The following is a 432,938-nucleotide window of genomic DNA, read 5'->3' as shown; positions in this document are numbered from 1 at the left end:
GCCTTGGCATACGTTGCTTCAGGCAACCTTGATGACCAGGACCTCGATCGTTTTGCCGGTTGGTGCTTATTCCTTGTTCATGTGTACGAAGCGGGGGCTGCCGGAAGTACTTCCGGCAGCCCCCGCTTTTTGGCGTAAAGAACTCAGATGACAGTGACCGTGAGATTGTCTGGCTCATGGATGGCGATGCGCCCGGCCCCAGCGTCCTGCCAGATCCAAAAGATGGACCCGTCCGGCATGACGCAATCGACGGTACCGACCAACGTTGTGTCTTCTCCTTGGACATGAACATGGTCCCCTTCCTTAAGCAGCCACGGCACGTCAGGCTTCTCTTCGACGCCCTGTTTGATCAGAAGCGGTGACGTGTTGTCCTCGCCGGCCAGCCAGGCCCTGATCGCTCTCTCCTGGGCTCGGGAGAAGACTTCGTTACTCATTTGGGTGACCTCGTTTCGGCCGGCGGTGCTTGGTGTGGATGGGCCTGGGGGGCTCCACAGATGGTGAACCCGATGACCGCACAGGCCGTACCCTGTGAGGGCTTAGCGCTGATGCGTGGTGGAAAGGATGCGTAAGAGGCGGGAAAGCCGACAAGTCGTTGGGCGTCATAGTCTTTGACGTCTCCATCCGGGTCGCGCGAAGCACTGCGGGTGGCAGTTCGGTGTTCCTGTCATTGTTGAGCTTTTCCCTTTCAGCGGGCCGCGGCTTCGTGGCCGGTACAAAAAGGCGGGTCCGGTGGCAGTGGTGCTGCCACCGGACCTGCGCCGGTGCCTTTCTTGAGCTCTTATCGAGTGGTGGTGGGCTCCGGTTCCTTCTCGCTTGGTGAGAGACCTCGTGAATTATTGGTGTTGGGTGTTTCTGTCCGTTCTCTTGTCCTGCGCCTGGATAGGGACGACCTTGCGGCGACCAGGACGCCTGCGATTCCCCGTGGCAGGAAAATGAGGACAACCAAAGTCCCGAATCCGATGAGGATGGCCCTCCACGAGCCGAGTTCTGTGAGTTGCCTGTCGAGCAGGGTGACGACGAGGGCGCCGAGCATGGGACCCCAGATGTGGCCGGTGCCGCCCAGGAAGATCATGCTCAACCCGAGAGTTACGAACCCAAAGCTGAACAGAGTCACGTCGGCCACCCTGAAATAGGACACATAGAGGGCGCCGGTAACCCCGGCAATCGACCCGCTCAGAATGAACGCGAGGATCTGCTGCCGGATCCGGTTCATGCCCCGGCTGACGGCCAGGTTTTCGTTGTCACGCAAAGCGATCAAGCTTTTACCGAAGCCGCTGTTCATCACTGCTTGGAGCAGGATGTACAGTGCCAGAAGACTGGCGCCGAGCAACCAAAGGTAGCCCTGTCCTGTGGTAGCTGCCAGCGAGAGTGTGCCGATCCGCAGTGCCGGGACGCCCGAGAGTCCGTTTGAGCCACCGGTTAGTCCTGGCGTGGCCAGGACAAGATAGTAGCAAAGCTGAACGAAGACGAAGGTGATCAGCGCGATGTAGATCCCTCTCATTCTCACCACAGGCAAGTACGCCAAGGCTCCGGCGATACCGCCTGTGAGGGCTGCGGCAATTAAGGACAGCCAAGGGTTCCACTGCCAGGAGACGCTGGTGACAGCCATCGTGTAGCCCCCAACGCCGAAGAATCCGACGTGGGCGAAGTTGAATATACCCCCGAACCCGAGAGTGAGGTTCCAGCTCGCTGCGAGCATGGCATAGATCAAGGCGCTGATGGCCACGATGCGCAGCGGGCCTTGGACCAGGAACGGCAAAGCGGCGACGACCAGTACCGCCAAAACCCAACAGCCGGGCCTTGAGAGGAGATTTCTCATCATGACCTGCCTCTAATGAGTCCCTGCGGCCTGACGAGCATGACCAGGACGAGCAGAACGAAGACGGCCACCGGGCTCCATTGCAGACCCAGCCAGTACGTTGTGGCCGAATCGAGAAGACCGATCGAGAACGCTCCGATGAGTGTTCCCCACAGTGATGCTGAACCGCCGAAAACCAGAACCACGAATGCTGTCAGCAGCGGCTCGAATCCCTTGGCCGGTGTGATGGTGGTCGTTGTCGCGTAGACCAGGGCCGCCGCGCACGCCAGGACGGACGCGATGGCAAACACCGAGGCGTAGATTCTGGCCGGACGGATACCGACCAACATCGCCATGTCCCTGTTCTGTTCCACGGCACGCACGGCCGCGCCCCACTGGGTCTTGCGGAGGATGACGATCAGCCCGATCACAAGAGTCAGGGTCAGGCCGAATGCGAACAGGGTGGTCACGGCAACCTGGATGTCGCCCACGGCGAGGGTGGCCGATGTCAGCGGTTGAATCTGCCGGTTCTGCGGTCCCCAAACAAGCTGGGCGATGCCTTCCACGGCACTGGCCACTGCCAGTGTTGAGACCATAACCAGGAGTGTTCCATTCGGTCGGTTGATGAAAGGCCTTACGGCGATCATTTCGAGCAGGGCTCCGAGTCCTGCCATCACGGGAACCGCTATGACGAAGGCAAGTGCCACGGGAAGGCCGGCGCGTTCTGAGAGTGACCAGATGGTGTAGGCACCAAGTAAGAGCAGGGCTCCGTGGGCGTAATTGAAGACTCCAAGCGTTGACCAGATCAATGACAGGCCGCTCGCCAGCAGGGAATACAGCGATCCGAGCACAATGGCGGAGATCAGGATGGATAGGAGAATCTCAACCATGTCGGAGACCTCCTTGCGGATTGGGCGCCGGAGTGGCGTGTCCACCAATAAACATGTTCATCATTTCTTCGTCTGAGGGGCGGTTGGCCGTTGAACCGGAGGCCACGACTTTGCCCATTTCGACAAGTTGCCAGCGGTCGGTGAGGTCAAAGAGGAAGTCGATGTCACCGTCCGCCACGATGAGCGAGAGCCCGGTTTCACGTACGGCGTGGAGGGTCTCGAGGATTTCGTATCGCACTTTCGGTGCCAGCCCCAGGGTGGGTTCGTCCAGGATCAGCAGTTTGGGCTTGGACATCAGGCCCATGCCAATTGCCACCATTTGGCGTTCACCGCCTGAGAGTGTACCGATGAGCTGGTCCCGACGCTGGGCCAGTTTGGGGAACAGTTGTTGGACCATCTCCAGAGTCTCGTGGCGGCTTTCCTTGGCGCCAGGCAAGCGGCCGGCAAGCAGCAGATTCTCCTCGACGCTCAAACGTGGAAAGAGCTGACTGGCCTGGGGGATATGCATCAAGCCTTTACGCACGATGTCATAAGCGGGTTTCCCTGTGAGGTCTTCTCCATCGAAGAGGACTGTGCCGCTGGTGATGCGTCCGAGCCCGGTCAGGGCGCGCAGCGCAGTGGTCTTTCCGTGCCCGTTGGGGCCAAGAAGCGCCAACGATTCGCCTGTGGCCAGGTGAAGGGACAGGTCTTCGACTACCTGCATCCGGCCGTACCCTGCCCGCAGGGATGATACGTCCAGAAGGCAGGAACCGGCGTTGCTGTGCTGGCTGGTCATGCTGCTGGTGCCTTTCCGAGATACGCCTCCAAAACCAGAGGGTTGGCTAGAACCTCATCCGGGGCACCTTCTGCAAGGAGCCGTCCGGAGGAGAGGATGATCATCCGGTGCGCGAGCTGGCGCAGTACGCTGAGCACGTGCTCGATGATGATCAAGGTAAGGCCCTGTCCTTGAAGTTCACGCAGTAGGCTGACGAGTTCGGCCTGGTCATCTGTGTTCAGACCTCCGGCTGGTTCGTCGAGCATCAGCAACCGGGGTTTGGCTACGAGCGCGCTGGCAATCATGAGCTTCTTCTTGGCCAACAGAGGGATGTCGCTGGCCAGCGCCTGTGAGTGACCGGTTAGGCCCACCCTCTCCAAGGCTTCGTCGGTATCTGCCCCGGACCTGGATCCGCTGCCAAGGTATTTGGCGGAGACGAGCACGTTATCCCTGACGGACAGGGTGGCAAAGAGTTGTTCGGCCTGGAAGGTTCTGCGCAGGCCCAGTCTGCCGATGGCGTGTGCGGGAAGCCTGTCGATCCGTTGGTTGTCAAAGTGGATGGAGCCGCCATCGGGACCGAACGGAACGCCGGAGACAAGATTGAACAGGGTACTTTTGCCAGCCCCGTTGGGGCCGGCGATGCCTAGGACTTCACCTTCGTCCACTCGTAGTGAGACGTTATCAACGGCGCGGAAACCGCCGAAGATTTTGCTGGCGTTGGAGATGCTTAGCAGCGCCGGAGTGGAGGCCGAGGAGACTAACGGATCCATGACGGCTTCTGCAGGCTGGTGTCGGCGTATTCGTTGGGGGCGATGGTGACACGCTGACCGGACTGGATCTGGTAGTAGGTCATCGGCACACCGTCGGTGCCGGCAACTGCCAGGTGGGAGTCAGGATCGAAGTGAACCCTGCCCAGCACGGTCTTCTCATCCAGGGTTCCGATAGCGGCACCTACCTCTTCGCGCTTGGAGGCGTCTCCGACTTTCTCTGCTGCCTTTGCCCAGAGCATGACCTGTTCGTACAAAGCGACGTTGTACAGGCTCAGGCCCGTGTCGTATTTGTCCTTGAACTTCTTCTCGAGCTCCTTGGTTTCAGGCAAAGTCTGCAGGGGTGCAAAGGGGAGGTTGTAAAGGACGCCGTTGGCGTTTTCTCCGGTCAGTTCGATGAATTCGGGAACGCTGGGCGCGTACTGGGACACCACCAGGGAGTTGCTCGGATTCTGACGGAATTGGGTCAGGAACTTCGCGGCGTTGGCGGTCAGGTAGTCAAGGTTGATGACCAACGACGGGTCGACCTGGCGGATTTTGGTCAGTTGCGTCGTCCAGTCGTTCACTTCACCGAAGGGAACAACATCGGGGCCGGAGACAGTCCAGCCTTTCTCGGTGAGGCTCTTTTGCAGGCCGCCGGCGATTCCGTTGGAGTAAGGGTTGTCGCTGGAGATGATGTAGGCCTTGCGGTTCCGCAGTGGGAAGGTCCCATCGGAGTTCCATTCATCCAACTGTTCGGGCAGGTCGGTTCCGTAGCCCGCGTAGCTGGGCGCGATGGACCAGATGCCCGAGTAGCGGTCGGGTGCTTTGCGGATGATTTCCTCGGTCTGGGTGCTGCCGCCGCCCAAAATGTACGGGATTCCGGCTTCGGCCAATTGGTCGATCTCAAAGTTCGTCGTGCTGGCGTAGCCAGTGAGGACGGCGGCGACGCTTGTATCGGACGTCAGCTTGGCAACTGCTGCAGAGACTGCATCTGATTTGAGGTCCCGGACATCGGAGGTTTGCAGCTTGATCTGACGTCCGTTGACGCCGCCATTGGCGTTGAGCGTTTCGATCGCCAGCTGGGCGCCTTGTTCCATGAGCTTGCCATCTGCGGCAGCGCTGCCGGTCAATGGGGCCAGCAGGCCCAGGGTGATGGGGTCGTTCTCTCCTGCGCTGGAGCTTCCTCCGCATGCGCTCAGGGAGGTAACGGCCAGAGCGGCTACTGCGAGGGCAGCGGCCAGCCGGCGGTGCCGGCGGTTCAGTGTTGGGGACATGATTTACTCCGGTAGTTGTGATCTGCAATACAGCAAGTAAAGTTCATTACATAGCCATGGGTCAATAGGCAGAATGTAACAAATCATTCATTGGGGTCGATGGTGCAAACTGGTGCGAAAGTTGACTGCAGGGGCGGCGCAGATTCATTGCCAAACCGAGGGCTGATGAGTCACGGCTGCCGCTGTAGTCAAGTGCTTTCAACCCTCAACCTCTTGCGGTGAAGTGGTTTCGCAAGTAGCTTTACTGATCAAATGTGTAATAAAAATTTCAATGTGAGGACTGTGTGGTGACGTACGAACTGGAATTGGCGACCAAAGTTTCCTTGGTTGACCACCACTGTCACAGCGTGATGGGCGGGGATCTTGACCACGACGAGCTGGAGTCGTTGCTGACCGAATCGGACTGGCCGCCGCCGGCTGGGACGAGCAATTTTGATTCCCCCGTGGGCATTGCTGTGCGGTCGTTCTGCTCTCCGCTGCTGGGGTTGGCACCGAACTCCTCGGCCGCCGAGTATGTCGCGGTCAGGGACCGGCTCGGGGCTCAGCAAGTTAATGAGCGGCTGCTGCAGGCAACCGGAATCGACAAGTTCCTCATTGAGACAGGGGCTTCGCATCCATCAATGCTCACTGTGGCGGAACTTGAACAGACCAGCGGCAAGCCGTGCCAGACGATAGCCCGGCTTGAAGTCATCGCCGAATCGATTATCAACACCGCCGAGTCAGCGGAGGATTTCAACCTCAAACTGGCCGGAGCGTTGGACGAGGCCGCCGCGACGGGGCGGGGTTTCAAGTCCATCATCGCCTACCGGTACGGTCTGGATTTTGACCCCGACAGGCCCGGGCAAGCCGAGGTTGCCGCCGCCGTCGAGGGCTTGCTTGCCCAGCGTGATGTCGGCACCTGGAAGGGCAGGCTGGCCGACCCGGTACTGATGCGTCACCTTATTTGGGAGGCAGTGGATCGTCGTCGCCCCCTGCAGTTCCACGTCGGCTACGGTGACTCGGACATTAACCTATACAGATGTGACCCGACCCGGATGACTGAATTCATCCGCCGGACAAGAACCAGCGGATCGGACATCATGCTGCTGCACTGCTACCCCTTCCAGCGGGAAGCCGCTTTCCTGGCTCAGGTGTACCCGCATGTCTATCTGGACACCGGTGCCGCCATGGCATTCACGGGATTTGCCTCCGATGCTCTGGTCAGGGAATCCCTGGAGCTGGCTCCCTTCGGCAAGATCCTGTTCTCCAGCGATGCATACGGGCTCTCGGAACTGTACCTCTGCAACGTCGGACTCTGGCGTCGGGCCATCGGACGAATCTTCGGCGAATGGGTCTCTGAAGGAGTTCTCAGCCACTCTGACGCCGAACGCTACATCAACGCGATTGCACACGGCAACGCAGAACGGGTGTATTCCCTGTGACATACGTACCAACAATCCACGAGCTTCGAAGCCAGCTGCAGCGCCACCTGCCGGCCGCCGTTGAGCTCCGGAAAGACCTGCACGCCAACCCGCAGCTGGGCGGAACCGAAGCCGGCACGGCAGAGCAGCTGGCTGCGCTTCTGGGGATGCCCTCTGCACCCTCCATCAAGGACGGCCGGATCCTTCGGTTCGGTCCGCAGGAAGGACCTGCGGTTGCCCTTCGCGCCGAACTCGATGCTCTGCCGATCACTGAGGAAACCGATGTCAGTTGGGCATCAACGAATGGGGCAATGCACGCCTGTGGGCACGACGTGCACATGGCAGCCCTCTACGCGGCAATCCTTACCCTCCGCGAGACCGCCCCTGACCTTCCCGTCGTGGCGCTCCTGCAGCCGCGGGAAGAGGTCTACCCCTGTGGGGCGGTTGATCTTCTGGCAGCACCGGAATGGGCTGAAGCCAACATCGGTGCGGTCATCGGTGCACACACCCAACCTCGGCTGGCATCGGGCGACATCTCAGCTGCAGAGGGCCCCGTCAACGCTTCGGCCGATGAATTCGAGATCCGTATCACCGGCCATGGTGGCCACGCCGCCTACCCTCATCTGGTCAACGACCCTGTCGTGGCGGCCGCGGCAGTGGTCAGCGCGCTTCAGCAGATCGTTTCGCGCACCGCGGACCCCATGACACCGGCGGTGGTCAGCATCGGGTCAATCCACGGAGGATCGTCGGCCAACGTCATCCCTGACGAGGTCAGCCTTCGCGGCACGGTGCGTTCCTTTTCCAGCAAACAACGGCGACAGATCCTGACTCAGCTGACAGACATTACCCAAGGCGTCAGCGCCGGCTACAGATGCTCTTCACAAGTGGCCATCTCCGACGGTGAACCCGTCCTCGAAAATGACCGGGACCTGATCCATGGCGCCCGGCACATGCTGACCGAACTCGGATACGACCTGGAAACCGAACTGCGTTCCTGCGGCGCAGATGATTTCGCTTACTACTGCGAAGTTGTCCCCTCGGCCATGATTTTCGTGGGTGTGGGAACGGGAGCTTCGGCGGAACCGGGCCTTCACCACGCCAAATTCCTCCCTACCGACAACGCCGTCGGCCACGTCGCCGAAGCACTTCTCGCAGGATTCCTTTCGGCCCAGCAACACCTCACCATTCCAACGGAAGTCGATGACTTCCTCAGCATGAACAGCGAGCCATCATGAACCACCACGACTCCAGCATCCCCTCCACGGATCTCCTCACCACCATCGTGGACAACGCGGGCGTATCGCGCGTCAAGCTGCTGCCGGCCAAGAGAATCGGCTCCGTGGCAAAGAAGGGCATAGGACTCTCGCCGGCCTTCGCCACGATCTGCGTGGACGATTCCATTGCCGTGATCAACGACTCCTCACCCGTTGGTGATATGCGCCTCGTCCCTGACCTGGAGGCAGCCGTCCCGCTGGGAGCAAACCTAAGCTGGGCTCCGGCGGACCAACTGGACCAGGACCTCTCACCGATGCCCACCTGCCAGCGTTCGGCCGCACGCCGACTGGACGAAGATGCCAGACGCAACGGCTTCGAATACCTGATGGCCTTTGAGTACGAATTCACCGTTTTCCGGAAAGATGCTGAAGGACTCCGGCTGGGCCACGGCGGCCCAGGATACGGATTGGCTGCCTTCCTGGAACTGGAAGCGTTCCTGTTGGACCTCCTGCACGACCTTCAGAACGCAGGCGTTGAAGTGGAGCAGGTCCACCCCGAATACGGCAAAGGCCAAGTCGAACTGTCCGTTGCACCTTCCTCGCCGGTTCGGGCAGCCGACACCTCCGTGCTGGTGAGACTGATCGCACGCCGCGTCGCTCAGCGCCATGACCTCCTCGTCTCCTTCTCGCCCATCACGGTCTCCAACGGCATCGGTAACGGCGCACACCTGCACTTCTCCGCGTCCACCAGCGAAGGCAACGTCTTCAGCAACGGTGAGCTGCCCTACAATATGGGCCTAGCCGGGGCGCAGATGATTGCCGGACTGCAGGAAAACCTTCCCAGCGTTACGGCGCTTCTGGCGCCGAGTGTGTTGAGCTTTGACCGACTGGCCCCGGGCATGTGGTCAGGTGCCTGGTCCTGTTGGGGTTTGGAAAACCGCGAGGCGGCCCTCCGGTTCATTAAGGGAACAGCGGGGTACGGGGACAGCTCAGCCAACTGCGAAGTCAAAATCGTTGACCCTACAGCCAACCCCTACCTCGTGGTCGCTACCGTGCTGGCCTTGACCCAGCATGGTGTGGCAACGCAGGCTGCGCTGAAACCCCCGGTCTCCATTGACCCCTCCCTGGTGCCGGTCCAGGACCGCTTGGAAAAGGGCATCGAGCAGCTGCCCTCCTCCCAGCAACTCGGCTTGGAGTTCCTCCGGGCCAACACGGTCATCAGGGGTGCCCTGGGCTCGGATCTGATCGATGCGTTCGTCGCCGTCCATGCCCAGGAACTTGGGAAGTTCGGTGATCTGGACAAGGACGACAAGATCGACCTGCACTTGTGGAAGTACTAATCGAGAGCGAAGAACAACGGACAGAGGAAAAATGAACACCCCAGCAGACCAGCGGGCCCAGGTGTTGCGTGCCCTGGATGATGCAGCGCCGTCCATGGCCGCTTCACTCACCGACGCCATCCGCATCAGGAGCATCAATCCCAAGTACCCCGGGCAGGACTACCAGAAGCTTGTCGGCGGCGAAGGGGACATGAGTGACTTCATGGCCGATCTTTACCGCAGCGCCGGCGCCAGCGTCGAGATGGTCGAAACGGAAAAGGGCAGGGCGAACGCCTGCGGCCGGATTCCTGGATCAGGAGGAGGCCGGTCGTTGGCCTTCAATGGACATGTCGATGTGGTGCCGGCTGAAGCCTCCGGCCGTTGGTCGGTGCAGCCTTTCGAGGGTCAACTCACCGACGAGGAGGTCATCGGCCGCGGGGCCACCGACATGAAAAGCGGCCTAATTGCCCATGCCTATGCGGTCAAGGCTTTAGCCGATGCCGGAATCCGGCTCCGCGGGGACCTGATCCTGCATTCGGTCGTCGGTGAAGAAGTCGGAGACCACCTTGCTGGAACCACCGCCGTCATGGAAGCCGGGTACAAGGCCGACGCGACCGTTGTGTGCGAACCGACGAACCTGCACGACGGGCCGCCCACCATTTCACCTACGGCACCAGGTCTGCTGTGGTTCTCAGTTTCCATTGAGGGCAAGACCGCCCACGCCGGACTCAGGGGTCATGCCCTCCATCCGGTCTTGGACGGACAAAGCCTGGGCGTGAACGCCGTCGACAAGCTGTGGGTCATCTACCAGGCTCTGCGGAACCTCGAGGACGAGTGGGCTTACCGTGACCGTCACCCCCTCTTCACTCCGGGGCATTTCAACTTGCTCCCGGGCGTCATGAAGGCCAATCCGCAAGGCATTGATGTGCCGTTCTTCCTGGCTGATACGGCCAGCATCCAGTATTGCGCACTGCACCATCCGGGGCGGAGCAATGAAGAAGTGATGGAGGAGATCACCAGAACCGTGAACCGGGCCTGTGCCGGGGATCCGTGGCTGCGTGAACATCCTGCGACCATCGAATGGAAGCTGGAGTGGCCGCCTTACACTCTTGACCCCGGTCATGCACTGCTTCCCACGTTCATGAACGCCCATCAGGAGGCCATGGGTGGAGGGACAGATGCGGCACCTGTTCAGAGTGGCTTCTTCGGTGTCTGCGACGTGACCTGGCTGCAACAGCAGGGTTCGCCGGGCATCATCTACGGACCAGGGGTGGCCAGCAAGGCGCACGCGGAAAACGAGTCCGTGCCGTTGCACCAGTTGGTCACCGCGGCGAAGACGTACGCACTTGCAGCAATGAATTTCTGCGGCGTCGATGCTGGAGAGGATAACTAGCGTGCAGGCCTTCTTCCTGCTGGCACGGTTAGGCACCGGTGCGCGGTTGTGCCGGTCCCACCCTGCGACCCTGGCTGCGCTTCTGGTTGCCGTGTTCCGACCGGACGGCGATTGCAATTGCCCAAGGAGCCGTAACAGGAAGCTTTGAACACGTTTCTGTAATAGATAGTTCAGAAATGTACTATGCGGCGATAGGATCATGGCATGCAGGTCGAAGAGCTTCACTCCGAACGAAACCTCAAGCGGACGATTGCCAACTCCATGGACTCACTGAGTAAGGGAGAGCGGAAGGTCGCTAGGGCGCTGCTGGCCTCCTATCCGGCTGCTGGGCTCTCTACGGTGGCCCAGCTGGCGGGCGATGCCGGAGTCAGTCCTCCAACTGTGCTGCGGTTCGCTACGCGGTTGGGCTATTCGGGATTCCCCGACCTGCAAAAGGCGTTGGTCCATGAGATCAACGAGGGGATGGGCTCGCCGTTGAAGCAGTATGACGTCAAGGAGCCTCCCACCGATGAGAGTGTTCTTGACCGCGCCAGGGACGTCTTCCATTCCAGTATCGAGTCGACTTTCAGTGAACTTTCGCGGTGGGAATTCGACCGCTTGGTTCGTTTCCTCTCTGACGAATCGAGGGAAGTTAGAATTGTCGGCGGTCGCTTCAGCCGCCTTCTGGCTGATTACCTGGCCAGCCACCTTCAGTTGATCCGTCCGCGGATTCAACTGATTCCAAGGGATGAGTTGCCTCGACTGGCCGCCGTGACTGATGCCGGGCCGTCAACTTTGTTGATTGCTTATGATTACCGGCGTTATGACGAGGTTACGGCGCAGTTCGTCGCGGCCATGCGGGCCAAAGGTGCGACCATTGCGCTGATGACCGACAACTGGCTCTCGCCTGTGGCAAAATCGGCCGACATTGTCGTCACGTGCCGGGTCGAAGCGCCCTCACCCTTCGACTCCCTCGTGCCCGCAACAGCCCTGACGGAAGCCATCATCGCCGCTGTCACTGACAGCCTGGGTGATCGGGGACGGAGCCGTCTTGAGGCGGTCGAAGCTTCGGCTGAGGCGCAGGAGGCAGTGCTGTAAAGGTTACGCGTGGTAAGCCCGGCCCCGCTTCGGGGTCGGGTTTCTGCGTTAAGACGGCGGCTCGGCTCTAATATCTAATACAATCTTGCTTCTCTTGCTATAAATGTAATTTCTATTACACTTATAGCAGTACACATTCACGGCAATGCCGCCGACCAGTCTGGATGGATGGAACATGAATCAAGGCCAAACACCCTACGCAGATGCGCTCAACGCCTTCAGTGGACGCGATCTGGTCCGGGTCATCGTCCCCGGCCATGGAGCCGAAGGAGGCGGCGTCCCCGAACGCTTGGAGCATTTCATCGCATCCAAGCCGTTCCACAAGGACTTCACACCGCTGCTAACCGGTTTGGACAAAGGGGACGGAAACCCCCTTGACCAGGCGAAGGAACTCGCAGCCCAGGCATGGAAGGCCCGGCGGGTGTGGTTCCTGACCAACGGGGCGTCCCAAGGCAACCGCATCACCGCCATCGCCTTGAGGGGCCTGGGGGAGCACCTACTGGCTCAGCGAAGCACCCACAGCTCGTTCGTGGACGGGCTCGTTCTCTCAGGGCTGACCCCGGAGTTCGTCCTTCCCAACCTGGACCTCAAACGAGGAATAGCCCACGGCGTATCAGCAGCTGCAGTGGAGGAGCGACTTGCTGAACTCACCGAGCCGCCGGTCGCTGTCTACATCATCAGCCCCAGCTACTTCGGTGCCGTGGCGGACGTAGAAGGAATCGCTACGGTCGTGCACAGCTACGGACTTCCGTTGATAGTCGACGCTGCCTGGGGCGCACACTTCGGATTCAGCAGCTCGGTCCCGGAAAATCCCATCAACCTCGGAGCTGATCTCGTCATCTCCAGTACCCACAAACTGGGCGGCAGCCTGACCCAATCGGCAATGCTGCACCTCGCCGAGGGCCCCTTCGCCGACGAACTCGAACCACTCATCGACCGCGCCTTCGGACTGACGCAATCCACGTCCGAGAACACCTGGCTGCTGGCTTCCCTGGACATCGCCAGGCACTTTCTAGTGACAGGGGAAGAACGCATTGCAGCCTCAGTTCAGAGTGCCGACTCACTGCGCCAGCTAGTCCGTGAGAACCCATATCTGGACCTGGTTGAGGACTCCTTCGCGGAATTCCTCGATATTCTCACCCACGATCCGCTCCACGTCGCCATCGACGTATCCGCCACCGGAGTATCCGGTCATGAGCTGAAGGAATATGTCGCCAACGAACACGGCGTCTACTTCGAAGCCTCAACCCACAACTCAGTGGTGGCCCTTCTCGGAGCCGGGGCCATGCCCGACGCCAGCCGGATCATGGAGAGCATTGATCAAGCCCGGAAGGTTCTGGGCCACAGCTCCCTGGCCACCACCGACCTCACAGAACTGGGGATACCAATCCCCGCCGCGGGACAGCGTCGCATGTCACCACGCGAGGCCTTCCTACGAGACCACGACCTGGTACCGGCCAGTGAGGCTGCCGGCCGGATTTCCGCCGATACCCTCGCCGCCTATCCACCCGGCATCCCGAACCTTCTTCCGGGCGAGGAAATCACCCAAGAAACAGTGGACTTCCTCTCGGCCGTTGCAGCCAGCCCAGGAGGGTTCATCCGCGGGGCCGTCGACCGAAGCAGCAGTCACTATCGCGTCGTGAAGGGCTAACAAGCCCAATACGGCGTCATCACCTCGACCACAATGATTGTAAGGAAACACCAATGAAGGAAATTTCGACAGACGTCGTCATCATCGGCGCGGGCATGGCGGGACTAACCGCTGCCACGCAGTTGATTGCCGCCGGACGCGACGTTGTTGTACTGGAAGCCCGGGACCGTGTAGGCGGCCGTGTGCACAGCGAGATCCATGACGACTGCCTCGTTGAAGTAGGCGGGCAGTGGATTGCCCCCGATCAGGAAAAGCTCCTCGCTCTTCTCGACGGGCTCGGCTTGGAGACCTACTCCCGTTACCGCGAAGGCAAAAACGTGTACGTCAACGGCAGCGGCGAGAACCGCCAATATGAAGGCGAGATTTTCCCGGCCAGCCCTGAGACCGAATCGGAGATCGTTCGCCTGATAGAGCTCCTGGACAAGCTGTCACACGAGATCGATCCGGCGCAACCCTGGGAACACCCGAACGCTTCAGAATTCGATTCAGTCTCCTTCGCGTCTTGGCTGCAGCAGCAAAGCCAGGACCAGGAAGCCAGGGACAACATTGCCCTCTTCGTTGCCGGGGCCATGCTGACAAAGCCGTCCTACGCGTTCTCGCTCCTGCAGGCCTTGATGATGGCAGCCAGTGCAGGCGGCTTCAATGAGCTCGTCGACCCGGACTTCATCCTGGACAAGCGCGTTAAGGGAGGAATGCATCAGGTTCCGCAGGGGCTGGCCGAACGCGTCGGCTTCGAAAACATCCACCTCAGCACCGATGTCAAGAGCATCGTTACTGCTGAGGGCAATGTGACCGTGACCGCGGAGAACCTTTCCGTTCAGGCGAAGCATGTCATCATTGCGCTTGGTCCGCACCTGCTCACGCGCATCGATTTCCAGCCCGCTCTGCCCTCTGTCAAGCAGCAGATGGCCCAGCACCTCTCCAGCGGCCAGGTAATCAAGGTCCAAGCGTTCTACCCCAGCGCGTTCTGGCGTGAAAAGGGCCTTTCCGGTACTGCGTTCAGTCCCTACCAAACTGTGCACGAAGCGTACGACAACACCCCTCACGACTATGTGGGTGGAACGCTCGTTGGCTTTGTATCGGACCATGTCGCGGACGATCTCTATGCGAAGGATCCTACTGAGCGAAAGAAAGCCATCCTCGATTCATTCGCAGCCTACTTCGGGGAGGGCGCATTGAAGCCCACCGTGTACTACGAGAGCGACTGGGTCAACGAGGTCTACACCCGGGGAGCCTACGGTACAAGTTTCGACATCGGAGGGCTCACCCGCTACCGCGACAGTATTCGATCCAGCGTCGGTCGCATCCATTTCGCTTGCTCAGACATTGCCGGCATTGGATACACCCACATCGATGGCGCCATTCGGATGGGAGAAGCCGCGGCAGAGGCCGTTCTGGCCTAAGCCTGCGAAGGTGCAGCGGACCGTCCTGGTTGTCTTTCCGGGACGCTCCACCAGTGGGGGTCTGGCACTGGTTTTGGCATGAAAGGAGACTGCATTGGAAATTGAACTGACCATCAGTCGCGGAAGGGAGCGTGACGACGCCATCAACGCAGCCATCAGACGCATCCTGCCCGCCGCGGCACACTAAGCCAGCGGGATTTTGGTAACCCGAGTTTCATCGTCATCGATACTGGTACGGGTGACCGGCGACGTCCGAGCCGGCCAAATTGCCGAACGATGTTTGTGGAAGCAAGAAGGCCGAGTGGAGCCTTAGTCCTCACAGTCGGGCCAGATGGCAGACCCGAAATCGGGAACTGCGCCGCACCAGGGCAGAGGTCGATCGCTCGGGTGCCGGGGAGAAGCTTTTGCCGAGGGCACTTCAGTGTGCTCCCGGGGCCTGAGCCCCACCGGGCGCTCTTCCCGTACATAAACGTACGAAGCCAACCGCTTCATTACCTTAGGACCCTTCAAGTTCGGAACCAACTATGTATATTCTATTACATCTTATATCTCAAGAGTAGATTCTGTAACAAAATTTCCGAAAAGGCGACGGTAAGGCCACCTGTGGAGGGCTTATTGAAGAATCGGTGGGACCCCGATTCGGCAACGAGCGTTGCCCCGTAGTCTCGCCCACGGGTGTGATCCTGCAAGCACCCGACGAAAACGTGGGCCAGCTGGACGTCGAATCCGTGGAGCCAGCACGCCAGGTCATCCCGGAGCTGGCGAACGATCGGTTGAGAGCTGCTGCCTGAGGTTCCCTCTGCTTCCCCAGCCTTACACCGGCGGATCAGTGACCCGGCTGGGGCTTTGGGGCCCGCTCAACTTGGGATCCACACGAAGTGGTCCGCAGCTGGGCCAGCGATGATTGTCTGGCGTGCGAATCCCTTCTGGTGCCGACATATGCGCCGTTATCGGCTTGGGAATAACCGTGGGTCAACTTCCGCTAACACTCCTCACGGAAACTGCCCAGTTTGCTCGGTCCCAGGGAGGTCCAGCCGTTTATACGAGCATCCCTGTATGGATGCCGGCGTATTGAAGGGCGTCATTAGGTTCCGGGAGCGTGAGCGGGGCGCTTTCATTCAATCTCGTATTCCTCGCCCTTTTTCTCCGTCAGACTGCCACCGACCCAGCGAATCCACGTTGTGCCTGCGCTGTCCTGGAACTCCACGTGCACACTGTGTTCTATATATTTTCCCGGTATAGGTATCGGCCATTCATCAACCAGCACAGGAATTGACTCTTCCATGCCGTCGTCAAGAGCATCGTGTGGGGCAGCCCTGAGCCGGACTTTATAGATCGGCAAGCCACTCATGTTAGTGACGACGGCCTTGGGTGAGAGGTACCCCGCACCCTTGCCTTTGCCTTTGTCCATCACAACTATCACACGTGAGGACTGCGCCCGGTGCTGGTCTCTAACCTGCCGAAAAAAGGTTAGGGCACCGAGCCACAGGGCGCCGGCCGTTCCTATTGCTCCAATGCCCCCAGCCACGGCACCCCAAAAGGTTGATTGGGCGCTCAGCCAAGCCGCCGGGCCTTCAACCGGCACCGCGACTGTCGGGGTCGGGCCGTGAGGCGTCTCATTTTGTACGGCTATGGAAACGCAAGCGATGGCACCGATCGATCCAAGTAATAGAATGGCCAGCAAAATAGCCTGGATACTCGGAATCCTAATGGTGATGTTGGTTGGTTCATTCCACTTAGCCTTCATGGCACTACATGTCGGTTTGTTCAATAGTCGATCCCTGACTTTTCTTTTCAAGGGGCGGCTCCCCTCACCGCCGCCTTAGGTTAAGCACGTGTCCGGCCAGGCTGCCGTGCTGTAACCCACCTAGTGGCCCGCCTCGTAGGAAATCAGCTAGAAAGGCGGCTCCACCGATTCCGCGGGTTGCGCCTCAGTCCGAGTCGCCGGACTAGCCCAGGCCTCCGTGATAGACATCGTGCGACTATTCGGGGTGAATTGTGGCTCAAGCTCGCCGACGGTGACCATGACTGGGATCTGAGCAGCGACACCAGACAGGATGCACGTACCGGTTGGCAGGATGGGCATCGACTCGAACGATGTCCGATCGAGATACGAAACTGCTTTTTCGATCGCTTTGATGTCCAGGTCATTCACCAGACGGTGCAAAAAGTAATTGTGCAGCTGCGAGATGATCGTCGGAGAGATGTCGTGAGGCCGTTGACTGGCAATCGTAAGGAAGACTCCGAACTTGCGCCCTTCCTTGATGATCTCCTCGAAAGTTTCAAGGCGATAGTCGCGCCAAGCCTCGCTCTCACGGGCGGATTCGAACGACAGGATGTTGTGGGCCTCGTCGATGATGAGGTTGAGATACTGCTGTCCAAGCGCGTCTGTAGCCTTTTTGGTCTCGTAGAGATGGCGACAGAGGATCATCGGCAGGACCTTGCGCATGTCCAGGTTTACGTCGCGCAGGGACACCACAGTAAGAGGCTTGGACGACGGAGTCCCGACCGAAACAGTGATCAGCCGTTTGATTCCGTCAATGCGACTCTCAAGGCGCTTCATGAGTGGGCCAATATGCTCTCGGTTGATAAATCCACCGATAATGTCGGAATAGAATTGAAGGACAAGTTTGAATCGGACCAGATCGACATCGTCGACCGAAGAGAAGCTTTGAGAAACTGCCGAGATCTTGTGAGAGATGAATTGGCTCCAGTCAGCATCCGACGCAAACTTCCAAGACGGCTTTACCCCCCAGTAAAAGGTATGAGTCGAACTGTGGTAACCGAGGTTTGCCCTAAAGTCTCGCACCATGGCTTCAAATTCATTAGACGTGTTCGATCCAAGGCAGTCTTTGATTTCTTCTAGGAAGTTCGTAGGCAACATGCGGTCCATGGATGGATCAGTGCTCTTAGTCGCTCGAGCAACGGCATCAGCAATGACCTCGAGTAGCGCCCCGGGCTCAGGGAGTAAGCGGTCCCAGTAATCGTTTCGCAGAACGCGAGCAACGAATGGAGCCTGTGTCTTCTCTGTCGCATCTAGGAGTATCGCCCAGAAGACTGGATCATGCACCGCTGACCGGGGCAAAGGAAGCCGGTGCCCGTCGTCTGTCCGGGTGGAGAGCCGATACTCCTGTTTGAACTGCTCGTCCACGATCACCGATGACGATCTATTGGGTGTCGATGCGGCTGTCTCCGGGGCCCGATTGACGTACTCCCCGTTGAAGTCGATGAGCACAAACTGTGACCGGTCCACGAAGCCGGGTTGGTCGCGGAACTTCTCGAACAGCTCGTGATAAAGCTTTGCTAAGGTGTAGGACTTGCCACTGCCTGTATTGCCAAAAATGCCTACATGGCTGGCGAAGACCGAGTCGACGCCAACCAGTACGGGTTGAGTCGGTTCCATCGCAAGGACACCCAGTGGAATGGCTCCCGCATCATCGGAAACGAAGGTGTGGATCGCCCTGAACTCGTCCTCGCTGAGCAGAAAGCACTCGTTGTCGAGTAAAGGCATCTCACGAACGCCTCGCCGGAATACTCCCTTCTCAAAATAGCCGACAAGGCTGACTTCGAGCTGACGGTTCTGTAAATCAACGTTGCGTCTGTAACTCTCAGAGGCTCCAGGATCTTCATTGACACGCTCGCCGTTGACCGACGCGACAAGTTCAACGAATCCCTTGGCGATCTTGACGAAGCCGCCGACTGCGACATTACGGACAATCTTGCCCTGGTAAAGGAGGTGAGAGCTGTTCTTTAGTTTGTTGACGGCGACACGGACCCGGCGTCCTTCAACGGAAGTGACCTTGCCAATATTAAAGACTGCGTCCTTATGGAGTGCCTCCTCGTCAAGCATGTTCGTCACTTCCAAGTCTGAATTCGATGATGTGATCCACAGGCCGCGATGTCTCGTCCAGGAGCAGTTCGAGGAAATCCTCTACGACGACGTCGAGCGACAACTTGCGTTCTTCTTCGTCAGCCTTTGGCTCGGCGGGCCGTACGAACAGGACGTTCCCGTTCTTGACCTTCTCGCTCGGGAACAATGACTTGATTGCGTGATAAGACGCACGGTCATAGCAGAAGATGATCACTTGGAGCGTCGGATTGGTTGATGCCGTCCGCAGGACAAGGTCAAGAAGATGCTCGTCACGGAATGAGAAGCCGTGCGTCAGTAGGACGCTGTTTTCTTTCTCCAGTTCATTAGCAAAGCGACGGATTAGCTCGTAATAGGTCTTGTTGAGAACCGTCGACGCGAACTTCGTCTTCTCGGGATTCACGATCTGAAGGTCTTTGTAAGCCTCCGCAAAGTCAAGACCAGCCTGATCTAGGGCCCTGCCCGTCGCTGAAAGTCCCAGCACTAAGGCATCGACATCGCTCGGTGCTTTGATTTCAAGAAGAGTGCCCTTGGCCGCCTCATACTTTGAGTGGACGGCTTTGATGACATCGAGGCTGTGGTCAAAGTAGATCTCGTCGCCTTGACGCCTCCAGCCCGCGGAGCCATGGATCTTGACAAGGTTGAATGTCGGGATCTCTGAACGGTACTCAAATCTAGCTCCCTGTCGGAAACGTAGGGTGCCGTATTCGCCAAGGTCGAGTCTGGGCTGGATCTTTCCGGCGAAGCCGTCGTTGGTGTCGATTTCGAGCAGCTCCAGTGCGTGTTCGAAGGCCATATCGACGTTCGTGGTAAAAATGTTTACCTGCTTGCCCAGAAGCGTGCTGCGCCGCTTCAGCAAGACGCGGTTGAGTGCACCGACGAAGCGCCCGTAGGACTTGATTAGCTTCTGGGCGTCTGCGTCGTTCCTTGCGTTGAGCAGGCGGAGATTTGGCAGCAGAACCCGGTCGAAGAAGTAGCCCTGCAGAGACGCGCGGGCCAACTGAGTCTCGTCATCAGGCTCGTTGAGCTCCGTCAGGGCGTTCTCCACATCACCGAGCGGGGCGATGAAGGGGACTGACGACCCGGCCCCAATGAGAAAGCTGACATGTGAGTCCTGGATGATGGTCCGGAGACGCTCAAGGGGTAGGCCTTCTGCTGGAAGTGAGGCTACCTCAAATGGTGCGGTAATCCGAAGCTCGCTAGTCACTGATCCACTTTCGTCCGAGGTCAGACGCGGCGACAGGTATGCCCATTTGTAGTGTTTCCCCTCCACGCTACGGAGCGTGCATACGTTATTGTTCAGCTGTGTCCTTTAGGCTATCGGGGGCCTCGCCATGGGCAACTCGCCACGCCCGAACACTGGGTGTTTTCGGGCAAGACTCCCATTGATGTCCGCAGAACGGACAAGGTCCCCGCAGCAACAATCAATGAATCCAAGATGGAGCATGCTTGGAACGGCGCAACCGAATCCAGGGGCAACTACACACCGCCGTAGCGCCCGATAAACACCCCGTCGGCGATCAATCTAATAATTGACGATATGGCCACATTGGCCGACGCCTAACGTAGCACCGTCTCGCGCGTGCTCTCGGATCAGATCCTGACAGTCGAAGAACTCAAAGTTCTCAAACGAACCTCTAGTATTCTTGCCGTGCAAGGTTACTTAGAGGACCTGATCCTCACTGCAGCGTCAGTCTGAGACGGAAAGTCTCCCTCCGTGGGTTGTTTGGGGAGGCCGATGCGGAGGGTTGCGCCGACTTTGTCTTTGCTGAGGGTGATGCAGACGGCTTTCTGTTGGCCAGAAGTCGGGGGTGTGGCCGATGAAGCTGACCAGGTCGGCGGGGTCCTTGATGGTGAGGGCATTCATAATCGTAGGTCCTTTTGATGCCTCCGTGCTGTTGGGCAAGGGAAGTGGGTGCTAGAGTGCGGTTTGTATCGTTTAGTTAGTACCTCGACCAGATTGATTTTCGCCATTTTAGAAAGTTTCTCGGATGCGGGAATCTCGTGCCGTGCACCGGAGCATTCCGTTGCTCTTGAGGTCGAGGAGTGATGACGTCGAAAAGAATGCTCCTCGCGAACGCCTCAAGCCGCTTCGAGGGCGACCAATGAGAGGGCGTTCTTTGGCTCGCCGGCTTGTGTCCTCTGGGTGTGAGCATCGTAAGTCAGCGTATCCGGGTGGAACGTCTTCAGTCGGGCCTTTCGCTGCCGAAGCAGTGAAATTACTGGACTAGAAAGCTGGGCTCACGACAGGAACTTTGTTTCTTGATGTTTAGTATTTTGGCAGCAACAAACTGTTCTTGACCAAGTGAAGTCGGTTTGATGGCTTGGTGAAGCTTTCGCCAGTGTGATTGGGGTTTCGTGAGTAGGAATTACGCACGGTTCGAGCTTTGTCGACGACGTCGCAGGCAGTATTGAGGGAAATCGCCATGGCCAGGTGATTGGATGTCAGTTGGCCACTGAGTGTCTTGGATACGCCATCATCATCGATGGCTTCAAATAGGGTGAGAAATTGCTTAGCCCAAGGCCTGCCATGTGCCGCTGCAGAACACATTTGCCAGGTTAGTTGCGAGGCAGGCAGTTCGAAGGATTCGGCTACATCCCTGATGATGGTGCTGACATGCGGTGGGTCCTTCACCATGCCCAGGGTCAGGTCCATGCTGCCCAGAACTTGCTTGAGGACGTCCATAAGTTCAGGATCAAAGTCGGCTTGGGCATCGACCAGCTTAGTAGCGCGGCGTTGGTCCTTGAGGTTCTGGTACTCCAAAGTGAGGGCCCTGCGGGCTACTCTACGAGCAACGTCGTCTTGAAGAACCCAAAGAACGGTGGAGGCTGCCTCGATTGAACCACGGATCAACGTGTAGGGGGCGAAGGTGTGCTGGGCATTGGCATCTGCCAACAGCGTTTTGAGGGCGTGGAGGTGATCCACCGCGGTATGAAGCAGATAGCCGATGAGATGTGAAACCTGAAGGGGCTCATTGAGTCCATCAACAGCGTCCAGAAGTGAACCTGACGACACATTCCAAGCGTCCTGACCAGCCTTGTGCCACTTCTCGATCCGCTGGAAGTCGAATTTCATGCCTGTCCAGGCAAGTTCCGTCTCGCGAGGAGTCAACTTCTGAAAGTAGGTTTCCCGTTCACTCATGCTTGAAATGCAGGATCGTCAGTGTGGATGACGATCGCTTTGAAGCCGTCAGGAATCCGGGCCTCGGCTGCTACATTGGCTTCTTCGTAAGTTGCAGCTTCGGCACTGACGAGGTCCGGTTCATTCTCGCCGGATTGTATGGTCAGGGTAACTATCACAGTGACATTTTAGTTCGAGCTGGCGCCGGACGCTGGTTCGGCTGTTCCTGGACACGCTTACGCTAGGCAACCGCGGCAGCTGTGCGGTGACAGCTATTCATCATGAGCGCAACACCTCAGTGCGTGGTCCGGCTGCGGATAGCCAGTCCTTGCCAACCTCGGACGCATAGCGCTGTTCCGGGTTTTGTTGTCTTTGTTCAGCGGTGCTTTGAACTGGTTTCGGAGGGTAGCTTCGACGTCTGTTAATTTTTCGCCTGCACGAATCTCGCTGAAGCTCATTGCAAGGTTGCCCGTCATCCATGTCGTGAGGAGGGCATGATGGCCTGCGTCGATTCCCGGATGGGCCGAGCTTCGTTCCCAGAGCGCTGGTAAGCCGATCAGTGAAGCGAGTGTCCGGCGCAGAGACGACTTGGATGTCTGGAGCTTGTGGTGCTTGGCCCGTGTGGGGAGACTGTTGGCTCTGCCTATGTAAATGAGGTCGTCTCGCACGATTGGGGTGAAATGGTCGGGCCAGTAGAAGGGGACGGGCAAGTCGCCTGTGAGGAACCATTTATAGACCCCGGCTTTCCTGGGAGTCAAAGCCCACGCTTCGTCGCAGGGCAGGGGCGTGGTCCATTGCCTAGGCGTCGATTGTTGGTGGCTTTCTTGTTCCAGAACAGGGAGGGGTTTGGTGTTGTTGTTTCGGATTTCCGGTGGGCACTTCTCCAACGCAAGATAGCGATGTCGTCGGCCACTGTGCGGGGATGTACGCCCACGGCGCCAGCGATACCCTTTTGAGTCATACCGGTGGCTGATAGGCGTTCGACTTCCCGTAGACGCTTCTCTCGGCTGCTAATCACCATCGGACCTCTGCCAGGTTGTTGGCGGTCATGTCCTCTCATGATGCAGTGGGTACCGTTGTACCTGGCCCGCCGAGTTTATAGAGCGCCACGTCGACGTCACGGGCAATCCACGTGTGGCCGTGGTGCTTAGCTGTCAAGCAGAGCTCTTCCACAAGTGCCATGTAGCGCCGGTAGCGCCCAGGTTTTGAAGAGAGAGTCAGTCCGAGTTCCTTCAGGCCTGTCTGCGCGCGACGGTCGTACACAGCCATTCGGTGTGGAGCTGATGCCAGTAGCAATGCTGAGGCAAACGCATCGCCGGTTTTCAAGCCAGGCAAGGTTGCCAGGGCCCTGCGGCCGTCGGAGGCTGCCTGTGGAGTGGTTACGGCCTCGCTGTTGACGGCAGCCACGGCTTTCTCCGTCACTGCGCGGACATTCATCTCAGGTATGGCCATTAGCTCCCCGACCCAGCGGGTGTCGGCCCTGACACGCTTCCACAAGACCATTGCCCCGATGTCAGCCTTGCCGACACTTCCTGACTTCTCTATGCGGCCGGCGACCTCGACCAGTACTTCGTCGTAGACCGGTGATGACTCAGCGATGAAGGCTGCGTGAGCCCCATGAAGGATTTTCCATCGTTGGGGGTTGATGAGAGGTTTGGGGGCCATTGGCTGCTGAGTCATGCCTGAAGCATGCCACATGGTCGACCGGAGGGGTGTAGCTGGCTTGATTGGTGGTTGGGCCAGGGCTCAGCCTGTTGAGTCGTTCAGTTTGAAGAGTGGCGGCAGGCCGGAACTTCGACGATTTGGTGCCCAACCCGCATTCACTCATGTTCCCAAATGGAGGTTTGGTGTTGGTCCCGCCCGCGGCCACCGGCTTTTTGCTGGTCAGCCTTCACAAGGAGACCCGCACTCTGAAGGACGGTAACGAACGCGCCTTTGTTGAAATACGGATCGATGGAGAACGAGTCGGGGAACTCAGCAACGTATCCTGCGCTCACCTGCTTGAATACACTGAGACGGTCGGCGAAACCGCAGTCGCGTACGCCAAAGTCACCGGGTCCGCACTTGCCGTCCAGCTCGTGCTCCACGCAACTAAGGCAACCGACATCAGCAACGACTGGCTGGCCAAAGGTCCGCATCCCGCACCTGGCCTGCTGCCCTGGGCAGCCAGTTACGATTTCACTTCCGCTTATAGGAAGTGATGTTGCACGCGTGTCTTTGACCCAAAACGGGCGCTGCTGTTGATCAGGTCGGAAGAGCATCAAACGACAGGCGAGGCCCGCGGCCCCTGTGCGCCGGATTCTCCAATGCTTCAGCAGGGACTTAAACGATCACGTTCAGCATGCCACTACCCCTCGGGTAGAAAATGGTCGCCCCTCTGCGAACCTGTAGTGGCAGTCCTTTAGCGAGGTTCTGCACTGTCATGTCGCCTTCTGATCGAACCGCCATGGATGTGTGAAAGGAGGAAATCTGATGACAGTGTCTTGTGCCGATCCATTCGACGTAGGCGACCTGCAACGGGCGTCCATTGGCCGCCTTGGCCGACCTCTGGGTTCCTCTGCCAACGGCCTCCGGGAAGCTACCTGTATGAGCAAAAAGGAAGTGTGGACAATGTCCACACTTTGCACCCCGGACTGCCTCGTACAACCGTCGGACTGGCCCTGTTTCCGCATGTTTCCGCCGCTTCCCAGTGTTTCCGTGGCTTGGAATCACGTTCGAGTCCCACCTCGGGCACGGCATACCCCCTCGTCAGAGGGGGTTTTTGCTTTAACGTGTGTACATTCTGGTTGGTCGGGTCCCTCTGACACTGGCCGCGGGGTGTGCCTGGCGCCGCGGGTCGCCTGTTTGGTTGTGGTGGAGCGGGTTCAGGGTCGTGGCTGGCGGGCCCTCCGCTGGCTCTGTACTGGGGCTATGTGTTTTCTTGGTTCGTCCGGTAGGTCGTGGTTGTCCTACACCTCTTCATGGGGAGGAGAGAGGGGGGCGGACCAAAGCGCCTGCGCTGCTGGTGACCGGCGCGGGTTGTCCGTTGCCTTCGGCTGCGTCTGCGATGACTTTTTCGGAGCCCTCGTGGGCTTCGGGGCTTCGCCTTTGTTGGTCCTGCATAAGGTAACGGTGATTCTGGACTGCTTCTCCGTGGACGAGCCGGACCCAACACTGCAGCAGATCATCCGGAAAGCCGGGCTGCCGTCCAGCACCTGCCAGCGGCTGGTCCGGAACATGTTCCGTGAGGGTTCCGGGACCGCGACGGCGACCGGTACCGGATAGGCATCGATTTGGTCCGCTGGGCTACCCCCGGGGACGTTCGGGCTGGATGTGGTCTGGCTGGTGAAGCCGGTTCTGCAGCAACTGCGCGACGAAACGGGAGAGGCCGCCTGCCTGTATGTCGGGGACGCTTTGGACGAGCACGCTCTTGAGGGCTTTAGGTCGGACACTCCGTGGTGACAGTCAGGATGCCGGCGGCTGTAGCGCGGGAACAGGGGTTTTATGCCGCTTTCGGTGAACGCAACCAGGACGTCGGGTCCATCAGTGCCCCCGTCTTCGACCACACCGGACGGCTCGCATGTGCCGTGGGCTTGGGGTTCCCCACCCAGCGGATTGGCCCTGGCGACGTTGCTCGGTTGGCGTCGGTGGTAGCCCGAGCGGGGCAGGAGGCAAGTTATGCGCTCGGGTATGAGAGGCAGGGGGACTGGCCGAAGATGCCCTAGCCTGCCAGGTTGGATTCAGGACTTATCGCCTGGCATCGGATGGGCTGTCAGTTGATTTGCTGCTTGTATTCGGCGGCGACGGATCACGGTGTCGGCAACTGCTACGCCAATGAGGGGAAGCAATGCGCCCATGGCGGCAACGAAGGCAGGCAGGAGAAGGCTCAAACCTGCCAGCACCGTCAAGGCGCCGATGCCGATGAGATCAGTTGGCTGGCGCAGGCCCAACACCTGGCGGATAAAAATGCCTCGGCCGGCAAGGAAGAGGGCGGGGCCGCCAAACAGGAGCAGCACGGTGGACAGTTCCGGACGGGCGGACGGATCGCTGATCACAAGCTGATCGCCCGCAGCCACAAGGACCAGGCCGGCCAGGAGCATCAACAAGGTGTTACCCGCCAATATGCCCGGCCGAAAATGATCATCGACCGTGGCAAGCTTGTCCAGGATGTCCCGTTCGAGGCTATGGAAGTAACACCACCAGATGGCGATGCTTCCAGCCAAACCTACAGTCCCCGTCACAAAGATCAGAGGGTCCTCCAGATTCCCCGCTATTGCCAGGCCGGTAGAGAGGATTGTCTCGCCGAGCGCGATCAGGTAGAACAAACCAAACCGCTCAAACATCCTCTCCCCCGGGAGCGGAACCCGGCTTCCTTCGGTTTTGCGGCCCGGCAATCGGTGAGCCAGCATATGGCCAAGAAGGTCAATCGCGGCAGCAACACCCCAGATCATCAGACGTGGCACCGCATCAAAGAAGACCCCGGCAATCCAAAAAGGCGCGCTCATACACCCCCAGGTGAGCGTGCGCACGAAATGGTTGTGCGTTGTCTTATCCAGTCCCGTCGTAAGCATCCACGCACCGCGGCCCAACTGGACCGCCAGATAGCAGGCAACGAACAGCCAGCCGAAGGCGCCAAATGACGAGTCGATGGAGGCGTTCATGAACAGGGTGACCAGCATGACGATCAGCAGCATCCACTGCACTTCCCGCAGCGAAGTATCCAGCAATGTTGCCGACCACGTGGTGTACACCCATACCTTGTAGACCGCCAGAAGCAGTACGAATGTCTCCCCGGCACCCAGCCAGGAGAGATGTTCCAGCAAATGATGGGACAGCTGTGACAGCGCGAAGACGAACACCAGGTCGAAGAACAGTTCCACGCGGGTAACCCGGTCTCCGGAGGTCGCGGAGCGCATCAGCGACCTGGCACGGACCATCAGTATCCTCCACTGGACCAGGAACGGACGGATGCCCCCTCCTGTTGTCGACAACAGTGGCTGTGGTCAGTAACAAAGTCAAGGGAGAGGAGCCAGCACAAACGTCAGGAGGTTGCAGGCGGGGGAGAGCGGCGTGTTTACACGGAAGATATCAGCGGACCAGGTTCACCGCCGCGTTGACGATTGATTCTTCGTCGATGCCATGGATGCGGTAGGCGTCTTGTAGATCAGACGACTGACCGAAGTCCTTTACTCCCAGGGAGATTGTGCGGTCGCCGCGGGCTCCTGCCAGGAAGGACAGGGCGTGGGGGTGCCCGTCCTGGACTGTGACGAGCGGCGCGGGGGCGTGCCGTGGAAAGAGCGCGTCGATGATGTCGAATCCGTCCGTCGTGGCTCCCCGGTTCATGGAGTTGCGGCTCTGGAGGGATTCAAAGACGAGGTCGGAGCTGGTGAGGCAGACGACGCCGGCCATGATGCCAAGCGCCTTCAGCCGTGCGGCCGATGCGATGACTTCGGGCATCATTGCCCCGACGCCGACCAGAGTGACGTTGTCTTGGAGCGGGTCATGGTCGCTCAGTCGGTAACCTCCGGCCACCGCGTGCCTACGGCGCCGCTCCAGGAGCACCGTGTCCGCAGGCATGGCAGCCAGGGCCTGATCAAGGGGGCGGGTGGTAAGCCGGAAGTAGGCGGAGCGTCCGCCCGGAATGCCGATCCGGCTCATGGCCTCGAGCATGCACCACTCCAGATCCTGAGCGAAGGCTGGCTCCCAAGCCGTACATTCCGGCTGTTCCAGGCCGATGGAGGGAGTGGTGAGGGACTGGTGGGCCCCGCCTTCCGGTGCCAGAGTCACCCCCGACGGCGTCCCAATCAGGATGGACTGGCCACCGGCATACATGCCGAAGGACCATGGTTCGAGGGCGCGGGCCACAAACGGGTCGTAGATGGTGGCGATGGGAATCAGCGGCTGGCCCCAGCGGCTCCAGGTCGCTCCGAGTTCGGAGACCAGGCCAACGAGGTTGGTTTCGGCAATGCCGAGTTCGATGTGTTGGCCGTGGGAGTTTTCAATCCAGCGGAGAACCCGTTCGAGGTCGTCCGCGAACCAGTCGTGGCGATCACCGACCGACCAGACTCCGGTTTTGTTAATCCAGCCGCCGAGATTCGTGGAGGAGGCGACGTCGGGACTACAGGTGACGACGCGGTGGGCCACTTCAGGCGCTGCCCGTTTCAGATCGGACAGGAACCGTCCCAGCGCGGCCTGGGTGGAGATTTTGTCGCCGTAGCCCCATGGCAGGGAAGACGGGATCTGAAGGGGCGGGGCCTGCCCGGGTTGCCTGCGTTTGAGCCGGAGGGAAGCCCGGGCGCAGGCCCGTTCCTCGACCGTTCCCGCGGGGAATTTCCGCCAAGGATCGCCAAGGTCCATCCCGGAGGCCGTGGCCAGTGCTTCCATCTGATCTTCGGACAGCAGGGCTGAGTGGTTGTTCGGATGTCCTTCCGTGGCGAGGCCGCGGCCCTTGATCGTGTACGCAAAGATGACGGTGGGCCGGGTAGGGTCCACTTGCTTGTATGTCTCGAGCAGCAGTCCAATGTCATGTCCGGCGAGGTCCCGTACCGCCACAGCCTGTTCCGTGGCGGTGAGTGATTTGAGGAGGCTTTCCATGGCGGGGGTCGAACCGCTGGAACTCAAGCGGTCGAAGATCTCCGAGTGGGGGGAACGGAGCATGCGCTGGTACTCCTCATTGGGCATGGTCTCCAGCCGACGGCGAAGGTCTGTCCCGCCAGGGCGGGCGAAGAGTTCCTGAATCCGCGATCCCCATTTACGGGTCAGGACTTGCCAGCCGGCGGCTTCAAACATGCCTTGCAGGCGCATGATCTGCGAGTCGGGTACTACCCGGTCCAAGGACTGACGATTCAAGTCAACGATCCAGAGCAGTTCGCCGAGTTGCGCCACGGAGGGGTCGGCGACAGCTTCCCAGATGGCGCCCTCGTCCAGTTCGGCATCGCCCAGAAGTCCGATAAAGCGACCGGATTTGCGGGAAGCGGCGTACCTGTCACTGACGAAGCGGTGTGACATGGCCGCCCAGATGGTGGCGGTGGCTCCGATACCCACACTCCCGGTGGAAAAGTCCACTGTGTCTGGATCCTTTGACCTGCTGGGGTAACTCTGCAGGCCGCCCTTCTGTCGAAGCGTGCCCAGTTTGTCTTCGTCCAAGTCGCCCAGGAGGTAATTGACAGCGTGCAGGACAGGGGAGGCATGGGGCTTGACTGACACACGGTCCGCCGCGGTCAGCTCGGAGAACCAGAGAGAGGTCATGATCTCAACCATGGAAGCGCTGGAGGCCTGGTGGCCGCCGACCTTGATGCCGCTGGTGTTGGGGCGTCCGCGGTTGGCAGCATCCACGATGGCGGCGGCGGTCCAGCGCACCCGGCGGGCGATACTCTCCAAAACTGCTATCCGGGACCCTGCCTCCCCAGGGCCAGTGGTGCCCGGGTGTAATGCTTTGGTCTGTAGTCCCTGCATCCTCATGATGGTCTCCTGTGCAAGTAAGCGTTCGGCGCTGAGTGCTGTTCTGCTTTGGGTACCCGAGGCAAACCCTGTAAGGGCTCCCCGGTTGCCCTCCATCACAGCGTTAGAAACGAAGAAATGCTCAAGGCTGTTCGGTTAGCTGACTGCGAGTTCGCCCAACTTCGACCAACCTTCTACCTTGACGTTGACTATGTCCGGCGTCGCAGAAAGATACCTTGGCAGCTTCTTGGCCGCTTCCCTGAAGTGGGTCGACTGCACATGGGTTGCGCCAGACTCATCGTCGCGGAATGCCTCAATCAAGACGTAAGTGGTTGGTTCTTCGATGGAGCGGGACCACTCGAAGAACAGGCAGCCCTCCTCCGCGTTGGTTGCGGTGGTGAAATCCTTGGAGATTTCGGGCCATGCATCGGCGTGAGCAGGCAGGACGGCGAATTTTGCGGTGATAAAGATCAATTTCTTTCCTTTGATAGGCCAGTTCGGAAGGACGGCGTCCGACCTGCGGGGTCGCGGTCAGGCCAACTTCTACGGTGATGCATCGAGCCCTTTGATTGATCGTCAGGGCACCAGGATGGCCCGGCCGCGAACTTTGCCCGCCTCGAGGTCGCTGATCGCGAGTTGGAAGTCGTCGAGGGCGTATTTCTGGGTATGAAGAGTGACAGCACCCCGCGCCGCGAGGGCCATCAGGTCCTGGAGGTCGTTGTAGGAGCCAACGAGGTTGCCAATGATGTTGATCTCGGCTGAAACGATATCGATGGTAGGGACGTCGATGTTCTCGCCGTAGCCCACCACGTAGTAATCCCCGGCCTGGCGCAACATGGCGATGCCTTGGGCGGTCGCGCCGCCTTCGCCAACGAAGTCGATGAGTGCTTCCGCGCCGTAACCGCCGGTGAGGGCAATGACTTGCTCCACCTGTGATCCGTCAGCCAGGACGCCCTCGTGTGCTCCGATCCTCTTGGCCAGGTCCAGGGCGGCAGGATTACGGTCCACGACGATAATGCGGGCCGGCGTCAGTGCAGTGAGTACCTGGATTCCAATGTGGCCGAGCCCTCCGGCACCAATGACCACGCAGGTGTCCCTCGCGGTCAACCGCTTCGCCGCCTTGGCGGCCGCGTGGTATGCGGTGAGGCCGGCGTCGGCCAGGGCAGCGACATCGGCAGGTTCCAAGGAGTCATCAATTCTGACGACGGACCGGGCGGTCGTCAGGAGGTATTCTGCGTATCCACCGGAGGTGTCGATGCCAGGGAACTTGCACTGCTCGCAGTGCACGTCGTCCCCGGAACGGCAGGCACGGCACAGACCGCACGTGATGAGGGGGTGCAGGATGACTTTGTCGCCTTCCTTCACGTTGGTGACGGCGCTACCAACGGCGTGTACCCATCCCGCATTCTCGTGGCCGATTGTGTACGGCAGGTGGACCTGGGACTTTTCCGCCCATTGACCCTCCAGAATGTGCAGGTCCGTGCGGCAAACCCCGGCTCCGCCGATCCTGACAACGACATCAAAGGGGCCAGTGACTTCGGGAGTGGGCACTTCTGCCATTTTGAGGCCCTCGTGGTAGCCGACGACTTGTACGGCTCGCATGGTGCTCATGGGTGGATCTCCTTGACTATAAGCGGAAGTAATTGGTGGTGGTCGGAGGGTTCAGCACCCTCGGACCGTGTGCTCTGGTCAGAGCCGGATCCTTCATAGCGTGTGCGCAGCAGGCCCCGGCAGAAATGTGCGTTCCCGTCGATTGAGATGCGCGTAGAGCGGGCGCGGCGCAGCGCCATCGGAACGGCATCAGGGGGATAAGGGTGCCCTTCGTGGTTCACGAGGACAATCGAAGCCCCAATCCCGGGCAAGCCAAGTGCTGATCGTCGGCGCAGCAGCGCTTCTTTGTTTCGTCCAGCCGGAAGGTCCCGGAGACGAATGCTCCCCATGTCAGTTGCCATGAGACTTGTATCGGAACGCAGGAGATCAGTGAGGCATCGCTCCATCGCAGCAGTGTGGGCTTTGCGACGGAAGGTCCACCGCAGCTGCTCCAGGCTGTCGTCAGCCTCGTGCAGGAACGTGCCGCGATACCCTGCGTCCGCGGCGAGTCCGGCATTGATGAGGTCGGAGTCGTGGTGGTCGTCCAGTTCGACGACCACTTGCGTCACAGCCGGTAGCGCCGAGATGACGTCTTTGCTGTCGGACGCCATCAGGTAGGCGAAATTGGGCGAGCAGAAGGAAGTGGGCAGGCGGAGGTGAACTTCCACCCGTGTACCATCGACACCGGTCTGGACGGTCAGGGAACGAACGAAGCCGAGATCAGTGATCGGTTCGTCCAGTTCCGGGTCGAACACCGAGTCCAACGCACGGCGGATCTCCTCCTCGGTCACATCCGCGCGGGCTTCAGCCGCGGGATCGACGCGCAGGGCCGTCACCGGATGCCTGCCAGGTCGGCGCGTTCGGGCTGCCGCGGTCCGGTCTTTGTCTCGCCCGCGCCGGGGAGCTGAAGCTCAGCGGGCACCGGGATGTCGTACATCTTGGCGGCGTTAAGCCCCAGGATCTTTTTCTTCTGGGCAGTGGTGAGCGGGGCATATTCGGTCATGTCTTCAGGGATCTGGAAGTCAACGAACCGCTCAATCAGCCAGCGGGGCGACCAAATGGCATAGTCACTGGAGAACTGGATCCGGTCCTCACCGATCCAATATATGAGCTCGCCGATGATCTGGGCGAAATACCTTGGTCGAGTGTGCATGAAGGGCATTGCCACGGCCAGGCCGCCATGAACATTGGGCTCCTGGGTGGCAATCCAACAAAAGTCTTCAAGTCGGGGCAGGCCTACGTGCTCGACCACGAAGTTCAGGTCGGTGAAGTCTGAAGCTGCTTGGTCTACGTCGGCGACGTCAAAAGCGTCCCGGTCAAGCGGACGGACAGTAGGACCTTTGTGGATGTGGATGTTCTTGATGCCGAGTTTGCGGCATTCCTCGAAATAGCGGTAGGACCAGGGGTCTGAGAGCTTGTACCCACGGGATTCGCCGTGCCACTCAGCGGTGTAGAGCTTCACGCCTTTGAAGCCCATCTTTTCGTGATCGGCGCGCAGCCGGTCGAGGCCCGCCTCGCCGTCGCGTGGGTCATAGCAGTGGTTGTATGTGAGCTTGTCAGGATTCGCCGCGGCAAGGCCGTAGGACTCCTCAACCTGTGCAAATCCGTTTTTGTAGAACGCTCCGAGGTAAGCGGGCTGAAAAATCGCGTGATCGACGTAGCCGTCCTCGAACAGATCCTTCATGAGGCGTTGGCCGCCCTGGTAAAGGAATTCCTCATAGCTCCACTGTTCCGCGTCGGGAGAGAGGTTGCGGTGGTAGTCGTAGAAGCAATCGATAAACTGCTTACCAGGGATGTTCCGCTGGTTTTCCGGGCGGGCATCCCACAATGCGATGTGGGCGTCGACAATAAAGTAGTTTTCGCCGTCTTTGCTGTACATGTCCGGTCTCCTTCTGGCGACTGCCGTAGTCGCGACATCATCGAGACTAGGCTGGCGGATCAGCTGTCAACATGTGGCGTGTGTCTCATTTTGAGACGATCCTCTTCCGACTGTGACTGCCAAGCAAAGTAACCTCGATGTATGGAGACGAGGAGGCGATGATGCCGAACAAGGACGAGGGGAATGTCAGCCGGGCGCACGATGACGGCGGCCAGCTCGCCACTCCGGACAAACGCCTCCTCGCGTCCTGGCAGCGGAGCGAGGAATACGGCGTTTCCGCCGAAGGCGTGGATCCCACGTGGTCTGGCTCCGCAGGGAACGACTCCCTGTTTTTCCAGTGCGGTCAGGAAGTGCTCACTGGCCTCTACAGCACTCTGGCGAACGAACCCGTGAGCCTTATGCTCACCGATGCCAACGGCTTGCTCCTCAACCGCTTCAGCGGAGACACCTCCCTCCTGCAGGCGCTCGACAAGGTCCATCTGGCGCCAGGGTTCGCGTTTTCCGAAAGGGATGCCGGGACCAACGGCATGGGACTAGCGCTGGCGGACCGCGTCCCCACTCTTGTCCGAGCTGAAGAACATTACAGTGCCAGCCTCCGGACTTACACATGCGCGGCAGTCCCTGTCTTCGATCCAGTCAGCGGATTGCTGGAAGGGAGCGTCAACATCACCACCTGGTCCCGCTCATTCCCGCAATTGCTCCTGGCATTGGCAGAATCAGCTGCGGGCAACACCTCGGCCCTGATGCTTTCAAGGTCGCAGGGCCGCAAAGGAAAACCGGGACCAAAGGGAGGCGTCTTCCGCATTCAGAGGGACAAGCTCGAGCCGGCCGCGGGAACAGTGCGGAAAATGTCGTCAGCCTGGACAAACGCCCTCGAGCAGGCGGCTCGGGACCTTGCAGCCGGACGCGTGGTTGCCGCCGTAGGCGAGCACGGTACGGGGCGCGCAACTCTACTGGCGCAGGCCTTGCGGCAAGCCCACCCAGGGAGCCGCATCATCTCAGCGGCAGCTCCGGCCCCCGGCGACGTCGACGCCTGGCTATCCTTATGGGCACCCGAGTTGGCCAAACCAGCAACGGCTGTCATTGTCGAAAACGTAGACCGATTGCCCGCATGGGCAGCGCAAGAACTCTACGCCCACGTCTACAGCGCAGTCCGGTCGCTTCCCCTCTCCCGGAGCGGAAGCCCCCAGGCGCTTGCGTGGGCTGTCACAGCTGCGAGGCACAGCGACATCCCGCAGCCCTTGGCAGGGATGGTGGACACGGTGATTTCTGTTCCCGCCCTGCGGGAACGCGGCGAAGATGTCCTGCACTTGGCCAGGTACGTCGCCCGCCAAACCCGCCTGCGGGAGATCAGCTTCACCGGCGCGGCTGAAAGGGCTTTGAGCGCCCATAGCTGGCCGGACAACATTGACGAGCTTTTCACGGTCATCCACGCCGCAGCTGTTCAGACGGAGACCATCGATGTCCGCCATCTGCCTGCCTACCTTCTGGGTGGGAGCAGCCGGCACCTGAGCCGGATCGAGGTGGTGGAACGTGACGAGATCATCCGCAGTCTCTCCAAGCAAGGGGCCACGGTAAGTGGTGCGGCAGCAGAACTCGGCATCAGCCGGGCGACGATATACCGCCGGATGGGCAGGTTGGGGATCACCATTCCTAAATAGACAGACACCACGCAGACGCTGGGGGAGCCCTCGGTACCTTTCCTGTCCTCCGGCAGCGGAGTAGATTGAAAAAACACGGCGCGTGTCGCCATGGTCCGGACGAGAATCATCGAACGCGGTGCGGCCGATAGCGTGAACGGGCTCTTTCTGACGGGAGTTACGTTGCGCGAGATATCTCTTCCTTCCGGTGAGACTGTCCCGGTGCTCGGGATCGGAACGTGGGGCATGGGCGAGCACCCCGGCAACGCCCCCCAAGAGACTGCGGCGATCCATACGGCCCTGGACTTAGGAATGTCCGTGGTTGATACCGCCGAGATGTATGGCAACGGCGCGGCCGAGGAACTCGTCGGAAGGGCGCTGGCATCCCGCCGGAACGAAGCGTTTCTGATCACCAAAGTCCTGCCGCATCACGCCACATTGCGCGGAACCATCGATGCTTGCGAAGGTAGCCTGCGGCGCCTTGGAACGGACAGCATCGACCTCTATTTGCTGCATTGGCGGGGCGTTGTTCCCTTGGCGGAAACGCTCGAAGCCTTCGAACAACTGCAGGCGGCCGGGAAAATACGGCACTGGGGCGTCAGCAACCTCGATGTAGCGGACATGGAGGAACTGATGCGCTTGCCCGGCGGCCGGAAAGTCGCAACCGACCAAGTGCTCTACAACCTGACCCGCCGGGGCATCGAGTTCGATCTGTTGCCCCGCTGCGTCGACAGGGGCATCCCGGTGACAGCGTACTCGCCACTGGAGCAGGGGCGGATGCTGAACGATCCTGTGCTGGTGCGCATCGCAACCGAACACGGGGTCAGTCCCGCGCAGATCGCCCTCGCGTGGGTGCTCAGGCAGCCGCTTGTCTTGGCCATTCCCAAAGCTTCAAGTCCGCAACACGTCCAGGAATGCCAGCGGGCCCTCGACGTTCGGCTTGCGCCCCAGGACCTGGCTGACCTGGATCGTGTCCATCCTCCTCCCACCCACAAACGCTTGCTTGAGGTGATCTAGGCGGCCTCCTCGCGGAGCGCATCCCTCAGCCGGGGCCAAGGCTGCGATGCCAGGCCACTGGCAGGTGGAACCGTCTCTTGTGGTGACCTGCGATCACTGGGAGACTGGCAGTGCGTCGCGCCGCTCCCTCGATAGGTTGAGGAGGTGCCACGAGGTCAGCTCGGTCCGCACCATTCCCACCGCAGTACCGTTCCAAGGAGGCTCGCCATGAAATTTGTCGTGCAGTACGGAATACGTCAGATCGGGCCGGGTGATGGAGCATGATTGAGGTTGCATTGTCGGTGATACTGAAAGCCAAGCCCGGCAAGGAGAAGGACGTCGCGGATTTCCTCCGCTCCGCGCGCTCGGTCGTTGAACAGGAACCGGGTACACGCGCTTGGTTCGCCCTCCAGTTCGACGAATCGACTTTCGGAGTATTCGACGTTTTCCCAGATGACGAGGCCCGCCAAACCCACCTCTCCGGGGGAGTCGGGCAGGCACTTGCCGCTCAGGGAGCAGAGCTGTTCAGCGCGGAACCGAACATACAGAACATCGACGTGCTCGCCTACAAGCTTCCCGGTGACGGCGGATAGAGGACGCAAGCCGGCCCCGTGCATGATGCCACCTCATGCACGGGCTTAGGAGCTGGGTGTGACTCTTTCGAACACCAGCCGTGCCGAGGCGTTCAGCGACGCCGTCATCGCGATAGTCATCACGCTCCTGGTTCTTGAGCTCACGCCGCCAGAGACCGAGCCTGGCGGGCTTTTGGCTGGATTGCTGGGTCAATGGCCCACTTATCTGGCGTATGCGGCCTCCTACATCTATCTGGCCGTGATCTGGCTCAACCACAAATCCGCCTTCTCCCGTATTCGGCAGATGGATATCGGCCTACAGTGGGCCAATCTGGGAATCCTCGCCACCCTCGCCCTTTTGCCTTGGCCGACAGCCGTGATCATCGATACGGCCAAGACAGGTAATCTGGCCGACGAGCGGGTCGCGGTCGCGCTGTACGCGATCGTCGGCGCACTGCTGTGCCTGTCATGGCTGGTGTTCTTTTCGCACTTGGCGCGGCATCCTGAGCTCACAGAGGAAGAAGTGGAGGATTCCTACTTCGCGCGCGAGCGACCACGTGCCCTTGCCGGGGTGGTGCTGTACCTCGCGGCGGGAACGGTAGGTGTCCTCGTCCATCCGTTGGTCGCATCGGTGATTTTCGTGATCCTGCCTGTTTTCTACGGTCTCACCAGCCACGGGTTCGATCACAGGCCGGCCTTCCTCCGAGGTCTTTAGGCCGCTGTCCGCCAGCTGTAATCGCGTTACCTTGCCGCACTGACTTTGCAAGCGGGATTCCCGGCCCCTATGGTACTAAGGAAGCTTACCTTTTTTGGTTGAGTGAAGTAGTCGCCGATCAACATCGAGGAGAACGCGCAGTGCCAGCTGAGGACAACATCAAGATTCCAGGGGCTCCGTCTATTGAGCAGCCCGCCTTAGAAGAGCCCACAGCGGCGCGTGAGCCGTTGCCGCCGAAGCCTGATCAGCAGGGGCCGGAGGCCGTGTCACCCACGGGGAGCCCCACCGGCGCACCCGCAAACTCACGTGCCCAGTCCGGCCAGTACCTGACAACGGCCCAAGGTCTGAGGCTCGGAGATACAGACCATTCCTTGAAGGCCGGGCCACGCGGCCCGATTTTGCTGCAGGACCATCACTTGCGTGAGAAGATCACTCACTTTGATCACGAGAGAATTCCCGAGCGCGTGGTTCACGCCAGAGGAGCCGGGGCGCATGGAACGTTCCGCTCTTACGGCACGGCTTCGAAAATCACCAGGGCAGGGTTCCTTGCGCCGGATGTGGAAACCCCGGTGTTCGTGAGGTTTTCCACTGTTCTGGGATCCAGAGGGTCAGCCGACACGGTCCGTGACACCCGTGGCTTTTCCACGAAGTTCTACACGGATGAGGGTACCTACGACCTGGTGGGGAATAACATTCCAGTTTTCTTCATTCAGGACGGCATCAAGTTCCCGGACCTCATCCACGCGGGGAAACCGCATCCTGACAGGGAAATCCCGCAGGCTCAGAGTGCGCACGACACATTTTGGGATTTTGTTTCGTTGCATACCGAAGCGCAAGCCCACACGATGTGGAATATGTCGGACCGCGGAATTCCCCGTTCCTACCGGACCATGGAAGGGTTCGGCGTCCACACATTCCGGTTGGTGGATGCTGCAGGTAAGACCACTCTGGTCAAATTCCACTGGAAGCCGAAGTTGGGTGTTCACTCATTGGTGTGGGAGGAGGCCCAGAATATTAACGGCATGGATCCCGATTTCCACCGTCGTGATCTGGCCGATGCGATCGAATCAGGTGCGTACCCGGAGTGGGAGCTTGGCATCCAGACGTTCCCGGACACTGAAGATCAAATCTTTGAAGGTATCGACCTTCTGGATCCCACCAAGTTCATCCCTGAGGAACTGGCTCCGGTTCAGCCGATCGGGCTGATGACGCTGAACGCCAACCCGACCAACTACTTTGCCGAGACCGAGCAGGTAGCCTTCCACCCGGGACACCTCGTCCCAGGCATCGATGTCACTAATGATCCGCTGCTGCAGGTCCGCCTGTTCTCATACCTGGACACGCAAATTTCACGACTTGGTGGACCGAACTTCGCCCAAATTCCCATCAATCGGCCCCACGCACCGGTTAATGACATGCTGCGGGACGGGATGCACCAGACTGCCGTGCATGGGGGAGTGGCCCCTTACCATCCGAATTCCCTTGATGGTGGTTGCCCGTTCATGGCCGGGCAGGATGTGGGAGCATTCGTGGACGTACCTGAGGAAATCGCGGCAGGAATTAAGGAACGGAGAAACCCGGCGTCGTTCGATGACCACTTCAGTCAAGCCCGGCTGTTCTTCCGCAGTTTGACGTCGGTAGAGCAGGACCACGTGATTCAGGCCTACACGTTTGAGCTTGGCAAGTGCTATGAAGCGGTGATCCGGGAACGGCAACTCATGGCGCTGGCTAACATTGACGCCGGGCTTTGCGCTGCCGTCGCCAAGGGCCTCGGGATGCCCGTACCGGCGGCCACCGTTGACACACCGGACGTGGAGCCCAGCCCTGCTGTGTCCCAGATTGGTGGGAAATGGCCTGTTGATGGTCGCATCGTGGGCATCGTCGCGGACAGTGAAAGCGACCTGTCGCTGGTGGCGGCAGCACGCGCGGAGCTTTACGCGGCAGGCATGGTCCCGCTGGTCATTGCACCGTCCGGGGGCGTTATTGAACCGGAGGATGGTCCCGCAGTACCTGTACAAAGGAGCTACCTCACAGCGCGCTCCATCGAATTCGATGCAATTATTGTGGCTGGCGGAGGCACTCCAGCTCCCGATTCCATGCCGGGCCGCGATGCCAAGGCCGGTGAACCGGGTGCAACCCTTGACCCGCGGGTGGTTCTCATGGTTTCTGAAGCTTTCCGTCATGGCAAAGCCATTGGTGCTTGGGGCCCAGGTGCCGCAGTTCTGGATGCGGCCGGCATCCCTCAGGATGCCCCCGGAATCGTCAGTGGAAAAGGTCCGGACACGGTGATTCCGGTGGTTGGGGAACTGCTTTCTGCACACCGGGCGTGGGAGCGGTTCCCGGCGGCAGGATCAGCTTCGTAGCACTTCCTGTAGAAGGCTGTTAAGTTCGACGGCGGTGGGTTGCCCATGCGGGCCAGCCCGCCGCCGTCGTAATTTCCTGGGTGACGGTTGCCCAGAAGTTGTACCCCGGAAACTTGAAGCGGGAAACTGGGCCGGTGGCGTGACTGTTCTTCTGTGTCGTCCGGGGCCTGGTGCTGTGCGGAGCAGATCAGTCGACGAGATGGTCATCCTCAGCGCGCCGGATGACCATGGTTCCAGCTGCGGTTTCTTCGCGGAGTGAACGAATGATCTGGGCCTGTGCCTCTTCCACTTGTGACGCCCGAACGGGGCCGGCGGAGGCCATTTCAAAGGCCAGGATTTCCCTATTTCGATCAGAGATATTGTTGCGGACCGTTTCGAGGACCACGCCTGAAGCGCCTTTGAGGGCGATTCCCAGGATCGCTGGACTGACGCCTCGCAGGAGCCGCTGAATGTCGCGCCGTTCGAGCCTGACAATGTCCTTGAATGTCAGCATTTGAGCGCGTACGTCGCCTGCAAGTTCAGCGTCAAGCACTTCCAAACCTTCCAAAACCGTGCGCTCTGTCTTTGTGTCCGCCCGGGTGATGATGTCTACAAGCGGCTGGATGCCGCCGACGTTTTCGGAGGGCTTCCCATGTGAAACCGCCGATCCTGCACGCTGTTTCAGCACGTCGGCCACGATCGTGACCGCTTCGGGTGCCACTGGCCCCATTGTCGCGATGCAGCGGGCCACCTCGCTGGCCTGCGCGTCGTCGAGTCCGGCCAGGACCGCTGATGCTTTGCTGGGCCGCAGGTGCGCCAGGATCATGGCCATCGTTTGAGGGAGCTCCCCGTCAATCAGTGCCAGTATTTGCTCTGAAGGCATCGGTTCCAGGAAATCGAAGGACTTTCCGGCCATCGAGGATGCCACCCTGTCCATCAACCCAGCTGCCTTGTCAGCCCCAAAGGATGCCTCCAGGAGACCTGCCGCGAAGTTGCGGCCGCCGCGGGCCGTGCGTCGACCGCTAGAGACGTAATCGTGGAACTCGGTAATCACCGAATCCGCCACCGAGGAAGAGACCCTGCGAAGCCGCACGATTTCGGAAGCGATTTCCTGGGCCTCTGACTCGGAAAACTGGGCCATGAGCGACGCTGCGCTGCTGGGCGGGATCTGCATAAGAACCACGGCAACCTTCTGACTGCCGGTTAGGCCCGGGCCATCCGAGGCGGGCGACTCAACGGACACGGAAGACTCCAATCACTATGACGATGGGGCAGACAGTGGGTCGCACTCCCCATCGGGCATCACGGGGAGACCTTGGGCTCATCACTGGGCTCCACGAATGACCTCGGCCCCGGCCGTAACCGGGGTTGCCAACTTCATTCCCACACCGCACGGACAACCATGGCCGCGTCGATTGCGATGTGCTGTCCAGTATGCCCGGCATCGAGTGCGCACATTTCCTCGAGTTCGTGCTGACCGGACCAGACAGGGCAGCCGACGGCGCTAAAACTCAACATCTCCAAGGGGAGGTTGTCGCCCACTCGAAGTTCGCTCATGATGTCCTTTGTTTGGTCCGGGAATTTTCAGTGGGATTCGTGCCCGGCTTGGGGAAGCGACGGGTTCTCTTCCCCGGAGGCGGCCGGACGTCATCAGCGTATAGCCCATTATTGCCCGCCAGGTTTCCTGGCGCCGGGTGGAAAATCTCCTGATTCGATGGGCCCGTGCGATGAAATCCGCGTTCTGGATGGCCCCTTGGGCGGAATGTTCCGGGGCAACAATCTGTCGTCAAGGGGCGGCGCGGACAGGATTCTGCACGAATTGATCGGTCACGAATCAAAGGATGCACACATTGGAGTGATTGTCGCCCAGGCCTGGCGGGCCTCAACCGTAGGATTTGAAACCGGCAGGCGCGTTCAGAGCCTACAAATCCGGGAGGCAGCGCCTGCCCGGCCGTGAAAGGGACGGAATGCAACCGCCACTGGAACAGGAGGGCCCTATGTTCACCGTTAACACCATGCCGACTTTTCCCAGCGTGGGACGGCGGCCACAGGTGATTGCCCTGCGTCCTCGTTTCCGTCGAGTGATTGGCTTGGAATCGGGCACGCAGAGAGTGGGGATTTCGTGTGAAGCGCCATCGATCGACCCTCATTCAGTGGACAAACGATGCGCTCCATCACCACACTGCCACGACTGATGCAGCGGCCAGGAGCTCACTTCGGAGCATTTCTCCGTCGACGCCTGTTGTCCATGTGTCCAGCTCTGACTGACGGCGTCCACCCTCATAAGAGCGTTGGTATCCGGTGGTTGCTGTGCCTGCTGTTCGGTGGGGTGCTATCGACGTTGTCGGTACTCCTGCCCCTCGCTTTGGGACTTGAGCCGTGGGCCGGCCTGGAGGCGCATGCCAGAGTATGCACCCTCATCACGATCCTGCTTTTCCCGGCCGCTGTTCATGGCACGTGGCGGCTCATTCGGCAACGAGACGGTGAGCTCATCGAAGCGTCACATACCTCCGGCCTTATGGAGCTCAAGACCGCGGATGTCCCGCGTGCGCAGAGCCGAAGGGACCAAGACATCGCGGCACGCGTCGATTCTCTGTTGACGACCCGGTCACTGATCACGGTTTTCCAGCCGATCTGCCATTTGGGAACGGGCGAGATTGTCGGCGCCGAAGCTCTCACGCGCTTCATAGGCCCTCCCTTCAAGTCTCCAGATCAATGGTTCGCAGACGCAAACTCAATCGGTCGCGGCCTCGAACTCGAGTTCTTTGCCTTGGAAACGGCGCTGGCTGCGGCAGCGGGTCTTCCTGCCCACGTCTACGTCGCCGTCAATCTCTCCCCAGATGCGTGCCTTGACAAGAGGCTAGGCGGAATCGTGAGGAAATCAGGTCTCAGGCCCGAGCGAATCGTCGTAGAGCTGACCGAACGCTCACCCGTAACTGACTACGCCCGTCTGACGGCGGCACTCGCCCCACTGAGAAGCGCTGGCGTACGAATGGCTATTGATGACGTCGGAGCCGGGTTCTCATCCATGCGTCACATCCTGAGGCTCAGTCCGGAGCTCATTAAACTCGACCGGTCAATCGTCGCAGGAATTGACGCCAACCCCGGCCAGAAAGCTCTGCTCGCGGCGATGCTCAGCTTCTCTTCACACATCGGGGCCGGGCTGGTCGCCGAGGGAATTGAAACCAGTTCGGAGTTGGCCACGCTAGCTGAGCTGGGAGTTAAAACCGGACAAGGTTTCCTCTTGGGACGACCTTCCGTGCTTCGGGCGTTCTGGTCCCACTCGGGGTGGCAGAATGGCTCGCCAACAAGTGTGATTGACGATCGTCACCATATCCAAAGCTGATTCTTGGGAAGGCGGCCGCGACCGTCGGTGAGGACCTCGATGACCTTGGTCGCTCGGTGCCCCTCCGAGCCCGAGCCGAGCCACCTGGCTTATCCCTCTGAAACAAACGCAGCCTGGCGGTTCCATGCCAGGCGAGCTGCTGTCCGAGGTTTCACAACTCGGTCTGTTTTCTTAGTTCAGAGGCTCTGATCTGCAGTAGTGCTGGTTTCTCCTGCGCGTCCCTCAGCGAGAGGCCAGTGAGTTCCTTGACGGCGCGCCGCATGGCTGGGAGGGTTGTGAACCCGCTGGCGCCCGCTATGTCCGTCAGGGAACGTCTCCAGGAGTTTGCCTCGGCGAGGAGATCAACTGCTTCCAGGGTTCGCAGGGCGCGGATGTATCCGCTGACCTGAAGTGTTTCGTCTTCGAAAAGGTAGTAGAGCGCCCGGCGGGAAAGAAATGAGTAAGCCACAACCTCGTCAACAGTGAGAGCATGATTTCTGAAGTTTTTGCGCACAAATTTCTTGATCGTTGCGATGCGGGCCAGCTTGAGATCGTCGGGATCTGCCGGGGTTTCAAGCAGCGAGCTGACTAAAGCCAGCATCATGGACCGCGCCACCGGTTGGAGATGCTGGATCTCCTGCGCAATGACCGTCCGCTGCCAGCCAGACAAGGCAGGAAGAATCAGCCCACGCAGGATGGGATTCTGTCTGATGTCAGCCAGCCCCTTTAGGCGTTTCATTGCTCTGTCGTCCAGGCCCAGCAGGTCCCGATCGAAATGGACCCGCACGGCGCTAAAACCGGCTGGGGCATGGAAGTTACCCGGTAGAGAAAGGTCAAAGAACCTGACAGTCCCGGGTGAGACAGACTCCCCCCGTCCCGAGAAGCTGAACTTGTTACAGGCCGTCCTGAAATAAACGAGCCAGTCGCTGGGCCTCGTTTCCCCGTTCCAGAAGCAATTGGCGGGTTCATTCGTGACATCAACAAGGCTGAAGCCAGGACCTTCGAGGCTCAGAGCGGTTGGATTGAAATTCGGTCGCACCAGCTTGTCGGTCTTTTCCAGCCGCACTGGAGCGTCAATTGCGCTGCCGTACCAGCTCCGCCAATGGTCGAACTTTTCTTCGGGACTGAGCCCGACTGGGACAGCGTAGCGTTTTACTTGGTCCTGCGGTGACAAATCCGCACCGCCGGCCGAATGCTCGCGAAGTGTGTTTTTCATGGGCTCGGGACTTTCTGGCTGGAACTAGATTAGACGTGCCGCGTCCCTGCGACGGTTCGTGATCATGTTGTTGGGGTGGTTGGCCGACAGTAAATTCTACCTGTGGCCGATAGGGGGTTCATCCGCTGACGGTCAGCCGGCTCGCGCCGCGGTTGAGTGACGTCGCAGGCATGGATTTCTCCTTCAGAGCAGATCGCAACAAGCCAGTGCCGCCGACCTGTGGCGTTGACGGGAATGCCTTAGGGCGAAGTAGGCGGTCTCCGCCAGGACAAGATCATTCGCCGTCGGCGACTGACTGGCGACGGTGACGTTCCCGCTGACCGTACGCAGCTCGAAGAATATCGTCCTTCGACTCGAACCCCGAGCCCAATGCTCCGCCGATAAGCGCCGCAGAGGTGGTCATCCACGCGACTTCGGCAAAGTCCCACACGGTTGCTGGATGTTGCAGGGTCAACGCCAACAGGGCATTGTCGATGGTGAACGCTGCGGCCAGCAGCACGGCAACGAACAAGAGGGTGTAGCTGATCACGACGCCGATTGCCAGTGACCACACGGTCGAGATGTTGTACAAGGAAGCCTTGTATCGTTCGAGGGAATCGTTGCGTTTGGTCCCTTCCCACAAATCGTGCTGGGCGATGATCCAGAACACCATCGAACTGATGGAAAGCGCCATCAGTAACGTCAGCCTTGGTGCCCCGAGGAGGTCAGCGAGCTGCCAGATGGTGTCCGTGACAAGCGCAAAGGCGCCAGTAGCGATCGCAGCGGCCATCGCGCTTCTCAGCCCGAAGACGAGTCGCCAAGGGCGGTTCGCCCGCAGCATGCCAGCCAGCAACCGTCCCCGGCCGAGACGGTTTGCGGAGACGTAGCGGAACCCAATCGGTCCTTGGTCGGGAACGGTGGTCTGAATGTGCTTTGATTCGTGGAAGGAAGGTGGGCCGAATTCCACGGCGTTATCCTCGGGATCGAAAGGGCGGTGCATAGCCCAGCTAAGATCGAAGACGGCAGTGCGGACCCGGCGGTCGATATTGACGGCGCCGAGGGCAGGCAAGGAAACCAAAGAAATCTGTTCTTCAAGCGCTACTTCCGCCACGACAGTCCGGCCATCCAGCCGAATCGGAAGATCGGTCAGGCAGACCATGACATCCCAGGCGCGGAGATCGCGGTGCTTGGCCAAGGAGTTCAGCATGGGCGCCAACCCATTGCCGGCAGTAAAGTCCTGGTACTCGACGACCACGGACCAGATGTGGCGTTCATCGGTAAGGTTGAGCAGATCGCGGACTTCGCGCCCGTTGCGCTCGGCGAATTCGGCGGTGACCTCGGGTTCGGCAAGGACGCCCAGCGTACGTGCGATTTTGGGATTGGCATCACCCGAATGGTCCGGCACGTCTTTGCCTCCCTTGGTCAGTGTCGGTACCAGCCAACAGAGCTTCACCGTCACCGTGGATACCGCTTATCCTTGCTTGACTTTGTGTGCGAGCTGACGGTAACTCTGCACGATCACAACGTGGTTAGGGGATGTGAAACGGGGCGCCGTGCGGACGAAGGCGCCATGCTCGCGTCGCGACGTGCAGGTTAAGGCGGGTGTCAGGATCGGCAAGGTCGAAGCCTGTGACCTGCCGGATGGAATTCAGGCGATACCGCAGAGTGCTTCGATGGATGGCCAGACTTTCGGCGGTACTGTCATAGTTGCCGCCGTGGTCAAGGTACTGGGCCAAGGTTTGAACCAGATCAGACCCCCGGCTGTCGTCTGAACGCTGGAGAGTGCCCAGCCACTCGTCGACGTAGCCCCCCACGTCCGGTTCGCTTCCGGCTGTGTCCAGGATCCGGTAGATCCCCAGTTGATCAAAGCGGGTGAGACCATAGCAATCGATTGAAGCGGTTCGAACGTGCTGCGCGTGCAAGGCTTCCGAAAAGGACTGTGGAATGTGGCCAACATCAGGGCTGGGACCTCCGATGCCCACGGAGCCGGTGGCACTCCGCAGGGTCTTGGCGAGGACGGAATAGACCTCCGAACCCAACGGGTCTCCATGGACCACGGCAACTGCCATGTCCTCCCGCCGCGATACAAGCGCGGATGAATGGAGTGCACGAAGCGTCCTGCGCAAGGCGACCACGACCGTATCATCGGTTCTTGGCGGTTCCCACATCGCCACGATGACGTGGTGGGGACCATTGATGTCATAGCCCAATGCCGCGGTACGAACGCCTGCGTTTGTGGGTTCCATCCCGGATACGAGTTCGTCCACGAGGTCCCGTCCCAGCCTTAGTTCCAGCAGGGCAAGGGCGCGGCGGTGCGACAACTCTGCTTCCAGAAGCCGCGCTGCATATTTCAAGGCGAAAATGTTGGCGGCTGTGATTGGCAGCTCGGTTTCCACCATGCATACAGCTCCAAGAACCTCACTGTGCGAAACAGCAAGGGCAACCAGTCTTCGCGGTTCACGGACTGGTGAGCCCGAGGACATCCAGAGCTGGGCCGTGCGCGATCTGGCGGCCGCGTCCAGTTTTGGGTAGGGGGGTGTCGACCCTGTCCCAGCTTCCGCACAGACGTTCCCGAATGCGTCCTCGAAATAGATGGGCCGGCCCGTCAGCCGTGAAAGGACCTCCGCCAGGAATCCCTCCCTGGTGTCTGTTTTCCCGAGGTCGCGGGTAGCACCCTGGTCCAAGGCATCCCGGATGCTGTCGTGTTCTTCCAGCTCCAGGACTCGCACAGAGAGGGACAGCAGATGTTGATCGAGGTCGGTGCTTCGGGTTGCCTGTTCCATTGCGCCATCCCGGGTTTCGTCGAGGGACGCGGTGGTTCGGGTCGCTGCGGCTATCCCCGCAACTGTTCGGAGCTGTGTCAGCTGAGGCCCGTCAGGAGGATCGGTGGCAGACATTACCAAGCATCCGTTCAGTTCGCCCTCGTTAGCAATGAACAGCGCGTATCGCCAGCCGGGCCTGGTGCCCGGGAGCACCGAGTCCTTGCCGTTGAGGCGTCGGACGTCTTGATCCTGCGGTGATGCCGCGCGAGCCATGACGGGTTTCAACTGGCCATTCACCGCAAGGTACCGGTCCTGGATCTCACAAAACGACAACTCGGATACCGCCCGCGTGGCAGTGTTGAGGAATTCCTCTGCCGCACGTTGGTCGATCATTTGAATCCTCGCTCCGTCCAGTGGGAAGTCTGCTGCAATACATGACCGGGCAGACGGTAACTGTAGCTCTGAGTTATCACGACCCGGCGAGGCCGTTTGTCTCCGTCACGGGGAACAAGAAATCGACGATCTCGGGGCCTCGGAACACCTCCTGAACACGAGTCATCGACGCGGGCTATCCAGCGCCGTATTTGGCCGGCATGCCGTTTTTCATCCTCATGCCGACGCAGCCGACTCCACGGCATTGCGGCACGGACTGAATCGACGTCCTAGGACCCAAACTACGCCTGTACGCGGCGGTTGTTAAGCTGTTCCCGTTGGCGTGCCAAGCGGTCCACCACGGAGGCTGCGCAGGTGCTCGTGGACCATTGCGACGGCTGTCGAACCTTCGCCGGCAGCAGCTGTTACGCGTTTCACCGATCCATGCCGAACGTCGCCCACCGCGAACATCCCGGGGACGCTGGTTTCCAGAGGCAGTCTTCTGCGTCCCAAATGGCTGAACTCCGGAGGGAACTCCTCAAGGTCAGCCCCGGTCAGAATGAAGCCCTGGTCATCCAGTGCGAGCGTACCTTGCAGCCATTCTGTGTGGGGCACAGCCCCGATGAAAATGAAGAGGTAACGGGAGGCGAAGATACGTTGTTCACCCGTAGCCCGCAGGTCGACGACGATCCGTTCAAGCGCGCCTGAACCACTGACGCCCACGATGGTGGCCCCCAGCAGTACCGTTATGGCGGGTTGCCCTTCGATGCGTTCCGCGAGGTACCGCGACATATCCGCGCGGAGGTCCGCCCCGCGCACTACCAGTCGTACTGCTGCTCCGGTGCCGGCCAGGAAAAGCGCGGCCTGCCCGGCGGAGTTTCCCCCGCCGACGACGGTCACTGGCTGCGATCCGCAGAGCCTGGCTTCGTGGACAGTGGCCGCGTAGAAGACGCTGTTTCCTTCCAGTTCCTCCAGCCCAGGGATTGGTAGCCTGCGGTACCGGACCCCGGTTGCCAGCAGCGTTGCCCGAGAGGAGGCAGGGCCGCTGCCGTTAAACTCCGCGCGGAACTCACCGTCCCTCAACTCAATGGTGCGTGCCCAGCAAGCGACGTTGATCTGGACCCCGAACTTGCGGGCCTGAAGGATCGCCCTTTCCGTGAGTTCTCCGCCGGAGATGCCGGCGGGGAAGCCGAGAAAGTTTTCGATCCGCGGCGATGTACCGGCCTGCCCGCCCAGCCCGACGGCTTCTTTAAGGACGACGGACAATCCGTCGGACGCTGCGTAGACGGCGGCTGCCAGGCCGGCCGGACCAGCCCCGAGCACCATGAGATCGTAGGTGGTCGAATGTTCTTTGACAGCTCGCAGGCCCGTGGCGAGTGCCAGGTCTGCATTTGAGGGGTTCCTGAGAATTTGCGAAGCATTCAGCACCACTGCGGGAAGGTCACCTGCGAGGATACCGGCCCTGTCCACGATGGCCTGTGCTTGGCGGTCGTTCTCCAGATCAACCAGCCGGTGAGGCAAGCGATTGGATGCTGAAAACTCCAGGAGGCGAAGTGTGTCCCGGCTGAAGCGGGAGCCAACAATCCGGATCCCCGCGCCAGCGCCGATCAGCAGGATTCGGCGCTGGAGGTACGCACGCAGGATGGTCTCGCCCACCGCTGCGTCAGTCAGAACCACACGGCGCAGATCATCCCCGCTGATCTGGAGCACCTCGGAAGCTTCGGCGGACACACTGCTGACAAAGGCCGGTTGCCCCTCCACCAAGCCCAATTCACCGAGGAACCGCCCCGGACCGTGGACTTCGAGGATTCGGGTGTCCGGGCCGAGCTCTGCGGGTTGTCCGCCGTGAACGTCAGGCAGCCCTTCCACAACCAGTACCGTGCCTTGCAGTATGACGAAGAAATATTCGCCCGCGTCGCCCTCGTGCGTGAGGACTTCCCCCGCGGTTGTTGCCCTTTTGGTCCCCACACGGTCCAGCAATTCGATCTGGGCTTTGCTCAGTCGCGGATAGGCGCCTGAGACATCCGGTGTTTCGGCCGGCGAAGAGTCTGCAGAAGGCTGCATCAGCTGAGCACACCCGTCGATTTCTTAGACAAATGCCTCATGGGGATAGCACCAACGCCAGTTTTCGCCGGGCTCCAAGGAACGAACGATCGGATGCAACTCAGTGGCGTGGGCCCGGGCGTGGCGCATGGGTGAGGAATCGCAACAACCCACATGGCCGCAGGATAGACATAGTCGTAAATGAACCCAAGGAGTACCCAGTAGCAGACATTCCTCGCAGCCTTGCGGTGTGCGCACCGTGACCGGATGAATCTGCAAGAGGTGCGGGTCGGGAATCAGTGTACTCATGCGGGCTCCTATGTTGGTTATTCCATGGAGCCGACCCTGCCGTGACCGCCAACATTGATGTTAAGTAGGCACTGACCGATGGTGTGGCTACCATCCGGCCCGGCGAGCGGGGTGCACCAGATATAGCCCAGTACTAGACCCGGCTCAACTGCCTGTCAAGTGGTTCACGCGCTTGCAGACCACACGCGGTCCGGCCATGAGGTGGACGCTCCTCAACTATCACAGTGCCTTCGAGTTCACGCCCGTGGAGCCTTCGCCTGTCAGGTCAATTCGCTGGAGCATTTCTGACCTCACAGGGCCATGCGGCACTCCCGTCCTAGGGGCCAGACTCAACCTCACAAGACTGCATGACAAAACCATGAGTCCCTTGAGCACTTTGGCTCAGCGGCAAAGGCGTACCTCATGTGGTGCAACCTCGGGCGGACGTCGTCGCAGGGCCGGTCGCGTCCTCCAGGACCGGAGTGAGTCATGGGCAAGGCAGTAGGAATTGATCTCGGAACAACCAACTCGGTGATCGCTGTCTGGGAAGGCGGGGAGGCGCGCGTCATTCCCAACGCGGAAGGAGCGCGGACAACCCCGTCAGTTGTGGCTTACACCGACAGCGGGGAACGGCTCGTGGGGCAACTGGCCCGCCGGCAGGCGATCCTCAACCCCAAGGGAACCATCACGTCGGCCAAGCGATTTATCGGCCGTCACAATGATGAGATCACTGATGAGGCCAAGGCAGTGAGTTTCGACGTCGTGGCGGACGACAACGGTGTGGCGCGTTTCCAGGTGCAGGGTAAGAAGGTGGCACCTGAGGAAGTGAGTGCGCTCGTTCTTCGTAAGCTGGTGGACGACGCCGCGAAGCAACTGGGCGAGAAGATAACGGAAGCAGTCATTACGGTTCCTGCGTACTTCAACGATGCACAGCGCACCGCCACCAAGGACGCTGGCAGAATCGCGGGGTTGGAAGTCCTGCGGATTATTAATGAACCTACTGCAGCCGCCCTGGCCTATGGCATCGACAAACGTCAGCATGAGACGGTTCTGGTTTTCGACCTGGGCGGAGGAACCTTTGACGTGAGCCTGCTGGACGTCGGCGACGGCGTTGTGGAGGTCCGTTCGACGGCGGGCGACACGCACCTTGGCGGGGACGATTTCGACCGCCGCCTTGTTGATTACTTGGCCGATGATTTCCAGAAGCAGGAGGGCATTGACCTGCGTGCGGATGCGCAGGCTTTGCAACGCCTGTTCGAAGCGGCCGAGAAAGCAAAGGTTGAGCTAAGCTCTGTGACGCAGACGCAGGTCAGCCTCCCCTTTGTCACTGCGGACGCGGCGGGGCCCAAGCATCTGACCACCACTGTTCGGCGCTCAGTGTTTGAAGACATTACTCATGACCTGGTGGAACGGACCATGGATCCGGTCAAACAGGCGATGACGGATGCCAAGGTCACCGCCAACGACATCGATGAAGTGATTTTGGTGGGCGGCTCCACCCGTATTCCGGCGGTACAAAATGTGGTCCGCCGCCTGACCGGCGGAAAAGATCCGAACATGAGCGTCAATCCGGACGAAGTCGTGGCCATCGGTGCGGCGATTCAGGCCGGAGTTCTCAAAGGCGAAGTCTCGGATGTCTTGCTGTTGGATGTTGTGCCGCTTTCCCTCGGGGTCGAGACCCGCGGCGGTGTCATGACAAAGATCATCGAGCGCAACACAACCATCCCCGCACGGCGAAGCGAAGTGTTCTCCACCGCCGATGATAACCAGCCCGCCGTGGACGTAGTGGTCCTGCAGGGGGAGCGGGAACTGGCTGCGGATAATCGGGTTTTGGGCCGGTTCCAGCTAACCGATATCCGGCCGGCGCCTCGCGGCGAACCGCAGGTTGAGGTCACGTTCGACGTCGACGCAAACGGCATTCTCAACGTCACAGCCCGCGATAAAGACACAGGCAAGGAACAGGGCATCACGATCAGTGAAGGATCCAACCTCGATGCCAAGGAAGTCGAGCGAATGATTGCCGAGGCCGAGTCCCACAGGAGCGAGGATGTGCAGAATCGGGAGCGCATTGACACCCTGAATGAACTCGACGCGGTGGCCTATCGAGTTGAGCGGGCCGTCAATGAACTTGGTGATGCTGTCCCGGTGCACGACAAGGCCCGGGCTGAACTACTGGTTGGTCAGGCGCGGGACGCCGTTAGCAACCAGGCGGACGTTGGCGCGGCGAGGGAACTGATTTCCGAGCTCCAGCAGCTGCAGTCGGCCTTGAGTGCCTCGGCAGCGTCAGGGGCCAGTGCAGGGGCGGGCGCGGGACCCGTGTCTCAGCCTGGGACTTCTGACAGTGTGGACGACGATGACATTGTCGATGCAGAATTCGATCGTGGCTAGGTACGGCCATGAGCGACCACGCAGGGCCGGCTGGGCACGCCGATCAGGGAAGTGATGGAACAGAGGCCGCTGCAGCCGGCGTAACGGAAACCAAGCCTGGGGCATCGGTGGAAGCGCTGGCCAAAATGGAGGATCTTTGGCGCCGCGCGCTGGCTGACGCAGACAATATCCGAAAACGCGCCGCCAGGGAGGCCTCACAGCTAAGGGCACAGGAACGCGCAGCGGTCTCGCTGCTGTGGCTGCCTGTCTTGGACAATCTGGAACTCGCCCTCACTCATGCCCCCTCTGCCGGGGACCCCCTCGTCGATGGCCTGGATGCGATCCGTTCCCAGGCCATCGATATCCTGGCCCGCCTCGGGTACCCCCGGATCGACGGTGAGAACGTCCCCTTCGACCCCCGGATTCACGAGGTGGTCAGCGTATCGGAGACGGACGACGTTCCTCCCGGGACAGTGATCACCGTCCTGCGCCCTGGCTACGGCGGGACGGATACCGTCCTCAGGCCCGCCGCCGTCGTCGTGAGCCGGGCGGTGAACGCTGATCGTGGCTAAGGATCACTACTCAGTGCTCGGCGTCCCTCGCACGGCGAAGCCGGACGCAATCCAGCGGGCTTACCGCAAACTGGCAAGAAAATACCATCCGGACGTCAACCGGGAGCCTGATGCTGCGGACAAATTCAAGGAGATCGGCGAGGCCTACGATACTTTGTCAGATCCGGAAACCAGGGCGCGCTATGACCGGTTCGGCGCGGACTACCGGCAATATGCCGGTCGCGGTGTTGATTCGGAGGGCAGCGGCACGGGGCGGGGTTCCGGTGGTCCGCGCCCAGGCCCGCGCCCGGGACGCGGCGCGTACGGCGGCGCCCATGTCGACATGGGAGGGGACGTCGATTGGGAGGACCTGCTGGGTGGCTGGTTCCGTCAGCAGGGGGCGGGTCCGGCGCCGGGCTCAGACCACAAGGCCGAGCTTCGGCTGACGCTCGAAGAAGCAATCCGCGGCGGACGGCGCACGGTTCGCCTGGCAGAGCCAGGTGGCGAGACGCGGAATTACGACGTCGACGTGCCGCCCGGTGTGGTGGACGGGCAGCGTATCCGACTCGCGGGGGAGGGCGCCGGTGGCCGAGATGGGGGCCGGCCGGGGGATCTCTTCCTGACCGTAAGCATTCAGCCGGACACGAGATACCGCCTCAAAGGCCGGGACATCCATTTCGACCTTCCCGTCACGCCGTCGGAGGCGGCGCTCGGGGCCAGGATCAAGGTCAACGCGCCCGCCGGGCCTGTGACCATGACCGTTCCCGAAGGGTCTTCCAGCGGACGCAGACTGAGGCTTCGCGGGCAGGGTCTGCCCGATCCGAAAGGCCAGCCGGGGAACCTTTACGCCGAAATCCGGGTCATGGTGCCCCCGCGGTTGAGTAGTGAGGTGCGCAAGCTCTACGAGCAGCTTGCAGCCGTGTCCGATTTTCACCCGAGGGAGGGGCTGCTATGAGCCGGGAATATCCACTCGCCTATCCGTGGCGTCTGAGCCTCGAAGGGGTGGCCCGCAGCAGCGGTGTCCACTCCGACGTCGTCATGAGGTTCGTGGAGCTGGATCTGGTTCGGCCGCTGGGAGACGGCGGTCCGGGCGGGCCCTGGTTCAGTCCGCGGACTCCGGAAATGATCGGGCGCGTCCTGCGGCTGCATTCAGAGCTGTCGCTCAACTATGCGGCAATCCCGCTGGTACTGGATTTGCTGGCGAGGGTGGACACGCTGGAACGACGTTTGGTTGAAATCGCGAATGTGGAAAGGACTGCTTCGCCATGAACATGGAGAGCTTTACCCAGAAGTCGCAGGAGGCCTTGGCAGGGGCACAGCGGATCGCCCAGCAACACGGTCATACCGAGACCGACGGGGAGCACCTGCTTGCGGCCCTGCTGGAACAGGAGGGGGGACTGGTCCCGCGACTGCTCGCAGGCATGCAGATTGACGTTGAGGAGCTGAACAGGGCGGTCGAGACCGAGCTGCAAAAGAAGCCTAAAGTCACGGGGCCTGGCGCAGCACCCGGACAGGTGTACGTCAGCCGCAGGCTTGGCACACTCCTTGATGCTGCTGAACGTGAAGCCAAACGGCTCAAAGACGAGTATGTCTCGGTGGAACACCTGCTGGTAGCGCTTGCGGAGGAAGGCCGGTCCACGGCGGCAGGCAGGGTGCTGGCGGAACACGGCATCACCCGCGAGGCATTCTTGTCGGTCCTGACCCAGGTCAGGGGAAACCAGCGCGTTACCTCGGCAACGCCGGAACAAACTTACGAAGCGCTGGAGAAGTACGGCCGCGATCTGGTGACGGATGCGCGTACTGGAAAGCTGGATCCCGTCATCGGCCGCGACGCGGAAATCAGGCGGGTCGTCCAGATTCTTTCACGCAAGACCAAGAATAACCCGGTGCTTATCGGCGAGCCTGGAGTCGGCAAAACCGCCATTGTGGAGGGACTGGCCCAGCGGATCGTCCGGCAGGATGTGCCCGAAGGCCTGAAGAACAAGACCATATTCTCGCTGGACCTGAGCGCCCTCGTGGCCGGTGCCAAGTACCGTGGCGAATTCGAGGAGCGGTTGAAAGCGGTGCTGGCCGAGGTGCTGGCGGCAGAAGGAAGGATCCTGCTTTTTGTGGACGAACTACACACCGTCGTCGGTGCAGGCGCGTCCGAAGGATCGATGGACGCCGGCAACATGCTCAAGCCCATGCTGGCACGCGGGGAGCTGCATATGATTGGCGCCACCACGCTCGACGAGTACCGCAAACATATCGAGTCTGACGCCGCATTGGAGCGCCGCTTCCAGCCGGTCACGGTTGAGGAGCCCGATGTCGAGGACGCCATTTCCATCCTTCGAGGTCTGCGGGAGCGGCTCGAGGTTTTCCACGGAGTGCGGATCCAGGATAGTGCCCTGGTGGCTGCGGCCACCCTTTCCCACCGTTACATCACCGACCGGTTTCTTCCAGACAAGGCCATTGACCTCGTGGATGAAGCGTGTGCCAGGCTCAGGACGGAAATTGACTCGATGCCGGCCGAGCTGGACGAGCTCACCAGGAAGGTCACGAGGCTCGAAATCGAAGAGGCGGCACTTGCCAAGGAAACCGATCCGGCCAGCAAGACGAGGCTCACGGAATTGAGGCGTGAATTGGCGGACCTGCGCGGCGAAGCAGACTCCAAGAGGGCCCAGTGGGAAGCCGAGCGCCAAGCGATCCACAAACTGCAGGAAATTCGTACTGACCTGGAGCGGGTCCGTCTGGAGGCTGAGGAAGCCGAGCGCAACTACGACCTCAACCTGGCGGCGGAGCTACGCTACGGCCGGCTTGCCGACCTCGAACGGCGGCTGGCTGCCGAAGAAGAACGACTGACTGCGAAACAGGGTGAAAAGCGCTTGCTCCGCGAGGTGGTGACCGAGGATGAGATCGCTGACATCGTGGCGGCCTGGACCGGGATTCCGGTCGCCCGGCTGAAGCAAGGCGAACGCGAAAAGGTCCTGCACCTGGATGAAATCCTGCGTGCCCGTGTCGTCGGACAAGAAGAAGCGATCAACGCGGTGTCGGATGCCATCATCCGGGCCCGCTCCGGTATCCGGGATCCCCGCCGGCCCATCGGCTCCTTCATCTTTCTCGGCCCCACGGGCGTCGGAAAGACCGAGCTTGCCAAGGCATTGGCTGCCTCGCTGTTCGACAGCGAGAGCGCAATGATCCGGCTGGACATGAGCGAGTATCAGGAGCGCCACACAGTGAGCCGCCTGCTGGGGGCGCCCCCCGGTTACATTGGCTACGACGAAGGAGGGCAGCTCACGGAAGCGGTGCGCCGGAAGCCATATTCGGTGGTGCTGTTCGACGAGGTGGAAAAGGCCCATCCGGACATCTTCAACACGCTGCTGCAGGTCCTCGACGACGGACGGATTACGGACTCGCAGGGCCGGACCGTCGATTTCCGCAACACTGTCATCATCATGACCTCCAATATCGGCTCCCAGTATCTTTTGGAAGGCTCGGCCGAAGGTGGGACTATCACCGAGGACGCGCGCGGCATGGTAATGGGTGAACTCAGGGCTCATTTCCGACCCGAGTTCCTTAACCGCGTCGACGACACAGTCTTGTTCGCACCCTTGGGACTGCCACAAATCGAACGAATCGTTGATTTGCTGTTCCAGCAGCTGCGGCAGCGCCTGGCCGAGCAGCAAATTGAGCTGCACCTGGCCGAAGAAGCACGCCTTCTGATTGCTGAGCGGGGCTTCGATCCGGTCTACGGAGCCCGGCCGCTGCGCCGCTTCATTTCCCATGTCGTCGAAACGCAGGTCGGTCGGGCCCTGCTGAGAGGCAGCATTGCCGAGGGCGGAGTGGTTAGTGTGACCGTGTCCGGAGGCGAACTCGTGGTTGAATACAGCACTACGGAGCTCACGGAGGCCTCAATCACATGAATAAAGCCATCATCAAATGTCCTCACTGCGGCAAGTCGAACCGTGTTCCGGCCGCCGCCGACGGCCGCCCGCGCTGCGGGAGCTGTCACAAGGAGCTGCCCTGGGTGGTTGAAGCCAGCGACGAAGACTTTAGTGCCATCGCGGAACAGCCCGGGGTTCCGGTATTGGTGGACTTTTGGGCTGTGTGGTGCGGACCCTGCCGGATGGTGAGCCCCGTGCTCGACCAACTGGCACACGAACGCGCCGGTCACATCAAACTCGTGAAGGTCGATGTGGATCACTCGCCGCAGCTCTCTGCCAGGTTCGCCATCCAGGCGGTGCCGACGTTGATGGTCATCGTTGACGGAAAAATCGTGGCGAGGCAGGCCGGCGCGGCTCCCGCGCCGGTGTTGAGGTCCTGGTTGGAGGAGGCACTCTCGAAGTAGCCCGGGAACAGCGGACGACGACGGCAGGGGCGGCGCCCCGCCGTCGTGCCTTCTGTACTGCGCGTCCAAGTTCAGATGTCTGAGAACAATTCCGGTGTCTGATTGAAGGAATGGGAAGACCGCGAATATTGCGGTCTTCTTTTTTTGCCACCCGGCGCTTAACGGCCCCTTGCACGAAGTGATGCCTTCGCGATAAAGCTCTGCACGAATCGGATTCTTCGCTGCTTTTTCGCGCCATCAGAATTCATAGAATAATGTCACGCTGATCGTCGGGTTCTCCGTCCCAGCGGAACGCGCGTTTTCACTTTTTGTCACCCCAAACACAGGAAACAATCATGCGTAGAATTACCAGGCTCTCTGCCATTTTCACCACTTCCGCTGTGGCTCTAACCCTCGGGCTGACCCCTGCCTCGGCCGACGTCGTCGACTCCACGATTTCCGGCGGAACCCTGACGGCCAACACCTACGGGGCCACCCTGACAGGGGTCACCCTGGACGGATCCAATACCCAGACCTCCACGGGCAATGCCTCCTCGGAATGGACTATCACCGATGCCCGCGGCACGGGCTCGGCGTGGGCTCTTTCGGTGAGCGCATCCACGCCCACCAGTGCCGCAGGAACAGACGAATCAACCCCACGCACTATTCCTGTCAGTGGCTTGACGATCACGCCCGGCACCATCACAGCAGGCGCGGGCTCGGACTCTGCAGCCACCATCACCGCCCCGGCGTTGGCTCTGTCAACGTCCTCTCAGGCTCTGGTCTCCACTGTGGGCCAGAACATGGGAACCTACACGCTGGCCCCGGCGTTCAGCCTCGCCATTCCGGCCAACGCCTACCGCTCCAATTACGCGGTTGGCGCCAGCGGAGCCCTGAACCCCTACACCTCCACCATCACTTACACCATGGGCTAAAACACGTGGGCCCGTCCGCCGTCCTCATTACGAGAAGGCGGGCGGGCTTTCGCTCTCCACACCACAGCACCACAATCGCTAATCCGGATGCTTCCAGGACTGAGAAAACGTGAAAACACCATCCCCACGCCGGACCGGGCCGGTGATCATCGCTATGGCATTGCTGATCTTGGATATTCTCCTCATGGCCGGCCCCGCCTCTGCGGTCGATGACGGGACTTTGGGCATCCGCCCGGAGACAGAATCGGACTTCTTCCACTTGTCCCTCTATCCCGGGGCCAAGACGGAGGCCACAGCCGTCGTTTCCAACCACACTTCCTCGCCAGTGACCCTGCTGACGTATCCCGTGGACGGGGAGAACACGGTGCAGGGAACCTTTGCGATGGCCGCACAATCCGCCCCCCGCGAAGGTGTGGGCGCGTGGGCCGAACTTGATATGGAACAGATCACCGTCCCCGCCAACACGGACCTGAAAGTGCCCTTCCGTCTCACCGTTCCCGAGGGCACACCTCCGGGAGACTATGCAGGAGGGCTCATCATCCAAAGCCCCACTGTCCGAGGCAAGACCACCGCGGTCAACGGCGATACCGCCATTCGACTGGACACGATTCAACGCCAAGGCGTCCGAATTTACCTCAACGTTGCCGGCACGGCAGCCAAATCACTGGACCACGGCAGCCTGAGCTGGAAGCAAAACGGGGACAACCTCGACTTCATTCTGCCCATACGAAATACCGGTAACACCATCCTGCGCCCGTCCGCTCACCTGGACCTCTCAGGCTGGCCGGCAACGGCGACGAGGTTGGAATTCGATACGCCCGATGGCCTCCTTCCAGGAGCGAGCATTGACCTGCATGCCACACTCGCGCGGGCACCCATGATTCAGAGCGGCGCGGCCGAGGCCACGCTGACTTCTGAGGCCGGCACCAGCCAGGCCGGCGTTCGCGTCCTTTACGCGCCGTGGCCACTCCTTGCCCTTGGTCTTGTCTTCTTTGCGGCCGTCCTCTATGGGGCATGGCGGGCTGTCCGGTTCGTTCGCCGCGCCCGCGTTGCCCTCTCCCAGCTGAAGTCCATGGAAGGCGGGGCGTCCAACTGACGCGCAGGGCCCCTCTCCCGGTCCCCAAAAGTGTGGCCCCGCAGATCCAGGATGCGGAACTGCGGCCGGGCCAGGTTCGAACAGCGCGAAACCACGCCTCTTCATCGATCCGGTCAAGCTCCAGGACTGAGCCGCTGCCGAAGTTGCTGTAGGGCCATATGAACGACGGGCTCGGATTTATGGATCTCCCTGACATTCATCCCGGTGAACTCTTTGATTGCCCGGCGCATGCTTTGAACGTTGGTGAATCCGCTCCGTGTCGCAATTTCTGAGTAGGTGATTCTTTGAGCATGGGCTTGAAGCAGGAGCTCCAACGCTTTCCGGGTTCTCAAGGCGCGGATTCGCTCACCCAAACGGAGTTCTTCGGTCTCAAAAAAGTAGAACAGGGAGCGACGGGAGAGGTTGAACGTTCCGGCGATCATTGCCACGTCCAGATTTGGGTTGTCGTAACTGCTCTCAAGGTATTTCTTTACCGCCCGGCTTAGTGCCGGTTTCTGTGTCTCATCGTCGGCCGGCGATTCGAGCAGGGAGCCCACCAGGGTTGCCATGACGGATCGTAGGATCTCGCTGGTTCCTGATGCCTCACTGTCGATGCCGGGCCGCTTCCAACTCATCAATGCGGGGATCACGAAGGTGCCCACAATGGGGTGGCTTGCAAGGTCAGGCAGGCGAAGAAGGGAGCGCAGTCCGCCTTCGCTGACATTGAGACTGACGCGGTCCATGTTGAGTTGCTGTGCGTGGAATCCTTCGGGTGCATCGAAACTGCCACCAAGCGAAGTGTCGATGAATCTCACCGAACCCGTTGGAACCGGCTCGGGGGTGCCATTGAGATCGAGGGTCAGACCCGACGCCTTGCGGAAGTAGGCCAGGCGCAAGTCAGTGGAGTCGGGATTCGGCGCCCAAAAGCCCAGCGCGGGGGTGTTGTGCATCTCTATGAGGCTGAAGCCCGGTCCGGCAAGATTAATAGCTGAGGGACTGACGGACGCAGGACTCTCTCCTTCTGACCGCTCCAGCCTCATTGGTGTTTCGACGGCGTTGCCGTACCAGACCCGCCAATGCTCGAACCTTTGTTCTGGAGTGAGCCCTTCCGGCACTGCGTATCGTCGCACACGGGCGCTTTTCCCGTCACCAGATTGAGGCATGCCGTCCTCCTTCACCAGCTGAGCATCATGGCAGTCTTGGGAGCTGGCGCGGCGGCATAAGGAAGCGCTTGCGGTGACTCGTCAGACCGACCGAAAATGAGGTCTGCTGGTAGGTCAATTTTACCTCTGGATGCACCTTTGGTCGGCGCGTTAATGTGTTTATGTTTTTCACAGAGGTGCGTCTTGCAATTATTTGGCCAGCGCCTCAAGGAGCGGCCGGTGTGTGGGGAAAGGGGGCTCCTTTTCCTGCCGGTTGATAATTTCGTTTCCGTCGAAAAGCGGTCTGGTTGCCAGTTGATTTACTCGGTGGGGGGAGAGGACGTACTCGACGGCCAGGATGCTGGCGCCAACCACTCCAGCTTCCGGCCCGGTTTCGGACTGGGTGATTGTCAGGTGCTGGGTCGCTAAAGGCGTTGATCGTGCGTAGACCGTTTCGCGTATCCCTGCCATGAGGTGTTCTCCGGATTGGGCAAGCGATCCGCCCACAACAATCAGGGAGGGGTTGATGAAGCTCACGCACATGTTGAGCATTTCTCCGATGTCGCGGCCCGCTTGGCGGACCGCTTGGATAGCAGCCAGATTCCCGGAACGAACCAGCGAAACGACGTCGCTTCCAGTGGTTGCCTCAAGCCCGCTCTCGCGGAGTTGAGCTGCGATTGCCGGCGCGCCTGCAATGGCTTCCAGGCATGCACTCTTGCCACAGCGGCAAAGAATTCCTGCCCCCCGGGAAACAGCAATATGGCCGACGTCTCCGGCGACACCTGCCGCGCCACGCTGCAGTTCTCCTCCGCTAACCACTCCAGATCCGATGCCAGTGGCGACTTTGAGGAAAATCATGTTCTCCTCGTTGGGCCAACGGGTCGCCCGCTCGCCGAGGGCCATGAGGTTGACATCGTTATCGACGAGTACGGGTACGCCCAAGGTTTGCTGAATGTAAGCGGGAACATCGAATCCGTCCCACCCTGGCATGATCGGCGGGCTCGTCGGCTTCCCGCTGGAGTGCTCTACCGGGCCAGGTAGTCCGATGCCGACGGCGATGACGTCCGCAGTCGGGCGCCCCAACACATTCAAGTGTCCCTTCACCATCGTCAAAAGCCAGTCCAGGACCGCTTCGGGACCGCATGAAATCTCCAGCCGCTCAGTGGTTTCCACGAGTACCGTTCCTGACAGGTCAGTGAGGGCCACGGTGGCGTGTGTCGCGCCCACGTCTGCGGCCGCCACCAACTTTGCGCCTGGGTTGAAGGCTAGCCGCGCCGATGGACGGCCTCCAGTTGAAGGTGCCCCTGATACGGGAACCACGAGTTCCAGTTTCAGGAGCGGCTCAAGGCGGGAACTGACGGCAGCTCGGCCCAAGCCTGTTGTCCCAGCCAAGTCGGCTCTGGTTCGTGGTTGTCCGTCCCGCAGGATTTGCAGTAGTTCGCCGGGTCCGCCGTTGTCCATGACACTCCAATTCGGGGCTCAAAAGAGGTTGTTCGTGAGCCTGAATTCTTGACGCCTCGGGCCCACCGGACCCTGAGGGTCCTCATCTCCACTCAGTGTCGAGCTGCTCACTCGTTCCCGTCCACCCGGCGAAGTGCTTAGCATCAAAAAGTGCAACTTGGGCGTGCATTCGACAACCATCAGCGTCAAAAGGTGCAGACTTCTGCTGGGCCCCTGACTAAAGCCAGGTGCTGCGTGTCACTGTTTCGACATGGAAAACGACAGAACCACGACAGCCCCCTCCCGGCTACGGGCCGGGTTCGTCGGCGCCGGGTTCATGGCCGAGGTGCACAGCCGGGCCGCCCGCGCTGCAGGGGCGGATATCGCCGCCATTGCGTCTTCGAGCCGTGCCAGCGCCGACCGCGCCAAAGACCGCCTGGGTGTGCAGCGGGCTTACGATTCCGCCCAGGACCTTTTCGAGGACGACGCTATCGACGTCATCCACATCTGTTCGCCGAACAGTACCCATTACGCACTGGCCGAGGCCGCGCTGAAAGCGGGCAAACACGTGGTCTGCGAGAAGCCACTCGCCACCAACGTCCAGGACGCAACCGAACTTGTGGAGCTCGCTGCCCGGGCCGGGACCGTTGCGACCGTTCCCTTCGTCTATCGCTTCCATCCGATGATCCGGGAAGCACGGGAACGCATTGCATCGGGCCAAACGGGACGGATCTCCACCATCCAGGGCTCCTACCTTCAGGATTGGCTGCTCTCCCGGGACGACGACAACTGGCGGGTGGACGCCGCTCTGGGTGGGCCCTCCCGGGCGTTCGCCGATATCGGCTCCCACTTGTGCGATCTAGTCGAATTCGTGAGCGGGGAACAGATAGCCAAAGTAAGCGCCCTGAGCCGGACTCTTTTCTCGGGCCGGTCAAACAATAAAGACATCCAGACCGAGGACCTCGTTGCCGCTGTTTTTGCCACCGAATCCGGCACCGTGGGAAATCTCCTGATCAGCCAAGTTGCCCCTGGACGAAAGAACCGCCTGATGATCGAGATTGCGGGTTCGGAGAGCACTCTGCAGTTCGACCAGGAAGCCCCGGAGGCGTTGTGGCTGGGTAAGCGGACAGGGTCGCAGTTGCTCGTCCGCGACCCGCAGGCGCTTAGTCCTGATGCGGCCCGGCTCAGTGTTCTTCCACCTGGTCATCCGCAGGGTTACCAGGACGCGTTCACTGCGTTCGTGGCTGATACCTATGCCGCCATCAACGGGGACATCCGCGAAGGCCTGCCCACGTTCCAGGACGGCCTCAGGTCGGCCTTCCTCACCGAAAGCATCATCAAATCCAGCAAGGGCGGCGAGTGGGTCGACGTCCCGAGCACAAAAGAACTAGAAGGAGCGAAGCAATGAAGATCATTCAAGTAGGCCTCGGTGCCTGGGGCGCCTCATGGCTGAACGTGATTCACCACAGCAAAAGCTGGGAGCTGGCCGGTGTTGTCGACGTCAACTCCGACGCCGCACGGGCCGCTGGTGAACAGTACGGAATCCCCGCGTACGCCACCATTGAGGACGCGCTGGAGCACAAAGATACGTTCGACGCCGCCTTGGTCATCGTTCCACCCGAGTACCACGCAGCCGTGGCCATCCCGGCACTGGAAGCAGGCGTCCACACACTCATCGAGAAGCCCCTCGCACACAGCCTTGAAGACGGCATCCGCATCATTACAGCGGCAGAGAAGTCCGGCAAACAGGCCATGGTGTCGCAGAATTACCGTTTCAAGCGAGCCGCCCGCACTGTTCAGCGCCTCATTCGCGACGGAGTCATCGGCGACCTTGAGCACGTCTTTATCGACTACAAGAAGAACCCGCCGTTCGAAGGGTTCCGGCTCGAAATGGATGAGCCACTGATCGTGGATGCCATGATCCATCACCTTGACCAGCTCCGCGGCATCGTTGGTGTCGAACCCACCGCCGTGCGTGCGCGCTCTTGGAACACTGGCACCTCCAGATTCAAGGGCAACGCCTCCGCCGTGGTGCAGTTCGACTGCGACAACGGCGCCCGCGTCGTCTACACCGGTTCATGGAGCTCCTACGGTCCGCAGACCAGCTGGGACGGCGACTGGGAAATCCAAGGCAGCAAGGGCGCCATCACCTGGAAGAACAACGAGGTCACCATCAACTTCGCCTCACTGTTCGACACCGTCTTCCTTGCCGGAGCGGTGGAACGCTCCGGCGTCATGCACGTCGATCTGGACCCGTTGCCTGTCGAGGAACGCTTGGGGACCCTCGAAGCGTTCCGCGACGCCATCGAAACCGGAAACAAGGCTGAGACGGATGTCACCGACAACATTCAGAGCTTGCAACTCGTCATGGCCACCGCCGACTCCGCCCGCCAAGATGGCGCGCCCATCACCTTGAAGACCAACGCCGAACTCTTCGGCAGCCACTAGCACTTCCGACCCGAGGAAGTGTCGAATTGACTGGAGATACAAACATGCAGCCACAAACAGCCACCGGCTCCGCCGGTTCGGTTTCCGGGAGGGCTGGCCCCGGAAAATCCCACGACGAGTCCCGTTCACGGCTCTCCGGCGTCGGCGACTTCATCGGTGCGCAGGGCCTGCTGGTCGTCGTCTTGCTCTTCGGTGTACTGCTGACGTTCCTGAGCCCGGTATTCCTGACCACAGTCAACCTGGTAAACCTGCTCTACCAGTGCACGATCCTCGGTGTGTTCGCCATCGGCATGACCTTCGTGATCCTTACCGGCGGCATCGACGTCTCGGTGGGGTCGACAGCTGCCCTGTCGTCCGTGCTGTCCATGGGCGTGATCGTCAACATGGATATGCCGCCGGCAATCGGGCTCCTGACCGGCCTCGTGGTTGGCGCCGGAGTCGGAGCCGTCAACGGACTGATGGTAACGAAGCTGGGTATATCCCCGCTGATCGCGACCCTGGCAACACTCTCCGCCGGGTCGGGAATCGCCTTCGCCTACTCCGACGGCGGTAACATCACGCCGGTGCCGAAGGTGCTCACCGATATGGTCAGCGCGAAGGTCGCCGGAATTCCTTTACTGATACCGGCCGTTCTGGTGCTGGCTTTCCTGGCCCACTTGGTCCTGACCCGTACTACCTACGGACGTTCCATTTACGCCGTCGGCGGCAACAAGGAAGCCGCCCTGCTTGCAGGCATCCGCGTCGATCGTGTCACGATGAACGCTTACATCATCGCCGGTCTCTCTGCGGGAATGGCGGGACTCCTGCTCACCGGCCGTCTGGCCTCCGGAAGCCCGCGTGCCGGCGACGGTATTGAACTGACCGTCATTGCCGCAGTGGTCATCGGCGGAACAAGCCTCTTCGGCGGCCAAGGAAACATCAAGGGCACACTGCTCGGCGTGCTGTTGATCGCGATGGTCTCCAATGCCGTAAACCTGCTCGGAATCCCTTCGTCCTACGACCGCATTGTCCAGGGCGTCGTCATCTTCGCTGCGGCCGCCCTGGACGTGTACCGCTACAAGTACGTCCAAAAGAACCTGTCAAGGAAACGCAGGATCGGACCGCCGCCGGCGATAGACCCGACGACGGCGGGCAGCCCGGTTACCGGGCCGGCCACAGCGCACACCACCGGAACTTCGGCTTAACAGCTCACCCGCATACAGGCCGGCCCAGCCGACATGTCTTAGCACCCAACAGAAAGATTAAGTCAATGAAGACCTCACCCAAACTGGCGGTCCTCGCGGCAGTCTCCGCCGCAGCCATAGCCCTCACCGGCTGCGGAGCACCCAGCGCCGCCCAGGAAGCAAACGACGGAACGAAGACTAAGAAGATCGCCGTCCTGCTCTACAGCCAGAGTTTTGAATTCATGGTTGCCCTCGGGCAGGGAGTCAAGGATAAGGCGAAGGAACTCGGCGTGGAAGTCACAGTCCTTGATGCCAAGGGAGATTCCAGCACGCAGATCAGCCAGATCCAGGACCAACTCGCCCAGGGTGTGGACGGCATTGTCCTCAGCCCGAATAACTCCGCTGAACTGGTTCCTGGAGTCCAGATGATCCACGACGCCGGAAAGACCGTCACCACCGTGGACTCTGTCATCCCGGGTGACATCGCCGACGCTGCCGTCGCTTTCGACAACGAAAAGGCCGGCAAGCTTGGCGCTGAAGCCTTGGCCAAACTGATGGGTGACAAGGGAACTGTCCTTGAATACCAAGGAGCCAAGGGTGCATACCACGCGATTCTGCGCGGCAAGGGGTTCAACGATGGCATCAAGCAGTTCCCCGGCATCAAGGTCATCGGCCGTGACGCACAGTGGACTGCGGACAACGCTCTGTCCCTGACCGTCGATAACTTCACCGCAGACTCCAGTATCAATGGGCTTTTCAGCCACAACGACGAAATGGTGCGGGGGATCGTCTCCGGCCTCTCACAGATCAACAAGGACGCTCCGGTCGGCGCCGCAAACCACATCCCGCTCGTCGGAGTAGACGGCACACCCCTTGCCCTTGACAGGATCCGCAATGGTGTCCAGGACGCCACGATGGACCAGAACCCGTTCGAGATGGGCGCACTGGCCCTTCAGGCCCAGGTTGACCTGCTTGACGGCAAGCAGGTGCCCAAGATGCAGCTGACTGACACCAAGCTCATCACCAAAGAGAACGTCGATGACCCCACTCTCTGGGGCAACATCTTCAAGGACTAGCGCAGCTAACACCTCGGCTGCCTGGCCGGGCCCCGCCGCTTGGCCAGGCAGCAACACCAATTCCCTCAAGGAGAAACATGTCCCGCTTCAAGTATTCCTACAACGCCATCGTCTACTACCAGGAAGACATTGCTAAAGGCATCGATCGCGTTGCCCGTTATGGCTACGACGCCATTGAACTGGTCGGAGAACCGGCAACGCACAACGTCGATGAGATCAACAAACTGACCAGCGACGCCGGCATCGACGTCAGTTCCATCTGCAGCATCTGGTTTGGAGAAGAACGCGACCTGATCAACCCCAGCGCCGCCAACCGGCAGAAGGCCTTGGACTACGGCAAGTCAGTAGCTGACTTCGCCGCCGCCGTCGGAGCTCCGACCATCATCGTGGGGCCATCCCCGGTGGGCAAGACCGAAGCCTTGGCCAGCGATGAACAGGAATGGGAATGGGCTGTCGAGAATGTCCGCACACTTGGCGAATACGCTGCCAGCGTCGGCATCAACATCACCCTCGAACCATGGAACCGCTACGAGACACATTTTCTGAACCGGCTCGACCGGGCCGTTGAACTTCTGGACGCTACTGGTCTGAAGAACGCCGGCGTGCACGGCGACCTCTTCCACATGAACATCGAAGAAGACAGCATCCACGGAGCGTTCGCCCGCGCCGGCAGCAAGGTTAACCACGTCCACCTCGCCGACTCGAACCGGGCAGCCCCCGGCGTAGGACACATCGACTTTCGTCCGACACTGCAGACGCTAAAGGACATCAACTTCGACGGCTACCTGACCTTCGAACTTCTACCGGCCGCGTCGAATCCCTTCGCCATAATGGCACGTGGCGGGCACCTGGAATTCCTGGACCCCTACACCGAAAAGGCCATCAACGAAATGAAGAAGCTGGAACAGGAGCTGTGGCCCAATGAGTAAATACGAATTCGGAGTCAGCACCTTCATCCTGGTCTCCCCATTCACCGACCACGACGTTGATCAGTTCGACGTCGCCAAGGAGATGGGCTACGACCTGATCGAGGTCTGCATTGAAGACCCAGCCGTAGTCAGTGCGGAAGCACTGAAGAAGGCCTCGGAACGGACCGGACTGCCCGTGTCCATCTGCGGTGCATTCGGACCCGATCGCGACGTCTCACACGAAGACCCGCAGAAGCGGCGGCAGGGCATTGACTACCTGAAACTCTGCGTTGACATCGCCCAAGCCGTCGGATCCCCCCACGTGGCCGGCCCGATGTACTCCGCCACCGGCAAAGCACGGCTCCTTCCCCCCGAGGAACGTCGGCAGCAGCGCCAGTGGGCGGCCGACAGTTTGCGTGAAGTGGCCGACTACGCCTCCGAACGAGGCGTCACCCTGGCCATTGAACCGCTCAACCGCTTCGAAACGGATCTGGTCAACACGGTCGAGCAGGGACTGGAACTGTGCGAATTGATCGGCCGGGACAACGTAGGCCTGATGCTGGACACGTTCCACATGAACATCGAAGAGAAGAACATCGGTGCGGCCATCGCCTCTGCCGGGGACAAGGTCTTCCATTTCCAAGTCTCAGAAAACGATCGCGGAACGCCCGGCAGCGGACACGTTCCTTGGTCCGAGACTTTTGACGCGTTGAAAACGATCGATTACCAAGGTTCCATTGTGGTCGAATCTTTCCTCCCCACGGTGGAGGAAATCGCCAAGGCTGTTTCGCTCTGGCGGCCGGTGGCACCGTCCATGGACGCACTGGCCAGAGATGGACTCACCTTCCTGAGGAGGGAACTGCCGTGACTAAGACGCCCGGACGTGCTCCAGCAATCGTTGAAGCACGTAATCTCGTAAAACTGTTTCCGGGCGTCGTTGCCCTCTCCGGCATGAACTTCGAACTTCATGCCGGAGAGGTGCACTGCGTCTGTGGTGAGAACGGAGCCGGTAAATCGACGCTGATTAAGACGCTCAGCGGGTTTTACACTCCCGACGAAGGGGGCGTGTACGTGGACGGCGAACTCATGCCCTCCAGTACAGCGGCCTCCAAAGCCGCCGGGATTGCAACCATCTACCAGGAGCACAACCTGGTCCCGGACCTGTCCGTAGCCGAAAATGTACTGTTGGGAAACTGGGGTGGACGCAACGGCATCCTCTCTCGCCGCGAGATCCGCAAGCGGGCAAGGAAGGCACTCGATCAGGTTGCACCGCACCTCAACCTCGACACTCCTGCGATGGCGCTCTCAACGGTGGACGGCCAGATGGTGGAAATCGCGCGCGCCATCGCCCAGGACGCAAGAGTGATCATCATGGATGAGCCAACCACCGCCCTGACCGAGCAGGACGTTGAGAAGCTGTACAAGCTCGTCAACGAGCTTCGGGGCAAGGGCCTGGCGATCATGTATGTTTCGCACAAACTGGAGGAAGTCTTCACCCTGGCGGACCGGATAACCGTCATCCGCGAAGGCAAGACTGTGGCCTCATCCGTCCCTGCGGGTGAGCTCGATGCCCGATCCGTGGTGCAGCTGATGGTGGGCCGGGACGTGGACCTTTACGAGCATATTCCCCGCGAACGCGGTGAACTGGTTCTTGAGGCACAGGGTCTAAGCCGTGCCGGAGCGTTTGAGGACGTGAATGTTCGACTGCACGCAGGGGAAATCGTTGGGCTGGCAGGACTCGTCGGTGCGGGCCGGACAGAGGTCGCCCGGTGCATCTACGGGGCAGACAAAGCAGACGCAGGAACCGTAGAGATCAACGGCCGGAAACTTCGCCTCCATGGTGCGTCTGACGGCATCGCCGCCGGTATTGCCCTCGTCCCGGAGGAGCGAAAGCTGCAGGCCATCATCCCCATGTTGTCCATCCGCGAAAACACCACCCTGACCCTCCTGAAACAGATCAGCAAGTGGGGCGTGCTGCAGAGGGGCCATGAAAAGAAGATGGTGGGCGAATATATCAAGGAACTTGATGTCAGGACTCCGTCCGCGGAGACGCCGATACAGTCCCTGTCCGGCGGCAACCAGCAAAAGGTCATCATTGCACGCTGTCTGGCGAGCAATCCCAAGGTTCTCATCCTGGACGAGCCAACAAAGGGCATCGACATCGGCGCGAAGGCCGAGATCCATCGTCTGATCGAGCAGCTGGCCCGCAGAGGCGTAGCCGTACTCGTCATTTCCAGCGAACTCCCCGAACTGCTGGAGCTTTCCGACAGAGTGATGGTCATGCGGTCCGGCCGGGTGGTGGCCGAACTGGATAAGGCACAAGCAACCAAAGAAAACGTCATCGCTTATGCCGCGGCGTAAGCGTTCCGACCAGAACGGATAGATTCATGCCCGATCAACAGACCCGCCCGTTCACCCTGTTCACCGGCCAGTGGGCCGACCTCCCCTTTGAGGAAGTCGCGCGCCTTGCCTCGGGCTGGGGCTATGACGGCCTGGAAATCGCCGTCTCCGGAGACCACCTGGACGCCTGGCGCTGGGACGAACCCGGTTACGTCGAGTCCAAACTCGCCGTGTTGGAGAAGTACAACCTGAAGGTCTGGGCCATCTCCAACCACCTCAAGGGCCAGGCAGTGTGCGATGACCCCATCGATTTCCGCCACGAAGCCATCGTCGGCTCCAAGGTGTGGGGCGACGGGGAACCCGAAGGTGTCCGCCAGCGCGCGGCCGAGGAAATGAAACACACCGCCCGCCTCGCCAAGGCACTGGGCGTGGACACCGTGGTCGGGTTCACCGGTTCCTCCATCTGGCAATACGTCGCGATGTTCCCTCCCGTCCCCGAGAAGGTCATCGAGGCCGGCTACCAGGACTTCGCCGACCGCTGGAACCCCATTCTGGACGTCTTCGACGAATGCGGGGTCCGTTTCGCCCACGAAGTCCACCCCTCCGAGATCGCCTACGACTACTGGACCACCGTCCGGACCCTCGAAGCGATCGGCCACCGCGAAGCGTTCGGCCTGAACTGGGACCCGTCCCATTTCATGTGGCAGGGCATCGACCCGGTGTCCTTCATCTGGGACTTCAAGGACCGGATCTACCACGTGGACTGCAAGGACACCAAGCTGCGCCCCACCGGCCGGAACACCGTTATGGGCTCGCACCTGCCCTGGGGCGACCCGCGCCGCGGCTGGGACTTCGTCTCCGCCGGACGCGGCGACGTTCCCTGGGAATCATCCTTCCGCGCCCTCACCGCCATCGGCTACAACGGACCCATCTCCGTGGAATGGGAAGACGCCGGCATGGACCGCCTCCACGGCGCCCCCGAAGCCCTCGCGGCCCTCAAGAAGTTCGACTTCCCCGCCTCGCAGACCTCCTTCGACGCCGCCTTCAGCAGCAAAGACTAGGAAAAGACCGACGTGATCCGCACCCTCCAACCCGCCCAAAGCTGCGAGGTGTGGATCGCGTCGGTTCGACTTACAGGTGGGCCAAATCGGTACTGGTCGGACAATGGCGATGTTCGACGATATCCAAATCGCCCGCGCCGCACCGGACACGGGCGCGGACAGGTTGCAAAGGACAAAAAGGAAGTGTGGACGATGTCCACACTTTCCACCTCGGACTGGCCTGTACAGCCGCCGGACTGGCCCGGATTCCGCATGTTTCCGCCACTTCCCAGTGTTTCCAAGGCTTGGAATCACGTTCGAGTCCCACCTCGGGCACGGCATACCCCCTCGTCAGAGGGGGTTTTTGCTTTAACGTGTGTACATTCTGGTTGGTCGGGTCCCTCTGACACTGGCCGCGGGGTGTGCCTGGCGCCGCGGGCCGCCTGTTTGATTGTGGGGGAGCGGGTTCAGGGTCGTGGCTGGCGGGCCCTCCGCTGGCTCTGAGCTGGGGCTATGTGTTCCTTTCCTGGTTCGTTCAGTAGGTCGTGGTTGTCCTACACCTCTTCATGGCTAGGAGGACTGCGTACAACATGACTTCGAGATCCTGTGTCCGAGGTCCTGGTTTTGGCTCGTTTCTTGGAGTGAAGAGGCTTGGCTGTGGGGAGCTTTGTCAGGCCAAAGGGGGTGTGGACATTGTTCACACTTAAATCGCCTTTATTGAGACTGATCACAGCCATTCCCTGCCCCTCCTCGCCCTACTTCTGTTCATCTCAGGCGAGTGGCCGCAGCGACATGAAGCCGGCTCATCATGGGGCATCGCAGCAGACGCGGTTGTCGGCTGAACATGTCGAAGCCGACCCGTTGGCTGGCAAGTACCCTTGAGGCTATCTGAGGCATCATTATTTGCGTCTGGTGCACCATCACCCCTCCTCTGACCGTTGCCGCCCGGTATCCCATGACTTGAAGCCGAAGCGTGCTGGGTTGCCTACAAGTGCGACATGTAATCGCACCCGGGATCCCGGACGCCTCGAACCTTAGCAAGTCCTCGCAGGTGTCCCCGAGAGCAAGAGCTCTGCAACCTTAGACCGTATCTCGATGGTGCTACGAGGACGGATACCTCGGTATCGGTTCGCAGGCCCCGATATGTCGTTGGCCTGCGCGGTCATGATGCACACAACATGCGGCACTGACAGCAGTTGCTGTCAGTGCCGCATGTTGTGATTGGTAAGAGCGCCCAAGGGTCCGGTCCTAGTGGGTATGGTGTCCACCGCTAAAACTGCCTTGGTGACGAAAGTGGGACTGAGGTCTGTCCGGAGGGATGCTTTCAAGCTCTAATTCTGCCCACGGCGCACAGGGGCAGGTTAGGACGCAAGGATTCCGTAGACTTATTGGCACTATGGATGACCCTCCTTCACATATGCCTTGGCCCCTCGACTTTCTGACCGGCTCGCCGGCCATCACGGGAGAGGGGCGCCCGAATGTATGAATGGATCATGCTCGGCATCGGCCTCATCCTGACGGTCGGTACCGGATTTTTCGTTGCCTCCGAATTCGCGCTGGTCAATCTTGACCGCAACGACCTTGAGGCTCGTCAGGCCCGCGGTGAGAAGCGCTTGGCGCCCACCATCAAGGCACTTAGGATCACCTCGACGCATTTGTCGGGTGCTCAGCTCGGTATCACGTTGACCACGCTCCTAACTGGTTACACGTTCGAGCCAGCCATCAGCAAGATGCTCAGCGGCCCACTGCTGGCGATGGGCCTCCCCGAGGCCGTGGTTCCCGGGATCGGTGCCGTTGCGGGCATCTTCCTGGCCACCATTTTCTCCATGGTGATCGGCGAGCTGGTGCCTAAGAACTTCGCCCTGGCCCTGCCGTTGGCGACCGCCAAGGTCGTTGTCCCCTTCCAAGCATTGTTCACAGCTGTGTTCAAACCGGTGATCCTGCTGTTCAACAACACCGCGAACAGCATCATCCGTTCGTTCGGCATCGAACCTAAGGAAGAACTTTCCGGCGCCCGTAGCGCCGAAGAACTCAGTTCCCTGGTTCGCCGTTCCGCGCTCGAAGGATCCCTCGATTTGGACCATGCTGTACTGCTGCACCGGACGTTGCGGTTCTCCGAACACTCCGCCGCGGATGTCATGACACCACGGGTGCGGATGACTGCCGTAAATATCACTGACACAGCCGAGGACATTGTTATCCTTGCCACCTCGACGGGCTACTCACGCTTTCCCGTTATTGGTCGCGACCGTGACGAGGTTTTGGGTGTCCTGCATGTGAAGCAGGCCTTCGCCGTCGCCCTGGATCAACGCGACCAGGTGACAGCTGAAAAGTTGATGATCGAGCCCTTGCGGGTTCCGGAATCCATGGGCGTTGATTCGCTGCTGGGCCTGCTCCGCAAGCAAGGCCTGCAGGTAGCGATTGTTTCTGATGAGCATGGTGGTACGGCCGGTATCGTCACCCTCGAGGACCTGGTGGAGGAGATCGTCGGTGAACTCGAAGACGAGCACGACCGCGCCCGGGTGGGTGTGGTCAGGACCGGCCGCGCCATCACCTTTGATGCCTCCCTCCGGCCTGATGAACTTCTGGACAGGACCGGCATTGCCGTTCCTGACGGCGAGGAATACGACACAGTAGCCGGGTTCGTCACGGACGAGTTGGACCGCATCCCCGAGCTCGGGGATGAAGTCGAAGTCACTGGTGGGACGTTGCGTGTTGAGCGTGTGGTTGGGACCCACGTGGAACGAATCCGCTTTACTCCGGACGAATCACAGGAACAGTCCAAAAGCCCTCATGACCGGATCGTCGACAACCTCACGCAGGAGCTGACCCATGAGTGAATACCTTCCCGGCATTATTTGGCTGGTGGTACTCCTGGTGGTGAACGCCTTCTTCGTGGGTGCCGAGTTCGCCGTCATTTCGGCCCGCCGGTCCCAGATCGAACCGAAGGCCGAAGCCGGCAGCAAAGCAGCCAAAACCACGCTGTGGGCGATGGAACATGCGACCCTGATGCTGGCGACCAGCCAGCTGGGTATCACCGTATGTTCCCTGGTGATCCTGAACGTCTCAGAGCCGGCCATTCATCACCTGTTGGAGATCCCGCTCGGCCTGACGTCGCTATCCGGTGAAGCCATTGGCATTATCGCGTTCATAACAGCGCTGTTGCTGGTGACGTTCCTGCACGTGGTGATCGGTGAAATGGTGCCCAAAAACATCTCCTTCTCCGTCCCGAGCCGCGCGGCACTGATCCTGGCCCCGCCTTTGGTGATGGTCTCCAAGATCGTCAAGCCCGTGATCTGGACCCTGAACGGGATCGCGAACTCCATCCTCCGCCTGTTCAAGGTCGAACCTAAGGACGAAGCCACCAGCGCCTACACCTTGGACGAAGTCGCGAACATCGTGGAGCAGTCCACCCGGGACGGGATGCTGAGCGACACCAGTGGCACCCTGACTGCGGCATTCGAGTTCACCTCCAAAACCGTCGCCAACGTCGAAGTTCCCATCGGCCAGATGGTGCTGTTGCCAGCAACTTCGACGCCGGCGGACATCCAGCGCGCGGTCGCCGTGCATGGTTACTCCCGGTACATCCTCACGGATGACAACGGTACGCCCACCGGGTACCTGCACCTCAAGGACGTCATGGACCTGACCACCCCGGAAAAGTTCGCCCAGCCGGTGCCGGCCAAGCGGATCCGCAAACTCGCCTCCGCCTACAGCGGCAGCGAACTCGAGGACGCACTGGCCACCATGCGCCGCAGCGGCGCCCATGTCGCGCGGGTCTTCGACGCGGAGGGCCAAACCACCGGCGTGCTGTTCCTTGAAGACATCATTGAAGAACTCGTCGGTGAAGTGCAGGACGCCACCAGCACGTAACTGCAACACAGTATGGGGGAGGGGCGGACCTGCGAAAGGGGCTGCCCCTCCCGTTTTGGTCAATGGGGGCCAACGAGGGTGTAGCATGCCAAATGGTGTGCCGGGAAGTCTGGTCGGCGGTGATGCCGCCCCGTCCCCGGGCGGCGAAAAGTCCGTCCAGAGGAGCATGCCATGCACGTTTTGATCATGTCGTTCGGAACCCGCGGGGACATTCAGCCCTACGCCGCCCTCTCCGGAGCACTTGCCCGTGCGGGGCACGACGTCACCCTCGCCGTGCCCGAAGGGTTCGCAGACCTGGTGCCACACGCCGGACCCGGGACCATCACGCACCGACCCGCCGGCTCGACGATGTTGCGCCTGCTTCAAGAGGTCATGCCCGAGCTCAGCCGACCTGGGGATGCGCTCCGAACGCTCGGCGCCATGACCTCGGCCATGCGCGAGCTGAACGATGAGTGTTGGACTGCAGCCCAAGCCGCGCGCCCCGACGTCGTGCTCTACCACCCCAAGTGCCTTGCCGGGCCGCACATCGCTGAGGCCTTGGGAGTGCCTGGTGTGCTTTCCCTCCCGATACCGTTCTTTACCCCAACTCGCGCGCACGCCATGCCCTTCCTTGGCGGAGCCTCATTCGGTGCACTGGGAAACCGGGCAACGTACGGATTTCGCCGAATGAGCGGGATCATGTACGGCGGCATGATCAGCGAATTCCGACGCGACGTAGGGTTGGGTCGCTTCCGTCGCCTTGCCGACCCACTCATAAACCCGGACGGCAGTCCGGTCCACGTCCTGTACCCGTACAGCAAACATGTTGTGCCCATTCCCGATGACTACCCGTCGTCGGCGCACGTCACCGGCTATTGGTTCCCTGAGAGCGGCGACGCTTGGGTTCCACCCGCAGGGCTGGTGAATTTCCTCGCGGCGGGGGAGCCTCCTGTCTATGTTGGATTCGGTTCCATGGGGTTCGGCAAGGGGGCGAAAGAACGCCGGGACGCGGTTCTGTCCGCGCTGCGGGTCCACGGCCTGCGCGGAATCGTCGCCACGGGCTGGGGCGGAATCGCGCCGGGGGAGGCTGGGACGGACGATGTTCTGGTCCTGGAGGGCGCTCCTCACGAATGGCTGTTCCCGCAGGTCGCTGCGGTGGTTCACCACGGCGGTGCAGGCTCGACGGCGGCAGGCATCCGTGCGGGTCGGCCCACCTTGATTGTGCCGTTCCTGGGAGACCAGCCCTTCTGGGGCGCACAGGTCCAGGCGCTTGGCATCGGACCTGCCCCGGTGCCCGCGAGGCATCTCCGTACGCGCTTGGCCGACAGCCTCGGAGACCTCGTCAACACCGCCTCCTACGCTTCCCGCGCCGAGGAGGTGGGAGCCGAAGTCCGGGCGGAGAACGGCCTCGCCGCCGGTGTGGCTGCCCTGGAACAGATCGCGGATCCATCGTCCCGGACCCGTAAATGGGCGTGATTTCGGCGGCCCAAGCTTGTGCTGTCATGACTCACGAGCTGACTACGGGAGCGGCTTATGCTGTGAGGTCCCGCTGTCTGAACAGATAAGCGGCTACACTTGCTCCGGCCAGGGCAATGCCGGTCATGATGAGGGCAGCTATGGGGTCGAACGCTTCGACGGGCATCGGCGTGGTGTGACGGAACGGGCTAAGATCCTGGAGCCAGACAGGCAGGCGCATCAGTTCGCCGAATTGTCCCAATACCAGCCCGACAGCCAAGAACCCCCAGCCCAAGGCAACGCTCACCCGGGGAACAACTGCGAAGGCCACGGCGGCGGCGAAAACGACAGCGGCTGGTACATGTGCCAGAGCGGCGCCAACGAGCAAGCCGGGCGGTCCGCTTGGCACTCCCGACAAAGCAAGCCCTGCCGTCGCTGCCGTTCCCGCCACCACAGCGACAATGACAACAGATGCTGTGGCGAGGGTCAAGTTCGCAGCGAGCCACCGTGCCGAGGAACGCGGCGCCGCCAGAAGCATTTCAGCGCGTCCCTCCGCTTCTTCCGCCCGGAGCCGCAGCACAACCTGGATACCTGCGGCAGCGGCGAGGACCCCTGCAATGCCCAGCAACGCGGTGGTGAAAACGTCAATGAGCTCTCCACGGCCGCCGGGAACCAGCTTGAGAACCAGCTCACGAAACGACACATTGCCAGCTGGCTGTATACAGCGATGCGTTGCTGCTCCTGTCAGTTGAACGCGGCCGCGTGGCGCTGGAGCGCCGCGGCGTGTCCTAGGGGTGAGCCGTCTTCGACCCACCGTGTCAGGGTCGCCGGGTGGAGCAAGCTTTCGGCTCCCAGGAGCGCCGCGCCGATGACCCCTTCAAGGTGGTCCAGGGACGCGGGGCGGATTTCCAGGCTGTCTGCTACCAGGTCCGTGCAGCGTTCCAGGACCTTGGCCTCCAGGACTTCAAGGAAACGAGTTCCGGTCCTCAGCACACCACCGCCTATAACGAGCCACTTCGGATTGCAAAAATTGACGAGGTTTGCGGCTACTTCGGCGATGGCCCGGGCGCGTTGGTCTATGAGTTGCAGTGCCAACGGATCACCGTTCCTCGCGGCGTTCCCGATGTCTCCGAGCGTCAGCCTGCCCTTACTGTCGATTGCTTTTTGCAGTGCAGGGCTTTCGTTGCTGCGGTCTGTGGCTTCCATGAGAAGGGACGAGCCTCCGGCCACCGCTTCCAGGCACCCGGTCTTGCCGCAGCGGCATGCTTTGGTGGGGTCGTCAGTGACATGGGTGTGCCCAATGTCGCCGGCGCCGCCCCGTTCACCCCGGACAAGGCGCCCGTGCACAATCAGTCCTGCGCCCACCCCAGTGCCCACCTTGATAAACAGCATGTCGCGGCGGTCGTTGTTTTGTCCTTGGGTCCATTCACCCAAGGCCATGAGATTCACGTCGTTGTCCACCCACACCGGGGCGTCGTAGTGGTCCCTGAGCCAGGCTCGAACGCTGAACCCGTCCCAGCCTGGCATGATGGGCGGAGCGGCCAACCTGCCCGACGCGAAGTCCACCGGTCCTGGTACGCCGATTCCGATTCCCCACGGACGATGCACGCCGGTGCGTCGGGCGAGGGTCGTGAAGTGTTCTCTGAGGCGCTCCATGGTGGCTGCAGGACCTGACTCGACGCTCCAGTCCTCATGGATGCTGTCGGTAAGTCTGCCGTCGAGGTCCGCCACAGCCACGGTCATCTCCGAGGCACCAACGAGTGCCGCGTAGACGTGTCCGGCCTGTGAGTTGAACTTCAAGCTTCTTGCCTGCCTGCCACCCTCAGAGCGGGCAAGTTCACCCTCCTGCAGAAGGCCAAGTTCCAGAGCCTGTTCGACACGCTGGGAGACGATTCTTCTTCCCAGCCCGCTGACTGTCACCAGCTGGGGCCTGGTGGTTGCCCGCCCACTGCGGACCAACTCAATTACGGCGGCGAGGGGCGCGCTTTCAAGGGCAGGCGCGACGGCGCCGGAGCTTCCGTCGATGCCACCTTGGAGGATGTCATCCACGGGAGTTGCTGTAGCAACGGTCGACTCCGCCGGGTCTGAGTGGGTTGGCATAAGTAGTCCGTTCGTTGAGGTGTCTCCCGTGGATGATGATCTCATGGTGCGCTGGGGTCCTCGGCCACCCTGCGGGAGCGGATCTCATTCTTTATCTGTGGAAGCCGCTTTTCGAGGCGGTAGGCGGAGATCGCGAAGATCTGCAGTGCGGCGATGACCGCCGGAAGAAGGATGAAGATCAGCATGACGCCGTTGCTGACCTCGGGCGTGATGGAGGCGGGGTTGTAGGCGATAGCCGCCAGGCTCCAGGCCAGCAGAGCTGATCCGATGGCGGCGCCGATCTTGGTGCTCATGCTGTACCCGGCGAAGAGCAACCCTTCGTCACGTCGTCCGCTGCGCCATTCCTGCCATTCGACTGTGTCTGCCGTCAGCGCGGGGGCAGCAACAAAACCGAAACCGCCCACAATGTTGGCAAGGAAGAACACCACGCTGAATGCGATGAGGTCATCCTTGACGAACAACAGGGCAACGGTGAGGATCACTGAGGCGATCAGGCCCAGGATGATTCCCCGGCGGTGGCCAAGCCGACGCAACACCCACGGCGTGATGAGCGATCCGAACACTGCCGAGAGGGAAAAGGCCAGCAGTATGACCGGGATCGCTACAGGGTTCCCCAGGACGTAGAGGGCGTAGTAAACGGCGCCGCCGGTGATGATGGCGAGTCGGGCGAAAGCGAGTACCGAAAAGGAGAAGACGGCGAGCCACGGTCCGTTGCGCAGGAGTGTTTTCAGTGATGCGCCCAGCGCTGCACGCCCATGAATCACTGGGGTGAGGGGGACGCGTTCCTTCACAGTTGCGCCTACTACCCAAAGCAGCAGCATTCCAGCCAGAGCGAAGATACCGATGGTTACCGCGAACCCCAATTGGGAGGTCGGGGAACCGCCGATGGCAATGATCAGAGGTTGGGTGAGGGTGGAAACGATGATGATTCCAAGGCCCACGCCAAAGGAACGGTAGCCGGCCAGCTTCATGCGGGTGCCGGAATCACGGGTGGCCATTGCCATGAGCGCGCCGTAGGGCACATTGACGATTGAATATGCCAATCCGACCAGCAGGAAGGTGGCGGTCGCGTACACGATTGTCCAGGTGCTGTCGCCCCCGCCGGGCGTTAGGAACGTCAGGAAAGTCAGGATTCCCAGCAATGGAGCACCGAAGAGGAGATAGGGACGCGCCCGCCCCCACCGCGTATGTGTCCTGTCAAGAATGACACCCACCATTGGGTCGAAGAACGCATCCAGAAGCCTTGCAGCCAGGATCACGGTGCCGGCGACTGAGGCGCTGATGAGGGCCACGTCGGTGTAGAAGAAGAGCAAGTAGCTGGAAATCGTGGTCCATGTCAGGTTGGAGGCGATATCTCCCAAGGCGAACGCGGCCTTTTCGCGGCGCCTGACTGCGCGGGGATCGTCGGCAACATCCAGTTGTGTGGCCACCGTGCCGAGCGCGGTCTCGCGGCTGGAGGACGTCGTCGCGCCATGTTTTGTTTCGCTCATCATCGAGCCTTTCTCACGTGGGGGAGCCTTATGGCTGGCCTCCATCTTTCGTGCGGTAAGTGCATAAGTCAAGACTTTTTTGCAAAACAACTCAACATGATGTCCTTGGGCGACGTGTAAAGACTTTTTACAGGGGCCTTGCACTTTTGTACGCCATGCACATAAGTTAGATACGTCAGTCGACGATGACTTCAGGAATCGTCGGTTCTCCCCCCTTCCCACGAACCGGAGGCTTCCTTGGCTGTTACCCAAATTGCGAACCACGAGCGCGAATATCCCTCCTACGCCGACGTCGTCATTGTTGGCAGCGGACCCGCCGGGGCTGCATATGCCCGAATCCTCAGTGAGCTCAGGCCCGAGGCCTCCGTCGTGCTTTTCGAAGCCGGCCCCACCATCAGTGACCCGCCCGGGGCCCACGTCAAGAACATCAGCGATGTTCAACGGCGCGCCGCCGCCCAGCGCAAATCAGAAGGACCTACCCCGTCGCTAAGTTCCTCGTCAACGGACACCATGGATGGCTACGCCGCCGACGAGGCTCGCCTGTTGCGTCCAGGCACTTTCCTGCTCCGAAATGGGTGGCAGCAACCCGGGGAGGATGGCCTGCCGGCAGCTGCGATGTCCAGCAACGTGGGTGGTATGGCCGCACATTGGACGGGGGCCTGCCCGCGCCCAGGGGCGAGCGAACGCATCGGCTTTCTCGGAAATCTGGACGAACTCCTCAGCGAAGGAGAACGGCTGCTGTCTGTAACCGCGGATGCTTTGGCCGAGGCCCCTCTGGCCGATGAGGTGCGCCGTCGTCTCAGTGACGCACTGGACACTCAGCGGGCGTCGAACCGAAAAGTCGCACCGATGCCGTTGGCCGTTCGACGGACCGAAGAGGGAACATTCATCTGGTCCGGGTCGGACGTGGTCTTCGGCGAGACGACCCGTTCCAACCCAAACTTCGCCCTCGTCGACGAATCCCTTGTCACGCAGATTCTGACAGATGGCGGGCAAGTCACGGGCGTAAAGGTCCGCGACCTACGCGCGGGCACTTCGCATGTTGTCACAGCCCGGTTCGTCATCGTGGCCGCGGATGCCCTGCGCACGCCCCAACTGCTGTTCGCCTCCGCGATCCGCCCGTCAGCCCTTGGCCGCTATCTGAACGACCAACCTCAAATCGTTTACGCCGTGCAGCTCCGGGACGTCCCGGCAGTCCCCGAGTCATCCAGTGTGGAGAGCGCCATCACAGCCCAAAGCGGTGTGAGTTGGGTGCCGTTCACCGACGAGGAGCCTTTCCACGGGCAGGTAATGCAACTCGACGCCTCACCTGTCCCAATCGAGGGCGAGCACGTGCCCGGCTCCATCGTCGGCCTGGGCTGGTTCTGCGCCAAAGACATTCAACCAACGGACCGTGTCGCCTTCTCAGACGAAGATGTAGACGACTACGGCATGCCCGCCATGCGTATCCACTACTCCCTGACAGAAAAAGACAAACGAAACCTCCAAGCGGCCCGGGCATCGATCGTTGCAGCAGGAGCCGCTCTCGGCGAGCCGCTGAACGAGGCACCCCTCACGTTCCCTCCCGGGGCGTCCCTGCACTACCAAGGCACCGTCCGCATGGGTGAGAGGAACGACGGAACCTCTGTCTGTGACCCGACAGGGCGTGTCTGGGACGTGCAAGGGCTATACGTCGCAGGCAATGGTGTCATCCCCACCGCCACAGCATGCAACCCCACACTCACAGGAGTCGCGCTCGCAGTAGCAGGGGCCCGGGCAGTGGCCTCTCTCTTGGTCCCGGCAACAAGCACGCAATCCCACCCTTAGAAAGGAACGACCATGCTAGACAGAGAATTGATCCAGAACCGGGGCTTCCGGAACGTGTTCACGAACGGAAAAGCCACAGGCTTCGAGTTTCAACTGCGGATGCCGAACTACCGGGGCGTTTGGGGAAGCCTCATTGACGGGGTAACAGTGACCGTCGGCGACCAAACCTGGGACAGCGAAGTGCCGCAGTGGACCCTGCAGGGACGTGAATTCTCCATCACCGAACTTCGCGCCTCAACAGACGTTAGATGGCAGCTGGATGAACCGGCCGTGATTACGGTCCCCCACGAGGGCGGGCTGCCGGCGGGAGTTCACCACGTAAGCGTCGATATCGCCCTGCAGGCGCCCTACATCCCCGTTGAATTCCAACCCTCCATTTTCCATTCCGAGCGCAAGGTCACGATCGTCTCATGAGCAACCTCAAGTACGGAGTCTCCCTTTACAGCTACACCGGGGACATGAATACCGTCCTCACCCTCGAAGATGCAATGGCTGAAATAGCGGACCTTGGCGCCACGGGTATCGAGATTCTCGGAGAAGGGAACATCCCGAACTACCCTGAACCCACCACGGCCTGGATTGACCACTGGCACGGGCTGCTCTCCAAATACGGTCTCGAAGCCACCAACTACGGGTCTTGGATCGACTCCCGCATGTGGCGCAACCGGGACCTGACCGTGGAGGAGGGTTCCGTCATGCTTGCCCGGGACTTGCGGTTGGCTTCCACTCTCGGGTTCACCTCAGTTCGTCCGAAAATCGGCGTCGTCAGCATGGACTTGCAGCCCCACCCGATCTGGGAGGCCGTCGTAGAGCGGAACCTGGACCTGGCAACCGATCTCGGCATCATAATCTGCCCGGAAATCCACGGCCCGACGCCCATCAAACATCCGGTCGTGGACGAATACATCGCCTTTATCGAGCGCACCGGGTCAGATAACTTTCGTTTGCTGATTGACACCGGCATCTTCCAACGTGCAGCCACCACAGCGCACCAGGACGGGCTCAGCGATGAAGCACAGGAAGAAGGATGGCGAAAGCCGCTCGGCGTGCCAATGTCGGACCTCGTGGATGTCCTTCCCTATACGGCGTTCATCCAGGCGAAGTTCTTCGATATCGACGATCAGCTCGTGGACCAACACATTCCCTGGGACGACATCATGAAGACGCTTGTCACCAGTGAGTGGTCTGGATACCTCTCCAGTGAGTACGAGGGAGACAGGCTTCCGTACAGGTCCTTGGAGCAGGTCCGCCGCCAGCATGCTCTGCTACGCAGATTGGAAGGGCAGCAACGTGGTTGGTGATGCCCGGAAGCTCCAAATAGGGATCATCGGCGGGGGCTTCATGGCAGCTGTGCACAGCCGCGCAGCAACCACGGCCGGTGCCGAGCTGGCCAAGATCGCCTCATCGACGCCGGTGAAGGGCGAAGCCGCAGCCAAGGAGCTGGGATTCAGGTCCGCTGCCTCCGATGGCCTGGCGCTCATCGCCGATCCGTCCATCGACGTCGTCCATATCTGTACCCCTAACGCCACACATCAGCCCCTGGCATGGGCAGCGATCCAAGCAGGAAAGCACGTTGTCTGCGAAAAGCCGCTAGCAACCGACAGTGCGTTGGCGGGGTCTCTAGCCCTTGAAGCTGCGGCGCGTGGCGTCGTCGCCGCAGTGCCCTTCGTGTACCGGTTTCACCCAATGGTCCGTGAGGCGCGGGCACGCATCTCTGCTGGCGGCGTAGGGGCTGTTAGTACCATCATCGGGCACTACCTCCAAGACTGGCTGCTGACACCTGGGGACAACAACTGGCGAGTCAATTCCTCCAGCGGTGGCCGCTCCCGGGCATTCGCTGACATCGGCTCTCATCTAGTGGACCTCATTGAGTTCGTCACAGGGGACTACATCCAGAGTCTTTGCGCCGTCACCAGCACCGTGCACCCCATGCGCTCCGGCCAGGCGGTCACAACCGAAGACCTCGCTGCTGTTCTGTTTCGGCTCGCCGGGGGAGCCACCGGAACACTGTTGGTCTCGCAAGTTGCCGCTGGACACAAGAATGACCTCCGCCTTGAGATCTTTGGGACCGAGGCAAGTATCCAGTTCTCCCAGGAACAACCCGAAATCCTTCAGATCGGCCGCCGGGACGGAACGGAAGTGCTGGTGCGCGACAGCGCCGTACTTGGACTCGATGCCGCCAGGCTCTCCATCGTTCCGCCGGGACATCCCATGGGCTATCAAGACGCCTTCAACGGGTTCGTCCGCGACACGTATCAGGCCATTCAAGGCCCTAAGCCGGATGGCCTTCCAACCTTCAATGATGGGGCCAGAGCGAACCAAATCACCGACGCGGTTCTCGATTCCGCGCACCACCAGAGGTGGGTTGACGTCGCCCCACCGGCACCCACGCGATCAGCGGTCCGCTTCCACCCGGAACTACTCAAAGAAGAGAAATACGCATGAACACAAACACAGGATCAACCGGGCCAATCGTGGTGCTGGGCGCCGGGCCAGCCGGAATGGCATCCGCCCTGGCAATCCACAAGGCCGGGCACCCGGTCGTCATTTTTGAGCGCTACCGCGAAGCTCGCCCGGCAGGAAACATCCTCAACCTCTGGCCGCCCCCCATCAAGGCACTGCGGGACATGGGCGTTGACGTCGAGGACCTCGGCGCGCCTTGTCACACGACGTTCCGTAGCACCAAGGGAAATATCCGCGCTGACATTCACATTCCTTCCACGGTTGTTGAGCAATACGGAGGTGGATTCATCGGTCTGCTTCGGCCAGATCTCTATAAGCGGATGCTCGCCGCCCTTCCCGACGGCATGCTGGCGGTCGATAGGGAGGTGGCTTCCTTCAGAGACCAGGGCACCCACGTCGAGTTGACGATGAAGGATGGCAGCATCGTCAATACCCCGCTTCTAGTCGGCGCCGACGGAATTGATTCGATGGTGCGCAAATCACTGTGGGGAGATTCACCCCGACGGGAACACCGGTTGCACATTTTGGGGGGCTACACGTTCGCGAAAATCCCCGGCGTCCAGCACGGAGAGGCCGTCTTGTCACACGACCGAAAGGTCCAAGGCAGCTACACGTCAATCCGACGGGACGGCAACGAGGGCTTCCAATGGTGGGTCCTGGAAGCATGGAACCCTGAAACGCCAGCGCCCGCAGATCTGCTCTCGCACGCCCAAGGGCTGGCCGACCGATTCGGCCATCCTCTGGCCGAGATTGTTCGCCAGACAAGCTCCGAACACATTCAGCGGTGGCCGATCCGCGACCGCAAGCCCCTCAAGAAGTGGTCCGAGGGCCGTGTCACCCTCGCTGGCGATGCAGCCCACGCTACCTCGCCCTATGCGGCCTACGGGGCGGGAATGTCGATCGGCGACGGCTATTTCCTGGGCAAAGCACTCTTCGGCACTGATGTGAATGACACAGGCGCCGTTAGGGCCGCCCTAGAGACGTACGAGCGTCCACGCATCCCGCACACCACATCCCAGGTTCAGCAGGCCTTCATTCTGGGACAGGTGTTCCACCATGCGCCACCTTTTGCACGGCCGCTCCGGGACTGGATCCTGGACCACACTCCACTACTGCAAAAGCAGGTAGGTGAAAGGAGCCCCGGTGAAATCGTCGCCCAGTTGGCGGAAATGGGTGATGGAATAACAGCCGGAAAGTAATGCCTGCGGGTGCCGGCTGGAAGTTCGTCGGCACCCGAACGGCGTTGCAAATTATTGGTGGGGTAAAGATTACGGAGCGCTGAGGCGGCGGCGATGCGCAGCACGCTGGGGGTTCCGATGGTGCTTGGACAGGCCTCCGCTGCTGTGCTGAATGTCTAATGGAGTCGTAAGTGTCTCAGCGCCCAGGCTGTCAAGCGCCTGGGCGCACGCAAGTCTTCAATCAGATACATGCTGACCCGCGAAGAGCGTTCGAATTGCCGAAGGACGGTAGTTTTCGCAGCTACTTTCCCTCTCCCGGGCTTCCAACGCTGATAACGGTCGTTCTCACAACCTGCTAGACCCACCCCGGCTGTAGGCGGGGAGAGCGAAGCTGGAGTCAAGACTCTGGCGTCTTCTTCTCTCGCTGAAACGTGGCTCGAATTGAGACCTCATCAGGAGGTGTCGTTAGGTGTTTGCGGGTCTACCCGATAACGCAAACGCTGATGTAAAGATCTCACGAAACCACTTGTGACCAGGATCAGCGTCGTGGCGGTGGGACCAGTACACGCTTGAGATGACACGTGAGATGGGGAGCGGGCACGGGCAAATAGTTAGATTGGCGCTGGCCTGAGTCAGGCCAAGTGCGGATCCGAGGTGCTCTGGGAGTGTAGCGATGAGGTCGCTGTGGGCGAGTAACTCTGGAAGTCCAAAGACGCTGGGAAGGCTCAAGACGACATCGCGTTGCCACGCCTCCAGTGCCAGGTGGGTCTCAAGCAGTTCGGACCATCCAGCGCGCGACATGTTTACATGCTTGGCGTTGCGGTAATCGGTGACAGCCAACTGAGGCAGGCTCACCATCGTTGTTGTGGAACCAAACTATGTCTGCCTGGAATGCGAATGGTGCCAAAGGGCCAATCAAAACTATGTGTGAATCGGATCGTCGTCGGGCGCGACCGGCCCGGCATATTCTCGGAACTTGTGGCGGTCCCTGCCTCTTTCGCATGGAAACTTCGACCTGGCACTCCTGTCGAAGTGCTCGCGTCCTTTGAAGCGGCGATGGTCGCACGGGCTGCAATCCAACGCATGGCCGTTACAGAGGACGAGTCCGTCCTCGTGAACGGCGCCGGCTCGCAAGGTCAGTGCGTAATCGCCTCTCTCATTGACCGCGGCATCAAGCCCGCCGTCGTCGAGCCGAACAGGGCGAAGTTTGAGCGCGCCCTCGAGCAGGGCGCCCGTGACACGACTCTCGTCCCGACCGAGCGGTTCCAGGTTGTATTCGAAACTTCCGGTGTCGGCCCCGGGCTGATCAGCGCCATTGATAACGCCGACGCGCTCGGGAGGATATGCCTCATCGGTCAATCCGCGATCGTGGTCCCGTTGCCCACTCGGCCTATCGTGCAAAAGGAACTGTGTATCCAAGGGTCCGTAATCTACAACCATCCGGCCGACTTCGCTTCGGCAGTGCACGAGCTGAACGAGGCTGTTGGCGTCTGGACGCGAACACGTTGGTCTTCCGAAGTTGGCCTTGTGACCTTCTTGCCTCTGAGCATGGGGGCTTCGTTCGTCAACTTCGACGCCGCTACCCACGAGCTTGATGACCTTAAGTTACTTCGTGCATATGTTGCGCGAGTCACATCTATTTGCTTCCACTGAGCTGGTGCCTTGATCCTTGCATGACCTAGTTTTTTAGCGCTTGTCAGAGCGTGCCCAATGGAGGACACAATTTATGACTAACGTTCTTTGGTTTTCTGAGCTTGGCTTGTCCGACCTCGACCAGGTTGGCGGCAAAAATGCATCGCTTGGCGAAATGGTCCGGAATCTCGCCTCTGCCGGGGTGAAAGTTCCGGGCGGATTCGCGACGACGGCGGACGCTTACCGGCGTTTTCTGGCGGAGTCCGGGTTGGATGCCCGGATCGAAGGCATCCTGGAAGGCCTGGACAGCAGCGACGTCACTGCTTTGGCCAAGGTCGGCCAGGAAATTCGCACTTTGATTCGTGAAACACCATTCCCAGCCGGATTCGAAGAAGACATCCGGACCGCATATGAGCGCCTCACGCGAGAGCATGGCGGGGATGTATCCTGGGCGGTGCGTTCCAGTGCCACGGCTGAGGACCTCCCTGATGCTTCGTTCGCCGGACAGCAGGAGACGTTCCTGAACATCCGTGGCATCGGGAACATCCTGCTCGCCATCAAGGATGTGTTCGCTTCCCTGTATAACGACCGCGCCATTGCCTACCGCGTGCATCACGGCTTCACGCACTCTGAAGTGGCGCTTTCGGCCGGTATTCAGCGGATGGTGCGTTCCGACGTCGGCGCTTCCGGGGTGATGTTCACCATGGACACCGAAACCGGCTTCACGGACGCTGTGTTTATCACGTCTTCCTATGGGCTGGGCGAAGCCGTGGTCCAGGGTGCTGTGAACCCGGACGAGTTCTATGTCTACAAGCCGGCTCTGGCAGCCGGGCGGCCTGCCGTGCTCAAGCGTGGCCTGGGGGACAAAGCCGTGCAGATGGTCTACGCGGATTCGGTCGAAGTTGGCCGGACCGTTGACTTCGTTCCGGTGGCGCAGGATTTGCGGAGCCGCTTCAGCCTGACCGATGCCGAAGTCCAGGAGCTCGCCCGTCACGCGGTAGCCATAGAGGCACACTATGGCCGTCCGATGGATATTGAGTGGGGTAAGGACGGCGTGGATGGTGAGCTGTACATTCTTCAAGCCCGTCCGGAAACCGTCGAGTCCCGTAGGGCCGCCGGTACCACGTCCCGGTACACGCTGACGGAGCGTTCTACGGTGTTGGTTGAAGGCCGGGCGATCGGTCAGCGGATCGGTGCCGGGCAGGTTCGGGTACTGTCTTCGATTGATCAGATGGCCTCCTTCCAGGAGGGCGATGTCCTGGTGGCGAACATGACGGATCCGGACTGGGAACCGATCATGAAGAAGGCCGCGGCCATTGTCACTGACCGTGGCGGACGGACCTGCCACGCAGCGATCATTGCCCGGGAACTGGGCATCCCTGCTGTGGTTGGCACAGGGTACGCATCGCAGATCCTCAAGGACGGGGCCCCTGTCACGGTGTCCTGCGCGGAGGGGGAGGCCGGGCTGGTCTATGAAGGTTTGCTCGAGTACTCGTTGCACGAGACCAGCGTGGAGACCATGCCGGAAGCTCCGGTGAAGATCATGATGAACGTGGGTACCCCGGAACAAGCGTTCAGTTTCTCCAAACTCCCCAACCATGGCGTGGGCCTGGCCCGCCTGGAGTTCATCATCAACCGGCAGATCGGCGTCCACCCCAACGCCTTGTTGGCGGTGGCAGGTGAAATCGAGCGCCCTGCTGCCTTGGATGATTACACCGTCCGGCAGATCCAGGAAAAGACCGCCGCTTACGACGGTCCCCGCGATTACTATGTCCGCCGGCTGGCTGAAGGCATCGCCACCATTGCGGCGGCGTTCGCACCGGAACCTGTCATCATCCGGCTCTCGGACTTCAAGTCCAACGAGTACGCCAACCTCATCGGTGGTCCGGCTTTCGAGCCGGAGGAGGAGAACCCGATGATCGGGTACCGTGGCGCATCCCGGTACCTTTCGGCGTCCTTTCGGCAGGCGTTCGAACTCGAATGCGAAGCTTTGAAGTACGTCCGCAACGAGATGGGCCTGACCAACATCAAGCTCATGGTCCCGTTCGTACGGACTCTGGACGAGGCCCGCGGTGTGATTGAACTCCTCGCCGCCAATGGGCTCCGCCGAGGAGAGGATGGGCTGGAGATCGTGATGATGTGCGAACTGCCGGCCAACGCGCTCCTGGCCGATGAGTTCCTGGAGTACTTCGATGGTTTCTCCATTGGCTCCAACGACCTCACCCAGCTCACCCTGGGACTGGATCGTGACTCCGCCTTGGTTGCTGAAGGCTTCGATGAGCGGAATCCGGCCGTGACGAAACTGCTGGAAATGGCGATCACGGCGTGCCGCGCCAAGGGCCGCTATGTGGGGATCTGCGGTCAAGGCCCCAGCGACCACCCGGACTTCGCGGAATGGCTCCTCGGACAGGGCATCAGTTCGATTTCGCTGAACCCTGATGCCGTGACCGAGACCTGGCTGCGCCTGGCCCGCACCACACGTACCACCAGCACCACGGTCTAAATGGCAGACCACACAACCGTGGGGGCAGGCTCCCCGCCTGCCCCCACGGTGTTCTTCCTTTCCGACAGCACCGGAATCACGGCTGAAACACTCGGCAACACGCTGCTGACGCAGTTCCCCGGCCAGCGGCTGGAACGGCGGACCATCCCGTTCATCACCACCGTCGTGCAAGCGCGTGAGGTGGTGGCACTGATCGATCGGGTCGCGGACAGCGGATCCCTGCCGATCATCTTTTCCACTGCTGTGGGGCAGGACATCCGTGCCATCCTTTCCCGGAGCCGCGGGCAGTTCTTCGACCTTTTCGGTACCCACATCGGTCAACTCGAACAGACCCTTGGTGCGCAGGCCAACGGCAAGCCCGGCCAGGCTCACGGGGTGGGCGACGCCGTCCGCTACCAATCCCGCATGGCCGCCGTCGAATACGCCATAGAGCACGACGACGGTCAGTCGCTTCGGGCGCTCGAACGCGCCGAATTGATACTCATCGCCCCCTCGCGGTGCGGGAAAACTCCCACCACCATGTACCTGGCGCTGCAGCACGGCATCCTCGCCGCCAACTTCCCCCTGGTAGAGGAAGACTTTGACACAATGACCCTACCGAAACCCTTGCTGCCATTCGCGAGCAAATGTTTCGGGCTGACCTCCCAGCCCGTCCGCCTCAGCCAGATCCGGCAGGAACGCCGCCCGGGCAGCAACTACGCCTCGCTGAATCAGTGCGCTTTTGAGCTGCGTAACGCCGAGGATATGTACCGGGCCAACAACATCCCTTACGTCAACTCCGCGTCCATGTCCGTGGAGGAAATATCCGCCACCGTCCTCCAACGCATGCAGCTGCACCACTGATCAAGCGTCGGCTCTTGGTCGCCGCTTACTTCTTCATGGTTGTTGCATATGCCGATGACATGACTTTCAGCGAAACCATCCTGAAGATTCTTCATAACCGGTTCGTGTTGCTCCTTGTGAACGAGGACGACGGCGGGAGTTATCCTCCCGCCGTCGTCCGCCGTTCGGCGTGCTGCCCAGCATGGTTGGCGCGGCGCTCAGCCCTCAAGCTTGGAATGCTCGCCCAGGCGGTGCCATGAGCGGTTGTGGTAGACCAGAGCGTCGCTGGGTTCGCCCGCTTGGACGTCACGTATCACGCGGGACTCCAGGGCGTGAACGGCGACGATGGTGGAGGTCCCCACCTCCATGCGATTGATGACGGCGCAGCGCACCCAGGCGCGGACATCGTCGTACACCGCTTCGCCGGTTTCAAGGGCCGACCAGCGGTGCGTCTGGTCAAAGCGGTCGGCGCCGGGGGTTGCTCCAAACTTCGCCAAGTGGACGTCGTGCGCGTCCAGCAGGTGCACGACGACGGTTTCGGCGCGTGAAAGCACATCGGAGGCAGAGGACAGTGCCGAGACCGAGAAAATCAGCAACGGAGGTTCCGCACTCACTGACACGACCGACGATACCGTCAACGCCACCGGTCCTTCGCCGGCATCCGCCGTGATGACGGCGACACCGCCGGGGTGGCCGCGGAACAGTGCTTTGAAGTCGTCGGCCGAGAGGGAGGACGGGAAGCCTGGCTTGGGAGCCTCGAGCCAGGTGTCTGGGGGGTAAGCGTGAAACATCGTTAGGACGCCTTGGGTGCGGAGCGCTCGAGTTCTTCGCGAATGATGTTCGTCCCTGCGCTGAGGGCACTCAGTTTGGCCAGTGCGACGTCGCGGGGGAACGGTGCCATGCCGCAGTTGGAGCTGGGGATGAGCTTGTCCGCATCGACGAACTGCAGGGCCTTGCGGAGGGTGTCGGCGACTTCCTCCGGCGTCTCGATGGTCTCGCTTGCGACGTCGATTGCACCGAGCATGACTTTCTTGCCGCGGAGGAGCTCGATCAGGTCCATGGGCACGTGGGAGTTCTGGGATTCCAGCGAGATGATGTCGATGCTGGAGTTCTGAAGCAGCGGGAAGGTTTCCTCGTACTGCCGCCACTGTGAGCCGAGCGTCGCCTTCCAGTCAGTATTCGCCTTGATCCCGTAGCCGTAGCAGATATGCACGGCGGTCTCCGCGCGCAGCCCTTCTGCCGCTCTCTCCAGCGCAGCCACGCCCCAGTCCTTGACCTCATTAAGGAAGACGTTGAACGCGGGCTCATCGAACTGGATGATGTCCACGCCGGCCGCCTCCAGTTCCTTCGCCTCCTGGTTGAGGATCGCAGCGAACTCCCAGGCCAGCTTCTCGCGGCTCTTGTAGTGGTCATCGAAGAGAGTGTCCACCATGGTCATTGGACCGGGAAGAGTCCACTTGATCGGTCGATCGGTAGTTGCGCGGAGGAACTTTGCGTCTTCGACGAACACCGGCCGCTCGCGGCGCACCGGCCCGACGACGGTCGGCACGCTCGCGTCGTAGCGATCGCGGATGCGCACGGTCTTGCGCTGTTCAAAGTCGACCCCGCTGAGATGCTCGATGAAGGTCGTGACGAAGTGCTGGCGGGTTTGCTCGCCGTCGCTGACGATGTCGATACCGCGTCGGCTCTGCTCGTGGATGGCAATGCGCAGCGCATCCTGCTTGCCTTCGAGCAGCTCATCTCCCTCCAGTTTCCACGGGGACCAGAGAGTCTCCGGCTGTGCGAGCCACGATGGCTTGGGCAGGCTTCCGACAACGGTGGTGGGCAAAAGTGTGTTCATGATTGACGGTTCTCCGTGGGTCAGTTGACGAGAGCGGGGTATTTGGCGGTCCACTGGTCCAATAGATCCTTGTGGGGCGTGATGAAGTGTTCCTCCGTGTACTTCGCCTGAGTGATCGCGAGCTGACTGCGCTCGACGCGGTCGTAAGCGATCTGGGTCCGCGAGTAATCCTGCTCTCCCAGGCTCGGCTGATAGACGACGGCGGCGGCGGAGTTCGCGTTGTAGACCTCCGGGCGGTAGATCTTCTGGAACGTCTCCATGGTGCTGATCGTGCCGATGAGTTGCAGGTTGGAGTAGTCGTTGAGCAGGTCGCCGCGGAAATAGAAGGCGAGCGGCGCTACGCTGCCGCGTGGCATGAAGTAGCGAACCTGCAGCCCCATCTTTGCGAAGTACGCGTCCGTCAGCGAGAACTCGTCCTGCTGGTACTCGACGCCCAGGACTGGGTGAAGGTTCTCAGTTCGCCGGTACGTCTTGCTCGTGGAGACGCTGATGCACACCACTGGCGGCTGCGGGAAGCGTTCCTGGCATGCCGGGGAATCGAGGAATTGCTGGAACAATTTGCCGTGAAGATCGCCAAAGTCCTCGGGAACCGTGGGCTTGCCTGACGCCGCTGAAGCCGCTGGCAGTACGACGCTGAAGTCGAAGTCACGGACGTAGGAGGAGAAATTGTTCCCCACGATCCCTTGGTGACGGACCCCGTTCAGCTGGTCGACGATCTGGATGTCGAGAACCTCGAACAGGGGGAACTGCTGATCCGTACCTTCCGCAGTGAACTCAATCTGCACGGAAACGATCTCAAGCTCGAGCGTGTAACGGTCCCGGTCCGGGTTGTCCCAGCTCGCGAGATCGTTGAAGCGGCGCCGAATCATGGTCAAGGCGTTGCGGAGGTTCTCCTGGCGGTGCTCGCCCCGTGCCAGGTTGGCGAAATTCGTTGTGATCCGCGATCCTTCCGACGGGGAGTAGTCCTCGTCGAAGGGGGTCGTTGTGATGCTGAAGGTGAAGTCGTCTGCCATGTGCTGCCAATCCGTTGATGGGCCGGAGACGGCCTTTCAGAAGGTGATGTATCCATGGTGCAGCCTTCCGAGGGGTATCAAGTAACTAGTGGTTACTATGCATTCATATAGAATTTCCCTATGGCCCAGATTCCGAGCGGATTGACCCTTCAGCAGCTCCGTTACTTCATAGAAGTTGCAGCTGAGGGGTCGATCTCCGCAGCCGCCGATCTTCTCTATGTAGCGCAGCCGACAATGTCCGCAGCGATGAAGGACCTTGAGGCCCGGGTTGGCCGTGCGCTCCTGCTTCGCTCCGCCCGCGGCGTCACCCTCACCGCCGACGGGGTGGAGTTCCTTGGCTACGCGAGGCAAGTCGTCGAGCAGTTCGCTCTCCTCGAGCAGCGCTACCTTGGCAGGCCACCGCGGCGACGTCTGCTCGGGGTGTCAACGCAGCACTACTCGTTCGCGGTGGACGCCTTCGTCCGGATGGTCAAGGCCACTGATGTGGCCGAATACGAGTTCTCGCTCCGTGAGTCCCGTACCTGGGACATCATCGAGGATGTCCGGACGCTCCGCAGCGAGATAGGCATCCTCTACCGGAACGATTTTAACAGGAAGATCATCGACAAGCTGCTCCGGGAATCCGGACTCGCGTTCACTCCGCTTTTCCTTGCCGATCCGCACATTTTCATTTCAAGGAAAAACCCCCTCGCCTCAAAGGAGCGTGCGACTCTCGCTGATCTCGCCGGCTTGCCGCGGCTAACTTTCGATCAAGGTGCGAACAACTCCTTTTACTTCGCCGAGGAGATTCTCTCCACCATGTCCAGTAAGCAGGAGATCCGGGTCTCTGACCGTGCCACGATCTTCAACCTCATGATCGGGCTCCACGGCTACACCATCTCGACGGGCATCATCAGCGGGGAGCTCGACCCGGAGATCGTCGCCATCCCGCTCGACGTTGACGAACGCATCGAGATCGGCTGGATCGGCCACGCTGCTATTCCCCTTACCGACCAGGCGCAGCGCTACCTCGGGGAATTGCGGGCCGTCGTCGCTGAGTTTGGCGTAGCGCTACTCGACTGACCGCAGTTGAGCGGGCGGGTCTTTACCCTTCGGTGATTGGATGTGTTTGTTGCAGCCGAGCGGGCTGCTGGTGGCGTATTTGCCCGCCGTCGTCGTCGTTGGCATGGCCGCGGCGGCGATATTCTGCTGTCATCACGGCCGAGGACTGCCGTTCGTGCGTTCCTTCGCAAAGGAACTGAGGTTGTCCTCCGGGTAATGAAGGCACTGGACCGGTAAGAGTCTGCTCAGCGGCCGCTAGGAGTGAAGGGCTGTGCGTAGGAGTAACGTACAGCCCTTGCTGGTCACCATGCCAACTCGCGAAGCGAAACCTTCAAGGGGCCGGCGGTAAAACTGTCGTTGAGCTACAGCGTCCATCCGCGCCCACGTGTCCTAGCGTCGTGGCGGGGCTGACGTCTTTCGCACGATGAGCCGCGGTGAGACCAAGACGTGCTCGGATTCGGTCCGGCCCTCGATCCTCGAGAGGAGCAGCTCCGCAGCTTGTCTGCCCATCTGGACGCCTGACTGGTCGACGGTGCTCAAGCCGATAGGGGGGAGGCCCGTGGCGGGGATGTTGTCATAGCCTACGATCGACATGTCGTCCGGTATGTGGATCCCGGCTTCGAACAACGCAGTGTAGGCGCCAAGCGCGGCAACATCGGCGCCGCCGTGCAGGGCGGATGGACGTTGGGCCAGAGGCCTGGCGGCGAGTGACCGGCCGGCTTCCAAGCCGCTCTCAGTTCCCCATCGCCCCGGGACGTGATCAATCCACTGTGAAAGCCCGTGCTTCTCCATGGCGAGATCGTAGCCGTGGCGCCGGACTGTTTGTGGCATGCCTGGTTCGCTGTCGGGCTGTGTGTTGGCGAGCATCGAGATCCGCTCATGCCCCAGTGAAACAAGGTGGTCTACGATGAGCGCGCTGCCTGCGATGTCGTCGCTGGCGACGGTGTCAAAGTACTTCGCTGGTCCGTGGCGGCCCAGGACAACCACGGGGATGGTTCGGCCAAGCTTTTCCAGTTCATCATTCGGTCCGAATGGTGCGATCAGGACCAGGCCGTCCATGCGTCTGTCGATCATTGCCTCGATGAGTTTCTGCTGTGCGTCGAGGCCTTGTCGTGCCTGTCCGATGAGCACCTGGTACCCAAGTTCTTCTGCGACATCGCGGATGCCCTCGGCAAGGACTGAGAAGAAGGTGTTGGAAAGGTCCACCAGGAACACGCCCAAGGTATAGCTGTTACCGCGCATTCCGCGGGCCAGGGCAAGGGGGCGGTAGTTAAGGAGGGTCATTGATTCCTCGACTTTGGTCCGCATGGCGGGACTGACCCCATAGGCATTGCGCAGGACCTTGGAGACCGCGGCGCGTGAAACGCCCGCGTGCTCAGCAACGTCGCTGATGGTGGCGCGCTTCAATTGCTCCGTCATGTGGATCCCCTCTTGAATGCCTTCTCCGCAATTGTAGATTGATCTACGAAAAAGTCTTGGCAGGAGCTGTGACATGACTTACAGTAGACAAACGTAGACCGATCTACACAAATCCACGCAGGGCCACAAGAACATTCATAGGGCCGGGTTTGAAACGTTCCACTGACTGTGAGGTCCGTGGCTTTACGAGGAGGTAAAGATGGCCGCATCGAGCAAGCAGCGCTGGGCCGCTCTGGCTGGGGGAGTGACAGTCCTGGCGCTGGCTCTGACCGGTTGCAGCGGCGGTGGTTCTACCGCCAATGGAGATGAAAAGACGATTACGTGGTTGGTGGACAATGCGGAAAACACCGTCGCCGCAGCGGAAAAGGTCGCTGAAGACTTCACCGCAGCGAATCCCGGTATCAAGGTTGAGGTGGAGACCCGACCGCAGGGTGGCGACGGCGACAACATCGTCAAGACGCGGCTCTCCACCGGTGACATGGCGGACGTCTTCAACTACAACACCGGCTCGCTTCTGCAGCAGATCAATCCCGAGCAGAACCTGCAGCCCATCACCAACGAGTCCTACCTGTCCAATGTCACGGACTCCTTCAAGCCTGTGGTGACGTCCGGCAGTGAAGTCTACGGTGTGCCGTTCAGTACCGGCATGGCTGGAGCGGTGCTCTATAACAAGAAGGTCTACGAAAAGCTCGGCTTGTCCGTCCCCAAGACCTGGGACGAATTCATGGACAACAGCCGGAAGATCAAGGACGCGGGTATCGCGCCGATCATCCAGTCCTACCAGACCACGTGGACCTCGCAGCTCTTTGTCCTGGGTGACTTCGCCAACGTGGTGACCGCGGACCCCGACTTCCCGGCAGACTACACCGCCAACAAGGCAAAATTCGCCACGAACGCTGCCGCAGTGAAGGGCTTTGAGCACCTTGAGGAGGCAGCTAAGGCCGGTCTGTTTAACGAGGACTTCGCCTCCACCACCTATCAGCAGGCACAAGACATGCTGATCAACGGGGAAGGCGCTCAGTACCCGATTTTGAGCTTCGCCTTGAACAACATCAAAGTGACCTACCCGGACAAGCTGAACGACCTTGGGCTGTTCCCGCTTCCTGGCGATGACGCATCCAAGAACAAGCTGACCGTCTGGATGCCCGGCGGCACCTACATTCCCAAATCCTCCAAGAACATGGAAGAAGCCAAGAAGCTCCAGGCCTTCATCGCCAGCAAGGCCGGATGCGACGCGCAAACGGCAGCAGTGGGCGCAGCTGGCCCGTACCTTGTGAAGGATTGCGAGCTGCCCTCGGATGTCCCGGACGCAGTGAAGGACATGCTCCCGTACTTCGAAGATGCGGCCAAAAACAGCCCCGCATTGGAATTCCTGTCCCCTGTCAAGGGCCCCGCCCTTGAACAGATCACCGTCGAGGTCGGCTCGGGTATCCGCTCCGCCAAGGACGGCGCTGCCCTCTACGACGAGGACGTCAAAAAGCAGGCCAAGCAGCTGAACCTGCCCGGCTGGAACTAACCTCCGAAAACTACAAGCCGTCCGGGCTTTCCTGGCCCGGACGGCCCTTGGAGAGATCTCATGACACTCAACACTGCACCGACGGCGACGGCGGTACGTCAAGTACCGCAGGCCGCCCAACCCAAGCGCCGCAAGGGTAAGTCAGCTTATCCGTACTGGTTTTACCTACCCGCTGCGGTCATTTACACCGCACTGTTCCTGGTCCCGACGGTTGTCTCGTTCTTCTTCAGCCTGACCCGCTGGAACCTCAACGAATTCACGTTCATTGGCTTGGACAACTTTGTTCAGTTCTTCCAGGAACCCGCCCTGATCAGGGGCCTGACCAACACCTTCATCTATGGGATAGTCACCTCCGTCCTGAAGGTCGTCCTGGGGATGCTTCTGGCAGTCCTGCTGACCTCCCAGATCATCGCCCGCGGTTACCTTCGCTCGGTAATGTTCTTTCCTGTGCTGCTGAGCAGCATCGGCGTCGGCATTGTTTTCACCGCCTTGATGGATCCCCGCAACGGCATGATCAACGAGGGCCTGGCGGCCATCGGTATCCAGGGGCCCGCCTGGCTCACCGACCCGGCGTGGGCGCTGCTTTCCGTAGCTTTGGTGGATGTCTGGAAGGGCGTTGGCCTTGCCACGGTCATTTACATCGCGGGCATCGTCTCCATCCCACAGGAGTACTTTGAAGCGGCCAAGATGGACGGGGCAAGCTCCTTCAAGAGCTTCTTCAACATCACGCTGCCGCTGGCCCGCCCGGCAACCGCAACGGTCATCATCCTCTCGCTCATTGGCGGACTCCGGTCCTTCGACCTGATCTGGGCCATGACCAAGGGCGGCCCCGGATTTACCTCGGACGTCATCGCGTCCGTCATCTATAAGCAGTACCAAGCCGGCTTCTACGGCCTGTCCACGGCCGGAAACGTGGTCCTGTTCCTCATTGTCACTGCCATCGTCCTGCCCCTGTCCATGTTCCTGAACCGCAAGGAGGTTGAACAGTGACCACCGCCCTCAAGCGCTATGGACTTGGTGTCCTGGCCATCGCCGTCAGCATTGTTGTTTTCATTATTCCGTTGCTCTTCATGGTCCTCACCGCCGTGAAGGACCGCAAGGAAGCGGCCAAACTGGACTTCGCCTGGCCCACCAACTTCCAGTTCGTGGAGAACTTCACAGCAGTCCTCTCGGCCAGGAAATTCATGCTGGTCACTGCATTCATCAACAGCACCATACTGACGGTGGTCAGTGTGACCATCCTGGTGATCCTCGCGGCCATGGTGGCCTGGGTCCTTCAGCGCCGTAAGTCCCGGTGGAACGGCGTTGCCAACTTCCTGATCCTGTCAGGCCTGATCATCCCGCCGGCGATCGTCCCCACTATTTGGGTGTTGCAGGGCATGGGACTCTTCAAGACACTCCCGGGCCTGATCCTCATTGAAGTGGCCTTCGGCCTATCTTTCTGCGTCATGTTGTTCCGGGCGTTCATTGCCTCGATTCCCAAGGAACTTGATGAGGCTGCGGTGATAGATGGTTGCGGGCCTGTGAGGTTGTTCTTCCGGGTGATCTTCCCGCTCCTGCGTTCGGTCATTGTGACCGTGATCGTGGTCCAGTCGGTTCACATCTTCAACGACTTCCAGAACCCGCTCTACTTTCTTCCCGGAGACGCCAACGCCACGGTGCAGCTCACATTGTTCAACTTCCAAAGCCAGTTCACCACCAACTACAACCTGCTGTTTATGAACATCCTGCTCATCACCGTGCCGCCGTTCATCATGTACCTGTTCTTTAACCGCCAGATTGTCGCGGGCATGACAGCCGGCGCCGTTAAGGGCTGACCTGGCCGCTATCCAGCGCCCCACCTCACCATCAAGGAGACTTCCCCTATGCCTGCCATAGTGCACCCGGCAACGTTCGAGCATCTGCCCCCAACTCCTGGAAGCGGCACCCTGGGGATCGGGCTTCCCACCCCCCGCATTTCCTGGAAAACCAGCGCCGAACCCGGATGGGTCCAAGAGGCATACCAAGTTTCAGTGACCACCGCTGACAAACAATGGACCAGCGATCGGACCGAATCGACGGAATCGGTACTCGTACCGTGGGAGGCAGCACCGCTGGGTTCCGCCCAGCGAGCCGAGGTCAGCGTCCGCGTCTGGGGGAACGGCGATGTGGAGCCCAGCGACTGGAGCCAGCCATCCGCCGTCGAAACCGGCCTGCTTGAGCCCGGTGACTGGACAGCCACTGCCATCACCCCAGCGTGGGCTGAGGATCCGGAAGCGGACCGGCGGCCGCCCCTACTGCGTCGCGGCTTCACCGTGGACCGGCCTGTAGCGTCTGCCCGCCTGTACGTCACGGGCCACGGGCTGTACGAAGTGGAGATCAATGGCGTCCGTGTGGACGACGACGCGTTGTCGCCGGGCTGGACCGTCTACGGCGAGCGCCTTCGCTATTACACTTACGACGTCACCCAGCACGTGGCCGACGGAGATAACGCCATCGGCGCTTTCCTCGCCGACGGCTGGTACCGCGGCAGGATTGGCTTCAAGGGAGGCCACACCAACCTCTATGGCGACAAAGTAGCCCTGTTGGCGCAGCTCCACATCACGCACGACGACGGTTCGGTCACCGTGGTGGGGACAGATGAAAGCTGGAGGGCCTCGTACGGGCCAATCCTGCTCTCCAGCCTGTACAAGGGCGAAGCGTACGATGCCCGCCAACTGCCAACAGGTTGGAGCCGCCCGGCGTTCGATGACTCCGGCTGGGAGCCGGTCACCGGCGTCGAACGCGATCCAAGGACGCTGGTGGCACCGGAAGGTCCGCCGGTCCGCTGCACTGACGAAGTCCGTCCGGTTCGGGTGTGGACGTCGCCAGCAGGAAAGACGTTGCTGGACTTCGGCCAGAACCTGGTAGGGCGCCTCCGGATCACCGTGGTTGGCGGTGCCGGATCCACGGTCACGCTCCGCCACGCGGAAGTACTGCAGGACGGCGAGCTGTACACCCGTCCGCTGCGGGGAGCCGACTCCACGGACCAGTACACCCTCGCCGGGTCCGGAGAAGAAACCTGGGAGCCACGGTTCACGATTCATGGCTTCCGCTATGCCGAGATCACAGGGTGGGTCGGCGGGGACATCGCCGAAAACGTCACAGCCCGGGTGTACCACACCGACATGGAGCGAACAGGCTGGTTTGAGTCTTCCAACCCGGACCTGAACCGCTTGCATGAGAACGTGCTGTGGAGCATGAAGGGGAACTTCGTGGACATCCCCACCGATTGCCCCCAACGCGACGAACGACTCGGGTGGACCGGCGACATCCAAGTATTCGCTCCCACGGCCAGCTTCCTGTACGACTGCTCCGGCATGCTGTCCTCGTGGCTCAAGGACGTGGCCGCCGAGCAGCTGCCGGACGGCACCGTGCCCTGGTACGTACCCGTCATTCCTGGTGGAAACTACTGGACACCCATTCGCCCGGGCGCTGTCTGGGGAGACGTAGCGGTGCTGACCCCGTGGGCCCTCCATGAGCGATTCAATGACCCGGGGATCCTGGCCGCACAGTACGAGAGTGCCAAGGGCTGGGTGGATTTGCAGGAACGTCTGGCCGGTGAGAGCCGTCTCTGGAACGGCAGCTTCCAGCTCGGCGACTGGCTTGACCCCACGGCCCCGCCTGAAGATCCCACCAAAGCCATGACCGACAAGCACCTGGTGGCAACGGCCTACTTCGCGTGGTCCGCCCGGCACCTCGCGATGTCGGCTGCAGTTTTGGGCAAGTCCGACGACGAGTTGCGATACCTGACGTTGTCCCGCGAAGTTGCTGCGGCTTTCGCCCTCGAGTACATCCAGCCGGACGGGGTCATGACCAGCGATGCGCAGACGGCCTACGCGCTGGCGCTGGTGTTCGACCTCTTCCCTGATGCTGCTTCCAAAGCACGTGCGGGCTCGCGCCTGGCCGAGCTGGTCCGGGCGAACGGAAACCGTATCGGCACAGGATTTGCAGGCACGCCCGTGGTCTCTGACGCGCTCACGCTGTCGGGTGAAATCGACGCCGCTTACGATCTGCTGCTGGAAAAAGAATGCCCCTCCTGGCTCTACGCCGTGGGCCAGGGCGGGACCACCATCTGGGAGCGCTGGGACTCGATGCTTCCGGACGGTTCCATCAACCCGGGGGAGATGACCTCCTTCAACCACTATGCCCTGGGAGCCGTGGCTGACTGGATGCACCGTGTGGTTGCCGGCATTGCACCCCTGGAGCCCGGATACCGCAAGATCCTCGTCAAGCCGCAGCCAGGAGGTGGCCTCAGCTGGGCCTCCGCCCGCCATGAGACGCCGTACGGTACCGCTTCGGTGCAATGGAGGATCGACGACGGCGACCTTACCGTCGTCGCTGAGATTCCCACCGGGACCACGGCACGCGTCGAATTGCCTGGGCAGGAGCCTGTAGAAGTGGGCCCGGGACCCCACGAATTCGCGGCACAGCTGGTTTCCCAGGGATTGATGTGAAGCGCCGGGCAGGGGATGCCCTTGCCCGGCACCAAGTCACAAGCGTTCCGGGCCGGCACGGCTGAGGAAGGTCCGACGACAGGACTCCGCTCGACACGAACCTGCAAATCACGGAGGGTAGGGCCATGCCCCGCACTCAAGGTGGAGAGTCTGTCCTCTCCCGCGCCGTCCGGATCATTGAAGCCTTCGGGCCCGGTGATACCGCGTTGACCGTCACAGAGATTTCCCGCCGTTCGGGGCTGCACATCGCCACTGCCTCGCGGCTTGTAGAAGAACTCAGCGGGTTTGGGTGGCTCCAGCGCGACGAGGACCGGAAAGTTCGGATCGGCGTTCGGATGTGGGAGCTGGCTTCCCGTGCTTCACCGACGCTGAGCCTCAGAGAAGCGGCGATGCCGGTTATGGAAGATTTGCACTCGATCGTCGGCCAGCACATCCAGCTGGGCGTCATGGAGGGCGATGAGGTGCTTTTCGTCGAACGGCTGACAGCTCCCGGGGCTGTCATCAATTACACCCGTGTTGCGGGTCGCTTGCCTTTGCACGCTTCGTCGTCGGGCCTTCTTCTGTTGGCTTATGCTCCGGCGGCCCAACAGGAGCGGATCATAGCCAGGCCTCTTGAGGTGTTCACCGACCAGACGATCAGCACTCCGCAGCAGCTCAGGTCTGCCCTTGCCGAGGTGCGCCGGCAGGGGTTCGCCTTTTTGGCGGGGCACCTCCACCCGGCCGCTGCCGGTGCGGCCGTTCCGGTCAGGGATCCCTTGGGCAAGGTGGTGGCTTCGTTGGCTGTGATTGTGCCGAATGATGCCATTGCGAGGTCCCGCATCGCCGTCCTGCAGGCCGCGTCGGCAGCTGTGACCCGCTCGATGGAGTATCCCGCACCGCCTCCGAGGTGACGCAGCTCTCAAAAGCGATCTCAATCATTGAGAATTCCATAGAGGCGACGGACGACTGAAAGCGAGTCTTTACGGAGAACAACGCGAGCAAAGGAGCCGAATGTTCACCGAAGAGAATTCCCAATCATATGCCTCTGAGACCAAGTTGGTAGTGACCGCGAAGAAGCATCTCGCGGATGGAGTTGTGTCCCTGAACCTGGCCCACCCGGCAGGGCGCAGATTGCCCGACTGGACGCCGGGATCGCACATTGACGTAGTACTGCCGTCCGGCATTAATCGTCAGTACTCCCTTTGCGGAGACCGATGGGATGCTCACAACTACCGCATTGCCGTCCTCCATGAGAGGGACGGTCGCGGCGGATCCGAGTTCATCCATCACGGGCTCACCGAGGGCACGACCCTCGCCGTTGGCGGGCCCCGTAACAATTTCCGCCTCGTACCATCCGAAAAGTACCTATTCATCGCAGGCGGCATCGGGATCACACCCATGCTGCCCATGATCCAGTCCGCCCACATGATGGGAGCGGACTGGAAGCTGCTGTACTTTGGACGGTCACGGCGCACCATGGCATTCCTGGACGAGCTCGCAGCCTATGGTGATCGCGTCATGATCGTGCCCAAAGACCAAGCAGGACCCCGCAGCGCATCGGACCTCATCGGACCAGCTTCAGTCGACACGAAGGTGTACGTCTGCGGTCCGCAGAGGCTCCTTGCCGCCGTCGAACGCCTCTGCGCTGACTGGCAGCCCGGCCTCCTGCGCCTTGAACACTTCGCCGCGAAGTCGCACGGCGCCCCCATCAGAGACACTTCTTTCGACGTCGAACTGGCCCGCGCAGGGCTCACCGTGACCGTTCAACCGGAGGTAAGCGTCCTCGAAGCGATCCAGAGAGCCGGCGTACGGATGTTGACCTCGTGCAGGGAAGGCACGTGCGGAACCTGTGAAGTCATAGTCCTTGGCGGCCAACCAGACCACCGCGACTCCATTCTTAGCGACGCGGATCGGGCAGCGGGAAACTGCATGTTTCCTTGCGTCTCACGCTCCTGCGGGGACCGCCTCGTTCTTGACGTTTAGCCCCGGCACATCTCACGAAGGACCCACCCATGACAGCCATTATCAGCGACCCCAAAACCCCTTGCACTGACGTCGATCCGTTCAGCCGGGATGTCCTGGAAGATCCACTCCCGTTCCAGTCCGAACTCCGGGCTGCAGGTCCCGTGGTTTACCTCAACAAGTACGACGTTTACGCCATGGGCCGGTACGGGGAAGTACAGGCCGCGCTGACCGACTGGCAAACATTCCAGTCCGCCGCAGGTGTTGGCCTCAGCAACTTCCGGAAGGAAATGCCATGGCGACCACCGAGCCTTCTCCTCGAAGCCGACCCTCCCCACCATGACGCGCCACGTGCTCTGCTGACCAAGATTCTCGGACCCCGGGAGATCCGCAAACTGGCGGAATCCTGGACAGCCGACGCGGAAGAACTGGTGGACCAGGTCCTGTCCCGTGGCTCGGAGTTCGACGCCGTCGCGGACCTGGCCGCGGCTTTCCCGCTTCGTGTCTTTCCAGATGCTGTGGGCATACCCCAAGCCGGCCGGGAGAACCTGCTCCCGTACGGGGACCACGCATTCAATGCCTTTGGCCCGCCCAACGAGCTCGTGGCAAAGGGTGCGCCGCGGGTGCCGGAACTGTCCGCCTCGATCGCCTCTCAATGTGCTCGGGAGGTGCTGACCACGGACGGATTCGGTGCCCAAATCTGGGCCGCCGCGGATCGGGGGGACATCACCGAGGCGCAGGCTCCGCTGATTGTCCGGTCACTGCTCACTGCCGGCGTGGACACCACGGTCAACGGCCTGGCCGCTGTACTTTACGCATTTGCCACCAACCCCGGCCAATGGGCCCGTCTTCGCGACAACCCCGCACTTTCACGTACCGCCTTTGACGAAGCCGTCCGCTTCGAGTCACCCGTCCAGACCTTCTTCCGGACTACCACACGGGACATCGAGGTGGGCGGGACGCTGATCCCCGAGGGCAGGAAGATTCTCATGTTCCTGGGATCAGCCAACCGGGATCCCCGGCGCTGGGACAATCCGGACACCTTCGACCTGAACCGGGATCCCTCCGGGCACGTGGGGTTCGGTTTTGGGATCCACCAGTGCGTCGGCCAACACATTGCCCGACTCGAAGCATCCACCCTTCTCGAAGTGCTCGCTCGAAGCATCGAAACCATCGAAATCTGTGGCCCCACACGCAGGCATCACAACAACACGCTGCGGGCGTGGCAATCCTTGCCCGTGCGCGTCAAGACAAGTTCCACCTTTACAAGGAAGTAAACATGGACATTCTCAAAGACCTTCGCTCATCCCCGATGAGCAGGCTCCAAGTCCGGGCCGTTGCGGTGGCCATCGCCCTGATGCTCATTGACGGTATGGACGTTGCGGTGGCCGCCTATGCCGCGCCCGCACTGTCCAAAGCGTGGAGCCTGGACCCCGTCACGCTGGGTTTCCTCCTCAGCTCCGGTCTCGTAGGGATGGCAGCGGGCTCGCTGATTCTCACGCCATTTTCAGACAAGATCGGCCGACGCCGAATGATGCTGGTGGCACTGATCCTCGTGAGCACGGGCATGGTCCTCTCAGTCTTTGCCGGCGACGTCATCCAGCTCATGGCCTACCGGGTGCTGGCCGGCCTGGGCATTGGCGGCATGATCGCCAACTTGAACGTGTTCGTCTCGGAGTACTCGTCGGATAAACGCCGCGGGAGCATTTTCGGGTTGTTCACCTCAGGGTTCGCCATCGGCGCGACTCTCGGCGGCTTCATTGCGGGGCCGTTGATTCCATACTTTGGCTGGCGCTCTGTGTTCGCCGTCGGGGCTGCGGCCAGCATCATCATGCTTGCGGTGACCTGGCGATTCCTCCCCGAATCGCTGGAGTACTTAGTCAGCAAGCGTCCGCCCAACGCACTGGCCCGGATAAATGCCCTTCTCCTGCAAATGCGGAGGCCGGCCCTGGCCGAACTCCCTGACCTCTCTCAGGGGCAGCAAGTGCAGCGCGGAATCAGGGACCTGTTCGCCGGACGAATGGCCGTCCAATCACTCCTGCTGTGGACTGGCTACGGCTTGATGATCGCCGCTTACTACTTCGCCAGTACGTGGACACCCAAGCTCATTGCCACATCATCGGGCGACGACAGCCTGGGCGTGACCATGGGGCTTGTGGTCAACTTCGGTGGCATCATCGGCTGCTTCATCTTCAGCATCCTGGCCGTTTTCCTGCGCAGCCGGCACTTGCTGCTGGGATCCCTACTGGTCTCTGCCCTGATCTACGCACTTTTTGGGACGACGTTCAACCAAACATCACTGGCGATCGTGATCGGCGCAGTTCTCGGTGTGGTCACTTCTGCCAACGTTGCGGGGTTCTACGCCACCACACCCACCCTGTTCCCGGCCGCCCTGCGCGGAACGGGCATCGGTTGGGTGGTGGGCATCGGACGACTCGTCTCGATCGTTTCGCCCATCCTTGTGGGCTATCTGCTGGCCGGCGGGTGGAAGGCAGAGAACGTCTTCATCCTCTTCAGCATTCCGTTGGTGGTATCGGCCTTGTCGATGGCGGCGATCTGGTCGCTGGCCTCCCGGAAGCCGGTAGGGGAGCGGGATAGCGAGACGGTAAGTGTGGGCTAAAAGCAGCCCGAAACGAGTTCGACGTCGGCACTCTCTTGAGTGCCGACGTCGAACGCTGCGGGAAGGGAGGCCACTCCTGAGGCTGTCGATTTCACAAAGAAGCGGGCTACTGCTAAATACCCTCTTGTGGGTAGGTTTTTAACTTGCTAGGCTTCTTTGAAAGCAGGATCGAAACGATTCAAAAAGGATCCTGCTCCCAGAAAATTTGTGATTCAAAGGAGAGTCCCATGAATGCTCTTGACCAACGGGCCGCGACCCGCCACGGGTGGCGGGTCGCTTTTGCCTCCGGCCTTGCCTCCTACGTTGACGCCGGAGCCATCGCAGGCACAGGCACCGCTCTGGTGATTCTTCAAGGTCCGCTTGGTTTGACGCCTGGCCAGATTGGCCAGATGTCAGCGCTCCTGACAGTCATGATCGCCGGCGGCGCGCTCATTGGCGGCCGGCTAGGTGACAGGTTGGGCCGTCGTCGCGTTTTCCTCGCCACCCTCAGCATTTTCATTGTGGCCGCATTGGCTCTCATGCTTTTCCCGAGCGTTGCAGTCCTCTACGTAGGCCTGGCCGTGCTCGGCTTTGCGGCCGGAGCCGACCTCCCCGTCTCCATGGCGATGATCGCCGAGTCGGCACCCGAGGATAAGCGCGGAAAGATGGTGACCTTCACACACGTGCTCTGGATGGCGGGCATCCTGGGCGTCATTGTCATCAGCATCTTCTTCGGCAACGCAGGAGTTCTCGGTGCTCAAATCATCTATGGCCATCTGGCGGTGGTTGCATTGCTCGCGGTCGCGCTGCGGTGGGGGATCAAGGAATCGCGCCTCTGGACCGAAGCGCACAATCGTCCTGTAGCCAATGACGCAGTCGATGAGGAACGCGTGGATCTGCGATCCTTGCGCGCGCTCTTCGCGCCCAAGCTCCTGGCACCCCTGGCAGCCACTGGCCTCTTCTACGCCCTGGTCAATATCGCGGCCAACACCAACGGCCAGTTCTCCACTTACCTCTTCGTAAATGTAGCTGGCACCGACGTCGCCACGGCCTCGATGCTGGGACTGGGCATTCTGCTCCTCAGCGTGGCAGGCCTGTTCATCATGATGAAAATCGTTGACACCTCCAAGCGACACCGCTCGTTTATCATCGCCGCCGTCGTCGCCGTCGCCGGTCTTGCAGTCCCGCTCGTCTTCGGCGTCACCGCCGTGACACTGGTGATTATGGGCGTGCTGGGTGCTCTTGGCGGTGCCATCGCCGGCGAACCGATGTACAAGATCTGGTCACAGGAGCTTTTCCCCACCAGCCACCGAAGCACGGCGCAAGGCATCACCATCGCCTTCGCCCGCCTCGTTGCGGCCGGGGCAGCCCTGGTGACTCCACTGATCATCTCGGCAGGTCCCACGCTGCTCTTTGTCTTCCTGATCATCACCTCCGGCGCGGCGTACCTGATCGGCATCTTCTGGATCTTCCGGATGCGCACCTTCCTCAAGGGCGACGACGGCGTGACGGTTACCCAGGACGCGCGGCAGAACGTGGCAGGCTAAGCGGCTAAGTTATGACGATGCAAACCGAGGTAACCACAGCAGACATTGAACGCCCCAAGCGCGTGCGCCGGACTGGTCCGTACAAGGCTGCCGATGCCAGGCGCCAAGCCATCCTGGAAACGGCAATCGAGCACTTTGCGCAATGGGGTTACTTCAACTCCTCAATGCCAAAGATCGCAGCCGACGTGGGGTTGACTAAAGCCGGCCTGATGCACCACTTCGCCAGCAAGGAAGAGCTCCTCGCAGCTGTTCTGCAACTGCGTGACCAGCGTGCAATCACCGCTTTCTTTGCCGAGGACTTCCAGAACGATCCCGTCAGGTACTTCGGGCAGGTGGCCGCCCAGGCAGCGTTCAACGAAACCCAGCCAGGACTGACCCAAATGTTCACCGTGCTGGCAGCAGAAGCGTCCAACGAGGAACATCCCGCCCACGAGTACTTCCAGCGGCGATACGAAGGCATCATCGAAGCAGCGTCCGGGATTCTTACGCCGATGATCGCTGCCGGAACCCTTCACGAAGGCACGGACGTGCGTCAGGTCGCCGCTGAAATCCTGGCAGTCGTGGATGGCTTCACCATCCAGTGGGCTTTCGATAAAGCGAATACATCGTTGCACAGCACGGTCTTCAACTACCTTGACCGGCTTTCGCGGTCAGTTACCCCTGACGGCCGCGGGCTCGGGGACTGACGTCGGCGCCCGCCGGTTTTGCCGGCCACCTACTCCTCACGCATTAGAGAAAGAAGCTCATGACAGCACTACGCCCTTGGTCCGCGACGATGATAGCGCCCAACGAGGACTTCAATGGAGCACCGCTGCTGCGGAAGGAATTCGCCTTGGCAGACGGCCACGGCTTACCGGTCAAGGCGATCCTTCGCGCCACGTCCTTCGGCGTTTTCGAGGCCTCCATCAACGGCCGTCCGGTGGGCGGAGATGTCTTGAGCCCGGGCTGGAGCTCCTACGAGTGGCGGCTTCGCTACCGCAGCTACGATGTCACCGATCTGTTGGAACCCGTCAATGTCATCGGCGCCGCCCTTGGCAACGGCTGGTACCGGGGCAATTTGTCCTGGAACGGCAACTCAGCGTTCTACGGATCGGAGCTGGGCTTCTTCGGCCAGCTGGACATCGCGTACGCCGATGGCTTCATCCAGACCATCAGCACTGACACGTCCTGGCAGTCCGGACCCTCGGCAACCCTCGCCAATGACCTCTACGACGGGCAAACCATCGACGCCAGGCTCACCGCGGACACTTGGACCAAGCCCGGTTTTGACGCGAAATCCTGGGCAGGGGTCCACGCCCTGGAGTTCGACACCGCTCGCCTGGCAGAGCCGATCAGCCCGCCTGTAGTCCGGAACGAAGTCCTCAAGCCAGTGGATATTTTCACTTCCCCCAGCGGCAAAACACTCGTGGACTTTGGACAGAACCTGGTTGGATGGCTCCGGTTTACGGTGCAGGGCAACCGCGGTGACGCCATTACAGTGCGTCACGCCGAAGTCCTCGAGGGCGGTGAACTCGGCGTCCGTCCACTGCGTACGGCGCAAGCCACGGACAGCCTCATTCTTTCCGGTGGGCAGGACTTCTTTGAGCCGACGTTCACCTTCCACGGCTTCCGCTATGCCGAGGTGAGTGGCTGGCCAGGTGAGTTGACAGTGGATGCTGTGGAGGCCGTCGTCGTACATACCGACCTGAAGCGGACGGGCACGTTCGAGTGCTCCAATCCACTGGTGAACCAGCTGCACCGGAACATTGTCTGGGGCTTGAAGGGCAACTTCCTGGACCTGCCCACGGACTGCCCGCAACGTAACGAACGGCTCGGCTGGACTGGAGACATCGCAGTGTTCGCGCCGACGGCCGCTTACCTGTACGACGTCAAGGACTTCCTGCAGGACTGGCTCCTGGACCTCGCGGCCGAGCAGGAAGCCGCCGACGGGATGGTCCCGTTTACCGTGCCGGACATCCTCAAATATGAGGAACATCCCAAAGAATTCCCGGCACCTGAATCCACGGCGCTGTGGAGTGAAGCCGCTGTTTGGGTTCCCTGGGCACTATGGGAAGCCTATGGTGACAAGGAAGTGCTTCGCCGGCAATACGACTCCATGGCCGCGCACACCCGACGGGTGGAGGGGTTGCTCTCCGAGACTGGCCTGTGGGACCAGGGCTTCCAGTTCGGCGACTGGCTGGACCCGGACGCGGCGCCGGATCAGCCGTGGAACTCCAAAGCGGACAAGGGCGTGGTCGCCACGGCCTGCCTCTACCGCACCGCCCGGATCACAGCGGACACCGCGTCAATTCTGGGCCACACTGCGGAAGCCAAGCACTTCAATGACCTCGCCGCCCGGGTTCGCGCCGCCTTCAATACTCATTACGTTGGCCCGGACGGTACCATCCTCAGCGGCTGCACCACCGTTTACGCCCTCGCGATTGCTTTTGACGTGCTCGACGGCGACGAGGAACGAACGTTCGCAGGGAACCGCCTCGCTGAACTTGTCTCCCGCAACGGGTATCGGGTGTCCACCGGTTTCGCCGGAACTCCCTTCATCACGTGGGCGCTTTCCGAATCGGGACACCTCGAGGATGCGTATCGCCTCCTGCTGGAGGAGCAATGCCCTTCCTGGCTCTACCCGGTGACCATGGGGGCAACCACTGTCTGGGAGCGTTGGGACTCGATGCTGCCCGACGGAACCATCAACCAAGGTGAGATGACCAGCTTCAACCACTATGCGCTGGGCGCCGTAGCGGATTGGCTGCACAAGGTGGTGGGCGGCATCAGGCCACTTGAGCCCGGCTATGCCAAGGTTCTCTATGCACCCAAGCCCGGCCACGGAATCGACTGGGCCAAGACCAGCATGGTGACGCCGCACGGAACCGTGGCCAGCGAGTGGCATCTCCAAGACGGGGGAGAGTACGAATTCACGCTTACGGTGCCCGATGGCGTAGCTGCCGAAATTGACGTGCCGGCGATGCCCCCGCAGGAAGTAGGCTCAGGCACGCATACGTTCCGTACCTCCGGGCTGGTAATGACAGGAGAAGGCAAGTGAGCGACACAGCCACGCAAGCCGCCTACTTGGACTCAGCCCTAGCGGTGAACCAGCGGGTAGAAGACCTGCTTGGGCGCATGACCCTGGAAGAAAAAGCCGGGCAGATGTTCCACGCCATCACTTTCGGTGGAGCGGACGTAGACTCCGGAACCCAAGGCTTGATTGCCGAGGGCTTCATGAGCCACTTCAACGTCCACCAACTGCCGGATGCGCGGACGGCGGCCCGCTGGCATAACGCCATTCAGGAGCTGGCATCCCGGACGAGACTGGGTATTCCCATCACAGTCTCCACGGATCCCCGGCATGCCTTCGCCGAGAACCAGGGCGCGTCCTTCGCCGCCGGCTTCTTCTCGGCGTGGCCCGAGCCCATTGGCATGGCCGCACTCCGGGATCCCGAAACGGTTCGGCGCTTCGCTGACACGGCACGCCAGGAGTACCTCGCCGTTGGACTGCGGGCAGCCCTGCACCCCACCGTGGACCTCGCCACTGAACCGCGGTGGGCCAGGCAGTACAGCGGCTTCGGACAGGATCCCGAGCTCACAGGGCAGCTGGCCGCGGCTTACCTCGAGGGATTCCAGGGCGGTTCTCTAGGCAATCATAGTGTTGCGTGCATGACAAAGCATTTCCCTGGAGGCGGACCGCAGAAGGACGGGGAAGACCCCCACTTCCCCTATGGGCGCGAGCAGGTCTATCCGGGTGGCAAGTTCGAGGACCACTTGCTGCCATTCCGTCATGCCATCAGCGCCGGAACCAGCGCCATCATGCCCTACTACGGAATGCCCGTGGAACTACACCGCAACGGTGAGGCCATCGAGGAAGTAGGGTTCGGGTTCAACCGACAAATCATCACCGGACTGCTGCGCGGGGAACTCGGCTACGACGGTGTGGTGTGCACAGACTGGGGACTCCTTCACGACTCGGACGTGTTCGGCATGAACTTGCCCGCCAGGGCCTGGGGCGTAGAGCACCTCTCCGTTGAAGACCGCATGGTCAAGGCCATTGAAGCCGGCTGCGACCAGTTCGGGGGAGAAGCCTGCCCCGAAATCCTCGTGGCCCTGGTGAAGTCGGGCCGCATCCCGGTCCAGCGCATCGACGAATCAGTGCGACGGTTGCTGAAGGTCAAATTCGAGCTCGGGCTCTTCGAGAACCGCTACGTGGACGAGGAAGCGGCGGTGGCCATTGTAGGCAACCCTGAATTCCGGGAGGAGGGCCTCAAAGCACAAAGCCGCTCCGTGGTGGCCCTTAAAGGTGCAACGGGACTCCTGCCGTTGAACTCCTCCATGCGGGTCTACGTGGAAGGTATATCCCCTGACGCCCTCGCTGATTGTGCTGTCATCGCAGCTACTTTGGACGATGCCGACGTCGCGATCGTCCGTCTCGACGCCCCGTACGAGCCACGCAATGAACTATTCCTTGAAGCGATGTTCCATGCCGGAAGCCTCGAGTTTGCTCCGGCCATAGTTGCTCACATCGCGGGGATCGCCGCGAAGGTACCTGTGGTTCTCGTGGTCAACCTCGACCGTCCGGCGATCCTCACTCCATTGGAACCGCAGTGTTCGGCAATCTTGGCCACGTTCGGAGTCTCCGATCAAGCCCTCGTGCGGGTGCTGACTGGAGAGGTGACCCCCGAAGGACGCCTGCCGTTTGAACTGCCCCGCTCAACTGCTGCGGTCCTTGAGGCCCACAGCGATGAACCTGGTGGTACCCGGGATCCTCTGTACACGTATGGGCACGGACTGCGTGGGCTAACTGCTCCCGCACGTGAGGCAGGCGCCTGATCTTCAGCAACCGCAATCGGGTTAGTGCGCCTGACCCGCGCGGAAACGTCGTTTCTCTCGGCGAACGGGAGCTTACCCAGCTACTTCCATTCCCGTAGTTTCAACGCCGATAAAGGACGTTCGGTCGTAGGGCTGGCGGGAAGGGCTTGGCCAGATTCTTCGGTGCCGTCTCGGCCATGTACTTGATGAAGGAGGTGCTCCCACCGTGTCGAGTTATTCATTGTTCTGGCGGGTAGAGAGCCGTCGGGTTTTGGTTTGTTCTACCGGCCGGCGCGAGTCGTGCCTTGGATGCCGGTGCCTCATCCTGACCTGAGAATTCACGCAGACCGAGAGGCGCAATCCTGCAGGCAATCTGCAGACGCGGCAGCGCCGATTTCCGGGGCAGAGTATGAGTGCGCAGGGACGCGTCGAGTCCGACCTTGTGCACGGCATGCCCTCTCGCCAGGGGGGGTTTTGCTTAACGTGTGTACATTCTGTTCGGTCAGGTCCCTCTGACACTGGCCGCGGGTGTGCCTGGCACCGCGGGTCGCCTGGTGGGTTGTGGGGGAGCGGGTTCAGGGTCGTGGCTGTGACCGTCCGCATGCTCTGAACTGGGCTTATGCGTTTCTCTCCTGGTACGTCCGGTATGTCGTGGTTGGCCTGCGCCGCTTCATGGGTAGGGCGGCAACTACAACATGACTTCGGGGCGTCGAAACCACCGGACGTCCGGGGTTCTTGGCGGGAGGAATCCGGAGTTAGCGGCTGCAAAGACAGACGAAAAGGGGGTGCACGTTGTCCACACCTCAGTTTGCTTTCTGGCGGGATCAGGGCGGGCGTCGGATGTCTTACTCACAGGAAGTCACTGGTGGGCGTGTCTACTACGACGTGATCGGTCTGGAGGTGATCGAGGTGTGCGGGCAGTGGTCCTCAGTGGTTCACGCCGGGCAAGCGCGGAACTGGTGTTTGCGTGGCCCGATTAGTTGAACGTGAGGCCAAGCAGGGCGTTTTCTGTGACTTCAGGGAGTGCCGGGTGGATCCAGTACTGCTTGGCGGCAAACTCGCGAACGTCGAGGTCGAAGGCCAGGACGGTGATCATTTGCTGGATCAGGGTTGATGCTTGGGGGCCCATGTAGTGGGCGCCGAGGAGTTTTCCGGTGTCTTGGTCGGCAATGAGTTTGCAGATGCCGGTGGTGTCCTCCAGCGCCCAGCCATAGGCGACGTCCCCGTAGTCCTGGACCTTGACTGTGACCTTGTGGCCGTGGTCGCGGGCCTGGGATTCGGTCATGCCGACGGTGGCGATCTGGGGGTTGGTGAACGTGGCGGCAGGGACGTGATCGTGCGGCATTTTCTGCAGGTTCTCCGGGTTCAGCAGGTTGTGGCGCACGGCGCGCATCTCGGCGTTGGCCACATGTTTGAGCATGTAGGGAGAGGAGACGTCGCCGAGGGCCCAGACACCTGCGGCGGAGGTTGACCGGCCGTACTCATCCACCTTGATGCGCCCGGCTCCTATTGTGTCGATCCCACCCGCGGGCAGGTCCAATAGGTCCCCGTTTGGGATGCGCCCGGTGGCCACCAACAGTACCTCCCCGGTGGCGGAGGAGCCGTCGTCGAGCCTGACAGTTATGCCTTCCCCGGTCTGATCGGCGCCGACGGTGGTCCTGCCGGACCGGATGTCGAAGCGCTCGGCGGCCAAGTCATTGAAGCGGACGTGCAGGTCGTCATCGAGGTTCCGTAGGAGCGTGGATCGGGCGATGATGGTAACGTCCGTGCCGAGGGCGTCGAAGACGTGGGCGAACTCCATGGCGATGGATCCACCCCCGATGATGACCAGCGATGTGGGGAGCTGCGGGAGCCGCATGATGTCCTCGTTGGTGTGGTACCTCACGCCCGAGGCGGCGATGGCCTTGGGGATCAATGGCCGGGAGCCTGCGGCGATGACGATTTTGTCACCGGAGATGATTTTCTGTTGAGCCCCTTGGCCCGTGCGCAAGGTACGTTCTCCGACAAAGACGGCGTGCTGGTCGTAGACGTCGACGTTCGGGCTCTCTGGGCCGCGGCGGTATTCCTCACCGGCGGCGGAAATGGCATCGACGCGCTTCCCAAAGATGCGGTCAACCATGCCAGGCCAGTCGATGGAGGTGACCTCCGCGTGGAGGCCCAGCCGTCCGGAATCACCGATGTCCAGCGCGGTGTCAGCGGTGTGCACGTACATCTTTGACGGGATGCAGCCGGCGTTCAAGCAGGTGCCGCCGAACGACGCCTTCTCGATGATCGCGATCGACCGGTCTTCGAATTCGGGTCCTGGAATGGAATTTCCGGACCCGGTGCCGATGACGACCAAGTCGTAGTGCCGATCCACGGTGGTCTTATTGGCGGTGGTGTGCATGAAAGTGGTCCTCACTTTGGGGTCCTCTCCACCCTACTGAACCCGCGGGGCGTGTTCTGAATCACACGCAGACCCATCCTTTCGGCGAGCAGTCTCGAATGTCCTGTGACCCCAACCCTTGGGGTGCCAACATCACACTCGTGTGTATGAGGAGATTTTTTCAATGAATAAGACACTCCGCTATATGGCAGTACCAACCCTTGCTGTGGGCGCGCTTGCCCTTTTCGGTTCTCCGGCGATGGCTGCTGACAATTCCTACCAGGCAACCCTCGGCCAGATTAATGGCAGCGCAGGCGCCGCCAACATCACAGTCGATGTCACTGGCAACCAAGCCCACGTTGTCCTGAACGTTTCAGGCATGCCGGCGACCTTCATGGACGCCCCGTACCCGCACGTTCAGCACATTCACGGTGGTGCCTTGGGCGTATGCCCGGATCCGTCGGCTGACAAAGACGGCGATCAGGTCATCTCCACTACCGAGGGCGCCCCCTCCTACGGTGGAATTGTCACTACCCTCTCCACCAGCGGTGACACAAGCCCGGCAGCGGGCTTGGATTTGAAGGTAGGCGGGCAGGGTGCGGCCTACACCGTTGACCGCACGTTCGAGCTGAACGCCGAGACGAAGGCAGCCCTGGAAGCCGGTACTGCCGTGGTGGTGGTTCACGGCCTTGACCCCGCTACGCTCAGCGCAGCCGGACAGGCAGCCAAGTCCGATCTTGCCCCCACGCTTCCGCTGGCAGCAACATCGCCGGCCCTGTGTGGAACGTTGAAGGCAGGGCAGATGAAGATGCCGGCGGGTGGCGCTGCTACCGGCATCACACAGGAAGCAAGTAACGACGCAGGAACCATCGCTCTGGGCGGGGGACTGGCATTGGTGGCACTTGCCGGTGGTGCCTATGTGGTGCGCCGCCGCCGGAACACTGGATCCGAAGCCAAAGCATAAACGGAGCGGATCAGCACAGTGACAACCACGAAATCCACCTACCGCGGACGGCTCCTTGCGGCCGTGGTGGGTGGACTTCTGTTCCTTACCGGCTGCGCCGCGGGAAACCCTGGTGAAGCCCCTCCCACGACGAGCAGTCCGCCAACCACGGCAGCAACGCCTGCACCTTCGACCGTGCCAATGCCACCACCTGCGGCCGCGGCGCCTACCCATCCGGAGGAGCCCCTCCCGGCCATGCTGCCGGCGTCCGCACCCGTCACCCTGACCATTCCCTCGATCGGTGTCAGAACCGAACTGTTGCACCTGGGTTTGGAGGAGAACGGATCGCTCAAGGTGCCCCAAGACACCGGCCAGGGAGCACCTGCAAGCTGGTACGACGGTTCCCCAGCACCAGGAGAAACGGGGCCGGCGGTAATGCTTGGACACGTCAACGCACTCGGCGGAAACAAGGGTGTCTTCGCAGACCTTCAAAAACTCCGGGACGGCGAGCAGATCAGCGTGATCAGGAGCGACTCCAGCACAGCCCTCTTCACCGTTTACCGCGCCGCCCGCTACAGCAAAAGCAATTTCCCAACGTTCGAGGTCTACGGCAACACTGCCGGATCCGAGCTGCGCCTGATCACGTGCGACGGTTACAACTCCGCCACCGGAGAATTCGACGACAACTACGTCGTTTACGCGAAACTCACCGTCTAACCACGGACAACGCCCTCAAGGGGACAGTTGAAGGATGGACACGACATGAACAAACGCCAACCCTTGGCAGGACTGGCCCTGACCTTCCTGCTGCTCTCCGGCTGTGCAGCAAATGCTGGACCCGAAAGCCAAGGTATTCCAAGCGCCGGCACTGTGCCGTCCCCCACGAGCGAAGCCGGCCACGCTAACGGACATGGTCAAAGCACCCCCGAAAAGGGAACCGCGGCTGCTGACAGCCCTAGCGAGGCATCCCTAATGGTCTGCGGAGACCAACCAATGGACCGGCTCGTTTCCATCCTGAAACTGGACTCCAAGCCCAACACCGCGACCAGCTGGGCCGACAACACCTTCACCTGCACGTACCTCTTAGATGGAGGCGCCCTGAAAATCTCGGTCAAGGAAGGAGAGGACCAGAAGGCCGCCCTGGAACACTTCACTGTGGAACAGGCCTTGGCAAAAGATGCCAAGCCCATTGAGGGCCTCGCAAATCTAGGCTTCCCCGCCTACGAGACCGTCGACGGTTCGGCCGTCTTCCAAAAGGACAGCTTCGTCCTGCACGTGGACGCCTCAGCCATGCCCGCCACCATCGGGCCGGAAAACATCACCCGGAACGCCTTGGCCTACCAACTCTCCACCACGATCCTGGCCTGCTGGATTGAACACCCTTAGTCCTCGGACAGGGGGTGGAATCTCTTCACGGAAGGGGCCTTGAAAGGCGCCTTAGGTCCGGTGGTGGAGGAAGAACCTCACTCACGCCCCGGACCCCGGGCAGGCCACATCCCCTGGCCGAAACAGCAGCCACGTATGTTGATGTGACGGGAACGGGGTATACATCGAGTCCGTGCACCAGCGGTTGAATCGGACAAACGGCGCGATGAGCGTCGGATCGGTCCTCGCCTGAAACCAGCGAGACGGCGGACGGCGGGACGCTGAGGCCCAGCCCAGCGGCTTTAAGGACTGCTTCTTTGGCAACCCACTGACGCATCCTTGACGGCACGTCAGCCTCGTCCATGACGGCCGTCGCCCGGGGCTCAAGAACATAGTTGTCAAAGCCGTCGAAGAGCCCTGACGGGACGCGTTCAACATCTGCGCCGACGCTGGCTGAGGCCGGTCCGACTGCCGCCATCACCATACCGTGGCTCCGGGACAGGCTCAGCGACATTTCGGGCAGGATCGTCCGCCCGTGGTCGGCGCTTCCACAGCCCGGGCACCGCCGTGTGATGTTCAACGCCGGGGCAGCCAGCGGGTCCAGCCCCAACTGGTGCGCGGCCAGAAGTCGGAGGAGGACATGTGAGGCCGCATAGTCCTGGCTATCCGCCACGTTTCGGTACCGTCGTCGGGTCGCCTTCTCGTCCTGGGACAGGAAGCGATCCAAGCCGCCGACGCCGGAACACGCCGCTTGGACGACGGCGGTTGGCAGGATCAAATATCCGACGCCAAGGGTCCTGGCCTGGGTGGTCACAGCTTGCTGATGCGGCGGTACTTTGCGATGGCCAGCGGCGCGAACACTGCGATGATCACAAGGCTGCACATGACGGCGTACAACAGGGCATTGTCGGCCGGCCATCCGCCGGGCGCAATAAAACCGGACGGCGCGTTGTTTCCGAAGAGCTCACGCACGGCGGTGGCGACCGAGGTCACGGGGTTCCACTCGGCGATGGTCCGCAGGGGACCCGGGAGGGAAGCCGTGGAGACGAAGGCACCTGACACGAAGGTGACCGGGAACAGCCACACCAGACCAAGGCTCTGCGCTACCTCCACGCTGCGGGCCGTCAGCGCGATCAGTGCCCCGATCCAGGACACTGCGAAGGCGAACAGCAGCAAAATGCCCAGTGCTGCCAGCAACTCAAGAGCTCCGGTGTTCATCCGCCAGCCAACTGCCAAGCCGCAGAGCAGGGTCACCGCTACGGAGATGACACTGGTGTAAAGATCCGAGGTGGTGCGCCCCAGAATGACAGCCACGCGTGACATGGGCAGGGACCGGAACCGATCGATCAGCCCCAATTGCAGGTCTTTGGCCAAATACACCGCCGTAAACGAGGCATTGAACGTGAGGGTCTGGGCCAGGATGCCTCCAATGAGGAAGCTGCGGTATTGGTCGCCACCCAACGACCCACCGAAGACGAAGCCCAGAAGAAGGACGAACATGACCGGCTGCACGATTCCTGTGACCAGTGCGCCAGGGGTGCGGAGAACGTTGAGCAGGTTGCGGTGGGCAATGACGGAGCTGTCCCTGACAGCAGCGGTGATGACGCTCATGCGGGTACCCCTTCTTTGCTGTCGATCTTTCGGTTTTCGGCCAGCGCGCTGCCTCCGGTGAGCTGGAGGAAGACGTCATCCAGGGTGGGGCGACGCAGGGATGCTTCGGTGACTGGCACGGATCGAGCATCCAGTTCAGCCAACACCCGGACCAGCACGCTGTGGCCTCCTGGAGCGGCTACCGAAACCCTGAGCGCGGCCGGGTCCACTTCTGGGGTTGCCAACCCTGGGGTGGCCACCGCCAACACCGAGGCGGCAGCTTGCAGATCGGATCCATCACGCACGGTGATGTCCACACGTTCGGAGCCGGCGCGGTCCTTGAGCTGGGTGGCGGTGCCTTCGGCGATCACACTGCCATGGTTGATGACGGCGATGTGATCTGCCAGCCTGTCGGCTTCTTCGAGGTACTGGGTGGTTAGTAGCACAGTGGTTCCTTCTGAGACGAGGCCAGCCACCACGTCCCAGGTGTCCAACCGGCCACGCGGGTCCAGGCCGGTGGTGGGTTCGTCCAGCACCACCACTTTTGGCCTGGCTACCACAGCCCCGGCAAGGTCAAGGCGCCGCCGCATGCCACCGGAGAACGTCCCGGCCCGCTTTCCGCTCACGTCTGTAAGGCGGAAATCGGCTAGCAATTCGTGGGCCCGGGCTGTGGCATTCCGGCGGTTCATGCCGTACAGCCGCCCCACCATGTGGAGGTTCTCAAAGGCCGTAAGCTTCTCATCCACGGCGGCGTATTGCCCGGACAGGCCCAGATTGCGTCGGACCAGTTCAGGCGCCCTGAGGACGGAGTGTCCGGCAACCCAGGCATCCCCTGAATCCGGTGCCAGCAGGGTGGTGAGGACCTTGACCGTGGTGGTCTTGCCGGAGCCGTTGGGCCCCAACAGCCCCAACACTGTCCCCTCGGCGGCATTGAGCGTCAGGCCGTCGAGGGCCCTGAAGGCCCCAAAGGATTTGCGGACATTGTCTACCCGGATCACTGGCTGGCGGCAAGTTCGGCAACCCTGCGGGGAGCCATGTCTGTCCACGTCTGCGACACATAATCCAAGCAGGCTTCGCGGCTGTCCGGGCCGAACATGGCAACCCACCCCTTGGGAGTTTGCGCGAATGAGGGCCACAGTGAATGTTGCTGGTATTCGTTCACCAGGACGGAGAAGGTTGCTGAAGTGTCATCGAACGGGTTCGTCACGAGGATTGACCTTTCGGGTTGTTCCGGCGTTAACAGTGCCCCGGGTTCCGAGGCGTTGTAGGTCATTCGGACTCACCCCCCAAGCTGGATGGCCAACGCCGGCATGATTGTGGCGAGAGCTGTGTCACTTAACATCCGGGAGTGCCTGTCCGGCACCTCGACGTCGACGATGCGCCCGGTGACGAAGGGCTCCCAGGCTTCGGCTCCCGGTGTTCCAGCAGGAACGTCGGCAGTCGCACGGAAAAGCAACAGTTCGCCGTCGAAAACCGCAGGCTTTTGTTCCCGGATCAGACGTGCCAGCACCGGGAAGTTTTCCACCATGGCTTCCACGGCATCCAGCGGAGCCGTGCCCAGTGGATTGTGGTTCCGGCGCAGGATCTCCTGGGCGCGGACTGCATCAAGTCCCACGGTGTCGGCGTCGTCGAGTGCATAGCCCTGCGCCTCCAAGTAGGCGGCCCATATACCGGAACCGTTGACATCGTCGTTGTTCTCCTCGGTTCCGGGAAACGCATCGAGGATGGTCAGGGACGCAACCTTTTCACCAAGTTCCTGGAGCCTTGTTGCCAACCGGTGGACCAAGTGGCCGCCAAAAGACCAGCCTAGAAGATGATAGGGGCCGGAGGGCTGAACGCTGCGGATACTGTCGATGTAGGCATCTGCCAGTTCCGTGAGGCTGACAGCAGTCACGGGATGGGTTGCACCCGGTTCCATCCCCGGCATCTGAAGTCCAATCAGGGGCCGCTCGGGATCCAAAGAACCGAGCATCGAGGCAAATCCCCACGCTATCCCCGACGCTGGATGGACCGCGAACAGGGGAGCCTTGGTTCCGGTGGTGCGCAAAGGCAGTATCTGCCGCAGGGTCTCCGCTGCGTTTTCCTCAACGCCGCGGGAAGCCTCCCAAAGCAGTCCCTCAACTGTCGGAGACCGGAACAGCGACTGGACCTGCAGGGACGTACCCAACGCTGCATTGATCCTGGCTATCAACGGTTGCGCCAGGAACGAATGCCCACCCAACTCGAAGAATGATTCGTCCACTCCCGCCCTGTCCAGTGACAACACATCGGCAAAGATCGCAGCCACGGTTTGCTCACGCGGCGTCCGGGGTACTTTGCCGGATGTGCGGGGGGCGCTTGCGGCGTCCGGCAACCCCGCAGTGTCTACTTTGCCGTGTTGCGTCAATGGAATCTCGGCGATGGTAACCACAGCCGAAGGCACCATATAGTCCGGCAGCAAACTGCGAAGGTGCGAACGAACTCCCTCGGCGAATTCAATTGCCTCGTCAGGAGCATCAACAACGGTCCCGTCTTCCGGGACCACCCAGGCCACCAGGCGCATACTGTCACCGGATGGTTCTGCCCTGACCACGGCCGCCTTGACATTCGAGGCGCCAGCCGCCGCCTGCTCGATCTCACCGGGTTCCACACGGAAACCACGAATCTTGACTTGCTGGTCGTTCCGTCCAGAGAAGACGATGCTCCCGTCAGCATGCCGCACCACGAGGTCGCCAGTGCGGTACATCCGCTCACCATCAGAGCTGAACGGATCCGCAACGAAGCGTTCGGCAGTCAGCCCTGGCTGGCCGCGGTAACCGTTGGCCACCTGGCGACCTGCGATGTACAGCTCGCCGAGAACCCCCGGAAGTGCCGGCCGCAAAAGGGCGTCGAGGATATACAGCCTGGTCCCTGAGGTTGGCACTCCCAGTACCGGGGCAGCGTGATCCCGAACGCGGGCCACCAAGGTATCCACCGCTGACTCAGTGGGGCCGTAGAGGTTCCACGCGGTCACGTTTTCTTTGCCGGACAGCTCATCCCAGAGAGTGGCGTCGAATGCTTCGCCACCCAAGGCGAGGTTGAATCCGGATTCCGGCGCTGGGCCAGCACCATCCAGCAGCCTGGTGAATGCGGGTTCCTTAAGAAGCTGCCGCGCGTAACCGGGTGTTGTTTCCCACGCACTGATCTGATGGTGTTCGAGGTATCCAGCCAGGGCTGCGGGATCTCGCCGGATGGCGTCGTCCACCAGGTGGAGCCGATGACCGGAAATCATCCAGAGAATGGGATCCCACGAAGCGTCGAAGCCGATTCCGGTGGTGTGGGCCACGTTCTGCTGGACTCCGGTGATGGCGGGATCGAGCCCAGCGAAGAGCGTCGCCCGATGGGACTCCAGCAAGGCACCCAAGGCGCCATGGCTGACTTCCACGCCCTTGGGCCTGCCTGTGGAACCCGAGGTGAACATCACGTAGGAAAGGTCGCGGCCTGCCGGTTGGCGTTCCTGCAGTTCCCGGGCTGAGTCGAGCCCTTGGCCGGAATTCAACCCGTCGCCGTGTGAGTGGCCAAGGAGTTCGGTCACCATCACCAGGCGCGGAACCTCACGTGCAGGGTTCCGGGCTGCCACCCTGGTCAGCAGCGCCGCCATGCGTACAGCGACCGGCTCGGAGGTGACAACCACAGAGGGCGCGGCGTCTTCCAGGATCGCCACCACCCTGTCGTCGGGATACTCGGTATCAATCGGGTTGTAGACCGCGCCTGTGGCAATCACGCCCAACAAGCTCTGGATGGTTCCCGCGGACCGTGGCAGGAACACTGAGACAACATCGCCCGCGGCGACTCCCTGCTGCTCCAGCCCGGTGGCCAGGACTGCCACCGAAGAGGCCAGCTTCGCAAACGTCTGCTCATCGCGCCCGGTTACCAGCGCCACAGAGTCCGGAACTGACATGACGGTAGCTGCGAAGGCGGCCAGGACGCCGTCGGCCGCGTCCGTTTGATGCCCGACGGCGGAACGTCGTCCCGCTGTGAGCGCCTCCAACGCGGCAGCCTCCTCAGGGTCAATCAACGTCAGCTCTGCTATGGGCGTATCCGGGTTGGAGGCGCCGCGCTCCACGAAACGCACCAAGGTGGTAACCAAACGTTCAATGGTCTCTTCCTGGAACATTGCTGCGTTGTACTCCAGCGTTGCCGAAAGCCCCGTGGTGCCCGGGCGGAAAGTGAAGGAGAGATCGAACTTGGCTTCCCCTGAGCCGTTGCCGGGTAGCGGCCGGACCACTGCGCCGGGGAGTTCCGGAACGGATGCGGGGGAGTTGTCCACGGCGAGCATGGTTTGGAACAACGGGTGCCGGCCCAGTTCACGTTCCGGGTTCAGTACTTCCACCAACCGCTCGAAAGGGACGTCGTCATGATCGAAGGCGGCGAGGACGCTGGTCCGGGCACGGTTCACCATGGCCTGCAGGGAGGGATTGCCGGCAGCACTGATCCGCAGCGGCAGGGTGTTGACGAAGAAGCCCACCAGCTCTTCCAGCGCCGGATCAGTCCGTCCGGCCGTTGGGGAGCCAATGACCACGTCATCGCCCGCACCAAGGCGGTGCAGGAAGCCGGCGAGTACGCCGTGGAGCGTCATGAACAAGCTCGCGTTCGAGCGGGCCGCAACGGAGTTCAGGGATTCGAGGGTTTCGGCACTGAGCTGGAAGGTGTGTTGCTTGGCAGGTTGCCGTGCTTCCCGGGGACGGCGTTGGTCGGCAGGGAGGCTGAGCTCCGTGGGTATGCCTGAGAGGGCCTCCCGCCAGTCATCAATTTTTTGCCCGGGGCTGCCATCTTTGCCGAGTTCTTCCTGCTGCCACGCACTGAAGTCCGCATATTGGACAGTCAGCGGGGCGCGGCTGCTCACGGTTCCTTCGAGGGCGGCTGCATAGGACTCCGAGAGGTCACGGGCCAGTGGCGCCAGCGACGCGCCGTCGCTGGCGATGTGATGGAGCACCAATTGCAGGACCCAGCCCGGATCATCGGCGTAGCACCGGCGGAGCAGGACGGCGCGCAGAGGAAGATCGAGGGTTACGTCGAAACCCCGCCCTTCCTCTTGGGCGAGAATCCTGGATTCCTCGTCTTCGGAATGCACCGGGATGACCCGCAGGAGGCCACGGGCCTGCGCCGCAGCGTGGATCTCCTGGTGCGGAGTGCCGGCAGGTGCAGGGTAGCTCGTCCTGAGGATTTCGTGCCGGACCACCAAAGCATCGATGGCGGTGGAAAGTGCATTCTCATCCACCTCGCCTTCCAGTTCTGCGGCCATGGAGATGTTGTAGTCTGCCGAGCCTGGATCCAGCTGGTTAAGGAACCACATACGCTGCTGGGCGAAGGAGAGAACGGGTTGCCCCGAACGGACTGTACCGCGTGCGGCAATCCACTCCGAAAGTGTGGTGACCCCAGCCTGCAGTGAGTTGTTCGCGTGGACTTCCGTGCCGTCGTCGTGCGTGGAAGCATTCGGCCGTTCGGACGCGACCGCCGCCAGCAAAGCGGCTGGAGTGGGCAGATCGAACAGCGCCCGCAACGGAAGCGATGCGCCGAACGCTTCCCGGATCTTGCCCATGACGGTGATTGCCAAGAGGGAGTGACCTCCCATGAGGAAGAAGTCGTCGTCCATGGCAACGCTGTCCAGCCCAAGAACCTCAGCGAAAATACCGGCAATGACATGTTCTTCGGGCGATGCGGGAGCTTTCCCGCTGCCCGCCCCGGCGGCCGCGGGTGCCGGCAGGGCTGCGCGGTCCAGCTTGCCGTGAGAGGTTAGGGGCAGCGCCGGGATGGACATGAAGACGGCGGGCACCATGTAGTCAGGGAGTAGTTCAGCAGCACGAGTTCTGAGTTCCGCTACGTCCACGTCGCCAACTACGTAGGCGATGATCCTCTGGGCAGGCTTGCCATCCGGAACCGCAGCGACCTGTCGTACCTGGGGGTGGCTGGCCAGTGCCGACTCCACTTCACCCAATTCGATCCGGAATCCGCGCACCTTCACTTGGTCATCACTCCGGGCGAGGAACTCCAGCACGCCGCTGGCGTCCCGCCTCACCACATCGCCCGTACGGTACATGCGGGATCCGTCCGATCTGAAGGGATTCGCCACGAAACGTGATGCGGTCTCGGCAAAGCGCTGGTCGTATCCTTGCGCCATTCCCGCGCCCGCCAAATACAGTTCCCCGGGGACTCCCGCCGGAACAGGCTGTAAGTAGGCATCCAACACCATGGCCGACGTGTTGCCGGCCGGCCGCCCAATTACTGGCCTGCGTCCCTCGATATCTGCCATGACCGAGTCAACGGTGAACTCCGTAGGGCCATAGAAATTCAGGGCCCGAACTCCGGGATCGGTGGCCAGGCGTTCCCACAGGGCGCCTGAGACTGCTTCACCGCCGAGAATCAGGATCAGCGGTTGTTCGCGCTGGTGCTCCAACAGGCCGTACTGCAGCAATTGGGTGGCAAACGACGGTGTGGTCTCCAGAACGTGGATGCCGTGGTCGAGGCAGTAACCGGTAAGGCTTTCGGCGTCGCCCCGTTTTTCATCAGGCACCATGTGCAACTCGGCACCGGCAACCATCCAGAGCATGGGATCCCAGGCAGCATCAAATCCGAGGCCCGCAATGTGCGCCACGGCCACGGACTGATCCGCGTCGGTCGCGAGGCGAGGGGCAAAGAGGCTGCGGTGGTGGTGCGCGTAAAGGTTAGCCAAAGCGCCATGCGATACCGCAACACCCTTGGGCCGTCCGGTGGAACCCGAGGTGTACAAAACATAGGCAAGGTCATCTGCTTTCGGCGCGCGTTCCGCCTGGTCGCCGTCTGCGGCCGCTGCGCCGCGTGCAAGGAGGCCAGCCAGGGTCACGGCTTTGTCTGGTTCGACGCCGGTAGTCGCGTTGGCGTCGACGATCACCACTGCGGGGGTGCTGTCCTCCAGAATCATCCGGATCCGTTGCTTCGGATAGGAGAGGTCAATGGGGATGTAGACGGCACCTGCCGCGAGCACGGCCAGGGCGGCAGCGACGACGTCGGCTGATCGCTGGATAGCGACCGCCACCCGGTCACCGGGGCGCACACCGTGAACCATGAGGCCGTTCGCGATGGTGTGTACCCGCTTCTCAAGCTGGGCGAAGGTCCAAGAAGACCCCGCAACACCGGTCCCGGCCGCCACCGCGATCTGTGATGCCCGCAGGGTGGCCGTCTCTGAGAAGGCGTCCAGGATGGTGGTCCACTGGACGTCCCGCTCGGTGGCGACGCTGCTGGCCAGCACAGCTGCGTGGTCGGCTGGGCTCTGTATCCGCAGCTGGTCCAGGCTCACGCCGGAGTCCGTGGCGAACTGCCCGGCAACCAGTGCGAAACCGGCCGCCAGCCGCTCCACCGTGTTGCGTGAGAACAGGGACGGATTGTAGGCGAGGGTTCCGGCGATGATGTCGCCGTCCCGTTCGGCGCCGTCTTGTTCGGCAAGGTCCAGGAGCAGGTCGAACTTCGCACCGCCCGGCTCCCTTCCCAAGTCCGCCGATGCCTCCACGCCGTCCATGGCCAGCACAGCGTCAGGGGTGTTTTGCAGCGTCAGCATCACTTGGAACAACGGGTGGCGGTGGCGTGATCGCGTTGGATTGAGTTGCTCCACCACGCGTTCGAACGGGGCGTCCTGATTTCCGTAGGCGTGCAGGTTGGTGTAGCGGACGCTCTCCACCAGCTCAGCGGCTGTGGGATTCCCGGACGTATTGGTCCGCAGCACCAAGGTGTTGACGAAGAAGCCCACCAGTTCGTTCAGTTGGGTATCCGTCCGCCCGGCAACCGGCGTGCCGAGCGGGATGTCCTCGCCCGCGCCCGACTTCGTCAGCAGTGCCGCCAGGGCGGCCTGCAGCACCATGAAAAGACTGGCGTTGTGCGTCTTCGCTAATGCCTTCAAACCCGAGGAAGTCACGGCGTCCAGTTCCAATGGAATCGACGACGCCGGGAGGTCGCCTTCACGGGTTCCGCGTGGGAAGTCGTAGGGCAGCTGCAGCTCCTCCGGAGACCCCTTGAGTTCGCGTGCCCAGAATTCCAACTGACGCGAAATTGGGCTCGATGGGTCATCTTCCTGCCCCAAGGACTCGCGTTGCCACAGGGTGTAGTCGGCGTACTGGATGGGCAGGTTGAAGGCAGTTGAAACTGCTCCGCGAAGCCGCGCAGTGTATGCCTGGGAGAGGTCCCGGGCGAGCGGTGCCAGGGACCAGCCGTCCGCGGCAACATGGTGCAGCGTGATGGCCAGGACATGGTGGTCAGGCGCCAGCTGGAACAGGACTGTCCGGACCGGAAGTTCGCTGGTGATATCAAAGCCACGCTGTGTCTCTGCCCGCAGTGCGCGCTCCAGATTGCCTGCGTCGCACTGGACCGCCAACAGTTTTGTGAGCGCTGCATCCGGGGACAGGATTTCCTGGCGGGGTTCGCCCTCGGACCAAGGGAAGATGGTGCGCAGGGTCTCGTGCCGGGAGACGACGTCGGTCAGTGCTCCTTCCAAGGCATCCACCTCCAGATGGCCTTTCAAGGTCAGGACGATCGGGATGTTGTAAGCGCCGGACTCGTGATCAAGCCGGTTCAGGAACCAGAGCCTGCGTTGCGCAAAGGACAAGGGAATAATTGCGGGCCGTTTCTTCGCCATCAATTCAGGAATGGACGGTCCGTCGTGTTCCAAAGCCGCGGCAAGGCCAGCCACTGTAGGTTCCTCGAAGATCGTTCGTAGTGCTGGAGCCGAACCCGTTGCGTCCCGCAGGAATGCCGCCAGCCGGGTAGCCAGGAGTGAATGGCCGCCGAGGTCGAAGAAGTCGTCCTCACGTCCCACGGCTTCCAAGCCCAGGATCTCGCGGAACGCCTCTGACACCACGCGCTCGGCGTGGGTGCGTGGCTCGGTGGTTGTTGCTTCCGGATCATGCGTTGGCAGTGCCCGGGTATCCAGTTTGCCGTTGGCGGTTAACGGAAGCGAATCGATGGTGAGTACTGCAGCGGGCACCATGTAGTCGGGCAGCGTCCTGCGTGCCTCCTTGCGGATGGCGGATGAGTCCAGAGGCTGCGGGGCAGTCATGCCCTCGAACGTGCGGCTGTCTTCGAGCCCGGGCTCAGTGCCAGCGGGGGTGACGTAGGCGAGCAGTTGGTCGTAGCCCGCTTTGTTCTTTGTCACTGTCACTGCCGCTTGAGCCACCCCGGGGATGCCGCGCAGGACTTCCTCGATTTCGGCCAGTTCAATCCGGAAGCCCCGGATCTTGACCTGCTGGTCCATGCGGCCAAGGAACTGCAGCGTGCCGTCGTCCAGTCGGCGCACTACATCTCCCGTGCGGTACATACGTGAGCCGTCCCCTACAAACGGATCAGCCACGAATTTCCCGGCGCTCAGTCCGGGTTGGTCCAGGTATCCGCGTGCCAGGTTTGGGCCTGCGACGTACAGTTCTCCAATGGCGTTGGCAGGGACGGGGTTGAGGCCCGAGTCAAGGATGTAGTGCCGGCTATTGGTTACGGATCCTCCCAAGGTGACATCCGTGCCGGGTTCCATCACCGCGGTGAGTGAATCAACCGTGGTTTCGGTGGGGCCATAGAAGTTGTAGGCCACTACGCCATCATGGGCCGCCAACTCGCGCCAGGTTGCCGGGTCCACGGCTTCGCCGCCCAGGGCCACAACAGAGGGATGGGCGTCCCGGTCGAAGAGTCCGCCGGCCAGCAGAGCCTTGGCGAACGAAGGCGTTGTTTCGATTGAGTCGATGAGTTCGTCCGCCAGGAACAGGCTCAATGCCTCGGGGTCGCGACGGGTCTGGTTGTCCACCATGTGCAGCTCGTGCCCTGCCAGCAGCCACAGAATGGGATCCCAGGAGGCGTCGAAGGACAGCCCGGCCGTGTGGGCTACGCGCAGAGGCCTGCCTAGACGTCTTTCCGCAGGATCAAAAATCCTGTCGCGGTGGGAGGTCAGCAGGTTCAGGAGTGCCAGATGTTCCACGCCGACGCCCTTGGGTCTGCCCGTGGATCCCGAGGTGAATATGACGTAGGCAAGATCGTGCTGTCCAGCGCTGGGAGGCAGGGGCGTGTGGTCCTGGCTTTCCAATGCTGCCGTTGTCCCTGCGGAATCCAGGGCAGTCACCGGGACCTTTGTCTGCGGCCTGCCTGGATCCCCGTCTTCGGCCAAGGCCGCTTGCGTGAGCAGGATGATTGGTTCAGCATCCTCCAGCATCCCCTGGACCCGGCCCGCAGGGTAGTCGGGGTCCAGTGGAACGTAGGCCGCTCCGGCCTTAAGGATGGCCAGGATGGCAACGGGAAGCAGGACGCTGCGGTCCAGTCGAACGGCCACGGTGCTTCCCGGCCCGGCCCCACGTGCGCGCAGGAAGCGGGCCAGCTGGTTGGAGCGGCGCTCCACCTCGGCGAAAGTCAGGCAACCGTCGGAAGCAACCACGGCGGTTCGCTCAGGAGCCGCTGTTGCCACTAATTGGAACTCCTCAACAACTGTGTGGCCCGGCAGGTCCACGGACTCGGCGTCTCCCGTGGCGAGCAGCGCCTGTTCTTCGGCCGTCGTAGTCACGGACAGGGCCGCCGTCGGATCTTCAGGACTGGCCAAAAGCGAGCCCAGCAGACGGACGAAACGCGTCAGGTGTTCGTCCAGGCCCGCCTGGCTGTAGAGATCGGCGTTCGCCGCAAACTGAACTGTCACCTCGGCCCTGGGACCTTGCCCCAGGCCATGGACGATGATCGACAAGTCATCGATGGGCCCTGTGGAGAGAATGTGCATGGCTCCGGTTGCCTCGCCAAAGGAAATATTTTCGAGTACCGGAAGGATGTTGACCGACGGACCCGCATAGCCGCCCTGGCCGCTCAAGGACTCGAAGCGTGTGCGCTGGTGGATCAGAGCCCCTCGCAGTTTTCCTCCCATCGTTGTCACCATCTCCTGGACGGTGGCTCCTGGCGTGATGTCCACTCTGATCGGGACGATGTTCGAGAGCATTGAGGGCGTGGACTTGGCCAGCCTTCCGCGTCGGGCCGTTACTGGCAATGCGAGGGATACATGTTGTTCCCCGGTCATCCTGTGCAGGTACAAGGACGCAGCAGTCAGCATCAACGCCGGGGCCGTGCCGGATGCTGACTCGAGTGCTTCTACAGCGGCCGGAGAGAGACTCCGGGCGGAGCGTAGCAGCGAGTCCGCCATGCCCATGGGGCGGCCCGCCAATCCGGCGGGGACCGGGTTACCTTCGAGTTCCCCTGCCCAGTAGGCCGCGTCTGTGGCCGCCGCGTCGGAGGACAGGTAGCTATGGTCATCCGCGATCAATTCCTGGAGCGGGGCAAAGTCGAGGCCCGCGGCGCAGCCCATATCTTCGGCAGCGCCCAGTACCTCGTAAACTGCGGCGACGCGGCGCAGGACCACCACAGCGGAGTATCCATCGAGCAGCAAGTGGTGGACGCGCTGGTAGAAGAAGTGCCTGGTCCCGGTGATCCGGATGACCTCGGTGTGGAGCAGCCCGCCGTCTTCCACGCTGCGCGCTTGTGCCATGTCCGCGTCCATCAGTTCGCGTGCGGTGCGTTCGCGGACAGACTCGTCCCCGCACTCGCTGAGGTCGGTGAACTGCACGGCGGCTACCGTCGTTTTTGCGTACTGGTAGGGACCGTCGTCGTCTTCGCCGAACGCAAGGTTCAGAGCAGGTGTCTCCGCAACCGCCCGGGCCACAGCGGCCTCCAGCCGGGCCACGTCCAACGGACCAGCGATCTCGATGAACTGCCCAATCTGATACATCGGGCTGCCGTGTGCCAACTTTTGCGCGTACCAGATGCCTCGCTGGGCGGCCGTCAAACCCATCCGGGCTGGTGCCTGGTCCTCCGGAATGCCGGGCTGGTCAGGGGAAGCGGGGATAGGGGAGTTCATAATCCTTCTCTGCGGTGGGGAAGTGTGGGAAAGCAGCAGCAGCCCTGGGAATCAGGACTGCCGCGTCATGGTTGCGCGTGCTCACGTCAGGGACGGAGTGGCGCTCGTGTGGTGCGAAGGTGCGGAACTGGCCGCCGGCAAGCGGCCGTTACTGGAACTGGCCGATCTGGAGTGGACCCAGTACATCACCGTCCAGGAGCGGACCGTTGATAAGCGGGCCGTTGATGATCCCACCGTTCAGGATGCCTCCAGCCAGTAAATTGTTGAGAACATTTACCTCGGAAGCGGCCGCTGTTGTGTTGGCGGCCGTCGGGGTGTCGGTTGTGGTCGCTGCTTGTGCAGGGAGAGAAGCAAAGGTGAAAGCGGAGGCGGCAAGGACGGTTCCGGCGGCGATGCGTGCGGCGTTCTTGGTTGGCTTGTTCACGGGATCTTCTCCATTACGTAGCTGATGTTGTCCGCGCGCCACAGTGTGCCGCGCCATCAGTGATTCGGAGCTGCCACCCGTGTGGATGGGATGCAGTTCGGTCCGAACGGTGAGGATGCGTACATTCCCGCACTTGCACACGCCCAGCATGGATCTGGCACAGCATGCACACAGGCGCCGCCGGAATCGTTGAATGGACCATCCCCGAGCTTGAAAGCAGCAGGTTCATGCAACGTTCCGCCACCACCATTGTTTCGTCGTCTTTCCTTGCCATCACTCTTGGTCTGACCGGATGCGCCGCGACTGCGACGGGCAACCAGGCGGCCACCAGCAGCAATTCAGCCCAAAGTTCGGACGCGGGCGCGGCGGACGGTCAAAGCACGACGGCGGCGAGCACCTTTTTTGCCGGTGACGCCACCCACGAGGTCAGCATCGTTTGGGACGAAACTGCCTACGCCGGCATGATCGCCGCCTACGAAAAGGATGGCTCCAAGGAGTGGATCAAGGCAGACATCACCATTGATGGCACGCAGGTGTCTGACATCGGTGTGCGGCTCAAGGGCAATTCGACGCTCCGAAGCCTGAGTGGTGGGGCCGCCGGAGGGCCGGCCGGCGGTGGTGGCACCTCGTCTATGATTTCCTCGGACGTTCCGGAATCGCTGCCCCTGCTCATCGATTTCGATAAGTACGTTGACGGTCAGACGTTTGAAGGTTTGACGCAACTGTCCCTGCGACCGGGTTCACCCGTTCTGAACGAGGCGTTAGCACTGGCACTGACAGAAGCCAGCGGCCAGGTCACCCAGCGCTATGCCTACACCACATACTCCGTGAACGGGAGCGCGACGCAGACCCGCTTGTTGGTCGAAAACCCCGACGAAACATATGCAGACTCCCTCTTTGACAGCGCCGGCGTTCTCTACAAATCCGATGCAGAATCCAGCTTCACCTATCGGGGCGAGGACCTGGCAAAGTATGAGGAGCAGTTCAAGCAGCTCAACAGGGAGGACACGGAAGATCTCCAGCCGATTGTCGATTTCCTTAAGTGGCTTTCCGAGGCGAGTGACGAGGAATTCGACGCCGAGTTGGCCAACTGGGTGGATGTGGACTCGTTCGCACGCTATGCAGCCACGATGAACCTGCTGGTCAACGGTGATGACATGGCGGGACCCGGCCAGAATTACTACCTCTGGTATGACCTTGAGACCAAAAAGATCTCCATCATTTCCTGGGACCTGAACCTGGCCATGACGGGCAATGCCACAGCATCCCCTGATGAGGAGGTGTCCATCGGCGGAGGGGGAGGTGGCGGTGGCGAAGGGCCCGGGGGGATGCAGGCCCCTGCTGCGAATGGCAATGCGGGGGCACCACCTGACATGGCTGGTCCTCGAAATGCCGACGCGGGAACTGATCCCGCGGCTGGGGCCGACACCAAGGGTATGGGTGGAGGCAAGGGGGGTAACGCTCTGAAAGAGAGATTCCTGGCCTCTGCGGCGTTCCAACCTATTTACCACAGCGCCTACGCTGCGCTCTACGAGCAGTTGTATGACAGCGGAACGGCAGCTGCGCTTTTGCAGGAGATCACCACCACGGTTCCTACCAGCGACAACCTGACGGCGGCCCAACTCGCCGATCAGGCTGCGACGCTCAAGACCTTCATTCAGGAGAGAACGGCAGCACTGAAAGACCAGATCTAAGGCACGGGTTGATTGACTCAGTTCCGGGTGGACCTGGGTTTTGATATTGGGGAGCGGCGTGTGGCGGCCGGCTGAGGTTAGCGCCGCTTCGGCCGGTAGATCCGCCCAAAACTGCGCTCTGCGCCGTCGTACATCTGGACGAGTTCCCAGTCGTAGCGGCGCCCTCCCGGGACATCGAAGATGCGGGTACCGTCGCCGAGGAACACTGGGGCTACAAAGACCTGCAGTTCGTCGATGAGATCGTGCTCCAGTGCCTGGCGAGCGATGTCGGCGCTGATGATCTGCACGTCCTTATCGCCGGCGATCTCTTGGGCGCGGCGGACCGCCTCCACGATGTCGCAGTTCAGCGCAATGATGGTGGGGTCGTCGGCGATCTCCTCGGGCCGGTGGGTGAGGATGAACTCGGTGCCGGACCAGGCGCCGCCATAGGCCTCAGCGGTCATCTGATCCCTCTCATCCCGTTGGGCTTTAGCGGCGTCGTAGCCGTCCCTGCCGGAAATGATCACCGCGACCTCGCCCGCCATCCGCTCCGTGGTGCCGTTGTCGAGTGGTTCGGCATCGGATAACCAGCTCATGTCGTGTCCAGGCCCAGCGATGAAACCGTCGATGGAGCATGTGAATCCCCAAGCTACTTTGCCCATGTCTGTTCCTCGCATGGAAGGTAATCTGCGCTGCTCGATGATTACCTGCGGTTGAGTGATGGCTCGACTGTACTCCAGGTTGAAATCGATAGACTAAGACAGACGAGCCCGTCGGCAGTTTCCCCAGCAGTATTTCGTGCCGTGCAGGAGAGCTGCCGGAGGCGTCCGCGAAATGCGAACGCCCCCAAACGAGTCACTGTTCCAGATTGTGCCCTACGAGATGGCTGCGGGTGGTCGTTCCCCGCTGAGCACTGCGAGGGCGTTGTCGGCTGCGAGCATGGCCATGGCGGTGCGGGTCTCCACGGTGGCCGAGCCGAGGTGGGGCAGCAGCGCAACATTGTCCAAGCCCAGTAGTCCAGGATGCACGCGGGGTTCGTGCTCGTAAACATCCAGTCCAGCTCCAGCGATTGAACCTTCCCGGAGAGCTGTGGCAAGTGCATCTTCATCCACGATGGGTCCGCGTGCGGTATTGACGAGGAATGCCGAGCTCTTCATCGTTGCGAGTTGTTCGGCCCCGATCAAGTGATGAGTGGCGGGACCGTAGGGGCAGTGCAGTGACACGACGTCGGAGACGGATAGCAGTTCTTCGAGGTCGACGCGCCGGGCGTCCAGTTCGGCGGCGATCGTGGGATCCAACTCGCTGCGGGACTGGTACACGATCTCCATACCGAACGCTTTGGCCCGTCGAGCCGTTGCCTGGCCGATGCCGCCCATTCCGACGACGCCCAGCGTCTTGCCTTGCAGGCTGGACCCGAGGAGGAAGAACATGCCCCACTTCCATGCTTGGCCAGATCGGATGAGTCGTTCGCCCTCGGCGAGCCGTCGGGTGGCCATGAGGATGAGTCCGAAGGCAATATCGGCTGTGGCGTCGGTGAGCACGCCAGGGGTGTTGGTGGCCACGACACCGCGTTCCACACAGGCGGGGACATCGATGTTGTCATATCCCACAGCGACGTTCGCCACGACTTTGAGCTGCGGGCCGGCGGCATCGAGCAGTTCAGCATCAACACGTTCGGTGAGCAGTGACACGATCGCGTCGGCCCCGGCGACCCGGCGTAGGAGCTCGTCTCGCCGAATGGACTCCGGGCCACTCCAGGCATCTACTTCGTGTTCGGCGCGGAGCTTTTCAATGGCAGTGTCGGGGATGCGTCCCGTGACGACGACGCGGCTCATGCGGTCACGATCCATTCCCGGAGGCGGCCGAGGCCCTCGCGGATGTCCGCGACGTCGATGCCTGAGTAGGCGAGCCGGATGTATTGCCGTTCCTCGCCGGGTTGACGTCTGCCGAAGTGCTCGCGCGTGCAGAAGGAGACGCCGGTCTTGTAGAGTGCGTCGCTCGCGAAGTCACCTACTGCCGTGTAACCCATTTTGTCCATGACGTCGGTGACGTCGGGGAACAGGTAGAAGGTGGATTGGGGCACAGCAACGTGCATTCCAGGGACGGAATTCCCTAATTCGCAGGCAGTATCCCGGCGTTCACGCAGAACGTCGAGCATCTGCTGCACGGGTTCTTGGGTTCCTCGGAGCGCTTCGATGCCTGCCCACTGCACGTAATGCGTGGTGCACGACTCGTCGTTCGTGTTGAGCGTGCAGAGCACCTTGGCGATCTCGAGAGGCGCAACCGCACAGCCGAGTCGTGAGCCGGTCATAGCGAACTTCTTGCTGAACGTGTAGAGGATGACGGTACGCTCTGCCATGCCTGGAATCGAGGCGATCGAGCTGGAGACCCCTTCGTAGCGGGTCTCGAAGTAGGCCTCGTCAGAGAGAACCCAGAGATTGTGCTCCTGGGCGAGCTGAGCCACAGCCTCGCGCTCGGCCTCGGTTGACTCCGCGGAGATGGGGTTCTGCAGGTCGTTGTAAATGATCGCGACGGTATTCGGGGTGATGGAAGCGCGCACCTGATCAAGGTCGATCGAGAAGCCCTGGCTTGTGGGGATGTAGCGGTAAGGTACGGCGGTGCCTCCAAGGTATTCGATCTGCGATTCGTAGATCGGGAATCCCGGATTCGGGTACAGCACCTCCTGCCCAGGATTCATGACTGCTTGGAGGAACTTCGTGATGACGGGCTTGCCGCCAGTCATCACCACCACGTTCTCCGGGGAGAGGCTGATGCCACGGCGTGAGCCGATGTCCTCTGCGAGTGCTTCGCGCAGCTGTGGGATGCCCGGTCCGGGGCAGTAGCCCGTGTAACCGTCGGCGATTGCCTTGGTCATGGCTTCGACGATATGTGGTGCCGTGGGGATGTTGATGTCACCCAGGTGGAAGGGATAAACCAAGTTCCCCTTGGCCTTCCAGGCCGCCGCAGCTTGGGCGACGCTAAAGGCAGTTTCGGTGCCGAGCCGTTCGAGTCGATGCGCGAGTTGCTGCATGCTTTGTACTCCTCGTTGAGTTAAGAGTCATCCATAGACATCTAATACATAACTAATATATCAAAGGCGTCTGAAACATGACGGCTTGCGACCCGGGGGAGTTGTTCAGGGCCGCTGTTCGATCAGGGTGAGCTGGGTACCGTCGGGGTCTATGAGGTATCCGGCACGAAGACCCCACGTTTGCCTACGGACCGGGTGGAGGCGTGGCATACCGGCGGTGGTCACCGGCACGCCGGTCCGGAGTATGGCGTCGTACAGCTCATCGACATCGGCCACACGCAGGCAGCACATGAAGTTGCTCGCGTACGGATCAAGGTCCGGAAATGGAAAGAACTCAAGTTGCAATCCGGCCCGGGTCAGGATCATCCAACCTTGGTCGCGGTACTGGCATACAAAACCGAAGGCACCGTAGAACAGTTCGGTCGCGTCGAAGTCCCGGGAGGGGAGATTTGGGACAGCGAGGTCGTGCTCACGGGCAGGGGACATGGACCAATGGTGGCATACGCCCTGCGCCGCCAACGGGCTGCGCCGAATTTTCGCCTCGACTACCTTTCCCCGGCGTCGTAGGCTTGCACCGGCGCTCGTCGCCGACGAGAGCGCCTGCATAGCATTATCCGGGAGAGCGCCCCCTCCTTGGAGCCGATCGTACGGTGGGGACTGCCCTTCTATGTAAAGGACGGCCAGGATGTTTGCTACATCAAGCCGGACAAGGAGTACTTAGTATTTGGCTTTGGTGAAGTTGTGAATCCCATACAGGAGGAGGGCGCACACATGCACCCGGTCGCATGGACCATAACCTCGCTGGATGAAGCGACAGAGGCCACGATTCGCGGACTCGTCGAGAAGGCGGTCTCCTAACGCGGCCCGGCGGCGGGATTGTAGTCAGTTCCCGACGGTCCGTGCCTGCTCCAGATCGGCTGCGTTCGCCAGTGCTTCGCTGAGGCTCTCCCGCTGCTCGCCGGTGAGCTTGATGGCTGCGACCTCCGCCAGCAGTTCGCCGGCCTGCGCCTGCTCGCCGAGCCGCATCGCGAGCTCGGCGGCATAGACCAGTGCTTCCACCAGCTCCGTGACCGGCGCAGAGCCGCGGAGTTTGTTCAGCGCGCTGCCCAGGATCCGTGCGGCCTGCCGGGTGTCGCCCTTGGAGTCGCCCAGCACCACCGCGTTCCGCGTTGCTTTCGCAAGCTGGCTTGAAGGTTCGTCGGTGCCAGTGTCCGCCGCGTCGGTGTTGTGGAAGATGCGGATCCAGTTGCCGCCGGGGTCCACGACTGAGAAGCCTGTGGCGTTGCCGCTGTTCTTACGCTTGCGTGGCCTGGTCATTCGTGGGATGCCGGCGACGAGCACCTTGCCGTGCACCGCTCGCATGGCAGCGGCGAAGGCTTCGTAAAGCGCCATGGTGTCTTCCACCAGGACCACACAGGAGCCGTACGACCTCTCCGGGTCGAAGCCGTCCAGCCCGAAGAATTGCAGCTGGAAGTCTTCGCGGCGGAGGCCGACGCAGGGGTAGGGCTTCGTCTGCCAGTAAGTCCGCTCAAAGCCGAGCATCTGGTAGAAGTCCGCGATCTCGTCGATGGACCGGCAAGGCAGCAGGGGAACGGTAATCTCGCCTGACATGGCGTCATCCTCACGCGTAGGAGAGCAGCAACTCTGCAAAGCGTACGGCAAACCTCCGGTGTGGCAACCTTCAACTCATCGCCAAGGACCCGTCGTGGCGGCTAGATCCATGGTGGGGCAGATGGCGTGATCCCGTTTGTGTGGGGCCCGGTTGCCGTGACGCCCGTGGTGCCGCGGCCGGTGGCCCATTCGACGACGGCGGGAAGGTGGCCGGTGATGATCGTCGGGTCCGCGGCGCTGGTGTCGCCAAACGTGAGTTCAGCGCCGTTTCCGGCAGTGTTGGTCGCCTTGATCAGGAGCCCGGTGTCGGTGCCACGGGTTTTCCAGGCGCCGGTGATGTCTTTGAGTAGTCGTTCGAGGACGGGGGCGGGGATGTCAGAGAAGTTAGCGCCGTTGTCCAGGTCCACGGCATGGATCCAGACTTCGCGGGTGCGCATCCACACTGTTTCGGAGGCGGGGACGGTTCTGCCTTGGGCGGTGCGGACTTCGTTGGCCCAGTTCGCGTCCGGGAGATCGCGCCATTCGACGGACAGGTGCACGGCGGAATGGTCGAACAGGTTCCGCAACGCGATGGGCGAGAGGGTCGCGCCGAAGTTGATCTCGTGGTTCCGGGCCTCGGGAGAGGGATACATGGGCGTTTCAACACCAGTGGCAGCCCATTCGACCAAGCGGGCGATCGCGCGGGCGTTGTATCCCACGTGCGCCACCACATGGCGGCGGGTCCAGTCCGGAAGGAGGGTGCCGCCGTCGAGCTCTGCATCGGTGAGTTCGTTGAGTTTGCGGGCGAAGAACGCGGTGCCCCGCCGGGCCTGCAGGAGGTCTTCCTGCAGGCCCGGATCGGTGGTGAGGTCGTGGCGGGCTGCCATCAGGCTTCCTTGACCACGCGGTTGGTCAGCTGGCCCAGACCCTCGATGCTGGTGACCAGGAGCTGGCCTTCCTGCAGGTACCTTTTGGGGTCCTGGGCGTGGCCGACGCCGCCGGGGGTGCCGGTCGCGATCACGTCGCCCGGGTTCAGGGTGATGATGGTGGAGATGTAGGAGACCAGGAATTCGGGGGTGAAGACGAGGTCGCCGGTGGGGGTGGACTGCTGGATTTCCCCGTCCACCTCGGAGGTCATGAGCGGCCCGGCGGTGAATTCGTCCTGGGTGACCAGGGCCGGGCCGAACGGGGTGGAGTTCTCCCAGGTTTTGCCCTGGAGCCACTGGATGGTGCGGAACTGGTAGTCGCGCATGCTGATGTCGTTCAGGACCGCGTACCCGGCGATGTGGTCTTTCGCGTCGGCCTCGGGGATCCGACGGCCCTTCTTGCCGATGATCACGGCGAGTTCGGCTTCCCAGTCCACGGTGTCCGATTCCTGCGGCAGGGCGAGGTCATCGTTCGGGCCGATCAACGACTCGGTGTACTTCGCGAACAGGGTGGGGTGCTCGGGGATTTCCCGGCCCATTTCCTTGATGTGGTTGGGTAGTTGTGGCCGACGCAGATGATCTTCCCCGGCGCGGGCACGACGGCGGCCAGGTCCGCGCCGTCGAGGGCGTGCGTTGCGCCGTTGGCCGCCTTCGCGGTGGTTTCCCAGGCGGGGTCCGCCAGCAGGGCGCCGACATCGGCGAAGCCGGGGATCTCTGTCAGGGTGCCGCCGTCCTGGCGGACGGCCTTGGTTCCTTCAGCGGTGCGGATGGTCAGGAGTCTCATTTACTTGGGTCCTTCGGTGTAGCTGCGGTTGAAGTTCAGTCGTTCAAAGATGGGGGCGTCGCTGAAACGGAACAGATCGAATTCCGTGTCCGCGTGCAGGGACCATTCCTGCCAGGACGGGACCACGAACAAGTCGCCCTTGGCCAGCTGTTTGGTGTCGCCGTTGATCACCACCGTGCCGGTGCCCTCGAAGACCTGCCAGACACTGGAACCAACCTCGCGGAGCGGTTCGGTGGTGGCGCCGGGCCGGAGTCGGTGGAACTCGGCCCGGATGGTGGGCATGACGTCCCCGCCGGTGGTCGGGTTCGAGTACCGGATGGCGGCGTGGCCCTGGGACACCGTGGCCGGGTGGCCTTCGTCCTCCAGCAACAACTGCTCACGCAGGGCTGCGTCGGTGTGTTCCCAGCGATAGGCAGCGATGGGGGAATTGGTGGTGTCATCCAGCCCGGACAGTGGGCGGAGGCCGGGGTGGGCCCAGAGCCGTTCGGAACGGGAGATGTCCGGGGTCGCTTCGTCAGTGACACGTTCGGTGCCGAACTCGAAGAACCCGGCATCGGCATAATGCACGAACGGGATGTCCAGCCCGTCGATCCAGGCCATGGGCTGGTCAGTGTCATTGTGGTGGCCGTGGAAGTTCCAGCCCGGGGTCAACAGGAAATCACCACGGCGCATCGCCACCGGATCCCCGTTCACCACCGTCCACACACCTTCACCTTCGACGACGAAACGGAACGCGTTCTGGGAATGCCGGTGCTCCGGAGCAACCTCGTGCGGGCCCAGGTACTGGATCGCAGCCCACAACGTCGGAGTGGCATACGGCGTACCAGCCAGGCCCGGGTTGGCCAGGGCAATGGCCCGCCGTTCCCCACCGCGCCCTACAGGAACAAGATCACCGGCGCGTGCGGCCAACGGGTACAAATCGTTCCAGCGCCACACATGCGGGACGGCCTTCGGCGTGGGAACCATCGGCATCAGATCACCGATCTCCGTCCACAACGGGATCAAGTTCTCCCGATCGAAATCCTTATAGAGCTGCTCCAACTGGGCAGCTTCCTCCGCAGTCGGCTCCGGCACAACATGCGCGGCGGCCACAGATTCATGAGTTGGGTTCTCGGCGCTGATGGACACGGGGACTCCTCGATAGGGTGCGAACAGTTTTTGGCGTAGTTCGACCCTATGGATGGCCCGCCGGGAGTCAGAGGAATTTCTGCTGTACAGAATTCTAGAGTGCGTTGCGGGGTCCGTTATGCGCGGAAAGGTGCGTGAATGGGGCGCAGAGCGGGCCTCGCAACGCGGAGGTGGTGCGTTGTGAGGCCACCTAGGCTCCTTCGGCCGGGTTGGCCGCGATGTCCACTTCCAGCTGGCGGCAGGTTGCACGCAAGGTAGCCACCAAACCGGCGTCGAACACCTTACGGAAGCGCGTGGCTGGAGTGGCGACACTGAGTGCGCCAACCACCTGCCCGTGCCGGTTGTGGAGCGCCATCCCGAGTGCGCTGACGCCCTCCTCCGTACCCTCAAAATTGGCAGCGAATCCGTTTCCCCGGATGCTGTCCAGCTCGCGCAGAAAGGCCGGGTAGTCAGAAGCCTGGATCGTGTCGCCGCCGATCTCCGCATTGTGGCCCCGGAACAGTTGCTCGATCATGCCGGGTTCGAGTTCGGCCAGCATCGCTTTGCCGCCGGACGTCTTATCGGCCCGCATGACAGTCCCTTGCCTATCACCGATCCGGAGTACATTGCTGCCTTCCACGGTGGCGAGGAAGCGGACTTTGGTGCCCACCCGGACCATGAGGTTGACAGTCTCATCCAGACGCGAGGATAAGAGTTCCATATGGGGTTGGGCGAGGTCGCGCAGTTGCCGGGTCCAGCTTAGTCCCGCCGGGCCAACTCCCATGGCAGGGCCAGGAACGTATCGGCGGTTCTCGTCCTGCACGGCAAAGCCCCGGTACACCAGCATCGCCAGCAGTCGGTGGGCAGTGGAGGGCGCGACACCAAGCTCTGCCGCCGCGTCCTTGAGGCGGAGTGCGCCGCCATCGCGGAGGAGTTGGAGGAGCTGCAGGGCGTTGTCCACGGCTTCGATGGAATACGTGGGCCGCTTCTGCGCTGGTTTCCGGGTGGGGTCTGGTTTCCGGCTTGGTTGTGACGCTGGGCTGTTCTGCACAACAGAATTATATGGCCCCCCGAGTACTCTTCATCTGACAGTGGTGGGATGAATCACACACTTCCCGCTGCAGCGTCGCAAGGGTCATCCTCCGGAACCGGCACCGTTGATGTTCCCGCAGGCAGCAGCTCTCCGCGGTTCTCCAAACGCTCGGCACTCGCCGTGCTGGTGTGCTGGCTGCTGGTGGTCTTCGACGGCTACGACCTCATTGTGTACGGCACCGTCCAGGCTTCCCTGATTGCTGAAACCGGCTGGGGCCTGACCAAGGCAACCGCAGGGACCATTGGCTCCATGGCGTTCCTCGGCATGATGATCGGAGCCATTTTTGCCGGTCGCATGGCCGATTCCTGGGGGCGGCGCAAAACCATCCTCGGTTGCGCGATCCTCTTTTCGGTCTTCACCATCCTCTGTGCGTTCGCTCCCAACGCGGCCGTGTTCGGTGCTCTGCGGCTGCTCGCCGGCATCGGACTCGGAGGTTTGGTGCCTTCGGCGAACGCATTGGTCGCGGAGCTGGTTCCCACCAAGTGGCGGTCCACCATTGCCACGCTCATGATGTCCGGTGTCCCCATCGGTGGATCCCTCGCCGCCCTGGTGGGCATCCCGCTCATTCCCGCCTTCGGATGGCAGGCCATGTTCCTGGTGGCCGTGCTGGCGTTGGTCATCGTGGTGCCGCTGGGTTTGAAGTACATTCCGGAGACGCTGACGCCAGGGTCCATGAAGAGTGGTCAGTCCAAGAACTCCGCAGGTTTCCGCAGCTTGCTCCGCGCACCCTACCTGGGCATCAGCATCCTCTTTGCCCTTGCCACCATAGCCACCCTGTTCGCTTGGTATGGCCTGGGCACATGGTTACCCAACCTGATGCAGCTGGCGGGCTACAACCTGGGCTCGGCGCTGACCTTCGCACTCGCACTGAACCTTGGTGCCGTTGCCGGATCGGTCATTACGGCCTGGGCGGGCACACGCTTCGGTCCAATTCCGACGGCGATAGCGGCAGCCGCCGTCGCCGCCGTCGGACTTGCCGTTCTCCTGGTCAGTCCGCCCGTCAGCGTCGTCTATCTCGCCCTGGTGCTTGCCGGCGTCGGAACCCACGGCACGCAGTGCCTCATCATCGCTGCCGTCGCCAGCCACTACCCCGACCATTTGCGGGGGACCGCCCTCGGATGGGCGCTGGGCACTGGCCGCATCGGAGCCGTCATAGCACCCCAGGTGGGTGGCTTGTTGCTGGCTGCCGGGATGGGCGTCAACTCCAACTTCCTCGCGTTCGCTGGAGCGGCCGCAATCGCAGCTTTGCTGCTGGCCGGCGTCGCAGTCAAAATCACCACCAAAGTCCCGCAAGGAGCAAACAATGTCTGAATACCCTGATTCCACCGACGTTCTGGTTGTGGGAGGGGGCATGGCCGGCCTCGCCGGAGCCTTGGCCCTCCGCGAAAACGGTGCCAACGTCACGCTCGTGGAGCGGGCGCCCGAGTTCGGTGAGGTGGGTGCCGGCCTGCAGATGGCACCGAATGCCTCGCGCATTTTGAAGAGATGGGGGCTGCTGGAGAAAGCACTCGACATCGGCGTCCAGCCCAAGCACCTGGTGTTCCGCGATGCCATCACCGGCGAAGAGCTTACGCGTCAGTCGCTCGGCGGGGAGTTTGCCGAACGCTACGGCGCCCCTTATGTGGTGATTCACCGCAGTGACTTGCACCGTGTGCTCCTTGAGGGATGTGAAGCTGCCGGGGTTAAGCTGATCAACGATGTCATGGTGAACGGCGTGGAAACCGTGAACGGCCGGGGAATAGTTCATACAGAAGCCGGCGTGGATTATGAAGCGGACGTCGTTATTGGCGCCGACGGCCTGAAGTCCACGCTTCGCCCGCTGGTGGCATCAGATGAACCCGTTTCCTCTGCGTATGTGGCGTACCGGGGAACCGTTCCCATCACATCAGAGACCCCTGCCACGGACCTCGAAGACGTTGTGGTCTACCTCGGCCCTGACTGCCACCTGGTGCAGTACCCGCTGCGCAAAGGTGAACTGCTGAATACTGTGGCTGTTTTCAAATCTCCGTCCTTTGAGCGCGGTGAAGAGCAATACGGGGGAGTTGACGAGCTGCAGGCCGCCTATAAGGATTGCGTCCCGGCGGTGCAGTCCGCGCTTGCGAACCTCGCCACCGGGATCCGCTGGCCCATGTATGATCGCGATCCGGTTGAGGACTGGGTTGCCGGGCGCATGGTCCTCATGGGCGATGCCGCCCATCCCATGCTCCAGTACCTCGCACAGGGCGCTTGCCAGGCCCTGGAGGACGCGGCCGTGCTGCAGGACGTCACCGCGGGCACCGTCTTCACAACCGACGGCATCAACCCCGCTGCTTGGGACGAGGCCTTGGCCGCTTTCAACTCCGCCCGCGCCGCACGTACCGCGAGGGTCCAGCGCACCGCCCGCGTCTGGGGTGAATCCTGGCATGTCTCCGGATTGGGCCGGACGCTGCGCAATCTGCTCTTCAAGAGCCGCAAGGATAACGACTTTCAGTACAACGATTGGCTCTACGGCCAGACAGGGGAGGGATTGCCGGCGCCGGAGGCGCCCCGGGTTGCCAGCCAGCTGCCAGCGTGACGCTGCGCGCTCAAGCCGCCTGCCGTCGTCGTGCGTTTCTTAAAGCACGACGGCGGTGGCCGCTGCTTTCCATTGGGGCCAGCTGTTCCCAAGTCGCTAGAAAAGTGGCCAGGGAACGGCCGACATCTCACCACGCGGAGTCGGAAAGCGCCCCGACGAGCGCAAACGGGCGCAGCGCGTTGCGAGAGCTTCCATTTCTTCGGTACTGAGCAAATGGGCCAAGTCCCGGCCCAGCCCACCGTCCAATCCTTCGATGACACGATCAATGCCTTCGCGTTCCCCGGTGGTGAGAGGGTCTCCCAGCCATCCCCAGAGCACCGTGCGCAGCTTGTGGTCATGGTGGAAGGTCAGCCCGTGGTCAACGCCGTGCCGGTGCCCGTCCGTCATGGCGAGAATATGGTTGCCTTTGCGGTCGGCATTGTTGACCACCGTGTCGAAGACGGCCATGCGCCTGAGCTCCGGCGAGTCTTCGTGAACCAGGGTGACCATCTGTCCGTTCTCATCCTGTCCTTCGAGAACGTGTTTCCAGCCTTCCTCCGGCACTTGGTCCGTTGCCACCAGGTCCACGGCGTGTTGGGCGGGGTCTTGCTCCTGCCAGAGCTGGACCATTCCTTCACCCAATGGACCATCGCGCAGCCAGGTGCGGGGCACGATGTCCCAACCGAAGGCCTGGGAGACCAGATAGGCAGCCACCTCACGGTGTGCCAACGTGCCATGGGGAAAGTCCCACAGCGGGCTTTCGCCTGCTATGGGCTTATAGACGACTTGCACGTCGCCGATGCTGCCCAGAAATGTAGCGTTGGAGGCCGTGGTGATCCGGCCCGTCAGCGTCAGCTCGGCGGTTAGCAGGTCCGGTGCCGGCATCAGGCGTCGGGAAGGGTGCAGGTGTGCCCGTCGGCGTCCATGGGGAAACCGCAGAGCGGGCATGTCGGACGACCGGCCCCAACGATCTCACGGGTGCGCTTGGCGAAGGCGCGGGCGGTGCCCACGGGCATTCGCACCAGCAGCATTTCGCGTTCATCAGCACCGTTTACGTCGAGTGGTTCGTCGTCGTCGTCATCAGTGGCGACATCGGTGATGGGGTAGGCCTCCAGAACAAACTGGGCCGTGGTGGGGTCCCAATCCAGGGTTATGGCGCCGGTGCGAAATTGTTCCCGAGGGGGCTCAAGCGGGTCGTTGTCGACGAGCTCAACAGGAGTGCCCGTGGGAACGCTGAAGGGGTTGCCCTCCACTGTGATGAGCTGGTCGAGGATTTCGTCGATCATGTCTGCGAGCAGAGCCGACTGCTGCTTCTCGAGGGCAATACTTACGATGTTGGCGCCGGCGCGTACCTGCAGGTAGAACGTGCGCGCTCCTGGAAGGCCAACGGTGCCAATGACAACCCGATCAGGCCAGGCAAATTCGTGAACGCGTGTAGGCATGTCAGTATCTTAGGCACATGAGGTTCATGGAGTCTTCTGCCCTGCGCCTCCACCCACTGGAGCATCGCCGGAGCGGATGCCATTCGACAGCCATGACAAATCACCCGCTTCGGTGTTGGTCGCGTAGACGCTCGGCGGATTGGCGCCATAGCGCACGATGGATACGGATGCCGGACTGACGTTAATTCGCTGGAATAGGTCAAGGTGCATGCCGAGCGCATCGGCAAGGATCGACTTGATGACGTCACCATGGCTCACGGCCACCCACACAGCCCCTGGCCCGTACTCCGCTTCGAAGGCTGCATCGTGGCGTCGGATCGCTGCCACCGCTCGAGCCTGCATTGCAGCCATTGATTCACCGCCCGGAAAGACGACGGCGGACGGTTGCGTCTGCACTACGGCCCACAGATCCTCGGTGGCGAGATCACTGAGCTTGCGTCCCTGCCACTGGCCGTAGTCGCATTCCGTGAGATCGGGCTCGACAGGTACGCGCGGCGTGCAGGCCTGACGATCGAGGATGAGCTGGGCGGTCTGCTGGCATCGCTCTAGAGGGCTGGATACCACTCCGGCTAAGGGCACGGCGGCAAGCCGGTCACCGGTCAGGGCCGCTTGTTCGCGCCCGATCTGGTCCAAGCCCACACCGACGGCCCGGCCCGCCAACAGACCAGTGGCATTTGCTGTGGTGCGGCCATGCCGTACGAGAAGAAGTGTCGCCATCCACCCAGCCTAGTCACCCCCGCATTGGTGCTGTGGACGGAAGGGGGCGACTTGGTGTGCGTGGCGACGAGAGGACCGGAAGGGCGGATCACGGTTTTAGCCGTTGACGTAGCCCATGTGCGCGGCGTTGTAGCGGTCGCCGTGGACTCCCAGGCTCCGGGCAAGGGCATCAAGGCCGGCAACCTCGTCAGCGCTGAGCGCCACGTGGGTGGCTTCGGCGTTCTCCTTGATGCGGGTAGTGCGCCGGGTGCCTGGAATGGGGACGATCCATGGGTGCTGGGCGAGTAGCCACGCCAGCGCGATTTGGGCTGGTGCCACACCTTTCACAGTAGCCAGTTCGATGACCTGCGTAACGAGGGCTTGGTTGGCTGCAAGATTTTCGTCGTTGAAGCGGGGAACATGGTTGCGGATGTCGCCCTCTGTGAAGCTGGTTGCAGGGGTCACCGTACCCGTGAGGAAGCCCTTGCCCAGGGGGCTGAAGGGGACCAGGCCGATGCCGAGTTCGGCAAGCGTTGGAAGTACCTCGGCCTCGGGGTCCCGCGTCCACAGCGAGTACTCACTTTGCAGGGCGGTGACAGGCTGCACAGCGTGGGCGCGCCGGATCGTTGCGGCGGAGGCCTCAGACAGTCCGAAGTGGCGGACTTTTCCCTCGGCGATCAGATCCCGGACGGTGCCAGCGACGTCCTCGATGGGGACGTCAGGGTCGACGCGGTGCTGGTAAAACAGATCGATAACGTCGGTTCGCAGGCGCTTGAGGGATCCTTCGGCGACGCGGCGGATTTGCTCGGGTCGGCTGTTCAGTCCGACACTTTGGCCGTTGTGGATGTCCCAGCCGAACTTGGTCGCGATCACCACCTGGTCGCGGATCGGTTCCAGTGCCTCGCCGACGAGTTCTTCATTCACATAGGGGCCGTACACCTCGGCTGTATCGAAGAAGGTGACGCCATGGTCGGTGGCGGATCGAAGCACGTCAATCATGTCCTGACGGCTGCCGGGGTTCGGCCCGTAGCTCTGGGACATGCCCATGGCACCTAGCCCGATAGCCGAGACCTCAAGGCCCTGTCCGAGAGTTCTTGTGTGCATGGTCATGCCTCCATGGTTCCGTTGTTGTATGCGTTCTTGTCATGGTCGTCGGTTACGTGTTCGAGCGAAGTAGCGGTGGACAGCGTGGCGGCCCAACTGGCAAGCAGCCGGAGGCGTTCCTGGCTGGCGGATCCAGGTGCTGCGGTGTAGATGAGCAACGACAGGCCCGGTTCTGCGGTCAGCTCCATGCCCTCGTACGTCAAGGTCAGCTCGCCTACTTCATGGTGCTGGAAGTTCTTGGTGCCCGAGCCGTGCCGCCGGACATTGTGAGCCCCCCACCGGGTTCGGAACGCGTCACTTTGGGTTGAAAGCTCGCCGATCAGATCGTGCAACCGTTTGTCGTGAGGGTCCCGGCCCGCCTCGGTGCGCAGAATCGACACAGTGATGTCGGAGGCCGCTTCCCAGCCCGGATAGAAATCCTTGGCCCGTTCGTCGAGGAAGCAGAACCGCGCCAGGTTGCCTTGCCCCGGGCCGTCAAAGACGTGGTCGTAGAACACTCGCCCCAGCGCGTTGGTGGCGAGAATGTCCATCCGGCCGTTACGAACGAACGCGGGGCCTTCAGTGATCACGTCGAGGGCACGCAGCAGGCTTTCCCTGGCCACCCAGTCCTTGGGTTTGCGCTTGCGCACTGGTTGGGAAGCGCCGTTGGCGACGCGTGACAGGTCGAAAAGGTGTTCGCGTTCAGCATCGTCCAGCTGAAGGGCTCCCGCCAGCGCATCAAGGACCGCATCGGATACTCCGGAAAGGTTGCCACGCTCGATCTTGGCGTAATACTCGACACTGACTGCGGCGAGGGTCGCAACCTCATTGCGCCTCAGGCCTGTCACCCGGCGGTGTCCCGCAACTGCCAGGCCAGCCTGCTCGGGCGTGACCTTCGCACGGCGTGACATGAGAAAGTCTCGAACTTCATTCCGGTTGTCCACAATCCCAAGGCTACGGCGTCCTGGCCAGGGGAGGGATGCCCTGCTGGTACGCCCCTCGTCAGTGACTCCCAACGGGGGATCTATCGGGGGTTCCATTGAAATATCACCGCTTTGAGGGGTGAGGAATGACGCAGGAAGAATCCACGAAAGGAACGATGATGGTTGAGAACACAACTACTGGCTGGACCGGGGGACAGAATGCGTTTGGGAACTTCGCGCCCGGAATGGTCCACTACACCGACAAAGTGCTGTTCGACGAAGTATGGGAACGCGAAGACTTGTCCAAAAGGGATCGCAGCCTGATCACCGTCGCCGCGCTAACGGCAATGGGGAAAGCCGATCAACTCACGTTCCACCTTGATTACGCACGTCAGAACGGCTTGACGGAGGAAGAACTGAAAGAAGCGATCCTCCACCTCGCTTTCTACACCGGCTGGCCCAACGGCATGAGTGCAATGACCGTCGCCAAAAAAGTCTTCAGCGAAGAGAACTAGAAGCAACGCCTGGAATCGAAATCGGCCTACGGGCTCATTCGCCATCGTCGACCGACTGGCGACGACGTCGTTCCCTTTGACCGTACGCGGCTCGAAGGATACATCTCCTGACTCGAACCGCGAGCCCAACGCACCACCGATGAGCGCCGCAGAGGGTGTCATCCACGCGACTTCGGCAAAGTCCCAAACAGTAACTGGATGGTGCGGGCTCGAGCGGTAAGTACAGCTTCACCTGACCGAGGAGGCACGCCTTCTGATCGCCGAACGCGGGCTCGATCCGATCCAGGGAGCCCGGCCGTTGTGCCGCTAAATCTCCCATGTGGTGGAGACGCAGATGGGTCGGGCACCGCTGCGCAGCAGCCTCGAGGAATGCGGAGCGATCGCGGTGACCCTATCCGGGAAACTAGCTCGTGGTTGAATACAGCACAAGGGAACTTACGGAGGCCGGAAGCACATGAACAAAGCCATCATCAAATGTCCTCATTGCGGCAAGTCGAACCGCGTTCCGGCTGCGGCCGACGGCCGGCCGCGGTGTGGGAACTGCCACCGCGATCTCCCTTGGGTGGTTGAAGCGGGCGACGACGACTTCAGCGCGATCGCCGAACGGGCCGGCGTTCCGGTGTTGGTGGACTTTTGGGCGGTGTGGTGTGGACCGTGCCGGATGGTGAGCCCCGTGCTGGACACGTTGGCACACGAACGAGCCGGGCAGATCAAGCTTGTGAAGGTTGATGTGGACCATTCGCCGCAGCTTTCCGCCAGGTTCGCGATACAGGCGGTGCCAACGTTGATGGTCATCGTTGACGGCAAGATCGTCGCGAGGCAGGCCGGCGCGGCTCCCGCGCCGGTGTTGAGAACCTGGCTGGAGGAAGCACTCGCGAAGTAGCCCGGGAGCAGCGGACGACGGCGGAAGGGGCGGCTCGCGGCATAAGGAACGGCCCGAGGCGGTCGGGTTTTGCCTGCTCCCGGGCGTCATCGGCGACGGGCTGGATTCGCCCCGGAGGGCCAAAGTCATTGACACGTGCGGCCTCCGCGACTACTTGCCTGGCACGGCTGGATGTTCGATCCAGCAGGCCAAAATGGTGGTGGACAGTTGGTAGGCCAGGGCGTTCCTGGTGATGTTCTCCGGCCCGAGAGTGGCGGCCAGGCCTGAGGCGTCCACCCGCAGGACAAAGCTGTCTTTCTGGAACACCGCGGACCCGTCGCCGGTTTCGTAGGCCGGAAAGCCGAGGCTGGCCAGGCCGGCGATGGTCTTGGCATCGTTGGCCAGGGCTTGTTCGACATCAAAGTATTCCAAGGCAGCTGTTTGGTCTGTTGCTTCCTTGACCGAGATCTTCAGGGTTCCTTCGTTCAAGTGGTAGATGCAGGTGAAGGTGGCGACGGTTACCGGGTGATGACCACGGGAACTCGAATCCTCGCCGTGGTCCGTGAAGATATCGGCGATACCTCATGGTGGGCCAGAATCCTGACGATTCTTGGATCACAGTCTGGAAGCACACAACAACGGTTCGTCGGACGAACCGGTGGTAAGACCAAGTACAAGAGTCCGACATTTTCCGTTCCCGGCTCGGTGGGACCGATCAGCCCGGAAGAGCGATGGGCACCGGGCGACGTGGTGGCCCAGCGGCCCGGTCCGAGGACCTTCGGCCCTGTTCGTGCGCCGGTAAAGACACCATCCTGAGTTCATGGAGGCCTCCCTCGTCCCACAATCAATGGCCCCCAAAAAGTGTCCAAGCCAAGAATGACTGGGCCGGGGACGCAATAACCGCGCTGGTAAGAGGAGCCTCCCATGGTCGTCTGGCAGGAAAACATTAACCCTGGCCGCTTTGAAGGCCAGACTGTGATCGTTACGGGGGCTGCCTCCGGCATAGGACTTGCCACTGCGCTGCGTGTCGCGCGAGAAGGTGGCCGCGTGATTGCGAGCGACGTCAGCCAGGATGGCCTGGACAAGCTGACGGCTGAGCATGCCGAGCTCGGCTTCGTGCCGGTTGCCGGGGATATCAGCCGTGAGGATGCGGTGCAGCGGGTGGTGGCTGCAGCGGGCGAACGAATTGATGCATTGGCCAACGTGGCGGGAATCATGGATAGTTTCCAGCCGGTCCATGAACTCGACGACGACACTTGGGAGCATGTTTTGGATGTTAACCTGACATCCATGATGCGCCTTATGAGGGCGGTGGTGCCCACCATGCTGGCGGCAGGACATGGTTCGATCGTCAATGTCTCGTCCGAGGCGGGCCTGAGGGGATCTGCAGCCGGTGCCGCATACACCGTTTCAAAGCATGCAGTCCTGGGCCTGACGCGAAGTTCAGCTGTCATGTACGGGCGCCGCGGAATACGTGTCAACGCGGTGGCTCCCGGCGGCACCAAAACGAACATTCATGCCGAATTCAAGTCCCAGCTCGCAGCAGAGGTGCTGGGACCGCTCATGCAAGCAAACGTGCCGCCAATCGCTGAGGCCAGCGAATTGGCTGCCGGGATCACGTTCCTCCTGAGCCGGGATGGCTCGAATATCAACGGTGTGGTGCTGGCCTCAGACAACGGTTGGAACGCAATTTGAGACCGCAGGGACCGTCACCACGAATGCCCCTCAAGGGGCGTGTGTTCGGGGGTCTTCTGCTGCTCCTTTTGACGTTGTTACCCGGAAACTCTGCCATGGCCCATGCGGCAACACCGATGTCGGTCGACGTTTTTGACACCGCGGGGGTGTTGGATCGGGTCGCGTTGGTGGACGCTCTTGAGGCGACGGAGTTCCACGAACCCACCAAGGTTGTGGTCTACACATACAACGGCAGGACCGAGGACAACCTCAACGAAGAGGTGTTGAGATTCGCCCGGGCTGAGCACAAGGAATGGATCAGCCCAGACGGTCAAAAGTGGGCTGACGGCCTCTTTATCTTCGCCCTTGACCCGGTGGGTCGGCACGTTGGCACTTACATGGGTGAGGATCGGAAGGTCTCCCTTGAGCAGCGGCATGATATTCAGGATGCGTCCAAAGAACTTCTTCGCGACGCCCAATGGACCGATGGAACCATCGCAGGGGTCCGGCGCGCGGCTGTGCTCATTAACCAGCCTTGGTACGAGTCATCCGGTTTCCTGATCACCCTCTGGGTGTCAGGCGGAACGGTGGCCTTGGGTGCTGGAGCCTGGATTGTTGTGCGTACCGTCACCCGGTCCGCCAGCCGTAAAGAAGTTGACCGCGGGGATCACAGTTACGCCAACGTCAGTATGGACCTTGAGGTGACGGAGTTGAACGCCGGCACCATTCCCGAATCGTCGACGTACGGGGGTGAAGTGTTGGAGAAGTACCGCAGCTTCTTGAACCGCTATTATTTGGCCACGGGGCTCTCGAACACCGTCCATTCCTTGTCCCGGCACCAGTTGGGCCAACGCAGGAACCTTCGACTCACGCGCCAGTATGCAGATGCCGCCGCCGAGCTTGACGCCTTGGATGACGTCATTGCTGACACGAACGCCCTGTTGAACCGCACCAGCACGTGGCCCACAGCGTGGGATCGGCAACTGGCACCCTTTCGCAACGACTTGGCTGGATTGGAACAGCTGCTGGCGAAACGCAATGGTCAGGGGGACACCGCAACCGCCGCAGCCTTGCGGACCTTTCGCGACCAGAGCTTGGGGGCGATTGAGGACTGGACTTCGGACATGGGCGCGGGCAGGATCACCCCGGAGAAGGCCTTGGACCGGCTGAATGATGCCCGAAGCCACCTGGCGATGCTCCTGGAGAACCACGCTGAAACGGTCATTGATGGCTATGCGAAGAATGAACGGGAAGCGGAGGTGATGCGCAAGGAGATGAGGTCAGTCAGGAGTAGCTCCAACCAGAAGCACCGCCGGACGTACGAGCCAAGCATCCTGGGCGCGGTATATCCCTCCAACCATTTCTTTTCCGTAGCCACCTTCAACTCCGGGCTTGATACGGGAGTCAGCAGTGTCAGCGCTGCCCGGGGCGGAGATGGCAGCACAACCGGATATGGAAGCAGCGGCGGCAGCTTCTCCGGCTCCGGTAGTTCCTCAGGGTTCTAAGGCGTCCGCGGCAGGGCTTTGGACCCTACATCGGGTTGCTGCAGGACCCTAGCCTTGAATAAGCGGAGCGGCCGCGCCGCCAGCACGAAGGGAGGCGAAAATGAAATCAACAACCATCAGCATCATTGCCGGAATCGCCCTTATGACGTTTGGCGGGCTGTTGCTTCTGGACCAGCTTGGCATCGTGGAAAGTGGAGTGTTTGCGCCCTTGCTCATCTTCGCGGCGCTGGGAAGCGTGTGTGTAGCCCTCTTCATCCTCCGACGCGGAAACTGGTGGGCGGCAATCCCCGGTTCCGTGTTCTTGGGCTTGGCCGCTGTCATAGCCGCCACCAGCTTCACGGAGGGGGCAGCAGTGGGGGCTTTTCTGTTCCTCTTCATGGCAGCAGGATTCGGAGCGGTCTATCTGCGCGAACGCACTTTTTGGTGGGCCCTGATTCCGTGCGGCGTCATGTCTGTTGTGGCGCTGGTGGCGATCCTTCCGGCCGAACTGCAGGGCGCGCCGGCTGCCACTGTCTTGTTCCTCGGCCTTGCCGCTACTTTTGGACTGCTATCAGTGGTGCCCGTCCGGCTTCCCGGCGGTGCGGACGGAAGCCGGACGGGGAGAATGAGGTGGCCACTAATACCAGCGGCGGTGCTCGGAATGCTGGGTGTGACATTCGCCTTTCAATCAGCTGTCCAGATCATCTCCGGGGATGTTGCGGTCCTGGCGGTGGTGATTTTGGCAGGCCTGGCATTGCTGGCCTACGGCTACCATGCCCGCAACATTGGACAGAAGAGCGTCCACGGACATTAGCTCCGAGGTCCATTGCATCTATGTCTGCCGCGTGGATCAGCGACTTCCGTCCTGTCCCTTGCGCAGGAGTTGCCGACGGGGGCGCCGCAGCTTCTCCAACGCATCCGTGTCCTGTGCTGTGGCGTTGCCGAAGGGCGGATTCTCCGGTTGGGGGAGTGCCCTGCGGTCCTGCCCCCGGGTGGCCCAGAGACTTGTCCCGATGGACACTCCCAGAATGGTTCCGATGACGGTGAGAGAGATTGTCGTGGGGATGTAGTAGATGTCGATCTTGAGGAACATTTTGATTCCAACCCAGACCAGGACCAATGCCAGCCCTATCTTGAGGTAAACGAATCGGTGAATCAGGTCCGCGAGAAGGAAGTACATCGCCCTTAGGCCGAGAATTGCGAAAGCGTTGGCGGTGAAGACGAGGAAGACTTCATCGGTGACGGCGAAGATCGCGGGGATGGAGTCCACTGCGAAGACGATGTCGGTGGCTTCCACGAGGACCAGGACGGCGAGCAGCGGGGTCGCCAGGACAACACCGTTCTTTCGGATCAGGAACCGTTGTCCATGAAACTTGTCGGTCATCGGCACGCGGCTTCGGAATAGGGCCAGAATCTTGGATTTTTCGGGATCAAGATGTGAATTGCGGTGAAGGATCATACGGATGCCGGTGATGAGGAGGAATGCCGCAAACAGGTAGAGCACCCAACCAGCGCTGGCGATGATCGCGGAGCCGGCCGCTATGAAGATCCCACGGAAAACGAGGGCTCCGAGTACGCCAAAGAACAAGACCCTGTGCTGGTACTCGCGTGGAACCACGAAGTACGTAAAGATAATGGCCCAGATAAAAACGTTGTCTACCGCAAGGGATTTTTCAATCAAGTATCCGGCGAAATACTGCTGGCCGAACTCCGCTCCATATATCCGCCACACCAGGAGGCCGAAGCCCACACCGAACGCTGTCCACAGAGCGGACCATGCAGCCGCTTCCTTTACTTTGATGACATGCGCTCGTCGATGCGCAAACAGGTCAACGGCCAGCATCACCAGGATAAAGCCGATGACGGCCAACCAAGACAACAACGAAATCTGCATCAGGAACCTGCTTCCAGTCAGTTAACCAACTGGAGGTCTTTCCCGGCCAGGTGCAGCATGGCCTGCTCCGCCGGGCCGGGTGGGCCGGCCGGATTGTCGACGGAGCATCGGGGGATACTCCCCTCCGCTCAACACAACTATCGTAATTCACGAGTCAAGACTCTGTCCTGAACGAGGAACAAGGCCAAGAATCTTTGATTCACCAGGGAGATTCACTAGGGAGAGCTGTTCAACTCCCCGGAAGAGGTGCCCCCTGTGGCCGGGTCTCCTCGTCCATGCTGTAGGGCACTCGCAGAGAGCCTCCCAGGTCCGCCACGAGCTCATTAACGGCGTGCGAAACTGCGTCCCGGTCCTGATGGGTGAGCGTGCCGTCAGAACGGCAGTAGGCATAGAACTCAGAGAATCCCGCGTTGCCACCCACGGCCAACTGCGCCACCCAAACTTCGTTCAGGTCGAGGTCGAGGAACTCGATGACGCCTTGCGTGAGCGCTTGCTGGTCGAAGATATTCATGTCCAACCCTAAATAAATTTCCACTGTAGAGAAGCTAGTTTATCTAGGTAGTTGCTCGATGAACAGGGCGTTGCCCCCTAAAGGTGATTGGCCGCACGACTTTTAGTGAAGTGCATCGGCATGTTCGTTTAGCTCGGTCCCACCAGCATGACGGTGTTCCGTGGACCAGGACATTCGTACGATGAAGTGTCCCTCCGGGCACGATTTCGCTATCAAGGCGCCGGCATCCCCGGCGAGCTTGATTCCGAACTCAATCTCCATGTGCTCCGGAGCGAGTTCCCGCATGGACTCCAGTGCAGCAACGGCAGCTGGGCGGACACTGGCCAAGGCGTCCTCCAGACGCCTGTCGACGTTCAAGATGCCTTGCTCATTCCGGGCCGGGTGATCCACTCCATAGCTGTCGTCGTCGACTTCAACCAGCACGGTCCCGGATCCAACCTCGTACCTCAGTACCTCAGTCACGATGAACCTCCCGTAGATAGCGTCTTGCCCGGCCTAGCGGTTATCCGCAGCAGGCTCTGGCGGAATGACGATGGTTGGGCACGTCAAATGCGTCAAGACACCGTGCGCGGTGGAGCCCAGCAGCAGCCGCGAGAATCCACCTCGCCCACGGCTGCCCAGAACAAGCAACCTTGCGTTGGCTGACGCCTCCACCAAGGCGCCGACGGGCTCTTTGTGCGGCTCCGACACCTTCTTCACAGGCAGATCGGGATAGGAAACGCTCAACCCTGCAACTGTCTCCGCGAGGATGAGGCGCTCTTGGTCGCTGATGAGCCGCCGAAGTTCAGCTGGTGCCAACCCGGCGTCGATCTGTGGGTCGGGCGCCCGGTAGGCATGGAGCACCGTGAGTTCCTGTCCATCGCGGTCTGCCTCCGCGGCGGCGAATGCAACGGCTTTGAGGGCGTGCTCGGAACCATCAACGCCAACAACGACGCCGTGCCTGTCCTGGTAATCGTCAGTTGCACCGACAACTGCCACAGGCCCTTCGGAGGCGCCGGCTATTTGAAGGGCACGATCCGTGAGTGTGCCGCCAAGGTGGGGGCTACCCGAACCGACGACCATTAAGGAGGTCTTCCGGGCGTACTGCCCCAAAGATGCGGCCACGCTCCCGCTCAAGAGTTCGGTGGTGACGGTGATGTGGAATCGCTCACCGATACGGGCCGATGCAGCCTCCAACAACTTCTCGCCTGAACGCTTGAGGGAATCCCGCCACGCTGAAGGTTCAATCAGCCACCTGTCATCGATGACGTGCACTATGGTCAGCGGCACTCTTCGTTGTTCGGCACGACGTGCCGCCCAGACCAGGGCTGCTTCGCTCTGGGTGGAGTCCTTGATGCCAACGGCTATGGCGTCTTCATTGCCCATAATGCTGCCTGCTTTCGATGCGTTTGGGTTAATGCACAGTCATGCCAATTGCCCTGAGGACTCCAGAATCCGGAGGTGGCACGGAAGGCGGGAGGGATCCACCGAGTCGGGGAGCAAGCCGCGGTCAGCAACGTCCATGAGTTGTTCCAAAGCCTCGGCAGCGATGCCGGCGTGGCCGAGGTCCACGGCAATATCGGCACCTGGAACGGCAGCATTGATCCTGCGCGCAGCGGCGTAAATGACCAGGATGCTCCGGGTTGAAATTTGTCCGCGGACAATGATGCACGCGGCCGGGAAAGCCGTCTCCACCTTGACCACCAACTGCAGTTTTCCAATGTCCTGGGAGCGTCCTCCATGAACGGTGGCTGCCCGGTGATTCACGTGGTGCCCCCGCCCGCCTTTTCGCAGGCTATTCGCTGGGATTCTCATGATCGGGAGTGTCCGGGCTGCTCAGATGACGGGCCAGACAACACGCGTCTGCCACTTGGCAGGGTCCGGTTCCTTTTCGGGGTCACTCAGATAGAACTCCCACATGGTGTCTGAGGGTGTTAAACCTTCCGCACTCATTCGCTCGAGGATGAGCGCGTACGTCTGCTCAAGAGTGTCGTAAGGTCCCTTATGCACAGCTTCGAGGGCGTCCGACTCCGGCAACTTTCCGCTGATAACCTCTCCGGCAGCGGAGAAATTCGGTGTCACCGGGAAGCCGGCCTCTACGTCGACGGAGTCGGTTGGCATCCCGTGGTACATGGCGAACGGGGGTCCCGTGGGGCTGGCGTTCTGGGCTTGGGCAGCCGCCATGGCAGCGCCAAATGCGCGGCCGAAGAATTCCGTCAATTTCGCCATGGGGACCCGCTCGCGGACCACTGCAGTGGGTTGCTCGGAGGTTCGAATCAGGGCGGGTTGCTGGTCGAGGATGCTCATACCTCAAGACTTCCCTGATCGGGCTGCCGTCAGTAGGGCCGAACGACTCTAAAAGCGGGCAGGCGCGTGCTACGCAAACGTTCGGCACGGCCGCTATGCCGCCTCAAAGGCTTCCCTGATCCACTGCGTAACTTCGGCATCAACCTGGGCGGGATCGTGAAGTTCCATGTGATGCATCCACACGGAAGGAGCAGGATGAGCTATTTCCTTGAACCTGGGGGAGTCGAGCTCATGGGGCAACGCCAACGACAGTACGGCAGGTACCCCGGAATGGATGTACTTGTCCGGTCGCCACAAGTAGGCAAACCCACGATGCCGCCGGAGGGCAATCTGGCTCTTGGAGACGCGGACCTGGATGGCACCCAGGCCACTGGCTACGGCAAAGACCGCGTCGCAGATCGCGAGGCCTTGAGGGGATCCATTGAAGAAGGCAACAGCTTCCGCGGGCAGGACCGTGGTCACAGCGCCCTTCGGAGGCTGCGCCGGAGGAACCATGCACCACAAAAGAGGAGAACCGCGGCCATCCCTGCCAGAACGCCCAGGCCAGGCAGGATGTCGGAGAAGGAGGCGTCCCGCCGCTGGATGGCGGCCAGGGCGTCATATGCCCACCGGTGCGGGGTGAGCCACGATAGTGATTGGAGTGGTTCGCCGAAGAACTCCGGAGGCACCATGCAGCCGCCCAGACCAGCCAGTACGAGACCTGCGCCTATGCCGATCCCTGTCGCGGCGCCGTCGTGATCCAAGAGCGAGCCGATAATCATGGCCGCTGCGGCCGCAACCGCGCTGAAGGCCAGCAGGACCAGGGCGGTGAGCCAGAGGTTGCCCCAATCGACGCCGAAGAGCAGAGCAGTGCCAACCAGGATGTATGCACCTTGAACCGAGGCGATCCCAAACCTTCCCACTGCCTGGCCGATGATTGTCTGACCGCTGGTCACGGGCGCCGCCATGGTGCGCGGGATGACACCGAACCGGCGTCCCTGGATCAGTGTGGCGGCACCGGTGAGGGAGCTGAGGAAGATGAACAGCAGCAGTTGCTGTACCGCCCCAAGATCGAAGACTCCGAGTCCGCGGAACTCCTGGGAGGTGTTGTCGGTGTCCACAATGTCTACCCGGGGTGCCTGAACAGCTTCTTTCGCCTGGGCCAAGGCGGATGCCGCGGCCTCTGCTGGCAGGCCTGCCTGTTCCAAGGCGGCGCGCTGGCTGTGCCGTACGCTGATGGCCATCAGGGAGCCCTTGACCTCCTGCAATGCCGCTTGGGCCGAAGCCTGCGATGCCGTCAGAATTTCCAGATCCGTTACCCGTCCGTCATTGAACGCGGCGGCCGCTTCGGGGCTGATGATGACCCCGACGTCGGCCCTTCCGCGCCCCAGTTGTTCGCGCACCACTTGCGCAGTACCGGATTCCACCTGCATGCCGTCGGCTTCCAACTGTTCCGATATCGCCGTTTCCAGAACCGTGCCGGAAACACCGCCCAATGCAACCCGGGTTTCGCTGTTGCTGGAGCCGAACTGGGTGCCCAACAACAGGATTAAAAGGAGCGGGAAGATGAAGACGAAGAAAATGTTGGATCGGTCCCGCAGGAAGCGCCGCACTTCCACGCCGGCGATGGCAAAGATCACTTTCACGCCTTGGCACCCCGGTCCGGCAGGAAGCGGGCCGTGAGGATGCATGCGGCCGCGAATCCCCACATCGTCATCAAGGGCACGGCGACTTCTGCGACGCCGCCGCCACCGGCCGAGATTCCCAAGCCCCGGATGAAGGCTCCTACCGGGTTCAGGTCCATGAGGACCGCCATGAATCCTGACGCCTGGATGGGAAAGAAGGCGCCCCCCGCGATACCCAACACCATGGCAATTATGGATTGCGCCACGTTGGCCTGCTCGGCTGACCGAACCACCTTGGCCACAATGAAGGTCAAGCTGGTGGCTGCGGCCGCTGCAGCGAGGACCAGCAAGACCACAACGGCAGGGGACCCGAAGTCAACGCCGAAAAGGAGCGTGCCGCTTGCAAGCAGCACGGCACTGGCGGCGACACCCAGAGAGAAACCAACAACAGCTTTGGCGGCAACGACGGTCCACTGCGGCACAGCTGTGGATCTGATCCGGCCGAGTGTTCCCTGCTCCTTTTCCGCCAACAGTCCAAGGACACCGAACCCGACCGTGAACAAGAGGAACAAACCCGTCTGACCGGCGACCAGGCCGGCCCGAAGTGACAACTGACCCGTTGCGGCAACTCCTTCCCTTACTTGGAGGATTGGTTCGCCGGACACCGCGATACGCCCAATGCCCGCTGCCATATCAGGGGAGATCCCACCTAGTCCCGCAGCCGTCTCCGTTACCGACGCGGCAGTGAACCGCTCCACGATTCCAGTCACGATTGAGATCAGGACACTCGTCTCGAGGACTGAGCCGCTGCCTTCGATCAGTTGGAGGGTGGATGGCCGCCCGGTAGCCAGGGCGGAACTGAAACCGGCCGGGATGACCAGTCCCAAGGCGGCGCCCGACGTGCGGGTTTCCGAGCTCACGGCATCTGGTGACACCTCACGGACAGTGACCTTCATGGCTTCTGTGGACCCCAGTGAATCCAGCAGCGCAGCTCCGAGCGGGCCGGAGTCTTCGACGCTCACTACGACCGTGGCTGGTTGCAGGTCGACGCTGCCGGTACCCAGTCGGCCAAAAGCCAGGCTCAGCACGCCCATCAGTGCCAACGGGACGATGAGTGAGAAGATGAGCACTGACTTATCCCTCAGGCGTTGACGAAAATCATTGCCGACCATGGTCCAGAGCGCCCGCATGGTCAGTCCCTGAGCGCTTTGCCGGTCAAATGCAGGAAAACCGATTCGAGGTCCGGTCGCGTCACGGCGACCGAAGCCATGGTCATTCCTGAGCGGGCGGCAGTGGTGACAATCCCTGCAAGCAGGGCGGCCCCGTCCGTAACGGTGAGCATCAACCCGGTTCCCCCTGAATCGGTGACGCGATGAACGCCGTCGAGTGACCGGAGTGCTTCAGCCGCCGCCGTGATCCGTCCGGTCCCCACAAGGGTGATCTGGTCCAGTCCACCGGTTAGTGTTATGAGTTCGTCCCTGGTTCCTTCGGCCTGGACCCGGCCCTGATCAAGAATGGCAATCCGATCACAAAGGCGCTCGGCCTCTTCCATGTAGTGGGTCGTGTAAAGGACAGCCGTACCCTCCGATGACAGGTTTCCCACCGCCTCAAGAATTGAGTTGCGGGACTGCGGGTCGACACCAACCGTCGGTTCGTCGAGGATCAGCAATCGGGGGCGGTGCAGCAGACCGATACCAATGTTCAAACGACGTTTCATTCCACCGGAGTACTTTTTGGTTTGCTCACCCGCACGTTCGGCCAGCCCGAGGAGATCCAGGACTGAGTCCACCCTGGAGGCCAGTTCTTTCCGCCCCAGTCCTTGGAGCCTGCCGAAGAAGTTCAGGTTTTCGCGGCCGACAGATCCGGATAAATGGCGAGCTCCTGCGGTACCAAACCCAGATGGCGCTTTGCCGCAGTTCCCGCAGGGTCCATCCGGGTGCCGGCCACGTCTACTGACCCGGAATCGGCGGGGATCAGGCCGGCGACCATGGAGATAATGGTGGTCTTTCCGGCACCGTTCGGGCCCAGGAGGCCGTAAGTCTCGCCGGGGCGGATGATGAAGGAGACGTCGTCGACGGCGGTCAGGTCACCGAATCTCTTGACCAGCCGGTCTGCTGACAAGACTGTTCCGGTGTTGGGAGGTGCCACCTGATTTTTCAAGGTCGTACTGGACTATTCCAGACCGGCCCGTGTTGCGTCGTTGAGTGGAGTCGTAAGCGACATAGGTGCTGAAAGGTCGAATCGTCTCCCGGTTACTGAATCCGGAACGATCCTGAAGAGGTGGTCCTGGCCCACTCCCTGCCACGGGAAGAGGGCACGCCTGATTTCGTCAAGACGGGGGCCCTCCGATCCCGCTTCTTCAACGCCGCCTTTCACCACAACGCTCCAGGCGATACCGAACTCGGCGCTCACGGAGTCCGTTTCGATTGCTACCACGGCGTCATCTTCCATGGCCCACTGTTTTGTTCCCGGTCCGGTTCGAAAGACTATCGTCTTGTTGTCCACCGCGAAATTTACGGGAAAGATATCGGGATGGCCGTTGACGATCACTGAAAGACGCCCGATGGTGGTCTCGCCGAGGAGCCTCCAGCAATCTTCCGTTTCAAGTACTTCTGCCTCTGGCACTATGTTCTTGTCGGTCATGTCGAGATCCTACGGCCGCTTTCCGGTTCCCAACAGGGCCCAAAGGCCCGGCTTGCACCCCAGTGTCTGTGGCCGGGTGTGGCGAGGCTACTCCAAGTAGAAGCAGGAGCAGTCCTACTTCTGCCAGTCCTGCCCCGAAGTAGACCGCCTGCAGTGCACTGAATGGAATCAGGGCCATTTGAACGAAGATCCACACGAGGATGGAATACCCTGCCGCAGCAGAGGCCAGTGAGGCCAAAGCAATTCTCCGAAGGAGCAGGACGAAGGCCAGCGAATGCAGGCCTCCTACGATAACCATCAGCAGGAGCCCTGGAACCAGGTAGGTGTTGAAAGGCGAACCGTTCAGGTATTCGACGGGGAGTTGAAGCCCGGGCGGCAAGCCGCTCTTGTCCACCCCCGGCCACGACCCCACGGCCATGACCAGACCGCCGGCAATCGATGTGATGGCGACCAACCCTTGGACCAGTAACAGCACCGCTCGTATCATCGTTCCTCCTAAATGATGGTGCGCCGAAAACGTTTGTCCGCGGCCACTGCCACAGAAGCGATCACGCCAACGCCCAGGATCCGCAACCAGGTGTCAGGGGTCAGGGGCGCGGTGTGGAAGAGATGGTTCATGACGGGGAGGTAGCTGATTGCTGCCTGCCCTGCGAGCTGGACCAGGACTCCGATGACCAGCCAGTGGTTGCTGAAAGGCCGGAGTTTTCCTACGGATCGGGTTAAGGACCGGCAGCTGAAGAGGTAGAAGAGTTGGACGACGACGAACAGGTTGACTGCAGCTGTCCGGGCCTCTTCAAGCGAAGCACCGCCGGCGAGTTCGAACTCGAAAATCCACCATGTGCCGCTGACCAGGAGGACGGACACCAGCAAAGTCCGGAACGCCAACGCCCATGTCAGCAGCGGGCGGTCCGGATCACGGGGAGCCCTGGTCATGAGTCCCGGCTCCTTGGGTTCGAAGGCCAGCATCAGCCCCAGGGCCACTGCCGTGGTCATGTTGATCCACAAAATCTGGGTAGGGAGGATGGGGAGGGTCCAACCCATGATGATGGCCACCAGAATAACCAGGCCTTCGCCCATGTTCGTGGGGAGCGTCCAGACGATGAATTTGACCAGGTTGTCGAAAACGTTGCGGCCCTCTTCGACAGCGGCTTCAATGGTGGCGAAGTTGTCGTCCACGAGGACGATGTCAGATGCCTCTTTAGCCACTTCGGTGCCGGCATGGCCCATCGCGATACCAACATTTGCCTGGCGAAGGGCGGGGGCGTCGTTAACGCCGTCGCCAGTCATGGCCACTATGTGGCCATTGGACTGCAGCGCATGGATCAGGAGCAGCTTTTGTGCCGGAGATACCCTCGCGAACACCGAAGCTTCTTCGACGACGCCGGCCAATTCCTCAACCCCTTTGCCCTCCAAACGGGCGCCCACCACGATGCTCCCACTGTCGCCGTCGAGCCCTACTGCGGCAGCGATGGCGTGGGCCGTTCCCGGATGGTCGCCGGTGATCATCTTGACCTTGATCCCTGCCGCCCTGCACGACCGCACTGCAGCAGCGGCAGCTTCCCGTGGCGGATCGAACATCGCCTGCAGGCCAGTGAACGTCAGGTCACCGGGCACGGCGCAAGGATCCATGGGGGATAGGCCTTTGGTTCGCATCATTGCTGTTGCGAGTACCCGCAGCCCTTGGCCTGCCAGACCTTCTGCCGCTTGTGTGCTGGCCTCGACATCGAGGGGCTCGGCCTCACCGCCACTGCCCATTTGCCCGGAGCAGAGTTCAAGAACGCGTTCAACGCTTCCTTTGACCAGCAACAGGCCGCCATCACGTGCGCTGCCGTCCCTATGGAGCGTTGCCATGAACTGGCGTTCGTGGGTGAAGGGGATGGTGCTGACCCGGGGGTTCCGGAAAAGGAACTCCTTAACGTCGGCGGGTCCTTTGCCGGATGCCACGATCAGCGCTGCCTCCGTGGGGTCGCCCCTTACCCGCCACGCGTCGTCCTGCTGGAAAACTGCGGAGTCGTTGCATGCCGCGCCCGCTATAAGGCACCAGCGCAAGCCGGCATCGTTGCCGACGGTTATCCCTTGGAGGTCGCCGCCGTGGGTTTCCCGCTTTTTGACGGATCCCTCCGGGCCATACCCAACGCCTGTGAGGTCGTACCTGGCAGTGGGTGTCCAGAGTGCAACCACAGTCATCTGGTTTTCCGTGAAAGTTCCCGTCTTGTCGGAACAAATGACGGTGGTGCTGCCCAACGTTTCGACGACGGGGAGGCGTCGCACAACGGCCCTGCGTTTCGCCATCCTTCCCACACCGATGGCCAGAGTGACCGACACGGCTGCGGGCAGTCCTTCGGGTATGGCGCCAACAGCCATTGCGACGACGGAAGTGAACATCAGAGCGGGTTCCTGCCCCCGTGCAAGCCCCACGACGAAAGCGCATGCGGACAGCCCGAGGATGGCGATGGTAAGCGTCATACTGAACTTGGCCAGTTTGCTGGTGAGTGGCGTGGGTGCTGGACGGACCGTACCGATCAGCCGGTGGATTTCGCCGAGTTCGGTTTCACCACCGGTGGCGACGACGACTCCGGCTCCGCTTCCTGAAGTTAGCAACGTCCCCCCGTAGACCATGTTGCGTCGATCAGCTACCGGAGTCGTGACGGGAAGGACAACTTCGTCCTTGATTACCGTTTCGGACTCTCCGGTCAACGCTGATTCGTCTGCTTTCAAACCCGAGAGCCGGACGAGGCGGATGTCCGCCGGCACCTTGTCTCCCGCTTCCAGAAGTACGAGGTCGCCGGGGACCAACTCCTCCGAGGGGATCTGCAATCGTTGACCGTTCCGGATGACCATGGCCCGGGTCTGCACGAGCCCACGCAATGTGTCCAGCGCTGCCTCAGCCCTGTTCTCCTGTATCAAGCCAATGATCGTATTGACCATTACGACGCCGAGAATCACCGAACTGTCGACGTACTCTCCCAGGAAGATGGTCACGGCGGCTGCAACCAACAGGACGTAAATCAAGGGATTATTGAATTGACGGGCAGCTGAACGCAGGAGGCTGACGCGCTGCGAACCTGGCAAGCGATTGGGTCCGTAGGTCTCCGTCCGGGCGGACACGACATCCGGACTCAGCCCACGGTCGGCATCGGCTTCGAGGAGCAGGACAACCTCATGGGCTGGCAAACCATGATGCGCCGCACCTTTGGTGCCGTGATTCAAGCTGGCGACCATATCTTAGCCAGCCAGCAGGTAGTCGAGGGATACGAAGCCATAGCCGGCACGTCTGACCGCCTCGATGATGCCGGGAAGGGCGTCAGCGTCCAGGGTGGTGCCGTCGTCCGGGTTGGAACCGATATGCATCAAAATGATGGCGCCCGGGCGAAGACCGTCAACAACGCGCCGCAGGACGGACTCCTGGGACGCTCCGCCGCTGGTTCCCTTCCAGCCCAGAGTGTCGACGCTCCAGCGCACAGCAACGTAGCCGAGCTTGTTGACGGTGGCGATGACCCGGGAATCCCGCTCGCCATACGGGAACCTGAAGAACGGACGGGGATCTCCACCTGCAGCGCGGACCGCATCTTCAGCTCCGAGCAGCTCCTCTGCGATCTGGGCGTCCGTCAACTGGGTAAAACCTGGGTGGCTCATGGAATGGTTACCCAGCCGATGCTCCGCCGCAACTATCCGGGCAACGCTCGCGCTATTTGCGGAGGCCCAATTGCCGGTCAGAAAGAATGTTGCCTTTACGTCGTGCAGTGACAGCGTTAGCAGGATGCTGTCAAGGGCGGCCGCGTTGGCTCCTGCGTCAAACGTCAGCGCGATGACCGGCGTTGTCGCCGGAATCGCTTCCAGGTCCCGCCCTAACAGTACTGCCGGGACTGCAGGCATCGGCGGACCAATCGGATCAGGTATGACAGGATCCGTTGCCTCTGACGACGACTCAACAGGAGCCGGTGCCACTGTCCCCGCCGCGCTTGTAGCAGTCGCGGTGGTGGCAGTCGTGGTTGTAGCAGCCGTGGTGGTGGCAGTCGAACTGGTAAGGGGCTCAGGGGCCACCATTGGCGCCGCAGTGACCAGCAGTGCGAGCACCACGGCAAGAACCGCCACGGCGGCCAAAACCACGACGACGACCACCCGCCGTCGTGGGTTCCACCGTGACGCCCCGGTTGTTGCCGGCTTGCCGTCATTCAAGGCTGGATGGTCCTGCCGTCAGGATCCGGTGTCTGCTGTGGGTTGGGATCGGCGGGACCTTGATCAAGGCGGAACGGTGGATACTCGTCGCGTAAGAGGGCCCCGTAGATGAGCACCCGGTACACCCACCGGTTGATGCCCATGATGAATCCGAAAAGGGGGCGCGGATAGCTGCCGGTGAACAACAGGGTGACCAACGCGATGAGCACCAGCAGGCCCAGCAACGACAGTCCACCGCCGCGATCGTTGATCACACCAGCGGGTCCGTCCTGGGTTCTCCAAGCCCATGTCGCCGTACCTGTGAATGCCCCCACGATCAACAGGTGCGGTATGAGCAGCAACCAGGACTTTACAAGAACCAGGCCCCGGGACAGTCGTGGCGGATATTCCACGTCCATGTCCGCCGGGTAGTCCGCGCGGGAGAGGCTGAACGGCGGATATCGATCAGTTCCGCCCACGGCATAGGCGTAGAAGGCCACGCGCCAGTTCCATCGGAGGACGCCAACATTGAAATGAAAGAGAGACTGTGGGTAGCGGCCCGTGAAAAGGATGGCGAACCAGGCAATGATGCTGGTGACGGCGAACGCAAACCAAAGAAAGAACAAAACAAAGAAATGCGGGATGGCGAGGAACCATTTCACCAGCCACATCCAAGGTGACAATGCGGGGTCCAAATGACCGGTGAAGTGAAGCGGTGAGCTCGTGGTGCTACCCGGGGTGGAGCCTTGCGCCGCCGCGGATGTCGAAGGGGGCCGCCCCGGTGGTCCTCCGCCACGGCCCAGACCTACGGCGCCCAACACCAACAGCGGAACGCCGATAAGGATGGCCAGGACCCCGGCGAACAGCAGGCCCATTGCGGCAGGCCTCATGAGGTCAGAACGGAAACCGGCCTGCAGATCTGCCGAGACCCCATCGCTCGCGTCAGCGTTCATCACCACCACCGTCCAATTACCGGGGGCGATGTTCCAGGTGAGTTCCTGCTCGCCCGTTCCGGAGGCCGAGGCTGCCCAGAACTGTTGCGCACCGGGAGTTGCAGGGGTGGATGATCCTGGAATGTCCGTGTAAACGGGCCGGAAGGGTTGGAACTTCACTTCACGCAACTCAGTGTGGTGCACCCCTGCAAGGTATGCGTCCACCTCGTTCTGGGGTGCGATGCCGATGAAAACTTCACGCCCGGCTTCTGTTGCAGATGCACGGAGCCTGAGGGTTCCGACGTCGAAGGGAAGCCTTTCGGGCGTGCCCTCGCCCACCGCATCGAGTTGGGGGGAGACCAATGCCCGGGACGAAACCGTGTAGCGCTCGGTTGGGGAGGTGAAGAACGATCCGTCGTTTTGGGAAGAGGCAAGCCATGTCGCTACCGCACCTGCCGCGGCCAACGTGAAGCCGACCAAAGACAGAACAATGCCGACAATGAGGAGGACAACATGACCTGGCTTTTTCACGGCTGGAGTTCTTTCCGGTTGAAGATCAACGAGGCAAGGCCGAGGGCAGCGGCAGCGGCAGCAAGGCTGCTCACGGCAGGCCAGGCCGGCGAGACATGTTCCTGGCCGGCGGCAATCGCGGCTGCGATGCCGGGTACGCCTGCCGGCCCAAAGGTCGCAAGCGGGTCCCACGCCGCTCCCACCGCCAACAGGGCGTAGACCCCTAGCCCTGTGCCGGCTGCCCCGGCCGGTGCCGGGATCAAAACCGAGAACAGCATGGTGTAGGACAGCGCCAGAATCCCGTAGAGCAGGAGCATGAACGCCGCACCCCACAACTGGCCGGAGGGCGCGCTCCCGAAGGTTAGCAGGGTGACGACCCATGTGGTGAGGGTTCCCAAGGCAAACACGACCGTGATGAACGTGGCGTGCACAGATGCTTTCGCCGCTATGAAAGTGGCCCTCGATACGGGCTTGGTGAGTATGAAGGCAGCGGTGCCCTCGCGGATCTCGCTGGACACCACTCCGCCGTACATGATGACGATGGTGAACAGAACGATTTGGGAGAGGTTCTTTATCCATTGCCCGTAAGCGTCACTGAAAGTGGCATCCGGCAATGCCAGCGAACCTGGCGCAGACGCTGTCAGGGAGCCCAGGAGGTCCGGAGTTATTTTTGCCAAGGGCGGACCAACCACTGCGAAGAACAGGACTATCGCGGGCAACACCCAAATCCGCCAGGTGTGGACGATTTCCTGGCCTTCCTTGGCGGCCAGGACTGAGAAAGTGCTCATTGGTTTCCCTTTCCGACAAGCTCCAGGAAGACCTCTTCAAGACCCGATTCAGCGTTTTCCATGCGAATGAGACCCAAACCTTGGTTGCCGATCAGGAGGGGGATTTCGCGCTGCGCAGTTTCTGTGTCCGATACGCGGACCTCGATCTCACCGCGCGGTCCTGGTTGAACTGAAACCGCCCAGTCCTGTTGTCCGAAGACTCCGGCGAGTGCTTCCGCACCCTCGCTGACATCGATCAGAATTCGTCGCTGTCCACGCCGGGAACGCAGTTCTTCCATGGTGGATTGAGCCAGCACCCGGCCCTTGTCAAGGATTGCCACGGAGTCGCAGATGCGCTCCACGTCGCTGAGAATATGGGTTGAGAAGAACACCGTGGTCTTCCCGCGCAGTGCTCCAATGAAGTCCAACAGCTCTCTGCGGCCTTCAGGGTCAAGGGCGCTGGTGGGTTCGTCAAGCAGAAGCAGCCTTGGGGAATTGATCAGCGCCTGAGCTACCCCCAGCCGTTGGCGCATTCCACGGGAGTACTTGCCGATCGGCTGATCGATTCCGCTGAGACGGACGAAATCCAGCAACTCCTCGGTCTTTGCATCCAACTCCGGCCCGTCAAGCCCAAACAACCTGCCCGCGAGATGAAGCGTTTGCCGCGCGTTCATCCATTCATAGAACGCGGGTACATCCGGTAGGTAACCAATGCTGTGACGGATCGACGTCCCGTTTAACGTCGCGTCTTCGCCGAGAAGACGCAGTGAACCCGAACTCGCCCGGGAGAGGCCGCTCATGACACGGAGGAATGTGGTCTTGCCGGCCCCATTCAACCCCAGGAAGCCAAAGATGGAACCCTCGGGCACCTCCAGGTTCATGGCGTTGAGCGCACGATTCTTACCAAATGTCTTGGTCAGCCCTACCGCTTCGATCACAGCAGGCGCGCCGATCGCCGGTCGCTCTGGAGCTGCCGGGACGGACATCTGCCCTGTGGTCATCTCAATGACTCTTCCCGGGGGAGTGGACCACCAAGACGGGGCAGTGCGCGTGCGCAACGCAGGCCGAACTGACAGAACCAAGGAGAAGTCCACCAAAACCACCGTGACCGCGCCGGCCTACCACCAGAAGCGACGCATGCTTGCTGCCTTCAACAAGCCCTGCACGGGGAGACCGTTGAACAAGGCGGGAACTGACGTTCCTGGGCTTCTCAGTGCCGAAGGCCTCCACCACTGCCTTATCGAGTCTTTCCTCGGCATCATGGGCAAAGCCATCTATGCCCATGGCCAGATACCCCTCGTATCCCAGCGGCATCTCCCAGCACCCCCAGGCTTCAAGCGGTGCATTGAGCGCCAGCGCAATGCGTTGTCCGTGGCGTAATGCCTCCACCGATGCTTCGGAGCCGTCGACGCCAACAATGATCTTGCTCGGGTCAAGCCAGCTTGCCATCACGCACTCCTCCGGGTTCCGTAGGCTTTGGCCTTTGCCAGGAGTTCTTCAGCCCACGCAGCTGCGCGGGCTGTCTGTCCGTCAAGCAAGGGACCCTCAGTTCCCTTGACGTAGAAGGCCATTGGCTCGGCCACGATGCTGGCTCCGGCCTCTTTGAGGGTCTTGGTGATCTTCTTCGCTGCATCACCATGGATGAACAGCTTGACCCTCGTATCAAAGCCGGCAGCAACCACTCCGGAAAGCCCACGACTGCCAAGACGGGCCAGAGCCTCCATGGTCTTCTGTGTGGGGCGCCAACCGTTGATCGGGCTGCCGACCACCAACAAGTCACCGGCCGAGATGTCGTCCGACCGCACCTGCGCGGCCGGCAGGACTGTCGCGTTCAGTGGGCTGAGGCCTGCGGCAATGGCCTCAGCGATCGACTTGGTGTTGCCAAAGCCGGAATCATAGACAACGAGTGCTTTCATGACTGTTCCTTGTTCTTCTCGTGGGCGTTTTCCCGGGTGCGCGGCCTCCACCGCATAGGGCGGTCACCCATGAAAAGGGTTGCCCAGTACGTCCCCCCACCCATCACGAGGAAACCCACCACACCGAGTGCCAAACTGCCTAGTGGGAAACTCACCAGCAGCAGTCCGAGCCCGCCGAGCGCAGCAAGGCAGCCTCGCTTTATGCCCTTCCAGCGGCGTCGATCGAGGTCTTCCAGGCTCATGAGTGCTGCCAGCCTGGGGTCCTCCTCCAGAAGACCCTGCGAAATGTTGTCCAGTTCGAGCCGTTCGAACTCCGAAAGTGCCATGGTGTGCCTCCTGCCTTCCCTCCCAGCATGTGTGGTGCGGCAATGCGGAAACAGGGCCGAAAGTCACACCAAGGTTCGGGACCAAAGACTCTGCCCGGGCTGGCCCGGGCCGCCCAGAATCAAGGCATGCAGCCAGCCATCGAAGAGTCATATGTCACATGGTTTGAGGACATCGGAATGGGGGATGTTCCCGAAGTGGGCGGTAAGAATGCGTCACTGGGTGAACTCACCACATCGTTGCGTTCAGCAGGGGTGAAGGTCCCCGACGGCTTCGCTACGACGTCCGGCGCGTACAGGAAGTTCTTGGCTGCCAACGGACTCGAATCGGTCATCAGTCATTCCATTAGTGAGCTTAGGTCAGGCAGGTTGTCTCTTCGCGAGACGGGGCATGCCATCCGCGACGCAATGTTGGCGGGCGAGTTTCCGTCCGGACTTATTGAGGGCATCAGGCATAACTATCGGCGCCTGGGCGAACGGGCCGGGCAGGAGCGATTGGCGGTAGCTGTCCGCAGCAGTGCAACGGCAGAGGACCTGCCGGATGCCAGTTTTGCCGGGCAACAGGAAACATTCCTGAATATCTCAGGTGAGAGCGCACTCCTGGATGCGTGCCGACGCTGTTTTGCCTCGCTTTTCACTGATCGCGCCATTAGCTACCGGGAGATCAAAGGGTTTGGGCACTTGGACGTGGCACTGTCCATAGGTGTCCAGCGCATGGTTAGATCCGACATCGGAGCTTCAGGGGTGATGTTCTCCATCGATACTGAGTCGGGCTTTCCACAGAGCGTCGTCATCAGCGCGGCATGGGGATTGGGCGAGACCGTTGTCCAGGGCACCATCAACCCGGACAAGTACCAAGTGTTCAAACCGCTACTTGATAACCCCGCTCTGGTGCCTGTGATCGAGAGATCCGTGGGATCCAAAGAGCGCAAGATGGTGTACCGCTTGGGAGGGACCGCCTCCACGGCGATGGTGGAAACCACCGACAAAGAACGACGTGCCACTGTTCTCCCGGACATCGACATCATCAAGCTCGCGCGGTGGGCCGTGTCCGTGGAAGACCACTACGGACGTCCCATGGACATGGAATGGGCCAAAGACGGCGTCACAGGCGAGCTGTTCATGGTCCAGGCGCGACCGGAAACAGTTCAGGCCCAAAAAAGCGGGACGCTCTTCCGCATGTATCACCTGGGACAGGATGGCCGTCTCCTTGCGTCCGGCGCAGCGGTCGGGAATTCCATAGCCGTAGGCCCCGTCTGCATCATCCGCGATGCCAAGGACATTGAGGCGTTTGTGGATGGGGCCATTTTGGTAACCCGGATGACGGACCCGGACTGGGTTCCCGTGATGAAGCGGGCAGCTGGGATCGTGACTGACCACGGGGGACCCACCAGTCACGCGGCGATTGTGAGCCGTGAGCTAGGCGTTCCCGCCGTGGTGGGTACTGGCGACGCAACTGACGCGCTGGCAGGTAGGGAAGTTGTCACGCTCTCGTGCGCCGAAGGAGAAGAGGGACACGTCTATGACGGGACGCTGGACTTCGAAGTAGAAGAGGTGGACACCGGGAGCCTTTCCGAAACGCGCACGGACATCATGGTCAACATCGCCAGCCCGGCCGCAGCTTTCACCTGGTGGCGTCTTCCTGCTGCAGGAGTCGGCCTGGCGAGGATGGAATTCATCATCAACAACTTGATCCGTGTTCATCCGATGGCCCTTATCCATCCCGAGTTGGTGATGGATGACGCCGAATCAGCTGTTATTGAACAACTGACCAGGGACTACACCAGCCCCGAGGAGTATTTCGTTAGTGTCCTTGCCACAGGCATAGCCAAGATTGCTGCTCCTTTCCATCCGAAACCAGTGGTTGTCCGGCTCAGCGATTTCAAGAGCAACGAGTATGGACATCTCATCGGCGGCAGCTTCTTCGAACACCCTGAAGAAAACCCCATGCTGGGATTCCGGGGGGCTTCCCGCTACTACAACAAGCACTACCGTGAAGCTTTCGCGTTGGAATGCCTGGCCGTGAAACGCGCACGTGAAGTCATCGGCTTCTCAAACGTCATAGTCATGGTTCCCTTTTGCCGCACAGTGGATGAAGCGGACAAGGTGCTCAATGCGATGTCGGAGAACGGACTTGTGCGTGGAGAGCACGGGCTGCGCGTCTACATGATGTGTGAGATCCCTTCCAACGTGGTGCTGGCGGAACAATTCGCCCGCCGTTTTGATGGGTTCTCCATCGGTTCCAATGATTTGACCCAATTGGTGCTCGGCGTAGACCGTGATTCTGAACAATTGGCAGGGCTCTTCGATGAACGCGATGAAGCCGTGACCACCATGATCTCGGAGGTCATCGGGAAGGCGCATGCAGCAGGAATCCGGATAGGGATTTGTGGTCAAGGTCCAAGCAACCATCCGGATTTTGCGGAGTTTCTTGTCCGTGAAGGCATTGACTCGATTTCACTGAACCCCGATACCTTCATCCGGACGGTCCCCTTGATAGCTGCTGCAGAAAAGCACCTCAAACGGCCGGACCCAGTGTAGAGCCATGAAGGGATCACCCACGGCGGCTGCGGCGAGACCCCCTTATGACGCGGTCATCTTCGATCTGGATGGCGTAGTCACCCGGACTGCCATGGTGCATCAGCTGGCTTGGCGCGACGCGTACGAGGCGATTATGGGCGATCCCAGGTTTCCGAAGGTCAAACCTGTGCAGCCGTTTACTTCAAACGACTATTTGTCCTTGGTGGACGGCAAGCCCCGCGAAGTCGGGCTCATGAACCTGCTGGCGTCCCGGGGCGTCGTCGTTGATCTCGGCGCACCAAGCGATGCAACCGGCGATTGGACCGCTTACGGGCTTGGGGCGCTGAAGAACAAGGCTTACCTCGCCCGCCTAAAGAAGGACGGCGTTCAGGCATACCCGGGAACACTGGAGCTGCTGGGCAGTCTGCACGCGGCAGGGGTTCCGGCGGGGGTGGTGACGTCGAGCCGTAACGCCACTCCCGTGTTGGCCGCGGCCGGCATGGCAGAGACTTTCGCGGTGGTGCTGGACGGTACCGTCGCCTCAAAATTGGGGCTCCCGGGCAAACCTGAACCGGATGTATTCCTGGAGGCGGCCAAGCGCCTGGGGGTCCCGCCGGGTCGCGCCGTGGTCATAGAAGACTCAGTGGCGGGGGTGACATCCGCGCGTCGCGGTGGATTCGGGCTTGTGGTGGGCATCGACCGGCAGGGGACCCGCCGACAACTCGAAGCAGCTGGTGCGCACGTGGTCCTCAACGATGTAGGCGAGCTGGACCTGGGCCTGGTCATGAGTGATCCTTGGCAGCTCACCTACGAAGGGACAGCGCCGGAACACGAGGGGCACCGGGAAGCCCTCACGACGTTGGGCAACGGATATATGGGTGTTCGCGGGGCTGTTTCCGAAGGCGGCCGGGAATCGCGCTATGCCGGCATGTATCTGGCCGGTGTCTACAACAGGGTGGTCGCCAGGATGGGCGAGGAGTCTGTAATCGACGAGCACATGGTCAACGCACCCGATTGCCTTCCCTTGGACCTCTGCCTTGAGAACGGCACGTGGTGGTCGGAGGGTGGCTTGCGTTTGGTGGAGGAGCGGCGGACTTTGGACATGGGTCGGGCTCTGTTGATTCGTCATATTCTTCTGGAGTCCCCGGACAGTCGGCGTCTGGACGTCGCTGAAAGGCGCTTGGTCTCCATGGCGGAGCCGCACGTGCTGGCTGTCGAGACTCTCTTGACGCCGCTGGGCTGGAACGGAACAGTCACGGTGCGGAGCGGGGTCGATGTTGGCACCAGGAATGCGAACCTGCCAGAGCCGGCCATGGGAACCCGCATCCACTTGAGCGACAAGACGGCAGGAAGCCGTGGTGGCCCAAGCTGCGATCTTCTGGTCGAAGCCGAAACCAGCCAGAGCCAAATACGCGTAGCCATTGCCTTCCATGCAGATGCTGCAGGTAATGCCGGGTCGCCTGGAAGCGTCAAGGCGTTCCACTTCCTCACTTTTAACGTTGCTTGCACTGATGGTGCGGCAACCGCCTTAACCAAGGTTGCCGCCGTCGTGACATCCCGGGATAAGCCCATTTCGTCCGCGGGTTCGGCCGCTTCGGCGGCTCTTGCGAGGGCGGGCACAAACTTTGAAGCTCTGCTGGGTTCCCACGTGGCCGCGTGGAGGCGGATCCTTCGGCCGTTCCTGGTGGAACTCGACTCTTCCACCCAGGTCCAATTGGTCTTGAACCTTCATCTTTTCCACCTCCTGCAAACCTTGACGCATCACACGGCGGAGCTCGACGCCGGTGTTCCGGCCAGGGGGCTGCACGGCGAGGGCTATCGGGGTCACGTCTTTTGGGACGAGCTCTTCGTCCTGCCCGTACTTACTGCCAGAACCCCCGAGGTGGCCCGGGCACTGATCGAATACCGATGGCGGCGGCTCCCCGAAGCAAGGCAGGCGGCGTCAAGGCTCGGTTTGCCCGGAGCAATGTTCCCGTGGCAAAGCGGCAGCGACGGCAGCGAAGAAACTCCGCATTGGCTCTACAACGCCAGGTCGGGGCGCTGGGTGCCGGACCATTCCAGGATGCAACGGCACGTGGGGCTCGCTGTTGCCTTCAACGTCTGGGAGTACTTTGAAGCCACCGGTGACAAGGCTTGGTTCCTGTACAAAGGAGCAGAACTCGTTGTGGAGGTGGCACGATTCTTTGCTGCCATGGCGGCGTATGACCACCACGATCACCGCTTCCACCTGAAAGGCGTCGTAGGCCCGGATGAATACCACACCCGCCGTCCAGGGGAGCCCGATCCGGGCCTGGATGACAACGCCTACACCAACGTCATGGCGGCATGGACCTGCGAGCGCGCCGCAGAAATTCACGGGATGCTGAAGGGCCATGAGCTGGCTGACCTCACGGAGCGATTGAGCATCACTGCTGACGAAGTGTCGTTGTGGAAGCGGGTGTCCCGGAAGATGTTTGTACCGTTCCACGCCGATGGTGTCATCAGCCAGTTTCATGGGTACGACGCGCTGGAAGAACTTGATTGGGACAAGTACCGCCAGGTGTACGAGAACATCGAGCGGCTGGATCTCATCCTTGAAGCGGAGGGCGACGACGTCAACCGATACAAACTCGCGAAACAGGCCGACGTGTTGATGTTGCCGTATCTGTTGGGCCATGAGGGGCTCCGCGAGTTCATGGCGAGACTTGGTTACGCGCTGTCCAACGAGCAACTGGACCGGACTATTGAGTACTACCTTGCCAGGACGGCTCACGGTTCCACTCTGAGCCGCGTTGCCCACGCCTCTGTCCTGGCTTCCGTGGACCCGGATAGGGCATGGGATAGCTTTCGGGAGGCGTTGGATGCAGATCTCGATGACACCCAGCATGGGACAACCAAAGCGGGTATTCACCTGGGTGCCATGGTCGGTTCCATAGACGTCATTCAGAGGAGCTTTGCCGGACTGAAGTTGGGGCGGGATGGTTTGTCTTTCACGCCGTGCATGCCCAGGGGACTGCGCGCAGTTGCCTTTCACGTGAAATACAGGGGGCATTTGCTGAAGGTCCAGCTCAAGGATGGGCGCATCCGGGTATCGTCCGCGCATGGCGATGCCGCTCCCGTTTCTCTTCGGATGGAAGGGCGGTCTGTCATGTTGGCACCCGGGGAGAGCAGGAGCTTCAGGCTGGATCCTGGCCAGGAGACGCGCCGGTCATGAGGCGCTTGGGGATTCTTACAAGTGGTGGTGACTGCCCGGGTTTGAATGCAGTTATCAGAGGAGCAGTTCTCAGGGGGACTATCAGCCACGACCTTGAGTTCGTGGGTTTCCGCGATGGGTGGAAAGGTGTCCTGGATGACGACGCCATACCACTGACCAGGCACGCGGTAAGGGGGATTTCCGGTCTCGGGGGCACGATGCTGGGGACATCCCGGACGAATCCCCTGCGGGACGGTGAATCTGGGGCCGTGAGCCAATCACTTCGCAGGCATGGCGTGGACGGGTTGATAGCCATTGGGGGTGAGGGAACCCTTGCGGCGGCCCGGATCTTGTCAGAGCAGGGAGTCAACGTTGTTGGTGTACCAAAGACCATCGACAACGACTTGGGTGCTACGGATTACACGTTTGGATTCGACACTGCCGTCCAAACGGCTACCGAGGCAATCGATCGCCTGCGAACCACCGGGGAGTCCCATCATCGGTGCATGATTGCTGAGGTCATGGGAAGGAATGCAGGGTGGATCGCCTTGCATGCAGGGATGGCCTCGGGCGCCCACGCGATCCTGATACCCGAGCACAGGGTTTCCTTGGAGCAAATAGCCCTTTGGGTCAGTTCGGCCCATGAACGCGGCAGGGCCCCTTTGGTGGTTGTTGCAGAGGCTTTCGCACCCACGGGACAGGAGGCACCGTATTCACCAAGGGGTCTTGATACCTTCGGCCGGCCGCGTCTCGGTGGCATCGGAATAATGTTGGAAGGGCTGGTGCAGGAGATGACCGGGATCGAGACCAGGGCCACCATCCTGGGATACATCCAGCGCGGTGGCGCACCCACGGCCTTCGACAGGGTCCTTGCCACCCGTCTGGGCATGGCTGCGGTTGATCTCGCCTGCGCAGGGAAATGGGGGACCATGGTTTCCCTGAACGGAACGGACATCACGGACGTGCCCCTCGCATCGGCTTTGGGCGATCTCAAGACCGTTCCAAAGGCACGCTTCAAGGAAGCGGAAGCATTGTTCGGTTAGCGGGGAACCCTTGCACGGCCCCTCTCGACCTTCCCGGGATGGCCTCGTACTTCCAGCGAGAATCCGCCGTCGGGGTGTGCCTTCCAGAGTCCCAAGTCGTGCAACGGGACCGGGGATCCAGAAGAAACGGGACTTCCGGCCCTTACGGCCCAACTCTGTCTGCGGGCATGCTGATGGAAGGCATAGGGGGACAGATGATGCCGTAATCAGCAAGTGCAGAAGGGGCGGCCCCATGAATGGGATCTTTGAGCTTTTTACGGACGGCCAAGCCAACGTCAGGTTCCGGTTGTTGGACTCCGAGGGCAGAGAACTCGCAGTCTCGTGCTCCTATGTAGACAAGGACTCCGCGGTGCGAGACATCTCGCACGTTCGTGAGTGCGCAGGGATGGGCTTGGTCCAGGACCATTGTTCGCCCATCACGCCAGTCGACACGAAACCCGCGGGCAGCCGGGTTCCTGCAAACGGGCAGATGCGCAGGGCTGCCGAATGAAGATCGAACGCAGTCCTGGGAAATCGGAACCCGGACCTCAACGCCCATCTGAGACGGCCGAGCCAGGGTCGGGCAATCAGGGCAGGCAGCCGCAACGCCGACGGGTTCCTTCAATCCCACAGAATCCATTAGTCCAGCAGTTATTTCGGTTGGGCAAGAGACGCGAGGACGCGGAAGCGAAACTTGAGAAACGGTTCGCCAAAAGAAAGAAAACCTGACGTCCGAGCACGGTCACGGTGAACCGTCATGGAATCCTCAACACGGCGGCTCCAGTGATTCTGTCATTCGCGAGGTCGTCCAAGGCTTGATCGGCAGCGGCGAAGGGGTATGCCGTGGTGGTGGGAATCAATGGCATGTCCGCTGCGAGGGCCAGCAATTCCGTTCCGTCAGCCCTCGTGTTGGCGGTGACGCTGCGGACTTGCTTCTCGTAGAAGAGCTCGTCCGCGTAGCTAATCGAGGGGATGTCGGAGAGGTGGATGCCGGCGACCGCCAGAGTTCCGCCCCTGTCCAACGCCCTCATCGCGACAGGTACCAGTTCACCGACCGGTGCGAAGAGAATGGCTGAGTCCAGCTTCACCGGGGGAGCGTCGAATGCACCGCCGACGTATTCTGCCCCCAGGCTTCGGGCCAAAACCTGCGCTTTCCCGGATCGTGTCATGACGAAGACCGACGCGCCTGAATGGATTGCGATTTGCGCGGTCAGGTGGGCTGAGCCTCCGAACCCGTAGATGCCCAAGCGGCCGCCGGGGGGAAGGGCAGCCCGTTTCAGGGCACGGTAGCCAATGATTCCGGAGCAAAGGAGCGGCGCTGCCTCCTCATCGCTGAAGTGGGGAGGAATGGCGTAGGCAAAGTCCTCCCTGACTGTCATCATTTCCGCGAAGCCGCCGTCACGGTCCCAGCCAGTGAAAATCGGTTTGCTGCACAGGTTCTCGGCGCCGCGCTGGCAATAGCTGCAAGCACCGCATGTGCCGCCGAGCCACGCGATGCCCACCCTGTCGCCGGCTTCAAACCTGCCGGTGCCTGATTCCACTACGATTCCCACAGCTTCATGACCCGGAACAATCCGGGAATGGCGCGGAGGAAGGTCACCTTCAGCCAGATGCAGGTCCGTGCGGCAGACCCCACACACGTTGACTTTAACGAGTAATTCGCCCTCGTCAGGTGTCGGTACGACCTTGCTCCCTTGCTCCAGCGGGTGAGTCGAAATGCTTCCTGGCCTTCCCACCCACCACGCCTTCATCGTCTTTGTCATGCAATGAGCGTGATGCAGATGTGATCCGGCAGCAAGAGTCAAAGGACCTACAGGATGTGGGGTGGGAAGCCTGCTCAACTCAAACGGGGTTCGGTCCGAAGACGACGTAGACGGGAGCCTGGGCACTGTGACCTTCGGCCCTGTTCGATGCTGGCCGTTCACGGCATTCTGACAGGAAGGAAAGTCACGAGCGCCAGGAGGACAAAGATGAGCAAGGACAGATCACCAGGGAAGATTGTTGTAGGGGTGGATGGTTCGGAGCCGTCCATCGTGGCGCTCCGCGAAGCCCAACGTTTGGCAGTCGCCTTGGGGGCAACAGTCGAGGCGATTGCGTTCTGGGATTTTCCGCCGGTCTATGAGGGCTATGTGGCCGTCGGGATTACGGGATTTGAGGAGGCAGCCGGGCAAGTCCTGAAGGCGTCAGTCGAAAAGGCTTTCGGCATTGACGTGCCGGACAACGTCAGTTCCCATCTGGAACAGGGCCATCCCCGGCAAGGACTGATCAAAGCAAGCCGCGGAGCAGAGATGGTGGTCGTGGGCAGGCGCGGCCATGGCGGATTCGGCGGCCTACTGATGGGATCGGTCAGTTCGGCCTGCGTCGCCCACGCACATTGCCCGGTACTTGTAGTGCACACCCCCGAAAAGGAAGCATGAAATGAGTGTGCCCAGCCCAGAACCTGTACGCATCGATGGTGCCCGTCACGTCAGCGAAGACCTTAGTGAGGTGCAGTGCTGGGAGAGGCTGCATTCGCACGATACAGGGCGGATAGGTTTCGTCCACCACGGCAGGGTGATGATCTTGCCTGTCAATTATCTGGTTCACGATCACGCCATTTACCTCCGTACCTCGCTGGAGGGATTGATTGGTGGGCCGGTGGCCCGAATGCAGACATCTTTCCAAATCGACGATGCCAGGGCTGATCGAAGCGAAGGATGGTCGGTGTTGGTCAGCGGGTCCTCATCCCATGTAGTTGACCGGGAGGTACTCACGCGCCTTTGGGGCCATATGACGGCAGAACCATGGGCCAGTGGGGACAGGGGCCTCTTCATCTGTATCCAGCCCACCATCATTACAGGGAAGCACGTTTATCTCGCCTAGCTGTGACGCGAAAGTGCGGGCTTGCCCGGGGGAACCGGCAAGCCCGCACTTTCAGTGCCCTAAGTTTGGGGTGTCATCGTCACTTTCAGTCGGAGTGCTTGACCGGGCTGATCCGCGCGATAATCGTGGGACACGGCAATTTGGTGAGAACCGCATGCGCTGTCGAGCCCAACAAGAGGCGTTTGAAACTGCCCCGGCCGCGGCTGCCTACCACCAGCAGTTGTGCTGTGGCCCCGGCCGCGAGCAGTGCTTCGGCGGGCCGTGTGTGGGTGTCGAGGACTTGGTGTACCACCAGATCCGGGTACTTGTCTGCCAAACCGGCGACAGTTTCAGCCAGGACGACGCGCTCTTCTTCCGTGATGACCTCGAAGTAGTTGGTGTGGGGTACATTGCGGGTTACCCATGGTTCCGGTGTGAGGAAGGCATGGAGAACCGTCAGCTCCTGTCCCTGGCGGTCGGCCTCTGCCGCGGCAAAAGCAACGGCCTGTGTGGCCTCTTCAGAACCATCCACGCCGACTACAATCCCTTTGCGGTTTGTCATGTCGTGCTCACCGATAACTGCTACGGGACAACGCGCGACGGCGGCAACCTGTAAAGCACGATCGGTCAGGGAACCTCCGGCCCAGCCATGGCCGGAACCAATGACCACCATGGCGGCCTTTTTGGACCTCTTGCCCAAAGCGTAGCCGGCCCCACCCGAGACGAGGTCGGTGGTGACATTGACGGTGGGTTCCATCTTTGCGGCACGGTCCTTGGCAGCAGCAAGAAAGTTGATGCCGGATTCCCGGATCCACTCGTTATAGCCCACAGAATCGTACGCCCAGCGGTCATCCACGGCATGGACAAGCTGTACCGGCAGCTTCAGGGCGGCCGCTCGACGCATGGCCCACCCCATGGCAGCCTCGCTGCTGGGTGAATCGTTGACACCGACGACAATTGCTTCATTCATGGCTTGGCCCGTTCTTCGTTGATGGGTTCCCGGATATCGGCCGGGGCCTTGTTGTCAGTTTGTACCGGGTTCATACCGCCCGGTTAGGGCCGGAAGTCCTTATTCCGGTGTGGCTACGGAGATGGTCTCCTGATACTCCGGAACCCGGGCATTCCACCCCAGTTCATGCTTGATACGAAGCCGGAGTGCCTCGGATGCCTCCGGTTCACCATGAGTGATATATGTCATCCGTGGTGAGGTGGGTGCTGACCGCATCCAACGAATGATGGCGTCCGAGTCCGCATGGGCGCTGAATCCTTCGAGTTGGACTACTTCTGCACGGATCCGGACGTCTTGCCCATAGACCCTCAGCTCGCGTGACCCGGCGGCCAACGCAGCGCCCCTTGTTCCGGCGGCCTGATACCCGCTCAAGATGACTGCGTTCCTGGGATCGCTGCCGTATGCCTCAAGGTGATGCAGTATCCGTCCACCGGTCAGCATGCCGCTGGCGGAGATGATGATCATGGGACCACCTCGGAGATTGAGGAGCTTTGAATCGTCCGCCGTTCGGGTCATGGTGGCCAAGTGGTACATGTCCTTGAATTCTTCCGGGCGCAGCCGATGTTCATCCGGGTGCTGCTGGTACATGTAGGAGGCATCAATTGCCATGGGGCTGTTGAGATAGACGGGAATATCGGGAATGAGGCCTTTTCGGCGCAGGCGCGCCAGCTGCAGCATGAGTGTTTCCGCGCGGCCGACGGCGAATGCTGCGATGAGGATGACGCCATTCCGCTTGGCCACCCTGGACACTACCTCGCCTAGTTCGGTTTCGGGACTTCCGGACGGATGGGTCCGGTTGCCATAGGTGGACTCCGTGATAAGCACGTCAACGGACTCCAGCGCCCGGGGCGGGTACATCAGCGGGTCGTCGTCGCGGCCAAGGTCTCCGGTGAAATGAACAGTGTTTCCGCCCACCCGGATGTGAAGCTGCGCGGCCCCCAGGATGTGACCTGCCGGAACGAACCTGGCCTGGACGCCGTCGCCAAGGTCCATGGGCTCGTCGAACTCAACAGGGCGGAAACTATTGAGCGACTTCACTGCGTCTGCCGCCGTATACAAAGGCAGGGCGGGGGTGTGGATTGACGATCCACGGCGATCGGCGTACTTGGCCTCCTCCTCCTGCAGGTGTCCGCTGTCAGGCAGCAGGAGTTTGCTCAGTTCAGTGGTCCCGTGTGTGGCATGGACGGGACCCCTGAAACCATCCCTCACGAGCCTGGGAACGTAGCCTGTATGGTCCAAATGGGCATGCGTCAGCAGGACTGCATCAATGGATGCGGGGGAGACTGGAAAAGGCTGCCTGTTCCGTAGGCGGAGCCGTTTGTAACCTTGGAACAGTCCGCAGTCCACCAGGATTCGCGTTCCTTGGAAGTCCACCAGGTAGCGGGAGCCAGTTACGGTGTCCGTGGCGCCAAGAAAGCGCAGAGTTGCGGGACTTTTGGTGGCCATGACGATGCTCCATCCTTTGGGCAGGGTACGGCTCCACGGGGTGAACAAAGGCCGGGCCGTTGAGGGCTGTTCACTGCGATGAAGCCATTGGCGCCGCGCGGTTGCGCGGCGCCAATCAGTGGTGTGGTGATTATGGCGTGGACGCCACGTGGTGGTGCCTGTATTCCTCAGTGCTTGGCCTGATCGCCAGAGCGGTCACCACCAAAGCCACCGCACCTGGGATCCAGGCACTCCAGGCTGCGCCGGTTGCGGAGGTGAAGCCACCCACCCAAGGAGCCAGGAGGAGGGCTACTGCCACTATTGCCTGGGCCCACTCAGCGACGGGCATGCCGGGCATCGCCAGGTTCACCACGCCTCCAATGACCAGCAAGAGGCCCAACGTGACCATGATCGCCGTCGACGACCCGGTTTGTGTGGTCCACAGAACAGACAGGGCTGCATATGCGCCGGCAGCGATCACGGTATAGTCCTGCCAACGCGTCCATTTCTTCATGGGGATCGATACTCCTTCATTTTGTTCGATGCCGGGGCCGCCCACCTTCTGCGAGCGGTTTCGGGTCTCCCGTTCTTCCAGCGTCGGTACAAAGGCACGTTCCCAACAGGGCCAAAAGTCACACGCGCCGGCAGGGTCCTTGGGCCCTTGTGGGCAGGGCAGGCAGTCGGCAAGAATTTGGCAGAGCCGCCAACAAAAAGCTCTCGATATTGCGGCCATCGGCCGCCGGACAGGAGAATCATGGATCGCCCAGAAAGAGCCGGCCAAACCACCGGCGTTTCCCCAGGAGAACCAACCCGCGTTTTCATCCTCGATGACCATGAGTTGGTTCGCAGAGGCCTCCAGGAACTTTTGGAAGGCGAAGGTTTCGTGGTTGTTGGCATGTCCGGTTCAGCGGAAGAAGCGACGCGCCGGATTCCCGCGTTGCGTCCCGATGTCGCTGTTCTGGACGCACGGTTGCCCGACGGCACCGGAATCGAGGTGTGCCGGGACGTTCGCTCCGTGGACCCTGGCCTGAATTGCCTGATCTTGACAAGCTACGACGACGAGCAGGCCCTCCGCGCCGCTGTTCTTGCCGGGGCTGCAGGTTACATCCTGAAGGAAATCGGGGGCACGGACCTGCTGGGCGCCTTAAGGAAAGCCGCCCACGGTGAGTCGTTGTTCGACGAAGCCGTCAAGACGAGAATCGTCCAAGGCCTCACTGCACCGAAGAAGCAGGATCCCAGGACAGCTTCCCTCACGCCGCAAGAGCGCCGTGTCCTTGACTATGTTGGTCAGGGCATGACCAATCGCCAGATCGGCGAGGAAATGCTTTTGGCAGAGAAAACGGTTAAGAACTACGTCTCATCCTTGCTGGCCAAACTCGGGTTTGAGCGCAGAACCCAGGCGGCGGTGTTCATGGCTCAAGCACCCGAAGAGGATGCCGGTTCCCTGCGCTGAAGGATCAGCTCAGCGGGACAGACCATGTCATTGTTGTCCCGTTTCCAGGCGCACTGGCGATGGTACTGGTCCCGTTCATCTCCTTTGCGCGCAGAGCAATGTTGGCCAGGCCGTTTCCCGGGGCAGGATCGACAAATCCGCATCCGTCGTCCACCACTTCCAAGGTCAGCCGACCTTCGGCCACTGAAACTGAAACACTGATGGATTGAGCCCCTGAGTGGCGCACGGCATTGCTGAGGCCTTCAGATACGACAGCCAGAAGGTGTTTGATGATGGCTTCATCGTCCACCAAGTCAACGGCGCCAGCCAGCGTCAGATGTGGCGCGTACGGCAGGGACTTGGCACCGGCCTGGATTGACTGGAGGATGCGGCCGCTCAACGGCTCCCGCTCACGGGTGCTGGCCTGCAGCGAATAGATGGTGTTGCGCAGATCGCGGATACTTGTGTCCAGCTCTTCGGTCACAGAGTCGATCCTGCTCAAGGCAGCCTCGCCGGTCGTGAAACGCCGGAGGCTTTGGAGGCTCAGCCCAGCTGCAAACAGCCGTTGTATGACCAGGTCATGGAGATCCCGTGCGATCCTGTCCCTGTCGGAGAACACCATCACTTGTTCCCGGAGCCGGTGAATCCGCTCCAGCGCCAGCGCGAGGGCCACGTGCGAACCGAAGACCGCCCCCATCTCCACATCGGTCTTTGAAAAATTGCCTGTACCGGGATCGCGGGCAAGGACCAAGAGACCGTGATGGGCTCCTTGGGCGCTGAGGTCGATGATCAGCAGCCGGGCCGACACCCCCTCGCTGGCAAGATCGAGGAGATCCTGGGAATCATCAAGGCAAGCGGGCTTTCCGGTGCTTGCGACGCCCTGCACTTCAGTGGCTTTCATCGCCAACGACGCGCCGGCGAATTCAGCGCCACGGGCTCCAGCGGTGCCCGCCACTACATAGGGCTCATGAGGAGACGGAACAAGGATCAACGCCAGATGGGAACCCGATTCCCGGAGGGCCCTCGCCGCGATCAGGTCCAATGCCGAGTTCTCGGCCTGCCCCAGTTGGTCTGCGCCGAGCATTGTTCCCGTAACGTCCATGCAGGCTTCAAGCCAAGAGGCGCGGCGGCGGGCATCTTCATACAGCCGGGCGTTCTCGATTGCCACGCCGGCCGCCGCGGCCAACGCCACGGCAAGGTCCTCATCCTCCGGCGTAAAGTCTCCGCCGCCTTCTTTTTCGGTCAGGTAGAGGTTCCCGAATACCACATCCCGTACCCGCACCGGGACTCCGAGGAACGACTTCATGGGAGGGTGGTGCTGCGGGAATCCGTAGGCTTTCGGATGGTGGCCGAGGTCATGGAGGCGCAGCGGCGTCGGCTCCGTGATGAGCAGTCCGAGGACACCGTGTCCAGTAGGGAGTGGGCCGATGCGTCGGGCGAGCTCGCCGTCTATACCTACCGTAATGAAATGACTGAGAGCGTTGTCCTCCCCGATGACACCCAAGGCGCCATAACGCGCCTGAAGCAGCCGACATGCCGAGGTCACTACGCGGTCCAGCACCGCTTCGAGGCTTAGATCTCCTGCCACGGCCACAACCGCCTCGAGCAAGCCCTGTGTTCTTTCCTGTGCCTGGAGAAGCTCTCCGGCGCGGCCAACAAAGTCCTTCAGGAGGTCCTCAATCCGAATCCGCGGCACAACGTTGGGCTGGGGCTCGGGTGCTTCTGAGTCGTTCACCGGTTCCTTTCAAAGAATGCTGGAAATCCTGTGAGGGGACCGAACGGCGCCCTGTTGCCAGACTACTCTGGCGCCCGCGCGGCAACCATGGACATTGTGCATGTGGGCCTTTGGGCCCTGTTGTCCCCGCGCAGCCGGACCTACGGTCTAACCATGACGAACAAACCCACGGTTCCGGAAGCAGAGATCCTGGACAACAAGCAGTGTTGGGAACTGCTGCGCGGTGTCTCGGTGGGCCGCCTCGCAGTCTGGGCGCAGGACCATCCAGACATCTTTCCCATCAATTACAAAGCAGACCACGGCACGCTGGTCTTCCGCACCGGTGAGGGGAGTAAGCTCCACGCAGCCCTCAGCGCCACACCGGTAGCGCTGGAAGCTGACGGAGTTGACCCACAGTCGGGAGTCGCGTGGAGCGTGGTGGTCAAGGGAAAAGCAGAGAGCATCAAGCTGACCCAGGAAGTACTGGACACTGTCGGTCTGCTGCTCTTCCCGTGGCAGGCCGGGCGGAAGGATCATTTTGTCCGGATCGTTCCCACCTCGTTGACCGGGCGCCGCTTCAACGTGACCCCACCGCTGACGTGGTGGAGTCCCCTCGACGACGCCACCCGGGCGGGTTTGGAATGAAAACAAAGCCAAGTGCCGGCGTCGAACGTCTGGAACCGGACGAATGTTGGGACTTGCTGGCGCAGACCAACGTTGGACGCTTGGCCGTCCTGGTGGACGGGCACCCCGATATCTTTCCCGTGAACTATGTGCTTGACGGTGACAGCATCGTGTTCCGAACCGGGGCGGGCACCAAGTTTTGGAGCACACTGACGACCCCTTGCGCTCTGGAAAGTGACGGCTACCGGACCTTCAGCGGAAAGGCATGGAGCGTCGTTGTCCGAGGGCAGACGCACCTGATACTCGACCGGCAGGAAAGGGCCGACGTCGACGCCCTGGGCCTGGATCCCTGGCAACCAGGCATCAAGGACTGCTACCTGAGGCTGACTCCGGAGGCGGTCACTGGGCGGCGGTTCAAGACCAAACGGCCAGATCTCTGGGGGACCCCCTTGAACGACGCCCGCCTGGACGACTTCCACTAGCGCACGCACCAGCGCACGCGCCCGGTGTTTCAGCCAGGCATAACAAGGACGGAGCAACACAATGAAGGCACTCGTCTACGGTGGCCCCGGCGAAAAGTCCTGGACAGACGTTCCCGATCCGGTCATCCTGCACCCCACCGACGCAATCGTTCGCATCGACACCACCACCATTTGCGGTACGGATCTGCACATCCTCAAAGGAGATGTCCCAGCGGTCCAGCCAGGGCGCATCCTCGGGCACGAAGGGGTAGGGACCGTCACCGATGTTGGGAGTTCAGTGAGTTCACTCCGCCGGGGGGACCGGGTGATCATCTCCTGTATCAAGTCATGTGGGCATTGCGGCAACTGCAGGAGGGGCCTGTTTTCCCATTGTCTGGGTGATGAAGGACAGGCTGGAACCGGCTGGATCTTCGGCCACCTCATCGATGGTACCCAGGCTGAATCCGTTCGGGTTCCCTATGCCGAGAACTCCCTGCACAAACTGCCCCACGGCGTGACCGACGACGAAGCCGTCATGCTCTCCGACATACTGCCCACTGCCTTCGAAATCGGAGTTCAGGCCGGACACGTGGCCCCAGGAGACGTCGTGGCCATCGTGGGGGCAGGACCCATTGGACTGGCGGCCATGGCAACAGCCGGACTCCACGGTGCGGCAACGGTGGTGGCCATAGATCCAGACGAGGGCCGGCTCACCAAGTCCCGCGACTTCGGAGCCACCCACACGGTCAATCCCGGCAACCCCGAATGGATTGCGGACGTTCTCGCCCTCACTGATGGCGCCGGGGTGGACGTGGCCATGGAAGCGGTCGGATTACCGGAGACTTTTGACATGGCCCTGCGCTTGGTCCGCCCCGGCGGGCACGTAGCCAACATCGGGGTCCACGGAAAACCCGTCCAACTGCCTCTCCAGGACCTGTGGATCCAGAACATCAACATCAGCATGGGACTGGTCAACACCGACACCACCCCGATGCTGCTTCGCCTGGTGGCCCAACACAAGCTCCCTGCGGATAAGTTCGCTACGCATCATTTCGGGCTGGAACAGATCATGGATGCCTATGACACGTTCTCGCGGGCGGCGGAAACAGGGGCCCTGAAGGTGGTTCTCAGCCGAAACCCTCATGACTGACCAGCGGACATGACACAACGTCTGCTGCACTCAGCCCTGCGATTTCCGTTAGTGACAGCGACAGTGGTGGTGCTCGCCGCCGTCGCGGTCCTGGCTGCCATCGGACTCATACCGGCAGCCCAAGGGCTGGCGAGCATATTTGCCCTTGGTGTTGCCCTCTACCGGGCCGGCACCATGATCAAAGGGCTCCTGCACGGACGCTGGGGCATCGACCTCCTGGCCGTGATGGCCATTTGTTCAACTGTTGCGGTGGGGGAATACCTGGCATCCCTGATCGTGGTGCTGATGCTGACAGGCGGGGAAGCGCTGGAACAATTTGCCCAGGGCCGCGCAACCAAGGAGCTCCGTGCACTCCTGGATCGGTCCCCACGGAACGCGCACCGGGAACGTCCCGGCCTGCCCGTGGAAGATATCCTGGTCGATGCCGTGATCCCGGGGGACGTGCTGCTGGTCAGACCGTCAGAGTTGGTTCCGGTGGACGGTAGCTTGCTGTCCGACGTCGGAATCTTTGACGAGTCAGCGTTGACGGGCGAAAGCCTGCCTGCTGAGCGAACCAAGGGCGAACTGCTGCTCAGCGGCTCGATCAACGGGGCCGATGCCGTGCGTATGAAGGCTACGGCCACCGCCGGGGATTCCCAGTACAGCCAAATAGTCGCCTTGGTTCAGGAAGCCGCTGCAAGCCGCGCGCCGACGGTACGGCTTGCGGACAAATATGCTGTGCCTTTCACTCTGGTCGCCTTGGTGCTGGCCGGCGCTGCCTGGTTTTTCAGCCAGGATCCGGGACGGTTCGCTGAGGTCTTGGTGGTAGCCACCCCGTGCCCATTGCTGATAGCTGCACCTGTCGCGTTCCTTGCGGGGACCAGCAGGGCCGCACATGCCGGCATCATCATCAAAAACGCCGGGACGCTGGAGCAACTCAGCAGAGTCAAGACCGCCGTCTTCGACAAGACCGGGACCCTCACCCAAGGCAATCCTTCCCTGGCCGGAATCCGGGTGGCTCCGACCTCGAATTTGTCCGAAGATGCCCTGCTGCAGCTGGCCGCCTCCGCTGAGCAGTATTCCACCCACGTCCTGGCAGCTTCAGTCATGGCAGCAGCCCGAGCTCGCGGCCTGGCGCTGATACCGGCAACGAGCGCGAGTGAACATGCAACCAACGGGGTCACGGCCGACTGCGGAGACCGCCACGTAGTGGTAGGAAAACCTGCTTACGTCGGTTCCCTGGTGAGCGGCTTCGACAAGACGACACTGCCAGGAGGCCATCTTGGGATTTACATCGGGGTGGATGGCCGGTTCGCCGGCACTCTGGTCATGAGCGATCCCTTGCGCCCAAATGCGGAGGACACCCTGACGGAACTTCGGAGGCTCGGGGTCGCGGAGACAATGCTCCTGACCGGAGACACTGCGACGACGGCCCACCACATCGCTGCGGAGGCGGGCATCAACAACGTCATGGCCGAATGCCTGCCTGCTGACAAAGTTATTGCCGTCGCGGCACTTCCGCTCAGGCCCGTGATGATGGTTGGCGATGGCGTCAACGACGCTCCGGTGCTGGCAGCGGCCGACGTCGGTATCGCCATGGGTGCCAAAGGTGCCACTGCGGCCAGCGAGTCGGCGGACGTGGTGATTATGGTCGATGACCTGTCCAAGGCCGCGGTCGCGGTTGGCATCGGGCAGCGTACCCTTCGAATCGCGCGGACCAGCATTTGGACCGGGATACTGCTCAGCCTGGGCCTGATGGTGATGGCGTCGCTTGGCATGATTCCGGCTGTCGCCGGGGCGCTGCTGCAGGAGCTGGTGGATCTTGCCACCATTCTCAATGCCCTCAGGGCCTTGGGTCCCGGACGGTCTGTTGCGTCAGTGCAGACTGCGGAGGCCCGTGGGGTCAATACCGCTCCGGCTCATCCCCGAGTTCAAAGTGGCGGCCATGGACCCGGGTGGGAGTGATCTCCACGTAGGTGTATTTACGCGTCGGAATCCACGGCTTCAGGGGCAGTTTGTCGGCCTCGTCGATCTCCGATTGCGACTCGATCACCCTGGCGGTCCCCTTAAGGACAACACTCCAGGCTTCGGCGCCGACGATCTCCTCTACCTCGAAGGCAACCTTCTCATTGACGGTGAGCTCTGCGAGCTTTGTTCCCGGGTTCGTCCTCAAGAGCAGCCGCTGGTTGTGCGCGATGAAATTCAGCGGGTAGATGTCCGGCTCGCCCAGGACACTGACGGCAAGGCGACCATGCTGGTTGCGTTCCAGGACTTTCCATGAGTCGGCTTCGGATAGGACGGTTCCGGGGCGTTCGTCGGTTTCCATGGGTCTTTGTCTCCTGGGTGGGGTGGTGCAGCTGGCGAATCGCCTCGTCACCGTTGGTTTCGATGCTCCTGAGCCTATGGCTGGCTCCCCGCCCCCAACAGAGTCCAAAGTCCCGAGGGCGACACAGCCATCGTGACCTTCGCCTCTGGTGTGGACTGCCTGCGGGGTGGAACCTGTGAAGCATCGGATGACCAGCCCGGAGGGACACACCATGATCCAAGGCGTCTATGTTCTGTCCGTTGCACCGGAAGCCGGTAAGTCACTCGTGGTCCTGGGCTTGGCTGACGCGCTGCACCGCAGAACAGGCCGTCTGGGTTTCTACCGGCCAATCGTGAACGGAACAGATCCGGCCAACGACCCGCTCCTCAGGATGCTTCGCAGGCGGTACAAACTGGAGTCAGTGCGCTGCAGGGGCGGAATGACGTTGGCGGATGCCCGGGAAGCACTGGCAGCGGGCCGCGAGGACGAGGTTTCGTCCAGGGCACTCGAGGAGTTTGGACGCATCGCCGAAGAATGTGACGTGGTTGTGGTGGACGGTTCGGACCTGAGGGGCGCGGACGCCGGGAGGGAGTTCGACCTGAACGCTGAACTGGCCAACAATCTCGGTTTGCCGGTTCTTGCCGTCATCGGTGCCCAGGGCTTGAGCCCGCGGGAGACCACACGGGCTGTGACGGAGGCGGCGCGGCAGCTCGAGGCAGCCAGATGCGCGGTGTTGTCCGTCGTGGTCAACCGCGCCCAGCCAGCATGCATCGACACAGCCCGGGGAGCCGTTAGGGCAGCTACGGGAAGCCTTCCAAGCTATGTGATTCCCGAGGTTCCTGAGATTTCGGCTCCCACCGTGGCCGATGTGGCGATGTCATTGTCGCTTGTACGGCTCTCGGGCAGCGCAGAGCTGGACCGGGACGTGGGCAGGGTGAAAGTAGCCGCGATGAACGTGGAGAACTTCCTGCGCGTCCTTGAGCAAGGGGATCTGGTCATCGTTCCCGGGGACCGCGCAGATGTCATCACAGCCTGCCTGGCCTCGGCTTTGTCCCCGGAGCTGCCCACACCTTCCGGGGTCATTCTTACTGATGGTCTGGTCCCTTCCGGCAACGTGCTGCCTTTGGCGGCCCACGCCCCTTTCCCTGTCTTCACGGAGGCTGCTGATACCTACACCACTGCGCAACGGGTCTCGAACGTCCGCAGCGAGATCCACACTGGAGAAAACCGCAGGGTGGCCGCGGCGTTGGGTGTGTGGGCCCGATCCATCGACGAAACAGAATTGTTGGAACGATTGGCGCTGCCGCGCCCCGCGACAATGACGCCGTTGCGTTTTCTCAATGACTTGGTTGAACGTGCGCGTCAGCAGAAGAAGCGAATAGTGCTGACTGAGGGCACAGACAACCGGGTATTGCGTGCGGCGGAGATTCTGCGTCGCCGGGATGTGTGCCACGTGACGATTCTTGGCAACCTGTCAGCGGTCCGTGAGCTTGCCGATGCCCAAGGGATCGACGTGCGCGGAATCACCGTCATCGACCCCGCTCTCTCGCCCTGGCGTGAGTCATTCGCCGTGGAATACCAGCGTCTGCGTGCCCACAAAGGAATGATCCTGGAACGGGCCAGGGAGATCATGCTGGACGGTTCCTACTTCGGCACCATGATGGTGCACATGGGGGAGGCCGATGGGATGGTCTCCGGAGCGGCACATACCACCGCAAACACGATTCGGCCCGCGTTGGAGTTCGTGAAGAGCCAGGATGGCGGGCTGGTGTCGTCCGTCTTCTTCATGCTGTTTCCGGACCGTGTGCTGGTCTACGGAGATTGTGCCGTTGTCCCGGAACCCACGGACCGGCAACTGGCGGACATCGCTCTCGCATCGGCTGCGACTGCAGCACAGTTTGGCGTCGAACCCAGGGTGGCAATGCTGTCATATTCCACCGGAGGATCCGGGGTCGGAACTGCCGTTGACAAAGTCAGGCGCGCCACGGAGTTGGTGAGGGCTGCCCGCCCGGACCTTGCCGTGGACGGGCCAATTCAGTACGACGCCGCTGTGGACGAGGCCATCGCCAATTCAAAGTTGCCGTCTTCTGTCGTCGCAGGAAGGGCGACAGTCTTCGTCTTCCCGGACCTGAACACAGGGAACAACACCTATAAGGCTGTCGAACAGTCTTCCGGCGCTGTCGCCGTCGGCCCTATCCTTCAGGGGCTCCGTAAACCCATCAACGATCTGTCCAGGGGATCTACGATCGAAGACATCATCAACACTGTCGCCATCACTGCTGTTCAGGCTCAATCTCCCCACTAGCTTTCGTTCTCCTGGTTAGCCGGCCTTATCCTGGGCCACCACAAGGACGGGGCATTGCGCGTGGGCGACGCATGCCCGGCTGACGGACCCGATGGGCTGATTGAGGAAACCGCCGGACCCCCGCCTGCCGACCACAAGCAACTGTGCACCGCGGCTTTCCTCGACGAGGACTTTGGCTGGTTCGCCGAATTTGACGGTGACCGTGAGATTCTCCGGACGGTCCTTGCCGAAGGCACGCTCCAAGGCCTCATCCACCAGCCGCTTGGCCGTGTCTTCAAGTTCCGAGGTGAACCGGGTCAGTTCGGGCTCGAAGCGCGAGGCCATGAAGTAGTCGGACATGCCCACACAGGTGATCACATCCAATGGACCTCCGAATACCGACGCCATTTGTCCCGCCAAGTGCAGGGTTTTTGAAGAGTATTCGGAGCCATCGACGCCGACAACGATCCGATCCGAGCGCGATTGTGAGTTCATGGTCACAGCCTGCCTGCTGCGGTCCTGGCTGAACAGGGTCGAAGGGCACGGATATGGCAGTCCACCTTACTGGGGACCAATCCTCCCGTGGCGCAGCCGTTTGTACAGCCAATCAGCGCCCAGCACGCCGGGAATGGCCATGACCGCAACGGCCAGGCCCGGGAGTGGAGGCGGTGACTGTCCCAGGATGCCCGCTACAGGGGGTAAGTAGAGGAACAGTGCCAAGGCTGCCAGTTCCACCGCTGCCGCCCACAGCAGCAGCTTGTTGGTAAACCATCCCTGCTTCCACGCAGGAGCTGTTGCACTGCGGCACGCGAAGGCAGTGGCCAACTGGCCGAGGACCACCGCTGTGAAGGCTGACCCGGACGCCCCCATCAGCACTGTTGGATCCAGCGGCTCGCCCCGGGCCCACCCACTGCCGAAGAGAACCACCGAGAAAGCACCCATGGCGAACAGGGCCTCGGTCGGGCCCATGACCGCAAAGACCCTCAGCATGAGTTGCCGGTCCAGGAGGTGCCGCTTCTCGGGAGGCCGGCTCAACACGCGTTTACCGGGCGGCTCTGCCCCGAGGGCCAACGCGGGCAGCAGATCGGTTCCGATGTCCAGGGCCAGTATTTGGAGCACGCCGAGGGCCAACGGGAATTGGCCGCCGGACAAGGCCCAGATCACGAAGGGCGTGAGTTCGGCGACATTGTCAGTCAGGTGGTAGGTGAGGAAGCGATGGATGTTCGAGTAAGTGGCCCGGCCCTGTTCTATGGCTGCGACGATGGTGGCGAAATGGTCATCCAGGAGCACCAGGTCTGCTGCCTCGCGGGCCACGTCGGTGCCGCTGAGCCCCATTGCTACGCCGATGTCGGCCTGGCGCAAGGCGGGACCGTCATTGACGCCGTCGCCGGTCATGGCGACAACGTGTCCACGCCCCTGCAAAGCCTTGGCTACCCTGAGTTTCTGTTCGGGGGAGACCCTGCTCACCACCACGCCATCACGGTCCAGAAGCGCCCCCAGCACTTGTTCGTCATGGGGGAGTTCGGAGCCTTGGAACACGAGGTCAGGGTGCCCCAACAGACCAATCTCGCGTGCGATGGCTGCTGCCGTGGAGGGGTGGTCACCGGTGATCATCGCGATACGGATTCCTGCGCCCCGGGCAGTCTTGATGACATTGGCGACGTCCGGCCGGGGTGGGTCATGGAGACCAATGAGGCCGATGCCCTCAAGGTCCCGCTCAGCCTCGGCCGCCGGCCGGTCGCGCCAACCAGAGGCTCCTCCGGGCAGCTCCCTGGTAGCGACCGCAATGACGCGAAGACCTTTGGCCGCCATAACTTCCACTTCCTGGGACAGGCGGGCGGCCCGCGGCCCGCACAAAGGCAGGACAGATTCCGGGGCGCCCTTCACATAAAGCCTGGTGCCAACGATGACCGATTCCCGTCGGCGGTCGGCGTCGAAGGCGAACCGGACCGATGGGTTTGGATCCACCAGCCCGGCACCAACAATTCGTCGGGCAAGCACATCGATCGCGGCTTCCATGGGATCCCCATGAGCCGCCCATTCACCGCCTTCGAAGGCGGCGCGCCCTTGCGAGGCGGCGCGGGCCGCAGTTGCGACGTCGGCGGCTGCCAGGCGCCCCGGTCCTTCCAACGTTGCTTCGGGCGCGTACCCCTCCCCGATGATTTTCAGGGGCCCGTCAAGCGTAAAAACCTCGACGGCGTTCATTCGGTTTTGTGTCAGCGTGCCGGTCTTATCGGTGCAGATGAAGGTGGTTGAGCCAAGGGTCTCCACCGCCTCAAGATTGCGGACGAGTGCGTTCCGCGAAGCCATACGCTGTGCGCCCATGGCGAGCGACAAGGTGACGGTCGGCAGGAGCCCTTCCGGGATGAGCGCCACCGCCACCCCTATGGCGAAAAGAAAGGAGTCACGCCACACAATTCCCACGAGGATGGAGACCACGAAGAACACTCCGGCGACGGCTAGTGCCACTGTGGCCACCAGTCGAACTATTCGGCGCAGCTCCATGGCCAAAGGAGTTGGAGGCGACGTGGTGCCGCTCGTGAGTTCGGCGATGGCGGCAAGTTTGGTATGTCCTCCCGTTGCGGTTACCACGCCTTCGGCCTCGCCGTTGACCAGGAATGTTCCGCCCCAGACTGCGTCATTGGTGGACTTGGGTACGGCCTCGCTCTCACCGGTGAGCATGGATTCATCGACGCTGCATGCTGATGCCGAGATGAACTGCACGTCTGCCGGCAACCGGTCGCCTGCGGTCAGGACCACCACGTCACCCGGTACCAAAGCACTCGCGTGGACGCTCTGAAGCCCTCCATCCCGCCGGACAGTGACCTCGGCGGGAAGCAGCCCTTGTAAACGTTCGGCGGCGTGTTGGGCGCGTTCCTGCTGAATATGGGCGAAGACGCCGTTCACGATCACCACGATGATGATCGCTGTGCCCAGCTGTGGCATGCCTGCTACGAAGGCGAGTCCCGCTGCGACCCACAGCATGAGGGCAAAGAAGTGCGTCAGTTCAGCGAGCAACTTCCGCCATGCGGGAACCTTACGGGCTGTCGGCAAGACATTTGGTCCGGTTTGCCGCAACAAATCGCGGGCGGCCTGCGAGCTCAGGCCCTCGGCGCCCGGTGTCTCGGACAGCGAGGCCGGGGAGGTGTTCCCAGGGGACATCTTCTCTCCAATGCGGGAATGTCTGTTCGCTGAAAGACTCCATCGGGGAACTGTCCGCGTCTAGGGTCGAAGGGCACGGTAGGGAGGGACCTTCTGCCCTATAGGGCCGTAGCCGGACGGGATAGGCTCGGCCCATGGAGAACACATCGACGGATCAGGACACCAAAGAACTCAGCGTCCACGACTGCTGGAAGTACCTTCAATCGGTGTCCATCGGCAGGATCGCCCTTATCAACGGCGAGGTACCGGAGATCTTTCCGGTGAACTTTGTCCCGAACTACGGGACTGTTCTTTTCAGGACCGGACCGGGGACCAAGCTCGACGTCCTTCGGGAAGGGACGGTGATTGCGCTGGAAGCCGATGGGTTCAATCGCTACGGGACCGTCGCCTGGAGTGTCATCCTCAAAGGCAGCCCGGAGTTCGTGACCCAGCCTGAAGACATCCAGGAGGCAGTGGAAGCCGGCCTTTCCCCATGGCAGCCCGGCGCCAAGGACGTACTGGTCAGGGTCACGCCCACGGAGGTCAGCGGACGGCGGTTCGTCATCAGCCCGCCGTCAAAGTGGTGGCCGCCGCTGGATCCGACCGCATCTGACGGGCATGTTTCGGGCGGGGACGCTTCCGGCGGGGTCGACGACGGAACTCAGTAAGCGCTGCGTCGCGCCTCTGGAGTGGCTCGGGTCAGGATGGTGGGGCATTGGACGTGCAGGAGCACATGCTGGGCTACGGACCCCAGCAGCACGCTCAGTCCTCCCCGGCCCTTGCAACCCATGACCAACAGCCGTGCACCCCTGGCGGCAGCCACGAGCGCTTCCCCGGGACTGCGGTCCGGATCCGGCCGTGCCGACACGATGACGGCCGGGAACTGCACTTTTATGCGCTGGACGGATGCCTCAAGGACATCCGTGTCCCCGGCAGGCTCTGGGCCAGGGCCAGAGGCATGGACAATGATCAATTCCTCATCCAAGCGCAGGGCTTCCCCGGCCGCGAAATCCAAGGCGTCGAGTGATTCAGCAGAGCCATCCACGCCAACAGCAACCCCGGAACGCAGTTGAGGGCTCACCGCCGGGATAACGGCCACATCGCTGTTGCTGGTGACAGCCACTTGGAAACTGACCGAACCGTACCCTTGCCCTTCCGTCCCTGGCCCGCGGTCCGTACCCACCACCACCAACTCGTAGTCGGACGACAGGGCCGCGATCGTTTCGGCCGGTTCGCCGGACAACCGCTTGGTGACGACATCCACAGCAGGAAAAATATCGGCCAGGCGCGCCGCTTCGCTGGTGAGCAAGTCATCGGCCCGGCCCACAGCCAGTTGACGGTCGGCCTCCCGCGGGTAAACCCACTCACCGGGAACCACATGGACCAGAGCCAAGCCAAGGCCAAGGGAATCCGCGCGGTCCGCGGCCCAGTCCGCCACAATCCCACCGGATCGGGAACCATCAAGGGCAACCAGGATCTGCATCTTCACGAACCGACGTCCCCTTCGGATTGCCAACGGTGGTGTTCTCCACTATCGGTGGGACGGGCCGCCGTCGCAAGGGCCGGAAGGCCCTCCCGCTGAACGGCTCCGTGCATTAGGGTCCACAGGAGAGCCATCGACCGTAGCCTGGCCCGCGGAAGTGAGAGGAGAACATGCGTGTTCTTGTGCTGAATCCCGGCTCTTCATCGCTGAAGTTCCACCTGCGTGACACAACAGCTCCCTCCCCGGCTGTGGGCATCCTGGCTTCCGGGCAAGTGGACTGGCCACCGGAGGACCGCTCCACTCCTGACCGCCTGAACGCTGCCTTCGAAGAGATGGACGGCACCATGAAGGGCCTCGGATCCGTGCATCCGGAGGCGATTGGACACCGCGTAGTCCACGGCGGCCCGCGGTTCACCACCCCGGTACGTGTCACTGCCGACGTGATAGCGGCCATTGAAGGACTCAGTGCCTTGGCGCCCCTCCACAACCCCGCCAGTGTTGCCTGCATTGACGCCGCTGCCAAACGGTGGCCCGGCCTCCCGCAAGTGGCCGTCTTTGACACGGCATTCCATCGCTCCATCCCTGAGTTCGCCGCCCGCTATGCCATCCCGGAGGACGCCTACCGCGCGCACCCGGTGCGTCGTTACGGATTCCACGGGATCTCGGTGGAGATGGCCTGTAGCGACGCGGCAGAGTTTCTCGACGTGGCGTTGTTGAGTGCGATAGTCGCGCATGTTGGCAACGGCGCGTCCGTCACTGCCGTCAGGAACGGGCTCAGCGTGGACACCTCCATGGGAATGACCCCGATGGAAGGGCTCGTGATGGGCACACGCTCCGGAGACCTGGACCCGGCCGTGGTCCTCCTTCTGCAGCAAGAAGGCGCAACTGCGAATGACGTTGACCACCTCCTGAACCACCAGTCGGGATTCCTGGCCATTGCAGGATCCGCAGACATGCGGAAGGTTGAAGAGGCAGCGGGCAACGGCGAACCCAGGGCACGCCTGGCCATCGACATGGCCGCCTACCGTCTCGCCAAGTACATAGCCTCCTATTCCATGGTGGTTGGCCGGCCTGACGCTCTGGTGTTCACCGGCGGCGTGGGTGAGAACTCTGCGCTCTTCAGGGCCCGGGTGGTCGCCTGGTTGGGACCACTGGGGCTTGGGCTTGATGAAGACCTGAATACGTCCGTCCAGAAGGGCACTCGCAAAATCAGCACCATAAATTCGGCATTCCCGGTGCTCGTAGTACCAAGTGACGAAGAACGCTCCATTGCAGAATCGACGGCGGCCTTGCTCGCCATGCCCCCTATGGAAGGTTGATCGCGACATGAGCCTGGATGAGAACAGCACCGCCACAAACACCGTGCCGGATGCCGGGAACTTTGACCTCCTGCACCGCTATTGGTCCGCAGCCAACTACCTGACCGTGGCGCAGATCTATCTGCAGGAGAACCCCCTGCTCCGGGAGCCGCTGCAAGTAGAGCACATCAAGCCCAGGCTCTTGGGCCACTGGGGTACCAGCCCGGGCTTATCGCTGATCTACGCACACCTTAACCGCCTCATTCGTCGCACCAGTGCGGAAGTCCTCATGGTGACGGGCCCAGGCCACGGAGGTCCCGCCGTCGTCGCCAATACCTACCTGGAAGGCAGCTACTCGGAGGTTTATCCGCCCGTTGGCCAAGACCTGAAAGGGCTTCGGAAACTGGTCCGGCAGTTTTCGACGCCGGGAGGCATCGCCAGCCACGTCGGCCCGGCCACGCCCGGCTCCATCCATGAGGGCGGCGAACTGGGCTATTCCCTCATGCATGCCACCGGCGCGGCCATGGACAATCCGGACCTGATCGTTGCCTGCGTCGTTGGTGATGGAGAGGCAGAAACCGGTCCGCTCGAGGGCTCCTGGAAGGCGCCCTCGTTCATCAACCCGCTCAGGGACGGGGCAGTACTTCCCATCCTGCACCTCAACGGGCATAAGATCTCCGGCCCCACCGTGCTGGGCAGGCGGTCGAACACGGACGTGGCGTCATTGCTCGAAGCGCACGGCTGGGATCCCGTCATCGTCTCCGGCGACGACCCAGCCCTCGTCCACCCCGCCCTCGCCTCAGCGTTGGACTCTGCCTACGCTTCGATCCGCGCAATCCAGTCCCACGCCCGCACGGAGGGAGTCACCGGACCCGCACGATGGCCCGCCATCATCCTGCGCACCCCCAAGGGATGGACAGGACCGGCGACAGTAGATGGAAAGCCCGTAGAGGGAACCCACCGCTCCCATCAAGTCCCGTTGGCCGGTGTCAAGGAGAATCCCGAGCACCTAAGGCAACTTGAAGCATGGATGCGTTCCTATCGTCCGGAAGATCTTTTCGACGCCGACGGGCGCCTTATCCCCGAGCTCGCACAACTCGCCCCAACAGGCGATCTCCGCATGGGCGCACTGCCCGCCAGCCGCGGGATGGGAAGCCGGAACCTCGTCATCCCCGATCTTGGCCGGTATGCCATCGAGGTGGTTCCCCGCGGGGCAGTGATGCACGGGAGCACCAGACCGTTGGGGGAGATGCTGCGGGATATCTACCTTGATACTGCCAGTGACCCCAGGTTCCGTCTGTTCTGCCCGGACGAAACCAACAGCAACAGGCTCGGCGCAGTCTTCGAAGCCACTGAGCGGTGCCTTCTCGAACCAGCCGCCTCCACCGAGGCCGCGCTCGCAGTCGATCATGTTTCCGCCAGCGGACGCGTGATGGAAGTCCTGTCCGAACACCTGTGCCAAGGGTGGCTGGAAGGATATGTGCTGACCGGCAGGCACGGCTTGTTCGCCAGTTATGAGGCGTTTGCGATGGTTAGTGCTTCCATGACCATTCAGCACGCCAAGTGGCTGCAGCACGCAAGGGACTTGGAATGGCGGGCGCCCGTGCCCAGCCTGAACATCCTGCTGACCTCTACTTGCTGGCGAAACGATCACAATGGTTTCAGCCATCAGGGCCCTGGCCTCATCGATACGGTTCTGTCACTGTCCAGCACCGTCATTCGTGTCTATTTCCCTCCCGATGCGAACACCCTCTTGGTCACCGCGGAACACATGCTCCACAGCAAGGACTACGTGAACCTTGTAGTGATCGATAAGCAGGAACATCCGCAATACCTGACGCTCGAAGAGGCACGGGAGCATGCAGCCGTGGGCGCATCCACCTGGGATTGGGCCGGCAATGAAACCGGGACCGCGGCCGGCAGGGGGCCGGATATTGTCCTGGCATGTGCCGGAGACGTTCCCACGCAGGAGACCCTGGCGGCCGCATGGCTCCTCAAGAAGCACATCCCGGACATGTCCGTCCGCGTAGTCAACGTCATGGATGCCATGGTGCTGCCGCCTCCAGACACGCATCCACACGGGTTGGCCGGAGAAAAGTTCGAAGAACTCTTCACCGCGGATGTGGATGTGGTGATGGCCTGGCACGGGTACGCGAGGGCTTTACACCAACTCCTGCATGGTCGCCCGCAGCCCGAGCGCTTCCATGTTCGGGGTTACAACGAGCAAGGAACCACAACAACGCCATTCGACATGGTGGTGTTGAACAAAGTCAGCAGGTACCACTTGGTGATGGAAGCGCTGCGCCGCACCCATGGGCACTTCACAGGGGCGGACCAACTGCTGGAGCATTGCAGGACGCAGCTGGACGCCCATTCCCGCTATATCCGGGAGCACTTTGAAGACCTTCCCGAGATCAGGGACTGGGTGTGGACGCAGCAGTAGCAGGCTTCCAACCCGGGTTCAGTGTTCATAGTCTGTGCTCATGAGTGAGCGGGAGAGTACTTGGCACGGTCAGCACCAAGCCGGCCTGAGCAGGGGTGAGCGGGCAGCCGACTACCTCCGCAACGGCATGGGCAGCTGGATCTTTGTTGGATCTTTCGTCCTGGTGATGCTGGTCTGGGCCGCCGTCAATTCATACCTGCTGGCCGAGGATGCCTGGGACCCTTACCCTTTCATCCTGCTGAATCTCTTCCTGTCCATGTTGGCAGGCCTCCAGGGCGCTATTCTGCTCATCGCCGCGAAAAGGCAGGACGCCATAGCGGCAGCCATGGCCCAGCACGACTACGACACTGACGTGCAGGCCAAGACGGAGATCGACCGGCTCATGGCCATCAACAGCCAACAGCTGGAACTGCTGGAGGAGCTGCGGGCTCTTCTACGCCAACAAAGGCCGATCGAGGAGGATGACGACGAAAAACCACGACGTGGCAATTCGCCGTAAGTCACAAGATCATCAGCGCTGCCTGGAAGCTTGTCTGTGCCAAACCTTTGCGGAGTCAGGAAGGCAGCGGGGTGTCCTTGGCGCCGCGGGTCGCGACGTTGTTTGCTGCAAGGTCGCGAACCATCTCGCCGCCGACTTCCCGGAGCTTCTTGGCGAGCAGCGCCGCGCTCGGGGTAACGGACGGTCAGGATGCAGCAGCAGTCCCACCTCTTGCGCGAGTCAGGGGCGCACCCTCAGCGTGCCCGGCTTCTCGCAGCGCTCGGCTCAGATCCGGTTGAGGCGGAGTACATCCTTGATATCGCAGACGAAGACCTCACGATCACCGAGCTCACCCGACTCGCCCTAGCCTGGGACGCGGACCCAGGCCCCCTCACATACCGAAAATCCGCGGCGGGGGAGAGCCTGGGTTTGAGGTGTCCGCGGATATCTGTGCAGCCTACAAATGCGGGTGGGGCATTCTGGCTGTTCCGTGGCGTGGTGGTTGGCAGTGCATGGGTCTGGTGCTAGAAGCGGATGAGGATTGTGAAGGTTTCTGCAGGGAGGTGGGTGTGGCGGGCTGCTGCTGTTCGGGCCGCATTGGGGATGTCGACGAAGTTGCGGGCGGTACTGGTGAGGCCCGGGTAGTCGTCGAACGCCAGGTCCAGCCGACCGTCGGATGCGTCACTGATGTAGACGGTCACGGCTATTCTGGGTGGTTGTAATGGTTTGTGTTCTTTTGTCGGAAGAGCGGTGAGGGAATAGTAAGGAGTCGACCCCCATCGTTGGCCCGCTGGGATGTCCACTTGGACGCTGCCTTCCTGTTCAAGTTCAGCCAGGCGGGTTCTGATGGTGTCGCGGCAGGCGGGTAGGGCATTCGTTATGTCGGTGATCGGGCTGGCGCCGTGTCGGTCGAGGTAGTTGATGATACGGGCTTTGATGCGTTCGACACTGGTCCGGGGTGCATACGTATTGGCGGTGGTAGTCATAGCCGGGCTTTCGCTGCAGTCAGAGGTTACTCATGGTGGTCAGTGCACTGGGATTTGTGCCGCAGGGCTTGGGGAGAGCCCGGAGTCTGGTACGGCAGGTGGGATCGTTTGACTCGTGGATGCGGTGTCGTGGTGGCGGCCGATGACGGCGGTGGCGATGGCGATGCCCAGAACGTTAGCCGACACCGCGGCTTCCCGGGGACCGTCGGGTAACAGCCAGTGCCCGCTAAGTCCACAGATTATGCCCAGCAGCAGTGCCGCCAGGATCCACAACGTTGGTTTCTTTTTGTTCTTCAAGACGGGAATTCCTCCGGTTATCGGATGCCTGGCACTGCGTTGTGCCAGGCAAACACATATTTCGGGCGTGAAAGATCACCGTTTGTACCGGCGCGAACGTGCAGTACAAACGTTGTCCAAAGACCACTGGTGCTGGGTGGATATGAAGCCGGTAGGGGGTCCTGGCTTAGCGGGCGGACGTCTGGCTACAGATGGGAAATATCCGTGACGGTGACCGACGCAAGGGCGACTTCCACGCCCTGCAAATGAAGCTCCATTGCACGGGTTGCATCATCGGCCGATCCGCGTTCAATCGCGGCGAAAATTGCTGCATGTTCGGCCCCGGATTCCTTACGGCGATCCACGACCTGGTTCAAGGTGTTCGACTGTTTCGCCATCGCATCATCGATGTCCTCCTGCATCGTCGCGAACACTCCGTTGCCGCTGGCGCGGGCAATACTGGCATGGAACTCCGAGTTCAGAACCACCCACTGGGACAGTTCTTCCTCATGTTCCATCGCTTCCAGAATCTCCCGCAGGCGATCGAGTTCTTCGATGGTGCGGCGCTGCGCCGCGAGTCCCGCGGCCGGGATCTCGATGTGGGGACGGGCCTCCAGCAGCTGCTGTGCCGAATACTTCCCCAACCGCAGGTCTTTTACGGCTCGGTCGGCAACTACGAACGTGCCCTTGCCTGTATGCGTCGCTGTCAAGCCCAATGATGACAACGATCTCAGCGCCTCGCGCACCATGGTCCGGGACACCCCGAACCGCTGGGCGAGGGCCGCTTCAGCCTCCAATTTTGTCCCGACAGGGATTTGCCCGGACTCTATGGCGGACCGCAAAGCGGCCAGAACACCCTCAGCGGCCCCCACTCTCACCACGGCCCCCTGACCAACTGTCCAGCTGTCCAACAGGTTGTTCATGCTCATACGATGACAGGCCCGCCATTGTGGGTCAAGAACTTCCGTGAATATGTCGCAAAGAGGTTGCTCCAGGACCGCGGCGCGATGGGAACAGCACCCTTACACAGAGGATCGGACCACAGATTCTGGATACCAGTGAAGCGCGGAGCCATCCCCCACTCCGCCACTGCGACGGTGCCGGACGCGCCGACTAGTCCACGACCGGCACAGGCGCGTAACGGCCACGCCCACTACGCGCATTAACAGGGTGCAGACTTAGGCATGAAGACTATTGCGGGCGTCAGTGTACGGAGATTGGTGCGGGAAGCGCGAACGCGAGAGCTGGCTTCGACGGATACGATGCCGGCAGAGAGCAGCCCCTACGACGATGCCGTCCGGGCAGTCCGGACGGGTGAGCTCACTGCGGACGAAGCGGCGAACCAGCTGATAACCATGATGACGGATAGGGAGATCCTCGGGCTGCTCGACGGCGACTCGCCCAGATTGGTGCTCCCGTTCATCCCGATACTGCTGGACAGGGTGCCGTTCGTGGCCGGGGCGGTTTCTCGGCTCGGTATACCGGGCATTCGGTTCAGCGACGGTGGCCGCGGCGTAGTGATCGGCGCCTCTACTGCATTCCCGGTGACCATTGCGCGGGCAGCGACCTGGGATCCATCGCTGGAAGAACGCGTCGGCGTCGCGATCGGTCTGGAAACCAGGGCGCGCGGAGCGAACTACTCGGCCTCGGTCTGCGTAAACCTGCTTCGCCACCCAGCGTGGGGCAGGGCGCAGGAGTGCTACGGGGAGGATCCGGTGCTCACTGCCCGTATGGGATCGGCACTCGCCCAAGGTGTGCGGGTGAATACGATGGCGTGCGTGAAGCACTTTGCGCTCAACTCGATGGAGAACGAGCGCTTTGAGGTGGACGTGGCGGTGGACGAACACTCCTTGCACGAGGTGTATCTGCCGCACTTCAAGGCGGTCGTTGACGCCGGTGCAGACTCCGTGATGAGTTCGTACAACCGTGTGCGAGGCGAGTACATGGATGTCAATCGGGCCCTGCTCACGGACGTCTTGAGGCACGAGTGGGGCTTCTCCGGGTTCGTGACAAGCGACTGGGTGTTCGGTACGCACGATGCGGTCGTCAGCCTCGAGGCGGGAATGGACGTGGAGATGCCGCTCCGGTTGCTGCGCGCCCGCGCGCTGCCGGCCGCACTGCGCCACGGTGACTTGGCCCGTTCCACCATGCTGCAGTCCGCGCGCCGCATTCTGCGCACGTGCGTGCAGCACGCCGCGACCCGGGACTCGGCGGTCCCTACCCGCGCCGTCATCGCCTCTCCGGCCCATCGGGCGCTTGCCCACGAGGTCGCGACGGAGTCTATCGTCCTGCTGAAGAACGAAGCCGTCGGCGCGGCACCGCTGCTGCCGTTGGCTCCCGCTACCCGGCATCTCGCCGTAATCGGACGACTCGCGGCACAAGCGAACCTCGGCGATCATGGCTCATCCCGTGTAAGGCCCCCCTCCACTGTCTCGCCCCTGCAGGGCCTGCGTGAGGCGCTGCCGGGGGTCAGGATCACCACGACGAACGGTCGGGACGAACGCCGCGCAGCCTCGTTGGCTGCCGCGGCGGAGACGACGATCGTCGTCGTAGGCCTGAACCAACACGACGAGGGCGAATCCGTCGTCACCGGAGGCGTCGACGTGGGCGTGCTCGGTCGGGAATTCCGCTCAGGGCCCCTCCGACGGTTGTTCATCGGACTCGCACACCTGGCTTCCCGGTTCGTCCGGGGCGGGGACCGCAGCTCGCTTAACCTGCGCCCCTCTGACGAGCGGCTTATCCAAGCGGTCGTCACCGCGAACCCCAGGACCGTCGTCGTGCTGGTCAGCGGCAGCGCCATCCTCACTGAAACATGGCGTGACCGCGTGCCAGCGCTCCTCTTTGCCTGGTACGGCGGTATGGAGGGCGGCCGCGCGCTCGCGAGCGTGCTGACAGGCAGCGAGGAGCCCGGCGGACGGCTGCCTTTCGTGCTGCCAACGGACACCGCACATCTGCCTTTCTTCGACTCCACGGCAAAGTCCGTTGTCTATGACAACCAATGGGGCCAGCGCAGGCTCGACGGCCAGGGCCACAGGCCCGCGTACCCGTTTGGATTCGGCCTGGGCTATACAACCATCGAGCACCGACTCCTTGACCACGCCTTGGACGACTCAGGCGGCAACGCGAACGTGCACGTAACGAACAGTGGCAACCGCAAGGGCTCTACCGTTGTTCAGGTCTACGCGGCAGATGTGTCCCTCCGTAGGCCTGTGGCCCAGCTCCTGGGCTTCCGGAAAGTGACCCTGGAGCCTGGCGCGGAGACCACTGTGCGGGTCGTTTTGGATGCGGGCCCCACCCTGCAGCGCGATTCGACCACACGGCGCTGGTCTGCCCGCTCGGGGGAGTGGGCCCTGCAAGCCAGCCAACACAGCCCGGACAGCTGGGAGAACGCCGTCAGCTTGCGACGTACGGAGGGTCTGATTGACCAGGAAGGTATTTCAGATGGAAAGCCGGCCTGATGTAGTCGGGGTGGTTCGGCCGATTATCCGGGAAGATCGCGGAACGTCGCCAAGGTCCCCTCGACACGGACAGGCAGCGTGTCCTCGCCCCGCAGCATAGCGCGTACCAGCCGACGTTCCTCCCAATGGAGAAGCCGGGACGCCCGGCCTGGGCGCAGCACCAAGTCTCCGTCCGGGGTCGTGTAGCGCTTCTGCAGATCCGCCAACTCCTCCTCTTGCAGCAGTGCAACCGTGCTGCCCGAGACTTGGTCGACCAATCGGACCAAGGACGACGGCCCCGTGAGATCGGTCGCGACGAAGCGCTGCTCGCTGGCGGCAAGAATCGTCCTTTGCGCCGCCCGTGTTACCACCAGCGGACGGGACGGCCCGCCCAGCAGCTCGCTAAGTACGTCGGCCGCGGCATCGGGGCGACTTGTTCTCTGCGCCGCCGCCTGCATCTTCTGTAAACGGCCGGGTTCACGCAGCACCCCATCGATCTTCCAGCCGATGGTTGCCGCTGCGTTGCATCGGACTGCCGCCCCCTGCTCCATGAGGTAATCGCCGTTGCGGACCTCCTGACCAGGGATCGGGTTCACAAGCACCATGGGGAGCCCTGCGGCCATGCACTCCGACGCCGAGAGCCCACCCGGCTTGCCCACGAACAGGTCCGCGCGCTGAAGCAGCCGCGGCATTTCCGAAGTGAATCCGAGCACGCTGTAGCGGTCGCCAGCCGACGCGACGAGCGTCTCGATGCGCTGCCGGAGCGCATCGTTGTGTCCGCACACGACTGTGGCTGTAAACGCGGAGCGCATATGCATCGTCTGCCGCACCACCGAGACAGCGTAGTCGCCACCGGTCGCGCCCGCCGAGATCAGTAGCATCGGCGGCTTGTTGGCATCGCGCACGGGCGCTGGAAGGAGCTGTTTGCCGATCGGAATTCCAGAAGCACAGACGCGGTCGGAGGGAAGGCCGAGCGCCATGAGCTCTACCTTTCCCTCTTCCCTCGCCACAAAGATCTTATGGAACGCGCCTGTGAGTGACAGGCCCTGGAAGTCATAGTCGGTGGTCACCACAGCTGTCCGTGCATCAACCACGCCGCGAAGGAGCAGTGAGGCCAACAGCTGAGCGGGGAGGAAATGCGTGCAGACAATCGCGGTGGGCCGGAACCGCTTGATGGCACTGACAACCGGGCCGGCGTTCACCCGAGTCCAGGGGTCGATCGGGCCACGACGCCGGAACGGCGGGTTGCTGATGTCATAGCCCCACTCGACCAGCCAGGGTAAATCCTCCACGAGGACGAAGTAGCCCTTGCCCAGCAGCGCGCGGTAGAGAACGCTGCTCACCTGCAGCACGTCAAGCACCTGCACCTCGGCGATGTCATCGCGTGCGGCACATGCTTGCTCCACCGCCGCCGCAGCGCTGTTATGCCCTGATCCCACGCCTGCGGACAGGATCAGTACGCGCTGTCCGCTGGCGGTGGCTTTGGCTCGTGCCGACGTTGTGCGCATGAGGAGAGGCTAGCAGGCTGCATTCCTGTGGAGGGTTGGCCCGCACCTCTTCATGGATCGGCATGCTGAGGACAACATGACGTGGAAATCCGCTTGGAATCTGGTCTGGACAGGCGTCCCGCGAGGCGTGCAGCCTTCGTCGATCCAGGGTGCACCGACTTTGGCGGCCGCAGTGGCGGTCGCCGCATTCAACGGCGGCACAGCCATCGGCACCCGGGCCGGTGCAACGGCGCTCGAGTCGGCACTGGGAGTCCTCGGCCCCCTCGTCGTGGCAACCATCATGGCGTCCCTCGGGCTGCTGACGCTGCTGCTCTTCGCCCGATGCAAGGCGATGACCCAGCTGAACCACAGAACCAGGCTCGCGCTTTCGTCGTCGTTGCGCGGTCGAAATGGCTGAGGTTCGCCGTTTGGTGCAGGCGCTATGCAAGCCATCCTCCCAGGAAGTGAACCGCCCGGGTAGTGTTTGCCCTAGCCGACAAAGGGGTCATCATGAGCTACAAATATCGAACAGTCCGGGTCCGCGGTACCGAGCTCGTTGGAACAATTGCCAGGAAGCACGGGGCTGCGGCTGAGATCTACGAAACATCCAAGGACCTGAGCACATCGGTTGTTCCGGTGTTCTTCGAGGCAACGGGTGAGATCCGCTTCTTCGATAGGTCAGCGCTGGAGGACGTGGTGGCGCCAGTCGGTTGACCGCCGATGCACGCGCCGCCAGGGCTCCGGATCTGGCCGTCTTTTCTCTGCAGAAAGGGCTTGGCCATGTCCTTCGGGCTCGATGGAACGGTGATGGGCGAGCTGATCATTTGTCATGAGGCTTCCTTCCCGGCGGTGACGCAGGAAAGGGCGGCAGAGACAGCCCGGTTGCGTGGCCGGTTCTGTGCAGGGACCCGGGTGGAAGCTTCACGGCGCTCACCCACGGTATTTTCTATGGTTCCAACGCCCTCCACTGTCATCCGCACGACGTCCCCGGTCTTCAGCGGCGGGGGAGTCTTGGCACCATTGCGTCCCCATAGTTCAGCGAGGCATCCGCTGCCGCAGGTACCGGATCCGAGGACGTCGCCGGGGCGCACTACCGAGTCCTGCGATGCGTACGCGACCAGTTCGGCGAATGGCCAGCCCATGTTGGACAACAGATCCTGGCCAATCTGTTCACCGTTGACTTCCACGGCCATGGAGATCGGCAGGAAGCCTTCGCCGTCGTGCAGGTGGTCGAACTCGTCGGCGGTCACAATCCAAGGACCGAGCGTGTTGGCGAAGTCCTTGCCTTTGCAGGGGCCCAGACTGACCTTCATCTCGCGACGTTGCAGGTCGCGAGCCGACCAGTCGTTGAGAATGGTGTAACCAAAGATGTGGCGGTGGGCATCTGCCGCTGACAGGTTACTGCCGTCGCTTCCCGGTACATGTCCGACGACGGCAGCTACTTCGGTCTCGAAGTCCAGTTCGCTGCATCCCGCCGGAATGCCGATCACCTCGCCGGTGCCCGTCACGGTGTGCGGATTCGTGAAGTAGAACGTAGGTGCCTCATACCATTCGGCCACCACGCCCGCTACGCCATCGATGCTTTTCCGAACCCCCTCCACGTGTTCCTCGAACGCCACGAAGTCCCGGATGGTGGCCGGTTCCAGCGGTGCCAGCAACTGGACGTCCACGAGGGCGACCGAAGGTGCGCCGCGAAGCGTTTCCGCGGCAATCTCCAGAGTGGCGGCAAGCCCGGCACCCAACAGGTCATTCACGGTTTGTCCCTCCGACAACTCGAAGCAACTGCCGTCATCCACGAACCCAGCGTGAGTGCCGCCGTCGTAAGTCCAACGGGCGATCTTGACCATGTGTTCTTCCTTAGGCTGTGGGGCGGGCGGCGAGAGCTGCGGAGGCGGTGATGCCGAGGGCCGCGGCATTGCCGGCAATAACTCTGGCGGCATCGGCCGTGGGGAGCCCGGCTGCGTGGACATCGTCAACAGGTTGCTCGGCGCCCATGTCGAATGGATAATCCGAGCCGAGCAGTACCTGCTCGGGGCCGGCCGCCTCCACGAGGGCGCGCAGCTCGCGGGGGCTATGCACCAGGGAGTCGAAGAAGATCTTTCGAAGATACGTCGACGGCGGTTCGGCGCACCGCTGCGCCTCGGGGCGGACCTTCCAAGCGTGGTCCGATCGGCCAATGGTGGTGGGCAGGTAACCACCCCCGTGCGCGGCGAGGATCTTGAGGTCCGGGTGCCGGTCAAGGACCCCGCTGAAGATCAGGTGGGACAGTGCCACTGCGTTCTCGGCAGGTTGCGAAACAGTGTTGGCGAGGTAGAAACGGTCCAGGCGCTCGTCCAGGGAACAACCAAACGGATGCAGGAGAACGATGGCGCCCAGTTCTTCTGCCTGGCTCCAGAACGGCTCAAGCCGCGGATCGGAGAGCTCCACGGTGCTCCGTTCAGGGTCTGCCGGCGTGGCAGCAAACGAGCCGATCTCCACACCAAGGAGTCCACACTCGAGTACGGCATGTTCCAGGGCTTCGACCATGTGCTGCGGGTGCTGGAGGGGGGCGAGGCCAAGGCCGTTGAGCCGCTCGGGTGCGCGGTCCACGAAACCACGAACTGCGTCATTTGCCTGCTTGGCGAGCTCCAAGGACAGCTTTTCGCCGGCAAAGTAATAGAAGTGCGACGGCGAGGGCGAAACGAGCTGGACATCCACTCCTTGGGCGTCCATGTCCGCCAGACGACGATCCAAATCCGTGAGCTGCGGCCACCGTTCCTTGATCATGCGCCCCGATGCGGCGAGCGACTCCGGGCCGTTCCGCCGCATTTCCAAGGCTTGGAGGGCAGCGAAACCGTCAGGGTCGGCCTCCGCCACACGTTGCTGGAGAGCGGGAATCAGGATGTGGGCATGCACGTCGACTGTAGGTGCCGGTGCTTCGGAGGGGCGGGTGCTCATGCGGGTTCCTTCAACATCGTGGAAAGCGAGTTCATGAGGCCGGGAACGTTGGCGTCGCGCACGCCATCCAGCATCCATTGACCAAGCTGGACCGAAGCTTTGACCACAGCCGTAGCCCTCTCCAACCGGCGGTCGGTGAACTCTTTCCAGAGGGTCTCCGTGACGTGGTCGGCTGACATGAGAAGTTCGGCGAGCACCGCAGCGTCCTCGAAGGCCATGGCGGCGCCTTGGGCGACCGTCGGCGGGCAACTGTGGGCGGCGTCCCCGATGATCACAGTGCGTCCGCGGTTCCAGGGTCCATCCACCAAGTGCGTGGTGAACCAGGTGTAGTTGATGCGCGCGCTGTGGTTCAGATTGGCGCGGATCTCGTTCCACGGGCCGCCGTAGGCTGCCGCGAGTTCCGTCATGATGCGAGGACCGTCCTCGTGCTTGCGTTCTTGCGCCCTTTCTACAAGGTAGGCGTAGATGGAGTCGGGGCCGGTGGGGCAGTACCCGGCAATGAAGCAGGGGCCGCCGTAGGTGAGATCGGTCCGCACCACGTCCTCGGGGCGTTCCACGAAGGCCCGCCAGATGCCCATGCCGGTTGGCTGGGGTTCGACGTCGATGCCGATGGCCTTGCGGACTGCGGAATGAAGCCCATCGGCACCGATGAGGAGGTCGTAGCGGGAGCTGCCGCCGTCGGAGGAACGGACGGTGACGCTGTGGCCGTCGTCCTCTATGCCGTTGACCGTTTTGCCGTATTTGATGCGGGTGCCCGCCTGCAAGGCGCGTTCACGCAGGATCGCGGTCAGGTCCGGGCGATACATTCCAAGCGTGGCTGGAAGATCGTCACCACCGGTCCGGATGTCTTCCAACACGGCCATGACACTTCCGGCCGGATCGGGGGCGCGCAGCCCCAGGGTACTGAACGGGTAGCCTTTCGCTTCCACCTGCTCCCAGACGCCGAGTTCGCGCAGGATCCTCAGGGCATTGCCCTGCAAGGTGATGCCCGAACCCAGCGTCTGCGGCTCGGCGGCTTTCTCCAGAATCTCGACGTCGACGCCCGCGTCGGCGAGGAGGATGGCGGCGGTCAGTCCCGCAGCTCCCGCTCCGACGATTCCAACCTTTTGTACTGCTGCCATCTTTGACTCCTTTGTGGTGACGGCGTTACTGCCTATTGTGCTGCTGTCTGTAGCTCCGGGACCTTCATTGGTCCTCAACCTGACAACTGGACCTGTTACCGGACGGCGATGGGATTGACCGGTGAACCGACAGCTCCGGTGATGGGCAGTGGGGCGGCAGTGAGCATGAAGTCGTACTTGCCGTCGGCAGCACATGCAGCGGCCAATGCATCCGGATCCCACATTTCACCCAGGAACAACCCCAGGTTGGGGATGGCGATCTGGTGAAGCGGCTGGAAAGCACCTTCAAACTCATTGGGCCGGACCTCAAATCCCCAGGTGTCCGTGGCGATCCCGGCGATTTCCGAGGCATGTAGCCACGCCGCCGTAGTGAAGGACAGCCCCGGAGCGGAACCGCCGGCATAGTCGCCCCAGCCGTCGCGGCGGACCCGGGTGTATTGCCCGGTCCGGATCACCACGATGTCGCCGCGGCGAACGGCGGAGCTGGGGCCCTGACGTTCCATGGTGCGCTCCAAGTGCTCCGGGGTGATGGCAAATCCATCCGGCAGCTCCCCGTCATCGCGGCCCAGGTCCGGGCCGAGTGCACGGCCGACGTCGAGCAGCACGCCGCGGGTGACGATCTTGGCCGCGGCGGTTTCGATTCCGGTGACGAGGTCGCCCTCCGAGGTCACGACGTCCCCAGCGGCCCGGCCGTTCCAGGCTTTGCCCCGGTCGAAGATGTGTCCCAGCCCGTCCCACTGCGTGGAGCACTGCAACGGCATGGCAATGACGTCATCAGCCCCGCCGAAACCGTGCGGGAATCCCTGGTTGCCTCGTTCCGCGTCCACGCCGGTGTCCGTCATCGTGTGCACCGGATTGGTCCGGCGACGCCACCCCTTCTGCGGGCCGTTCGTATCGAACGGCTGCGACAAGGAGAACGCCTCGCCCGTGGTCACCAAGGAAGCTGCTTCCACACGCTTGGCGTTGTCAATGTAGTTGAGCGTTCCTAGAACGTCGTCTTCGCCCCAGCGTCCCCAGTTGTTGTATGTTTCCGCGGCCACAGCAATGCTGGCCAGCGGATCGGAGCGCTGGATCAGGGAAGCGTTCGCTGCTTCAGTGGTCACTGTTCGTCCTTGCAGTGGATGAGTTGGGTTCCGAGTCCGGTGATGGTGCCTTCCATGACGTCGCCATCCTGGAGGAGCCTGCCCCAGTGCTGGCCGTTCCCAGCCGGGCTGCCGGTCAGGACCAGATCGCCTGGCCGGAGCGGCATGATCTGCGATGCTTCACTGACAAGCTTGGCCACACCGAAAATCATGTCCTGAGTCGATTCGTCCTGCATGGCCTTGCCATTGAGCTTCAGCGTGACCTGGACATCCTGCGGGTCTCCGAAGAACTTGGTTGGTACCAGGAGGGGGCCGGTGGGAAGGAATCCCGGGGCGTTCTTTGCCCGGTACCAGTCCGAACCAATGGCGGGCATGTCCTTGCGGAACACATATTCGCGCGTGGTGATGTCGTTGACCATGGTGTACCCAAAGACATACTCGAGAGCTTCTTCCGGGGTTACCCGGAACGCCTCCTTACCGATCACAGCAGCGAGTTCAAGTTCCCAGTCGTGGGATTTGCTGTAACCCGGCAGGGTGAGATCGTCCGTGGCGGACGCGATCGCCGTCGGGAGGCCGATGAAGAAGTACGGCGTTCCCTGGCCTGCGCGCTCATCCATCATGGCGGCCGTCTTTTCGCGTACCTCTTCAGCGTCCTGCCCGGCGTCGCGGTGCGCCACGGCCAAGTCGATCACGTGCTTGCGGTAGTTGGCGCCGGTCTGCAGTACCTGCGCTGGTTCAACGGGGGCAAGAACCTCGACGGTGGACAAGGCCAGGCCTGTCTCATCACCGGCCGAGGCGGCGAGCCGGTCAAGCTCACCTTCGGTGGTTGCCCAGTGCTGGATCAGCGAGTTGATGTCATTGTCCAGTGGCAGGACACGGTCACCGACCAGCAATCCGGTCTGTGCCTTTTCCGCGCCCGGTTCCTGGAAGCGGATCAGCGAATAGTGTGACTGCGTCATTAGCCGCGGCCCTGCTTTGCGTAAGGGTTGAGGAGGGCTTCCTTCATTTCCGCGGAAGCACCTTCTTCAGTTGCAGTGAAGCCCTCGGCCGGCGGGAAGGACTCGGTCATGGAGTGCGGCATGGCACCGTTCTTGTAGAAATTGTTGGAACCCTCGGAAGGTTTCCAGGTATTGGCATCCCAGTCCGGGACGTAGTTGCGGTAGCCACCGGAATTGAGCTCTACCCGGAGACCGGACGGGTCGCGGAAGTACAGGAAGTTCTGTTCACCCACACCGTGGATGGAGGGACCGTACTCCATGGGGGTGCCGTTTTCCATCATGACATCGGCCGTGCGGAGCAGGTCCTCGGTGGCGTCCACCCAGAAGGCGATGTGGTTGACCCGGCCGGCGCGGTTGGACGTGTCCAGGACGACGCCCAGGTCGTGGGACTTTTCGTTGGTGGTCAGGACCGAGAAAACCGTGATGGGTGCCTCGTCCAGATCTACGAAGGCCATGACGCGGAAGCCCAGTGCTTCGTTGTACCACTTGGCAAATCCGCGGACGTCGGAGGCGGCGACCGTGACGTGGTCCAGGAAACGGGGTGCGGCGGCGTGGCTGCTGCGGCGTTCAGGGCGGTCCGGGTAGGTGGATTCGAAGCCGGGCTCTGCGACGAACTTCTCTACGTCGTAGAACAGGCGCATGTGGTGTCCGTAAGGACCCGTGAACTCAAAGGCCTTGCCGAAGCCGTGGCCACCCGGAGTCCAGGTGCCCTGCACTCCGGTTGCTTCAACTCGGGCTGCGGCGGCTTCCAGCGCTTCCTGGGAGTTGGTGCGCCAGGCCATCCGGCCGAGCGATGCTTCCGGGCCTTCAGTGATAACCAGGCTGTAGCGGTAGTAGTCGCCCCAGCAGCGCAGGTAGACGTTGCCATCCACGCGGTCGATAATGCGCATGCCGAATTTTTCCTCATAAAACCGTGCCGAAGTTTCAACGTCCGGAGTGGTGATCTCGAGGTGGGCAAGATGGGAGAGGGGAGTTTCCACGATGAATTCCTTCTAAGTGCTGGTGGCGCGGACAGTTATCTGCAGGTCCTGTAACCACCATGAGCCACATCACGTATTCGGAGAAGGGCAATTATCTGATAGCAACTATCCGCCGCACGAATACCAACCGAGGCCTCCGGCCGTGCCGCCATTCAGCCGACCACTCCGGCATCATCAATCGAACAAATACCAGCTATACGGAATCCGTTCTTCTCCGCCTGCAGCCACCTTGCCACAGTGAATGCAGTCCCTCCCGGCGCTTATGCCACTCATCGGGGATCATCTTCAAAGGCGAAGGAACACCAATGAGCACCATGGATCCAACTGCGATCGAAACCCGACCACCAGCCTCCAGTCGATCGGCCGGAAGGGCCCAGGCCGCGCTGCTGGTCGCTGGCAGCTGCATGCCCGTACTGGGCGCGGTACTGCTGGCCCCCGTCCTGCCCACGCTGACCCAGGTATTTGCCGATACCGCTGGTGTCGCCATTCTGGTACCCCTGGTCCTCACCTTGCCGGCTTTGTTCGTAGCGCTGTTCTCGCCCCTGGCCGGCTACGTCGCCGATCGTGTCGGACGCAAGCAGCTCCTCATCTTTGCGATGCTGGCGTACGCCCTTTTCGGGACGGCTCCATTATGGCTGGATTCGCTCGGCGCCATCGCTTTGTCGAGAGTAGGCGTAGGCATCGCCGAGGCAGCAATCATGACGTGTTGCACCACCCTGATCACCGACTATTACTCGGGACCGCAGCGGAACAAATACCTTGGGCTGCAGACCATGGTCAGTGCGCTGGCGGCCACTGCCTTCTTTGCCCTTGGTGGGGTTCTGGGCAGCATCAGTTGGCGGACCCCGTTTTGGCTGTACGCCGTCAGTGCTGTGCTGGTGATCCCCATGATCTTCAAGCTCTGGGAACCTGACAAGGTCACGCACAAGACGACCGTGAAGGTGCCGGTGCCGTGGCGGCAGGTAGGGGCACCGGCGGCGGTGACGCTGTTCGGGGGGATCGTGTTCTACGCTCTGATAGTCCACTTGCCGTATGTCATCACCGGGTTGGGTGTTACGGACACCGGGCTCATAGGGGGTGCCGCCGCGATTGCTTCACTTGCCACCGCCGCCGGTGCTATCTCTTTCCGGTACCTTGCCAAACTGGGTACACGGAAACTGCTGGTGGGCGCTTTCGGACTTGCGGCCGTCGGGCTTTGCCTGGTCTCCTTGGCCGGTAACGTGCCGCTGGCGATCGTGGGGGCCGTAATCGCCAGTGCCGGTACCGGCGTGCTGTTGCCGACCCTTCTGACCTGGGCAGTCAACGGCCTGGACTATGCCCAGCGGGGACGCGGGACCGGCATCTGGACCGGCAGCCTGTTCATCGGCCAATTCCTCACGCCGATCGTCCTCGGAGCTGCGGCTGCCGCCTTGGGAAACCTCGGCCTGGCAATCGGGGCGTTGAGCATGGCTTGCGTCCTTGCTTTGGTAGTTACCCTGGTCCGCGGGCCACGGTTGGTCACGATCAGCCACTAAAATCCCGGTGGCTGGATAACCTATGGGAATGAAGAACCTGGACTTGAACCTGTTGCCGCAATTGCAGGTTCTGCTGGAGCTGCGGAATGTATCCCGTGCAGCGGAGCGGCTCCAACTCAGCCAACCGGCTACCAGTGCGGCGATGGCCAGGCTCAGGCGACATTTCGACGACGAACTGCTGGTCCGCAATGGCCGCACCTACGATCTCACTCCTTTTGCGCAGTCGCTGGTCCCGCTGGTTGATGAGGCCATGCTTCACGTCCAGCGGGCCACCCGCGTCCGATCGGGTTTTGATGCCGCAACGAGTGAGCGGGAATTCGTCATCGCTGCCTCTGACTATGCAGCGGCGCTGATTGTCGGGCCGCTGCGGGGGATCCTGCAACAGGAAGCGCCGCACGTGGTGGTGGACTTTGTGCCCACATCGGGCCTGCGGGGTGACCTGGCTGAGTACTCCCGGATGGACCTGCTGGTGGGCCCCACCGGGTACCGCATGAAGGGTGATTCCAAGCAGCTCTTCCGTGACAGCTTCGTGGCTGTGGCAGATGCGGGAAATCCGCTGCTCACCTTGCCTGCACTGTCCTTGGAGGACCTTGTTGGGGTTCCCCACGCCGTCGGGTATTTCGGTGAGGGCATCAGCACACCGGCGGACAAATTGTTTGAGTCCCGCGGCGTCCGGCGTCGGGTGGCGGCCGTAGTGGCAGGCTTCCTGTCACTTCCGCTGCTGGTGGAAGGCACGGACTTGGTGGCCCTGGTTCCGCGCATGCTTGCCTCGAGGGCGCAGCGTGGGGCCGCGATTGAGGTTCTTGAGTTCGCAGGGGATTTGGAAGCCGCTTTGGTGGAGGCGATGTACTGGCATCCGTCCCAGACGGAGGACCCCGCAAACGTCTGGCTCCGCTCTGTGGTGCAGCGCGCCTGTTCCCAACTTCATGACATTTTCCCGGTCAAGGCGCATCCGATCACGGTCACGTCAATTCCTGACGGCGGCCAGCGTGGGGACTATTCGCGTCTTGGATAGTTCATATTCGAAACCGGCCATTCTCTATTAGTTCACGCGGCCACAGGATGGTGGCATGAGACCCGACACCACCGCGCCAAGGCTCCGCCTCGCCGGAAAGACAGCCGTGATCACCGGCATCGCATCAGGCCAAGGCCGTGCGGCAGCCATGCTGTTCGCCGGCGAGGGCGCAACCGTGGTTGGGTGCGACCTCGATCTCGCCGGCGCAGAGGCCACGGTGGAAGCGATCCGTGGCCAGGGTGGCCGGGCAGATGCTGCTCGCCGTGTGGACCTGACTCATGAGTCTTCCGTGCTCGAATGGGCCAACTCGGTGCATGATCAGCATGAACGGGTCGATGTGCTCTACGCCAATGCAGCCGCCACCCGTTTCGCCGCGTTGGAGGACATCAGTTACCAGGACTGGACGTGGAATTTCCGGCACGAGGTGGACGTGGTCTTCCTTCCCGTGCGTCATTTCTGGCCGCTGCTCAGCAAAGCCGGACGATCCGCCGTCGTGCTTGTCGGCTCCACCGCAGGTGTGACGGGCTCGGTGACCAACGGGCGGCTGGCACACACGGCAACCAAAGGATCCGTGGTGGCCATGACCAGGCAACTCGCGGCGGAAGGAGCTCCCCGCGGGATTCGCGTCAATTGTGTCAGTCCAGGCATGATCCGTACGCCGGCCACCGAAGCCGATCTCTTGGCCGAAGACCATCCGATGCGGAGCATTGCCGCCCACATTCCGCTCGGCCGGGTGGGTGAAGCGGAGGAGGTAGCAAAGTGCGCGCTGTTCCTCGCTTCGGATGATGCTTCTTACGTCACCGGTGCGAACCTCATGGTCGACGGCGGCTGGTCGGCTGTTCTGCCCGGCTGACCGTTGAGACATCGAATTAGACGTCGAACGATTAAGACATCGAAGGACGAATCCTCAGTGATTGACATGAACGACCGGACCGTCGTGGTCACGGGTGCCAATGGCGGCCAAGGCCTGGCCGAAGCTCTGATGCTGGTCACGGCCGGGGCCACAGTCATCGCAACGGACCTGACCCTGGAACCGTCCACTGCTTTGGAGGAAGTGGTCACGAAGCACCCGGAGCGCATTGCCTATCGACAACTTGACGTCACGCTGCCCGACGCGTGGACGGCTCTGTCGTGTTTCGTCAGGGATGGACGCGGCGGCCTGGACGGCTTGGTCAACAACGCCGGTATCACCCGCCGCAGTCGCCTGCTCGAGGCAACCCCTGCCGACCTCGCTGCGGTCTCGGACGTGAACGTGTCAGGTGCCCTTTTGGGGATGCAGGCCTGCGTCCCGCTGATGGCGCGGGGGGCTTCCATCGTGAATGTCGGCTCGGTGGCAGCCCTCAGCGGGCACTACCCAGTGGCCTATACCGCCAGCAAGTGGGCGCTGCGAGGTCTCACCATAGCTGCCGCCACGGAGCTTGGAGCCCGGGGGATCAGGGTGAACTCCGTTCATCCGGGATTCATCGAGACACCCATGACCGCAGGTGCCAATCCTGCGTTCAGGGAAGCGACCATAGCCGAGACCCCACTCGGCCGCACAGGTACGCCCGAGGAAGTAGCCGCCGTCGTGCTTTTCCTCCTCAGTCCCATGGCCGCTTTCGTCACCGGCGTGGACCTTCCAGTGGACGGTGGACAGAGCAGCCACGGAGGTGCCAAATCCGTGTCAGACGCCTTGCGCTGACCGGCGCGGTGCGGGCTTCGCTGCCGCTTGCAGTCATCGGTACGGCCGACAACGCCGAGGTCGGAGATCTCCTTCTGCTTCGGCGTTGAGTCCAGTAACCGCATACATTCCCATGGGCCAGAATCGGGTGTTGACAGACGCGAAGTAACGCGGGTAACCTAAGTCACATGTCCCGCAGGTAACGCGCGTTACTAAATGCAACTTTCCTCGCCGGACAGACCAGACAATGAGGGTCTGGTGCACCTCCACATCAGCGAAGAACACCGGAGCATTCGATGGCGAAAAGCACCACCCCTGGCAACCCAGTAGCTGCACGACAGCGGGGGGTCACCATGAAGGACGTCGCCAAACACGCCGGCGTCTCCCGGACTGCAGTCTCGTTTGTGCTCAGCAACCGCGAAAATGCGAGCATTTCCGAGGAAACCCGCACCCGGATCAACGACGCCGTGCAGGAATTGGGCTACCGCCCCAATGCCGGCGCCCGTGCTCTGGCATCCCGACGCAGCGACTGGTACGGGATCGTGACGGAAATCGTCACGGCACCGTTCGCCGTCGACATCATCAAAGGAGCCCAGGACCAAGCCTGGCTTGACCGCCGGTTCCTGCTCATCGCGCCCTCCGACCAGGCCGATGCCGTAGGACCCAACCAGGGCCTGGAAGATGCTGCAACCGAAAAACTGCTGGAACAACGAGTGGAAGGACTTCTTTACGCAGCTACCTTTCACCGGGGGGTCCACGTTCCGGCGAGTGCCAACGAAGTACCTACCGTCTTGATCAACTGTTTCGACGCCGACGGAAAGTTGCCCTCGATCGTCCCTGACGAGCGTGCGGGTGGCCGGGTCGCCGTCGAACGTTTGCTCCAAGCCGGCCATACCCGGATCGGCGTCATCAACCTTGACCCGGTCATTCCGGCTGCAGTGGGGCGATTGGAAGGTGCACGCGAAGCACTCGCCGTCGCCGGACTGGAGCTTGACCAGGAACTGGTGGTGTCCGGATATGCAACGGCCGACGGCGGTTACGAGGCCGCGTGCCAAATCCTGGACCGCTACCCACAAAAGGACAGGCCAACCGCGCTGTTCTGCCTCAATGACCGGATGGCCATGGGCGCCTATGACGCCATCAAGGAACGGGGCCTGACCATCCCCGGAGACATCGCTGTGATCGGCTTCGACAACCAGGAACTTATTGCCGCCTACTTGCGGCCAAAATTGACCACGGTTGCGTTGCCCTTCGAAAGAATGGGCGCCCTGGGTGTCCAAACGCTCAACGCTCTTACAGCAGGACAGCCGATCACTGCCGACCAGCAATTGGTCGACTGTCCGCTGCTAGAACGCTCTTCGGTCTGACCGCGAAATCAACCTCGAAGAGCAACCCCTTACCCACCCCTTCACCTAGCGGATGAAGATAGGAAAGAGACAACCATCATGACACAACACCGCCTTTTCAGTGCTGCCCGGATGACGGCGGCGAGCCTTGCTGTAGGCGCGATGCTGCTGACCGGCTGCACCGCCAATGTCGCCAAGACAGGAACCTCCGACGCAGGAGCGAACGCCAGCGCGTTCCTCACTATCCCGCGTGAGGACATGGGCACCTTCGTGCAGAACTTCAACCCGTTCGCTCCCACGGTAAACCCCATGGTGCAGCAGTCCATCTACGAGTCCCTCCTGATCTTCAACCCGGCCAAGGGGGACACGGTGCCGTGGCTCGCCACCGAGTGGAAGGCAGCCGAGGATGGCAAGTCCGTCACGTTTACCCTCCGTGATGGCGTGAAATGGTCCGACGGGCAGCCCTTCGTGGCTGACGATGTCGCCTATACGTTCGAACTGCAGAAGAAGATCAAGGGCGGATTCGAGTACCTGGACACCGTCACGGCCGAGGGCAACAAGGTGACGTTCAACTTCAACAAGCCCTGGTCGCCCGCCCTGTACGACGTCGGCCAGCTCACCATCCTGCCCAAGCACATCTGGTCCGCTTTGCCCGACCCGGAAAAGGACGCGAACGCCAAGCCTGTTGGAACGGGACCGTACACCGAGGTGGACACTTTCCAGGCCCAGTCCTTCGTGCTGAAGAAGAACCCCAACTACTGGCAGCCGGAGAAGCAAAAGATCGCCGGCATCAAGATGCTCGCTTTCGCGGGGAACGACGGCGCCAACCTCGCCGCCGCGAACGGGGACGTGGACTGGGCCCCGCAATACATCCCCAACATTGAGAAAACGTTCGTTTCCAAAGACAAGGAACACCGTCAGTACTGGTTCCCCGCCACGGGTGCCATGATCAACTGGCAGCTCAACACCACCAAAGCGCCGTTCAACGACGTTGACGTCCGCAAGGCACTAAGCATGGCCGTGGACCGCGACCAGGTCACCAAGATCGGTATGAGCGGTTACGCCAAGCCGGCGGACTGCACGGGGCTCTCCGGCAACTACGAGACCTGGAAGAACAGCCAGGTCAAGGACAACTGCACGTGGACCAACCACGATGTTCAGAAGGCCAACGAGCTTCTGGACAAGGCGGGATACCCCAAGGGAGCTGACGGGAAGCGCACGTTCAAGGACGGCAAGCCTTTCGAGTTCAAGATTTCCGTGGGCGCCACTTCGTCTGACTGGCTGTCCGTGGCCAACGTCATTTCGCAGAATCTGGCCGAAGTTGGCGTCACCGCCAAGGTGGAGTCCCCTGACTGGGCCGCAGTGGTTGCCGGCTATGAGACCGGTGACTTCGACTCCGGCATTGTCTGGAGTGCCAACGATCCCAGCCCGTACAAGTACTTCAACACGTCCATGGGCACAGCAACCGTGAAGCCAGTAGGAACCAAGACCTTCGACAACTACCACCGCTTCGGTGACGCCACGGCGGATACACTGCTGGCCGAGTTTGCCGCCGAGGCCGACGAGTCCAAGCAGAAGGACATCGCCAACAAGCTGCAGGAAGAATACAACGACGTCGCTCCGCTGGTGCCGCTGTTCTCCGGGCCGGAATGGGGAGCCTTCAATGACACGCGATTCACCGGCTGGCCCACCGAGGACAACCCTTACGCCACCCTCTCGGTCCGCGCACCTACAACGGTGCTGGTGCTGACCACGCTGGAACCGCGCAAGTAGTCCCCACCGCCGCCCTAACCTCGCTGCGCTTCGGCCAGGGAACCCGGGCGGCGTGGGCCCAACCACCGCCATCTCATTAGGTCCCATCGGGCCTCACATTGCACGCCCGGCGGCTCTGCCGCTGACCCGGCCAACCGCCGCTGACCCGGCCAACCCCGCCGGGCGTGCTCTCCACACTTTCCGCAATTCCCGCAATTCCCGAATGGAGGGAAACCGTGCGCTTCATCCTGCGCCGCCTGGGTTTCTACCTGATCGCCTTCTGGGCGTCCATCACCCTGAACTTCCTGCTTCCGCGTTTCATGCCCGGCGACCCCGTCTCCCGCATGTTTGCCCGCTCCCAGGACCGAATGCAGCCCGAACAGATCGAGGCCCTGCGTAAGCTGCTGGGTGTTGACGACCGGCCCCTCTGGGAGCAGTACACCGACTACCTGCACAACATCTTCACCGGGCAGATGGGTGTATCCATCTCCCGATTCCCCACTCCGGTCACCGAGGTCATTTCGTCCCAGATCGGGTGGACCCTTCTTCTTGGCGGAACCGCACTGGTCGTTGCCGCCGTCGTAGGTAACCTGCTGGGCATCCTTGCCGCCTGGCGGCGAGGCGGCGCGATCGACTCCGCGCTTCCGCCGTTGCTGGTGTTCATTGGTTCGTTCCCGTACTTCTGGCTGGCCATGGGTGCGCTGTACCTGTTCGGCGTGGTGCTTGGCTGGTTCCCGATCCGCCACGCGTTCACGGATGGTTTGGAGCCCGCGTTCACGTGGGAGTTCATCGGCGACGTCGGTGCCCACCTGGTGCTGCCGGCGTTGACGATCGTACTGGTTTCCATCGGCGGTTGGATGCTGGGCATGCGGAACACCATGATCGCCACGAACTCCGAGGACTACATCACCATGGCTGAGGCAAAGGGCCTCCGCCCGGGCCGCATCATGCTCCGCTACGCAGCACGAAACGCCATGCTCCCATCGGTCACCAGCTTCGGCATGGGGCTGGGGTTTGTCGTGGGTGGCGCGCTGCTCACCGAGGTGGTGTTCGCCTACCCGGGCGTCGGCTACCAACTCCTCAACGCCGTCCAAGGCCTCGACTATCCGCTCATGCAGGGCTTGTTCCTGACCATCACCGCCGCCGTGCTGCTGGCCAACTTCCTGGTGGACATCCTCTACGTCCGCCTCGACCCGCGCGTGCGCAGCAACTAGAGGGACTGATCATGACAACCGCACTTCTGAAGCAGCCAACCCAGCCCACGGCTGTCCGCAAGCCGAACCGCAGTTTCGTCCACGGCCTCCTAAGCAACAAGAAGGCCCTGACGGGCATGGCCGTGATGCTCATTTTCATCGCACTGGCTCTTCTGGCGCCTGTCCTGTTTCCCGGCGATCCGTCGCGGATCACAGCCATGGCCTCACTGGAACCATCAACCGAGCACTGGCTCGGAACCACGGCCAAGGGACAGGACGTGCTTGCACTGACCGTCCATGGCTCCCGGAGCTCACTCTTCGTGGGACTGACAGTAGGCATAGCGTCCACGTTCATTGGCATCCTGGTTGGCCTGGCCTCCGCGTACTTCGGCAAGTTCATCGACGAAGCCTTGTCCCTGGTGACCAACGTCTTCCTGCTCCTTCCCGGCTTGCCGCTCCTGGTCATCCTGGCCGCATTCCTGCCGCCGGGCCTGGGAACCGTGATCCTGGTACTTGTGGTCACCGGGTGGGCAGGTTCAGCCCGTGTCCTGCGGTCACAAGCGCTATCCATCCGCTCCAAGGACTTTGTAGCCGCGGCCGTGGTGTCCGGTGAACGGGCGGGACGGATCATGTTCCGCGAGATCCTGCCCAACATGGCATCGATCGTCATGGGCACCCTGCTGGCCTGCGTGATCTACGGCATCGGCGCCCAAGCGGGCCTGGAATTCCTGGGCCTGGGCGACGTCAGCACGGTCTCCTGGGGAAACAACCTCTTCTGGGCCGGCAATGAAGGTGCCCTGCTCACCGGAAGCTGGTGGGTCTTTGTCCCCTCAGGCGTGTGCATCGCGCTGGTCGCTTTCGCCCTTGCCCTCATCAACTACGCCGTGGACGAGGTCACCAATCCGCGGCTTCGGAAGATCAAGGCGCCCGCAACACCAAAGAACATCGAAAGGAGCGCCGCCAAATGACCATCTCCCAAGTTTCCTTCGGCTCCCACGAGCCCGTCCTGGAAGTCAAGGACCTCACCGTCAAGTACATCGGCGATACCCGCTCGACCACCGCCGTCGACCGTGTTTCGTTCAGTATTGGCACAGGCGAGGTCTTCGGCCTCGCGGGGGAGTCCGGCTGTGGGAAGTCCACCATCGCCAATTCGATCATGAGGCTCCTAAAGGATCCCGCAAAGATCGCGGGTGGCAGCGTTTCCTTTGGCGGCAAGGACGTTCTGGCCATGAGCCCGGAGGAGTTGCGGCGCTTCCGCTGGCAGGACGTGGCAATGGTCTTCCAGTCGGCCATGAACTCGCTCAACCCGGTACTGACCATCGGCGAACAAATCGTGGACATCTTCACTACCCACGCCGGTTACTCCCGCAAGGAATCGCTGCGGCGTGCCGGTGAGCTGCTGGAGCTCGTGAGGATCGACCCCGCCCGGCTCAAGTCCTATCCGCACCAGCTCTCGGGCGGCATGCGTCAACGTGCGGTCATCGCCATGGCTGTGGCGCTCAAGCCGTCACTGCTGATCCTCGACGAACCCACCACCGCACTGGACGTGGTGGTGCAGCAAGAGATCATGGCGCAAATCAAGGAACTCCAGCGCGAGCTCGGCTTCTCGGTCCTTTTCATCACCCACGATATGTCCCTCATGGTGGAACTCTCGCACCGCATGGCCGTGATGTACGGCGGCCGGATCGTGGAAACCGCAAAAGCCCAGGACGTCTACGCCAATCCCCGCCACCCATACACCCAGGCGCTGATGGGAGCTTTCCCCCCGCTCACCGGTCCGCGCGTTCCTCTGACGGGCCTGCCCGAAGGCGTGAAATTCCGCAACATCCCGGACCTCACCGAAGCGGCACCCGGGCATTATGTGGCACCGATCGGTGCCGACCCTTCGGTTATTGATCCCGCACCTCTGGAAGGAGCCGCACGATGAGCCACGCCCTCATGACCCCGCAGCCCGGGACCCTGACCGGCAGCCCCGCCCTTGAAATCCAGGGCCTGGGTAAGTCGTTCCCCGTCGGTGGACTGTTCTCCCGCGAGTCTGTCCGCGCCCTGCACGGCGTTGACCTGACCATTGGCCGGGGCGAAATCGTAGCGCTGGTGGGTGAATCCGGATCCGGCAAAAGCACCTTGGCCCGCTGTGTCGCCCGGCTCGAAAAGCCCAGCTCCGGCGCCATCCTCATTGATGGCGTCGATGTCCTCAAACGGGATCGCTTCCAAGCATCGCGTGCGTTTCGATCCCAGCTGCAGATGGTGTTCCAGGACCCGTTCGGCTCGTTGAACCCGGCGCACAGGATCGAGCATTTCCTGCGGCGCTCCCTGGCGATCCACGGCAAGAGCGGCGGTTCCGAGGAGGAAACCCGGCAGCGGCTCGAAGATCTCATGACCACTGTTGGCCTGGAAGCTGACATGCTGAACTCATATCCGCACGAGCTCTCGGGCGGGCAGCGCCAACGCGTTGCGATTGCCCGGGCGCTGGCCGTCGAACCGCAGGTCATCCTGGCCGACGAGCCTACCTCCATGCTGGACGTCTCTGTCCGGATCGGCGTACTGAACCTGATGCGCAAGCTCCGCGATGAGCAGGGTATCTCCATGCTCTACATCACCCACGACCTCGCGTCCGCCCGCTACCTCGCGGACCGTACGGCGGTGATGTTCGCCGGTGAACTCGTTGAGGAAGGCGAGTCCCTGGACCTGTTGTCCAACCCTGCGCATCCCTACACTCAATTGCTTGTTTCGGCAGTGCCGGATCCTTCCCGCGCAGGTTCCTACGATCCTGTCCGCAGGGCCGAACTGCGGCAGGCTGTCATGGCCTCGACACACTGCGCGTTCGACGGCGACCCGAACCAGGCCTGTTCTGCCGAAGAACCAGTCCGCCACCAGGTGGGGGACCCCGAAAACCGCCACTGGGTGCGCTGCCATCTATACCGGCCGTGGGCTGCTGCCAGCGGCCATGCCCTGGCCAGCGAACCAACCCAACCCGGCCACCCGGCGTCGAACGCTCAAGAAGAGGCTTCAGCATGACTGAACTGACCCACCCGCTCGCCACCGTTCCGCAGGATGAGTTGGTGGCCCGCGCCGAAGCCGATCCGCTGCGGCCACGCTTCCACTTTGTCTCACCGGCCGGATGGCTCAACGACCCCAATGGCATCAGCCAGTGGAACGGCACCTACCACCTCTTCTACCAGTACAACCCTGAGGGTGCTTTCCACCACCGAATCCAGTGGGGCCATGCCACCAGCACCGACCTCGTCACCTGGACGGACCAGCCGGTCGCGTTGGAACCGTCCGCAGGACCGGACGCCGAAGGCTGCTGGTCCGGGGTGTTGGTGAACGACGGCGGCACGCCCACCTTGGTTTACTCGGGGCGGTTCGAGGGTAGGGAACTGCCCTGCGTCGCGGTAGGATCCCCGGATCTGCTGAGCTGGACCAAGGACACCGGGAACCCCGTGATTGCAGCCCCGCCAAGCGGAGTGGAGATCACCGCGTACCGCGATCACTGCGTATGGCGTGAAGGAACCAAATGGCGGCAACTGGTGGGCTCCGGCATTCGACACCGCGGTGGTACGGCGTTCTTGTATGAATCGGTTGACCTGCGGCAATGGGACTACATTGGGCCGTTGTTCATCGGCGACGCTTCGCAGGGAGATCCCTCGGACACTGATTGGACCGGGACCATGTGGGAATGCGTGGACCTGTTCCGGGCGGGACAGGGATCGTTGGGAGCTGAACCGTCTGATGGCTCGCCGGACGTGCTGGTCTTCTCGGCGTGGGACGACGGCGACACCCGCCATCCGCTGTACTGGACGGGACGCTATGCCGGGGATTCGTTCGAGCCCGCGGCCCTGCACCGGCTCGACTACGGTGGCCGTTTCTTCTATGCGCCGCAATCGTTCAAGGATGAGTCGGGCCGACGCGTTATGTTCGGCTGGATGCAGGAAGGCCGAAGCGATACAGCGATGGTGGAAGCCGGCTGGTCGGGCGTCATGAGCCTGCCACGCGTTACCACCTTGGCGGACGACGGAACGTTGGAGTTCGCGCCGGCTCCCGAAGTCTCGAAGCTGCGCAGGGACCACGTCAGTGTTCCGGGCCAGGTTCTCGTAGGGGCCGGGACGCCTGTGAATACGGGTGTTTCCGGCAACCAGTTGGACCTTGAACTGGATCTGCAGCTCGCACCCGGTGCGATGTTGAGGCTCAGTCTGCTCGGATCGGCGGATGGCGTTGAGGAGACAGTGATCGAGCTGAGTCGTGCTGCGGACGGACACCATCCGGGTAACCTCCGCCTTGACCGCACCCGCAGCAGCCTTGACCCTGCCGTCGATGTGGAGGAGAAGTCCGGCCCGCTTCCCATGACGGATGGTCGTGTTCGCCTTCGTGTGTTGGTGGACCGGTCCGCCGTCGAAATCTTCGCCAACGGTAAGCCGCTCACAGCCCGTGTCTACCCGACCCTGGGCGGCGAGCGCGTGACACTGGCCGCCACCCAAAGCACAGTGCGACTACTCTCCTTCGACGCGTGGACCATGGCCGGAGTCTTTGATGAGACCCGTAGCCTCTTGCCGGAACGGAAGTGAACCCCATGAAAAATTCATCATCAGTCTCCCGCCGAGGACTACTGACCGGCGCCGGCGCCGTTGCGTTGGGCGGGTCCCTGGCACTGTCTACCGCCGTTGGACCCGCCATGGCGGCGGGCGGCCCACCCGCGAAAGGAACATCCCGGATGCGCCCGCTCTATCACTTCAGTGTGCCCGACAACTGGAAGAACGATCCCCAACGCCCCATCTTCCTGGACGGGGAGTATCACTACTACTACTTGTACAACGCTGACTACATCAACGGTGGTGGAGGCACATCGTGGCGCCGTGCCACCACCACCGACCACGTCTCATTCCGGGACCGGGGTGTGGCGATACCGAAGTTCAGCAACGGCAACGGTGACTGTTGGTCAGGATGCCTTGTGGTTGATGAGCGAAACACGGCCGGATTCGGAGCGGGTGCCGTCATAGCAATTGTCACCCAGGCGCCGGATGGCCGGCAGGCGCAGTATCTCTGGTACTCCACGGACCGGGGACGGTCCTTCAAGCCTGGTGGCCAGGCACCTGTGCTGCCCAACCCGGGTGTTCACGATTTCCGCGATCCCAAGGTGATCTGGGATGGTGACCGAGGTCGGTGGTTCTTGGCCAATGCGGAGGGGCAGAAGCTTGGTTTCTACACCTCGCCGGACCTGCAGTCCTGGAAGCGCGTGGGCGAGTTTCTCCGCAGCGATCTGGGGCTGCTCGAGTGCCCGGATATCTTCCGGATGACTGCCGACGACGGATCCTCGCACTGGGTTCTCGGAACCAGCGCAAACGGCAAGGGCCGCGGACTGCCCGCGACGTATGCCTATTGGACCGGAGCTTTTGACGGCAGTTCCTTCACGCCCGACCATGCCGAGCCGGAGTGGCTGGACTATGGCTTCGACTTCTATGGTGCAGTTACCTATCCGCATCACGTTCCGTCAGGTGCCGAGGACCCCACTCTCCGCCGGGCGATCGGATGGGCAAATTTCTGGGACTATCCGCACAACACGCCCACCCTGGCTACCGAAGGCTACAACGGTGACGACATGATTGTCCGCGATGTCCGCCTCAAGCGTGGAAGCGGTGGCTACTACCTGGCCTCCGCCCCGACATCCGCGCTGGAGAACCACGTGAAGCGCGCACATCGTCTGGGCGATGTGGCGGTTACCGGTACGAAGGATCTGACCGTCCGCCCGCTCGCCTACGAGCTGTCCTGCGAGTTGGTGTGGGACCCGGCCGAACCACCGGCCAATCTCGGTCTTGAGGTGTGCCGCGCCGCGGGCGGAGGGAGGCATGTCGCCGCGGGTGTCTTCCTGCGTGGCCCGTTCACGTACGTCAACCGCCGCCCCACGATCAACCCCACTGCCGGCGAAACCCAAACCCCGGTGGACCTCTCCGCAGGGCGCCTCGCTATCCGCGTCCTCGTGGATCGTACGAGCGTCGAGATGTTCGTCGGTGACGGGCGGGTGGTGCACTCACACCGGGTTTTTCCCCTTGAAGGCGACAACGGCATCCGCCTCTACGCCCACGAGGGAGCGGCCACGTTCCGGGACCTGACCATCCGTGAAATAAAAGTCACGCCATAGCCGCCCCAACACGGGAAACGTTGATGGATTACCCCAAAACCGGGTCAGACTGTGATCGTCCAACACCTGATGTGTTGGTCGTCGGTGAAGGACTCAGGACGTTGTCGCCTCCGGCAACCTCCGCGTGGAACATCCTGGAGGTTCGCCGGCCAACGTCGCTGCTGCGGCCGCTGCAGCCATCACGGTGCAGCGGCCGGGAGCGAACCCGCCTACCCTGGACGAACTGAACGCCGTGGTGCAAGCCGGAGCTTAGGGCACCCAAAGCACCTACAGCACCTAACGCACCTAACGCACCTAAAGCACCTAAGGCAGGGCCGCCGTGGTGGCCCTGCCTTAGGTGCGTAGGGTCTTTGCGCTTTTGCGCCCGTCTCTCGGGTTACCTGTTGCGATGGTGTGCAAGAGCGCAAGGACCCTGGGCCGGCCGAACACTGGTATCGGCAGGCTTCCGGGACGTGGGGCCTACATTATTCCGGTGGGAACCAGGAGTGCCCATGCCAGCGCAGGTGCCACCAGCACGATTCCGCCGGCGTACATCATCAGCTGCTTGTATACGCGCTGGCGGTCGTCTTCGCGTGCGTTGGCCACCACCAGGGCACCGTCCGTGGAGAACGGAGACACGTCCACGACAGTTGCGGCGATGGCGAGGGCCGCCACCGTTCCCGATGCGCTGAGTGAGCTGGTCGCGAGCAGGGGGCCAGCAAGTGGGATGAAGGCAGTGAGCAGTGCGGTGGAGGAGGCGAAGGCTGAGCCTACGCCGATCACGTAGCAGAGCACCAAGGCGATGAGGAGCGGTGCTCCGAGAGCCAGGGCTTGCTCAGCAAGGGTGTCGATGACACCAACGTGCTGTAGCAGGGAAACGTAGGTGATCATGCCGGCCACGAGCAGGACGGTCGACCAGGAGACTCCGCCGATGAAGGTGCGATGTTCCTTGATGTTCACCAGTGCCAGCAGGAGCCCGGCCGAAAGGGCGACGAAGCCGATCGGCATGTGGAAGCCCAAGGCGCAGACGAGCATGGCGACAATGAGCGCCAACGTGAAGATCTGCTGGCCATGGGGTCGGGAGGTGCGCGTTGTGTCCAGGTCTGCGTGCTGGCCGGCCGCGCCGTCGCGGAGTTTCCCCAGCAGGGCAAAGAGCACCACAGTGAGGACTGACAGGATCAGGTTCAGTGCGAAGCTTGCCCCGAAGAGCGCGCCCTGTGAGATGGGGAACCCGTTTTTCACAGCGATGTCGTGTACCAGTACGCCTGCCACGGACAGCGGGGAGAAGCCGCCGGCGTGTGCTCCGTTGATAATGAACGCGCCCATGAGGACAGGGTGGATGCGTGACTCGTAGGCCAGTCCAATGGCGGCGGGGGCCAGCAGTGCGACTGCGGCGGGGGAGAAGGTGCCAAGCGCGGTCAGGGAAGCCGCCAAGAGGAAGAAGACCCACGGCAGCAGCAGGGTTTTGCCCCGTACAAGTCGGACGCAGCCCTGGACGATGATGTCGATGGTTCCGTTGTGCTGGGCCATGCTGAAGAAGTAGGTGACACCGATGATGGTGATCACGATATTGGCGGGGAAATCGGCCAGGATTTCTTTATCGGTCATGCCAAGCATGAAGTAGCCGACACCGAATGAAGCGACGAGGCCCATGACGCCGATGTTCAGTGGCCATTTAGTGGCGACGACGAACATCACCACGAGAATGACCAGCGGGATGATCTGGGTGGCGGTCATGGTCGGCTCCGATTCCGGGGTGGCCGCCGGGTTGAAGATGGCGCCTCCGAACAGGATGGCAACCAAACCCAGGATGACGGAAGCGGCAACCGTTACCAGCAGGATACGGCGGCGGTTGTTGGGACGCTGGGAACGTCCTTCCCGGATGTCGCTCTCTGCCTCGGGAGCTGGTTGGTAAATAGTCTTAGCCATGGTGGTGTCTCCTCATCGAGTGGCTGTTGCTAGTGAGGCTTCGACGGCGTTGCCGAGAGTCTCCGGGAGGTGAATGATGCTGGTGGCGATGGTGCGGGCTGTCCGGTCGACTCCGACCAGCAGGGACCCTTGGTGCTCCTCGCTCCAGGTTTCGATAACGCCGGCAGGTGTCCTGATTTTCAGGGCTGCTGTGGATGTGCCGGTGATGGCGTTGAGCACGGTGCCGGGTGTGCGGGCGGCGAGCGTCAGGGCGATGCTGCCGGTGATCGCGAGGGCTGGATGCGGTTTGCCCATCGAAAGCATCATGACGTTGACGTCGGAGTCTGTGTCTGTCCCGGTGGGTGGGCCGACTATAGCGAGCTTGGGAACAGCCCGCGCGGCTTGCCCAGGCGTTGCTGCCAGTCCCATCCGGACGGCTGCCTGGCGACGAATGAGGTCCAGGGTGTCCAACTGAAGTTCGACGCCGGCTTTCCACGTCTCGTAGCGCTCGATATCCAGCCCAAGTTCCTCTGCCCGGACAATGACCACTGGGGCGCCCGCGTCCACCATCGATACGGTCCAACGTGTTCCGCCGGCGACGATGGTGTCGGTCGTTTCATCGGTAGGCAGCAGTTTGCCTGTGGTCTTTCCCGCAGGATCCTGGAAACCGAGCCCTACTTTGTACCCGGGAAAAACGACGCCGGGCATCTGTGCGTTCGGGACAATCGGGAGGGCGCCTGCGGGAGTCGAAACCTGTTGGATGATGACTTGGCCCGTGTTGGTATTCCGGGTAACGATCCGGGTGGAATCGCCGTCCGGGATGACCCACCCTTTCTCGATGGCGTAGAGGCCGACAACCGCCGAGCAGTTCCCGCAGTTGCTGCCCCAGTCCACCGCTGCCTCTTCGATGCCCACCTGCGCAAAGGTGAACTCAACGTCGACATCACGGTCCGCAGGGCGGTGCAGGATCATTGCCTTGCTGGTAGTGGAGGTAGCCCCGCCCACCCCGTCGATCTGCCGTGAATCCGGGCTGCCGAAAAGCCGGGGCAGGAGATCGTCCAGGTTGGCGTGGGCCTTGGCAAGGTGGTCGGTTTCAAAGACCCAGCACTTGCTGGTGCCCCCGCGCATCCATTCAGCTTCAATCTTCATCGTGTTCCCTGCTTCCCGAGGTGCTTTGCTGCTTTTCTGCCTGATACGAGAATGATGCGGATCACAAATGAAGACAATGTTGAATTTCTGAAGGGGACTGTAGCATCACTTCATTCATGGTGCTGCGTATGCTCCAGAGTGAAGTGAATCAGCTGTCAGTTGTGTACTTCCGGAAAAAATCAACACTCCAACGCTCGTCACTGCATAGAATGAACCAAAGACGTGGAAGGGTGAAGCATTGCTTAACGACGAGAACCTGGATTTATTCGATATCCGGCGGCTGGCTCTCCTGGTGGAGGTGGTCGAACAGGGATCGATCACCGCGGCGGCTGACACGATGATGTATTCGCCCTCAGCCGTTTCGCAGCAGTTGCGCAAGCTCGAGCAAGAAGTGGGGCAACCCCTCCTCAACCGCCGGTCCCGTGGCGTGGTACCCACCGAGGCGGGACAGGTGTTGGCGGGCCACGCCCGTAAGATCGTCGGTCAGATGCGGGCCGCCCGGGCCGACTTGGGCCAGATCGCCGGCCTGGGTCGAGGCTCGTTGACTGTTGGGACGTTTCCCACGCTGGCCGGATCATTTCTGCCATTGGTGATCCGTGCCTTCAAAAAGCGATACCCGGCGATTGGCCTGTCCGTGCGCAGCGCCCGTTTCGACGAACTCATCTCGGACCTCGAGTCCGGAGTGACCGGGCTGTGCTTGCTCTGGGACTATCCCTGGAACCGGTTTAACGACGACTCCATTCGGATCACGGAAGTTTTCCAGGAGAGCACCGTGATTCTCGTGTCAAAGGGGCACCCCCTCGCTGATCGTGACGAGGTGACCATGAAAGAGCTCCGGAAAGAGTCATGGATAGTCCGGGCGGAGGCCCACCCAGTGGTGGAGGTACTTCAACGCTCTGCCCACGACGCCGGCTTTGAACCGCACCTCGGCTTCCTAGCCAATGATTACCAGGAAGCCCAGGCCATGGTCAGCGTGGGCATGGGCGTAGCGATGGTGCCAAGAACAGCCGTCGCCCTGCAGCATCCGGATGTCAGGATCCTCAGTCTTGGCTCGGATGCCCCCCTGAGGCGAGTACTTCTGGCCCAGCGCCAGGACAAGGTGTATGCGCCCGCAGAGGTCGCTTTCCACTCAACGCTTCTGGAAGTTGCCCGCGAACGGGGCGGCGACTATCTCTGACACGATCGGGGCTCATCCACCGGGGCTACTCATCTGACTGATTCTCGACTGTTCCTGGTAGCGAGGCCACGTTGTTTGCTGGAAGGTCGCGTCCCATCTCGTCTCCGACCTCCCGGAGCTTGTCTGCGAGCAGCGCCGCGCTGGGTGTCAAAGGACGGTCCGGATGGAGCAGCAGGCCGACCTGCTGGGCGAGCCCCTCCAGATGCAGGTCGAGGATCTTCACCTTCGGCTCAGCCACTGCCATGGATTCCAGCATGAGGGCGAGGAATCCACCTTCGACAACAAGAGTCCGTAAGGTCGCAGGTGCCCCGGACTCGACCTGCTGAACCGGAGGGGCAAGCCCGGCGTTGCGGAAGTTAAGTTCGAATTCGTCCCTCAGGGGAGTATTGGCCAGCGGGACTACCCATCGATGCGCCACTAAATCGTGCAAAGTCACGTGGGGCAGTGCATGGGCAGGGTGCGACGGGGCTGCTACGATCCGGAATTCCTCCTGGTACAGCGGGATAAGCCGCAACCGCGCTGTGCTGGGATGGTCCTCACGGCCTCTTCACCGGCAACCCTTTCAACCTTGGAATATCAGGCGGATTCTCGTCCCCCTTCACGGCTGAAACCATCGCGGAAGCTGACCTGATCGTGGGCTGGGGTTGCGCCCTCAACATGTGGACCATGCGCCACGGCACGCTCATCGGCGACTCAACGTCAGTGGTTCAGGTGGACCTTGAAGACTCAGCCCTCGGTGCCAACCGCCCCATCGATCTTGGAATATTGTGGGATTGCGCTGAGACAGCGGCCGCGGTGCTCGAGCAAATGCAGTCCGATGGACACCGGGCAACCGGCCTGCGCACGCGCGAAATGGCACATCGCATTGCTGGGCACGCCCGGTGGAACTCTGTGGAAACGGAGGACCTTTCAACGGACGGGACCATCGACCCGCGGGTTCTGAGCCGCGAGTTGGACCGAATCCCCCCAAGCAATCGCATCGTGTCCGTCGACTCGGGCAACTTCATGGGATACCCCAGCACCTACCTGTCTGTCCCGGACGAGTTTGGCTTCTGCTTTACCCAGGCTTTCCAATCGATCGGATTGGGGCTTTCCACAGCGATTGGAGCGGCAGTCGCCAGGCCTGATCGGCTCCCGATCCTGGGAACGGGGGATGGCGGTTTCCTCATGGCAATCTCAGAGTTGGAAACAGCGGTTCGCGAACAGATCCCGCTGGTGGCCATCGTCTACAACGATTCCGCGTATGGAGCTGAAGTCCATCACTTTGCCGCGGACGATGTGGACCTGGAAATTGTGAGGTTCCCAACCACCGACATCGCCTCCATCGCCGCCGGATACGGCGCGGCAGCCATTACGGTTCGGCGGCTGGAGGACCTGACGCTGGCGGAGGAGTGGGTTAGGGGTCCCCGCAAAACTCCGCTGGTGATTGACGCCAGAATCGCTTCCGACGGTGGAGCTTGGTGGCTGGCAGAAGCCTTCAAGGGGCATTGATCCGTCACGATGGATTGCTGAACCATGCGACGGTCCCGCCCTTCCAGTCCTTCCTGCCGCTGTCAGCGGACGGCGGTCAGGGCGTCGTCGTAAATCGCCAGCGCCTGGCGCACTTCTTCGGGGGTCACGACGGCGGGTGGCACCACGTGCACGCGGTTGTCGGCCATGAAGGGCAGCAGTCCGCGGCCAAGCAGTTCCGCTTTCAACTTGCCCATGAAGGCGGCGCTGACGGGCTTCCGGGTTTCGCGGTCCTCCACGAGTTCGAGGGCCCAGAAAACCCCGCGGCCGCGGACCTCACCGATGACGTCGTGCTTGGCAGCCAGGGCCTTCAGGCCGGGTTCAAGGTGGTCGGTGCCTATGAGTGCGGCGTTCTCCACGATGTTGTCTTCCTCGAAGGCTTCGATGGAGGCCACGATGGATGCGGCGGCGAGGGGGTGGCCGGAGTAGGTGAGCCCGCCGGGGAAGACGCGGTCATCGAAGGTCTCGGAGATTTCCTTGGAAATGATGACCCCGCCTACGGGGACATAACCGGAGTTGACGCCCTTGGCGAAGGTGATGAGGTCCGGCCCAACGTTGTAGGCATCCAGGGCGAACCAGTCGCCGGTGCGGCCGAAGCCGGCCATGACCTCGTCCAGGATCAGGACGATTCCGTGCTGATCGCAGAGTGCGCGGACGCCTTCCAGATAGCCGGGGGGCGGGAGCAGGATGCCGGCAGTGCCGGGCACGGTTTCGAGGAGCACGGCAGCGACGGATTGCGGTCCTTCAAGTTCGATGGTGCGGCGCAGGTGCTGCAGGGCGCGCTCGGCCTCCTGCTCCGGAGTTTGGGCCCAGAACTCGGAGCGGTAGAGGTAGGGCCCGAAGACGTGGACGTGGCCGCGGGAGTATTCGTTGGGGATGCGGCGCCAGTCGCCCGTGGCAACGATCGCGGCGCCGGTGTTGCCGTGGTAAGAGCGGTAGCGGGAGATGACCTTGTCCCGGCCAGTGTGCAGACGGGCCATGCGGATGGCGTTCTCGTTGGCGTCCGCGCCGCCGTTGGTGAAGAACACTTTGTCCATGTTTGACGGGGCGTGGGCAAGGATCTTTTCGGCTGCGACGGCGCGGGTGTGGTTGGCATGCGAGGGCGCAATGGTAGTGAGTGTGTCCAGTTGCTGCTTGATGGCCTCGATGAGGCGGGGGTGCTGGTGGCCGATGTTGGTGTTGACGAGTTGGCTGGAGAAATCCAAGTAAGTCCTGCCTTCGTGGTCCCATATGGTGCTGCCCGAACCACCGGCAATGGCCAGAGGATTCAGAGTGTTCTGCGCAGACCATGAATGGAAGACGTTGGCCGTATCCAGGGATGCGACCCCGGAGTTGGTGAGCGGGGCGGCCAGGGCGGTCCGGGTGGGAGACATTGGAAGGTCCTCTCGAAGGGGCTGGTGGGGCTTCCCCTTCATAATGAGCTTCAGGGCGAAAAGAACGCTCTCGACATTTGTATAGTTAGCATGGCGTGGAACTACGTTTTTCCAGAGAGGGTTTGAGCGTGCCGCCAACCATCAACACCATCCTTCACAACAGCTCGTTGAACTTGCGGCTGGTGTCGCCTGATGCCTCGGGACCAGGCCTGGACTCATCCATCTCCTGGGTGCATAGTTCCGACCTCGACGACCCCACGCCCTTCCTTGACGCCGGGCAATTGCTGCTGACGGACGGGACCCAGTTTCCGGTCGACGAGGCATCAGGGCCGCTGTACAACGAGTACGTGGAACGGCTGGTCAACCATGGGATCAGCGGGCTGGGCTTCGCCACCCAGGTAATCCATGGGGTCCTGCCCCAAGGTTTGGAGGACGCATGCCGCCGGCAGGGGCTGCCCCTGCTGGAAGTGCCGGACAGGACTCCATTCATCGCCATCATCCGGTTCGTCGCCGACTGGCTGGCCCGTGAACAGCACGCACGGGCCGAATGGTCCCTCCAGGCACAGCGCGCCATCGCGAGGGCTGCCCTAAGGCCGGATGGGCTCCGATCGATTCTGGCTGAACTTGAACGCCAACTTCATGGCTGGGTGGCATTGTTCGACGCTGCCGGGAACCACATCCTGATGCCCAATAACCGTCCTGTGCCCTCGGCGTTGATGCCGGGAGTGAAAGACGCTGTCACCAAGGCGTTGGATCAAGGATCGCGGTCGGTATCGCAGCTGACGGTCGACGGCGAACAAGTCACCTTGCAGACGTTGGGGCGCAGGCATTACCTGCGCGGCGTATTGGTACTCGGCGCGATTGAACCCCTGGATCCGGCCCGCACGGACATCATCAACAGCGTGATCGCGTTGGCCAGCCTGGCGCTGGAGCAAACGCGCACGCTGGATACGGCACGGCGCCACCTCCGGGCGGGGGTTTTCGAACAGTTGCTGGCAGGAAGCACGGATGTGGCCGAGCGGACCGCCCGTCAAGTCTGGGGGAGGCTTCCTGCAGAGCCCTTGGTGGTGACGGTGGCACTTCAGCCGGGGCAAGGGCAGAACCTGCTCGAAGCTCTCGAACTCCTGTCGGATGATCACCGGGGGGCCGTCTTCTATGCCCAGCGGAAAGAGAACGTTGTTGTCCTGGCGGGATCAAACCTCCAGGGCAAAGTCGCTGTCCTCCTGGAAAGGTACGGGGCTGCCGCCGGGGTGTCCGGAGAGGCGACCTTCGCCAACCTGGCCCAAGCCCTGAGGGAAGGAGAACGGTCCCTGCAGAGAGCCGTGGAGCTCTCCCGTCCACTCGTGGAGTTTGGCGAGATATCCCAAGGCGGCATGCTCGGTTTGCTGCAACGGGACGAGGCAGAGTCCGTGGCACTGCGGCTCATCGAACCCCTCTCCAAACACGACGAATCGGAGCAGACGCAGTTGCGTGCAACGGTGACGGCGTGGCTGGCAAATAACTGCGTGTGGGACCGCACGGCGAGGGAGTTGGGAATTCACCGGCACACGCTCCGGAACCGGATCGATGCTGCCGGGATCGTCCTGGGACTTAACCTCGACAGCCTGCGCGACAGGCTGGAACTGTTTGCCGCCGTCGGGTTCCTGGAAGAGCGTTAGCCCGAAACGGGCGAAAGGTGAGAGAGCATCTGGCAGGTCAGACGCTCTCTCACCTCCCGGCCACAAAATACGGACGCTCTCTCACCTTTCGTTAGTTTTGCGGGAAGCCCAGGTTGATGCCGCCGTGGCTGGGGTCGAGCCAGCGTGACGTGATGGCCTTCTCACGAGTGAAGAACTGGAAGCCCTGCAGACCGTAGGCCTTTGAACTGCCGAAGATGGAGTCCTTGAACCCGCCGAAGGAGTAGTAGGCCACCGGCACGGGGATCGGCACATTGATGCCCACCATCCCCACTTCAACCTCGGTCTGGAAGCGGCGGGCTGCACCGCCGTCGTTCGTGAAGATCGCGGTTCCGTTGCCGAAGGCGCCGGAGTTGATCAGGTGCAGGCCCTCTTCGTAACTCTTTACGCGGACCACTGCCAGCACAGGGCCGAAGATTTCCTCGGTGTACACACGTGAGGTGACCGGGACGTCGTCGATCAGCGTCGGGCCCAGCCAGAAGCCATTTTCGTCGCCGTCCACTTCGATGCCGCGGCCGTCGACAACGACATTCGCGCCGTCCTCGATGGCGACGTCGATGTACGAGGCCACTTTGTCGCGGTGCTGGCGGGTGACCAGTGGGCCCATGTCGCAGTCGCGGCGGCCGTCGCCGACCTTCAGGGTGGTCATTCGGGCGGTGATCTTCTCGATCAGTGCGTCGGCGACGGGCTCGACGGCGACGACGACGCTGATGGCCATGCAGCGTTCGCCGGCGGAACCGAAACCGGCGTTGATGGCGGCGTCGGCGGTTAGTTCGAGGTCGGCGTCCGGAAGGACCAGCATGTGGTTCTTTGCTCCGCCGAGGGCCTGGACGCGCTTGCCGTTACGGGCAGCGGTCTCGTAGATGTACTGGGCAATTGGCGTGGAACCGACGAAGGAAATCGCCTTTACATCCGGGTGCTGCAGAAGTCCGTCGACGGCTTCCTTGTCGCCGTGCAGTACGTTGAAAACACCATCAGGGAGTCCCGCCTCGGTGAACAGGGCAGCGAGCCAGTTGGCCGCCGTCGGGTCCTTTTCACTGGGCTTGAGGACTACCGTGTTGCCGGCGGCGATGGCGATTGGCAGGAACCACAGCGGCACCATGGCCGGGAAGTTAAAGGGGCTGATGATGCCGACGACGCCCAGCGGCGCTTTGGTGGAATAGACATCGACGCCGGTGGAGACATTCTCTGAATGCTCACCCTTGATGAGGTGCGGGAAGCCGGTGGCCAGTTCCACGACCTCCTGGCCACGGGTGATTTCACCGAGGGCATCGGAGACAACCTTCCCGTGCTCGGAAGTGATGATCTCCGCGAGTTCACCCTTGCGCTCGTTCAGCAGCTCGCGGAAGCGGAAGATGATCTGCTGGCGCTTGGTGATGGACATATCGCGCCAGGCCGGGAACGCCTTGTGGGCGGAGGAGATGGCCGATTCAATGTCCTCGGCGTTGCCCAGGTTGACCAGCCTGGCTTCTTTGCCGAGTGCGGGATCGAACACGGGGGCCGTGCGGTCGCCGGCCGACGGCGACTCGGCGCCTCCGATCCAGTGCGGGACTACCTGAAGCTCGTTGATTTCAGACACGTGGTTCTCTTTTCTGACGGCGGATCGATGTGTGAAGCATCTGGTTCACCGTAGGCAGGGATCCGCGGCAGCGTAGCAGTACAAGTAGCGATCCGTTCATAGTCGGATAGACATATGTATATCGCCTTGGATACGAAGGGAAAGCGCTCAGCCGACGTTTGCCGTAGAGCGGACCCCCAGCTTCCGGTGGTTCACCGCTCGATAAGAGTGAGCTGCGTTCCGTCCGGGTCTACGAGGTATCCGGCCCGGAGTCCCCACGTCTGCATCCGGACGGGGTGGAGGCGCGGCATGCCGGCCGTGCTGACCGGCACTCCGGACCGGAGGATGGCCTCGTAAAGTTCGTCGACGTCGGCGACACGCAGGCAGCACATGAAGCTGCTCGAAAACGGATCAAGGCCCGGGGCGGGAAAGAACTCCAGTTGCAGTCCGGCCCGGGTGAGGATCATCCACCCTTGATCCCGAAACATGCGCTCGAAACCGAAACCACCATAGAAGGCTTCGGTCACGTCGAAATCCTGGGAGGGGAGATTCGGGACGGCAAGGTCGTGCGCCGGGGTCGAAGCCATGGACCCATGGTGGCACACGGCTTTTCTCCGGGTGGGGTCAGGGGCGCGGGGCTTGGAGTTCCACCGGTTCCTTGTCTTGAGCTGTCGGCCGGTGATGTGACCGGGTTCCCGATAGTTTCCCAGTGCGGATCCAATGTGAAACGAAGAACAGCAGCAGGCCGATCGCAAGAAGGATTGCCGCACGCAGCCAGATGTCGGCACCCTGCTGGAACAACAACACAACACAGGAAAGCAAGGCCAGGCACGGGATGATGACGGGCACTCGGAAGTGCTTGTGCTTCACCTTGTCCTTGCGCAGTACCAAGACGGCGATATTGGTGCTGATGAAGACGAACAGCAGAAGCAGGACTACCGTTTCGGCGAGCGAACCAAGATCGCCAGTGGCGGTCAGCACCATGGCGGCCGCCGTGGTTACCACAATGGCGACCCATGGAGTGCGTCTTTGGGGGAGCACCCGGCCCAATGCAGGTGGCAGCAAGGATTGTTCGGCCATACCGAAGGCCAGCCGACTTGCCATAATCATTGTCAGCAGCGCACCGTTGGCTACGGCTATGAGTGCAATGAGGCCAAAGAGCCAATCCGGAACCCCGAAACCAGTGGCTTGGACCACCTGCAGCAAAGGCCCTGAAGAATCACTGAGGTCTCTCGGGGAAAGGGCGATCGATGAAGCCAGACCGATCAGAACGTAGATGGCACCAGCAGTCAGCAGGGCTCCAAAAAGCGCCTTGGGATAGACACGTTGGACGTCCCGGACCTCCTCGGCCACGTTGGCGGAGGTTTCGAACCCGACGAACGAGTAGTACGCCAGCAAGGAGGCGGCGAGAATGCCTGCGCCGGGGGAAACCGCCGGGTTGAACTCAAGGACCCGGGACGCATCGCCATCTCCGCGCGCGAACATCATGCCGACCAGAACAATGACCAAAACAAGACCTGATACTTCAACAGCAGTCATGACGACATTGGCCCTGACGGATTCCTTAACCCCCCGGGCGTTAAGGAGGGCGATCAACAGCAGGAAGACTAAAGCGGCAGGCGTGGCGGGTACATCCAGGAAAGGCTTGAGGTAGTCGCCGGCGAAGGCCAGGCTCAAGCCTGCGGCGCTGGTAACGCCGGCGGCCAACATGCAGAAACCAACGAGGAACGAAATCGACGGCATTTTGAAAGCCCGCTCAGCGAAGACGGCCGCCCCGCCAGCCTTCGGGTACTTTGTTACCAGCTCAGCGTAGGATCCAGCTGTCAGCATGGCGAGGGACAGCGCCAAGGCCAAGGGAATCCAGATGGCCCCTCCAACTTCTCCGGCAACTTTGCCCACCAGGGCGTAGATTCCGGCACCTAATACATCCCCGAGGATGAAGAGAAAGAGGAGTGGCCCGGTAATCGACTGCTTGAGTCGTGAATTCCGGGGTTCTACAGGGTTGCTCATGGAACCAAAGCGTACAGGAACTAAGTACCCTTACTAACCAACGGTGGTCGCCCTGATGATACGGGTCCCGAAATGAGAATGCCCCCTCTACGGCCGGTGTTGCCCTGCGAGAGGGCAGGTGAACGGGTCAGCCGCGGCGAGACCCACGGTATTGAGGTAGCGGATCACGATTGAGTACGAGCGCATCAGGCCCGTCTCGGTGTAGGGGATACCCGTGAGAATGCAGTGTGCTTTGACCAGCTGGCTGGCTTGGCGAAGATGTCGGCGGGGCATGTCTGGAAACAAATGGTGTTCGATCTGGTAATTGAGCCCACCCATGAAGAACGTCACCAATTTTCCGCCGGTGATATTGCGCGACGTGAGCACCTGACGGGTGAGGAAATCGGCACGACTGTTCTCGGGAAGTATAGGCATCCCTTTGTGGTTTGGCGCAAAGGTTCCGCCCATATACAACCCGAAAACGGCGACTTGAACCCCAATGAAGGCCGTGGCGACGCCGGGGGACAGCACGAAGAAGAGCAACCCGATGTAGGCCCCGAAGCGCGCGCCAAGCAGGCCGAGCTCAAGCCATCGGAACTTTACCGGCCCGCGTTGCAGCAAGTACTTCAGCGAGTCGATGTGCAACGTCCAACCGAGGAACAAAAGGAACGGGAAGAGGAGATAGCCCTGGCGTTTGCCATACGCCCGGGAGAGCCGCCCACGGTTGGACGGGACTACGTTGTGAAAGACGATGGCGCCGGGAGCGATATCCGGATCCCTGTTGACCACGTTCGGCCGGGCGTGATGCCTTGAGTGTTTGTCGGTCCAGTAGGCGTAACTCATGCCCACCATCAGGGTGGCGATCAGGCGTGCCGCCCACTCGTTGGCCGAACGGGACGTGAACACCTGAAGATGAGCAGCTTCGTGGCCGACCAAAGCGAATTGCGTGAAGACAACACCGAGCACTGCCGCGACCGCGAGCTGGAGCCAGGAGTCGCCAACAAGAAAGAATGCCACCCAGACGCCGGCGCCCGCGATAACCAGGAGCACCAGGAGCAGGACGTAATAGCGTCGGCATCGCTCGAGCAGTCCGGCTTCCTTGACCGACATCAAGAGACCCGCGTAGCTGCTGGTGACTTTGTTGATCCGAATTCCGGACGTTGCCCGTTGGGGACGTGGCGTAGAAGCGGGCACGACCGGTAGGGGCTGGTTGGCTAGCGACAAGATATTGCCTCCTCGTGTGCGCTGAAAAATGCGCTGCCGAGGTCTGGGGCAACAACACCAGCGTAGGCACGAAGGGCACTGCGAGTCCATAGGTAACCGACCTTGCCGGACAAGCCTCGGCGGGAGGTAACGAGAAAAGTGCTAGATCATCAAAGTGCGCTTGACGATGCTGTCGGCGACGTCGTGGAGATTCTGCCGGGAGGAACGGGCATGTGCGCGCAGCACGTTGAAAGCACTGTCCATATCGAGGTTCTTTGTCTGTGCGATGACGCCTTTGGCCTGCTCAATGAGCACCCGGGTGCTCAACGCACGTTGCAGTTGGTCGTTGAGGACGCCTGCTTCCCGGATGGTGCGTTCCTGCAGAAGGCTGATGGTTGCCACATCGGCCATGGCCTGGGCAATGGAGGCGTCTTCCGGCGTTAGGGCGCCGGTTTCGGCGCCGAACAGTCCCATTGCGCCGATGACCCTGGTATGGACGCGCATCGGCACGGCGTGCACTGACCTGAATCCCATGTCCAAGGCAACCTGCTGGAATGCCGGCCAGCGGCCACCAAGGGCGCTGATGTCATCTACGGTGATGACCGTTCCGGTGCGGTAGCACTCTACGCACGGACCCGCTCCGGCTTCCAGTTGCAGCAGCTCCACCAGTTGGCTTTGCTCGCTGGTGGAGGCGAGTAGTTGTAGATTCCCGTCGGCGTCGGAGAGCAACAGCCCGGCCTGGGCGGCGTCGAGCAAGTCAACTGCGTCCTCCACGAGGGTGTGCAGTAAGTCCAAAACGTCATAGTCGGCAACGAGGGTGTCGGCAAGCTTCACGAACGTATCGCTGAGTCGTTCGGCTCTGCTTTTGATTGCCATGTCAGCATTTTACTGTGGACCGGTATTGTGGATGCCCGCTGCCGGAGTGAAATCCAGCCGACGGCTGACAACGTCCACGGCCGTGTCCTGCAGAGACCGTCCGCTGGCGAAAGCATGGCCACGCAGCAACAGCAGAGCTTCCGCTGCTGTGCTCCCGGTCTGAGCCAGCACCATGCCGGTAGCTTGGTGGATTTCGCGCCGGGCCAGCGGTATCGGGGCCGATTCGGGCCCGCCGTCCGGCATCAATCCACGCAGCAAAGTCCACGCCGTCCGGCTGGCAATGTGGGTGGCCCGGCTGACTTCGGCTCGATTGAATTGGTGGGGCGAGGTGCAGTACAGCTCCGCCACTCCGATGACCAGCCCGCCGGCGAGCAGTGGGAAAACGAAAAAGGCTGCTGCTACGGTGCTGGTGGCTGCCTCGGCGAACGCCGGCCACGACCGGGCTCCTGCGGCGCTGAGGTCGGGGATCATAACCGGCAACTGGGTGCGGAAAACATCCCACCGGGGTCCGTCCCCGAGATCGTACTGGAGCTCGTCCAGCCGGGCGGCGGTGGGGTCGGAGACGCACATCAATGTTTCGGCTGCGGAACCGCCGAAGATGGAAACAGCTGCGCCATCGATCGGTAATTCCTGGAGGAACGCGGCACATAAACCGCTGTGGGACCCGTATCCCGCGGACGGCTGGTCAAGCATGCTTCATCAGAGCTCTCGGGTGATGGCTCGGCTGCACCAACAACCACCATTCCTGTTTTTCGTATGACAACCAGACACTGGCTGTTTCCTCAACCATAAACACGCACACCTGCGTCCACCGTTCCGCAGGTTGTCCGGCTTTTCCGGGATGTAGTGACCCTGCCGCGCTGCGGATGCGTCACCATGAAAGTCTGTTCAGCCCGCAGTGCGGGACTCCGTGGGGCGCGGATCAGGGGGCGACGATGTATTCGGCAATGGTGACGCCCGTGGTGGTCGGGATGCTGCGTTCCAACTTCAGGTTGACGCGGTCTCCATCAGTAAAGAGCCGGGTGCCCGACCCAAGCACGACGGGGTGAATGAGTAGCGTGTACCGGTCGATCAGGCCTGCGGTGTGTAGTCTGCGGACCAGTTGGCCGCTGCCCATGATCATGAGGTCGCGGGAATAGCGGTCCTTGAGCCCGGCCACGGTAGATACGGCATCGCCGGCGAGCAGTTCGCTGTTCGCATAGGCGAGAACCGTGTCCGAGGTGTGTGAGACCACAAACTTGTCGGAGCCCAGCAGCACGTCGACAAACGGGTTGGGGCCGATGGAGGTCCAGTGCCCGAGCACGTCGTCATAGGTGCGGTGGCCAAACAGCAGGCCCTGCTGGGCGCTCATGCCCTCGCCCGCGTACTTCATTGACACCTCGTCCTGGTACCCCTCCGCCCACCCGCCGTGGGTGAATCCGCCTCGGGTGTCTTCATCGCTGCGGCCGGGCCCCTGCATAACGCCATCGACCGTGACGCTCTCGAAAACAGTGATCTTGGACAATGCCTTCTCCTTCTTCTCGACACGCTACGCGGATTCAGTGAGGTATCAGGCGCGACCAGCTACGTTCCGTTGTGAAGGGAACCCAGGTGATCCCCGGCCAGTCGAGCCCCCCTCCTGATGGAGGAAGGCCCGGCTGCTTCGTTGGTTAATGTCCGCCGTCCGCCGCTGCCTTTTTCTTCGAGATTTTCTCGGCGTCCTTTTCTGCGCGCAGAGCATCCGCGTCGTGCTGCTCTTCGGCCTTCTCCTGGTGGATGACCTCCGCGAAGAGTTTCTCCATTTCCTTGGCGACTCCAGCTGCAGAGGCCGGGTTCTGGCCGGTTACGAGCCGTTCGTCGACTACCACCTTCTCCTCAAAGACACCTGCGGAGACGTGGTTCGCACCCTGTTCCACCAGCCGGTCCGCCAGGAAGAACGGGATGACCTTTTCCTTGCCCGCGGCCACTTCCTCGTCGTTGGTGAAGGCGGCTACGTCCCGACCTTGGACCAGTCGGAACCCGTTCGCCAATTCCACGTTCAGCAGGCCAGCCGGACCGTGGCATACCGCGCCCACCAGGCCGCCGGCGTCGTAAACGCTGGCTACGAGTTTCTGCAAGCCTTCGCTGTCCGGGAAGTCCCACATTGTGCCGTGGCCTCCAACAAGGTAGAGGGCGTCATACTGGCCGGGATCAACAACCTCCACGCGGGCCGTGTTGTAGAGACCGGCACGGGTGGTCTCGTCCTCCGTGAAGGCAACCTGGATGGGATCATCCGGGTCCACCTCGTCGCGCGGGGGTTGGCCGCCCTGGATGGACGCAAAATCGACGAAGTGACCGGAATCCTTAAAGACCTTCCAAGGGTGTGCAGCCTCGGCGACGTTGTAGCCGGTCTTCTCTCCCGTATCGCCGATCTCGGAAACGCTGGTCAATACCATGAGGATTTTCTTCATGAAGTGCTCCTTTCGTCCAACTTCCACACTACGCCCCGACGAATTCCGGTCCTTGGCCGGTGGGACCGCGGAACATTTGCCCTTTGTGCCACCAATCACTGGCAGGAAATATGCAGAATCGGGGTTGTCACCGGCATAGTTAAGATTCATGGCTTGCACTTATGGGTACAGTCACCGCATAAATGCAGGATGTAGACGAACAGGGGCTCCACTTGGCAGGGAATGCAACCTTCCGGCACAGCAACACCGCGTTGCTCTCCGTGAGCAGTGTCGAGGCTCCGAGAATCGTGAGTTCCACGGATTTCGACCGCAAGTTGGCTTCGACCCTGCAGCGGTTAAAGTTCCCGCCGCGACTGCTTGAGCGTGTTGCGGGCATCACGCACCGCCGCTGGTGGGCCGCCGGGACATCATTCGATGACGCTGCGGTAGAGGCCGGGGCCAAGGCCTTGGCTGAGGCCGGCGTCGAAGCGTCCGAGGTCGGCCTGCTGATTAATACTTCGGTTACGAGGCGCAACCTTGAACCATCCGTGGCGGTCAAGATCCACCATGAACTCGGGCTGCCGTCCTCTGCCATGAACTTCGATGTGGCCAACGCTTGTCTTGGGTTCGTGAACGGCTTGATCCTGGCAGCCAACATGATCGACTCCGGCCAGATCAAATACGCAGTCATCGTCAACGGCGAAGACGCCCAGGTCACCCAGGAGGCCACGCTCGCGCGCCTGCAGCGTCCTGAAACCACCCGTGAAGACTTCAACCGGGAGTTCGCCACTCTCACGCTTGGCTCCGGGGCAGCCGCAGCCGTCCTGGGACCCGCCGACGAGCACCCGGGGGCACATCTTCTTGTCGGCGGCGTGATGCGGGCCGGCACCGAACACCACGAACTGTGCGTGGGAGGTATCGACGGCATGACCACCGATACGAAAGGCTTGCTCGACGGCGGGCTGCAGCTCGTGGTCGATGCCTGGCACGAAGCCAAGCCGGAATGGGACTGGGCCGCGATGGACCGGTATGTCACGCACCAGGTCAGCAATGCCTATACGCAGGCGATCATTAATGCCATTGATCTGGACCCGGACAAGGTTCCCATCACCTTCCCGCACTGGGGCAACGTGGGACCGGCCTCGCTCCCCATGACGCTTGCAGCCCAGGCGCAATCGCTGACCTCCGGTGACAGGGTCTTGTGCATGGGCGTAGGTTCCGGGCTGAACGCAGGGATGGTTGAAATAGTTTGGTAGCCACCACGTGGCCGGGGATCGATCCTGAGTGGTCCCGGATAATCAGCGTAGCGTCCACCTCAGCTGTCGACGTGCCGGGAACGGTGCGCAGTTGGCACCTGTTGGACAACGGCGCCCAGCTCGCCCGCCTTGGCCTGACTCCAGCAGGTACCCTGCTGTGCGTGCACGGCAACCCCACCTGGTCCTATCTGTGGCGGACGCTGGTGGCTGCCGGATCCAATCCCGCACACCCATGGCGCGTTATTGCGGTGGACCAATTGGATATGGGCTACTCCGAGCGGAGCGGCACCTTCCGGCGGCTGGCAGATCGGATCAATGACCTCGGCGACCTCACCGACACGCTGGGCCTGGACGGTCCGGTGGTTACGGTGGGCCATGACTGGGGCGGGGTCATCAGTCTGGGGTGGGCCCTTGCGCACCCACAGCAGGTCACCGGGGTGGTGTTGACGAACACAGCGGTCCACCACGCTTCCGATTCGGCGCTCCCGCCAGCCCTTCGGCTTGCATTGCACCCCGCCGTGCATCGGTGGGGCACAACCACCTCGGATGCCTTTCTGCGCGTGACACACTCGTTGGCGCAGCCGCCGTTGCCCACAGACGTCCGAAAAACCTATATGGCCCCCTACCGTGGAGCCGCCCGCCGGTCCGGGGTGGGCAACTTTGTGGCGGATATTCCAGCAGACGCCTCCCATCCCAGCTACCCGGCGCTCAACAACGTCGCTGAAGGTTTGCGGTCGCTGAAAGTCCCGGCCCTGATGCTCTGGGGTCCCCGGGACCCCATCTTTTCCGACCGTTATCTGAAGGACCTGGTCAGCCGTCTTCCACACGCCGACGTGCATCGCTTCGAAGGTGCCGGACACCTCGTGGCGGAGGACCGAAACATCGACGCCCCTGTTTTCCAATGGCTGTCCGCGAACGGCGGTGTCTCCAACGGCGGGTCCACGGACAAAAGCGTTCCAGCGACCGTTGGCCAAGGACTGAACGTTGCGGCCGACGGCAAACCGGGGGAGTTCCGGCCCCTGTGGGCCCCGCTCAGTGAGCAGGCGACAGGGCCGGCGCAGGGTGATACCGCAGTCGCGGAAATGGCGCCGGACGGCAGCGTCAGCCGCTCGCTCAGTTGGCAGCAGCTGGACAACAGAATTCTGGACCTCACCGCGGGCTTGTGGGAGGCCGGGGTCAAAGCCGGGAGCCGTGTCAGTCTGATGGTTCCGCCGGGCGTGGACCTGACCGTGGCCCTCTACGCCTGCCTGAAGCTGGGCGCGGTGGTGGTTGTGGCGGACGCCGGGCTGGGAACCAAAGGCCTCAGCCGTGCGGTCAAGGGGGCTACCGCAGATTTCCTCATCGGAATCGACAAGGCCCTGGCGGCCGCTTCGGTGCTCGGATGGCCTGGACGGCGCATCAGCGTGCAGGACCTGCCGGCAGCCCGCCGTCGAATGTTGGGCGTGGAAACGTCCCTTGCCGCCTTGGCCAGGCAGGGTGCCAGCCGAGGGGCAGCGTTGCCGACGCACCCTGTGGATCCAACTGCACCGGCCGCGGTGCTGTTCACATCGGGGTCCACCGGTCCCGCCAAGGGTGTCCTCTATACGCACCGTCAGCTGGCCGCCATGCGGGACACAGTGGCCGAAACGTTCGGGATCCGTTCCGGTTCGCGGCTCGTGGCGGGCTTCGCCCCATTCGCCTTGCTGGGGCCGGCTCTTGGGGCCGTTTCGGTGACGCCGGCCATGGACGTTACTGCGCCCCGGACCCTGACTGCACGCGCGCTGGCGGACGCCGCAGCGGCCATCAACGCAACCGTGGTCTTCGCTTCACCAGCGGCACTGCACAACGTCGTCGCCACCAAGGACACCCTGAGTGTGGCGGGGCATAAAGCCTTGGACGGCGTAGGGCTGCTCCTGTCTGCGGGCGCACCGGTTCCTGGGCCTCTCCTTGCCGAGGTCCAAACCCTGTTGCCCCGCGCCTCCCTGCACACCCCCTACGGGATGACCGAGGCCCTGCCAGTCACCGATATCAGTTTGGGAGAGATCCGGGACGCAGAGGCCGAAGCCGTTGCCGGAACTGTCGCGGGTGCTGGCAACGGCGTCTGCGTGGGTAAGCCTGTCCACGGGGCCCGCCTGGCCGTGGTGCCCTTGGCCGCGGATGGCACCGCACCCGGGTCCGGTCTCGTGACCGAGGCGGCCGTGACCGGCGAGATTCTCGTCAGGGCGGCGCACGTCAAGGAAGCCTACGACAGGCTCTGGCTGACCCAGCAGGAGAGCGCCACTTTCCCGGGATGGCATCGCACGGGCGATGTGGGGCACTTCGACGCCGTTGGCCGGCTCTGGGTGGAAGGACGTCTCGCACATGTCGTGACAGCACCAGATGCCGTGGTGACTCCCGTGGGTGCTGAGCAGGCCATCGAGCGGCTTGACGACGTCCGGCTGGCTGCCATCGCCGGGGTGGGGCCGTCAGGCACGCAGGCCGTCGTCGCCGTCGTCGAGACGGTTCCTCCGTCGCGGAAACCCGGGCCTGCTTCGCCGCAGCTCGCCGGGCGTGTCCGCGAGGCGGCATCCGAGGCTGGGGTCAACGTTTCCGCAGTGCTCGTGGTCCCTGCACAGCCCACCGACATCCGGCATAACGCCAAGATCGACAGGTCCCGCCTGTCCCGCTGGGCTTCACGCGTGCTGGCCGGCGGTCGGCCGGGGGCGCCATGAGAGTCCTTGTCACGGGTGCCAGCGGCCTGCTGGGAAGCGAAGTGGCCCGCCTTCTGGTCTGCCAAGGTCATGCCGTTTCCACGTTTCAGCGCCGCCCTTCAGGAGTCGACGGCGCTGCGGACTTCAGCGGGTCTGTCACGGATGATGCCGTGCTGAGGCGAGCGGTCGAGGGGGCTGAAGGGGTCATCCACTTGGCCGCGAAGGTATCTTTTGCGGGCAGCGCCGCTGAGTTTCATGAGGTGAATGTTGAGGGGACGCGCCGCCTGATCCATTGCGCGCGTGCGGCTGGGGTGCGGGACATGGTGTTCGTCTCCTCGCCGTCGGTGGCGAACTCCGGCCTTGCAATCGCCGGGCTGGGGGCGGAGCCTGCCGATCCGCAGCATGCGCACAGCAACTACTCCCGCACCAAGGCCCAGGCGGAGTTGCTGGCGTTGGCAGCGGACGCTCCGGAATTCCGGGTTGCAGCGGTGCGCCCTCACATAGTGTGGGGTCCAGGCGACACCCAATTGGTGGAGCGTGTCCTGGCACGCGCACGCCGCGGCCGCCTGCCGCTGCTCGACACCGGAGCCGCCCTCATCGACACCACCTACGTCGACAACGCCGCTTCGGCCATTGTGGCTTCGCTGCACCGCATGGAACACGTCCGTGGCAAGGCCCTGGTGGTGAGCAACGGTGAGCCCCGGCCAATTGGCGAACTGCTTGCGGGGATATGCGATGCCGGGGGAGTCAGGGCGCCGTCGTGGGCTGTTCCGGGTGGGCTTGCCAGGACGGCGGGCTCCGTCGTGGAAAAGCTTTGGACCTGGACAGGCCGGACCGAGGAGCCCCCGATGACCAGGTTCCTCGCTGAGCAACTCTCTACTGCGCACTGGTTCGATCAGCGTGAGACGCGGAAGCTTCTCAACTGGACACCGGCAGTTTCCCTTGATGCAGGCCTGGCGAGACTGGCTGAGCACTACGGTTCCACATCGGCGCTGCCTGGTGATGAAACCCCGGGCTGGGAGAAGCCGTATTCAATGCTGGCGCAAAAGCGCAAATAAGAGGCCGGTCAGGCGCAAGGTCTGACCGGCCTCCCTTGCCGACGCAGCTAGATGGGCTGGATGTTCTCCGCCTGGGGACCTTTGGGACCCTGCGTGATATCGAACTGGACCTTTTGGTTCTCGTCCAGCGAGCGATAGCCACTCGATGTAATTGCTGAATAGTGGGCAAACACGTCTGGGCCTCCATCATCCGGTGCGATGAATCCAAAGCCCTTTTCGGCGTTAAACCACTTGACTGTCCCTGTTGCCATGCTTGTTTCCTTCACGGGTCGCTGGTCGGTCCCGCTCGTCGGATTGCCGTCCCCGCCACTCACGTTATTGAGCCTATTGGCCGGTTCTGCATGGGGCAACAGGTTTGCCCCAACAGAAAGGAAAATCCCCCTCATTCCTTGTCATACCTTGTCGGGGAATCCTAAGCATGCTTAGCTCAATGTCTGGACAAGAGGGGGAGTGCCATGCCCAAGACAGGCAAGAACAACCATGCCCGCAAAGGCGAATTGCCATCGACCCTGCAACGCTCGGATCAGAAGGCGCAGAATACTTTCGCCAAGACCTATGATTCGGCGATGGAGTCTTACGACAACGACGAGAGCCGGGCTGCCCGGACCGCGTTCGCCTCGCTGAAGCACAGCTACGAGAAGGTGGGCGACCATTGGGAAGCCAAGGAAGAGCCCGGACCTTCGGATGCGCACGCAAAAGAGGGCGTTGACTCCAGCAAGCCCACGGCCGGGGGCGTGGATGCCAACGCTTCCAAGGAGCATCTCTATCAGCGCGCGCGGGAGCTTGATATCAAGGGCCGTTCGACGATGGACAAAGGCGAACTTGTGAAAGCGCTGCAGAAGGCCAATGACGCAGCAACCCGGAAGGCGCTTGAAGGCTGATCCCGGCGCGAAATTCGCAGGCGACCACGACGTCGTGAAAGGGCCCCGCAGCTTCCTACTTACCGGTGAGTTCGGCCGGGCGGCGTCGAAGGGTCTTGGTGATGGACAGTTTGCTGGAGTACTGGATTGAGCCGTACCGGAACAAGTGGACTGCCAGCCGCAGGATCAGGATCCCCAGGGTAAAGAGCATGGCAATGATCAAGATCGCCTCACCTGTGCCCAGCGTCCCGAAGCCGTTGCGGAGCATGGCAGTGACCGGGGCCGACAGGGGGAAGTAGGTGAACACCTGCACGATGGGCGCAGTGGGGTCTGAAAGGATCAGGCTGATGGCGTAGAACGGGACAAAGATCAGCGCCATGAGCGGACCGAAGATGACACCGGCCTCCTTCGCGGTGGGCATGACCGCCCCGATGGCGACCAGCACGGCGGTGAACAGGGTAAACCCGCCCAGCAGCAACAGGGCGCCGATGATCAGCGGGCCGGGTTCGAACGTCAGGCTGGACAGGTCGAAGTCGGGCATTGCCAGCCGATCACGGAAGAACATGTAACCGATGATGACCGGAGCCAGGAACACCGAAATCTGCACAAGGCCAATCATGAAGAGGGAGATGATTTTTCCGACGATCAGCGTCGTGGGGTTCAGCGTTGTGAGGATCATTTCAGTGACCCTGTTCTCCTTCTCCTCCAGGGTGCTGTTCAGCATCTGGTTGGAAAGCAGGAGGATGACGACGTAGAACAGCAGCAGGAACATCAGCGGTGGAAGAGCTGAGCCGAACCCGCCGAATACTTTCCCGTCCCGGAATGTCTCGGTCTGGACCTTCACCTCACCTGCGGCGGCAGCAGTGAGTTCCGGGGAATTGATGGTGGTTTGCGCGGCAACGGACAGAAGTTGCTTTGCGACCGCTTCGTAAGTGTTGTTGGCAAACACGCCTTTGTCGGCCCCGTAGACCTGGATGGTGTCGGTGGCTGGATTGGCCGGGTAAGCGAAGTACGCGTCACTGCGTCCGGCCTTCACATCGGCCAAGGCGGTATCGGGATCTGATGCTTTTTTCCCTCCCATGGAGGCCGCCAACGTCTCCGGAATGATCCCGGATGCGTCCGTGAACGTGAAATCGAGGGTGGCGTTCTTTTGGGCCTGGGCGGAAGCGGATGTGGACGTGTTGCTGGCAAAGATCAGCACGAAGATGATGGCCATGACTACCGGGATGGCCAGGGTGGCGATCCAGAAGCGTGGCTTCTTGACGGTTCTGGTGAATTCAAAACCGACGACGGTACCAAGGTTGTGCCGGCTCAGTGGGGAGCGCTTGGCCGGCGCGGGAGCAGTTGAGTGTGAGGGTTTGGTGGTTGTGCTCATCTCAGGCCTCCGCCAAGCTGTTCTGTTCGCCGTAGACGCTGATGAATATTTCCTCCAGTGAGACCCGCTCAGTGCTGAAATTGCGGACACCGACGCCAGCGTTGATGAGCTCGCGGATCACCATGGTTTCGGTCGCACCCGGGCGCGGGGCGAGATCAGCTGTTCCGGGAGCTAGCGAGGCGATGTCATACAGCGGCGAGGCTGGAATGCGTCCTTCAAACGTCAGCCGATAGACGGTGCCGCCGAACTGATCCTGGACATCGGAGACAGTACCGTACGCACGGGAGGTCCCGTCTTTGAGGAGAATCACCCTGTCGCAGAGGCGTTCAACTTCTTCCATCTGGTGGGTGACCATAATGACGGTCGCGCCGGCGAGCTTCTGTTCTTCGATGATGTCCATCAGCAACCGGCGGTTAACGGGATCGAAGCCCTTGGTCGGTTCGTCCAGGATGAGCAACTCAGGGCTGTTCATGATGGTCACGCCCAGTTGGACCTTTTGTTGCTGGCCACCGGAGAGCTTGTCCACGTTCTGGTTCGCCTTGTCGGCCAGCATTACCCGCTCCAGGTACTCCAGGGACCAGGCCCGGGCTGCAGCTTTGGATAATCCTTTGAGTCGGCCGAAATAGACCATGACGTCCAGGACGTGTTCCTTTTTGTACAGGCCCCGTTCTTCCGGCAGGTACCCAAGCCGGGCGCCATCCCGGGGCTCGAATGGCTTTCCTTCGATGTGCAGGGTTCCGGCGGTTGGTTGGTAGATACCCAGCAACGCCCTCAAGGTTGTGGTTTTGCCCGAGCCGTTGCTGCCCAGGAAACCGAAGGTCTCCCCGGCCTGAACATCGAAGGAGAGGTCTTTGATGACCGTGGTCTCCCCGAAGTCCATCCTGAAATCCCGGATATGGACAAGCGGCTCGTTGGCCGCGTCCCCTGCAGTCATGTCTTTCACTCTACAAAGATTTTCGTAAAAATCGCGTCACGATTCGATTCCAGCCTGCACTGTAACCGTAAGGGGAGCTCCAACCTGATCAATGGCCGGTCGAGTGCATGGAGTTCCGGCTCAACGATAGGTGATTCACCGTCGCGGAATTTCAGGTCAGATGGTCGAAGTCACCTCGCGCCCACGCCGCGTGCCTCTCCGCAGAAGCGTTCAGAATGGCTTTGGCATCGGCGGCCACGACATTGTTGAAGTTGCCGTAAATGCGGTCGAAGGTGAGCGTGCCCAGCTGCGCCGCGATCCGCAGCGCCACCGGGCCGGACAGCGGCAGGCGATTCGGGTAGCTCCGCATGAAGGCGATGGAGCGGCGGTCCGGATTCGGAAACACGCTGTCGCCGGTCAGCAAAACACCCCTGCCCCCTGCACCGGCAGCCCAGTGCGCCACCGCGCTGCCTGGAAAGTGTCCGCCGGTTTGGTGCAGCGTCAGCCCTTCGGTGACGGTTTTGCTGTCGGACCAGTAGCTGATGACCGGATCCACACGTCCCAGCCATTGTCGGTCTGCGTCGGCCACAAGTACGGGGACGCCGCCGAGCCGGCGTGACCATTCGACCTGCACACCGAACATATGCGGATGGCTTGCTGCTATCGCGAGGACCGGACCGTACTCGAGCACGGTCTCCACAGCGTTGTCGTCCACGTATCCGACTGGATCCCACAACAAGGAACCATTGGGGGCCACCACAAGCTGGGCTGTCTGGCGGATTCCGACTTTCGGATCCGTACTGATCCCGATAAGTCCCGGCTCGTTCTCTTCAAACGATACTTTCCGGCCATCCTGCATCAGCTCGTCCAGAGTAAGCCACTGTTGTCCAACTTCGGGCACGTACTGCCGTTCATCGGTGCAGATTGGACACAGCCCGGGAACAGGTTCGTCACGTTCTACGGCACACGCCGCGCAGATCAGCATCGATGGTCCTCCCGGAGCGATCCTTGTCCTGCTGTTCGCCTTGCGCCGCAGGCTGGTTGGCCCAGAATATTGCACCAGGCGACCCGTCAGGAAGGGCACGGTTCCATCGCGACAGTGTTGCCAAAGCGAATCGACAGGATCAGAGTGGGATAAGCCTGATCCTGTGCACGATCCTGGTGACGTGCACCTGCCGTGGAGGTCGACCATGAGCACCACATCCGACAATGACTTCGAGGCCCCGGCCGCCAACGAAGAACCTCAACTCAAACGCGTCCTGGGACCCAAGCTCCTGCTCCTCTTCATCGTCGGCGACATCCTTGGAGCGGGCGTCTATGCAGTCACCGGGACAATGGCCGGAACAGTCGGCGGCATCGTCTGGCTGCCGTTCCTTCTCGCATTCATCGTTGCGACACTCACTGCGTTTTCCTACTTGGAACTGGTCACGCAGTACCCCCAGGCAGCAGGTGCCGCGCTCTACACGCACAAAGCCTTCGGAATCCACTTCGTCACGTTCCTCGTGGCGTTCGCCGTGGTCTGTTCCGGCATAACCAGCGCGTCGACCTCGGCCAATGTCCTCGCCCAGAACCTCTTCGGTGGCTTGGAGGTCAACGGCTGGATGGGCGCCCCCGACCGGGGCTGGATTACTGCGGTCGCAGTCGGATTCATGCTGCTTCTGGCCGTGATCAACCTGCGCGGTGTCGGCGAGAGTGTGAAGTTCAACGTCGTGCTGACGCTGGTTGAGGTTGTCGCCTTGTGCATCGTGATCGGCGTCGGCTTTTTCGTGATGGCCCAAGGGACGGGCAACATCCAGGAAATCACAGTGTTTACCGACTACCAGGACAAGGGACTGTTCCTGGCGGTTACTGCAGCGACCTCCATCGCCTTTTTCGCGATGGTCGGTTTCGAGGACTCGGTGAACATGGTCGAGGAGACAAAGAACCCCGAGCGGATCTTCCCGCGCACCATGCTGACGGGACTCGGCATCGCGGTTCTCCTTTACATGCTCGTAGCGGTGTCTGTTGTCAGCGTACTCACTCCTGCGGAGCTTGGTGGGATCAGGGAAGCCGAAGGAGCCGCACTCCTGGAAGTCGTGCACAAGGGATCGCCGGACTTCCCGATCGATAAGATCTTCCCGTTCCTTGCTGTCTTCGCTGTGGCTAACACAGCACTGATCAATATGCTGATGGCCAGCCGCTTGATCTACGGGATGGCCAGGCAAAACGTCCTGCCGCGAGGCCTGGGAAAGGTGTTGCCTGGGCGCCGTTCACCGTGGGCCGGCATCACGTTTTCCACCGTTCTCGCCCTCGGACTGATCTGGTACGTCAGCCTCGATCCGGAAAGCAACATCGTGGCCAATCTTTCGGGGACAACGGCATTCCTGCTGCTGTGCGTGTTCACGGTGGTCAACGTGGCGTGCGTCGTACTCCGCCGCAAGAGGGACCCTGACCGCAAGGTCTTTTTCACCTCGCCGGGGCAGTTGCCCTTGGTTGCGGCCGTTCTGTGTGCCTTCCTCGCGGGTCCCTGGGTGGGTAGAAACCCCATCCAGTATCAGGTGGCCGGCGGCCTGATGGCCATCGGAGTTGTGCTGTGGGTGATCACATGGCTTATCACCAGGAAGTCCAACGCCAGAGTTGGTCCAACGGACCAGTGAACAGTGACCAGTGACCAGTGACCAGTGACCAGCCCAGCCAAACCGACCAGCCCAGCACCGATCCTCCGGTGGCGGCGGACGAGGCCACAACGCTGCTGGGTTTCCTGGAGCGGCAGAGGGCGACGTTTGAATGGAAGGCCGGTTCGCTGGACTCGGCCAGCTTGCGGGCGAGGCTCGCCCCGTCATCGATGACATTGGGCGGACTGCTCAAGCACCTGGCCCGCTTCGAAGATGATATGTCCACAGAGTGGCTGCATGGCCGCAGCCAGCTTCCCCCTTGGAATGCCGTCGACTGGCAGGCCAATCCTGACTGGGACTGGGACTCGGCTGCCGAGGAGACGCCTGCGCAACTGTATGGACGGTGGCGTGCGGCTGTAGCCCGTTCTCGTGCCCTGTTCGCGGAGGCGATGGCGGATGCTGGTCCGGGCAGGCAGGGCACCATCGCTTCGCGTCCTGACATTGAGCTGCCCAGCCTGCGCTACATCCTCCTGAATATGATCGAGGAATACGCCAGGCATAATGGCCATGCCGACCTCATCCGCGAATCCGTGGACGGGCTCGCGGGACAGGACCCACCCCGCCAGGAACCTCCGTAGGAGGGTTCCGCGAAAAAGATCATCATGCTTACTATTGTGGAGCGCTTGAAGTCAGAGCTGGCAACCACACATTGGAGCGGACATGGCACTGAGCAAGGGAACCCGCGTCGAGTGGAATACCTCCCAAGGCAAGACGCACGGAAAGATTGTGGAAAAGAAGACCAGCGATTTCGTGCTGGACGGCAATACCCATCGGGCCACTGAAGACGAGCCCCAATACGTGGTGGAGTCGGACAAAACCGGCGCCAGGGCGGCGCACAAAAGCTCCGCGCTGACTGAAAAGAAGTAGCACGATGGCCCATCAGCATGACGTGGTGATCATAGGCGGCGGCAATGCGGGAGTGTCGCTGGCGGCCCGCTTGGCGAGATACGGGGTGCGGGATATTGGCATCATTGAACCCAAGGAGCACCACCTCTACCAGCCGTTGTTTTCCCATATTGCCGGCGGCAGGGCTGAGGTCAAGGAGGCTGTCCGCAGCCAAGCGTCGGTGATGCCCAAGGGTGTTGCCTGGATCAAGGACCATGCAGTTGACGTGGACGCCAAGGCCCGGGCCGTGACTCTGGCATCCGGCGATAACGTGGGTTATGGGCACTTGGTGGTCTGTCCCGGGCTGCAGTATGGATGGGATTCCGTTCCGGGATTGGCCGAGGCCGTCCATTCGCCGTATGGCGCGTCCCACTACGAATTCGAACTCGCTCCCAAGCTGTGGTCGCTTTTGAGCGGCCTGCGGTCCGGCACTGCGGTATTCACGATGCCTTCCGGGCCGATTAAATGCGGGGGCGCCAGCCAAAAACCGATGTACCTGGCCTGTGACTATTGGCGGGAACAAGGTGTCTTGGAAAAGATCCGGGTAGTCATGGTCCAGCCCTATCCCACAGTCTTCGGCGTCCCGGAGGTGGATAAGGAACTTGATCGGAAAATCGCCGAATACGGCATTGAGCTCCGGACAAACAGCGAACTGGTGGCGGTGAATCCTGCCAGCCGGCAGGCCACCATCCGCAACAACGTCACGAACACTACAGAGAACCTGACCTACGATGTCCTCAATGCCGTCCCGCCGCAGTCGGCGCCGGATTGGCTCAAGGAAACGGATCTGCCGGCGCCCGGCCTGCGGGACGGGTTCGTTGAGGTGGATACGGAAACGTTGCGCCACGTCCGCTACCCCAACGTTTGGTCCTTGGGCGATGCTGCAGCTACTGCCAACTCAAAGGCCGGTGGAGCGTTGCGGAAACAGACCAAGGTGCTGGCAACAAACCTCGTGGCTGCGCGGAAGGGCCACCCGCCCACTATGAAATACAACGGATACTCGGTGTGCCCCATCACCGTTTCGCGCAACACAGTGGTCTTCGCCGAATTCGATGACCACTATCGCCCGATGCCCACCCTCCCGAAGGTGCCCACGTGGAAGGAGAGCCGGTTGGCGTGGTGGGTGGACCGCATCATGTTCCCGCAGGTTTACTGGCACCTGATCCTGAAGGGTCGGGCATAAGGCCAGGCGCTCGTTTTCCGGGCCCACCGCCGAGCCAATTCACTACGGCCGGGATGAGATCCGCCGGTGCCCTGCTGTGGTTGATTTGCCCCGTATCCAGCGTCAAAACAATGAAGTCCAGCATGAGCTCCGACACTTCGTCCGGCAATTCCTGGGGGAATTCGACTGCTTGCTCCGCCGCCGATCAGCAGTGTTGGAGCGGTGATATCGGGCAAGTGTGCCCGTCACCGCCGTGTCGGGTCGTTGACTTGCCGTGCGATGGCCGGGACGGCTGCCCAGCCGAATGGCAGCTCGCCTTCCGGCTGTTCGGGCAGCGGGCGGTCCCGTGGATAGGGCGGAGGGGCGTCCTCGACAACCAGCCGGGCAATGACAATCAGCCGGGCAATCCTGCCTGGCTGGACCTGGGCGAGGAGATAAGAAACCGCCCCACCACGGGGTCCCGCTGACCTGAGGCTCAGCTATGGCGTAGGGCTGCCGCCATTGACGTTCAGGGTTTCACCCACCACGTAGCTGGACTCCGCCGAGGCCAGGAAGACATACGCCGGAGCCAGTTCGGCTGGCTGGCCGGCGCGGCCCAGGGGAGTGGACTGCCCGAATTCCGGGAGGGCCTCCTTGGGCTGGCCGCTACTCACCTGCAGCGGCGTCCAAATGGGGCCGGGCGCTACGGCGTTCACCCGAATGCCTTTGGGAGCGAGTTGCTGTGCCAGCCCTTTGGTGAAGTTGTTGATGCTGGCCTTGGTGGTGGCATAGTCCACCAGGGTGGGCGACGGGCTGTAGGCCTGGATGGATGTGGTGTTGATGATGGTGGAGCCAGCGGGCAGGTGTGGAAGGGCGGCCTTGGTCAGCCAGAACATGGCGTACACGTTGGTCTTCTGCGTATGGTCGAATTGTTCGTCGGTGATGTCGGCCAGGTTCTCCTGGGCCACCTGCTTGCCCGCGTTGTTGACCAGGATGTCCACTCCACCGAGGACAGCGACGGCGGTATCCACCACTTCCTGGCACGTGGCGGAATCCTTGAGGTCGCCGGGGACTTTTACGGCCTTACGGCCCGCGGCCTCGATGATGCCGGCAATTCGCGCTGCGTCTTCTTCCTCATCGGGAAGGTAGGAGAGAACGACGTCGGCCCCCTCGCGCGCGAAAGCGATGGCTGTAGCGGCTCCGATACCCGAGTCGGCCCCCGTGACGATTGCCTTGCGGCCTTCCAGCCGCCCGGTACCCCGATAACTCTCTTCGCCGAGATCCGCCTTGGGCGTCAGCTCCGCGTCGAGGCCGGGCTCGGCCTGGTGTTGTTTCGGTGGTGAGATCTGTTCGTAGGCGGTGACCGGGTTTCGGAACGTGTACTGATCAGTCATGTGGTCCTCCTGTTGTCATCGGGAAAACTGTCGACGGGCAAAACGCCACTAAAGCTAAGTAAGCTTATTGATTCCACCCTAAGGGTGCCCGCGTTCGTCTGCAAAGCTGCGTCCGAGGTCCCCGCTACGGCGCGGTGGGGGAAGCGCCCGACGGCGGAAGGTCGCCGTCGTGCTTCTGCGGGCTTTGTTCCGTACTGCTTTGGGGCGGAGATGCCTGGTGAGGGCCACGCCGTTCCCTCCGCTGCAACTGCCCAAGGGCCAGTAACGGAAACAGCAACACCGAGAGCATTCCTGCGCCAATGAGGGCGGACGAAATTCCGCTGGTGATGAAGCCGTGTTCCCGGCCAATGGTGGTCACAGCCACGATGATAGGCAGGCCCGTCGCCCCGAACAGCATAAGGGCCCGCTTCTCAGCGCGCGTGGATCCGGACGGAGCTGCAAGCAACGATGGCAGACCCCGGATCATCAGCAGGAGGACCAGGAACAGCGGGACCAGGGCCAGAGTAGCGGGGCTGGATGTCAGCGCACCCAAGTCAAAGTCGATTCCGGTGTCGATGAAGAAGATGGGCACCAGGAAACCGAACGCGACGGCGTCGATCTTCGTCTCAATGACTTGACGGTCCTCTTCAGGAGCACGCGCTATGGTGACTTGCCAGAGGACGCCGGCGGCGAATGCGCCCAACAGCATGTCGAGCCCCAACACCATGCTTAGTACAACCAGCGCGCTGAGGATCAACATGATGGAGCGCATGGCAAATTGGCTGCTGGTGTGCAGGGTCCTGGTGACTTGGGCATGGAACAACGTGTGCCGCGCCCGCGAGGCCAGGAATATGGCGACTCCGGTTAAGAGAACGAATCCCAGCAGTACCCCTGATGCCGTTCCCAGTTGCTTGCCACTGAAGAACAGCGAGATGGCAATCAGCGGGCCGAACTCGCCGACCGCCCCCAAAGCGGCCACGGCGATACCGATGTGCGACTTGGATTCACCGGCGTCGCGGATGATGGGAAGCAGGGTGCCCAGTGCTGTGGAGCAGAGGGCCACACCGATGATCACGGCAGCCTCGGGCGCAGGGGCGAGGGCAAAGCCGGCTCCAATGCCGGCTGCCAATGAGATGAGCCAGCCGGAGGAGGCCCGTTTGAGGGGCCGTCCGCGGATCGCGGCGAAATCGATCTCGTTCCCAGCCACGAAGAAGAGCATGGCCAGCCCGAAATCGGCCAGTGTGTCCGTAAACGCCGTGGACTCGATCCACCCCAGCAGGCTGGGGCCAAGCAAGATACCCAAAACGATTTCGAACACCACAATGGGCACCTTGACCACTCGATCGAGCAGCCGGGCGGCGATAGGCGCTACGACAGCCAATGCTGCGATGAGAACCAGCGACGCGGATAAGCCTTGCATCTCAGGAACCGGGACGGCCCGGCCACTCCTTGCCGGCCCATGGGTCGTAGTCTGCAAGGAGTTCCTCCTGCGGCGGACGCTCGGCCTCGGGGATGTGCTGCAGGTTTATGCGCACCCTGTACCAGAGCGAACTCGACCCACGCATCCCGTCAACAAGGATGTCCGCGGGGTGCAAAGCGGTTACGAGGTCCGCATGCCGTGCCTTCCACTCGTCCAGCGCAGCAAGAGCTTCAGGTTTGGTCTTCGTGCGGGCAACCTCGATGAGCGGCATCACCGACATCCGGCGACCGGCGCCGTCGCCGCTCCGGGGCGCTTTCTCCGCGGGGCCAAGCTCGGCAGCCAGGGCCAGCAGTCCGTCGAGTGAGCCCACCGCGTCATTGATTCCGCTGTGAGGGTCTCCCGCGTCCGCGAAACGCCCCGGCACAGTGAGCACCGTGAATTGATCCGGCCGGGCGGAACGAACTTCATTCCAGGTGAGCGGCATCGAGACGCGGGCATCGGGCAGGGAACGAACCGAGTACGCCGAGGCCACGGTGCGGTCCTTGGCGTTCTGGTTGAAGTCGACAAATACGCTTTCACCCCGTTCTTCCTTCCACCATCGCGCGGTGGCAAGGCCCGGGGCCCGGTTCTCCACTTCACGCGCCAATGTCTCGGCGGCGAGCCGTACGTCGCGGTAGGACCATTGAGGCGCGATCCGCACCAGGATGTGGAGCCCGCGCGAACCGCTGGTCTTCGGCCATCCGACGAGTCCGGCGTCGTCCAGCACCTCCTGCGCCACGTATGCGGTGTCCACGATCTGCGACCAGTCCACGCCTGGCATGGGGTCAAGGTCCACCCGGAGTTCGTCCGGGTGGTCGAGGTCCTCGGCGCGGACGGGGTGCGGGTTGAGGTCCAGGCAACCAAGATTCACCACCCAGGCCAGGCCCGCCGCGTCCCGGATGACGGTCTCTTCGGCAGACGTACCGGAGGAGTAGTGAAGCGTCGCCGTATCGATGAATGGTGGGTGGTTTTCGGGTACGCGTTTCTGGAAGAACGGTTCAGCGTCGATGCCCCTGGGGAAGCGTTTGAGGACCATGGGCCGCCCGCCGGCACCGCGCAGCGCACCATCTGCGACCGCAAGGTAATAGCGGACCAGATCGATCTTGGTCAGCCCGGGCAGGGGAAAAACCACCTTGTCCGGATGCGAGATACGAACCTCGACATCGTCAATGTCGAGGATCTCCGCCGGGCTCTTGGAGGGGCTCATGCGGTCACGCTAGCAACGAACAGCTGTCCCAGCCAGAGCAAAGCCAAGCCGACTATATTTGGCCATGTCAGTCCACCACCACAAACTGAGGGAGCCTGCACATAATGGCCAAGGAACTTGCCACCCAGCTCATCGAACAACTCCAGGCTGCCGGCGTGCAGCGGATCTATGGAATCGTCGGCGACAGCCTCAACCCGATCGTGGATGCTGTTCGCCAGACCGGAGGCTCGGCCAAGGGAGGCATCGACTGGATCCATGTCCGCCATGAAGAAGCAGCGGCGTTTGCTGCAGCGGCAGAGGCGCAACTGACGGGCAAACTCGCTGTCTGCGCGGGATCATGCGGCCCCGGCAACCTGCACCTGATCAACGGACTCTACGACGCCAACCGCACTGGCGCTCCGGTACTCGCCATTGCCTCGCATATCCCCAGCAAGCAGATTGGCAGTGGCTTCTTCCAGGAAACTCATCCGGACCGGCTCTTCAACGAGTGCTCTGTGTACTCGGAACTGGTGAGCACCGCCGAGCAAGCACCCAGGGTGATGCACAGTGCCATCCAGAACGCGGTTGGCCTGAGGGGAGTCTCGGTAGTCACCCTGCCAGGCGACATCGCCGGTCTTGAGGCTACGGCACCGACGCCCATGCCGGCAGCGTTCAGGACCGCCAGTTTGGTCCCCAATCCGGACAGCGTCCAGGAACTGGCCCAGGCCATTAACGACGCCGGTAAGGTGGCAATCTTCGCAGGTGCCGGCGTCGAAGGCGCGCACGACGAACTGATTGCATTGGCCGAACTGATCAATGCACCCATTGGCCACTCCCTGAGGGGCAAGGACTTCGTTCAGTACGACAATCCGTTCGACATCGGCATGACCGGGTTGCTCGGCTACGGCGCCGCGGCCGAGGGCATCGAGGACGCGGAGCTCCTGATCCTGCTTGGCACCGATTTCCCCTACGATCAGTTCCTGCCGGACACCCGGACTGCCCAGGTGGACCGGGCCGCACAGCGGCTGGGGCGGCGCACCGACGTCGACATCGCCATCCATGGCGACGTGCTGCCGACGCTCCAAGCCCTTCTGCCCTTGGTACAGCCGAAGAAGAACCGTCGTTTCCTTGACCAGATGCTCAAGAAACACGACCACCTGATGAACAAAGCTGTGGGCGCCTATACACGCAAGGTGGAAAAGAAGCAGCCGATACACCCGGAGTATGCTGCCTCGCTCCTTGACCAGATTGCCGCCAAAGACGCGATCTTTACGGCGGATACCGGTATGTGCAACGTCTGGACTGCCCGCTACATTAATCCGTTGGGCACGCGTCGGCTGATCGGCTCTTTCCTCCACGGTTCCATGGCCAACGCGCTTCCGCACGCGATTGGCGCGCAGGTGGCCTATCCCGGGCGGCAGGTGATTTCCGTATCGGGTGATGGTGGTTTGTCCATGCTGCTGGGTGAGCTGATCACCGTGGCCGCACACCAACTGCCGGTGAATGTGGTGGTGTTCAACAACTCCACCCTGGGAATGGTCAAGCTTGAGATGCTGGTGGACGGCCTTCCCGACTTCGGAGTGGACGTTCCGGACGCCAACTATGCCGCGGTGGCCAAGGCACTGGGTTTCCACGCCGTGCGGGTCACGGATCCCGCGGACATCGAGGCGGCGTACAGGGCCGCGTTCGCACATCCGGGTCCCTCATTGGTTGAGCTCATCACTGATCCGAATGCGCTGTCCATCCCGCCGAAAATATCCGGATCACAGGTCATTGGTTTTGCGACGGCCATGTCCAAAGTGGTCCTGAACCGTGGAGCAGGCGAAGCTGTCAGCATGGCGCGCAGCAACCTTCGAAACATCCCGCGCCGATAAGTCACCGACCCAGCACAGCGGCAAGGTAGGGTGCCGTCCGGCTTGCCTTGGAGCGCGCGACGACGGCGGGTGGCCCTGTGGCGATCACCTGGCCGCCCGCGTCGCCGCCGCCGGGTCCAAGGTCGATCACCCAGTCCGCGCCCGCCACTACGTCCATCTCGTGTTCCACCACGATCACGGTATTGCCGGCATCGACCAGCCTGTGGAGCTGTTTCATCAGCAGTTGGACGTCAGCGGGGTGCAGCCCGGTGGTGGGTTCGTCCAGCAAGTAGAGGGTGTGGCCACGCTGGACGCGCTGCAACTCGGTGGCAAGTTTGATGCGTTGGGCCTCGCCGCCGGACAGCTCGGTTGCAGGCTGTCCCAGCCTGAGATAACCCAGTCCTACTTCCTGCAGGGTTTGGAGGCTGCGCGAGACGGAGGGAAGCCCGGAGAGGAACTCTGACGCCGTGTTGACGGTCATGCCCAGGACCTCTGCGATGTTCCGGCCTCGGTAGGTCACTTGCAGCGTTTCCGGATTGAAGCGCGAGCCGTTGCACTCCGGGCAGGGGCCGTAGCTTCCGGGCAGGAACAACAATTCCACCGCAACGAACCCCTCGCCCTGGCACGTTTCGCAACGGCCTCCCGCGACGTTGAACGAGAATCGTCCTGCGTTGAACCCCCGGGCACGGGCGTCATCGGTGGCCGCGAACTCCTTCCGGACACCATCGAAGAGGCCCGTATAGGTGGCCAGGTTGGAGCGCGGCGTGCGGCCGATTGGTTTCTGGTCGACTTTCACCAGGCGGTCGAGCTGGTGAAGTCCGGACACGGATCCAGCGCCACGGGCCGTGGGGGGAACATCAACGTCGGTGGGCTCCGGGTGCAGCTCGGATCCAACCACCTCGGACAGGACATGACTGACCAAGGTGGACTTGCCCGAGCCGGAAACGCCGGTCACGGCCGTGAGCACTCCCAGCGGGAACTCCACCTCCAGATCCCGGAGGTTGTGCCTGGAAACCCCACGAAGTTCAAGCCACTCCTCCGTGGGGCGAGGTGCGGCGTGGCCCATCCCGGTGACTGGCCCGGCGTTGAACTTTGGACCAGCGTCGCTGGAAGCGTCGCGACCGTCCGGGAATAGGAAGGGCCTGGTCACGGAATCCTTGACGTGTTGCAACCCGTCCACGGGGCCGCTGTACAGGACTTTTCCGCCGCCTTCGCCGGCATGCGGTCCCACATCCACCAGCCAGTCGGCGGCGCGGACGAAGTCCATGTTGTGCTCCACCACGAAGACAGAGTTGCCGGAATTCTTGAGCTGATTCAGCACATCGAGCAGGGGCTCCGCGTCAGCCGGATGGAGTCCGGCGGATGGTTCATCGAGCACGTAGATGACACCGAACAGGCCAGAGCGCAGCTGGGTGGCAATCCTGAGCCTCTGCATCTCGCCGGGGGAAAGCGTTGGCGTTGCGCGACCAAGTGCCAGGTAGCCCAAACCCAGTTCCAACAGCACTGTGACCCGGCTGAGCAAATCGCGGGTGATGGCGACTGCTACCTCGTTGCCCTCTCCGGAGGTTTGCGTGCGGGACGCTGTGCTGGCCGCTGTCAGTTCCGCCGTTGGCCTGATAACCGTGGCCAGTTCGGTCATCGGGAGTGCGTTGAGCTCGGCGATGGTCTTGCCGGCGAACGTGACCGCAAGAGCCTCTGGCCTGAGCCCGCTGCCACCACACCGCGGGCATCGGCCGGTCTCCATGAAGCGGAGCACCCGGTCCCGCATGGTGGTGCTCTCGGAATCGGCCAGAGTGTGGAGGACGTAGCTCTTTGCGCTCCAGAAGCGGCCCTTATAAGGCTTGGCCACGCGGTCCCGTTGCGGGGTCACTTCCACCACGGGCTGCTCTTCGGTGAAGAGGATCCAGTCGCGGTCCTTCCTGGGCAGCTTCTTCCAGGGCTTATCGACGTCGTAGCCAAGGTGGGTGAGGATGTCGCGAAGGTTCTTGCCCTGCCACGCGCCGGGCCACGCGGCAATTGCGCCGTCCCGGATACTCAGCGATGGATCGGGAACCAGTGACGCTTCGGTGACCGTGTGGGCAATGCCCAAGCCGTGGCACTCGGGACAAGCTCCGGCGGCCGTGTTGGGGGAGAACGCATCAGAGTCCAGCTGGCTGGCGCCCGCCGGATAACTGCCGGCACGGGAGAAAAGCATGCGCAGGGAGTTGGAGAGCGTTGTCACTGTGCCGACGCTGGAACGGGCGGTCGCCGTGCCGCGGCGTTGTTGAAGTGCGACGGCGGGTGGCAGGCCCGTGATGGTCTCCACCTTGGGATTGTGGCCCTGTTGGATGAGGCGGCGCGCATAGGGAGCGACGGATTCGAAGTAGCGGCGTTGGGCTTCGGCAAAGATGGTGCCGAAGGCCAGTGATGATTTTCCCGAGCCGGAGACTCCGGTGAAGGCTACGATCGCGTCCCTGGGGACATCCACGTCCACGGTGCGGAGGTTGTTTTCGCGCGCTCCGCGGACCCTGACAAAACCATCTTCGGGGTCGGCAAACTGTGGTGTCGGCTGGTGGATAACGGGCCGTTGGGAATTTGTCAGTTCACTGTCCATCGATATGACTCTATCGGCGTCCGGTGGAAACCACCTCGTCCACCTGACCTGCCGCGTTTGCGGCAGGAGGCCCATATCTCGACTTACTATCCCATCACGAAGGTGAAGGGGATCCAGCTGTAGTGCGAACCTGCCCTCAGGAGGACAATGCGGATCATGGCTGAAGAAAACATCAACGAGAAAGTGGTTCAACGGCTGATCGACTGCATCAACGATCGCCATATCGAAGTCATGGATGAGCTGTTCCACGACGACGCCGTCATGCATTGGCCGCAATCCGGGGAAGTGGTTCGCGGCGCAGAAAACCGACGGGGTATCTACAACGCCTTCCCGCAACTGCCCACCATCACTCCCCGGCGCATGCTCAGCGGCGGGAACCTGGTGGTGGCCGAGGCGCTGCTGGACTACGACGGTCCCACCTTTGAGACAGTCTTCATCTTCGAATTCCGCGACGGCAGGATTGCCAAGGAAACGGCCTACTGGAGCGAATCCTTCGAAGCCCCGGAGTGGCGCTCTCAATGGGTTGAAATCAGTGGCAGCTAATCCCGTTCGACAGCAGCTATCGCGCTGATCTCTACCAGCGCCCCTGGTACACCCAGCCCGGACACAAATGCAGCGGCCACCAGGGGCGGCTCGTCGGATGCGAGCTTGGCGGCGATCGCCCCGTATCCGGAGGCCAGGTCGGCGCCCTCGACGAAGAGCACATTCCACTGGACCACATCGTCAAGAGTCGCCCCTGCAGCTTCCAGTGCAGTCTGGGCATTGTCCAGTGCCCGCGCAGATTGAACGGCCGCGTCGCCTTCTCCAACCAGTGCGCCGCTGGCGTCAACAGCGTTTTGGCCTCCGACGTAAATGGTCGTGGCTCCGGGGGGAACGATCGCGACATGACTGAAAGCAGGGCTGGAGACCAGCCCATCGGGACGGATGCGTTGTATGGGTGCCATGACTGTATGGTCCCACTGACTTGCGACTGCCAACAGGGGAGGGATGGCTACTCGGCGGCAGGTCGCCGTCGTTGTTGCTTGGTTGCCGATCGCTGTTCTTTGGCTGCGCGGTGACGACGGGCTGAACCGCGGGTGGGCTTTGAAGCGCGGCGGACCGTCTCCGGGGCAAGTCCAGCCGTGACGAGCTGAGCGAGCTTTGTCATGGCGATCTCGCGATTGCGGAGTTGGGACCGTTCCTCTGAAGCCGTCACGGTGATCACGCCGTTGGCCAGCCGCCGTCCCAGTCGCTTGAGCAGCAGTTGCCGTTGCTCATCCGTCAGGACCGGGGAGTCGGCAATATTCCAGATCAGCTCCGCCCGGCTGTCCGTGGTGTTGACGTGCTGGCCCCCTGGCCCCGAAGAACGCGAAAACCGCCAGGCCAATTCCGATGCGGGAATCGTCAGTGAAGGGGAGATTTCCAAGTCCATGGGACAAGCGTCGCACGTCCCGGAGCGTCTTTCGGGATCTGGTTCCGGCGGCATCCTTGGACATGTTTTTAGAAATTAGGTAAGGCTAAGCTAATCTTTCATTTTGTGATTGAACTGAGTGAACTCTCCGGGCTTGAGGCATCTGACCTGGTCCTCCGCTACGGGGACAGGGATGTGGTGCATGGAGCGGGACTCCGCCTGGAGCCGGGGCGCATCGTTGCCCTGGTAGGTCCAAACGGAAGTGGCAAATCCACTCTGCTTCGCGCGCTGGCGCGCCTGCATGAGGCATCGTCCGGAAGCGTTACGGTCAAACCTGCTGAAGGTGAGGCTTCGGATGCGCTGATGATGAAGCGCAGCGACTTCGCGCGGCATGTGACGTTGCTCTCCCAGAGCCGTCCCGTTCCGCACGGCCTCAGTGTCCGCGACGTCGTCGAGTTCGGTCGCCATCCTTACCGCGGACGGTGGCGTGCCGCCGATCCTGAGGGTCCTGCCGCCGTCGACCGCGCCATGGCACTGACGGGCGTGGCCGAGCTTGCCGCCCGCGGCGTCCATGAACTGTCGGGCGGGCAACTGCAGCGCGTATGGCTGGCAAGCTGCCTGGCTCAAGACACTTCAGTGCTGCTCCTCGATGAACCCACCAACCACCTGGACCTTCGCTACAAGGTGGAGATCTTCGATCTGGTGTACGACCTCGCCCGCGTCCACGGAGTGGCAATTGGCGTTGTCCTGCACGACCTGGATGAGGCAGCCGCACTTGCAGACCATGTGGTGGTTTTGTCCGAAGGCCGCATAGCAGCCGCCGGTCCGGCCGATGAGGCGCTCGATGCCGCACTTTTGAGTGACGTCTATTCAATCCCCATCGTGACCCACACCGACCCCCTGACCGGCCGGCTGCGCACCCGCGCCGTCGGACGGCACAACAACAGCTAGACACCAGCGAACGTCAACCCCCCAACACGAAAGGGACCCCTGTGTCCATGAAGATCCACAAAGCCCTGGCTGCCACTGCTGCCTTGGCAGTCCTGCTCACCGGCTGCGGTACCACCGAAGGTCCCGCCAGCTCCGCGTCCAACAGCGCCGGCGCAGCTGAAGCCATCACCGTGACCGATGCCCGCGGCACCGAGGTTAAGCTCGACGGCCCAGCAAAGCGCGTGGTCGGCACCGAATGGAACGTGGTGGAGAACCTGACCACCCTCGGCGTCATGCCTGTGGGCGTCGCAGACGTCAAGGGCTACAGCGCTTGGGTTACCGCGGGAAAGCTGGACAGCACTCCCACCGACATCGGAACGCGCAACGAGCCCAGCTTCGACACCATTGCGTCCCTCGATCCTGACCTGATCGTTGCCACCACCGACCTCGCCGAGCCCGTCATCAAGCAACTCGAAGAGCTGGCACCCGTTGTTGTGGTCAAGTCCGCGGACGGCAGCCGCCAAATCGCGCAGGCCGAGGACAACCTGAAGCTCGTCGCCAAAGCAACCGGCACCGAAAAGAAGGCTGACGAGGCCATCGCAGCCTTCGACGCCGCCGTTGCCAAGGGCAAGGCAGACCTGGAAAAGGCCGGACTCGCCGGATCGCGGGTTGCCTTCGCCGACGGCTGGGTAGCTGACGGAAAGGTATCCATCCGCCCGTACACCAAGGGATCCCTGCTGGCCGACATCAACACCGAACTGGGACTCGTCAACCCCTGGACCGTCGAAGGCGACCCCGCATACGGTCTGGGCTCCACCGACGTCGAAGGCCTGACGGCCGTCAACGCCGACCACTTTGCCTACATCACCAACAGCGCCGATGGTGACTTCACCGAGCAGCTGACCGACAATGCCGTTTGGAAGTCGCTTCCGTTCGTGACCTCCGGCAATGTTCACCGCCTCGCCGACGGCATCTGGATGTTCGGTGGCCCTGCCTCGATGACCCAGTACGTCGACGCAATCGTCGCTTCCCTGACCAAGTAGTCCCACCGCATGACCGACACTGTGAAGAGGCCCGCCATGACCGTACCCACGGCCGTGGCGGGTGCTCCCGTACCGGCCACGCCGATAGGACAAGAGGCGCGCCGTCGTTCCGGACCTGTACTGGTGGCTGGAGCCGGAGTGGTCCTGCTTGCCCTTTTCTCGTTGATACATCTCACGCAAGGAACGGCCGACGTCGGACCGCTTCGGTTGCTGGGGTTGCTCACCGGAGGCGGAACAGACCAGGAAACCGCAGTGTTGGTCGCTTCGCGCGTACCGCGACTTTTCGCCGGCTTGTTGGTCGGCGTCGCGTTGGGGGTGGCCGGCGCAGCGTTGCAGTCGGCCACCCGCAACGTCCTTGCTTCCCCGGACACCTTGGCGGTCAACGCCGGAGCCCACTTTGCCATTGTGGCGGTAGCTGCTTTTGGCCTGACGCTGCCGGCACTTCTGTCCGGTGGCATTGCCTTCATTGGAGGCCTCGCAGCGGCAATTCTGGTGCTGGCGTTGTCCGGCGGGGGAGCGAACGGCAACGGCGGTCCCATCCGTCTGGTGCTTGCCGGCACAGCCTTGGCGTTGGGCCTGCACTCTGCAACCAGCGCACTCCTTCTTCTGTTCAGCCAGGAAACAACTGGCCTGTATGCCTGGGGCCAAGGCAGCCTCGCCCAGTCACGCACCGATGAACTGATCCAGTTCACGCCCGTGGTCCTCCTGGCCATCGCCGCGCTGTTCCTCCTCTCCCGCAGGCTGGACCTGCTGGGATTGGGCGACGACGCCTCCCGGCTGGCAGGTGCCGATCCGCGCCTCGCCCGGGTTGGCGCCGTCGTACTTGCCGTTGTCTTGTCCGCCGCAGCGGTGACGATCGCGGGTCCGATCGGTTTCGTGGGCCTCTGTGCTCCAGCGATCGTTCGCCTTCTGGCTTCCCGGCTCAGGGGCTTGGGGCGGCACCGTGCTTTGCTGCCCATCTCCGGCCTGGCAGGTGCTGTTGTGGTCATCGGGGCCGACGTCCTGGTTCGTGGGTTGTTCGGTGCCCAGGCAGGTGTGGAAGTACCAACCGGTGCTGTCACAACGGTCTTCGGTGCTGTTTTCCTGGTGATCCTGGCCATGCGGATGTCCGACGCAGGATTGAGCGTAGCCGGCGATGCCTTGGCGAAGCTTCGTTCCCACAGGTTCTTCCTCACCGTAGTGATTGGGCTCCTCGTCCTGCTCACTGGCTTGCTGGTCGCGGGAGCGTTGCTTGGCGATGCCAAACTCCTGCTCGGAGATCTGTTGAACTGGCTTACCGGCCAGTCAGGGAACCGGGTCAGCGCCGTGCTGGGTACGCGTATGCCACGCGTACTGGCTGCGGTCCTTGCCGGTGCTGCGCTGGCTATTGCCGGCGCCCTCATCCAAGCCGTATCCCGGAACTCGCTGGCCGAACCCGGCATTCTTGGAGTCTCCGGCGGTGGCGGCCTCGCGGCGATCATCGTCATTACCACCGTCCCCACCGCGGGTTCGTGGGTCATCACCGGCTCAGCGCTTGGGGGAGCCGCACTGTCCGCGCTGCTGGTCTTCGGGTTGGCCTTCCGGGGCGGACTTCAACAAAACAAGCTGGTGTTGATCGGTATCGGCATCTCCGCAGGACTGGCAGCCGCCATCACTGTTCTTCTGGTGACCACTGACCCGTTCAATCAGACCAAGGCCCTGACATGGCTCTCTGGCTCGACGTATGGCCGAAACTTTGCCTCCGTCCTCCCCCCGTTGCTGGCTCTTGTGCTGGCGCTACCGGTTTTGGCGGGCATGCGGCGGGATCTTGATCTGATCGCTGTGGATGACGATTCTCCCCGGGTGCTGGGCATCGGGTTGTCGGGATCCCGGTTGCTGCTTCTTTCCGTAGCGGTGCTTTTGACCGCTGGTGCCGTCTCTTCGGTAGGCGTCATTGCCTTTGTTGGGCTTGTAGCACCCCATGCCGCCCGGACGTTGGTGGGAGCACGCCACGCCAGGGTTCTGCCGGTTGCTGCTTTGCTAGGCGCGTGCACGGTGGTGTTCGCAGACCTGATAGGCAGGACGGTCATTGCTCCTGCACAGATCCCCGCCGGAATCATGACGGCCCTGGTTGGCGCGCCCTACTTCGTGTACCTGCTGTGGCGTTCGAGGGTCGACCGGTCCGCCTGAGCTCCGTGCCCGACATCTGCCGGGCACGGGCCTGAAGCGCATAGGATCGACTTCATGGCCGGTACCTTGGACGTTTTTGGCCCCATCCTGGAAATGATGACCTGGGTGGGGTTCGTCCCCGGCGTGCCGCTCCTGATCAGCGCCTGGATCATTGCCAGACGACGATGCCAGTGGGCTACCGCGGACGGAGAACAGTTCGCCGCCGGAGGATTCCTGGGGCTGCAATGGGTAGACCAGGACAACGAGGAGCAGAAAGTCCTGTTGGACGTCGCTGCCCGGGACGGGAGCATCGATTCGCGGTCCGTGGTGGTCCACTACGACCTCTGCCACCCCTCGCGGTGCTCGTTGCGGCCGCCGCGCCACGACAATACCGTGTTGATCCTGGGGTGGATCTTCACTGGTGTTGGGATACTGAGCACCCTCGGCGGATTCCTCCTTCTCATCCTCTAGCGACGGCCTCTTGAATGCCTCATCGCTCCGGGGCTAGCATTTCCGCGCACGGTCAACGCGCACGGCTAAACCGAGGAGACTGCTATGAGCGAGACGAATGCAACCCTGATGGTGGACCTGATTATTTCCTTGGACGGCTACGCTTCGGCCGAAGGATGGCCTGGTTGGTGGGGCCTGGAAGGACCGGAATACCTGGCTTGGCTCGACGAGGAGGGAAAGAAGGACTTCACTACCCTTATGGGCGCCAACACCTATCGCGTGATGGCCAGCATGTCCGAGGCAGCTTCAGAAGACAGCTCGGGGTTCTCGGAGGAAGAGGGCGCCAGCTTGTCCGGGTTGGCTGCCATGCCCAAGATCATCTTTTCCTCCACGTTGAAAGAGCCCCTCGCGTGGCCCAACTCGGAGCTGATTTCCGGGGACGCCGTTGAAGCCGTGCGGGAATTGAAGAGGACCAGATCCGGTGCCTTCAGCACGCTGGGCAGCATCAGCCTCTGCCGTTCCCTGCTGGCGGCCGGACTGGTGGACAGATATCGCTTGGTGATCTTTCCCGTGATCACCGGCAGGACCGGAAGCGAGCGGATCTATGACGGGTACCCGGACGTTTCCCTGGAGTTGGTGGACAGCCGAACGTTCGATGGCAGGTCGCAGTTACTGGAGTACATTCCTACTGTTTTGGACGGCCCGCCGCCAGCAAGGCAGGGCTGATCCCTGTGCGTCCAGTTCCTCAAACCAATCCGCAGGCTCCTGAATCCCCATCCCAGCTGGAAACCATAGTCCAGCAAGTGCATTTGCCTGCAGGGGTAGCAGGCCCCGTGGAAATGAGTTTCGACGTTCGCTGTTTCGTGCTGCCCATGCCCGACGGGATTGTCGTGATCGACACCGGCATGGGTGACAACACCACGGACATTGCCCAGGCGCTGGAGCGTCTGGGCGCGGGCTGGGGCGACGTTTCCGACGTCGTGATCACCCATGCCCACGCTGATCATGTGGGCGGCTTGAACGGTGTCCTTTCGAAAGCGACGACTGCGGTGGTGTGGGCGGGCGAAGCGGATGCCGGCGCTGTATCTTCCGAGTCGCAGGTCCGGCCTGCAGCCGATGGTGCTTCAGTCCGGGGTCTGCGCGTTATTCACACGCCGGGTCACACTCAAGGCCATATCAGCTTGCTGCATGAAGACGAAGGCTTGCTGTTCGTGGGCGATGCTGTGGGCACCATGAACGGAACCATGGTCCGGCCGCCGGCTCCCTTCACTGCTGACCCCGTGGAGGCGGAATTGTCGCTCCGGCATCTTGCCCGTGTTCGGCCCCACAGGATGCTGTTTTCGCATGGTGCAGAGATTCCGGACGCGAACAGCCGGCTACGCGAGCTACTTGAACAGCCCGCGCCCCAGCCGTAACCCCTGCGCCCCACCAATAACCCTGCGCAGGAGAAACGGCCACAGGTTACCTGCTGTATTGCTCCTGGTGGCCGGCATGTTCGAGCAGGGGTGCCAGGCACTCCGCGTAATACGTCATGGCTTCGGCGAAAGTGAGCAACTGTGGTCCGTCGGTAGCTGAACCTGCCGCGTCTTCCGGGGCGGCCGGGTCCATGCGGCAGAGAAGCGGTTCGCGGCTGACGCCGTTGGCGGTCAAGGCGGCAATTCCCCAATGGTGGCCGGGGTCGGCCACGGAGATTCCTGCCGCGTCGAAGGTATCGCGCAGAACGTACCGCGTGACGGTCCGCCACGACTGGAGAAACGGCGGCTGCAGCTGTTCGATGAGGTCTTCATCCCTGGCCCCGTAGGCCTGCAGGAGGCCAGTGGTAAGTCCGTCCCATTCCCTGGCGTCGCGGACCATGAGGTGGGCGGCCCGAATGCGGGCGATGGTTTCATTCAACGTCATGGCAGTCCCCAAACTTCCCGTCGCTTCGCTTGCCCCAACGAGGCAAGCCTGACCGCCGTCGGCATGTCACTATCAAGGAGAACGGACAGAACTCCAGCATGATTCCCGGAAAAGCGGGTGCTTGTGATTCCTGGCCTGCTACCGACATTCCTTGTCCGCCTAGTAAATCAGTAGGCTTACTAATAGGCTGGCTGCTTGGGGAACGTCCCCGGTGCAAAGAGAAACGAGGCGAAGCATGACTGAAGAGCAGGGAATCAACAAGGTTGTGGACATCATCAACGACTCCAGAATCGGCATGCTGACCACCATCAACGATGCGGGCGTTCTAGTCAGCCGGCCGCTGGCAGTTCAGGACGTTAAGGACGACGGCGATATGTGGTTCTTTACGGGACTGGGAACCTCGCAGGTTGCCCACGTCCGTCAGGACCCGCGGGTCAACGTTTCATTTGGCAAGAACACCGAGTGGGTCTCCGTCGCCGGAACTGCAGAGGTTGTCACGGACCGGCAGAAAATCCATGAGATGTGGAACCAGGTAGTGGAGGCATGGTTTCCCGATGGCCCGGACACTCCCGACGTGTGCTTGCTGCGCGTTGATTCGGAATCGGCCGAGTACTGGACCAGCCCGGGAGGAACAGCTGCGACCGTACTTCAATGGGTTAAGTCCAAGGTCACCCATTCCCGGTTCAGCGTGGGCGAAAGCGGCACAGTGGAACTATGACCCGCCATGGTTGATGCCAACCGGTTCCGGCTTCTCCTTGAAGAGGAGCGTGATCGCAAAAGTGAACTGTTGAAGGCGTTGCGAAGCGACATCAGTTCGGTGAGCCTCGCCAGGCAGGACTCCAATGTGGACGACGAACACGATCCCGAGGGCAGCACAATAGCGTTCGAGCTCTCCCAGGCGTCCGCACTCATGGACCAGAGCCGGGTTGGCCTGGATCAGATCAACGCAGCTCTCGAGCGGATAGCCGCGGGGACTTATGGCCGGTGTAAAATCTGCGCAATGCCAATTCCGGAGGGGCGGCTTGAAGCCCGGCCGTGGACGCCATTCTGCGTCGAGCATGCCTCGGGAAGGCTGAAATAGCTTGGGATGTCGCCTGTTTAGCTGGACATGCCTGGTGTAACAGGGACGAATTCGATGCCCTGCTGGACCTTCTTCCTGGGTCCCCGGTTAAAACCTTTGGCATCCAGATGATTCCCCGCACGGTAAGCCGCGAGCGCTTCGTCGTAGATCCCGTTGAGGCGTCGCCCAGTGAAGACTTCTTCGGTTCCATCGGCAAACGTTACGGTTACGGAAACGTTGGCGGGAAAATGCCTGCTCATCCGGATGAATCCTTGGGTATCTTGCTGTAGGGAGATCACGTGCAAACCGCGCTTTCATTAGTGGTTGGTCCCAGTCTTGCGTACTTGGGCTGCATCCGCAGCCGCGGGGCATTTACAACCTTTGGACGCAGGGCCACAATTGCGCCCATGTCGATCCTCAAGGTGCCGTCCGAAGCCGAGGCTACAGGCTTGACGGCCGAAATCTACGAAGCCGATACCCGTTCCATGGGCTATGTCCCCAGCCATACCAAAACAATGAGCCTCAACCCTGAAGCACACCAAATCTGGGAGTCCCTTACCCAGGCCATCAGTTCGTCATTAGGCCTCAGGCGCTACGAGCTGGTCACCCTCGCCGCCGCCCAAGCCATAGGTTCATCACACTGCCGGTTGGCTCACGGCAAGAAGTCCCTCACCATCTTCGACGAGTCCCAGCTGAGCGCCATCGCCCGCAATTATCGTGATGCCGGTTTGCCCCCTGAGGAAGTGGCCATGATGGACTACGCCGTGAAGCTCAGCACCGATGCGGCCGCCATGAACGACGACGATGCGCAGCGACTTCGCGACGCAGGGTTCAGCGACCGCGAAATAGCGGACATCACACTAGCGGCCGCAGCGCGGAACTACTTCAGTCGTGCGCTGCTGGCGCTGGCAGTGGAGCTCGACGTTCCTCCGGGAGTCAGCCCCGAACAGCAGGATTCGCTGCTGGCGCCATTGCCCGCCCAAGGTGACGAGCCGTCGTCGGGCTCTTTCCCTTGACCTTAAGCCGGCAGTTCACTGGCTGCCGGTGAACACGAGGCTCATGGCAGGGACTCCGTGTCGGGTTCGGTTTCGGCTGTGCTGGCCCGGTCGGCCGTGGCGTCCTGCTTCCGGCTGGCAAGCAGGAACGGCACTGCGATGAGCTCGATGACACCCGCAACGGCCAAGGATGCTGGATAGCCGTAGAGGTCAGCTCCCCGGCCCAGGAGCGGCTGGATGACCACGCCACCGCTGGAACCCATCAGCGAATCGAAACTCAGCACCGTGGCCCGCTGCTTTGATGGGATCATGTCGTTCACATACGCCTGCCGGACCGGAGTGGCTGCAGAACCCACTACGGCCCAGAGTGCCAGCAGAACCAGTGCCACCCAGAAGAGGTGAATAACTCCCAGGACCAGCAGGATCACGCCGCCAACCAATCCTGCAAGGATCAGTACCGACGTGCGCTTGTGGAACAGTTGCCGGGCGTGTGGGGCGAGCCAGCCTCCAAGGATTTGCGAGCCCGCGACGATTGCTGCGGCCAAGCCCGCGATGGAGTATGCCTTGGGGTCGCCGAACAGATCAAGCAGATAAGGCTGCAGCGCGTAGAAGACATAGATCCCGACGCCGGCACTGAAGGGGGCGGCCATCATGACATAGCGCACGGGCGGGTTTTTCAAACCGTTGTCGATCGAGGCGGTCAGCACTGTACGGACGGCACGGAGAGGACGCGGCGAACGCTCGGGAGTAAAGCCGACGTCGTGCATCAGCCCAAAGGCGACAGCAAACATGGCGAGCAATACCGCCACGCGCAGGAGGAATGGAACGCCAAGATTGGTGGCTTGGGCGATGACGCCACCGGCCACTGAGCCCACCAGCATTGCCACGCCCTGCACCATCTGACCGCGGCCAAGCACTGGCTCCAGTCCGCCCTGGTAGCCCGAGAAGCGCAAGGCATCAACCAGCCATGCCTCAACAGCCCCGGAGAAAAATGTGAAACCGAGGCCCAGGAGGACAGATACTGCGGCCCACATCCAGAACGGAGCGGAGATCTGCCACATCACGTAGTAAAGATATGTGGACACTGCAAGGGTCACCGTGCCCAGCAGGAACGACGTGCGCCGGCCCCAACCGTCGGCAATCACGCCCGTGGGAACCTCAAAAAGAACCATGCCGGCAGTGAAGAAAGCATTGGCGGCGAAAGCTTCCAGGTTGTTCAGGCCGGCATCCAGCAGGAATAGGGTGTTGATGCCCCAGATGAAGGACGCCGCAACGGTATTGCCCAGCGTCAGGGTGAGGTAGACGCGCTGGATCCTGCGGGCGGCGTCATTCAGCGTGTCGCCGCCCCCGGCGGTGCGAGGAGGGACCACAACTCATTGTCATCCCGATTCCCGCCCTTTGCCAGAGCGGCCCTTGCCAGGGCGGCCCGCCCCTTGCGGAAGCCGCCGAACGCACGGACGGGCATGCTCCCCGGTAGGGAAGCACGCCCGTCCACGGTTCCTGGATGCTGCTAGTGCCAGAGCCCCAGGGCGAACTCGGCGATCACGGTCGAGAGAAGGAAGGAGGCCGTGATGGCCACGAGGCCCACCGGAATGATCTTCCAGCCGATGTTCCGCAACAACGGAATGTCCTTGCCAAGAGAGAGACCGGCGAGGGTCAGCATCACCGTGGCGATTGAGAGGAAGTCCACGGTCTTGACTGCCTCGTTCAGGACGCCGGCCCCAAAGAACCAAGGGCTGGAAATGTATGCTCCGATGGTGGTGATGAACACGATCGCCGAGATTTTTTTGGTGATCTTTGCCAGGAGCAGGCTGACGAGGACCAGGGCCAACATGATGCCGTAGCCGGCAAGGATGGACAGGCTCAGGCCTTTGGCTGCCACCGCTGCCGTACCCACGCCCAACACCGTCAGCACGGACAGCGAAAGCCACAGCGGCAATGTCATGGCGGCGGAGGACTTGGCAACTTCCTCGCGGAAGCGTCGGTTCTCCTCGGCCTGGACTTCGTCCTGCTCCAGCTCTGCCGCAGTGCGCACCTGGGGGGCCGTGGAGGCATCCACTTTCTGCGCTTCCTTGTTGCGGGTGAGCACTTTGTAGAAGCGGTCAGCAACGGGCAGAGCGATGTAAATGCCCACGTACACGCCCAGGATGGTGGTGATGAGGTTGGACACGGCGGCCATGCCCAGAATGGCTTCCTGGTCCGCGGGGTACGCAGCGATGATGCTAGCGGCCGAAGCGGCCATCATGGAGCCCGAGCCCACGCCCGCGCCCATGGCCAGGGCCAGGGGATCGAAGATCTTCCAGTTGGCCACCAAGGAGGTCAGCAGTGTGATGAAGATGGCGCCGAAGAGCGTCCCGAAGACGTACATGGCAAGTACGCCGCGGTATTGGTCCGAATCGGGGCCGTACTTCTCCGAAACCATGGCAAAGGAAGGTTCACGGTCCAAGGAAAACGTGGCGCCGACGGTTGCCTTTCCCATGCGCAGAAGCACAGCGAGCGGAAGCGCCAGGACGATGGTTCCGAGCAAGTGGCCCACTTCCTGCAGGAGGAGTGCCGGGCCGGCCTTGATGAGGCTGGGCAGGCTTGGGCCGATATTGAAGGCCAGCCGGGCCACCAGGAGCAGGACCGCCACGCCCACGAGGGCCGCAGCCACACGCTGAAGGTCCAGGCCCAGCGGCTTGAACTTCTGGATCGAGACGAGTAGTCCAAGGATCAGTCCCCAAACCATCGGGAAAATGATGATGGCGCCAATGCCGAGGTCAATCTTGGCCTGGCCGATGAACTGAACCGCGAGGGCGATAACAAACGCCAGCGCGGCAATAGGAAGAGTAAGCCGGGTGCCGGCCTTGTCCGTCCGCGCGGTTTCGGTGCTGGTGCTCATGATGTTGCTTCCTGGGTCAGGGCTTCGCGGCGGTAGGCCGCCTGGACGAAGCGTTCTCTCTGCTGGGGATTGGTTGCGGCGCCCGCCACTGTCCAAGCCAGCGCTGTGGCTGCCTCGAACATCACGGCGTACGCCTGGGGAGTGTTTGCAAGGGCTGCGAAGCTGTGCGAATGGATGGGGACATTTGCTCCGGGAATGCTGAGCCAGGGATGAAGGGACGGAATCACCTGGGAGATGTTGCCCATGTCCGTGGAACCGCCACCCATGCCCGCTGCCGGCGAGGTGTCCTTGCCGAAGGCATCCATTGCTTCCGTCCAATGGCCGGCAAGTTCTGCGTCCTGGACCAGCGGTTCGTACAAAGGCTCCGCTGCCGTGATTTCCAAGGTGGTTCCCGTGGCAAGGGCCGCGCCTTCAAAGCAATGCTTCACGCGCTCCAGCAGCGCTTCATACTCCGGGAGCGTGAAGGCCCGGCATTCGAACGGCACCACGGCGTGATCCGGGATGATGTTGGTGACGTGGCCGGCCTCGGCCACGTAGCAGGCGACTCGGTGGTCGCCCGGTATCTGCTGCCTGAGCAAACCAATGGCCACTTGGCTCAGCACGGCCGCATCCCCGGCATTGACACCCATATGTGGGGCTGCCGCAGCGTGGGCAGCCTTGCCCGTAAAGACGGCCTCGTACCGGCCCACGGCCTGGGCTGTGGTTCCGGCAGGATTGTACGTAATGCCGTCCTGGACAGGATGAACCATCAACGCCAGGCCAACGCCGTCAAAGGCTCCACGCTCCAGCATCAATACCTTGCCGCCGCCATGCTCCTCCGCCGGTGTGCCGATGGCCTTCAAGGTAATGCCGAGCTCGTCCACGTAGGGGAGCAATGCCAAGGCTGCAGCCACTGAAGCCCCGGCGATGAGGTTGTGCCCGCATGCATGGCCCACCGATGGCAGGGCATCGTATTCCACACACAGAGCCACAACGAGGTCGCCTGTTCCGGCGGTGGCCGTGAAAGCCGTGGGAAGTTCGGCCGTTCCCTTGGTGACATCGAAGCCCCCCTCGGCCAACAACGAGGTGATGGCCTGAGCCGCCCGGACTTCCTCGAAGGAGATTTCGGGATGGGCGTGCAGGTCCTCCGAGAGGGCCTGCACCCTGGGCTTCCATGTGGCGACGCCTTCTTTCAGGGCTGGGCGCAAGGCATCCGCTGATGAGGTTTTGTTGGTGATTTCCATGATCATTCCTGCTAGTAGGACAGGGACGGGAAGGGGGATCCGGCTGCCCGCGTCGGCACCCATACCGCCTTGGTCTGTGTGTATTCGTCCAGGACGCCTGGACCGGAAGACCGGCCGTGTCCCGAATCTCCGAAACCACCGAAGGGGACGGCAACATGGATGGTCTTGTACGAGTTGATCCAGAACGTCCCGGCCTTCACTTCGCGGGCGATGTGGTGCGCGCGGGAAATGTCCGATGTCCACACGGCGCCGGCCAGGCCGAAGTTGGTGTTATTGGCCCGGGCGATGGCTTCGGCCTCCGTATCGAAGGCATCGGCGCCCACAACAGGACCAAAGACTTCGGTGGTTTCCAGTCGGTTTGCAGGGGTAACGCCGTCCAACAGCGTAGGCATGACCCAATGGCCGCCGGCCAAGGCTGACCCAGCCAAAGCCTCCGGCAGGGCCGCGCCGGTAACGCGGCGGCCGCCGTCGTTCATTCCGGCCTCAATCAGCGAGGTCACGGTGGCGAACTGGGGGGCCGTAATGATTGGCCCAACCTCGGTCTCGGTGTTGAGCGGGTCTCCGACCCGGAGCCGGGCAGCGCGGTCGGCTACCAGTTCTATGAACCGGGCGTGGACGCTGCGTTCCACGAGCAGGCGGGAGCCTGCTACGCAGGATTGGCCGGCTCCCGAGAAGATCGCAGAGATCGCGCCGTCGGCAGCCCGCTCCAGGTCTGCATCGGCGAAGACAATGTTGGCGCTCTTGCCACCCAACTCCAGGAGCGCTGGAATTCCGGCTTCCGCCGCAGCCATCGCAACACGGCGCCCTGTGGGCACTGAACCGATGAAACTGACTTTCCCAATGCGTTGATCCTTTGTGAGGGTTGACCCCACGGTCTGTCCCAGCCCGGTGGCGACATTGAAGACGCCGTCGGGAAGCCCTGCTTCGTGGGCAAGCTGGGCGAGCCGAACGGTGGTGGCGGGCGTGAATTCGCTCGGTTTGATGATCACGGCGTTGCCTGCCGCCAGGGGGGCTGCCGAGTTCCACCCGGCAGTGAACAGCGGTGCGTTCCAGGGCGTAATTGCGACGACCACGCCCCAAGGAACCCGTTCCGTGTACGTATGCCACGGACCGGGTACGGGTATGGTTTGGCCCGTCAGCTTGTCTGCCCAGCCCGAGTAATAGCCGAACATTTCAGCAACCTTTGCTGCTTCGACGCGGGCATCGCGGATGGGCTTGCCGGTGGTGGCCGATTCAAGAATCGCCAGTTCCTCAATGTGGGATTCAACCACCTTGCTGACGTTGCGAAGGATGGCAGCGCGCTCGAAGCCGTTCAACTTTCCCCAGGCCGCAGAGCCGCGGAGGGAACTCTCAAGAATGGCGTTGGCACCCTCTGCACCCGGATCGGCGTACCCTGCGAAGGGTGCGCCGGTGGCCGCGGAGGTGAGGGTAATGGTGCTCCCTGAGCCAGGGACTACCTTGCCGTCCATGAAGGCGCCCAGACCCAAAGGAAAGGCTGAGTCCAGGACTGTCCGGGCAGTCTCCGTGGAGGATTCCGTTGGGGCTGTGATGATGCTCAAAGTGTGTCCTTGTCTTCCGGGGCGTGCTTACGCAACGTGGGTATTGTTCGGGGCGCCGGCCGGAGTCACCGCTGGCGCCACGGTCCTGGCGATTTCGGTGAAGTCCGCGGCCGGTCCCAGGGCGGCCAGTGCGTCCTGCCACTGGCTGGCTGCCGCAGCCAGGAGTTCCGGCTGTTCGCCAATCTGACGGGCAACCTCGATGGCCAAGGCGGCGTCACGGGCCATCAAGCCCAAGGAGAAACCGGAATCGTGGGTGCCGGACAGGACCCAGTTGGGGTACATGGCCGCTGAGACCTTGCTGCCGCCAGAGGCATTGCTGATACTCGCCGCTGCAACAGCCGGGTCTATGCCATAAGCCTTCGCCACACCAAGGGCTTCCCCCACGGAGACCAGGTTCGCGGCGGCGAGCACGTTGTTCAGCAGTTTGACCACATTGCCGCTTCCGGGGCCGCCGATGTGGGCGTACTTGCCGCCCGTCAGTGCTTCCAGGACAGGCTGCCCAGCCGTCAACGCACCCTCGGTTGCTCCGACAAACGCGCTCAGGCTGCCGGTTGACGCGCCGTCCCGTCCGCCGGAAACCGGGGCGTCCAGAAAGGCCGCGCCGCTGGCTTCCGCCACGGCTGCCATGGATTTGCTGGTTCCGGGCTCGGAGGTTGTGGTGTCAACGATCGCGATGGTTCCGGGAGCTGAGAGGAGTACCGGAACTGTCGCCTCAACGATCTTGGCGGATGGCAGGGACAGGACGGCATACGGGGTTCCGGCCAGTTCCTTCACGTCGGCCGTTGTGGAAATGCCAGTCAGGGCCGCCGCATCACGTGCGGCTTCGGAAGGATCGAAGCCGGTGACGTCCCAGCCTGCGCGGTGCAGGGTGGAGGCCATTGCCCCTCCCATGGATCCAAGGCCTATGACGGCGACGCGACGATTGTTGCTCATGAGGTACTCCTTGATGGGGAAGTGTTGGGGCTTGGGTGGAAATGAGTTGCGACGTGGTCAGGCGGGCGTCAGTCCAGGTAGATGTCGAGGTCTTTCCAGAGCTGCTGGGTCCGTCGGATGGCAGCGCGGCTGCGTTCCGGATGGGCGGCTTCCATGCCGGCCAATAGTCCATAGACCATGGAGTTTGCGGCGGTGACTGACTGAAAGAAGGAGATGCCTTCCGAAGCGACAATCAGCAAGTGGTCCGCGGCTGCGGCGAGGCGCCCCCTGCGCATATCGCTGATAGCCACAACGGTTGCTCCTGATTGCTTGGCAGCCTCGGCAGTGACGATGATCTGCTGGACGGATCGCCACATGTTGACCACCACCAGGACATCGCCCGGGCCGAGGCTGTTGGCAGCGGACGCGAGGTGGACGCCGCCGCGGTTCTCCAGGGTGATGGGGTATCCCATGGTCGAACCCAGGTGGGCCATGACGCTTGCCGGCCCGGCGAAGGAACCGATACCGATGGTGGTGATGGACTTGGCTGATGCCAGGGCGGCGATGGCCGCCTCGACGTCCTCGGCGGTGTTGGAGTCGAGAGTCAACCGGAGATTCTCGATGTCGTGGTTCAGGGCGTCGTGGAGGGGGCTGCGGTGCTCACCATGTTCGATCAGTGTGTCTTCGGTGGAGATCATCACCAAGTAGCGGGAGCGGAGCTCGCGTTGCAGGTCCGGCCAGCCTCGGTAGCCGAGTCGTTGCGCGGTACGTACAACGGTGGAGTTGTTCACGTCCGACCGTTGGGCGATCTCTGCGATGTCGGCATAGGAGGAGAGCTGCGGATTGCGGGCGATGACTTCGACTACCCGTGCCTGCGACTTGGACAGGCGGACGTCCGGCAAGGCATCGCCCAGCCACGCATGATCCAGGGATTCCTTTGCCGCGGGGACGGTTTCCGCCGCGTCTTCGCTGATCTTCACTGGCTCTCCTTGTAACGCACATCACTCTGCAAACTGCATTGCAATAAAGATACTCTGCAATTTCGTTTGCTTCTAGTGTTTTGCGTTACAGGGATGTAAAACTTCGCGGGGGTATGGACGAAGCCCTGGAAAGCCCTCCAAAACGACAGCTGCCGGCGGGCCGCATGGCCCACCGGCAGCTACTTACAGCTCTATGCCCGAATGGTTCTACGCCTGAATGGTTCTACGCCTCAATGAGTCCAGCAGCCGGACGGGCCGCCAAGAGCGGGCTGAAGAACTCGCCAAGTTCCGCCGTCGCAGTCAAGGGCAGGACGTTGGCGACGTACTGGTCCGGCCGGACGACCACGACAACGCCGTCGCGGCTGAGGCCGCGCAGGTCGAAGATGTCGTTGGTGGGGTCGGTGCCGAACACCTTTTCCAGGTAGGTGAGTTTGAAGGGTCCAACCGTGGGTTTGAACGCCGCTGGAACGGCGTTGATGTCCACGTTGGTGTGGTCCTGCTGGTAGATCACCTTCACGTCGAACCAGGCGTCGCGGTCAGCGTCCGACGGCGTCGCGGCCAGCGGCGAATCCGGCGAGTTCGCGATCCACCCGGCAAAGTCGGCAACGGGGCCTTCAGCGCCTGCCGGCGCGGCGTCGGCGAAGACGTAGATGCGCCAGCGGCCATCGGCTTTGGCATGGTGCCCGAGGTGCATGGGGTTGGTGTCGCAAACCCTCTGGACGGGTGCGGATTTGAAGCGCTTACCCACGGGGAAGCCGGTGGCGAGCTCTTGGTGCCGCGCGCCGGCGATGATCAGGGAAGGGGTGTATTGGGTCATGAAGCCCGCGGGGAACTCGGCGGTGCTGGTGTAGAAGGTTTCCAGTTCTGCGGGGTCTTCGAATTCCTCAGGTTTCTTGGCCATCAGCGTTGACCACTGCTTGTCGAAGTCGATGAGGTTCTTCGCCACAACCTGCCTTTCGGCCGAGTACGTGTCGAGCAAGGACTCGGGGCTGCGGCCTTCAAGGACGTGTCCCAGCTTCCAACCGATATTGAAACCGTCCTGCATCGAAACGTTCATGCCCTGGCCAGCCTTCGCGCTGTGGGTGTGGCACGCGTCCCCGGTAATGAACACCCGTGGCGTGCGCGTCCCGCGCTCCTCCGGCAGGACGTCGTCGAACCTGTCCGTGAGCCGGTGACCCACCTCGTAAACGCTGTGCCACGCAACATTGCGTACGTCCAACGTGTACGGGTGGAGGATGTCATTGGCCTTCTGGATGATCTGTTCGATCGTGGTTTTCCGTACCGCGCCCTTGTCATCGGGGTGAACTTCGCCAAGGTCCACGTACATGCGGAACAGGTGCCCGCCTTCGCGGGGGATCAACAGGATGCTGCCTCCGGTTCCGGACTGGATGGCGCATTTGGTGCGAATGTCCGGGAAATCGGTGACGGCCAGGACGTCCATGACCCCCCAGGCGTGGTTGGCCTGGTCGCCCGCGAGGTGGCAGCCGATCGATTCGCGGACCTTGCTGCGCGCGCCATCGGCGCCAACCACATACTTGGCGTGGATGACACGTTGCCGGCCTTCATTGGGCCCGGACGTGTGACCGAGAGTGACCGCCACCGGATATTCGCCTTCGCCGGTGTGCTGGAGGCCAAGGAATTCGTAACCGTAGTCCGGTGTCATTCGCGTGGGGGAGTTGGCCATGAACTCGGCGAAATAGTCCAGGACGCGGGCCTGGTTCACGATCAGGTGGGGGAACTCGCTGATCCCCGCAGGGTCATCCACTGCGCGGGCGGCCCGGACAATGCGGGAGTGGTCTGCGGGGTCCGGCTTCCAGAAGGCCATCTCGGTGATGCGGTACGCCTCCGCGATGATGCGCTCAGCAAAGCCAAAGGCCTGGAATGTCTCGACGCTGCGGGCTTGGATGCCGTCGGCCTGACCAATGGCGAGCCTGCCGGGGCGCCGCTCAACGATCCTCGTGGTGACGCCCGGGAACTGGGCAAGCTGCGCTGCGGTCAGCATGCCGGCGGGGCCACTGCCCACGATGAGGACGTCAACCTCGTCCGGGAGTTCGGCTGGTCTGTTGATCCCGACGCCGGCGGCCGGTTCGACTCGCGGGTCACCGGATACGTAACCGTGATGATGGAACTGCACGGGCTTTCCTCACTTCTTTGTGGGCTGTCATTCGCCAAGTTGTTCGATAATAGAACACCATGTTCTATTATCGCTCAGTCAATCGTAATGCGGCTCACAGTGGTGATCAAGTCCTCAACCGGTTCGTCCTGAATACGTCCCGGTTGCTTCGGAAAGGACCACTGTCATGTCAGGATCAGGTATGCCTCGCCTGATGCTCCTGGACACAGCCTCGTTGTATTTCCGAGCCTTCTACGGCGTTCCGGATTCCATCCGCCGCCCTGATGGCACGCCGGTCAACGCCGTTCGCGGCCTGATGGACATGATCGCGCGTCTCACCACCGAGTACGAGGCCACGCACCTCGTCGCGTGTTGGGACAACGATTGGCGGCCACAATGGCGGGTAGATCTGATCCCCAGCTACAAGTCGCACAGAGTGGCCGAGATCGTTCAGGACGGACCCGACGTCGAGGTTGTTCCTGATCCGCTGGAAGCCCAGATCCCCATGATCCGCCGCGTGCTGGACCTCGCCGGGATAGCTGTGGTGGGCGTCGACGAGCACGAAGCCGACGACGTCGTGGGTACGTACGCGAGTCAGGCACAGCTCCCCACGGACGTGGTCACCGGTGACCGGGACCTCTTCCAACTCGTCGATGACCAACGAGCAGTCCGGGTCATCTACACCGCCCGCGGTATGAAAAATCTCGAAGTCGTCACCGATGTGGTCGTTGTAGGGAAATACCGTGTGCTGCCCCAGCAGTACGCCGACTTTGCGACTCTCCGGGGCGACGCCTCGGACGGGCTACCGGGCGTGGCTGGGATCGGCGAGAAAACCGCGGCGTCCTTGCTGGGTCAGCACGGCTCGTTGGATGGCCTGCTTGAGGCGGCCAAGGATCCCGATGGTGGGATATCGGCTTCCATCCAGGCCAAACTCTCAGCCGCGGCCGACTACCTGAAGGTGGCGCCCGCCGTCGTCGAGGTGGTGCGGGACCTTAAAGTGCCCACTCTGGAAGAAGCGGGTGCTGAACTTCGCCCCGTCACCGGCGCGGCGCGGGCAGAGCTTGAGCAGTTGGCCTCGGATTGGAACCTGGGCGGTTCTGTCAAACGTTTGTTGGACGCCTTGGACCGGGCCGTCTGAACTTCGGGGCCGGCTGAACTTCAAGGCCAGCTGGGACGCTCACAGGCTCCGCTTTGCTTTCACAGCCGAATGACAGGTTCGGAACAGCGTGGGCTGTGGTTGGCCTCTCATCGTGTTAAGAGGACGGCACATTGGCCCGTCCCTCAGACACCAGCCGTATCAACGGCTAATTGAGGAGAGGTACATGTCGAAGACCAAGAGAATCACGCTGGGCGTAGCAGCCGGGGCCCTGGCCTTGGGTGCAGGACTCGGTGCCACCAGCATTGCAACTGCCGCCACCACACCGACGCCGAGTGCCACGTCCTCTGCGGACTCGGCCACTCCGGACACGGCCACTCCACCGGACCGGGGTGGAAGGCCCGGTGCCCACGGACACGGGCCTGGGGGTGGCCAGATCGCCGCGGAGTTGGCCACCAAGTTGGGTGTTGACGAGGCAAAGGTGACCGAAGCCTTGAAGGCATTCCGTGAGGCCAACAAACCAACCACACCACCCACCGAAGGAATGGAAGGCAGCAAGCCGGACCGTACGGCGCAGGACGCCGCACTGGCCAAGTCGCTGGCTGAAGCTTTGGGCGTCGACGAAGCCAAAGTCACCTCGGCCTTGGAAGAAATCCGCGCCACGGCCCAGGAGGAACGTGCCGCTGCGCTGAAGACCAAACTCGACAAGGCGGTCACGGACGGCAAGCTCACACAAGCGGAAGCCGACGCCGTGACCAAGGCTGTTGAAGCCGGGGTCATCGGAGGGGGCGGCCGGTAACGGCACCCCTGCAAAACCATTCCAAGGAGCAGGAGGATCCCCTGGGTGCGCCCGGGGGATCCTTCTACTCTGCGATCAGGCCATGGGCCTGGACGATTTGTCCGGCAGCCAGGGCGGCCCGTACCAGGAGAAGTCCTTCCGGTGATGGTGGAGTCCTTACCATGGGGTATGGGTAGGTTTGGATTGTCATGCAACGATGCAGGTGCATGGCTATGACTGTTCTTCCCCTCCAATATGACCGCTTGGTCCTGCTCTTTAATCCGGCAAGCAGCCATGGTTCAGGGGACGCAGCCGCCCAACTGCGTGAAGAACTGCACCAACGACTGCCGGGGATGCCAGTCACAGCGCTCAGGACTGAGTACCCGGGCCACGGCAGAACCCTGGCCTCCGGGGCGGCCTCCGTGGGTACGCCTTTGATCGTGTCCGTGAGCGGCGATGGCGGTTACAACGACGTCGTTAACGGGGTCATGGACGCCGGCGGAACTGCCGTGTGCGCGGTTCTTCCTAGGGGAAACGCCAACGACCACTCCAGAAGCACACGCCGGGAACCCCTGATCGACGCGATCATCGCTGGTCAGGTCCGGCGGATCGACCTACTGAGGTTGAGCGTCGAGGACGGCCCGGAGTCGTGGTCACGCTACGCCCACTCCTACGTGGGATTCGGCCTGACACCGGCCATGGCAATCGGCATTGAACAAGGCACCAAAGGAACTTTCAGCGAACTGGTCTCGGTTGCCCGCACCTTCTCGGGGCTCGTGCCCTTCGAACTTTCCCGACCCGACGGGGCACGTGCCAGGTTCGACAGCTTGATCCTGGCCAACATCCCCGGCATTGCCAAGTACGGCCGCATCAGCGAAACGGGCGAACCCAACGACGGCAAGTTTGAGGTCATCGGATTGCCGCATGCCAAACGGTGGCGCATAGCCCTTATGGCACTGCGGGCTGTGACAGTGGGACTTGGCGCTCAGCAGAGTGTGGGGCGTTATGCCTTCACCACCGTAGATCCCGTTCCTCTCCAGATCGACGGCGAGGTGGTGAACTTAGGTTCGCGGGCACACATCGAGGTCGAATCAGTCCATCAGGCGCTTGCCACCATTGGGTAAAAAATTGTTTGGCACCGTGTCGATTATTGCTCGCGCTGTTCGACCTATGGATGAGAAAGTCGAAGGGCGGCTTTCCACGACACAGGAGATTGAGTGAAATGGCGAAATACATGCTGATCATGCGGGCAGACGACGCTTCCTACGCCAAGTTCGAGAACATCGACTTCAACGAAATCCTCGACGCCATGGGCAAATTCAACGACGAACTGATTCGGGCAGGAGTCCTCTTGGCCGCTGAAGGCCTCGACGACGCGAAGGATGGCGTCGTGGTGGACTTCACCGGTGACACCCCGGTCGTCACGGACGGACCTTACGGCGAGACTAAGGAACTGTTCGGCGGTTTCTACATCCTGGACGTCGCATCCCAGCAGGAAGCAATCGAATGGGCCAAGCGGGCCCCCATGACCGAAGGTACGAAGACCGAAATCCGACGCGTCGCCAGCATTGATGAATTCCCGCAGGACAACGAATGGATCCAGAAGGAACGCGCATGGCGCGAGCAGACCGGCCAGCTCTGAGGTCCGCCAACGGAAACTCCGGTCAACAGCCACTGGCGTGAGCAGCAATGAGGCAAGGGACGCCGTCGAAGCGGTGTGGCGCAGTGAATCCGCCCGCATCGTCGGCGCCCTTGCCCGCTACACCGGCGACTTCACCCTGGCAGAGGACCTGGCGCAGGAAGCCCTCGCAGAGGCACTCGTGTCCTGGTCTGTCAGCGGCGTCCCTACGGAGCCGGCGGGTTGGCTCCTGACTGCCGGGCGGCGTCGGGCGATCGATTCATTCCGGCGGCGTGCCGTACGCGACGAAAAGTACGCCCTGCTGGCCCGCGATCTGTCCGAGGAAGAACCGGGTGTGGACACCTTGTTTAGTCCAGACTCGATCAACGACGACGTTCTGGCACTGATGTTCATTTCCTGCCATCCGGTGTTGTCCAAGGAAGCACGGATCGCCTTGACGCTAAGGGTTGTGGGCGGCATGGGTACGGAGGAGATCGCCAAGGCTTTTTTGGTCCCCGTTCCAACCATCCAGGCCCGCATCACGCGTGCCAAGAAGACTCTGGCAGCGGCCCGCATTCCGTTTGCCGTGCCGGACCCACAGGAAATCCCGGCGCGGCTCGGTTCCGTTTTGCAGGTGGTCTACCTGATTTTCACGGAGGGATCCTTCGCTTCCGCGGGTGACTCGTGGATGCGCCTGGAACTTGCCAATGAGGCACGCCGGCTCGCCCGTGTGCTGGTCCGGCTGACACCGGAGCCCGAAGTGTTCAGCCTCTTGGCGCTGATGGAACTCACGGCCGCCCGCTTTCCTGCCAGGCTCGACGCTAATGGACGGCCAGTCCTCCTGGAAGACCAGGATCGACGGCGGTGGGACAAGTCCGCCATACGCCGGGGCAGGGCGGCACTATCGACGGCGGTGGCCGCCGGCCGCGGTCTCGGCGCCTATGGATTGCAGGCCTCCATTGCGGAATGCCATGCGGTGGCGCGGGCGGCGGCTGAGACTGATTGGCAATGGATAGTGATCCTTTACGAGGCCTTGGGACGGTTGACTCCATCGCCCGTCATTGAACTGAATCGTGCTGTAGCTGTGGCGATGGTGTCGGGTCCGTTGGCCGGATTGCAGCTGGTGGATAGCTTGGCGAGCCGTGGTGAGTTGAGAGGCTCCCATCTGCTGCCGACAGTACGAGGTGAACTCCTTACCAGGTTGGGTCGTCACACGGAGGCCAAGGAAGCCCTGCTGGAAGCACTTGACCTGTGCTCGAACGCCGCCGAACGGATTGCGCTGGAGCGGAAGATCGCTGAGCTCGCAGACGAATAGTCCGAGGTCAGTGTCTGAGGCGCCGTGATCTGAGGCGCCGTCATCTGAGGCGCCGTGATCTGAGGCATGGTGCTTGAGTTCGCACACCTTCCGGACTCCGTGAGAGGGGTTGTGTCCCGCGCACCCGGGCCGCGAACCGGGCCTATGCCTTCCCTAACCCAATCCCGACAGGGGTGATGACCGAGTCCCATTGTGGGCGCTGAAAAGTTCTGTGGGGTGTGTGGTGGTGGTTGCGTCGGGGTGTTTGGTTTGGGTCGAGGTGGGGTGGGGGGATGAACCAGGGGACGCCTGTTGTCATGTTGATGCGCCATTGTTCTTTGTGGATGAGGTGGTGGTGGTGGCTGCAGAGCAGGGTGCCGTTGTTGGTTGAGGTGGTGCCGCCGTGGGACCAGTAGGTGGTGTGGTGTGCTTCGCACCAGGGTGCGGGGATGGTGCAGTCGGGGAAGGCGCAGCCGCCGTCGCGGGCGGTGATGGCTTTGCGGATGTGGGGTGGGAAGATCCGGGTGGTCCGGCCGATGTCCAGGATCCGGGAGTCGCTGCCGAGCAGGACGGGGATGATGTCGGCGTCGCAGGCGATTTTGCGGATGGTGTCAGGGTGGATCGGGCCGGTGAACGTCGCGGTGCCTGTGCTGAGGGGGTTCCGGGCATCGCCGGTGTTGCCTGGCTGGTGGAGGGGGTTCCGGGTTGTGTCGGTGTCTGGGAGTTGAGTGCGGGTGAGGTGTTCGAAGAGGTCGCGGTGGTCGATGGTGACGGTGAGTTGGGGTCGGAGTCCGCCGTTGGAGGGCAGTTTTCCGGTGCTCATCGCGACGCTGCAGGCGCCGGTGAGGCCGTTGAGGTGTTTCTGGGGCCGGGTGCGGCGGTCCAGGTCCGGGCTGGCAGTCCCGGTTACGGTGTTCGTCTCGTGCTGGTGGGTGGTGAGGCGGGGGTTGGTGGCGGCGTTCATGGCGGTGATGAGGGTTTCGTATTGTTCGTCGGTGGCGAAGATTTCGAGGTGGTGGAGTCCGTGGCGGCGTCGGCGGCGGAGGAACGCGCCTTGGAATTGGCGGAGGATTTCTTCGGAGGGTTCGGGGCCGTCTTGGTCGATCCTGTCGGCCCAGCGTTTGGCCATTGTGGTGACGAAGTCCGGGTCGGTCTCCACGGCGGTGGTGGTCAGGGCGTGTTCCATCCGGGTGATGGTGTCTTCGTCGGTGAGGTGCCGGACTTTGTCCAGGGCGGTGCTGATGATGGTCGCGGACCGGGAGGGCACCAACGCGGAACCAACCGCTTCGGCGAGCAGTTCGCGGCGGGCGGGGATTTCCTGTCCGGTCATGCCCGTCTGGGGGAGGATGTCGGCGGCGAGGGCGAGCCTGCGCCGGGCTTCACCGATGCCGATCCGCAACCGTGCCCGCAGGAACTCGGCCGCGTTCCGGTACCCATCATCCGCAGGGTTGGCAGTACCCTCAGCGCCTTTCCCGCTGGCGGCACGGGCAGGACTCTGCGCCGCTGCGGCACTGAAGGTCCCTGCCGCGGCCGCACCCGCCTGACTTGGACTGATCGTCCCAGCCGCTGCCCGGTCGAGGGTGCCCGTGCCGGTTCCACTCGTTGGCTCTTCCGGTGCTTCACTCCAGCCCGTCCGCCACTCCGGCGCTGCAGCCGAGGGCCCCGGCCCCGTTTGCTGAGCTTCCGCCCGGGACCGTTCCACCGCCTGCGCCGCAACAACCTGCAAGTACTCCACACACCGGGAGATCTCCTCCACCCGGCCGGCAAAATCAGCAGCCTCAACAAACCCGAACAAGCGCGCCTCCGCGGCCACCATGGAACGTAAGGCTTCTACGGCCGCGGCACCCTCAAGAAGCGCAGCATCCAGTACCGGCGCACTACTTGCTGAGGTCAGCTCTTTTGGCACGGGTTCGACCGACCCGGTCAGCAACCTGAATCCGCGAGGCAGCCCAGCGCCCCGGGAGCCATCCACGACGGTGCCTGCCGCCGTCGTGTTCTCGAACACTGCCAGCCGCGCTGAGTTGGCGAGTGGCCCGCCGGACCGTTCACGCAGCAGGGCAGCGGCCCGGAGCGAACCCGCCTGCCGTGCCGAAACCCGTCCGATGCTTTCCATGACTCAACCCTGTCACGATGGCTCGTCAGCTATCAGTCCTCTTTGAGGCTATGTGGATATCTCCGGCCTCCGCCTGGAGCGTGGGCAGCAGCAATGCGGGTTCAGGACGATGGACGCCACGGGGCCGGTATCCCAGTGCTTCGGCACTATCGAGAAGGTCGGCCAGGTACCAGATGATGGCCAGCCACATTTCGGTTCCCTGCAGGGTTGGGAGATGCTGGTCGCCGCTCCCGGGGGCGGCACTGAAGGCTAGTCCCTCGCCAGGATGCCACCGACCCAGGGCGTGTTTCAGTTGCGCCTTTGCCCACTCTTTCATGTCCTCCCTGCGGTGCGTCGTCTGCTTGGAAGCAAGCCACAAGGGATGGACGACATCCAGGACATTGCATGCATTCTGCCGGTCGGGGGCGAAGTAGCGGGGGTCCACGGAGTGCTCCAGAACTGTGTCCACCAGCCGCTCAACATGCGGCACCGGCAACCCGAATTGCGCGAACGTGCCACGCGTCAGGCGGTAGTAGCCATTAACGACCTTGAGCCGGGTGTCATCGGTGGGCGTACCCCAGGTTCCGGCCGCCGGATTGACGTGGGTGAGCAGCCACCCGAACAACACGTCAAGGGAACCCGGGCTGTTCGGATGCGCCTGTGCAAGGTTCCAGTACGCCGCCGTGCTCCAAGCATCCACCCACGCGCCGGATTCCCACGCTTCCTTACGCCACGGAAGAGCATCCAGCGAAGCAGCGACCGCTGCCGCATCCATTCCGGCTACGGCATGGACAGGATGCTCGAACCGGCTGCCAAGCAGGTCCAACGCGTATCCCACGGAAAGCACGTGGTACGTCGCAGGGCCGGTGCCGAAAGAGAGGTCACCCGCATAAACCCGGGTGTCGGATCCGAGCTCCGGAGCCAGGCCGGTTACCGGATCCTGGAGAGCCTGCAACCGCGATACGTGCTCGTCCCGCGACAGTTGCGAAGGGACAGATCCCAACAACAGGTCCGCGATCTCAATCGCATCGCAGTGTGCCCTGACGGTAGGAACAGCACCCGGTCGGTCAACATAGCGGCCGCTGGCTGCAGACGTCCAACTCCGCGCGAGAATGGCTGAAGCATCGGCGCGGGCTGCGTCCGCGAAGTCCGCCAACCCAGCCAACAACCCGCCGTCGGGCGCTGCCTCAACTCCAGCGGCCGGAATAGCTGAAGCCGAGTCCCGCCTGTCCCTGATGTGGCGCGCGGGATTCCCGCCCACTATGGACCATTCGGGGACGTCCTTGGTGACCACCGCCCCGGCGGCCAATACGGCGTGCGATCCGACGGTGACGCCATCAAGGACCACCACATTGGAACCGATCCACACATCGTCCCCAATACTGATGCCCTTACTCGTGAGCGGCTGCTTGAACACGGGCTGGGAAGGTTCCATCGAGTGGTTGAAGCCGAGGATGGAGGTGTGGGCGCCGATCCGTACGCCGTCGCCCATGGTGATGGTGCCTCGAACCACGGTGAACGCATTGATGGTGCAGTCGTCGCCCATGGTGATGGACCCGGTGACATAGGCGTGGGCGGCGATGAAGGAATCGGCGCCAAGAGCGAGGTAGTCGGGATCAACGCTTGCCAAGGGGGTCAGGAACGCGCGATCACCTATGCTGACTCCCGCCCGTTCAGCGAAGCTCTTTTGGTAGTCGTGCTGCGCTTCGCGCTCTTCGTCCGAGGCAGAACCCCAGAACGTCCAAGGCGAGTAGTCGTAACTGAGGTGGTGCTGGGGATTCACGTCGGTGTCTCCGCGTTCGGGGTGAAAATGCCGGAAAGCGCTTCCCCTATTATTCGCGGGTCCTTTGGACCGGTCAACAGATCAGCGGAAAACGATCAGCCTCGATCACTCCGGGTAGCCGTACTCCTCATCGGTGACCAACTCGCCCCATGTCGTCTCCGAGCCGTCCGTTGCCCCGGCGGTTTCCCACATGGCCAGATGGCTCATGAAATGGTCCGGCGCAGCGCCATGCCAGTACCATTCACCTGGTGGTGTGTAGATCGTTTGGCCTTCCTGGACCACCTGGACCTCACCGCCGCGTGCCTGTACCAAGCAGACCCCGTCAGTGACGTGAAGGGTCTGCCCTGCGGAGTGGGTGTGCCACGCAGTTCGGGAACAGGGTGCGAATCGAACGATGTTCACACGCAGCTGCGACGGCTCTTCACCCTTGGCGATAACGTCAAAATACACGTCGCCTGTGAATCGCGCGGCGGGTCCTTTGGTACTGGTGGTCTTGGCAGAAATGTCCATGGTTCCTTTTCGTTCTGGATCAGTTCGGGATTACTTGTTCGGAATATTCCGCACGGGCCCGGAACCGCTTGGCACGGCAGGAGCCGTCGCAGCCCAGCTGGCCAGCAGATGCAAGGCGTCCGCAGTGCCGGTGCCCGGCTCAGCGTTGTAGACGGTCAAGGTCAGCCCGGAGTCAGCCGACAACTCAAGGGCTTCATACAGCAAATGCAAGTCGCCCACGATCCGGTGCCTGAAGTGCTTCTTCCCGCTGTAGTGCTGCCGGACATTGTGTGAAGCCCAGCGGACCCGGAATTCCTCGCTGCGGGTTGATAGCTCGCCCACCAGGTCACTGAGCCCACGGTCATAGGGGTCGCGGCCGGCCTCGGTACGCATGATGGCTACGGTGTCGTTGGCGGCGCGCTCCCAGTCCGTGTAGAAATCCTGGCTGCGCGGGTCGAGGAAGAGGAACCGGGCGTGGTTGGGCGGCCCGGCCGGGCTGTCGTAGATGTCTGCGTACAAGGCCCGGCCCAACGCGTTCGTAGCCAGCAAATCGAGGCGACCGTTGCGGATGAAGGCCGGCGAACCGGTGATCGCGTCCAAGGTGAGTTGCACGCCAGGCCGGATGGCCTGCTTCCGGACCGGGCGACGTCGGGACCTGCCACCGTCACTCGCAGCACGGGCGAGGTCATGGAGGTGTGCGCGTTCAGCTTCGTCAAGTTGCAGTGCGCCGGCCAAGGACTCGAGCACGCTTTCCGAAACGCCCGAGAGGTTTCCCCGTTCCAAGCGGGTGTAATACTCCACACTCACGCCAGCGAGCATGGCAACCTCGCCGCGACGCAGACCGGGCACGCGTCGGTTGCCGCCGTAGGCAGCCAGTCCCGCTTGCTCGGGGGTGATCTTCGCCCGCCGCGTGGCAAGGAAGTCGCGGGTCTCCGTTCGGTTGTCCATGCTGACAACGTTAGGGCTTCTGCTCCGCTAAGGGAGTCCCTGCCATTACCCCTAACAGCAGTAACTCCTTCCATTCACGGAATCAGGGTTAGATGGAAGCATCCAACAAAGTTCACCACGCAGGAGAAACATGCCTACCGCTAACGCTTACGCTGCTCCCTCGGCCACGGGCGACCTGGCCCTCACCACCATCGAACGTCGCGAAGTGGGCCCCAACGACGTCCACATCGACATCAAGTTCGCCGGCATCTGCCACTCCGATATCCACACAGTTCGCGGCGACTGGGGCCCGCAGCAGTATCCGCTGGCTCCCGGCCACGAAATCGCCGGCATCGTCACTGAGGTTGGCTCGAACGTCACCAAGCACAACGTGGGCGACCGTGTCGGCGTCGGCTGCATGGTGAACTCGTGCAAGGAGTGCAAGAACTGCCTGGCCGGCGAGGAACAGTACTGCCTCAAGGGAAACGTAGGCACCTACGGCGCCGTTGACCGCGATGGCACCATCACCCAGGGCGGCTACTCCAGCCACGTTGTAGTCAACGAGGACTTCGTCGTCACCATCCCGGAAGGCTTGGACCTCGACGTCGCTGCCCCGTTGCTGTGCGCCGGGATCACCACCTACTCGCCGCTGCACCACTGGGGCGCCGGTCCCGGCAAGAAGGTCGCCATTGTCGGTCTCGGCGGGCTCGGCCACATGGCCGTCAAGATTGCCCACGCCATGGGAGCCGAGGTAACCGTGCTCTCACAGTCCTTGAAGAAGATGGAAGACGGCCTCAAGCTCGGCGCGGACCACTACTACGCCACCAGCGATCCCTCCACGTTCGAGGAACTCGCGGGCAGCTTTGACCTCATCATCAACACGGTCAGCGCCTCCATCGACATCAGCGCGTACTTGCAGCTGCTTACGCTCGACGGCACGCTGGTCAACGTAGGTGCACCGGCTGAGCCGTTGCCGGTCAACGTGTTCTCGCTGATCACAGGTCGTCGCTCCTTCGCAGGCTCCGCCATCGGCGGCATCCGCGAAACGCAGGAGATGCTGAACTTCTGCGCCGAGCACGGCCTTGGCGCCGAGATTGAGGTCATCCCGGCCAGCAAGATCAACGATGCCTACGAGCGGGTCCTCGCCTCTGATGTCCGCTACCGCTTTGTCATCGACGCCTCCACCATCGGCTAGAAGACACAGGAGACACAGCAGCATAGGAAAGGCCACGCCCACATCAACGGGCCGTGGCCTTTCCCGTGCCAGGCAGCAGGGACAATGGTCTGGTGACTTTCAGACTGGACACCATCGGTACGGGGCTGGTTTTTGCTGATTCCCTCGGGATCCTCACTTCTGCCCTGGCAGGCCAGGACGACGGCGGTACGGCAGTCGTGCAGGCACCGCCGGGCACTGGTAAGACCACGCTGGTTCCACCGTTGGTTGCCAACCTCATCGCCGCAAGGCGGCCCGGCCTGCCACGCGTCGTGGTCACCCAGCCACGCCGTGTTGCGGCCCGCTCCGCCGCACGCCGCCTGGCGTCGTTGGATGGCAGCCGCGTTGGTGGCAAGGTGGGCTACACAGTCCGCGGGGAGAGCACAACGAGCCCTGGCACGGTGGTGGAGTTCGTGACGCCCGGCATTCTGCTGCGTCGGCTCCTCAGCGATCCAGGCCTGGAGGACGTCCACGCCGTGGTCCTCGACGAGGTCCATGAACGGGGCCTCGAAACGGACCTTCTGGTGGGCATGCTCGCTGAGGTCCGCGAATTGCGGGACGACCTCACATTGGTCGCCATGTCAGCTACTCTCGACGCCGCACGCTTCGCAGCACTGTTGGGGCGCAGCGGCGCAGGGGAGTCCGACCGCGGCCTGCCTGCGCCTGTGGTTGATTGCCCGTCAGCGCTGCACCCCTTGGACACTAAATGGGCTCCGGCGGTAGACCACCGGCTCAACGATCGGGGAGTGGCCCGCAGCTTCCTGGACCACATCGCCCGCACGGCCGCGACAGCCCACTCAGCGGCGCTGGCCAACAACCCTGACGTGGACGCGCTGGTCTTCCTGCCGGGGGCCCGTGAGGTTTCCGACGTCGCCACTCGCCTTCGCGCCCACGTGCCTCGGGGCGTGGAGGTACTGGAGTTGCATGGCCAGATCGGACCCGACGCCCAGGACCGCGCGGTATCCGGCCGGGAACCTGGGGGCCAGCCGCGGATCATTGTGTCCACGTCCCTGGCGGAATCGTCGCTCACCGTTCCCGGTGTTCATCTGGTGATAGATTCCGGACTGGCAAGGGAACCACGTCGCGATTCAGGCCGTGGCATGTCCGGCCTGGTTACCGTTTCCTGTTCGCGGGCCTCTGCTGACCAGCGGGCCGGACGCGCTGCCCGACAGGGGCCGGGCACAGTGGTTCGCTGCTACGACCAGCAGGCCTACGCTGCCGCCCCCGCACATCAAACTCCGGAGATCACCGTGGCCGACCTGACCGGCGCGGCTTTGGTGCTCGCGTGCTGGGGCGCTCCAGGAGGCCGTGGTCTTTCCCTTCCGGACGCACCCCCGCCGGGCGCCATGAACGACGCCATGGAAGTCCTGCGGGAACTTGGCGCCGTAGCGGAAGACGGAACGGTCACAGGCTTGGGAAAGACGCTGGCCCGGGTCCCCGCCGATCCCCGGCTTGCCCGCGCCTTGCTGGATGGTTCCGAGGTGGTTGGCAGACGGTCCGCGGCAGAAACGGTCGCAGTGGTGGCGGGTGACCAGCGTGCGCCCGGAGCAGACCTCACCAAGTTGCTGGCGTCCTTGCGGACAGGCATGGACCCGGGCTCCCGGCGCTTCGCTGAGGAGGCGAAGCGGATGGAGTCGATTGCGCGGCAGGAGGCGGCCGCCGTCGTTCATCCGAAGCCGGCCATCAACGTCGCTGCGGGTGAAGCACCTGGGTTCGTGGTGGCGCTGGCGTTCCCGGACCGCGTGGCGAGACGCGTTCCAGGCGATGGATCCACCACCTACCTGCTCTCCTCCGGGACGAGGGCCGGGCTCCCTGCCGGGAGTTCATTGTCCGGGCATGACTGGCTTGCAGTTGCCGAAGTGTCGCGCGCACAGGGTCGCGATGCGGCCGGCACGGGCGCCGTCATCCGTTCCGCCGCGCCGGTGTCTGCAGAACTGGCGGAGGCTGCCGCGCCGGATCTCCTCATGGAAAAGGTTCAGGCGAAGTTCGAGCAAGGCAGGGTGATGGCCAGGCTGGAGAGACGGTTGGGAGCAATCGTGTTGCGCTCCACTCCCGTCCGCCCCAGCGCGGAAACGGGGCGTACAGCCGTGGCCGAGGCGCTGGCAAAGGCCGGGTTGTCGTTGATTGGCTGGTCAACCGCTGCGGATGCCCTGCGTAGGCGGCTTGCGTTGGTTCACCGCGAACTTGGCGATCCATGGCCCGATGTCCGCGAAGCCAGCTTGCTGGCCCGGCTGGAGGAGTGGCTCGCCCCGGAACTTGAGGCCATGGCCACAGGTAGTTCCGTCAGTTCCGTGAACCTCGCCGAGCCGCTGCGGCGCCTGCTCCCGTGGCCTGAGGCCGCACGCCTGGACAGCCTTGCACCCGAGAGGCTGGAGGTACCCAGCGGTTCCCGTGTGCGGATCGACTATCCGGAGGTTTCCGAGCACAGCAGCGGAGACCACGACGGCGGCAGGCCGGTTGTGGCGGTCAAACTCCAGGAATGCTTCGGTTGGGACAGCACGCCGCGCCTTGTTGATGGCCGGGTGCCTGTCCTGTTCCACTTGCTGTCTCCGGCAGGCCGTCCGCTGGCCGTCACTGACGATCTGGAGTCCTTCTGGTCCGGTCCCTACTCCCAGGTCCGGGCCGAGATGCGTGGGCGCTACCCCAAGCACCCTTGGCCTGAAGACCCGTGGACTGCGCCGGCCACGGCCAAAACGAAAAACAGAATGTAGCCGGCGCATCCAGCTATGTAAGCCGCTCGAGCATGAATTGGATCTCGCCGTCCACGAAGGTTCCCAGCACAGTACTGGCTGCGAACTCGTCCGGGGCGGTGGTCAGGGGGTCCAGTTCGAAGGCTGTGAAGTCGGCCCGCTTGCCTACCGAAATGGAACCTGAAACATCCCAGAGTCCTGCAGCTTTGGCCGCGTGCGAGGTGTACCCTTCCAGGGCTTGGAGCGCAGTGAGGGCTTGTTCCGGCGCGATGGGCTCTTGCTCCGGATGTCCGGATCGCCGGCGCAGCTGGGCGTCGGCGATGATCGGAAGTGGCTCGAAGGGTGCGATCGGCCAGTCGGAACCAATGCCCAGGGTCACTCCGGCCTCACGAAGGTCCCTGCATCGCCAGGCTCTGTTTGCACGCTCCGCGCCGAGGCGTGTGGACCAATTGTCGGTGTGGTCTGCCAGGGAGTAATGGGTGCAATGGGTTGGCTGCATGCTCGCAACCACTCCTGTGCGCCTGAAGCGCTCCACGAGCTCGTCCGGCACGGTCTCGATGTGTTCGATCCTGTGGACAGTACGGCGCAGGACATCTGCCGGCACAGTACCGGGCAGCGACTCCAGTGCGTTCAACACATGCTCCACTCCCGCATCGCCAATGGCGTGCGTGGCCGTCGGGATGCCACGGGAGGCAAAGTAACGGACGGCGGCCGAGTATTCTTCCGGTCGTGGCCAGAAGGGCGCGGTGGATTGGCCGTGGACATCCGGTTCGTAGAGCCAGGCCGTTCCGTTGTCCACAGTTCCGTCGACAAACAGCTTGATGCCTTCAACAGACCACCGTTGACCCCCTGTTCCAATGCTGCGGGCCAACTCCTTCCAGCCGGACTCATCGCTGCCAGGCATGCACCACGGCGCGCTTCGCAGCCGCAGCGGCAGCCTGCCGTCGGCTTCCAGTGCCTGGAAGAGGGCGGCTGAATCCTCGCTGTGGTCCATGATGTGTCCACCGGTCAGCCCGGAGCGCGCGAAGTCTCGCAGCAGGGTGGCGAGCCTGGCTTTTCGCTCGTCAAACGACTCCTCGGGGATGTGCCGCTGGACGAGTTCCATGGCCGCGGCTTCGAGCAGGAAACCGGTAGGAGCGCCGTCGGCGTCGCAAACCACCTCGGAAGCTTGTTCGAACTGATGCGGACCACGGATTCCGGCCGTTTCCAGTGCTTGGCTGTTTGCCAGGGCTGAATGCCCATCGAACAGTCGGATCAGCGCCGGCTTGCCGCCGCTGACATCATCGAGCACACTCCTGTGCAGCGGCACCGGGCCAAAAGCGTTCGGGTTCAGTCCCCATCCACGCAACCAGCCGCCGTCGTGCGCTGCTTCGTTTCGCAGCAGCGCGCGGACTTCATCCAGCGTCGTAGCGCTGGAGAGGTCTACGCCGATGGTCAGGTCCAGTCCGAACACCGGGTGCATGTGGCAGTCCACCAGGCCCGGGGTCAGCGTGGCGTTGCCAAGGTCCACCACACGGGTACCGGCCTGTGCCCAGTCCAGGGCTTCCTGCCGGCTTCCGACGGCGGCAATCAACCCGCCGCTGACGGCGACGGCCTGGACCGGCTGAGGGTGGGTTTGCCCATCCATTGTGTGGATGGTGCCGGCAAGGACGATGAGGTCAGGAGTCATGGGTTTCGAAGCTTCCAATCCGGGCGAAGACGTCAGGGCGGGTGGTGCGCAGGCTACGGGCAATCAGCAGGCCTGCGAGGAACACGATGGGTGCGACCAGGAGCAGGATGGTGTTGGTCAATGCGTCGGCAAACGTGAGGAGTTCGATGTTGATGGCGATCAACGCCACCACGCCGAACAGCAGGATGGCCGAGACGAGGCTCAGGGGGACCAGCAGGCGGTTGGTGACAGCGGCTGTGTTGCGGCGGAGGTAGATGAATGCAGCGACGGACACCAAACCCTGCAGGGCCACGATCCCGAAGATGCCTGGTGTGTTGACCCAGATCAGCAGCTGTTTGTAAGGGTCGGCGCCGACGATGGCGCAAATGATGATGACGACGGCGGCCAGGACGGTCTGGATTTGCCCGGCACGATGCGGAGATTTGTATTTGGGGTGGGTCCTTCCCAGGAAGGCCGGGAGCACTCCGTCCTTGGCGAGCATGTAGACGTAGCGGTTGATGGCGTTGTGGAAAGCCAGCTGGGAGGCGTAGACACTGGTGACGATCAGTACGTACATGACCACTTCGGCCCACGGGCCCACGTACTGGCTAATGGTGGCGAAGAACATTCCGTCGGCAAGCTCGCCGGCAGCGGTCACCACGTTTCCGTCGCCGTAGGCCTGGATGACTGACCACACGATGAAGGCGTAGAACACTGACATGAATCCGACGGCGATGTAAGTTGCCCGGGGGACGGACTTGTCCGGATTACGGGCCTCGCGCCGGTAAAGCACGGTGGATTCGAAGCCCATGAAAGCCGCGAAGCAAATCGCCAGGATGGCAAGGACTCCGGGGGTGAACGCGTGCTCGGGCGCGAACGAGGCAAAACTGATTCCTTGCGCGCCGCCACGGGCAAGGATGCCCACGCCCATGATGCCCAGAATGGCGGTCTCGGCGATGAGGAGGACGCCCAGGACTTTGGCGCCGACGTCGATCCCGCGGTACCCGAGGAACCAGACGGCTGCGATGGCGACCAGTGCGACTACCGGCCATGGCACATCCACGCCGAAAAGCGTTCGAAGCATGGCCTGGGTTTGCACGGCGAAAAGCCCATAGACGCCGATTTGCAGGCAGTTGTAAGACACGATCGCGAGGATGGCGGACGCCAGTCCCACGGTTTTTCCCATGGTCAACGTGATGTAGGTGTAGAAGCCGCCGGCCGCTTTGACGTGTTTGGTCATTGCCATGAACGAGATGGCGAAGACGAGCAGGACCGCGCCGGCAGTGATGTAGCCCATGGGGGCGCCTATGCCCCCGATGCCAATAGCCACAGGGGCTACACCGGCCATCACTGTCAGGGGAGCTGCAGCGGAAATTACCAGGAATGCGATGCCGCCGGTGCCAATGGCATTCCGTTTGAGCCCATTTCCAGCGTCGGCCGCTGGAGGTCGGGTTTCGAGGTCAGACATGGGGATCCTCTGGGGTCTTTGGGAAGGGAAGTTTTCACGAAGCCGGACATAAAAGCGAAAGGCTTTCGTTTATCGTAGGGTGTTGTGATCCCCGGCACAATACTTCGGCGCAAAGTTGTGGCTAGAGTCGTAACAACTACCTTGAATGGAGACTCCCGTATGGCACGCCCGCTGGTCCCGCTGATATCCATCGATGCACTCGTCACCGCCGCCCTGGAGTTGGTGGACGAGGCAGGGGACTTCAGCCTGCCGAAATTGGCCAAGCGGATCGGGGTGAGCCAGTCCTCCATTTACAACCACGTCAGCGGGCGCGAGGAAATCCTTGAGCTCATGAGGGGCCGGATCATCACCGAAAGCCCCTATGTCCTGGAGGATGGGCAGGACTGGGAGGCAGCACTTCGCGCCATTGTCCGCAGCTATCGGGACGCCTTCGCCCGGCATCCGCGGCTGGCACCCCTGCTGGTACTCCAAACCGTTCAGGACGACCAGGTCCTCGCCCTCTATGAGAACCTGGCAGTGGCCCTCCAAGAAGCGGGTTTCCGGGGCCGGGACGTGGTGTCAGCGATCTCCACCATCGACAGTTTCGCGTTGGGGTTCGCCCTGGACCTGGCCGCTCCCGACGTTGTCTGGGCGCCACCTGCGCAGGGATATCCCACCCTCACCAGCGCACTTACCCACGCCGGACCATCGGACGAGCGTGGGGAGGCAGCCTTTGATTTTGGCCTGGAAATCCTCATCGCCGGCCTGCATTCCCGGCTTCAGCCGACGGCGTCATAGACGTGGACGCTACCGGAAATGTGGCACAAACGTGGTGGGATGCCGTGGTCCGCGGCTTCACCGTTACACACACCACTGCAGTACCCCTGCCTGCGCTGCTGGGCATCCTGGCATGCGCCGTCGTCCTGAGCATCCCGCGGGTCACGTGGCGCTGGTTCGGGTTGTACGTTACGTTCGTCCACGAGCTCGGCCATGCCTACGCCGCGCTCATGACCGGCCGCTTTGTGCATGGGCTGCGCATCGGCCTCGACCATTCGGGCCGGCTTGTCAGCAGCGGACGCAGCGCCTTCGGGGCGGCCTGGTCCGGCTTCTGGGGCTACCCTGCGCCGGCCGTTGTCGGGTTGGGATTGATTGCCGCCTTTGCTGCAGGCCGGTCCGGCGCTGCCATGTCCATTGGTGCCTTGGTACTGCTGGTCTCACTGATCTTCCTGAGGAACCTCACCGGGATTCTCGTGGCGGTGTTGAGCGCTGCGACAGCCCAGCTCCTGATCCTGTTCGCAGCGCCCGCCACCGTCAACTACGTGGTGCTGGCACTCGGCATTGCCCTGTCCGTGGGAGGCGTCCGTGATCTCTTCAAACTCGCCGGAGTCCACACCCGCCGCCGCGACAGGCTAGCCGCGTCCGATGCCTTCATCCTTGGCCGCACCACAGGCGTCCCTGCCTTCGTATGGTTGACGGGGTTCACTGTGGTGATCGCCGGGTGTGCACTAACGTCCGCATGGTTGCTGTGGGGGATGCTCGCTGTTTAGTTCGGTGGTGACCGTAGCCCAAGGTGCACGACGCCGGTTGGTTGGCTTTCGTGGCTGCCAACCCTTGCCCTGTGGTTGCTTCAGGGTGTCCAATCCTCTTTAACGTTCGAACTGGATGTTCGGACTCCGTGCCGGGATACAACACCAGGAGGTGCCCATGTCCGCGAAGGGCACGCGCGAAACGGCAAAAGGAACCGGACCCGGCGGCCCGGAGGCCAGGCGGGGTGAGAACGGTGCGGCCTTGGCGGCGACTGATCCTGCGGGAATCCGGAATGTAGCACTCGTCGGCCATTCGGGTGCCGGCAAGTCGATGCTGGTGGAGGCCTTGCTTGCGGCGACCGGAGCCATCAGCAGGATGGGTTCCATCAGCGAAGGCACCACAGTCAGCGATTCCGATCCTTCTGCGATCCACCAACAACGGTCCGTGACCATGTCAGTGGCACCAATCCTGGTGGGCGACATCAAGGTCAACCTGATCGATACCCCAGGCTACACCGACTTCACCGGCGAACTGCGCGCTGGTTTGAGGGCCGCCGACGCGGCCCTTTTTGTTGTGTCGGCAGTCGATGGCATTGACGGTGCCACTGTTGCTTTATGGGGCGAATGCGAGAAGATCCGAATGCCTCGCGCAGTGGTGCTCAGCAAACTGGACCACCCGCGCGCTGACTTCAATGCCGCCGTCGTGCGTTGCCAGGGAGCCTTCGGAGAATCAGTCCTGCCGCTCTACCTTCCCGCTGAAGGCAACGCAGGACTCGTGGGCATTCTTCACGGCACCGCTGACGTGGACCTGGCGCCGATCTCCGATGTCGAGGAGGCACGGGGCCCCTTGATTGAAGGCATCATTGCCGAGAGTGAAGACGAAACCCTCATGGACCGGTATCTCGGCGGCGAGGAGTTGCCCCTCACGGACCTCATCCAGGACCTGGAAACCGCGGTGGCCCACGGAAGCTTCTTCCCGGTCATACCGACGTCGGCCGAAACCGGTTTGGGCCTTCCGGAGCTCATGGCCTTAATGACCGACGCCTTGCCGTCGCCTTTGGAGCGCATCCCTCCCGCAGTAATGAAACTGGACGGTTCTTCGCTGAAGCCGCTGGAGTGTGACCCTGCCGGGCGACTTGCCGCCGAGGTGGTACGTACCACCGTGGATCCGTTCCTCGGCCGCGTCTGTTTGGTCCGGGTCTACTCGGGAACGCTGCGGGAAGATGCCTCGATTCATGTCGGCGGCCGGGGACTGGCGGACAGGGGACACGAGGACCACGACGCCGACGAACGCGTTACGCATCTCTACTCGCCGGTGGGATCAAGCCTGAAAGCCGTACCGAAATGCATCGCCGGTGACATCTGCGCCATCAGCAAGCTTGCCAGTGCGGAGACGGGCGATACGGTCTCGGACCGCGAAGAGCCACTCCTTATCGAGACATGGAACATGCCCGAGCCATTGATGCCCGTGGCCATCGAGGGAGCCTCCCGGAGTGACGAGGACGCGCTGGCCAAGAGCATCGGGAAGGTGGCCGCCGCAGACCCAACGTTGCGGTTGGAGCGCAACCAGGACACACACCAGCTCATCTTATGGTGCATGGGGGAGGCCCATGCGGAGGTGGTACTGGACAGGCTGCGGAACCAGGGAGTCAGACTCCAGACTGTGGATGTCATCACTCCGCTCCGGGAAACCTTTGCCACCAAAGCGGCGGGACACGGGCGCCATGTCAAGCAATCCGGCGGCCACGGACAGTTTGCCATCTGCGATATAGAGGTGGAGCCACTTGCCCGCGGCGAAGGGTTCGCCTTCACCGACAAAATCGTGGGCGGTGCGATCCCCGGGACGTTTGTCGCGTCCGTGGAGAAGGGTGTTCGCTCGCAGATGCTCAAAGGTGTGTCAGCGGGATTCCCTGTGGTGGACATCAAGGTGACTTTAGTGGGCGGAAAGACCCACAGTGTGGACTCCTCCGACGCCGCTTTCCAGGCAGCCGGGGCGTTGGCTCTTCGGGAAGCAGCGGCTGCCGCCAGGATCCAGCTGCTGGAACCTGTTTCGTCCGTTGTCATCAGGGTTCCCGACGAGTACGTGGGGGCTGTGATGAGTGATCTGTCGGGCCGACGGGGACGCGTCACCGGTACCACCGCCGCTGATGGTGAAGGAACGGAGATCAGCGCCGAGGTGCCGGACCAGGAGCTCCTTCGCTACGCCATCGAACTGCGTGCCCTCAGCGCCGGCACCGGGCGCTTCAGACGGACCTACCTTCGCCACGAACCCCTCCCGAAATAGACTCAGGCCTTTTCCCGCAGGAAAGTGGCCACGGCAGGCGCGAGCGATGCCCCCACCTCAGCCGCATTCCGCTTCAAGCCCTTGACTGCGAACGAATGGTCACCGCCTTCGCTCCACTGGAGTGTCGCCGTCGGACCTATCCTGCGCACCACGCCCTCCAGCAGTTCCGGCGTCGCGAAGGTATCGCGGGTGCCCTGCAGGAAGAGCATTGGCACGGTCACGCCGTATAAGTGCTCATCGCGCAGCTTCTCCGGCTTGCCCGGCGCGTGGAGCGGATAACCGAGGTATACCAGTCCCCGTGCGGGCATGCCTTCTGCCACCGCCATTGACGCCATACGCCCACCAAAGGACTTGCCGGCAGCCCAGAGGGGTTCGCCGGCACTCAGTTCAGTGGCCTTGTCCATCACTGCCCGCCAAGTGGAGATGGCCAGTGGCGGGCGGTCGGGGAAACGCCGGCCGGCCTCGCGGTAAGGAAAATTGAAGCGCAAGGTAGCCACGCCTTCGTGGGCCATTGCCTCAGCGAACCCTTGCAGGAAGGGGTGCTCCATTCCGGCTCCTGCTCCGTGCGCCACCACCATGGTGGCGAAAGGGTCTTCCGGACGGATGTGGAGGGCGGAAACGTCGGATTCACCAACAGTGACAGTGAGGTTTGTTTCAGTGTTCGGCATGTATCCATCATTGCCCACGTGGGACGGCGGACAGGAGCCGGGCACGTGCGGTCATGGATGGCGCGCCACGAAATACGCCCGGAGGTGCTGACGATCATGCCCTGAACGCGGTAGCTTGTGCCCATGGCGAGCGAAGCAACCACCGTTACTGTGCCCGGTCCCAACGGCCCCCGTGAGGTCCGGATTTCCAGCCCCAGCCGGGTGATGTGGCCCGAGGTGGGCCTGACCAAACTGGACCTTGCCAACTACCTCATCGACGTCGGCGAGGCTTTCGTCACCGCCAACGGAAACCGGCCCATCAGCCTCCAGCGGTACTCGGGCAACATTGAGGGCGAGATGTTCTTTTCGAAGAATCCGCCCAAAGGCGCCCCGGAGTATGTCCGTTCGGTCCCCGTGACCTACCCCAGCGCGCGGTCCCATCCCCAGTTGGTGATCGACGAGCCGGCAGCGGCCGTGTGGGCGGCACAGATGAACACAGTGGTGTTCCACCCGTGGGCATCGCGGGCAAACGATCCCGACAATCCGGACCAGTTGCGGATCGACCTGGATCCCCAACCCGGCACTGATTTCGACGACGCCATCCCTGCCGCCCAGGAACTCCGATCCGTCCTGGCGGAGGCCGGCCTGTCATCGTTCATTAAGACTTCAGGCAACCGGGGGCTCCACGTGTACGCCCCGATCCACCCCAAGCACGAGTTTCTTGACGTCCGCCACGCGGTGATTGCCGCCGGTCGCGAGCTGGAGCGCCGCATGCCGGAGAAGGTCACCACCGCTTGGTGGAAAGAGGAACGCGGAACGCGGATCTTCGTGGACTTCAACCAGGCCAACAGGGACCGGACCATCGCCGGTGCCTATAGCCCGCGCGCCGTGCCCACGGCGCAGGTGTCCTGCCCACTGACCTGGGAAGAACTGGAAAACGCCGACCCCGCGAAGTACACCATTTCCACCCTTCCGGCCCGGTTGAAGAAGGTGGGCGACCCCTGGGCTTCCATGCACGAACAACCGGGCGACATCGATGTCCTGCTCAAATGGTGGGAGCGGGACGTGAGTAACGGCCAAGGGGAAATGCCCTTCCCGCCGGAATTCCCCAAAATGCCGGGCGAGCCCATGCGCGTGCAGCCGAGCCGGGCCCGCAAACCGGAGGAATAGACCGGAGCCCGGGTGCCGCTAAGCCCAGCGAGGGGAATTCTGAACGCCGCACTTGCGTGCGGACTGTTTCTCTGCGGCTGCACCGCCACTCCGGAACCATTCCCGCAGGAGCCAACCATGCCTGTGCCGCCCACGGTGTCGGTGTCTACTGCGCCCTCATCCACGGCGCCCTCCTTTACGGCGCCCTCGACGGCGGGGAGCGCAGCGGTGTCGCCGGCCTTCCAGGAGCTTCGGGCCACGTTGGTGCTCTTCTCCCGGGAAAAGCTGGCAGAAGGCGCCTCAGCAGTGCTCATCAAAGCGAGGGTCGGCCAGCAGGAGTGGACGCACGCAGCGGGAGTGAGGAGCCGCGATGGGCTTGTAATGGTCCAAACCAACGACCGTTTCCACGTGGGGGACCAGCTGCGGGTCATGTTGGCAGTCTCTGTCATGAAGCTTGTGGAAGAGGGCCGGCTGCGGTTGGACGACGCCGTTGCCACGCACCTCCCCGGGTCCCTTGCCACCGGGAGTTCTGTGACAATCCGCCAGCTCCTGGATGACACGGCAGTCCTGCCTGCCGCCCCGTCCCCCCAGGCCGATGCCCTTCTTGGCCTGTTGGTGGAGCAGCTACGGCGTGCGCCGCTGGAGGCTGTCCTGCGAACGGACATCCTGACACCTTTGAACCTCGGGGCCACGCTCCTATTGGACACGGACGACGCCGTTCCGGTGGATCTGGTCCACGGTTACGTTCAGCTCGGCGGTGAGATAGTGGACGTGACGTCGCCCGCGGCGTCGATCGAGGGTACCTCGGCCGGCCTGGTGACCACAGTGGAGGACATGGGAACGTTCTACGCCGCGCTGCTGCGGGGTCAACTATTGTCGCCGCCGGGCCTTATTGCCATGAAGCGAGCAGTGTTCGACGATTATGGCCTTGGCTTGGACCATTGGGATGACCGCTGCACCAACGGCTCCTACTATGGCCACGCCGGAGATGTTCCCGGCTACGGGAGCATTGCCATGAGCAGCGCTGACGGCAACCGCCAACTCGCTGTCTTCATGGCCTATCCGCCGGGTCCTGTATCGACACAACCGTCTGCCCTTGCCCTCGAAATGACGGGCGTTGCCCAGGTTGCCCTGAACTCGGGGTGCCGTTTCCAGTTCCGTTGAATCGACCCCGCCACAGCACCTGAGGACTATTCGAAGCGCGAGGGATCGCCCGTACCATACCGCACTACTTCGGCCACACCGCTGGAGAAATCGATCACCGTGGTGGGCTCGGAGCCAGTGTCCCCGGCATCAATCACGCCGTCCACTTGGTTGTCCAAACGCTCCTTGATTTCCCAGCCCTGGGTCAATGGTTCTTCCTCATCCGGAAGAAGGAGTGTGCTGGACAGCAAGGGTTCGCCCAACTCGGCCAGGAGCGCCTGGACCACTTTGTGGTCCGGAATGCGCACACCCACAGTCTTCTTCTTGGGGTGCAGGAGTCGCTTGGGAACTTCACGCGTTGCCGGGAGGATGAAGGTGTAGCTGCCGGGGGTGACGGCCTTGATGCTCCTGAAGATGTCGTTGTCCAACATCACGAACTGCCCCATCTGGGCAAAGTCCTTGCAGACCAACGTGAAGTGGTGTTTGTCGTCCAGGTGACGGATGGCCCTTATACGGTCCAAGGCCTCCCTGTTGCCGACCTGGGCGCCAAGCGCATAGCAGGAATCGGTGGGGTAGGCGATCAGGCCACCGTCCTGCAGCATCTTAACCACTTGGCCAATGGCTCGTGGTTGGGGATCTTCCGGGTGCACGTCAAAGAATCTGGCCATGGAAAGAGCCTACGACAAAGCTATGACAAGACGTCTTTGTTGGAGAATTTTGCATAGGCCAGCGCGCCGCACACCGCGATGTACCCGGCTTGGAGGATCGCGTTATCACCGAACGATGTCCAGGAGACCGGCTGGCGGAGCAGATCGGCAAAACCCAGCCAGTGGTGGCTGAACAGCCACGGATGGAGCCACTCAAGTTGGGGCAGGTTGTCCAGCACCTGCGAGACCACCGAAAAGACGATGGTCGCAGCCATGGCTCCTACCGGCACGTCCGTGAAGGTGGAGATCAGCAGTCCGATCGCGGACAGCCCGAGGAGTGACACCGTGATGTAGGCAGCGATCAGCAGTGATCTCCACGCCGACTCACCCACGCTGATGGTGTCGCCGGACAGCAGGGTCACCGGACCAACAGGAAAAAGTACGACGCCGGCCAGGGCGCCGGAAGCAGTCACGGTCGCCGTAGCGGCACAACAGAAAGCGACTGCCCCGGCATATTTCACCAACAGCAGTCGAATGCGCCCAGCGGGAGCCAGCAGCAGGTACCGCAGGGTTCCAAGGTTGGCCTCTCCGGCGATGGTGTCGCCGGCCACAACACCCACGGTGAGTGGCAGGAACAGGGGAACACACACCACCAAGGCAGTCACGGCAACGAAGAGACCGTTCTGGGTGATGCGGTCCAGGAACAGCGGTCCGCGGCCGGGCGTCGTTGGCCGGGACGACAACTTCACAGCCACGGCGATCAGGATGGGCACAGCGGCGAGGGCGGTCAGCATGGCCCACGTACGTAACCTGCGGAACAGCACGGACAGCTCCGAGCCCAGCAGTGCCCACCCCTTTCCCTGACGGGGAGCGCCAGCATTGCGGGACGCAGCAGTTTCAGCCGACAACGTCGAACCCCTCCCCGGTCAGGGACACGAACCGCTCTTCCAAGCTTGCGTTCTCCACGGTGAAGCCACGGACCCTGACGCCATCGGCAACCAACGCAGCCACGATCGCCTCGGGTTCGAGTCCGTCGAGCCCAGTTCCCAGCACCGCAGTGGTTCCCCAAGGACTTCCGGTACCGGGGGCATCGCCAGGAACCAGGCCAAGGCGGCTCAAGACGTGGGCAGCACGTTCGACGTCGGGCGTGTGGACCAGGACGTGGGCTTGCCCGGCGGCCCGCAGTTCGTCCAATGGGCCTTGGGCTACCAAACGACCAGCGCTCATCACGCCCACATGGGTACACATCTGTTCCACCTCGGCCAGGAGGTGGCTCGACACGAATACGGTGGTTCCGCCGGCGGCCAGGGAACGCACCAAACTGCGGACCTCACGCGTGCCCTGGGGATCCAGCCCGTTGGTTGGCTCGTCGAGGACCAACAACTCCCGCGGCCTGAGCAATGCGTTGGCGAGGCCGAGGCGCTGCTTCATGCCCAAGGAATAGGCGCGGACCTTCTTTCCGGCAGCGTGGCTGAGCCCTACACGTTCCAGGGCATCGTCGACGCGGTGCCGCCGGGTGGAGGACGGCGCATGGCGGTCGGCTGCGTCCAGTCTCATGAGGTTGCCCGTTCCGGAGAGGAAGGGGTAGAAGCCGGGGCCTTCCACCAAGGCGCCCACGTCAGGCAACACGGAAGCGAGGGCCTGCGGCATGGCCTTGCCGAGAACGCTGATGTCCCCACTGTTCGCCGAAGCCAAACCCAGCAACACCCTGATGGTGGTGGTCTTGCCCGATCCGTTGGGTCCAAGGAAGCCGAACACGGTTCCACGGGGGACCGCCAGATCGATACCGTCAACGGCCGAGCGGTGCCCGAAGCGCTTCACCAGGCCGTGTGTTTCTATGGCGGGGTCACTGCGGACGGGTTCCTTCACTGTGCGGCGGCTGACTGAAGCCGTTCCAAAGGCACCATGCCCGCGTAGACGCGGCCGTCGTCGAGAATCAGTACGCTCATCAGCGATGTCGTCACGGCACGGCCACCGGCGACCGGCTGCAGGGCCTGGGAGAGTTGGGGGTTGGAGGTGAGCTCCGCCGGAGCGGACCCGGCAGGCAAGGCAATGACCGAATCCCAGCCCGCACCTGTGATGACGGGATGGCGGAGCGTGGGCGCGTCTTCGGGTGCTGGCATGGTGGGGACGGGTTTGGCCGGCACGGCTGTCTCTGTCACCGTCGCGCCCGGCGGAGGGGTGAACTCGAACAACGCGGCATCCGGCGTGGAAAGGTCCAACTCGGTGAAGGCCAGTGAATACGCCGGTTCAGCCTGGCCCTTGGCGCGGACTTCAACACCCAGCGGCACACCGGTTTCGGAGTCAACGTCGATAGCTATCGAGTCAACCAGCGTTTCCGTGCTTCGGGGGTGCAGGCTCAGGCGGTAGGCACTGCGGCCGGCAACCGACGAGGACTCACCCACGGATACCTCGGTGCTGTCATCGATCGCGGCCAGGAAGTGGCTGGCCATGGACTCGGGTGTGGGGATCTCCCGAACGGGCATATCTGAAGGAGCGTCCGGGCCCGGCTTGGCGGGAAGCGACTCCCTCACGTCTGCAACGGACGGTGCCGGGGCTGTCAGATGCGTAGCGCTGTTGTCCGCGGAGTTGTAGAACCAGGCATCGCCACCGTTGAGCACGACGTCACGTTCGGCCATGCGGTCCATGATCTGCAAGCGTGCCTTCAACGGACCGTCCACGTAAACCCGGGCTGTATGCGAGCCGGTCAATAGCTCCAGGGCCGAGGCCGCCCCCGGAGCGATTCCAGGGCCTGCTGTGGGGACTTCGGGAAGCCCCAGCTCAGCGGTTTGCTGCACCGTGCCGGACAACGCCCGCACTTCGGTGCGCGCAATCATGGCCAGGATTTCGTCAGCAGTCCTGGGCGGAAGGGAAACCGTGGCGCCAGCTTGGACCGAGCCGAACAGAACAGCCATCGCCAAGGCAAACGGGATGACCAGAGCAGGCAGCCACCGCTGCTTGGTCCGCGCCAACGCTACCGACCACCACACGTGAAAGGCATGAATCCAGACTACTCCGGATGCCTGCGGGGATCACCTGTTCCCGCATTAGCGCTGAATCAATTGGCGGGCCAGTTCCACCGCCCCATGGACAGGGGTCTGCGTGAGGATCCGTATGGATGACGGATCTTCCAGGGCAACCTTTCGGGCGACGGCCCCGGCGAGCTCATTATGGTTGACCAACAAGCTGCCGGCCATGACCAGCGGCAGGTCCAGGCCCAGTTCTCCCAGCACTTGCCTGGCCAGGGCGGCCAGGTGGTGGGCGGCCTCGGCTTGGATCCGCAAGGCAGCGGGATCGCCTTCTGCGGCCAGTTCAAGGACCAGCGGGGCCAGAATGGCCCAGTGATCAGGCTCCGGCTTTGCGTAGAACGAATCCATGAGCTGCAAAGCGTCCACACTCGCTGTTGCTGCCATCAGCGCCCGGACCAACGTCCCGGGTTCCAGACCGGCGTAGTACTCCCTCAGGGCCTCGCGTACGGCATCGCGCACAACGGAGTACCCTCCGCCTTCATCGCCCAGGAGGTAGCCGTACCCGCCGCTGCGGGCTTCCCGTCCCTCGGGGTTCCGGCCCCAGGCAACTGAGCCGGTGCCTGCTACCACAACGGCTCCGGCATCCAGTCCGGCTGCTGCCAGCACAATCCGGGTGTCATGGACTACGTCGATCCTGGCGCCGGGGAAGTGTTCCGTCAGCAGGGCGGACAGGACCGCCCGGCTTGCTGGAGTATCTGCACCGGCCGCCCCTGCGCACACAGCCTCGATTCCTCCGCCGGCGTTCGCAGCGATCCTGCGCAGCACGGCGTCGGCGCCTTGGTGCCCCACAGAGGACAGGTTGGCACTGGCTTCGGTGATCTCGACGTCGTCATCGGCGGTGGGTGCGGCGCCGCCTTGGGCCTCGTTGGGGCGGAAGACAGCCGATCGGATGGCGTGCGTCTTGGAACCGCCGATGTGCAGACCCAGAACTGCAGCCGTCACCGGACGGCCGCCGGTTCAGCATCGTTGCCCGATGGACTGGCGGGGGTGCCGGCGTCGACTTCAGGCCACTTCCCACCGTTTTCCCAGAACTGCTGTATTTCCTCCAACTGACGTCCCTTCGTTTCTGGTGCGAACTTTCGGACAAACATAAACCCGAGAATAGCCAGTACTCCGAACACTGCGAAGGTTCCTGCGCCGCCGAGCCGCTGAAGCATGGTCAAGAAGAAGGCTGCCACCAGGACGTTGGCCACCAAATCGGAGGTCAGCATGGCGCTCGCTCCGAGGGAACGCAGCCGCGAAGGAAAGCTCTCGCCAGCATAGACCCACACCAGGGCGCCGAAGCCGAAAGTGAAACCGACCGTGAACAGGAGGACACCGAGGAAGCCCAACACGGTGAGCAGGCCACCAAAGTTTTGTCCTGCCATGAAGACGCCTACCAGCAGGATGTTGGCAACCACCATCATGCCGATTCCGGTCAACAGCACCGGGCGGCGTCCCAAACGGTCCACCAGGGACAAGGAGACAAACACGGCAAACAAGGCAGCCACCTGGACCGCAGCGGGAAGGAGCAGGAGCGCAGCGTTGCCGCTGAAGCCCATGGCCTCGAAGATACGGGGACTGTAGTAGACCACGGCGTTGATGCCTGTGATCTGGATGAAGAAGCCCAGGCCCACCACGAACACAGTTGCCCTCAGGTAGGGGGTTCGCAGCATTTCGCGGAGGCCGCCGCCGCGTTCCTCACTGATGGCATGCTGCATCCGGACAATTTCCGCCTCGACGTCCGCGTCCGGTTCGATGGAGGCAAGCGTGCGCCGGGCGTCTGCCGTCCGTCCACGCATCATGTACCACCGTGCGGTATCCGGGAGTTTGACGACGATTGCCAGGACGATCACCGCCGGAACAGCTGCCAAACCAAGCATCCAACGCCAGGAACCCGTGCCCGCCAGCGCGTAGGCAGCAACGTATCCCACGATGATTCCGATCACCGTGGCAACCTGGTACGCCACCAGGAGTGCACCCCGGACCTTTACCGGTGCAGACTCCGCGACGAAGACAGGGACAACCACCACCGAGACGCCGATGGTCAGGCCCAGCAGGAGCCGGGCCAGCAGCAGTGTGGGGACATCGTTCGACATGGCACTGAGCACGGCGAAGAGGGCATATCCAATGGCCAGGCCCACCATGCATGCCTTGCGCCCCAAACGGTTGGAAAGCCAACCGCCCACCAGCGCGCCAAGGACTTCACCCGCTACGACGGCGGTGGTCACCAACTCTTGTTGGGAGGTAGTGAGGTTGAACTGCTTGGTGATGAAAAGCAATGCGCCCGCGATGTTCGACATGTCGTAGCCGTAAATGACTCCGATGGTTGCGGCTGCGCCGCCCACCAGTAGTCCCAGCCGTGGTGTTTGTCGTAGGTCGTGCAGGATCGACATCTTTGTCCCTTGGATCTGTGGAAAAGTAGGGTCTTGCCGGAGGAACTCCGGCATTGGTTTAGACCAACCTGTCAAGATTGGCATAGACCAATAATGTTGTCTACAAGTAGGATGTCCAATATGTCCACTGATGCCGCGCCCGCCGCGCCCAAGTACTACCTCCTCAAGACTGAGGTACTCGGGCTCATCGCCGGCCTTCAGCCGGGCACGCTCATCCCCACGGAGCGGGCACTCGCCGAGAAATACGCGACCTCGCGAACAACCGTCCGCCAGGCCATCAGTGAGCTGGTCGCCGAAGGCAAGCTGGGCCGCATCCAAGGGCACGGTACGTTCGTTGCGCCACCCAAAGTCACCCATGTCCGGCAGCTGACGTCATTCTCCGATGATGCGCGCACCCAGGGGCTGCGGCCCGACTCCAGGCTGATTGCCCTCGAAGTCCTGAAGTCCGACGCCAATGTCGCAGCCCAGCTGGGGCTCGACCAGGGCGAACAGGTAACCCGGCTGGAGCGCATCCGGTTGATCGAGGGTGAACCGTTGGCACACGAGGTCGCCTGGCTTCCGGGGAAGCTGCCGCGATTCAAGTCCAGCCTGGCCAAGGCGGGCTCGCTCTACGCTGTCCTTGCCGATGTCTACGGGGTCCAGATAGCCGATGTAGAGGACACCGTGGAGACAGCACTGGCAGGTCCGGCCGACGTCAGATTGCTGGGAATCGAAATGGGGGCGCCATTGCTGGTGGTCCACCGCCTGGCCAGGGACGCGGCGGGCGTGCCTGTGGAATGGACGCGGAGCACGTTTCGGGGGGACAGGTTCCGGTTCGTCTCCCGCGTGAAGTCCGGAGCCTGACGTGGCCAACTCGTCTTCGGGTGAATCCGTTATCCGCCGTGTCGTCCGACTGGTAGGAGCGTTCGACGACGCCCACCGCACCATGAGCGTTGCCACCTTGGCACGACGCTCGGGGCTCCCCGTCACCACAACGTACCGATTGGTGGACGAGCTCCTGGCTGAGGGTCTGCTGGAGCGGGAAACCACTGCGGAGGTTCGGATCGGCACCCGCCTGTGGGAGCTGGTGTCCAGGAGTTCCAGGATGGTCGGCCTCCGGGAGGCTGCCCTGCCGTTCATGGAGGACGTTCAATCCGTGGTCCAGCACTCCACAACCCTGGGGATCCTGGACTCGGACGAAGTCCTTTACATCGAGCGGATCGGGTCCCGCGATTCCATGGTGGATATCACCAAGGTCGCCGGCCGCTTGCCGGTTCACGGCACGTCGTCAGGGCTGGTGCTGCTGGCTTATTCTCCGCCCGCCTACCAGGACCTTTTCCTGTCGCGAACCCTCAAGAAGTTCACGGACGCGACGCTCACCGAGCCTTCGGAACTGCGACGCCATTTGGCAAGCATCCGGCAACGCGGGTTCGCTTCAATGCCGGGCATCATCGTCCCCGAGTCCAGCGGAATTGCGGTTCCTGTCTTCGGACGGTCGAATACGGTTGTCGCCGCGCTCAGCGTCGTGGTTCCGCGGAACGAAGAAAACGCCGCCACCCGCGTGCCGGTCCTGCTGACGGCAGCCCGTGGCATTTCCCGCGCCCTGGGATGGCGCGGTGAGCTCAAGGGCGCCCTCCGTCAAAGTAACGGCAGCATCTGATTCCCGTTCATCGGTAACGCTGTGGTTCCACTCACACCACCGCTGGCAGAGTTGAACCCAGCAGGGCAACTCGCCCGGTAACCACACAGTGCGGCCCCTTGGGCTCCATTCCGTGCTGCCCTGCGCCGTACACAGGTATCAGCAGCCGCAATGCCGCGGCAGGAGGAGTTGTCATGGAGACAGCATCGCAGGCAACAACGCAGGCAGGCCCAGGGCCCACAGCACGACGCGTGGCAGGCAAGATTGCGGTGGTCACCGGAGGCAGGGGAGACCTCGGAAGTGCCACAGCCCTGTTGCTGGCCGAACACGGGGCAACTGTGGCCAGCCTTGACCGGGCCGGGACACCCGCGCCCGTCCGCCATCCCGGCATCACCGAGTACGACGTCGATGTCACCGACGAAGCCAGTGTGGCCGCAGCCATCCGTAGGGTCTGCGCAGAACTGGGTTCGCCGGACGTCCTGGTCAACGCCGCCGGAATCATCGGACCTGCAGGAGCAAGCCACACTGCCACCGTTGAGGACTTCGATGTCATTTTCGACGTCAACGTCAAAGGCGTCTGGCTGCTGACCAAGTACGTCGTTCCAGCGATGATCGAGAAGCAGTCCGGAAGCATCATCAACTTTTCCTCCATTCATGGACTGACTGGCGGACGCAACGTACCCCTTTACCACGCCACCAAAGGAGCGGTCCGGCTCCTCAGCAAGTCCGATGCCGCAGCCTACGGCGCCCACGGTGTGCGGGTGAACTCCATCCACCCCGGCTCCATGAACACCAGGATGAGCCGGAACTCGGCAGAGCAGTCCGACATCGGGGCCGAGGCCTACTACAAGCAGTTGGTCGGCGGAAACCCCCTCCCTCGCCAAGGCGAGCCGGACGAAATCGCCTACGGAGTCCTCTACCTCGCCTCCGATGAGTCCCGCTTCACCACAGGCTCCGAACTGGTCATCGATGGCGGCTACACGGCCGTCTGACACCGCGGCACGCCAAACTCCCTTACTTCCCTGAAAGGCACCACCATGAAATTCCTGAATGGCACACCTTCCGATACCTACGACGTCGTCGTAGTCGGTTCCGGCGCAGGCGCGTTGACGGCAGCGGCGACGGCCGCGCGGGCCGGCAAGTCCGTCGTCGTGCTTGAAAAAACCGAACTGCTGGGCGGAACGTCCGCTGTTTCCGGCGGCATGCTGTGGGTGGCAGACAACCACCACGCCCGGGAGGCAGGGTTGAGCGATTCCAAAGAGGCAGCGGCAGAGTACATCCGGGCAGTGGCCCGTGGGCGCGGACGTGAAGAGTTGCTGGATGCTGCACTGAATTACGGGGACACCATGCTCCGCTTCACCGAAGAAGAATGCGGTGTGCGTTTCATCTTCCTGGACAACTTTCCGGACTACCGGCAGGACCTCCCCGGTTCGGTGGAAGGTGGCAGGACGGTGGAACCTGGGCTCTACAACATCCGTGAAGCGCTCGGCGAACTCGCTGCCCATGTCCGCTCCGATGGCCGGGCCCCGTTCACCATGCAGGAATACGAAACCTGGGGCGCCTTCACCAAGTTCCCGTGGGAGGAGCTGAACAAGCGGCAGGAGGACGGCCTCGTAGCCAAAGGACAGGCCCTCGTGTCGATGCTCCTGGCAAGCCTGGTTCGCGATAACGCTGCCCTGGTGGTTGGTGCCCGCGGGCATCGGTTACTGCACGACGACGGCAGGGTAGTGGGCGTCGAACTGGACTCTGGCGAGACTTTCCACGCCAACGACGGCGTTGTCCTCGCCACCGGAGGTTTCGAATGGGACAAGTCCCTGGCAGATTCATTGTTGGCCTCACGCCTGTACATCATGTGCTCGCCCCCTTCGAACACCGGCGATGGATTGAAGATGGCCCAACGGATCGGTGCCCAAACCCGCGGAACCCGCGAAGCCTGGTGGGCACCGATGTCCATCACGGGGGACACCCGGGACGGCGCCCCGATTGGCACATTGCTGCGCTTTGAACGCCAGGGGCCGGGTTCGCTCATGGTCAACCGCCACGGCCGCCGTTTTGCCAACGAGTCCCAGAACTACAACGACCTCGCCCGATGCCTGCAGTCATGGGATTCGCCCAACAACCAGACGCTGAATACTCCGGCACATGTGGTGTTCGATCACGGTTATCTGGAAAGGTACGGTGTCCTTTCGCACCGGGCCGGCCAGCCGACGCCGGAATACCTGATCGAGGCGCCCACGCTGGGCGAACTTGCCCTGAAGATCGGCGTCCCTGAGGAGAATCTCGAGGCTACTGTGGAGCGATTCAACCTCTACGCGGTGAAGGGGGAGGACCCTGACTTTGGCCGTGGTGAGAGCGCCTACGACAAATACTGGGGCGACGACGACTGCCCGTGGCCCAACCCGTCCCTGGGCCCGTTGAACACCGGTCCGTTTTACGCGATGGAGGTGGTCAACGGTGCGTTCGGCAGCAACGGTGGCGTGGCCACGGATGGCTTCGCGCGGGTACTGGACGTGGACGGGCAACCCATCCCCGGACTATTTGCCGCAGGAAACACTACGGAGAACGCCTATGCCGCGGGCTACCCGGGTGCCGGCGCCACTCTGGGACCCATCATGACCATGGGCTACCTGGCTGGCCGCACCATTGCGGGCGAAGCCGTAGAGTATGCGGCCGCCGGCGTCACGGCCGGAGTTGGAGCATGATCCGCCACGCAGTGCTCTTTAAGTTCAAAGCGGACTTTCCCCCAGAGGACAAGGCCGCCTGGATCAAGGGCCTGGACCGCATGGACGGCAACATTCCCGGACTCTTGAAGCTCACCCACGGGCCTGACGTACTCCAGCACGAGCGATCATTCGACTACGCCATCGTGGCTGACTTCAATGCAGTGGAAGACATTGAGGTCTACAACACGCACCCGCTGCACGAGCCGCTCAAGAAGTACTCGTTCCCCAACAGCGAGCAGATCATCGCCGTTGATTTTCCGATTTAGCTTCGAGCTTTCGAACCTGCGCCATTCAAAGGAGAATCGCCATGTCAACCACAACCCGGCAGCCTGCAAAGCTGCGTAAGACCCCCGGCAAAGCGGCCCTCGCTTCGTTCCTGGGAAGCACTCTTGAGTACTACGACTTCTTCATATACGGGTCGGCAGCCGCATTGGTTTTCGGTCCGTTGTTCTTCCCGTCCGAGGATCCCGCTGTCGGCTTGATCGGCGCTTTCGCCACCTTCGGGGTGGCTTATGTGGCGCGTCCGGTCGGCGGGCTGGTGATGGGTCATTTCGGCGACAAACTGGGCCGGAAGAAGATTCTGCTGATCACCTTGGGTGTCATGGGGCTCGCATCCCTTGGCATCGGATTCCTGCCCAGCTACAGCCAGATAGGTGTTTGGGCTCCCATCCTGTTGGTGGTGGGCCGCCTGGCCCAGGGATTCTCCGCAGGCGCGGAGTCGGCCGGCGCTTCCACGCTGACCTTGGAACACTCCCCGGAAGGACGACGCGGGTTCTTCACCAGCTTCGTCATGACCGGATACGCGTCCGGAATGGTGCTCGCGACGCTCGTGTTCATCCCCGTGGCGGCGCTGCCCGCTGAAGCCCTCATGAGCTGGGGCTGGCGCGTCCCGTTCTGGTTGTCCATAGTGGTTCTGGCCATCGCCTACTGGGTTCGGACCCACTTGGACGAGACACCGGTGTTCGAGGCAGAAAAGGACCGCCAGGCAGTTGCTCCCATGCCACTCAGGGAAGTTCTGCGCTTCCAGTCGGCGGATGTGGTCCGGGTGATCGGGATGTCCATCATGTCCGTCATGCAGACCATCTTCACGGTCTTCGGCTTGTCGTACGCCACCGGCGCCGCAGGCTTTGACAAAGCATCGATCCTCACCGTCAATGCCGTCGCCATCGGCTTGTCGATGTTCGTGATGCCCTTGACCGCCAAACTCTCCGACCGCGTGGGCCGGCGCCCGCTTCTCCTGACGGCCGCCATCGGTTGCTCGGTCACGATCTTCGCCTACTTCTGGGCGTTGTCCACCGGGAACATCCTGCTGGTCTTCGCGGCAGCGTTCGTCAACATGACGTTGCTCTACTCCTGCTTCAACGGGATCTGGCCCGCCTACTTTGCTGAGCTCTTTGCCGCTCCGGTCAGATACTCCGGCATGGCACTGGGAAACCAACTGGGGCTGGTGGTGGCCGGATTTGCTCCGCTGATCGCAGGCCTGCTCCTGGGCAAGGGCCACGACGGCTGGCTTCCCGTGGCCGGCTTCGCAGTACTGTGCATGGCCATTGCCGGTGTCGCTGCCTTCTTCTCGCGGGAGACGGCCAAGACCCCCATCGAGAAACTGGGGGAGCCATATTGGCGAGGCGTCGCTCTCAGGAAACCGTAACCCCGGCAGTTTCCTGCAGGGTGCTGCGCACGAACTCCCCGCTCGGTGCCGCATAGGCGGAAACTATACGGCTGAACAAGGCCGTGCCCTCGGCCCCAGGCCAGTCCGCAGGCAGGTATGCCGACGGCAACCCGGGGTCGAGGTAGGGAATGATCCGCCAGCGGTCGATGCACTGGACATACGTAGCAAACGCTTCAGGAGACGGCCCCACCTCGTTGCCGGCACCCACAGGAACGTCGGCTCCGTGCCCGCGGATAAAGTCCTTGTGCAGGCCGGCCACCGCTTCCAGGTCCCACCACTTGGACACGGCTTCCTGCAGGCTACCGCCAACCATTGGTGTCCCAGTCACGAAAATGGTGGCCATGTCCCGCAACCCCAGGTCGGCCAGGATTTCCTCTACTTCCACGCGCAGCGAATCCGGGCAGATCCACAGGCCGGCGGCCACCGTGCCGCAGCCGATCCAGTGAAGCCGGCGCCGGAGCTGGTGCCGCTTTTCACGTTCCGTCTCCGGGATGGAGAATGAAATCAGGCACCAGGGATCCGAAACGGACATGCTCCTCGGGTTGTAGATCCGGCGGTCACCGCGGGCCAACATGGTGGCAGCCCCGTCCGTGAGGGTGACACCGGGGACGCCACCTCGCGTCTCCTGCAGCACCACGTCCTTTTTGCGAAGCCGGCCCAGGGCCGTCCGGGTTACTGTCCCGGACGTGCCCAGGGCTTCCATGAGCGTCACGATGTCCTTGGTGGACATCCAACCACCTGCATCGCGCAGGTACAGGCCGATGACGGTGCGGAGCAGCGATGTTGTACTCCCTGGGCGGGAGTCCATGTCGTCAAGGACAGCACTCATTTCGGCCTCAGAGCAGTTCGGAGAGGGCCTCGCGGATGGCTGCAACGCCCAACTCAACCTCCGCGAAACTTGTGCTCAACGGAGACAGGCCGATGCGAAGGCCATGCGGGGGACGGAAGTCCGGGATGACACCCTTCTCCCAGAGCCTTGCCGTGACATCGGCAAAGAGCGGGTGGTCCACTGTGATGTGGGAGCCGCGCTCGGCGGGATTCCGGGGGCTGACGATCCCGGCACCGAGGGGCACCAGGAGTTCCTCGGAGAGGGCAATGGCGTATTCGGTGAGCTTTACCGACTTCGCACGGACGGCGTCCATTCCTACGGATGCGATCAGTTCCACCATGTCCTTGAGCGGCTGCATGGCCAGGACCGGGGGCGTTCCCGTGATGAATCTGCGCATTCCCTCTGCCGGCCGGTACGACTCCGTCATCCCGAACGGATTGTCAGCACCCATCCAGCCCCAGATCGGCTGCTGCAAACTGTCCTGCCGCGACGCGTTGACGTAGGCAAACGCCGGTGAGCCCGGACCGCCGTTGAGGTACTTGTAGGTGCAGCCCACAGCGAGGTCGACGCCCCAGTCGTCAAGCGTCAGCGGCACGGAGCCAACGGAGTGGCACAGGTCCCAGAGCATCAGTGCGCCGGCTTGGTGCACCTTGGCAGTAATTCCCTTGGCGTCCGCAAGGAACCCCGAACGGTAAGCCACATGGCTGAGGACCACCACAGCGGTCCGCTCACCCAGCAGACCGTCCAGGTCCTCCGCGCGGACGCCACTGGCAGGGTTCGCTGCGATCCACTTGATGCTGGCCCCGCGCTCCTTGGCGATGCCCTCGATGATGAACCGGTCGGTGGGGAAGTTGTCGCGGTCGATGATGATTTCGTCCCGGCCAGGCTGGGCGTCCACTGCTGCACGGATCATCTTGTAAAGCATGACGGAGGTGGAGTCACCCACTGTGGTCTGGCCCGGGGCAGCGCCAAGTACCACTTCGCCGATACGGTCTCCCACGGCCGTGGGCTCGTCCATCCATTGCTCGTCCCAACCACGGATGAGGCGGCTGCCCCAGGCCTCGTGGACGAAGGAGGTGAGGTTGGCTGACGTCACCTTCAGCGGGCGCCCGAGCGAGTTGCCGTCCAAATAGGAGGTGAGTTGATCGGCGTCGGGCGCGTAAAAGGCATCACGCTGGGCGGCGAGAGGGTCAGCGGCGTCCAATTCGGCCGACGTTGGCCGTTGGGTTTGCTGTGCTGTGGTCATGGTTCCTCCTGCGGAAGTATGGGACGGCCGGGATGGTTTACTTAGTTGCCGATCTCGGTGCGGACAGCGTAGAGCTCGGGGAAGAAGGTCAGGTCCAGGGCGCGTTTGAGGAAGTCAACGCCCGAGGATCCGCCGGTACCCACCTTGAAGCCGATGGTGCGCTGGACTGTCCGGAGGTGCCGGAACCGCCATGCCTGGAAGTTGTCCTCGATATCCACCAGGTCCTCGCAGGCTTCGTAAAGGCCCCAGGGGGTATCGTCCGATTCGTAGATCTTCTGGAAGACGGGGACCAGGTCCTTGCGGAACGTCCATGGTTCGCTCGTGTCCCGCTCAAGGATGTCAGCAGGAATGTCATAGCCGGCGCGGGCCAGGACCTTCAGGAAGGCGTCGTACAACGTGGGCTCGTCCAGGAGCGTGCTGAGCAGCGCGTGAGCCTCGGGTTCGCTTTCGAACACGCGCAGCATACCGCGGTTCTTGTTCCCCAGGAGGAATTCAACACCCCTGTACTGGTACGACTGGAAGCCCGAGGAACTCCCCAGGAATCCGCGGAACTGTGCGTACTCACGTGGGGTAAGCGTTCCAAGGACGGACCACTGCTCGGTCATGGTCCGTTGGATGGCCTTGACCCGGGCGATGCACTTCAGCGCCTTCCCCAGGTTGTCGGCATCGAAAAGCCTGCGGGCTTCCAGCAGCTCATGCAGAACAAGTTTGAGCCAGAGCTCGCTGGTCTGGTGCTGGATGATGAACAGCAGCTCATCGTGGTGTTCCGGTTTACTCAGTGGGTGTTGGGAGCTGAGCAGGTGGTCAAGGTCCAGGTATCCGCCATAAGACATCGCATGCCGGAAATCGGTGCGGACAGTGTCCTCGATGTGGCGGACGCTCTGGGCGGAATGGACTGCGGGCTTTTCCATACTTCGAGATTATCACTTCCATGACGAACGTCAAGAGATTGATTTGACCACCGGCCGGGGTCGGTGTCCCGTAGGCTGATCCTCAACCGTTGGGGAAGGGGAGCAGCCATGGATTCAGGGAGTTCCGCCGCCGTGCTGCCTGTGTCGATCTACTTGGACGTAGATGGCGTGGTGAACCCCTTCAGCCCAACCGGAACCACCGACTGGGGCAACAAGTGGACCATCGCCGATGCCGGGATCCTCGATGTTGCCTTTGCGCCCGAAGTGGTCAATGAGCTCAACGACCTTGCGGACCATCCCGCTGCGCGCTTTGTCTGGCTGACCACATGGGAGCGACTCGCCCCGGAGTTCCTCTGCCCCGCCATCGGCTTGAACGGGCAGGACTGGCCTGTACTGTCCAGCCAGGGTTGGGATCAAGGCGCTGAGTGGTGGAAGCTTGTCGCCCTCCAAAAGGATGTGGCTGCCACCGGAATCGACCGGATCGCTTGGCTTGATGACCAGCTCAGCCAGGAGTCTGACGCCCGATCCTGGGCCGAATACCAGCAGGACCGTGTGCTTTGCATCTCACCGGATCCCCGCAAGGGGCTGTCCCGCAGCGACCTCGCGGCTGTGCGGGCGTACCTGGGCTGATCCGTAGCCCCATACCGTTTGTCCGCTCACGGTATGGCACGTAGGATTCTTAAGGTTTCAAGCCCGCCAGAGTGAATCCCACAAGTCGAGTCAGTTGAACAATTGCTGAACTATGCTGTGGATGGCAGGTATGGGGAAGTGAAACTGCTGAACGTCGACTCTGCAGATTGGGCAACAGGTGGATATCACCTTCATGGTCGCGCTGGTAATAGCGTTGGCCCTATTCTTTGACTTCACCAACGGGTTTCACGACACAGCCAATGCGATGGCTACGCCTATCGCTACGGGGGCGATCAAGCCCAAGACGGCCGTTGCCCTGGCCGCCGTGCTCAACCTCGTGGGCGCGTTCCTCTCCACGGAAGTGGCCAAGACCATTTCCGGCGGGCTGATCCGGGAAGGCTCGGACGGCATCCACATCACGCCGGACATCATCTTTGCCGGCCTCATGGGGGCAGTTCTCTGGAACATGATCACGTGGCTCAAGGGCCTGCCCTCGAGCTCCTCGCATGCCCTCTTCGGTGGACTCATCGGCGCTGCCGTAGTGGGCATCGGGTTCCACTCCATCAACTTCGAGACCGTCCTGCAGAAGGTCATCCTGCCGGCGATCTTCGCCCCCCTCATCGCTGGCCTCGTGGCATACATCTGTACCCGTCTGGCGTATGCGCTGACCTCCCGGCACGATCCCGAAACCGGTGACAAACTCACCCAGAAGCGTGGCGGCTTCCGGACCGGACAGATTTTCACGTCCAGCCTTGTGGCACTCGCCCACGGCACCAATGATGCGCAGAAGACCATGGGCATCATCACCCTCGTGCTGATTGCGGCAGGCACCCAGACCCCTGGCTCAGGTCCGCAGTTCTGGGTTATCGCCGCCTGTGCCTTCGCCATTGCCATTGGTACCTACGCCGGCGGCTGGCGCATCATCCGCACCATGGGATCCGGCCTGACCGAAGTTAAGCCTGCCCAGGGCTTCTCCGCCGAAACAAGCACGGCATCAGCGATCCTCGCTTCATCCCACCTGGGCTTTGCCCTCTCCACCACCCAGGTCGCCTCGGGTTCGGTCATCGGCTCGGGCCTTGGTCGCAAGGGGACGTCCGTCCGCTGGGGGACAGCGGGCAAGATTGCCCTGGGGTGGCTGTTTACCCTCCCAGCCTCCGCCATCGTGGGAGCCCTGACAGCAATCCTGGTCAGCATCGGCGTCGTGGGTGTGGTGATCGCAGCAGTAGTTGGCACGTCCGCAATCCTGTTCATGTTCGTTGTCTCACGCAAGTCCCACGTCGGCCACCACAACGCCGTCGAGGTTGAGGAAGCCGGGCACGCTGTGCGGTTCCGGAAGAAAAAGAAGTCACGAAAGACCACGCCGAGCAAGGATGTGCAGCGATGAAATGGTTGGAATTGCTGCAGGTAGCTGGAGTCACTCTCTTCGCGGCTGTCACGTTGGTGGTCCTCTATTCGCTGGGTGTGCGCCTCACAGCCATCGCCGGTGACGCACAGCAGAAGTCGCCAACCTTGGTTCGCTCCCTGGCATACCTTTGCTTTGGCGTCTGTGGCGTGGCCGTGCTGTTCGGCATCTACCTGATCGTTCCCTACTTCGGAAAATAGCGGCTCCTCTGGCAGCCACGTCCGTTCGGGAGAATAATCAGCACTGTAGTTATGCACATAACTATGTGGTGATGATCCGGCAGATGTGGGGCTGTCATGAAGTGTCAATCCCGAAGCCACCTGGTTGGACTGGCGCTGGCTCCGGTCCTGATGCTGGGTCTGTCAGCCTGCCTCCCTCCTTCCTCCGACGGTCCCGCGCCTGGTCCGGCCCCCTCATCGCCCTCGACGGGAACCACGGCCCAACCACTTCCCACCGCCGTCGTACCAACTGCGGAGCAGCCCGCAGGCCCGGCCGGCCCCGGAGCACCCCAGGTGGATGCGCCCGTAGTGCGCTGGGTCCCCATCGGCCCGATCGGACCCAATGATCCAACCTCAGGCCAGCGGTACCTCCTGCTCCAGCAATTCCAATGCGACGCCTTGGCCCAGAGCGTGGAAGGCGCCGATGATGCGGCTGTCTGGTTGGCGGGCGCTGCTGTTTGCAGGGCGCTCCAGAGCGGAAGTCAGCAGGACTGGCAGCGGGCATCCATCGCCGTCGCCGCCACACCCAGGATCCCGCAAACGCAGTGCTTGGAGTTCAGGGTAGCCGCCACGTCCGAGTCGCTGGTGGCCCAACACCGCGGCAATCCCGGCGCTGTCTTCAAGGTGGAACCGGGCCAGGGTGAAGCGTGTCCCCGGCAACTCGTCGGCCTGACCGTGGTTGATGAGCAACTAAGGCCCGTCCCGGGAACGGCACGCGCTTCAGGCCCCAGGACGGGTGGCACCATAGTCCGCTTGGATGGCTACTACGTGCGGGTGGGGGACGTCCTGTTCGACGGCGTTCCTGCCGATGTTGAGTTTGTCGGCGACAGGAACGACTACGGGACCATCTATCTGCGGATGCCACCGGCGAACGGCCGGGACTCCGTGCGTATCTCCATCACTGACACGGTGGATGTCGCTGGCACAGTGACGTTCTTCTACGACGATTCCAGTCCCTCCACCAGCAGCCCGGCTCCGTCCGAAACCACGGGCACAGTCCCGGGCACCGGATCACCGACCAGCACACCGTCAGCCACGCCACCCTCTGGCGAAGCGACCCCGACGGCCGCGCCGTGAGCGAGGCAGGGGAGCACGAAGACCGAAGCATCATCAACACCCGCTGGCAAAGGACCCTGGAAGTACTTTCTGTCATCGGCCCACCGTTGACTGTGGCCACCGCCTTGCTGGTCTACTTCGGTTGGGCACGCACTGATGCCCAGGCCAAAGCGATGGGCCTGGACGTCAGCCTGTTCGGCTACACCGTCCAGGACTTTATCCTGAGGAGCATCCAGTCGCTGTTCCAGCCGTTGGCATGGCTGGTGGTCATTGGCTTGTTGTGGCTCATGCTGGACCGGGCAGTGTCCCGTCTCCTTGAGGCGGGCCGGCACAGGAAGCCTGTCCGCCTGACCGCCACCATCGTGATGTTTCTCGGCTTTGCCTATGCGGCAGCGATGTGGCTGGCGATCTCGGCGCGTCCTGGTCAGATAGTGCTGTACGCCCCTTTCCTGATCGCTGGAGGCCTCGTCGTCGGGGCGTGGGGACTCAGTGTCCGGCGCCGGGCAGCCGAGCCTTCAGGGCGCGCTCTTCGGATTACCCCGCGGGCCCTCGAGAGGTCACTGGTCTTCGTTCTTGTCACGTTGCTCCTGTTTTGGGGAACGTCCGATTACGCGCAGGCGCTCGGGCGGGGAGCTGCCATTGATTACCAGGAGCGGTCAGGCTTGCTGCCCACCGCCGTCGTCTACAGCAAAGAGCGCTTGGCTGTGACCGTACCGAACGTCCGGGAGGTCTCTGTGGGCACGGAAACAGCGCCGCTGTTCCGCTATACAGGCCTGCGGCTCCTGGTGGTCAGCGGGGGAAGGATATTCCTGCTGAATGATGGATGGGACCTGGCCCGGGGGCGGGTTGTGGTCCTTCCCGATGATGGCAGTGTCCGTGTGGAGTATGGGAACGCTGCCGCCAACTGATTAGTCTGGGGCCATGTCGATTTTCCAGTACTACGTAGCTTCCACCATTGACGGCTTCATAGCGTCTCCGGACGACGACCTCGGCTGGCTCCTGCAGTTCGACCGGGTTGAGGGCGTCAACGAAAGCATCGAATCCTTTATGGCGGGGGTCGGTTGCATTGCCATGGGTGGCGACACGTATCGATGGCTCATGGAACACGAGCCAGGAAAATGGCCGTACCCCGGCACTCCATGCTGGGTTTTCACCCATCATGAGTACTCTGCTCCGGTTGGCTCGGACATCACTTTTGTCCGCGGTGATGTCCGCGAGTTCGCTCCGGACCTGCTCAAAGACGCGGGCGGGAAGAACGTGTGGCTTGTTGGCGGCGGGGACCTCGTGGCCCAGTTCGCCAACGCCGGGCTGCTCCACGAGATGATCGTCACCGTCATCCCGGTGGTGCTGGGCGCCGGAAAGCGGCTGCTTCCCCTCAATGGCCCGACGCCGCCCCTTGAGTTGATCTCGCACAAGATCCTTGGTGGGGCCGCAGCTGAGTTGCACTACCGGCTGCCGCAGCGCAACGCTTAGGACCCAGGCAGTCCGTTAGTGTCGGTTGTCCCGGATCATGTTGGTGATCCGTGCCGTCGACAGCCGGCGACCCTTCTCATCAGTGACGACAATCTCGTGGGTGGCAAGAGTGCCCCCGAGGTGGATGGCCGTGCAGGTACCGGTGACAATACCGCTGGCCACGGAACGGTGATGGGTGGCACCTACCTCGATACCAACCGCGTGGCGGCCCCTGCCGGCATGGAGGGATGCGGCGAACGATCCCAGCGTTTCGGCGAGGACAACGTGGGCTCCGCCATGGAGGATGCCCGCTACCTGGGTGTTTCCTTCCACCGGCATAGTGGCGATCGTGCGCTCGGCACTCATCTCGGTAAAACGGATGCCCATTTTCACCACGAGGTCGCCAACGCCGTGCGCTGACAGCCAATCGTGGAATTCTTCCGGCACACCGGCCTCGTTGAGCTGGTCGACAAACCTGTTCGGCGTGAAATTGTCCATCATGCCAACTAGGCTGGCACCTGTGAGTGAAACAACCAAACCGGACCAGGTTCCAACGGCCCAAGCTGCTGCCATCGCGACAGCACCCACCCCTTCTGCCACAGCATCCGCCAGCACCACGGGAGAGGGCAGGCCCAGGTTGCTGGTCCTGGATGGCCACTCCATGGCGTTCCGGGCTTTCTACGCCCTTCCCGCAGAGAACTTCTCCACGGCCCGGGGGCAGTACACCAATGCCGTTCACGGTTTTACGTCCATGTTGATCAACTTGATCAAGGACCAGAAGCCCACCCACGTCGCCGTAGCGTTCGACGTCTCTGACGACACCACCTTCCGCAAGGCGGAATACAGCGAGTACAAGGGTGGCCGCAACGCCACGCCGGCGGAGTTTGCCGGCCAGATCGGCCTGATTGCCAAGGTCATGGAGGCTTGGGGCATCAGGACCATTGCCATGCCCGGCTACGAAGCCGATGACGTCCTGGCCACGCTGGCTGCGCAAGGCGACGCCGCAGGCTTTGAGGTGCTGCTTGTTTCCGGTGACAGGGACGCGTTCCAGCTCATCAATGACAATGTCTTTGTGCTCTACCCCAAGCAGGGCGTGAGCAACATCCCCAGGATGGACGCTGCAGCCATCGAGGAGAAGTACTTCGTCAAGCCCGGCCTGTACTCGGACCTCGCCGCGCTCGTCGGCGAAACAGCGGACAACCTCCCCGGCGTTCCGGGCGTAGGCCCAAAGACGGCCGCCAAATGGATCAACCTCTACGGTGGCCTTGAAGGCATCCTCGAAAACCTTGATTCCATCGGTGGCAAGGTGGGCGGAGCCCTCAAGGAGAACCTCGAGAACGTCAAGCGCAACCGCAGGCTCAATCGTCTGTTGACGGACCTCGACCTGCCCTTGACGTTGGCAGACCTGCACGAGCCCCGTCCGGACCGCCAGGCGATCGAGGATCTTTTCGAGGAACTGGAGTTCCGGACGCTCCGCACGCGGCTGTTCGATCTCTACGGTGACGACACCGCCGGGGAGGCCCCGGACACCATCGATGCCCCGGAATACTCCGTCCTCACGGATGCCGCGGAACTTGAGTCCTTCTTCGCAGCCGGCTCCGGTGTGCGTTCGGCGCTGGCAGTGCAGCTCGTCCCCGGACGCATCGGTGACGACGCGAGTGCCCTGGCTGTTGTCAGGAGCAACGGGGCGGGGTACATCGACCTGACGAGTCTGGACGCTGCAGCTGAGTCGGTCTTGGCCCGGTGGCTCATGGATCCCGAGGAAGCGAAGGTGCTGCACGAGTTCAAGTCGGCCCTGAAGGCCCTTCACAACCGTGGCCTCGGCCTGGAAGGTGTGGTGGATGACACCTCCATCTCCGGCTACCTGATCCAGCCGGACCGCCGCAGCTACGATCTCGCCGAACTGGCCCAAGTGCACTTGAAGATCTCACTTGCCACGGCCGCTGCCCAGTCCGGGCAGCTGGAGCTCGACCTCTCGGGTGAAACAGACCAAGCTGCCGCAGCAGCGCTCGTCCAGCATGCCGCCGTCGTGCATGCCCTCAGCAAGCACTTCGAAACTGAACTTGCCGATATCAAGGCCGATGCCCTGTTGACGACGCTCGAACTTCCTGTGGCACGTGTGCTGGCGCAGATGGAACTGACCGGCATCTTTGTGTCCACGGACCGCATGGACGAGCAGCTCGCTGACCTTACCAAGGTGATCGAGAACGCCCAGGAACAGGCTTTTGCTGCGATCGGGCACGAGGTAAACCTCGGTTCGCCCAAGCAACTGCAGACAGTCCTCTTCGAGGAATTGGGACTGCCCAAGACCAAGAAGATCAAGTCTGGCTACACCACCGATGCCGCTTCCTTGAAGGGCTTGCTTGAGAAGACCGGACACGAATTCCTGGTCCAGCTCATGGCGCACCGTGAGTCCTCAAAGCTGGCCCAAATGGTGGAGACGCTCAAGAAGTCCGTGGCCGATGACGGCCGCATCCACACCACTTACGCGCAGAACATCGCCGCCACGGGCCGTATTTCGTCCAACAACCCCAATCTGCAGAACATCCCGGTGCGCAGCGAAGAAGGCCGGCGGGTTCGTGGAATTTTCGTGGTCAGCGAAGGCTACGAGTGCCTGTTGTCAGCGGACTACTCGCAGATCGAAATGCGCATCATGGCGCACCTCTCCGGCGACGAAGCCCTGATCCAGGCGTACCGCGACGGAGAAGACCTTCACCGCTTCGTGGGCTCCCGGATCTTCAACGTGGAGCCGGCCGAAGTCACCAGCGCCATGCGGTCCAAAGTGAAGGCGATGTCCTACGGCCTCGCGTACGGACTCACGTCCTTCGGCCTCTCCAAGCAATTGGAGATCTCCGTGGACGAGGCCCGGACGCTCATGAAGGACTACTTCGACCGCTTCGGCGGCGTGCGCGACTACCTGCGTGGTGTCGTCGACCAAGCCAGGACGGACGGCTACACGGCCACCATCGAAGGCCGCCGCCGCTACCTCCCTGACCTGACCAGCACCAACCGCCAGGCGCGCGAGGCAGCAGAACGCATCGCTTTGAACTCGCCCATCCAAGGTTCTGCAGCAGACCTCATCAAGCGGGCCATGCTGGGGGTCTCGGCAGAACTCGCCAGCCAAGGGCTGAAGTCGCGCATGCTGCTGCAGGTCCATGACGAACTCGTCCTGGAAGTTGCTCCGGGGGAACGCGAAGCCGTGGAGAAACTGGTGATTGAGCAGATGGGCTCAGCCGCTCAGTTGTCTGTCCCTCTTGATGTCCAGATTGGTGTCGGCTCAAGCTGGTACGAGGCCGGACACTAGTCCGGACAGGCTTTCAAGTGATCGCTCGAGGGCGCGCCGCCCAGATGGTGGCGCGCCCTCGGGCGTCTGGCTAGGCTCGGGGACGTGGCTGATCCCAATGAACCAAACCTTGCAAAATATTCCGTCCGGCGATTCCCTGCCGTAGCCGATCCCGCTGACGCAGGCTACGGCCGCTGCACCACCTGGGTGCAGGCGGTCTCCCACGGATTCCACCAGCAACGACGCGATGCCGAGTACTTGGCCAAGACTCTCAAGGCCTACCAGACGGACCAGCGGGAGCTGACCGGCGTCTATGTCAACGGCAGCGTGCCCGACCACTCGATGGCGGCCGACGTTCCCGTGGCGACATACGCCACCATGCGGAAGGCCTTGAACATTGGCTTTGGCCGCCAGTTGGAATCCAATCTGGTCACGGCTGTGACAGTCCGCGGAACCCACCGCCGGAACGGCATACTTCGCGGCATGATCACCGCCGACCTGGAGGCTGCCAAGGATGATGGCCTCGCCATGGCGGCACTCACGGCTTCCGAGGGGTCCATCTATGGTCGCTTCGGCTTCGGCGTGGCCACCTTTGAGCGGAGCATCAAGGTTGATACCGGCCCTCGATTCCGACTCAGGGGAGTGCAGGAAGGCACTGTGGAAGTCGCCGATCCTTCTGTGCTGTTGGACGTGGCGCCACAGGTGTTCGAAAGAGTCCAGCGGCTCTCGCCGGGTTCCATTGACCGGCAGGAGTACTACCGGCTGGTTGCCTCCGGCTCGATCGGCCACGATGGCAAGCCGGACACCAGTGTCCGCTGTGCCTTGCACTATGACCTGGCCGGAACGTTGGACGGTTACGTTTCCTACCGCTTCAAGGGCTGGGACCACAAGCCCTACACCATGGAAATCGTGGACCTCGTTGCGGCAACCAACGCCGGATATCTTGACCTGTGGCGTTTCCTGGGCAGCATCGACCTCATCGACGAAGTGACGTGGGCCGAGGCGCCAGTGGACGATCCCCTGGCGTGGGCGCTTGAGGATCCGAGGTGCATTGATGCTTCGGAAATCCGCGACATGCTCTGGCTCAGGATTCTGGACACGGCAGCCGCTTTGCGGGCCCGCAGCTACCCTGCGTCCGGCACTCTGGTGCTGGAGATTACAGATTCTTTGGGTTTGGCGGGTGGCACCTGGGTTCTGGAGTCCGACGGCGGTGCTGCCGCCGTCGTGAATGACGCGTCGGGTCGGACGCCTGACCTCAGCATGGATGTTGCGGATCTCGCGTCCATCTACCTGGGAGCGGTGTCGCCGGTGACCTTGGCCGCTGCCGGCCGCATCCGCGAGAAGACGCCGGGCGCTGCGCTCCACGCACAGCAGCTCTTCGCGGTGGAGCGACCCGCGCATTGCCTGACCCATTTCTAGCAGGCTCGCAGCAACAACAACGGCATAGTCACAACAACGGCGTAGTCACAACAACCACATAGTCACAACCAGTGAGGGACATCCATGGGGGATTCCAAGCGGCGGCCTTTGGCCGGCCGGCGGTCAGTGCTGCTTGGAATGGCCGGCTTCGCGTCGGCCGCCCTGGCAGCATGCGCTGATGGCACACAGGTCGACCGTCCATCGGCAGGGGCGCAGTCCATGCACCAGCGGACGGGCCCGGCCACACCACCTCCGTCCATCGCGGCCAGATCCAGCGAGCAGGCTGCTGCTGCCCTTGCACCGGCCACACCTTCAAGGCCCCCTGCAGTACCGGATAAGCAACAGCTCCTTGCCGAATTTGCAGGGAGGCAACCCAAAGAATGGGGCCTCCACATTTCGGGTGTCGTGAACAAGTCAACGTCACACAGCGTGGCGTTGACTTTTGACGCATGCGGCGGTCCGGGCGGTACGGGGTGCGACCACAAACTCCTTCAGACCCTAAGAAAGCTCAGCGTCCCGGCGACATTGTTCATCAACAGCCGCTGGATCCACGCCAATCCGTCGCTCTCGGCGGAATTGGCCGCTGACCCGCTTTTCGAACTGGCCAACCACGGCACCGCCCACCTCCCGTTGTCAGTCTCCGGGAAGTCCGCCTATGGGATCGCGGGGACGGCCAGCGCGGCCGCGGCCTACGACGAGCTCATGGGCAACCATGCAGTCATGCAGGGACTGGTGGGAACCGCTCCACGCTTCTTCCGTCCCGGGACTGCGTTCTACGACGACGTCGCAGTAGAGATGACCCGCAGGCTCGGCATGTTGCCGGTGAACTTCACTGTCAACGGTGACGGTGGTGCCACCTATCCAGCGGCTACTGTCGCCGCCGAGGTGGGGCGGGTGGCGTCCGGAGACATTGTTATTTCACATTTCAACAGGCCGGCAGCCGGAACCGCGGAGGGCTATGCCCGCGCCTTGCCTGGACTGCTGGACCGGGGTGTTACCTTCGGGAGTTTGGCAGACGTTCTGCCGCTGTAACGCTCCTTTTGACCCTGCTTTGCCAATGCGACTAGAATAAACGGGCGTGTACTACGTGCATGCATCCATTTTGTATTAATTGCAGTGTACTAATCCACAAATCAGGATGACCCGGTAATTTGCCGTGTTCTGCCGTCCGGACCCGGGCGGCAGCGGTTTGCCTGACCGACTCACTATCCACAACGGAGCCCCTACTACATGACCATCACCTCCACCGAGAAGCCCGGTACCCCCGTAGTCGCCATTAACGACATCGGTACCGCTGAGGACTTCCTCGCAGCTGTCGACGCGACCATCAAGTACTTCAACGACGGAGACCTCGTCGAAGGTACCGTCGTCAAGGTCGACCGCGACGAAGTTCTGCTCGACATCGGTTACAAGACCGAAGGTGTCATCCCTTCCCGCGAGCTTTCCATCAAGCACGATGTTGATCCCGGTGACGTTGTCGCCGTTGGCGATCAGGTCGAAGCTTTGGTTCTCACCAAGGAAGACAAAGAAGGCCGTCTGATTCTCTCCAAGAAGCGTGCGCAGTACGAGCGCGCCTGGGGCGACATCGAGAAGGTCAAGGAAGAAGACGGTGTCGTTACCGGTACCGTCATCGAGGTTGTCAAGGGTGGCCTCATCCTGGACATCGGCCTGCGCGGCTTCCTGCCCGCATCCCTCGTCGAGATGCGTCGCGTCCGCGACCTTGCTCCGTACATCGGTCAGCAGATCGAAGCCAAGATCATCGAGCTGGACAAGAACCGCAACAACGTTGTGCTGTCCCGCCGTGCATGGCTCGAGCAGACTCAGTCCGAGGTTCGTTCCACGTTCCTCAACAAGCTGGAAAAGGGCCAGGTTCGTCCGGGCGTTGTTTCCTCCATCGTCAACTTCGGTGCATTCGTGGACCTCGGCGGCGTAGACGGCCTCGTTCACGTTTCCGAGCTGTCCTGGAAGCACATCGACCACCCGTCCGAGGTTGTCGAGGTTGGCCAGGAAGTCACCGTCGAGGTCCTCGAAGTGGATCTGGACCGCGAGCGTGTCTCCCTGTCGCTCAAGGCTACGCAGGAAGATCCGTGGCAGACCTTCGCCCGCACCCACGCCCTCGGCCAGGTTGTTCCGGGTAAGGTCACCAAGCTGGTTCCGTTCGGTGCGTTCGTTCGCGTCGAAGACGGCATCGAAGGCCTCGTGCACATCTCCGAGCTGGCTGTCCGCCACGTTGAGCTCGCCGAGCAGGTTGTCTCCGTTGGTGACGAACTGTTCGTCAAGGTCATCGACATCGACCTCGAGCGTCGCCGCATCTCCCTCTCCCTCAAGCAGGCTAACGAGGGCGTTGACGCTGACAGCACCGAGTTCGATCCCGCTCTGTACGGCATGGCCGCTGAGTACGACGAAGAGGGCAACTACAAGTACCCCGAGGGCTTCGACCCCGAGTCGAACGAATGGCTCGAAGGCTACGAGACCCAGCGTGCAGCTTGGGAGCAGCAGTACGCTGACGCCCAGACCCGTTGGGAAGCCCACAAGAAGCAGGTTGCCCAGCACGCTGCTGACGACGCTGCTGCTGCAACGTCCGGTGAGAGCGATTCCGGCACCACTAGCTACTCCTCGGAGCCGGCTGCTGCAGAGTCCAACGCTGGTACCCTGGCGTCCGACGAAGCACTCGCCGCACTGCGTGAGAAGCTGACCGGCAACTAATTCCGCCTCCCTCACGGGATGTGCTGAATAGCCAAAGAAGGACCCCTGCCTCCTGGGCAGGGGTCCTTCTGCTTAATACCCGCTTCAATATCCCACTGATTGAGACCCCGCGGCGTGTCAGTGAGGGAGGTCGATCCATTCGGTTCCTTCAAGCCGCAGCTGTGCGCTGCCAGCCGTCAGCGAGGCCACCCGTGATCGGGCCTCCGCGATATCGTCGGGCCGATCCGGCAGGGCCACCCGAAGAATGGCATGCCGGGCCTCGTAACCAGTTGCGGCCATGACGTAGCCGGCATTGCGAAGTTCATTTTCCAATCGGCCCGCATCCGCATGGGGAACGTCCATGGCGCATAGCCGCAGCCTTCGCCGCTGCACAAGTGGAGCGAGATCCAAAGCGGTAGAGACTGATTCAGAGTAAGCACGTACCAGCCCGCCGGCGCCCAGGAGTATTCCACCGAAATAGCGCACGACGACGGCACTCACGTCACTGAGGTCTGTGACCCCCGGCGTTGTCTCGCGTTTGATGAGCGCCTCAAGCATGGGGATGCCGGCGGTGCCGGAAGGTTCGCCGTCATCACTGGAGCGTTGGATCATCCGGTCCGGCCCGATGACGAACGCCGAGCAATGGTGGCGGGCATCGTGGAATTCCCGCCGCAAGTCCGCTACCAGGGAGCGGGCAGATTCCTCATCAGGGGAACGCCGCAGAACCGTGATGAAACGTGACCGGCGTATTTCCAGCTCGTGGCGAAACTCAGGGCCAGCCGCCAGTGCCGTGTAGTTGGTTGCGCGGCTGTCTTCCTCATTTTCCACCGCTTCAGTCTAGTGTTGAGGAGTGTTGAAGATCGGGTTGACGGGCGGCATCGCCTCAGGAAAGTCATTGGTGGCATCCAGGTTGCAGGAACTGGGCGCGCTGTTGATTGACGCAGACCTCATTGCCCGCCAGGTGGTGGAGCCAGGCACACCAGGTCTTCGCCGTGTCGTTGAAGCGTTCGGTCCGGGCATCCTCGACGCAGACGGCAGACTGGATCGGCCCAAGCTCGGAGCCATCGTGTTCCAGGATCCATCCCATCGCGAGGTGCTCAACAGCATCGTCCATCCGTTGGTCCGCCAGGCTGCAGCGACGATCATGGCAGGTGCCGGCCCTCACGACGTAGTGGTGCAGGACATCCCGCTCCTCGTAGAAACCGGGCAAGGCAGAAACTTTCATTTGGTGGTGGTGGTGGATGCTCCCGACGACGTTCGCATCCAACGCATGGTGGAGTTCCGCGGGATGACTGCGGACGAAGCAAAGGCCCGCATGGCAGCCCAGGCTACCCGCGAGGAACGCAATGCAGCTGCCGACGTCATCCTGGCAAACGCCGGAGGCCGAGACGAACTGCTGGCCGAGGTTGACGCGTTGTGGAATGGGAGGCTGTTGCCCTTTGCAGAGAACATCAGCCGGGGGACCAGGGCCCAAAGGCATGTCGGCCCCGTGATGACCCCGTCGACGGATGAGTGGAGCCGCCAGGCCGATCGCCTTGCCGCCCGCATTGCCGATGCCGCACCGCAGGACATCCTGGCCGTGGACCATATCGGCTCAACGTCGGTGCCCGGGCTGGCCGCCAAGGACGTGGTTGACCTCCAAGTGACCGTGGTGGACCTGGACACGGCGGACCGGATTGCGCCGCAGCTGGCAGCTGCCGGGTTCCCCCCGGTGCCTCATGCCAATCAGGACACTCCAAAACCCTGGTGCCCGGAACCGGAGGGTTGGCAGAAGCGATTCCATGCCAACGCCGACCCCGGCCGGACAGTGAACCTGCACCTACGCGCAGTGGGATCGCCCGGATGGCACTATGCGCTGCTTTTCCGCGATTGGTTGCGGGCAGAGCCGTCAGCCGTTGCCCTGTACGAGGCCCACAAAAGCGAGCTCGCCCGCATCCATGCAGGGGACCAGGATACGGGCGCCTACGCGGATGCCAAGGAACCTTGGTTCACCGACGTCGCCTGGCCGCTCATGGACGAGTGGGCAAAGCGCACAGGGTGGCAAGCGCCGTCGTATATGTCTTCTGCTGAAGGCAAACGCGGACAGTAGCTGTCCTGGGTCGGGGGTAGATTGGTTTTATGAGCCTTGCCCAGGAAATCAATCGTGTCGTCGCGCCTTTCGAAGTGATCAGTGAGTTTAAGCCCGCCGGTGATCAGCCGACAGCCATTGCAGAACTGACGGAACGAATCAACAACGGTGAAAAAGACGTAGTCCTCCTCGGCGCCACTGGCACGGGCAAGAGCGCCACCACCGCGTGGCTCATCGAACAGGTCCAGCGGCCAACTCTGGTCATGGTCCAGAACAAGACCCTTGCGGCGCAATTGGCCAATGAATTCCGGGAACTTCTGCCCAACAACGCGGTGGAGTACTTCGTCTCTTATTACGACTACTACCAGCCGGAAGCGTACGTAGCCCAGACGGACACCTTCATTGAAAAGGACTCCTCCATCAACGAGGAAGTTGAACGGCTGCGCCACTCCGCCACCAACGCGCTCTTGACCCGCCGCGACGTCATCGTGGTGGCCACGGTGTCATGCATCTACGGCCTGGGAACGCCCGAAGAATACATCGCCGGCATGGTGACGCTCCGCAAGGGTGCGGAAATGAACCGGGACCACCTCCTCCGGAAATTCGTCTCCATGCAGTACGCCCGCAACGACATGGACTTCCACCGGGGCACGTTCCGCGTACGTGGCGACACTGTGGAGATCATCCCCATGTACGAGGAACTTGCCATCAGGATTGAATTCTTCGGCGACGAAATTGAGAACATCCAGACCCTCCACCCCCTCACCGGGGAAGTGCTCCGGGACGAAGAAGAGATGTATGTCTTCCCGGCATCACACTACGTTGCGGGTCCTGAGCGGATGGCCCGTGCCATCAAGCGCATCGAGGACGAACTCGCTGACCGCTTGAAGGTCCTGGAAAGCCAGAACAAACTGGTGGAAGCCCAGCGGCTCCGGATGCGCACCACGTACGACCTCGAAATGATGCAGCAGATGGGTTTCTGCAACGGCATTGAGAATTACTCCGTGCACATTGACGGCCGTAATCCCGGGACCGCCCCGCACTGCCTCATCGACTACTTCCCGGACGACTTCCTGCTGGTCGTTGACGAATCGCATGTCACTATCCCGCAGATCGGTGCCATGTACGAGGGCGACATGTCACGTAAGCGAAACCTCGTGGACTTCGGCTTCCGCCTTCCGTCCGCCATGGACAACCGGCCGCTGAAATGGGATGAGTTCCTTGAACGCATTGGCCAGACGGTGTACCTGTCCGCAACCCCCGGTAAGTACGAGCTCGGCAAAGCTGATGGCTATGTGCAGCAGATCATTCGTCCCACCGGCCTCATCGATCCCGAGGTAGTGGTCAAGCCCACCAAGGGCCAGATCGACGATCTGCTGGGCGAAATCAGGACCCGCACGGAGAAGAACGAACGCGTCCTGGTCACCACCTTGACCAAGAGGATGGCGGAAGACCTCACCGACTACTTGGTAGGTCACGGCGTCAAGGTGGAGTACTTGCACTCCGACGTTGACACCCTCCGGCGTGTGGAACTGCTCCGGGAACTCCGCATGGGTGTCTTTGATGTCCTTGTTGGCATCAACCTCCTCCGTGAAGGCCTTGACCTGCCCGAGGTTTCCCTCGTGAGCATCCTCGACGCTGACAAGGAAGGGTTCCTGCGTTCGTCCACCTCACTGATCCAGACCATCGGCCGCGCAGCGCGTAACGTGTCGGGCCAAGTCCACATGTACGCGGACCGGATCACCGATTCCATGGCCCACGCCATTGAAGAAACCAACCGGCGCCGCGCCATCCAGGTGCAGTACAACACCGACCACGGCATCGACCCCCAGCCGTTGCGGAAGAAAATTGCTGATATCACGGACCAATTGGCCAAGGAAGACGCAGACACCCAGGAGCTGCTCAACAACAACCGACTCGCCAAGGGTGGCAAACGCGGCAAGTCGGCTGCCAAGGGTGCGGCAACAGTTCGGCAGGATGGCCTCGCCGCCGCTCCAGCCGAAGACCTGGTGGGCCTCATTGAGCAGCTGACTGAACAGATGCACGGGGCGGCTGCTGAACTGCAGTTCGAAGTCGCCGCCCGCATCCGTGACGAAGTCAAGGAGTTGAAGCGCGAATTACGCCAGATGCAGTCCGCCGGGCACGCCTAAGGTAAGGTTGAGGTCACGTAGGGGAGTATCCCAAGCGCTACGTCCGTCAGCACGCAAGGCACAGATGCCTCGCCGGATCTAGCGGGCCGCCAATTTTGCATTCACCGCACCCTGGCAGGCCGGAGAGACTTACACCGCTTTCCCGTACCCTGCGAAAGGCACCTTTAATGCAGCTTCCCGTCTGGTTTGAGATCGGCTCGTTTGTCGTTCTCGGAATCATCCTGCTGATCGACCTCCTGTTGGTCGTCAAGCGCCCCCATGAACCTTCCATGAAGGAAGCCGGCCTGTGGGTCAGCTTCTATGTAGGACTGGCACTGCTCTTTGCCGTAGCCATGTTCGCGTTCGCCGGCCCGGAATACGGCGGCCAGTTCGTCGCCGGGTGGGTCACTGAGTACAGCCTCAGCATCGACAACCTCTTTGTGTTCATCATCATCATGGCCCGCTTCTCGGTGCCCCGTAAGTACCAGCAGGAAGTGCTGATGGTGGGCATCATCATCGCGCTGATTCTCCGCGGTATCTTCATCGCACTCGGCGCTGTGGTCATCGAACAATTCAGCTGGGTCTTCTACATCTTCGGCGCCTTCCTCCTTTGGACTGCTTGGAAGCAGGCCAAGGACTCGGGCGAAGACGAAGAAGAGGGTGCAGAGAACCCGCTGATTGCCCGCCTCCGCAAGGTCCTGCCGATGTCCGAAAAGTTCGACGGCAACAAGATCCGCACCGTGGTGGACGGGAAGAAGGTCTTCACCCCCATGCTGATCGTCTTCGTGACCATCGGCCTGACGGACCTCCTCTTCGCTGTGGACTCCATCCCCGCGATCTTCGGCCTGACCCAGAGTGCCTTCATCGTCTTCACGGCGAACATTTTCGCACTGATGGGCCTGCGCCAGCTGTACTTCCTCCTCGGTGGACTCATGACACGCCTGGTGTACCTGAAGCACGCCCTGTCCGTGATTCTTGCCTTCATCGGCGTCAAGCTTGTCCTGCACGCCATGCACGTCAACGAACTTCCGTTCATCAACGGTGGCCACCACATCGAGTGGGCTCCGGAGATCCCCACCTACGTGTCCTTGGCGGTCATTGTCGGAACCATCATCGTGGCTGTTATCGCCAGCCTCCTGAGCCCGCAGGCACGCCAGGCCAAACTGGATGCCCGGCTCGAGGAAGATGCAAAAAAGAGCATGAGCGAGGCAGAGTAAGTCTCCTCGGAAAGTTGTAGTCTCGTGAAGTGACTACCACTTCAACTACGGCGCTGGACCCACAAAGGGTTCAGCGCCGTTCTGTTTTCCTGCTCAGCTCCGCCCAGCTGCTCAGTGGGGTGGGCAACGGGGCCACCCTTTCCATTGGTTCACTGCTCGCGGTGGACCTGTCAGGGTCCGAAGCCTGGGCGGGCTCCATTACCACCGTCTTGACGTTGGCCGCGGCAGTAGCAGCACTCCCGCTGGCCAGGTTGGCTGAGGCGCGCGGACGGCGCGTTGGACTTGTTACCGGCTTGGTGGCTGCAATGGCCGGTGCGCTACTCATCATCGCCTCCGTGACCAGCCAGTCATTCCTGCTGCTCCTACTGGGCGCAGCCCTCCTGGGGCTCGGTACGGCCGCGAACCTCCAAGCGCGGTTTGCCGCCGTCGACCTCGCCGAACCGGAGCACCGCGGGCGGTCTCTGTCCACGGTGGTCTGGGCGATCACCATCGGGGCCGTGGCAGGGCCCAACCTGATCCAGCCAGGCGCAGCGGTAGGCGCGGCACTTGGGCTGCCACCGATCGCAGGCCCCTTCGTGTTCTCAGCAGCCGGGCTGTTCCTGGCAGCCTGCCTCCTGTTCGCGGGCTTGAGGCCGGACCCGCTGCTGCTGTCCCGGCGCCTGGCGTCGGAGGCCAAAAGCGACACAGAAAGCGGCCCGGGGACCCAGCCCGTCAGGGGCACCATCCGTTCCGGTCTTCGTGCTGTCCGTTCATCCCCGAGGGCGATCCTGGCACTCGCGGCCGTAGTGGCCGCCCACGGTGTGATGGTGGCGGTCATGTCCATGACGCCCCTGCACCTGCAGCAGCTTGTTGGCGGGTCCCACGGAGGGCATCATGGCGGAACCACCGACAGTACGGATGCGTTGGTAGTTATCGGGCTCACCATTTCGCTTCACATCGCGGGAATGTTTGCGCTGTCCCCGCTGTGGGGTTGGCTCACGGATAAAGCCGGGCGCTTCCAGACCATTGCCATGGGTCACGGCCTCCTCTTGGTGGCGGTGTTCATCGCTGGATTCGGCCACCAAGAGCCGGTCCTGGTAACGGCAGGGCTGATCCTCCTGGGGTTGGGATGGTCGGCGGCTACCATCTCCGGATCAACGCTGTTGGCCGAGAGCGTCGAGCCTGATCAGCGGGTCACTGTACAGGGGGTTTCGGACACCCTGATGGGTGCCGCAGGAGCAGTCGGGGGTGCCACCTCCGGACTGCTCCTGGCGTGGATCGGCTACCAAGGCCTCAACATCGCTTCCAGTGTCATGGCCGCAGCGGTGCTGGCCCTGACAGCCGTCATGGCGAGCCGCCGGACGTCGCCGGCCCCTGCGGAAGATGCGTCGGTAAACCCCACGAGCTAGCGGGCAGCGCGCACCATTCCGAACAGCCGGCCGAAGATGCCTTCGCCGTCTTCGCCGATGCCGTCATGGTGGAAATCAGAGGTGACCCACGGCTGCAGCCCACGTACTGCCGCAGCCGTTTCAAGGGAAAGGTCGTGATCCACGTAGATGTCGTCCTTGTACACGGCAGCGGCCACGGGCACCGTGTTGGATGCCAGCTGCGTGGTGTCGTACAAGGGTGTCCAGTCTTTCCGGGCAGCCAACAGTTCAGCCACTTCGCGCAGGGACTCGAGCGCCGGGTCCTGTTCGAAGTACCACGGGTACACCATCTCGCCCGTCAACAGAGGCTCTTCGGCTTCCGGTTTGAATTCCGGGTAGTCCTCCAAGACGCGCCACGCGGCCCAGTTTGTTGCTTCGCCCTGGGCATAGATCGACTCGTGCAGGACGGCGTAGAGGGGATTGGCGGCCCGACTCACCAGGCCCCGTACCTGCTCGAGGAACGATTCGGACAAGCGCTCTCCAGCGGGAGTTTCGATGAAGGCGTCCTCCAGAAGGTAGTGCAGCGCATCCACCCTCGTGTTGCCGCCCAGGAAGGACCCCACCATTTGGAACCGTTCCGGAGTCAGCCGTTCGCCGCTGGCGAGGAACTCCGGCTGCTGCTCCAGATGGCGGGCGATCCGCGTGACCCTTTCCCGGTCCTCCGGGTACCACGAGAAGTACTCGGCGTTCCGTGCGGCAACACGATGGAATGTGGCACTGTACACGCGGTCTGCTGCGCCGTGGAGCGGGGCCAGTCCACCGGTGATAAGGACCTCCCGAAGCCCCTCCGGCGCGAATGAAAGATATGTCAACGCGCAAAAACCGCCGAAGCTCTGGCCCAGCACCGACCATGGCGCGGAGCCCAAGGCATGTCGAATGTACTCAGCGTCGGCCACGATGGAATCCGCGCGGAAGTGGGTAAGGTACTCTGCCTGGGCCGCGGCATCACCCCGGCGTTCCAGAGACTGCCGCTCAACCGGCGTGGACAACCCCGTGCCTCGCTGGTCAAGCATCAGGATCCGGAAGTCCTTCGCTGCCGCCTTCATCCAGCCTGACAGCGATGTGACCCGGTTACCGCGGCCGCCAGGGCCGCCCTGCAGGAACAACAACCAAGGAAGCTTGCCGGCGTCCTCAGCCGTGTGGTCCGTGGATGAGTACTCCCTGGCGAAGACCGTGATGGTCTCGCCTGGGTTTTCGGCCGGATCCTGAGTGTGCACCAAGGGAACCGTGAAGTAATGCTCCACAGTCCGCAGACCACGGAATTCATGGCGGGCACGGATGCTGTGGACGTCTGTGGAGGGGCTCTGGTCAGCCATGGGCAAGCGCCTCGCTGGACTGGCCCGCGTCGGCGCCGAAAGCACCAAGTGCGTCGCCCGTCAGCCGGAAGGTGGACCATTCTTCCATCGGGAAGGCCCCCAGGTTCTTGTAGAAGTTGATGGAGGGCTCGTTCCAGTTCAGGACACTCCACTCCACCCGGGCGTATCCGCGCTCGACGGCGGTCGCGGCCAGATACTGCAGCAGCGCCTTGCCATGGCCCTCGCCGCGGGCCTCGGGAACCACGTAGAGGTCCTCAAGGTAAATCCCGTGGACACCCTCCCACGTGGAGTAGTTCAGGAACCACAACGCGAATCCTTGTACTGTGCCCTCACTGCTTTCCGCAATGGAGGCATAAACGCGCGGGTTCTCGCCAAAGAGTACTTCGGCGAGCATGTCCGGGGTGTTTTTGACCGCGTCCGGTTCCTTCTCATAGATCGCAAGATCATGGATCATACGGAGGATCGCTGGGACGTCTTCAACTGTGGCTGGGCGGATGACACTCATGGATTCGAGCTTACTAGGGGAGCCGGGTTTCCTGCCGCCAGGACATAGGCGACGCTCCATAGCGCACAGGGGCATTGCCGTACCGTAAAGGAACACCGTCAACCAGCATGGGCGGCCCCACAAACCGGAGCAGTCCATAAGGACTGTCCGCGTGGGCGTATTCCGGGCGGGGCAGCGGATCTGGCTGGGTATCCGGCCTGACCGAAGACAAACGGAAAAGTTCCTCCGCCGTGCGTGCCAAAGACAGTTTCGCGGCTCCACCGGTTCCAGTCCTGACCCGCTCTGCCAACAGCGACAGCATGCCCGCGGCAAGCCCGTAACCAGTGGCGTGGTCGAGGGCCTGGACGGGCAACACACCTGGCTTCCACCCGCCGTCGTCATGCTGCTGTCCGTACCTGTCAGCGATCCCGGAGGCCGCCTGCACCAGGCTGTCGAAACCGCGCCGGCCCTTCCACGGTCCGCTTCCTCCCCAGGCAGTCAACGTGGCAACCACAAGGTCAGGCCGGCGCGCCAACAGGCCCCCGGACCCAAGTCCGAAACCGTCCAGGGCGCCGTCGCGGTAGCCGGTGACAACGACGTCGGCTGAGCTGACCAAACTGTTGATCACTGCCAGGTCATGTGCATCCCTGAGATAGGCCTCAGCACTGCGTTTGTCGAACCCGGAGTCGACAAAGGCATCAGTGAGCTCAGGAAGGCCGGGCGGATCGATCCGCAGGACATCCGCACCCAGGGCGCCCAGAAGTCGCGTGGCCGTGGGCCCGGCTATGACGCGGGTCAGGTCCAGGACCCTGAGTCCGGCCAGGGGCCGGGAAAGGTCCGTTGAGGGAATCCACGACGATGGCCGCAGAACATTCTCCAGCGCTGCGGGACGGGTGAAAGCGATCCACGGTCCCGTGCTTGCCGCCGTATGCATTGGTGTTGCCGTCCACTCTTCCCGGGTACGGACCGCCGCAGCAACACCCCTCCCGGCAGTGATGGCTTCCTCTGCCTCCAGCGCGGTCATGGAACGCAGCACCCGGTCCACCTCCTCCGGCCCCGCGGCCGAGAGTGCTTCCATCAACCGCGCAGCATGGTGTGGGTAGTTGGCATGCAGGCGGATCCAGCCGTCCGCGGTGGCCCGGAAACCCGACATCCGGGCAAAGCCCTCGGGCTTCAGGCCGGAAATCCTCAGGTGCCCCAGGGAATCGAACGAAGCTGCCGTGAGTCCCGACGCCACTGTGTACATTCCGGCTGAGCCGGTCAGGGCGTCGAGCGCCGTAGCCGCCGCCTGGACGGACGCCAAAGCCAACCCCTCGACGTCCAAGGGTCCATCCCACCATCGTCGAGGACCGGTACACGCCGCTGGATGCGCCGCGCGGAGGGCTTCCAGCTCCCGCAGGCTGCCGGTCAGGTCCGGGACGGATGACACGGTGGCGTGGCCTAAAGCCGGTTAACGTCTGTCACGCGGACCACCGCCGTGCCGGACTCGTCGGATGCTGCCAGGTCCACGTCGGCCGAGATTCCCCAATCGTGGTTGCGCGCCGGATCATCGAAGATCTGCCGAACCTTCCACGCACCTGGTTCCTCAGCGATGATGAGCAATCCGGGACCACGCGCGTCAGGGCCCGTGCCAATGTCGTCGTGCTCATCGAAGTAGTCGTCCAGTACTTCTTCCCAGCGCTCCGCGTCCCAGCCGGCATCACCGTCGAGTTCGCCGAGCGCTGCAGAGTCCTCGTCCGCGAACAGTTCAACCCTGCGGAACATTTCGTTCCGAACCATCACCCTGAAGGCCCGGATGTTTGCGGTGAGCAGCGGCGGCGGGGGCGGGGGAGCGTCATGCGGTGTGGGGGCAAGCCCGGAAGTGAGCTCTTCCCACTCGTCCAGCAGGCTGGAATCCACCTGACGGACCAACTCGCCCAGCCACGCTATGAGGTCCTCAAGGTCCTCCCGGAGCGAGTCCTGGGGAACGGTCTGCCGAAGAGCCCGGAACCCGTCCGCAAGGTATCGCAGGACGATTCCCTCGGAACGGGCCAGTCCATAGAACTGCACGAATTCCCCGAAGTTCATGGCGCGCTCGTACATGTCCCGGATGATGGATTTGGGCGCGAGCTCGAAGTCGCCCACCCACGGGGCCGCCTTGCGGTAGACCTCGAAGGCCTCGCCAAGGATTTCCGCCAAAGGCATGGGATAAGTGACTTCGTCCAGCATGGCCATACGCTGTTCGTACTCGATGCCGTCAGCCTTCATGGCGGCAACGGCCTCGCCCCGCGCCTTCTTCTGCTGTGCAGAGAGAATCTGCCGCGGCTTCTCCAGCGTTGATTCGATAACGGAGACTACGTCCAAGGCGTACGACGGCGACTCCGGATCAAGCAGCTCCAGTGCGGCCAGCGCGAAGGGGGAGAGTGGCTGGTTAAGTGCAAAATTGGCTTGCAGGTGCACTGTCAGGCGTACGGAGCGTCCTTCAGCCTCCTGCTCGTCCTCGGGAATCCGTTCAACAACTCCGGCCGCGAGTAGTTCGCGGTAGATTCCCAAGGCCTTCTTCATGAGTTTCAGTTGCGCGGCCCGGGTCTCGTGGTTCTCGCTGAGCAGGCGCCGGGTTGCCTGGAAGGGGTCGCCAGGGCGCTCCATAAGGTTCAGCAACATCGCGTGCGTCACGGTGAAACTGGAGGTCAACGGCTCGGGTACGGACTCCACCAGCCGTTTGAAGGTCGGTTCGCCCCACGAGACAAATCCCTCGGGGGGTTTCTTCTTGACCACTTGGCGCAACTTCTTTTGGTCATCGCCAAACTTGGCGGTGGCCTTCGCCATGGCTTTGGTGTTTTCCACCACGTGGTCCGGAGCCTGAACCACCACAGTGCCCGCAGTGTCATACCCAGCGCGCCCAGCGCGGCCGGCAATCTGGTGGAACTCCCGCGAGTTAAGAGACCTGGTGCGTACGCCGTCGTACTTGCTCAGAGCCGTCAACAGCACTGTCCGGATGGGCACGTTGATGCCCACCCCCAAAGTGTCGGTACCGCAGATCACTTTGAGAAGCCCGGCCTGGGCGAGTTGCTCCACCAGGCGGCGGTACTTGGGGAGCATGCCGGCATGGTGGACGCCTATGCCGTGGCGAACCAGCCGGTTGAGGGTCTTTCCGAATCCCGCGGCGAACCTGAAGCCTGCAATCAGCTCGGCTATGCGGTCCTTCTCGGCCCGGCTGCACATGTTGATGCTCATGAGGTTCTGGGCGCGCTCAATGGCTTCCGCCTGGCTGAAGTGGACCACATAAACGGGAACCTGCTTGGTGGAAAGCAGTTCTTCCAGAGTCTCGTGAACCGGAGTCAGATGGTAGTAGTAATGCAACGGAATGGGACGTTCGGCCGAACTCACAGTCGTGGTGGTCCGGCCCGTCAGTTCGGTGAGGCCGGTTTCGAAACGGGTGACATCGCCCAGGGTCGCGGACATCAGGAGGAACTGCGCCTGGGGCAGTTCCAGGAGCGGCACCTGCCACGCCCAACCGCGCTGGGGATCGGAGTAGAAATGGAATTCGTCCATGATCACGGAACCCAGCTCAGCCGCCGGGCCTTCGCGGAGTGCGATATTGGCAAGGATTTCAGCCGTGCAGCAAATGATGGGGGCGTCCTGGTTCACGCCGGAATCACCCGTAATCATGCCCACGTTCTCTGCGCCGAAGATGTCGCAGAGAGCAAAGAACTTTTCCGACACGAGGGCCTTGATGGGCGCCGTGTAGTAGCTTCGCTGACCGCGTGCCATCGCTTCGAAGTGGGCCGCAATGGCTACCAGTGACTTCCCCGAGCCCGTGGGGGTGGCAAGGATAACGTTGGCGCCGGAGGCCAGCTCCATGATCGCTTCGTCCTGCGCCGGGTAGAGCTGCAGGCCGCGACTCTCAGTCCACTCCACGAACCGTGTGTAGATTTCGTCCGGGTCCAGGGGACCGGTGGCAGTGGAACCAGGAAGCTGTTCAAGAAGTTTCATTGGTTTCCAGCTTAGTGCCCGGACGGTTTAGGCTCTGCCCAGCAGTGCTGCCAGACGCCAGGAGGCTTTGATGAAGTGGGACCCGACCAAATATGTGGAGTTCGGCAACCATCGGGACAGGCCATTCCATGACCTGGTCGCGAGGGTCCAGGCCAGCGACCCCCGCAAGGTGGTGGACCTTGGCTGCGGCCCCGGGAACCTCACCGCTACGCTGGCGGATCGCTGGCCGGAGGCCCGGATCATGGGAATCGACTCTTCCGAGGAGATGCTCCATAAAGCGGAGTCCCTCGCGCAGCCGTTGGGCAGCCTGGAATTCCAGCAGGGCGACATCGCGGATTGGGCTCCGGAGGATGATACCGATGTAGTCATCACCAACGCCGCCCTCCAGTGGGTTCCCGGCCACCAGGAGATGTTGGCCAGCTGGCTTCGGGCCCTGCAACCAGGCGCCTGGTTTGCCATGCAGGTGCCGGGGAATTTCACGTCCCCTTCCCACACGCTGATGCGGCAACTCGCTGAATCTCCCTCATGGTCGGCCAAGCTGGATGGCGTGCTCCGGCACGATGGCGCGGTAGGCAGTCCTGCGGACTACCTGAACATCATGCTCGACGCCGGATGTTCCGCCGACGCTTGGGAGACCACCTACCAGCAGCTGCTGACAGGTGAAGATCCGGTTCTGCAGTGGGTCCGCGGCACAGGACTCCGACCAGTGCTGTCGGCGCTCTCCGCCACTGACGCCGCCCGGTTCGAGGCTGAGTACTCCGCCATGCTGCGTGACGCTTACCCGGCGACGGGTCACGGAACGGTCTTCCCGTTCCGGCGCATTTTTGCTGTCGCCCGAAAGAATTCATGAGTCCGACGGACGCTTCCTTTGGCGTAGCAATGACTTTCATGGGTCGCGATGGCTTGTCCCGTTCCGGCGTCGCTGGTCTAATTCTCGGCATGGACCAAGGATGCTTCGAACGACATACGCCGCGCATGGTGCAGTCGCCCCTGCGGAGTTCCTCGTGACTCCGACGGGCGGTTTTCCAGGCACCTGGCGCCCCAATACCACCAGCGCGGTAGCGCTTTTCGAACAGTTACGGCTGCGGATCATTGAACTCGCCGACTCCGGAGTCCTGGCAGTCGGAGCAAAACTGCCTCCCGTGCGTAACCTTGCCGGAGTGTTGGACGTTGCCCCGCACACTGTGGCCCGGGCATACAAGGAACTCGAAGCGGCCGGAGTCGTGGCTACCCGGGGGAGAAACGGCACAGTGGTCTGCGCGCGGGACGACCGCTGGGGTGCGTTGGCCGGCGTAGCCGCAGAGTACGCGGCCGCGGCGAAAGCGCAAGGAGCCTCGTTCGCAGAAGCCGTGCAGCTTCTTGCCGCCGCGTACGACGCCGACTGATACCGATCAGTAGCATGTGAGGAACGACATGGAAATTCGAAGAAGTTTTCGATTAGCATTGGTAGGTGCCCAAAGCCTTAGCTGAAGATACCGCCATCGAATCCACAAAGAACGCCCCTGTCGTTCCCGATACCAAGCCCGCGAGGCCGGACCTGTCCCGGCTGGTTGTCAAGGGTGCCCGGGAACACAACCTGCGCAACGTGGACCTTGACCTTCCCCGTGACGCCATGATCGTGTTCACGGGCCTTTCCGGTTCCGGTAAGTCATCATTGGCTTTCGACACCATCTTCGCTGAAGGCCAGCGGCGTTACGTGGAGTCGCTGTCCGCATATGCCCGCCAGTTCCTTGGGCAAGTGGACAAACCTGATGTCGACTTCATCGAGGGACTCTCGCCCGCGGTGTCCATCGACCAGAAGTCCACCAGCAAGAACCCCCGTTCCACGGTGGGCACCATCACCGAGATTTACGACTATATGCGGCTGCTCTGGGCCCGCGTCGGCCGCCCGCACTGCCCTGTCTGTGGTGAGCCCATCGCACGGCAGACACCACAGCAGATCGTGGACCAGCTTCTTGAACTCGAGACTGGCACGCGCTTCCAGGTCCTCGCCCCCGTGGTCCGTGGACGCAAGGGCGAGTTTGTCGATCTCTTCAAAGAGCTCACAGCCAAGGGTTATTCACGTGCCCGCGTGGATGGCGAGCTCGTTCAGCTCAGCGATCCGCCCAAGCTTGGCAAGCAGTTCAAGCACACCATCGAGGTTGTTGTTGACCGCTTGGTGGTCAAGGAAGATATCAGCCAGCGGCTCACCGATTCCGTTGAGACTGCCTTGGGCCTTGCCGAGGGCCGCGTCCTGGTCGAGTTCGTTGACCTCGACGCCGAAGACCCCGGCCGTAGCCGGGCTTTCTCCGAAAACCTGGCGTGCCCCAACGAGCACCCCCTGGCCATTGACGAAATCGAGCCCCGCTCGTTCTCCTTCAACAACCCCTTCGGCGCCTGCTCTGCCTGCAGCGGCATCGGCACCAAACTTGAAGTGGACGAGGAACTGATCGTTCCCAATCCGGAGCTCTCCCTCGGTGAGGGCGCCATAGCCCCTTGGTCCCTGGGCACAGCGACAACGGAGTACTGGAACCGCCTCCTCGAGGGACTGGCACACGAACTCGGTTTCTCCATGAAGACTTCTTGGGAAAAGCTCCCCAAAGACGTTCGCAACACCGTGCTCCACGGCAAGGACCACAAGGTTGTTGTCCAATACAAGAACCGCTTTGGCCGTGAGCGTAAGTACAGTACCGGCTTTGAAGGTGCCATCCAGTACGTCCACCGAAAGCACGGGGAAACCGATTCCGATTGGGCCCGTGACCGGTACGAAGAGTACATGCGCCAGATTCCCTGCCCCGAGTGCAACGGCGCCCGCCTCAACCCGGCGTCGTTGTCCGTGCTGATCAACGGAAAGTCGATCGCCGAGGTCGCTGCCCTGCCCATGCGCGAATGTGCAGAGTTCCTGGGAAGCCTCACACTCACCAGCAGGGAATCCCAGATTGCCAATCAAGTGCTGAAGGAGATCCAGGCCCGCCTGACCTTCCTCCTGGACGTCGGCTTGGAGTACCTCAACCTTGAGCGCCCCTCGGGCACCTTGTCCGGTGGTGAAGCCCAGCGCATCCGGCTCGCCACCCAGATCGGGTCAGGACTTGTGGGCGTACTTTACGTCCTTGATGAACCGTCCATCGGCCTTCACCAGCGTGACAACCGGCGGCTCATCGAGACACTCACCCGCCTCCGGGACCTTGGCAACACCCTGATTGTGGTGGAGCACGACGAAGACACCATCCATGAGGCCGATTGGGTGGTGGACATCGGACCTGGCGCCGGCGAGCACGGCGGCCAGGTGGTGCACTCCGGCACTTACAAGGAGCTCTTGGAGAACACGGAGTCCCTGACAGGCGACTACCTGTCAGGGCGCCGCAAGATAGACATCCCCACCAAACGCCGTAAGTATGACAAGAAGCGTGAGCTCAAGGTCGTCGGGGCCCGGGAGAACAACCTTAACAACGTTGATGCCACATTCCCGTTGGGGCTTTTCACCGCGGTAACCGGCGTGAGCGGCTCGGGCAAGTCCACGCTGGTCAACGAGATCCTCTACAAGGTCCTGGCCAACAAGCTCAACGGCGCCAAGCAGGTGGCAGGACGTCACCGGACAGTGGCCGGACTGGAACACCTGGACAAGGTAGTACACGTCGATCAGAGCCCTATCGGCCGCACCCCCCGTTCCAACCCGGCAACGTACACCGGCGTATTCGACAACATCCGGAAGCTTTTCGCCGAGACCACTGAAGCGAAGGTTCGCGGATACCAGCCGGGACGATTCTCGTTCAATGTCAAGGGTGGCCGCTGCGAAGCTTGTTCAGGCGATGGCACCTTGAAGATCGAGATGAACTTCCTGCCGGACGTCTACGTTCCCTGCGAGGTTTGCCACGGCGCCAGGTACAACCGCGAAACCCTTGAAGTCCACTACAAGGGCAAGACCATTGCAGATGTCCTCAACATGCCCATCGAGGAAGGTGCCGAGTTCTTCGCTGCCTTCACACCGATCGCACGGCATCTGAATACCTTGGTGGACGTAGGCCTCGGCTACGTTCGCCTCGGCCAGCCGGCAACCACCCTGTCAGGTGGCGAGGCGCAGCGCGTGAAGCTTGCTGCCGAGCTTCAGAAGCGTTCCAACGGGCGCAGCATCTACGTTCTGGACGAACCCACTACGGGCCTGCACTTCGAGGACATCCGGAAGCTGCTGATGGTTCTCCAGGGCTTGGTGGACAAGGGCAACACCGTCATTACCATTGAGCACAACCTGGACGTCATCAAATCAGCGGACTGGATCGTGGACCTGGGCCCCAACGGTGGTTCCGGTGGCGGAAAGATCGTGGCCACAGGGACGCCGGAACAAGTGGCAAAATCCACGGACAGCCACACGGCGACGTTCCTGGCCGAAATTCTGGGATAGTCAGCAGAAGTATTCCGGTAGCGGCATGCGAGTTTCAGGCATGCCGCTACTCGTGAGAAACTAACCCGGTGACTCAAACAACGGTGCCCGTAATATTCGATCTGGACGGCACCCTTGTCGATCCTGCCGGCGGTATCACAGGAGGAATCTCTGCGGCCCTCCGTGAAATGAACCTCCCCGTCCCGGAACAGGCCGTGCTGAATTCCATGGTGGGTCCCAAACTCAGCGACTCCCTGCAGCATTTGGCCAAGGTCCCCGTCGAATTGGTGGATGAAACCATTGAACGGTACCGACGCCATTACAAGGAGACGGGCATCGGACAAAGCAAGCTTTATCCGGGGATCTTTGACATCCTCGAATTCTTTGCCGAGTCCGGCAGGCCTGTTGCAGTTGCTACACAGAAACCGCAGTCAATTGCCCGGTTGGTCCTTGAGCACCACAAAATTGCTGATTTTTTTGTTTCCATCCGGGGAGCGGCCGATGACGAATCATTGGGGGCCAACACAGCGTCCGGCAAGGTGGAGATCGTGGGCGCCGCGTTGGCTGACCTTCATTCCCAACCGGCCGTCATGGTGGGGGACAGGCACCAGGACGTTGCGGGGGCCATGGCCAACGGGCTGGACTGTATCGGGGTCAGGTGGGGATTCGCACCCGACGGCGAACTTGAGGAAGCCGGCGCTGTGGCCGTTGTCTCAACCGCACTTGAGCTCCGCACCAAAATTGAAGAACTTGACGCTGTCCGCGCGGCAGCCCTGAGCGAGGTACAAAACGATGGCAGTCTTTGATGCGATCCGCTGGACCACCCGTGGTTTGATCTCCTCCACGTGCCGTCCCACTGTCATCGGACTGGAGAACGTTCCCAAGGAGGGGCCGTTCATCGTAGCCCCCAACCACCTGTCCTTCCTGGACAGCGTCATTGTGCAGGCGCTCATGCCACGTCCGGTTGCCTTCTTTGCCAAAGCTGAGTACTTCACCACCAAGGGTGTCAAAGGTGCTGTGATGAAGTCGTTCTTCGAAGCAGTGGGGTCGATTCCCGTCGAGCGCGGCGAACAGGCAGCCAGCGTGCAGGCTCTCAAGACCCTGCTGGACATCCTGGAGTCAGGCAAGGGCATTGGTATCTACCCTGAAGGCACCCGATCCCGCGATGGAATCCTTTACCGCGGGCGGACCGGCGTGGGCTGGCTTGCCCTGACCACCGGCGCCCCGGTGATCCCCGTCGGTCTCATCGGCACCGAGAAGCTGCAACCGGCGGATAAGAACGCTGTCCGTCCCCAGCACTTCATCATGAAGGTGGGCGAGCCGCTCTATTTCGACAAGACCGGCCCCGACCACTCCCTGCCGGCACGCCGCGAGGTAACGGACAAGATCATGGATGCCATCGCCGTGCTCAGCGGCCAGGAACGGTCCACGAGCTATAACCAGAGCAAGTCGGTGGAGTAGGAACAGCGGCGGCTGTATCGGGGTGGCGTGGGCTGTCGTTCCGGTTCATTAGACTGGAATCGTGGCAGATCCAGCAAGTTACCGGCCCCAAACGGGTGAAATTCCCACCACCCCGGGCGTCTATCGTTTCCGCGACCCGCATGGCCGGGTCATCTATGTGGGCAAGGCCAAGAACCTCCGGTCAAGGCTTAATTCCTACTTCGCCAACCCGGCTGGGCTTCTTCCCAAGACCCATGCCATGGTTCACGCGGCCAGCAGCGTCGAATGGACAATGGTGGGCAGCGAGTTGGAATCCCTGCAGCTGGAGTACACCTGGATCAAGGAATTCAAACCCCGCTTCAACGTGGTATTCCGCGACGACAAGACTTACCCCTACCTAGCCGTCACCATGGGGGAGAAGTTCCCCAGGGTGCAGGTCATGCGCGGAGAGCGCAAGAAGGGCACCAGGTACTTCGGTCCCTATACCGCTGGGGCCATCAGGGAAACCATGGACACGCTCCTGCGGGTTTTTCCGGTCCGCAGCTGCAGTGCAGGTGTCTTCAAGCGCGCCCAGGCCAGCGGCCGGCCCTGCCTCCTGGGGTACATCGACAAATGCTCGGCCCCGTGTGTTGGCCGTGTCACTCCCGAGGAACACCGTGCTCTGGCAGAAGACTTTTGTTCCTTCATGGGTGGTGAGGCCAAGCGCTTCATCGGCCGCCTGGAAAAGGACATGGCCGCGTCGGTAGCTGAGCTTGACTATGAACGCGCAGCAGGGCTCAGGGACGACATCATCGCGCTGCGGAAAGTCTTTGAACGCAATGCCGTGGTCCTCGCGGAGGATACTGATGCCGACGTCTTCGCCTTGCACGACGACGAACTTGAAGCATCAGTGCAGGTCTTCCATGTGCGCGGGGGACGCGTCCGTGGGCAACGTGGTTGGGTCGTGGAAAAGGTGGAGGACGCCACCACACCCGAACTCATTGAACATTTGCTGCAGCAGGTCTACGGCGAAGACAGCGACGTCCAGGGCCGGATCCCCCGGGAAGTATTGGTACCGGAGAACCCCAGCAACCATGCCGAGCTCAGTGAGTGGCTTGGCGGGCTGCGCGGAGCCAAGGTGGACATCCGTGTACCCCAGCGCGGTGACAAAGCGGCATTGATGTCCACGGTCCGCGAGAATGCCGAGCAAGCCCTGAAGCTGCACAAGACGCGTCGGGCAGGTGACATCACGGTACGGTCCGTTGCCCTCCAGGAATTGCAGGAGGCACTGGAGATTCCCGTTCCCTTGCTGAGGATCGAATGTTTCGATATATCGCACGTCCAAGGCACCAATGTGGTGGCTTCCATGGTGGTGGTGGAAGACGGCCTGCCAAAGAAGTCCGACTACCGCAAATTCTCCATCACGGGCCCGGCTGCGGCCGACGACACCGCGGCCATGCACGATGTCCTGACCCGACGGTTCAGGCACTACCTGACGGACAAAGCCGCCCAGGTACCGGTGGTCTCGGGCGAGATCACCAACCCGACGCGTGCGGGTGCCGGCAGCGGCACTGAACTCCCGCCGTCGGACCCCACCATGCCGGCCCCGAAAGCCAAGTTCGCCTACCCGCCCAACCTGGTGGTGGTGGACGGAGGCCAGCCACAGGTTAATGCCGCAGCGCGCGCCCTCGCGGAGTTGGGCATCGACGACGTCTATGTGGTGGGCCTGGCCAAGCGGCTGGAAGAAGTCTGGCTGCCCGACAGCGACTTTCCGGTCATTCTGCCCCGGACGTCGCAGGGCCTTTACCTGCTTCAACGAATCCGCGATGAAGCCCACCGTTTCGCCATCACGTTCCACCGTCAGAAGCGCGGCAAAGCCATGACGGTGTCGGTCCTGGACGGCGTTCCGGGCTTGGGCGAGGCCAAACGGAAGGCCCTGGTGGCACACTTCGGTTCGCTCAAGAAGATCAAAGCCGCCTCCATCGAGGAACTCACGTCCGCCAAGGGCATCGGTCCAGCGTTGGCCGCCGCGGTGGTACAGCATCTGGGTTCCACGACCGACTCCGATGAAACGGTGCCGGCGGTCAACATGACCACCGGCGAAATCCTCGAATCTTAGCTAGGGTAAGAACTTGGCCGATGGCCGCGTTTGCGGTCACCGGCGTCTGAACATGCCAAGTGCTCTTCGCCATGACTGGCGGGTGCCACAGGCTGTATGAGCACTTCCGACGAAACGGGGATTACTGATGGATGAGGCAACGGCAGGGTCCGGAACGGAGCAGGACGGCCTCACGCCCGTCAAGCCACCGGAGGCGGAACTGCTGGTAGTAACCGGCATGTCGGGGGCGGGGCGCAGCACGGCTTCGGATGCCCTGGAGGATCATGGCTGGTATGTGGTGGACAACCTTCCGCCGCAAATGCTGGGAACACTGGCAGAGATCGTTTCGCATGCACCGAAGTCGATTCCCAAGCTGGCAGTGGTGGTCGACGTCCGCAGCAAGGACCTCTTCACTGACATCCAGACTGCGCTGGGCGCGCTCAGCGCGACCGGCATCACCTTCCGCGTACTCTTCCTGGACGCCAATGATGACGTTCTGGTCCGTCGCTTCGAGCAGGGACGCCGCCCTCATCCGCTGCAGGGCGGTGGCCGGATCCTCGACGGCATCGGTATCGAACGCGAGGTCCTGAGGGAATTGCGTGAACACGCCGACGTTGTGCTGGATACCTCCGACTTCAACGTCCATGGGCTCGCCACAGCCATCACAGAATTGTTCAGTGACACGGGCCCGGTAACGCTGCGTCTTAACGTCATGAGCTTCGGCTTCAAGTACGGCTTGCCCGTAGACGCCAACTTCGTGGCAGACGCCCGGTTCATTCCCAACCCACATTGGGTTCCCAAACTCCGGCCACACACGGGACTGGATGAAGACGTCAGCGACTACGTGCTCGGGGCCGATGGCGTTCACGAGTTCGTGGACCGCTATGTCCGGGCCCTGGAGCCCGTCCTGGACGGCTACCGCCAGGAAAACAAGCACTACGCCACCCTGGCCGTTGGCTGTACCGGTGGAAAGCACCGTTCGGTGGCGGTCGCCGTCGAACTTTCCAAGCGTTTGGCGCAGTATCCCCGCGTCACCGTCACCACCACCCACCGCGACCTGGGACGCGAGTAGTGGGCGTCCTGACGGGCCCGCTGCCGCTCATCCCGCCCAAGGGCGTTCCCGGCAGCCAGCAAAAGAAGAGCCCATCTGTGGTCGCATTGGGCGGTGGCCACGGGCTGGCAGCGTCCCTGTCGGCGTTACGGTTGCTCACCTCGGAATTGACGGCAATCGTCACGGTAGCGGACGACGGCGGCTCGTCCGGGCGGCTCCGGGATGAGTACGGCGTCCTCCCGCCCGGTGACCTGCGGATGGCGCTCAGCGCCCTCTGCGACGACACCGATTGGGGCAGGACCTGGCGGGACGTCATGCAACACAGGTTCGACGCCGGGTCCGCCAAGGGCGGCTCCCTGGACCATCACGCCATGGGAAACCTCCTGATCGTTACGCTGTGGGAGTTGCTCGGCGATACCGTTGCGGGCCTGAAATGGGCCGGGGCGTTGCTGGGTGCACGTGGACAGGTACTGCCCATGTCCAGTGTTCCCCTCACCATCGAGGGGCAGGCGCGTCTTGAACTGCCGGGTGGCGGACATGAACTGCAGACGGTCCGGGGTCAAGCAAAGTGCGCCGTAGCGGGCAAGCTGGAGGATGTCAGGCTCCTGCCCGAGGATGCTCCTGCCTGCACCGAAGCCCTGACAGCCATCGAGCTGGCGGACTGGGTCATTCTGGGTCCCGGGTCCTGGTACACCTCGGTCCTCCCGCATTTGCTGCTGCCGGAGCTGCGGCAGGCCCTCGGCGATACCGCGGCCAAGCGCTGCCTGACCATGAACCTTGACGTGGAAACCAAGGAAACGTCGGGCATGACGGCAGCCGACCATTTGGACGTCCTGCGCCGGTATGCACCTGAGTTCAGTGTCGACGTCGTCCTTGCGGATCCTGCTGCAATCCAGGATCTCAAGGCCTTCGAGAAAGCCGCCGGGATGATCGGCGCTGAAGTGGTGTTGGGTAGAGTAGGGGCGTCGAGGCGCCGCCCCGTCCATGATCCACTGCTGTTGGCAGCGGCGTACCACGATATTTTCGGGAACAGTTAGGAATACGCGATGGCACTTACTGCGTCGGTCAAGGACGAACTGTCCCGGCTGGACATCAAAAAATCTTCGGTCCGCAAGGCGGAGGTTTCGGCAATGCTGCGCTTTGCCGGCGGCCTTCACATCATTTCGGGCAGGATCGTCATCGAGGCTGAGGTGGACCTCGCCTCCACGGCCCGGCGTCTCCGCGCGGCGATTGCCGAGGTTTACGGCCACCAGAGCGAGATCATTGTGGTTTCAGGCGGTGGCTTGCGCCGGGGGAGCCGGTACGTTGTCCGTGTAGTGCGCGACGGCGAAGCCCTGGCCCGACAGACAGGCTTGCTGGATGGACGTGGCCGCCCTGTACGGGGCCTGCCCTCCGTAGTGGTCAACGGCTCGGCCGCGGACGCCGAGGCTGTGTGGCGGGGCGCGTTCCTCGCCCACGGTTCCCTCACCGAGCCGGGACGTTCTTCTTCGCTGGAGGTGACATGCCCGGGCCCGGAATCCGCTTTGGCGCTTGTTGGTGCTGCCCGCCGTCTCGGCATCCAGGCCAAAGCACGCGAAGTACGTGGCGTTGACCGCGTAGTCATCCGTGACGGGGACACCATTGCTGCCCTCCTGACCCGCATGGGCGCCCATGACGCCCTGATGGTGTGGGAGGAACGGCGGATGCGCAAGGAAGTCCGCGCCACCGCGAACAGGCTTGCCAATTTTGACGACGCCAACCTGCGACGCTCAGCGCAGGCGGCAGTTGCTGCGGGCGCCAGGGTCGACCGTGCATTGGAGATCCTGGGCGACGACGTTCCGGACCACCTCAAATACGCGGGGGAGCTCCGTGTGGCCCATAAGCAGGCGAGCCTGGACGAACTCGGCCGCCTCGCAGATCCACCCATGACAAAGGACGCCATCGCCGGGCGGATCCGCCGGCTCCTTGCCATGGCCGACAAACGTGCCCTTGATTTGGGCATCCCGGGCACTGAGGCAAATGTGACTCCAGAAATGATGGACGAGTAGTCCGCACCCATAGAATCGAAAAAGTGCGGAGGAAATACTGCGAGGCCACCGCGGGTTGTTCCCGGTGGAGGCAAGAGCAGGATTCTTCGCCAAGGATTTCCGGCCGGTCCGCCGGTCGGATGAAATAACGAGAGTTACCAAACCGGACGTCAGTCCATTACATTGGAGGATTTCGTGACAGAGTACGTTCTGCCCGAGCTCGGCTACGACTACGCAGCACTCGAGCCGCACATTTCGGCAAAGATCATGGAGCTGCACCACAGCAAGCACCATGCCGCTTATGTTGCAGGCGCCAACAACGCCCTCTCCCAGCTGGCCGAAGCGCGCGACAAGGGTGATTTCGCCAACATCAACCGCCTCTCCAAGGACCTCGCGTTCCACACCGGTGGACACATCAACCACTCGGTCTTCTGGAACAACATCTCCCCGGACGGCGGCGACAAGCCCGAAGGCGAACTCGCAGCCGCCATTGACGACGCTTTTGGTTCGTTCGACGCTTTCCGCGCCCAGTTCACCGCCGCCGCCCTTGGCCTGCAGGGCTCAGGTTGGGCATTCCTGGCTTACGAGCCCATCGGTGGCAACCTGCTCATCGAACAGCTCTACGATCAGCAGGGCAACGTCGCAGTGGGCACAACCCCGCTCCTGATGCTGGACATGTGGGAGCACGCCTTCTACTTGGACTACGTCAACGTCAAGGCTGATTACGTCAAGGCATTCTGGAACATCGTCAACTGGGCAGACGTCGCCAAGCGCTTCGAAGCCGCCCGCGCCAACGCAACGGGCCTCATCGTCCTCTAGTTGGTGAGTCCCGGTTCACGCCGATGTAACAAAAGTCACTTTTGGCGTGAAATGGGACCAAATGCTGGAAAGCCTGCCTCCGCAGTTGCGGGGGCAGGCTTAGTTAAACGTAAGATGGATCACGGAAGGCGGTTAGCCTTCAGCAACGTGGCTGGTCGCCCTCCGATCTGATAATCACCTCTGCCCAAAGACGTGCGGGGTCTGTTAGTTGGAAATATTTGATCCGACTCACTAGGCGTGCTTGCAAGAGCACCAAGGAGATTGACACATAGTGACCACCCGTATTGGTATCAACGGCTTCGGCCGCATCGGCCGCAACTACTTCCGCGCAGCACTGGCCCAGGGCGCTGACCTCGAGATCGTCGCAGTCAACGACCTCACCAGCCCCGAGACCCTCGCCCACCTCCTGAAGTACGACTCCGTCGGTGGACGCCTCGCCCAGACCGTGGAAGTTGTCGATGGAAACCTGGTAGTCGACGGCAAGTCCATCAAGGTCCTGGCAGAGCGCGACCCCGCAAACCTCCCGTGGGGCGAGCTGGGCGTGGACATCGTCATCGAGTCCACTGGCTTCTTCACCAAGGCCGCAGCCGCGCAGAAGCACATCGACGCCGGAGCCAAGAAGGTGCTCATCTCGGCACCTGCCAGCGACGAAGACATCACGATCGTGATGGGCGTGAACCACGACCTCTACGATCCCGCAGCGCACAACATCATCTCCAACGCATCCTGCACCACCAACTGCCTCGGCCCGCTGGCCAAGGTAGTCAACGACGCCTTCGGCATCGAGCGTGGCCTCATGACCACGGTCCACGCCTACACGGCAGACCAGAACCTTCAGGACGGCCCGCACGGCGACCTCCGCCGCGCCCGCGCTGCCGCCATCAACATGGTTCCGACCTCCACGGGTGCAGCCAAGGCGATCGGCCTGGTCCTGCCGGAACTCAAGGGCAAGCTCGACGGCTACGCCATCCGCGTTCCCGTCCCCACCGGCTCCGCCACGGACCTCACGGTTACTGTTTCCCGCGAGGTCACGGTTGAGGAAGTCAACGCCGCTGTGAAGGCCGCAGCAGAGTCCGAACAGTGGGCCGGCATCCTGTCCTACACGGACGCCCCGATCGTCTCCTCGGACATCGTCGGAGACCCGGCGTCGTCCATCTTCGACTCCGGCCTCACCAAGGTCATCGGCAACCAGGTCAAGGTTGTTTCCTGGTATGACAACGAGTGGGGTTACTCCAACCGCCTCGTAGACCTCACGGAGCTCGTCGCATCCAAGCTGGGCTAGGGTAGACACATGACATTTCACACCCTCAACGAACTCATCGCTGAAGGTGTCCGCGGGCGGTACATTCTGGTCAGAAGTGACCTGAATGTGCCGCTCGACGGCTCTACAGTGACCGACGACGGCCGCATCAAGGCGTCCCTTCCGGTCCTCAAGAAGCTCTCGGACGCCGGTGCCCGTGTGCTCGTAACCGCCCACTTGGGACGTCCCAAGGGCGCCCCCGAAGACAAGTACTCCTTGAAGCCGGCTGCAGCCCGCCTCGCGGAACTCGCCGACTTCAAGGTAGAGCTCGCTGCAGATACGGTGGGGGACTCCGCCAAGGGGCTGGCTGCCGCCCTGCAGGACGGCGAAGTACTCGTCCTGGAGAACGTCCGCTTCGACGCCCGCGAGACCAGCAAGGACGACGCCCAGCGCGGCGCCTTCGCTGACGAGTTGGTGGCCCTCACGGGGAGCAACGGCGCATTCGTGGACGACGCCTTCGGTGCAGTCCACCGCAAGCACGCCAGCGTCTATGACGTCGCCACCCGGCTGCCGTCGTACCAGGGCGACCTTGTCCGCACCGAAGTGGAGGTACTCCGGAAGCTCACTACGGACACTCAACGTCCGTATGTTGTGGTTCTGGGCGGCTCCAAGGTTTCGGACAAACTCGCAGTCATCGACAACCTCCTCGGCAAGGCAGACACCATACTCGTGGGTGGCGGCATGCTTTTCACCTTCCTCGCCGCGGCTGGCCACAAGGTGGCTGGAAGCCTCCTCGAAGAAGACCAGATCCCTGTTGTCCAGGACTACCTCAAGCGCGCCTCTGATGCCGGAACATCCTTCGTGATCCCCACGGACGTTGTTGTGGCCAGTCGCTTCGCCGCGGACGCTGAGCATGAGGTCGTCAAGGCAGACGCCATTGAGGACAGCGCTTTCGGCGCGTCCGGCATCGGCCTTGATATCGGCCCTGAATCCGCCTCGGCGTTCGCAGCCCAGATCGAAGGGGCCAAGACTGTGTTCTGGAACGGTCCCATGGGTGTGTTCGAGTTCGAAGCCTTCTCGAGTGGCACGCGAGCCATTGCACAGGCTTTGACGGACACGGTGGCCTTCACAGTGGTCGGTGGTGGCGACTCCGCTGCAGCCGTGCGGACGCTCGGCTTCGAGGACTCGCAGTTCGGCCACATCTCTACCGGTGGCGGCGCCAGCCTGGAATACCTTGAAGGCAAGGAACTTCCCGGTCTGAGCGTTCTGGACCGCTAAGCACCAACCCGGCCGGCAGGACGCCACTGCGTCCTGCCGGCCGTTCCATATTTCAACGCATTCTTTGGAGTTCATGTGACTACCTCTGCCAACGGCAACTTCGTCCGCAAGCCCTTCATCGCCGGTAACTGGAAGATGAACATGGACCACGTCCAGGGCATCACCTTGCTGCAGAAGCTCGCCTGGACGCTGTCCGACGCGAAGCACGACTACAGCCGCACTGAGGTCGCAGTGTTCCCGCCGTTCACCGACCTCCGCGGCGTTCAGACGCTGGTACAGGGCGATGAGCTCGAAGTTGTCTACGGTGGCCAGGACCTCTCCCAGTTCGACTCGGGCGCCTACACCGGCGACATCTCCGGCCAGTTCCTCAGCAAACTGGGCTGTGCCTACGTCCTGGTTGGCCACAGTGAGCGCCGCACCATTCACAACGAATCCGATGACGTCCTGAACGCGAAGGTGAAGGCCGGATTCCGTCACGGCCTGACTCCTGTCCTTTGTGTCGGAGAAGGCCTCGAAGTCCGCCAAGGCGGCACGCACGTGGAGCACACCTTGGCCCAGCTGCGTGCCGGCGTCGAAGGACTCACGGCCGAGCAGGCCGCTGAACTCGTTGTTGCCTACGAACCCGTCTGGGCCATCGGCACTGGCGAAGTTGCGGGCCCTGAGGACGCTCAGGAAATGTGCGCAGCCATCCGCGCGGAGCTCGCCGAACTCTTCGACGAGACCGTCGCGTCGAAGACACGCCTCCTTTACGGAGGCTCCGTCAAGGCCAACAATGCTGCCGCCATCATGGCTGAAAGCGACGTTGACGGATTGCTCGTGGGTGGCGCCAGCTTGGACCCCGTTGAGTTTGCTAACATTGTCAGGTTCGAGAGCCACCTCGTCACCGACTAGTCCGGCTCCCGTTTTCCGCTTCTTCGAAAGGCCGTCGTGGACGTTCTTCAAGTCATTCTGCAGATCCTGCTGGGCATTACCAGTCTTCTGCTGACGCTGCTCATCCTCCTGCACAAAGGACGTGGCGGCGGTTTGTCCGACATGTTCGGTGGCGGAATGAGCTCCGGATTGAGTTCGTCCGGTGTAGCCGAGCGCAACCTTAACCGCTTCACCATCATTCTTGGAATTACGTGGGGCGTTGTCATCATCGGCCTTGGCCTGATCATGCGCTTCACCTCGGGTGGCGATTCCTAGTCATCCAGGAGGGGAGGCTCCCGTAAAGGGAGCCTCCCCTTTTTTTGGATTTCTTGACGCCGGCACCCCAGGACCAGTGCCGTCGTCGAGCCCTCGCACTAGACTGGCCCTGTTGGCTTCAAGGCCCACGGGCCGTGACGGCCGACCACCGAGTCGCTAGGGGTTCGAAAATGGTTCATGGCACGCCTGGTTATCGGGGCACCCGCGTTGGTGTGGCCCAAGGTTCAGCTCCTCGACATCAAAGCAGCCATGGCGAGGGCGAACAACTGCCGCGTATTCGGGTTCCCTATTGGTGCGCCAAGGGACACGAGACGCGGCTCGTTTTCCTTAAGCTTCCGGATGAACAAATTCCCAAAGACTGGGACTGCCCCAAATGCGGATTACCGGCTTCACGGGATCCAGGCCAACCCGGCTCACGAAGGCCGGAGGACGAACTCTTCAAATCGCACCTGGATTACGTTAAAGAGAGACGCTCCAGCCAAGACGCCGAAATTGTCCTGGCTGGAGCGTTGGAGCGATTACGCGCCCGCGGGGTCCTTCCGGACCAACTGCTGGGGGACGCGTGAGGCTGCGTTCTCGTCGATAAGCCACAGGGTCCGCGCACGGCCCATTGGTCCCGCTGCCGGAACCTGAACCGGGTTGGCGCCTGCCAAGGCCAGGCCGACGGCTCCTGCTTTGTCCTCACCAGCTACAACCATCCAGATTTCCTGGGCGGTATTGATGGCCGGCAGCGTGAGTGAAATGCGCGACGGCGGCGGCTTGGGAGAGTTCTCGACGCCCACTACGGTGCGCTTCTTCTCACGAATCCCGGCTTGCTCAGGGAACAGCGACGCAACGTGGGCATCCGGACCGACGCCCAGAAGAAGGATGTCGAAGCGGGGGAGGATTCCAGCCTGCTCGGGCCTGTCATCCGAGGTGTCCGCAGCGTGCTCGGCCTCGGCCGCTTTTTTGAGTTCTTCAGCGTAGGCTGCCGCAGCTTCCTCCGTGGTGGCGAACTGATCAGTCGATCCAGGTTCGTGGACCCGGGCAGGATCCACCGCCAGGTGGGCCAACAATGCCTGATGTGCTTGGCGGACATTCCTGTCATCGCTGTCCGCGGCTACAAAGCGCTCATCACCCCACCAGAAGTTGACCTTGGACCAGTCCACTGCCGGAGCTGCGGCAGAATCTGCCACAGCCTTCAACGTACCAATACCAACGGTTCCCCCCGTGAGGACCACCGTCGCTTCGCCGTGCTTGTCCTGGACATCCACAAGCTTGGTGATGAGGCGGGCCGCAATGGCCGCCATCAACACCTTGGAATCTGGGTGGATGCTTACTCTTGGCTCAGCGTGCACTGGTCTGGACTCTCCTCTGGCTGGTAAGTGGCAGTCCCATCGTAATCACTTCTCCGAAGACTTCGTCCGGATCGAGCCGTCGGAGTTCTTCGGCGAGGCAATCCTTCAGGCTCCGGCGGGGGAGCGTGATCCGCTGCGGTGGCTGTCCCGGCTGCGTCAGCTCGGCCACGGACAACCCGGGGCGGAAGAGCTGGACATCGCCACTGGCCCGGGTGAGGCGGACACGGCGGATGCCGGTCCCGGCAGGGTCTGCCACGATGGTCACAGGCGCCTGCAGGGCAAGGCTCAACCACGCGGCCAGCAGGAGGGTACTGGGGGAGTCGGAGGCACCCTCGACGGCAACAGCAGATACGGGATCGCCGTCCACTTGGTCGAAGACCGCTGCGAGTTGCATGCGCCAGTTGGTCAGGCGGGTCCAGGCGAGGTCGGTGTCGCCGGCTTTGTAGGTGGCGCGGATGTTCTCCAAGGCCAGGCGCGGGTCTGGTTCGTTGGCGGAGTCCGTGATGCGTCGATGCGCGATGCGGCCGATGGAGGTTTCGCAGGCGCTTTCCGGGGCGCCGTGCGGCCACCAGGCCACGATCGGTGCGTCCGGGAGCAACAGCGCGGCGACCAGGGATTCGCTTTCATGGGCCATGTGGCCCTGGCCGCGCAGGACGATGACCTCGGACGCTCCGGCGTCCCCGCCCACGCGGATCTGCGCGTCGAGACGGTCCGGGCCTTCAACACCGGCGTCAGCGAGGACAATGATCCGGCAGGGGTGTTCCCGGCTGGCTTCATTGGCTGCCTCGATGGCGTCCTCTTCCTGCCCGGACTTGGTCACCACCACCAGGGTCAGCACACGACCCAAAGCGATCACACCGCCTTGCTCGCGCAGCGACATGATCTTCTTGGAGATCTTGGAGGTAGTGGTATCGGGAAGATCTACGATCATGGCCTTCTCCAGGTTCGTCCGTCACGGGCCAGCAGGGCATCGGCCGAAGCCGGCCCCCAACTGCCCGGTGCGTAAGGTTGCGGTTGTTCATCCAGCCCGGCCCAGTATTCCTCGAACGGGTCCAGGATCTTCCAGGACAGCTCCACTTCCTGATGCCGCGGGAACAGCGGCGGCTCACCCAGGAGCACGTCCAGGATGAGACGTTCGTAGGCTTCCGGGCTGGACTCGGTGAAGGAATGCCCATAACCGAAGTCCATGGTCACATCCCGGACTTCCATCTGCGTGCCCGGGACCTTGGACCCGAAACGGATCGTGGCACCCTCATCGGGCTGGACACGGATCACCACGGCGTTCTGACCGAAGTCATCCTCACCATGGTCACGGAAAAGCAGGTTCGGTGCCCGCTTGAACACCACCGCGATCTCCGTCACGCGCCGGCCCAGGCGCTTACCGGCACGCAGGTAGAACGGAACCCCGTTCCACCGCCGGGTGTTGATATCCACCCGGATCGCAGCGAACGTCTCGGTCTTCGAATCGGCCGGGATACCATCCTCATCCAGGTACCCGAGGACTTCCTCGCCGCCCTGCCAGCCACCGGTGAACTGACCCCGCGCCGAGTGGGTGGAGAGGTCCTCGGGCAACTTGACCGCTGCCAGGACCTTTTCCTTCTCCGCCCGCAAATCATCGGCATTGAACGAGATCGGCTCCTCCATCGCCGTCAACGCCAGCAACTGCAGCAAGTGGTTCTGGATCACGTCACGCGCAGCACCCACACCGTCGTAATAGCCCGCACGGCCGCCGGTACCAATATCCTCGGCCATCGTGATCTGCACATGGTCCACGTAATTGGCGTTCCACAACGGCTCGAACAACTGGTTCGCGAAACGCAACGCCAGGATGTTCTGCACCGTCTCCTTACCCAAATAATGATCGATCCGGAACACCGCATCAGCCGGGAACACCGACTCGACAATGTCGTTGAGCTGACGGGCCGACTCAAGGTCATGCCCGAACGGCTTCTCAATCACCACACGACGCCACTGCCCAGGTTTGGCCTGCGCCAAACCATGCTTGGACAACTGCCGGCAGACCTGCTCAAACGCCTTGGGCGGAATCGACAAGTAAAACCCGTGGTTCCCGCGGGTACCGCGGGTCTCATCGAGCTCATCAAGGACATCACCGAGACGCTCGAAAGCGTCGTCGTCGTCGAACTCCCCCCGGACAAAGCGGATACCGGAAGCAAGCTGCTCCCACACCGCTTCATCAAACTTCGTCCGCGCGTGCGCCTTGACGTTTTCCTTAACCTCAGCCGCGAAATCCGCGTTGTCCCACTCCCGGCGACCGAAACCCACCAAAGCAAAACTCGGAGGCAACAAACCACGGTTCGCGAGATCATAAACAGCGGGCATGAGCTTCTTACGGGCAAGATCGCCGGTGACTCCAAAGAACACCAACGACGACGGCCCGGCAATACGATTCAGGCGCCGATCCCGCGGATCCCGCAAAGGATTCCGCAGACCGGCGTTCTTCCTGCCGTTTTCAGTTTCTGGCATGTTTGTTTCTGTGCCTTAGCTTTCGAGTGCGCTGGCCTGATTGGCCAAGGCAGCGACGACTTCCTGGAGCTGCGATACGCCTGCTGCACGCTCGGTGAGGTGCAGGCGCAGTACGGGGCGGCCATGGCCTTCAAGCACCTGGGCGTCGCCCGAGGCCTGTGCGGCGATGAGCTGCCCGAACGTGAACGGACGCTCAGGGATTTCGAGGTCGGTGGATGATGCTGCAGTGATCTGCAGGAACACTCCGATGGCGGGTCCACCCTTATGGAACTGGCCGGTGGAGTGGAGGAACCGCGGGCCCCAGCCGAACGTCACCGGGCGGCCGCTGACGGCTGCCAGTTCGTCACGGATACCTTCGAGCGGTGCGTGCGAAATGCGGTCGAGATAAGCCTGGACACTCAAGTAGCCGTCAGGACCAAGCTGGGCCAGGAGCGCCTGCACGGCTTCGGTGGCCGTCGACGCAGTGCCGAGCCAGTCGCCGCCACGAACTTCCACTGCACCGTCAGTGAAGGCTGCCGGTGTGGGCTCGGGGCGCGCGTCCAGGAGGCCGCGCGCAGCCACCTTGGCGGCTTCGACGTCGGGCTGGTCGAACGGGTTGATGCCCAGGAGGCGACCCGCGACTGCCGTGGCGAATTCCCAGACAAACATCTGGGAGGGCAGCCCGCCTGCGATTGCTACTTCGTTTTCGCGAAGTTCGACGTCGGCATCCGCACCAACCAGCCGCACTACCAGGACGTCGTCGGCGCCGTTGAGGGCCTCCGGGGAATCCGGGCCGGCGACGACCGGCAGAACGCCGGTGCCGAGCTTGCCGGTGGATTCGGCGATGAGCTGCTCGGCCCAGTCAGCGAAACCGACGATGCCGGAACCGTCTTCAGCGATGACGATCTTGTTGCGCAGCGGGTTGGTACCGCCAAGGGCGATGCCCAAGGCAAGGCCGATGTTGTCAGTTGAGTCCTCGTTGAGGATTTCGGCCGCCTCTTCCGCCTCGTCCAGGAAGGCCTGGATGTCGACACCGGCGAGGCCGCAGGGGACCAGGCCAAACGCCGTGAGTGCCGAGAAGCGCCCGCCGACGTTTGGATCGGCATTGAACACCGCACGGTAGCCCGCTTCGCGGGATGCCTTATCCAGCGGCGAACCCGGATCCGTGACGATGATGATGCGGCTCTTCGCATCAATTCCGGCGTCGTTGAACGCCTTCTCGAACACCCGTCGCTGGGAATCAGTCTCAACAGTAGAACCCGACTTTGAGGAAACGACGATGGCTGTCTCCGCCAGCCGGTCGCTCAAAGCAGCGCTGACCTGTTCCGGGTCCGTGCTGTCCAGCACAGTCAGCTCGACGCCGGCGGTACCGGCAATAACCTCAGGAGCCAACGAAGACCCACCCATGCCACACAGGACAATGCGTGAGACGCCTTCGGCGCGGAGGGCATCACGAAGTTCCAGAATGTCCCCAACCAGGGCCTGGGACACGGTGGCGGCCTCTACCCAGCCGAGGCGGATCGCGGCCTCGGACTCTGCGTCAGGTCCCCACAACGTGTGGTCCTTGGCAAAAATCCGGGTGGCGATCTTCTCTTCGACCAGACCGTCGAGGTGCTGGGCGATGGCCTGCTGGGCGGCACCGCTGGCGTCGTAGCTGATTGTGCTCATGGTGGGTTAGGAAGCCTTCCGTGCGGTGACGAGCGCGCCTTCGACGTCGGCGAGGAGTTCCTTCCAGGAGCCAACGAACTTCTCGAGGCCTTCGGTCTCAAGAAGGGTCACGACGTCGTTGTAGGAGACGCCGAGGGCTTCGAGGGCGTTGAGTGTCTCGTTCGCTTCGTCGTAGGTACCGGAGATGGTGTCACCGGTAACAACGCCGTGGTCGAACGTGGCATCCAGCGTCTTTTCCGGCATGGTGTTGACCACGCCGGCGGCAACGAGTTCGGTCACGTAGAGGGTGTCCGGGTAGGCCGGATCCTTCACGCCGGTGGAAGCCCACAGAGGACGCTGCGGGAGGGCGCCCGCTTCAGCCAGGACTGCCCAGCGCTCGGTGGAGAACAGCTCTTCGTACACCTGGTAGGCCAGGCGTGCGTTGGCGACGCCTGCCTTGCCCTTCAGTGCCTTGGCCTCATCGGTGCCGATGGCGTCAAGGCGCTTGTCGATTTCGGAATCAACGCGGGAGACGAAGAACGAAGCCACGGAGTGGATCTTGGAGAGGTCGTGGCCGTTTTCCTTGGCCTGCTCCAGGCCGCTCTGGAAGGCGTTGATGACCGCGCGGTAGCGCTCCAGGGAGAAGATCAGGGTCACGTTGACGCTGATGCCCTCGGCCAGGGTAGCCGTGATGGCCTCGAGGCCTTCCAGGGTTGCCGGGATCTTGATGTGGACGTTGTCCTTGTTGACCTTGGCGTAGAGGTGCTTGGCCTCGGCGATGGTGCCTTCGGTGTCCCAGGCAAGGCGGGGGTCGACCTCGATGGACACGCGGCCGTCGACGCCATTGGTTGCGGCTGCAACCGGTGCGAAAAGATCGCAGGCGTCGGCGACGTCCGTAGTGGTGATTTCGAAGATGGTCTCTTCGACGCTGGCGCCCGCTGCGGCCTGCGCTGCGATGGTGGCGTCGTAGTCCGTGCCGGAGGTGATGGCGGCGTGGAAGATGGACGGGTTGGTGGTCACACCAACAACGTTCTTTTCATCGATGAGCTTCTGCAGGGTGCCGGAATCCAGGCGGGTGCGGGAGAGGTCATCGAGCCAGATGGAAACGCCGGCGTCAGAGAGCTGCTGCGTGGGAGTTGTAGACATGTGATTTTTCTCCTGTGAGAGGGAAACAGACTGTTATGCGTTCGAGTCTGCGAGGGAGTCTTTGGCAGCGGCGGCAACGGCTTCGGCCGTGATGCCGAATTCGTTGAACAGGCGCTTGTAGTCGGCCGAGGCGCCGAAGTGCTCCAGGGAGATGGAACGACCTGCGTCGCCGACGAATTCCTTCCAGCCGAGTGCCAGGCCGGCTTCAACGGAAACACGGGCCTTCACCGATGCCGGGAGTACCGACTCACGGTAGGCCTCGTCCTGCTTGTTGAACCACTCAACGCACGGCATGGACACAACACGCGCGGCGATGCCTTCAGCCTGGAGGGCTTCGCGGGCCTGCACGGCGAGCTGGACTTCCGAGCCGGTTCCGATCAGGATGACCTGCGCGTCAACGGTTTCGCCGTCCTTGGAAGCTTCGGCCAGGACGTAACCGCCCTTGGCAACACCAGCGGTGGAACCGAACGTATCGCCGGTTGCTTCGCCTTCGCCGCGTGCGTAAGTGGGGATGTTCTGACGGGTCAGGACAATGCCGGCCGGGTTCTCGTGGTTCTCCAGCATGACCTTCCATGCCGCAGAGACCTCGTTCGCGTCGCCAGGACGGACAACATCCAGGCCCGGGATGGCACGCAGGGAAGCGAGCTGCTCCACCGGCTGGTGGGTGGGGCCGTCTTCACCCAGGCCGATGGAGTCGTGCGTCCACACGTACAGTGACGGAACACCCATCAGGGCGCCGAGACGGATTGCCGGGCGCTGGTAGTCCGAGAAGATCAGGAACGTGCCGGAGAACGCGCGGGTGCGGCCATGCAGGGAAATGCCGTTGACGATCGACGCAGCAGCGTGCTCCCGGATTCCAAAGTGCAGCACACGGCCGTACGGGTTGCCCTTCCAGGCATCCGTGGAACGCGACGTCGGGATGAACGACGGCGAACCTTCAATCGTGGTGTTGTTGGACTCGGCGAGGTCGGCAGAACCACCCCACAGTTCGGGAAGGACCGGCCCGATGGCGTTCAGGACCTTGCCCGAGGCCGCACGGGTGGAAACGTCCTTGCCGGCTTCGAAGACGGGCAGGGCAGCGTCGATGCCCACGGGGAGCTTCTTCGCTTCAACACGCTCCAGCAGCGCAGCAGCGTCGGGGTTGGCGGACTGCCATGCCTCGAAGGAGGACTGCCAGGCCGCGCGTGACTCTGCACCACGGTCCAGGACCTTGCGGGCATGTGCCAGGACTTCTTCGTCAACATCGAAGGACTTTGCAGGATCGAAGCCGAGCACGGTCTTCAAAGCCGCGACTTCCTCGGCACCCAGGGCGGAACCGTGGATCTTGCCGGTGTTCTGCTTCTTCGGCGCCGGGTACCCGATGATGGTGCGCAGCGAGATGATGGACGGCTTGTTCGTCTCTGCCTTGGCTGCCTGCAGTGCGGAGTACAGTTCCTGGACGTCTTCGACGTAGTCGCCGGTCTTGGTCCAGTCCACGCGCTGGGTGTGCCAGCCGTAGGCCTCGTAGCGCTTCAGCACGTCTTCGGTGAAGGCGATGTCGGTGTCGTCTTCGATGGAGATGTGGTTCTCGTCGTAAATCACGACGAGGTTGCCCAGTTCCTGGTGCCCGGCCAGCGAGGACGCCTCGGAGGTGACGCCTTCCTGCAGATCGCCGTCGGAAGCGATGACCCAGATGGTGTGGTCGAACGGCGACTCGCCGGCGGGAGCGTCGGCGTCGAACAGGCCGCGTTGGCGGCGCTGGGAGTAAGCGAACCCAACGGCGGACGCGAGTCCCTGGCCCAGCGGGCCGGTGGTGATTTCCACACCGGCGGTGTGCTTGTACTCGGGGTGGCCCGGGGTCAATGAACCCCAGGTGCGCAGCGCCTCAAGGTCCTTCAGTTCCAGCCCGTAACCGGAGAGGAAAAGCTGGATGTAAAGGGTCAGCGAGGTGTGGCCGGGTGACAGGACGAACCGGTCACGGCCGATCCAGTCCGGGTTCTTGGGGTCATGGCGCATCAGCTTCTGGAACAGCAGGTACGCTGCCGGAGCCAAGCTCATTGCCGTACCAGGGTGGCCGTTGCCGACCTTCTCCACGGCATCGGCGGCCAACACGCGAACGGTGTCAACAGCCTTCTTGTCCAGATCGGTCCATGACAGTTCTTGCTCTTCCAAATGTGGCACGAAAACCGAGCCCCTCTCTGTGCTGACGGCAGGCGTACGGACACGGCACGCAGGAAGCACAGGATGGCGCCCGCTGCAATGTGTCTACCAGCCGTTCACCATTGAAACGTTGATCTCTCATCCAGACGCACGGATATCCGAGAATACGGTTTCCCGGATCGTCAACGTGTGCTGATCTGCTCAACAGCTTAGCCCTAAACGTGTCATGGAACTCAGGGAATCCCACTAACTGGACAGAAATTCCCTTATATGAATCACGATGGCCCAGCGGGGGAGTGAAGATTCTGAAACATTGACGTATTTTGCGGACATCGCGCCACTTCCGGCCACGGTATGATATTTGGAGGCCACCAGCGGTTCATGCGCCCGCGTTTGCTTTCGACGACCGGGACGGCAGCCGCTGCGAGAACCCCAGAGCATAGAACAGAGTGACTGCCGCCGTGAGCACAACTGATACGCCCCTTAACGCGTCCCCGGCCCGGGGAAGCATCGGAATCTCCCGTAAGTTCAAGGCGTATCTGGCTCTGACCAAACCGCGCGTCATCGAGCTGCTCCTGGTCAGCACCCTGCCCACCATGATTTTTGCCCAGCGCGGATTCCCGTCCATCGGGCTGATTCTGGCCACGCTGGTCGGCGGCGCGTTCGCCGCGGGCAGCGCTGGCGTCTTCAACTGCTACATAGACCGCGACATCGACAAACTGATGCACCGTACCGAGAAGCGTCCGCTGGTAACCGGCGAGGTGACTCCGCGCGAGGCCCTGATCTTCGCTTGGATTCTTGGGGCGGCTTCCATCGCTATCCTCTGGTTCGGCGCCAACCCCCTTTCCGCTTGGCTGGGCCTCGGTGCGATCGTCTTCTATGTGGTCATCTACACCATGATCCTGAAGCGCCGCACCGCCCAGAACATTGTGTGGGGCGGCGCGGCGGGATGCTTCCCCGTGCTGATCGCATGGGCCGCTGTCACCAACACTGTGGAGTGGCCGGCGATCGTGCTCTTCATGGTGATCTTCCTGTGGACGCCTCCGCACTACTGGCCCCTCTCCATGCGCTACGGCGAGGATTACCGCAACGCCAAGGTGCCCATGCTGGGTGCCATCGCCGGAGCCAAGGTTGTTTCGGTGCAGGTTGTTCTCTACGCCTGGGCCATGGTTGCCTGCTCGCTCCTGATGGTGCCCGTTGGCGGTGCCGGCTGGGTCTACACCATCGTGGCTGTAGCGGCCGGCGCCTGGTTCCTCTACGAGAGCCACGCCCTGTACAAGCGCGCACAGGGTGGCGACGTCTCCAACAAGGGCGCCATGAAGGTCTTCCACGGCTCCATCAGCTACCTGACGCTGCTCTTCATCGCACTGGCCATTGACCCGTTCATTGGCTCCGCGATCGTCGGTGGCTAGGTTCCGTAGGTTTAAAGCAACAACGTTCGACGCCGGTACCCGCCACTTTGTTTTAGCGGTCAGTGCCGGCGTCGCGCTTTTCCCCTCACGCCACGGACGCTCTCTCACCTCCCGCGGGCTTGAGCCCTACGCTCTCTCACCTCCCGCGGGCTTGAGCCCTACGCTCTCTCACCTCCCGCGGGCTCCAGAGAGTCCCACATCACCCCGTAAATGATTCGATGAGACGCGCCAGCGGCGGGGGTGCTTGCCCAGCATGGAGCGCCTCGATAAGCAGGGGTGCGTAGCGGACCTTGTTGCCACTGCGCCCTCCAAAGAATCGCTGCAGTTGCGCTGTTACGGGCCGTTCGCGAAGCGATGGCTGGCGTTGTAGGAGCCGAAATGACGCCAGCTCGCCTTGAGCTTCGATGACCTCGAGCACAGCGCCGATTCCCAGGCATCGGATGAGTTCATCCTCCAGATCGGCATCACATACGTGGAACCCGCGCTCTTCCAACGGTCCGGATCCGACACCGGCGCGGATAAGCGCACGGGCTATTCCTTGGGACTCCCCGGCATCACATAGACCAAGCAGCCGGTGGTCGGCTCCCTTCGGGCCGTAGCGGTCGAGGAAGTGAACGATGCTCGTGGCGCCGCCCATCGGCACGATCTGCACACGCTCTGAAGCCAGGTCGTGGCCACATCGAAAGGCCAGGGCCTCGACCGCCAACCTGTCGCTTTCGCCCTCGACCAACACAGTCGTCGCCTGCATAGGACAAGTATGCCGGATGAGGAAATGGACCCTCCTGACGCGCTTCGATACCTAGGAGGCCCAATGCAGCACCTAGTTTCGGTCCTCCGGGCACCTAATTTCCTGTCCAAATGCCACCTAATTTGCGGAAGAGTCATCTAGGTGGTGCCGTGCGCAACCTAGTGTTCGTGATGGAACAGAGCTGTTCCATCACCGCACGAGCATTGGGGAAAACAGTGAAAGCACTCCTGCGTACAGCCGGGATTCTGACGGTTGCTTCGGCTTCGGTCTTGACCGGAATGACCGCCGCGCAAGCCGCACCGGCTTGCTCCACGGCCCGCGTATGTCTTTACGACAACTACTGGTTCACGGGGACCTCCAGGACGTTCGGTTGGGTCACGTACAACGTAGGTGTGGATGCAAACGATAAGGCGAGTTCCCTCAATGTGGGGCCGCCCACTGATCCCAACTCGCCATATGTCTATTTCTATGTTGATCAAAACTTCAGAGGCGACAGTGTTGTCTTTCGTGCTGGTAACGCTTCGAATGATCTACGCGGTCTCTATATGACTCCCACCCGGAACTGGGACGATGAAATTACGAGTGTCTGGGGTTAGTTCCTTGGAGCCCACCTTCAACACTGTGTCCACAACGGCGTTGGCGATGTTGGTGATGGCGGTGTTGATCTCCAACACCGCCTGCTCTGCCCCGTCGGCACCATCGCCCACTGAGACTCCGGCCGTAACCTTGCCCTCCGTTGATCGTTCTGCCGGAGCTGCGGCAAGGGCCTCCCTCAATGAAGTCACTGGCGAGCTGCTACTCCCCATGAGCGCGTACTGGTACTCGGATCGGGAGAACGTCATCGTCAATTCTGCCGTGGCCTCCCTCATTTTTGACTGCGTTGAAGAAGCGGGCTTCACGGTGGCTCCCTGGGGAGGCGGGGGCAAGGCCCTGCAGGACGGCAGATATGGACAATGGTCCCGGAAGTTGGCGGCGAAGAACGGTGCCCTGCCGGAGATCCGCAAAATTCCTGGTGTGATGGACGAGCAACCCGAGCGCCCTGTTCTCAGCGCGGAGCACCAGGCGGCGGAAACAAAGTGCACTAACTCCGTGGCAAGGGCCGGACTGCCCGAACTCTTGGAGGGTTTGGTTGGTGAGACTTCAGTCCAGAACCAGATCACTCGGAACGCCGTGGCGCTCACGGAGCGCGACCCCGAGTACTTGACCTTCCGGCAGGATTGGGAGAATTGCCTGGCCAAAATGGTGTGAAGCTGACCGGGCCAGGTTCGTGGAGCCTGCAGTCGAGCGGCACAAAGGAAGACGAGATACGTGTTGCCCTGCTGGAAGTTGACTGCAAGGACGCAAGCGGCGGTGCCAGGAAACCTTATGACATTCTTGCTGAGTACCAAGCAGCACAGATAAAGGACCACCAGGCCGAACTCAACGCCTTGGCGGAAGATAAGGCGGCCGCCGTGGAACGCGCCAAGCAAATACTGCGGGACCACGGCGTGGCTGATGCAAGACTCTGACCCAGTGCTGATTCGCCGCGGCATGAGGCGTATTCCGCGATGGTGGCTGATTCCTGGCGCGGTGATCGTTGTGCTGGCAGGCTTGGGTGCCGCCTACTGGGCCGGGGCGTCCACAACGGCCGTGGCGGAGCCGATGCCGCCCCTGGCCTCGGTGGTTCCGGTTTCGGCAACGGTGGAGCGCCGTGCGGTGGCCAATCAGGTGGTTCTTTCCGGAAAAGTCATTGCAGGAGCCCAGGCCACCCTTCAGGCCAGCCCTGCCGAAAGTGTTGACAGACTGGTAGTGACGGCCGTGGCAAAAGAGGCCGGGAGCGCCGTGGTTCCCGGTGAAGTGCTGGCAGTGGTCTCCGGGAGGCCGCTGCTGATACTGCCCAGCAGCGTGCCGTTGTATCGGGACATCGGCCCAGAGGACTCGGGACCGGATGTTGAAGCCCTCCAAACGGCCTTGGCGAACTTCGGGTATGCATGCACCACAACAGGAACCTTCGACCTGGCCACTCAGCAGGCACTGGGATCGTGGTACAAAGCCGCAGGGTACAAAGCCCCCGCTGCGCCCGATCCACTCCCTCAGGAGGACGCTGGTAATGCAGCACCATCGAACTCGTCGGACGTTATGTTTCGTTGGCGGGAGTTTGTCCAAGTCCCCGGCGACACCGGGACGGTAGCTTCCATCGCCGGCACCGGTTCAATCCTGGCCGAAGACGGAATCGTGGCCAGGATCAGGGTTGCTGACGACTCCATTGTTGCCCGTGCAGATGTCGTCCAATCCGAGAGTTTCGTGGTGGGCACCCCTGTCACGGTCAGGGCCGGCTCAACGGTCCTGGACACAGCGGTGGTGCGGGTCAGCAACTTCCTGGAAGGTGACCAAAGCAAGAGCGAAATCCCCGGAAAAGACATCACCGTAGCATTGCCGCCGGGGACACAGGGATTCGCCGCAGACCAGTCAGTCACCATGACTGCAGGCAGCGCAGTTGCAGAGTCCCTCGCCGTTCCCCTCATCGCGATTCGCCAGGACGGCGGGACAGCGTACCTCCTGGTTGAAGGGAACAGCGAGCCCCGACGCCTGGAGGTCAAAGTCACCGCGCAGGCAGATGGGTGGGCGGCCATCGCGGACGTGGACGGTCTGGTTGTGGGGGACCAGGTGAAGCTTCAATGAGTGCACCTGTGCCTGGCCACGAATCATCAGCGCGTGCGCAGCGCCAGCCCATCCTCAGCCTGCGAGGCGTAAACCGGGGGTTTCCCGGAACGAAGGCACTGGTGGACGTGGATCTCGACATTCATGAGGGGGAATTCGTGGCCATAGTGGGTCCCTCCGGTTCGGGAAAGTCCACGCTGCTCAACGTCCTTGGTCTTCTGGACACCCCGACATCGGGCGCTTATTGGATCAGGGGCGTGAACGTCGCGGACCTCGACGGGAGAGCGCGGGCAGACCGGCGGGCCGATGACTTTGGCTTCGTCTTTCAGGAATCACATATGGTGGGCCGTGACGCCGCGGCCCGCAACGCAGTGTTGGGGTTGCGCGCACGAGGCATAGGGCCTGAACTCCAGAAACAACTGGTCATGCCCGCTCTGAGGAAATTCGGGCTTGGGCACAGGGCGGCAACTCCGGCGTCACTATTGTCCGGGGGAGAGCGGCAACGCCTGGCCATCGCCAGGGCAGTGATCGGAGCACCGAAGGTAGTCCTCGCGGACGAGCCCACGGGCAGCCTGGACACAGACAATGGCAACATCGTCATCCGCCATCTGCGTGGGCTCAGTGATTCCGGCACCACGGTGGCCATGGTGACCCACGATCCGGACATTGCGGCCGCCGCGGACCGCATCATCACGATGCGCGATGGATCGATCGTCATGGATACAGGTGACAGCAGGCGAGCCGACACCGTTCCCGCATCATCAGCTGCAGGTCCGGGTAGCAAGCAAGGCGCCCTCGTTCGGCGCCGGCGCCACGAAACCATTGATGTTGTTGCCGACGCGCTGTCTGCGCTGACGGTTCGTCCCTCCAAGGCCCTTCTGCTGATCATGGCATTCCTCCTTGGCAGTGGCGGATTGGTTGCGGCCATCGGACTGAGCGAGAGCGCCTCTGTCAAGGTATCCGCCCGGATCGACGCAGCCGCGAGCGACGAAGTCAGGGTGACCCGCGCGGCCGGTTATGCATCATGGGAAGCCGTCAAAAGCGATCTCAAGGCATCCGTGGGACTGAACGGCGTGCACGATGCCGGAGTCATCGCCGAGCTCTCATCCTCCGTGGTACAACCATCAACGTTCCGGCCTGCGTCCTTTCCTGAACAACCCGCTTTCAACGGAGCCGTCCGGATTATCGACTCAGCGTACCTTCGACTCCAAGGGGCTACCGTCTCCTATGGTGACGTTGCCTTGCTGGACCACTCATTCGGAGGGCCCGTCGCTGTTCTGGGCCAGGATGCCGCCCAACAGCTGGGAATCGCAAAGCCCGGTCCCGGCGTCGTTGTGTGGCTGTATGGCCAGCCGGTCCCGGTGGTGGGGATTATTGATGAGCCGGGCCGTGACCCGGTTCTGCCGTCAGCGGTCATGGTGGGAGTCGGGTCCTACCCTGTGACCAGCAACGTGGCAGCCAGCCTGGTCCTTCGGACGAGGCCAGGGATGCCGGCAGCCATTGCCGAGGCACTGCCCAAGGCCCTCAACCCTGCCGAACCCGGGACTGTAGAGGTGCAAACGGTTGCCGACCTCCGGGAGCTCAAACAAGGGATCAATGCAGACCTCGGCAGGCTGGTAGCCATTGTCTCCATCATCCTGCTCGCCATGGCCTGCCTCAGTGCCGGAACCACCATGTATATGGGCGTGTTGGCGCGGTCCAGCGAGATTGCCCTGCGCCTTGCCTTGGGCATGCGGCGAGGAGTGCTGGCCTCGATGTTCCTCACTGAAGGTGCCGTGGTGGGAGCATTGGGCGGGGCAGCAGGCGCAGCAGCCGGAATGGGTGCAGTCCTGGCCTACGCATCCAGTGAAGGTTGGGTGTCAGTAATTCCTTGGTACGCGTCCACATGGGGCATAGGGGCAGGGCTCGTCAGCGGCACCCTGTCCGCCGTATTTCCGGCGATTCTGGCCATGCGGTCCAACCCGGCGCTCCTGATCCGGGCGTAGGAGCGGCTTGGGAGGTCTGCTAACGGACCGGGCTGTGCTTTGCAAGATCGGCGGCATTGGTGGCTGCACTCATGAGGACGGCTGCCCCGAACATGTGCGCGCCGACCAAGAGAGCCGGAATGCCGTTGTAGTACTGGGTGAAACCGATGACAGCCTGCAGCAATGTCACGCCCAGCAGCAGGTATGCCGCCGTTCGGAACGGACCGTCGATCTTATGGCGGAGCACCAGGTACACCGCGAACAGCGTTCCGGCGGTAATGAGGTAAGCGGGCACCGCGTGGATGTGGGAGAAGAGGTCCCAGTCGAGGTCGTTTCGGGGCGCGTCAGCGTCTCCGGCATGAGGGCCCGCGCCAGTGACCACGACACCCAGCATCACCGACACAGCCGAGAAAACGGCGACAGCCAGCATCGTCGGGCGCGCAATGGCAGGGAGGGGAGGCAACGTGCGGTTCATGAAACGTCCGGCGCGGCCGTAGGAGCGGTTGACCAGCAGCGTCGCGAAGACCACCAAAGCCATGGACACCAGGAAGTGCAGGCCCACCACCCACGGGTTGAGGCCGGACAACACCGTGATGCCGCCGATGATCGCCTGGGCCGGGATGCTTGCCAGCAGGCCCAGGGCAAGGATGAACAGGTCGCGGCGCTCTTTGCGGAGGTTCCACAAGTACACCAGCATGAGCGCGGCAACGGCTGCGAGGGCAAAGGTCAGCAGGCGGTTACCAAATTCGATGAACCCGTGGATGCCCATTTCCGGTGTATTGACCAAAGAGTCATTGGTGCATCGCGGCCAGGTGGGACAGCCCAAACCGGAAGCGGTAAGGCGGACGGCACCTCCGGTCACTACCAGGACTGTCTGCCCAATGAGTGACAGCAAAGCCAAACGGCGGACGGCCTTATTAACCTCGGTGGGCAACTTGGACGTGAACCGCTGAAGGGTTTTGGGGAGGCGCGATGCCGTGCTCACAGTTTTCTCACTTCTCAGTTCTGCATTGTTGTTGGTGCCCGGTTGTATTAGTTCCACTTGAACCAGCGGATGGCTGCGGCGCCGGCGAGTACCGTCCACAGCAGAAGGACAAGGACGGCGGGGAAAGGAACGGCGCCCATGAGGAAAGTATCGCGGAGCGCCTGGCCCAGGGCGCCCGACGGAAGGACATGGACGATGCCTTGGAGCAGGCCGGGAAGTCGCTCGGACGGCACCACTATTCCGCCCAACGCACCCAGCAGGATCCACAGCAGATTAGTGATGGCCAGCGTTGCCTCGGGGCGGACCGTGCCCGCTACCAGCAGTCCCAGGGCGGTGAAGGCGGCGGCACCGAGAACCAGCAGTCCAAGGCCAGGGAGCCAAGCCTCGGGCCGGGGCTGCCACCCCAGGAAGCCGGCGATGGCGCCCACCACAACTACCTGCAGGAAAAGGACCACCAGCACGGCAAGGATCTTGCCGGCGATGAGCCCACCCCTGCCCAGGGGGGTGGTGGACAGGAACCGGAGAACTCCGTAGCGACGGTCGAAGCCGGTAGCAATACCCTGCCCGGTAAAGGCCGTGGACATCGCGCAAAGAGCCAGGATGCCCGGTGTGGCAATGTCAACACGTGATCCCCCCAAGCCATCCAGGAGGGGAGTCACGACCAGTCCCACCAATGCCATCAAGGGCAGGACAATGGCAAGGATCAGCTGTTCGCCGTTCCGCAGCATGGTGATGGTCTCATAGCGGCCCTGCTGCATGATGCGGCGAGGCAGCGATGCGGGTCCCGCATTGGGGGAGAGCAGCTTGCTCATCGGAGGTCCCTTCCGGAAATGTCCAGGAACACGTCTTCAAGGCTACGGGCTTCCAGGCGGAGTGAGGCCGGCATGATGTTCCGTTCCGCCCACCACGCAGTCAGCGCTGCAAGGTCGTTCGGGGTGATCGCACCCGTGATGGAGTAGCTTCCCGAGCGTGTCTCGGTCAACTGGAGGCCCGGCCCCAGGGCGCCGGCAAAGTCGAGTCCGCCCGGCGCGTCGAAGTAGAGCGTCCGGTCTGTGATGGCGGAATCCGTGGCATGGTCATGCCGAAGCAGTTCCGCGACGGTGCCCTCCACTACGTTGTGGCCGCCGTCGATAATGTAGACGTAATCGGCCAGGCGCTCCGCGTCGTCCATCAGGTGGGTGGTCAGGACGATCCCCATTCCGGCGTCGCGAAGTTCGGCGATCAGCTCGAAAACCATCTGGCGCGATTGCGGATCCAGCCCTGCACTGGGCTCATCGAGGAACAGGATCTCCGGGTTGCCCACCAATGCAGCTGCCAGAGCCAGGCGTTGCTTTTGGCCGCCGGAGAGCCGGCGCACGCTGGTCCTGCTGAATTGGCTGATACCCAGCCGTTCCACCAGCGCGTCAACATCCATGGGGTTTTTGTACATCCCGGCAACGTGCCGCAACAGTGGGATGGGACGGGCCGACGGCGGGAGGCCGCCGTCCTGGAGCATGACACCGACGCGGGACCTCAAGTCGGCACCGGCCGTATCCGGGTCCGCGCCAAGCAGGGAGATGCTGCCGCCAGTTCGCTTCTGCAGGCCTTGGGCGCATTCCAGCGTGGTTGTCTTACCCGCACCGTTTGCCCCCAGCAAGGCGGTTACCTGGCCGCGTTCGGCCACGAGGGACAGTCCGCTGACCACCCGGAGCATTTTGCCGTCAAGGGTGGCCAGAGGGCCAACATCCTTAATGAGTCCGTCTATGGTGAGGACAGGGGATTCGGGTGAGCGCACCAAAGTATTCTACGTGAAGTAGTACGGTCACACTTGGCGGGCAGGCCAGGTCAGTCTTGCCTTACTGGATGCATGAAACAAATTACGACATGATTGTGTTGTGTATTCCATGAGCAGTCCACTATCCATGCCCTCAAAGCGGCATGCTGCAGCGGCAGAGGCCTATGTTGCCCCGCCTGCGCTGCCGGACGCGGATGACCGCACCAGGGACCGCGTCCTGAGCGCCGTGCTCGAGAACGGTCCGGTGAGTGCTGCGGAGCTTGGCAACCTTCTCGGCTTTACGCCGGCTGCAGTCCGCCGCCACCTTGACCATTTGGAACGCAGCGGCGTCATCGAGGTCAAACGGGTAGCAAAGGCAGGTTCAGGCGCTGGTCGCCCTGCACGCCGTTACGTCCTTAGCTCCCAGGGGCAGTCCACACTGGGCGATGACTACCTGAACATTGCCAGCTCCGCGCTCCGACGCCTCCAGGAACTGGCCGGCGAAGAGGCAGTCCGGGAATATGCGGAAGAACGCTTCTCGGACATGGAGCGGCGTTACGCCCCGGAGGTCGAAGCCGCCGGGGACGACATCACTGCCCGGGCCATGGCCCTATCCAAGGCCCTCAGCCGCGATCGCTTCGTTGCCTCAGCTCATTCCATTGAGGCCAAGGCCCCTTTGCCTGCAGCACTGTCCAGCGTCCAGCTTTGCCAGGGCCACTGCCCGATTCAGCGGCTCGCTGCGGAGTTCCCGGTGTTTTGCGATACCGAGACCAAGGTTTTCTCCCGCCTGGTAGGCGTCGATGTCCGGCGCCTTTCCACGCTCGCGCAGGGCGGACACGTTTGCACCACCCACATACCTACCGGGCGCCCGGCTGCCACGGCATCCCCAGATGCCGCAGAGCAGTCCGGGAGTCCGTACCAGGAATCAAACAACCAGCAAGAAAGGCCGTGATGACGGACCAAATAGCAGAGAAAGCGGTAGCCGAAGGCACTGTGATCTCGGAGATTCTGGAAAAGAATCCCGAACTGCACGGTATCGGAAACTACGAGTACGGCTGGGCCGACAAGAACGACGTAGGCGCAAATGCCCGTCGTGGCCTCAACGAGGAGGTCGTCCGCGATATCTCCTCGAAGAAGAACGAGCCCCAATGGATGCTCGATCTGCGGCTTAAGGGCCTGAAGTACTTCGACCGCAAGCCCATGCCTACCTGGGGTGCAGACCTCTCAGGCATCGACTTCGACAACATCAAATACTTTGTGCGTTCCACCGAGAAGCAGGCTGCAACGTGGGAAGACCTTCCGGAAGACATCCGGAACACCTACGAAAAGCTGGGCATCCCCGAAGCTGAGCGCAGCCGCCTCGTATCGGGCGTAGCAGCCCAGTACGAGTCCGAGGTTGTCTACCACCAGATCCGTGAGGACCTGGAGGCCCAGGGCGTGATCTTCCTGGATACCGACACCGCACTGCGCGAGCACCCGGAGATCTTCCAGGAGTACTTCGGCACCATCATTCCCGTAGGCGACAACAAATTCGCCTCATTGAACACGGCTGTATGGTCCGGCGGTTCGTTCGTGTACGTGCCCAAGGGCGTCCACGTGGACATCCCGCTCCAGGCCTACTTCCGCATCAACACGGAAAACATGGGCCAGTTCGAGCGCACGCTGATCATCGCCGATGAGGACTCTTACGTTCACTACATCGAAGGCTGCACGGCTCCGATCTATACCTCGGATTCCCTGCACTCGGCCGTTGTGGAGATCATCGTGAAGAAGGGCGCCCGCGTCCGCTACACGACCATCCAGAACTGGTCCACCAACGTGTACAACCTCGTCACCAAGCGTGCCATCTGCGAAGAAGGCGCCACCATGGAGTGGATCGATGGCAACATCGGTTCGAAGGTAACCATGAAGTACCCGGCTGTCTACCTCGTTGGGGAGCACGCCAAGGGTGAAACCCTGTCCATCGCTTTCGCCGGCGAAGGCCAGCACCAGGACACCGGCTCCAAGATGGTGCACATCGCACCGAACACCAAGAGCTCCATCATTTCCAAGTCCGTGGCCCGCGGCGGCGGACGTGCTGCTTACCGCGGCCTGGTCCAGGTCCGTGAAGGCGCCAAGCACTCGGCCAACACGGTCCGTTGCGATGCCCTCCTGGTGGACACCATTTCCCGCTCGGACACGTACCCGTACATCGACATCCGTGAGGATGACGTTGTCATGGGCCACGAGGCCACCGTTTCCCGCGTCAGCGAAGAGCAGCTCTTCTATCTGATGTCCCGCGGCATGCCTGAAGACGAGGCCATGGCCATGATCGTGCGCGGCTTCATTGAGCCGATTGCCCGTGAACTGCCCATGGAATACGCCCTTGAGCTGAACCGCTTGATTGAACTGCAGATGGAAGGGTCCGTCGGTTAACAATGACTGATATCACTACTGAAAAGGCGCGCATCGGCGCGCCCTCGGCCCAGCCGTTTATCAACGGCTTCACCGAGGAAGGCGAGAACCTCTCGCCCGTGAACACCGGAACGAACACCAGCACGACGTCGGAGCAGCCTTCCGCTGGTCCGCTCGCCGGCGCTTCGGCCAAGAGCCACTCGCATGGTGGCGGCGTAGGCATCCCGGACAGCTCGCGTGCCGGGCGTCTCACCTCCTATAAGATGGCCGACTTCAAGCCGTTGAACGGACTTGAGGAAGACTGGCGCTTCACCCCGCTGAAGCGGCTTCGTGGGCTGCACACCGACGTCCTTAACGGCGCGGCTCCGGCTGTCAGCGTTACCGCACCTGCCGGCGTCGTTGTTGAAACCGTTGGCCGCGATGACAAGCGCATTGGCCAGGCAGCCATCCCGGAGGACCTCGTGTCCGCCAACGCCTGGGAGAACTTTGCCGAAGCCACGGTCGTCACCGTGCCTGCCGAGTTGCAGGCCGACAGCGAAGTTTCGGTCCTGATCACCGGCGCCGGGGAGTCACCGTCTGCCCAGCACATCGTGATTGTGGCAGAGCGTTTCTCCAAGGCCGTTGTGGTCCTGGACCACCAGGGCACCGCCGTTGTCTCCGAGAACGTGGAGATCATCGTCGAGGACGGCGCTGAACTGACCGTTGTGTCCTTGCAGGAGTGGGCAGACAACGCTGTTCACGCTTCATCGCAGCAGGCAAAGATTGGCCGCGATGCCAAGTTCAAGCACATCGTGGTCAGCCTTGGCGGCGACCTCGTACGCGTCACGCCGTCCACGCGCTTCACCGCGCCGGGCGCTGACGTCGAAATGTTCGGCCTGTACTTCGCGGATGCTGGACAGCACCTTGAGCAGCGCCTCTTCGTTGACCACGCTGTGGCCAACTGCAAGTCACGCGTCCTCTACAAGGGTGCCCTGCAGGGCCGCAATGCCCACAGCGTGTGGGTTGGCGACGTCCTGATCCGTAAGGAAGCCGAAGGCACTGATACCTACGAGGCCAACCGCAACCTGGTCCTCACGGACGGTGCCCGCGCGGACTCGGTCCCGAACCTCGAAATCGAAACCGGTCTGATCGAAGGTGCAGGCCACGCCAGCGCCACCGGCCGTTTCGATGACGAGCACTTGTTCTACCTCATGGCCCGCGGCATCCCGGAAAAGGTTGCCCGCCGCCTGGTGGTCCGAGGCTTCCTCAACGAGATCATCCAGCAGATCAAGGTCCCGGCCATCGAAGATCGCCTGACCGCAGCTGTTGAGCGCGAACTCGCCGCGACCGACAACTAGGACAGGCCAGGCAGAACAACAATGAGTGAAGAAACCAAGGGCGAACTGGTATGCAACGCCAATGACATCCAGGTCAAGCAAGCGCTGCGCGTCCTGATTGATGACTATCCCGTAGCCATCGTCAAGGATTCGATGGGCGACATCCACGCCATCGCCGATACCTGCTCGCACGCGGACATCTCGTTGTCCGAGGGTGAGGTTGAAGGTTGCGCGATCGAATGCTGGGGACATGGTTCCCAGTTCGACCTCCGCAGCGGACAGCCTCTCCAGCTGCCTGCTTACGACCCCGTCCCGGTTTTCGCCGTCACCATCGACGGAGACGACGTTTACGTGGACGTGACCAACGTTGTGAACGGCGCCTCGGTAGACAACTACTGAGCGCCCAGTACCGCCAGACTTACGAACGGAAAGAAAGAAGAGCATGTCAACTCTTGAAATCAAGGACCTGCACGTCAGCATCGAGACGGAGCAGGGCACCAAGGAGATCCTGAAGGGCGTCAGCCTCACCATCAAGACCGGTGAAACGCACGCCATCATGGGCCCCAACGGCTCGGGCAAGTCAACCCTCGCCTCCACCATCGCCGGTCACCCGCGCTACAACGTCACCAGCGGCACCATCACGCTGGACGGCGAAGACGTCCTCGAGATGAGCGTCGACGAGCGCGCCCGTGCAGGCGTCTTCCTGGCCATGCAGTACCCGGTGGAAGTTCCCGGCGTCACCATGACCAACTTCCTCCGCACTGCCAAGACCGCGATCGACGGCGAAGCACCGGCCCTGCGTACCTGGACCAAGGACGTCAAGGCTGCCATGCAGCAGCTTCGCATCGACGCCGACTTCGCTCAGCGCAACGTCAACGAAGGCTTCTCCGGTGGCGAGAAGAAGCGTGTCGAAATCCTGCAGCTGGAACTCTTCAAGCCGAAGTTCGCCATCCTGGACGAGACCGACTCCGGCCTTGACGTCGACGCTCTGAAGGTTGTTTCCGAGGGCGTCAACCGTGCACACGAAGAGGGCAACATGGGCACGCTGCTCATCACCCACTACACCCGCATCCTGCGCTACATCAAGCCGGACTTCGTCCACGTGTTTGTTGACGGCAAGGTTGTTGAAGAGGGCGGCCCCGAGCTCGCCGACCGCCTCGAAGATGAAGGCTACGACCGCTACGCTCCAGGCGCCGGCGTTGCCGTTGCTCCGGCCGTACAGGCCTAGTTAGGATCGTTCCATGACCGACATCAATGTGGCGCGTACCAGCCTCGAGGACGTCGAGGAAGCGCTCAAGGACGTGATTGACCCGGAACTCGGCGTCAACATCGTGGACTTGGGCCTTCTCTACGGCCTCAAGTACTCCGATGACGACGGTGCCCTCCTGATTGACATGACACTGACCACGGCGGCGTGCCCGCTGACGGACGTGCTTGAAGAGCAGGTTGGCAAGTCCCTCGACGGAGTCGTTGACGATTGGCGCCTCAACTGGGTATGGATGCCTCCATGGGGTCCCGAGCGGATCACCGACGACGGCAAGGACCAGATGCGGGCCCTCGGCTTCAACATCTGATCAGCATTCGCCCGCTAAACGGGTAAAGGAAGGGTTCCGGGCATATCACCCGGAACCCTTCCTTTTTCGTGCCGTGATGCCTTAGGGCGCAGCCACACCAAAGGTGTCGCATTTGTTGATGTCTCCGGTGGTGTACCCCTGATAGAACCACTTCTGCCGCTGCTCACTGGAGCCGTGCGTCCAGGACTCAGGAGAGACACGACCCGTTGCCGCCTCCTGGATGCGGTCATCGCCGACGGCGGAAGCGGCGGAGAGCGCATCCTGCAGATCCTGCTCAGTCAGGGGATCAAGGAAGGGTTTACCGCTGGCGTCCGTTTGCGTCGTTGCGTGCCTGACCCACAAACCCGCATAGCAGTCAGCCTGCAGCTCCACCCTGACGGCGCCCGACTGCGGACCTTGGGGATCCTGCTGTGCCTGGTCCAGGTTTCCGAGAATATTCTGGACATGGTGTCCGAACTCGTGGGCCACCACATACTCCTGTGCCAGCGGTCCTCCGGAGGAACCAAAGCGGGTCACCAGTTCGTCGAAGAAGCCAGGGTCAAAATAGGCCGTGGTGTCCGCAGGGCAGTAGAACGGACCCACGGCGCTGGTAGCTGCACCGCACCCGGTGTTGGTGGCCTCACTGAAGATGACGGTCTTGGGCCGCGGGTACTGGACGTTGTAGTCCGCCAGGTAGTCCGGCCAGAAAGCGTTGAGACTGTTCACCGTTCCGGTGATCCGGCAGTCCAACCGTTTGTCCGCGTCAGCTCCGGTCTGGCATTCCTGGACACCGCCGGCGCCGCCACTTTCGACGGCGGGCGGCTGGGTTCCGCTGCCTGTCAGATCTCCAAGGATATTGGGATTGATGCCGAACAGTGCCAGCAGCAGCACCACGATCCCGCCGGCGATGCCACCGCCGATCTTGGTCCCGCGGCCCATTCCACTGCCACGTCGGTCCTCCACCTGGGAGGGGTCAAGCTGTGCGCCGTCATTGAAACTCATACAGTCAGAATAGACGTCACTTTTGGTGCCCGGGGCCGGACACTGCCGTAAAATTGGCTGGATGCCTTTCCTGGACAAACTTCAGCTCTGGGCCGATGAGCGCCCCCACGACACCGCCGTCGTTGTGGGCAGCAGCCGGCTCACCTGGGCCGGACTCCGCGATGCCGCAACCGCGCTGCTTGGCGACTCGGTGGACACTACTGTTCTCTCCGATCCGAACTCCAGCCACTTCGTGGAACGCTATGTGGCGGCCGTGGCGGGGGAGCGTCGTTGTGCGGTGCTGGATCCCGAATGGCCCGAACCCTTGATTGAAGAAGTCACCTGCCGGCTGGCGGGGACGGGCACTGCATCCGACGTGGAACTCGTGGATGGGGAGCCCTCCAGCACGTTCTTGATCGGCCTTACCTCCGGTACTACTTCCATACCAAAAGCATTCACGCGTTCGCGACGCTCCTGGCGGGTGTCCTTCGACGCGTCCATCGAGTTTTTTGGCCTCACGAAGGATGACCGGACCTTGGCGCCGGGACCACTTTCCGCCAGCTTGAATCTCTACGCCCTTTCGGAATGCCTCTATGCCGGAGCTGCATTCCACACGCTGGAATCCTTCGACGTTGGTGATGCCCACGCTGCCATCATCCACGACGACATCACACGGCTTGTCCTGGCACCCACCATGCTGCGGTTGCTCAGCGAGCGGGGGCTCGCCGGTGATGTGGATGCATCCGGCGTCCGAAGCATCATTTGCGCCGGTTCCAAACTGGATGCCAGGACCTTGGAGGCAGCACGGCGGTGGGCGCCCCATGCGGCTATCTACGAGTACTACGGTGCTTCCGAGTTGAGCTTCGTGTCCGGCACCCATCTGGCCGCCGGTGAAACACTGGATGCTGGTGGCACCGGGATTGGCTTGCCTTTCCCGGGCGTGGAACTAAGCATCCTCGATGATGAAGGCCGCCCCCTCCCGGACGGTCGGCACGGAAACATCAGCGTCCGCAGCGGGATGGTCAGCAATGGCTATCTGTGGGGGGATGACGGGCACGCCCTGCGGTGCCTCGACGGCTGGTACACGGTAGGGGACCAGGGCTTCCTGGACAACGGCACCCTGCACATTCTTGGCCGCCGGTCGGACATGATCATCACCTCGGGAAAGAACGTCTACCCCCATGAAGTTGAACTCGCCCTCGCTTCCGTTCCCGGCATAGAGGCTGCAGTGGCCGCCGGGGCGCCAGACGACATTCGCGGCCACAAGGTGATTGCCGGCGTCGTACCTGCCTATGGTGCCGTCACCGCAACCCAACTCCGTAGCGGGCTGGACGGTCTCCTGGCAAGGGACAAACGGCCGTTACAGTACTACCTGTTGGCGGAACTGCCCCTGACGGATCGCGGGAAGATCAGCCGGAAGGTCCTCCTCGACTGGATCAAGAACCATGATCCCCGGGCGCAACCCCTTGGCTGACGTCGATACGTCCAGCCGTCGGATCGACGAATCCCGGCAACCGGTGATTATCGCGGCCCGCCGGTCGCCGATTTGTCGTGCCCATGGCACGTTGAAACACCTACGCGCGGCCGATCTCCTGGCACCGGTCCTGGCTACGCTCCTGGATTCAGTGGATGTGGCCCCTGCCGATGTGGACGACGTCATCATCGGAAACGCCGTAGGTGGCGGCGGGAATGTGGCCAGGTTTGCCGCGCTGCAAGCCGGACTTCCCGTCACCGTACCTGGCCTGACGGTGGACCGGCAGTGTGGTTCAGGCCTTGACGCTGTTGCGTTGGCGTCGAGGTTGGTTGCCGCAGGCAGCGACACCCTGTATCTCGCCGGCGGTGTCGAGAGCATCAGTACCGCACCCGCCCGTGCCAACAGGCTCGACGACGGCGAACTCGACTTCTACTCCCGCGCCACCTTTGTGCCGCCACAGTTCGGCGACCCCGACATGGGGGTAGCTGCAGAGAACGTTGCCCGCGCGTTTGGCGTGACGCGGGAGAGGCAGGACGAGTACGCGCTCCTGAGCCACCAACGTGCGGTCGAAGCCGTCAGGGCGGGAAGCTTTGAGGGCGAAATTGTTCCCCTGAAGAGCAACGGAAAGCTGGTGGATTCCGACGACGGCCCCAAGGCTTCGCTGCGGGCATCCATGATGCCGCGGTTTCCGGCCGCGTTCGTGCCCGGCGGAACCGTCACAGCAGCGAACTCATGCTTCGACGCCGACGCAGCGTCCGCCGTCGTCATCACGTCGCTCAGGCGCGCACGCATCCTGGGTGCGCCAGACGGTTTGCTGGTACTGGGGTGCGACACCGCCGGTGTGGACCCGGAGCTCCTCGGTATCGGCGCAGCGTATGCGGCGGAGCGGCTCCTGACGAATCACTCCGTGGCCGCCAACAGCGTGGATCTGGTCGAGTTCAACGAAGCTTTCGCTTCACAGACCATTGCATGCCTGGACCACCTGGGAATCAACCCTGAGAGGGCCAACCTCGAAGGAGGCGCCCTGGCCTTGGGACACGGCTTCGGCGCATCCGGGGCTGTCCTGGTGACTCGGTTGTTGGCCCAAGCACGCAGCCGCCACGCCATCCAGGGAGACAGCCCCCTGGCTTTGGCGATGATAAGCATTGCTGGTGGCATGGGAACCGCCGCGCTGATGCAGTACTCGCGGCTCTAGTTTCCGGAAGCAGCGTCATCCGGCTCACCCAAACCCCGTGCAGCCAACGCATCGCCGGTCTGCCGGGCGTAGGCCACGGTAGTGATGAAGACCGGCAGGACGAGCGCCCTGGGATTGCGCTCCAGTCCCCGCGCACGTGCTGAGTCCCTCACGTCTGAAAAGGCGCCGGCAATAAAGGGGATGCTTCTGAGCATCACCGCGATGGTCAGGGCAAAACGTTCAGGATCGGCACCAAAACGCCGGAACGGCCTGGCGATGGCAACCACGCCGTCAAGCAGCTCCTGCACAGGAGTAGTCGCGGTGAGGACCGAGGCCGCAACAACGCACACCAGCACGTTCAGCACAATGCGGGCAGCGGTGGGTCCGCCCAGTTGCCACCACTGGAAAAGGCCGATCACTACCAGGATGGGTGTGACGATCCAGATGGCCCTCAGCAGCCGCCGGAGTCCGGCACCGCTGAGCAGGAACAGGCCACACATTATGGCAAGGATCACAAGGGAGACTGACCAGTCCACGATCAGGAATGACGCCGTTCCGCAAGCAGCGACCACAAGGAACTTCAGCCATAGGGGAGTGCGGTGGATGATCGAATTTCCACGGACGTAGTTCGCAATCAGGAAGCTGTTGCCCCTCACTTCTGCACGCCACCCAACCAGCGCTTGTCCATAGCTGCACAGTCCTCCTTAGCACTGTCCTCCGTAGCACTGTCCACCGCAGCCGCACACAACGCGCGGTAACGGGCAACGCCTTCGGCCGCGCCGCCGTCGAACACGATGCGTCCGGACTCCACCACCAAGACCCGGTCCATATCAAGCGCGAGGTCCAAGTCGTGGGTGGACATGATGACCTGCTGGTCGAGTCCGGCCAAGGTCCGCCGCAGGAGCTCCCGATTCCGAAGGTCCAGGAGGGTGGACGGTTCGTCGAGTACCAAAACGGTGGGATTAACGGCCAGGACTGCGGCCAGGGCCAGCAATTGCCTTTCGCCGCCCGATAGTTCGTAGATGCTTTGATCTGCCAGGGGCAGGAGGCCGAAGCGGTCCAGGACTGCCTCGGCGCGGGCAGCCCGCTCCTTGGAATTCCGGATGGAACGGCGAAGCGACAGCTCAACGTCTTCCCGCCCCGTAGGCATCACCAATTGTGAGAGGGGATCGGTAAAGACGAAACCCACATTGCTGCGAACACGGCGGACTGCTGCAACAGTGTCGTCGCCGTGGACCACAACGGATCCCTCGCTCGGTTCAACCAAGCCGTTCAGTAGCCGCAGAAGCGTTGACTTTCCGGAGCCGTTGGCGCCGATGACGCCGATCCGGCGCTCCGCCAGGTCAAGGGAAATGTCGCTCAGCAAAGTCTTCGGCGCGTCGCTGCCATCGACCGCGACGCGAACCGAGACCCTGCTGAAACTGATCGAATTCATGGATTGATTGTTCCCGCTTTTACTTGACCCGACGTACCAGGACGTCCGGGAAGGCCTTATGAATAGCCATCGCGATGATGACAGCCAGCACGTTCTTGAGGATATCTCCGGGGACAAACGCGAGGTCGGCGATGAAAGCCTTGGTGAAGTCCAGTTTGGCGTTGACCATCATGCCCAGGACGCCCAGCCCATGGATGATGACGATGCTGCTCACCATTGCGGCCCCAAAGAGCCAGAGCGCACGGAACTTGATCGTCCTGCGTATCACCACCCCCGCGAGGTAGCCGGTTGCTGCGGCCGCCAACGGGAACGCGATGATGTAACCGGCGGAGGGGGTCGCAAGAATGCCCAACCCGCTGCGGCCACCACTGAAGATCGGCAGTCCGGCAAAACCGAGCAGCACGTAAAGTCCGGCGGCGGCGAATCCACGGCCGGCGCCCAGCACCAGTCCGCTCAGCATCACGGTCAGGGTCACCAAGGTGATAGGCACGCCAAGGGCGCCGACCGGAATTCCGGGAACTATTGCGGAGGCTGCCACAAGGGCCGCGAAAACGGCTATAAGGCCGAGGTCGGTAGGCGACCAGCGTTTGCGGGAGGCTGCGGTCCGCAGCGCAGTGGCAGAGTCAGTGTTACTCATGACGGGTCCAATCAGGTGTGATGCGATGCGATGAAGGTTCGTGTTCCCCCGTTGATGAGAATACGGACAGCGCCGAACCCGTTTTTTGGAGCCTCTCCACAACGCAACCGCCCAGATCTTTGGTGAGTGGCACAGTTTTCCCGGTTAAGGGGGCGATGTCAGCCCAAAGCCCTCATGCCGGTAGACTTGAACAGGCTGTTCTCACGGCCGCACCCGCCGCACATATCGGGCCCACCGGTCCCCGCGAGCGTTCCCCATTGAAAGGCATCACCCGAATTGATTACCGTCCAGGATCTCGAACTCCGCGCCGGCGCACGCCTGCTCATGGATCAGGTCAACTTCCGGGTGGATAAAGGGGACAAGATCGGGCTCGTCGGCCGTAACGGCGCCGGCAAGACCACGCTCACACGGGTCCTCGCAGGCGAAGGCCTTCCCGCCGGGGGAAAGGTGACCCGCAGCGGCGAGATCGGCTACTTGCCGCAGGACCCCCGCACCCCGGACATGGAGCAGCTGGCCCGCGACCGCATTCTTTCCGCACGCGGCTTGGACGTGGTGGTGGGCAAGCTCAAGAAGGCCCACGAGGAAATGGCCAGTGAAGACGCAGCCGTGCAGCGCAAAGCCATGAACCGCTATGACCGCCTGGAATCTGAATTCCTGGCGGGCGGAGGCTATGCCGCGGAGGCTGAAGCCGCCGCGATCTCCTCCAACCTTGCACTGCCGGACCGGCTCCTCAACCAGCCGTTGAAGACCCTTTCCGGTGGCCAGCGCCGCCGCGTGGAGTTGGCCCGGATCCTCTACTCCGACGCGGAGACCTTGCTCCTCGACGAACCGACCAACCACCTTGACGCGGACTCCATCACCTGGCTCCGCGACTTCCTGAAGAACCACCAGGGTGGCTTGATCGTGATCAGTCACGACACGGAGCTCCTCGAAGCCACTGTGAACAAGGTCTTCCTGCTGGACGCAAACCGCGCCCAAATCGACTATTACAACATGGACTGGAAGCGCTACCTGCTCCAGCGCGAAACGGACGAACGCGCCAGAAAGCGTGAACGCGCCAATGCCGAGAAGAAGGCCCAGGTCCTGATCGACCAGGCCAACAAGATGCGTGCCAAGGCCACCAAGGCCGTGGCGGCCCAGAACATGGCCAAGCGTGCAGAGCGGCTCCTGAGCGGTTTGGAAGCTGTGCGTGAAAACGACCGCGTGGCCGCGCTCCGCTTCCCGGATCCCTCTCCCTGCGGCAAGACCCCTCTGACCGCCGAGGGCCTCAGCAAGTCCTACGGTTCGCTGGAAATCTTCACAGACGTGGATCTGGCCATCGACCGCGGTTCCAAGGTAGTCATCCTTGGCCTCAACGGTGCCGGCAAGACCACGCTCCTGCGCATGCTGGCCGGAGTGGACAAACCGGACACTGGTGACATCATTCCGGGGCATGGCCTCAAGGTGGGCTACTACGCCCAGGAACACGAGACACTCGACGTCGACCGCACTGTCCTGGAAAATATGCGGTCTTCAGCTCCGGACATGAAAGATGCCGAAGTCCGTGGCATCTTGGGCTCGTTCCTGTTCTCCGGTGACGACGTGGACAAGCCCGCGGGCGTTCTTTCAGGCGGTGAGAAGACCCGATTGGCCCTTGCCACGATCGTGGCCTCCAGCGCCAACGTTCTGCTCCTGGATGAGCCCACCAACAACCTGGACCCGGCCAGCCGTGCCGAAATCCTGGGGGCCCTCAAGAACTACAGTGGCGCCGTCGTCATGGTCTCCCACGACGAGGGTGCAGTGTCCGCACTGAATCCGGAGCGCGTTGTACTGCTCCCGGACGGTGTGGAGGATCACTGGAACGAGGACTACTTGGACTTGATCACGCTGGCTTAGCCCTCGCTGGGCGGGCCGTTGGCGGTGCTTGCGTCCGCTGCGCGCTGTTGTTGCGTCCGCTGCGCGGCACGCTTGATGTGCCGCGTGCTCGCTCGTTCCTCGCTTGGACGCACGCTACGCACATCGAGCGCGTCGCTCCGCTGGTGACCAAGTCACCCCATGCGATTTATCGAACCTGCAGGGGTTCCGCGCTCGTGATTCGTGCCAGTTCTTCGTAGTTGATGGAGAACATGGAGTTGTGGTCTCCCGCTCCCGCCCATAGCAGAGGGTGTTCTTGAAGCGAGGTGTCCAGGATGGTGCGCAGTTTCTCTGGGTGGCCCACTGGCGCCACTCCGCCTACTTCCTGGCCGGTATGTACCAGCACGAATTCCGACGTGGCGCGGCGGATCTTGCCCGTGCCCAACTGTGCTGCAACCAATGCTGTATCAACCTTGGCCACACCGCTGGCCAGGATCAGCAGTGGTTGGCCGTCCAGCTCAAAGATCAGGCTGTTGGTGATCGCCGCGACATCGCAACCGAGCGCGGAGGCGGCGGCTGCCGCCGTCGGGACCTTGTCCTCAAAGATCCGGACAGTGTCCTCGGCTCCGGCGGCAATCAGGGCTGACTTTACGTTGAGTACGGGATCCGGAATCATTCAGTGGCCTTGTGCATCAAGGATGGCGTCTTCCTCTTCTTCGGACGTTGGCCGTCTGTTCTTTCGCGGAGCGGGCGCGCGCTTCTTCGGCGTTCCACCCGCGGCGATGATCTGCTCGTCCTCTTCATCCTCGGCGTCGATGGCCGCATTCCGGGCCTGCTGTCGCGCTGCGTAGCCAAAACCGATGAACATCAGCACGCCGAAGGCGAACCATTGCAGGGAATACGACAAATGCGTTCCCTCTTCCGTCGCCGGCTTGGGGAAAGGCGTGGGCATCAGTTGCACGCCGGGATCTTCACTGGCCAGTTGCCCGTAAGCCCCCGTGGCGATGGGGTAGGGGAGTTCATTTGCGAAGCTGGCCAGGTCAATGGAGGCCAGCTGACCTTCCACCGCGCCGCGGTCCAGCTTCGGTTCGGCAGGCTTGAGCCGCGCTATCACCGTTACCTCGCCCGTTGGCGGTGCCGGAACGACGTCGGGGCGTCCGGGAGTGTTGTTGCCAATCGGCAGCCAGCCGCGGTCAATCACCACCGCTTCGCCGGTGGTGAGGCGGAAGGGAACTACGACGTCGTAGCCCGGCTGTCCGTTGAGCGGCCGGTTACGGACAACCCGCTGACCTTCAAGGTCGTAGGTACCGCGCAATTGAACCTGGGTCCATTCCCGTTCCGGGTCCAAGGCGTCGAACTGGTCCTTGACCTCGGTGTAGGGGACAGGCGTGGCAGAGTAGTTACTCACCACACGATTGATCTCGGCCAGGGTCTCGGCCCTGCGGTCCATCTGCCAGCGGCCCAGGAAGACGCACGCTGTGGCGAAGATGACGGCCAGAACGAAATACCCCAGCCACTTGCTGGAGAAAAGGAAACGGTACATTCAGCCAGCCTCGTTCGCCGTCGTCTCATCCGTGAAGGGGACTGTTTCCTTCCACAGGCCACGGGTCTGCAGGTAGTCCTCAAGCCATTCCCGGTGATCTCCACAGGAAAGCCACACTTTGCGCCGATCCGGAGTGTGGATGCGGGGGTTGTTCCACAAAAGCTGCCATTCGGCGTGGACACGGCATCCCTTACGTGAACACACTGCCGGGCCGGTGGCACGCTCGGACTCCTGGCCAGCCAAACCATGGCTGCCAAGGTTAAAGATGTTCATGAAGCCGCCCGTTCATCGCCGGGGTTCCCGGCCTCGCTGCTGTGGCCCATCGTGGGGCCAGCTGGTTTGCTTGGTGGTTCGTCATCCACCAGTTCGCCTTGGAGAACCGTTGGGGCGTCCACTGGTTCTTGTTCTTCTTGCTGGGGGGAGCGTTCGATTTCAGGCACTGCCACATCGTCCAGCAAGGACTCACTGTGGTCCTCGGCTTTGTCGTTGCCGTTGGCTATCACCACGGCAATCCACGGAAGGAACACCGCTCCGGCGATGGCAATGACCTTGAACCAGCCGTCCACCACGAAGATGAGGATGATGCAGACCATGCGGATGCCCATTGCCACCGCGTATTTGATCATGCGCTCACGCATGTCTTCAGAGTGCGCCGCAGCGGCATCAGTGATGCTGTGGACTTCGGGGTCGCTGGAAACAGCGTCCGGTTCCCCGGGCACTTGCTGCAGGGGACTGTTTTCTCGTGTCACAACTGAATCATCACGCTCCATAGGCCTCTATCAATTCTCTCACCAAGGCGGTAACGGCCCAAACCGCTGAGGAGGGTGGTTACCCGCGGGTTTGGAACGGGCGACGGATAAGATCGACAAAGGAAAATCACTTTTCACAGCGGCAAGCCTAGGCCGCGGAGCATGGAGCGAAAGTATGTCTGAAGCAGTATCCACTGGACGCAGCGTCCTCATTACAGGCGGCAACCGCGGCATCGGTCTTGCCATCGCGCAATCGTTCGTTGCCAACGGTGACAAAGTTGCCGTCACCTACCGCAGTGAAACAGAGCTGCCTGAAGGCATCCTGGGCGTTAAAGCCGATGTCACGGACGAAGCCTCCGTTGACGCAGCTTTCAAAATCGTCGAAGAGGCACACGGCCCGGTGGAAGTACTGGTGGCCAACGCGGGCATCACCAAGGACACGCTGCTGCTTCGTATGAGCGAGGACGACTTCACCTCGGTGCTGGACACCAACCTGACCGGCGCCTTCAGGGTTATCAAGCGGGCCTCCAAGGGAATGATCAGGCTTCGCAAGGGCCGGGTTGTCCTTATCTCTTCTGTCTCCGGCCTTTACGGCGCCCCGGGCCAGATTAACTACTCCGCTTCCAAGGCAGGCATGGTGGGCATAGCGCGGTCCTTGACCCGCGAACTGGGCAGCCGCGGTATTACTGCCAACGTGGTTGCACCAGGCTTCATCAACACCGACATGACAGCTGAGTTGCCGGAAGATACCCAAAAGTCGTATCTGGCCAATGTTCCGGCGGGACGTTTCGCTGAAGCCTCCGAAGTAGCGGACGTTGTGCGCTGGGTTGCCAGCGACGAAGCCGCATACATCTCAGGAGCGGTGATCCCGGTGGACGGCGGCCTCGGGATGGGCCACTAGCCCGCCAGCCTCCAAGGCAGTTTTTTGTCCGGGGCCGACAACAGATTTCAATCCGGCCGCTGGCATGATGGAAGTCGAGCCCACGGAATTTGGACGAAGTGAACAAAAGGAGCACGAATGGGAATGCTGGATAACAAGACGGCCATCGTCACGGGATCTTCGCGGGGCATTGGCGCTGAGGTTGCCAAGATCCTCGCCGGCGAGGGTGCCGCCGTCGTTGTCAATTACCGCCAGAAGGCACCCCGCGCCAACAAGGTAGTGGCTGGGATCCAGGCAGCTGGCGGCCGCGCGGCGGCTGTCGGCGCGGACCTGACCACGGACGAAGGCGTGCACGCACTGGCCAGCACCGCCATGGAGGAATTCGGCTCCCTCGACGTTCTGGTGCTGAACGCGTCCGGCGGCATGGAATCGGGCATGGAGGAGGGCTACGCCCTCAAGTTGAACCGCGATGCCCAAATCAACATGCTCAATGCCGCTGTTCCGCTCATGCCGGAAGGCTCGCGCGTTGTCTTCGTCACCAGCCACCAGGCACACTTCGTCGAGACAGTGCCCACCATGCCCGAGTACGAGCCCGTGGCCAAGAGCAAGCGGGCCGGTGAGGATGCTCTGCGCGCCCTCCTGCCCAATTTGGCGGACAAGGGAATCTCGCTGGTGGTCGTCTCAGGCGACATGATTGAGGGCACGGTCACAGCCACCTTGCTCGACCGCTCTAACCCCGGCGCCATCGAAGCACGCCGCGCGGAAGCCGGCAAGCTCTACTCCGTGGAGGAATTCGCGGCTGAGGTGGCCAAAATGGTGACCGCCGACGTCGAATCCGGCCACACCGAATACGTTGGCGGAGCCGACTACTTCAATAAGGCTTCCGAGTAACAAACGCCTCACTCAACTGTGGCCCGGGACACCCGTCCCGGGCCACTGTTGTTTAATGCCGGACGACCTCAAGGGGCCAGAGGTCGACGGCCGGTGGAACAAGATCTGGACATAACGATTTGATAATTAATGGACTTTATCGCGTCACGAAATAGCAATAGTTGTTTCAACTTACACGCTTTGCATTAAGGAGTCTCATCTGATTGACTCTCCAAGGCGCCTTCATTTGCAGTTGTCCGAAGGCTGCATAAACCCTAATGGGGGAGTTTCTGACTCAATCAACCGCCGCAGGAAGTGTGCAGGAAGCTTCGCAATTGACTCGCTGGGGTGGCTATTTTCCCTTGGTACTAGGAGCTTCTTTGGACCTGTTATTGCATGCTGATGATATTTACGCGTCGTACGACCAGCGGCGAATCCTCAAAGGCGTCGGCCTTTCGTTGCATCGAGGCGAGATACTGGGGCTGATCGGCACCAATGGCGCAGGAAAAACAACTCTTATGGGCGTTTTGGCAGGATCCCATAAGCATGATGCTGGACGGATTACTTTGGCCGGGGAGAAGTACGGGCCGGAATCCCTGGAGGAAGCCAAAGCGTGCGGAGTCGGGCTCATTCCCCAGAATTTCCAGATCGACCCTGCCTTGACCATCACCGAGGCGATTTTCCGCGGAACTTTTCAGGCCGGAAAGTCCCATGCCGACCTCCGGGAACAAGCAAGCAGACTGATCCGCGAGATCGGAATCAGCATGGATCCCGACGCGAAAGTGGGCACCCTGATCCGCGCGGAACAGGCACTCGTCGAGGTGCTGAGAATGGTTGCCGAAGAAGCCCAGTTGGTCATCATGGACGAGGTGGCCGCATCACTTCCGGACCATGACGTAGCGGTCCTGCATCAGGTTTTGCGGATGCTGACCCGGCAAGGGCGGGCAATTATCTATATCACCCATCGCCTTGACGAAGTCCGAGCCATCGCACACCGCATCGCTGTCATGCGGGACGGCAAGGTGCACAGGATCCTGGAAGCCAGCCAGACCGACGTCGACGAACTTACTTTCCTCTTGCTTCAGCAGGAGCTGGAGGGCATTACCCGGCCTGCTGATCCAGCAAGTGGTGAAGAGGCCTTGCGGATCCAGAGTCTCGGCGTGGGGGACAGCGTGCGGGATGTGACTTTTAGTGTTGCCAAAGGGGAAATTTTCGGACTGGTGGGAACCCACCGCTCGGGCGTCTACCAACTGGTTGAAGCGCTTGCAGGCATTCACCCACATACGGCGGGCCGGATCTTCATGCACGGAAGTCCTGTACAGATCCGGGGCCTGCAGGATGCGGCTCGCCTGAAGATCGGCTACGCCTCAGACAACGTAGATAATTTGGAAGCCGAATCCAGCATTGTGCAGGGGCTTCGACAGGGTGCAGAAACGGACAGTGGCAGTCTGCAGGATGAGATTACCCAACTTCGGGGCGTGGCTGACGTGGTTCGGCGCATGCGCATCAATACGACAAACATCCAGGGCAACATCACCACGCTTTCCGGCGGCGACCGCCAGAAAGTCCAACTCGCCAAATGGATGGCTACCGAATGTGACGTCCTGATCCTCAGCCATCCCAGCCGTGGCATCGACATCGGAGCCAAGGAGGTCGTGTACAGGATGCTCAACGAAGTCAGCCAGACGGGCGTCGCGATCATCCTCTTGTCGTCAGACCTGTCTGAAATGGTCAGCTGGTGCCATCGGATTGGCGTGATGCGCGACGGCGAGCTCGTTACCATCGAGGCCAACGCCAACACGAATGAGGACGTCCTTGTGCACCACATGTTGGGTGCTAAGTTCGAATCCGGCGACGCGCGCCGCGCGAAAAGCTAACGCCCCTCCCTGCCCGGATGAACGTAAGGGACGGCCGCGCCATGCACGGCCGTCCCTTGGCGTTGTTCTTTAGGAGATCAGATGGCCACCGCTTTGGCGATGTTGCTGAGCTTGTGGCGTGCCAGCGCCAGATTTGCGTACGTGCGGTCCAACACCAAGTACACGAACAGGCCCTTCGCGCCGGAGGAGTTCAAAACGTTGATCAAGTGGTACTGCGAATCCAACGTGATGAGGATGTCTTCGATTTGACTGTCCAAGCCGAGGTCGGCCATGGTTCGCAGCTTTGAGCTGACAACATTCGAATTGCCGGCCGCGGCCACGCCGAGGTCGAAGCCAGGGCTTCCGCCCTGGGCCAAGGCCATTCCGCTGGAGTAGTCCACGATAGCCGCGCCAGTGGCGCCTTCGATGGACAGCAGTTGCTTTGTAGCTTCATCGAGTGAGCTCATAATAAGTTCTTCCTGTTCTGTTGTGTATTCACCGGTAGCCGTGAAGTAGACAGTTCGGGCTTCCTGATGCTCCGGCGCGTTGCGGGCTGATTCCCGCGCGGTGGCGGCCATTTCCGTTTCCTCCGCGTCGAAATACCCGTCCTGGAGGATTTCGTGGAGTGACGTAGTGTCCTCAATCGGCGAAGCATGGAGGTATTCCGGCGACGCGAATTCATCGCGGCGTCTCCACCATTTCCATGTGCCTACCGAACGGTTCACTCCCTGCCCCTGCACTTCCGTCATCCCGGGTTGCCGCATGATTCACGGATATCCCTACCAAGTATTGAACTTTACACATCAATGATTCAAATATCCGCAAACACGATGCATTTGGAGTGTTTGAAGAGGCAAGACTTTTCATTAATGACAATTTGATAAAAAGTTCGGAATATTGCGTCACGAAATGTGATTCTGAGTTTCAGTTTTCCACTGCACAGCAGCCAGGGCCGCATATGGACACACGAAAGCGGCCTATGCCCAGGGGACTTTACGCCCGGGCATAGGCCTGGAGATCAGGAGAAGAAAGGAATCAGACGTTGGCGATGTGCCGGACAGCATCCAGATACGGCATGTTGATGACGGCGTCGGCGACTGCGCGCACAGCTGGTTTGGCATTGAACGCAATGCCAATGCCTGCGGCGCCAAGCATATCGAGGTCGTTGGCGCCGTCGCCCACCGCAATGGTGTGCTCCAGGCTGATGCCCTCAGCAGCCGACCATTCACGGAGGTACTTTTCCTTGGCGGCACGATCAATGACAGCGCCGAGAACCTTGCCGGTCAACGCGCCGTCGACAATTTCCAGCTCATTGGCAATCCAGTAATCCAAGCCGAGTTCCTCGGCGATGGGACCCAGGATTTGGTTGAACCCACCGGATACCACAGCCACTACATGGCCGGCTTCCTTAAACGCGGCCACGAGTTCCGCCGCCCCAAGACTGAGGCGCACCTCTCTCCGGACAGCATCGACGACGTCGGCCGGAAGTCCCGCGAGGACAGCGACCCGGGCGTAGAGACTCTGGGCGAAGTCCAGCTCGCCGCGCATGGCGGCCTCCGTGACTGCGGCGACTTCCTCGCGCTTGCCGGCATGGGCTGCCAGCAACTCGATGACTTCCTGCTGGATCAGCGTTGAATCAACGTCCATGATCAGGAGCTTGCGGGATGCCTGGCGCAGTCCTTCCGGAACTATGGCCGTGTCGACTCCCGCGCTGGCGGCCTCAGCCACCTGGCGACGGACCGCGTCAAGGTCCGCGGAGGCATCCGTGTCCGCGGTAAGGCCCGCCGTAAAGACGCTAAAGCGCTCGTCTCCGCCATGTGATTCCGATGACACTGCAGCGCCTGCGCGGGCAAGTGCCTTCCGCACCTTCTCGAGGGATTCGTGGGACAAATTCACGCCATAGCTGACCGCAGCCAAGTTCGAAGTCATGGCCTCAATCCTACTGAGGGCGCCGCACGCACCCGAATTCGTTTCGCGACACAAACGCGGCGCAGTTACCGGTTATCAGTCATATGGATTTTTGTCCTAGTGTCTACTGCTATGAGTGATGTTCTGGAATTGGCTTCCGTCAGCGTTGTCCGAGGCAAAAAAACCCTGCTGGACAAGGTTGACTGGGAGGTCAACGAAGGCGAACGCTGGGTCATCCTGGGACCGAACGGCGCCGGCAAGACCACCCTTCTCCAAATTGCCGCAGCCCGGCTCCACCCCAGCAGCGGAAAGGCCGGGATCCTGGATGAGGTCCTGGGCCGCGTTGACGTCTTCGAACTCCGCCCCCGGATTGGACTCTCCTCGGCTGCGCTTGCCACCCAGATTCCCGAGCACGAGAACGTCCTGAACGTCGTGGTCACCGCCGCCTACGGTGTTACCGGACGCTGGCGTGAAGGATACGAGCGCGACGATGAACGCCGCGCCTTCGGCCTCCTCAACGACTGGGGAATGGGGCCGCTGCTTAACCGGACCTTTGCCACGTTGTCCGAGGGGGAGCGCAAGCGCGTTCAAATTGCGCGCGCCCTCATGACCGATCCTGAACTGTTGCTCCTGGACGAGCCGGCAGCCGGCCTGGATCTCGGGGGTCGTGAGGAACTGGTCCACAAGCTGGGCGAGCTGGCCAGCGACGAAGCAGCCCCGGCCATGGTCCTGGTGACCCATCACCTTGAAGAAGTACCGCCGGGGTTCACCCACGCCATGCTGCTCCGCGAAGGCGGAGTGGTTGCCGCCGGCCCCATTAAGGAAGTCCTTACCGACGAACACTTGAGCAACACCTTCGGCCTTGCCTTGGACGTTTCGGAAAACAGTGGCCGCTACACAGCCACAGCCCGCCGCTAGGCCGGAGTCGTAGACAACTATGGAAATTCTTAGCAGCATTCTGGTCTTTTTCGCGGGCTTGTGGGCCGGCACCATCAATGCGGTGGTCGGTTCCGGCACACTGGTGACGTTCCCGGTACTCATTGCCATCGGCATCACCCCCGTGGTTGCGTCCATGAGCAACGCCATGGGCCTTGTTGCCGGCACTGCGGCGGGAGCCTGGGGGTATCGCCGTGAGTTGGCGGGAAGGGGACGGCAGCTGATGAAGCTGCTGCCCGCTTCACTGTTGGGCGGCATCACTGGTGCCTGGTTACTGCTGCACCTGCCAGAAAAGGTATTCCACTATGTGGCGCCTGTTCTGCTGGTGCTCGCCCTCCTGATGGTCCTGTTCCAGCCAAAACTGCAGGCATGGGTGCGCAACAGGGAGCTGAATCCTGAACACGCCATCCGCGACCGCAGCCATGGGATCCTCCTGGTGGTCCTCGTCTACCTTGCCGGCGTCTACGGTGGCTACTTCGTAGCGGCGCAGGGGATCTTGCTGGTGGGCATCCTCGGTGTGTTCCTCACGGGCACCATGCAAAACGCCAACGCCATGAAGAACTTTCTGGTGTTGGGCGTCAACATGGTGGCAGCGATCTCCTATTTGATCTTCGCCTTCGACCGCATTAATTGGCTCGTCGTCCTCCTCATTGCCGTCAGTTCCACCATCGGTGGACTTGTTGGTTCACGGGTGGGCAGGAAGCTGTCGCCGCGGGTCCTGCGGGCAGTGATCTTCACCCTCGGCATCGTTGCCCTTGGGTTCATGATTGCTAACCTCCTGAAATAATCACCCGGTGACATTCCACTACCTCGAGTCCGCCGATGATCCCCGCGTGACGGACTACACCACTCTCACCGATGTGCACCTACGGAAGCTCCGCGAGCCCGAGGAAGGTATGTACATCGCCGAATCTTCAAGGGTCCTTCGCAGGGCCCTGGCGGCAGGACACCAACCCCGGTCCTTCTTCCTGGCGGAGAAATGGCTGGAAGACCTCCACGACGTCTTCCAGGCGTATCCTGACGTTCCCGTCTTCATTGGCAAGGCCTCCTTGCTGGAGGAAATCACTGGGTTCCACCTGCACCGCGGGGCCATGGCGGCGATGCACCGGCCGGCTCCCGTCCCCCTGGAGTTGCTCCTGGCGGACGCGTGCCGCGTCGCTGTGCTCGAAGACATCGTGGACCACACCAACGTCGGAGCCATCTTCCGCTCGGCTGCCGCACTCGGTGTCGACGCCGTCCTGGTATCCCCGCGCTGTGGCGACCCCTTGTACAGGCGCAGTGTTCGCGTCAGCATGGGCACGGTCTTCCAGGTCCCTTGGGCGAGGTTGGAGAACTGGCCCGATGACTTGGGCCGGCTGAAGGAGCAAGGTTTCACAGTGGCGGCCATGGAGCTGACGGATGATGCCGTGGATTTGGACGATCTCGCCGCCATGCAGATCCCTAAACTCGCTTTGGTGCTCGGTACCGAAGGTGCCGGCATGAGCCAGGACACGCTGGCCGCCGTCGACCTCGCCGTCAAAATTCCGATGCGGCCAGGCGTCGACTCACTCAACGTTGCTGCCGCCTCGGCAGTCGCCTTCTGGGAACTCCGTCCGCGCGACTGAACCCGGTTCGTATGGCATGGCCGTTTCCGCTATGATTGGTTGTTGGCCCGGCCGCTGGAATATTCATGTTTCAGTAACGGACCACCTCCATTCATACCTGGCAGCTGGCAAAATCCAGTTGCGTGAACAAAAGGTCCCATTATGAAGTCTGATATCCACCCGAAGTACGAAGCTGTTGTTTTCAACGACCTGGCTTCCGGTACGCAGTTCCTGACCAAGTCCACCGTGTCTTCTTCGAAGACCATCGAGTGGGAAGACGGAAACACCTACCCGGTTATCGACGTCGAAATCTCTTCGGAGTCCCACCCGTTCTACACGGGCAAGCAGCGCATCATGGACTCCGCTGGCCGCGTCGAGCGCTTCAACGCTCGCTTCAAGGGCTTCGGCGGCAAGAAGTAACCCACTTCACCCCAAGTCTTTTCGAAGGCCCGCATCGCCGGAATTCCGGCTATGCGGGCCTTTGCGTTTTCCGGCAAGATGGAACACATGACTTTGCATCCTGCTCCTGGAATATTCGACGACGGCACGCGCCCTCACGGTGAATACAAAGTTCCTGGCGGCAAACTGGTGGTGGTGGACCTGGACGTGGTGAACGGACGGTTTGCCAACGTCTCCCTGAGCGGCGATTTTTTCCTGGAGCCCGATGAGGCACTGCTGGACATCAACCGCGCCTTGACAGGACTTCCGGAGAGCTCCTCCGCAGCCGAGATCGCAACAGCCGTCACGGCCGGGCTGCCCGAAGGGGCCGTGCTGTTCGGATTCTCTGCAGAAGCTGTAGCTGTAACCGTCCGCCGCGCACTGTCCAAAGCCACCGGCTGGGCGGACCACCAGTGGGAAGTCATCCCGCCATCAATCCTCCCCACCCAGGTGAATGTTGCGCTGGACGAAGTCCTCACAGAGGAGGTCGGCGTGGGGCGGCGAAACCCCACCCTGCGGTTCTGGGACTGGGAAGAGCCTTCCGTGGTCATCGGCAGCTTCCAGTCAGTACGGAACGAGGTGGATCCGGAAGGCGTGTCCCGCCACGGCATCACGGTGGTTCGCCGTATCAGCGGTGGCGGTGCCATGTTCATGGAGGCCGGCAACTGCATCACATACTCGCTGTACCTGCCGCAGACCCTCGTGGACGGTATCAGCTTCGCCGACTCGTACGCGTTTCTGGATGCCTGGGTCATGGCAGCCCTGGAGAAACTCGGTATCACTGCGTTCTACGTGCCTCTGAATGACATAGCAACCGAGCAGGGCAAGATCGGCGGCGCGGCGCAGAAGCGGCTTGCCAACGGGGGCATGCTGCACCACGTGACCATGAGCTACGACATCGATGCCGACAAGATGGTTGAGGTCCTGCGGATCGGCAAGGAGAAGCTCTCAGACAAGGGAACACGCAGCGCCAAGAAGCGCGTGGACCCCTTGCGCCGCCAGACCGGCCTGGCCCGCTCAGTGATCCTGCAGGCCATGCAGGAGGTTTTCGCGGAGCGATATGGCGCAGTGGAGTCCCGGCTCACAGAAACCGAACTGGAAGAGGCCAGGAACCGCGTGGACCAGAAGTTTGGCACCCAGGAGTGGCTTAACCGGGTTCCGTGACCTAAGGCCTAACTGGGGACGGCCTGCGCCGTCAGGGCCCGCAACAGATGGCTTCGCTGCTCGATGACAATGCGACGCAATGCCCTGGGAGCGTCCGGGTGGCTCCGCAGCCACTCGTCGGCACGGACCAGGACGGGGTGTCCGGAAGGCTGTGTGCCGTCCGGCAGGTCTTGGGCTCCGGGGAATAGTCCCCGAACGATCCTGCCGGCGATTTCAATGCTGCGTTCCGCCCAGACGCGTTCCAGGTTCTCAAAGTAGGGCTCGATGTATGGCTCCAGCAGTGACCCCGGAGCCACGGCGAAGCCCGCGATGGTCGCGCTGAGGATCTCGTTGGACAGCCCGGTGCTGTTGACTGCGGAGTCCCATGCAGCGGCCTTCACCGAGGGGTCGGGACGGGCGGCCGACGCCAGCGCGTGCCCCTCCCGGCCTGATGCCGTCTTATCCGCTGCAAGTTCCCGGTCCAGCTCAGCCTGCGTAGCCTGTCCGTGGGCGGACAGCGCCTGCCAGAGGCTCCACCGCAGTTCCGCATCAACGGCCAGGCCCTGCACCACGGTGGTGCCTTCGAGGAGGCCCCGCAGCAAGGAAAGCTCGCTGTCACCGTGCAGGGAGACATCCGCCAGCGTTCGGGCCCAGGCAAGCTGCTGGTCCGATCCTGCCGGAGCAGCCTGCAACTGGCCGGCTGCAACTGCCAGGAAGCCTTTGCGAACCCCGCCCCTCGCAGCGGCGGGCACGAACCGTTCAATGGCGCTGGAGGCATTGCCCAGAACGTTAAGCAGGACACCGATGCCGGTTTCCGCCGGCGCGAACTGCTCCACCGCGGCCACATACCGTGCTGCAGGCGTGACACCGTCGCGGGCGGAGTCCCACAAGGCCGTCCAGCAGAGGGCACGGGCCATGGGATCTCCGACTTTGTCCAGCGACGTCCTGACCGTGTGTTCGGACACGGGATCGAGCCGGATCTTTGCGTAGCTCAGGTCTTCATCATTGACCAAGAGCAGGGCCGGCCGCCGTTTTCCATTCAGTTCAGCCACCAGGGTGCTGGGACCGGCAACGTCCACTTCGATGCTTTCGGACCTTACAAGGGCACCGGTTGCGTCGGCGTCGTAGAAGCCAAGCCGCATACGGTGGGGCCGGAGCTCCTGGTGTCCTGTCAGAGGATCGATCGCCTCCTGTTGGAGCGTCACCGCACCGAGGACCCCCTCATCTTCCACGATCTCCGCTTCAATGGTGGAAATGCCGGATGTCTGCAGCCATTGGCGTGCCCAGTCGGCAAGGTCCCTTCCCGAAGCTTTGCTGAGGGCCTTCAGAAGGTCCTGCAACGACGTATTCCCGAATTCATGGTCCCGGAAGTACTGCCGGGAACCGGCCATGAAGGCGTCGAATCCGACGTACGCCACCAGCTGCTTCAGGACCGAGGCACCCTTGGCGTAGGTGATGCCGTCAAAGTTCTGTTTGGCTGCCTCGAGGTCAGGGATGTCGGCCACAATGGGGTGTGTAGTGGGCAGCTGGTCCTGCACATAGGCCCAGGCTTTGCGTTTGCTGGCAAAGTTCACCCAGGCTGTATCCCAATCCGTGGCGCGGTCCACCCCCAGTGTCCCCATGTAGTCAGCGAAGGATTCCTTAAGCCACAGGTCGTCCCACCAGTTCATGGTGACGAGGTCACCGAACCACATGTGTGCCATCTCGTGCATGAGGGTGTTGGCACGGGCCTGGTACTGGGCATCAGTAGCGCGGGAGGCATAGACGTATTTTTCCGTGAAGGTCACCAATCCCGGGTTTTCCATGGCTCCCAGGTTGTATTCCGGCACGAACGCCTGATCGTATTTGCCCCACGGATAGGGGTAGCCGAAGAGGTCGTTGAAGAAGGCCAAACCGCTCTTGGTCAGCCGGAACAGTTCATCGGTATCGAATGAGTCCGCCAACGAGGCGCGGCAAAAAAGTGCCAGTGGCACGTCAAGGCGCGTACCGTCGTCGAGCGTTGCTCCCCAGTGATCTGTGGCCTTGAAGTAGGGCCCGGCGAGCACGGTGGTGATGTAGGTGGACATGCGCTTGGTTGTGGCGAAATCCCATTGCGCAACCGCCGGGTCAGTGGCCAAAGGTGCCCGCGCGGCTTCAACTCCGTTGGAAGCGACCTGCCAGTTGGCCGGAGCGATCACATGGAAGGTGAATTCGGCTTTGAGGTCGGGCTGTTCAAAGTTGGCGAACACGCGGCGGCTGTCCGCCGGTTCGTACTGTGTGTAGAGGTAGCACTGGCCGTCGGCCGGATCCACGAAGCGGTGCATTCCTTCGCCCGAACGGCTGTAGAGTGCCGTACCGGTCACCGTCACCGTGTTCTCGGCAGCGAGGCCTTCCAGGATGATCCTGTCCCTGTCCACGACGTTGCCGGCATCAAGCGCCTGGCCGTTCAGGACCACTGACTGCACGCCGCCGCCGATGAAATCCAGGAACGTGGCCGAGCCAGGCTCGGCCGAGAAAGTGAGGGTGCTGGTACTCGGGTACCCGGCGACTGCGGGATCTGCCGCATCGCGGACATCGAGGGTGATGTCGTAGCTGTGGGTGGTGATCAGGGCTGAACGGGTGGCGGCTTCGTCGCGCGAGAGATTGTGATTCGACACACAGCTATCTAATCATGATCCACGCGGCGCCCAGGCCCAGCGTGGCGATGAGGAGCCAGGACCCCAAAGCCACCAAAACGGCGCGCCCGCCAGTGTGGATCAGGGTCCGTATCCGAACCGCCGACCCCAGCCCGAAAAGGGCCGTCGCCAGGAGAATGTCCTGAACGGCAGCCGCGACGTCAAGCCCCACAGATGGCGCCCACCCGAGGGAACGGATCGCCACCATGGCGAGGAATCCGACGACGAACAGCGGGACGATCGGCGGGAAACGCCGCTCGTCTTCTGTCCCGTCCGCTGAACCCTTGGCGCGCTGCCGCACATGGTCGAACCGTTGGTGCAGCCCCGCCGCGGCCGCCACAGGCGCCAGCAAGACCACTCGCGTCAACTTGACCACGACGGCGACAGCCAGGGCCGATGTTCCGGCGGTTTGCGCTGTGGCCACCACCTGGCCAACGTCATGCACGGATGCGCCGGTCCAGGCCCCGAATTGCTCGGGATTGAGATTCAGCGGATGCATGAGGAGGGGAAGTACACCGATGGCAAGGGTGCCGCACAAAGTCACCAGTGCCACCGGCAGCACTGTGTCCTGATGCTTGATACGTCGCACCGCGGCCATGGCTCCGATCGCAGAGGCGCCGCAGATGGAAAAACCCGTGGCGATCAGCAGGGCAGCCTCACCGGGTAGACGCAACAAGCGCGCCAGTCCATAGGTTCCCGCGAAACTCACCAGCACCACACCTGCGATCAGGAGCAGTGACACCCACCCCAGGCCGAGAACATCGCCCATGCTGACTTTGAGGCCCAGCAAAACGATACCGGCACGCATGAGGTGTTTCCCGGCGAAGTCGAGGCCCGGGCGGGCGCGCCCCGCTGTCAACGCCGCAGTGCCCGGTATATTTGCTGAAAGCAAGCCCAAGGCAACAGCGAGCGTCATGGCCGGGACCACAGGAAACGCCGTGTGGATGGTGAAGGCAAGACCCGTCGCAGCGATGCTCAGGACCAACCCGGGCCCCAGCCGGGACAGCCGGGGCGTAAGACTGTTGAAGGGCATGCCTCAACCCTGCCGGATGGGGGCACGGAAAGGCGAACCGGGGGTACCCGGAAACTGCGACACAATCAGCGCGTAATGCGCCCGACTCAAAAAGGTGATTACCTGTTTCCCATGTCTGACCTATTCCAGGATTACTCCGAGGCCGCTGCGCGCAGTGGCGCCTACGACGAGATGTTTGCCCCGGGCCACGTTGCCAGAAAATCCTACGGTCAGGTCTCCGGTGCTCTGCGCGAGCTGTCCTTGGCGGACGTCACCGCCCGTGCCGACTCCATGGCACGCACCTTCCTGGACCGCGGTGTGACCTTCGACTATGCGGGGGAGGAGCGGCCGTTCCCGCTCGATATCGTCCCGCGTGTCATTCCTGCCGATGAGTGGGATGTGCTGGAGCGCGGTGTTGCCCAGCGTGTCAAAGCACTCGAAGCCTTCTTGAATGACGTCTACGGTCGGATGGCTGTGGTAACTGATGGGGTGATTCCGAGGCAGCTCATCACAACCAGCGCCCACTTCCACAGGGCAGTGCACGGTTTCGAACCGTCCGGCGGCGTCCGCGTCCATGTTTCGGGCATTGACGTCGTACGCGACGCCGCGGGTACCTTCCGGGTCCTTGAGGACAACGTCCGCGTACCGTCCGGCGTCAGCTACGTCCTGGAAAACCGGCGGGCCATGGCCAAGGGCCTGCCCGAGGCTTTCGGCCAGCAGCACATCCGGCCTGTGGAAGAGTATCCGCGCAGGCTCCTCTCTGCACTGCGCAAGACCGCTCCCGCGGGCGTGGACGATCCCACGGTGGTTGTCCTCACCCCGGGCGTCTTCAACAGTGCCTACTTTGAGCACACCCTCCTCGCGGGACTTATGGGTGTGGAGCTGGTGGAAGGCCGGGACCTCATTTGCCGCGGCAACCGTGTGTACATGCGCACAACGGCCGGGGAACAGCGCGTGGACGTCATTTACAAACGTATTGATGACGATTTCCTGGACCCGCTCCAGTTCCGTTCCGATTCCATGCTCGGTTGCCCGGGATTGGTCAATGCCGCCCGCGCCGGGGGAGTGACCATTGCCAACGCAGTAGGCAACGGCGTAGCCGACGACAAGCTCGTGTACAGTTACGTGCCTGACCTGATCCGGTACTACCTTCACGAAGAGCCGATCATCGCCAATGTCGACACTTTCCGGCTCGAGGAAAAGGAAGCCAGGGAGCATGTGCTTGACCGCCTTGACGAGCTGGTGGTCAAGCCGGTGGACGGCTCGGGCGGCAAGGGATTGGTCATCGGACCCGACGCCACGAAGGACGAGCTCGACGCCCTGCGCAAGCGCGTCATTGCAGATCCCCGCGGTTGGATCGCCCAACCCGTCCTGCAGCTTTCCACCGTCCCGACGCTCTCCGGAGACAGGTTCGGACCTCGCCACGTGGACCTGCGGCCTTTCGCGGTGAACGACGGCGACGACGTCTGGGTTCTGCCTGGCGGCCTCACCCGCGTGGCCCTCAAGGAAGGTTCCTTGATCGTTAACTCCAGCCAGGGCGGCGGTTCCAAGGACACATGGGTGCTGGCCAACTCACCGCAGATGCCCGCGGAAGTCATTCCACGCCAGTCCGTCACCGTGCGTGAACAGGTGTCCGTATGGCCCGTGGAGAGCAACTGGCGCGACCGCCAAACGGAGCAGCAGCAGTGACCCTCATCCACCAACACTTGAACTTCGATATGCACCACGCGAAGGAGGCAGTTCCATGCTGAGCCGTATTGCTGAGTCACTCTTCTGGATCGGACGCTACGTAGAACGCGCCGACGGTACCTCCAGGATCCTGGATGTACACCTCGAGCGCCTGAACCACCTGCCCCTTGAGGAGCAGCGAAGTGTCGCCCGGGAACTACTTGCCGTGATGGGCGCCAAGCCGCAGAGCGAGGAATTCGGCCTGCCCGAACTTCTCCATGCTTTGGCGTACGACAAGCAAAGCGCGTCCTCCATTGCCGGTTCCCTCGGTGCAGCGCGGGAGAATGCCCGGCGTGCGCGGGAAACGGTCTCACAGTCCCTTTGGGAGAGCCTCAACACCACCTATTACGGCCTCAACCAACACCGCAAGGACGTGGTGGGGACTTACCGCTTCTGCAACTGGGTTCTGGAACGGACCGCCATGGTGCGCGGCCTTGCGGACACCACCGTCAGCCACGACGAAAGCTGGTTGTTCATGGTGCTCGGCCGTTCCCTTGAACGGGCAGACATGACGGCCCGCATGCTCTCGACCCGCGATGTCCAGTCCGCAGGAATGTCGTGGGTCAACATGCTCCGGTGTGCAGGCGCCTATGAGTCCTTCATCCGCACGCGCAGGGCTGCGTTCGGCGACCAGCACGCCGCTGAATTCCTCCTGTTGGACCGCCTGTTTCCGCGTTCCATCGTTTACGCGCTGCGCGATGCAGATGAGTGCCTTGCCAAGTTGGATCCGTCTGCGCAGCGTGTTGGCTTCATCAATGATGCCCGCCGCATTGTGGGCCAAGCCAGGACATTCCTTGAGTTCCACCGCACAGACGACCTCATGTCCGAACTGCCTGAGCACATGGAACGTGTGCAGAAGGCCGTAACGCAGGCGTCGGACGCGATTTCCCGTAAGTACTTCAATCAGGCTGATGAGCATGCCTGGGTGGGAGAAGTTTCATGACCCGGCTGAGCATCGTCCATAAAACGGCCTATAAGTACAACCGTCGCGTGACGTTGTCCTATAACGAGGCCAGAATGACTCCGCTGACCGACGGCCAGCAGGTGGTCCTGGAATCCTCGCTGAAAGTCTCACCCAACCAGGCATCCGTCAGCACCTACCGTGACTACTGGGGAACCCGCGTCACGGCATTCGACATGCAGATGCCCCACGAGAGCCTCGAGGTCCTCGCGACAGCCACCGTGGAAGTGCATCGCACCGAACGGGTGGCTACCGAGGACGACATCGTTGGTTGGGACGTCATTGCCTCGGAGAAGGTCCAGGACGAGTTCAGCGACTGGTTGCCCCAGTCCCGGCTCAGCGGGCCCGGGGAGGAAGTCCTGGGAATTGTCCCGGGCGTTGTTGAGGGCAAGAACCCGCACGAGGCCGCCCTGGCGGTTTTCTCGTGGATGGCTGGTGAGATGACCTACATGAAGGGCACTACCGGGGTCACCACCAACGCTGAGCAGGCTTGGTCGCAGCGCCAGGGAGTGTGCCAGGACCTGGCCCACCTGGCTATCGGCGCCTTGCGCTGCAGCGGCATCCCCGCCCGCTACGTTTCCGGGTACATCCACCCCCGGTCCTCGGCCGACATCGGCGAAACCGTTGCCGGCCAGTCACATGCCTGGCTGGAGTGGTGGGACGGGGAATGGCGAAGCTGGGACCCCACCAACCACAAGCCCGCAGGCGACTACCACGTCACGGTGGCGCGGGGCCGCGACTACCGCGATGTTCCCCCGCTGAAGGGCATCCTGTCCGGTGGCGGCGGCTCGGGACTCTCCGTTTCGGTGGAGATCACGCGCCTCGCATAGAGGTTGGAGCATGGATAAAGGCCCTTGGGAACGTTCCCAAGGGCCTTTATCCATGCTCAATCCGTATGATTTTTACCAGGGTGAGGGCTTGTAATCCTTCAGGAAGACACCGTACTGGTCCTCGCCTTTCTCGCCCATCACGATGGGGTCGTAGACTCTCGCGGCGCCATCCACCAGATCCAACGGGGCATGGAATCCTTCTTCCATGAGCCTGACTTTGGTGTAATGCGGACGCTCGTCCGTGATCCACCCGGTGTCCACCGCGGTCATGAGGATGCCATCGGAATCCAGCATTTCCTGTGCGCTGGTTCGGGTCATCATGTTGAGGGCGGCCTTGGCCATGTTGGTGTGGGGGTGCCCCGGGCCTTTGTAGGCACGGGAGAACTGGCCCTCCATGGCGGAAACGTTCACGATGTACTTACGGTGCGCCGTGGATCGCTTCATGGCATCACGCAATCGGCTGACCAGCAAGAATGGCGCCGTGACGTTGCACAACTGGACCTCAAGCATCTCCAAGGGGTCAACCTCGTCCACTACCTGGGTCCAACTGTTGATCGAGGCCAGGTCCGGAACCAGGCCACCGGCGTCGATGGCCGTGCCTGACTCGATCCTTTCCAACGACGCTGATCCTGTGGACAGCGCCAAGGAAGTGATCGCATCACCGGCAAGTACCGGATGCTCGGTAACACTGCTCGCAAGTGCCAGGGGGTGCTTGTCATGGGCGTGGCCAAACGTTACGAGCTCAGGGCCGCCGTTGGCAGCTTCCAAGGCGGCAGGCAACGGCTCATCCTCGGCGTCGACCAGCGGCTTGTAGGCATTTCCGGAGCGGCGCACGGTCTGGGCGGCATTGTTAATGATGATGTCCAGTGGGCCGGCCTCGTTGAGCGAGTCCGTCAAAGCCATAACCTGTGCCGGGTCGCGGAGGTCGATGCCTACAATCCTGAGGCGGTGCAACCACTCGCTGCTGTCTTCCATGGCGGCGAAGCGCCGTGCCGCATCCTTGGGGAAGCGCGTGGTGATGGTGGTGTGGGCACCGTCCCTCAGAAGGCGCAATGCGATGTACATGCCAATCTTGGCGCGTCCACCGGTCAGCAACGCCCTGCGACCTGTGAGGTCGGTCCGGGCATCGCGCTTGCCATGGCTGAAAGCAGCACATTCGGGGCACAACTGGTGGTAGAAGGCGTCCACCTGTGTGTAGTGCTTCTTGCAGATGTAGCAGGGTCGCGAGCGAAGGAGATGGCCCGCGATTTCTCCAGTGGCGGAGGGCGCCAGCTTATTGCCGCGGGTTTCGTCGTCGATCCTGTCAGGGGCGGCGGTGGCTGTCAGCGCGATCACGGCGCGGTCTGCTTCCGCGATCGAGTCGCGCTTGGTGACGCGGCGGTGGCGTTTGACGGCTTTGAACATCTTGCCGGTGGCACGCCGGACGGCAACGTAGTCCGGGTGCTCTTCGTCATAGACGTGGATCGTGGTCAGAACCTTGAGGCAGGCCTGGATCTCTTCAGGCGTCAGATCGGTGGAGCTCATTGACCTGATTTTACAGCCTTGGGAGCCTGTGGCCTGCCTCGGGTTCTGTCCTCGTCAGCCGATGGTCGACGACCTAGTGCGCGGCACCCTGCGCAGCAGCGGCGTCAGCCACCCGCGCTTGGATCCCCGCTGCTACTTTTTCGGCGGAGTCGCGGATATCGGGGTCGTCATGCGTCGCTGCCTTGACAGCTTCGGGGAGGCTCCGGCGATGCTGTGCGGACAACGCAAGCTCCGCCTCACCGGGTTCGGGAACCACTTGCCCCTTCGCCAGGACGGTAATCCCGGACTCCGTGACCTTGTAGCCCCGGGCCTTGTCCAACGCGGGGTCCAGACCAATGGCAGCTCCAGCGGGGACCTTGACGTTCTTGTCCAGGATGGCCCGCTTAATGACGGCACCTTCGCCGACGCGAACCTTGTCCATCAGCACGGAATCCTGCACCCGGCTGCCCGCAGCAACGTAGGCGTCGTTGGAGAGGACGGACCCCTCAACGATGCCGCCGGAAATCACGACGCCGCTGGCCACGATCGAATCGAGAGCGGTTCCCACGGTGTTGTTCTCGCCGCGGACAAATTTTGCGGGTGGGGAAATGCTCTGTCGCGTGTAGATCGGCCACTCGGAGTTGTAGAGGTTGAAGATCGGCACGGGGGAGATGAGGTCCATGTGGGCGTCATAGAACGAGTCGATGGTTCCGACGTCACGCCAGTAGGTCCGGTCGCGATCGGTAGCGCCGGGGATGTCATTAAGCGTGAAGTCGTACACGCCGGCTTCACCTTGGTCCACGAAGTAGGGGATGATGTCGCCGCCCATATCGTGTTTTGTGTCGAGTCTTTCCGCGTCCACATGCAGGGCTTCAACAAGGGCATCTGCGTTGAAGACGTAGTTGCCCATGGAGGCCAGGAACTGCGTGGGGTCAGCCGCCAGCCCGGGGGTGCTGGCAGGCTTCTCCACGAAAGCCGCTATCTTCTGGGGATCGTTCTGGTCCACTTCGATGACACCGAACTGGTTGGCCATGTTGAGCGGCTGGCGGACAGCCGCGACCGTAGCCTTGGCGCCACTGGCAATGTGCTGCTCCACCATCTGGGAGAAGTCCATGCGGTACACGTGGTCAGCGCCGACCACAACCACGATGTCCGGGGCGTCGTCATGGATGAGGTTCAGCGATTGGTAGATGGCGTTGGCACTGCCGAGGAACCAGCTCTTGCCCACGCGCTGCTGCGCCGGAACTGACGCCACGTATCGTCCCAGCTGCGTCGACATACGCCAGGTTTCAGAAATGTGGCGGTCAAGGCTGTGCGATTTGTACTGCGTCAGCACCACGATTTTCAAATATCCCGAATTAACGAGATTGGATAGTGCAAAGTCAATAAGCCTATAGCCGCCAGCAAACGGAACCGCAGGCTTGGCCCGATCCGCCGTCAGCGGCATGAGTCGGTTGCCTTCTCCGCCTGCCAATACGATTGCCAGAACTTTCTTCAACGCCATGGTCACAGCTCCCCGTACGTCTTCGTATCCCCCAAAAGTCCGATTTTCCGGACTCTTTCACACTAGAACACATACGCCGGAACGACTACGTTGGTTAGCGTGCGAATAGACATTGTGACTAAAGAATTCCCTCCGGAAATTTATGGCGGTGCCGGTGTCCACGTTGCCGAGCTCAGCCGGGTGCTGGCCCACCACGTCGATCTTCATGTGCGGGCGTTTGGTGCGCCCCGCGACGCTGACTATCACGGGGCCACTGTGGCGTCCTACGCCACGCCCGAAGACCTCGGCGACGCCAACGCTGCCATCCAGACGCTCGGCGTCGACCTCAGGATCGTTCCGGACATTGCGGGAGCGGACCTCGTCCACTCGCACACCTGGTACGCCAACATGGCCGGCCACCTCGCTTCGCTGCTGCACGGAATACCCCACGTGCTGAGCGCCCACAGCCTGGAACCGCTCCGCCCGTGGAAGGCTGAGCAGCTCGGCGGCGGATATGCGCTGTCCTCGTGGGTGGAAAAGACGGCCTATGAAGCGGCGGCGGCCATCATCGCAGTTTCCGACGGCATGCGCCAGGACATCCTTCGCAGCTACCCCGATGTCGATCCGGAAAAAGTCCGTGTCGTCCACAACGGCATCGATGTTTCCCTGTGGGAACGGGACGAAGAGGATGATGCCATCCGTGCTCTGGGCATCGATCCCGCCAAGCCCAGCGTCGTATTCGTGGGCCGGAACACCCGCCAGAAGGGTGTTCCGTACCTGCTCCGGGCAGCATCGAGCCTGCCGGCCGATGTCCAGCTGGTCCTCTGCCTGGGTGCCGCCGACACCCCCGAACTGGCGGCCGAAACGGCACGTCTCATTGAGGAACTTCAAGCCAAGCGCGAGGGTGTCATCCTCATCGAGCGGATGCTGCCACGTAAGGAGCTGATCCAGGTCCTCAGTCACGCGACAGCCTTTGCCTGCCCTTCCATTTACGAGCCCCTGGGCATCGTGAACCTTGAAGCAATGGCATGCGGTGCGGCCGTGGTAGCCAGCGCCACGGGTGGAATACCTGAGGTTGTCCAGCACGGCGAAACGGGGTTGCTGGTTCCGTTGGAGCAGGTCACTGACGGGACCGGCACGCCCCTGGATCCGGAGAAGTTCGTCAGCGACTTCGCCGCGGCCTTGAATGAGGTAGTGGCCGATCCTGCCCGTGCCCGCGAGATGGGCACTGCAGGTCGACGCCGCGCAGAAGAACATTTCTCCTGGGAATCCATCACGGAAACCACGCTTGAGGTCTACCGCTCAGTGCTGCGCTAAACCGGACTGAGCGTCCCCGCAGCAGGCCAAACGACGACGACGCCGCCCCCTTTGGTGGGGACGGCGCCGTCGTGCTTTATGAAAGTTCCGCAACTGTTCACCGCTTAGTAGCGGTGTGCTGCTAACGGGATTTGGCCGCTTTCAGGGCGAGGAGTGTTTTCTCATCCGCGGGAGCACTCCCGCTGGCACGCTGTTCCCGGAAGTGCTGGCGCGCCTCGTCCTGGCGTGTGGCCTCCGCGCCTGTCGCGATGGCTGCCCGCAGATGCTCTGGTCCGTAGCCGAACGCATCCACCAGGTCCACTGCGTGCGGGCGGATCTTGACCAGCAAGCGGTTGATGTAGGTTCCTACCGTCCGTCCGCGCTGCATCGAGAGGCGGCCATTCATGAGGTACCAGGAGAGGTGCTTCTCAATCAGCGACAAACCGAACAGGTCCCGCAGCCAGGTGAGGACCCGCTTGGTTCCCTCATCAGCAACGTGGGGGAGGGCTTCGGTGAAAGCTTCCCACTGCAGGAGTTCAGCGTGTGCCTGGGCAGCTTCAATCAGTTCGTGCTGGTGTTGGTTGAACAGTGCCGCGGCCTGGTGCTGGGGAAGTTTGTTGGCACCCTTCAACGCAGCACCCACCTCAGCCACCATGGACTGGACCCGGTCAGCGAGCAATGTCCGCTGGCCTTCTTCGTCCCGCAAAGCCAAAGCGGCCTTCTGGACCGAGCCGGTGTCTGCCACGAACTGGGCAACCTGCCGCAGTCCCGTCCGGTGCAGGGCCACGCCGGCCGCCTGGTCCACTACGTAGCGTGCCAGGACACCAAAGTCCGCGCTGCGGAATTCCTTGGCGTAGTCGGCCAGGAGTCGCTTGGCGACCAACTGAAGCAGGACGGTGTTGTCGCCTTCGAACGTGACGTAGACATCCAGGTCTGCGCGTAGGGAAGCGAAGCGGTTCTCGATCAGGAAGCCGGCGCCGCCGCAGGCTTCACGGCACTCCTGCAGAGTGTCCAGGGCGTGCCAAGTGCTGAGTGGCTTAAGCGCGGCTGCCAAGGTTTCCAGGTCCTGGCGGTCAGCGTCGGTGTCGTGGGCGCCCGAAAAAACGTCGTCGAACTTCTGCAGGAGCTGTTCGTGCGCGAAGCTGGCCGCGTACGTAGTTGCCAGCCTGGTGAACAGGCGGCGCTGGTGCCGCTGGTAGTCCAGCAGCACCTCCTCGTCGGTGGCAGATGACGCATTGAACTGACGGCGCTCGGTGGCGTACTGGATGGCCGTCTTGAGGGCGAGCTTGCTCGCGGCAACTGCGGCCCCATCCAGGGAAACACGCCCCTGCACCAAGGTGCCCAACATGGTGAAGAAGCGGCGTCCCGGGCTCTCGATGGTGGAGGAGTAGGTGCCGTCCGCGGCCACGTCGCCGTACCGGTTCAACAGGTTGGTTCGGGGGATCCGTACGTCGGTGAAGTGCAGCCGGCCGTTGTCGATGCCGTTCAGGCCACCCTTGATGCCGTCGTCCTCTCCGCCGATTCCCGGCAGGAACTCCTTGGTCGCCGGGTCGCGAAGTTCAACGTAGAAGGCGTGGACTCCGTGGTTGACCTTATGAGTGATCAGCTGGGCAAAGACGACGGCTGCAAGGCCGTCGGTAGCTGCGTTGCCGATGTAGTCCTTCCAGGCGGCACGGAAGGGTGTGTTGATGACGAATTCCTGACTTGCTTCGTCATAGGTGGCGGTGGTGGCAATGCTGGCGACGTCCGAGCCATGGCCTGTTTCCGTCATGGCAAAGCATCCGGGTATCTCCAGACTCATGATGCCGGGAAGCCACTTGTCCTGGTGTTCCACGGTACCGAGATGCATCACTGCGGAGCCGAAAAGGCCCCACTGCACGCCGGCCTTGATCTGAAGGGACGGATCGGCAGTGACGATCTCTTCGAAGCCTGCAATGTTGCCGCCGTGATCGTCGGAACCGCCCAGGCGGGTTGGGAAGGCGCGGTGCACAGTGTTGTTGTCCACCAGGAACTTCAACTGTTCGAACACCCGGGCCCGGTGCTCGGTGTGATGCATCCCTTCGATCTTTTGCACGACCGGGTTGCCTGCCACTTTGCGGGCCTCGTGGCGGATGTGGGCCCACTTGCCGAGGAGTTGCTCCCCGAGCGCGGCAACATCCACCACTGGTTCAGTGGTAGCGGTGGCGGCGTCGTCGCGGCCGGAGGATTTCTGGGCCGATGAGGCCTTGTCCACTACTTCAGTCATGTTGCTTCCTTCTTTGGTTCCGACAACTGATGAGTCATTGCTGGTGTCAGGTGGTGGTCTTGAGGGCAGGGGCAATGCCCAGGCACAGCCAATCGGTAATCTGCCCTGCCATGGTTGTCTGGTCGGGTTTTGCGCTGTCCGCGGGGCTGCCCAACCACATCTCGCCGGCATTCCTGACGAGTCCGATTGCGGCCGTGGGCCAGTAGACGATGACCGATTCGTTCTCTTCCCCGAGATACTCACGCATGGGGGTCGCGATCATTTCAGTGATTTGCTCAAAGAAGTTCCCCAGCGCTCCCGACGCGGCAATGGCGTCCTGCGCTGAAGCTTCACCTGGAGTCAGCCGGGTAATGAACGCATAAACGTTGGGGCTGGATTCGGCCATCTGCAGGTAAGCAGAAACCATGGCGAACAACCCCTCCCGGGGAGTCTGGGCCAACTGCGCGGCTTCCTGCATGCGACGCTGCATTTGACCCAGCACCACTTCGCCCATTGCTTGCTGCAGCCCGGCCTTATCGCCGAAATAACGGTAGAAGACGGACTTGGACGTACCGGCAGCTCCCGCGATGTCCTCCATGGAAGCGTCACTTCCGTGCCTGTGTACGGCCTTTCGAGCCGCCTTGATAAGTTCACGGCGGCGCTCTTCCCGATGGGACTGCCAGCGTGCTGCACGTCCATCCACGGCTTCGGCGCCCGAGGCGGCAGCGGGGCGGGGGTCTTGGGCGTCCTCGGGGGCATCGGTGGTGCTTGCGAATACTTCGCGGCGGCTGTTCACGATACCCAGCGTATCAGGTACGCTGAGTATCAGTAACTGGCATTGATCGAAGGAGACAAGCATGGCTGCAGCAGACGTGACCACGGGCGAGACCCGGGAACCGACCATCACGCCCCAATCAACACGATCCGCGGTCATCGTGGGCGGCAACCGCATCCCGTTCGCCCGAACGGGCGGCGCCTACGTGAAGTCTTCCAACCAGGACATGCTCACCGCCGCGCTCGAGGGACTGATCGCCAGGTTCGGACTCCAGGACGAGCGCATCGGCGAAGTAGCGGCCGGTGCTGTGCTGAAGCACTCGAGGGACTTCAACCTCACCCGCGAAGCAGTCCTCGGCTCAGCCTTGTCCCCGGAAACGCCGGCTTACGACCTCCAGCAAGCGTGCGCAACCGGCCTCGAGACGGTCATCGGATTGTCCAACAAGATCAAGTTGGGGCAGATCGATTCAGCCATCGCCGGCGGCGTGGACTCGGCATCCGATGCCCCCATCGCCGTCAGCGAGGGACTGCGGGAGATCCTCCTCGACCTGAACCGTGCCAAGACGCCGGTGCAAAAGCTGAAGATCATCGGGCGAATCCGCCCCAAGGACCTGGCTCCCGACGCCCCCAACACGGGTGAGCCACGCACAGGCCTGTCCATGGGTGAGCACCAGGCACTCACCACAGCACAGTGGAAGATCACCCGGGAGGCCCAGGACGAGCTCGCTTTCAACAGCCACCGCAACCTTGCGTCCGCCTACGAGCGCGGTTTCTTTGACGACCTCATGACTCCATACCGCGGACTCAGCCGCGACTCCAACATGCGAGCGGACACCACGCTGGAGAAACTGGCCTCGCTGAAGCCCGTTTTCGGTAAGAACCTCGGCTCAGAGGCCACCATGACGGCCGGCAACTCGACGCCGCTCACTGACGGCGCGTCCACGGTCCTGTTGGCAACGGAAGAGTGGGCCGATGCCCACGCCCTGCCGAAGCTGGCAACGGTCCTGGATGGTGAAGCCGCCGCAGTCGACTTCGTCCACGGCAAGGATGGCCTCCTCATGGCGCCGGTATTCGCTGTTCCGCGCCTGTTGGCACGTCACGGATTAACACTTGAAGACATCGACTTCTTCGAAATCCATGAGGCCTTCGCAGGAACAGTCCTGAGCACGCTGGCCGCCTGGGAAGACGAAGACTTTGGCAGGACACGCCTGGGTCTCGATGGAGCGCTCGGCAAAGTGGACCGGGCGAAGCTGAACGTTAATGGATCGTCGCTTGCCGCCGGCCATCCCTTTGCTGCAACGGGTGGCAGGATCGTTGCCTCGCTTGCGAAAATGCTGCATGAGAAGGGGACCGTTGACGGAAGGCCTGCACGCGGCCTGATCTCCGTATGCGCAGCCGGCGGCCAAGGCGTGGTTGCCCTTCTCGAAGCGGCGTAGGGGGATTCCATGACGGACAAATACACACAGCTCGTAAGCCATGGACTGGGCAAGGACGTGGCCAAAAGACTCGGCTTGCCGCAACCCGTGGCACTTCGACGCTACCAACCCGGCGCCCCGTTGGTCACCGGTCCTGTCCTGGTCAACGGCGACAGCGCAGGTGCAGATGACGTCGCCACTGCACTTCTCGGCTGGGGGCTGGACGTCCGGCGCAACGCTCTGCCCAAGGAGAAACTGGGCGCCATCATTTTGGTGCTGGATGCCGTCCAGCATCCCCGTGATCTGGCCAAACCCGTCCTGACGGCAGGCACCTCGCTCCGGGACCTTGCGGCAAACGCCCGGGTGGTCACCATCTCCCGGACGTCGGGCTCTGCCCGGACCCCCGCCTCAGCCGCTGCCCGGCAGGGCATTGATGGCCTGCTGCGGTCCTTGGCCAAGGAACTTCGCGCCGGGGCGACAGCCAACGGCATACTCCTCGACGACGACCTCGCAACTACCAGTCCCTCCTCCTTGGGTGCCCTGAGGTTCTTCCTCTCCGGACGCTCCGCCTACGTGGACGGACAGTTCCTGACTGTCAGGTCCACGTCCGGCATGGTGCCAACGGACTCGGAGAAGCCCCTGGCCGGGAAAGTCGCAGTGGTGACAGGGGCAGCCCGTGGAATCGGAGCCGCCATCGCCCGGACGCTGCACCGCGATGGCGCCACAATAGTCGCTGTGGACATCCCTGCGGCAGGGGACCACTTGGCAGCCGTTGCCAACGAGGTACGGGGAACGGCACTCCAGCTCGATATCAGCCGCGACGATGCCGGCCACCGCATCATTGACCACGCCGTGGAACGCCACGGCCGGCTCGACATCGTGGTCCACAACGCCGGGATCACGCGGGACAGGCTACTGGCCAACATGGATGAGGGCCGCTGGCAGTCCGTCATCGCGGTCAACATCGCAGCGCAATTGAGCATCAACGAGGCCTTGTTGGCGTCGAAACACTTCAAGGATGCACCCCGCATTGTGTCAGTCGCTTCCACCAGCGGTATCGCCGGCAACAGGGGCCAGACCAACTACGGAGCATCCAAAGGCGGAGTGATTGGCATGGTGAGGTCCACAGCTGCCTTGATGGAGCCCTTCGGCGGTACCATCAACGCTGTTGCACCTGGCTTCATTGAAACCGAGATGACGGCGAAGATGCCCTTTGCCATCCGCGAGGCCGCCCGCAGGCTCAATTCGCTCAAGCAAGGCGGCCAGCCACAAGATGTCGCCGAAGCCATTTCCTTCCTGGCGAGTGATGCTGCCGGGGGTATCTCCGGTGAAGTGCTGCGCGTCTGTGGACAACAATTGGTGGGAGCATGATCAATCCCCAGCCGGTGGTCCTTGGAGAGATGCCGTCGCTGTCCAAGTTGTACGTCAACGCGGCAACCGCAGCAGCCCGGCGGCGGGTGCTGGGAGCATCAACCGGGAAGAAGAAACTTCCGGCCGCCAGCCACGAAGTCCGAAACGTTCGGGCCGACGTCGACAATTTGACCGCCTACCAGCACTTGGTGGGGGAGACGGCCAGCGACATCCTTCCTGCTGGATACGTCCACGCACTGGCTTTTCCCGTGTCCATGAGCGTGATGAACAGAGATGACTTTCCGTTGCCGCTCCTGGGAATGATCCACCTGAAGAACCATGTGCAGCAACGTGTGCCCATCGCGTTCCCAGAGGCCTTGGACATCAGGTCCTGGGCGGAAAACATGGCCGGCCACAAAGCCGGAACCCAACTGGACATGGTGGCTGAAGTCCGGTCAAGTTCCGCCGGCGAACTATTGTGGCGCGGAGTCTCCACATATCTGGCCAAGGGCGTGTTCATACCCGGCATCGACAAGCCCGGCAGCACTAACGGTGCTACCGGACCCGCAGACTTCTCGCCCCCGGATCCTACTGCCCTGTGGCAACTCGGCCTCGACACCGGACGGAGCTACGCGACGGTTTCCGGTGACTTCAATCCGATCCACCTCAGCGTTCTTTCCGCTAAGGCACTGGGATTGCGTGGGTCCATAGCCCACGGAATGTACTTGGCCTCCCGCGCACTTTCCGATGTGGGCGCGGCCAAAGCGGATTCGTTTGCGTGGGACGTCACCTTTGAAGCTCCAGTGTTCCTTCCGGCGCGGGTTGCCTTGGACATCACCACGATTCAGTCAGATTCAGGGAGCTGGGAACGCTCGGACTACGTTGCCTGGAATCCACGCAGCGGTCGGCGCCATTTCACGGGGAGCGTGACAGCCGGAGCCTGAGGGCGGGTTGGCGCAGGACAGATACGCGGCGGCCACCACAAGGTGGCCGCCGTCGTCATTATTCCGTGGCCGTTAGCCTCTGTCCGTGGTGAGGGGCCACGCTTTCCGGCACGTAGGCACCGGCCCAGCGGAAAACCTCCTCAAAGAAGCGGCTCCGCGCAGGTTCGGCAGACAACGCCAGGTCGTGGATGCCGCCGTCGATCCTCGCCAAGGTGACGAGGCGGCCCAGCCGCGTGCTGCGGTCCGCTATGTGCCGGACATTCAGGACGATGTCCGACGAATTGATGGTCTCCAGCGGGGCTGTTTCCGCCGCACTGGCAGTGGATGCGCATACCAACACCGGGCAGCGGATATCGAGGCCTTTCGCGAGTTCAGCGTGCCCGCGCCGGATAGCACGCAACCATCCCGCACGGACAGGGAACCCTTCCAGCGGCTTCCAGCTGAGGTCGAAGTCCCATGCTCCACCGGTTGTGGCGTGCAGGCTCCGCCCGTAGTGCTCACCCAGGACGCCCACCTGCCGCCGTGGCTGGTAATTGGCAAGACGTTCGACGACGACGGTCCCCACCGTGCGCTGGAGGAAAGGCTTGTTGAGGTCAAACCAAGGGCTGTTCAGGACCAAGGCGTCCACGATGCCATCGAACCGCCGCCGGTGCGCCCACAGGCTGGTCACCAAACCACCGGTGGAATGGCCCAGGACAACGAGGACATCGTGCCCATCCTCTTCCCTGATGATGCGGGCGGCTTGGTCCAACTCTTCGTCATAGCTCTGGAGGGACTCAATATAGTTGGGGGTCTGGTGGGGGAGCAGGGACCGGCCGTACTTCCGGAGATCCAGCGCGTAGAAGTCGTATCCGGCGTTGATCCACTCGTCAGCCAGGTGCGTCTGGAAGAAGTAGTCCACAAAACCGTGGACGTAGAGCACTGCCCGTCCGTTGGCCTTCGGTGTCTTCCTGGAGACCAGGGTAGCTGCCACGTCCCCCTCGGCATCGGGCTGGAGAGTCAGGGTCCGGGCCGCAAATTCAGGGCCAAGGATGTCTTCGGAGCTGTCCACTTTTTCCTTAAATGAGGAGGGGCGAAACAATTGTGATCAAGCTCGCATTCTATTTCGCCCAAGGATTTCGCGGCAAAACAAACAAGGCCCGGAATCCGTGGATTCCAGGCCTTGTGTTGGTGCGCGGAGGGGGACTTGAACCCCCACCCCCTTTCGAGGACTAGCACCTCAAGCTAGCGCGTCTGCCATTCCGCCACCCGCGCAGGTGGTGTTCGGTAGAGCTGTTCTGCACCTTCCGGCGCTTCACTTTCCTCCGAAGCAGCGAGAAAAACTCTAACACGGTTTCGGGGCGCTGAAAAATCGGCGCTGGTCAGGACATGCCAAGGGTCGCCAAAGGACTCACAGCAGGACGAATACCTGACTCCGGACGCCGCTGGTGAGTAGGCTGATGGGACACGGGACTGTCACGCTGCGGAAGCCGCAGTACACGTCGCCGGAACCTGCAGCCCAGCCACGCAAGGAGAATTTCCATGTCTGTCATCCGCCCCGAAGACGAAGTTGTCCGGATCTGCCAGGAGCTTATCCGCATCGACACCTCCAACTTCGGCGACGACACAGGTCCTGGAGAGCGAGCGGCAGCCGAGTACGTGGCCGGGCTGATCACCGAAGTTGGACTCGAGGCCGAAATCTTCGAATCTGCTCCAGGCCGTGCCAACGTCGTAACGCGTCTCACTGGCGAAGACCCCTCAGCTGACGCGCTGGTGGTGCACGGGCATTTGGACGTTGTCCCGGCGCTCAAGGACCAGTGGAGTGTTGACCCGTTCAGCGGTGAACTCAAGGATGGCCTGGTCTGGGGCCGTGGCGCCGTGGACATGAAGGACATGGACGCCATGATCCTGTCGGTCATGCGCGACTTTGCCAGGACGGGCCGCAAACCCAAACGCGACATCATTTTTGCCTTTTTCGCCGATGAAGAGGCTGGCGGCACGTACGGCGCCCGCTATGCCATTGAACACAGGCGGGAGCTCTTCGACGGCGCCACTGAGGCAATCTCCGAGGTGGGTGGCTTCTCCGCCACCATCGGCGGTCAGCGGACATACTTGCTCCAAACTGCCGAAAAGGGTCTCTCCTGGCTGCGGTTGCTGGCGCACGGGCGTGCAGGCCACGGTTCCCAGATCAACACGGACAATGCGGTTACCAGGCTTGCGGCTGCAGTGACCAGGATCGGCGAGTACAAGTGGCCGGTGGAGTTGACGCCCACCACGCGCCAGTTCCTGGACGGCGTGACCGAGCTGACCGGCGTCGAGTTTGATGCCGACAACCCGGACATCCTCCTTAAGGAGCTGGGCACCGTAGCCCGATTTGTGGGCGCGACGCTGCAGAACACGTCAAACCCAACGCTGCTGCGCTCCGGCTACAAGCACAACGTCATCCCGGAATCCGCCGAGGCCTTCGTGGACTGCCGCACACTGCCCGGCCAGCAGGAACTGGTGTTCGAGACCATCAAGGAGCTGGCCGGAGACGGCATTGAGATCAGCTACGTCAACAAGGACGTATCCCTGGAGGTACCCTTCGCCGGGAATCTGGTCGATTCCATGATCGACGCCCTGCATTCGGAGGATCCCGGCGCCAAGGTACTTCCCTACACGCTCTCCGGCGGCACGGACAACAAGTCCCTGAGCAAGATCGGCATCACCGGCTACGGATTTGCTCCGTTGATGTTGCCCGACGAGCTCGATTTCACCGGCATGTTCCACGGTGTGGACGAGCGCGTTCCAGCTGAATCCCTTCAATTCGGCTCCCGCGTCCTGAATACGCTGCTGACCAACTACTAAACACCGTTCACCAGAGGGAACCCGCCATGATTGCCGAAGACATCCTTCCGGACGCACTGCTTGAACGGCTGCGCGGCCGTGCTGCCGGCTATGACCAGCACAACCAGTTCTTCCATGAGGACCTGGCGGAGTTGGCCGATGCCGGGTACCTGAAGCTCTTTGTTCCGGAGGCCGACGGCGGTCCTGGCCTCGGACTCGAAGCGGTAGCTGCCTTGCAGCAGCGACTGGCAACGGCCGCCCCCGCCACAGCGTTGGCCGTCAATATGCATTTGGTCTGGACCGGAGTGGCACGGGTCATGGCTGCGCGCGGGGATGACTCCCTGGACTTCGTGTTGAAGGAAGCCGGGCAGGGCGAAGTATTCGCTTTCGGAATATCCGAAGCGGGCAATGATTCCATGCTGTTCGACTCAGGCACCGTCGCTGAGCACTTGCCAGACGGCAGTTACCGTTTCACTGGCCGTAAGATCTTCACCAGCCTTTCGCGTGGATGGACCCGTCTGGGGACCTTCGGCAAGGATGCAGACGCACGGGACGGCGAAGGGGAGCTGGTCTTTGGGTTCCTCCGCCGCGATGAACCCGGCCATGAGACCTTAAGCGACTGGGACACCTTGGGAATGCGGGCCAGCGCTTCCAACACCACACTGCTGCACGGTGCTGTCATCCCGCCGGAGCGCATCTTCCGGAAGCTACCGGTAGGGCCCAACAAGGACCTGCTGGTTTTTGCTATCTTCGCGTGCTTCGAAACTCTTCTCGCAGCCGTGTATACGGGCGTGGCGGAGCGTGCCTTCACCCTCGGTGTGCAGAACGTGAAGCGCCGAGTATCGGCGAAACACGGTGGGCGCAGTTTTGCGCAGGATCCGGATATCCGGTGGAAGGTTGCCGACGCAGCCTTGGCGATGGATGGGATCTCCCCGCAGATATCTACCATTGCCCGGGACGTGGACAACCTGGTGGACCATGGAGCACAGTGGTTCCCCAAACTGGTGGGCCTCAAGTCCCGGGCCACCGAAAACGCGCGCCACGTGGTGGATCTGGCCATCCGCGTCACAGGTGGTTCCAGCTACTTCCGCGGTTCCGAGATGGAGCGGCTGTACAGGGATGTCCTCGCGGGCATTTTCCATCCATCAAACGACGAGTCCGCGCACAACACGGTGGCCAACGCGTGGCTGGGGCCTTTGGAAGGGTAACGCCGGCAGGAGGCTAGACGGTCCGCTGCACGGAATAGACTTTACGGCGGAGCCAAAAGCGACGCCCGCCTCCCAGGTAAAGCACGCTGCGTTCGAGTTCCCATTTGCCGTACTCGGAATGTTCGGCGAGCCGGCGCCGCGCTTCAGGCAGCGAATCGTCAGGTCCCACCGTCAGCACGAGGTATTCGTACTGACGTGCGTAGTCTCTTTGGCGCTCCACGGAGCTGCCCGGAAATTGTTCTCTCATCCCTCTCCATTTTCGTCTTTTTCCGGCTAACGTGAAGTCATGAGCATCGATCCGCGTGTCGCGCTTCAATCATTGACCGCCGCCTTGGAAGAGCACTTGGCCGCCGCCTCCGCCCGCAGGGGCGAGGGAGACCCGAACGTTGAAGCTGCGTTCTTTGCCGTCGCCGATGCTTTCGAAGTCTACGAAGACGCGCTGTACGAGGCGTACTCCGAAGTTACTCCGCTTCAAGTCTTCGATGACGAGGATGAGGAAGACGACGAGGTCCTCGAAGAAGACCTCGAAATAGTAGAAGACTAAAACGCCCAGTGAACCGGTCGCCTTCGGGTGGCCGGTTTTTTTGTGCCGCTTTCAGTCGTTTTGATGCTCTTCAAGCCCGGGAAAGCAAGGATTTTCGCTTCTTAACCACGTAGTCCCGTCGGCGCCAGCTAGGTACTTGCACGTAGGTGTCATAGGTAATCCTGCGCAAAGTTGAGTATCGACTACTGGTGCGCCTCCGGATGGCCGCCGCTTCACTGATAGGTAGGCAACAGCAGGTCTGAAAAGAAGGCTGACATGGTAAGAGTTCCAGTCTTGCGTTTGGGCAAGGTAGCGGCACACAAAGGTGCGGCCCATGCCTCCGCGGGGTCAGCCTTCCCGGTAAAACCTGCTGTGGCCGACGTCAATCCGCCTGCGTCTCCCTGGATTGGCAAGTCCGCTGCTGCACAGCGGACAGAAAAGGCGGGACTGGCGGCGCTGAGGTCGGATGTCACCCTGGACCTCGTGCTGCCGCCAGTCACCCACCGTCGTCTGCGGAACAAGGCACCGCACAAGGACCGTTTGACGTGGACGCGGTTCCTGACCAATAGCTTACGACTGGCCGACACGGCCTTGGTGGCCAGCGCCGTCTTTGCCGGAGTTGTGCTGAATTTTGATGAAATGGCACTTGCTGCCGGCAGCCCCGCACAGTCAAAACACCTGATGATGGGATTGATCCTCGGGGTCGTGTGGCTGGCCGCCCTGGAGGTTTACCGGACCCGCGATCCTAAAGTCCTTGGCGTTGGCCCGGAAGAGTACAAGCGCGTCCTCTCGGCCAGTTTCCGGGTTTTCGGCTTCCTCGGGATCGTGGCGGTGGTTTTCCGTCTGGAGGCCGTCAGCTCCTTTGTCCTGGTCTCCTTGCCGCTGGGCCTGGTGGCCCTGACGGGCAGCAGGTGGGGCTTCCGGCGCTGGCTGAGCCACGAAAAATCACGGGGCCGTTGCCTCTCCCGCGCGATAGTGGTGGGCGAGCCGCAGGACGTCAGGTACGTCATCAAGCAAATCAACCGAAAGTCCGGCGCCGCCTACGACATCCTGGGAGCCTGCCTCCCCGGCGCCCGCCGCGGCACTGTCCTGGCCGTGGACCACCTGCGGGTCCCGGTCCTGTCCTCGATCTACGGGGTTGCCCACACTGTCCGGCAGACCGGCGCCAATGCGGTGATCGTGGCCGGTCCGGTTCCCGGCGGAAACCAGTTCATCCAGGAGCTTGGATGGAGGTTGGAGGAAAGTGCCGCAGAATTGGTACTTGCGGCGACACTGACCAACGTGGCAGGTCCCCGAATCCACTGGCGGCCGGTTGAGGGACTCCCGCTGATGCACGTGGATATACCGCACTATTCCGGCGGCAAGCACACCCTCAAGCGCCTGATGGACATCGCGGTATCTGCGGTGGCGTTGCTCGTCCTGGCGCCGGTCCTGCTCTTCCTGGCTGCGATAGTCCGTGCTGACAGCCCCGGGCCTGTCCTGTTCAAGCAGGAGAGGATCGGAAAACAGGGAACAACCTTCCAGATGCTGAAATTCCGATCCATGGTGGTTGATGCCGAAGCGCACCTGGAAGCCCTCAGCAGCCAGGACGAGGGATCGGGCGTCCTGTTCAAGATCCGCGGAGACCCCCGCATCACCCGGTGCGGGAAGTGGATGCGGAAGTACTCCCTGGACGAACTGCCGCAATTCTGGAACGTCCTGATGGGAAACATGAGCCTGGTTGGGCCCAGGCCGCCCTTGTCGCGGGAGGTCAGCGGCTACGAACGGCACACCCACCGCCGCCTGTTGATCAAGCCGGGCATTACAGGCTTGTGGCAGATCAATGGACGCTCCGACCTTCCGTGGGACGAGGCCGTCCGGCTGGATCTCTACTACGTGGAGAACTGGTCAATAGCGGGGGACTTGATGATCATGTGGCGGACATTCCGGGCCATGACCCGGCCGTCCGGCGCCTACTAGCGAAAGTCACGCAGTACCTAAAAGAACCGCGCTATCAACACAGAAGTTGAGTGGGAAATGAGCATACGAACTATTCCATCAGGACAACTGAATGGCCACGCACTGCGGCCCAGGCTTCGCATCGCCGTAGTCGGTGCGGGCTACTGGGGTCCCAACCTCGCCAGAAACCTCAAGGCCAGTCCCGACTGGGACCTGGTGGCCATTTGCGATCTTGACGTCGAGCGCGGCCTCAAGCTTGCCGAGACGGTGGGTGGGGTGGCCGTCGTCGAGTCCTTGGACGAACTGCTGGACACCTACAACCTGGACGCCGTAGCCGTGGCAACGCCGGCGCACACGCATCACGGCGTGGTGATGACGGCATTGCGTGCCGGGAAACATGTTCTCGTGGAAAAGCCATTGGCGGACAGTCGTGCCAAAGGCCTGGAAATGGTGGAGGAAGCCAAAGCCAGGGGCCTGGTGCTCATGGCGGACCATACCTACTGTTTCACTCCGGCAGTCCTGAAAATCCAGGAGCTGGTGTCCAGCGGTGCCCTGGGCGACATCCTCTACGTAGACTCCGTCCGCATCAACCTGGGCCTCGTCCAACCGGACGTCAATGTCTTTTGGGACCTGGCGCCCCACGATCTTTCAATTCTGGACTTCGTCCTGCCTGGCGGGTTGCATCCTACCGAAATCGCAGCCCATGGCGCGGATCCACTGGGCACAGGCCGGGACTGCGTGGGGCATTTGACGTTCGGCCTGCCCAACGACGCCATGGTCCATATCCATGTGAACTGGCTCAGCCCCACCAAGATCCGGCAAATGATCATCGGGGGGTCAAAGCGGACCCTCGTATGGGATGACCTCAATCCACAGCAACGCCTCAGCGTCTACGACCGCGGGGTGAGCCTTGAGCACCAACCCAGGTCAGCCGCGGACAAGAAGGCCTCGGCAATTTCCTACCGACTGGGGGACACGTGGTCACCCGCCCTGCAGGAACGCGAGCCTTTAGGCCAGGTGGTGGCCGAACTCGCCGGCTCAATCCGGAACCACACCACGCCACGCACCAGCGGCGAATCCGGGCTCCGCGTCCTGTCCGTACTGGAAGCTGTCACCCAA

Annotated in this window: 382 protein-coding genes, 1 tRNA gene and 3 pseudogenes (1 of these 386 cut by a window edge); 206 read left to right on the top strand and 180 right to left on the bottom strand. The window is 62.0% G+C overall.

Annotated elements, in window-relative coordinates; genetic code table 11:
• Positions 1-143 precede the first annotated feature (143 nt).
• From N7568_RS03290 to N7568_RS03265, 6 genes are all read right to left on the bottom strand, one after another.
• A complete protein-coding gene (locus tag N7568_RS03290) occupies positions 144-434 on the bottom strand; it encodes a hypothetical protein (protein ID WP_261608475.1) in 291 nt (96 codons plus the stop codon).
• 344 nt (positions 435-778) lie between these two features.
• The gene (locus tag N7568_RS03285; RefSeq protein ID WP_261608474.1) at positions 779-1,822 is read right to left on the bottom strand and encodes a branched-chain amino acid ABC transporter permease; all 1,044 of its coding nucleotides are present in this window, start codon (positions 1,820-1,822) and stop codon (positions 779-781) included.
• Positions 1,819-2,688 carry a branched-chain amino acid ABC transporter permease gene (locus N7568_RS03280; RefSeq protein ID WP_261608473.1) on the bottom strand — a complete coding sequence of 290 codons (870 nt, stop codon included), beginning with the start codon at positions 2,686-2,688 and terminating at the stop codon, positions 1,819-1,821. Before N7568_RS03280 ends, N7568_RS03285 begins: the two co-directional genes overlap by 4 nt.
• A complete protein-coding gene (locus N7568_RS03275) occupies positions 2,681-3,463 on the bottom strand; it encodes an ABC transporter ATP-binding protein (protein ID WP_261608472.1) in 783 nt (260 codons plus the stop codon). The genes N7568_RS03280 and N7568_RS03275 overlap by 8 nt, the downstream gene beginning before the upstream one ends.
• The gene (locus N7568_RS03270) at positions 3,460-4,212 is read right to left on the bottom strand and encodes an ABC transporter ATP-binding protein (RefSeq protein WP_261608471.1); all 753 of its coding nucleotides are present in this window, start codon (positions 4,210-4,212) and stop codon (positions 3,460-3,462) included. The genes N7568_RS03275 and N7568_RS03270 overlap by 4 nt, the downstream gene beginning before the upstream one ends.
• Complete coding sequence (locus N7568_RS03265; RefSeq protein ID WP_261608470.1) at positions 4,200-5,465, bottom strand: ABC transporter substrate-binding protein; 1,266 nt, start codon at positions 5,463-5,465, stop codon at positions 4,200-4,202. The genes N7568_RS03270 and N7568_RS03265 overlap by 13 nt, the downstream gene beginning before the upstream one ends.
• 287 nt (positions 5,466-5,752) lie before the next feature.
• Between N7568_RS03265 and N7568_RS03260 the strand changes: the two genes are divergently transcribed.
• From N7568_RS03260 to N7568_RS03225, 8 genes are all read left to right on the top strand, one after another.
• Positions 5,753-6,886 carry an amidohydrolase gene (locus N7568_RS03260; RefSeq protein WP_261608469.1) on the top strand — a complete coding sequence of 378 codons (1,134 nt, stop codon included), beginning with the start codon at positions 5,753-5,755 and terminating at the stop codon, positions 6,884-6,886.
• Positions 6,883-8,100: a M20 metallopeptidase family protein gene (locus N7568_RS03255; RefSeq protein ID WP_261608468.1), complete on the top strand. Its 1,218-nt coding sequence runs from the start codon at positions 6,883-6,885 to the stop codon at positions 8,098-8,100. The genes N7568_RS03260 and N7568_RS03255 overlap by 4 nt, the downstream gene beginning before the upstream one ends.
• Positions 8,097-9,419, top strand: a complete 1,323-nt coding sequence (locus tag N7568_RS03250) for a glutamine synthetase family protein (RefSeq protein WP_261608467.1) — start codon at positions 8,097-8,099, stop codon at positions 9,417-9,419. Before N7568_RS03255 ends, N7568_RS03250 begins: the two co-directional genes overlap by 4 nt.
• Before the next feature lie 31 nt (positions 9,420-9,450).
• Complete coding sequence (locus N7568_RS03245) at positions 9,451-10,791, top strand: M20 family metallopeptidase (RefSeq protein ID WP_261608466.1); 1,341 nt, start codon at positions 9,451-9,453, stop codon at positions 10,789-10,791.
• A 204-nt stretch (positions 10,792-10,995) separates the two neighbouring features.
• Positions 10,996-11,868 carry a MurR/RpiR family transcriptional regulator gene (locus N7568_RS03240; RefSeq protein ID WP_261608465.1) on the top strand — a complete coding sequence of 291 codons (873 nt, stop codon included), beginning with the start codon at positions 10,996-10,998 and terminating at the stop codon, positions 11,866-11,868.
• A 175-nt stretch (positions 11,869-12,043) separates the two neighbouring features.
• Entirely contained in the window at positions 12,044-13,519 is a 1,476-nt protein-coding gene (locus N7568_RS03235; protein ID WP_261608464.1) for an aminotransferase class I/II-fold pyridoxal phosphate-dependent enzyme, read from the top strand.
• Positions 13,520-13,527: 8 nt separating this feature from the next.
• The gene (locus tag N7568_RS03230) at positions 13,528-14,922 is read left to right on the top strand and encodes a flavin monoamine oxidase family protein (RefSeq protein ID WP_368736506.1); all 1,395 of its coding nucleotides are present in this window, start codon (positions 13,528-13,530) and stop codon (positions 14,920-14,922) included.
• 626 nt (positions 14,923-15,548) lie between these two features.
• Positions 15,549-15,713, top strand: a complete 165-nt coding sequence (locus N7568_RS03225; RefSeq protein WP_261608462.1) for a hypothetical protein — start codon at positions 15,549-15,551, stop codon at positions 15,711-15,713.
• A 323-nt stretch (positions 15,714-16,036) separates the two neighbouring features.
• Here the strand turns inward: N7568_RS03225 and N7568_RS03220 are convergent, their stop codons facing one another.
• From N7568_RS03220 to N7568_RS03195, 7 genes are all read right to left on the bottom strand, one after another.
• The gene (locus tag N7568_RS03220; RefSeq protein ID WP_261608461.1) at positions 16,037-16,693 is read right to left on the bottom strand and encodes a hypothetical protein; all 657 of its coding nucleotides are present in this window, start codon (positions 16,691-16,693) and stop codon (positions 16,037-16,039) included.
• Positions 16,694-16,816: 123 nt separating this feature from the next.
• The gene (locus N7568_RS03215; RefSeq protein ID WP_261608460.1) at positions 16,817-18,772 is read right to left on the bottom strand and encodes an ATP-binding protein; all 1,956 of its coding nucleotides are present in this window, start codon (positions 18,770-18,772) and stop codon (positions 16,817-16,819) included.
• Positions 18,765-19,997, bottom strand: a complete 1,233-nt coding sequence (locus N7568_RS03210) for an SIR2 family protein (RefSeq protein ID WP_261608459.1) — start codon at positions 19,995-19,997, stop codon at positions 18,765-18,767. The genes N7568_RS03215 and N7568_RS03210 overlap by 8 nt, the downstream gene beginning before the upstream one ends.
• A 1,062-nt stretch (positions 19,998-21,059) precedes the next feature.
• Complete coding sequence (locus N7568_RS03205) at positions 21,060-21,932, bottom strand: hypothetical protein (protein WP_261608458.1); 873 nt, start codon at positions 21,930-21,932, stop codon at positions 21,060-21,062.
• Positions 21,929-22,090 carry a hypothetical protein gene (locus N7568_RS03200; RefSeq protein ID WP_261608457.1) on the bottom strand — a complete coding sequence of 54 codons (162 nt, stop codon included), beginning with the start codon at positions 22,088-22,090 and terminating at the stop codon, positions 21,929-21,931. The genes N7568_RS03205 and N7568_RS03200 overlap by 4 nt, the downstream gene beginning before the upstream one ends.
• Before the next feature lie 93 nt (positions 22,091-22,183).
• Positions 22,184-22,669, bottom strand: coding sequence for a GIY-YIG nuclease family protein (locus tag N7568_RS25920; RefSeq protein ID WP_368736503.1), 486 nt, complete (start codon positions 22,667-22,669; stop codon positions 22,184-22,186).
• A 298-nt stretch (positions 22,670-22,967) separates the two neighbouring features.
• Entirely contained in the window at positions 22,968-23,591 is a 624-nt protein-coding gene (locus tag N7568_RS03195) for a hypothetical protein (RefSeq protein WP_261608456.1), read from the bottom strand.
• Between the two features lie 167 nt (positions 23,592-23,758).
• Between N7568_RS03195 and N7568_RS03190 the strand changes: the two genes are divergently transcribed.
• From N7568_RS03190 to N7568_RS25915, 3 genes are all read left to right on the top strand, one after another.
• A complete protein-coding gene (locus N7568_RS03190) occupies positions 23,759-24,112 on the top strand; it encodes a hypothetical protein (protein WP_261608455.1) in 354 nt (117 codons plus the stop codon).
• A gap of 817 nt (positions 24,113-24,929) precedes the next feature.
• Positions 24,930-25,175: a helix-turn-helix domain-containing protein gene (locus N7568_RS03185; protein WP_261608454.1), complete on the top strand. Its 246-nt coding sequence runs from the start codon at positions 24,930-24,932 to the stop codon at positions 25,173-25,175.
• 185 nt (positions 25,176-25,360) lie between these two features.
• Positions 25,361-25,615, top strand: a complete 255-nt coding sequence (locus N7568_RS25915; RefSeq protein ID WP_368736505.1) for an IclR family transcriptional regulator domain-containing protein — start codon at positions 25,361-25,363, stop codon at positions 25,613-25,615.
• 15 nt (positions 25,616-25,630) lie between these two features.
• Here the strand turns inward: N7568_RS25915 and N7568_RS03180 are convergent, their stop codons facing one another.
• The 6 genes from N7568_RS03180 to N7568_RS03155 form a co-directional block, all read right to left on the bottom strand.
• Positions 25,631-26,827, bottom strand: coding sequence for a low temperature requirement protein A (locus N7568_RS03180; RefSeq protein WP_261608453.1), 1,197 nt, complete (start codon positions 26,825-26,827; stop codon positions 25,631-25,633).
• 151 nt (positions 26,828-26,978) lie between these two features.
• The gene (locus N7568_RS03175) at positions 26,979-29,351 is read right to left on the bottom strand and encodes a transketolase-like TK C-terminal-containing protein (RefSeq protein ID WP_261608452.1); all 2,373 of its coding nucleotides are present in this window, start codon (positions 29,349-29,351) and stop codon (positions 26,979-26,981) included.
• 135 nt (positions 29,352-29,486) lie between these two features.
• On the bottom strand, positions 29,487-29,804 hold the full coding sequence (locus tag N7568_RS03170) for a putative quinol monooxygenase (RefSeq protein ID WP_261608451.1): 318 nt from the start codon (positions 29,802-29,804) through the stop codon (positions 29,487-29,489).
• 102 nt (positions 29,805-29,906) lie between these two features.
• On the bottom strand, positions 29,907-30,941 hold the full coding sequence (locus tag N7568_RS03165) for an NAD(P)-dependent alcohol dehydrogenase (RefSeq protein ID WP_261608450.1): 1,035 nt from the start codon (positions 30,939-30,941) through the stop codon (positions 29,907-29,909).
• On the bottom strand, positions 30,938-31,756 hold the full coding sequence (locus N7568_RS03160) for a metal-sulfur cluster assembly factor (protein ID WP_261608449.1): 819 nt from the start codon (positions 31,754-31,756) through the stop codon (positions 30,938-30,940). Before N7568_RS03160 ends, N7568_RS03165 begins: the two co-directional genes overlap by 4 nt.
• Positions 31,753-32,799 (bottom strand): amidohydrolase family protein, encoded by a 1,047-nt coding sequence (locus N7568_RS03155; protein ID WP_261608448.1) that lies wholly within the window; start codon positions 32,797-32,799, stop codon positions 31,753-31,755. Before N7568_RS03155 ends, N7568_RS03160 begins: the two co-directional genes overlap by 4 nt.
• A gap of 161 nt (positions 32,800-32,960) precedes the next feature.
• Here N7568_RS03155 and N7568_RS03150 point away from each other — a divergent pair, with 161 nt between their 5' ends.
• From N7568_RS03150 to N7568_RS03130, 5 genes are all read left to right on the top strand, one after another.
• The gene (locus N7568_RS03150; RefSeq protein ID WP_261608447.1) at positions 32,961-34,460 is read left to right on the top strand and encodes a helix-turn-helix domain-containing protein; all 1,500 of its coding nucleotides are present in this window, start codon (positions 32,961-32,963) and stop codon (positions 34,458-34,460) included.
• Between the two features lie 90 nt (positions 34,461-34,550).
• Complete coding sequence (locus N7568_RS03145; protein ID WP_261608446.1) at positions 34,551-35,456, top strand: aldo/keto reductase; 906 nt, start codon at positions 34,551-34,553, stop codon at positions 35,454-35,456.
• 260 nt (positions 35,457-35,716) lie between these two features.
• Complete coding sequence (locus tag N7568_RS03140) at positions 35,717-36,028, top strand: putative quinol monooxygenase (protein WP_261608445.1); 312 nt, start codon at positions 35,717-35,719, stop codon at positions 36,026-36,028.
• A 58-nt stretch (positions 36,029-36,086) separates the two neighbouring features.
• On the top strand, positions 36,087-36,722 hold the full coding sequence (locus N7568_RS03135; protein ID WP_261608444.1) for a TMEM175 family protein: 636 nt from the start codon (positions 36,087-36,089) through the stop codon (positions 36,720-36,722).
• 140 nt (positions 36,723-36,862) lie between these two features.
• Positions 36,863-39,085, top strand: a complete 2,223-nt coding sequence (locus N7568_RS03130; protein WP_261608443.1) for a catalase — start codon at positions 36,863-36,865, stop codon at positions 39,083-39,085.
• A 187-nt stretch (positions 39,086-39,272) separates the two neighbouring features.
• Here the strand turns inward: N7568_RS03130 and fliG are convergent, their stop codons facing one another.
• Both fliG and N7568_RS03120 read right to left on the bottom strand, forming a co-directional pair.
• A complete protein-coding gene (gene fliG, locus N7568_RS03125) occupies positions 39,273-40,307 on the bottom strand; it encodes a flagellar motor switch protein FliG (RefSeq protein WP_261608442.1) in 1,035 nt (344 codons plus the stop codon).
• A gap of 134 nt (positions 40,308-40,441) precedes the next feature.
• Positions 40,442-40,621, bottom strand: a complete 180-nt coding sequence (locus N7568_RS03120) for a hypothetical protein (protein WP_261608441.1) — start codon at positions 40,619-40,621, stop codon at positions 40,442-40,444.
• A 607-nt stretch (positions 40,622-41,228) separates the two neighbouring features.
• Between N7568_RS03120 and N7568_RS03115 the strand changes: the two genes are divergently transcribed.
• Positions 41,229-42,410: an EAL domain-containing protein gene (locus N7568_RS03115; RefSeq protein ID WP_261608440.1), complete on the top strand. Its 1,182-nt coding sequence runs from the start codon at positions 41,229-41,231 to the stop codon at positions 42,408-42,410.
• A 151-nt stretch (positions 42,411-42,561) separates the two neighbouring features.
• Here the strand turns inward: N7568_RS03115 and N7568_RS03110 are convergent, their stop codons facing one another.
• The 5 genes from N7568_RS03110 to N7568_RS03090 all read right to left on the bottom strand — a co-directional run bounded on the left by N7568_RS03110 (position 42,562) and on the right by N7568_RS03090 (position 49,070).
• Entirely contained in the window at positions 42,562-43,605 is a 1,044-nt protein-coding gene (locus tag N7568_RS03110) for a helix-turn-helix domain-containing protein (protein ID WP_261608439.1), read from the bottom strand.
• A 274-nt stretch (positions 43,606-43,879) separates the two neighbouring features.
• Positions 43,880-44,989, bottom strand: coding sequence for a hypothetical protein (locus tag N7568_RS03105; RefSeq protein WP_261608438.1), 1,110 nt, complete (start codon positions 44,987-44,989; stop codon positions 43,880-43,882).
• Between the two features lie 124 nt (positions 44,990-45,113).
• A complete protein-coding gene (locus N7568_RS03100; RefSeq protein ID WP_261608437.1) occupies positions 45,114-46,739 on the bottom strand; it encodes a PucR family transcriptional regulator in 1,626 nt (541 codons plus the stop codon).
• Positions 46,740-47,042: 303 nt separating this feature from the next.
• Positions 47,043-48,782: an FAD-dependent oxidoreductase gene (locus N7568_RS03095; protein WP_261608436.1), complete on the bottom strand. Its 1,740-nt coding sequence runs from the start codon at positions 48,780-48,782 to the stop codon at positions 47,043-47,045.
• Positions 48,783-48,806: 24 nt separating this feature from the next.
• Positions 48,807-49,070, bottom strand: a complete 264-nt coding sequence (locus N7568_RS03090; protein ID WP_261608435.1) for a UBP-type zinc finger domain-containing protein — start codon at positions 49,068-49,070, stop codon at positions 48,807-48,809.
• 468 nt (positions 49,071-49,538) lie between these two features.
• On the opposite strand from N7568_RS03090, the gene dnaK reads away from it, so the two are divergent.
• From dnaK to N7568_RS03050, 8 genes are all read left to right on the top strand, one after another.
• The gene (gene dnaK / locus N7568_RS03085; protein ID WP_261608434.1) at positions 49,539-51,437 is read left to right on the top strand and encodes a molecular chaperone DnaK; all 1,899 of its coding nucleotides are present in this window, start codon (positions 49,539-49,541) and stop codon (positions 51,435-51,437) included.
• A gap of 8 nt (positions 51,438-51,445) precedes the next feature.
• A complete protein-coding gene (locus N7568_RS03080) occupies positions 51,446-51,988 on the top strand; it encodes a nucleotide exchange factor GrpE (protein WP_261608433.1) in 543 nt (180 codons plus the stop codon).
• A complete protein-coding gene (locus N7568_RS03075) occupies positions 51,981-52,922 on the top strand; it encodes a DnaJ C-terminal domain-containing protein (RefSeq protein WP_261608432.1) in 942 nt (313 codons plus the stop codon). The genes N7568_RS03080 and N7568_RS03075 overlap by 8 nt, the downstream gene beginning before the upstream one ends.
• Complete coding sequence (locus N7568_RS03070) at positions 52,919-53,236, top strand: chaperone modulator CbpM (RefSeq protein WP_261608431.1); 318 nt, start codon at positions 52,919-52,921, stop codon at positions 53,234-53,236. Before N7568_RS03075 ends, N7568_RS03070 begins: the two co-directional genes overlap by 4 nt.
• The gene (gene clpB, locus N7568_RS03065; protein WP_261608430.1) at positions 53,233-55,869 is read left to right on the top strand and encodes an ATP-dependent chaperone ClpB; all 2,637 of its coding nucleotides are present in this window, start codon (positions 53,233-53,235) and stop codon (positions 55,867-55,869) included. Before N7568_RS03070 ends, clpB begins: the two co-directional genes overlap by 4 nt.
• On the top strand, positions 55,866-56,294 hold the full coding sequence (gene trxA / locus N7568_RS03060; protein ID WP_261608429.1) for a thioredoxin: 429 nt from the start codon (positions 55,866-55,868) through the stop codon (positions 56,292-56,294). Before clpB ends, trxA (N7568_RS03060) begins: the two co-directional genes overlap by 4 nt.
• A 335-nt stretch (positions 56,295-56,629) precedes the next feature.
• The gene (locus N7568_RS03055) at positions 56,630-57,208 is read left to right on the top strand and encodes a WxL domain-containing protein (protein ID WP_261608428.1); all 579 of its coding nucleotides are present in this window, start codon (positions 56,630-56,632) and stop codon (positions 57,206-57,208) included.
• A gap of 109 nt (positions 57,209-57,317) precedes the next feature.
• Positions 57,318-58,304, top strand: coding sequence for a DUF916 domain-containing protein (locus tag N7568_RS03050; protein ID WP_261608427.1), 987 nt, complete (start codon positions 57,318-57,320; stop codon positions 58,302-58,304).
• 113 nt (positions 58,305-58,417) lie between these two features.
• Here the strand turns inward: N7568_RS03050 and N7568_RS03045 are convergent, their stop codons facing one another.
• Positions 58,418-59,446, bottom strand: coding sequence for an AraC family transcriptional regulator (locus N7568_RS03045; protein ID WP_261608426.1), 1,029 nt, complete (start codon positions 59,444-59,446; stop codon positions 58,418-58,420).
• 189 nt (positions 59,447-59,635) lie between these two features.
• The gene (locus tag N7568_RS03040) at positions 59,636-60,886 is read right to left on the bottom strand and encodes an ROK family transcriptional regulator (protein ID WP_261608425.1); all 1,251 of its coding nucleotides are present in this window, start codon (positions 60,884-60,886) and stop codon (positions 59,636-59,638) included.
• A gap of 250 nt (positions 60,887-61,136) precedes the next feature.
• Here N7568_RS03040 and N7568_RS03035 point away from each other — a divergent pair, with 250 nt between their 5' ends.
• The 11 genes from N7568_RS03035 to N7568_RS02985 all read left to right on the top strand — a co-directional run bounded on the left by N7568_RS03035 (position 61,137) and on the right by N7568_RS02985 (position 75,168).
• Positions 61,137-62,273, top strand: a complete 1,137-nt coding sequence (locus N7568_RS03035) for a Gfo/Idh/MocA family protein (RefSeq protein ID WP_261608424.1) — start codon at positions 61,137-61,139, stop codon at positions 62,271-62,273.
• The gene (locus N7568_RS03030; protein WP_261608423.1) at positions 62,270-63,313 is read left to right on the top strand and encodes a Gfo/Idh/MocA family protein; all 1,044 of its coding nucleotides are present in this window, start codon (positions 62,270-62,272) and stop codon (positions 63,311-63,313) included. Before N7568_RS03035 ends, N7568_RS03030 begins: the two co-directional genes overlap by 4 nt.
• Positions 63,314-63,357: 44 nt before the next feature.
• Complete coding sequence (locus N7568_RS03025; RefSeq protein WP_261608422.1) at positions 63,358-64,497, top strand: ABC transporter permease; 1,140 nt, start codon at positions 63,358-63,360, stop codon at positions 64,495-64,497.
• Between the two features lie 65 nt (positions 64,498-64,562).
• Complete coding sequence (locus N7568_RS03020; protein WP_261608421.1) at positions 64,563-65,552, top strand: sugar ABC transporter substrate-binding protein; 990 nt, start codon at positions 64,563-64,565, stop codon at positions 65,550-65,552.
• Positions 65,553-65,629: 77 nt separating this feature from the next.
• Positions 65,630-66,481, top strand: coding sequence for a sugar phosphate isomerase/epimerase family protein (locus N7568_RS03015; protein WP_261608420.1), 852 nt, complete (start codon positions 65,630-65,632; stop codon positions 66,479-66,481).
• On the top strand, positions 66,474-67,328 hold the full coding sequence (locus tag N7568_RS03010; protein ID WP_261608419.1) for a sugar phosphate isomerase/epimerase family protein: 855 nt from the start codon (positions 66,474-66,476) through the stop codon (positions 67,326-67,328). The genes N7568_RS03015 and N7568_RS03010 overlap by 8 nt, the downstream gene beginning before the upstream one ends.
• Positions 67,325-68,821: a sugar ABC transporter ATP-binding protein gene (locus N7568_RS03005; protein ID WP_261608418.1), complete on the top strand. Its 1,497-nt coding sequence runs from the start codon at positions 67,325-67,327 to the stop codon at positions 68,819-68,821. Before N7568_RS03010 ends, N7568_RS03005 begins: the two co-directional genes overlap by 4 nt.
• Positions 68,822-68,847: 26 nt before the next feature.
• Positions 68,848-69,861: a sugar phosphate isomerase/epimerase family protein gene (locus tag N7568_RS03000; protein WP_261608417.1), complete on the top strand. Its 1,014-nt coding sequence runs from the start codon at positions 68,848-68,850 to the stop codon at positions 69,859-69,861.
• A gap of 1,457 nt (positions 69,862-71,318) precedes the next feature.
• A complete protein-coding gene (locus tag N7568_RS02995) occupies positions 71,319-72,680 on the top strand; it encodes a hemolysin family protein (RefSeq protein WP_261608416.1) in 1,362 nt (453 codons plus the stop codon).
• A complete protein-coding gene (locus N7568_RS02990; RefSeq protein ID WP_261608415.1) occupies positions 72,673-73,713 on the top strand; it encodes a hemolysin family protein in 1,041 nt (346 codons plus the stop codon). The genes N7568_RS02995 and N7568_RS02990 overlap by 8 nt, the downstream gene beginning before the upstream one ends.
• Before the next feature lie 171 nt (positions 73,714-73,884).
• Positions 73,885-75,168, top strand: coding sequence for a glycosyltransferase (locus N7568_RS02985; RefSeq protein ID WP_261608414.1), 1,284 nt, complete (start codon positions 73,885-73,887; stop codon positions 75,166-75,168).
• A gap of 55 nt (positions 75,169-75,223) precedes the next feature.
• On the opposite strand, the gene N7568_RS02980 is transcribed toward N7568_RS02985, so the two are convergent.
• From N7568_RS02980 to N7568_RS02970, 3 genes are read right to left on the bottom strand one after another with little or no spacing between them, the layout of a single operon-like run.
• Positions 75,224-75,850 (bottom strand): hypothetical protein, encoded by a 627-nt coding sequence (locus N7568_RS02980; RefSeq protein WP_261608413.1) that lies wholly within the window; start codon positions 75,848-75,850, stop codon positions 75,224-75,226.
• Positions 75,851-75,891: 41 nt separating this feature from the next.
• The gene (locus tag N7568_RS02975; protein ID WP_261608412.1) at positions 75,892-77,247 is read right to left on the bottom strand and encodes an ROK family protein; all 1,356 of its coding nucleotides are present in this window, start codon (positions 77,245-77,247) and stop codon (positions 75,892-75,894) included.
• Between the two features lie 41 nt (positions 77,248-77,288).
• The gene (locus N7568_RS02970; protein WP_261608411.1) at positions 77,289-78,737 is read right to left on the bottom strand and encodes an MFS transporter; all 1,449 of its coding nucleotides are present in this window, start codon (positions 78,735-78,737) and stop codon (positions 77,289-77,291) included.
• Between the two features lie 237 nt (positions 78,738-78,974).
• Between N7568_RS02970 and N7568_RS02965 the strand changes: the two genes are divergently transcribed.
• From N7568_RS02965 to N7568_RS02930, 8 genes are all read left to right on the top strand, one after another.
• A complete protein-coding gene (locus N7568_RS02965; protein WP_261608410.1) occupies positions 78,975-80,543 on the top strand; it encodes a GMC oxidoreductase in 1,569 nt (522 codons plus the stop codon).
• A gap of 12 nt (positions 80,544-80,555) precedes the next feature.
• Positions 80,556-80,957, top strand: a complete 402-nt coding sequence (locus N7568_RS02960) for a C-glycoside deglycosidase beta subunit domain-containing protein (RefSeq protein ID WP_261608409.1) — start codon at positions 80,556-80,558, stop codon at positions 80,955-80,957.
• Positions 80,954-81,844 (top strand): sugar phosphate isomerase/epimerase family protein, encoded by an 891-nt coding sequence (locus N7568_RS02955; protein WP_261608408.1) that lies wholly within the window; start codon positions 80,954-80,956, stop codon positions 81,842-81,844. The genes N7568_RS02960 and N7568_RS02955 overlap by 4 nt, the downstream gene beginning before the upstream one ends.
• Positions 81,801-82,988 (top strand): Gfo/Idh/MocA family protein, encoded by a 1,188-nt coding sequence (locus tag N7568_RS02950; RefSeq protein ID WP_261608407.1) that lies wholly within the window; start codon positions 81,801-81,803, stop codon positions 82,986-82,988. Before N7568_RS02955 ends, N7568_RS02950 begins: the two co-directional genes overlap by 44 nt.
• Positions 82,985-84,205: an FAD-dependent oxidoreductase gene (locus N7568_RS02945; protein ID WP_261608406.1), complete on the top strand. Its 1,221-nt coding sequence runs from the start codon at positions 82,985-82,987 to the stop codon at positions 84,203-84,205. Before N7568_RS02950 ends, N7568_RS02945 begins: the two co-directional genes overlap by 4 nt.
• 1,062 nt (positions 84,206-85,267) lie before the next feature.
• Complete coding sequence (locus N7568_RS02940) at positions 85,268-85,837, top strand: zinc-binding dehydrogenase (protein WP_261608405.1); 570 nt, start codon at positions 85,268-85,270, stop codon at positions 85,835-85,837.
• Between the two features lie 73 nt (positions 85,838-85,910).
• Positions 85,911-88,319 carry a phosphoenolpyruvate synthase gene (gene ppsA, locus N7568_RS02935; protein WP_261608404.1) on the top strand — a complete coding sequence of 803 codons (2,409 nt, stop codon included), beginning with the start codon at positions 85,911-85,913 and terminating at the stop codon, positions 88,317-88,319.
• Complete coding sequence (locus N7568_RS02930; RefSeq protein ID WP_261608403.1) at positions 88,320-89,162, top strand: pyruvate, water dikinase regulatory protein; 843 nt, start codon at positions 88,320-88,322, stop codon at positions 89,160-89,162. It begins immediately after the preceding gene.
• A gap of 197 nt (positions 89,163-89,359) precedes the next feature.
• Here the strand turns inward: N7568_RS02930 and N7568_RS02925 are convergent, their stop codons facing one another.
• Genes N7568_RS02925 through N7568_RS02915 form a run of 3 tightly spaced genes read right to left on the bottom strand, consistent with a single transcriptional unit; the run spans position 89,360 to position 91,994 of the window.
• A complete protein-coding gene (locus N7568_RS02925) occupies positions 89,360-89,932 on the bottom strand; it encodes a flavin reductase family protein (RefSeq protein ID WP_261608402.1) in 573 nt (190 codons plus the stop codon).
• Between the two features lie 2 nt (positions 89,933-89,934).
• The gene (locus N7568_RS02920; RefSeq protein ID WP_261608401.1) at positions 89,935-90,981 is read right to left on the bottom strand and encodes a methionine synthase; all 1,047 of its coding nucleotides are present in this window, start codon (positions 90,979-90,981) and stop codon (positions 89,935-89,937) included.
• Between the two features lie 20 nt (positions 90,982-91,001).
• A complete protein-coding gene (locus tag N7568_RS02915) occupies positions 91,002-91,994 on the bottom strand; it encodes a DUF1852 domain-containing protein (RefSeq protein ID WP_261608400.1) in 993 nt (330 codons plus the stop codon).
• Positions 91,995-92,114: 120 nt separating this feature from the next.
• On the opposite strand from N7568_RS02915, the gene N7568_RS02910 reads away from it, so the two are divergent.
• Positions 92,115-93,056 carry a LysR family transcriptional regulator gene (locus N7568_RS02910; protein ID WP_261608399.1) on the top strand — a complete coding sequence of 314 codons (942 nt, stop codon included), beginning with the start codon at positions 92,115-92,117 and terminating at the stop codon, positions 93,054-93,056.
• 369 nt (positions 93,057-93,425) lie between these two features.
• Here N7568_RS02910 and N7568_RS02905 read toward each other — a convergent pair whose 3' ends face one another.
• On the bottom strand, positions 93,426-94,454 hold the full coding sequence (locus N7568_RS02905) for a LacI family DNA-binding transcriptional regulator (protein WP_261608398.1): 1,029 nt from the start codon (positions 94,452-94,454) through the stop codon (positions 93,426-93,428).
• 199 nt (positions 94,455-94,653) lie between these two features.
• On the opposite strand from N7568_RS02905, the gene N7568_RS02900 reads away from it, so the two are divergent.
• From N7568_RS02900 to N7568_RS02845, 12 genes are all read left to right on the top strand, one after another.
• A complete protein-coding gene (locus N7568_RS02900) occupies positions 94,654-95,970 on the top strand; it encodes an ABC transporter substrate-binding protein (protein ID WP_261608397.1) in 1,317 nt (438 codons plus the stop codon).
• 60 nt (positions 95,971-96,030) lie between these two features.
• Entirely contained in the window at positions 96,031-96,960 is a 930-nt protein-coding gene (locus N7568_RS02895; protein ID WP_261608396.1) for a carbohydrate ABC transporter permease, read from the top strand.
• Entirely contained in the window at positions 96,957-97,787 is an 831-nt protein-coding gene (locus tag N7568_RS02890) for a carbohydrate ABC transporter permease (RefSeq protein ID WP_091467043.1), read from the top strand. The genes N7568_RS02895 and N7568_RS02890 overlap by 4 nt, the downstream gene beginning before the upstream one ends.
• A gap of 48 nt (positions 97,788-97,835) precedes the next feature.
• Positions 97,836-100,445: a glycoside hydrolase family 78 protein gene (locus N7568_RS02885; protein ID WP_261608395.1), complete on the top strand. Its 2,610-nt coding sequence runs from the start codon at positions 97,836-97,838 to the stop codon at positions 100,443-100,445.
• A 125-nt stretch (positions 100,446-100,570) separates the two neighbouring features.
• Entirely contained in the window at positions 100,571-101,335 is a 765-nt protein-coding gene (locus tag N7568_RS02880; protein ID WP_261608394.1) for an IclR family transcriptional regulator, read from the top strand.
• A gap of 100 nt (positions 101,336-101,435) precedes the next feature.
• Entirely contained in the window at positions 101,436-102,407 is a 972-nt protein-coding gene (locus tag N7568_RS02875; RefSeq protein ID WP_261608393.1) for a PDR/VanB family oxidoreductase, read from the top strand.
• A 29-nt stretch (positions 102,408-102,436) separates the two neighbouring features.
• Positions 102,437-103,663: a cytochrome P450 gene (locus N7568_RS02870; protein ID WP_261608392.1), complete on the top strand. Its 1,227-nt coding sequence runs from the start codon at positions 102,437-102,439 to the stop codon at positions 103,661-103,663.
• A 2-nt stretch (positions 103,664-103,665) separates the two neighbouring features.
• The gene (locus N7568_RS02865; RefSeq protein WP_261608391.1) at positions 103,666-105,006 is read left to right on the top strand and encodes an MFS transporter; all 1,341 of its coding nucleotides are present in this window, start codon (positions 103,666-103,668) and stop codon (positions 105,004-105,006) included.
• Positions 105,007-105,233: 227 nt separating this feature from the next.
• Positions 105,234-106,532, top strand: a complete 1,299-nt coding sequence (locus N7568_RS02860; RefSeq protein WP_261608390.1) for an MFS transporter — start codon at positions 105,234-105,236, stop codon at positions 106,530-106,532.
• A 17-nt stretch (positions 106,533-106,549) separates the two neighbouring features.
• Positions 106,550-107,218, top strand: a complete 669-nt coding sequence (locus tag N7568_RS02855) for a TetR/AcrR family transcriptional regulator (protein WP_261608389.1) — start codon at positions 106,550-106,552, stop codon at positions 107,216-107,218.
• A gap of 59 nt (positions 107,219-107,277) precedes the next feature.
• Positions 107,278-109,569, top strand: coding sequence for an alpha-L-rhamnosidase (locus tag N7568_RS02850; protein WP_261608388.1), 2,292 nt, complete (start codon positions 107,278-107,280; stop codon positions 109,567-109,569).
• Positions 109,566-111,347 carry a glycoside hydrolase family 3 protein gene (locus N7568_RS02845; protein ID WP_261608387.1) on the top strand — a complete coding sequence of 594 codons (1,782 nt, stop codon included), beginning with the start codon at positions 109,566-109,568 and terminating at the stop codon, positions 111,345-111,347. The genes N7568_RS02850 and N7568_RS02845 overlap by 4 nt, the downstream gene beginning before the upstream one ends.
• A 955-nt stretch (positions 111,348-112,302) precedes the next feature.
• Here N7568_RS02845 and mtr read toward each other — a convergent pair.
• The gene (gene mtr, locus N7568_RS02840; protein ID WP_261608495.1) at positions 112,303-113,712 is read right to left on the bottom strand and encodes a mycothione reductase; all 1,410 of its coding nucleotides are present in this window, start codon (positions 113,710-113,712) and stop codon (positions 112,303-112,305) included.
• A 163-nt stretch (positions 113,713-113,875) separates the two neighbouring features.
• Between mtr and N7568_RS02835 the strand changes: the two genes are divergently transcribed.
• The 3 genes from N7568_RS02835 to N7568_RS02825 are packed head-to-tail and all read left to right on the top strand — an operon-like array spanning position 113,876 to position 116,020.
• Positions 113,876-114,655: a CHRD domain-containing protein gene (locus N7568_RS02835; protein ID WP_261608386.1), complete on the top strand. Its 780-nt coding sequence runs from the start codon at positions 113,876-113,878 to the stop codon at positions 114,653-114,655.
• 18 nt (positions 114,656-114,673) lie between these two features.
• Positions 114,674-115,351 carry a sortase domain-containing protein gene (locus tag N7568_RS02830; protein WP_261608385.1) on the top strand — a complete coding sequence of 226 codons (678 nt, stop codon included), beginning with the start codon at positions 114,674-114,676 and terminating at the stop codon, positions 115,349-115,351.
• 45 nt (positions 115,352-115,396) lie between these two features.
• The gene (locus N7568_RS02825) at positions 115,397-116,020 is read left to right on the top strand and encodes a hypothetical protein (RefSeq protein ID WP_261608384.1); all 624 of its coding nucleotides are present in this window, start codon (positions 115,397-115,399) and stop codon (positions 116,018-116,020) included.
• 25 nt (positions 116,021-116,045) lie between these two features.
• Here the strand turns inward: N7568_RS02825 and N7568_RS25910 are convergent, their stop codons facing one another.
• From N7568_RS25910 to N7568_RS02795, 6 genes are all read right to left on the bottom strand, one after another.
• Positions 116,046-116,813, bottom strand: coding sequence for a 4'-phosphopantetheinyl transferase family protein (locus N7568_RS25910; RefSeq protein ID WP_261608383.1), 768 nt, complete (start codon positions 116,811-116,813; stop codon positions 116,046-116,048).
• A complete protein-coding gene (locus N7568_RS02815; RefSeq protein WP_105691368.1) occupies positions 116,810-117,610 on the bottom strand; it encodes an ABC transporter permease in 801 nt (266 codons plus the stop codon). The genes N7568_RS25910 and N7568_RS02815 overlap by 4 nt, the downstream gene beginning before the upstream one ends.
• On the bottom strand, positions 117,607-118,587 hold the full coding sequence (locus N7568_RS02810; protein ID WP_261608382.1) for an ATP-binding cassette domain-containing protein: 981 nt from the start codon (positions 118,585-118,587) through the stop codon (positions 117,607-117,609). The genes N7568_RS02815 and N7568_RS02810 overlap by 4 nt, the downstream gene beginning before the upstream one ends.
• On the bottom strand, positions 118,584-118,862 hold the full coding sequence (locus tag N7568_RS02805) for an MbtH family protein (RefSeq protein WP_181151811.1): 279 nt from the start codon (positions 118,860-118,862) through the stop codon (positions 118,584-118,586). Before N7568_RS02805 ends, N7568_RS02810 begins: the two co-directional genes overlap by 4 nt.
• 6 nt (positions 118,863-118,868) lie before the next feature.
• Positions 118,869-129,443: a non-ribosomal peptide synthetase gene (locus N7568_RS02800; RefSeq protein ID WP_261608381.1), complete on the bottom strand. Its 10,575-nt coding sequence runs from the start codon at positions 129,441-129,443 to the stop codon at positions 118,869-118,871.
• Between the two features lie 148 nt (positions 129,444-129,591).
• Positions 129,592-129,867 carry a hypothetical protein gene (locus tag N7568_RS02795; RefSeq protein WP_261608380.1) on the bottom strand — a complete coding sequence of 92 codons (276 nt, stop codon included), beginning with the start codon at positions 129,865-129,867 and terminating at the stop codon, positions 129,592-129,594.
• A 164-nt stretch (positions 129,868-130,031) separates the two neighbouring features.
• Between N7568_RS02795 and N7568_RS02790 the strand changes: the two genes are divergently transcribed.
• Positions 130,032-131,561, top strand: a complete 1,530-nt coding sequence (locus N7568_RS02790; protein ID WP_261608379.1) for a CotH kinase family protein — start codon at positions 130,032-130,034, stop codon at positions 131,559-131,561.
• Positions 131,562-131,638: 77 nt separating this feature from the next.
• On the opposite strand, the gene N7568_RS02785 is transcribed toward N7568_RS02790, so the two are convergent.
• From N7568_RS02785 to N7568_RS02770, 4 genes are all read right to left on the bottom strand, one after another.
• Positions 131,639-132,202, bottom strand: coding sequence for a dihydrofolate reductase family protein (locus N7568_RS02785; protein WP_261608378.1), 564 nt, complete (start codon positions 132,200-132,202; stop codon positions 131,639-131,641).
• 213 nt (positions 132,203-132,415) lie between these two features.
• Positions 132,416-133,375 (bottom strand): 2-hydroxyacid dehydrogenase, encoded by a 960-nt coding sequence (locus N7568_RS02780; RefSeq protein WP_261608377.1) that lies wholly within the window; start codon positions 133,373-133,375, stop codon positions 132,416-132,418.
• On the bottom strand, positions 133,372-134,571 hold the full coding sequence (locus N7568_RS02775; protein ID WP_261608376.1) for a pyridoxal phosphate-dependent aminotransferase: 1,200 nt from the start codon (positions 134,569-134,571) through the stop codon (positions 133,372-133,374). The genes N7568_RS02780 and N7568_RS02775 overlap by 4 nt, the downstream gene beginning before the upstream one ends.
• Before the next feature lie 105 nt (positions 134,572-134,676).
• Positions 134,677-135,057, bottom strand: a complete 381-nt coding sequence (locus N7568_RS02770) for a bleomycin resistance protein (RefSeq protein WP_261608375.1) — start codon at positions 135,055-135,057, stop codon at positions 134,677-134,679.
• A 114-nt stretch (positions 135,058-135,171) separates the two neighbouring features.
• On the opposite strand from N7568_RS02770, the gene N7568_RS02765 reads away from it, so the two are divergent.
• Positions 135,172-135,429 (top strand): DUF1801 domain-containing protein, encoded by a 258-nt coding sequence (locus tag N7568_RS02765; protein ID WP_261608494.1) that lies wholly within the window; start codon positions 135,172-135,174, stop codon positions 135,427-135,429.
• A gap of 24 nt (positions 135,430-135,453) precedes the next feature.
• Here N7568_RS02765 and N7568_RS02760 read toward each other — a convergent pair whose 3' ends face one another.
• The 5 genes and pseudogenes from N7568_RS02760 to N7568_RS02740 form a co-directional block, all read right to left on the bottom strand.
• A complete protein-coding gene (locus tag N7568_RS02760) occupies positions 135,454-136,182 on the bottom strand; it encodes a hypothetical protein (protein WP_261608374.1) in 729 nt (242 codons plus the stop codon).
• 101 nt (positions 136,183-136,283) lie between these two features.
• On the bottom strand, positions 136,284-137,048 hold the full coding sequence (locus tag N7568_RS02755; protein ID WP_261608373.1) for a maleylpyruvate isomerase family mycothiol-dependent enzyme: 765 nt from the start codon (positions 137,046-137,048) through the stop codon (positions 136,284-136,286).
• Positions 137,048-137,871, bottom strand: a pseudogene (locus N7568_RS02750) (fumarylacetoacetate hydrolase family protein). Before N7568_RS02750 ends, N7568_RS02755 begins: the two are co-directional and overlap by 1 nt.
• Positions 137,872-138,999, bottom strand: a complete 1,128-nt coding sequence (locus tag N7568_RS02745; RefSeq protein ID WP_261608372.1) for a cupin domain-containing protein — start codon at positions 138,997-138,999, stop codon at positions 137,872-137,874.
• 190 nt (positions 139,000-139,189) lie between these two features.
• Complete coding sequence (locus tag N7568_RS02740) at positions 139,190-140,029, bottom strand: IclR family transcriptional regulator (RefSeq protein ID WP_261608371.1); 840 nt, start codon at positions 140,027-140,029, stop codon at positions 139,190-139,192.
• A 48-nt stretch (positions 140,030-140,077) separates the two neighbouring features.
• Here N7568_RS02740 and N7568_RS02735 point away from each other — a divergent pair, with 48 nt between their 5' ends.
• Together N7568_RS02735 and N7568_RS02730 are read left to right on the top strand one after the other, a co-directional pair.
• Positions 140,078-141,382: an MFS transporter gene (locus tag N7568_RS02735; protein WP_261608370.1), complete on the top strand. Its 1,305-nt coding sequence runs from the start codon at positions 140,078-140,080 to the stop codon at positions 141,380-141,382.
• Positions 141,375-142,625, top strand: coding sequence for an FAD-dependent oxidoreductase (locus N7568_RS02730; protein WP_261608369.1), 1,251 nt, complete (start codon positions 141,375-141,377; stop codon positions 142,623-142,625). The genes N7568_RS02735 and N7568_RS02730 overlap by 8 nt, the downstream gene beginning before the upstream one ends.
• 96 nt (positions 142,626-142,721) lie before the next feature.
• Here the strand turns inward: N7568_RS02730 and N7568_RS02725 are convergent, their stop codons facing one another.
• The 5 genes from N7568_RS02725 to N7568_RS02705 all read right to left on the bottom strand — a co-directional run bounded on the left by N7568_RS02725 (position 142,722) and on the right by N7568_RS02705 (position 146,769).
• Entirely contained in the window at positions 142,722-143,489 is a 768-nt protein-coding gene (locus tag N7568_RS02725) for an SCO1664 family protein (RefSeq protein ID WP_261608368.1), read from the bottom strand.
• Positions 143,489-144,046, bottom strand: coding sequence for a DUF3090 domain-containing protein (locus N7568_RS02720; protein ID WP_261608367.1), 558 nt, complete (start codon positions 144,044-144,046; stop codon positions 143,489-143,491). Before N7568_RS02720 ends, N7568_RS02725 begins: the two co-directional genes overlap by 1 nt.
• A 24-nt stretch (positions 144,047-144,070) precedes the next feature.
• Positions 144,071-144,763, bottom strand: a complete 693-nt coding sequence (locus tag N7568_RS02715; protein ID WP_261608366.1) for a histidine phosphatase family protein — start codon at positions 144,761-144,763, stop codon at positions 144,071-144,073.
• Between the two features lie 96 nt (positions 144,764-144,859).
• Positions 144,860-145,846: an aldo/keto reductase gene (locus N7568_RS02710; protein WP_261608365.1), complete on the bottom strand. Its 987-nt coding sequence runs from the start codon at positions 145,844-145,846 to the stop codon at positions 144,860-144,862.
• A gap of 2 nt (positions 145,847-145,848) precedes the next feature.
• The gene (locus N7568_RS02705; protein ID WP_261608364.1) at positions 145,849-146,769 is read right to left on the bottom strand and encodes a helix-turn-helix transcriptional regulator; all 921 of its coding nucleotides are present in this window, start codon (positions 146,767-146,769) and stop codon (positions 145,849-145,851) included.
• A 125-nt stretch (positions 146,770-146,894) separates the two neighbouring features.
• Here N7568_RS02705 and N7568_RS02700 point away from each other — a divergent pair, with 125 nt between their 5' ends.
• From N7568_RS02700 to trxA (N7568_RS02695), 3 genes are all read left to right on the top strand, one after another.
• Positions 146,895-147,263 carry a carboxymuconolactone decarboxylase family protein gene (locus tag N7568_RS02700; protein ID WP_261608363.1) on the top strand — a complete coding sequence of 123 codons (369 nt, stop codon included), beginning with the start codon at positions 146,895-146,897 and terminating at the stop codon, positions 147,261-147,263.
• A 232-nt stretch (positions 147,264-147,495) separates the two neighbouring features.
• Positions 147,496-147,573, top strand: a complete 78-nt coding sequence (locus N7568_RS25905) for a hypothetical protein (protein ID WP_368736504.1) — start codon at positions 147,496-147,498, stop codon at positions 147,571-147,573.
• 144 nt (positions 147,574-147,717) lie between these two features.
• Positions 147,718-148,146 carry a thioredoxin gene (trxA, locus tag N7568_RS02695; protein ID WP_261608362.1) on the top strand — a complete coding sequence of 143 codons (429 nt, stop codon included), beginning with the start codon at positions 147,718-147,720 and terminating at the stop codon, positions 148,144-148,146.
• A 150-nt stretch (positions 148,147-148,296) separates the two neighbouring features.
• Here the strand turns inward: trxA (N7568_RS02695) and N7568_RS02690 are convergent, their stop codons facing one another.
• Positions 148,297-148,614, bottom strand: coding sequence for a hypothetical protein (locus N7568_RS02690; RefSeq protein ID WP_261608361.1), 318 nt, complete (start codon positions 148,612-148,614; stop codon positions 148,297-148,299).
• On the opposite strand from N7568_RS02690, the gene N7568_RS02685 reads away from it, so the two are divergent.
• From N7568_RS02685 to N7568_RS02670, 4 genes are all read left to right on the top strand, one after another.
• A complete protein-coding gene (locus tag N7568_RS02685) occupies positions 148,615-148,941 on the top strand; it encodes a hypothetical protein (RefSeq protein ID WP_261608360.1) in 327 nt (108 codons plus the stop codon).
• A gap of 108 nt (positions 148,942-149,049) precedes the next feature.
• Positions 149,050-149,820, top strand: coding sequence for an SDR family NAD(P)-dependent oxidoreductase (locus tag N7568_RS02680; RefSeq protein ID WP_261608359.1), 771 nt, complete (start codon positions 149,050-149,052; stop codon positions 149,818-149,820).
• Between the two features lie 95 nt (positions 149,821-149,915).
• Entirely contained in the window at positions 149,916-151,304 is a 1,389-nt protein-coding gene (locus N7568_RS02675; protein ID WP_261608358.1) for a DUF5129 domain-containing protein, read from the top strand.
• Positions 151,305-151,404: 100 nt separating this feature from the next.
• The gene (locus N7568_RS02670; protein WP_261608357.1) at positions 151,405-152,097 is read left to right on the top strand and encodes a hypothetical protein; all 693 of its coding nucleotides are present in this window, start codon (positions 151,405-151,407) and stop codon (positions 152,095-152,097) included.
• 36 nt (positions 152,098-152,133) lie between these two features.
• On the opposite strand, the gene N7568_RS02665 is transcribed toward N7568_RS02670, so the two are convergent.
• The 20 genes from N7568_RS02665 to N7568_RS02570 all read right to left on the bottom strand — a co-directional run bounded on the left by N7568_RS02665 (position 152,134) and on the right by N7568_RS02570 (position 168,830).
• On the bottom strand, positions 152,134-153,177 hold the full coding sequence (locus N7568_RS02665) for a TerC family protein (RefSeq protein WP_261608356.1): 1,044 nt from the start codon (positions 153,175-153,177) through the stop codon (positions 152,134-152,136).
• Between the two features lie 229 nt (positions 153,178-153,406).
• Entirely contained in the window at positions 153,407-153,688 is a 282-nt protein-coding gene (locus N7568_RS02660) for a hypothetical protein (RefSeq protein ID WP_261608355.1), read from the bottom strand.
• 102 nt (positions 153,689-153,790) lie between these two features.
• Positions 153,791-154,150: a CU044_2847 family protein gene (locus N7568_RS02655; protein ID WP_261608354.1), complete on the bottom strand. Its 360-nt coding sequence runs from the start codon at positions 154,148-154,150 to the stop codon at positions 153,791-153,793.
• A 33-nt stretch (positions 154,151-154,183) separates the two neighbouring features.
• Positions 154,184-155,053, bottom strand: coding sequence for a universal stress protein (locus N7568_RS02650; RefSeq protein ID WP_261608353.1), 870 nt, complete (start codon positions 155,051-155,053; stop codon positions 154,184-154,186).
• A 39-nt stretch (positions 155,054-155,092) separates the two neighbouring features.
• Positions 155,093-155,434, bottom strand: coding sequence for a hypothetical protein (locus tag N7568_RS02645; RefSeq protein ID WP_261608352.1), 342 nt, complete (start codon positions 155,432-155,434; stop codon positions 155,093-155,095).
• A gap of 69 nt (positions 155,435-155,503) precedes the next feature.
• On the bottom strand, positions 155,504-155,974 hold the full coding sequence (locus N7568_RS02640; protein WP_261608351.1) for a GyrI-like domain-containing protein: 471 nt from the start codon (positions 155,972-155,974) through the stop codon (positions 155,504-155,506).
• A gap of 93 nt (positions 155,975-156,067) precedes the next feature.
• Entirely contained in the window at positions 156,068-156,436 is a 369-nt protein-coding gene (locus tag N7568_RS02635; protein WP_261608350.1) for a DUF5655 domain-containing protein, read from the bottom strand.
• Positions 156,433-157,593: an ABC transporter permease gene (locus N7568_RS02630; protein ID WP_261608349.1), complete on the bottom strand. Its 1,161-nt coding sequence runs from the start codon at positions 157,591-157,593 to the stop codon at positions 156,433-156,435. The genes N7568_RS02635 and N7568_RS02630 overlap by 4 nt, the downstream gene beginning before the upstream one ends.
• Positions 157,594-157,595: 2 nt before the next feature.
• Positions 157,596-158,768, bottom strand: a complete 1,173-nt coding sequence (locus N7568_RS02625; RefSeq protein ID WP_261608348.1) for an ABC transporter permease — start codon at positions 158,766-158,768, stop codon at positions 157,596-157,598.
• A gap of 2 nt (positions 158,769-158,770) precedes the next feature.
• The gene (locus N7568_RS02620) at positions 158,771-159,367 is read right to left on the bottom strand and encodes an ATP-binding cassette domain-containing protein (RefSeq protein WP_261608347.1); all 597 of its coding nucleotides are present in this window, start codon (positions 159,365-159,367) and stop codon (positions 158,771-158,773) included.
• A gap of 50 nt (positions 159,368-159,417) precedes the next feature.
• Positions 159,418-159,738 (bottom strand): ATP-binding cassette domain-containing protein, encoded by a 321-nt coding sequence (locus N7568_RS02615; protein ID WP_261608346.1) that lies wholly within the window; start codon positions 159,736-159,738, stop codon positions 159,418-159,420.
• 12 nt (positions 159,739-159,750) lie between these two features.
• The gene (locus N7568_RS02610) at positions 159,751-160,221 is read right to left on the bottom strand and encodes a pyridoxamine 5'-phosphate oxidase family protein (RefSeq protein ID WP_261608345.1); all 471 of its coding nucleotides are present in this window, start codon (positions 160,219-160,221) and stop codon (positions 159,751-159,753) included.
• Positions 160,222-160,716: 495 nt separating this feature from the next.
• Positions 160,717-163,431, bottom strand: coding sequence for an HAD-IC family P-type ATPase (locus N7568_RS02605; protein ID WP_261608344.1), 2,715 nt, complete (start codon positions 163,429-163,431; stop codon positions 160,717-160,719).
• A gap of 15 nt (positions 163,432-163,446) precedes the next feature.
• Entirely contained in the window at positions 163,447-164,400 is a 954-nt protein-coding gene (locus N7568_RS02600) for a polysaccharide deacetylase family protein (protein ID WP_261608343.1), read from the bottom strand.
• A complete protein-coding gene (locus N7568_RS02595; protein WP_261608342.1) occupies positions 164,397-165,842 on the bottom strand; it encodes a DUF4389 domain-containing protein in 1,446 nt (481 codons plus the stop codon). The genes N7568_RS02600 and N7568_RS02595 overlap by 4 nt, the downstream gene beginning before the upstream one ends.
• On the bottom strand, positions 165,839-166,609 hold the full coding sequence (locus N7568_RS02590) for an ABC transporter permease (RefSeq protein ID WP_261608341.1): 771 nt from the start codon (positions 166,607-166,609) through the stop codon (positions 165,839-165,841). The genes N7568_RS02595 and N7568_RS02590 overlap by 4 nt, the downstream gene beginning before the upstream one ends.
• Positions 166,606-167,589 (bottom strand): ABC transporter ATP-binding protein, encoded by a 984-nt coding sequence (locus tag N7568_RS02585; protein WP_261608340.1) that lies wholly within the window; start codon positions 167,587-167,589, stop codon positions 166,606-166,608. Before N7568_RS02585 ends, N7568_RS02590 begins: the two co-directional genes overlap by 4 nt.
• A 1-nt stretch (position 167,590) precedes the next feature.
• Positions 167,591-168,037 carry a universal stress protein gene (locus N7568_RS02580; protein ID WP_261608339.1) on the bottom strand — a complete coding sequence of 149 codons (447 nt, stop codon included), beginning with the start codon at positions 168,035-168,037 and terminating at the stop codon, positions 167,591-167,593.
• Positions 168,037-168,504 carry a flavodoxin family protein gene (locus tag N7568_RS02575; RefSeq protein ID WP_261608338.1) on the bottom strand — a complete coding sequence of 156 codons (468 nt, stop codon included), beginning with the start codon at positions 168,502-168,504 and terminating at the stop codon, positions 168,037-168,039. The genes N7568_RS02580 and N7568_RS02575 overlap by 1 nt, the downstream gene beginning before the upstream one ends.
• The gene (locus tag N7568_RS02570) at positions 168,501-168,830 is read right to left on the bottom strand and encodes a DUF3040 domain-containing protein (protein WP_231340650.1); all 330 of its coding nucleotides are present in this window, start codon (positions 168,828-168,830) and stop codon (positions 168,501-168,503) included. Before N7568_RS02570 ends, N7568_RS02575 begins: the two co-directional genes overlap by 4 nt.
• Before the next feature lie 126 nt (positions 168,831-168,956).
• On the opposite strand from N7568_RS02570, the gene ppsA (N7568_RS02565) reads away from it, so the two are divergent.
• The 4 genes from ppsA (N7568_RS02565) to N7568_RS02550 all read left to right on the top strand — a co-directional run bounded on the left by ppsA (N7568_RS02565) (position 168,957) and on the right by N7568_RS02550 (position 176,052).
• Positions 168,957-171,368, top strand: a complete 2,412-nt coding sequence (ppsA, locus tag N7568_RS02565) for a phosphoenolpyruvate synthase (protein ID WP_261608337.1) — start codon at positions 168,957-168,959, stop codon at positions 171,366-171,368.
• Positions 171,369-171,372: 4 nt separating this feature from the next.
• On the top strand, positions 171,373-174,540 hold the full coding sequence (locus N7568_RS02560; RefSeq protein WP_261608336.1) for an HAD-IA family hydrolase: 3,168 nt from the start codon (positions 171,373-171,375) through the stop codon (positions 174,538-174,540).
• Entirely contained in the window at positions 174,537-175,562 is a 1,026-nt protein-coding gene (locus N7568_RS02555; RefSeq protein ID WP_261608335.1) for a 6-phosphofructokinase, read from the top strand. Before N7568_RS02560 ends, N7568_RS02555 begins: the two co-directional genes overlap by 4 nt.
• 232 nt (positions 175,563-175,794) lie before the next feature.
• Positions 175,795-176,052 carry a YegP family protein gene (locus tag N7568_RS02550; protein WP_261608334.1) on the top strand — a complete coding sequence of 86 codons (258 nt, stop codon included), beginning with the start codon at positions 175,795-175,797 and terminating at the stop codon, positions 176,050-176,052.
• A gap of 244 nt (positions 176,053-176,296) precedes the next feature.
• Here N7568_RS02550 and N7568_RS02545 read toward each other — a convergent pair whose 3' ends face one another.
• Positions 176,297-177,304 (bottom strand): zinc-dependent alcohol dehydrogenase family protein, encoded by a 1,008-nt coding sequence (locus tag N7568_RS02545; protein WP_261608333.1) that lies wholly within the window; start codon positions 177,302-177,304, stop codon positions 176,297-176,299.
• A gap of 207 nt (positions 177,305-177,511) precedes the next feature.
• On the opposite strand from N7568_RS02545, the gene N7568_RS02540 reads away from it, so the two are divergent.
• On the top strand, positions 177,512-177,958 hold the full coding sequence (locus tag N7568_RS02540) for a universal stress protein (protein WP_261608332.1): 447 nt from the start codon (positions 177,512-177,514) through the stop codon (positions 177,956-177,958).
• Between the two features lies 1 nt (position 177,959).
• Entirely contained in the window at positions 177,960-178,403 is a 444-nt protein-coding gene (locus N7568_RS02535; RefSeq protein WP_261608331.1) for a pyridoxamine 5'-phosphate oxidase family protein, read from the top strand.
• A gap of 85 nt (positions 178,404-178,488) precedes the next feature.
• Here the strand turns inward: N7568_RS02535 and N7568_RS02530 are convergent, their stop codons facing one another.
• The 3 genes from N7568_RS02530 to N7568_RS02520 all read right to left on the bottom strand — a co-directional run bounded on the left by N7568_RS02530 (position 178,489) and on the right by N7568_RS02520 (position 181,330).
• Positions 178,489-179,352 (bottom strand): universal stress protein, encoded by an 864-nt coding sequence (locus N7568_RS02530; protein WP_261608330.1) that lies wholly within the window; start codon positions 179,350-179,352, stop codon positions 178,489-178,491.
• A gap of 99 nt (positions 179,353-179,451) precedes the next feature.
• Positions 179,452-180,837: an MBL fold metallo-hydrolase RNA specificity domain-containing protein gene (locus N7568_RS02525; RefSeq protein ID WP_261608329.1), complete on the bottom strand. Its 1,386-nt coding sequence runs from the start codon at positions 180,835-180,837 to the stop codon at positions 179,452-179,454.
• A 130-nt stretch (positions 180,838-180,967) separates the two neighbouring features.
• Positions 180,968-181,330, bottom strand: a complete 363-nt coding sequence (locus tag N7568_RS02520; RefSeq protein ID WP_231340225.1) for an SPW repeat protein — start codon at positions 181,328-181,330, stop codon at positions 180,968-180,970.
• Positions 181,331-181,570: 240 nt separating this feature from the next.
• Between N7568_RS02520 and N7568_RS02515 the strand changes: the two genes are divergently transcribed.
• Positions 181,571-182,269: a response regulator gene (locus tag N7568_RS02515; RefSeq protein WP_261608328.1), complete on the top strand. Its 699-nt coding sequence runs from the start codon at positions 181,571-181,573 to the stop codon at positions 182,267-182,269.
• A gap of 4 nt (positions 182,270-182,273) precedes the next feature.
• Here the strand turns inward: N7568_RS02515 and N7568_RS02510 are convergent, their stop codons facing one another.
• Positions 182,274-183,983: a GAF domain-containing sensor histidine kinase gene (locus N7568_RS02510; protein WP_261608327.1), complete on the bottom strand. Its 1,710-nt coding sequence runs from the start codon at positions 183,981-183,983 to the stop codon at positions 182,274-182,276.
• A gap of 153 nt (positions 183,984-184,136) precedes the next feature.
• On the opposite strand from N7568_RS02510, the gene N7568_RS02505 reads away from it, so the two are divergent.
• The 4 genes from N7568_RS02505 to N7568_RS02490 all read left to right on the top strand — a co-directional run bounded on the left by N7568_RS02505 (position 184,137) and on the right by N7568_RS02490 (position 188,141).
• A complete protein-coding gene (locus N7568_RS02505) occupies positions 184,137-184,607 on the top strand; it encodes a pyridoxamine 5'-phosphate oxidase family protein (RefSeq protein ID WP_231340222.1) in 471 nt (156 codons plus the stop codon).
• Positions 184,604-185,068, top strand: a complete 465-nt coding sequence (locus N7568_RS02500) for a pyridoxamine 5'-phosphate oxidase family protein (protein WP_253468085.1) — start codon at positions 184,604-184,606, stop codon at positions 185,066-185,068. The genes N7568_RS02505 and N7568_RS02500 overlap by 4 nt, the downstream gene beginning before the upstream one ends.
• Before the next feature lie 61 nt (positions 185,069-185,129).
• Positions 185,130-186,197 carry a zinc-dependent alcohol dehydrogenase family protein gene (locus N7568_RS02495; RefSeq protein ID WP_261608326.1) on the top strand — a complete coding sequence of 356 codons (1,068 nt, stop codon included), beginning with the start codon at positions 185,130-185,132 and terminating at the stop codon, positions 186,195-186,197.
• Positions 186,198-186,206: 9 nt separating this feature from the next.
• Positions 186,207-188,141: a heavy metal translocating P-type ATPase gene (locus tag N7568_RS02490; protein WP_261608325.1), complete on the top strand. Its 1,935-nt coding sequence runs from the start codon at positions 186,207-186,209 to the stop codon at positions 188,139-188,141.
• On the opposite strand, the gene N7568_RS02485 is transcribed toward N7568_RS02490, so the two are convergent.
• Complete coding sequence (locus N7568_RS02485; protein WP_261608324.1) at positions 188,080-188,502, bottom strand: pyridoxamine 5'-phosphate oxidase family protein; 423 nt, start codon at positions 188,500-188,502, stop codon at positions 188,080-188,082. The genes N7568_RS02490 and N7568_RS02485 overlap by 62 nt on opposite strands.
• 211 nt (positions 188,503-188,713) lie before the next feature.
• Between N7568_RS02485 and pta the strand changes: the two genes are divergently transcribed.
• Positions 188,714-190,786, top strand: a complete 2,073-nt coding sequence (gene pta, locus N7568_RS02480; RefSeq protein WP_261608493.1) for a phosphate acetyltransferase — start codon at positions 188,714-188,716, stop codon at positions 190,784-190,786.
• Positions 190,787-190,801: 15 nt separating this feature from the next.
• Here pta and N7568_RS02475 read toward each other — a convergent pair whose 3' ends face one another.
• Together N7568_RS02475 and N7568_RS02470 are read right to left on the bottom strand one after the other, a co-directional pair.
• Positions 190,802-191,260 carry a universal stress protein gene (locus N7568_RS02475; RefSeq protein ID WP_261608323.1) on the bottom strand — a complete coding sequence of 153 codons (459 nt, stop codon included), beginning with the start codon at positions 191,258-191,260 and terminating at the stop codon, positions 190,802-190,804.
• 66 nt (positions 191,261-191,326) lie between these two features.
• Complete coding sequence (locus N7568_RS02470) at positions 191,327-193,927, bottom strand: cation-translocating P-type ATPase (protein ID WP_261608322.1); 2,601 nt, start codon at positions 193,925-193,927, stop codon at positions 191,327-191,329.
• A gap of 134 nt (positions 193,928-194,061) precedes the next feature.
• Here N7568_RS02470 and N7568_RS02465 point away from each other — a divergent pair, with 134 nt between their 5' ends.
• Positions 194,062-194,574: a pyridoxamine 5'-phosphate oxidase family protein gene (locus N7568_RS02465; RefSeq protein ID WP_261608321.1), complete on the top strand. Its 513-nt coding sequence runs from the start codon at positions 194,062-194,064 to the stop codon at positions 194,572-194,574.
• Here the strand turns inward: N7568_RS02465 and N7568_RS02460 are convergent.
• A complete protein-coding gene (locus N7568_RS02460) occupies positions 194,568-195,389 on the bottom strand; it encodes a universal stress protein (protein ID WP_261608492.1) in 822 nt (273 codons plus the stop codon). The two genes, N7568_RS02465 and N7568_RS02460, sit on opposite strands and share 7 nt — an antisense overlap.
• Before the next feature lie 170 nt (positions 195,390-195,559).
• On the opposite strand from N7568_RS02460, the gene N7568_RS02455 reads away from it, so the two are divergent.
• From N7568_RS02455 to N7568_RS02445, 3 genes are read left to right on the top strand one after another with little or no spacing between them, the layout of a single operon-like run.
• A complete protein-coding gene (locus tag N7568_RS02455) occupies positions 195,560-196,708 on the top strand; it encodes an acetate/propionate family kinase (RefSeq protein ID WP_261608320.1) in 1,149 nt (382 codons plus the stop codon).
• Between the two features lie 7 nt (positions 196,709-196,715).
• Positions 196,716-199,130 (top strand): phosphoketolase family protein, encoded by a 2,415-nt coding sequence (locus tag N7568_RS02450; RefSeq protein WP_261608319.1) that lies wholly within the window; start codon positions 196,716-196,718, stop codon positions 199,128-199,130.
• A 40-nt stretch (positions 199,131-199,170) separates the two neighbouring features.
• Positions 199,171-199,629 (top strand): DUF1003 domain-containing protein, encoded by a 459-nt coding sequence (locus N7568_RS02445; protein WP_261608318.1) that lies wholly within the window; start codon positions 199,171-199,173, stop codon positions 199,627-199,629.
• 503 nt (positions 199,630-200,132) lie between these two features.
• On the opposite strand, the gene N7568_RS02440 is transcribed toward N7568_RS02445, so the two are convergent.
• The 3 genes from N7568_RS02440 to N7568_RS02430 form a co-directional block, all read right to left on the bottom strand.
• On the bottom strand, positions 200,133-200,594 hold the full coding sequence (locus N7568_RS02440) for a hypothetical protein (protein ID WP_261608317.1): 462 nt from the start codon (positions 200,592-200,594) through the stop codon (positions 200,133-200,135).
• Between the two features lie 39 nt (positions 200,595-200,633).
• Positions 200,634-200,891, bottom strand: coding sequence for a DUF6518 family protein (locus N7568_RS02435; protein WP_261608316.1), 258 nt, complete (start codon positions 200,889-200,891; stop codon positions 200,634-200,636).
• Between the two features lie 185 nt (positions 200,892-201,076).
• On the bottom strand, positions 201,077-201,793 hold the full coding sequence (locus tag N7568_RS02430; protein ID WP_261608315.1) for a FadR/GntR family transcriptional regulator: 717 nt from the start codon (positions 201,791-201,793) through the stop codon (positions 201,077-201,079).
• Between the two features lie 261 nt (positions 201,794-202,054).
• On the opposite strand from N7568_RS02430, the gene N7568_RS02425 reads away from it, so the two are divergent.
• Positions 202,055-204,328 (top strand): beta-glucosidase, encoded by a 2,274-nt coding sequence (locus N7568_RS02425; protein WP_261608314.1) that lies wholly within the window; start codon positions 202,055-202,057, stop codon positions 204,326-204,328.
• Positions 204,329-204,351: 23 nt separating this feature from the next.
• Here the strand turns inward: N7568_RS02425 and N7568_RS02420 are convergent, their stop codons facing one another.
• Positions 204,352-205,815 carry an MGDG synthase family glycosyltransferase gene (locus N7568_RS02420; protein ID WP_261608313.1) on the bottom strand — a complete coding sequence of 488 codons (1,464 nt, stop codon included), beginning with the start codon at positions 205,813-205,815 and terminating at the stop codon, positions 204,352-204,354.
• A 76-nt stretch (positions 205,816-205,891) separates the two neighbouring features.
• On the opposite strand from N7568_RS02420, the gene N7568_RS02415 reads away from it, so the two are divergent.
• Together N7568_RS02415 and N7568_RS02410 are read left to right on the top strand one after the other, a co-directional pair.
• Positions 205,892-206,212 (top strand): hypothetical protein, encoded by a 321-nt coding sequence (locus tag N7568_RS02415; RefSeq protein WP_261608312.1) that lies wholly within the window; start codon positions 205,892-205,894, stop codon positions 206,210-206,212.
• A gap of 92 nt (positions 206,213-206,304) precedes the next feature.
• Positions 206,305-206,508 (top strand): hypothetical protein, encoded by a 204-nt coding sequence (locus N7568_RS02410; RefSeq protein WP_231340190.1) that lies wholly within the window; start codon positions 206,305-206,307, stop codon positions 206,506-206,508.
• A 113-nt stretch (positions 206,509-206,621) separates the two neighbouring features.
• On the opposite strand, the gene N7568_RS02405 is transcribed toward N7568_RS02410, so the two are convergent.
• The 6 genes from N7568_RS02405 to N7568_RS02380 form a co-directional block, all read right to left on the bottom strand.
• A complete protein-coding gene (locus N7568_RS02405) occupies positions 206,622-207,641 on the bottom strand; it encodes a fumarylacetoacetate hydrolase family protein (RefSeq protein ID WP_261608311.1) in 1,020 nt (339 codons plus the stop codon).
• A gap of 10 nt (positions 207,642-207,651) precedes the next feature.
• Positions 207,652-208,731, bottom strand: a complete 1,080-nt coding sequence (locus N7568_RS02400) for an amidohydrolase family protein (RefSeq protein WP_261608310.1) — start codon at positions 208,729-208,731, stop codon at positions 207,652-207,654.
• Positions 208,728-209,852 carry an FAD-dependent monooxygenase gene (locus N7568_RS02395; protein WP_261608309.1) on the bottom strand — a complete coding sequence of 375 codons (1,125 nt, stop codon included), beginning with the start codon at positions 209,850-209,852 and terminating at the stop codon, positions 208,728-208,730. The genes N7568_RS02400 and N7568_RS02395 overlap by 4 nt, the downstream gene beginning before the upstream one ends.
• Before the next feature lie 95 nt (positions 209,853-209,947).
• On the bottom strand, positions 209,948-210,955 hold the full coding sequence (locus tag N7568_RS02390) for a cyclase family protein (RefSeq protein WP_261608308.1): 1,008 nt from the start codon (positions 210,953-210,955) through the stop codon (positions 209,948-209,950).
• Positions 210,952-211,893 carry a fumarylacetoacetate hydrolase family protein gene (locus tag N7568_RS02385; RefSeq protein ID WP_261608307.1) on the bottom strand — a complete coding sequence of 314 codons (942 nt, stop codon included), beginning with the start codon at positions 211,891-211,893 and terminating at the stop codon, positions 210,952-210,954. Before N7568_RS02385 ends, N7568_RS02390 begins: the two co-directional genes overlap by 4 nt.
• Positions 211,893-212,912, bottom strand: coding sequence for a VOC family protein (locus N7568_RS02380; protein ID WP_261608306.1), 1,020 nt, complete (start codon positions 212,910-212,912; stop codon positions 211,893-211,895). Before N7568_RS02380 ends, N7568_RS02385 begins: the two co-directional genes overlap by 1 nt.
• A 305-nt stretch (positions 212,913-213,217) precedes the next feature.
• Between N7568_RS02380 and N7568_RS02375 the strand changes: the two genes are divergently transcribed.
• The 13 genes from N7568_RS02375 (at position 213,218) to N7568_RS02315 (ending at position 227,781) form a co-directional block, all read left to right on the top strand.
• Positions 213,218-214,426, top strand: coding sequence for an MFS transporter (locus N7568_RS02375; RefSeq protein ID WP_261608305.1), 1,209 nt, complete (start codon positions 213,218-213,220; stop codon positions 214,424-214,426).
• A 28-nt stretch (positions 214,427-214,454) separates the two neighbouring features.
• Positions 214,455-215,441 carry a LysR family transcriptional regulator gene (locus N7568_RS02370; RefSeq protein WP_261608304.1) on the top strand — a complete coding sequence of 329 codons (987 nt, stop codon included), beginning with the start codon at positions 214,455-214,457 and terminating at the stop codon, positions 215,439-215,441.
• A gap of 55 nt (positions 215,442-215,496) precedes the next feature.
• Positions 215,497-216,294, top strand: coding sequence for an SDR family NAD(P)-dependent oxidoreductase (locus N7568_RS02365; RefSeq protein WP_261608303.1), 798 nt, complete (start codon positions 215,497-215,499; stop codon positions 216,292-216,294).
• Between the two features lie 66 nt (positions 216,295-216,360).
• A complete protein-coding gene (locus tag N7568_RS02360; protein ID WP_261608491.1) occupies positions 216,361-217,122 on the top strand; it encodes an SDR family NAD(P)-dependent oxidoreductase in 762 nt (253 codons plus the stop codon).
• A gap of 275 nt (positions 217,123-217,397) precedes the next feature.
• On the top strand, positions 217,398-218,468 hold the full coding sequence (locus N7568_RS02355) for a LacI family DNA-binding transcriptional regulator (RefSeq protein WP_261608302.1): 1,071 nt from the start codon (positions 217,398-217,400) through the stop codon (positions 218,466-218,468).
• A gap of 78 nt (positions 218,469-218,546) precedes the next feature.
• On the top strand, positions 218,547-220,220 hold the full coding sequence (locus N7568_RS02350) for an ABC transporter substrate-binding protein (protein WP_261608301.1): 1,674 nt from the start codon (positions 218,547-218,549) through the stop codon (positions 220,218-220,220).
• Between the two features lie 215 nt (positions 220,221-220,435).
• Positions 220,436-221,413 (top strand): ABC transporter permease, encoded by a 978-nt coding sequence (locus tag N7568_RS02345; protein WP_261608300.1) that lies wholly within the window; start codon positions 220,436-220,438, stop codon positions 221,411-221,413.
• 11 nt (positions 221,414-221,424) lie between these two features.
• Positions 221,425-222,360 (top strand): ABC transporter permease, encoded by a 936-nt coding sequence (locus N7568_RS02340; RefSeq protein ID WP_261608299.1) that lies wholly within the window; start codon positions 221,425-221,427, stop codon positions 222,358-222,360.
• Positions 222,357-223,319, top strand: coding sequence for an ABC transporter ATP-binding protein (locus tag N7568_RS02335; RefSeq protein ID WP_261608298.1), 963 nt, complete (start codon positions 222,357-222,359; stop codon positions 223,317-223,319). The genes N7568_RS02340 and N7568_RS02335 overlap by 4 nt, the downstream gene beginning before the upstream one ends.
• Entirely contained in the window at positions 223,316-224,410 is a 1,095-nt protein-coding gene (locus tag N7568_RS02330) for an ATP-binding cassette domain-containing protein (RefSeq protein WP_261608297.1), read from the top strand. Before N7568_RS02335 ends, N7568_RS02330 begins: the two co-directional genes overlap by 4 nt.
• Positions 224,407-225,957: a glycoside hydrolase family 32 protein gene (locus tag N7568_RS02325; RefSeq protein ID WP_261608296.1), complete on the top strand. Its 1,551-nt coding sequence runs from the start codon at positions 224,407-224,409 to the stop codon at positions 225,955-225,957. Before N7568_RS02330 ends, N7568_RS02325 begins: the two co-directional genes overlap by 4 nt.
• Before the next feature lie 146 nt (positions 225,958-226,103).
• The gene (locus tag N7568_RS02320; RefSeq protein ID WP_306422559.1) at positions 226,104-227,528 is read left to right on the top strand and encodes a glycoside hydrolase family 32 protein; all 1,425 of its coding nucleotides are present in this window, start codon (positions 226,104-226,106) and stop codon (positions 227,526-227,528) included.
• Positions 227,529-227,652: 124 nt separating this feature from the next.
• Complete coding sequence (locus tag N7568_RS02315) at positions 227,653-227,781, top strand: hypothetical protein (RefSeq protein WP_261608294.1); 129 nt, start codon at positions 227,653-227,655, stop codon at positions 227,779-227,781.
• Between the two features lie 206 nt (positions 227,782-227,987).
• On the opposite strand, the gene N7568_RS02310 is transcribed toward N7568_RS02315, so the two are convergent.
• A complete protein-coding gene (locus N7568_RS02310) occupies positions 227,988-229,436 on the bottom strand; it encodes an SLC13 family permease (protein WP_261608293.1) in 1,449 nt (482 codons plus the stop codon).
• Between the two features lie 12 nt (positions 229,437-229,448).
• Entirely contained in the window at positions 229,449-230,564 is a 1,116-nt protein-coding gene (locus N7568_RS02305) for a PrpF domain-containing protein (RefSeq protein ID WP_261608292.1), read from the bottom strand.
• 238 nt (positions 230,565-230,802) lie between these two features.
• Between N7568_RS02305 and N7568_RS02300 the strand changes: the two genes are divergently transcribed.
• On the top strand, positions 230,803-231,741 hold the full coding sequence (locus N7568_RS02300; RefSeq protein WP_261608291.1) for a LysR family transcriptional regulator: 939 nt from the start codon (positions 230,803-230,805) through the stop codon (positions 231,739-231,741).
• A gap of 25 nt (positions 231,742-231,766) precedes the next feature.
• Here N7568_RS02300 and N7568_RS02295 read toward each other — a convergent pair.
• Positions 231,767-232,264: pseudogene (locus N7568_RS02295) on the bottom strand (LysR substrate-binding domain-containing protein); the annotation flags it as partial.
• Between the two features lie 14 nt (positions 232,265-232,278).
• Here N7568_RS02295 and N7568_RS02290 point away from each other — a divergent pair.
• Positions 232,279-233,232: pseudogene (locus tag N7568_RS02290) on the top strand (thiamine pyrophosphate-dependent enzyme); the annotation flags it as partial.
• 62 nt (positions 233,233-233,294) lie between these two features.
• On the opposite strand, the gene N7568_RS02285 reads toward N7568_RS02290, so the two are convergent.
• The gene (locus N7568_RS02285; protein WP_261608290.1) at positions 233,295-234,623 is read right to left on the bottom strand and encodes an aspartate aminotransferase family protein; all 1,329 of its coding nucleotides are present in this window, start codon (positions 234,621-234,623) and stop codon (positions 233,295-233,297) included.
• A 128-nt stretch (positions 234,624-234,751) separates the two neighbouring features.
• Between N7568_RS02285 and N7568_RS02280 the strand changes: the two genes are divergently transcribed.
• Positions 234,752-236,281, top strand: a complete 1,530-nt coding sequence (locus N7568_RS02280; protein ID WP_261608289.1) for a PucR family transcriptional regulator — start codon at positions 234,752-234,754, stop codon at positions 236,279-236,281.
• Between the two features lie 91 nt (positions 236,282-236,372).
• Here the strand turns inward: N7568_RS02280 and N7568_RS02275 are convergent, their stop codons facing one another.
• The 8 genes from N7568_RS02275 to N7568_RS02240 all read right to left on the bottom strand — a co-directional run bounded on the left by N7568_RS02275 (position 236,373) and on the right by N7568_RS02240 (position 244,354).
• Positions 236,373-237,878 (bottom strand): CoA-acylating methylmalonate-semialdehyde dehydrogenase, encoded by a 1,506-nt coding sequence (locus N7568_RS02275; protein ID WP_261608288.1) that lies wholly within the window; start codon positions 237,876-237,878, stop codon positions 236,373-236,375.
• A 191-nt stretch (positions 237,879-238,069) separates the two neighbouring features.
• Positions 238,070-238,444, bottom strand: a complete 375-nt coding sequence (locus N7568_RS02270) for a bleomycin resistance protein (protein ID WP_261608287.1) — start codon at positions 238,442-238,444, stop codon at positions 238,070-238,072.
• A 37-nt stretch (positions 238,445-238,481) separates the two neighbouring features.
• Complete coding sequence (locus N7568_RS02265) at positions 238,482-239,867, bottom strand: APC family permease (protein WP_261608286.1); 1,386 nt, start codon at positions 239,865-239,867, stop codon at positions 238,482-238,484.
• A gap of 87 nt (positions 239,868-239,954) precedes the next feature.
• Positions 239,955-241,070, bottom strand: a complete 1,116-nt coding sequence (locus N7568_RS02260) for a fatty acid desaturase family protein (protein ID WP_261608285.1) — start codon at positions 241,068-241,070, stop codon at positions 239,955-239,957.
• A gap of 141 nt (positions 241,071-241,211) precedes the next feature.
• Positions 241,212-241,925: a GAF and ANTAR domain-containing protein gene (locus tag N7568_RS02255; RefSeq protein WP_261608284.1), complete on the bottom strand. Its 714-nt coding sequence runs from the start codon at positions 241,923-241,925 to the stop codon at positions 241,212-241,214.
• A 9-nt stretch (positions 241,926-241,934) separates the two neighbouring features.
• Positions 241,935-242,618 (bottom strand): GAF and ANTAR domain-containing protein, encoded by a 684-nt coding sequence (locus N7568_RS02250; RefSeq protein ID WP_261608283.1) that lies wholly within the window; start codon positions 242,616-242,618, stop codon positions 241,935-241,937.
• Positions 242,619-242,847: 229 nt separating this feature from the next.
• On the bottom strand, positions 242,848-243,429 hold the full coding sequence (locus tag N7568_RS02245; RefSeq protein WP_261608282.1) for a dihydrofolate reductase family protein: 582 nt from the start codon (positions 243,427-243,429) through the stop codon (positions 242,848-242,850).
• A 145-nt stretch (positions 243,430-243,574) separates the two neighbouring features.
• Complete coding sequence (locus N7568_RS02240; protein ID WP_261608281.1) at positions 243,575-244,354, bottom strand: type 1 glutamine amidotransferase domain-containing protein; 780 nt, start codon at positions 244,352-244,354, stop codon at positions 243,575-243,577.
• A 182-nt stretch (positions 244,355-244,536) separates the two neighbouring features.
• Here N7568_RS02240 and N7568_RS02235 point away from each other — a divergent pair, with 182 nt between their 5' ends.
• Genes N7568_RS02235 through N7568_RS02225 form a run of 3 tightly spaced genes read left to right on the top strand, consistent with a single transcriptional unit; the run spans position 244,537 to position 249,316 of the window.
• The gene (locus tag N7568_RS02235) at positions 244,537-245,589 is read left to right on the top strand and encodes a 3-oxoacyl-ACP synthase III (protein ID WP_261608280.1); all 1,053 of its coding nucleotides are present in this window, start codon (positions 244,537-244,539) and stop codon (positions 245,587-245,589) included.
• A complete protein-coding gene (locus N7568_RS02230) occupies positions 245,583-248,279 on the top strand; it encodes an alpha/beta fold hydrolase (RefSeq protein ID WP_261608279.1) in 2,697 nt (898 codons plus the stop codon). Before N7568_RS02235 ends, N7568_RS02230 begins: the two co-directional genes overlap by 7 nt.
• Positions 248,276-249,316, top strand: coding sequence for an NAD-dependent epimerase/dehydratase family protein (locus tag N7568_RS02225; protein ID WP_261608278.1), 1,041 nt, complete (start codon positions 248,276-248,278; stop codon positions 249,314-249,316). The genes N7568_RS02230 and N7568_RS02225 overlap by 4 nt, the downstream gene beginning before the upstream one ends.
• Before the next feature lie 47 nt (positions 249,317-249,363).
• On the opposite strand, the gene N7568_RS02220 is transcribed toward N7568_RS02225, so the two are convergent.
• On the bottom strand, positions 249,364-249,567 hold the full coding sequence (locus tag N7568_RS02220; protein ID WP_261608277.1) for a cold-shock protein: 204 nt from the start codon (positions 249,565-249,567) through the stop codon (positions 249,364-249,366).
• A gap of 204 nt (positions 249,568-249,771) precedes the next feature.
• Between N7568_RS02220 and N7568_RS02215 the strand changes: the two genes are divergently transcribed.
• On the top strand, positions 249,772-250,197 hold the full coding sequence (locus tag N7568_RS02215; protein WP_261608276.1) for a ChaB family protein: 426 nt from the start codon (positions 249,772-249,774) through the stop codon (positions 250,195-250,197).
• A 55-nt stretch (positions 250,198-250,252) separates the two neighbouring features.
• Here the strand turns inward: N7568_RS02215 and N7568_RS02210 are convergent, their stop codons facing one another.
• The 3 genes from N7568_RS02210 to N7568_RS02200 all read right to left on the bottom strand — a co-directional run bounded on the left by N7568_RS02210 (position 250,253) and on the right by N7568_RS02200 (position 253,449).
• The gene (locus N7568_RS02210; RefSeq protein WP_261608275.1) at positions 250,253-251,551 is read right to left on the bottom strand and encodes an ABC transporter permease; all 1,299 of its coding nucleotides are present in this window, start codon (positions 251,549-251,551) and stop codon (positions 250,253-250,255) included.
• A 1-nt stretch (position 251,552) separates the two neighbouring features.
• Entirely contained in the window at positions 251,553-252,485 is a 933-nt protein-coding gene (locus N7568_RS02205; protein ID WP_261608274.1) for an ABC transporter ATP-binding protein, read from the bottom strand.
• 151 nt (positions 252,486-252,636) lie between these two features.
• Complete coding sequence (locus tag N7568_RS02200) at positions 252,637-253,449, bottom strand: hydrolase (protein ID WP_261608273.1); 813 nt, start codon at positions 253,447-253,449, stop codon at positions 252,637-252,639.
• Between the two features lie 205 nt (positions 253,450-253,654).
• Between N7568_RS02200 and N7568_RS02195 the strand changes: the two genes are divergently transcribed.
• The 4 genes from N7568_RS02195 to N7568_RS02180 all read left to right on the top strand — a co-directional run bounded on the left by N7568_RS02195 (position 253,655) and on the right by N7568_RS02180 (position 257,186).
• Positions 253,655-255,100: an APC family permease gene (locus tag N7568_RS02195; RefSeq protein ID WP_261608272.1), complete on the top strand. Its 1,446-nt coding sequence runs from the start codon at positions 253,655-253,657 to the stop codon at positions 255,098-255,100.
• Positions 255,101-255,117: 17 nt separating this feature from the next.
• A complete protein-coding gene (locus N7568_RS02190; RefSeq protein WP_261608271.1) occupies positions 255,118-255,696 on the top strand; it encodes a DinB family protein in 579 nt (192 codons plus the stop codon).
• Positions 255,697-255,778: 82 nt separating this feature from the next.
• The gene (locus N7568_RS02185; RefSeq protein WP_261608270.1) at positions 255,779-255,985 is read left to right on the top strand and encodes a DUF2945 domain-containing protein; all 207 of its coding nucleotides are present in this window, start codon (positions 255,779-255,781) and stop codon (positions 255,983-255,985) included.
• Positions 255,986-255,989: 4 nt separating this feature from the next.
• Positions 255,990-257,186, top strand: coding sequence for an NAD(P)/FAD-dependent oxidoreductase (locus N7568_RS02180; RefSeq protein WP_261608269.1), 1,197 nt, complete (start codon positions 255,990-255,992; stop codon positions 257,184-257,186).
• Between the two features lie 458 nt (positions 257,187-257,644).
• Here N7568_RS02180 and N7568_RS02175 read toward each other — a convergent pair whose 3' ends face one another.
• From N7568_RS02175 to ligD (N7568_RS02165), 3 genes are all read right to left on the bottom strand, one after another.
• The gene (locus N7568_RS02175) at positions 257,645-258,538 is read right to left on the bottom strand and encodes a glucose 1-dehydrogenase (RefSeq protein WP_261608268.1); all 894 of its coding nucleotides are present in this window, start codon (positions 258,536-258,538) and stop codon (positions 257,645-257,647) included.
• A 124-nt stretch (positions 258,539-258,662) separates the two neighbouring features.
• Positions 258,663-259,994 (bottom strand): cation:proton antiporter, encoded by a 1,332-nt coding sequence (locus N7568_RS02170; RefSeq protein WP_261608267.1) that lies wholly within the window; start codon positions 259,992-259,994, stop codon positions 258,663-258,665.
• Positions 259,939-261,183, bottom strand: a complete 1,245-nt coding sequence (ligD, locus tag N7568_RS02165; protein ID WP_261608266.1) for a non-homologous end-joining DNA ligase — start codon at positions 261,181-261,183, stop codon at positions 259,939-259,941. The genes N7568_RS02170 and ligD (N7568_RS02165) overlap by 56 nt, the downstream gene beginning before the upstream one ends.
• 104 nt (positions 261,184-261,287) lie before the next feature.
• Between ligD (N7568_RS02165) and N7568_RS02160 the strand changes: the two genes are divergently transcribed.
• The gene (locus N7568_RS02160; protein WP_261608265.1) at positions 261,288-263,036 is read left to right on the top strand and encodes a pyruvate dehydrogenase; all 1,749 of its coding nucleotides are present in this window, start codon (positions 261,288-261,290) and stop codon (positions 263,034-263,036) included.
• 1 nt (position 263,037) lies between these two features.
• On the opposite strand, the gene uvrA (N7568_RS02155) is transcribed toward N7568_RS02160, so the two are convergent.
• Positions 263,038-265,608, bottom strand: a complete 2,571-nt coding sequence (gene uvrA / locus N7568_RS02155) for an excinuclease ABC subunit UvrA (protein WP_261608264.1) — start codon at positions 265,606-265,608, stop codon at positions 263,038-263,040.
• Positions 265,609-265,764: 156 nt separating this feature from the next.
• Between uvrA (N7568_RS02155) and N7568_RS02150 the strand changes: the two genes are divergently transcribed.
• A complete protein-coding gene (locus N7568_RS02150; protein WP_261608263.1) occupies positions 265,765-266,151 on the top strand; it encodes a nuclear transport factor 2 family protein in 387 nt (128 codons plus the stop codon).
• Here the strand turns inward: N7568_RS02150 and N7568_RS02145 are convergent.
• Both N7568_RS02145 and arfB read right to left on the bottom strand, forming a co-directional pair.
• Positions 266,148-266,552, bottom strand: coding sequence for a RidA family protein (locus tag N7568_RS02145; RefSeq protein WP_261608262.1), 405 nt, complete (start codon positions 266,550-266,552; stop codon positions 266,148-266,150). The genes N7568_RS02150 and N7568_RS02145 overlap by 4 nt on opposite strands.
• Before the next feature lie 47 nt (positions 266,553-266,599).
• The gene (gene arfB, locus N7568_RS02140) at positions 266,600-267,019 is read right to left on the bottom strand and encodes an alternative ribosome rescue aminoacyl-tRNA hydrolase ArfB (protein ID WP_261608261.1); all 420 of its coding nucleotides are present in this window, start codon (positions 267,017-267,019) and stop codon (positions 266,600-266,602) included.
• 105 nt (positions 267,020-267,124) lie between these two features.
• Between arfB and N7568_RS02135 the strand changes: the two genes are divergently transcribed.
• From N7568_RS02135 to N7568_RS02110, 6 genes are all read left to right on the top strand, one after another.
• Positions 267,125-267,949: an ABC transporter ATP-binding protein gene (locus N7568_RS02135; protein WP_368736502.1), complete on the top strand. Its 825-nt coding sequence runs from the start codon at positions 267,125-267,127 to the stop codon at positions 267,947-267,949.
• Between the two features lie 41 nt (positions 267,950-267,990).
• Positions 267,991-268,971, top strand: coding sequence for an ABC transporter substrate-binding protein (locus N7568_RS02130; protein WP_368736501.1), 981 nt, complete (start codon positions 267,991-267,993; stop codon positions 268,969-268,971).
• A gap of 9 nt (positions 268,972-268,980) precedes the next feature.
• Complete coding sequence (locus N7568_RS02125) at positions 268,981-271,119, top strand: iron ABC transporter permease (protein ID WP_261608259.1); 2,139 nt, start codon at positions 268,981-268,983, stop codon at positions 271,117-271,119.
• A 54-nt stretch (positions 271,120-271,173) separates the two neighbouring features.
• A complete protein-coding gene (locus N7568_RS02120; protein WP_261608258.1) occupies positions 271,174-271,569 on the top strand; it encodes a hypothetical protein in 396 nt (131 codons plus the stop codon).
• Between the two features lie 84 nt (positions 271,570-271,653).
• Entirely contained in the window at positions 271,654-272,274 is a 621-nt protein-coding gene (locus N7568_RS02115; RefSeq protein ID WP_261608257.1) for a dihydrofolate reductase family protein, read from the top strand.
• A gap of 113 nt (positions 272,275-272,387) precedes the next feature.
• On the top strand, positions 272,388-272,963 hold the full coding sequence (locus N7568_RS02110; RefSeq protein WP_261608256.1) for an MBL fold metallo-hydrolase: 576 nt from the start codon (positions 272,388-272,390) through the stop codon (positions 272,961-272,963).
• 46 nt (positions 272,964-273,009) lie between these two features.
• Here the strand turns inward: N7568_RS02110 and N7568_RS02105 are convergent, their stop codons facing one another.
• Positions 273,010-273,447 (bottom strand): hypothetical protein, encoded by a 438-nt coding sequence (locus N7568_RS02105; RefSeq protein WP_261608255.1) that lies wholly within the window; start codon positions 273,445-273,447, stop codon positions 273,010-273,012.
• A 235-nt stretch (positions 273,448-273,682) separates the two neighbouring features.
• Between N7568_RS02105 and N7568_RS02100 the strand changes: the two genes are divergently transcribed.
• Together N7568_RS02100 and N7568_RS02095 are read left to right on the top strand one after the other, a co-directional pair.
• On the top strand, positions 273,683-274,165 hold the full coding sequence (locus N7568_RS02100; RefSeq protein ID WP_261608254.1) for a pyridoxamine 5'-phosphate oxidase family protein: 483 nt from the start codon (positions 273,683-273,685) through the stop codon (positions 274,163-274,165).
• Between the two features lie 6 nt (positions 274,166-274,171).
• Complete coding sequence (locus N7568_RS02095; RefSeq protein ID WP_261608253.1) at positions 274,172-274,528, top strand: TraR/DksA family transcriptional regulator; 357 nt, start codon at positions 274,172-274,174, stop codon at positions 274,526-274,528.
• 17 nt (positions 274,529-274,545) lie between these two features.
• On the opposite strand, the gene N7568_RS02090 is transcribed toward N7568_RS02095, so the two are convergent.
• Positions 274,546-274,806 carry a hypothetical protein gene (locus N7568_RS02090; RefSeq protein ID WP_261608252.1) on the bottom strand — a complete coding sequence of 87 codons (261 nt, stop codon included), beginning with the start codon at positions 274,804-274,806 and terminating at the stop codon, positions 274,546-274,548.
• Positions 274,807-274,914: 108 nt separating this feature from the next.
• Between N7568_RS02090 and N7568_RS02085 the strand changes: the two genes are divergently transcribed.
• Positions 274,915-275,523, top strand: coding sequence for a peroxidase-related enzyme (locus tag N7568_RS02085; RefSeq protein ID WP_261608251.1), 609 nt, complete (start codon positions 274,915-274,917; stop codon positions 275,521-275,523).
• Between the two features lie 41 nt (positions 275,524-275,564).
• Here the strand turns inward: N7568_RS02085 and N7568_RS02080 are convergent, their stop codons facing one another.
• From N7568_RS02080 to N7568_RS02050, 7 genes are all read right to left on the bottom strand, one after another.
• Positions 275,565-276,872 carry an MFS transporter gene (locus tag N7568_RS02080; RefSeq protein WP_261608250.1) on the bottom strand — a complete coding sequence of 436 codons (1,308 nt, stop codon included), beginning with the start codon at positions 276,870-276,872 and terminating at the stop codon, positions 275,565-275,567.
• A 140-nt stretch (positions 276,873-277,012) separates the two neighbouring features.
• Positions 277,013-278,383, bottom strand: coding sequence for a DUF3100 domain-containing protein (locus tag N7568_RS02075; RefSeq protein ID WP_261608249.1), 1,371 nt, complete (start codon positions 278,381-278,383; stop codon positions 277,013-277,015).
• Entirely contained in the window at positions 278,380-279,606 is a 1,227-nt protein-coding gene (locus tag N7568_RS02070) for an amidohydrolase (RefSeq protein WP_261608248.1), read from the bottom strand. The genes N7568_RS02075 and N7568_RS02070 overlap by 4 nt, the downstream gene beginning before the upstream one ends.
• An 11-nt stretch (positions 279,607-279,617) precedes the next feature.
• Entirely contained in the window at positions 279,618-281,165 is a 1,548-nt protein-coding gene (locus tag N7568_RS02065) for an aldehyde dehydrogenase family protein (protein ID WP_261608247.1), read from the bottom strand.
• Between the two features lie 27 nt (positions 281,166-281,192).
• Complete coding sequence (locus N7568_RS02060; RefSeq protein ID WP_261608246.1) at positions 281,193-282,098, bottom strand: NAD(P)-dependent oxidoreductase; 906 nt, start codon at positions 282,096-282,098, stop codon at positions 281,193-281,195.
• 68 nt (positions 282,099-282,166) lie between these two features.
• Positions 282,167-283,051: a MurR/RpiR family transcriptional regulator gene (locus N7568_RS02055; protein ID WP_439898954.1), complete on the bottom strand. Its 885-nt coding sequence runs from the start codon at positions 283,049-283,051 to the stop codon at positions 282,167-282,169.
• Between the two features lie 229 nt (positions 283,052-283,280).
• Positions 283,281-285,191 carry an FAD-binding monooxygenase gene (locus N7568_RS02050; protein WP_261608244.1) on the bottom strand — a complete coding sequence of 637 codons (1,911 nt, stop codon included), beginning with the start codon at positions 285,189-285,191 and terminating at the stop codon, positions 283,281-283,283.
• 166 nt (positions 285,192-285,357) lie between these two features.
• On the opposite strand from N7568_RS02050, the gene N7568_RS02045 reads away from it, so the two are divergent.
• From N7568_RS02045 to N7568_RS02025, 5 genes are all read left to right on the top strand, one after another.
• Complete coding sequence (locus N7568_RS02045; RefSeq protein ID WP_261608243.1) at positions 285,358-286,308, top strand: 5'-3' exonuclease; 951 nt, start codon at positions 285,358-285,360, stop codon at positions 286,306-286,308.
• Between the two features lie 184 nt (positions 286,309-286,492).
• Positions 286,493-287,065 (top strand): Clp protease N-terminal domain-containing protein, encoded by a 573-nt coding sequence (locus N7568_RS02040; protein ID WP_261608242.1) that lies wholly within the window; start codon positions 286,493-286,495, stop codon positions 287,063-287,065.
• A gap of 212 nt (positions 287,066-287,277) precedes the next feature.
• A complete protein-coding gene (locus N7568_RS02035; RefSeq protein WP_261608241.1) occupies positions 287,278-288,168 on the top strand; it encodes a diacylglycerol/lipid kinase family protein in 891 nt (296 codons plus the stop codon).
• 98 nt (positions 288,169-288,266) lie between these two features.
• On the top strand, positions 288,267-288,686 hold the full coding sequence (locus N7568_RS02030) for a YciI family protein (RefSeq protein ID WP_261608240.1): 420 nt from the start codon (positions 288,267-288,269) through the stop codon (positions 288,684-288,686).
• Between the two features lie 37 nt (positions 288,687-288,723).
• Positions 288,724-289,977: an RNA polymerase sigma factor gene (locus N7568_RS02025; RefSeq protein WP_261608239.1), complete on the top strand. Its 1,254-nt coding sequence runs from the start codon at positions 288,724-288,726 to the stop codon at positions 289,975-289,977.
• A gap of 142 nt (positions 289,978-290,119) precedes the next feature.
• On the opposite strand, the gene N7568_RS02020 is transcribed toward N7568_RS02025, so the two are convergent.
• The 4 genes from N7568_RS02020 to N7568_RS02005 form a co-directional block, all read right to left on the bottom strand.
• A complete protein-coding gene (locus N7568_RS02020; RefSeq protein WP_261608238.1) occupies positions 290,120-292,069 on the bottom strand; it encodes an HNH endonuclease signature motif containing protein in 1,950 nt (649 codons plus the stop codon).
• Between the two features lie 25 nt (positions 292,070-292,094).
• Positions 292,095-293,831 carry an acyltransferase gene (locus N7568_RS02015; protein ID WP_261608237.1) on the bottom strand — a complete coding sequence of 579 codons (1,737 nt, stop codon included), beginning with the start codon at positions 293,829-293,831 and terminating at the stop codon, positions 292,095-292,097.
• A 105-nt stretch (positions 293,832-293,936) separates the two neighbouring features.
• A complete protein-coding gene (locus N7568_RS02010) occupies positions 293,937-294,341 on the bottom strand; it encodes a (R)-mandelonitrile lyase (protein ID WP_261608236.1) in 405 nt (134 codons plus the stop codon).
• Between the two features lie 30 nt (positions 294,342-294,371).
• Positions 294,372-295,268 carry a helix-turn-helix transcriptional regulator gene (locus tag N7568_RS02005; protein ID WP_261608235.1) on the bottom strand — a complete coding sequence of 299 codons (897 nt, stop codon included), beginning with the start codon at positions 295,266-295,268 and terminating at the stop codon, positions 294,372-294,374.
• 130 nt (positions 295,269-295,398) lie between these two features.
• Here N7568_RS02005 and N7568_RS02000 point away from each other — a divergent pair, with 130 nt between their 5' ends.
• Together N7568_RS02000 and hrpB are read left to right on the top strand one after the other, a co-directional pair.
• Positions 295,399-296,442, top strand: coding sequence for an NAD(P)-dependent alcohol dehydrogenase (locus N7568_RS02000; RefSeq protein WP_261608234.1), 1,044 nt, complete (start codon positions 295,399-295,401; stop codon positions 296,440-296,442).
• Positions 296,443-296,534: 92 nt separating this feature from the next.
• Positions 296,535-299,171 (top strand): ATP-dependent helicase HrpB, encoded by a 2,637-nt coding sequence (hrpB, locus tag N7568_RS01995; RefSeq protein ID WP_261608233.1) that lies wholly within the window; start codon positions 296,535-296,537, stop codon positions 299,169-299,171.
• Positions 299,172-299,184: 13 nt separating this feature from the next.
• Here hrpB and N7568_RS01990 read toward each other — a convergent pair whose 3' ends face one another.
• Together N7568_RS01990 and N7568_RS01985 are read right to left on the bottom strand one after the other, a co-directional pair.
• Positions 299,185-300,819 (bottom strand): amidohydrolase, encoded by a 1,635-nt coding sequence (locus N7568_RS01990; protein WP_261608232.1) that lies wholly within the window; start codon positions 300,817-300,819, stop codon positions 299,185-299,187.
• Positions 300,809-302,266 carry an APC family permease gene (locus N7568_RS01985; RefSeq protein ID WP_261608231.1) on the bottom strand — a complete coding sequence of 486 codons (1,458 nt, stop codon included), beginning with the start codon at positions 302,264-302,266 and terminating at the stop codon, positions 300,809-300,811. Before N7568_RS01985 ends, N7568_RS01990 begins: the two co-directional genes overlap by 11 nt.
• Before the next feature lie 159 nt (positions 302,267-302,425).
• On the opposite strand from N7568_RS01985, the gene N7568_RS01980 reads away from it, so the two are divergent.
• The 3 genes from N7568_RS01980 (at position 302,426) to N7568_RS01970 (ending at position 306,055) form a co-directional block, all read left to right on the top strand.
• Positions 302,426-303,043, top strand: coding sequence for a TetR/AcrR family transcriptional regulator C-terminal domain-containing protein (locus N7568_RS01980; RefSeq protein WP_261608230.1), 618 nt, complete (start codon positions 302,426-302,428; stop codon positions 303,041-303,043).
• Between the two features lie 2 nt (positions 303,044-303,045).
• Positions 303,046-303,792, top strand: a complete 747-nt coding sequence (locus N7568_RS01975; RefSeq protein ID WP_261608229.1) for a M50 family metallopeptidase — start codon at positions 303,046-303,048, stop codon at positions 303,790-303,792.
• A gap of 157 nt (positions 303,793-303,949) precedes the next feature.
• Positions 303,950-306,055, top strand: a complete 2,106-nt coding sequence (locus N7568_RS01970) for an elongation factor G-like protein EF-G2 (protein ID WP_261608228.1) — start codon at positions 303,950-303,952, stop codon at positions 306,053-306,055.
• 2 nt (positions 306,056-306,057) lie between these two features.
• Here N7568_RS01970 and N7568_RS01965 read toward each other — a convergent pair whose 3' ends face one another.
• On the bottom strand, positions 306,058-306,723 hold the full coding sequence (locus tag N7568_RS01965) for an alpha/beta hydrolase family protein (protein ID WP_261608227.1): 666 nt from the start codon (positions 306,721-306,723) through the stop codon (positions 306,058-306,060).
• A 123-nt stretch (positions 306,724-306,846) separates the two neighbouring features.
• Between N7568_RS01965 and ligD (N7568_RS01960) the strand changes: the two genes are divergently transcribed.
• Both ligD (N7568_RS01960) and N7568_RS01955 read left to right on the top strand, forming a co-directional pair.
• The gene (gene ligD, locus N7568_RS01960; RefSeq protein WP_261608226.1) at positions 306,847-307,872 is read left to right on the top strand and encodes a non-homologous end-joining DNA ligase; all 1,026 of its coding nucleotides are present in this window, start codon (positions 306,847-306,849) and stop codon (positions 307,870-307,872) included.
• 117 nt (positions 307,873-307,989) lie between these two features.
• Positions 307,990-309,015: a serine hydrolase domain-containing protein gene (locus tag N7568_RS01955; protein WP_261608225.1), complete on the top strand. Its 1,026-nt coding sequence runs from the start codon at positions 307,990-307,992 to the stop codon at positions 309,013-309,015.
• 26 nt (positions 309,016-309,041) lie between these two features.
• Here the strand turns inward: N7568_RS01955 and N7568_RS01950 are convergent, their stop codons facing one another.
• The 6 genes from N7568_RS01950 to N7568_RS01925 form a co-directional block, all read right to left on the bottom strand.
• The gene (locus tag N7568_RS01950) at positions 309,042-309,662 is read right to left on the bottom strand and encodes an L-threonylcarbamoyladenylate synthase (protein WP_261608224.1); all 621 of its coding nucleotides are present in this window, start codon (positions 309,660-309,662) and stop codon (positions 309,042-309,044) included.
• Between the two features lie 20 nt (positions 309,663-309,682).
• Positions 309,683-310,549, bottom strand: coding sequence for an ABC transporter permease (locus tag N7568_RS01945; protein WP_261608223.1), 867 nt, complete (start codon positions 310,547-310,549; stop codon positions 309,683-309,685).
• Positions 310,539-311,510, bottom strand: a complete 972-nt coding sequence (locus N7568_RS01940) for an ABC transporter ATP-binding protein (RefSeq protein WP_261608222.1) — start codon at positions 311,508-311,510, stop codon at positions 310,539-310,541. The genes N7568_RS01945 and N7568_RS01940 overlap by 11 nt, the downstream gene beginning before the upstream one ends.
• A complete protein-coding gene (locus N7568_RS01935) occupies positions 311,507-312,613 on the bottom strand; it encodes a LolA family protein (protein WP_261608489.1) in 1,107 nt (368 codons plus the stop codon). The genes N7568_RS01940 and N7568_RS01935 overlap by 4 nt, the downstream gene beginning before the upstream one ends.
• 75 nt (positions 312,614-312,688) lie before the next feature.
• Positions 312,689-313,612, bottom strand: a complete 924-nt coding sequence (locus N7568_RS01930; RefSeq protein ID WP_261608221.1) for an N-acetylglucosamine kinase — start codon at positions 313,610-313,612, stop codon at positions 312,689-312,691.
• Positions 313,609-315,045: a sugar porter family MFS transporter gene (locus N7568_RS01925; RefSeq protein ID WP_261608220.1), complete on the bottom strand. Its 1,437-nt coding sequence runs from the start codon at positions 315,043-315,045 to the stop codon at positions 313,609-313,611. The genes N7568_RS01930 and N7568_RS01925 overlap by 4 nt, the downstream gene beginning before the upstream one ends.
• A 111-nt stretch (positions 315,046-315,156) precedes the next feature.
• Between N7568_RS01925 and N7568_RS01920 the strand changes: the two genes are divergently transcribed.
• Positions 315,157-315,888: a GntR family transcriptional regulator gene (locus N7568_RS01920; RefSeq protein ID WP_261608488.1), complete on the top strand. Its 732-nt coding sequence runs from the start codon at positions 315,157-315,159 to the stop codon at positions 315,886-315,888.
• Between the two features lies 1 nt (position 315,889).
• Positions 315,890-316,684, top strand: coding sequence for an IclR family transcriptional regulator (locus tag N7568_RS01915; RefSeq protein WP_261608219.1), 795 nt, complete (start codon positions 315,890-315,892; stop codon positions 316,682-316,684).
• Positions 316,685-316,715: 31 nt separating this feature from the next.
• Here N7568_RS01915 and N7568_RS01910 read toward each other — a convergent pair whose 3' ends face one another.
• Positions 316,716-316,859: a hypothetical protein gene (locus N7568_RS01910; RefSeq protein ID WP_261608218.1), complete on the bottom strand. Its 144-nt coding sequence runs from the start codon at positions 316,857-316,859 to the stop codon at positions 316,716-316,718.
• On the opposite strand from N7568_RS01910, the gene N7568_RS01905 reads away from it, so the two are divergent.
• The 4 genes from N7568_RS01905 to N7568_RS01890 are packed head-to-tail and all read left to right on the top strand — an operon-like array spanning position 316,858 to position 321,034.
• A complete protein-coding gene (locus N7568_RS01905) occupies positions 316,858-317,655 on the top strand; it encodes an SDR family NAD(P)-dependent oxidoreductase (protein WP_261608217.1) in 798 nt (265 codons plus the stop codon). The two genes, N7568_RS01910 and N7568_RS01905, sit on opposite strands and share 2 nt — an antisense overlap.
• A 45-nt stretch (positions 317,656-317,700) precedes the next feature.
• Positions 317,701-319,365, top strand: a complete 1,665-nt coding sequence (locus N7568_RS01900; RefSeq protein WP_261608216.1) for an FAD-dependent oxidoreductase — start codon at positions 317,701-317,703, stop codon at positions 319,363-319,365.
• Positions 319,362-319,652 carry a Dabb family protein gene (locus tag N7568_RS01895; protein WP_261608215.1) on the top strand — a complete coding sequence of 97 codons (291 nt, stop codon included), beginning with the start codon at positions 319,362-319,364 and terminating at the stop codon, positions 319,650-319,652. Before N7568_RS01900 ends, N7568_RS01895 begins: the two co-directional genes overlap by 4 nt.
• A gap of 41 nt (positions 319,653-319,693) precedes the next feature.
• Positions 319,694-321,034 (top strand): MFS transporter, encoded by a 1,341-nt coding sequence (locus tag N7568_RS01890; RefSeq protein WP_261608214.1) that lies wholly within the window; start codon positions 319,694-319,696, stop codon positions 321,032-321,034.
• On the opposite strand, the gene N7568_RS01885 is transcribed toward N7568_RS01890, so the two are convergent.
• Genes N7568_RS01885 through kynA form a run of 3 tightly spaced genes read right to left on the bottom strand, consistent with a single transcriptional unit; the run spans position 321,021 to position 324,041 of the window.
• Positions 321,021-321,884: a PaaX family transcriptional regulator gene (locus N7568_RS01885; protein WP_261608213.1), complete on the bottom strand. Its 864-nt coding sequence runs from the start codon at positions 321,882-321,884 to the stop codon at positions 321,021-321,023. The two genes, N7568_RS01890 and N7568_RS01885, sit on opposite strands and share 14 nt — an antisense overlap.
• A 7-nt stretch (positions 321,885-321,891) precedes the next feature.
• Positions 321,892-323,130 (bottom strand): kynureninase, encoded by a 1,239-nt coding sequence (locus N7568_RS01880; protein WP_261608212.1) that lies wholly within the window; start codon positions 323,128-323,130, stop codon positions 321,892-321,894.
• A 41-nt stretch (positions 323,131-323,171) separates the two neighbouring features.
• Positions 323,172-324,041, bottom strand: a complete 870-nt coding sequence (kynA, locus tag N7568_RS01875) for a tryptophan 2,3-dioxygenase (RefSeq protein ID WP_261608211.1) — start codon at positions 324,039-324,041, stop codon at positions 323,172-323,174.
• Between the two features lie 108 nt (positions 324,042-324,149).
• On the opposite strand from kynA, the gene N7568_RS01870 reads away from it, so the two are divergent.
• The 6 genes from N7568_RS01870 (at position 324,150) to N7568_RS01845 (ending at position 328,820) form a co-directional block, all read left to right on the top strand.
• Positions 324,150-324,671: an HAD domain-containing protein gene (locus tag N7568_RS01870; RefSeq protein WP_261608210.1), complete on the top strand. Its 522-nt coding sequence runs from the start codon at positions 324,150-324,152 to the stop codon at positions 324,669-324,671.
• 178 nt (positions 324,672-324,849) lie between these two features.
• Positions 324,850-326,055, top strand: coding sequence for an inorganic phosphate transporter (locus N7568_RS01865; protein ID WP_261608209.1), 1,206 nt, complete (start codon positions 324,850-324,852; stop codon positions 326,053-326,055).
• Positions 326,052-326,273, top strand: coding sequence for a hypothetical protein (locus N7568_RS01860; protein WP_261608208.1), 222 nt, complete (start codon positions 326,052-326,054; stop codon positions 326,271-326,273). Before N7568_RS01865 ends, N7568_RS01860 begins: the two co-directional genes overlap by 4 nt.
• A 96-nt stretch (positions 326,274-326,369) precedes the next feature.
• Positions 326,370-327,368, top strand: a complete 999-nt coding sequence (locus N7568_RS01855; RefSeq protein WP_261608207.1) for a hypothetical protein — start codon at positions 326,370-326,372, stop codon at positions 327,366-327,368.
• The gene (locus N7568_RS01850) at positions 327,365-328,255 is read left to right on the top strand and encodes a hypothetical protein (protein WP_261608206.1); all 891 of its coding nucleotides are present in this window, start codon (positions 327,365-327,367) and stop codon (positions 328,253-328,255) included. The genes N7568_RS01855 and N7568_RS01850 overlap by 4 nt, the downstream gene beginning before the upstream one ends.
• A gap of 13 nt (positions 328,256-328,268) precedes the next feature.
• A complete protein-coding gene (locus N7568_RS01845) occupies positions 328,269-328,820 on the top strand; it encodes a dihydrofolate reductase family protein (protein WP_261608205.1) in 552 nt (183 codons plus the stop codon).
• 15 nt (positions 328,821-328,835) lie between these two features.
• On the opposite strand, the gene N7568_RS01840 is transcribed toward N7568_RS01845, so the two are convergent.
• Positions 328,836-329,300: a hotdog fold thioesterase gene (locus tag N7568_RS01840; RefSeq protein ID WP_261608204.1), complete on the bottom strand. Its 465-nt coding sequence runs from the start codon at positions 329,298-329,300 to the stop codon at positions 328,836-328,838.
• A 160-nt stretch (positions 329,301-329,460) separates the two neighbouring features.
• On the opposite strand from N7568_RS01840, the gene polA reads away from it, so the two are divergent.
• From polA to rpsA, 4 genes are all read left to right on the top strand, one after another.
• Positions 329,461-332,103 (top strand): DNA polymerase I, encoded by a 2,643-nt coding sequence (gene polA, locus N7568_RS01835; RefSeq protein WP_261608487.1) that lies wholly within the window; start codon positions 329,461-329,463, stop codon positions 332,101-332,103.
• Positions 332,104-332,187: 84 nt separating this feature from the next.
• Positions 332,188-333,501 (top strand): GNAT family N-acetyltransferase, encoded by a 1,314-nt coding sequence (locus N7568_RS01830; protein WP_261608203.1) that lies wholly within the window; start codon positions 332,188-332,190, stop codon positions 333,499-333,501.
• 84 nt (positions 333,502-333,585) lie between these two features.
• A complete protein-coding gene (locus N7568_RS01825) occupies positions 333,586-334,533 on the top strand; it encodes a polysaccharide deacetylase family protein (protein ID WP_261608202.1) in 948 nt (315 codons plus the stop codon).
• Positions 334,534-334,731: 198 nt separating this feature from the next.
• Entirely contained in the window at positions 334,732-336,207 is a 1,476-nt protein-coding gene (gene rpsA / locus N7568_RS01820) for a 30S ribosomal protein S1 (protein ID WP_011774756.1), read from the top strand.
• A gap of 117 nt (positions 336,208-336,324) precedes the next feature.
• Here the strand turns inward: rpsA and N7568_RS01815 are convergent, their stop codons facing one another.
• Positions 336,325-337,014: an IMPACT family protein gene (locus N7568_RS01815; RefSeq protein WP_261608201.1), complete on the bottom strand. Its 690-nt coding sequence runs from the start codon at positions 337,012-337,014 to the stop codon at positions 336,325-336,327.
• Between the two features lie 22 nt (positions 337,015-337,036).
• On the opposite strand from N7568_RS01815, the gene coaE reads away from it, so the two are divergent.
• The 4 genes from coaE to N7568_RS01795 all read left to right on the top strand — a co-directional run bounded on the left by coaE (position 337,037) and on the right by N7568_RS01795 (position 342,988).
• Positions 337,037-338,275 (top strand): dephospho-CoA kinase, encoded by a 1,239-nt coding sequence (gene coaE, locus N7568_RS01810; protein ID WP_261608200.1) that lies wholly within the window; start codon positions 337,037-337,039, stop codon positions 338,273-338,275.
• Between the two features lie 29 nt (positions 338,276-338,304).
• On the top strand, positions 338,305-340,404 hold the full coding sequence (gene uvrB / locus N7568_RS01805) for an excinuclease ABC subunit UvrB (protein WP_026540607.1): 2,100 nt from the start codon (positions 338,305-338,307) through the stop codon (positions 340,402-340,404).
• A gap of 167 nt (positions 340,405-340,571) precedes the next feature.
• Positions 340,572-341,600 (top strand): TerC family protein, encoded by a 1,029-nt coding sequence (locus N7568_RS01800; RefSeq protein ID WP_261608199.1) that lies wholly within the window; start codon positions 340,572-340,574, stop codon positions 341,598-341,600.
• Between the two features lie 29 nt (positions 341,601-341,629).
• Positions 341,630-342,988 (top strand): MFS transporter, encoded by a 1,359-nt coding sequence (locus tag N7568_RS01795; protein WP_261608198.1) that lies wholly within the window; start codon positions 341,630-341,632, stop codon positions 342,986-342,988.
• Here N7568_RS01795 and N7568_RS01790 read toward each other — a convergent pair.
• From N7568_RS01790 to N7568_RS01775, 4 genes are read right to left on the bottom strand one after another with little or no spacing between them, the layout of a single operon-like run.
• The gene (locus tag N7568_RS01790) at positions 342,985-344,322 is read right to left on the bottom strand and encodes an alpha/beta hydrolase (protein WP_261608197.1); all 1,338 of its coding nucleotides are present in this window, start codon (positions 344,320-344,322) and stop codon (positions 342,985-342,987) included. The two genes, N7568_RS01795 and N7568_RS01790, sit on opposite strands and share 4 nt — an antisense overlap.
• A complete protein-coding gene (locus N7568_RS01785) occupies positions 344,315-344,827 on the bottom strand; it encodes a GNAT family N-acetyltransferase (RefSeq protein ID WP_261608196.1) in 513 nt (170 codons plus the stop codon). Before N7568_RS01785 ends, N7568_RS01790 begins: the two co-directional genes overlap by 8 nt.
• Positions 344,828-344,840: 13 nt before the next feature.
• Complete coding sequence (locus tag N7568_RS01780) at positions 344,841-346,235, bottom strand: CoA transferase (protein WP_261608195.1); 1,395 nt, start codon at positions 346,233-346,235, stop codon at positions 344,841-344,843.
• Positions 346,236-346,246: 11 nt separating this feature from the next.
• Positions 346,247-348,781 carry a DEAD/DEAH box helicase gene (locus N7568_RS01775; protein ID WP_261608194.1) on the bottom strand — a complete coding sequence of 845 codons (2,535 nt, stop codon included), beginning with the start codon at positions 348,779-348,781 and terminating at the stop codon, positions 346,247-346,249.
• A gap of 70 nt (positions 348,782-348,851) precedes the next feature.
• Here N7568_RS01775 and N7568_RS01770 point away from each other — a divergent pair, with 70 nt between their 5' ends.
• From N7568_RS01770 to N7568_RS01700, 15 genes are all read left to right on the top strand, one after another.
• A complete protein-coding gene (locus N7568_RS01770; RefSeq protein ID WP_261608193.1) occupies positions 348,852-349,631 on the top strand; it encodes a trans-aconitate 2-methyltransferase in 780 nt (259 codons plus the stop codon).
• A gap of 154 nt (positions 349,632-349,785) precedes the next feature.
• A complete protein-coding gene (locus N7568_RS01765) occupies positions 349,786-350,166 on the top strand; it encodes a GntR family transcriptional regulator (protein WP_261608486.1) in 381 nt (126 codons plus the stop codon).
• A 65-nt stretch (positions 350,167-350,231) separates the two neighbouring features.
• On the top strand, positions 350,232-353,159 hold the full coding sequence (gene uvrA / locus N7568_RS01760) for an excinuclease ABC subunit UvrA (protein ID WP_261608192.1): 2,928 nt from the start codon (positions 350,232-350,234) through the stop codon (positions 353,157-353,159).
• A 68-nt stretch (positions 353,160-353,227) separates the two neighbouring features.
• Positions 353,228-353,944: an HAD hydrolase-like protein gene (locus N7568_RS01755; protein ID WP_261608191.1), complete on the top strand. Its 717-nt coding sequence runs from the start codon at positions 353,228-353,230 to the stop codon at positions 353,942-353,944.
• On the top strand, positions 353,931-354,599 hold the full coding sequence (locus N7568_RS01750; protein ID WP_261608190.1) for a lysophospholipid acyltransferase family protein: 669 nt from the start codon (positions 353,931-353,933) through the stop codon (positions 354,597-354,599). Before N7568_RS01755 ends, N7568_RS01750 begins: the two co-directional genes overlap by 14 nt.
• Before the next feature lie 61 nt (positions 354,600-354,660).
• Positions 354,661-356,676, top strand: a complete 2,016-nt coding sequence (gene uvrC, locus N7568_RS01745; protein ID WP_261608189.1) for an excinuclease ABC subunit UvrC — start codon at positions 354,661-354,663, stop codon at positions 356,674-356,676.
• A 127-nt stretch (positions 356,677-356,803) separates the two neighbouring features.
• Positions 356,804-357,727 (top strand): RNase adapter RapZ, encoded by a 924-nt coding sequence (gene rapZ / locus N7568_RS01740; RefSeq protein ID WP_261608188.1) that lies wholly within the window; start codon positions 356,804-356,806, stop codon positions 357,725-357,727.
• A complete protein-coding gene (locus tag N7568_RS01735; protein WP_261608187.1) occupies positions 357,727-358,743 on the top strand; it encodes a gluconeogenesis factor YvcK family protein in 1,017 nt (338 codons plus the stop codon). The genes rapZ and N7568_RS01735 overlap by 1 nt, the downstream gene beginning before the upstream one ends.
• Positions 358,744-358,752: 9 nt before the next feature.
• Positions 358,753-359,733, top strand: a complete 981-nt coding sequence (whiA, locus tag N7568_RS01730; RefSeq protein ID WP_018777554.1) for a DNA-binding protein WhiA — start codon at positions 358,753-358,755, stop codon at positions 359,731-359,733.
• A 174-nt stretch (positions 359,734-359,907) separates the two neighbouring features.
• Complete coding sequence (locus N7568_RS01725) at positions 359,908-360,531, top strand: superoxide dismutase (protein ID WP_261608186.1); 624 nt, start codon at positions 359,908-359,910, stop codon at positions 360,529-360,531.
• A gap of 271 nt (positions 360,532-360,802) precedes the next feature.
• Positions 360,803-361,813: a type I glyceraldehyde-3-phosphate dehydrogenase gene (gene gap, locus N7568_RS01720; RefSeq protein ID WP_141284130.1), complete on the top strand. Its 1,011-nt coding sequence runs from the start codon at positions 360,803-360,805 to the stop codon at positions 361,811-361,813.
• Positions 361,814-361,822: 9 nt separating this feature from the next.
• A complete protein-coding gene (locus N7568_RS01715) occupies positions 361,823-363,049 on the top strand; it encodes a phosphoglycerate kinase (RefSeq protein ID WP_261608185.1) in 1,227 nt (408 codons plus the stop codon).
• A 75-nt stretch (positions 363,050-363,124) separates the two neighbouring features.
• The gene (gene tpiA / locus N7568_RS01710) at positions 363,125-363,940 is read left to right on the top strand and encodes a triose-phosphate isomerase (RefSeq protein WP_261608184.1); all 816 of its coding nucleotides are present in this window, start codon (positions 363,125-363,127) and stop codon (positions 363,938-363,940) included.
• Positions 363,941-363,976: 36 nt separating this feature from the next.
• Positions 363,977-364,234 carry a preprotein translocase subunit SecG gene (secG, locus tag N7568_RS01705; RefSeq protein WP_017198454.1) on the top strand — a complete coding sequence of 86 codons (258 nt, stop codon included), beginning with the start codon at positions 363,977-363,979 and terminating at the stop codon, positions 364,232-364,234.
• Positions 364,235-364,404: 170 nt separating this feature from the next.
• Complete coding sequence (locus N7568_RS01700; RefSeq protein WP_261608183.1) at positions 364,405-364,800, top strand: RNA polymerase-binding protein RbpA; 396 nt, start codon at positions 364,405-364,407, stop codon at positions 364,798-364,800.
• On the opposite strand, the gene pgl is transcribed toward N7568_RS01700, so the two are convergent.
• The 6 genes from pgl to tkt are packed head-to-tail and all read right to left on the bottom strand — an operon-like array spanning position 364,753 to position 372,987.
• Positions 364,753-365,571 carry a 6-phosphogluconolactonase gene (gene pgl, locus N7568_RS01695; protein WP_261608182.1) on the bottom strand — a complete coding sequence of 273 codons (819 nt, stop codon included), beginning with the start codon at positions 365,569-365,571 and terminating at the stop codon, positions 364,753-364,755. The genes N7568_RS01700 and pgl overlap by 48 nt on opposite strands.
• On the bottom strand, positions 365,561-366,502 hold the full coding sequence (locus tag N7568_RS01690; protein ID WP_261608181.1) for a glucose-6-phosphate dehydrogenase assembly protein OpcA: 942 nt from the start codon (positions 366,500-366,502) through the stop codon (positions 365,561-365,563). The genes pgl and N7568_RS01690 overlap by 11 nt, the downstream gene beginning before the upstream one ends.
• The gene (gene zwf, locus N7568_RS01685) at positions 366,499-368,055 is read right to left on the bottom strand and encodes a glucose-6-phosphate dehydrogenase (protein WP_261608180.1); all 1,557 of its coding nucleotides are present in this window, start codon (positions 368,053-368,055) and stop codon (positions 366,499-366,501) included. The genes N7568_RS01690 and zwf overlap by 4 nt, the downstream gene beginning before the upstream one ends.
• A gap of 15 nt (positions 368,056-368,070) precedes the next feature.
• The gene (locus tag N7568_RS01680) at positions 368,071-369,702 is read right to left on the bottom strand and encodes a glucose-6-phosphate isomerase (protein WP_261608179.1); all 1,632 of its coding nucleotides are present in this window, start codon (positions 369,700-369,702) and stop codon (positions 368,071-368,073) included.
• A 6-nt stretch (positions 369,703-369,708) separates the two neighbouring features.
• Positions 369,709-370,827 (bottom strand): transaldolase, encoded by a 1,119-nt coding sequence (gene tal, locus N7568_RS01675; RefSeq protein WP_261608178.1) that lies wholly within the window; start codon positions 370,825-370,827, stop codon positions 369,709-369,711.
• A gap of 33 nt (positions 370,828-370,860) precedes the next feature.
• Positions 370,861-372,987 carry a transketolase gene (tkt, locus tag N7568_RS01670; protein WP_261608177.1) on the bottom strand — a complete coding sequence of 709 codons (2,127 nt, stop codon included), beginning with the start codon at positions 372,985-372,987 and terminating at the stop codon, positions 370,861-370,863.
• Positions 372,988-373,415: 428 nt separating this feature from the next.
• Here tkt and N7568_RS01665 point away from each other — a divergent pair, with 428 nt between their 5' ends.
• On the top strand, positions 373,416-374,378 hold the full coding sequence (locus N7568_RS01665) for a heme o synthase (RefSeq protein ID WP_261608176.1): 963 nt from the start codon (positions 373,416-373,418) through the stop codon (positions 374,376-374,378).
• A gap of 199 nt (positions 374,379-374,577) precedes the next feature.
• Here the strand turns inward: N7568_RS01665 and N7568_RS01660 are convergent, their stop codons facing one another.
• A complete protein-coding gene (locus tag N7568_RS01660) occupies positions 374,578-375,126 on the bottom strand; it encodes a TOPRIM nucleotidyl transferase/hydrolase domain-containing protein (protein ID WP_261608175.1) in 549 nt (182 codons plus the stop codon).
• A gap of 530 nt (positions 375,127-375,656) precedes the next feature.
• The gene (locus tag N7568_RS01655; protein ID WP_261608174.1) at positions 375,657-375,911 is read right to left on the bottom strand and encodes a hypothetical protein; all 255 of its coding nucleotides are present in this window, start codon (positions 375,909-375,911) and stop codon (positions 375,657-375,659) included.
• Between the two features lie 19 nt (positions 375,912-375,930).
• On the opposite strand from N7568_RS01655, the gene N7568_RS01650 reads away from it, so the two are divergent.
• The 4 genes from N7568_RS01650 to N7568_RS01635 are packed head-to-tail and all read left to right on the top strand — an operon-like array spanning position 375,931 to position 379,751.
• A complete protein-coding gene (locus N7568_RS01650) occupies positions 375,931-376,374 on the top strand; it encodes a hypothetical protein (RefSeq protein WP_261608173.1) in 444 nt (147 codons plus the stop codon).
• Positions 376,353-376,634, top strand: a complete 282-nt coding sequence (locus N7568_RS01645) for a hypothetical protein (protein ID WP_261608172.1) — start codon at positions 376,353-376,355, stop codon at positions 376,632-376,634. Before N7568_RS01650 ends, N7568_RS01645 begins: the two co-directional genes overlap by 22 nt.
• Entirely contained in the window at positions 376,621-377,787 is a 1,167-nt protein-coding gene (locus N7568_RS01640) for a peptidoglycan-binding protein (protein ID WP_261608171.1), read from the top strand. The genes N7568_RS01645 and N7568_RS01640 overlap by 14 nt, the downstream gene beginning before the upstream one ends.
• On the top strand, positions 377,784-379,751 hold the full coding sequence (locus N7568_RS01635) for an ABC transporter ATP-binding protein/permease (protein WP_261608170.1): 1,968 nt from the start codon (positions 377,784-377,786) through the stop codon (positions 379,749-379,751). Before N7568_RS01640 ends, N7568_RS01635 begins: the two co-directional genes overlap by 4 nt.
• A gap of 19 nt (positions 379,752-379,770) precedes the next feature.
• On the opposite strand, the gene N7568_RS01630 is transcribed toward N7568_RS01635, so the two are convergent.
• The 3 genes from N7568_RS01630 to N7568_RS01620 are packed head-to-tail and all read right to left on the bottom strand — an operon-like array spanning position 379,771 to position 382,489.
• Positions 379,771-380,715: a COX15/CtaA family protein gene (locus tag N7568_RS01630; RefSeq protein WP_261608169.1), complete on the bottom strand. Its 945-nt coding sequence runs from the start codon at positions 380,713-380,715 to the stop codon at positions 379,771-379,773.
• A 47-nt stretch (positions 380,716-380,762) separates the two neighbouring features.
• A complete protein-coding gene (locus tag N7568_RS01625) occupies positions 380,763-381,527 on the bottom strand; it encodes an ABC transporter permease (protein WP_261608168.1) in 765 nt (254 codons plus the stop codon).
• A complete protein-coding gene (locus N7568_RS01620) occupies positions 381,524-382,489 on the bottom strand; it encodes an ABC transporter ATP-binding protein (RefSeq protein WP_261608167.1) in 966 nt (321 codons plus the stop codon). Before N7568_RS01620 ends, N7568_RS01625 begins: the two co-directional genes overlap by 4 nt.
• Positions 382,490-382,598: 109 nt before the next feature.
• Between N7568_RS01620 and N7568_RS01615 the strand changes: the two genes are divergently transcribed.
• From N7568_RS01615 to N7568_RS01590, 6 genes are read left to right on the top strand one after another with little or no spacing between them, the layout of a single operon-like run.
• Positions 382,599-383,420, top strand: coding sequence for a helix-turn-helix transcriptional regulator (locus N7568_RS01615; RefSeq protein WP_261608166.1), 822 nt, complete (start codon positions 382,599-382,601; stop codon positions 383,418-383,420).
• Entirely contained in the window at positions 383,420-384,883 is a 1,464-nt protein-coding gene (gene sufB / locus N7568_RS01610) for a Fe-S cluster assembly protein SufB (protein WP_024821032.1), read from the top strand. The genes N7568_RS01615 and sufB overlap by 1 nt, the downstream gene beginning before the upstream one ends.
• 2 nt (positions 384,884-384,885) lie before the next feature.
• Positions 384,886-386,199, top strand: a complete 1,314-nt coding sequence (gene sufD / locus N7568_RS01605) for a Fe-S cluster assembly protein SufD (protein ID WP_261608165.1) — start codon at positions 384,886-384,888, stop codon at positions 386,197-386,199.
• A gap of 21 nt (positions 386,200-386,220) precedes the next feature.
• On the top strand, positions 386,221-386,577 hold the full coding sequence (locus N7568_RS01600; RefSeq protein ID WP_011774794.1) for a non-heme iron oxygenase ferredoxin subunit: 357 nt from the start codon (positions 386,221-386,223) through the stop codon (positions 386,575-386,577).
• A 43-nt stretch (positions 386,578-386,620) separates the two neighbouring features.
• The gene (sufC, locus tag N7568_RS01595; protein ID WP_014921882.1) at positions 386,621-387,406 is read left to right on the top strand and encodes a Fe-S cluster assembly ATPase SufC; all 786 of its coding nucleotides are present in this window, start codon (positions 386,621-386,623) and stop codon (positions 387,404-387,406) included.
• A 13-nt stretch (positions 387,407-387,419) separates the two neighbouring features.
• The gene (locus tag N7568_RS01590; RefSeq protein ID WP_159699704.1) at positions 387,420-387,752 is read left to right on the top strand and encodes a metal-sulfur cluster assembly factor; all 333 of its coding nucleotides are present in this window, start codon (positions 387,420-387,422) and stop codon (positions 387,750-387,752) included.
• A gap of 81 nt (positions 387,753-387,833) precedes the next feature.
• Here N7568_RS01590 and ypfJ read toward each other — a convergent pair whose 3' ends face one another.
• Entirely contained in the window at positions 387,834-388,733 is a 900-nt protein-coding gene (gene ypfJ / locus N7568_RS01585) for a KPN_02809 family neutral zinc metallopeptidase (protein WP_261608164.1), read from the bottom strand.
• A gap of 61 nt (positions 388,734-388,794) precedes the next feature.
• Here ypfJ and N7568_RS01580 point away from each other — a divergent pair, with 61 nt between their 5' ends.
• Complete coding sequence (locus N7568_RS01580) at positions 388,795-390,186, top strand: class I adenylate-forming enzyme family protein (protein WP_261608163.1); 1,392 nt, start codon at positions 388,795-388,797, stop codon at positions 390,184-390,186.
• On the top strand, positions 390,158-391,381 hold the full coding sequence (locus N7568_RS01575) for a thiolase family protein (protein ID WP_261608162.1): 1,224 nt from the start codon (positions 390,158-390,160) through the stop codon (positions 391,379-391,381). Before N7568_RS01580 ends, N7568_RS01575 begins: the two co-directional genes overlap by 29 nt.
• On the opposite strand, the gene N7568_RS01570 is transcribed toward N7568_RS01575, so the two are convergent.
• Genes N7568_RS01570 through N7568_RS01560 form a run of 3 tightly spaced genes read right to left on the bottom strand, consistent with a single transcriptional unit; the run spans position 391,378 to position 393,432 of the window.
• The gene (locus tag N7568_RS01570) at positions 391,378-392,016 is read right to left on the bottom strand and encodes an energy-coupling factor transporter transmembrane component T family protein (protein WP_261608161.1); all 639 of its coding nucleotides are present in this window, start codon (positions 392,014-392,016) and stop codon (positions 391,378-391,380) included. The two genes, N7568_RS01575 and N7568_RS01570, sit on opposite strands and share 4 nt — an antisense overlap.
• Positions 392,013-392,795, bottom strand: a complete 783-nt coding sequence (locus N7568_RS01565) for an energy-coupling factor ABC transporter ATP-binding protein (protein WP_261608160.1) — start codon at positions 392,793-392,795, stop codon at positions 392,013-392,015. The genes N7568_RS01570 and N7568_RS01565 overlap by 4 nt, the downstream gene beginning before the upstream one ends.
• A gap of 19 nt (positions 392,796-392,814) precedes the next feature.
• A complete protein-coding gene (locus N7568_RS01560; RefSeq protein WP_261608159.1) occupies positions 392,815-393,432 on the bottom strand; it encodes a biotin transporter BioY in 618 nt (205 codons plus the stop codon).
• Between the two features lie 276 nt (positions 393,433-393,708).
• Between N7568_RS01560 and N7568_RS01555 the strand changes: the two genes are divergently transcribed.
• On the top strand, positions 393,709-395,307 hold the full coding sequence (locus tag N7568_RS01555; RefSeq protein WP_261608158.1) for an ABC-F family ATP-binding cassette domain-containing protein: 1,599 nt from the start codon (positions 393,709-393,711) through the stop codon (positions 395,305-395,307).
• Between the two features lie 166 nt (positions 395,308-395,473).
• On the opposite strand, the gene N7568_RS01550 is transcribed toward N7568_RS01555, so the two are convergent.
• Genes N7568_RS01550 through N7568_RS01535 form a run of 4 tightly spaced genes read right to left on the bottom strand, consistent with a single transcriptional unit; the run spans position 395,474 to position 397,578 of the window.
• Positions 395,474-395,941 (bottom strand): YbaK/EbsC family protein, encoded by a 468-nt coding sequence (locus tag N7568_RS01550; RefSeq protein WP_261608157.1) that lies wholly within the window; start codon positions 395,939-395,941, stop codon positions 395,474-395,476.
• Positions 395,942-396,808 carry an SURF1 family cytochrome oxidase biogenesis protein gene (locus N7568_RS01545; RefSeq protein WP_261608156.1) on the bottom strand — a complete coding sequence of 289 codons (867 nt, stop codon included), beginning with the start codon at positions 396,806-396,808 and terminating at the stop codon, positions 395,942-395,944. It lies immediately after the preceding gene.
• Positions 396,809-397,081, bottom strand: a complete 273-nt coding sequence (locus tag N7568_RS01540) for a hypothetical protein (RefSeq protein WP_261608155.1) — start codon at positions 397,079-397,081, stop codon at positions 396,809-396,811.
• Positions 397,078-397,578 (bottom strand): DUF3099 domain-containing protein, encoded by a 501-nt coding sequence (locus N7568_RS01535; protein WP_261608154.1) that lies wholly within the window; start codon positions 397,576-397,578, stop codon positions 397,078-397,080. Before N7568_RS01535 ends, N7568_RS01540 begins: the two co-directional genes overlap by 4 nt.
• Before the next feature lie 154 nt (positions 397,579-397,732).
• Here N7568_RS01535 and N7568_RS01530 point away from each other — a divergent pair, with 154 nt between their 5' ends.
• From N7568_RS01530 to N7568_RS01520, 3 genes are all read left to right on the top strand, one after another.
• The gene (locus tag N7568_RS01530) at positions 397,733-398,458 is read left to right on the top strand and encodes a beta-ketoacyl-ACP reductase (protein ID WP_261608153.1); all 726 of its coding nucleotides are present in this window, start codon (positions 397,733-397,735) and stop codon (positions 398,456-398,458) included.
• A gap of 117 nt (positions 398,459-398,575) precedes the next feature.
• Entirely contained in the window at positions 398,576-399,328 is a 753-nt protein-coding gene (locus N7568_RS01525; RefSeq protein ID WP_261608152.1) for an SDR family oxidoreductase, read from the top strand.
• Between the two features lie 257 nt (positions 399,329-399,585).
• On the top strand, positions 399,586-401,184 hold the full coding sequence (locus N7568_RS01520; RefSeq protein WP_261608151.1) for a sugar ABC transporter ATP-binding protein: 1,599 nt from the start codon (positions 399,586-399,588) through the stop codon (positions 401,182-401,184).
• A gap of 77 nt (positions 401,185-401,261) precedes the next feature.
• Here the strand turns inward: N7568_RS01520 and N7568_RS01515 are convergent, their stop codons facing one another.
• Both N7568_RS01515 and serB read right to left on the bottom strand, forming a co-directional pair.
• On the bottom strand, positions 401,262-401,888 hold the full coding sequence (locus N7568_RS01515; RefSeq protein ID WP_261608150.1) for a hypothetical protein: 627 nt from the start codon (positions 401,886-401,888) through the stop codon (positions 401,262-401,264).
• Between the two features lie 310 nt (positions 401,889-402,198).
• Entirely contained in the window at positions 402,199-403,092 is an 894-nt protein-coding gene (serB, locus tag N7568_RS01510; protein ID WP_261608149.1) for a phosphoserine phosphatase SerB, read from the bottom strand.
• 111 nt (positions 403,093-403,203) lie between these two features.
• Here serB and N7568_RS01505 point away from each other — a divergent pair, with 111 nt between their 5' ends.
• The 5 genes from N7568_RS01505 (at position 403,204) to N7568_RS01485 (ending at position 407,192) form a co-directional block, all read left to right on the top strand.
• Positions 403,204-403,989, top strand: a complete 786-nt coding sequence (locus tag N7568_RS01505; protein ID WP_261608148.1) for an ABC transporter ATP-binding protein — start codon at positions 403,204-403,206, stop codon at positions 403,987-403,989.
• A 19-nt stretch (positions 403,990-404,008) separates the two neighbouring features.
• The gene (locus N7568_RS01500; RefSeq protein ID WP_261608147.1) at positions 404,009-404,794 is read left to right on the top strand and encodes a sulfite exporter TauE/SafE family protein; all 786 of its coding nucleotides are present in this window, start codon (positions 404,009-404,011) and stop codon (positions 404,792-404,794) included.
• A gap of 7 nt (positions 404,795-404,801) precedes the next feature.
• Complete coding sequence (locus N7568_RS01495) at positions 404,802-405,611, top strand: TrmH family RNA methyltransferase (RefSeq protein WP_261608146.1); 810 nt, start codon at positions 404,802-404,804, stop codon at positions 405,609-405,611.
• A gap of 141 nt (positions 405,612-405,752) precedes the next feature.
• On the top strand, positions 405,753-406,010 hold the full coding sequence (locus N7568_RS01490; RefSeq protein ID WP_017200906.1) for a type B 50S ribosomal protein L31: 258 nt from the start codon (positions 405,753-405,755) through the stop codon (positions 406,008-406,010).
• 87 nt (positions 406,011-406,097) lie between these two features.
• Positions 406,098-407,192: a lipoate--protein ligase family protein gene (locus N7568_RS01485; RefSeq protein ID WP_261608145.1), complete on the top strand. Its 1,095-nt coding sequence runs from the start codon at positions 406,098-406,100 to the stop codon at positions 407,190-407,192.
• 8 nt (positions 407,193-407,200) lie between these two features.
• On the opposite strand, the gene pepN is transcribed toward N7568_RS01485, so the two are convergent.
• Both pepN and N7568_RS01475 read right to left on the bottom strand, forming a co-directional pair.
• On the bottom strand, positions 407,201-409,807 hold the full coding sequence (gene pepN, locus N7568_RS01480; protein WP_261608144.1) for an aminopeptidase N: 2,607 nt from the start codon (positions 409,805-409,807) through the stop codon (positions 407,201-407,203).
• A gap of 4 nt (positions 409,808-409,811) precedes the next feature.
• Complete coding sequence (locus N7568_RS01475) at positions 409,812-410,858, bottom strand: YeiH family protein (RefSeq protein ID WP_261608143.1); 1,047 nt, start codon at positions 410,856-410,858, stop codon at positions 409,812-409,814.
• Positions 410,859-410,969: 111 nt separating this feature from the next.
• On the opposite strand from N7568_RS01475, the gene N7568_RS01470 reads away from it, so the two are divergent.
• The 3 genes from N7568_RS01470 to N7568_RS01460 are packed head-to-tail and all read left to right on the top strand — an operon-like array spanning position 410,970 to position 414,356.
• A complete protein-coding gene (locus N7568_RS01470) occupies positions 410,970-412,526 on the top strand; it encodes a circularly permuted type 2 ATP-grasp protein (RefSeq protein WP_261608142.1) in 1,557 nt (518 codons plus the stop codon).
• Between the two features lie 55 nt (positions 412,527-412,581).
• Positions 412,582-413,508, top strand: a complete 927-nt coding sequence (locus tag N7568_RS01465; RefSeq protein ID WP_261608141.1) for an alpha-E domain-containing protein — start codon at positions 412,582-412,584, stop codon at positions 413,506-413,508.
• Entirely contained in the window at positions 413,505-414,356 is an 852-nt protein-coding gene (locus tag N7568_RS01460) for a transglutaminase family protein (protein WP_261608140.1), read from the top strand. The genes N7568_RS01465 and N7568_RS01460 overlap by 4 nt, the downstream gene beginning before the upstream one ends.
• Positions 414,357-414,428: 72 nt before the next feature.
• On the opposite strand, the gene N7568_RS01455 is transcribed toward N7568_RS01460, so the two are convergent.
• On the bottom strand, positions 414,429-415,880 hold the full coding sequence (locus N7568_RS01455; RefSeq protein WP_261608139.1) for an SDR family NAD(P)-dependent oxidoreductase: 1,452 nt from the start codon (positions 415,878-415,880) through the stop codon (positions 414,429-414,431).
• 73 nt (positions 415,881-415,953) lie between these two features.
• A complete protein-coding gene (gene glgC / locus N7568_RS01450; protein WP_261608138.1) occupies positions 415,954-417,369 on the bottom strand; it encodes a glucose-1-phosphate adenylyltransferase in 1,416 nt (471 codons plus the stop codon).
• 93 nt (positions 417,370-417,462) lie between these two features.
• Here glgC and glgA point away from each other — a divergent pair, with 93 nt between their 5' ends.
• On the top strand, positions 417,463-418,659 hold the full coding sequence (gene glgA / locus N7568_RS01445) for a glycogen synthase (RefSeq protein WP_261608137.1): 1,197 nt from the start codon (positions 417,463-417,465) through the stop codon (positions 418,657-418,659).
• Between the two features lie 121 nt (positions 418,660-418,780).
• Here glgA and N7568_RS01440 read toward each other — a convergent pair whose 3' ends face one another.
• Both N7568_RS01440 and N7568_RS01435 read right to left on the bottom strand, forming a co-directional pair.
• Positions 418,781-420,883: an acyl-CoA dehydrogenase family protein gene (locus tag N7568_RS01440; RefSeq protein WP_261608136.1), complete on the bottom strand. Its 2,103-nt coding sequence runs from the start codon at positions 420,881-420,883 to the stop codon at positions 418,781-418,783.
• 46 nt (positions 420,884-420,929) lie between these two features.
• A complete protein-coding gene (locus N7568_RS01435) occupies positions 420,930-421,721 on the bottom strand; it encodes a TetR/AcrR family transcriptional regulator (protein WP_261608135.1) in 792 nt (263 codons plus the stop codon).
• Between N7568_RS01435 and N7568_RS01430 the strand changes: the two genes are divergently transcribed.
• The 3 genes from N7568_RS01430 to N7568_RS01420 are packed head-to-tail and all read left to right on the top strand — an operon-like array spanning position 421,720 to position 425,345.
• Positions 421,720-423,072 (top strand): acetyl-CoA C-acetyltransferase, encoded by a 1,353-nt coding sequence (locus N7568_RS01430; protein ID WP_261608134.1) that lies wholly within the window; start codon positions 421,720-421,722, stop codon positions 423,070-423,072. The genes N7568_RS01435 and N7568_RS01430 overlap by 2 nt on opposite strands.
• Positions 423,073-423,081: 9 nt before the next feature.
• The gene (locus N7568_RS01425; protein ID WP_261608133.1) at positions 423,082-424,422 is read left to right on the top strand and encodes a 3-oxoacyl-ACP reductase; all 1,341 of its coding nucleotides are present in this window, start codon (positions 423,082-423,084) and stop codon (positions 424,420-424,422) included.
• The gene (locus N7568_RS01420; RefSeq protein WP_261608132.1) at positions 424,419-425,345 is read left to right on the top strand and encodes a MaoC/PaaZ C-terminal domain-containing protein; all 927 of its coding nucleotides are present in this window, start codon (positions 424,419-424,421) and stop codon (positions 425,343-425,345) included. Before N7568_RS01425 ends, N7568_RS01420 begins: the two co-directional genes overlap by 4 nt.
• A 58-nt stretch (positions 425,346-425,403) precedes the next feature.
• Here the strand turns inward: N7568_RS01420 and N7568_RS01415 are convergent, their stop codons facing one another.
• Complete coding sequence (locus N7568_RS01415) at positions 425,404-426,396, bottom strand: alpha/beta hydrolase (protein WP_261608131.1); 993 nt, start codon at positions 426,394-426,396, stop codon at positions 425,404-425,406.
• Positions 426,397-426,513: 117 nt separating this feature from the next.
• Positions 426,514-426,599 (bottom strand) — tRNA-Leu (locus N7568_RS01410).
• 267 nt (positions 426,600-426,866) lie between these two features.
• Here N7568_RS01410 and N7568_RS01405 point away from each other — a divergent pair.
• Together N7568_RS01405 and N7568_RS01400 are read left to right on the top strand one after the other, a co-directional pair.
• Positions 426,867-428,171 carry a M20/M25/M40 family metallo-hydrolase gene (locus tag N7568_RS01405; protein WP_261608130.1) on the top strand — a complete coding sequence of 435 codons (1,305 nt, stop codon included), beginning with the start codon at positions 426,867-426,869 and terminating at the stop codon, positions 428,169-428,171.
• Positions 428,172-428,197: 26 nt separating this feature from the next.
• Complete coding sequence (locus N7568_RS01400) at positions 428,198-429,358, top strand: acyl-CoA dehydrogenase family protein (RefSeq protein ID WP_261608129.1); 1,161 nt, start codon at positions 428,198-428,200, stop codon at positions 429,356-429,358.
• Between the two features lie 13 nt (positions 429,359-429,371).
• Here N7568_RS01400 and N7568_RS01395 read toward each other — a convergent pair whose 3' ends face one another.
• A complete protein-coding gene (locus N7568_RS01395; RefSeq protein ID WP_017200923.1) occupies positions 429,372-429,605 on the bottom strand; it encodes a DUF5703 family protein in 234 nt (77 codons plus the stop codon).
• A gap of 39 nt (positions 429,606-429,644) precedes the next feature.
• Here N7568_RS01395 and N7568_RS01390 point away from each other — a divergent pair, with 39 nt between their 5' ends.
• The 3 genes from N7568_RS01390 to N7568_RS01380 all read left to right on the top strand — a co-directional run.
• Positions 429,645-429,902, top strand: coding sequence for a hypothetical protein (locus N7568_RS01390; RefSeq protein ID WP_261608128.1), 258 nt, complete (start codon positions 429,645-429,647; stop codon positions 429,900-429,902).
• Between the two features lie 255 nt (positions 429,903-430,157).
• Positions 430,158-431,840, top strand: a complete 1,683-nt coding sequence (locus N7568_RS01385; protein WP_261608127.1) for a sugar transferase — start codon at positions 430,158-430,160, stop codon at positions 431,838-431,840.
• A 57-nt stretch (positions 431,841-431,897) separates the two neighbouring features.
• On the top strand, positions 431,898-432,938 hold the 5' portion of the coding sequence (locus tag N7568_RS01380) for a Gfo/Idh/MocA family protein (RefSeq protein ID WP_261608126.1). 69 nt of this gene lie beyond the right edge of the window; the window shows 1,041 of its 1,110 coding nt (coding positions 1-1,041); its start codon is at positions 431,898-431,900; its stop codon lies off the right edge, out of view.

The sequence above is a fragment of the Paenarthrobacter aurescens genome, from assembly GCF_025421775.1.
GTDB classification, from domain to species: domain Bacteria; phylum Actinomycetota; class Actinomycetes; order Actinomycetales; family Micrococcaceae; genus Arthrobacter; species Arthrobacter aurescens_B.
The sequence above is the reverse complement of the archived record's forward strand: the minus strand, read 5'-3'. Positions and strand labels throughout refer to the sequence as shown.

What these genes read in the sequence shown, in the direction of transcription:
- N7568_RS03290 (WP_261608475.1), bottom strand. Translation starts at nt 434, where the DNA reads ATGAGTAACGAAGTCTTCTCCCGAGCCCAGGAGAGAGCGATCAGGGCC.
- N7568_RS03285 (WP_261608474.1), bottom strand. Translation starts at nt 1,822, where the DNA reads ATGATGAGAAATCTCCTCTCAAGGCCCGGCTGTTGGGTTTTGGCGGTA.
- N7568_RS03280 (WP_261608473.1), bottom strand. Translation starts at nt 2,688, where the DNA reads ATGGTTGAGATTCTCCTATCCATCCTGATCTCCGCCATTGTGCTCGGA.
- N7568_RS03275 (WP_261608472.1), bottom strand. Translation starts at nt 3,463, where the DNA reads ATGACCAGCCAGCACAGCAACGCCGGTTCCTGCCTTCTGGACGTATCA.
- N7568_RS03270 (WP_261608471.1), bottom strand. Translation starts at nt 4,212, where the DNA reads ATGGATCCGTTAGTCTCCTCGGCCTCCACTCCGGCGCTGCTAAGCATC.
- N7568_RS03265 (WP_261608470.1), bottom strand. Translation starts at nt 5,465, where the DNA reads ATGTCCCCAACACTGAACCGCCGGCACCGCCGGCTGGCCGCTGCCCTC.
- N7568_RS03250 (WP_261608467.1), top strand. Translation starts at nt 8,097, where the DNA reads ATGAACCACCACGACTCCAGCATCCCCTCCACGGATCTCCTCACCACC.
- N7568_RS03245 (WP_261608466.1), top strand. Translation starts at nt 9,451, where the DNA reads ATGAACACCCCAGCAGACCAGCGGGCCCAGGTGTTGCGTGCCCTGGAT.
- N7568_RS03240 (WP_261608465.1), top strand. Translation starts at nt 10,996, where the DNA reads ATGCAGGTCGAAGAGCTTCACTCCGAACGAAACCTCAAGCGGACGATT.
- N7568_RS03235 (WP_261608464.1), top strand. Translation starts at nt 12,044, where the DNA reads ATGAATCAAGGCCAAACACCCTACGCAGATGCGCTCAACGCCTTCAGT.
- N7568_RS03215 (WP_261608460.1), bottom strand. Translation starts at nt 18,772, where the DNA reads ATGCTTGACGAGGAGGCACTCCATAAGGACGCAGTCTTTAATATTGGC.
- N7568_RS03205 (WP_261608458.1), bottom strand. Translation starts at nt 21,932, where the DNA reads ATGAGTGAACGGGAAACCTACTTTCAGAAGTTGACTCCTCGCGAGACG.
- N7568_RS03195 (WP_261608456.1), bottom strand. Translation starts at nt 23,591, where the DNA reads ATGACTCAGCAGCCAATGGCCCCCAAACCTCTCATCAACCCCCAACGA.
- N7568_RS25915 (WP_368736505.1), top strand. Translation starts at nt 25,361, where the DNA reads ATGCCGGCGGCTGTAGCGCGGGAACAGGGGTTTTATGCCGCTTTCGGT.
- N7568_RS03180 (WP_261608453.1), bottom strand. Translation starts at nt 26,827, where the DNA reads ATGGTCCGTGCCAGGTCGCTGATGCGCTCCGCGACCTCCGGAGACCGG.
- N7568_RS03175 (WP_261608452.1), bottom strand. Translation starts at nt 29,351, where the DNA reads ATGAGGATGCAGGGACTACAGACCAAAGCATTACACCCGGGCACCACT.
- N7568_RS03165 (WP_261608450.1), bottom strand. Translation starts at nt 30,941, where the DNA reads ATGAGCACCATGCGAGCCGTACAAGTCGTCGGCTACCACGAGGGCCTC.
- N7568_RS03155 (WP_261608448.1), bottom strand. Translation starts at nt 32,799, where the DNA reads ATGTACAGCAAAGACGGCGAAAACTACTTTATTGTCGACGCCCACATC.
- N7568_RS03150 (WP_261608447.1), top strand. Translation starts at nt 32,961, where the DNA reads ATGCCGAACAAGGACGAGGGGAATGTCAGCCGGGCGCACGATGACGGC.
- N7568_RS03145 (WP_261608446.1), top strand. Translation starts at nt 34,551, where the DNA reads ATGGTCCGGACGAGAATCATCGAACGCGGTGCGGCCGATAGCGTGAAC.
- N7568_RS03140 (WP_261608445.1), top strand. Translation starts at nt 35,717, where the DNA reads ATGATTGAGGTTGCATTGTCGGTGATACTGAAAGCCAAGCCCGGCAAG.
- N7568_RS03120 (WP_261608441.1), bottom strand. Translation starts at nt 40,621, where the DNA reads ATGAGCGAACTTCGAGTGGGCGACAACCTCCCCTTGGAGATGTTGAGT.
- N7568_RS03115 (WP_261608440.1), top strand. Translation starts at nt 41,229, where the DNA reads ATGCGCTCCATCACCACACTGCCACGACTGATGCAGCGGCCAGGAGCT.
- N7568_RS03110 (WP_261608439.1), bottom strand. Translation starts at nt 43,605, where the DNA reads ATGAAAAACACACTTCGCGAGCATTCGGCCGGCGGTGCGGATTTGTCA.
- N7568_RS03100 (WP_261608437.1), bottom strand. Translation starts at nt 46,739, where the DNA reads ATGATCGACCAACGTGCGGCAGAGGAATTCCTCAACACTGCCACGCGG.
- N7568_RS03095 (WP_261608436.1), bottom strand. Translation starts at nt 48,782, where the DNA reads ATGCAGCCTTCTGCAGACTCTTCGCCGGCCGAAACACCGGATGTCTCA.
- N7568_RS03090 (WP_261608435.1), bottom strand. Translation starts at nt 49,070, where the DNA reads ATGAGTACACTGATTCCCGACCCGCACCTCTTGCAGATTCATCCGGTC.
- dnaK (WP_261608434.1), top strand. Translation starts at nt 49,539, where the DNA reads ATGGGCAAGGCAGTAGGAATTGATCTCGGAACAACCAACTCGGTGATC.
- N7568_RS03080 (WP_261608433.1), top strand. Translation starts at nt 51,446, where the DNA reads ATGAGCGACCACGCAGGGCCGGCTGGGCACGCCGATCAGGGAAGTGAT.
- N7568_RS03070 (WP_261608431.1), top strand. Translation starts at nt 52,919, where the DNA reads ATGAGCCGGGAATATCCACTCGCCTATCCGTGGCGTCTGAGCCTCGAA.
- clpB (WP_261608430.1), top strand. Translation starts at nt 53,233, where the DNA reads ATGAACATGGAGAGCTTTACCCAGAAGTCGCAGGAGGCCTTGGCAGGG.
- trxA (WP_261608429.1), top strand. Translation starts at nt 55,866, where the DNA reads ATGAATAAAGCCATCATCAAATGTCCTCACTGCGGCAAGTCGAACCGT.
- N7568_RS03055 (WP_261608428.1), top strand. Translation starts at nt 56,630, where the DNA reads ATGCGTAGAATTACCAGGCTCTCTGCCATTTTCACCACTTCCGCTGTG.
- N7568_RS03045 (WP_261608426.1), bottom strand. Translation starts at nt 59,446, where the DNA reads ATGCCTCAATCTGGTGACGGGAAAAGCGCCCGTGTGCGACGATACGCA.
- N7568_RS03040 (WP_261608425.1), bottom strand. Translation starts at nt 60,886, where the DNA reads ATGGACAACGGCGGACCCGGCGAACTACTGCAAATCCTGCGGGACGGA.
- N7568_RS03035 (WP_261608424.1), top strand. Translation starts at nt 61,137, where the DNA reads ATGGAAAACGACAGAACCACGACAGCCCCCTCCCGGCTACGGGCCGGG.
- N7568_RS03030 (WP_261608423.1), top strand. Translation starts at nt 62,270, where the DNA reads ATGAAGATCATTCAAGTAGGCCTCGGTGCCTGGGGCGCCTCATGGCTG.
- N7568_RS03025 (WP_261608422.1), top strand. Translation starts at nt 63,358, where the DNA reads ATGCAGCCACAAACAGCCACCGGCTCCGCCGGTTCGGTTTCCGGGAGG.
- N7568_RS03020 (WP_261608421.1), top strand. Translation starts at nt 64,563, where the DNA reads ATGAAGACCTCACCCAAACTGGCGGTCCTCGCGGCAGTCTCCGCCGCA.
- N7568_RS03015 (WP_261608420.1), top strand. Translation starts at nt 65,630, where the DNA reads ATGTCCCGCTTCAAGTATTCCTACAACGCCATCGTCTACTACCAGGAA.
- N7568_RS03010 (WP_261608419.1), top strand. Translation starts at nt 66,474, where the DNA reads ATGAGTAAATACGAATTCGGAGTCAGCACCTTCATCCTGGTCTCCCCA.
- N7568_RS03000 (WP_261608417.1), top strand. Translation starts at nt 68,848, where the DNA reads ATGCCCGATCAACAGACCCGCCCGTTCACCCTGTTCACCGGCCAGTGG.
- N7568_RS02995 (WP_261608416.1), top strand. Translation starts at nt 71,319, where the DNA reads ATGTATGAATGGATCATGCTCGGCATCGGCCTCATCCTGACGGTCGGT.
- N7568_RS02990 (WP_261608415.1), top strand. Translation starts at nt 72,673, where the DNA reads ATGAGTGAATACCTTCCCGGCATTATTTGGCTGGTGGTACTCCTGGTG.
- N7568_RS02985 (WP_261608414.1), top strand. Translation starts at nt 73,885, where the DNA reads ATGCACGTTTTGATCATGTCGTTCGGAACCCGCGGGGACATTCAGCCC.
- N7568_RS02975 (WP_261608412.1), bottom strand. Translation starts at nt 77,247, where the DNA reads ATGCCAACCCACTCAGACCCGGCGGAGTCGACCGTTGCTACAGCAACT.
- N7568_RS02970 (WP_261608411.1), bottom strand. Translation starts at nt 78,737, where the DNA reads ATGAGCGAAACAAAACATGGCGCGACGACGTCCTCCAGCCGCGAGACC.
- N7568_RS02960 (WP_261608409.1), top strand. Translation starts at nt 80,556, where the DNA reads ATGCTAGACAGAGAATTGATCCAGAACCGGGGCTTCCGGAACGTGTTC.
- N7568_RS02955 (WP_261608408.1), top strand. Translation starts at nt 80,954, where the DNA reads ATGAGCAACCTCAAGTACGGAGTCTCCCTTTACAGCTACACCGGGGAC.
- N7568_RS02950 (WP_261608407.1), top strand. Translation starts at nt 81,801, where the DNA reads ATGCTCTGCTACGCAGATTGGAAGGGCAGCAACGTGGTTGGTGATGCC.
- N7568_RS02945 (WP_261608406.1), top strand. Translation starts at nt 82,985, where the DNA reads ATGAACACAAACACAGGATCAACCGGGCCAATCGTGGTGCTGGGCGCC.
- N7568_RS02940 (WP_261608405.1), top strand. Translation starts at nt 85,268, where the DNA reads ATGGCCGTTACAGAGGACGAGTCCGTCCTCGTGAACGGCGCCGGCTCG.
- ppsA (WP_261608404.1), top strand. Translation starts at nt 85,911, where the DNA reads ATGACTAACGTTCTTTGGTTTTCTGAGCTTGGCTTGTCCGACCTCGAC.
- N7568_RS02930 (WP_261608403.1), top strand. Translation starts at nt 88,320, where the DNA reads ATGGCAGACCACACAACCGTGGGGGCAGGCTCCCCGCCTGCCCCCACG.
- N7568_RS02925 (WP_261608402.1), bottom strand. Translation starts at nt 89,932, where the DNA reads ATGTTTCACGCTTACCCCCCAGACACCTGGCTCGAGGCTCCCAAGCCA.
- N7568_RS02920 (WP_261608401.1), bottom strand. Translation starts at nt 90,981, where the DNA reads ATGAACACACTTTTGCCCACCACCGTTGTCGGAAGCCTGCCCAAGCCA.
- N7568_RS02915 (WP_261608400.1), bottom strand. Translation starts at nt 91,994, where the DNA reads ATGGCAGACGACTTCACCTTCAGCATCACAACGACCCCCTTCGACGAG.
- N7568_RS02910 (WP_261608399.1), top strand. Translation starts at nt 92,115, where the DNA reads ATGGCCCAGATTCCGAGCGGATTGACCCTTCAGCAGCTCCGTTACTTC.
- N7568_RS02905 (WP_261608398.1), bottom strand. Translation starts at nt 94,454, where the DNA reads ATGACGGAGCAATTGAAGCGCGCCACCATCAGCGACGTTGCTGAGCAC.
- N7568_RS02900 (WP_261608397.1), top strand. Translation starts at nt 94,654, where the DNA reads ATGGCCGCATCGAGCAAGCAGCGCTGGGCCGCTCTGGCTGGGGGAGTG.
- N7568_RS02895 (WP_261608396.1), top strand. Translation starts at nt 96,031, where the DNA reads ATGACACTCAACACTGCACCGACGGCGACGGCGGTACGTCAAGTACCG.
- N7568_RS02885 (WP_261608395.1), top strand. Translation starts at nt 97,836, where the DNA reads ATGCCTGCCATAGTGCACCCGGCAACGTTCGAGCATCTGCCCCCAACT.
- N7568_RS02880 (WP_261608394.1), top strand. Translation starts at nt 100,571, where the DNA reads ATGCCCCGCACTCAAGGTGGAGAGTCTGTCCTCTCCCGCGCCGTCCGG.
- N7568_RS02875 (WP_261608393.1), top strand. Translation starts at nt 101,436, where the DNA reads ATGTTCACCGAAGAGAATTCCCAATCATATGCCTCTGAGACCAAGTTG.
- N7568_RS02870 (WP_261608392.1), top strand. Translation starts at nt 102,437, where the DNA reads ATGACAGCCATTATCAGCGACCCCAAAACCCCTTGCACTGACGTCGAT.
- N7568_RS02865 (WP_261608391.1), top strand. Translation starts at nt 103,666, where the DNA reads ATGGACATTCTCAAAGACCTTCGCTCATCCCCGATGAGCAGGCTCCAA.
- N7568_RS02860 (WP_261608390.1), top strand. Translation starts at nt 105,234, where the DNA reads ATGAATGCTCTTGACCAACGGGCCGCGACCCGCCACGGGTGGCGGGTC.
- N7568_RS02855 (WP_261608389.1), top strand. Translation starts at nt 106,550, where the DNA reads ATGCAAACCGAGGTAACCACAGCAGACATTGAACGCCCCAAGCGCGTG.
- N7568_RS02850 (WP_261608388.1), top strand. Translation starts at nt 107,278, where the DNA reads ATGACAGCACTACGCCCTTGGTCCGCGACGATGATAGCGCCCAACGAG.
- mtr (WP_261608495.1), bottom strand. Translation starts at nt 113,712, where the DNA reads ATGCACACCACCGCCAATAAGACCACCGTGGATCGGCACTACGACTTG.
- N7568_RS02835 (WP_261608386.1), top strand. Translation starts at nt 113,876, where the DNA reads ATGAATAAGACACTCCGCTATATGGCAGTACCAACCCTTGCTGTGGGC.
- N7568_RS02825 (WP_261608384.1), top strand. Translation starts at nt 115,397, where the DNA reads ATGAACAAACGCCAACCCTTGGCAGGACTGGCCCTGACCTTCCTGCTG.
- N7568_RS02815 (WP_105691368.1), bottom strand. Translation starts at nt 117,610, where the DNA reads ATGAGCGTCATCACCGCTGCTGTCAGGGACAGCTCCGTCATTGCCCAC.
- N7568_RS02805 (WP_181151811.1), bottom strand. Translation starts at nt 118,862, where the DNA reads ATGACCTACAACGCCTCGGAACCCGGGGCACTGTTAACGCCGGAACAA.
- N7568_RS02800 (WP_261608381.1), bottom strand. Translation starts at nt 129,443, where the DNA reads ATGAACTCCCCTATCCCCGCTTCCCCTGACCAGCCCGGCATTCCGGAG.
- N7568_RS02790 (WP_261608379.1), top strand. Translation starts at nt 130,032, where the DNA reads ATGCACACAGGCGCCGCCGGAATCGTTGAATGGACCATCCCCGAGCTT.
- N7568_RS02785 (WP_261608378.1), bottom strand. Translation starts at nt 132,202, where the DNA reads ATGGGCAAAGTAGCTTGGGGATTCACATGCTCCATCGACGGTTTCATC.
- N7568_RS02780 (WP_261608377.1), bottom strand. Translation starts at nt 133,375, where the DNA reads ATGAGCCGCGTCGTCGTCACGGGACGCATCCCCGACACTGCCATTGAA.
- N7568_RS02775 (WP_261608376.1), bottom strand. Translation starts at nt 134,571, where the DNA reads ATGCAGCAACTCGCGCATCGACTCGAACGGCTCGGCACCGAAACTGCC.
- N7568_RS02770 (WP_261608375.1), bottom strand. Translation starts at nt 135,057, where the DNA reads ATGTCCCCTGCCCGTGAGCACGACCTCGCTGTCCCAAATCTCCCCTCC.
- N7568_RS02760 (WP_261608374.1), bottom strand. Translation starts at nt 136,182, where the DNA reads ATGTCAGGCGAGATTACCGTTCCCCTGCTGCCTTGCCGGTCCATCGAC.
- N7568_RS02755 (WP_261608373.1), bottom strand. Translation starts at nt 137,048, where the DNA reads ATGGCAGCCCGCCACGACCTCACCACCGATCCGGGCCTGCAGGAAGAC.
- N7568_RS02735 (WP_261608370.1), top strand. Translation starts at nt 140,078, where the DNA reads ATGAATCACACACTTCCCGCTGCAGCGTCGCAAGGGTCATCCTCCGGA.
- N7568_RS02730 (WP_261608369.1), top strand. Translation starts at nt 141,375, where the DNA reads ATGTCTGAATACCCTGATTCCACCGACGTTCTGGTTGTGGGAGGGGGC.
- N7568_RS02725 (WP_261608368.1), bottom strand. Translation starts at nt 143,489, where the DNA reads ATGCCGGCACCGGACCTGCTAACCGCCGAGCTGACGCTGACGGGCCGG.
- N7568_RS02720 (WP_261608367.1), bottom strand. Translation starts at nt 144,046, where the DNA reads ATGCCTACACGCGTTCACGAATTTGCCTGGCCTGATCGGGTTGTCATT.
- N7568_RS02715 (WP_261608366.1), bottom strand. Translation starts at nt 144,763, where the DNA reads ATGGCGACACTTCTTCTCGTACGGCATGGCCGCACCACAGCAAATGCC.
- N7568_RS02710 (WP_261608365.1), bottom strand. Translation starts at nt 145,846, where the DNA reads ATGCACACAAGAACTCTCGGACAGGGCCTTGAGGTCTCGGCTATCGGG.
- N7568_RS02700 (WP_261608363.1), top strand. Translation starts at nt 146,895, where the DNA reads ATGACGCAGGAAGAATCCACGAAAGGAACGATGATGGTTGAGAACACA.
- trxA (WP_261608362.1), top strand. Translation starts at nt 147,718, where the DNA reads ATGAACAAAGCCATCATCAAATGTCCTCATTGCGGCAAGTCGAACCGC.
- N7568_RS02680 (WP_261608359.1), top strand. Translation starts at nt 149,050, where the DNA reads ATGGTCGTCTGGCAGGAAAACATTAACCCTGGCCGCTTTGAAGGCCAG.
- N7568_RS02675 (WP_261608358.1), top strand. Translation starts at nt 149,916, where the DNA reads ATGGCCCATGCGGCAACACCGATGTCGGTCGACGTTTTTGACACCGCG.
- N7568_RS02670 (WP_261608357.1), top strand. Translation starts at nt 151,405, where the DNA reads ATGAAATCAACAACCATCAGCATCATTGCCGGAATCGCCCTTATGACG.
- N7568_RS02665 (WP_261608356.1), bottom strand. Translation starts at nt 153,177, where the DNA reads ATGCAGATTTCGTTGTTGTCTTGGTTGGCCGTCATCGGCTTTATCCTG.
- N7568_RS02660 (WP_261608355.1), bottom strand. Translation starts at nt 153,688, where the DNA reads ATGAATATCTTCGACCAGCAAGCGCTCACGCAAGGCGTCATCGAGTTC.
- N7568_RS02650 (WP_261608353.1), bottom strand. Translation starts at nt 155,053, where the DNA reads ATGGGCAATGAAGACGCCATAGCCGTTGGCATCAAGGACTCCACCCAG.
- N7568_RS02640 (WP_261608351.1), bottom strand. Translation starts at nt 155,974, where the DNA reads ATGAGCATCCTCGACCAGCAACCCGCCCTGATTCGAACCTCCGAGCAA.
- N7568_RS02625 (WP_261608348.1), bottom strand. Translation starts at nt 158,768, where the DNA reads ATGCGGGCGCTCTGGACCATGGTCGGCAATGATTTTCGTCAACGCCTG.
- N7568_RS02610 (WP_261608345.1), bottom strand. Translation starts at nt 160,221, where the DNA reads ATGACCGACAAGAACATAGTGCCAGAGGCAGAAGTACTTGAAACGGAA.
- N7568_RS02590 (WP_261608341.1), bottom strand. Translation starts at nt 166,609, where the DNA reads ATGAGCACTTTCTCAGTCCTGGCCGCCAAGGAAGGCCAGGAAATCGTC.
- N7568_RS02585 (WP_261608340.1), bottom strand. Translation starts at nt 167,589, where the DNA reads ATGACCACAGGGCAGATGTCCGTCCCGGCAGCTCCAGAGCGACCGGCG.
- N7568_RS02580 (WP_261608339.1), bottom strand. Translation starts at nt 168,037, where the DNA reads ATGGCAAGCTGGCTTGACCCGAGCAAGATCATTGTTGGCGTCGACGGC.
- N7568_RS02575 (WP_261608338.1), bottom strand. Translation starts at nt 168,504, where the DNA reads ATGAAAGCACTCGTTGTCTATGATTCCGGCTTTGGCAACACCAAGTCG.
- N7568_RS02570 (WP_231340650.1), bottom strand. Translation starts at nt 168,830, where the DNA reads ATGGCACTTTCGGAGTTCGAACGGCTCGAACTGGACAACATTTCGCAG.
- ppsA (WP_261608337.1), top strand. Translation starts at nt 168,957, where the DNA reads ATGCAGCCAGCCATCGAAGAGTCATATGTCACATGGTTTGAGGACATC.
- N7568_RS02560 (WP_261608336.1), top strand. Translation starts at nt 171,373, where the DNA reads ATGAAGGGATCACCCACGGCGGCTGCGGCGAGACCCCCTTATGACGCG.
- N7568_RS02555 (WP_261608335.1), top strand. Translation starts at nt 174,537, where the DNA reads ATGAGGCGCTTGGGGATTCTTACAAGTGGTGGTGACTGCCCGGGTTTG.
- N7568_RS02550 (WP_261608334.1), top strand. Translation starts at nt 175,795, where the DNA reads ATGAATGGGATCTTTGAGCTTTTTACGGACGGCCAAGCCAACGTCAGG.
- N7568_RS02545 (WP_261608333.1), bottom strand. Translation starts at nt 177,304, where the DNA reads ATGACAAAGACGATGAAGGCGTGGTGGGTGGGAAGGCCAGGAAGCATT.
- N7568_RS02540 (WP_261608332.1), top strand. Translation starts at nt 177,512, where the DNA reads ATGAGCAAGGACAGATCACCAGGGAAGATTGTTGTAGGGGTGGATGGT.
- N7568_RS02535 (WP_261608331.1), top strand. Translation starts at nt 177,960, where the DNA reads ATGAGTGTGCCCAGCCCAGAACCTGTACGCATCGATGGTGCCCGTCAC.
- N7568_RS02530 (WP_261608330.1), bottom strand. Translation starts at nt 179,352, where the DNA reads ATGAATGAAGCAATTGTCGTCGGTGTCAACGATTCACCCAGCAGCGAG.
- N7568_RS02525 (WP_261608329.1), bottom strand. Translation starts at nt 180,837, where the DNA reads ATGGCCACCAAAAGTCCCGCAACTCTGCGCTTTCTTGGCGCCACGGAC.
- N7568_RS02520 (WP_231340225.1), bottom strand. Translation starts at nt 181,330, where the DNA reads ATGAAGAAATGGACGCGTTGGCAGGACTATACCGTGATCGCTGCCGGC.
- N7568_RS02515 (WP_261608328.1), top strand. Translation starts at nt 181,571, where the DNA reads ATGGATCGCCCAGAAAGAGCCGGCCAAACCACCGGCGTTTCCCCAGGA.
- N7568_RS02505 (WP_231340222.1), top strand. Translation starts at nt 184,137, where the DNA reads ATGACGAACAAACCCACGGTTCCGGAAGCAGAGATCCTGGACAACAAG.
- N7568_RS02500 (WP_253468085.1), top strand. Translation starts at nt 184,604, where the DNA reads ATGAAAACAAAGCCAAGTGCCGGCGTCGAACGTCTGGAACCGGACGAA.
- N7568_RS02495 (WP_261608326.1), top strand. Translation starts at nt 185,130, where the DNA reads ATGAAGGCACTCGTCTACGGTGGCCCCGGCGAAAAGTCCTGGACAGAC.
- N7568_RS02490 (WP_261608325.1), top strand. Translation starts at nt 186,207, where the DNA reads ATGACACAACGTCTGCTGCACTCAGCCCTGCGATTTCCGTTAGTGACA.
- N7568_RS02485 (WP_261608324.1), bottom strand. Translation starts at nt 188,502, where the DNA reads ATGGAAACCGACGAACGCCCCGGAACCGTCCTATCCGAAGCCGACTCA.
- pta (WP_261608493.1), top strand. Translation starts at nt 188,714, where the DNA reads ATGATCCAAGGCGTCTATGTTCTGTCCGTTGCACCGGAAGCCGGTAAG.
- N7568_RS02475 (WP_261608323.1), bottom strand. Translation starts at nt 191,260, where the DNA reads ATGAACTCACAATCGCGCTCGGATCGGATCGTTGTCGGCGTCGATGGC.
- N7568_RS02470 (WP_261608322.1), bottom strand. Translation starts at nt 193,927, where the DNA reads ATGTCCCCTGGGAACACCTCCCCGGCCTCGCTGTCCGAGACACCGGGC.
- N7568_RS02465 (WP_261608321.1), top strand. Translation starts at nt 194,062, where the DNA reads ATGGAGAACACATCGACGGATCAGGACACCAAAGAACTCAGCGTCCAC.
- N7568_RS02460 (WP_261608492.1), bottom strand. Translation starts at nt 195,389, where the DNA reads ATGCAGATCCTGGTTGCCCTTGATGGTTCCCGATCCGGTGGGATTGTG.
- N7568_RS02455 (WP_261608320.1), top strand. Translation starts at nt 195,560, where the DNA reads ATGCGTGTTCTTGTGCTGAATCCCGGCTCTTCATCGCTGAAGTTCCAC.
- N7568_RS02450 (WP_261608319.1), top strand. Translation starts at nt 196,716, where the DNA reads ATGAGCCTGGATGAGAACAGCACCGCCACAAACACCGTGCCGGATGCC.
- N7568_RS02445 (WP_261608318.1), top strand. Translation starts at nt 199,171, where the DNA reads ATGAGTGAGCGGGAGAGTACTTGGCACGGTCAGCACCAAGCCGGCCTG.
- N7568_RS02440 (WP_261608317.1), bottom strand. Translation starts at nt 200,594, where the DNA reads ATGACTACCACCGCCAATACGTATGCACCCCGGACCAGTGTCGAACGC.
- N7568_RS02430 (WP_261608315.1), bottom strand. Translation starts at nt 201,793, where the DNA reads ATGAACAACCTGTTGGACAGCTGGACAGTTGGTCAGGGGGCCGTGGTG.
- N7568_RS02425 (WP_261608314.1), top strand. Translation starts at nt 202,055, where the DNA reads ATGAAGACTATTGCGGGCGTCAGTGTACGGAGATTGGTGCGGGAAGCG.
- N7568_RS02420 (WP_261608313.1), bottom strand. Translation starts at nt 205,815, where the DNA reads ATGCGCACAACGTCGGCACGAGCCAAAGCCACCGCCAGCGGACAGCGC.
- N7568_RS02415 (WP_261608312.1), top strand. Translation starts at nt 205,892, where the DNA reads ATGACGTGGAAATCCGCTTGGAATCTGGTCTGGACAGGCGTCCCGCGA.
- N7568_RS02410 (WP_231340190.1), top strand. Translation starts at nt 206,305, where the DNA reads ATGAGCTACAAATATCGAACAGTCCGGGTCCGCGGTACCGAGCTCGTT.
- N7568_RS02405 (WP_261608311.1), bottom strand. Translation starts at nt 207,641, where the DNA reads ATGGTCAAGATCGCCCGTTGGACTTACGACGGCGGCACTCACGCTGGG.
- N7568_RS02400 (WP_261608310.1), bottom strand. Translation starts at nt 208,731, where the DNA reads ATGAGCACCCGCCCCTCCGAAGCACCGGCACCTACAGTCGACGTGCAT.
- N7568_RS02395 (WP_261608309.1), bottom strand. Translation starts at nt 209,852, where the DNA reads ATGGCAGCAGTACAAAAGGTTGGAATCGTCGGAGCGGGAGCTGCGGGA.
- N7568_RS02385 (WP_261608307.1), bottom strand. Translation starts at nt 211,893, where the DNA reads ATGACGCAGTCACACTATTCGCTGATCCGCTTCCAGGAACCGGGCGCG.
- N7568_RS02375 (WP_261608305.1), top strand. Translation starts at nt 213,218, where the DNA reads ATGAGCACCATGGATCCAACTGCGATCGAAACCCGACCACCAGCCTCC.
- N7568_RS02370 (WP_261608304.1), top strand. Translation starts at nt 214,455, where the DNA reads ATGAAGAACCTGGACTTGAACCTGTTGCCGCAATTGCAGGTTCTGCTG.
- N7568_RS02365 (WP_261608303.1), top strand. Translation starts at nt 215,497, where the DNA reads ATGAGACCCGACACCACCGCGCCAAGGCTCCGCCTCGCCGGAAAGACA.
- N7568_RS02360 (WP_261608491.1), top strand. Translation starts at nt 216,361, where the DNA reads ATGAACGACCGGACCGTCGTGGTCACGGGTGCCAATGGCGGCCAAGGC.
- N7568_RS02355 (WP_261608302.1), top strand. Translation starts at nt 217,398, where the DNA reads ATGGCGAAAAGCACCACCCCTGGCAACCCAGTAGCTGCACGACAGCGG.
- N7568_RS02350 (WP_261608301.1), top strand. Translation starts at nt 218,547, where the DNA reads ATGACACAACACCGCCTTTTCAGTGCTGCCCGGATGACGGCGGCGAGC.
- N7568_RS02340 (WP_261608299.1), top strand. Translation starts at nt 221,425, where the DNA reads ATGACAACCGCACTTCTGAAGCAGCCAACCCAGCCCACGGCTGTCCGC.
- N7568_RS02335 (WP_261608298.1), top strand. Translation starts at nt 222,357, where the DNA reads ATGACCATCTCCCAAGTTTCCTTCGGCTCCCACGAGCCCGTCCTGGAA.
- N7568_RS02330 (WP_261608297.1), top strand. Translation starts at nt 223,316, where the DNA reads ATGAGCCACGCCCTCATGACCCCGCAGCCCGGGACCCTGACCGGCAGC.
- N7568_RS02325 (WP_261608296.1), top strand. Translation starts at nt 224,407, where the DNA reads ATGACTGAACTGACCCACCCGCTCGCCACCGTTCCGCAGGATGAGTTG.
- N7568_RS02320 (WP_306422559.1), top strand. Translation starts at nt 226,104, where the DNA reads ATGCGCCCGCTCTATCACTTCAGTGTGCCCGACAACTGGAAGAACGAT.
- N7568_RS02310 (WP_261608293.1), bottom strand. Translation starts at nt 229,436, where the DNA reads ATGGCTAAGACTATTTACCAACCAGCTCCCGAGGCAGAGAGCGACATC.
- N7568_RS02305 (WP_261608292.1), bottom strand. Translation starts at nt 230,564, where the DNA reads ATGAAGATTGAAGCTGAATGGATGCGCGGGGGCACCAGCAAGTGCTGG.
- N7568_RS02285 (WP_261608290.1), bottom strand. Translation starts at nt 234,623, where the DNA reads ATGTCTCCCACCCGGACCGCCCTGGCCGCCCCGCTCACCAACTCCGGG.
- N7568_RS02270 (WP_261608287.1), bottom strand. Translation starts at nt 238,444, where the DNA reads ATGGCTTCGACCCCGGCGCACGACCTTGCCGTCCCGAATCTCCCCTCC.
- N7568_RS02265 (WP_261608286.1), bottom strand. Translation starts at nt 239,867, where the DNA reads ATGAGCAACCCTGTAGAACCCCGGAATTCACGACTCAAGCAGTCGATT.
- N7568_RS02255 (WP_261608284.1), bottom strand. Translation starts at nt 241,925, where the DNA reads ATGGCAATCAAAAGCAGAGCCGAACGACTCAGCGATACGTTCGTGAAG.
- N7568_RS02250 (WP_261608283.1), bottom strand. Translation starts at nt 242,618, where the DNA reads ATGCTTGACCAGCCGTCCGCGGGATACGGGTCCCACAGCGGTTTATGT.
- N7568_RS02240 (WP_261608281.1), bottom strand. Translation starts at nt 244,354, where the DNA reads ATGAAGAAAATCCTCATGGTATTGACCAGCGTTTCCGAGATCGGCGAT.
- N7568_RS02235 (WP_261608280.1), top strand. Translation starts at nt 244,537, where the DNA reads ATGCAGGATGTAGACGAACAGGGGCTCCACTTGGCAGGGAATGCAACC.
- N7568_RS02225 (WP_261608278.1), top strand. Translation starts at nt 248,276, where the DNA reads ATGAGAGTCCTTGTCACGGGTGCCAGCGGCCTGCTGGGAAGCGAAGTG.
- N7568_RS02220 (WP_261608277.1), bottom strand. Translation starts at nt 249,567, where the DNA reads ATGGCAACAGGGACAGTCAAGTGGTTTAACGCCGAAAAGGGCTTTGGA.
- N7568_RS02215 (WP_261608276.1), top strand. Translation starts at nt 249,772, where the DNA reads ATGCCCAAGACAGGCAAGAACAACCATGCCCGCAAAGGCGAATTGCCA.
- N7568_RS02210 (WP_261608275.1), bottom strand. Translation starts at nt 251,551, where the DNA reads ATGAGCACAACCACCAAACCCTCACACTCAACTGCTCCCGCGCCGGCC.
- N7568_RS02205 (WP_261608274.1), bottom strand. Translation starts at nt 252,485, where the DNA reads ATGACTGCAGGGGACGCGGCCAACGAGCCGCTTGTCCATATCCGGGAT.
- N7568_RS02200 (WP_261608273.1), bottom strand. Translation starts at nt 253,449, where the DNA reads ATGCTGATCTGCGCGGCGTGTGCCGTAGAACGTGACGAACCTGTTCCC.
- N7568_RS02195 (WP_261608272.1), top strand. Translation starts at nt 253,655, where the DNA reads ATGAGCACCACATCCGACAATGACTTCGAGGCCCCGGCCGCCAACGAA.
- N7568_RS02185 (WP_261608270.1), top strand. Translation starts at nt 255,779, where the DNA reads ATGGCACTGAGCAAGGGAACCCGCGTCGAGTGGAATACCTCCCAAGGC.
- N7568_RS02180 (WP_261608269.1), top strand. Translation starts at nt 255,990, where the DNA reads ATGGCCCATCAGCATGACGTGGTGATCATAGGCGGCGGCAATGCGGGA.
- N7568_RS02175 (WP_261608268.1), bottom strand. Translation starts at nt 258,538, where the DNA reads ATGACTGATCAGTACACGTTCCGAAACCCGGTCACCGCCTACGAACAG.
- ligD (WP_261608266.1), bottom strand. Translation starts at nt 261,183, where the DNA reads ATGAGCCCCTCCAAGAGCCCGGCGGAGATCCTCGACATTGACGATGTC.
- N7568_RS02160 (WP_261608265.1), top strand. Translation starts at nt 261,288, where the DNA reads ATGGCCAAGGAACTTGCCACCCAGCTCATCGAACAACTCCAGGCTGCC.
- uvrA (WP_261608264.1), bottom strand. Translation starts at nt 265,608, where the DNA reads ATGGACAGTGAACTGACAAATTCCCAACGGCCCGTTATCCACCAGCCG.
- N7568_RS02150 (WP_261608263.1), top strand. Translation starts at nt 265,765, where the DNA reads ATGGCTGAAGAAAACATCAACGAGAAAGTGGTTCAACGGCTGATCGAC.
- N7568_RS02145 (WP_261608262.1), bottom strand. Translation starts at nt 266,552, where the DNA reads ATGGCACCCATACAACGCATCCGTCCCGATGGGCTGGTCTCCAGCCCT.
- arfB (WP_261608261.1), bottom strand. Translation starts at nt 267,019, where the DNA reads ATGGACTTGGAAATCTCCCCTTCACTGACGATTCCCGCATCGGAATTG.
- N7568_RS02125 (WP_261608259.1), top strand. Translation starts at nt 268,981, where the DNA reads ATGACCGACACTGTGAAGAGGCCCGCCATGACCGTACCCACGGCCGTG.
- N7568_RS02120 (WP_261608258.1), top strand. Translation starts at nt 271,174, where the DNA reads ATGGCCGGTACCTTGGACGTTTTTGGCCCCATCCTGGAAATGATGACC.
- N7568_RS02115 (WP_261608257.1), top strand. Translation starts at nt 271,654, where the DNA reads ATGAGCGAGACGAATGCAACCCTGATGGTGGACCTGATTATTTCCTTG.
- N7568_RS02110 (WP_261608256.1), top strand. Translation starts at nt 272,388, where the DNA reads ATGAGTTTCGACGTTCGCTGTTTCGTGCTGCCCATGCCCGACGGGATT.
- N7568_RS02105 (WP_261608255.1), bottom strand. Translation starts at nt 273,447, where the DNA reads ATGACGTTGAATGAAACCATCGCCCGCATTCGGGCCGCCCACCTCATG.
- N7568_RS02100 (WP_261608254.1), top strand. Translation starts at nt 273,683, where the DNA reads ATGACTGAAGAGCAGGGAATCAACAAGGTTGTGGACATCATCAACGAC.
- N7568_RS02095 (WP_261608253.1), top strand. Translation starts at nt 274,172, where the DNA reads ATGGTTGATGCCAACCGGTTCCGGCTTCTCCTTGAAGAGGAGCGTGAT.
- N7568_RS02085 (WP_261608251.1), top strand. Translation starts at nt 274,915, where the DNA reads ATGTCGATCCTCAAGGTGCCGTCCGAAGCCGAGGCTACAGGCTTGACG.
- N7568_RS02075 (WP_261608249.1), bottom strand. Translation starts at nt 278,383, where the DNA reads ATGAGCACCAGCACCGAAACCGCGCGGACGGACAAGGCCGGCACCCGG.
- N7568_RS02070 (WP_261608248.1), bottom strand. Translation starts at nt 279,606, where the DNA reads ATGGAAATCACCAACAAAACCTCATCAGCGGATGCCTTGCGCCCAGCC.
- N7568_RS02060 (WP_261608246.1), bottom strand. Translation starts at nt 282,098, where the DNA reads ATGAGCAACAATCGTCGCGTCGCCGTCATAGGCCTTGGATCCATGGGA.
- N7568_RS02045 (WP_261608243.1), top strand. Translation starts at nt 285,358, where the DNA reads ATGTCAGGATCAGGTATGCCTCGCCTGATGCTCCTGGACACAGCCTCG.
- N7568_RS02040 (WP_261608242.1), top strand. Translation starts at nt 286,493, where the DNA reads ATGTCGAAGACCAAGAGAATCACGCTGGGCGTAGCAGCCGGGGCCCTG.
- N7568_RS02035 (WP_261608241.1), top strand. Translation starts at nt 287,278, where the DNA reads ATGACTGTTCTTCCCCTCCAATATGACCGCTTGGTCCTGCTCTTTAAT.
- N7568_RS02030 (WP_261608240.1), top strand. Translation starts at nt 288,267, where the DNA reads ATGGCGAAATACATGCTGATCATGCGGGCAGACGACGCTTCCTACGCC.
- N7568_RS02020 (WP_261608238.1), bottom strand. Translation starts at nt 292,069, where the DNA reads ATGGAAAGCATCGGACGGGTTTCGGCACGGCAGGCGGGTTCGCTCCGG.
- N7568_RS02010 (WP_261608236.1), bottom strand. Translation starts at nt 294,341, where the DNA reads ATGGACATTTCTGCCAAGACCACCAGTACCAAAGGACCCGCCGCGCGA.
- N7568_RS02005 (WP_261608235.1), bottom strand. Translation starts at nt 295,268, where the DNA reads ATGGACAACCGAACGGAGACCCGCGACTTCCTTGCCACGCGGCGGGCG.
- N7568_RS02000 (WP_261608234.1), top strand. Translation starts at nt 295,399, where the DNA reads ATGCCTACCGCTAACGCTTACGCTGCTCCCTCGGCCACGGGCGACCTG.
- N7568_RS01990 (WP_261608232.1), bottom strand. Translation starts at nt 300,819, where the DNA reads ATGACTCCTGACCTCATCGTCCTTGCCGGCACCATCCACACAATGGAT.
- N7568_RS01985 (WP_261608231.1), bottom strand. Translation starts at nt 302,266, where the DNA reads ATGTCTGACCTCGAAACCCGACCTCCAGCGGCCGACGCTGGAAATGGG.
- N7568_RS01980 (WP_261608230.1), top strand. Translation starts at nt 302,426, where the DNA reads ATGGCACGCCCGCTGGTCCCGCTGATATCCATCGATGCACTCGTCACC.
- N7568_RS01970 (WP_261608228.1), top strand. Translation starts at nt 303,950, where the DNA reads ATGTCCGCGAAGGGCACGCGCGAAACGGCAAAAGGAACCGGACCCGGC.
- N7568_RS01965 (WP_261608227.1), bottom strand. Translation starts at nt 306,723, where the DNA reads ATGCCGAACACTGAAACAAACCTCACTGTCACTGTTGGTGAATCCGAC.
- ligD (WP_261608226.1), top strand. Translation starts at nt 306,847, where the DNA reads ATGGCGAGCGAAGCAACCACCGTTACTGTGCCCGGTCCCAACGGCCCC.
- N7568_RS01955 (WP_261608225.1), top strand. Translation starts at nt 307,990, where the DNA reads ATGCCTGTGCCGCCCACGGTGTCGGTGTCTACTGCGCCCTCATCCACG.
- N7568_RS01950 (WP_261608224.1), bottom strand. Translation starts at nt 309,662, where the DNA reads ATGGCCAGATTCTTTGACGTGCACCCGGAAGATCCCCAACCACGAGCC.
- N7568_RS01925 (WP_261608220.1), bottom strand. Translation starts at nt 315,045, where the DNA reads ATGTCGATCCTGCACGACCTACGACAAACACCACGGCTGGGACTACTG.
- N7568_RS01920 (WP_261608488.1), top strand. Translation starts at nt 315,157, where the DNA reads ATGTCCAATATGTCCACTGATGCCGCGCCCGCCGCGCCCAAGTACTAC.
- N7568_RS01905 (WP_261608217.1), top strand. Translation starts at nt 316,858, where the DNA reads ATGGAGACAGCATCGCAGGCAACAACGCAGGCAGGCCCAGGGCCCACA.
- N7568_RS01910 (WP_261608218.1), bottom strand. Translation starts at nt 316,859, where the DNA reads ATGACAACTCCTCCTGCCGCGGCATTGCGGCTGCTGATACCTGTGTAC.
- N7568_RS01900 (WP_261608216.1), top strand. Translation starts at nt 317,701, where the DNA reads ATGAAATTCCTGAATGGCACACCTTCCGATACCTACGACGTCGTCGTA.
- N7568_RS01895 (WP_261608215.1), top strand. Translation starts at nt 319,362, where the DNA reads ATGATCCGCCACGCAGTGCTCTTTAAGTTCAAAGCGGACTTTCCCCCA.
- N7568_RS01890 (WP_261608214.1), top strand. Translation starts at nt 319,694, where the DNA reads ATGTCAACCACAACCCGGCAGCCTGCAAAGCTGCGTAAGACCCCCGGC.
- N7568_RS01885 (WP_261608213.1), bottom strand. Translation starts at nt 321,884, where the DNA reads ATGAGTGCTGTCCTTGACGACATGGACTCCCGCCCAGGGAGTACAACA.
- N7568_RS01880 (WP_261608212.1), bottom strand. Translation starts at nt 323,130, where the DNA reads ATGACCACAGCACAGCAAACCCAACGGCCAACGTCGGCCGAATTGGAC.
- kynA (WP_261608211.1), bottom strand. Translation starts at nt 324,041, where the DNA reads ATGGAAAAGCCCGCAGTCCATTCCGCCCAGAGCGTCCGCCACATCGAG.
- N7568_RS01870 (WP_261608210.1), top strand. Translation starts at nt 324,150, where the DNA reads ATGGATTCAGGGAGTTCCGCCGCCGTGCTGCCTGTGTCGATCTACTTG.
- N7568_RS01860 (WP_261608208.1), top strand. Translation starts at nt 326,052, where the DNA reads ATGAAATGGTTGGAATTGCTGCAGGTAGCTGGAGTCACTCTCTTCGCG.
- N7568_RS01855 (WP_261608207.1), top strand. Translation starts at nt 326,370, where the DNA reads ATGAAGTGTCAATCCCGAAGCCACCTGGTTGGACTGGCGCTGGCTCCG.
- N7568_RS01845 (WP_261608205.1), top strand. Translation starts at nt 328,269, where the DNA reads ATGTCGATTTTCCAGTACTACGTAGCTTCCACCATTGACGGCTTCATA.
- N7568_RS01840 (WP_261608204.1), bottom strand. Translation starts at nt 329,300, where the DNA reads ATGATGGACAATTTCACGCCGAACAGGTTTGTCGACCAGCTCAACGAG.
- polA (WP_261608487.1), top strand. Translation starts at nt 329,461, where the DNA reads ATGGCGTTCCGGGCTTTCTACGCCCTTCCCGCAGAGAACTTCTCCACG.
- N7568_RS01825 (WP_261608202.1), top strand. Translation starts at nt 333,586, where the DNA reads ATGGGGGATTCCAAGCGGCGGCCTTTGGCCGGCCGGCGGTCAGTGCTG.
- rpsA (WP_011774756.1), top strand. Translation starts at nt 334,732, where the DNA reads ATGACCATCACCTCCACCGAGAAGCCCGGTACCCCCGTAGTCGCCATT.
- uvrB (WP_026540607.1), top strand. Translation starts at nt 338,305, where the DNA reads ATGAGCCTTGCCCAGGAAATCAATCGTGTCGTCGCGCCTTTCGAAGTG.
- N7568_RS01800 (WP_261608199.1), top strand. Translation starts at nt 340,572, where the DNA reads ATGCAGCTTCCCGTCTGGTTTGAGATCGGCTCGTTTGTCGTTCTCGGA.
- N7568_RS01790 (WP_261608197.1), bottom strand. Translation starts at nt 344,322, where the DNA reads ATGGCTGACCAGAGCCCCTCCACAGACGTCCACAGCATCCGTGCCCGC.
- N7568_RS01785 (WP_261608196.1), bottom strand. Translation starts at nt 344,827, where the DNA reads ATGAGTGTCATCCGCCCAGCCACAGTTGAAGACGTCCCAGCGATCCTC.
- N7568_RS01775 (WP_261608194.1), bottom strand. Translation starts at nt 348,781, where the DNA reads ATGAAACTTCTTGAACAGCTTCCTGGTTCCACTGCCACCGGTCCCCTG.
- N7568_RS01770 (WP_261608193.1), top strand. Translation starts at nt 348,852, where the DNA reads ATGAAGTGGGACCCGACCAAATATGTGGAGTTCGGCAACCATCGGGAC.
- N7568_RS01750 (WP_261608190.1), top strand. Translation starts at nt 353,931, where the DNA reads ATGGCAGTCTTTGATGCGATCCGCTGGACCACCCGTGGTTTGATCTCC.
- rapZ (WP_261608188.1), top strand. Translation starts at nt 356,804, where the DNA reads ATGGATGAGGCAACGGCAGGGTCCGGAACGGAGCAGGACGGCCTCACG.
- whiA (WP_018777554.1), top strand. Translation starts at nt 358,753, where the DNA reads ATGGCACTTACTGCGTCGGTCAAGGACGAACTGTCCCGGCTGGACATC.
- N7568_RS01715 (WP_261608185.1), top strand. Translation starts at nt 361,823, where the DNA reads ATGACATTTCACACCCTCAACGAACTCATCGCTGAAGGTGTCCGCGGG.
- N7568_RS01700 (WP_261608183.1), top strand. Translation starts at nt 364,405, where the DNA reads ATGGTTCATGGCACGCCTGGTTATCGGGGCACCCGCGTTGGTGTGGCC.
- N7568_RS01690 (WP_261608181.1), bottom strand. Translation starts at nt 366,502, where the DNA reads ATGATCGTAGATCTTCCCGATACCACTACCTCCAAGATCTCCAAGAAG.
- zwf (WP_261608180.1), bottom strand. Translation starts at nt 368,055, where the DNA reads ATGCCAGAAACTGAAAACGGCAGGAAGAACGCCGGTCTGCGGAATCCT.
- N7568_RS01680 (WP_261608179.1), bottom strand. Translation starts at nt 369,702, where the DNA reads ATGAGCACAATCAGCTACGACGCCAGCGGTGCCGCCCAGCAGGCCATC.
- tal (WP_261608178.1), bottom strand. Translation starts at nt 370,827, where the DNA reads ATGTCTACAACTCCCACGCAGCAGCTCTCTGACGCCGGCGTTTCCATC.
- N7568_RS01660 (WP_261608175.1), bottom strand. Translation starts at nt 375,126, where the DNA reads ATGCAGGCGACGACTGTGTTGGTCGAGGGCGAAAGCGACAGGTTGGCG.
- N7568_RS01650 (WP_261608173.1), top strand. Translation starts at nt 375,931, where the DNA reads ATGAGCGCGTACTGGTACTCGGATCGGGAGAACGTCATCGTCAATTCT.
- N7568_RS01640 (WP_261608171.1), top strand. Translation starts at nt 376,621, where the DNA reads ATGCAAGACTCTGACCCAGTGCTGATTCGCCGCGGCATGAGGCGTATT.
- N7568_RS01635 (WP_261608170.1), top strand. Translation starts at nt 377,784, where the DNA reads ATGAGTGCACCTGTGCCTGGCCACGAATCATCAGCGCGTGCGCAGCGC.
- N7568_RS01625 (WP_261608168.1), bottom strand. Translation starts at nt 381,527, where the DNA reads ATGAGCAAGCTGCTCTCCCCCAATGCGGGACCCGCATCGCTGCCTCGC.
- N7568_RS01615 (WP_261608166.1), top strand. Translation starts at nt 382,599, where the DNA reads ATGAGCAGTCCACTATCCATGCCCTCAAAGCGGCATGCTGCAGCGGCA.
- sufB (WP_024821032.1), top strand. Translation starts at nt 383,420, where the DNA reads ATGACGGACCAAATAGCAGAGAAAGCGGTAGCCGAAGGCACTGTGATC.
- sufD (WP_261608165.1), top strand. Translation starts at nt 384,886, where the DNA reads ATGACTGATATCACTACTGAAAAGGCGCGCATCGGCGCGCCCTCGGCC.
- N7568_RS01600 (WP_011774794.1), top strand. Translation starts at nt 386,221, where the DNA reads ATGAGTGAAGAAACCAAGGGCGAACTGGTATGCAACGCCAATGACATC.
- sufC (WP_014921882.1), top strand. Translation starts at nt 386,621, where the DNA reads ATGTCAACTCTTGAAATCAAGGACCTGCACGTCAGCATCGAGACGGAG.
- N7568_RS01590 (WP_159699704.1), top strand. Translation starts at nt 387,420, where the DNA reads ATGACCGACATCAATGTGGCGCGTACCAGCCTCGAGGACGTCGAGGAA.
- ypfJ (WP_261608164.1), bottom strand. Translation starts at nt 388,733, where the DNA reads ATGAGTTTCAATGACGGCGCACAGCTTGACCCCTCCCAGGTGGAGGAC.
- N7568_RS01580 (WP_261608163.1), top strand. Translation starts at nt 388,795, where the DNA reads ATGCCTTTCCTGGACAAACTTCAGCTCTGGGCCGATGAGCGCCCCCAC.
- N7568_RS01575 (WP_261608162.1), top strand. Translation starts at nt 390,158, where the DNA reads ATGATCCCCGGGCGCAACCCCTTGGCTGACGTCGATACGTCCAGCCGT.
- N7568_RS01565 (WP_261608160.1), bottom strand. Translation starts at nt 392,795, where the DNA reads ATGAATTCGATCAGTTTCAGCAGGGTCTCGGTTCGCGTCGCGGTCGAT.
- N7568_RS01560 (WP_261608159.1), bottom strand. Translation starts at nt 393,432, where the DNA reads ATGAGTAACACTGACTCTGCCACTGCGCTGCGGACCGCAGCCTCCCGC.
- N7568_RS01550 (WP_261608157.1), bottom strand. Translation starts at nt 395,941, where the DNA reads ATGATTCCGGATCCCGTACTCAACGTAAAGTCAGCCCTGATTGCCGCC.
- N7568_RS01545 (WP_261608156.1), bottom strand. Translation starts at nt 396,808, where the DNA reads ATGTACCGTTTCCTTTTCTCCAGCAAGTGGCTGGGGTATTTCGTTCTG.
- N7568_RS01540 (WP_261608155.1), bottom strand. Translation starts at nt 397,081, where the DNA reads ATGAACATCTTTAACCTTGGCAGCCATGGTTTGGCTGGCCAGGAGTCC.
- N7568_RS01535 (WP_261608154.1), bottom strand. Translation starts at nt 397,578, where the DNA reads ATGGAGCGTGATGATTCAGTTGTGACACGAGAAAACAGTCCCCTGCAG.
- N7568_RS01530 (WP_261608153.1), top strand. Translation starts at nt 397,733, where the DNA reads ATGTCTGAAGCAGTATCCACTGGACGCAGCGTCCTCATTACAGGCGGC.
- N7568_RS01525 (WP_261608152.1), top strand. Translation starts at nt 398,576, where the DNA reads ATGGGAATGCTGGATAACAAGACGGCCATCGTCACGGGATCTTCGCGG.
- N7568_RS01520 (WP_261608151.1), top strand. Translation starts at nt 399,586, where the DNA reads ATGGGGGAGTTTCTGACTCAATCAACCGCCGCAGGAAGTGTGCAGGAA.
- serB (WP_261608149.1), bottom strand. Translation starts at nt 403,092, where the DNA reads ATGACTTCGAACTTGGCTGCGGTCAGCTATGGCGTGAATTTGTCCCAC.
- N7568_RS01505 (WP_261608148.1), top strand. Translation starts at nt 403,204, where the DNA reads ATGAGTGATGTTCTGGAATTGGCTTCCGTCAGCGTTGTCCGAGGCAAA.
- N7568_RS01500 (WP_261608147.1), top strand. Translation starts at nt 404,009, where the DNA reads ATGGAAATTCTTAGCAGCATTCTGGTCTTTTTCGCGGGCTTGTGGGCC.
- N7568_RS01490 (WP_017200906.1), top strand. Translation starts at nt 405,753, where the DNA reads ATGAAGTCTGATATCCACCCGAAGTACGAAGCTGTTGTTTTCAACGAC.
- N7568_RS01485 (WP_261608145.1), top strand. Translation starts at nt 406,098, where the DNA reads ATGACTTTGCATCCTGCTCCTGGAATATTCGACGACGGCACGCGCCCT.
- N7568_RS01475 (WP_261608143.1), bottom strand. Translation starts at nt 410,858, where the DNA reads ATGCCCTTCAACAGTCTTACGCCCCGGCTGTCCCGGCTGGGGCCCGGG.
- N7568_RS01470 (WP_261608142.1), top strand. Translation starts at nt 410,970, where the DNA reads ATGTCTGACCTATTCCAGGATTACTCCGAGGCCGCTGCGCGCAGTGGC.
- N7568_RS01465 (WP_261608141.1), top strand. Translation starts at nt 412,582, where the DNA reads ATGCTGAGCCGTATTGCTGAGTCACTCTTCTGGATCGGACGCTACGTA.
- N7568_RS01460 (WP_261608140.1), top strand. Translation starts at nt 413,505, where the DNA reads ATGACCCGGCTGAGCATCGTCCATAAAACGGCCTATAAGTACAACCGT.
- N7568_RS01455 (WP_261608139.1), bottom strand. Translation starts at nt 415,880, where the DNA reads ATGAGCTCCACCGATCTGACGCCTGAAGAGATCCAGGCCTGCCTCAAG.
- N7568_RS01440 (WP_261608136.1), bottom strand. Translation starts at nt 420,883, where the DNA reads ATGACTGAAGTAGTGGACAAGGCCTCATCGGCCCAGAAATCCTCCGGC.
- N7568_RS01430 (WP_261608134.1), top strand. Translation starts at nt 421,720, where the DNA reads ATGGCTGCAGCAGACGTGACCACGGGCGAGACCCGGGAACCGACCATC.
- N7568_RS01435 (WP_261608135.1), bottom strand. Translation starts at nt 421,721, where the DNA reads ATGCTTGTCTCCTTCGATCAATGCCAGTTACTGATACTCAGCGTACCT.
- N7568_RS01425 (WP_261608133.1), top strand. Translation starts at nt 423,082, where the DNA reads ATGACGGACAAATACACACAGCTCGTAAGCCATGGACTGGGCAAGGAC.
- N7568_RS01420 (WP_261608132.1), top strand. Translation starts at nt 424,419, where the DNA reads ATGATCAATCCCCAGCCGGTGGTCCTTGGAGAGATGCCGTCGCTGTCC.
- N7568_RS01405 (WP_261608130.1), top strand. Translation starts at nt 426,867, where the DNA reads ATGTCTGTCATCCGCCCCGAAGACGAAGTTGTCCGGATCTGCCAGGAG.
- N7568_RS01400 (WP_261608129.1), top strand. Translation starts at nt 428,198, where the DNA reads ATGATTGCCGAAGACATCCTTCCGGACGCACTGCTTGAACGGCTGCGC.
- N7568_RS01395 (WP_017200923.1), bottom strand. Translation starts at nt 429,605, where the DNA reads ATGAGAGAACAATTTCCGGGCAGCTCCGTGGAGCGCCAAAGAGACTAC.
- N7568_RS01390 (WP_261608128.1), top strand. Translation starts at nt 429,645, where the DNA reads ATGAGCATCGATCCGCGTGTCGCGCTTCAATCATTGACCGCCGCCTTG.
- N7568_RS01385 (WP_261608127.1), top strand. Translation starts at nt 430,158, where the DNA reads ATGGTAAGAGTTCCAGTCTTGCGTTTGGGCAAGGTAGCGGCACACAAA.